Annotated in this window: 386 protein-coding genes, 9 pseudogenes and 2 riboswitches (2 of these 397 cut by a window edge); of the genes and pseudogenes, 215 read left to right on the forward strand and 180 right to left on the reverse strand. The window is 68.5% G+C overall.

Going from position 1 to position 453,596, the window contains the following annotated elements:
- Both PcP3B5_RS15695 and PcP3B5_RS15700 read left to right on the forward strand, forming a co-directional pair.
- A protein-coding gene (locus PcP3B5_RS15695) for a FecR family protein (protein ID WP_061561806.1) crosses the window boundary here: on the forward strand, nt 1-716 show its 3' portion. It extends 289 nt beyond the left edge of the window; only the last 716 of its 1,005 coding nucleotides appear in the window; its start codon lies beyond the left edge, outside the window; the stop codon is at nt 714-716.
- A gap of 342 nt (nt 717-1,058) precedes the next feature.
- A complete protein-coding gene (locus PcP3B5_RS15700) occupies nt 1,059-3,518 on the forward strand; it encodes a TonB-dependent siderophore receptor (protein WP_061561807.1) in 2,460 nt (819 codons plus the stop codon).
- A gap of 401 nt (nt 3,519-3,919) precedes the next feature.
- Here PcP3B5_RS15700 and PcP3B5_RS15705 read toward each other — a convergent pair whose 3' ends face one another.
- The 5 genes from PcP3B5_RS15705 to yfiR form a co-directional block, all read right to left on the reverse strand.
- Nucleotides 3,920-4,420, reverse strand: coding sequence for a VOC family protein (locus tag PcP3B5_RS15705; protein ID WP_061561808.1), 501 nt, complete (start codon nt 4,418-4,420; stop codon nt 3,920-3,922).
- Nucleotides 4,421-4,537: 117 nt separating this feature from the next.
- The gene (gene zapE / locus PcP3B5_RS15710) at nt 4,538-5,644 is read right to left on the reverse strand and encodes a cell division protein ZapE (protein ID WP_061561809.1); all 1,107 of its coding nucleotides are present in this window, start codon (nt 5,642-5,644) and stop codon (nt 4,538-4,540) included.
- Nucleotides 5,645-5,653: 9 nt separating this feature from the next.
- Nucleotides 5,654-6,157 (reverse strand): outer membrane lipoprotein YfiB, encoded by a 504-nt coding sequence (gene yfiB, locus PcP3B5_RS15715; RefSeq protein ID WP_009621860.1) that lies wholly within the window; start codon nt 6,155-6,157, stop codon nt 5,654-5,656.
- Nucleotides 6,132-7,439 (reverse strand): diguanylate cyclase DgcN/YfiN, encoded by a 1,308-nt coding sequence (gene dgcN, locus PcP3B5_RS15720; protein ID WP_009621858.1) that lies wholly within the window; start codon nt 7,437-7,439, stop codon nt 6,132-6,134. The genes yfiB and dgcN overlap by 26 nt, the downstream gene beginning before the upstream one ends.
- Nucleotides 7,436-7,999, reverse strand: coding sequence for a regulatory sequestration protein YfiR (yfiR, locus tag PcP3B5_RS15725; RefSeq protein WP_061561810.1), 564 nt, complete (start codon nt 7,997-7,999; stop codon nt 7,436-7,438). Before yfiR ends, dgcN begins: the two co-directional genes overlap by 4 nt.
- A 275-nt stretch (nt 8,000-8,274) precedes the next feature.
- Here yfiR and PcP3B5_RS15730 point away from each other — a divergent pair, with 275 nt between their 5' ends.
- Complete coding sequence (locus PcP3B5_RS15730; RefSeq protein ID WP_009621854.1) at nt 8,275-8,916, forward strand: HD domain-containing protein; 642 nt, start codon at nt 8,275-8,277, stop codon at nt 8,914-8,916.
- A gap of 17 nt (nt 8,917-8,933) precedes the next feature.
- Here the strand turns inward: PcP3B5_RS15730 and PcP3B5_RS15735 are convergent, their stop codons facing one another.
- Nucleotides 8,934-9,833, reverse strand: a complete 900-nt coding sequence (locus PcP3B5_RS15735) for a LysR family transcriptional regulator (RefSeq protein ID WP_009621852.1) — start codon at nt 9,831-9,833, stop codon at nt 8,934-8,936.
- 121 nt (nt 9,834-9,954) lie between these two features.
- Here PcP3B5_RS15735 and PcP3B5_RS15740 point away from each other — a divergent pair, with 121 nt between their 5' ends.
- Nucleotides 9,955-10,713, forward strand: coding sequence for an SDR family NAD(P)-dependent oxidoreductase (locus PcP3B5_RS15740; protein WP_061561811.1), 759 nt, complete (start codon nt 9,955-9,957; stop codon nt 10,711-10,713).
- An 814-nt stretch (nt 10,714-11,527) separates the two neighbouring features.
- Here the strand turns inward: PcP3B5_RS15740 and PcP3B5_RS15745 are convergent.
- The 6 genes from PcP3B5_RS15745 to PcP3B5_RS15770 form a co-directional block, all read right to left on the reverse strand.
- Nucleotides 11,528-11,848, reverse strand: coding sequence for a DUF2025 family protein (locus PcP3B5_RS15745; RefSeq protein ID WP_009621849.1), 321 nt, complete (start codon nt 11,846-11,848; stop codon nt 11,528-11,530).
- Nucleotides 11,849-11,911: 63 nt separating this feature from the next.
- Complete coding sequence (gene ubiM, locus PcP3B5_RS15750; RefSeq protein ID WP_061561812.1) at nt 11,912-13,084, reverse strand: 5-demethoxyubiquinol-8 5-hydroxylase UbiM; 1,173 nt, start codon at nt 13,082-13,084, stop codon at nt 11,912-11,914.
- A gap of 128 nt (nt 13,085-13,212) precedes the next feature.
- Nucleotides 13,213-14,349: a saccharopine dehydrogenase family protein gene (locus PcP3B5_RS15755; protein WP_061561813.1), complete on the reverse strand. Its 1,137-nt coding sequence runs from the start codon at nt 14,347-14,349 to the stop codon at nt 13,213-13,215.
- A gap of 86 nt (nt 14,350-14,435) precedes the next feature.
- Nucleotides 14,436-14,837 carry a GFA family protein gene (locus PcP3B5_RS15760; protein ID WP_061561814.1) on the reverse strand — a complete coding sequence of 134 codons (402 nt, stop codon included), beginning with the start codon at nt 14,835-14,837 and terminating at the stop codon, nt 14,436-14,438.
- A gap of 81 nt (nt 14,838-14,918) precedes the next feature.
- Nucleotides 14,919-15,182, reverse strand: coding sequence for a DUF6021 family protein (locus PcP3B5_RS15765; RefSeq protein WP_237143039.1), 264 nt, complete (start codon nt 15,180-15,182; stop codon nt 14,919-14,921).
- Nucleotides 15,183-15,261: 79 nt separating this feature from the next.
- Nucleotides 15,262-16,146, reverse strand: coding sequence for a LysR family transcriptional regulator (locus PcP3B5_RS15770; protein WP_061561815.1), 885 nt, complete (start codon nt 16,144-16,146; stop codon nt 15,262-15,264).
- 105 nt (nt 16,147-16,251) lie between these two features.
- On the opposite strand from PcP3B5_RS15770, the gene PcP3B5_RS15775 reads away from it, so the two are divergent.
- A complete protein-coding gene (locus PcP3B5_RS15775) occupies nt 16,252-16,974 on the forward strand; it encodes a CTP synthase C-terminal region-related (seleno)protein (protein WP_061561816.1) in 723 nt (240 codons plus the stop codon).
- Complete coding sequence (locus tag PcP3B5_RS15780; RefSeq protein WP_061561817.1) at nt 16,971-17,303, forward strand: antibiotic biosynthesis monooxygenase family protein; 333 nt, start codon at nt 16,971-16,973, stop codon at nt 17,301-17,303. Before PcP3B5_RS15775 ends, PcP3B5_RS15780 begins: the two co-directional genes overlap by 4 nt.
- 258 nt (nt 17,304-17,561) lie before the next feature.
- Here PcP3B5_RS15780 and PcP3B5_RS15785 read toward each other — a convergent pair whose 3' ends face one another.
- Nucleotides 17,562-17,876, reverse strand: a complete 315-nt coding sequence (locus PcP3B5_RS15785; protein ID WP_058489844.1) for an AzlD domain-containing protein — start codon at nt 17,874-17,876, stop codon at nt 17,562-17,564.
- Nucleotides 17,873-18,571, reverse strand: a complete 699-nt coding sequence (locus PcP3B5_RS15790) for an AzlC family ABC transporter permease (RefSeq protein WP_043272892.1) — start codon at nt 18,569-18,571, stop codon at nt 17,873-17,875. Before PcP3B5_RS15790 ends, PcP3B5_RS15785 begins: the two co-directional genes overlap by 4 nt.
- A gap of 202 nt (nt 18,572-18,773) precedes the next feature.
- Between PcP3B5_RS15790 and PcP3B5_RS15795 the strand changes: the two genes are divergently transcribed.
- Entirely contained in the window at nt 18,774-19,319 is a 546-nt protein-coding gene (locus PcP3B5_RS15795; RefSeq protein ID WP_237143040.1) for a C40 family peptidase, read from the forward strand.
- Nucleotides 19,320-19,595: 276 nt separating this feature from the next.
- Here the strand turns inward: PcP3B5_RS15795 and PcP3B5_RS15800 are convergent, their stop codons facing one another.
- The 5 genes from PcP3B5_RS15800 to tpx all read right to left on the reverse strand — a co-directional run bounded on the left by PcP3B5_RS15800 (nt 19,596) and on the right by tpx (nt 29,443).
- Nucleotides 19,596-21,083, reverse strand: coding sequence for an efflux transporter outer membrane subunit (locus PcP3B5_RS15800; protein ID WP_043316708.1), 1,488 nt, complete (start codon nt 21,081-21,083; stop codon nt 19,596-19,598).
- Complete coding sequence (locus tag PcP3B5_RS15805) at nt 21,080-24,190, reverse strand: multidrug efflux RND transporter permease subunit (protein WP_061561818.1); 3,111 nt, start codon at nt 24,188-24,190, stop codon at nt 21,080-21,082. The genes PcP3B5_RS15800 and PcP3B5_RS15805 overlap by 4 nt, the downstream gene beginning before the upstream one ends.
- A complete protein-coding gene (locus tag PcP3B5_RS15810) occupies nt 24,190-27,315 on the reverse strand; it encodes an MdtB/MuxB family multidrug efflux RND transporter permease subunit (RefSeq protein WP_061561819.1) in 3,126 nt (1,041 codons plus the stop codon). The genes PcP3B5_RS15805 and PcP3B5_RS15810 overlap by 1 nt, the downstream gene beginning before the upstream one ends.
- Nucleotides 27,312-28,622 carry an MdtA/MuxA family multidrug efflux RND transporter periplasmic adaptor subunit gene (locus tag PcP3B5_RS15815; protein WP_024128895.1) on the reverse strand — a complete coding sequence of 437 codons (1,311 nt, stop codon included), beginning with the start codon at nt 28,620-28,622 and terminating at the stop codon, nt 27,312-27,314. The genes PcP3B5_RS15810 and PcP3B5_RS15815 overlap by 4 nt, the downstream gene beginning before the upstream one ends.
- Before the next feature lie 320 nt (nt 28,623-28,942).
- A complete protein-coding gene (gene tpx / locus PcP3B5_RS15820) occupies nt 28,943-29,443 on the reverse strand; it encodes a thiol peroxidase (RefSeq protein ID WP_058070891.1) in 501 nt (166 codons plus the stop codon).
- A gap of 613 nt (nt 29,444-30,056) precedes the next feature.
- On the opposite strand from tpx, the gene PcP3B5_RS15825 reads away from it, so the two are divergent.
- On the forward strand, nt 30,057-30,530 hold the full coding sequence (locus PcP3B5_RS15825; RefSeq protein ID WP_061561820.1) for a thermonuclease family protein: 474 nt from the start codon (nt 30,057-30,059) through the stop codon (nt 30,528-30,530).
- A 51-nt stretch (nt 30,531-30,581) separates the two neighbouring features.
- Here PcP3B5_RS15825 and PcP3B5_RS15830 read toward each other — a convergent pair whose 3' ends face one another.
- Entirely contained in the window at nt 30,582-31,190 is a 609-nt protein-coding gene (locus PcP3B5_RS15830; protein WP_061561821.1) for an FMN-dependent NADH-azoreductase, read from the reverse strand.
- A gap of 114 nt (nt 31,191-31,304) precedes the next feature.
- Between PcP3B5_RS15830 and PcP3B5_RS15835 the strand changes: the two genes are divergently transcribed.
- Nucleotides 31,305-32,210: a LysR substrate-binding domain-containing protein gene (locus PcP3B5_RS15835; RefSeq protein WP_061561822.1), complete on the forward strand. Its 906-nt coding sequence runs from the start codon at nt 31,305-31,307 to the stop codon at nt 32,208-32,210.
- Nucleotides 32,211-32,216: 6 nt separating this feature from the next.
- On the opposite strand, the gene PcP3B5_RS15840 is transcribed toward PcP3B5_RS15835, so the two are convergent.
- Nucleotides 32,217-32,903, reverse strand: a complete 687-nt coding sequence (locus PcP3B5_RS15840) for a DUF1294 domain-containing protein (RefSeq protein ID WP_061563281.1) — start codon at nt 32,901-32,903, stop codon at nt 32,217-32,219.
- Nucleotides 32,904-32,919: 16 nt separating this feature from the next.
- Nucleotides 32,920-33,750 (reverse strand): undecaprenyl-diphosphate phosphatase, encoded by an 831-nt coding sequence (locus tag PcP3B5_RS15845; RefSeq protein WP_009621814.1) that lies wholly within the window; start codon nt 33,748-33,750, stop codon nt 32,920-32,922.
- A gap of 604 nt (nt 33,751-34,354) precedes the next feature.
- Between PcP3B5_RS15845 and PcP3B5_RS15850 the strand changes: the two genes are divergently transcribed.
- The 6 genes from PcP3B5_RS15850 to PcP3B5_RS15875 all read left to right on the forward strand — a co-directional run bounded on the left by PcP3B5_RS15850 (nt 34,355) and on the right by PcP3B5_RS15875 (nt 39,299).
- Entirely contained in the window at nt 34,355-34,801 is a 447-nt protein-coding gene (locus tag PcP3B5_RS15850; RefSeq protein WP_058489851.1) for a hypothetical protein, read from the forward strand.
- A gap of 1 nt (nt 34,802) precedes the next feature.
- Nucleotides 34,803-35,378 carry a hypothetical protein gene (locus PcP3B5_RS15855; protein WP_009621810.1) on the forward strand — a complete coding sequence of 192 codons (576 nt, stop codon included), beginning with the start codon at nt 34,803-34,805 and terminating at the stop codon, nt 35,376-35,378.
- A gap of 52 nt (nt 35,379-35,430) precedes the next feature.
- Nucleotides 35,431-36,450 (forward strand): hypothetical protein, encoded by a 1,020-nt coding sequence (locus tag PcP3B5_RS15860; RefSeq protein ID WP_009621808.1) that lies wholly within the window; start codon nt 35,431-35,433, stop codon nt 36,448-36,450.
- 75 nt (nt 36,451-36,525) lie between these two features.
- A complete protein-coding gene (locus PcP3B5_RS15865) occupies nt 36,526-37,206 on the forward strand; it encodes a C39 family peptidase (protein WP_009621806.1) in 681 nt (226 codons plus the stop codon).
- Nucleotides 37,207-37,249: 43 nt separating this feature from the next.
- The gene (locus tag PcP3B5_RS15870) at nt 37,250-37,984 is read left to right on the forward strand and encodes a hypothetical protein (protein WP_009621804.1); all 735 of its coding nucleotides are present in this window, start codon (nt 37,250-37,252) and stop codon (nt 37,982-37,984) included.
- A 55-nt stretch (nt 37,985-38,039) separates the two neighbouring features.
- Nucleotides 38,040-39,299: a coiled-coil domain-containing protein gene (locus tag PcP3B5_RS15875; RefSeq protein ID WP_061561823.1), complete on the forward strand. Its 1,260-nt coding sequence runs from the start codon at nt 38,040-38,042 to the stop codon at nt 39,297-39,299.
- Nucleotides 39,300-39,353: 54 nt separating this feature from the next.
- Here the strand turns inward: PcP3B5_RS15875 and PcP3B5_RS15880 are convergent, their stop codons facing one another.
- The 3 genes from PcP3B5_RS15880 to PcP3B5_RS15890 all read right to left on the reverse strand — a co-directional run bounded on the left by PcP3B5_RS15880 (nt 39,354) and on the right by PcP3B5_RS15890 (nt 41,921).
- Nucleotides 39,354-40,691: a sigma-54 dependent transcriptional regulator gene (locus PcP3B5_RS15880; RefSeq protein WP_009621799.1), complete on the reverse strand. Its 1,338-nt coding sequence runs from the start codon at nt 40,689-40,691 to the stop codon at nt 39,354-39,356.
- 258 nt (nt 40,692-40,949) lie between these two features.
- Nucleotides 40,950-41,384 carry a carboxymuconolactone decarboxylase family protein gene (locus tag PcP3B5_RS15885; RefSeq protein WP_009621797.1) on the reverse strand — a complete coding sequence of 145 codons (435 nt, stop codon included), beginning with the start codon at nt 41,382-41,384 and terminating at the stop codon, nt 40,950-40,952.
- Nucleotides 41,385-41,492: 108 nt separating this feature from the next.
- Nucleotides 41,493-41,921, reverse strand: a complete 429-nt coding sequence (locus PcP3B5_RS15890) for an Lrp/AsnC family transcriptional regulator (protein ID WP_058070895.1) — start codon at nt 41,919-41,921, stop codon at nt 41,493-41,495.
- Nucleotides 41,922-42,186: 265 nt separating this feature from the next.
- Here PcP3B5_RS15890 and PcP3B5_RS15895 point away from each other — a divergent pair, with 265 nt between their 5' ends.
- Nucleotides 42,187-43,869, forward strand: a complete 1,683-nt coding sequence (locus PcP3B5_RS15895) for a flavin monoamine oxidase family protein (RefSeq protein ID WP_058070896.1) — start codon at nt 42,187-42,189, stop codon at nt 43,867-43,869.
- Nucleotides 43,870-43,885: 16 nt separating this feature from the next.
- A complete protein-coding gene (locus tag PcP3B5_RS15900; protein WP_058070897.1) occupies nt 43,886-44,674 on the forward strand; it encodes a carbon-nitrogen hydrolase family protein in 789 nt (262 codons plus the stop codon).
- A gap of 374 nt (nt 44,675-45,048) precedes the next feature.
- Here the strand turns inward: PcP3B5_RS15900 and fusA are convergent, their stop codons facing one another.
- Complete coding sequence (gene fusA / locus PcP3B5_RS15905) at nt 45,049-47,157, reverse strand: elongation factor G (RefSeq protein ID WP_043316676.1); 2,109 nt, start codon at nt 47,155-47,157, stop codon at nt 45,049-45,051.
- 251 nt (nt 47,158-47,408) lie between these two features.
- Here fusA and PcP3B5_RS15910 point away from each other — a divergent pair, with 251 nt between their 5' ends.
- The 3 genes from PcP3B5_RS15910 to PcP3B5_RS15920 all read left to right on the forward strand — a co-directional run bounded on the left by PcP3B5_RS15910 (nt 47,409) and on the right by PcP3B5_RS15920 (nt 51,419).
- Nucleotides 47,409-47,912 carry a sigma-70 family RNA polymerase sigma factor gene (locus PcP3B5_RS15910; protein ID WP_058070898.1) on the forward strand — a complete coding sequence of 168 codons (504 nt, stop codon included), beginning with the start codon at nt 47,409-47,411 and terminating at the stop codon, nt 47,910-47,912.
- The gene (locus tag PcP3B5_RS15915) at nt 47,912-48,886 is read left to right on the forward strand and encodes a FecR domain-containing protein (protein WP_058070899.1); all 975 of its coding nucleotides are present in this window, start codon (nt 47,912-47,914) and stop codon (nt 48,884-48,886) included. The genes PcP3B5_RS15910 and PcP3B5_RS15915 overlap by 1 nt, the downstream gene beginning before the upstream one ends.
- A 124-nt stretch (nt 48,887-49,010) precedes the next feature.
- Nucleotides 49,011-51,419, forward strand: a complete 2,409-nt coding sequence (locus PcP3B5_RS15920) for a TonB-dependent receptor (RefSeq protein ID WP_061561824.1) — start codon at nt 49,011-49,013, stop codon at nt 51,417-51,419.
- Nucleotides 51,420-51,455: 36 nt separating this feature from the next.
- Here PcP3B5_RS15920 and PcP3B5_RS15925 read toward each other — a convergent pair whose 3' ends face one another.
- Both PcP3B5_RS15925 and PcP3B5_RS15930 read right to left on the reverse strand, forming a co-directional pair.
- The gene (locus tag PcP3B5_RS15925; RefSeq protein WP_061561825.1) at nt 51,456-52,946 is read right to left on the reverse strand and encodes an AbgT family transporter; all 1,491 of its coding nucleotides are present in this window, start codon (nt 52,944-52,946) and stop codon (nt 51,456-51,458) included.
- Between the two features lie 130 nt (nt 52,947-53,076).
- Nucleotides 53,077-54,237 (reverse strand): M20 metallopeptidase family protein, encoded by a 1,161-nt coding sequence (locus PcP3B5_RS15930; RefSeq protein ID WP_061561826.1) that lies wholly within the window; start codon nt 54,235-54,237, stop codon nt 53,077-53,079.
- 135 nt (nt 54,238-54,372) lie between these two features.
- On the opposite strand from PcP3B5_RS15930, the gene PcP3B5_RS15935 reads away from it, so the two are divergent.
- Nucleotides 54,373-55,260 carry a LysR family transcriptional regulator gene (locus PcP3B5_RS15935; RefSeq protein WP_061561827.1) on the forward strand — a complete coding sequence of 296 codons (888 nt, stop codon included), beginning with the start codon at nt 54,373-54,375 and terminating at the stop codon, nt 55,258-55,260.
- 445 nt (nt 55,261-55,705) lie between these two features.
- Nucleotides 55,706-56,365, forward strand: coding sequence for a DsbA family oxidoreductase (locus PcP3B5_RS15940; protein ID WP_061561828.1), 660 nt, complete (start codon nt 55,706-55,708; stop codon nt 56,363-56,365).
- Nucleotides 56,366-56,590: 225 nt separating this feature from the next.
- Here the strand turns inward: PcP3B5_RS15940 and pcaD are convergent, their stop codons facing one another.
- The 6 genes from pcaD to PcP3B5_RS15970 form a co-directional block, all read right to left on the reverse strand.
- Nucleotides 56,591-57,379, reverse strand: a complete 789-nt coding sequence (pcaD, locus tag PcP3B5_RS15945; RefSeq protein ID WP_061561829.1) for a 3-oxoadipate enol-lactonase — start codon at nt 57,377-57,379, stop codon at nt 56,591-56,593.
- Between the two features lie 111 nt (nt 57,380-57,490).
- Nucleotides 57,491-58,696: a 3-oxoadipyl-CoA thiolase gene (gene pcaF, locus PcP3B5_RS15950; RefSeq protein ID WP_061561830.1), complete on the reverse strand. Its 1,206-nt coding sequence runs from the start codon at nt 58,694-58,696 to the stop codon at nt 57,491-57,493.
- A complete protein-coding gene (locus tag PcP3B5_RS15955) occupies nt 58,693-59,475 on the reverse strand; it encodes a CoA-transferase subunit beta (protein WP_061561831.1) in 783 nt (260 codons plus the stop codon). The genes pcaF (PcP3B5_RS15950) and PcP3B5_RS15955 overlap by 4 nt, the downstream gene beginning before the upstream one ends.
- Nucleotides 59,475-60,323, reverse strand: a complete 849-nt coding sequence (locus PcP3B5_RS15960) for a CoA transferase subunit A (protein ID WP_061561832.1) — start codon at nt 60,321-60,323, stop codon at nt 59,475-59,477. The genes PcP3B5_RS15955 and PcP3B5_RS15960 overlap by 1 nt, the downstream gene beginning before the upstream one ends.
- 362 nt (nt 60,324-60,685) lie before the next feature.
- Entirely contained in the window at nt 60,686-61,099 is a 414-nt protein-coding gene (locus PcP3B5_RS15965) for a VOC family protein (RefSeq protein WP_009622243.1), read from the reverse strand.
- Nucleotides 61,100-61,117: 18 nt separating this feature from the next.
- On the reverse strand, nt 61,118-61,543 hold the full coding sequence (locus tag PcP3B5_RS15970) for a YciI family protein (RefSeq protein ID WP_009622245.1): 426 nt from the start codon (nt 61,541-61,543) through the stop codon (nt 61,118-61,120).
- A gap of 263 nt (nt 61,544-61,806) precedes the next feature.
- On the opposite strand from PcP3B5_RS15970, the gene PcP3B5_RS15975 reads away from it, so the two are divergent.
- On the forward strand, nt 61,807-62,274 hold the full coding sequence (locus PcP3B5_RS15975) for a YbaK/EbsC family protein (protein ID WP_009622248.1): 468 nt from the start codon (nt 61,807-61,809) through the stop codon (nt 62,272-62,274).
- A 401-nt stretch (nt 62,275-62,675) separates the two neighbouring features.
- Here PcP3B5_RS15975 and PcP3B5_RS15980 read toward each other — a convergent pair whose 3' ends face one another.
- From PcP3B5_RS15980 to PcP3B5_RS15990, 3 genes are read right to left on the reverse strand one after another with little or no spacing between them, the layout of a single operon-like run.
- Nucleotides 62,676-64,046, reverse strand: coding sequence for an HlyD family type I secretion periplasmic adaptor subunit (locus PcP3B5_RS15980; protein ID WP_061561833.1), 1,371 nt, complete (start codon nt 64,044-64,046; stop codon nt 62,676-62,678).
- Nucleotides 64,036-66,192 (reverse strand): type I secretion system permease/ATPase, encoded by a 2,157-nt coding sequence (locus PcP3B5_RS15985; RefSeq protein WP_061561834.1) that lies wholly within the window; start codon nt 66,190-66,192, stop codon nt 64,036-64,038. Before PcP3B5_RS15985 ends, PcP3B5_RS15980 begins: the two co-directional genes overlap by 11 nt.
- Before the next feature lie 35 nt (nt 66,193-66,227).
- Nucleotides 66,228-67,577 carry a TolC family outer membrane protein gene (locus PcP3B5_RS15990; RefSeq protein ID WP_061561835.1) on the reverse strand — a complete coding sequence of 450 codons (1,350 nt, stop codon included), beginning with the start codon at nt 67,575-67,577 and terminating at the stop codon, nt 66,228-66,230.
- A 349-nt stretch (nt 67,578-67,926) separates the two neighbouring features.
- Here PcP3B5_RS15990 and PcP3B5_RS31485 point away from each other — a divergent pair, with 349 nt between their 5' ends.
- Together PcP3B5_RS31485 and PcP3B5_RS16000 are read left to right on the forward strand one after the other, a co-directional pair.
- Nucleotides 67,927-83,376 (forward strand): retention module-containing protein, encoded by a 15,450-nt coding sequence (locus PcP3B5_RS31485; RefSeq protein WP_061561836.1) that lies wholly within the window; start codon nt 67,927-67,929, stop codon nt 83,374-83,376.
- Nucleotides 83,377-83,440: 64 nt separating this feature from the next.
- Complete coding sequence (locus tag PcP3B5_RS16000) at nt 83,441-83,773, forward strand: hypothetical protein (RefSeq protein WP_043315496.1); 333 nt, start codon at nt 83,441-83,443, stop codon at nt 83,771-83,773.
- Nucleotides 83,774-84,114: 341 nt separating this feature from the next.
- Here the strand turns inward: PcP3B5_RS16000 and lapD are convergent, their stop codons facing one another.
- Together lapD and lapG are read right to left on the reverse strand one after the other, a co-directional pair.
- Nucleotides 84,115-86,067: a cyclic di-GMP receptor LapD gene (gene lapD, locus PcP3B5_RS16005; protein WP_061561837.1), complete on the reverse strand. Its 1,953-nt coding sequence runs from the start codon at nt 86,065-86,067 to the stop codon at nt 84,115-84,117.
- A 10-nt stretch (nt 86,068-86,077) separates the two neighbouring features.
- Complete coding sequence (lapG, locus tag PcP3B5_RS16010; protein ID WP_009622279.1) at nt 86,078-86,779, reverse strand: cysteine protease LapG; 702 nt, start codon at nt 86,777-86,779, stop codon at nt 86,078-86,080.
- A gap of 422 nt (nt 86,780-87,201) precedes the next feature.
- Here lapG and PcP3B5_RS16015 point away from each other — a divergent pair, with 422 nt between their 5' ends.
- The 9 genes from PcP3B5_RS16015 (at nt 87,202) to PcP3B5_RS16055 (ending at nt 109,074) form a co-directional block, all read left to right on the forward strand.
- Nucleotides 87,202-97,734 (forward strand): VCBS domain-containing protein, encoded by a 10,533-nt coding sequence (locus PcP3B5_RS16015; RefSeq protein WP_061561838.1) that lies wholly within the window; start codon nt 87,202-87,204, stop codon nt 97,732-97,734.
- A 44-nt stretch (nt 97,735-97,778) separates the two neighbouring features.
- Nucleotides 97,779-99,368: a TolC family protein gene (locus PcP3B5_RS16020; protein WP_043271616.1), complete on the forward strand. Its 1,590-nt coding sequence runs from the start codon at nt 97,779-97,781 to the stop codon at nt 99,366-99,368.
- Nucleotides 99,352-100,137 (forward strand): efflux RND transporter periplasmic adaptor subunit, encoded by a 786-nt coding sequence (locus tag PcP3B5_RS16025; protein WP_061561839.1) that lies wholly within the window; start codon nt 99,352-99,354, stop codon nt 100,135-100,137. The genes PcP3B5_RS16020 and PcP3B5_RS16025 overlap by 17 nt, the downstream gene beginning before the upstream one ends.
- A gap of 6 nt (nt 100,138-100,143) precedes the next feature.
- The gene (locus PcP3B5_RS16030; protein WP_061561840.1) at nt 100,144-101,484 is read left to right on the forward strand and encodes an efflux RND transporter periplasmic adaptor subunit; all 1,341 of its coding nucleotides are present in this window, start codon (nt 100,144-100,146) and stop codon (nt 101,482-101,484) included.
- Nucleotides 101,484-103,583, forward strand: coding sequence for a site-2 protease family protein (locus tag PcP3B5_RS16035; protein ID WP_237143041.1), 2,100 nt, complete (start codon nt 101,484-101,486; stop codon nt 103,581-103,583). Before PcP3B5_RS16030 ends, PcP3B5_RS16035 begins: the two co-directional genes overlap by 1 nt.
- A 519-nt stretch (nt 103,584-104,102) precedes the next feature.
- Nucleotides 104,103-104,636 (forward strand): cytochrome b, encoded by a 534-nt coding sequence (locus PcP3B5_RS16040; protein ID WP_043317159.1) that lies wholly within the window; start codon nt 104,103-104,105, stop codon nt 104,634-104,636.
- Nucleotides 104,637-104,828: 192 nt separating this feature from the next.
- Entirely contained in the window at nt 104,829-105,596 is a 768-nt protein-coding gene (locus tag PcP3B5_RS16045) for an SDR family oxidoreductase (RefSeq protein WP_061561842.1), read from the forward strand.
- A gap of 278 nt (nt 105,597-105,874) precedes the next feature.
- Nucleotides 105,875-107,692, forward strand: a complete 1,818-nt coding sequence (locus PcP3B5_RS16050) for a DUF1302 domain-containing protein (protein WP_009622292.1) — start codon at nt 105,875-105,877, stop codon at nt 107,690-107,692.
- 17 nt (nt 107,693-107,709) lie between these two features.
- Nucleotides 107,710-109,074: a DUF1329 domain-containing protein gene (locus PcP3B5_RS16055; RefSeq protein WP_058070913.1), complete on the forward strand. Its 1,365-nt coding sequence runs from the start codon at nt 107,710-107,712 to the stop codon at nt 109,072-109,074.
- A gap of 884 nt (nt 109,075-109,958) precedes the next feature.
- On the opposite strand, the gene PcP3B5_RS16060 is transcribed toward PcP3B5_RS16055, so the two are convergent.
- From PcP3B5_RS16060 to PcP3B5_RS16090, 7 genes are all read right to left on the reverse strand, one after another.
- A complete protein-coding gene (locus tag PcP3B5_RS16060; protein ID WP_058070914.1) occupies nt 109,959-111,386 on the reverse strand; it encodes a DUF1254 domain-containing protein in 1,428 nt (475 codons plus the stop codon).
- A gap of 49 nt (nt 111,387-111,435) precedes the next feature.
- Entirely contained in the window at nt 111,436-112,383 is a 948-nt protein-coding gene (locus PcP3B5_RS16065) for a SphA family protein (protein WP_058070915.1), read from the reverse strand.
- A gap of 12 nt (nt 112,384-112,395) precedes the next feature.
- Entirely contained in the window at nt 112,396-113,922 is a 1,527-nt protein-coding gene (locus tag PcP3B5_RS16070) for a DUF1254 domain-containing protein (protein WP_135499929.1), read from the reverse strand.
- 64 nt (nt 113,923-113,986) lie between these two features.
- Nucleotides 113,987-114,811 (reverse strand): SDR family NAD(P)-dependent oxidoreductase, encoded by an 825-nt coding sequence (locus PcP3B5_RS16075; RefSeq protein WP_058070916.1) that lies wholly within the window; start codon nt 114,809-114,811, stop codon nt 113,987-113,989.
- Nucleotides 114,808-115,848, reverse strand: coding sequence for an NAD-dependent epimerase/dehydratase family protein (locus PcP3B5_RS16080; RefSeq protein WP_009622302.1), 1,041 nt, complete (start codon nt 115,846-115,848; stop codon nt 114,808-114,810). The genes PcP3B5_RS16075 and PcP3B5_RS16080 overlap by 4 nt, the downstream gene beginning before the upstream one ends.
- Nucleotide 115,849: 1 nt before the next feature.
- Nucleotides 115,850-116,383, reverse strand: a complete 534-nt coding sequence (locus PcP3B5_RS16085) for a 2,4'-dihydroxyacetophenone dioxygenase family protein (RefSeq protein WP_009622303.1) — start codon at nt 116,381-116,383, stop codon at nt 115,850-115,852.
- Nucleotides 116,384-116,467: 84 nt separating this feature from the next.
- On the reverse strand, nt 116,468-118,072 hold the full coding sequence (locus PcP3B5_RS16090; protein WP_082656907.1) for an arylsulfatase: 1,605 nt from the start codon (nt 118,070-118,072) through the stop codon (nt 116,468-116,470).
- Nucleotides 118,073-118,183: 111 nt separating this feature from the next.
- Between PcP3B5_RS16090 and PcP3B5_RS16095 the strand changes: the two genes are divergently transcribed.
- Nucleotides 118,184-119,143, forward strand: a complete 960-nt coding sequence (locus PcP3B5_RS16095) for an AraC family transcriptional regulator ligand-binding domain-containing protein (RefSeq protein ID WP_061561843.1) — start codon at nt 118,184-118,186, stop codon at nt 119,141-119,143.
- A 4-nt stretch (nt 119,144-119,147) separates the two neighbouring features.
- Here the strand turns inward: PcP3B5_RS16095 and PcP3B5_RS16100 are convergent, their stop codons facing one another.
- A complete protein-coding gene (locus PcP3B5_RS16100; protein ID WP_061561844.1) occupies nt 119,148-119,858 on the reverse strand; it encodes a Crp/Fnr family transcriptional regulator in 711 nt (236 codons plus the stop codon).
- A 179-nt stretch (nt 119,859-120,037) separates the two neighbouring features.
- Between PcP3B5_RS16100 and PcP3B5_RS16105 the strand changes: the two genes are divergently transcribed.
- The 5 genes from PcP3B5_RS16105 to PcP3B5_RS16125 all read left to right on the forward strand — a co-directional run bounded on the left by PcP3B5_RS16105 (nt 120,038) and on the right by PcP3B5_RS16125 (nt 129,863).
- Entirely contained in the window at nt 120,038-123,547 is a 3,510-nt protein-coding gene (locus PcP3B5_RS16105; RefSeq protein ID WP_061561845.1) for an indolepyruvate ferredoxin oxidoreductase family protein, read from the forward strand.
- A 13-nt stretch (nt 123,548-123,560) separates the two neighbouring features.
- Nucleotides 123,561-124,955 carry an FAD-binding oxidoreductase gene (locus PcP3B5_RS16110; RefSeq protein WP_203228499.1) on the forward strand — a complete coding sequence of 465 codons (1,395 nt, stop codon included), beginning with the start codon at nt 123,561-123,563 and terminating at the stop codon, nt 124,953-124,955.
- Nucleotides 124,952-126,175 (forward strand): alpha-hydroxy acid oxidase, encoded by a 1,224-nt coding sequence (locus tag PcP3B5_RS16115; RefSeq protein ID WP_058070921.1) that lies wholly within the window; start codon nt 124,952-124,954, stop codon nt 126,173-126,175. Before PcP3B5_RS16110 ends, PcP3B5_RS16115 begins: the two co-directional genes overlap by 4 nt.
- A complete protein-coding gene (locus PcP3B5_RS16120) occupies nt 126,172-127,620 on the forward strand; it encodes an aldehyde dehydrogenase family protein (protein WP_058070922.1) in 1,449 nt (482 codons plus the stop codon). The genes PcP3B5_RS16115 and PcP3B5_RS16120 overlap by 4 nt, the downstream gene beginning before the upstream one ends.
- Before the next feature lie 122 nt (nt 127,621-127,742).
- The gene (locus PcP3B5_RS16125) at nt 127,743-129,863 is read left to right on the forward strand and encodes a PQQ-dependent dehydrogenase, methanol/ethanol family (RefSeq protein WP_082816344.1); all 2,121 of its coding nucleotides are present in this window, start codon (nt 127,743-127,745) and stop codon (nt 129,861-129,863) included.
- 10 nt (nt 129,864-129,873) lie between these two features.
- Here the strand turns inward: PcP3B5_RS16125 and PcP3B5_RS16130 are convergent, their stop codons facing one another.
- Nucleotides 129,874-130,593 carry a Crp/Fnr family transcriptional regulator gene (locus PcP3B5_RS16130; protein ID WP_009622312.1) on the reverse strand — a complete coding sequence of 240 codons (720 nt, stop codon included), beginning with the start codon at nt 130,591-130,593 and terminating at the stop codon, nt 129,874-129,876.
- A gap of 221 nt (nt 130,594-130,814) precedes the next feature.
- Here PcP3B5_RS16130 and PcP3B5_RS16135 point away from each other — a divergent pair, with 221 nt between their 5' ends.
- The 13 genes and pseudogenes from PcP3B5_RS16135 to PcP3B5_RS32015 all read left to right on the forward strand — a co-directional run bounded on the left by PcP3B5_RS16135 (nt 130,815) and on the right by PcP3B5_RS32015 (nt 148,005).
- Nucleotides 130,815-131,582 (forward strand): class II aldolase/adducin family protein, encoded by a 768-nt coding sequence (locus PcP3B5_RS16135; protein ID WP_009622313.1) that lies wholly within the window; start codon nt 130,815-130,817, stop codon nt 131,580-131,582.
- A 10-nt stretch (nt 131,583-131,592) separates the two neighbouring features.
- Nucleotides 131,593-132,573 carry a 2-hydroxyacid dehydrogenase gene (locus PcP3B5_RS16140; protein WP_061561848.1) on the forward strand — a complete coding sequence of 327 codons (981 nt, stop codon included), beginning with the start codon at nt 131,593-131,595 and terminating at the stop codon, nt 132,571-132,573.
- On the forward strand, nt 132,570-132,872 hold the full coding sequence (locus tag PcP3B5_RS16145) for a Dabb family protein (protein ID WP_009622317.1): 303 nt from the start codon (nt 132,570-132,572) through the stop codon (nt 132,870-132,872). The genes PcP3B5_RS16140 and PcP3B5_RS16145 overlap by 4 nt, the downstream gene beginning before the upstream one ends.
- A 1,184-nt stretch (nt 132,873-134,056) precedes the next feature.
- Nucleotides 134,057-135,757: a long-chain-fatty-acid--CoA ligase gene (locus PcP3B5_RS16150; protein ID WP_082816345.1), complete on the forward strand. Its 1,701-nt coding sequence runs from the start codon at nt 134,057-134,059 to the stop codon at nt 135,755-135,757.
- A 34-nt stretch (nt 135,758-135,791) separates the two neighbouring features.
- Nucleotides 135,792-136,595, forward strand: coding sequence for a lipase family alpha/beta hydrolase (locus PcP3B5_RS16155; protein WP_058073126.1), 804 nt, complete (start codon nt 135,792-135,794; stop codon nt 136,593-136,595).
- Nucleotides 136,596-136,725: 130 nt separating this feature from the next.
- Nucleotides 136,726-138,336, forward strand: coding sequence for a WS/DGAT/MGAT family O-acyltransferase (locus PcP3B5_RS16160; RefSeq protein ID WP_237143042.1), 1,611 nt, complete (start codon nt 136,726-136,728; stop codon nt 138,334-138,336).
- 89 nt (nt 138,337-138,425) lie between these two features.
- Nucleotides 138,426-139,781, forward strand: coding sequence for an MFS transporter (locus PcP3B5_RS16165; protein WP_061561850.1), 1,356 nt, complete (start codon nt 138,426-138,428; stop codon nt 139,779-139,781).
- 115 nt (nt 139,782-139,896) lie between these two features.
- Complete coding sequence (locus PcP3B5_RS16170; RefSeq protein WP_061561851.1) at nt 139,897-141,333, forward strand: amidase; 1,437 nt, start codon at nt 139,897-139,899, stop codon at nt 141,331-141,333.
- 55 nt (nt 141,334-141,388) lie between these two features.
- The gene (locus PcP3B5_RS32380) at nt 141,389-143,965 is read left to right on the forward strand and encodes a LuxR C-terminal-related transcriptional regulator (RefSeq protein WP_061561852.1); all 2,577 of its coding nucleotides are present in this window, start codon (nt 141,389-141,391) and stop codon (nt 143,963-143,965) included.
- A 594-nt stretch (nt 143,966-144,559) separates the two neighbouring features.
- Nucleotides 144,560-145,507, forward strand: a complete 948-nt coding sequence (locus tag PcP3B5_RS16180; protein WP_070065502.1) for an alpha/beta hydrolase family protein — start codon at nt 144,560-144,562, stop codon at nt 145,505-145,507.
- Nucleotides 145,508-145,658: 151 nt separating this feature from the next.
- Nucleotides 145,659-146,420 (forward strand): annotated as a pseudogene (locus PcP3B5_RS32605) (MCP four helix bundle domain-containing protein); the annotation flags it as partial.
- Between the two features lie 312 nt (nt 146,421-146,732).
- Nucleotides 146,733-147,326, forward strand: a pseudogene (locus PcP3B5_RS32610) (methyl-accepting chemotaxis protein); the annotation flags it as partial.
- A gap of 508 nt (nt 147,327-147,834) precedes the next feature.
- Nucleotides 147,835-148,005: a hypothetical protein gene (locus PcP3B5_RS32015; RefSeq protein WP_009622326.1), complete on the forward strand. Its 171-nt coding sequence runs from the start codon at nt 147,835-147,837 to the stop codon at nt 148,003-148,005.
- Here PcP3B5_RS32015 and PcP3B5_RS16190 read toward each other — a convergent pair.
- Both PcP3B5_RS16190 and PcP3B5_RS16195 read right to left on the reverse strand, forming a co-directional pair.
- On the reverse strand, nt 147,981-149,213 hold the full coding sequence (locus PcP3B5_RS16190; protein WP_061563283.1) for a CynX/NimT family MFS transporter: 1,233 nt from the start codon (nt 149,211-149,213) through the stop codon (nt 147,981-147,983). The two genes, PcP3B5_RS32015 and PcP3B5_RS16190, sit on opposite strands and share 25 nt — an antisense overlap.
- Nucleotides 149,192-149,647 carry a nucleoside deaminase gene (locus tag PcP3B5_RS16195; RefSeq protein WP_061561853.1) on the reverse strand — a complete coding sequence of 152 codons (456 nt, stop codon included), beginning with the start codon at nt 149,645-149,647 and terminating at the stop codon, nt 149,192-149,194. The genes PcP3B5_RS16190 and PcP3B5_RS16195 overlap by 22 nt, the downstream gene beginning before the upstream one ends.
- Before the next feature lie 113 nt (nt 149,648-149,760).
- Between PcP3B5_RS16195 and PcP3B5_RS16200 the strand changes: the two genes are divergently transcribed.
- Nucleotides 149,761-150,627 (forward strand): LysR family transcriptional regulator, encoded by an 867-nt coding sequence (locus PcP3B5_RS16200; protein ID WP_061561854.1) that lies wholly within the window; start codon nt 149,761-149,763, stop codon nt 150,625-150,627.
- Here the strand turns inward: PcP3B5_RS16200 and PcP3B5_RS32205 are convergent.
- A pseudogene (locus tag PcP3B5_RS32205) lies at nt 150,587-150,830 on the reverse strand (MHYT domain-containing protein); the annotation flags it as partial. The gene PcP3B5_RS16200 and the pseudogene PcP3B5_RS32205 overlap by 41 nt on opposite strands.
- 88 nt (nt 150,831-150,918) lie before the next feature.
- On the opposite strand from PcP3B5_RS32205, the gene PcP3B5_RS16210 reads away from it, so the two are divergent.
- Both PcP3B5_RS16210 and PcP3B5_RS16215 read left to right on the forward strand, forming a co-directional pair.
- The gene (locus PcP3B5_RS16210; protein WP_061561856.1) at nt 150,919-152,016 is read left to right on the forward strand and encodes an FUSC family protein; all 1,098 of its coding nucleotides are present in this window, start codon (nt 150,919-150,921) and stop codon (nt 152,014-152,016) included.
- A gap of 253 nt (nt 152,017-152,269) precedes the next feature.
- Nucleotides 152,270-152,533, forward strand: a complete 264-nt coding sequence (locus PcP3B5_RS16215; protein WP_009622333.1) for a hypothetical protein — start codon at nt 152,270-152,272, stop codon at nt 152,531-152,533.
- Between the two features lie 83 nt (nt 152,534-152,616).
- Here PcP3B5_RS16215 and PcP3B5_RS16220 read toward each other — a convergent pair whose 3' ends face one another.
- Nucleotides 152,617-152,931, reverse strand: coding sequence for an I78 family peptidase inhibitor (locus PcP3B5_RS16220; protein ID WP_009622335.1), 315 nt, complete (start codon nt 152,929-152,931; stop codon nt 152,617-152,619).
- Nucleotides 152,932-153,143: 212 nt separating this feature from the next.
- Here PcP3B5_RS16220 and PcP3B5_RS16225 point away from each other — a divergent pair, with 212 nt between their 5' ends.
- The 4 genes from PcP3B5_RS16225 to PcP3B5_RS16240 all read left to right on the forward strand — a co-directional run bounded on the left by PcP3B5_RS16225 (nt 153,144) and on the right by PcP3B5_RS16240 (nt 156,868).
- Entirely contained in the window at nt 153,144-153,509 is a 366-nt protein-coding gene (locus PcP3B5_RS16225; RefSeq protein WP_009622337.1) for a hypothetical protein, read from the forward strand.
- 861 nt (nt 153,510-154,370) lie between these two features.
- Complete coding sequence (potE, locus tag PcP3B5_RS16230; protein WP_043271668.1) at nt 154,371-155,708, forward strand: putrescine-ornithine antiporter; 1,338 nt, start codon at nt 154,371-154,373, stop codon at nt 155,706-155,708.
- Nucleotides 155,705-156,592 carry an amino acid ABC transporter substrate-binding protein gene (locus tag PcP3B5_RS16235; protein WP_061561857.1) on the forward strand — a complete coding sequence of 296 codons (888 nt, stop codon included), beginning with the start codon at nt 155,705-155,707 and terminating at the stop codon, nt 156,590-156,592. Before potE ends, PcP3B5_RS16235 begins: the two co-directional genes overlap by 4 nt.
- Before the next feature lie 36 nt (nt 156,593-156,628).
- Nucleotides 156,629-156,868, forward strand: a complete 240-nt coding sequence (locus tag PcP3B5_RS16240) for a TetR family transcriptional regulator C-terminal domain-containing protein (RefSeq protein WP_257724422.1) — start codon at nt 156,629-156,631, stop codon at nt 156,866-156,868.
- Nucleotides 156,869-157,205: 337 nt separating this feature from the next.
- Here the strand turns inward: PcP3B5_RS16240 and PcP3B5_RS16245 are convergent, their stop codons facing one another.
- Nucleotides 157,206-158,891 (reverse strand): 2-isopropylmalate synthase, encoded by a 1,686-nt coding sequence (locus tag PcP3B5_RS16245; protein WP_061561859.1) that lies wholly within the window; start codon nt 158,889-158,891, stop codon nt 157,206-157,208.
- Nucleotides 158,892-159,026: 135 nt separating this feature from the next.
- Between PcP3B5_RS16245 and PcP3B5_RS16250 the strand changes: the two genes are divergently transcribed.
- The 3 genes from PcP3B5_RS16250 (at nt 159,027) to PcP3B5_RS16260 (ending at nt 162,539) form a co-directional block, all read left to right on the forward strand.
- Complete coding sequence (locus PcP3B5_RS16250) at nt 159,027-159,791, forward strand: AraC family transcriptional regulator (RefSeq protein ID WP_061561860.1); 765 nt, start codon at nt 159,027-159,029, stop codon at nt 159,789-159,791.
- Between the two features lie 240 nt (nt 159,792-160,031).
- A complete protein-coding gene (locus tag PcP3B5_RS16255) occupies nt 160,032-160,412 on the forward strand; it encodes a RidA family protein (protein WP_061561861.1) in 381 nt (126 codons plus the stop codon).
- A 126-nt stretch (nt 160,413-160,538) separates the two neighbouring features.
- Entirely contained in the window at nt 160,539-162,539 is a 2,001-nt protein-coding gene (locus PcP3B5_RS16260) for a peptidase U32 family protein (protein ID WP_061561862.1), read from the forward strand.
- A gap of 49 nt (nt 162,540-162,588) precedes the next feature.
- Here PcP3B5_RS16260 and PcP3B5_RS16265 read toward each other — a convergent pair whose 3' ends face one another.
- Entirely contained in the window at nt 162,589-163,794 is a 1,206-nt protein-coding gene (locus tag PcP3B5_RS16265) for a cytochrome c biogenesis protein DipZ (protein ID WP_061561863.1), read from the reverse strand.
- Nucleotides 163,795-163,855: 61 nt separating this feature from the next.
- The gene (locus PcP3B5_RS16270) at nt 163,856-164,110 is read right to left on the reverse strand and encodes a DUF2790 domain-containing protein (protein ID WP_009622349.1); all 255 of its coding nucleotides are present in this window, start codon (nt 164,108-164,110) and stop codon (nt 163,856-163,858) included.
- 222 nt (nt 164,111-164,332) lie between these two features.
- Between PcP3B5_RS16270 and PcP3B5_RS16275 the strand changes: the two genes are divergently transcribed.
- From PcP3B5_RS16275 to PcP3B5_RS16285, 3 genes are all read left to right on the forward strand, one after another.
- Nucleotides 164,333-165,073 (forward strand): response regulator, encoded by a 741-nt coding sequence (locus PcP3B5_RS16275; protein WP_009622351.1) that lies wholly within the window; start codon nt 164,333-164,335, stop codon nt 165,071-165,073.
- A gap of 5 nt (nt 165,074-165,078) precedes the next feature.
- Complete coding sequence (locus PcP3B5_RS16280) at nt 165,079-166,371, forward strand: sensor histidine kinase (RefSeq protein WP_061563284.1); 1,293 nt, start codon at nt 165,079-165,081, stop codon at nt 166,369-166,371.
- A gap of 109 nt (nt 166,372-166,480) precedes the next feature.
- Nucleotides 166,481-166,969 carry an HvfX family Cu-binding RiPP maturation protein gene (locus tag PcP3B5_RS16285; protein ID WP_061561864.1) on the forward strand — a complete coding sequence of 163 codons (489 nt, stop codon included), beginning with the start codon at nt 166,481-166,483 and terminating at the stop codon, nt 166,967-166,969.
- Nucleotides 166,970-167,391: 422 nt separating this feature from the next.
- On the opposite strand, the gene PcP3B5_RS16290 is transcribed toward PcP3B5_RS16285, so the two are convergent.
- The 8 genes from PcP3B5_RS16290 to PcP3B5_RS16325 all read right to left on the reverse strand — a co-directional run bounded on the left by PcP3B5_RS16290 (nt 167,392) and on the right by PcP3B5_RS16325 (nt 175,075).
- Nucleotides 167,392-167,817 (reverse strand): organic hydroperoxide resistance protein, encoded by a 426-nt coding sequence (locus PcP3B5_RS16290; protein ID WP_061561865.1) that lies wholly within the window; start codon nt 167,815-167,817, stop codon nt 167,392-167,394.
- Nucleotides 167,814-168,605: an HvfC family RiPP maturation protein gene (locus tag PcP3B5_RS16295; RefSeq protein ID WP_061561866.1), complete on the reverse strand. Its 792-nt coding sequence runs from the start codon at nt 168,603-168,605 to the stop codon at nt 167,814-167,816. Before PcP3B5_RS16295 ends, PcP3B5_RS16290 begins: the two co-directional genes overlap by 4 nt.
- Nucleotides 168,598-169,443: an HvfB family MNIO-type RiPP peptide maturase gene (locus PcP3B5_RS16300; protein ID WP_061561867.1), complete on the reverse strand. Its 846-nt coding sequence runs from the start codon at nt 169,441-169,443 to the stop codon at nt 168,598-168,600. Before PcP3B5_RS16300 ends, PcP3B5_RS16295 begins: the two co-directional genes overlap by 8 nt.
- Before the next feature lie 61 nt (nt 169,444-169,504).
- On the reverse strand, nt 169,505-169,963 hold the full coding sequence (locus PcP3B5_RS16305) for an HvfA family oxazolone/thioamide-modified RiPP metallophore (RefSeq protein WP_009622364.1): 459 nt from the start codon (nt 169,961-169,963) through the stop codon (nt 169,505-169,507).
- A gap of 618 nt (nt 169,964-170,581) precedes the next feature.
- Nucleotides 170,582-173,026 (reverse strand): TonB-dependent siderophore receptor, encoded by a 2,445-nt coding sequence (locus PcP3B5_RS16310; protein ID WP_061561868.1) that lies wholly within the window; start codon nt 173,024-173,026, stop codon nt 170,582-170,584.
- Nucleotides 173,027-173,149: 123 nt separating this feature from the next.
- Entirely contained in the window at nt 173,150-174,124 is a 975-nt protein-coding gene (locus tag PcP3B5_RS16315) for a FecR domain-containing protein (RefSeq protein ID WP_061561869.1), read from the reverse strand.
- The gene (locus PcP3B5_RS16320) at nt 174,121-174,636 is read right to left on the reverse strand and encodes a sigma-70 family RNA polymerase sigma factor (RefSeq protein ID WP_043314529.1); all 516 of its coding nucleotides are present in this window, start codon (nt 174,634-174,636) and stop codon (nt 174,121-174,123) included. Before PcP3B5_RS16320 ends, PcP3B5_RS16315 begins: the two co-directional genes overlap by 4 nt.
- 121 nt (nt 174,637-174,757) lie before the next feature.
- A complete protein-coding gene (locus PcP3B5_RS16325) occupies nt 174,758-175,075 on the reverse strand; it encodes a DUF2388 domain-containing protein (RefSeq protein ID WP_070065532.1) in 318 nt (105 codons plus the stop codon).
- A gap of 125 nt (nt 175,076-175,200) precedes the next feature.
- Here PcP3B5_RS16325 and PcP3B5_RS16330 point away from each other — a divergent pair, with 125 nt between their 5' ends.
- The 3 genes from PcP3B5_RS16330 to PcP3B5_RS16340 all read left to right on the forward strand — a co-directional run bounded on the left by PcP3B5_RS16330 (nt 175,201) and on the right by PcP3B5_RS16340 (nt 177,107).
- A complete protein-coding gene (locus PcP3B5_RS16330) occupies nt 175,201-175,464 on the forward strand; it encodes a hypothetical protein (protein WP_061561870.1) in 264 nt (87 codons plus the stop codon).
- A complete protein-coding gene (locus PcP3B5_RS16335; RefSeq protein WP_061561871.1) occupies nt 175,461-176,225 on the forward strand; it encodes a Fic/DOC family protein in 765 nt (254 codons plus the stop codon). The genes PcP3B5_RS16330 and PcP3B5_RS16335 overlap by 4 nt, the downstream gene beginning before the upstream one ends.
- Nucleotides 176,226-176,420: 195 nt before the next feature.
- On the forward strand, nt 176,421-177,107 hold the full coding sequence (locus PcP3B5_RS16340; protein ID WP_061561872.1) for a type 1 glutamine amidotransferase domain-containing protein: 687 nt from the start codon (nt 176,421-176,423) through the stop codon (nt 177,105-177,107).
- Here the strand turns inward: PcP3B5_RS16340 and PcP3B5_RS16345 are convergent.
- The gene (locus PcP3B5_RS16345) at nt 177,104-178,012 is read right to left on the reverse strand and encodes a universal stress protein (RefSeq protein WP_061561873.1); all 909 of its coding nucleotides are present in this window, start codon (nt 178,010-178,012) and stop codon (nt 177,104-177,106) included. The two genes, PcP3B5_RS16340 and PcP3B5_RS16345, sit on opposite strands and share 4 nt — an antisense overlap.
- A 190-nt stretch (nt 178,013-178,202) precedes the next feature.
- On the opposite strand from PcP3B5_RS16345, the gene PcP3B5_RS16350 reads away from it, so the two are divergent.
- A complete protein-coding gene (locus PcP3B5_RS16350; RefSeq protein ID WP_009622377.1) occupies nt 178,203-178,769 on the forward strand; it encodes a phosphoribosyltransferase family protein in 567 nt (188 codons plus the stop codon).
- A gap of 2 nt (nt 178,770-178,771) precedes the next feature.
- On the opposite strand, the gene PcP3B5_RS16355 is transcribed toward PcP3B5_RS16350, so the two are convergent.
- From PcP3B5_RS16355 to PcP3B5_RS16370, 4 genes are all read right to left on the reverse strand, one after another.
- A complete protein-coding gene (locus tag PcP3B5_RS16355) occupies nt 178,772-179,443 on the reverse strand; it encodes a phosphoribosyltransferase (protein WP_061561874.1) in 672 nt (223 codons plus the stop codon).
- Between the two features lie 14 nt (nt 179,444-179,457).
- Nucleotides 179,458-179,922 carry a CBS domain-containing protein gene (locus PcP3B5_RS16360; protein WP_061561875.1) on the reverse strand — a complete coding sequence of 155 codons (465 nt, stop codon included), beginning with the start codon at nt 179,920-179,922 and terminating at the stop codon, nt 179,458-179,460.
- 143 nt (nt 179,923-180,065) lie between these two features.
- Nucleotides 180,066-180,818, reverse strand: coding sequence for a fumarate/nitrate reduction transcriptional regulator Fnr (gene fnr, locus PcP3B5_RS16365; protein WP_061561876.1), 753 nt, complete (start codon nt 180,816-180,818; stop codon nt 180,066-180,068).
- 111 nt (nt 180,819-180,929) lie between these two features.
- Complete coding sequence (locus PcP3B5_RS16370; protein WP_043271710.1) at nt 180,930-181,472, reverse strand: Hsp20/alpha crystallin family protein; 543 nt, start codon at nt 181,470-181,472, stop codon at nt 180,930-180,932.
- A gap of 205 nt (nt 181,473-181,677) precedes the next feature.
- Here PcP3B5_RS16370 and PcP3B5_RS16375 point away from each other — a divergent pair, with 205 nt between their 5' ends.
- Together PcP3B5_RS16375 and PcP3B5_RS16380 are read left to right on the forward strand one after the other, a co-directional pair.
- Nucleotides 181,678-182,379, forward strand: coding sequence for a ferredoxin reductase domain-containing protein (locus tag PcP3B5_RS16375; RefSeq protein WP_145923910.1), 702 nt, complete (start codon nt 181,678-181,680; stop codon nt 182,377-182,379).
- A 106-nt stretch (nt 182,380-182,485) separates the two neighbouring features.
- Nucleotides 182,486-183,382: a universal stress protein gene (locus PcP3B5_RS16380; protein WP_043314536.1), complete on the forward strand. Its 897-nt coding sequence runs from the start codon at nt 182,486-182,488 to the stop codon at nt 183,380-183,382.
- Nucleotides 183,383-183,461: 79 nt separating this feature from the next.
- Here PcP3B5_RS16380 and PcP3B5_RS16385 read toward each other — a convergent pair whose 3' ends face one another.
- The 3 genes from PcP3B5_RS16385 to PcP3B5_RS16395 all read right to left on the reverse strand — a co-directional run bounded on the left by PcP3B5_RS16385 (nt 183,462) and on the right by PcP3B5_RS16395 (nt 184,684).
- Entirely contained in the window at nt 183,462-183,659 is a 198-nt protein-coding gene (locus PcP3B5_RS16385; protein ID WP_009622391.1) for a hypothetical protein, read from the reverse strand.
- Nucleotides 183,660-183,674: 15 nt separating this feature from the next.
- The gene (locus PcP3B5_RS16390; RefSeq protein ID WP_061561877.1) at nt 183,675-184,238 is read right to left on the reverse strand and encodes a GNAT family N-acetyltransferase; all 564 of its coding nucleotides are present in this window, start codon (nt 184,236-184,238) and stop codon (nt 183,675-183,677) included.
- 176 nt (nt 184,239-184,414) lie between these two features.
- Nucleotides 184,415-184,684, reverse strand: coding sequence for a hypothetical protein (locus tag PcP3B5_RS16395; RefSeq protein ID WP_051879039.1), 270 nt, complete (start codon nt 184,682-184,684; stop codon nt 184,415-184,417).
- A 533-nt stretch (nt 184,685-185,217) separates the two neighbouring features.
- Between PcP3B5_RS16395 and PcP3B5_RS16400 the strand changes: the two genes are divergently transcribed.
- The 3 genes from PcP3B5_RS16400 to PcP3B5_RS16410 are packed head-to-tail and all read left to right on the forward strand — an operon-like array spanning nt 185,218 to nt 189,016.
- Nucleotides 185,218-186,576, forward strand: coding sequence for a glutamine synthetase family protein (locus PcP3B5_RS16400; RefSeq protein WP_061561878.1), 1,359 nt, complete (start codon nt 185,218-185,220; stop codon nt 186,574-186,576).
- Nucleotides 186,577-186,620: 44 nt separating this feature from the next.
- A complete protein-coding gene (locus PcP3B5_RS16405; protein WP_061561879.1) occupies nt 186,621-187,706 on the forward strand; it encodes a polyamine ABC transporter substrate-binding protein in 1,086 nt (361 codons plus the stop codon).
- Between the two features lie 14 nt (nt 187,707-187,720).
- Nucleotides 187,721-189,016, forward strand: coding sequence for an NAD(P)/FAD-dependent oxidoreductase (locus PcP3B5_RS16410; protein WP_061561880.1), 1,296 nt, complete (start codon nt 187,721-187,723; stop codon nt 189,014-189,016).
- Between the two features lie 325 nt (nt 189,017-189,341).
- Here PcP3B5_RS16410 and PcP3B5_RS16415 read toward each other — a convergent pair whose 3' ends face one another.
- From PcP3B5_RS16415 to PcP3B5_RS16430, 4 genes are all read right to left on the reverse strand, one after another.
- Nucleotides 189,342-190,223: a helix-turn-helix domain-containing protein gene (locus PcP3B5_RS16415; RefSeq protein ID WP_009622402.1), complete on the reverse strand. Its 882-nt coding sequence runs from the start codon at nt 190,221-190,223 to the stop codon at nt 189,342-189,344.
- 106 nt (nt 190,224-190,329) lie between these two features.
- Complete coding sequence (locus tag PcP3B5_RS16420) at nt 190,330-191,523, reverse strand: MFS transporter (RefSeq protein WP_009622404.1); 1,194 nt, start codon at nt 191,521-191,523, stop codon at nt 190,330-190,332.
- 103 nt (nt 191,524-191,626) lie between these two features.
- Complete coding sequence (locus tag PcP3B5_RS16425) at nt 191,627-192,055, reverse strand: nuclear transport factor 2 family protein (protein ID WP_058071680.1); 429 nt, start codon at nt 192,053-192,055, stop codon at nt 191,627-191,629.
- Between the two features lie 142 nt (nt 192,056-192,197).
- Nucleotides 192,198-192,758, reverse strand: coding sequence for a GNAT family N-acetyltransferase (locus tag PcP3B5_RS16430; RefSeq protein ID WP_082656974.1), 561 nt, complete (start codon nt 192,756-192,758; stop codon nt 192,198-192,200).
- Nucleotides 192,759-192,854: 96 nt separating this feature from the next.
- Between PcP3B5_RS16430 and PcP3B5_RS16435 the strand changes: the two genes are divergently transcribed.
- Nucleotides 192,855-193,304 (forward strand): GNAT family N-acetyltransferase, encoded by a 450-nt coding sequence (locus PcP3B5_RS16435; RefSeq protein WP_058071645.1) that lies wholly within the window; start codon nt 192,855-192,857, stop codon nt 193,302-193,304.
- 581 nt (nt 193,305-193,885) lie between these two features.
- On the opposite strand, the gene PcP3B5_RS16440 is transcribed toward PcP3B5_RS16435, so the two are convergent.
- The 5 genes from PcP3B5_RS16440 to PcP3B5_RS16455 all read right to left on the reverse strand — a co-directional run bounded on the left by PcP3B5_RS16440 (nt 193,886) and on the right by PcP3B5_RS16455 (nt 197,231).
- The gene (locus PcP3B5_RS16440) at nt 193,886-194,410 is read right to left on the reverse strand and encodes a thioredoxin family protein (RefSeq protein ID WP_061561881.1); all 525 of its coding nucleotides are present in this window, start codon (nt 194,408-194,410) and stop codon (nt 193,886-193,888) included.
- Nucleotides 194,411-194,474: 64 nt separating this feature from the next.
- Nucleotides 194,475-194,873 carry a cupin domain-containing protein gene (locus tag PcP3B5_RS16445; protein WP_061561882.1) on the reverse strand — a complete coding sequence of 133 codons (399 nt, stop codon included), beginning with the start codon at nt 194,871-194,873 and terminating at the stop codon, nt 194,475-194,477.
- A gap of 121 nt (nt 194,874-194,994) precedes the next feature.
- On the reverse strand, nt 194,995-196,509 hold the full coding sequence (gene ilvA, locus PcP3B5_RS16450; protein ID WP_058491001.1) for a threonine ammonia-lyase, biosynthetic: 1,515 nt from the start codon (nt 196,507-196,509) through the stop codon (nt 194,995-194,997).
- Nucleotides 196,510-196,520: 11 nt separating this feature from the next.
- Nucleotides 196,521-196,682: a hypothetical protein gene (locus tag PcP3B5_RS31840; protein WP_160336934.1), complete on the reverse strand. Its 162-nt coding sequence runs from the start codon at nt 196,680-196,682 to the stop codon at nt 196,521-196,523.
- A 186-nt stretch (nt 196,683-196,868) separates the two neighbouring features.
- Nucleotides 196,869-197,231: a VOC family protein gene (locus PcP3B5_RS16455; RefSeq protein ID WP_061561883.1), complete on the reverse strand. Its 363-nt coding sequence runs from the start codon at nt 197,229-197,231 to the stop codon at nt 196,869-196,871.
- Between the two features lie 190 nt (nt 197,232-197,421).
- Here PcP3B5_RS16455 and PcP3B5_RS32020 point away from each other — a divergent pair, with 190 nt between their 5' ends.
- Nucleotides 197,422-197,586 carry a hypothetical protein gene (locus tag PcP3B5_RS32020; RefSeq protein WP_162839903.1) on the forward strand — a complete coding sequence of 55 codons (165 nt, stop codon included), beginning with the start codon at nt 197,422-197,424 and terminating at the stop codon, nt 197,584-197,586.
- A gap of 11 nt (nt 197,587-197,597) precedes the next feature.
- On the opposite strand, the gene PcP3B5_RS16460 is transcribed toward PcP3B5_RS32020, so the two are convergent.
- Complete coding sequence (locus PcP3B5_RS16460; RefSeq protein WP_061561884.1) at nt 197,598-198,482, reverse strand: Dyp-type peroxidase; 885 nt, start codon at nt 198,480-198,482, stop codon at nt 197,598-197,600.
- 459 nt (nt 198,483-198,941) lie between these two features.
- Between PcP3B5_RS16460 and PcP3B5_RS16465 the strand changes: the two genes are divergently transcribed.
- The 3 genes from PcP3B5_RS16465 (at nt 198,942) to PcP3B5_RS16475 (ending at nt 202,943) form a co-directional block, all read left to right on the forward strand.
- Nucleotides 198,942-200,408 (forward strand): high affinity choline transporter 1, encoded by a 1,467-nt coding sequence (locus tag PcP3B5_RS16465; RefSeq protein ID WP_043314364.1) that lies wholly within the window; start codon nt 198,942-198,944, stop codon nt 200,406-200,408.
- A gap of 323 nt (nt 200,409-200,731) precedes the next feature.
- Nucleotides 200,732-201,535, forward strand: a complete 804-nt coding sequence (dkgB, locus tag PcP3B5_RS16470) for a 2,5-didehydrogluconate reductase DkgB (RefSeq protein WP_061561885.1) — start codon at nt 200,732-200,734, stop codon at nt 201,533-201,535.
- 508 nt (nt 201,536-202,043) lie between these two features.
- Nucleotides 202,044-202,943, forward strand: a complete 900-nt coding sequence (locus PcP3B5_RS16475) for a LysR family transcriptional regulator (protein WP_061561886.1) — start codon at nt 202,044-202,046, stop codon at nt 202,941-202,943.
- Here PcP3B5_RS16475 and rhtA read toward each other — a convergent pair whose 3' ends face one another.
- Nucleotides 202,944-203,831: a threonine/homoserine exporter RhtA gene (gene rhtA, locus PcP3B5_RS16480; RefSeq protein ID WP_061561887.1), complete on the reverse strand. Its 888-nt coding sequence runs from the start codon at nt 203,829-203,831 to the stop codon at nt 202,944-202,946.
- A gap of 50 nt (nt 203,832-203,881) precedes the next feature.
- On the opposite strand from rhtA, the gene PcP3B5_RS16485 reads away from it, so the two are divergent.
- On the forward strand, nt 203,882-204,484 hold the full coding sequence (locus PcP3B5_RS16485) for a helix-turn-helix domain-containing protein (protein ID WP_061561888.1): 603 nt from the start codon (nt 203,882-203,884) through the stop codon (nt 204,482-204,484).
- Nucleotides 204,485-204,811: 327 nt separating this feature from the next.
- On the opposite strand, the gene phnX is transcribed toward PcP3B5_RS16485, so the two are convergent.
- Complete coding sequence (gene phnX / locus PcP3B5_RS16490; protein ID WP_009622432.1) at nt 204,812-205,639, reverse strand: phosphonoacetaldehyde hydrolase; 828 nt, start codon at nt 205,637-205,639, stop codon at nt 204,812-204,814.
- Between the two features lie 51 nt (nt 205,640-205,690).
- Nucleotides 205,691-206,806: a 2-aminoethylphosphonate--pyruvate transaminase gene (locus PcP3B5_RS16495; RefSeq protein WP_009622433.1), complete on the reverse strand. Its 1,116-nt coding sequence runs from the start codon at nt 206,804-206,806 to the stop codon at nt 205,691-205,693.
- A 146-nt stretch (nt 206,807-206,952) separates the two neighbouring features.
- On the opposite strand from PcP3B5_RS16495, the gene PcP3B5_RS16500 reads away from it, so the two are divergent.
- On the forward strand, nt 206,953-207,822 hold the full coding sequence (locus PcP3B5_RS16500; RefSeq protein ID WP_043314358.1) for a LysR substrate-binding domain-containing protein: 870 nt from the start codon (nt 206,953-206,955) through the stop codon (nt 207,820-207,822).
- A gap of 199 nt (nt 207,823-208,021) precedes the next feature.
- Here PcP3B5_RS16500 and PcP3B5_RS16505 read toward each other — a convergent pair whose 3' ends face one another.
- Nucleotides 208,022-208,912: a LysR substrate-binding domain-containing protein gene (locus tag PcP3B5_RS16505; RefSeq protein ID WP_061561889.1), complete on the reverse strand. Its 891-nt coding sequence runs from the start codon at nt 208,910-208,912 to the stop codon at nt 208,022-208,024.
- A 269-nt stretch (nt 208,913-209,181) separates the two neighbouring features.
- Between PcP3B5_RS16505 and PcP3B5_RS16510 the strand changes: the two genes are divergently transcribed.
- From PcP3B5_RS16510 to PcP3B5_RS16525, 4 genes are all read left to right on the forward strand, one after another.
- Nucleotides 209,182-210,540 (forward strand): MFS transporter, encoded by a 1,359-nt coding sequence (locus tag PcP3B5_RS16510; protein ID WP_043314357.1) that lies wholly within the window; start codon nt 209,182-209,184, stop codon nt 210,538-210,540.
- Nucleotides 210,541-210,627: 87 nt separating this feature from the next.
- Complete coding sequence (locus PcP3B5_RS16515) at nt 210,628-212,016, forward strand: FAD-dependent oxidoreductase (protein ID WP_061561890.1); 1,389 nt, start codon at nt 210,628-210,630, stop codon at nt 212,014-212,016.
- A gap of 152 nt (nt 212,017-212,168) precedes the next feature.
- Complete coding sequence (locus PcP3B5_RS16520) at nt 212,169-212,690, forward strand: RNA polymerase sigma factor (RefSeq protein ID WP_009622438.1); 522 nt, start codon at nt 212,169-212,171, stop codon at nt 212,688-212,690.
- Nucleotides 212,691-212,751: 61 nt separating this feature from the next.
- Nucleotides 212,752-213,687, forward strand: a complete 936-nt coding sequence (locus tag PcP3B5_RS16525) for a FecR family protein (RefSeq protein ID WP_082816349.1) — start codon at nt 212,752-212,754, stop codon at nt 213,685-213,687.
- On the opposite strand, the gene PcP3B5_RS16530 is transcribed toward PcP3B5_RS16525, so the two are convergent.
- The 7 genes from PcP3B5_RS16530 to paaY form a co-directional block, all read right to left on the reverse strand.
- Nucleotides 213,684-214,061 carry a cytochrome c3 family protein gene (locus PcP3B5_RS16530; RefSeq protein ID WP_061561891.1) on the reverse strand — a complete coding sequence of 126 codons (378 nt, stop codon included), beginning with the start codon at nt 214,059-214,061 and terminating at the stop codon, nt 213,684-213,686. The genes PcP3B5_RS16525 and PcP3B5_RS16530 overlap by 4 nt on opposite strands.
- Complete coding sequence (locus PcP3B5_RS16535; RefSeq protein ID WP_061561892.1) at nt 214,058-214,771, reverse strand: hypothetical protein; 714 nt, start codon at nt 214,769-214,771, stop codon at nt 214,058-214,060. The genes PcP3B5_RS16530 and PcP3B5_RS16535 overlap by 4 nt, the downstream gene beginning before the upstream one ends.
- 75 nt (nt 214,772-214,846) lie before the next feature.
- Complete coding sequence (locus PcP3B5_RS16540; protein ID WP_061561893.1) at nt 214,847-216,337, reverse strand: aldehyde dehydrogenase family protein; 1,491 nt, start codon at nt 216,335-216,337, stop codon at nt 214,847-214,849.
- A 67-nt stretch (nt 216,338-216,404) separates the two neighbouring features.
- Nucleotides 216,405-216,806, reverse strand: coding sequence for a c-type cytochrome (locus tag PcP3B5_RS16545; RefSeq protein ID WP_082816350.1), 402 nt, complete (start codon nt 216,804-216,806; stop codon nt 216,405-216,407).
- An 805-nt stretch (nt 216,807-217,611) separates the two neighbouring features.
- On the reverse strand, nt 217,612-218,529 hold the full coding sequence (gene feaR, locus PcP3B5_RS16550) for a transcriptional regulator FeaR (protein ID WP_061561894.1): 918 nt from the start codon (nt 218,527-218,529) through the stop codon (nt 217,612-217,614).
- A 139-nt stretch (nt 218,530-218,668) separates the two neighbouring features.
- Complete coding sequence (gene paaX, locus PcP3B5_RS16555) at nt 218,669-219,592, reverse strand: phenylacetic acid degradation operon negative regulatory protein PaaX (protein ID WP_061561895.1); 924 nt, start codon at nt 219,590-219,592, stop codon at nt 218,669-218,671.
- 80 nt (nt 219,593-219,672) lie between these two features.
- Entirely contained in the window at nt 219,673-220,269 is a 597-nt protein-coding gene (paaY, locus tag PcP3B5_RS16560; protein WP_061561896.1) for a phenylacetic acid degradation protein PaaY, read from the reverse strand.
- Between the two features lie 510 nt (nt 220,270-220,779).
- Between paaY and paaF the strand changes: the two genes are divergently transcribed.
- From paaF to paaZ, 15 genes are all read left to right on the forward strand, one after another.
- On the forward strand, nt 220,780-221,553 hold the full coding sequence (paaF, locus tag PcP3B5_RS16565; protein ID WP_009622458.1) for a 2,3-dehydroadipyl-CoA hydratase PaaF: 774 nt from the start codon (nt 220,780-220,782) through the stop codon (nt 221,551-221,553).
- 44 nt (nt 221,554-221,597) lie between these two features.
- Nucleotides 221,598-222,389 (forward strand): 2-(1,2-epoxy-1,2-dihydrophenyl)acetyl-CoA isomerase PaaG, encoded by a 792-nt coding sequence (paaG, locus tag PcP3B5_RS16570; RefSeq protein ID WP_009622460.1) that lies wholly within the window; start codon nt 221,598-221,600, stop codon nt 222,387-222,389.
- Nucleotide 222,390: 1 nt separating this feature from the next.
- On the forward strand, nt 222,391-223,908 hold the full coding sequence (gene paaH / locus PcP3B5_RS16575; RefSeq protein WP_061561897.1) for a 3-hydroxyacyl-CoA dehydrogenase PaaH: 1,518 nt from the start codon (nt 222,391-222,393) through the stop codon (nt 223,906-223,908).
- The gene (gene paaI / locus PcP3B5_RS16580; RefSeq protein ID WP_061561898.1) at nt 223,901-224,347 is read left to right on the forward strand and encodes a hydroxyphenylacetyl-CoA thioesterase PaaI; all 447 of its coding nucleotides are present in this window, start codon (nt 223,901-223,903) and stop codon (nt 224,345-224,347) included. The genes paaH and paaI overlap by 8 nt, the downstream gene beginning before the upstream one ends.
- Nucleotides 224,344-225,570 (forward strand): 3-oxoadipyl-CoA thiolase, encoded by a 1,227-nt coding sequence (pcaF, locus tag PcP3B5_RS16585; protein ID WP_061561899.1) that lies wholly within the window; start codon nt 224,344-224,346, stop codon nt 225,568-225,570. The genes paaI and pcaF (PcP3B5_RS16585) overlap by 4 nt, the downstream gene beginning before the upstream one ends.
- Before the next feature lie 128 nt (nt 225,571-225,698).
- The gene (gene paaK, locus PcP3B5_RS16590) at nt 225,699-227,018 is read left to right on the forward strand and encodes a phenylacetate--CoA ligase PaaK (RefSeq protein ID WP_061561900.1); all 1,320 of its coding nucleotides are present in this window, start codon (nt 225,699-225,701) and stop codon (nt 227,016-227,018) included.
- 422 nt (nt 227,019-227,440) lie between these two features.
- Entirely contained in the window at nt 227,441-227,746 is a 306-nt protein-coding gene (locus tag PcP3B5_RS16595; protein WP_043271749.1) for a DUF485 domain-containing protein, read from the forward strand.
- A complete protein-coding gene (locus PcP3B5_RS16600; protein ID WP_061561901.1) occupies nt 227,743-229,377 on the forward strand; it encodes a cation acetate symporter in 1,635 nt (544 codons plus the stop codon). Before PcP3B5_RS16595 ends, PcP3B5_RS16600 begins: the two co-directional genes overlap by 4 nt.
- Before the next feature lie 323 nt (nt 229,378-229,700).
- On the forward strand, nt 229,701-230,054 hold the full coding sequence (locus PcP3B5_RS16605; protein WP_061561902.1) for a DUF1428 domain-containing protein: 354 nt from the start codon (nt 229,701-229,703) through the stop codon (nt 230,052-230,054).
- A gap of 362 nt (nt 230,055-230,416) precedes the next feature.
- Nucleotides 230,417-231,412, forward strand: a complete 996-nt coding sequence (paaA, locus tag PcP3B5_RS16610) for a 1,2-phenylacetyl-CoA epoxidase subunit PaaA (RefSeq protein ID WP_061561903.1) — start codon at nt 230,417-230,419, stop codon at nt 231,410-231,412.
- 17 nt (nt 231,413-231,429) lie between these two features.
- Nucleotides 231,430-231,711, forward strand: coding sequence for a 1,2-phenylacetyl-CoA epoxidase subunit PaaB (paaB, locus tag PcP3B5_RS16615; RefSeq protein ID WP_061561904.1), 282 nt, complete (start codon nt 231,430-231,432; stop codon nt 231,709-231,711).
- Between the two features lie 10 nt (nt 231,712-231,721).
- Entirely contained in the window at nt 231,722-232,483 is a 762-nt protein-coding gene (gene paaC, locus PcP3B5_RS16620; protein ID WP_061561905.1) for a 1,2-phenylacetyl-CoA epoxidase subunit PaaC, read from the forward strand.
- Complete coding sequence (gene paaD / locus PcP3B5_RS16625) at nt 232,470-233,003, forward strand: 1,2-phenylacetyl-CoA epoxidase subunit PaaD (protein ID WP_061561906.1); 534 nt, start codon at nt 232,470-232,472, stop codon at nt 233,001-233,003. Before paaC ends, paaD begins: the two co-directional genes overlap by 14 nt.
- A gap of 25 nt (nt 233,004-233,028) precedes the next feature.
- Nucleotides 233,029-234,105 carry a 1,2-phenylacetyl-CoA epoxidase subunit PaaE gene (gene paaE, locus PcP3B5_RS16630; RefSeq protein WP_061561907.1) on the forward strand — a complete coding sequence of 359 codons (1,077 nt, stop codon included), beginning with the start codon at nt 233,029-233,031 and terminating at the stop codon, nt 234,103-234,105.
- Between the two features lie 270 nt (nt 234,106-234,375).
- Entirely contained in the window at nt 234,376-236,427 is a 2,052-nt protein-coding gene (gene paaZ / locus PcP3B5_RS16635; protein WP_061561908.1) for a phenylacetic acid degradation bifunctional protein PaaZ, read from the forward strand.
- Nucleotides 236,428-237,066: 639 nt separating this feature from the next.
- On the opposite strand, the gene PcP3B5_RS16640 is transcribed toward paaZ, so the two are convergent.
- The 3 genes from PcP3B5_RS16640 to PcP3B5_RS16650 all read right to left on the reverse strand — a co-directional run bounded on the left by PcP3B5_RS16640 (nt 237,067) and on the right by PcP3B5_RS16650 (nt 239,628).
- Nucleotides 237,067-237,354, reverse strand: coding sequence for a hypothetical protein (locus PcP3B5_RS16640; protein ID WP_009622496.1), 288 nt, complete (start codon nt 237,352-237,354; stop codon nt 237,067-237,069).
- A 69-nt stretch (nt 237,355-237,423) separates the two neighbouring features.
- Nucleotides 237,424-237,876 (reverse strand): GNAT family N-acetyltransferase, encoded by a 453-nt coding sequence (locus tag PcP3B5_RS16645; protein ID WP_009622497.1) that lies wholly within the window; start codon nt 237,874-237,876, stop codon nt 237,424-237,426.
- A 60-nt stretch (nt 237,877-237,936) separates the two neighbouring features.
- Complete coding sequence (locus tag PcP3B5_RS16650) at nt 237,937-239,628, reverse strand: sensor domain-containing diguanylate cyclase (protein ID WP_061561909.1); 1,692 nt, start codon at nt 239,626-239,628, stop codon at nt 237,937-237,939.
- 264 nt (nt 239,629-239,892) lie between these two features.
- Between PcP3B5_RS16650 and PcP3B5_RS16655 the strand changes: the two genes are divergently transcribed.
- The 4 genes from PcP3B5_RS16655 to PcP3B5_RS16670 all read left to right on the forward strand — a co-directional run bounded on the left by PcP3B5_RS16655 (nt 239,893) and on the right by PcP3B5_RS16670 (nt 248,699).
- Complete coding sequence (locus PcP3B5_RS16655; protein WP_061561910.1) at nt 239,893-241,584, forward strand: putative bifunctional diguanylate cyclase/phosphodiesterase; 1,692 nt, start codon at nt 239,893-239,895, stop codon at nt 241,582-241,584.
- Nucleotides 241,585-241,624: 40 nt separating this feature from the next.
- Nucleotides 241,625-246,106 (forward strand): PAS domain S-box protein, encoded by a 4,482-nt coding sequence (locus tag PcP3B5_RS16660; protein ID WP_061561911.1) that lies wholly within the window; start codon nt 241,625-241,627, stop codon nt 246,104-246,106.
- 116 nt (nt 246,107-246,222) lie between these two features.
- Nucleotides 246,223-247,392 carry a GGDEF domain-containing protein gene (locus PcP3B5_RS16665; RefSeq protein WP_061561912.1) on the forward strand — a complete coding sequence of 390 codons (1,170 nt, stop codon included), beginning with the start codon at nt 246,223-246,225 and terminating at the stop codon, nt 247,390-247,392.
- Nucleotides 247,393-247,799: 407 nt separating this feature from the next.
- A complete protein-coding gene (locus PcP3B5_RS16670; RefSeq protein WP_061561913.1) occupies nt 247,800-248,699 on the forward strand; it encodes a bestrophin family protein in 900 nt (299 codons plus the stop codon).
- A gap of 42 nt (nt 248,700-248,741) precedes the next feature.
- Here the strand turns inward: PcP3B5_RS16670 and moaB are convergent, their stop codons facing one another.
- Complete coding sequence (gene moaB / locus PcP3B5_RS16675; RefSeq protein ID WP_061561914.1) at nt 248,742-249,281, reverse strand: molybdenum cofactor biosynthesis protein B; 540 nt, start codon at nt 249,279-249,281, stop codon at nt 248,742-248,744.
- A gap of 302 nt (nt 249,282-249,583) precedes the next feature.
- Between moaB and PcP3B5_RS16680 the strand changes: the two genes are divergently transcribed.
- Nucleotides 249,584-250,483: a LysR family transcriptional regulator gene (locus PcP3B5_RS16680; protein WP_061561915.1), complete on the forward strand. Its 900-nt coding sequence runs from the start codon at nt 249,584-249,586 to the stop codon at nt 250,481-250,483.
- Nucleotides 250,484-250,511: 28 nt separating this feature from the next.
- A complete protein-coding gene (locus PcP3B5_RS30825) occupies nt 250,512-250,673 on the forward strand; it encodes a DUF2474 family protein (RefSeq protein WP_081884670.1) in 162 nt (53 codons plus the stop codon).
- A 7-nt stretch (nt 250,674-250,680) separates the two neighbouring features.
- Here PcP3B5_RS30825 and PcP3B5_RS16685 read toward each other — a convergent pair whose 3' ends face one another.
- From PcP3B5_RS16685 to PcP3B5_RS16700, 4 genes are all read right to left on the reverse strand, one after another.
- The gene (locus tag PcP3B5_RS16685; protein WP_043271763.1) at nt 250,681-251,079 is read right to left on the reverse strand and encodes a DUF1801 domain-containing protein; all 399 of its coding nucleotides are present in this window, start codon (nt 251,077-251,079) and stop codon (nt 250,681-250,683) included.
- Nucleotides 251,080-251,163: 84 nt separating this feature from the next.
- A complete protein-coding gene (locus tag PcP3B5_RS16690) occupies nt 251,164-251,898 on the reverse strand; it encodes a PAS domain-containing protein (RefSeq protein WP_043271764.1) in 735 nt (244 codons plus the stop codon).
- Between the two features lie 12 nt (nt 251,899-251,910).
- Entirely contained in the window at nt 251,911-252,537 is a 627-nt protein-coding gene (locus PcP3B5_RS16695; protein WP_009622532.1) for a response regulator, read from the reverse strand.
- On the reverse strand, nt 252,506-253,636 hold the full coding sequence (locus PcP3B5_RS16700; RefSeq protein ID WP_061561916.1) for a sensor histidine kinase: 1,131 nt from the start codon (nt 253,634-253,636) through the stop codon (nt 252,506-252,508). Before PcP3B5_RS16700 ends, PcP3B5_RS16695 begins: the two co-directional genes overlap by 32 nt.
- Nucleotides 253,637-253,880: 244 nt before the next feature.
- Here PcP3B5_RS16700 and PcP3B5_RS16705 point away from each other — a divergent pair, with 244 nt between their 5' ends.
- The 8 genes and pseudogenes from PcP3B5_RS16705 to PcP3B5_RS32615 all read left to right on the forward strand — a co-directional run.
- Nucleotides 253,881-254,411 carry a dimethylamine monooxygenase subunit DmmA family protein gene (locus tag PcP3B5_RS16705; protein ID WP_043271765.1) on the forward strand — a complete coding sequence of 177 codons (531 nt, stop codon included), beginning with the start codon at nt 253,881-253,883 and terminating at the stop codon, nt 254,409-254,411.
- Nucleotides 254,408-255,334 (forward strand): PDR/VanB family oxidoreductase, encoded by a 927-nt coding sequence (locus PcP3B5_RS16710; RefSeq protein WP_061561917.1) that lies wholly within the window; start codon nt 254,408-254,410, stop codon nt 255,332-255,334. The genes PcP3B5_RS16705 and PcP3B5_RS16710 overlap by 4 nt, the downstream gene beginning before the upstream one ends.
- A 10-nt stretch (nt 255,335-255,344) precedes the next feature.
- Nucleotides 255,345-256,361, forward strand: coding sequence for a heme-dependent oxidative N-demethylase family protein (locus PcP3B5_RS16715; protein ID WP_061561918.1), 1,017 nt, complete (start codon nt 255,345-255,347; stop codon nt 256,359-256,361).
- 32 nt (nt 256,362-256,393) lie between these two features.
- Nucleotides 256,394-257,524, forward strand: a complete 1,131-nt coding sequence (locus PcP3B5_RS16720) for an aminomethyl transferase family protein (protein WP_009622538.1) — start codon at nt 256,394-256,396, stop codon at nt 257,522-257,524.
- A 53-nt stretch (nt 257,525-257,577) separates the two neighbouring features.
- A complete protein-coding gene (purU, locus tag PcP3B5_RS16725) occupies nt 257,578-258,435 on the forward strand; it encodes a formyltetrahydrofolate deformylase (RefSeq protein ID WP_009622539.1) in 858 nt (285 codons plus the stop codon).
- A 25-nt stretch (nt 258,436-258,460) separates the two neighbouring features.
- Nucleotides 258,461-259,831 (forward strand): flavin-containing monooxygenase, encoded by a 1,371-nt coding sequence (locus PcP3B5_RS16730; protein ID WP_061561919.1) that lies wholly within the window; start codon nt 258,461-258,463, stop codon nt 259,829-259,831.
- A gap of 49 nt (nt 259,832-259,880) precedes the next feature.
- On the forward strand, nt 259,881-262,226 hold the full coding sequence (locus PcP3B5_RS16735) for a trimethylamine N-oxide demethylase (RefSeq protein WP_061561920.1): 2,346 nt from the start codon (nt 259,881-259,883) through the stop codon (nt 262,224-262,226).
- A 456-nt stretch (nt 262,227-262,682) separates the two neighbouring features.
- Nucleotides 262,683-263,264, forward strand: a pseudogene (locus tag PcP3B5_RS32615) (methyl-accepting chemotaxis protein); the annotation flags it as partial.
- A 362-nt stretch (nt 263,265-263,626) separates the two neighbouring features.
- Here the strand turns inward: PcP3B5_RS32615 and PcP3B5_RS16745 are convergent.
- From PcP3B5_RS16745 to glnT, 7 genes are all read right to left on the reverse strand, one after another.
- The gene (locus PcP3B5_RS16745) at nt 263,627-263,968 is read right to left on the reverse strand and encodes a DMT family transporter (protein ID WP_043271769.1); all 342 of its coding nucleotides are present in this window, start codon (nt 263,966-263,968) and stop codon (nt 263,627-263,629) included.
- 68 nt (nt 263,969-264,036) lie between these two features.
- Nucleotides 264,037-264,375, reverse strand: coding sequence for a P-II family nitrogen regulator (locus PcP3B5_RS16750; protein ID WP_009622545.1), 339 nt, complete (start codon nt 264,373-264,375; stop codon nt 264,037-264,039).
- An 11-nt stretch (nt 264,376-264,386) separates the two neighbouring features.
- On the reverse strand, nt 264,387-265,706 hold the full coding sequence (locus tag PcP3B5_RS16755; RefSeq protein WP_043271770.1) for an ammonium transporter: 1,320 nt from the start codon (nt 265,704-265,706) through the stop codon (nt 264,387-264,389).
- Between the two features lie 561 nt (nt 265,707-266,267).
- Nucleotides 266,268-267,593 carry an FMN-binding glutamate synthase family protein gene (locus PcP3B5_RS16760; RefSeq protein WP_009622547.1) on the reverse strand — a complete coding sequence of 442 codons (1,326 nt, stop codon included), beginning with the start codon at nt 267,591-267,593 and terminating at the stop codon, nt 266,268-266,270.
- A gap of 22 nt (nt 267,594-267,615) precedes the next feature.
- Nucleotides 267,616-268,290 carry a GltB/FmdC/FwdC-like GXGXG domain-containing protein gene (locus tag PcP3B5_RS16765; protein ID WP_061561922.1) on the reverse strand — a complete coding sequence of 225 codons (675 nt, stop codon included), beginning with the start codon at nt 268,288-268,290 and terminating at the stop codon, nt 267,616-267,618.
- 32 nt (nt 268,291-268,322) lie between these two features.
- The gene (locus tag PcP3B5_RS16770; protein ID WP_009622549.1) at nt 268,323-269,228 is read right to left on the reverse strand and encodes a class II glutamine amidotransferase; all 906 of its coding nucleotides are present in this window, start codon (nt 269,226-269,228) and stop codon (nt 268,323-268,325) included.
- 91 nt (nt 269,229-269,319) lie between these two features.
- Nucleotides 269,320-270,654 (reverse strand): type III glutamate--ammonia ligase, encoded by a 1,335-nt coding sequence (glnT, locus tag PcP3B5_RS16775; protein ID WP_009622550.1) that lies wholly within the window; start codon nt 270,652-270,654, stop codon nt 269,320-269,322.
- A gap of 287 nt (nt 270,655-270,941) precedes the next feature.
- Here glnT and PcP3B5_RS16780 point away from each other — a divergent pair, with 287 nt between their 5' ends.
- The 20 genes from PcP3B5_RS16780 (at nt 270,942) to yghU (ending at nt 292,881) form a co-directional block, all read left to right on the forward strand.
- On the forward strand, nt 270,942-271,535 hold the full coding sequence (locus tag PcP3B5_RS16780; protein ID WP_009622552.1) for a helix-turn-helix domain-containing protein: 594 nt from the start codon (nt 270,942-270,944) through the stop codon (nt 271,533-271,535).
- Between the two features lie 1,814 nt (nt 271,536-273,349).
- Nucleotides 273,350-274,216: a formyltetrahydrofolate deformylase gene (gene purU, locus PcP3B5_RS16785; protein ID WP_061561923.1), complete on the forward strand. Its 867-nt coding sequence runs from the start codon at nt 273,350-273,352 to the stop codon at nt 274,214-274,216.
- Nucleotides 274,213-275,100: a bifunctional methylenetetrahydrofolate dehydrogenase/methenyltetrahydrofolate cyclohydrolase FolD gene (gene folD, locus PcP3B5_RS16790; RefSeq protein WP_043271773.1), complete on the forward strand. Its 888-nt coding sequence runs from the start codon at nt 274,213-274,215 to the stop codon at nt 275,098-275,100. The genes purU (PcP3B5_RS16785) and folD overlap by 4 nt, the downstream gene beginning before the upstream one ends.
- A gap of 5 nt (nt 275,101-275,105) precedes the next feature.
- Nucleotides 275,106-276,347 (forward strand): FAD-dependent oxidoreductase, encoded by a 1,242-nt coding sequence (locus PcP3B5_RS16795; protein WP_043271774.1) that lies wholly within the window; start codon nt 275,106-275,108, stop codon nt 276,345-276,347.
- Nucleotides 276,348-276,357: 10 nt separating this feature from the next.
- Nucleotides 276,358-276,654 (forward strand): sarcosine oxidase subunit delta, encoded by a 297-nt coding sequence (locus tag PcP3B5_RS16800; RefSeq protein ID WP_009622566.1) that lies wholly within the window; start codon nt 276,358-276,360, stop codon nt 276,652-276,654.
- Nucleotides 276,651-279,554 carry a 2Fe-2S iron-sulfur cluster-binding protein gene (locus tag PcP3B5_RS16805; RefSeq protein ID WP_058072573.1) on the forward strand — a complete coding sequence of 968 codons (2,904 nt, stop codon included), beginning with the start codon at nt 276,651-276,653 and terminating at the stop codon, nt 279,552-279,554. Before PcP3B5_RS16800 ends, PcP3B5_RS16805 begins: the two co-directional genes overlap by 4 nt.
- A 3-nt stretch (nt 279,555-279,557) precedes the next feature.
- Nucleotides 279,558-280,241 carry a sarcosine oxidase subunit gamma gene (locus PcP3B5_RS16810; protein ID WP_009622570.1) on the forward strand — a complete coding sequence of 228 codons (684 nt, stop codon included), beginning with the start codon at nt 279,558-279,560 and terminating at the stop codon, nt 280,239-280,241.
- Between the two features lie 43 nt (nt 280,242-280,284).
- Complete coding sequence (locus PcP3B5_RS16815) at nt 280,285-281,040, forward strand: IclR family transcriptional regulator (RefSeq protein ID WP_061561924.1); 756 nt, start codon at nt 280,285-280,287, stop codon at nt 281,038-281,040.
- A 390-nt stretch (nt 281,041-281,430) separates the two neighbouring features.
- Entirely contained in the window at nt 281,431-282,270 is an 840-nt protein-coding gene (locus PcP3B5_RS16820; RefSeq protein WP_043271776.1) for a substrate-binding periplasmic protein, read from the forward strand.
- Between the two features lie 54 nt (nt 282,271-282,324).
- The gene (locus tag PcP3B5_RS16825) at nt 282,325-283,146 is read left to right on the forward strand and encodes an amino acid ABC transporter ATP-binding protein (protein WP_009622576.1); all 822 of its coding nucleotides are present in this window, start codon (nt 282,325-282,327) and stop codon (nt 283,144-283,146) included.
- A gap of 10 nt (nt 283,147-283,156) precedes the next feature.
- Nucleotides 283,157-283,828 carry an amino acid ABC transporter permease gene (locus PcP3B5_RS16830; RefSeq protein WP_009622578.1) on the forward strand — a complete coding sequence of 224 codons (672 nt, stop codon included), beginning with the start codon at nt 283,157-283,159 and terminating at the stop codon, nt 283,826-283,828.
- Nucleotides 283,829-283,838: 10 nt separating this feature from the next.
- Nucleotides 283,839-284,504 carry an amino acid ABC transporter permease gene (locus PcP3B5_RS16835; protein ID WP_043313383.1) on the forward strand — a complete coding sequence of 222 codons (666 nt, stop codon included), beginning with the start codon at nt 283,839-283,841 and terminating at the stop codon, nt 284,502-284,504.
- 27 nt (nt 284,505-284,531) lie between these two features.
- On the forward strand, nt 284,532-285,410 hold the full coding sequence (gene dapA / locus PcP3B5_RS16840; RefSeq protein ID WP_061561925.1) for a 4-hydroxy-tetrahydrodipicolinate synthase: 879 nt from the start codon (nt 284,532-284,534) through the stop codon (nt 285,408-285,410).
- Between the two features lie 54 nt (nt 285,411-285,464).
- Complete coding sequence (locus PcP3B5_RS16845; RefSeq protein ID WP_061561926.1) at nt 285,465-286,508, forward strand: 4-hydroxyproline epimerase; 1,044 nt, start codon at nt 285,465-285,467, stop codon at nt 286,506-286,508.
- The gene (locus PcP3B5_RS16850; protein WP_061561927.1) at nt 286,505-287,785 is read left to right on the forward strand and encodes an NAD(P)/FAD-dependent oxidoreductase; all 1,281 of its coding nucleotides are present in this window, start codon (nt 286,505-286,507) and stop codon (nt 287,783-287,785) included. Before PcP3B5_RS16845 ends, PcP3B5_RS16850 begins: the two co-directional genes overlap by 4 nt.
- Nucleotides 287,782-289,260, forward strand: a complete 1,479-nt coding sequence (locus PcP3B5_RS16855) for an aldehyde dehydrogenase family protein (protein WP_061561928.1) — start codon at nt 287,782-287,784, stop codon at nt 289,258-289,260. Before PcP3B5_RS16850 ends, PcP3B5_RS16855 begins: the two co-directional genes overlap by 4 nt.
- Nucleotides 289,261-289,270: 10 nt before the next feature.
- On the forward strand, nt 289,271-290,299 hold the full coding sequence (locus PcP3B5_RS16860; RefSeq protein ID WP_043313376.1) for a proline racemase family protein: 1,029 nt from the start codon (nt 289,271-289,273) through the stop codon (nt 290,297-290,299).
- 62 nt (nt 290,300-290,361) lie between these two features.
- Entirely contained in the window at nt 290,362-291,069 is a 708-nt protein-coding gene (locus PcP3B5_RS16865; protein ID WP_009622591.1) for a GntR family transcriptional regulator, read from the forward strand.
- A 42-nt stretch (nt 291,070-291,111) separates the two neighbouring features.
- Entirely contained in the window at nt 291,112-291,876 is a 765-nt protein-coding gene (locus tag PcP3B5_RS16870) for an SDR family NAD(P)-dependent oxidoreductase (RefSeq protein ID WP_061561929.1), read from the forward strand.
- A gap of 162 nt (nt 291,877-292,038) precedes the next feature.
- Nucleotides 292,039-292,881, forward strand: a complete 843-nt coding sequence (yghU, locus tag PcP3B5_RS16875) for a glutathione-dependent disulfide-bond oxidoreductase (protein WP_061561930.1) — start codon at nt 292,039-292,041, stop codon at nt 292,879-292,881.
- A 13-nt stretch (nt 292,882-292,894) separates the two neighbouring features.
- On the opposite strand, the gene PcP3B5_RS16880 is transcribed toward yghU, so the two are convergent.
- Both PcP3B5_RS16880 and PcP3B5_RS16885 read right to left on the reverse strand, forming a co-directional pair.
- Nucleotides 292,895-293,515: a DUF502 domain-containing protein gene (locus tag PcP3B5_RS16880; protein ID WP_061561931.1), complete on the reverse strand. Its 621-nt coding sequence runs from the start codon at nt 293,513-293,515 to the stop codon at nt 292,895-292,897.
- Nucleotides 293,516-294,651: 1,136 nt separating this feature from the next.
- Nucleotides 294,652-295,317, reverse strand: a complete 666-nt coding sequence (locus PcP3B5_RS16885) for a TIGR04211 family SH3 domain-containing protein (RefSeq protein ID WP_009622597.1) — start codon at nt 295,315-295,317, stop codon at nt 294,652-294,654.
- Between the two features lie 345 nt (nt 295,318-295,662).
- Between PcP3B5_RS16885 and PcP3B5_RS16890 the strand changes: the two genes are divergently transcribed.
- Nucleotides 295,663-295,842, forward strand: a complete 180-nt coding sequence (locus PcP3B5_RS16890) for a hypothetical protein (RefSeq protein WP_043271786.1) — start codon at nt 295,663-295,665, stop codon at nt 295,840-295,842.
- 211 nt (nt 295,843-296,053) lie between these two features.
- Here PcP3B5_RS16890 and PcP3B5_RS16895 read toward each other — a convergent pair whose 3' ends face one another.
- The 9 genes from PcP3B5_RS16895 to PcP3B5_RS16935 all read right to left on the reverse strand — a co-directional run bounded on the left by PcP3B5_RS16895 (nt 296,054) and on the right by PcP3B5_RS16935 (nt 306,628).
- The gene (locus PcP3B5_RS16895) at nt 296,054-297,367 is read right to left on the reverse strand and encodes a cytochrome c (protein WP_061561932.1); all 1,314 of its coding nucleotides are present in this window, start codon (nt 297,365-297,367) and stop codon (nt 296,054-296,056) included.
- An 11-nt stretch (nt 297,368-297,378) separates the two neighbouring features.
- Nucleotides 297,379-299,166, reverse strand: coding sequence for a GMC family oxidoreductase (locus tag PcP3B5_RS16900; RefSeq protein ID WP_061561933.1), 1,788 nt, complete (start codon nt 299,164-299,166; stop codon nt 297,379-297,381).
- A gap of 4 nt (nt 299,167-299,170) precedes the next feature.
- The gene (locus tag PcP3B5_RS16905) at nt 299,171-299,929 is read right to left on the reverse strand and encodes a gluconate 2-dehydrogenase subunit 3 family protein (RefSeq protein ID WP_061561934.1); all 759 of its coding nucleotides are present in this window, start codon (nt 299,927-299,929) and stop codon (nt 299,171-299,173) included.
- 308 nt (nt 299,930-300,237) lie between these two features.
- Nucleotides 300,238-301,404 carry a lactonase family protein gene (locus PcP3B5_RS16910; protein ID WP_061561935.1) on the reverse strand — a complete coding sequence of 389 codons (1,167 nt, stop codon included), beginning with the start codon at nt 301,402-301,404 and terminating at the stop codon, nt 300,238-300,240.
- 63 nt (nt 301,405-301,467) lie between these two features.
- Nucleotides 301,468-302,454, reverse strand: a complete 987-nt coding sequence (locus PcP3B5_RS16915) for a 2-hydroxyacid dehydrogenase (RefSeq protein ID WP_043313358.1) — start codon at nt 302,452-302,454, stop codon at nt 301,468-301,470.
- 12 nt (nt 302,455-302,466) lie between these two features.
- Nucleotides 302,467-303,744 (reverse strand): MFS transporter, encoded by a 1,278-nt coding sequence (locus tag PcP3B5_RS16920; RefSeq protein ID WP_061561936.1) that lies wholly within the window; start codon nt 303,742-303,744, stop codon nt 302,467-302,469.
- A gap of 65 nt (nt 303,745-303,809) precedes the next feature.
- Nucleotides 303,810-304,763 (reverse strand): sugar kinase, encoded by a 954-nt coding sequence (locus PcP3B5_RS16925; protein WP_061561937.1) that lies wholly within the window; start codon nt 304,761-304,763, stop codon nt 303,810-303,812.
- Entirely contained in the window at nt 304,756-305,532 is a 777-nt protein-coding gene (locus PcP3B5_RS16930) for a hypothetical protein (RefSeq protein WP_061561938.1), read from the reverse strand. The genes PcP3B5_RS16925 and PcP3B5_RS16930 overlap by 8 nt, the downstream gene beginning before the upstream one ends.
- An 82-nt stretch (nt 305,533-305,614) precedes the next feature.
- A complete protein-coding gene (locus PcP3B5_RS16935) occupies nt 305,615-306,628 on the reverse strand; it encodes a LacI family DNA-binding transcriptional regulator (protein WP_061563287.1) in 1,014 nt (337 codons plus the stop codon).
- Nucleotides 306,629-306,752: 124 nt separating this feature from the next.
- Nucleotides 306,753-306,814: riboswitch (Fluoride riboswitch) on the forward strand.
- Between the two features lie 124 nt (nt 306,815-306,938).
- Between PcP3B5_RS16935 and crcB the strand changes: the two genes are divergently transcribed.
- Both crcB and PcP3B5_RS16945 read left to right on the forward strand, forming a co-directional pair.
- A complete protein-coding gene (gene crcB, locus PcP3B5_RS16940) occupies nt 306,939-307,322 on the forward strand; it encodes a fluoride efflux transporter CrcB (protein WP_009622628.1) in 384 nt (127 codons plus the stop codon).
- Between the two features lie 13 nt (nt 307,323-307,335).
- The gene (locus tag PcP3B5_RS16945) at nt 307,336-307,680 is read left to right on the forward strand and encodes a DUF190 domain-containing protein (RefSeq protein WP_009622630.1); all 345 of its coding nucleotides are present in this window, start codon (nt 307,336-307,338) and stop codon (nt 307,678-307,680) included.
- Between the two features lie 718 nt (nt 307,681-308,398).
- On the opposite strand, the gene PcP3B5_RS16950 is transcribed toward PcP3B5_RS16945, so the two are convergent.
- The 5 genes from PcP3B5_RS16950 to PcP3B5_RS16970 all read right to left on the reverse strand — a co-directional run bounded on the left by PcP3B5_RS16950 (nt 308,399) and on the right by PcP3B5_RS16970 (nt 311,845).
- On the reverse strand, nt 308,399-309,025 hold the full coding sequence (locus PcP3B5_RS16950) for a histidine phosphatase family protein (protein WP_043313347.1): 627 nt from the start codon (nt 309,023-309,025) through the stop codon (nt 308,399-308,401).
- Nucleotides 309,026-309,045: 20 nt separating this feature from the next.
- A complete protein-coding gene (locus PcP3B5_RS16955; RefSeq protein ID WP_061561939.1) occupies nt 309,046-309,516 on the reverse strand; it encodes an HAD family hydrolase in 471 nt (156 codons plus the stop codon).
- A gap of 21 nt (nt 309,517-309,537) precedes the next feature.
- Nucleotides 309,538-309,957 carry a universal stress protein gene (locus PcP3B5_RS16960; protein WP_009622637.1) on the reverse strand — a complete coding sequence of 140 codons (420 nt, stop codon included), beginning with the start codon at nt 309,955-309,957 and terminating at the stop codon, nt 309,538-309,540.
- A complete protein-coding gene (locus PcP3B5_RS16965) occupies nt 309,954-311,198 on the reverse strand; it encodes a cation:proton antiporter (protein ID WP_061561940.1) in 1,245 nt (414 codons plus the stop codon). Before PcP3B5_RS16965 ends, PcP3B5_RS16960 begins: the two co-directional genes overlap by 4 nt.
- Before the next feature lie 136 nt (nt 311,199-311,334).
- Nucleotides 311,335-311,396: riboswitch (Fluoride riboswitch) on the reverse strand.
- A 32-nt stretch (nt 311,397-311,428) separates the two neighbouring features.
- On the reverse strand, nt 311,429-311,845 hold the full coding sequence (locus PcP3B5_RS16970; protein WP_009622640.1) for a hypothetical protein: 417 nt from the start codon (nt 311,843-311,845) through the stop codon (nt 311,429-311,431).
- Nucleotides 311,846-312,207: 362 nt separating this feature from the next.
- Here PcP3B5_RS16970 and PcP3B5_RS16975 point away from each other — a divergent pair, with 362 nt between their 5' ends.
- Nucleotides 312,208-312,465, forward strand: coding sequence for a hypothetical protein (locus PcP3B5_RS16975; protein ID WP_052267646.1), 258 nt, complete (start codon nt 312,208-312,210; stop codon nt 312,463-312,465).
- A gap of 51 nt (nt 312,466-312,516) precedes the next feature.
- Here the strand turns inward: PcP3B5_RS16975 and PcP3B5_RS32385 are convergent, their stop codons facing one another.
- Together PcP3B5_RS32385 and PcP3B5_RS32390 are read right to left on the reverse strand one after the other, a co-directional pair.
- Nucleotides 312,517-313,269, reverse strand: coding sequence for a CatB-related O-acetyltransferase (locus PcP3B5_RS32385; protein WP_061561941.1), 753 nt, complete (start codon nt 313,267-313,269; stop codon nt 312,517-312,519).
- Nucleotides 313,270-313,347: 78 nt separating this feature from the next.
- On the reverse strand, nt 313,348-314,118 hold the full coding sequence (locus tag PcP3B5_RS32390) for a CatB-related O-acetyltransferase (protein ID WP_061561942.1): 771 nt from the start codon (nt 314,116-314,118) through the stop codon (nt 313,348-313,350).
- A 219-nt stretch (nt 314,119-314,337) separates the two neighbouring features.
- Between PcP3B5_RS32390 and PcP3B5_RS16990 the strand changes: the two genes are divergently transcribed.
- A complete protein-coding gene (locus PcP3B5_RS16990; protein ID WP_043313342.1) occupies nt 314,338-314,601 on the forward strand; it encodes a hypothetical protein in 264 nt (87 codons plus the stop codon).
- Here the strand turns inward: PcP3B5_RS16990 and PcP3B5_RS16995 are convergent.
- Nucleotides 314,598-315,701, reverse strand: coding sequence for a WD40/YVTN/BNR-like repeat-containing protein (locus PcP3B5_RS16995; protein WP_061561943.1), 1,104 nt, complete (start codon nt 315,699-315,701; stop codon nt 314,598-314,600). The genes PcP3B5_RS16990 and PcP3B5_RS16995 overlap by 4 nt on opposite strands.
- 17 nt (nt 315,702-315,718) lie before the next feature.
- Entirely contained in the window at nt 315,719-315,988 is a 270-nt protein-coding gene (locus tag PcP3B5_RS17000) for a MoaD/ThiS family protein (protein ID WP_058072220.1), read from the reverse strand.
- A gap of 176 nt (nt 315,989-316,164) precedes the next feature.
- Between PcP3B5_RS17000 and PcP3B5_RS17005 the strand changes: the two genes are divergently transcribed.
- The 3 genes from PcP3B5_RS17005 (at nt 316,165) to PcP3B5_RS17015 (ending at nt 319,360) form a co-directional block, all read left to right on the forward strand.
- Nucleotides 316,165-316,350: a hypothetical protein gene (locus tag PcP3B5_RS17005; RefSeq protein ID WP_061561944.1), complete on the forward strand. Its 186-nt coding sequence runs from the start codon at nt 316,165-316,167 to the stop codon at nt 316,348-316,350.
- A gap of 151 nt (nt 316,351-316,501) precedes the next feature.
- Entirely contained in the window at nt 316,502-317,866 is a 1,365-nt protein-coding gene (locus PcP3B5_RS17010) for a glutamine synthetase family protein (protein WP_061561945.1), read from the forward strand.
- A gap of 180 nt (nt 317,867-318,046) precedes the next feature.
- Entirely contained in the window at nt 318,047-319,360 is a 1,314-nt protein-coding gene (locus PcP3B5_RS17015; protein ID WP_043313338.1) for an NAD(P)/FAD-dependent oxidoreductase, read from the forward strand.
- A 499-nt stretch (nt 319,361-319,859) separates the two neighbouring features.
- Here PcP3B5_RS17015 and PcP3B5_RS17020 read toward each other — a convergent pair whose 3' ends face one another.
- Both PcP3B5_RS17020 and PcP3B5_RS17025 read right to left on the reverse strand, forming a co-directional pair.
- Entirely contained in the window at nt 319,860-320,765 is a 906-nt protein-coding gene (locus tag PcP3B5_RS17020) for a CobW family GTP-binding protein (protein WP_043313336.1), read from the reverse strand.
- Nucleotides 320,762-322,507 carry an amidohydrolase gene (locus tag PcP3B5_RS17025; RefSeq protein ID WP_043313333.1) on the reverse strand — a complete coding sequence of 582 codons (1,746 nt, stop codon included), beginning with the start codon at nt 322,505-322,507 and terminating at the stop codon, nt 320,762-320,764. Before PcP3B5_RS17025 ends, PcP3B5_RS17020 begins: the two co-directional genes overlap by 4 nt.
- 103 nt (nt 322,508-322,610) lie before the next feature.
- Here PcP3B5_RS17025 and PcP3B5_RS17030 point away from each other — a divergent pair, with 103 nt between their 5' ends.
- The 8 genes and pseudogenes from PcP3B5_RS17030 to PcP3B5_RS17065 all read left to right on the forward strand — a co-directional run.
- Nucleotides 322,611-323,654: a helix-turn-helix transcriptional regulator gene (locus tag PcP3B5_RS17030; protein ID WP_009622665.1), complete on the forward strand. Its 1,044-nt coding sequence runs from the start codon at nt 322,611-322,613 to the stop codon at nt 323,652-323,654.
- A gap of 4 nt (nt 323,655-323,658) precedes the next feature.
- Nucleotides 323,659-324,588, forward strand: coding sequence for a LysR substrate-binding domain-containing protein (locus tag PcP3B5_RS17035; protein WP_009622667.1), 930 nt, complete (start codon nt 323,659-323,661; stop codon nt 324,586-324,588).
- A gap of 117 nt (nt 324,589-324,705) precedes the next feature.
- A complete protein-coding gene (locus tag PcP3B5_RS17040) occupies nt 324,706-325,791 on the forward strand; it encodes an ABC transporter ATP-binding protein (RefSeq protein WP_061561946.1) in 1,086 nt (361 codons plus the stop codon).
- Between the two features lie 59 nt (nt 325,792-325,850).
- Nucleotides 325,851-326,966: an ABC transporter substrate-binding protein gene (locus tag PcP3B5_RS17045; protein ID WP_061561947.1), complete on the forward strand. Its 1,116-nt coding sequence runs from the start codon at nt 325,851-325,853 to the stop codon at nt 326,964-326,966.
- A 9-nt stretch (nt 326,967-326,975) separates the two neighbouring features.
- Nucleotides 326,976-327,809 (forward strand): ABC transporter permease, encoded by an 834-nt coding sequence (locus tag PcP3B5_RS17050; protein ID WP_043313331.1) that lies wholly within the window; start codon nt 326,976-326,978, stop codon nt 327,807-327,809.
- Nucleotides 327,810-327,819: 10 nt separating this feature from the next.
- Complete coding sequence (locus PcP3B5_RS17055; protein WP_058072229.1) at nt 327,820-328,635, forward strand: ABC transporter permease; 816 nt, start codon at nt 327,820-327,822, stop codon at nt 328,633-328,635.
- A 585-nt stretch (nt 328,636-329,220) separates the two neighbouring features.
- Nucleotides 329,221-330,546 (forward strand): alginate export family protein, encoded by a 1,326-nt coding sequence (locus tag PcP3B5_RS17060; RefSeq protein ID WP_009622676.1) that lies wholly within the window; start codon nt 329,221-329,223, stop codon nt 330,544-330,546.
- Nucleotides 330,547-330,837: 291 nt separating this feature from the next.
- Nucleotides 330,838-331,437 (forward strand): annotated as a pseudogene (locus tag PcP3B5_RS17065) (methyl-accepting chemotaxis protein); the annotation flags it as partial.
- Here PcP3B5_RS17065 and qhpG read toward each other — a convergent pair.
- The 4 genes from qhpG to PcP3B5_RS17085 form a co-directional block, all read right to left on the reverse strand.
- Nucleotides 331,438-332,745 (reverse strand): flavin-dependent monooxygenase QhpG, encoded by a 1,308-nt coding sequence (gene qhpG, locus PcP3B5_RS17070; protein WP_061561948.1) that lies wholly within the window; start codon nt 332,743-332,745, stop codon nt 331,438-331,440. It abuts the pseudogene before it with no gap.
- A 220-nt stretch (nt 332,746-332,965) separates the two neighbouring features.
- Entirely contained in the window at nt 332,966-333,634 is a 669-nt protein-coding gene (qhpE, locus tag PcP3B5_RS17075) for a subtilisin-like serine protease QhpE (RefSeq protein WP_061561949.1), read from the reverse strand.
- Nucleotides 333,627-335,360, reverse strand: coding sequence for an ABC transporter ATP-binding protein (locus PcP3B5_RS17080; protein WP_061561950.1), 1,734 nt, complete (start codon nt 335,358-335,360; stop codon nt 333,627-333,629). The genes qhpE and PcP3B5_RS17080 overlap by 8 nt, the downstream gene beginning before the upstream one ends.
- Complete coding sequence (locus PcP3B5_RS17085; protein ID WP_145923912.1) at nt 335,360-337,261, reverse strand: sigma-54-dependent Fis family transcriptional regulator; 1,902 nt, start codon at nt 337,259-337,261, stop codon at nt 335,360-335,362. The genes PcP3B5_RS17080 and PcP3B5_RS17085 overlap by 1 nt, the downstream gene beginning before the upstream one ends.
- 216 nt (nt 337,262-337,477) lie before the next feature.
- Here PcP3B5_RS17085 and PcP3B5_RS17090 point away from each other — a divergent pair, with 216 nt between their 5' ends.
- From PcP3B5_RS17090 to PcP3B5_RS17140, 11 genes are all read left to right on the forward strand, one after another.
- Entirely contained in the window at nt 337,478-337,870 is a 393-nt protein-coding gene (locus tag PcP3B5_RS17090) for a MerR family transcriptional regulator (RefSeq protein WP_009622686.1), read from the forward strand.
- A gap of 43 nt (nt 337,871-337,913) precedes the next feature.
- Nucleotides 337,914-339,077 carry an isovaleryl-CoA dehydrogenase gene (locus PcP3B5_RS17095; RefSeq protein ID WP_058072986.1) on the forward strand — a complete coding sequence of 388 codons (1,164 nt, stop codon included), beginning with the start codon at nt 337,914-337,916 and terminating at the stop codon, nt 339,075-339,077.
- A gap of 85 nt (nt 339,078-339,162) precedes the next feature.
- On the forward strand, nt 339,163-340,770 hold the full coding sequence (locus PcP3B5_RS17100; protein WP_058072985.1) for a carboxyl transferase domain-containing protein: 1,608 nt from the start codon (nt 339,163-339,165) through the stop codon (nt 340,768-340,770).
- 88 nt (nt 340,771-340,858) lie between these two features.
- The gene (locus PcP3B5_RS17105) at nt 340,859-341,656 is read left to right on the forward strand and encodes a gamma-carboxygeranoyl-CoA hydratase (RefSeq protein WP_061561951.1); all 798 of its coding nucleotides are present in this window, start codon (nt 340,859-340,861) and stop codon (nt 341,654-341,656) included.
- 88 nt (nt 341,657-341,744) lie between these two features.
- On the forward strand, nt 341,745-343,700 hold the full coding sequence (locus PcP3B5_RS17110) for an acetyl/propionyl/methylcrotonyl-CoA carboxylase subunit alpha (protein WP_061561952.1): 1,956 nt from the start codon (nt 341,745-341,747) through the stop codon (nt 343,698-343,700).
- A 190-nt stretch (nt 343,701-343,890) separates the two neighbouring features.
- Nucleotides 343,891-344,793 (forward strand): hydroxymethylglutaryl-CoA lyase, encoded by a 903-nt coding sequence (locus PcP3B5_RS17115; protein ID WP_058072982.1) that lies wholly within the window; start codon nt 343,891-343,893, stop codon nt 344,791-344,793.
- 478 nt (nt 344,794-345,271) lie between these two features.
- Nucleotides 345,272-346,504 carry a multidrug efflux RND transporter periplasmic adaptor subunit MexE gene (gene mexE, locus PcP3B5_RS17120; protein ID WP_058072981.1) on the forward strand — a complete coding sequence of 411 codons (1,233 nt, stop codon included), beginning with the start codon at nt 345,272-345,274 and terminating at the stop codon, nt 346,502-346,504.
- A gap of 117 nt (nt 346,505-346,621) precedes the next feature.
- A complete protein-coding gene (locus tag PcP3B5_RS17125) occupies nt 346,622-349,807 on the forward strand; it encodes an efflux RND transporter permease subunit (protein WP_061561953.1) in 3,186 nt (1,061 codons plus the stop codon).
- Complete coding sequence (locus PcP3B5_RS17130) at nt 349,804-351,195, forward strand: efflux transporter outer membrane subunit (protein WP_061561954.1); 1,392 nt, start codon at nt 349,804-349,806, stop codon at nt 351,193-351,195. The genes PcP3B5_RS17125 and PcP3B5_RS17130 overlap by 4 nt, the downstream gene beginning before the upstream one ends.
- A 271-nt stretch (nt 351,196-351,466) precedes the next feature.
- The gene (locus PcP3B5_RS17135) at nt 351,467-352,570 is read left to right on the forward strand and encodes an IS110 family RNA-guided transposase (RefSeq protein WP_061561955.1); all 1,104 of its coding nucleotides are present in this window, start codon (nt 351,467-351,469) and stop codon (nt 352,568-352,570) included.
- 379 nt (nt 352,571-352,949) lie between these two features.
- Nucleotides 352,950-353,693 carry a class I SAM-dependent methyltransferase gene (locus PcP3B5_RS17140; protein ID WP_061561956.1) on the forward strand — a complete coding sequence of 248 codons (744 nt, stop codon included), beginning with the start codon at nt 352,950-352,952 and terminating at the stop codon, nt 353,691-353,693.
- 80 nt (nt 353,694-353,773) lie between these two features.
- Here the strand turns inward: PcP3B5_RS17140 and PcP3B5_RS30830 are convergent.
- Nucleotides 353,774-353,902 (reverse strand): annotated as a pseudogene (locus PcP3B5_RS30830) (helix-turn-helix domain-containing protein); the annotation flags it as partial.
- 7 nt (nt 353,903-353,909) lie between these two features.
- Here PcP3B5_RS30830 and PcP3B5_RS17145 point away from each other — a divergent pair.
- Nucleotides 353,910-354,179 (forward strand): annotated as a pseudogene (locus PcP3B5_RS17145) (acetoin dehydrogenase dihydrolipoyllysine-residue acetyltransferase subunit); the annotation flags it as partial.
- Nucleotides 354,180-354,470: 291 nt separating this feature from the next.
- On the opposite strand, the gene PcP3B5_RS17150 reads toward PcP3B5_RS17145, so the two are convergent.
- The 15 genes from PcP3B5_RS17150 to flgB all read right to left on the reverse strand — a co-directional run bounded on the left by PcP3B5_RS17150 (nt 354,471) and on the right by flgB (nt 366,795).
- The gene (locus tag PcP3B5_RS17150; protein ID WP_043313309.1) at nt 354,471-354,815 is read right to left on the reverse strand and encodes an SH3 domain-containing protein; all 345 of its coding nucleotides are present in this window, start codon (nt 354,813-354,815) and stop codon (nt 354,471-354,473) included.
- A gap of 51 nt (nt 354,816-354,866) precedes the next feature.
- Nucleotides 354,867-355,577 carry a 2OG-Fe(II) oxygenase gene (locus tag PcP3B5_RS17155; RefSeq protein WP_061561957.1) on the reverse strand — a complete coding sequence of 237 codons (711 nt, stop codon included), beginning with the start codon at nt 355,575-355,577 and terminating at the stop codon, nt 354,867-354,869.
- Between the two features lie 408 nt (nt 355,578-355,985).
- Nucleotides 355,986-356,315: a hypothetical protein gene (locus PcP3B5_RS17160; protein WP_061561958.1), complete on the reverse strand. Its 330-nt coding sequence runs from the start codon at nt 356,313-356,315 to the stop codon at nt 355,986-355,988.
- A gap of 114 nt (nt 356,316-356,429) precedes the next feature.
- Nucleotides 356,430-357,464, reverse strand: a complete 1,035-nt coding sequence (locus PcP3B5_RS17165) for a hypothetical protein (protein WP_061561959.1) — start codon at nt 357,462-357,464, stop codon at nt 356,430-356,432.
- Nucleotides 357,465-357,477: 13 nt separating this feature from the next.
- Nucleotides 357,478-358,392 carry a flagellar hook-associated protein FlgL gene (flgL, locus tag PcP3B5_RS17170; RefSeq protein ID WP_061561960.1) on the reverse strand — a complete coding sequence of 305 codons (915 nt, stop codon included), beginning with the start codon at nt 358,390-358,392 and terminating at the stop codon, nt 357,478-357,480.
- Nucleotides 358,393-358,424: 32 nt separating this feature from the next.
- Entirely contained in the window at nt 358,425-359,792 is a 1,368-nt protein-coding gene (gene flgK / locus PcP3B5_RS17175; RefSeq protein WP_061561961.1) for a flagellar hook-associated protein FlgK, read from the reverse strand.
- Complete coding sequence (locus tag PcP3B5_RS17180) at nt 359,789-360,754, reverse strand: lytic transglycosylase domain-containing protein (RefSeq protein ID WP_043313297.1); 966 nt, start codon at nt 360,752-360,754, stop codon at nt 359,789-359,791. Before PcP3B5_RS17180 ends, flgK begins: the two co-directional genes overlap by 4 nt.
- 9 nt (nt 360,755-360,763) lie before the next feature.
- Nucleotides 360,764-361,867, reverse strand: a complete 1,104-nt coding sequence (locus tag PcP3B5_RS17185; protein WP_061561962.1) for a flagellar basal body P-ring protein FlgI — start codon at nt 361,865-361,867, stop codon at nt 360,764-360,766.
- A 13-nt stretch (nt 361,868-361,880) separates the two neighbouring features.
- A complete protein-coding gene (gene flgH / locus PcP3B5_RS17190; RefSeq protein WP_043313434.1) occupies nt 361,881-362,543 on the reverse strand; it encodes a flagellar basal body L-ring protein FlgH in 663 nt (220 codons plus the stop codon).
- 5 nt (nt 362,544-362,548) lie between these two features.
- Nucleotides 362,549-363,334, reverse strand: coding sequence for a flagellar basal-body rod protein FlgG (flgG, locus tag PcP3B5_RS17195; protein ID WP_009622739.1), 786 nt, complete (start codon nt 363,332-363,334; stop codon nt 362,549-362,551).
- Nucleotides 363,335-363,387: 53 nt separating this feature from the next.
- Nucleotides 363,388-364,113 carry a flagellar basal body rod protein FlgF gene (locus tag PcP3B5_RS17200; protein ID WP_061561963.1) on the reverse strand — a complete coding sequence of 242 codons (726 nt, stop codon included), beginning with the start codon at nt 364,111-364,113 and terminating at the stop codon, nt 363,388-363,390.
- 9 nt (nt 364,114-364,122) lie between these two features.
- Complete coding sequence (gene flgE / locus PcP3B5_RS17205; protein ID WP_061561964.1) at nt 364,123-365,310, reverse strand: flagellar hook protein FlgE; 1,188 nt, start codon at nt 365,308-365,310, stop codon at nt 364,123-364,125.
- A gap of 20 nt (nt 365,311-365,330) precedes the next feature.
- Nucleotides 365,331-365,996, reverse strand: a complete 666-nt coding sequence (locus PcP3B5_RS17210) for a flagellar hook capping FlgD N-terminal domain-containing protein (protein ID WP_061561965.1) — start codon at nt 365,994-365,996, stop codon at nt 365,331-365,333.
- A complete protein-coding gene (flgC, locus tag PcP3B5_RS17215) occupies nt 365,993-366,424 on the reverse strand; it encodes a flagellar basal body rod protein FlgC (RefSeq protein ID WP_043271835.1) in 432 nt (143 codons plus the stop codon). The genes PcP3B5_RS17210 and flgC overlap by 4 nt, the downstream gene beginning before the upstream one ends.
- Before the next feature lie 2 nt (nt 366,425-366,426).
- Nucleotides 366,427-366,795, reverse strand: coding sequence for a flagellar basal body rod protein FlgB (flgB, locus tag PcP3B5_RS17220; RefSeq protein WP_009622749.1), 369 nt, complete (start codon nt 366,793-366,795; stop codon nt 366,427-366,429).
- A gap of 81 nt (nt 366,796-366,876) precedes the next feature.
- Here flgB and flgA point away from each other — a divergent pair, with 81 nt between their 5' ends.
- From flgA to PcP3B5_RS17245, 5 genes are all read left to right on the forward strand, one after another.
- Nucleotides 366,877-367,683: a flagellar basal body P-ring formation chaperone FlgA gene (flgA, locus tag PcP3B5_RS17225; RefSeq protein WP_237143044.1), complete on the forward strand. Its 807-nt coding sequence runs from the start codon at nt 366,877-366,879 to the stop codon at nt 367,681-367,683.
- Nucleotides 367,684-368,102: 419 nt separating this feature from the next.
- Nucleotides 368,103-369,206, forward strand: coding sequence for an IS110 family RNA-guided transposase (locus tag PcP3B5_RS17230; RefSeq protein WP_061561966.1), 1,104 nt, complete (start codon nt 368,103-368,105; stop codon nt 369,204-369,206).
- Between the two features lie 596 nt (nt 369,207-369,802).
- Nucleotides 369,803-370,699, forward strand: a complete 897-nt coding sequence (lafA, locus tag PcP3B5_RS17235; protein WP_043313291.1) for a lateral flagellin LafA — start codon at nt 369,803-369,805, stop codon at nt 370,697-370,699.
- A gap of 218 nt (nt 370,700-370,917) precedes the next feature.
- Entirely contained in the window at nt 370,918-371,763 is an 846-nt protein-coding gene (locus tag PcP3B5_RS17240) for a winged helix-turn-helix domain-containing protein (protein WP_061561967.1), read from the forward strand.
- Nucleotides 371,760-372,221: a hypothetical protein gene (locus PcP3B5_RS17245; protein ID WP_051879055.1), complete on the forward strand. Its 462-nt coding sequence runs from the start codon at nt 371,760-371,762 to the stop codon at nt 372,219-372,221. The genes PcP3B5_RS17240 and PcP3B5_RS17245 overlap by 4 nt, the downstream gene beginning before the upstream one ends.
- Nucleotides 372,222-372,370: 149 nt before the next feature.
- Here the strand turns inward: PcP3B5_RS17245 and PcP3B5_RS17250 are convergent, their stop codons facing one another.
- From PcP3B5_RS17250 to fliD, 8 genes are read right to left on the reverse strand one after another with little or no spacing between them, the layout of a single operon-like run.
- Nucleotides 372,371-373,315, reverse strand: a complete 945-nt coding sequence (locus tag PcP3B5_RS17250) for an OmpA family protein (protein WP_058072804.1) — start codon at nt 373,313-373,315, stop codon at nt 372,371-372,373.
- A complete protein-coding gene (motA, locus tag PcP3B5_RS17255) occupies nt 373,312-374,184 on the reverse strand; it encodes a flagellar motor stator protein MotA (protein ID WP_009622761.1) in 873 nt (290 codons plus the stop codon). Before motA ends, PcP3B5_RS17250 begins: the two co-directional genes overlap by 4 nt.
- A 3-nt stretch (nt 374,185-374,187) precedes the next feature.
- On the reverse strand, nt 374,188-374,919 hold the full coding sequence (locus PcP3B5_RS17260) for a FliA/WhiG family RNA polymerase sigma factor (protein WP_061561968.1): 732 nt from the start codon (nt 374,917-374,919) through the stop codon (nt 374,188-374,190).
- 10 nt (nt 374,920-374,929) lie between these two features.
- Nucleotides 374,930-375,415 (reverse strand): flagellar basal body-associated FliL family protein, encoded by a 486-nt coding sequence (locus tag PcP3B5_RS17265; protein ID WP_061561969.1) that lies wholly within the window; start codon nt 375,413-375,415, stop codon nt 374,930-374,932.
- A gap of 40 nt (nt 375,416-375,455) precedes the next feature.
- Nucleotides 375,456-376,562, reverse strand: coding sequence for a flagellar hook-length control protein FliK (locus PcP3B5_RS17270; protein WP_061561970.1), 1,107 nt, complete (start codon nt 376,560-376,562; stop codon nt 375,456-375,458).
- A gap of 2 nt (nt 376,563-376,564) precedes the next feature.
- On the reverse strand, nt 376,565-376,888 hold the full coding sequence (locus tag PcP3B5_RS17275) for a hypothetical protein (RefSeq protein WP_061561971.1): 324 nt from the start codon (nt 376,886-376,888) through the stop codon (nt 376,565-376,567).
- Nucleotides 376,872-377,267, reverse strand: coding sequence for a flagellar export chaperone FliS (gene fliS, locus PcP3B5_RS17280; protein ID WP_009622771.1), 396 nt, complete (start codon nt 377,265-377,267; stop codon nt 376,872-376,874). Before fliS ends, PcP3B5_RS17275 begins: the two co-directional genes overlap by 17 nt.
- Complete coding sequence (fliD, locus tag PcP3B5_RS17285) at nt 377,264-378,571, reverse strand: flagellar filament capping protein FliD (RefSeq protein ID WP_061561972.1); 1,308 nt, start codon at nt 378,569-378,571, stop codon at nt 377,264-377,266. Before fliD ends, fliS begins: the two co-directional genes overlap by 4 nt.
- A gap of 350 nt (nt 378,572-378,921) precedes the next feature.
- Between fliD and PcP3B5_RS17290 the strand changes: the two are divergent.
- The 6 genes and pseudogenes from PcP3B5_RS17290 to PcP3B5_RS17300 form a co-directional block, all read left to right on the forward strand.
- A pseudogene (locus tag PcP3B5_RS17290) lies at nt 378,922-380,937 on the forward strand (type VI secretion system Vgr family protein); the annotation flags it as partial.
- Nucleotides 380,938-381,015: 78 nt separating this feature from the next.
- Complete coding sequence (locus PcP3B5_RS32445) at nt 381,016-381,384, forward strand: peptidoglycan-binding domain-containing protein (protein WP_338052377.1); 369 nt, start codon at nt 381,016-381,018, stop codon at nt 381,382-381,384.
- 12 nt (nt 381,385-381,396) lie between these two features.
- The gene (locus tag PcP3B5_RS31490; RefSeq protein WP_145923913.1) at nt 381,397-383,154 is read left to right on the forward strand and encodes a peptidoglycan-binding domain-containing protein; all 1,758 of its coding nucleotides are present in this window, start codon (nt 381,397-381,399) and stop codon (nt 383,152-383,154) included.
- A gap of 2 nt (nt 383,155-383,156) precedes the next feature.
- Nucleotides 383,157-383,495 (forward strand): hypothetical protein, encoded by a 339-nt coding sequence (locus PcP3B5_RS31495; RefSeq protein WP_145923914.1) that lies wholly within the window; start codon nt 383,157-383,159, stop codon nt 383,493-383,495.
- Between the two features lie 257 nt (nt 383,496-383,752).
- Nucleotides 383,753-384,325: pseudogene (locus tag PcP3B5_RS17295) on the forward strand (bacteriophage T4 gp5 trimerisation domain-containing protein); the annotation flags it as partial.
- A 69-nt stretch (nt 384,326-384,394) separates the two neighbouring features.
- Nucleotides 384,395-385,132 (forward strand): hypothetical protein, encoded by a 738-nt coding sequence (locus PcP3B5_RS17300; RefSeq protein WP_058072951.1) that lies wholly within the window; start codon nt 384,395-384,397, stop codon nt 385,130-385,132.
- A 602-nt stretch (nt 385,133-385,734) separates the two neighbouring features.
- Here the strand turns inward: PcP3B5_RS17300 and flgN are convergent.
- From flgN to PcP3B5_RS17345, 9 genes are all read right to left on the reverse strand, one after another.
- Nucleotides 385,735-386,175 (reverse strand): flagellar protein FlgN, encoded by a 441-nt coding sequence (flgN, locus tag PcP3B5_RS17305; RefSeq protein WP_058072950.1) that lies wholly within the window; start codon nt 386,173-386,175, stop codon nt 385,735-385,737.
- Nucleotides 386,172-386,453 (reverse strand): flagellar biosynthesis anti-sigma factor FlgM, encoded by a 282-nt coding sequence (gene flgM, locus PcP3B5_RS17310; protein WP_058072949.1) that lies wholly within the window; start codon nt 386,451-386,453, stop codon nt 386,172-386,174. The genes flgN and flgM overlap by 4 nt, the downstream gene beginning before the upstream one ends.
- A 71-nt stretch (nt 386,454-386,524) precedes the next feature.
- On the reverse strand, nt 386,525-386,950 hold the full coding sequence (locus PcP3B5_RS17315; RefSeq protein ID WP_009622775.1) for a flagellar FliJ family protein: 426 nt from the start codon (nt 386,948-386,950) through the stop codon (nt 386,525-386,527).
- Nucleotides 386,947-388,281 carry a flagellar protein export ATPase FliI gene (gene fliI, locus PcP3B5_RS17320; protein ID WP_043271849.1) on the reverse strand — a complete coding sequence of 445 codons (1,335 nt, stop codon included), beginning with the start codon at nt 388,279-388,281 and terminating at the stop codon, nt 386,947-386,949. The genes PcP3B5_RS17315 and fliI overlap by 4 nt, the downstream gene beginning before the upstream one ends.
- 2 nt (nt 388,282-388,283) lie before the next feature.
- Nucleotides 388,284-388,979 (reverse strand): flagellar assembly protein FliH, encoded by a 696-nt coding sequence (fliH, locus tag PcP3B5_RS17325; protein WP_009622779.1) that lies wholly within the window; start codon nt 388,977-388,979, stop codon nt 388,284-388,286.
- A gap of 7 nt (nt 388,980-388,986) precedes the next feature.
- Nucleotides 388,987-390,030 (reverse strand): FliG C-terminal domain-containing protein, encoded by a 1,044-nt coding sequence (locus PcP3B5_RS17330; protein ID WP_009622780.1) that lies wholly within the window; start codon nt 390,028-390,030, stop codon nt 388,987-388,989.
- The gene (gene fliF, locus PcP3B5_RS17335) at nt 390,002-391,684 is read right to left on the reverse strand and encodes a flagellar basal-body MS-ring/collar protein FliF (RefSeq protein ID WP_009622783.1); all 1,683 of its coding nucleotides are present in this window, start codon (nt 391,682-391,684) and stop codon (nt 390,002-390,004) included. The genes PcP3B5_RS17330 and fliF overlap by 29 nt, the downstream gene beginning before the upstream one ends.
- Before the next feature lie 20 nt (nt 391,685-391,704).
- Entirely contained in the window at nt 391,705-392,031 is a 327-nt protein-coding gene (fliE, locus tag PcP3B5_RS17340) for a flagellar hook-basal body complex protein FliE (RefSeq protein ID WP_043313269.1), read from the reverse strand.
- Nucleotides 392,032-392,044: 13 nt separating this feature from the next.
- Complete coding sequence (locus tag PcP3B5_RS17345; RefSeq protein WP_082657059.1) at nt 392,045-393,436, reverse strand: sigma-54 dependent transcriptional regulator; 1,392 nt, start codon at nt 393,434-393,436, stop codon at nt 392,045-392,047.
- A gap of 502 nt (nt 393,437-393,938) precedes the next feature.
- Between PcP3B5_RS17345 and PcP3B5_RS17350 the strand changes: the two genes are divergently transcribed.
- Genes PcP3B5_RS17350 through PcP3B5_RS17380 form a run of 7 tightly spaced genes read left to right on the forward strand, consistent with a single transcriptional unit; the run spans nt 393,939 to nt 400,197 of the window.
- A complete protein-coding gene (locus tag PcP3B5_RS17350) occupies nt 393,939-394,778 on the forward strand; it encodes a FliM/FliN family flagellar motor switch protein (protein WP_043313266.1) in 840 nt (279 codons plus the stop codon).
- Entirely contained in the window at nt 394,775-395,134 is a 360-nt protein-coding gene (locus PcP3B5_RS17355) for a flagellar motor switch protein FliN (RefSeq protein ID WP_043271854.1), read from the forward strand. Before PcP3B5_RS17350 ends, PcP3B5_RS17355 begins: the two co-directional genes overlap by 4 nt.
- Nucleotides 395,131-395,886, forward strand: a complete 756-nt coding sequence (fliP, locus tag PcP3B5_RS17360) for a flagellar type III secretion system pore protein FliP (RefSeq protein ID WP_058072947.1) — start codon at nt 395,131-395,133, stop codon at nt 395,884-395,886. Before PcP3B5_RS17355 ends, fliP begins: the two co-directional genes overlap by 4 nt.
- 7 nt (nt 395,887-395,893) lie before the next feature.
- Nucleotides 395,894-396,166 carry a flagellar biosynthetic protein FliQ gene (locus PcP3B5_RS17365; RefSeq protein WP_058072946.1) on the forward strand — a complete coding sequence of 91 codons (273 nt, stop codon included), beginning with the start codon at nt 395,894-395,896 and terminating at the stop codon, nt 396,164-396,166.
- A 2-nt stretch (nt 396,167-396,168) separates the two neighbouring features.
- The gene (gene fliR / locus PcP3B5_RS17370) at nt 396,169-396,969 is read left to right on the forward strand and encodes a flagellar biosynthetic protein FliR (protein WP_058072945.1); all 801 of its coding nucleotides are present in this window, start codon (nt 396,169-396,171) and stop codon (nt 396,967-396,969) included.
- On the forward strand, nt 396,962-398,104 hold the full coding sequence (gene flhB, locus PcP3B5_RS17375; RefSeq protein ID WP_058072944.1) for a flagellar type III secretion system protein FlhB: 1,143 nt from the start codon (nt 396,962-396,964) through the stop codon (nt 398,102-398,104). The genes fliR and flhB overlap by 8 nt, the downstream gene beginning before the upstream one ends.
- Nucleotides 398,101-400,197: a flagellar biosynthesis protein FlhA gene (locus PcP3B5_RS17380; protein WP_058072943.1), complete on the forward strand. Its 2,097-nt coding sequence runs from the start codon at nt 398,101-398,103 to the stop codon at nt 400,195-400,197. The genes flhB and PcP3B5_RS17380 overlap by 4 nt, the downstream gene beginning before the upstream one ends.
- Here the strand turns inward: PcP3B5_RS17380 and PcP3B5_RS17385 are convergent, their stop codons facing one another.
- Nucleotides 400,198-400,542, reverse strand: a complete 345-nt coding sequence (locus tag PcP3B5_RS17385) for a PilZ domain-containing protein (protein ID WP_009622801.1) — start codon at nt 400,540-400,542, stop codon at nt 400,198-400,200. It lies immediately after the preceding gene.
- Between the two features lie 493 nt (nt 400,543-401,035).
- Between PcP3B5_RS17385 and PcP3B5_RS17390 the strand changes: the two genes are divergently transcribed.
- The 3 genes from PcP3B5_RS17390 to PcP3B5_RS17400 all read left to right on the forward strand — a co-directional run bounded on the left by PcP3B5_RS17390 (nt 401,036) and on the right by PcP3B5_RS17400 (nt 405,737).
- Nucleotides 401,036-402,685 carry a VRR-NUC domain-containing protein gene (locus PcP3B5_RS17390; RefSeq protein ID WP_061561974.1) on the forward strand — a complete coding sequence of 550 codons (1,650 nt, stop codon included), beginning with the start codon at nt 401,036-401,038 and terminating at the stop codon, nt 402,683-402,685.
- A complete protein-coding gene (locus PcP3B5_RS17395) occupies nt 402,682-405,078 on the forward strand; it encodes an ATP-dependent DNA helicase (protein WP_058071085.1) in 2,397 nt (798 codons plus the stop codon). The genes PcP3B5_RS17390 and PcP3B5_RS17395 overlap by 4 nt, the downstream gene beginning before the upstream one ends.
- 89 nt (nt 405,079-405,167) lie before the next feature.
- Nucleotides 405,168-405,737, forward strand: a complete 570-nt coding sequence (locus tag PcP3B5_RS17400) for a DUF4865 family protein (protein ID WP_058071086.1) — start codon at nt 405,168-405,170, stop codon at nt 405,735-405,737.
- A gap of 441 nt (nt 405,738-406,178) precedes the next feature.
- On the opposite strand, the gene PcP3B5_RS17405 is transcribed toward PcP3B5_RS17400, so the two are convergent.
- Together PcP3B5_RS17405 and tusA are read right to left on the reverse strand one after the other, a co-directional pair.
- Entirely contained in the window at nt 406,179-407,042 is an 864-nt protein-coding gene (locus PcP3B5_RS17405; RefSeq protein ID WP_225617152.1) for a LysR substrate-binding domain-containing protein, read from the reverse strand.
- Nucleotides 407,043-407,316: 274 nt separating this feature from the next.
- Nucleotides 407,317-407,556, reverse strand: a complete 240-nt coding sequence (tusA, locus tag PcP3B5_RS17410; RefSeq protein ID WP_009622807.1) for a sulfurtransferase TusA — start codon at nt 407,554-407,556, stop codon at nt 407,317-407,319.
- Between the two features lie 157 nt (nt 407,557-407,713).
- Between tusA and PcP3B5_RS17415 the strand changes: the two genes are divergently transcribed.
- On the forward strand, nt 407,714-409,273 hold the full coding sequence (locus tag PcP3B5_RS17415; protein WP_061561975.1) for an alpha/beta fold hydrolase: 1,560 nt from the start codon (nt 407,714-407,716) through the stop codon (nt 409,271-409,273).
- 1 nt (nt 409,274) lies between these two features.
- Here the strand turns inward: PcP3B5_RS17415 and PcP3B5_RS17420 are convergent, their stop codons facing one another.
- Nucleotides 409,275-410,153 (reverse strand): MaoC family dehydratase, encoded by an 879-nt coding sequence (locus tag PcP3B5_RS17420; RefSeq protein ID WP_043313255.1) that lies wholly within the window; start codon nt 410,151-410,153, stop codon nt 409,275-409,277.
- An 86-nt stretch (nt 410,154-410,239) separates the two neighbouring features.
- Nucleotides 410,240-411,292, reverse strand: coding sequence for a 23S rRNA (cytidine(2498)-2'-O)-methyltransferase RlmM (rlmM, locus tag PcP3B5_RS17425; RefSeq protein WP_058071087.1), 1,053 nt, complete (start codon nt 411,290-411,292; stop codon nt 410,240-410,242).
- A gap of 337 nt (nt 411,293-411,629) precedes the next feature.
- On the opposite strand from rlmM, the gene acnA reads away from it, so the two are divergent.
- Complete coding sequence (gene acnA / locus PcP3B5_RS17430) at nt 411,630-414,362, forward strand: aconitate hydratase AcnA (protein WP_058071088.1); 2,733 nt, start codon at nt 411,630-411,632, stop codon at nt 414,360-414,362.
- A 364-nt stretch (nt 414,363-414,726) separates the two neighbouring features.
- The gene (locus PcP3B5_RS17435; protein WP_058071089.1) at nt 414,727-416,292 is read left to right on the forward strand and encodes a methyl-accepting chemotaxis protein; all 1,566 of its coding nucleotides are present in this window, start codon (nt 414,727-414,729) and stop codon (nt 416,290-416,292) included.
- Nucleotides 416,293-416,715: 423 nt separating this feature from the next.
- On the opposite strand, the gene PcP3B5_RS17440 is transcribed toward PcP3B5_RS17435, so the two are convergent.
- Nucleotides 416,716-417,420: an alpha/beta family hydrolase gene (locus PcP3B5_RS17440; RefSeq protein WP_338052296.1), complete on the reverse strand. Its 705-nt coding sequence runs from the start codon at nt 417,418-417,420 to the stop codon at nt 416,716-416,718.
- A gap of 115 nt (nt 417,421-417,535) precedes the next feature.
- Between PcP3B5_RS17440 and ccoN (PcP3B5_RS17445) the strand changes: the two genes are divergently transcribed.
- The 16 genes from ccoN (PcP3B5_RS17445) (at nt 417,536) to PcP3B5_RS17520 (ending at nt 433,315) form a co-directional block, all read left to right on the forward strand.
- Nucleotides 417,536-418,978: a cytochrome-c oxidase, cbb3-type subunit I gene (gene ccoN / locus PcP3B5_RS17445; protein ID WP_009622814.1), complete on the forward strand. Its 1,443-nt coding sequence runs from the start codon at nt 417,536-417,538 to the stop codon at nt 418,976-418,978.
- The gene (ccoO, locus tag PcP3B5_RS17450; protein WP_009622815.1) at nt 418,978-419,586 is read left to right on the forward strand and encodes a cytochrome-c oxidase, cbb3-type subunit II; all 609 of its coding nucleotides are present in this window, start codon (nt 418,978-418,980) and stop codon (nt 419,584-419,586) included. Before ccoN (PcP3B5_RS17445) ends, ccoO (PcP3B5_RS17450) begins: the two co-directional genes overlap by 1 nt.
- 5 nt (nt 419,587-419,591) lie before the next feature.
- A complete protein-coding gene (locus PcP3B5_RS17455; RefSeq protein WP_024128706.1) occupies nt 419,592-419,783 on the forward strand; it encodes a CcoQ/FixQ family Cbb3-type cytochrome c oxidase assembly chaperone in 192 nt (63 codons plus the stop codon).
- Complete coding sequence (gene ccoP / locus PcP3B5_RS17460) at nt 419,780-420,709, forward strand: cytochrome-c oxidase, cbb3-type subunit III (protein WP_009622818.1); 930 nt, start codon at nt 419,780-419,782, stop codon at nt 420,707-420,709. The genes PcP3B5_RS17455 and ccoP (PcP3B5_RS17460) overlap by 4 nt, the downstream gene beginning before the upstream one ends.
- Before the next feature lie 332 nt (nt 420,710-421,041).
- Entirely contained in the window at nt 421,042-422,484 is a 1,443-nt protein-coding gene (ccoN, locus tag PcP3B5_RS17465) for a cytochrome-c oxidase, cbb3-type subunit I (RefSeq protein WP_009622820.1), read from the forward strand.
- Nucleotides 422,484-423,092, forward strand: a complete 609-nt coding sequence (ccoO, locus tag PcP3B5_RS17470) for a cytochrome-c oxidase, cbb3-type subunit II (protein ID WP_009622821.1) — start codon at nt 422,484-422,486, stop codon at nt 423,090-423,092. The genes ccoN (PcP3B5_RS17465) and ccoO (PcP3B5_RS17470) overlap by 1 nt, the downstream gene beginning before the upstream one ends.
- 6 nt (nt 423,093-423,098) lie before the next feature.
- A complete protein-coding gene (locus tag PcP3B5_RS17475; RefSeq protein WP_009622822.1) occupies nt 423,099-423,290 on the forward strand; it encodes a CcoQ/FixQ family Cbb3-type cytochrome c oxidase assembly chaperone in 192 nt (63 codons plus the stop codon).
- The gene (gene ccoP, locus PcP3B5_RS17480; RefSeq protein ID WP_009622823.1) at nt 423,287-424,258 is read left to right on the forward strand and encodes a cytochrome-c oxidase, cbb3-type subunit III; all 972 of its coding nucleotides are present in this window, start codon (nt 423,287-423,289) and stop codon (nt 424,256-424,258) included. Before PcP3B5_RS17475 ends, ccoP (PcP3B5_RS17480) begins: the two co-directional genes overlap by 4 nt.
- Nucleotides 424,259-424,474: 216 nt before the next feature.
- Nucleotides 424,475-425,890, forward strand: a complete 1,416-nt coding sequence (gene ccoG / locus PcP3B5_RS17485) for a cytochrome c oxidase accessory protein CcoG (protein ID WP_009622824.1) — start codon at nt 424,475-424,477, stop codon at nt 425,888-425,890.
- Between the two features lie 143 nt (nt 425,891-426,033).
- Nucleotides 426,034-426,570 (forward strand): FixH family protein, encoded by a 537-nt coding sequence (locus PcP3B5_RS17490; RefSeq protein WP_043271870.1) that lies wholly within the window; start codon nt 426,034-426,036, stop codon nt 426,568-426,570.
- Nucleotides 426,567-429,023, forward strand: a complete 2,457-nt coding sequence (locus PcP3B5_RS17495; RefSeq protein ID WP_061561976.1) for a heavy metal translocating P-type ATPase — start codon at nt 426,567-426,569, stop codon at nt 429,021-429,023. Before PcP3B5_RS17490 ends, PcP3B5_RS17495 begins: the two co-directional genes overlap by 4 nt.
- A gap of 30 nt (nt 429,024-429,053) precedes the next feature.
- Nucleotides 429,054-429,281, forward strand: a complete 228-nt coding sequence (gene ccoS, locus PcP3B5_RS17500; RefSeq protein WP_009622827.1) for a cbb3-type cytochrome oxidase assembly protein CcoS — start codon at nt 429,054-429,056, stop codon at nt 429,279-429,281.
- The gene (locus PcP3B5_RS17505; RefSeq protein WP_009622828.1) at nt 429,274-429,966 is read left to right on the forward strand and encodes a sulfite exporter TauE/SafE family protein; all 693 of its coding nucleotides are present in this window, start codon (nt 429,274-429,276) and stop codon (nt 429,964-429,966) included. The genes ccoS and PcP3B5_RS17505 overlap by 8 nt, the downstream gene beginning before the upstream one ends.
- Before the next feature lie 425 nt (nt 429,967-430,391).
- Nucleotides 430,392-431,774, forward strand: coding sequence for an oxygen-independent coproporphyrinogen III oxidase (gene hemN, locus PcP3B5_RS17510; RefSeq protein ID WP_009622829.1), 1,383 nt, complete (start codon nt 430,392-430,394; stop codon nt 431,772-431,774).
- A 158-nt stretch (nt 431,775-431,932) separates the two neighbouring features.
- Nucleotides 431,933-432,667 (forward strand): transcriptional regulator Anr, encoded by a 735-nt coding sequence (anr, locus tag PcP3B5_RS17515; RefSeq protein ID WP_009622830.1) that lies wholly within the window; start codon nt 431,933-431,935, stop codon nt 432,665-432,667.
- Between the two features lie 99 nt (nt 432,668-432,766).
- A complete protein-coding gene (locus tag PcP3B5_RS17520) occupies nt 432,767-433,315 on the forward strand; it encodes an adenine phosphoribosyltransferase (protein ID WP_058071094.1) in 549 nt (182 codons plus the stop codon).
- A gap of 195 nt (nt 433,316-433,510) precedes the next feature.
- Here PcP3B5_RS17520 and PcP3B5_RS17525 read toward each other — a convergent pair whose 3' ends face one another.
- Nucleotides 433,511-433,972, reverse strand: a complete 462-nt coding sequence (locus PcP3B5_RS17525) for an Lrp/AsnC family transcriptional regulator (protein ID WP_009622833.1) — start codon at nt 433,970-433,972, stop codon at nt 433,511-433,513.
- 272 nt (nt 433,973-434,244) lie between these two features.
- Here PcP3B5_RS17525 and PcP3B5_RS17530 point away from each other — a divergent pair, with 272 nt between their 5' ends.
- The 4 genes from PcP3B5_RS17530 to lpdA are packed head-to-tail and all read left to right on the forward strand — an operon-like array spanning nt 434,245 to nt 439,210.
- Nucleotides 434,245-435,477 carry a 3-methyl-2-oxobutanoate dehydrogenase (2-methylpropanoyl-transferring) subunit alpha gene (locus PcP3B5_RS17530; RefSeq protein WP_058071095.1) on the forward strand — a complete coding sequence of 411 codons (1,233 nt, stop codon included), beginning with the start codon at nt 434,245-434,247 and terminating at the stop codon, nt 435,475-435,477.
- Nucleotides 435,474-436,526, forward strand: a complete 1,053-nt coding sequence (locus PcP3B5_RS17535) for an alpha-ketoacid dehydrogenase subunit beta (RefSeq protein ID WP_009622837.1) — start codon at nt 435,474-435,476, stop codon at nt 436,524-436,526. The genes PcP3B5_RS17530 and PcP3B5_RS17535 overlap by 4 nt, the downstream gene beginning before the upstream one ends.
- A complete protein-coding gene (locus tag PcP3B5_RS17540; protein ID WP_061561977.1) occupies nt 436,527-437,798 on the forward strand; it encodes a dihydrolipoamide acetyltransferase family protein in 1,272 nt (423 codons plus the stop codon).
- A 5-nt stretch (nt 437,799-437,803) separates the two neighbouring features.
- Nucleotides 437,804-439,210, forward strand: a complete 1,407-nt coding sequence (gene lpdA, locus PcP3B5_RS17545) for a dihydrolipoyl dehydrogenase (protein WP_061561978.1) — start codon at nt 437,804-437,806, stop codon at nt 439,208-439,210.
- Between the two features lie 102 nt (nt 439,211-439,312).
- On the opposite strand, the gene PcP3B5_RS17550 is transcribed toward lpdA, so the two are convergent.
- The 3 genes from PcP3B5_RS17550 to PcP3B5_RS17560 form a co-directional block, all read right to left on the reverse strand.
- Nucleotides 439,313-439,615 (reverse strand): LasR-specific antiactivator QslA, encoded by a 303-nt coding sequence (locus tag PcP3B5_RS17550; protein WP_058071125.1) that lies wholly within the window; start codon nt 439,613-439,615, stop codon nt 439,313-439,315.
- A 539-nt stretch (nt 439,616-440,154) separates the two neighbouring features.
- Nucleotides 440,155-440,457 carry a helix-turn-helix domain-containing protein gene (locus PcP3B5_RS17555; RefSeq protein WP_061561979.1) on the reverse strand — a complete coding sequence of 101 codons (303 nt, stop codon included), beginning with the start codon at nt 440,455-440,457 and terminating at the stop codon, nt 440,155-440,157.
- A 24-nt stretch (nt 440,458-440,481) separates the two neighbouring features.
- Nucleotides 440,482-440,784 (reverse strand): LasR-specific antiactivator QslA, encoded by a 303-nt coding sequence (locus PcP3B5_RS17560; RefSeq protein ID WP_061561980.1) that lies wholly within the window; start codon nt 440,782-440,784, stop codon nt 440,482-440,484.
- Nucleotides 440,785-441,551: 767 nt separating this feature from the next.
- Between PcP3B5_RS17560 and PcP3B5_RS17565 the strand changes: the two genes are divergently transcribed.
- The 4 genes from PcP3B5_RS17565 (at nt 441,552) to PcP3B5_RS17580 (ending at nt 445,617) form a co-directional block, all read left to right on the forward strand.
- The gene (locus tag PcP3B5_RS17565; protein ID WP_061561981.1) at nt 441,552-443,321 is read left to right on the forward strand and encodes an FAD-dependent oxidoreductase; all 1,770 of its coding nucleotides are present in this window, start codon (nt 441,552-441,554) and stop codon (nt 443,319-443,321) included.
- Nucleotides 443,288-444,127: an aldo/keto reductase gene (locus PcP3B5_RS17570; RefSeq protein WP_043313235.1), complete on the forward strand. Its 840-nt coding sequence runs from the start codon at nt 443,288-443,290 to the stop codon at nt 444,125-444,127. The genes PcP3B5_RS17565 and PcP3B5_RS17570 overlap by 34 nt, the downstream gene beginning before the upstream one ends.
- 193 nt (nt 444,128-444,320) lie before the next feature.
- Entirely contained in the window at nt 444,321-444,761 is a 441-nt protein-coding gene (aroQ, locus tag PcP3B5_RS17575; protein ID WP_009622845.1) for a type II 3-dehydroquinate dehydratase, read from the forward strand.
- Between the two features lie 4 nt (nt 444,762-444,765).
- Nucleotides 444,766-445,617: a shikimate dehydrogenase gene (locus tag PcP3B5_RS17580; RefSeq protein ID WP_061561982.1), complete on the forward strand. Its 852-nt coding sequence runs from the start codon at nt 444,766-444,768 to the stop codon at nt 445,615-445,617.
- 461 nt (nt 445,618-446,078) lie between these two features.
- Here the strand turns inward: PcP3B5_RS17580 and PcP3B5_RS17585 are convergent, their stop codons facing one another.
- Together PcP3B5_RS17585 and PcP3B5_RS17590 are read right to left on the reverse strand one after the other, a co-directional pair.
- Nucleotides 446,079-446,822, reverse strand: a complete 744-nt coding sequence (locus PcP3B5_RS17585) for a sulfite exporter TauE/SafE family protein (RefSeq protein WP_043313231.1) — start codon at nt 446,820-446,822, stop codon at nt 446,079-446,081.
- 83 nt (nt 446,823-446,905) lie between these two features.
- A complete protein-coding gene (locus tag PcP3B5_RS17590; protein ID WP_043313229.1) occupies nt 446,906-447,676 on the reverse strand; it encodes an IclR family transcriptional regulator domain-containing protein in 771 nt (256 codons plus the stop codon).
- 151 nt (nt 447,677-447,827) lie between these two features.
- On the opposite strand from PcP3B5_RS17590, the gene PcP3B5_RS17595 reads away from it, so the two are divergent.
- From PcP3B5_RS17595 to PcP3B5_RS17610, 4 genes are all read left to right on the forward strand, one after another.
- Nucleotides 447,828-448,643, forward strand: a complete 816-nt coding sequence (locus PcP3B5_RS17595; protein WP_009622850.1) for a shikimate dehydrogenase family protein — start codon at nt 447,828-447,830, stop codon at nt 448,641-448,643.
- A complete protein-coding gene (locus PcP3B5_RS17600) occupies nt 448,640-450,370 on the forward strand; it encodes an FAD-dependent oxidoreductase (RefSeq protein ID WP_061561983.1) in 1,731 nt (576 codons plus the stop codon). The genes PcP3B5_RS17595 and PcP3B5_RS17600 overlap by 4 nt, the downstream gene beginning before the upstream one ends.
- Before the next feature lie 2 nt (nt 450,371-450,372).
- Nucleotides 450,373-450,693, forward strand: a complete 321-nt coding sequence (locus PcP3B5_RS17605) for an NIPSNAP family protein (RefSeq protein ID WP_009622855.1) — start codon at nt 450,373-450,375, stop codon at nt 450,691-450,693.
- Between the two features lie 64 nt (nt 450,694-450,757).
- Nucleotides 450,758-452,485, forward strand: a complete 1,728-nt coding sequence (locus tag PcP3B5_RS17610) for an FAD-dependent oxidoreductase (RefSeq protein WP_145923986.1) — start codon at nt 450,758-450,760, stop codon at nt 452,483-452,485.
- On the opposite strand, the gene PcP3B5_RS17615 is transcribed toward PcP3B5_RS17610, so the two are convergent.
- Complete coding sequence (locus PcP3B5_RS17615; RefSeq protein ID WP_043271885.1) at nt 452,427-453,092, reverse strand: TetR/AcrR family transcriptional regulator; 666 nt, start codon at nt 453,090-453,092, stop codon at nt 452,427-452,429. The two genes, PcP3B5_RS17610 and PcP3B5_RS17615, sit on opposite strands and share 59 nt — an antisense overlap.
- 93 nt (nt 453,093-453,185) lie before the next feature.
- Nucleotides 453,186-453,596 carry the end of a 3-dehydroshikimate dehydratase QuiC gene (gene quiC, locus PcP3B5_RS17620; RefSeq protein ID WP_061561985.1) on the reverse strand. Its footprint extends 1,500 nt past the window's final position, so only the last 411 of its 1,911 coding nucleotides appear in the window; its start codon lies off the right edge, out of view; it ends in the stop codon at nt 453,186-453,188.

Below are 453,596 nucleotides of genomic sequence, written 5' to 3' on the forward strand. Positions count from 1 at the left end.
CCTGCCTGGCGCTGGGCACGGTCTGGTCGACGGGCTGGTCCGCCGGCTGGCTGCCGTCGCGCATCGGCTACTACAGCGCCACGGACGCGCCGCGCGAGCTGCGCCTGGCGGATGATTCGCAGGTGCGCCTGAACGCCCATTCAAGCCTGTTCTTCGCCCTCTACCGCGACCGCCGCGACGCCCGCCTGGGCAGCGGCGGCGAGGCCTACTTCAGCGTCAGCCACAACGCCCTGCAGCCGTTCACGGTGCGCACCGACAACGGCAGCGTGCGCGTCACCGGCACCCGCTTCAACGTCTGGACCGACGTCAACCAGATGCTCGTCACCCTGCTGGAAGGCTCGGTGATAGTCACCCCGCCGCCCGGCGTGGACAGCAACGCCGCCCAGCTGACCCCGGGCATGCAGGCCCGCTACAGCAGCGCCACCGGGCAGTTCGAACTGGCCCAGGTGGCCCCGGGCGACGCCATCGCCTGGCTCGACGGCCGCCTGGTGCTGCAGGACCAGCCGCTGCAGGCGGCCATCCCACAGATCAACCGCTACCTGGCGCACCCGGTGCTCCTGGACGACCCGGTGGTGGCGGCCATGCGCATCGGCGGCATCTACGACACCAGCGACCTGCAGGCGCTGGTCGACTCCCTGCCCAAGGTGCTGCCGCTGGAAATGCGCCGCCATGACGACGGCAGCATCACCCTGGCCAGCAGGTACGTGCCACTCTGACAGATCCCCCCGTAGGAGCGGACCTTGTCCGCGATGGCCGGCCATCCCGGCGCGAATCGCGGATGAGATCCGCTCCTACGCCGCCCCCCCGCGCCATTCCCATTGTAGGAGCGCGCCCTGCGCGCGAATCGCGGGCAGGGCCCGCGCCTACAAGGCGCGCGTCGTAGGATGGGTTGAGCGATCACCCCCAACCGCATAGGTTTCGCAAGCTCAACCCATCCTACGAAAAGCCATCGCCCCTGAGTGCCCCTCCTCCAATCCATGCCCGCGAAAAAAGTCTTCCGGTTTTTTCCGGTAGCTGCGTCATAGAAGGCTAATCATTCGCATTAATAACAAAACTGCATGGATAGGAGTGTCCCAGTGAACCGCAAGCCCCTGCACAGCAAGCGCAGTCCCCTGGCCCGCCTGGTCGGCGCCGCCGCGCTCGGCCTGACCCTGAGCGCCGCCAGCGTCTTCGCCGCGCCGGTGCGCATCGATATCCCGGCACAGCCGCTGGCCTCGGCGCTGACCAACCTCGGCAGCCAGGCGCACCTGCAGATCATCTTCAACCAGGCCCAGGTGCAGAACCTGCGCAGCCCCGGCGTGCACGGCGAGATGGAGCCGGCGCGGGCGCTGGAGCAACTGCTGCGCGGCACCGGCATCCGCTACCAGGTCGACGGCAGCCGCGTGACCCTGCTGGGCGCCGACGCCGCCGGCAACGACACCCTGGCGATGCCGGCCCAGGTGGTCACCGCCGCCCCCGAGGGCACCGACAGCTACGTACCGCGCACCAGCACCAGCGCCAGCAAGACCGATACCCCGCTGCTGGAAATCCCGCAGTCGGTCTCGGTGATCACCCGCAGGCAGATGGACGCCCAGGGCGTGCAGAACGTCAGCCAGGCGCTGCGCTACGTGCCCGGCGTGCGCGTGGAGACCTACGGCCAGGACCCCAAGGGCTATGACTGGCTGTTCATCCGCGGCTTCAACGGCCAGACCACCAGCGACTACCTCGACGGCCTGCGCCAGCTGAACAACAGCTACACCTTCTTCCGCACCGAGCCCTATGCGCTGGAGCGCATCGACGTGGTCCGCGGCCCCTCTTCCACGCTGTTCGGCCTGGGCGACGCCGGCGGCATCATCAACCGCGTCAGCAAGCTGCCCACCGCCGCCGGCGTGCACGAGGTGGAGCTGGGCTTCGGCAACCACGACCGCATCCAGGGCCGCTTCGACATCGGCGACCGCCTGGTGGACGACGGCAGCCTGCTGTACCGCGTGGTCGGCGTGGTGCGCAAGTCCAACACCGAGTTCGAGTACGACGACGGCCACGAGGTCAAGGACGATCGCTACTACGTCGCGCCCTCCTTCACCTGGGCGCCGGACGAAGACACCAGCTTCACCTTTCTCAGCAGCTTCATGAAGGACGACAGCGGCGGCACCATCGCGGTCAACACCCCGCAATACGGCCACACCGACAACACCCTGCTGGGCGACCACAGCTTCAACCACTCGTACCAGGACCAGTTCACCCTGGGCTACCAGTTCCGCCACCGCTTCAACGACAGCGTCGAGTTCCGCCAGAACCTGCGCTACGGCCAGGTCGACTTCATCCTCAACAACATGCTGCCGCTGGGCACCGTGCAGAGCGCCGTGCCGGCCCTGGCCGCGCTGGTCCCGTCCCTGGCCAACGACGTCCTGCGCTCGCCGCGGCGCTGGGACGAGCACATGAACGCCTTCACCGTCGACAACCAGTTGCAGTTCGACTTCGACACCGCGGGCATCCAGCACACCCTGCTGACCGGCATCGACTATTCGCGCACCGAATCCGACGTCAAGCGCTACTTCGAGAGCCTGAGCCTGGCCAACCTGTCGTACTTCCTGCCGCTGCTGCTGGACCCGAGCAACCCGAAATACGGCCTGAACATCAACCGCCCGAGCACCATCCAGGTCAACTACGACCAGGACATCGACGCCGTCGGCTACTACGCCCAGGACCAGATCAGGTTCGACGACAACTGGCTGCTGACCCTCGGCGGGCGCTACGACAACGTGCGCAGCAGCACCGACGACCACGTCGCCGGCAGCCACACCCTGGCCAAGGACGACGCCTTCACCGGCCGCGTCGGCCTGACCTACCTGACCGACTTCGGCCTGGCGCCCTACGTGGCCTACTCCGAGTCCTTCGTGCCCAACAGCGGCATCGACGGCAACGGCAACACCTTCGACCCGAGCACCGCGCACCAGTGGGAGACCGGGGTGAAGTACCAGCCCACCGACAAGCTCCTGCTGACTCTCGCCGGCTTCGAGATCGAGAAGACCAACGTGCTCACCAACGAGGTGCTCAACGGCGTCAGCACCGGCTTCCAGAAGGCCACCGGCAAGGTGCGCTCGCGCGGCATCGAGGCCGAGGTGAAGGCCCAGCTCGACGAGCACTGGGACCTGCTGGGCTCCTACACCTACACCAAGACCAAGATCCTCAAGAGCAACAACGGCGACGAGGGCAACCACTTCGCCAACGTGCCCGAGCACATGGCCTCGGCCTGGCTCAACTACACCTTCCACGAAGGCGTGGCCGATGGCCTAAGCGTCGGCGGCGGGGTGCGCTACACCGGCTCGGTGTACGGCGACAACGGCAACACCTTCCACGTCGACAACTACACCCTGTACGACGCCGGCGTGAGCTACCCGGTGAACAAGAACGTCACCCTCTCCTTCGCCGCGCAGAACCTGCTCGACGAGAAGTACGTGACCACCTGCGACGACATCGCCGAGTGCTACCCGGGCGAAGGCCGCACGGTGCTGACCAGCGTCAAGTACGTCTGGTAGGCCCACGCCATTCCCCTGTAGGAGGCATGGCATACCCCCGTAGGAGCGGACCTTGTCCGCGATAGCCGGACGCCCCGGCGCGTTTCGCGGATAAGATCCGCTCCTACGCCGCCCCACCCACGCCATTCCAATGTAGGAGCGCGCCCTGCGCGCGAAATCGCGGGCAGGGCCCGCTCCTACAGGTTGCCGGGAGGCACGGTATTTCTTCCCCGTAGGAGCGGACCTTGTCCGCGATGGCCGGACGCCCCAGCGCGTTTCGCGGATGAGATCACCTACGCCCCCCACCCACGCCATTCCCCTGTAGGATGGGTTGAGCGAAGCGATACCCATCACCATGGTCCGATGGGTATCGCAAGCTCAACCCATCCTACGAAAAGCACCTCGGCGCACAGGTACGTAGCTCACGCCCCGTCATAGGCCCTGCGCAACGCCGCGATATCCAGCTTCTTCATCCCCAGCAGCGCCTGCATCAGGCGTTGCGACGCCGCCGTCGCCGGGCCGGCTATCAAGTCCGTGAGCATGGCCGGCACTATCTGCCACGACAGGCCGAACCTGTCCTTCAGCCAGCCACACTGCTGCGCCTCCACCGGGCCACCGGCGGACAGGCGTTCCCAGTAGTGGTCGATTTCCGCCTGGTTGTCGCAGTTCACCTGCAGCGACAGCGCCTCGCTGAACTTGAACAGCGGCCCGCCGTTGAGCGCGGTGAAGGCGACGCCGTCCAGCTCGAAGGCCACGGTCATCACCGAGCCCGGCGAGCGGCCGTGGATTTCCTGGCCGGCCTCGCCGTAATGGCTGACGGCGCCGATGCGCGAGTTGGGGAAGATGGCCGTGTAGAAGGCCGCGGCCTGCTCCGCCTGGTCGTCGAACCACAGGCAGGGGGTGATGCGCTGGATGCGGGACATGGGCTGTCTCCTCGTCTGGGCGCGCGGCCACCGTGGCCGCGCCCTGTTCCTGGTCGTCCGGCGGGACGCGGAATCGACAAGTCTGGAACAGCTCCGACGAACCTGCCCACGCGCCGCTCAGCGGCCGAAGCGGCTGGTCTGCATCTCGCGCAGGCGGCTCAGGGTGCGGCGGAACGGGAATTCCAGGCCGCCCTGGGTGTACAGCGCCTCCAGCGCCACCTCGGCCTCCAGGTACAGCGGCACGCCACGGTCGTAGCATTCGTCGACCAGGGCGATGAAGCGGCGCACGCCGTCGTCCCGGGCCGACAGCGCCGGCAACTGGCGGTCGCCGGCGGCCACGCGCCGGGCGCCGTCCTCGGTGCCGCGGGCGATGCGCGCCTCGCGCCGCTCGCCGCCCAGCTCGGGGATGTCGCCAAGCAGGATGGCGTGGAAGCGATCGCACAGGCCGATGAAATCCTGGGCCGACCAGGGCCGCTCGCAGAGGTCGGCATAGCGGCACCAGAGCACCCCGCGGCCGTGGCGCACCACGGCCAGCTCGCGGTGGCCCAGCGCCAGCGGCGCCTCGCTGCCGCTGCCGGCCAGCGCCGCAAACACGTAGCCCAGGGCGCTGGGCACTCCGGCGCGGCACAGCCAGTAGCGCTGCACCGGCGCGCCCGGGTGCAGGCGGTGGTCCTGGCCGCCGTCGGTGGCCAGCACCTGCATGTGGTGCTCCAGGGCGGCGATGGCCGGGAGGAAGCGCTCGCGGTTGAAGCCGTCGGCGTACAGCCCCTGGGGCGGCTGGTTGGAGGTGGCGACCACCACCACGCCCTGCTCGAACATGGCCTGCAGCAGGCCGCCCAGCAGCATGGCGTCGCCGATATCGCTGACGAAGAGTTCGTCGAAGCACAGCACCCGCACCTCGCCGGCCAGTTCGGCGGCAAGCGCCTGCAAGGGCGAGGCGGTGCCGGACAGCTGGAACAGGCGCCGATGCACCCACTGCATGAAATGATGGAAATGCTGGCGCCGCGCGGGCACCCGCAGGCTGGCGTGGAAGCGGTCCAGCAGCCAGGTCTTGCCGCGCCCCACCGGGCCCCACAGGTACACGCCCAACGGCCGCTCGCCACGGTGCAGTGCCGCCTGGCATTCCTCCAGGCGCTGTGCCGCGTGCCATTGCGCGGCATCCTCGACGAACCCCCGCTCGCTCACAGCGAGGCGGTAGGCAGCCAATGGCGAAGACCGCTCCACGGCGACTCCTTACTCGGCCGGGACGATGATGGAGACCCGGCGGTTCTCCATGCGCCCGGCGGCGCTACTGTTGTCCGCCACCGGGCGCTGCATGCCGCGGCCGATGACTTCGAGGTTGTCCCGGGGCATGCCGATGCCGGCCAGCACCTGGGCCACAGACTGTGCCCGGCGCACCGAGAGCTGCTGATTGTAACCCGCATCGCCGTAGGAATCGGTATGGCCTTCCAGGCGCAGCTTGTCGATGCCCACCGCCAGCAACGCGTGGCCGATGCGCTCGACCTCGCCGCGGCTGGACGGGTCGATGCTGTCGACGTTGTTGCCGAACAGCACCTTGCTCGACAACCCCAGTTCCCAGCCCTCGTCGCCCAGCTGGAAGCCCTGCTGCTGGAGGGCTGCGACCTGCTCGGCGCTCAGCCCCTTCTGCGGCGCCGGCGGCGTCTGGCAGCCGGCCAGCAGCAGCGTCAGCAGCAGGCCGATGAACAGGCGGCTAGGTTTCAGGGGCTTGGCTATCACGGGCTATCTCCTTGTAGTCCTCGGTGTTGGAATCCGTGTCCTCGCCGGCCAGGCTGCGCATGCCCCGGCCGCGGCGCTTGGCCTGGTACATGGCGCCGTCGGCGCGGTGCAGCAGCTCGGCCAGGGTGCGCCCGTGGCGCGGGTAGAGCGCCACGCCGACGCTCAGCGAGGTGCTGATGCTGCTGCCGTCCGGCAGGGCGATGGGCGCAGCCATGCTGGCCAGGATGTCGTCGGCGACGCGCAGCGCCGCGCGGCTGTCCGGCAGCGGCGCCAGCAGCACGGCGAATTCGTCGCCACCCAGGCGCGCCACCAGGTCGCTGTCGCGCAGCTGGCCGCGGATGCGCTCGGCGATGGCCACCAGCACCCGGTCGCCGGCCGCGTGGCCGAGTTCGTCGTTGATCGCCTTGAAGCGGTCGGAGTCGATGTACAGCACCGCCGCCTGCTCGCCGCGCTGGGCCAGTTCGCGCAGGGTGCGGCTCAGGCGGCCCTCGAAGAAAGCGCGGTTGGGCAGGTGGGTGAGGCTGTCGTGGTTGGCCTGGTGCGCCAGGGAGGCGTTCTCGCGCTCCAGGTGCTGCTGCCAGGCTTCCAACTCGTCGAGCAGCGCGTTGAAGTCGCCGCCCAGCTCGTCCAGCTCGGCGATGCGCGCCGAGGGCACGCGCCGCGAGAACTGGCGGTCGCGGCGCACCGCGTGGGCCACCCGGGCCAGGCGGTCGAGCGGCGTGACGATGCGGCTGACCATGCGCCGCGACAGGTAGAAGGCGCCCAGGGCGGTCAGCGCCAGGCAGCCGAGCATGCCGCCCAGGCCGGTGATCAGGAAGGTCAGCAGGCGCCCGCCGGTGCCGGTCAGGCGGATTTCGCCGATCTGCCGGCCGTCGTGGACGATGGGCTGCACTTCCTCGTGGTTGAGCCACCAGCGCCCGACGAAATGCCGCAGCGCGCTCACTCCGTGGCCGCGCTCCCAGGTCGCCAGCAGGCGGCCCTGGGCGTCGTACACGGCGCAGCGGCGCACTTCCTCGGTGCTGGCCACCAGGCGCAGGGCTTCCTCGGCGGCGGCGCTGTCGTTGAACACCACCGCGGCCTCGACGGTGTAGGCCATCGAACGGCCGATCAGGTGCAGGTTGTGCTCGGCATAGGCGCGCAGGGTGAGCAGGCCGACCACCGCCACCGCCAGCCCGGCCATGCACACCGAGGCCAGGGCCACCCCCAGGTGCGCGCGGTACAGCAGGCGGCCCAGCGACTTGCGCCGGGTGCTGCGGCGCTCGGTCAGGCGCGGCAGGTTCATGGCTGGCCCCTCCGCCGGCCGAGGTTGAGCACGTTGGGGTGCACCCGCACGCCGCTGTGCGCCACCGAATCCAGGTTCACCGCGAAGGACGGCGGCGTGGCGCTGAAGTCCAGGCAGAACACGCTGCCGACGCTGCAGTCGGGGTCGTGCTCGCTGAGCGACAGCACCGGGTGCCCGGCGACCCCGGCGAACGCGCGCCGGCGCTGCGCCTCATCCAGCAGGCCGAGGTAGAGCACGTTGCAGCGCTCGCCCAGGGCGGGGTCGTCCACCTGCGCGCGGCGCACTTCGACGCGGCGGCCGTTGGCCTGCAGCAGGTTGCCCCGGCGCAGCAGGTCCTCGGCGTATTCGCTTTCGCCCAGCACGCACAGCTCCAGGGTCTGCGGCTCCCGCGGCCAGCGCACGTAGCTGAGGATGCCCAGCAGCATGCCGCGCAGGGCTGCGCCATCGCCGTCCGCGGCGCCGGAAGCCGCCAGGCACAGGGGCGCCGCCAGCACCCACAGGGTGAGTACCAGGGCACGCTGCAGCAGTGCGGGACGAAGGGAGGGAAAAACGAAGGACACGATGACGGCTCGGCGAGTACCAATACGGCGACAGCACGCGCGGCATCTTAATGGATTGCGGCAGGAATGTGACGTAGAACTGACTTTTAGCTTGACCTGGAACAAGTTTCGTCAGTTTTATGACGTAATTTTCAGCGGAGTCTTACCAGCAGTTGGCAGCGCATCGGCTTCACTTGGCAGGATTTGGCTCTCTGAGTCGATTGCTGCCAATGCGGCGCGAGCTTCCAATGAGGGCACGGCAGCACAGCGCCGCAACCACTCACCAGGAGGCCGCCATGACCCTCGACATCCAAGGGGTGAAAGTCCCCGACAGCCAGCTCGCCCGCGAGATCACCGAACTGGTGCGCGACACCGCCACCCCGCTGCTGTTCCACCACTCCTCGCGGGTGTACTACTGGGGCGCGCTGGCCGGCGCGCGCCGGGGCCTGCAGTACGACGCCGAGCTGCTCTACGCCGGCGCCATGTTCCACGACATGGGCCTGCTGCCGCGCTACTGCAGCAAGTGCGAGCGCTTCGAGGTGGACGGCGCCGACTGCGCCGCCGAGTTCCTGCGCAGCCACGGCATCGCCGAGCGCGACGTGGAGACCGTCTGGACCGCCATCGCCCTGCACACCACCCCGGGCATCCCGCAGCACATGCGCGCGGAGATCGCCCTGGTCACCGCCGGGGTGGAGATGGACGTGCTGGGCATCGACTACGCCGAGTTCCCCGAAGCCGTGCGCGACGCCGTGGTGGCCGCCCACCCGCGCGGCGGCGACTTCAAGAACGACATCATCGAAGCCTTCTACCAGGGCATCAAGGACAAGCCGCAGACCACCTTCGGCAACGTCAAGGCCGACGTCCTGGCCCTGAAGGACGCGCAGTTCGAACGCGCCGACTTCTGCCGGATCATTCTCGACTCGGACTGGCCGAGCTGAGGTTGTCCGCGGCCGGCTCAGAGGCCGGCCACCTCCTCCACCAGGCCCTGCAGCCACTGCATGAACAGCCGCACCCGCGGCGGCTGGCGGCGGTGCGCGTAGAGCAGCGTCACCTCCAGCGGCGCCGGGCGCAGGTCCGGCAGCACCTCCAGCAGGCGACCGTCGGCCAGGTAGTCGCGCAGGCCGTGGCGCGGCGCCTGGATGATGCCCAGCCCGCCGAGGCAGGCGCCCTCGTAGGCCTCGGCGTTGTTCACCGTCACGCTGCCGGCCATCGGCAGGAAATGCGTCCTGCCCTCGCGGCGGTATTCGAAGCCCGCCGGGCGCGTGCCCAGCACCGGAACGTAGTGGACCAGGCGGTGCCCGGCCAGGTCGTCCAGGCTGCGTGGGGTTCCGAAGGCCTGCAGGTAGGCGGGGCTGGCGCAATTCACCTGCTCGAAGCCGCCCAGCGGGCGCGCCACCAGCGAGGCGTCCGCGGCGCCGCCCACGCGCAGCACGCAATCGAAGCCTTCGCGCACCAGGTCGACGCGGCGGTCGGTGCTGCTCACTTCCAGTTCCAGCTGCGGATGGCGGGCGGTGAATTCGCCCAGGCGCGGCATCACCACCTTGCGCGCCACTATGGTCGGCATGTCCACCCGCAGGCGCCCGGCGAGCACCTCGCCGTCGCGGCGGAACAGCCCCTGCAGCTCGTCCATCTGCGCCAGCAGCTCCTTGCTACGCTCGTAGAACACCAGGCCGTCCTGGGTCGCCCGGACCTTGCGCGTGGTGCGCTGCAACAGGCGGGTGCCGAGCAGTTCCTCCAGCGCCTGGACCTGCTCGGAAACGCTGGAGCGCGGCAGCCCCAGCTGCTCGCCGGCCTGGGTGAAGCTGGAGAGTTCGGTGACGCGCACGAAGGTGCGCAACAGTTCGGGCTTGATCATGGGCGGCGGGGCCTGCGGATTGTTCGGCTATGACGATCAGTATTTCCGATTCCGCCAGGTTTATCAGCAACCAGCAGGACAATAACCTTGTCCCCGAAGCCAACCCCACAGGAGCCACGCCATGTCCCGCAAGATCGCCCTCATCACCGGCGCCAGCCGCGGTCTGGGCCGCAACGCCGCACTGCACCTGGCCGAAGCCGGCGTCGACATCATCGGTACCTACCGCAGCCAGGCCGACGAAGCCCGCATCGTCGCCGACGAGATCGAACAGCACGGCGCCCGGGTGCGGATGCTGCCCCTGGACGTCGCCGACAGCGCCGGCTTCTCCGACTTCGCCCAGCACGTGGAGAGCGTGCTGAAGGAGCACTTCGGCCGCCCGCAGTTCGACTACCTGGTGAACAACGCCGGCATCGGCATCCACGCGGCCTTCGCCGAGACCACCGAGGCGCAGTTCGACCAGTTGCTGAACATCCACTTCAAGGGCCCCTTCTTCCTCACCCAGAAGCTGCTGCCGCTGCTCGCCGATGGCGGGCGCATCCTCAACGTCTCCACCGGCCTCACCCGCTTCACCCTGCCCGGCCATGCCGCCTACGCGGCCATGAAGGGTGCCATGGAGGTGCTGACCCGCTACCAGGCCAAGGAACTGGGCGGGCGCGGCATCTCGGTGAATATCCTCGCCCCTGGCGCCATCGAGACCGACTTCAGCGGTGGCCTGGTGCGCGACAATGCCGAGGTCAACCGGCAGATCGCCGGCAACACCGCACTGGGCCGCACCGGTCTGCCGGACGACATCGGCGGCGCCGTGGTCGCGCTGCTGGCCGACAACAGCCGCTGGATCAACGGCCAGCGGGTGGAGGCCTCCGGCGGCATGTTCCTCTGAGCCTGCCGGCCATCCTGGCGCCCTTGGCAATGACGTTATCCGCCGAATCGCGGACGGAGCCCGCGCCTACCCCACCGGCGAACACGCCGCCGCGTAGGATGGCGTTGAGCGAAGCGATACCCATCACCCCGACCGCATGGGTTTCGCCAAGGCTCAACCCATCCTACGAAAAGCACCTCGGCGCAAGACAGTTGCTCCTACCCCACCGGCAAATATGACGTCGCGTAGGATGGCGTTGAGCGAAGCGATACCCACCACCACGACCGCATGGGTTTCGCCAAGGCTCAACCCATCCTACGAAAAGCACCTCGGTGCAGGACAGTTGCTCCTACCCCACCGGCAAACACGACGCCGCGTAGGATGGCGTTGAGCGAAGCGATACCCATCGCCACGACCGCATGGGTTTCGCCAAGGCTCAACCCATCCTACGAAAAGCGCCCCGGCGCAAGACAGTTGCTCCTACCCCACCGGCGAACACGACGCCGCGTAGGATGGCGTTGAGCGAAGCGATACCCGTCGCCACGACCGCATGGGTTTCGCCAAGACTCGACCCATCCTACGAAGAGCACCCCGGCGCAAGACAGTTGCTCCTACCCCACCGGCGAACACGACGCCGCGTAGGATGGCGTTGAGCGAAGCGATACCCATCGCCACGACCGCATGGGTTTCGCCAAGGCTCAACCCATCCTACGAAGAGCGCCCCGGCGCAGCCGGCAGGGAAGCTCGGTCGTAGGAGCGGACTCCGTCCGCGATTGGACTCACCGGCCACACCTGGCGCCCCAATGCATTGGCCGACGCTTCCAGGCGGCGCCGGCTACTTCAGCTGGCGCTGGGCGCAGATTTCCGGCAGGTCGGTGCGCCGCAGGTAGGTCTGCAGCGCCTCGCCGAATTCCAGGCGCTCGGCGATGTTCTGCGCCTGGAGGATCTGCAGGCATTCGCGGCTGAGGGTCATCAGCTCGCCGGTCTTCTGCGCCCAGACGAACTCGCAGGCCGGGACGATGCTGTCCTCGTCCACGTCGAGGCCGAAGGAGTCCTCGCTGAAGCGCACCAGGTACTTGCCGGTCTTGCGGTTGAAGCCGACGAAGCCCTTCAGGCGATCGGCGGCGGCGCAGATGTCGGCGGATGTCAGGGCCATGGTCTTTCCTCCCGTTCTTTCTCGGATCGCGGCCCGCGCCCTCCCCCGGGCCAGGCCGGTGTGTCAGGCGTTCTGCGTCAGGTGCCGGGCGATGGCCTGGCGCAGCGGCGGCAGGCCCTGGGCCAGGCGCAGGCCGGCGTTGCGCAGCAGGCGCGCCGGCGGGCGCGGGTCGTTGTACAGCCCGGCGATCAGGCTGGTGGCCTGGTACAGCGGCCAGGTCGCCAGGCGGTGCGCCAGGGCGTAGCGGCGCAGCGGACCGGCGGCGCCCGGGTCGCCGCCCTTGCGTTTGGCCGCCAGCACTTCGGCGGCCAGGCGCCGGGCGCTCTGCAGGCCGAAGTTGAAGCCGTGGGCGGTGACCGGGTGCATGCCCACCGCGGCGTCGCCCAGCAGCGCGCAGCGCGGGCCGGCGAAGCGGTCGGCGTAGACGCCCACCAGCGGGTAGCAATGGCGCTGCCCGAGCAGGGCCATGCTGCCCAGGCGGTGTTCGAAGCGGCGCTCGATGTCGCGGGCGAAGGCTGCTTCGTCCAGCGCCATTACCTGGGCCATCTCGTGCTGCGGCAGGGTCAGCACCACCGACGAGACGTCGCCGTTGAGCGGCAGCAGGGCCAGGGTCTGGCCGTAGCCGAACCATTCCCAGGCCACCTGCTGGTGGGGCTTGGCGTGGGCCATGCGGCAGACCAGCATGGTCTTGCCGAAGTCTTCCATGCGCGCGCCTATGCCGAGCATGCGGCGGGTTTCCGAGAAGCGGCTGTCGGCGGCCACCAGCAGGTCGGCGGTCAGTTGCTCGCCGTCGTCGAGGGTGAGCCGGGCGCGGTCGCCGGCGACCCTGGCCGATTGCAGTGCGCGGCCGTCGAGCAGGGTCACGTCGGCGCAGTCCTGCACCTCCTCGAAGGCGGCGCGGCGGATCGCCCGGTTCGGCACCAGGTGGCCGAGCTGGCCGGCGCCGGCCAGGCCGGCATCGATGCGCAGGGCGAATAGAGAGGGGCCGTTGAGCACCTGGGCATCGCGCAGCGGCGCGATGTCCTGGGCGGCCAGCCGCGGCCAGATACCGAGCCGTTGCAGTTGGTTGCGCGAGGCGTGCGTCAGGGCGATCTCACGGCCGTCTTCCGCCGGCTCGGCCAGGGCGGCGCGGGCCTGGCGCTCGATCAGCAGGATCGACAGGCCATGGCCGGACAGGGCGCGGGCCAGGCAGAGCCCGGCGGGGCCGGCGCCGACGATGGCGATATCCACGTGCATGGGTGACTCCTCTCGCGGGATGGGCGGTCACGGAGTCTAGGGCGGGCGCCCGGCGCGTTTCTTGTCGTGGATCAGTAGCCGGCGGCGGACGGGCCTGCGGCGCCGGCGCGCATACCGCTTGCGGGGTATCAGCCGCGGGCGCTCTCCGGCCCCAGCTCGCGCAGGGCATGGCGCACGCTCAGGCCTTCCAGCTCGGCGAGGTAGTCGTCCAGGCCCAGCAGGCCGACGCAGGGCGTGGCGCCGCGCTTGTCCAGGCGCCCGGCCGCCAGCTTGCGGGCCAGGGCCACTGCCGCCATGCAGGGGATGTTCGGCCCGTGGTCGTCGGCCGCCTGCAGCTCCCAGCACAGGCGCAGGGGCCGGCCGTCGGCGCCCTCGCCTTCCAGGCGCACGAACATGCCGCTGCGCCCGTCGCCCAGCGGCTCCAGGCCCTGGGCCAGGCGTTGCAGCCAGGGGCTCAGGCGGCTGGCGTCGCGCAGCACGCCCAGGCGCACCAGCCAGGACAGCGCCCAGGTGCCGAAATGCGTGCTGCGCAGGCCCAGGCCGGCGCCGAAGCGCACTTCGCGCACCGTCGGGTAGCGCTGCGGGAAGAGTTCCAGGTCGGGCACGTCGCAGTTGGCCAGCCAGCGCCGCCCCAGGGGCGCCGGGAAGCGGTGGGCGACCAGGTCCTGCCAGCCGTACACCGCCTGCCAGCGGCCGTCGCGCAACTGGCGCAGCGGCTTGCCGCAGTAGCCGAGCACGGCCGCCAGGGTGGCCTGGCCGGGAATCTTCGCCGACGAGCTGATGCCGTGGTGGATGGCGTCCAGGCGGGCGAAGCGCGGCAGCAGTTCATCGACCACCGCGGCGCTGAGCGCCGGCACCGAGCTGGCGCCGGCGCACACCAGCACCCCGGCGCTGCGCGCCGCGCGGTCCAGCTCGCCGATGGCGCAGACGAATTCGCGGGCGTCGGCCAGGTCGACGTAGTGCGCCCCCGCCGCTACCGCGGCGCGCGCCGCCCGGTAGTCCTGGGCCTGGAACGGGCCGGCGGTGGAAATCAGCAGGTCCACCCCCAGCTCGCGCAAGCGCCCGGCGAGGGTCGGCTGGTTCATGTCCAGGCACACCGCCTCGCCGCCCACCTCCGCGGCCAGCAGGCCGGCGCGCTTGCGGTCGCGCCCGGCGACCAGCACGCGCATGCCGTCGATGCCGGCCAGGCGGCGGACGATCAGGCTGCCGAAATTGCCATAGCCGCCGAGCACCATGACGCGAAAATGGCCGGGTGATGCCGACATCGTTTCTCCTTGACGATCAGCCACTCAAACGGCCCACAGGGTAACGCGCGGTGAACGCAACGAACATGACAACCTCGCCGCCGCGCTCAACCGGGCTTGCCGGCGGGATGGCGCGGCAGGTCGTCGTCCAGCGGCCACCAGTTGGCCGCCGAGGCCACGTAGTAATGAGCCTCCGGGCGGCTCGGCAACTCCCCGTCGAGGGCGCCGGCACGCAGCCGCAGGATGCCGGGCAAGGCGTCGCGTTCGCTGTAGATCGGCGAGCCGCAGCGCGCGCAGAACCAGCGGCGCTTGCCCGGCGAGGACTCGAAGGCGCGCAGCTGTTCCTGGCCCGCCAGCAGGCGCAAGGCCTCGCGGCGCACCGGGATGTTGGTGGCGAAAGGCCCGCCCTGGGCCTTGCGGCACTGCCCGCAGTGGCAGACCTGGATGGGCGCCAGCTCGCCTTCGAGCACGAAGGCGATGGCGCCGCACAGACAGCTTCCCCGGTACATGCCTTGCTCCCCTATCCATGAAAGACGCCAGTCTAGGGGATGTGCACGGGCGATGCAGCCCTGCCGTTGGCTGGTCCGGCCTCAGTCGCCATAAGGCGGGTACTGCTCGCCCGGCGCGCGTTTGTGGCGCTGCGGGCTGGGGCCTTCGCGGGGTGGGTGGGGCGGCTGCGGCGGGTCGATCTGCGGGTCGGCCAGGTCCGGCGAGTCGGGGTCGAAGCCCAGGGTCCTGGCGATTTCCGCGTCCTGCTCGGCGTCCCGCGGGTAGCCCGGCAGGCCGCGGGCGGCGTTTTCGCCGTCGCGTTGCGGCCAGGGGTTGCCCAGCCATTTGTGCAGAGTCGGGTTCATGGCGACCTCCGGTCGATGCGGCGATGGCCATTGGAGGACGATGGCGGGCGCAGGTTCGTTCTTTTCGTCGGACAGCCGTTCAATGTCCGGCTGGCGGCGGCAGGCGGATGTGCCGCGCCAGTTCCTCGAACAGCGTGACCACGGTGCGCAGGGCCCGGCAGTCCGGCCGCGTCAGCAGCCACAGCGCGGTGGCGCAACCCGGCAGGTCGTGCTGCAGCACGCGCAGGCCGTCGCCTTCGCGCAGCAGGTAGTCCGGCAGCGCCGCCAGGCCCAGGCCGGCGCGGCACAGTTCGAGCACCGAGAGGATGCTGCCGCAACGGTAGGCCGGGGTGAGCGCCGGGTACAGCTGGCGGCGCCAGGCGACGCTGGGGTGGTCGGGCATGAATTCGTCCGGGGCTATCCAGCTCAGTTCGCTCCAGTCGCGCCCGGCCTGGGCGGCCAGGTAGCTTTCGTGGGCGCACAGGGCGTAGCGCACCTCGCCCAGGCAGCGGCCCACCAGGTAGTCCGGCGGCGCGGTGGTCAGGCGCAGGGCGACGTCGGCGTCGCGCCGGCTGAGGTTGGCGAAGGCGTTGGAGGTGGAGAGTTCCAGGTGCAGGCCGGGGTAGCCGCCCATGAAACGGCCCAGCGCCGGCAGCAGCAGGCCGTGCAGCACGGCGTCGGTGCAGGTCAGGCGCACCGTGCCGCTGAGCACTTCGCGGCCCTGCTCCAGGCCCACCCGCGCCGCCTCCAGGGCCTGCTCGGCCAGTTCCGCCTGGCGCGCCAGCTGTTGCGCGGTGGCGCTGGGCAGGTAGCCGGCGCGGCCCTTCTCGAACAGCGCCATGCCCAGGGCCTTCTCCAGCCGGCGCACCGCGCGGAACACCGTGGACACGTCCACCGCCAGCAGTTCCGCCGCCCGCGCCAGGCTGCCGCCGCGCACTAGAGCCAGTACCAGGGACAGGTCGGCGTATTCCAGTCGATATTGCATTGACGCACTCTTGAATTGCGCAACCGCCCATTTCGATTGCATCGGCGCAACTATAAATTGCCCGGAGAAGCCCGCCAACGGGCGCCAGCGCAGGGGGAACGAGCGATGCGGAAGGTGCGGAAACTACTGCGGATCGGCCTGATCGGCGACCGCGACAGCCGGGTCACCGCGCACTGGGCCATTCCCCTGGCGCTGCAGCAGTCGCTGCTGCCCCATGCCGGCGCCCTGCGCCTGGAGTGGCTGGATACCGAACGGCTGGCCAACGGCCTGGCGCTGGATGCCTATTCCGGCTTCTGGTGCACCCCCGGCAGCCCCTACCGCAGCACCGAGGGCGCGCTGCGCGCCATCACCTACGCGCGCACCCGCGGCGTGCCCTACCTGGGCACCTGCGCCGGTTTCCAGCACGCGCTGCTGGAGCGCGCCCGCAACGTCCTGGGCTGGGACGACGCCGCCCACGGCGAGGTCGAACCCCGCGCGGCGCGGCCGGTGATCCACGCCCTGCCCTGCTCGCTGATCGAGGTGCGCGAGGACATCCGCCTGCAGCCCGGCTCGCGCCTGGCCAGCGTCTACGGCAAGCCGAGCATCCGCGAAGGTTATCGCTGCAGCTATGGCGTCAACCCGGATTACCAGGAGGCGCTGTTCGACAGCGGCCTGCACGCCACCGCCCACGGCGAGGACGGCAGCATCCGCGCCCTGGAGGCCAGCGACCATCCGTTCTTCGTCGCCACCCTGTTCCAACCCGAGCGCAAGGCCCTGGCCGGGGTCAGCGTGCCCCTGGCCGAAGCCTTCCTGCGCGCCGCCAACCAGTACGCCAGGAGCGCAGCATGATTGCCACGACGCCCGAGCCACCCTACTACGCGGTGATCTTCACCTCGCTGCGCACGCCGCTGGAAGCCGGTTACGGCGAGGCGGCCGAGCGCATGCTCGAACTGGCGGCGGAACAGCCGGGGTTCCTTGGGGTGGAGTCGGCGCGTGGAGAGGACGGGCTGGGTATCACGGTGTCGTACTGGCAGGACGAAGACAGCATTCGCCGGTGGCGGGAGAATGCCGAGCACAAGCTGGCGCGTGAAGGTGGGCGGCGGGATTGGTACGAACGCTTTCGCGTGCGGGTGGCGAGGGTCGAGCGAGCCTATGGGTTCGAACGCCACTGCCCGTAGGGCGCATAACGCCTACGGCGTTATCCGCCGTTTAGCCTTGATCCCCGGCGACTCCAGGGGAGACATGGGCGTTGGCCATGGCGTCGGTGTATCGGCGGATAACCGCGAACGGTTATTCGCCTTACGGATCCAGGGACGCACGGTCGTAGGATGGGGTGACCTGCGAAACCCATGCTGCCACGGCGATGGGTATCGCTTCGCTCAACACCATCCTACGAAAGACGCCGCCATGTAGGAGCGGACTCCGTCCGCGATTCGCTACAACCACCAGCGCAACAGGAAGAACACCCCCATGCTCAGCAGCACGCTGAGCAGCGTGTTGCGCGTCCACAGCACCAGCCCCACCGCCACCAGCGAGCCCAGCAGGTAGGGGTTGTCCGGGCGCAGGTTCAGCTGGTGCTCGGGCAGGAACACGATGGGCCCGCAGATGGCCGTGAGCATCCCCGGCACGGCGAAGCCGAGGAACTGCCGGACGTTGCTGCCCAGGCGGATGGGCAGGCGCGGTTCAAGGAACACGTAGCGGTTGAAGAAGACGATCAGCCCCATGCCGATGATCACGGCCCACACCATCATGCCGACCTCCCGCCGAACTTGTTGCAGACAAAGCCTGCGGTCATGCCCGCCAGGCCCGCGAGTACCAGGGCCGAGCCCAGTTGCCAGTAGCTGAACAGCACCGAGCAGAACAGCGACACCGCCACGCAGACCACCGTCGGCACGCTGCGCACCACCGGCGCGATCAGCGCCACGAAGGTGGCGGCCACGGAGAAGTCCAGGCCCAGGTGCTCCAGGCCCGGGATGCTGCTGCCCAGCAGCACGCCGGCCAGGGTGAAGAGGTTCCAGGCCACGTAGAAGGTCAGGCCCACGCCCAGAGCGTACCAGCGGTTGAAGGTCTCGCGGTCGTGCTGGCTGGTCAGGGCGAAGAACTCGTCGGTGAGCAGGAAGCCCAGGCCCAGGCGCCAGCGCCCGGGCAGTCCGGCGATCACCGGGCGCATGCTCATGCCGTAGAGCAGGTGCTGCGAGGTCAGCAGCAGCGTGGTGATCATGATCGAGAAGAACCCGGCGCCGCCCTTGAGCATGCCGATGGCCACCAGTTGCGCGGCGCCGGCGAAGACGATGGCCGACAGGCCCTGGCCGTGCAGCGGCGAGAGGCCGGCCTCGATGGCCAGCGAGCCGGCCAGCAGGCCCCAGGGCAGCACCGCGATGGACAGCGGCAGGATGGCGATGGCGCCCTTGAGGAAGGCGCGGGAGGGAAGCAGTTGTTCTGACATGGATGACGCTTTCGAGGCAGTAAGGCGCCCAGCTTGGCAGAAACCTTCGTCGCCCGCCTTGAACGTTCTTGCGCACTTGCCAGTGGCGCATTGGAAAGTGTTAGGCACTTTCCGCCTGGAGTAGATGAATTTTCCGACTGACCGTTCGTAGGCCGATACCTAGGATGGCTACAGCTCCCACTACCTCCTTGCGGTCCCTGTCGTGCGTATCTTCCTGCTGTCGTTGTTCTGCCTGTTTCCCCTGGCCACATCGGCCGACCTGCTGGACGCGCCGACCTGGCGCAGCTACCAGGCGCAGGAAGGCGCCCTGACGCAGTTCTTCAGCCCCGGCGCGCAGCCCGGCCTGAAGCCCGGCGCCCCGGACGGCGACATGCACCGCCTGCTGCAGAGCGCGCAGGAACTGGTGGGCACGCCGTACCGCTGGGGAGGTACCTCGGCGAAAACCGGCTTCGATTGCAGCGGCCTGCTGGTCTACCTGTTCCGCAAGGAGATCGGCCTGGAACTGCCGCGCACCACCCGTTCGATGATCCGCCAGAAGCACCGCCAGGTGCCGCGCCACGCGCTCAAGCCGGGGGATGCGGTGTTCTTCAGCCACAATGGCGGCGCGCGGGTCAGCCATGTCGGGCTGTACCTGGGCGACGACCGCTTCATTCACGCGCCGCGCAGCGGCAAGTCGGTGCGCATCGATTCGTTGAGCAACAATTATTGGGATCGTAATTTCACCACGGCGAGGCGGTTCAGGCACTGAAGTTCGCGGTTATCCGCCGATACACCGAGGCCACAGCCAACGCCCAGGCCAACCCCGGAGCCACCGGGAATCAAGGTCAAACGGCGGATAACGCCGTAGGCGTTATGCGCCCTACGCCAGACCCGACCTTGACGTAGGGCGTATAACCGTTCGCGGTTATCCGCCGAGACACCGGGGTCATGGCCAACGCCCAGATCAATCCCGGAGCCGCCGGGAACCGAGGCCAAACGGCGGATAACGCCATAGGCGTTATGCGCCCTACGGAGAGGGGCGGGGTCAATCGGCCTTGGCCGCCTTCTCGCCTTCGGTGGCGATCTGGCCGGCGTCCCAGCCGCCGCCCATGGCGGCTATCAGTTGCACGCTGGCCACCAGGCGGTTGCCATAGAGGCTCAGGACGTTGCGCTCGTTGGACAGCGCGGTGGTCTGGGTGGTGACCACGCTGTTGTAGTCCACGGTGCCGGCCTTGTACTGGTTGCTGGTCAGGCGCAGGGCTTCGCGGGCGGCGTCCAGGGCTTCGTTCTGCGCCCCGCTCTCCTCTTCCAGCACCTTGAGCTGGACCATGTAGTCCTCCACCTCGCGCATGCCATCGAGCACGGTCTGGCGGTAGCTGGCCACGGTCTGGTCGTAGCTGGCCTCGGCCTGTTCCACCTGGGAGGAAATCAGGCCGCCGTCGAACAGCGTCATGGCGAACTGCGGGCCGATGGACCAGTAGCGGTTGGGCGTCTCGATCCAGTCGTGGAAGCTGCCGCTGCGGTAGCCGCCGGCGGCGCTGAGGGTCAGGTCCGGGTACCAGGCGGCCTTGGCCACGCCGATCTTGGCGTTGGCCGAGATCACCTGGCGCTCGGCGGCGGCGATGTCCGGGCGCCGCTCCAGCAGCTGCGAGGGTACCAGCGCCGGGATCGCCGGCAGCTTCGGCACCTGGCCGGTGGCGGCCAGGCCGAAGTTGGCCGGGGCCTGGCCCACCAGCACGGCGATGGCGTGCTCCAGCTGCGCGCGCTGGTACTTGAGGTCGATGGCCTGGGCTTCGGTACTCTTGAGCTGGGTGCGCGCCTGGGCCACGTCGGCCTTGGTGACGATGCCGGCGTTGTACTGGTTGGTGGTCAGCTTGAGCGCGCGTTCGTAGGCCTCGACCGTGTCGTTGAGCAGCTTGATCTGCTGGTCCATGACGCGCAGCTGCAGGTAGTTCTGTGCCAGTTGCGACTGCAGCGACAGGCGCGAGGCGGCCAGGTCCGCGGCGCTGGCGTCGCGGCTGGCGGTGTCGGCTTCCAGCTGGCGGCGCAGCTTGCCCCACAGGTCCAGTTCCCAGCTCACGCCCAGGCTCGCGCTGTAGCTGTTGCTGATACCGCCGCTGCCGCCACTGCTGACCGTGGAGCCATCGGGCAGGCGCACGCTGCCGCTGCCACTGCCGCCCTGGCCGGAGCGGGTCTTGCCGACGTCGGCGCTGATGGTCGGGAAGAAGGAGGCGCGCGAGCCCTTCACCAGGGCGGCGGCCTGGCGGTAGGAGGCCTCGGACTGCGCCAGGGTCTGGTTGGCCTTGAGCAAGCGCTGCTGCAGGTCGTCCAGCACCGGGTCGGCGTACAGCGTCCACCACTGGCCGTGGCCCGCCAGGTCGGCCGGCTGCGCCAGGCGCCAGCCCTCGCCCTCCTTGAAGGCGGCCGGCACGCTCAGCTCGGGGCGCTGGTAGTCGGGGCCGACCGCGCAGCCGGCGAGCGCTGCGCACAGCGCCAGGGCGAGCAGGCTGCGGGATGGGTTCGGGCGGTTCATAGCGGAGTCTCCAGGGCGCCGTCGGTGCGCACGCCGCGCTTCTGGTTGACCCAGTGGCGCAGGCGGTCGAGGTAGAGGTAGACCACGGGGGTGGTGTAGAGGGTGAGCAACTGGCTGCCGATCAGGCCGCCGACGATGGTCATGCCCAGCGGGCGGCGCAGCGCGGCGTCGCCGCCGATGCCGAAGATCAGCGGCAGCGCGCCGAGGATGGCAGCCAGGGTGGTCATCATGATCGGCCGGAAGCGCTTCATGCAGGCTTCGAGGATGGCCTCGCGCGGCGACAGGCCGAGAGTGCGCTCGGCGTCCAGGGCGAAGTCGATCATCATGATGGCGTTCTTCTTGACGATGCCGATCAGCAGGATCACCCCGATCAGCGCGATCAGCGACAGCTCGGTGCGGAACAGCATCAGCGTCAGCAGCGCGCCCACCCCAGCCGAGGGCAGCGTGGAAAGGATGGTCAGCGGGTGCACATAGCTTTCGTAGAGGATGCCCAGGACGATGTAGACCGCCACCAGCGCCAGCAGGATCAGCCAGGGCATGTCGTTCTGGGTGTCCTGCACGGCGCCGGCGTTGCCTTCGAAGCTGGCCTGGATCTCCAGCGGCAGGTGCAGCGGCTCCAGGGCCGCCATCACCGCGTCGCGGGCCGGGCCGATGAGCGCGCCGGGAGCCAGGTTGAAGGAGAAGGTGGTAGCGGCGAACTGCCCCTGGTGGTTGACCGCCAGCGGCGCGCGGCTGGGCTCCACGTGGGTGAAGGCCGACAGCGGCACCTGCTGGCCGTCGGCGCCGATCACGTAGACCTGGCGCAGCTCTTCGGGGGTCTGCTGGAACGGCTGGTCCACCTCCATCACCACATGGTACTGGTTCAGCGGGTTGAAGATGGTCGACACCTGGCGCTGGCCGTAGGCGTTGTTCAGCACCGCGTCCACCGCCGCCACGTCGATGCCGAGGCTGGCCGCGCGATCGCGGTCGATCACCAGGCGGCTCTGCACGCCCTTGTCCTGGGCGTCGCTGTTGACGTCCACCAGTTGCGGGACCTTGTTCAGCACCGCCTCGACCTTCGGCGCCCAGTCGCGCAGCAGGGTGAGGTCGTCGCTGCGCAGGGTGAACTCGTACTGCGCGTTGCTCTGCCGGCCGCCGATGCGCACGTCCTGGCCGGCGGTGAGGTAGAGGTTGGCGCCGGGGATTTCCGCCAGCTTCTTGCGCAGCCGCGCGACTATGGCCTCGGCGGAGTCGCGCTCGGTGATGGGCTTGAGGGTGACGAAGAAGGAGCCGGTGTTGCTCGACTGCCACCTGCCGCCGCCGACGAAGCCGACCACGTTCTCCACCCCCGGGTCCCGGGAGAGAATGTTGCGGAACTCCGCCATCTTCTTGTCCAGGGCCTGGAAGGAAATGCTCTGGTCGGCCACCGCGAAACCGCGCAGGCGCCCGGAGTCCTGTTGCGGCAGGAAGCCCTTGGGCACGATGGCGAACAGGTAGAGGTTCAGCGCGATGCAGCCGAACATGATCACCACCATCAGCCGCGAGTGCTCCAGCGCCCAGGCGAGGCTGGCGCGGTAGCGCAGCATGAAGGCGACGAAGTAGCGGTTGCTCTGCCGCGCCACCGAGGCCTTTTGCGGCCGCTCGGCGCGACGCAGCAGGCGCGCGCAGAGCATGGGCGTGAGCGTCAGGGAAACCACCAGCGAAACCAGGATGGCCGCCGCCAGGGTCACCGAGAACTCGCGGAACAGCCGCCCGGTGATGCCGCCCATGAGCAGCAGCGGGATGAACACCGCCACCAGCGAGAGGGTCATCGACAGCACCGTGAAGCTCACCTCGCGGGCGCCGCGGATGGCCGCCCGGATCGGGTGGTCGCCCTCCTCGATGCGCCGGGCGATGTTCTCCACCACGACGATGGCGTCGTCCACCACGAAGCCGGTGGCGATGATCAGCGCCATCAGCGACAGGTTGTTCAGCGAGAAGCCGCACAGGTACATGACGGCGAAGGTGCCCACCAGCGACACCGGCACCGCCAGGCTGGGGATCAGCGTGGCGCGGCCGTTGCGCAGGAACAGGTAGACCACCAGGATCACCAGCAGCACCGAGATCACCAGGGTCAGCTCGGCCTCCTCCAGGGAGGAGCGGATCGACGGGCTGCGGTCGTCCATGACGCTGAGCTTGACCTGCGGGCCGAGCACGTCCTGGATGATCGGCAGCTGCGCGTGGATGGCGTCGGTGGCCTCGATGATGTTGGCGCCGGGCTGGCGGGTGACGATCAGCAGCACCGCCGGCAGGTTGTCGGAGAAGCCGGCGTTGCGCACGTCCTCCACCGAGTCGCTGACCTTGGCCACGTCGCGCAGGCGCACCGCGGCGTTGGTCTCGGCGTTGTAGTGGATGATCAGCGGCGCGTACTCGCTGGCCTTGCGCAGCTGGTCGTTGGCGTCCACCTGCCAGTGCCGCCCGCCGAACTCCAGGGCGCCCTTGGGCCCGGTGGCGTTGGTGTTGTCGATGGCGGTGCGCACCGTGTCCAGGGAAATGCCGTAGTGGCTGAGCTGGTCCGGGTTGACGTCCACCCGCACCGCCGGCAGCGAGGAGCCGCCGATGCTCACCTGGCCCACGCCCTTCACCTGGGACAGCTTGGGCGAGACGATGGTCGAGGCCAGGTCGTACATCTGCCCGCGGGTGTAGGTGTCCGAGGTCAGGGTGAGGATCATGATCGGCTGGTCCGACGGGTTCGCCTTGCGGTACGTCGGGTTGTTCGGCATGCCGGTGGGCAGCAGGCTCATGGCCGCGTTGATCGCCGACTGCACCTCGCGGGCGGCGCCGTCGATGTCCTTGGACAGGTCGAACTGGACGATGACGGTGGTGTTGCCCAGGGAACTGGTGGAGGTCATGTCGGTGACCCCGGCGATGCGCCCCAGCGAGCGCTCCAGCGGCGTGGCCACGGTGCTGGCCATGGTCTCCGGGCTGGCGCCGGGCAACGCCGCCTGCACCACGATGGTCGGGAAATCGACGTTGGGCAGCGGCGCCACCGGCAGCAGGCCGAAGGACAGCGCCCCGGCCAGCAGCAGCGCCAGGGTCAGCAGCAAGGTCGCCACCGGCCGCAGGATGAACGGGCGGGAGATGTTCATCAGCCCTGCTCCAGGCCTTCGTCGGGGCTGTTCACGTCCAGCCCGTGGCGCTTGCGCCAGTTGGCCCAGCGCAGCGCCAGGCGGTCGAAGTAGAGGTAGATCACCGGGGTGGTGAACAGCGTCAGCAGCTGGCTCAGCAGCAGGCCGCCGACCATGGTCACGCCCAGCGGCTGGCGCAGCTCGGCGCCGGCGCCGCCGGCGAGCATCAGCGGCAGCGCGCCCAGCAGCGCGGCCATGGTGGTCATCAGGATCGGCCGGAAGCGCAGCAGGCAGGCCTGGTAGATGGCCTCATGGGGCGGCTTGCCCTCGTTGCGTTCGGCGTCCAGGGCGAAGTCGATCATCATGATCGCGTTCTTCTTGACGATGCCGATCAGCAGGATGATGCCGATGATCGCCACGATGCCGATGTCCTGCCCGGCCAGCATCAGCGCCAGCAGCGCGCCCACGCCGGCCGAGGGCAGCGTGGAGAGGATGGTCACCGGGTGGATGAAGCTCTCGTAGAGGATGCCCAGCACGATGTACATGGTGACGATGGAGGCCAGCACCAGCAGCAGGGTGTTGGACAGCGACGCTTCGAAGGCCTCGGCGGCGCCACGGAAGCTGCCTTCCAGGCTGGCCGGCATCTGCATCTGCGCCTCGACGTCGCGGATGGCCTGCACCGCCTCGCCCAGGGCCACGCCCTTGGCCAGGTTGAAGGACAGCGTCGCCGAGGGGAACTGGGCGATGTGGTTGACCGCCAGCAGGGTGTGGCGCTCCTCCACCTTCGCCAGGCTCGACAGGCGCACCTGGGTGCCGTCGCTGGCCGGCACGTAGAGGTTCTCCAGCGACTGCGGGCCGAGCTGGAAGTCCGGCGCCACCTCCAGCACCACGCGGTACTGGGTGGCCTGGGTGAAGATGGTGGAGATCAGCCGCTGGCCGAAGGCGCTGTAGAGCACGCTGTCGATGCTCGACAGGCTCACGCCCAGGCGCGAGGCGGTGTCGCGGTCGATGTCGATGTAGGCCTGCAGGCCCTTGTCCTGCCAGTCGCTGGCCACGTCGGCCAATTGCGGCAGCTGCTGCAGGCGTTCCACCAGCTTCGGCACCCATTCGGCGAGCACCTCGGGGTCGGCGTCCTGCAGGGTGAACTGGTACTGGGTGCGGGCGATGCGGTCTTCGATGGTGAGGTCTTGCACCGGCTGCAGGTACAGCTTGATGCCGGCGACCTTGTCCAGTTCCGGCTGCAGGCGGCGGATCACCTCGCTGGCGGTGAGGTCGCGCTCGCTGTGGGGCTTGAGGTTGATCAGCATGCGCCCGGTGTTGAGGGTGGCGTTGCTGCCGTCGACGCCGATGAAGGACGACAGGCTCTCCACGTCCGGGTCGGCCAGGACCACCTTGGCCAGTTCCTGCTGGCGGCTGGCCATGGCCTGGAAGGAGATCGACTGCGGCGCCTCGGCGATGCCCTGGATCACCCCGGTGTCCTGTACCGGGAAGAAGCCCTTGGGCATGAACAGGTAGAGCGCGGCGGTCAGCAGCAGGGTGCCGATGGCCACCAGCAGGGTCAGCCCCTGGTGGCGCAGCACCACGCGCAGGGCGGCGGCGTAGCGCTCGATCATGCGTTCGATGAAGCGCCCGGCGGCGCGGGCGAAGCGGCCTTCCTGCTCCGGCTCGATGTGCTTGAGCAGCTTGGCGGCGAGCATCGGCGTGAGGGTCAGGGAGACGAAGCCGGAAATCAGGATGGCCACCGCCAGGGTCACGGCGAACTCGCGGAACAGCCGCCCGGCCACGTCGCCCATGAACAGCAGCGGGATGAGTACGGCGATCAGCGAGAAGGTCAGCGAGATGATGGTGAAGCCGATCTGCCTGGAGCCCTTGAGCGCCGCTTCCAGGGGGCTGTCGCCCTGCTCCAGGTAGCGGGCGATGTTCTCCACCATGACGATGGCGTCGTCCACCACGAAGCCGGTGGCGATGGTCAGCGCCATCAGCGTCAGGTTGTTGATGGAGAAGCCGGCCAGGTACATGACGCCGAAGGTGCCGATCAGCGACAGCGGCACGGCGAAGCTGGGGATCAGGGTGGCCGAGAGGTTGCGCAGGAACAGGAAGGTGACCATCACCACCAGGCACACGGCGAGGAACAGCTCGAACTGCACGTCGGCCACCGAGGCGCGGATGGTGGTGGTGCGGTCGGTGAGCACCGTGACTTCCAGGTTGCCCGGTAGGGTCGCCTGCAGCTGCGGCAGCATCTTCTTGACGCTGTCCACCACCTCGATGACGTTGGCCCCCGGCTGGCGCTGGATGTTCAGCACCACCGCCGGGGTGTCGTTGGCCCAGGCGGCCAGGCGCACGTTCTCGGCATCGTCCTCGACGCTGGCGACGTCGCGCACGCGCAGCGGCGAGCCGTTCTTGTAGGCGATGATCAGGTCGCGGTAGGCGTCGGCGGACTTGAGCTGGTCGTTGGCGTCGAGGGTCGAGGAGCGCGTCGGGCCGTCGAAGCTGCCCTTGGGCCCGTTGAGGTTGTTGCTGGTGATGGTGCTCTGCAGGTCTTCCAGGCTCAGCCCGGCGGCGGCCAGGGCCGCGGGGTTGGCGCGGATGCGCACGGCCGGGCGCTGGCCGCCGCTGATGCTGACCAGGCCGACGCCGGAGATCTGCGAGATTTTCTGCGCGAGGCGCGTATCGACCAGGTCCTGGATCTTCGGCAGCGGCATGTCCGGGGACATCACCGCCAGGGTCAGGATGGGCGCGTCGGCCGGGTTGACCTTGCTGTACACCGGCTGGTTGGGCAGGTCCTTGGGCAGCAGGCTCTGCGCGGTGTTGATCGCCGCCTGCACTTCCTGCTCGGCTACGTCCAGGTCGACCTGCAGGCTGAACTGCAGGGTGATCACCGAGGCGCCGCCGGAGCTGGTGGAGGACATCTCGTTGAGCCCGGGGATCTGCCCCAGCTGGTTCTCCAGCGGCGCGGTGACCGACGAAGTCATGATGTCCGGGCTGGCGCCGGGGTACAGGGTGACCACCTGGATGGTCGGGTAGTCCACCTCCGGCAGCGCCGAGATCGGCAGGAAGCGGTAGGCGATGATGCCAGACAGCAGGATCGCCACCATCAACAGCGTGGTGGCGACCGGCCGCAGGATGAACAGGCGCGACGGGTTCATTCGCTCTTACCGCTGTCCTGGGCTGGGGAGCCCGAGCCGAAGGGTTTCGGCGAGGCCGCCTCGCCCTCCTCGGTGGCGGCGGCGCGGGCCTGTTCGTCGCTGGCGACTATGTGCAGGAGGGTGCCGTCGCGCAGGCGGTCGGTGCCCTCCACCACCACGCGCTGGCCTTCCTTCAGGCCCTCGGTGATGACCACCCGCTCGTTCTCGCTGGTGCCCAGGCTGACTAGCTGGCGCTTGGCCTTGTTCCCGGCGTCGGCGATGTACACGTAGGTGCCGTCGTTGCCGCGCTGCACGGCGTTGGCCGGGATGGTCAGCACGCCATGCAGGGTCTCGGCGAGCAGCCGCACGTTGACGAACTGGTTGGGGAACAGCTTCTGGTCGGCGTTCTCGAAGACGGCCTTGAGCTTGACCGTGCCGGTGGTGGTGTCGATCTGGTTGTCGAGGGTCTTGAGCACGCCGCTGGCGAGGGTCAGGTTCTGGTTGCGGTCCAGCGCCTCCACCGGCACCGGCTGGCTGCCGGACAGCTGGCGGGCGACGGTGCCCAGCTGCTGCTGCGGCAGGCTGAACACCACGGAGATCGGCTTGACCTGGGTGATCACCACCAGCGGCGTGGTGTCGCCGGAGGTGACCAGGTTGCCGACGTCCACCTGGCGCAGGCCGACGCGGCCGGAGATGGGCGCGCGCACCTGGGTGAACTCGAGGTTGAGCTTGGCGTCGTCGACCTGGCCCTGGTTGGTGCGCAGGGTGCCTTCGTACTGGCGCACCAGCGCTTCCTGGGTGTCGAGGGTCTGCTTGGCGATGGAGTCCTCGGCGTACAGGCCCTTGTAGCGCGCCAGGTCGATCTGCGCGTTCTTCAGCTGCGCCTGGTTCTGCTGCAGGGTGCCCACCGCCTGGTCCAGCGCCGCCTGGAAGGGCCGCGGGTCGATCACCGCGAGGACGTCGCCGGCCTTGACCTGCTGGCCTTCCTGGAACGGCACCTTGACCAGTTGGCCGCTGACCCGCGCGCGCACGTTCACCGTGTTGTAGGCGGTGACGGTGCCCAGCGCGTGGTAGTGCACCGGCAGATCGCCCTTGGCCACCGGCGCCACGCTGACGGTGATGGCGGTGCCGCCACCCTGCCCGCCCGGCCCGCGCCCGGCCATGGCCGCCCCGCGAGCGCCGCGCCCGCCGCCGGCCTGGGGCTCCGGCGCCGAGCTGGTCTTGTGCAGCCACATGCTCAACCCCACCACGGCGGCGAAGACGGCGGCGGTGATCAGCCAGGGGCGCAGCTTGCGGAGTTTCGAGGGCGTTCCATTGCTTGGAGTCATAGCGGTCATCAGGCGGCCAAAGGTTTGGATGATAACGAGGCGCAAGGCAAAGCGCCGCATCCACGACGCGGCGCCCACACTTCTATACCTTCAGGGTCGAACGATAAGCACAGCAAGGCGCCGGGCAAAGCCTCTTTACCCGCTATTTACCTTTGTTTTACCGAGAGTTACGGCGCCCGGGCGAGGTTGCGCCGCAACTGTTGCCACAGCAGCAGGGCCAGGGCTGCTGCTCCCTGCGCAGCGCCAAAAACGAAGATGCCGCCCGGCCATTGGGCGGGGCGGCATCCGGGGCCTGCGGCAGCCGGGGCTGCGGCGGGCGATCAGCTCAGCGCGGCGACGGCGGCGGCGTAGTCGGGCTCGTCGGCGATCTCACCGACCAGTTGGCTGTGCAGCACCTGGTCGTTCTCGTCCAGCACCACTACGGCACGGGCGGCCAGGCCGGCCAGCGGGCCGCTGGCGATGGCCACGCCGTAGTTGGCCAGGAAGTCGGCGCCACGCATGGTCGACAGGTTGACCACGTTGTCCAGGCCTTCGGCGCCGCAGAAGCGCTTCTGGGCGAACGGCAGGTCGGCGGAGATGCACAGCACCACGGTGTTGGCCAGTTTGCTGGCCTCGACGTTGAACTTGCGCACGGAGGTGGCGCAGGTCGGGGTGTCGACGCTGGGGAAGATGTTCAGCACCTTGCGCTTGCCGGCGAAGTTCTCCAGGGTCACGTCGGCCAGGTCGCCGCCGACCAGCTTGAAGGCCGGGGCCTTTTCGCCTTTCTGCGGCAGTTTGCCGTCGACGTTGATCGGGGAGCCCTTGAGGGTGACTTGAGCCATTGCGGTATTCCTTCTATCGAGGGGATGGCCCCGCCGGAGAGGCCGGCGGGGCCGGGGATTTCGGGGCCGGGCGTCATCCTAGCATGAACTTGTCCGAGTGAATCTGTCGGGAATGACGGGGTAAGGTGAGGCGTATCAGGATGACTCAGGATTCTCCCCCCACTCCGAACAGCCCCCTCTCCCTCCGGGAGAGGGCTGGGGTGAGGGCAACGGACTCCGCCCGCACACCTCTGCCAAACCTCTACTCCGCTCCCCCTCCCTAACCCTCCCCCGCAAGCGTGAGAGGGAACCGTTCGGCATGAAGCGCAATCACCAGGCTCCCTGAACCACAATGCGCAAACCGCAGGCGAACGGCTCCAGGAAAGCACGGTCGTAGGAGCAACTGTCTTGCGGGCCGCACCGGGGCGCTCTTCGTAGGATGGGTTGAGCTTGCGAAACCCATGCGGTTGCGGTGATGGGTATCGCTTCGCTCAACACCATCCTACGAAAAGCCATGCTCACTCATGCGGCAGGAGCGGACTCCGTCCGCGATCGCCCCACCAGCCGCACCGGACCATCCGACGACACAGCCCCCTTGCGACGCTATCCTGCAACCACACCCTCAGGAGGCTCCATGCGACTGCTTCATCCCGCCCTGCTCCTCGCCCTCTCCCTCCCCGCTCTCGCCCAGACCGACGGCCCCTGCCAGGTCACCGCCGTCGCCAGCGGCGATCGCCTGACCTGCCGCCTGGCCGAGCGCAGCGTCGATGTGCGTCTGCGCGGCATCGAGGCGCCCAGGGCCGGCGAACCCTATGCCCAGGCTTCCCTGGACAACCTGCGGCGCCTGGCCGAGGGCCGCAGCGCCACCCTGGTGCTGCCGCGCGAGGAAGCCGCCGGTGCGCTCAGCGCCGCCGTATGGGTGGAGCCCGCGGACTGTCCGGGCTGCGGCCATACCCTGGACGTCGGCCGGGCGCAGCTTGCCGTGGGCATGGCGCGCTGGCGGGTGGACGATCCCCAGGGCGAGGAAGAGCGCGCCCAGTACAACTTCGAGGAACAGGAAGCGAAGGCGCGCAAGGTCGGCCTGTGGCGGCCGGCGCGCACGCCCTGAAAGCACGAAGCCCCGGCACTGCCGGGGCTTCGTCGTTCCACTCGCAGCGGATCAGGCGCTGGCGAAGGTCGAGGCGATCTCGGCGCGGGCGCCCTTGATGGCGTTGGCGCGCGGTTCCTCGCCGTAGGCCAGGCCCTCGGCACGGATCACTTCGATGTCGGTGATGCCGAGGAAGCCCAGCACCAGCTTCAGGTAGTCCTCGTGGGCGGCGCCGCTCGGCTGGCCGGCGTGCAGGCCGCCGGCGGTGGAGACGATGATCACCTTCTTGCCGCCAGCCAGGCCCTGCGGGCCGTTCTCGGTGTAGCGGAAGGTCTTGCCGGCCACGGCGATGCGGTCGATCCAGGCCTTCAGCTGGCTGGGCACGGTGAAGTTGTACATGGGCGCGCCGATGACGATGGCGTCGGCGGCGAGGAATTCCTCGATGCTGTTCTCGCCCAGGGCGACTTCGTGCTTCTGCGCGGCGTCGCGCAGTTCCGCCGGGGTGCCGGCGGCGACCAGGCTGGCGGCGGACAGGTGGCTGATGGCGTCGGCGGCCAGGTCACGGTAGGTCACCTGTACGCCCGGCTCGGCGGCGGCCCAGGCCTGGACCACTTCCTGGCTGAGCTGGCGGGAGGCGGAGGCGTCGCCGAGGATGCTGGAATCGATGTGCAGAAGTTTCATGGGGTGGCTCCTGTGAATGGGGGTAGGAAGCGATGGGATGGATGCTACGCATGTAGCCAATGAGCGATAAGTCGGCAAAAATGCGATGAATCGTCCCATCAGCAAGACAATCCCATGCAGGACCTCAACGATCTCTTCTATTTCGCCAAGGTGGTGGAAGCCGGTGGCTTCGCCGCCGCGGGCCGCGAACTGGGGCTGCCGAAGTCGCGGTTGTCGCGGCGCGTCGCCGAGCTGGAGGCGCGCCTGAACGCGCGCCTGCTGCAGCGCACCACGCGCAAGCTGGCGCTCACCGCCATCGGCGAGCGCTACTACCGGCACTGCCAGGCGATGCTGGTGGAGGCGGAGATGGCCGACGAGGTGGTCGCCCAGCTCAGCGCCGAGCCCCGCGGGCGGGTGCGCCTGTCCTGCCCGGTGGCGATGGCCGAGACGTCGCTCAACGCCATGCTGCCGGGCTTTCTCGCCAGCTATCCGCAGGTCAACCTGGAGCTGCTGCTGACCAACAGGCGCGTCGACCTGGTCAACGAAGGCGTGGACGTGGCGCTGCGCGTGCGCGCCCCCGGCGATGAGGACCCGTCGCTGGTCACCCGCCGCCTGCGCCCGGCCGCGGCAGTGCTGGTGGCCGCGCCGGAGCTGCTGCGCGGCCGCCGGTTGCAGGGCCCGGACGACCTGGCCGGGCTGCCGGTGCTGGGCGCCATCGGCAACGACCGCAAGGTGCACCTGCAGTTGCACGGCCCCGGCGGCGCAGTCCGCGAACTGGCCCTGGAAGCGCGCCTGGCGGCGGAAGACTTCAACCTGCGCAAGAACGTGGCGCTGGCCGGCCTGGGCATCACCACCCTGCCCCTCTATTACTGCCTGGAAGAACTGGCCAGCGGCCAACTGGTGCGGGTGCTGCCCGACTGGCAGGAACCGGCGGCCTTTATCCAGGCGGTGTACCCGCACCGGCGCGGGCTGCTGCCGGCGGTGCGGGCGCTGATCGATTACCTGGCCGAGGGCTTCGGCCGCAGCGACGAACCGCTGTAGGGCGGCTCAGAGCGCCGGCAGCACCCGCGCCAGCAGCACGCCACCGAGCAGGCGGTCCAGCCAGAACACCTGGTGCAGCAGCACTATCGCCCAGAACACCAACTGGTAGCTGGGCTTGCGCGTCTTGTGGCGCAGCAGGCGCTGGGCCAGGAAGGCTCCCGGCCAGCCGCCCAGCAGTTCCAGCAGGTGCAGGGTCTGTTCCGGCGTGCGCCAGGCGCCCTGCTCGGCGCTGCGCTTGTCGCGCCAGTAGGCGAAGAAGGCGACCAGGCTGAACAGCGGGTAGGCCAGCAGCCACCAGGGCGCGGCGCCGGCGAGCAGCAGGCGGCCGGCGCCAACCGCAGGCAATAGCAGCAAGGCAGCGAGCCAGCCCAGCGTCCTGCCCCAGCCGTTCGGCCGGGACGGCTCGGTGATCTGCCGGCCGCTGCGAACCTTGGCGCGGGTGGCAGGCGCCGCCGGCTTGCGGCGGATCTCGGGCAGGTCCACGGCCAGCCCGGCCAGGCGCGCATGTTCGGCGCGCGGGCGGCCCTGGCGATCGGAACCCGCGACGAAGCGCACCGCATCGCCGGCCTGGGGCCGGCGGTCGCCGCGGAATGCCGAGATGTGCAGGAAGAATTCCTCGCCGCCGGCGCGCGGGCGGATGAAGCCGAAGCCCTTGTCGTCGTCCCAGCGGCTGATGACGCCGTCCTTTTCCATGTTCATCCGCGCGGCCTCAGGGAGCGGCGCTGCTCCAGTCGATCAGGCTGAACTGCCAGGTCGCCAGGATCAGCAGGCCGAAGCCGATGCGGTACCAGGCGAACATCGCGTAGCTATGATTGGCGATGAACTTCAGCAGCCCGCGCACAGCGATCATGGCGAAGATGAAGGAGGTGACGAAGCCCACGGCGAACACCGGCAGGTCGCTGGGCTGGAACAGGTCGCGGTACTTGTAGCCGGAATAGACGGCGGCGCCGACCATGGTCGGCATGGCCAGGAAGAAGGAGAACTCCGTGGCCGCCTTGCGCGACAGGCCGAACAGCAGGCCGCCGATGATGGTGGCGCCGGAGCGCGAGGTGCCGGGGACCAGCGCCAGGCACTGGGCGCAACCGACCTTCAGGGCGTCCTTCCAGGTCATGTCGTCGACGCTCTCGGCGCGGATGCGGTGCTCGCGCTTCTCGGCCCAGAGCATGACTACCCCGCCGACCACCAGCGCAGCCGCCACCGTGATGGGGTTGAACAGGTAGTGGTGGATCAGGTCGGCGAAGGCCACGCCCAGCACCACTGCGGGGAAGAAGGCGACCAGCAGGTTGACGGTGAAACGCTGTGCGCGAGGCTGGCTGGGCAGGCCGCAGATGACCTCGAGGATTTTGCCGCGGAACTCCCAGACCACCGCCAGGATGGCGGCCAGCTGGATGATGATGTTGAAAGCCTGTGCCCGCTCACCGACGAACCCCAGCAGGTCGGCGACTATGATCTGGTGCCCGGTGCTGGACACCGGCAGGAACTCGGTCAGCCCCTCGACCACTCCCAGGACGAACGCCTGAAAGGCATTCCAAAACTCCATACTGCTTCCCCCGAAGGCGCATTTTTCGTGTTTCTTCTGTTTTGTGTGCAGCCATCCGGCCCCGCTGGTGGGCCCGACGAAAGGCTGGGCATGCTACTGCATTGCAGTGCCGCGGGTCAGCGTGTAACGAAAATTTCTCGCATCTGCGCAACCTACCCTCCGGCCCTGGCCGCGAACAGGCGGTGGAATGAGACAGGCAGCGCTCGCGATCATTCCCTTAACACTCGCATTCCCTTCGCTAAGCCCTTGAAATGAAAAGTGCACATTCGTACCAAAAGCCCCTCTGAGTGGCCATCATGTATCAGCCCTGAAACAGCCCGAGAGTGCTCAGCCTCAGGAATGACGCAAACAACGATGGCATCACGAAAAACTGTTTCAACGCTGATACGCCTGCACGCAAAGCCCCATTCCAGAGGACTTGCCCCACTTTTGGTGGGGATGGCCACCCATCCTTCTGTCTCAACGGCGAAACAGGTTTCTCTCAGAGGTTTCTGTCAGTAATTCGTAAGCCCATGAATTTCAAGCGATAAGCAAAAGCGGCACGGCTTCTGCTCCATCCCGGTACTGCTGTTTAGGGCACAGCGCACCAGAAGGGATCGCCATCATGGGGAACATCGACTCAAGGATCGTCGGACTGCTCGCCTCCCTCGCCTGCATGACCGCTGCTGCGTTGCCGCCGACGGTTCAAGCGGGTGACGGCACCATCGTCATCCAGCGCACCGTACAGCCACGGGTCGCCACCCGCCCGACCATGGTGCCCGATCCGAATCCGATCACCGTCAATCCGAACATCTCCGCCCAGATCAACCGCCAGGTCGGCAACGCCGAACTGGATGACGCCGAGTTCGCCCGCGTCACCAGCGGTTCGAGCCTGTCCCAGCGGATTCTCCCGGGCGGCAACCTGGTGGGCATGGACAACGGCGCCAACCAGACGCTGCAGTCCGGCAGCCTGGGTGGCGGCGGCGGCAGTGGCGCCGGCATCTCCAACTCGGTCAATCGCACCGTGCAGCAAGGCCTGTCGCCGCTGCGCATGCTGACGGGAGATCGCTGACATGAAAGCACGCCTGCCCCTTCTCGCCCTGCTCTGCTGCTCCAGCGCCTTCGCCGCCGACCCGCAACTGGTGAACAACGCCAGCATCGACAACGCCGGGCGCGGCTACAACGGCGTGGCCAGCGTCAACCAGGCCGCCGGCGACGAACAGCAACAGGCCAACGGCCGCGCCATCGCCATCGGCACCAGCGGCGGCGCCAGCACCCGGTTCCAGCAGACCGTCATCACCACCGCCGACCCGAGCCAGGCCGCCAAGGCCTCGATCACCGGCAACTCGTTCTCCAACGGCAGCGGCGCCCTGGGCGTGAACCAGGCCGCCGGTACCGCCAACCAACAGGTCAACGCCATGAGCATCAGCGTCACCGCGGTGCCTCAGAGCGTCGACGACAACGTGCTGTCGCAGCAGAACATCACGTTGTCCCAGAACTCCGGCCCAGCCGGTTCCACCATGGGCAGTCGGCAGGTCGTCACCAGCGACCAGGCATTCGCCGGCAGCCGGGGGGTGGTCCAGGTGAGCCAGAGTGCCGGTATCGGCAATCGCATTGCCAATACCTTGAGCATCCGGGTCGCAGATTGACCCACGCCAACAACCAGAAACACTAAGCACACTAAATGCAAGGAGATACACCATGAAACCTACAATGGCCCTCAAGCCTCTGGTTTTCGCTGTTACGGCAGTCATGGCTGTAAGTGTTTACGCAGGCAATGACCATGATCGTGACCGTCGCCACGGCCATGACCACGACAACCATCACGGCCAACAGCAGTACGATCCGTACAAGGACCCGCGGATTCAGGCCGGCGCCAGCGCTACCGTTACCGATAGCCAGAACAGCTACGACAACAACGTCATCAACCAGGGGACCAAGAACACCGCAGGTGTCAGCAACTCCCTGGGTGGCGCTTCGGGCAACGTCGGGGCCAACGTCGCCGCTGGCGACATGAACCAGCAGGCCAATGCCGCCGCGCTGGCCACCGCGGATGAACACTTCATCTTCGGCTCCGCCTACGCGTCCACTTCGGTGACCCAGACCAACACCAACAACACTGCCTGGAACTTCTCCACCGCCAACAACGCCGCTCTGAACAACTCGGCCAACGGCGCCTCGGGCAACGTCGGCATCAACATCGCCGCCGGCAACTACAACCAACAGAAAAACGACATGGCCGCCGCCGTTTCCGGTGGGCGCCTGGCCGGTGCCAACAGCGGCGCCAGCCAGACCTCCAGCGGCAACAACGTAGCCAACCTGGGCATCGCCACCTTCGACACCAAGACCCTCAAGTCCAGCTTCTACGCTCATGGCACCTATCAGGGCCATGGCTCGGGCGTAGTGCTGGATGACCCGGAAAAAGGTGGTCATCACGACTACAAAGACAACGACCGCAACAAAGTGGACAAGGATCCGCTGTACTTCAGCGAGTCGGGCTCCATCGATCTGCGTGGCCAGGCTACCTATCAGGTCCTGGTTCCCAGCGGCTGGAAGGACCCGGTCGTGAACAACGCGTCCATCAACAGCTCGCTCAACGGCGTGTCGGGTAACGTAGGCGTGAACGTTGCTGCCGGCGTCGGCAACCAACAGAGCAACTCGCTGTCCATCGCCGCCGGTTGCCAGGCTTGCGTAAGCACTGGCGCAGTCACTGGCTTCTAAGCGACATCGTGCTGTACCTGGAGGCTCCGGCAACGGAGCCTCCCCTTTCTCAGCGCTGGCATAGGCGTCACGATCATGCGCACGCTCGCTTTCCTGCTCCTCGCACTCTGCTCCGGCCTGCTCCAGGCCGCGCAGCTGCCCTTCGCCATACTGCCCGGGGGCACGCTGGCCTATAAGCATGTGGAGAGCATCCGCGAACGTCGCTTCAGCAACCTGGTGGAGCAGAAGACCGACTTCAGCTGCGGCGCCGCCGCACTGGCCACCATCCTGCGCACCGGCTACAACCTCGACGTCGACGAGGAGTTCGTCATCCGCGGCATGCTGGTCAAGGCCGACCCCCAACTGGTGCGTACCCAGGGCTTCTCCATGCTGGACATGAAGACCTACCTGGAAAGCATCGGCATGCGGGCCCGCGGCTACCGCATCCCGGTCTCCTCCCTGGAGAAGCTGACCATTCCGGTGATCGTGCTGCTGGACGTGCGCGGCTACAAGCATTTCGTCGTGCTGCAGCGCACGCACAACGGCCACGTCTACGTGGGCGACCCCGTGCTCGGCCACAAGCGCTACACGGAAGAAGATTTTCTCAAGGGCTGGAACGGCATCATCTTCGCCATCATCGGCCCCGGCTACGACAGGGCCAACGCCCTGATGAGCCCGCCGGAACCCCTGACCGCGAAGAACCGCCTCGATACCTTCCGCCCCGTCAAGGACGCGGAGCTCATGGATTTCGGATTCATCCAGAGCGACTTCCTGTGAGCCAAACGATAACGAGAGGTGGGATCCTCTCGGGGAGCGAACGATGAGAACCATTCCGCTGCTCGCCACCGCCTGCCTGGTGGCCAGCCTGCCGATCCAGGCCTCCGAGATTTTCCGGCCGATCGAGCTGCACGACCAGGAGCTGGCCCAATTGCGCGGCCGCTACGTCATGCCCGGGCGCATCATCAGCTTCGGCATCGTCATGAGCAGTACCTGGAAAAACGCCGTCGGCGACAACATCGGCGCCAAGGTGAGCATGCAGATCCAGGAATCCACCATCAAACCGCAGTTCTACGTCACCACCACCAAGGAAACCGGCAACGGCGGCACACCCTCGGCCGCGACCGGCAGCATCGTCGGTGGCGCGGGGCTCAACCAGACCCAGGGCGTCACCCAGAGCGCACGCTCGGCGGGTGACTACAACACCGCCTACAACAATGTCGGCATCAACGTGAGCGAAGCCGACCAGGCGCCCGCCGCAAGCAACCAGGGCACGCCCCTGAACGGCCCGGTCAGCGCCAGCAACGGCGCCGGCACCGTCACCGTGTCCCCCGGCAACGGGAACATCCAGTTGGCGATCAACGCCAACGGCCAAGGCTCGAGCCTCCAGCAACTGGGGGCCGGCGGCCTGGTGCAGGCCACCAACCTGCTGGGTAGCAGCAACCTGGTCAACAACCTCACCCAGCTGAACGTGGTCCTGCGTAACAACGCACCTTCCGTCGGAGCGCTGGATTGCAATCTCGACCAGCTCAAGGGCCTGCGATCCATGGGAATGTGATCTACGCTCAGTGGCGGAAGTAGTGCCCAAACGATAAAGATAGGGATAGCGCGCCATGCACCGATCGCTCACGCTTCGCACTGCAATCTGTGTATCCGCTTTGCTCCCCTCGACCTTCGTCCATGCTGCGACGGAGGCCGAGGTGGAGGCTCTGAAACAGGAACTCATCGAGCTCAAGCAACGCTACGAGTCGCAACAGAAAGCGCTCATGGTGCTCGAGCAGCGGGTTCGCCAGGTAGAGGAACAGCCGGCGGCGACCCCGGCGCAGCCCAAGCGCCTGGTCACTGCCACCAACAAGCCGACGCCGCCGGGCACCGGAAGCTCCTACGGCGAATCGCTCAAGGACGACAGCAACAACCCGCCCAAGAGCGTGGAGAACCTCTACGACGAGGCCAGCGGCTTCTTCGGCAACGGCGCCTTCAGCTTCGAGACGGGCCTGACCTACACCCACTACGACACCAAGCAGCTGATCCTCAACGGCTTCCTGGCGCTGGACACCATCTTCCTGGGCAACATCGGCGTGGACAACATCAAGGCCGACAACTGGACCCTGGACCTGACCGGCCGCTACAACTGGAACAACCGTTGGCAGTTCGACATCAACGTGCCCGTGGTCTACCGCGAGAGCACCTACTCCTCGGCCGGCGCCGGCAACTCCACCGCGCAGTCCACCGACGAGAAGGTCGACCGCGACCCGACCCTGGGCGACGTCAACCTCGGCATCGCCTACAAGTTCATGGACGAGACCGAATCGCGTCCGGACGCGGTGTTCAGCCTGCGGGTGAAAGCCCCCACCGGCAAGGACCCCTACGGCATCAAGCTGGTCCGCGCGCCGGACAACGACAGCCTCAACGTGCCCGACGACCTGCCCACCGGCAACGGCGTCTGGTCCGTCACACCGGGCATCTCGCTGGTCAAGACCGTCGACCCGGCGGTGCTCTTCGCCAGCCTGAGCTACACCCACAACTTCGAGCGCGACTTCAGCGACATCAGCCCGCAGCAGGGCACCAAGCTCGGCGGCAAGGTGGACCTGGGCGACTGGTTCCAGGTCGGCGCCGGCGTGGCCTTCGCGCTGAACGAAAGGACCAGCATGTCGTTCTCCTTCTCCGACCTGATCTCGCAGAAGAGCAAGCTCAAGCCCGACGGCGGCGACTGGCAGTCGATCACCGACAGCGACGCCAACGCGGCCTACTTCAACTGGGGCCTGACCTACGCCTGGAGCAACAACCTGACCATAGTGCCGAACCTGTCCATCGGCATCAGCCCCGATGCCCCGGACTTCAGCTTCAGCGTCAAATTCCCCTACTACTTCTGAACCCCGCATACGACAACGGCCCCTTTCGGGGCCGTTGTCGTTGCTGCGCTTCGCTCAGCGCAGCTGGTGTTTGTGCAGCAGGCGGTAGAAGGTCGGCCGCGAGATGCCCAGCATGCGCGCCGCCAGGCTCAGGTTGTCGCCGTGGCGGGCCAGGGCGTCGCACATGGCCTGGCGCTCGGCGCCCAGCTTGTACTCCTCCAGGGTCACCAGCGGCACCTTGCCGGAGCCGCCGCGCTGGCGCTCCAGGCCCAGGTCGCGGGCCTCGATCTGCCTGCCTTCGGCCAGCACCAGGCCACGGCGCACGCGGTTGGCCAGCTCGCGCACGTTGCCCGGCCAGGCGTGTTCGGCCATCGCCGCCAGGGCGTCGTCGCTGAAGCGCCGCGGGCGGCGGCCGGTCTCGACGCTATAGAGGTGGGCGAAGTGGTTGGCCAGCAGCGCCAGGTCGCCATTGCGCTCGCGCAGCGGCAGGGTCGACACCTGCAGCACGTTCAGACGGTAGTACAAGTCCTCGCGGAAGCTGCCGGTGCGGATGGCGTTCTCCAGGTCCAGGTGGGTGGCCGCCAGCACCCGCACGTCCACGGCGATGGGCTGGCTGCCGCCGACGCGCTCGATCTGCTTCTCCTGCAGCACCCGCAGCAGGTTGGCCTGCAACTCCAGGGGCAGGTCGCCGATCTCGTCGAGGAACAGGGTGCCGCCGTTGGCCTGCTCGAAGCGGCCGATCTTGCGCTGGTGCGCGCCGGTGAAGGCGCCCTTCTCGTGGCCGAACAGCTCGGACTGGATCAGGTGCTCGGGAATGGCCCCGCAGTTGATCGCGATGAACGGCCGGTTGGCCCGCCGCGACTGGCGGTGCAGGGTACGCGCCACCAGCTCCTTGCCGGTGCCGCTCTCGCCGCGGATCAGCACCGGCGACTCGGTGGGCGCGAACTTCGCCAGCAGGCGGCGCAGCTCCTGCATCGAGCGGCTCTCGCCGAGCAGCTCGTGCTGGTGCTCCAGGCTGTGGTAGGTACCGCCGCGCCCGCGCAGGCGCGCCATGCCGAAGGCGCGGCCGAGGGTGACCTGCACCCGCGCCACGTCGAACGGCAGGGTATGGAAATCGAAGAACCATTCGCAGACGAAATCGCCCACCTCCTGGATGGGCAACGCGTCCGGGCTGAGCACCGCGATCCACTCGGTGCCGCTGCGGGTGATGAGGTCCTTCACCGACTCCGGGCGCTCCAGGTGTTGCGGATGCAGACGCAGCAGGCCGACGTCGCAGTTGCGTTCGCTCGCCACGTCGAGCCCGCAACTGTCCACCTCCCACCCTGCTGCCCGGAGCCCGGGCAATAATCGCTGGCAGTCATCGCAGGGATCGACCACCAGCAGGCGACGCCGTTTCGACGCTACTTCGAGCATGCTCCCTTCCTTGGCGCCATTTTTTTGAAAAACTTTATAAAACAGAAACTTGGCGCTCCAAGTTGTAAAGCTAGCAATATCTTGACGCGTCCATTGACCGTTTTCCTATAAGGCCGATGCCGAAACGATCTCAGCAGCCCGTTCCGGCCTATTGACTTATGCCGAAAGCCTCTGGGAAAGCCCTCCTTCATGCCCTTTCCACTCACCTCGCGTCGGAAAATCGTCTTTTCCGGGTGACGAGGGCCCGCAGCCGGCTGTTCAGGGCACCATGGCCATGCCGACGCCGAAGCGGTTCCAGGCGTTGATGGTGGCGATGGCCAGGGTCAGGTCGACGATCTCGGTGTCGTTGAAGTGTTCGCGCAGGGCGTCGAACTGCGCCTGCGGGGCGTGCTTCTCGGCCAGCAGGGTGAGGCTTTCCACCCAGGCCAGCACGGCGCGCTCGCGAGCGCTGAAGAAGTTGGTCTCGCGCCAGACGCTGAGTGTCTGCAGGCGCGCCTCGCTCTCGCCGGCCTTGCGCGCGTCGTCGGCGTGCATGTTCACGCAGTAGGCGCAGCCGTTGATCTGCGAGGCGCGCAGGCGGATCAGCTCCAGCAGGCCATGGTCCAGGCCGGACTTCGCCAGCGCCTGCTCCAGCCCGAGCATGGCCTTGTAGGCGCTGGGGGACTGCCCGGCCCATTCGATACGTGCACTCATGTCTCTCTCCAGTGGGGCCCGCCGGTTGCGGGAATGGAGCTACCTTAGCCGTCGTTGCCGGGCCGCCGAATAGCCAATGCCGGGCAATAGCGGGAGTCCATTGCCGCCCTAGCGGTCGATGCGGGTGGAGAGAATGATCGACGACATGGTGCGCTCCACCCCGTCCAGCGCGCCGATGCGGTCGAGCAAGGCATCCAGGTCGCGGATCGACAGGGCCTCGACAATGGCGATCATGTCGAACTGGCCGCTCACCGAGTGCAGCGTCTTCACCTCGGGAATCTTCTCCAGCGCCTGCACCACCGGGTGCGACAGCTTGGGCAGCGCCGTCACCAGCACGTGGGCGCGCACCAGCGACTGCGCGTAGCTGTCGGCCACCTTGATCGAATAGCCGCTGATGATGCCCTGCTGCTCCAGGCGCTCGATCCGGCTTTGCACCGTGGAGCGCGACACCCCGAGCTTGCGCGCCAGCTCGGAAACCGACTCGCGGGCATTGGCGCGCAGGAGGCTGAGCAGGGCCGCATCGGCGTTTCTCGTCATTTTGTCGAATCCATTGGTTGAATTGCCTGGAATAGCTCCGTCATTTTGCAGATTGGCGGATTCATTTCAACGACCGGCTTTGCCACCATGTGCACCAGCGCCGGCCCGCCAGGGCCGGCCGACAAGCCTGGCCAGGCTTGCCCTCTCCGCGTTCGCGCCATCCATCGGAAGGCCGGCTGCGGAGCGCGTGCGGCGGTGCAAGAGACACCTGCCTGGGCAATGCTGGAACAAGGGCCAGGCACGCCAGAATCCTTGGGAGAGATAAATGCACAACAACCGCCACCCCCATACCCCCGGCAAGCAACCGGTGACCATCTTCGGCCCGGACTTCCCCTTCGCCTTCGACGACTGGCTGGAACACCCGGCGGGCCTGGGCAGCATCCCGGCGCACAACCACGGCCAGGAAGTGGCCATCGTCGGTGCGGGCATCGCCGGGCTGGTGGCGGCCTACGAACTGATGAAGCTGGGCCTGAAACCGGTGGTCTACGAGGCCTCCAAGCTGGGCGGCCGGCTGCGTTCGGAGCCCTTTGAGGGCGCCGAGGGCGTCATCGCAGAACTCGGCGGCATGCGCTTCCCGGTTTCCAGCACGGCCTTCTACCACTACGTGGACAAGCTGGGTCTTGAGACCAAACCCTTCCCCAACCCGCTGACGCCGGCCTCCGGCAGCACCGTGGTGGACCTGGAAGGCACCAGCCACTACGCGGAGAAGATCGACGACCTGCCGCAGATCTTCCGCGAGGTCGCCCAGGCCTGGGCCGACGCCCTGGAGGACGGCGCGCGCTTCTCCGAGATTCAGGACGCCATCCGCGAACGCGACACCGTCAAGCTCAAGGCGCTGTGGGACGAACTGGTGCCGCTGTGGGACGACCGCACCTTCTATGACTTCGTCGCCACCTCCAAGGCCTTCTCGCGGCTGTCCTTCCATCACCGCGAAATCTTCGGCCAGGTCGGCTTCGGCACCGGCGGCTGGGACTCGGACTTCCCCAACTCCATGCTGGAGATCTTCCGCGTGGTGATGACCAACTGCGACGACCACCAGCACCTGGTGGTCGGTGGCGTCGAGCAGGTGCCGCGCGGCATCTGGAACCACGTGCCGGAGCGCTGCGCGCATTGGCCGGCCGGCACCTCCCTGGCCAAACTGCACAATGGCGCGCCGCGCCCGGGGGTGAAGAAGATCGCCCGCGCCGCCAGCGGCAACCTGGCGGTCACCGACTACTGGGGCGACACCCGCGAATACGCCGCGGTGCTGACCACCTGCCAGAGCTGGCTGCTGACCACCCAGATCGAATGCGAGGAAGCGCTGTTCTCGCAGAAAATGTGGATGGCCCTGGACCGCACCCGCTACATGCAGTCGTCGAAGACTTTCGTCATGGTCGACCGGCCGTTCTGGAAGGACAAGGACCCGCAGACCGGCCGCGACGTCATGAGCATGACCCTCACCGACCGCCTGACCCGCGGCACCTACCTGTTCGACAATGGCGACGACAAGCCCGGGGTGATCTGCCTGTCCTACTCCTGGATGAGCGACGCCATGAAGATGCTGCCGCACCCAGTGGAGAAGCGCGTGCAGCTTGCGCTGGATGCCTTGAAGAAGGTCTACCCGAAGGTGGACATCGCCAGCCACGTGATCGGCAACCCCATCACCGTGTCCTGGGAGGCCGACCCGCACTTCCTCGGCGCCTTCAAGGGCGCCCTGCCCGGCCACTACCGCTACAACCACCGCATGTACTCGCACTTCATGCAGGACGACCTGCCCGCCGAGCAGCGCGGCATCTTCATCGCCGGCGACGATGTATCCTGGACCCCGGCCTGGGTCGAAGGCGCGGTACAGACCTCGCTGAACGCTGTGTGGGGCATCCTGCACCACTTCGGCGGCGCCACCCACCCGGACAACCCCGGCCCCGGCGACCGCTATGCCGAACTGGGCCCCGTGGCCCTGCCCGACTGACCAAGGAGGAAGCGCCATGCGCCTCGCCCTCTACCAGTGCCCCCCGGGGCCCAACGACCTCGCCGGCAACCTGCGCCGGCTACGGGAGGCCGCGCAACGCGCGGCCGCCCAGAGCGCGGACCTGCTGGTCTGCCCGGAAATGTTCGCCAGCGGCTACAACATCGGCGCCGAACGCGTCGCCGCCCTGGCCGAAGCCGCCGACGGCGCCATCGCCGAGACGGTGGCGGGGATCGCCCGGGAGTTCGACGTCGGCATCCTCTACGGCTACCCGGAAAGCAACCCGGCCGGCGCGCCGTTCAACAGCGTGCAACTGATCAACCGCCGCGGCGAGCGCCGCGCCAACTACCGCAAGACGCACCTGTACGGCGACCTTGACCGCGACCAGTTCAGCCCCTCGGACGAGCCGCCGGCGATCGTCGAGCTGGACGGCTGGAAGCTCGGCCTGCTGATCTGCTTCGACGTCGAGTTCCCCGAGGCCGTGCGCACCCTGGCCCTGGCCGGCGCCGACCTGGTGCTGGTGCCGACGGCCAACATGCATCCCTACGAGTTCGTCTGCCAGGTGCTGGTGCCCACCCGCGCCTACGAGAACCAGGTGTTCCTCGCCTACGCCAACTTCCAGGGCAGCGAAGGCGAGCTGGAATACTGCGGCCTGAGCTGCGTGGTGGCCCCGGACGGCCAGGTGATGGCCCGGGCGAAACAGGCCGGGGAACTGCTGATCGCCGACCTTGAGCCGGAACGCATCGCCATGGTCCGCGAGGGCTACAGCTACCTGCGGCTGCGCAGGCCGATGCTGTATCGGTCCTGATGGAGCGGCTGCAAGGTACACCCCTCCCCCCTGTCTTGCGCCGAGGTGCTCTTCGTAGGATGGGTTGAGCTTGAAACCCATGCGGTTGCGGCGATGGGTATCGCTTCGCTCAACACCATCCTACGAAAAGCCGTGCTTCCTGGAACGTAGGACCTTGTCCGCGATAGCCGGACGTTCCGGCGCGGATCGCGGATAAGATCCGCTACGCCGCCCCACCCACACCACACCCTGTAGGAGCGCGCTCTGCGCGCGAATCGCAGGCCCGTAGGATGGGTTGAGCGAAGCGATACCCATCACCACGGCAGCATGGGTATCGCAAGCTCAACCCATCCTACGCAAAGCGCCTCGGCGCGGCCTGCGCGTGAAGCGCAGGCTCACCCGTTGTTCTTCTTCACGATGGCATCGGCGATGTTCGCCGGCGCCTCGGCGTACTTGGTGAACTCCATCGAGTAGCTGGCGCGCCCCTGGGACATGGAGCGCACGTCGGTGGCGTAGCCGAACATCTCGCCCAGCGGCACCTCGGCGCGGATCACCTTGCCCGCCGGGGTGTCTTCCATGCCCTGGATCAGGCCGCGGCGGCGGTTCAGGTCGCCCATCACGTCGCCCATGTAGTCCTCGGGGGTCACCACCTCGACCTTCATCACCGGCTCCAGCAGCACCGCGCCGCCCTTCTGCGAGAGCTGCTTGGTGGCCATGGAGGCGGCGATCTTGAAGGCCATCTCGCTGGAGTCGACGTCGTGGTACGAGCCGTCGTACACCGTGGCCTTCAGGCCGATCAGCGGGTAGCCGGCGAGCACGCCGTTCTGCATCTGCTCCTCAATGCCCTTCTGGATCGCCGGGATGAACTCCCGCGGGATCACCCCGCCGACCACCTCATTGTGGAACTCCAGGCCGTCCTTGCCCTCGTCGCCCGGCTCGAAGCGGATCCAGCAATGGCCGAACTGGCCGCGCCCGCCGGACTGGCGGACGAACTTGCCCTCGATCTCGCACTTCTTGCGGATCGCCTCGCGGTAGGCCACCTGCGGCTTGCCGATGTTGGCCTCGACGTTGAACTCGCGGCGCATGCGGTCGACGATGATGTCTAGGTGCAGCTCGCCCATGCCGGAAATGATGGTCTGCCCGGTCTCCTCGTCGGTCTTCACGCGGAACGACGGGTCTTCCTGTGCCAGCTTGGACAGGGCGATGCCCATCTTCTCCTGGTCGGCCTTGGTCTTCGGCTCCACCGCCACCGAGATCACCGGGTCGGGGAAGTCCATGCGTTCGAGGATGATCGGCTTGTCGATGGCGCACAGGGTGTCGCCGGTGGTGACGTCCTTCATGCCGATCAGCGCGGCGATGTCGCCGGCGCGCACTTCCTTGATCTCTTCGCGCTGGTTGGCGTGCATCTGCACCATCCGCCCGACGCGCTCCTTCTTGCCCTTCACCGAGTTGAGCACCGCGTCGCCGCTGCTCAGCACGCCGGAGTAGACGCGGGTGAAGGTCAGGGTGCCGACGAAGGGGTCGGTGGCGATCTTGAAGGCCAGCGAGGAGAACGGCTCGTTGTCGTCGGCGTGGCGCTCGTCGTGCTTCTCCTCGTCGTCCGGGTGGGTGCCCTTGATCGCCGGGATTTCCGAGGGCGCCGGCAGGTAGTCGATCACCGCGTCCAGCACCAGCGGCACGCCCTTGTTCTTGAACGAGGAACCCAGCACCGCCGGGACGATCTCGTTGGCCAGGGTGCGCTGGCGCAGGCCGGCCTTGATTTCCTCCAGGCTCAGCTCCTGGCCCTCGAGGTACTTGTTCATCAGCTCGTCGTTGGCCTCGGCGGCGGCCTCGATCATGTGCGCGCGCCACTCCTCGGCCAGCGCCTGCAGCTCGGCGGGGATCGGTTCCTCGCGGTAGCTGGTGCCCTGGTCGTCGTCGTTCCAGTAGATGGCCTTCATCTTCACCAGGTCGATCTGCCCGTTGAAGTTCTCCTCCGCGCCGATGGCCAGCTGGATCGGCACCGGGTTGTGGCCCAGGCGCCGCTTGATCTGCTCGACCACGCGCAGGAAGTCGGCGCCCTGGCGGTCCATCTTGTTCACGTAGGCCAGGCGCGGCACGTGGTACTTGTTGGCCTGGCGCCACACCGTCTCGGACTGCGGCTCGACGCCGTCGGCGCCGCTGAACACCACCACGGCACCGTCGAGCACGCGCAGCGAGCGCTCCACCTCGATGGTGAAGTCGACGTGGCCGGGGGTGTCGATGATGTTGAAGCGGTACTTGTGCGGGTACTGCTTGGTCGAGCCCTGCCAGAAGGCGGTGGTGGCCGCCGAGGTGATGGTGATGCCGCGCTCCTGCTCCTGCACCATCCAGTCCATGGTCGCCGCCCCGTCGTGCACCTCGCCCATCTTGTGGTTGACCCCGGTGTAGAACAGGATGCGCTCGGTGGTTGTGGTCTTGCCGGCGTCCACGTGCGCGACTATGCCGATGTTGCGATAAAGCTCGATGGGCGTGGTGCGAGCCATGATGTGCTCCGTTTCTGCTGGATGACTTGAGGTTTCGACCGCGAACGGCAAAGCCGTCCGCCGAAGAAGGCAAACCCTCGAATTATGCATTCGGGACAGGCTCAAGGTAGCGCGTCTGCGCGGCAATTCCAGTGCCGATGACGGCGCCCGGCACATGCGCCGACCGGCTGCGGCATCACGGCATTGCGCCGCGCGGCGGAACCGACATAAAATGAGAGTCATTCGCAAATGATCATCTGGCGCACGACACCGTGGCATTCGCCGAACCCTCCGCCGACCAGCACCTGCACACCCTCTACGAACGCCACCACGGCTGGCTGCAGCAATGGCTGCGCGGCCGCCTGGGCAACGCCTGGGATGCCGCCGACCTGGCCCAGGACACCTTCCTGCGCCTGCTGCGCCGGCCGCTGAGCGACGTCGGCGATCGCCCGCGCGCCCTGCTCACCCACATCGCCAAGGGCCTGCTGGTGGACCGCTGGCGCCGTCAGGAACTGGAACGCGCCTACCTCGAAGCCCTCGCCGCGCTGCCCGAGGAACTGGCCCCCGGCCCGGAGGCCCGCGAACTGATCCTGGAAACCCTGGAGCGCATCGATGCGGCGCTGGGCGAACTGCCCGCCCTCACCCGCGAAGCCTTCCTGCTCGCGCAGCTGGACGGCCTCACCTACCCGGCCATCGCCGAGCGCCTGGGCCTGTCCCTGGCGACCGTCAAGCGCTACATGCGCGCGGCCTTCATCGCCTGCCTGAGCCTGGCCTGATGCACGAGCAGACGCTGGACCCGCGCATCCTCGGCGAAGCCGCCGACTGGCTGGTGCGCCTGGGCGAACGCCCGGCCAGCGCCGCCGACCTGCGGGCCATCGAGCAATCCATCGAGCAATGGCGCGGGCGTAGCGCGCAGCACGCCGAAGCCTGGCGCCGCGCCGAAAGCCTGCTCGGCGGCCTGCAGCAACTGCCGCCGGGCATGGGCCGGCAGAGCCTGCAACACCTGGGCGAACGCGGCCTGAGCCGGCGGCAGATGCTCAACCGCCTGGGCCTGCTGCTGGCGGTGGCGCCCGCGGCCTGGCTGGGCGCGCGCCAGCTGCCCTGGGCCGAATGGAGCGCCGACCAGCGCACCGCCACTGGCGAGCGCAAGCGCGTGCAACTGCCCGACGGCAGCCTGCTGACGCTCAACACCGGCAGCGCCGTGGACATCCGCTTCAGCCCGCGGGAACGCCGCCTGCGCCTGCTCGACGGCGAAATCCTCGTCGCCACCCACGCCGACCCGGCGCCCGCGCCGCGGCCGTTCCTGGTGGAAAGCCGCCAGGGCCTGCTGCGCACCGCCGGCGCGCGCTTCGCCGTGCGCGACCTGGGCGAGACGTGCCGGGTGGCCGTGCTGGAAGGCAGCGTCGCCGTGGAACCCTTCGCCACCGCCGCGCGGCGCCAGGTCGAGGCCGGCCAGCAACTGCTGTTCAGCGCCGGCGCCCTGCAGGCCGTGCAGACGGCGGACGCCAATGCCAGCAGCTGGGAAAACGGCATGCTGCTGGCCCAGGACATGCGCCTGGACGCCCTGCTGGCCGAACTGGGCCGCTACCGCAACGGCGTACTGCGCTGCGCGCCCCAGCTGGCCGGGCTGCGCGTCAGCGGTGCCATCCCCCTGGGCAACGACGACGCCGGCCTGCGCCTGCTGGCCGACATGCTGCCGCTGAAGGTCAGCAGCCTGACGCGCTACTGGGTGACCCTGGAGCCCGCCTGAACCCCGCCGCTACGCCGCCCCAACGACCCCCGAAAAATTTTTCATCCACCATGACACCTTTTTCCTGCTCGTCCGGTGAAGGAGGAAACACCTCATTCACTCCTCGCGCCGACAGGATCACCGCATGACCACCCGCCTCCGCCTGAAGTCCCACACCCTCGCCCTGGCCATCGGCCTCGCCCTACAGGGCGCCACCCTGCCCGCCCTGGCCGCGGAAACCGCCAGCGTGCAGCGCCAGTACGACATCGCCCCCGGCCCGCTGGGCGAGGTGCTGGCCCGCTTCGCCGCCCAGGCCGGCGTGCCCCTGGCCTTCGAGGCCGCCACGCTGAACGCCCGCCACAGCGACGGCCTGAAAGGCAGCTACGACGCCGAGGACGGCCTGATGCGCCTGCTGGAAGGCAGCGGCTACCGCCTGGTGCGCAAGCCCAGCGGCTACGGCGTCGAGCCCATCGCCCGGGACGGCGAGGCCCTGGAGATGGGCGTCACCACCGTCAGCGCCGTGGCCCAGGCCCCCGGCGAACTGCCGCCGGCCTATGCCGGCGGCCAGGTGGCCCGCGGCGCCCGGCTGGGCATGTTGGGCAACCAGGACATGCAGGACGTGCCCTTCGCCTTCTCCAGCTATACCGCGCAGGCCATCAAGGACCAGCAGGCGCAGACCGTCGGCGACGTGCTGCTCAACGACGCCGCGGTGCGCCAGGGCAACGGCTACGGCAACTTCTCGCAGATCTTCGTCATCCGCGGCCTGCCGCTGAGCACCGACGACGTCTCGCTCAACGGCCTGTACGGCGTGACGCCGCGGCAGATCATCGGCACCGAGTCGCTGGAGCGCGTCGAGCTGTTCAAGGGCTCCAACGCCTTCATCAACGGCGTGACGCCCAGCGGCAGCGGCATCGGCGGCGCGGTGAACCTGCAGACCAAGCACGCCGAGGACGTCCCCACGCGCAGCTTCGCCCTGGACTACGGCAGCGACAGCCAGGTCGGCGAACACCTCGACCTGGGCCAGCGCTTCGGCGAAGACAACCGCTTCGGCGCGCGGCTCAACCTGGCCCAGCGCGAAGGCGACAGCGCCATCGACGACAACGCCCAGCGCTACAAGCTGGCCAGCGTCAACCTCGACTACCGCGGCGAACGCCTGCGCCTGAGCAGCGACTTCGGCTACCAGAAGCAGCGCATCAACCAGGGCCGCCCGGTGGTCTACGTCGGCAGCGGCGTCACCAGCATCCCCCACGCGCCCGACGCCGACAGCAACTACGGCCAGGCCTGGAGCTACTCGCAGCTGGAAGACACTTACGGCATGTTCCGCGGCGAGTACGACCTGAACGACAACTGGACGGTCTACCTCTCCGGCGGTGCCAAGCACACCCGCGAGAACGGCAGCTACTCCTCGCTGACCCTGAGCGACAACGCCGGAACCGCCGGCGGCGGCACCATGGACGCCACCCACGACGAGGACAACAAGAGCGCCATGGCCGGTCTCAACGGCCGCTTCCACACCGGAGCGGTGAGCCACCAGCTGAACCTCGGCCTGGCCGGCATCTGGGCCGAGCAGCGCAGCGCCTACCGCATGGCCCTGAGCAAGTACCCGGCCAACCTGTACCGCCCCGTGCAGGTTGCCAAGCCGGCCACCACCTACTCCGGCGGCGATTACAACGACCCCGGCATCGTCGGCAAGACGCGCAACCGCAGCGCCGCCGCCTCCGACACCCTGGGCTTTCTCGACGACCGCGTGCTGCTGACCCTCGGCGTGCGCCGCCAGAGCATCGGCACCGACGGCTGGAGCTACGCCGGCGTGCGCAACGCCGACTACCGCGAGTCCATCACCACGCCGGTGTACGGCATCGTGGTCAAGCCCACCGACTACCTGTCGCTGTACGCCAACCGCATCGAAGGCCTGGCCGCCGGCCCCACCGCGCCCTCCACCGCGGTCAACGTCGGCGAGGTGTTCGCCCCGCAGCGCTCCAAGCAGATCGAAGTGGGCGCCAAGCTGGACTTCGGCAGCTACGGCGGCAACCTGGCGTTCTACCGCATCGAACAGCCCACCAGCGTCACCGACCCGGACACCAAGGTCTTCAGCGTCGATGGCGAACAACGCAACCGCGGCGTCGAGCTGAACCTGTTCGGCGAACCGCTGCAAGGCCTGCGCCTGCTGGCCGGCGCCACCTGGATCGACACCGAGCTGCGCAACACCGCCGGCGGCGCCAACGACGGCAACCGCGCCATCGGCGTGCCGCGCTTCCAGTACAACCTCGGCGCCGACTGGGACGTGCCCGGCCTCGACGGCCTGGCGCTCAATGGCCGCCTGCTGCGCACCGGCGGCCAGTACCTGGACCAGGCCAACAACCTCAGCATCCCGGCCTGGACCCGCGTCGACCTGGGCGCCCGCTACCGCTTCAAGGTCGAGCAGCGCGAGGTGACCCTGCGCGCCAACCTGGAAAACGTCGCCAACGAGGACTACTGGGCCTCCACCATCGGCGGCTACCTGACCCAGGGCGAGCCGCGCACCCTGCGGGTGTCCGCCACCGTCGACTTCTGAAGCCGCGGGCCGGGCGCGCGCTCGCCCGGCCCTCGTTCAGTCGAGATACAGGCCCACACCGGGGGCTATCGGCAGCCCCAGCTCCATCCAGAGGATGAGGAACAGCGTCCAGCACAGCAGGAAGCCCAGGGCCACCGGAATGGTCATCGACGCCAGGGTGCCGATCCCGGCATCCTTCTGGTAGCGCTGCAGGAAGGCCAGGCACAGGCTGAAGTAGGGGCTCATGGGCGTGACTATGTTGGTCGAGGAATCGGCGATGCGGTACGCCGCCTGCACGAAGGCCGGCTCGAAGCCCACCAGCATCAGCATCGGCACGAAGATCGGGGCCATCAGCGACCACTGCGCCGAACCCGAGGTGATGAACAGGTTCATCAGCGTCACCAGGCCCAGGAACGCCAGCACCAGCGGGATGCCGCCGAAGCCGCTGCTGTCGAGCAGGTGCGAGCCGCCGACGGCGATCCATTCGCCCAGGTGCGTCCACTTGAACCAGGCGAGGAACTGCGAGATGGCGAAGAACAGCACCAGGGTCGGCGCCAGCTCCTTGATCGCCTCGGCCATGAAGCCGATGGCATCGCGGGCGTCGCCGATCTTCCCCACGCTGCGGCCGTAGACCCAGCCCAGGACCAGGAAGAAGATGGCGAAAACGGCCACCGCGCTGGTGAGGAACGGCGAAGGCACCAGCCCGCCCTCGGGGTTGCGCAGCGGCGAGCCGGCCGGCAGCACCGCGGCGAGGACCAGGGCGGCCAGCACCAACGCCGCCCAGCCGGCGCGCTTCAGCCCCTTGAGCTCCCGCGCGCTGATCGGCTGGATGTCGACCACCACGCTGCCGCGGTACGGGCCGGCCAGGGGCTCGACGACGCGCTCGATGATGAAGGCGCCGATCACCGACAGCAGCACGGCGGAACAGGCGACGAAATAGTAGTTGTCGATGGGCGAGACGTAGGCCGCGGGGTCGATGGTCTGCGCCGCGCTGGTGGTGATCCCGGAGAGGATCACGTCGGTCGGGGTGATCAGCAGGCTGGCATCGTAGCCCGCCCCCACCGCAACGAAGCCGGTCACCGCGCCGACCAGGGGGTTGCGCCCGGTGGCCTGGAAGATCATCGCCGACAGCGGGATGAGGATGACGAAGGCGGCGTCGGCGGCCACGTGGCTGCACATGCCGACGAGGAAGATGACGAAGGTGGTCAGGTAGCGCGGGGCCTTCATCACGCTCACCTGCATCAGCGCCCCGACCAGCCCGGTCTTGTCGGCCACGCCGATGGCCAGCAGGATGACCAGCACCGCGCCCAGCGGCGGGAAGCTGACGAAGTTCCTGACCACCGAGGTCAGTGCGAAGACCAGGCCCTCGCCGGAAACCAGGCTCCTGACCGTGACCAGGTCGCCGGTCTTGGGATGGACGCCGGACACCCCGGACGCCGCCAGCGCCCAGGACAGGAGCGCGACGCCCAGGCACAGCCAGGCGAACAGGACGACCGGGTGCGGGAGCTTGTTGCCCGCCCGCTCGATGGCGTTGAAGAAACGCTGCATGGTGAATTTTCCTTTGCCAGCCGCCGGCCGCTCGGGGGCGCGGCGAAGCTGGCCTGCACGGGTTGCCGGATGGCCCGCCTCGGCGCCGCCGCAGGATGGCGGCGCGGCGCGGGCCCGTGAGTGCCTTCGCTCAGGGATTGGCCCCGAGGCGCCGCTCGGCGATGGCGACGAACATGCCCGCCGCGACGGGCAGGATTTCGTCGCGATAGTCGTAGTGCGGATGGTGAAGGTAGGCGCCGTCCTCGCCGTTGCCGACGAAGAAATAGCAACCCGGCACTTTCTCCAGGTAGAAAGCGAAATCTTCCGCCCCCATGGTGGGAAGCTGGTGCATGTAGCCCGCCTTGTCCGCGCCGAGGGCGTCGATGGCGGTTTCCACCACGAAGGCGGTTTCGGCGGCATCGTTGACCAGCGCCGGGATGCGCATCGTCCGCGCCAGCTCGGCGCTGGCGCCATGGGCCTGGCAGACCTGGGCGACGACGCGGCGCAGCGTCTCGTCGATCACCGCGGCGGCTGCCGGCGAGCCGTCGCGGGTGTTGATCATCAGCGTCGCCTGGCCGGGGATGACGTTCTGGCTGTTGCCGCCATGGAACTGCGTGACCGTCACCACCCCGGACTCCAGCGGCGACAGGCGGCGGCCGACCACGCCCTGCAGCGCCTGGACCACCGCCGCGCCGACGAAGATCGGGTCGATGGCCAGGTCCGGGCGCGAGGCGTGGCCGCCCTTGCCGCTGATGATGACCTCGTAAAGCGAGCTGCCGCCCATGCTCGGCCCGGCCTTGGCGAACACCCGGCCCAGCGGATAGCCCGGGCGGTTGTGGTAGCCGAAGATGGCCTCGACGCCCTCCAGCGCGCCCTCCTCGATCATTCGTTCGGCGCCCAGGCCACCTTCCTCCGCGGGCTGGAACAGCAGCTTGATGCGCCCGCGAAGATGGTCGTGGTGCCGGGCGAGCCGGCCGGCGGCCAGCAGCAGCGAGGCGGTGTGTCCGTCGTGGCCGCAGGCGTGCATCTTGCCCGGCGTCCGCGAGGCATAGGGCAACCCGGTGTCTTCCTGGATCGGCAAGGCATCCATGTCGGCGCGCAGGCCGATGGTGGGGCCGGGGCGGCCGGTATCGAGCAGCGCGACGACGCCGGTCCCGGCCACGCCGGTGCGCACCTCGTAGCCATGGCGGCGCAGGAAGGCGGCGACGAGGTCGGCGGTGGCGTGCTCTTCGTACTTGAGTTCGGGGTGGCTGTGCAGTTGCTGGCGGATGGCGGTGGCCTCGGCAATCGCCTCGCCGGTGAATACGGACATCGATGATCTCCCAGAGGGGTTTCGTTGTTGTTGTTCTGCCCGGTCTGTCGGCGAGGATTGTTAGCAGTCCGCGCGCGATGCCACAATTTCATTAATTCGCAGCCACCCTTGCCTTTTATGCAAAGCACAACCGCCATGCAGCATCTAGCCCTGCGTTACTTCCTGGAAGTGGCTCGCAGCGGCTCCATCACCGAGGCCTCGGCCCGATTGCACGTCTCCGGCTCGGCGATCAGCCGGCAAATCGCCCGCCTGGAACAGGAACTGGGTGTCGAGCTGTTCGAACGGCGGCCGCGCGGCATGCTGCTCAGCCCGGCCGGCGAACTGCTGGCCCAGCGCGCCAGGCGCATCGCCCTGGACACCGAAAGGGCCCTGGCGGACGTGCGCGAACTGCAGGGCCCGCACCGCGGCCTGGTGCGCCTGGCGGCCTACGAGGGCTTCGCCATCGACTGGCTGCCACGGATACTCGCGGACTACCGCCGCACCTACCCGGGCGTGCGCTTCCACGTCTGGGTGGGCAACTCGGCGGATATCTGCGCGCGCGTCGGCGACGGCAGCGCCGACATCGGCATCACCTACAGCTATTCCGCGCCGGCCGGGGTGAAGGTGGAACGCATCGTGCGCCGGCCGATGCACGTGCTGGTGCCGCGCGACCATCCGCTGGCCACGCGGGAACAGGTCACCCTGGCCGACCTGGCGTCCGAGCCCATGGCCCTGCCGGACCAGCAGCGCACGCAGCGCCAACTGGTCGACACCGCGCTGGCCACCCAGGGGCTGTCCATGGAGCCGGTATTCACCACCAACTCCATGGCAAGCCTGAAGGCCTTCGCCCTGGCGGCCGGGACGCTGATGTTCATCAGTTCCCTGGGCAGCCGGGGCGGCAACCTGCCCGAAGGCGTGGTCGCGGTGCCGGTGGCGGACGACACCATGCAGGCCAGCGTGCTGCAGATCGTCACCCTGCAGGGGCGCCATCTGCCTGCCGCCATCGTCGAATTCCTGGGTTTCCTCGATCGGGCGATCGAGTGAGGGCGGGTTGCCGGGGCGTGGGCAGGACAGCTAGCAAACCTCGAAAATAATTCCATTATTTTCAGTAGGTTGCATTTCATTTCTAATGTCGAATATACGATTTCCGGCAGGAATAACCTGCACATTTGCATGATAAATCATTGAATATCAATAGCTTATGATTGACATAGAGAAATAGTCTCACGCTCAGTCACTTCCTCCGCATCCCGCCATCGCGCCGGAGTCCAGGTAAGGCAAGGCCTGTAGCCTGTACCTGGGCAGTTGGAAGCACGCCTGAGTTAAAGTCATTTCTAGAATATAAATATTCCTTATATATCAAATAGATAAAAATAAAACATAAAGTCATCAGAGAGGAGTAGCTACACCACTCCCCGCCGGCACTGGATCACCCAGGGCAAAAAGGTCCATGCTTGAACACCGAAACCCCAAGGCGGAGATCGCCCGTATGCGCGAAGCCATCACCCTCGATTTCGTCTCAGACGTAGTCTGCCCCTGGTGCGCCATCGGCCTTTGCGGATTGCTCGAAGCCATCCAGCGCGTCGAAGGCGAGATCGACGTCGAACTGCAGATCAAGCCCTTCGAACTCAATGCCGACATGCCCGCCGAAGGCGAGGACCTGGTCGAGCACCTGCAGCGCAAGTACGGCAGCAGCGCCGAAGACATCGCCAGCAACCACAAGCGCATCCGCGACTTCGGCGAGGAAGTCGGCTTCCACTTCGACCTGCACAAGCGCCAGCGCATCTACAACACCTTCGACGCCCACCGCCTGCTGCACTGGGCCGCCGAACAGCGCCGCGACCTGGCGCTGAAGCAGGCGCTGCTGCACGCCTACTTCGGCGAAGGGCGCAACATCAGCGACAGCGAGGAACTGCTGGACCTGGCCACCAGCATCGGCCTGGACCCAGTGCGCACCCGCGAGATCCTCGACAGCGACGCCTATGCCAGCGAAGTGATCGAGGAAGAGGAATTCTTCACCAGCCACGGCATCCGCGCCGTGCCGGCGGTGATCATCAACGGCCGCCAGCTGATCTCCGGCGCGCAATCGGCCGACTACTACGAAAAGGCCCTGCGCCAGGTGGCCGAGAAATCCGAGCCGATGCCGTAAGCCGGCTACGCCAAGACGCTCCTACGAGAATCCATGCTCGCCTGCTACGTAAAGCGGGCCCTGCCCGCGATTCGCGCGCAGGGCGCGCTCCTACATGGACACACCGCGGCTGGCACCCCGTAGGATGGGTTGAGCGAAGCGATACCCATCACCAGGGTCCGATGGGTATCGCAAGCTCAACCCATTCTACGAAAGCACCTCGGTGCAGTCGGCAAGACAGGCGCATCAAGCGCGGAGGAAGGCCAGCACCTTGTCGCTGAAGGCCTCGCCGGCCTGGACGTTGGACAGGTGCGCGGCGTGGAATTCCACCAGCTCGGCGCCCTGGATGCGTTCCTGCATGAAGCGGCCGTGCTCGGTGGTGGTCACCGGGTCGCCGCTGCCGCAGACGACCAGGGTCGGCGCGCGGATGGCGCCCAGCTGCTCGCGGAAGTCGGCGTCGCGCACCGCGGCGCAGTTGGCCGCGTAGCCTTCCGGCGAGGTCTGCGCCAGCATGGCCACGATGGGCTCGACCTTGCCCGGCTGGGCCTCGGCGAAGTCGGCGGTGAACCAGCGCGAGATGGAGGCGTCGCGCAGGTCGCGCATGGCCTGGGCGCCACCGGAAAGCACGGTGTCGATGCGCGGATTCCAGACTTCCGGGGTGCCGATCTTCGCGGCGGTGTTGCACAGCACCAGGCGCTCGATGCGCTCGGGGGCGTTGATCGCCAGCCACTGGCCGATCAGGCCGCCCATGGACAGGCCGCAGAAGCTGGCCCTGGCGATGTTCAGCGCGTCCAGCAGGGCCAGCACGTCGCGGCCGAGCTGCTCGATGCTGTAGGGGCCTGCGCTGACCAGCGAGACGCCGTGGCCGCGGGTGTCGTAGCGCAGCACCTGGAAGTGTTGGGTGAAGGCCGGGATTTGCGCGTCCCACATGTGCAGGTCGGTGCCCAGGGAGTTGGACAGCACCAGCACCGGCGCGCCGGCCGGGCCTTCGAGGAGGTAATTCAGTTCGCCGTCGGCGAGCTTGACGGTAGGCATCGGGGACTCCGTTGAATCAGGAACGACGCCCGCTCGGGGCGGGCGTCGGGGATTTTGCCAGGAAGATGGGTATCGCTGCGCTCCACCCATCCTACCGGGAGTGACGACCGTTCAGACGCGCTCGACAGCCAGCGCAACGCCCTGCCCCACGCCCACGCACATGGTGCACAGGCCGCGCTTGCCGCCGCTCTTCTCCAGCTGGTGCACGGCGGTCAGGACCAGGCGGGCGCCGCTGGCGCCCAGCGGGTGGCCGAGGGCGATGGCGCCGCCGTTGGGGTTGACCCGCGCGTCGTCGTCGGCGATGCCCAGCTCGCGGGTGACCGCCAGGCCCTGGGCGGCGAAGGCTTCGTTCAGTTCGATGACGTCGAAGTCGCCCACCGCCAGGTTCAGGCGCTCCAGCAGCTTGCGCACCGCCGGCACCGGGCCGATGCCCATCACCCGCGGGGCGACGCCGGCGCTGGCCATGCCCAGCACCTTGGCGCGGGGTTTCAGGCCATGTTTCTTCACCGCCTCGGCGGAAGCCAGGATCAGCGCCACCGAGCCGTCGTTGACGCCCGAGGCGTTGCCGGCGGTGACGGTCTTGTCCGGGCCGTTGACCGGCTTGAGCCTGGCCAGGGCTTCGGCGGTGGTGTCCGGGCGCGGGTGCTCGTCGGTGTCGACGACGGTCTCGCCCTTGCGGCCCTTGATCACCACCGGGACGATTTCCTCGGCGAAGTAGCCGGCGGCCTGGGCGCGCCCGGCCAGTTGCTGGCTGCGTAGGGCGAAGGCGTCCTGGTCGGCGCGGCTGACCTGGTAGTCGTCGGCGACGTTGTCAGCGGTCTGCGGCATAGCATCGACGCCGTACTGGGCCTTCATCAGCGGGTTGATGAAGCGCCAGCCGATGGTGGTGTCCTCGATCTTCTGGCCACGGCCGAAGGCGCTGTCCGCCTTGCCCATCACATAGGGCGCGCGGGACATGGATTCCACGCCGCCGGCGATGGCCAGCTCGATCTCGCCGCTGGCGATGGCGCGGAAGGCTGTGCCCACCGCGTCCATGCCCGAGGCGCAGAGGCGGTTGAGGGTCACGCCGGGGATGCTTTCCGGCAGGCCGGCCAGCAGCAGCGCCATGCGCGCGACGTTGCGGTTGTCCTCGCCGGCCTGGTTGGCGCAGCCGAGGTAGACCTCGTCCAGCTGCGCCCAGTCGACCTGCGGGTTGCGCTCGACCAGGGCCTTGATCGGGGTGGCCGCCAGGTCGTCGGCGCGCACCGCCGAGAGCGCGCCGCCGAAGCGGCCGATGGGCGTGCGCACGGCGTCGCAGATGTAGACCTCGCGGCTCATTCCTCACCCCCTTGCTGGCCGTGGGCGGCCGCGGTGCGGGCTTCCAGGGCGCGCAGGGCTTGCAGCTCGACCTCGGTGGGCGCCACGGTCTCGGCGACCTGCTCGGCGAAGCGGATGGCCCAGCCGGTGTTCTCGATCACCTGCTCGCGGCTCACGCCCGGGTGCAGCGAGGTGACGATGAATTCGTTGCTGCCAGCCTCCGGCTCCATGATGCACAGGTCGGTGATGATTGCCACCGGGCCCTTGCCGGGCAGGCCGAGCTGCTGGCGATGGTCGCCGCCCTCGCCATGGCCAACCGAGGTGATGAAGGCCAGCTTGTCGACGAAGGTGCGGTGCGACTGCTTGAGGATGATCAGCACTTCCTTGGCGGAACCGGCGATCTCCGGGGCGCCGCCGGCGCCGGGCAGGCGCACCTTCGGCCTGTCGTAGTCGCCGATGACGGTGGTGTTGATGTTGCCGAAGCGGTCCACCTGGGCGGCGCCGAGGAAGCCGACGTCGATGCGCCCGCCCTGCAGCCAGTAGCGGAAGATTTCGCCGGTGGGCACCACGGTGTCGGCGGTTTCGGCCAGTTCGCCATCGCCGATGGACAGCGGCAGCACGCTGGGCTTGGCGCCGATGGGGCCGGATTCGTAGATCAGGACCACGTCCGGCGAGGAAGTCAGGCGCGCCAGGTTGGCGGCCTTGGACGGCAGGCCGATGCCGACGAAGCAGACCGCGCCGTTCTTCAGGCGGCGGGCGGCGGCCACGGTCATCATTTCATTGGTGCTGTAGGCGCTCATCATTTGCCCTCCGCGATTTTCTTCTGGAACTCGGCGAAATCCTTGGTGCCGCGGATGTAGGTGTCGATCCAGGCGGTGAAGGTCTCGCGGTCGCGGGCGATCGGGTCCCAGGCCTGGTAGAAACGGTTGTCGCGCTCGTAGTAGCCGTGGGCGTAGGACGGGTGCGCGCCGCCGGGCACGTGGCAGACGGCGGACAGCGCCCAGGTCGGCAGCACGCAGGCGTTCATCGGCGCGTTGAGGTCGTCGACGATCTCTTCCACGGTGACGATGCAGCGCTTGGCGGCCAGGGCGGCTTCCTTCTGCACGCCGAGGATGCCCCACAGCAGCACGTTGCCCTTGCGGTCGGCCTTCTGCGCGTGGATCACGGTGACGTCCGGGCGCACCGAGGGCACGGCGGCCAGCTGCTCGCCGGTGAACGGGCAGTTGATGAACCTGATGTTCGGGTTGACCTTCGGCAGGTCGGAGCCGGCGTAGGCGCGCAGCACGGCGAACGGCAGGCCGGAGGCGCCGGCGACGTAGGAGTTGGCCAGGTCGGCGTGGCTGTGCTCGTCGATTTCCAGCGGCTGCGGCCAGCCCTTCTCCACCGCGTCGCGCAGGCGGTGCAGCGAGCCCACGCCGGGGTTGCCGCCCCAGGAGAAGGTCAGCTTGCGGGCGCAGCCGGCGCCGATCAGCAGGTCGTAGACCAGGTCGGGAGTCATGCGCACCAGGTGCAGGTCTTTCTTGCCCTGGCGGATGAGTTCGTGGGAAGCGGCGGTGGGGATCAAGTGGGTGAAGCCTTCGAGGGCGACGGTATCGCCGTCGTTCACGAAACGCTCGACCGCTTCGCGCAGGGTCAGGAGTTCAGCCATTGTCGGTCTCGTCTTGGGGTCCAGGGCATCCGTGGATGCCGATGGGCAAGACAGTAGCGCCGGGGCCGGGGGCCAAACAATGCGATTATCGACTATCGGTGCGGTTATCGAACAATTCCAACCTACAGGCCCCTACCGCCCAAACCACGAAAATGACCAGGGACGCGCAGGAGAAACTGTCTTGCAGGCCGCGCCGAGGCGCTCTTCGTAGGATGGTGTTGAGCTTGCGAAACCCATGCGGTTGCGCTGATGGGTATCGCTTCGCTCAACACCATCCTACGAAAAGCCATGATCGTTCGTGCGCTAGCGGGCCATGCCCGCGATCGCGCATGGCGCGCTCCTACGGTGGAGGCATATGCCTATCAGCGGTCCTGCTCGCAGTTGATCATCCAGGGCACCCCGAAGCGGTCGGTGAACATGGCGAAGGCGGCGGCCCAGAAGGTCTGCTGCAGTTCCATGGTGACCTGGCCGCCTTCGCTCAGGGCCTCGTAGATGCGCCGGGCTTCGGCCTTGCTGTCCACCTGCAGGGAGACGGACACGCCCTTGGTGCCCTCGTAGGGCATCGGCGGGCAGTTGTCCGAGCCCATCAGCACCTGGTCGCCCACCTCCAGGCGCACGTGCATCACGCGGTCGGCGGCGTCGGCTGGAGTCTGCCCCATATCCGGGGCGTCCTTGAAGCGCATGAGCATCGGCAGCTTGCCGCCAAGCACCTCGGCGTAGCGGGTGAAGGCTTGCTCGCAGTTGCCGTCGAAGATCAGGTAGGCCTGGATTTTCATCTGGAGTCTCCTGCCGGCTCAGTCCTTGCCGGCGATGCGGGCGCGTAGGCGTTCTTCCTGCTCGCGCAGTTCCTCGGTGAATTCGGCGCCGAAGTCCTCGGCCTCGAAGACCTGGCGGATCTCGATCTCCGACGGGCCGTCGAAGGGGCTGGGGCAGCGCTTGATCCAGTCGATGCATTCCTGCAGCGAATCGCACTGCAGCAGCCAGAAGCCGGCGATCAGCTCGCGGGTCTCGGCGAAGGGGCCGTCGACGACCGTGCGCGAGGCGCCGTCGAAACGCACCCGGGCGCCCTTCGAACTGGGCTGCAGGCCTTCGCCGGCGAGCATCACCCCGGCGGCGACCAGCTCCTCGTTGAACTTGCCCATGGCCGTCAGCAGTTCTTCCGAGGGCATGACGCCGGCCTCCGAATCCGCGGTGGCCTTGACTATCGCCATGAAGCGCATGGTGGTTCTCCTCTTCTCGTGAAGTCGAGTGGGCCCACTGCCCCGCTCTGCCTGGTAGTCGATGCGCGCGGGGCGCAATCGACAACAGCGCAGACCGTTCGTCGGCAGCGCCTGGGCGGTGGTGGCGGCAAACAGGAAGAACGATAGACAGGCCCGGCGACCGGGCAAGCCGGCGCGACGAACGCACGCGCCAGGCTGGACGCCCGCCGCCCGAGGCCCTAGATTGGCCGGTTCCCGAGAAATCCCGAGCAAGGAGCCCCAGCATGAGCCTGGAATCGGTCCGCGCCTTCTTCGCCGAGAAGGCCCCCGACATCGCCATCATCGAACTGGACACCAGCACCGCCACCGTCGCCCTGGCCGCCGAGGCCCACGGCGTGGAGCCGGGGCGCATCGCCAAGACGCTGTCGCTGCGGGTGGGCGAGCGCACCGTGCTGGTGGTCGCCCGCGGCGACGCCCGCCTGGACAACCGCAAGCTCAAGGAAGCCCTGGGCGGCAAGGCGAAGATGCTCGGCGCCGAGGAAGTGGTGGAACTCACTGGCCACCCGGTGGGCGGCGTCTGCCCCTTCGGCCTGGCCAGCCCGCTGCCGGTGTACTGCGACGTGTCGCTGCGCGCCTTCGACGAAGTGCTGCCGGCGGCCGGCGCCCTGCACAGCGCCGTGCGCATCGCCCCGGAGCGCCTGGCGAGCCTGGTCGAGGCTGATTGGGTGGATGTCTGTCAGGAGCCGGTCTGAGGTCATGTGGGGGTTGAGGGGCGGGAGCATTCGAAGAGCACGAAGAGCGCCCTCTCCCTGAAGGGAGAAAGGACCGTTGGGCAGACGCTGATGTTCTGGAGTCAGCCGGCTGGCACCGTGGCTGCCGGCTGAAACCAGGCCTCCTCTCGGCACGGACCAGCCCCTATCCCTGAAGGGAGAGAGGACCGTTGGGCAGACGCTGATGTTCTGGAATCAGCCGGCTAGCACCGTGGCTGCCGGCTGAAACCAGGCCTCCTCTCGGCACGGACCAGCCCCCTCTCCCTTCAGGGAGAGGGTTGGGGAGAGGGTACGGAGTCCACCGAAAGCACTGCAGCCGCCGGGAAACACAGTTCGCGAGCAAGCTCGCTCCTACGAAAATGCCAGCGTCCAGCGGTTACGCCTCAACGCTCCCGCAACGCTTCGGCCCGCGCCCGCAGGATGGGCTTGAGCAGGTAGCTGAGGATGCTCTTCTTGCCGGTCATGATGTCCACGCTGGCGACCATCCCGGGGATGATCAGCAGCGGTTTCTCGTCGCTGCCCAGGTGGCTTTTGCGGGTGCGCAGTTTGATCAGGTAGAAGCTGTTGCCGTCCTCGTCGGTGACGGTGTCGGCACCTATCTGCTCCAGTTCCGCCGGCAGGCCGCCGTAGATGGTGTAGTCGTAGGCGGTGAACTTGACCATGGCCTTCTGCCCGGGGTGCAGGAAGGCGATGTCCTGCGGGCGGATGCGCGCTTCCACCAGCAGGGTGTCGTCCAGCGGGACAATTTCCACCAGGTCGCTGCCCGGCTGGATCACCCCGCCGATGGTGTTCACCAGCAGCTGCTTGACGATGCCGCGCACCGGCGAGGTGACCAGGGTGCGATTGACCCGGTCCTCCAGGGCCTTGCCGGTGGCCTCGGCCTTGCTCAGGTCGGTGCGCGCCTCGTTGAGTTCCTTGAGCGCGTCGCTGCGGAAGCGCGCGCGGGTCTCGGCGACCTTGCGCTCGACTTCCTTGATCGCCGCCTCGGCGCGGGGGATGGCCAGGCTGGTGGCGTCCAGTTGGCCGCGGTTCTCCACCTCGGCGCGCTTGAGGCGCAGCAGCTCCACCTGGGACATGGCGCCCTGCCCCACCAGCGGCGCGGACATGGCGATCTCCTGGCGCAGCAGCTCCAGGCTGTTGCGGTACTGCGCCTGCTTGGAGGCGAACTCGCGCAGCTCCTGCTGCTTCTGCACCAGTTGCTGCTCCAGGCCGGCGACCTCGTCCTTGAGCTGCTGCTGGCGGCTCTGGAACAGCGCCTCCTCGCTGCCGGCCTGGCCCGGGACCTTGGCGCGGACGTCGTCGGGGATGCGCAGCTCGCGGTCCTCCACCTCGGCGGAAAGGCGCTCCACGCGCAGGAACATGGCCAGGCGGTCGGCCTCGGTCTCGCCGACGTTGGACTGGAAGCGCGTCGGGTCCAGGCGCATCAGCGATTCGCCGGCCTGTACCACCTGGCCTTCGTGAACGAAGATCTGCAAGACGATGCCGCCCTCCAGGTTCTGGATCTTCTGCACCTTGGACGAGGGAATCGCCTTGCCTTCTCCGCGGGTCACCTCGTCGATCTCGGCGAAGTGCGCCCAGAGGCCGAGGAACAGGGCGAAGCCGACCAGCGCCCAGATGGTCAGGCGCACCACCCGCGGGGCGTCCTCCACCAGGGCCTTGCTGACTTCCGGCAGCGGCTGCCCGGAAAGGTCTTCGCTGCCACGGAAATAGCCGCGGATGGACTGGCCGAAGAGGCCGAACGGATTAAGCGACACTGATCTGCCCCTTCTTCAATGCGTCCAGCACCACGTCCTTCGGCCCGTCGGCGATGATCCGCCCGCGGTCGACGATCACCAGGCGCTCCACCAGGCTGAGCATGGAGGCGCGGTGGGTGACCAGCAGCAGCGTCTTGTCGGCGATGAGCGGCTGCAGGCGCTGCTTCAGGAGTTCTTCGCCGGCGTTGTCCATGGAGCTGGTCGGCTCGTCCAGCAGCAGGATCGGCGGGTCCAGCAGCAGCGCGCGGGCCAGGGCGACGTTCTGCCGCTGGCCGCCGGAGAGGTTCAGGCCGCGCTCGCCCACCTGCAGTTCGTAGCCCTGCGGGTGCAGCCGGGCGAACTCGTGCACACCGGCCAGCTCGGCGGCGCGCAGCGCCGTCTCGTCGTCGACGTAGCGCGCGCCGGCCACCAGGTTGTCGCGCAGGCTGCCGCTGAACAGGTTGATGTCCTGGGGCAGGTAGCCGATGTTGTAGCGCAGGTCGCTGACGTCCAGTTGGCGGGTGTCGACGCCATCCACCAAGAGGCTGCCGCTGTCGGCACGGTGCAGGCCGACGATCAGCTTGGCCAGGGAGCTCTTGCCCGAGCCGCTGCGGCCGATGATGCCGACCTTCTCGCCAGGGCGGATCACCAGGTTGATGTCGTGCAGCGCCTCGACCTGCTGGTTGGGGTAGGCGAAGTTCAGCTGGCGCAGCTCGATGCCGCCGCGCAGCTGCTGGCGGCTCAGCGGGCGCTCGCTGCTGTTGCGCTCCTGCTCCAGGGCCATCATCTGGTCGGTGCTGTGCATGGTCAGGCGCGCCTGCTGGTAGCGCTGGATCAGCCCGGAAAGCTGGGTCAGCGGGCCCAGGGCGCGGCCGTTGAGCATGTAGCAGGCGATCAGGCCACCCATGCTGAGGTCGCCGGCGATGATCAGGTAGACGCCACCGATGATCATCACCACCCCGGCCAGGGCCTGGATCAGCAGCGTCAGGTTCATCGCCAGGCTGGACAGCAGCTTGACGCGCAGCTCCAGGCGGCCGAGGGTGCCGATGGTCTGCTCCCACAGGTACTGGCGCTCGCTCTCGGCGTTGTTGACCTTGACCGCGTCGAGCCCGGCGAGGGTCTCGATCAGGCTCGACTGGCGCTCGGCGGCCAGGGCCATGGTGCGGTTCATGGTTTCCACCAGCGGCTTCTGCAGCAGCCAGCCGATGCCGGCGGCCAGCGGGAAAGCCAGCAGCGGGACGAACACCAGCGGCCCGCCGATGATGCCAATCACCAGCAGGATCAGCAGGGTGAACGGCAGGTCGATCAGGCTGGTCAGCGTCAGCGAGGCGAGGAAGTCGCGCAGCGTCTGGAACTCGTGGATGTTCTGGGCGAAGCTGCCGACCCGCGCCGGGCGCTGCTTCAAGTCCATGCCGACGATGCGCTCGAAGAGCGTCGCGCTGATGATCAGGTCGGTCTTCTTGCCGGCCAGGTCCAGGCACAGGCCACGCAAGGTCTTGAGCAGCAGGTCGAACAGGTAGGCGCCGCTGATGCCGACGGCCAGCACCCACAGGGTGGCGGCGGCCTGGTTGGGCACCACGCGGTCGTAGACGTTCATCACGAACAGCGGCGCAGCCAGGGCGATGAGGTTGATCAGCAGGCTGGCCGCCACCGCGTCGACGTACAACCAGCGCGAGCGCAGCAGAGTGTCGCGGAACCAGCGCCGCGCGCGCGGGATCATCTCGCCGTGCTGCAGGTCGTGCTGGTGCTGCGGCTGGGCGAAGAAGGCCTGGCCGGCGTAGTCCTCGGCCAGCAGCTCGCGGGCTACCCGCACCTCGCCGCCGTCGCTCTCGCTGAGCAGCAGGCGCGCCTCGCCGCCGGCCTCCCAGCCCAGCAGCACGGCGCAGCGGCCGTCGCGCAGCAGCAGCATGGCCGGCAGCGCGATGGCCGGGATGCGCTCCAGCGGCCGCCGCAGCAGGCGCCCCTGGAGGCCGGCGCGGGCCGCCGCGCGCGGCAACAGCTCGGCGGACAGGCGCTGCCCGGGCAGCGGCAGGCCGCTGGTGAGCATGGCCCGGCTGGCCGGCTTGCGGTGCAGCGCGCAGAGGCTCAGCAGGCTGTCCAGCAAGGGGTCGTCCAGCAGGACGCGCGGATCACGACTCAAGGGGACTCGGCTGGTTTCCTGATCCACGCGGGGCTACTCCGGGGGTTGGGCGCGCGGCCGGCTCAGTTGAGGCCGGGCAGCTGCACCTGGGGTTTGATGTCTTCGCTGGCCACGCTGGCCAGGGGCGCGACCACGCCCTGGCTCTTGAGCAGTTCGCCCAGGGTGGCCTTCACCCGGTACTGGGTGAACAGCTCGGTGTAGCGCAGGTCGACCAGGCGGCGCGAGGCGTTGAACAGTTCGTTCTCGCTGTCCAGCAGGTCCAGCAGGGTGCGTTCGCCGATGCTGAACTGCTTCTGGTAGGCCTCGCGCACGCGGCTGCTGTAGTCCACGTACTGGCGGGCGATGGGCAGCTGATCGCGGGCGTTGGCCAGGGCATTCCAGGCCAGGCCGAGTTCTTCGTTGAGCTGGCGCAGGGCGTTGTTGCGCACGTCCAGGGCCTGGTTGGCCAGGTACGACTTGGACTGCAGCTCGGCCTTGTTGCTGCCGCCGGCGAACAGGTTGTAGCGCATGCGCAGCATGGCCTGCCAATCGTTGTTGTGGCCCGGGTCGCCGGAGAGGTTGTTGTCGGCATTGCGCGACAGCTCGGCGTCGAAGCGCGGGTAGAACGGCGCCTTGGCCGCTTCGTACTGCTTCTCGGCGGCGGCCACGTCGGACTCGGCCGAACGCAGGATCGGGCTGTTCTCCAGCAGCTGCCGGCGCGCGTCCTGCAGGTCCTGCGGCAGCAGGCCCGGCAGGCCGGCCGGCTCGCTCAGCTCCAGCGGCTCGGCGCCGACCACGCTCAGGTAGTTGGTGCGCGCATCGGCCAGGTTGGTCTGCTCGGTGAGCAGGTTGTTGCGCGCCTGGGCCAGGCGCGCCTCGGCCTGGTCCTGGTCGGCCAGGCGGCCGACGCCGCGGGCGCTGCGCAGGCTGATCTGGTCGTAGATGCGCTGGTGGCTCTTCAGGTTCTCCTCGGCCAGGCGGACCATCTCCTGGCGGCGCAGCACGTCGGTGTAGACCTGCGCCACTTCCAGCCCGGTGCGCTCGGCGGTGCCCAGCAGCGCATAGGCGCGGGAATTCACCGTGGCCTTCTGGCGGCCCACCTCGCTGGAGGTGGCGAAGCCGTCGAACACCATCTGCCGCAGGCTCAGCGCCGACTCGCCGCGGTTCATGGTCCGCCAGTGGTCGCCCTCGCCGCGGGTGGTGGGGTTGTCGGCGCCCTCGCGGCCATAGCCGGCGGTGAGGTCGACCGAAGGCAGGTAGCCGCCCTGGGCGGCGCGCAGCTGCTGGTCGGCGGCCAGGCGGCTGTTCACCCCGGCCTGGATCTCCGGGTGCACGTCCATGGCGCGCTGCATGGCTTCGCTCAGGGTGGTGGCATGGGCCGGGGCCGCGCAATAGAGCGCAAGGGGCAACAGAGGCACGAAACGCAAACGCATGGTTTGAACATCCTTATCGCAGGGATATGGACAGCGATTCGTGTACCCAGGGGTGGCATCGGAGGACCGGCGAATGCGCTGCACGTGAGGAGGTCACTGGCGCCCGGAACCCCGTTGGAAATTTTTTCGCGGGGCTCTTTGACATCACAGTGACATCGTTTTGCCAATTGTTTAGGATGCCTCGGAAATGGTCAATAGATTGGCATAAACCTAATCGCGAAAACTCATTAAGCCAATTAGTTGACGCCAGTTTTACAGCTCCAATCGACAAGGGAATGCCACCTGGCGCGCCGCAATCACGGCCGCGACCCGGCCGGCACGCCAGCATCCGCCTCAGGGGAGAAGTGCAATGAGCAGCGTCGTCGCAGTGGTGAAAAGCGTCATCGGGCAAGTGCTGGCGGTATCCGCCGAGGGGCAGCGGCGGGTGCTGGTCGAGGGCGACCGCCTGTTCCTGGGCGACCTGGTGCAGACCGGCGACGCCGGCGCGGTGGCCCTGCAATTGCCCGACGGCCGCGTGCTCGACCTGGGCCGCGACAGCCAGCTGAGCGCCAGCGAACTGGCACCCCATGCGCCGGCCCAGCCCGCCGTCACGGCCAGCACCGAGGAGCTGCAGAAAGCCATCGCCGCCGGCGCCGACCCGACCCAGACCCTCGCCCCCACCGCGGCCGGCCCGAGCGCCGGCGCCGGTGGCAGCGGCCCGGCCGGCGGCGGCCACAGCTTCGTGCTGCTGGAGGAAACCGGCGGCCACGTCGACCCGAGCATCGGCTACACCACCAGCGGCCCGGGCGCTGCCGGCCAGGGCGACGGCGAACGCCAGCAGGAGCAGGCGCCGAACCTCGCGCCCAGCTTCATCGACGACCAGGGCAACGCCCTCGCCGGCCTGCAGCTGAGCACCGCCGAGGACACCCTGCTGCAAGGCGCCTTCCAGGCCCGCGACCCGAACGGCGACAGCCTCACCTACTCCCTCGCCCGGGGCCCGGCCAACGGCAGCCTGATCGTCAATGCCGACGGCACCTGGCAGTACCTGCCCAACCCCGACTACAACGGCGCCGACAGCTTCGTGGTGACGGTCACCGACAACCGCGGCGCGTCCAGCAGCCTGACCGTCGACATCGGCGTGAGCGCAGTCAACGACGCCCCGGTGGCCAGCGGCAGCTACGGCGCCACCCTGGTCGACACCGCGGCCAACGACAGCTTCGCCGACATCAAGGGCCAGCTGCAGGCCAGCGACGTCGACGGCGACCAGTTGACCTGGAGCGGCAGCGCCAAGGGCGCCTTCGGCCAGCTCACGGTCAACCCCGACGGCAGCTACGTCTACGTGGTCGACGCCGCCGCGGTGAACGCCCTGCCGGCCGGCCAGCACCCGCAGGACAGCTTCACCGTCACCGTCCGCGACCCGTCCGGGGCCAGCGATACCCGGGTGATCGAGATCGACATCCAGGGCGCCAACGACACGCCGCAGGCCAGCAACGCCCAGGCCCAGGCCACCGAGGACGGGCAACTCACCGGCCAGATCGCCGCCAGCGACCCCGACACCGGCAGCAGCCTGACCTTCACTGTGGACGGCAAAGCTCCCGCCGGTTTCACCCTGCAGCCCGACGGCAGTTGGAGCTTCGATGGCAAGGATCCGGCCTACCAGCACCTGGGCGAGGGCCAGACCCAGGTGATCGTCGTCCCGGTGGTGGTGACCGACGACCAGGGTGCCAGCAGCACCAGCACCCTGACCATTACCGTCACCGGCACCAATGACGCGCCGGTCGCCCAGGCGGGCAGCGCGACTACCGCCGAGAACGATGTGCTGAATGGCCAGGTTCCGGCTGCTAGCGATGTCGACGGCAGCATTGCCGGTTACCAACTGGCCAATGGTGTCGGTACTGGCAACGGCACGCTGACCTTCAACAGCGACGGTAGCTATCGCTTCGATCCGGGCCAGGATTTCGACAGCCTGCCGGCTGGTGTCAGCCGTGACGTCACCTTCACCTACCAGGCCAAGGATGACAGCGGTGCGCTGAGCGATCCGCAGACCATCACCATTACCGTCACCGGTACCAACGACGCACCGGTAGCCCAGGCGGACAGCGCAACTACTGGCGAGAACGGCGTCCTGAATGGCCAGGTTCCGGCTGCTAGCGATGTCGACGGCACCATCGCCGGCTACCAGTTGGCCAGTGGTGTCGGCAATGGCAACGGCACGCTGACCTTCAACAGCGATGGCAGCTATCGCTTCGATCCGGGCCAGGATTTCGACAGCCTGCCGGCTGGCGTCAGCCGCGACATCACCTTCACCTACCAGGCCCAGGATAACAGCGGCGCACTGAGTGCCCCGCAAACCATCACCATTACGGTCACGGGCACCAACGACGCGCCGGTGGCCCAAGCCGCCACAGCCGCAGTCAACGAGGACAGCCAGATCAACGGCCAGTTGCAGGCCACCGATGCGGACCAGGGCGCCCAACTGCAATTCGGTTCGGATAGCCCCCTCCCCGCCGGCTTCACCCTGGGCCAGGATGGCAAGTGGAGCTTCGACGCCAGCGATGCCGCCTATCAGCACCTGGCTGCGGGACAAACCCAGGTCATCAGCGTTCCGGTGGTCGTCACCGATGATCAGGGGGCTACCAGTGGCAGCACCCTGACCATCACCGTCACTGGCACCAATGACGTACCAGTGGCCCAGGCTGCGAGCGCCGCGGCCGACGAAGACCAGGTGAGCACCGGGCAACTGACGGCCAGCGACGCCGACGACGGCGCGGTCCTGACCTTCAGCATCGACGGCAATGCACCGGCCGGCTTCACCCTGAAAACCGATGGCAATTGGTCGTTCGACGGCAAGAACCCGGCGTACCAGCATCTGGCCGATGGAGAGGCCCAAGTCATCAGCATTCCGGTGATCGTTACCGACGAGCATGGCGCCACCAACACCAGCACTCTGACGCTGACCATTACCGGCACCAACGACGCACCGGTGGCCCAGGCCGCCAGTGCCGCGGTCAACGAAGACAGCCAGATCGATGGCCAACTGCAGGCCACTGATGCCGACCAGGGGGCCCAGTTGCAATTCGGCTCGGACAGCCCCCTACCCGCCGGCTTCACCCTGGGCCAGGACGGCAAGTGGAGCTTCGACGCCAGCGATGCCGCCTATCAGCACCTGGCTGCGGGACAAACCCAGGCCATCAGCATTCCGGTGGTCGTCACCGATGACCAGGGCGCTACCAGTGGCAGCACCCTGACCATTACCGTCACCGGAACCAACGATGTCCCCGTCGCCCAAGCTGCCAGCGCAGCAGTCGACGAAGACCAGGTGAGTACAGGCCAACTGGTAGCCACTGACGCCGATGGTGGCACCGTCCTGACCTTCAGCATCAACGGCAATGCGCCCGCCGGCTTCACCCTGCAATCCAATGGCAGCTGGACCTTCGATGGCAAGGACCCGGCCTATCAACATCTGGCGGATGGTGAGACGCAAGTAATCAACATCCCGGTCATCGTCACCGATGACCATGGAGCTACCAGCTCCAGCACCCTGACCATTACCGTCACCGGGACCAATGATGTGCCGATAGCGCAGGCATCCAGCGCAGCGGCCGACGAAGATCAGGTCAGCACCGGCCAACTGACGGCCAGCGACGCCGACGACGGCGCGGTCCTGACCTTCAGCATCGACGGCAATGCGCCCGCCGGCTTCACCCTGCAATCCAATGGCAGCTGGACCTTCGACGGCAAGGACCCGGCCTACCAACATCTGGCGGATGGCGAGACGCAAGTAATCAACATCCCGGTCATCGTCACTGATGACCATGGAGCTATCAGCTCCAGCACCCTGACCATTACCGTCACCGGGACCAATGACGCACCGGTCGCCCAGGCTGGCAGCGCCACGACCGAAGAAAACACCATCCTCAATGGCCAAGTCCCGGCCGCCAGCGACGTCGACGGCACCATTGCCGGTTACCAGTTGGCCAGTGGTGTCGGCACCGGCAACGGCACGCTGACCTTCAATCCCAATGGCGGCTATAGCTTCGATCCGGGCCACGACTTCGACAGCCTGCCGGCTGGTGTCAGCCGTGACGTCACCTTTACCTACCAGGCCAAGGATGACAGCGGCGCACTGAGCGATCCGCAGACCATCACTATTACCGTGACCGGCACCAACGATGCGCCGGTGGCCCAGGCCGCCAATGCCGCCGTCAACGAAGACAGCCAGATCAATGGCCAGTTGCAGGCCACCGACGCAGACCAAGGCGCCCAACTGCAGTTCAGCTCGGACAGCCCCTTGCCCGCAGGCTTCACGCTGGATCAGGACGGCAAATGGACCTTCGACGCCAGCAACGCTGCCTACCAGCACCTGGCCGAGGGCGAAACCCAGATCATCAGCATTCCGGTGGTCGTCACCGATGACCAGGGCGCTACCAGCGGCAGCACCCTGACCATTACCATCACCGGTACCAACGACGCGCCGGTGGCCCAGGCCGCCAGTGCCGCGGTCAACGAAGACAGTCAGATCGATGGCCAACTGCAGGCCACTGATGCGGACCAAGGCGCCCAGCTGCAGTTCGGCTCCGACAGCCCTCTCCCCGCCGGCTTCACCCTGGATCAGGACGGCAAATGGACCTTCGATGCCAGCAATGCCGCCTACCAACACCTGGCGGCCGGTCAGACGCAGATCATCAGCATCCCGGTAGTCGTCACCGATGACCAGGGGGCTACCAGTGGCAGCACTCTGACTATTACCGTCACCGGCACCAATGACGCGCCGGTAGCTCAGGCTGGCAGCGCTGCGACTGAAGAGAACACCATCCTCAATGGCCAAGTCCCGGCGGCCAGCGATGTCGACGGCATCATTGCCGGTTACCAGTTGGCCAGTGGTGTCGGCACCGGCAACGGCACGCTGACCTTCAACTCCAATGGCGGCTACACCTTCGATCCGGGCCACGACTTCGACAGCCTGCCGGCCGGTGTCAGCCGCGACGTCACCTTCACCTACCAGGCCAAGGATGACAACGGTGCGCTGAGCGTCCCGCAGACCATCACCATCACGGTCACCGGCACCAACGACGCACCGATTGCCCAGGCCGGCAGCGCGACTACCGAAGAAAACACCATCCTCAATGGCCAAGTCCCGGCCGCCAGCGATGTCGACGGCACCATTGCCGGCTACCAGCTGACTACCGATGTCGGCACCGGCAACGGCACGCTGACCTTCAATTCCAATGGTGGCTATAGCTTCGATCCGGGCCACGACTTCGACAGCCTGCCGGCTGGTGTCAGCCGCGACGTCACCTTCACCTACCAGGCCAAGGATGACAGCGGCGCGCTGAGCGCCCCGCAGACCATCACCATCACGGTCACCGGCACCAACGACGCACCGATTGCTCAGGCTGGCAACGCGACTACCGAAGAGAACACCGTTCTCAATGGACAAGTCCCGGCCGCCAGCGATGTCGACGGCACCATTGCCGGTTACCAGCTGGCCACCGATGTCGGCACCGGCAACGGCACGCTGACCTTCAACTCCAATGGCGGCTATACCTTCGATCCGGGCCACGACTTCGATAGCCTGCCGGCCGGTGTCAGCCGCGACGTCACCTTCACCTACCAGGCCAAGGATGACAGTGGCGCACTGAGCGATCCGCAGACCATCACCATTACCGTCACCGGTACCAACGATGCGCCGGTCGCCCAAGCCGCCAGTGCCGCCGTCAACGAAGAGAACCAGATCAGCGGCCAGTTGCAGGCCACTGATGCCGACCAGGGGGCCCAACTGCAGTTTGGCTCGGACAGCCCCCTACCCGCCGGCTTCACCCTGGGCCAGGATGGCAAGTGGAGCTTCGATGCCAGCGATGCCGCCTACCAGCACCTGGCGGCCGGTCAGACGCAGATCATCAGCGTTCCGGTGATCGTCACCGATGACCAAGGGGCTACCAGTGGGAGCACCCTGACTATCACCGTCACTGGCACCAATGACGTACCAGTGGCCCAGGCTGCGAGCGCTGCAGTCGATGAAGACCAGGTAAGCACCGGCCAGTTGGTGGCCACAGACGCCGACGACGGCGCGGTCCTGGCCTTCAGCATCGACGGCAATGCACCGGCCGGTTTCACCCTGAAGACCGATGGCAGTTGGACCTTCGACGGCAAGGACTTGGCCTACCAGCATCTAGCGGATGGCGAGACGCAGGTCATCAGCATTCCGGTGATCGTCACTGACGACCAGGGCGCCACCAACACCAGCACTCTGACTATTACCCTCACCGGCACCAACGACGCGCCGATCGCCCAGGCTGGCAGTGCTACGACCGAAGAGAACACCACCCTCAATGGCCAGGTCCCAGCCGCCAGCGACGTCGACGGCACCATTGCCGGCTACCAGTTGGCCACCGATGTCGGCACCGGCAACGGCACGCTGACCTTCAACTCCAATGGCGGCTATACCTTCGATCCGGGCCACGACTTCGACAGCCTGCCGGCCGGTGTCAGCCGCGACGTCACCTTCACCTACCAGGCCAAGGATGACAACGGTGCGCTGAGCGCCCCGCAGACCATCACCATCACGGTCACCGGCACCAACGACGCGCCGGTCGCCCAGGCTGGCAGCGCTGCGACTGAAGAGAACACCATCCTCAATGGCCAAGTCCCAGCGGCCAGCGATGTCGACGGCATCATTGTCGGTTACCAGTTGGTCAGTGGTGTCGGCACCGGCAACGGCACGCTGACCTTCAACTCCAATGGCGGCTATAGCTTCGATCCGGGCCACGACTTCGACAGCCTGCCGGCCGGTGTCAGCCGCGACGTCACCTTCACCTACCAGGCCAAGGATGACAACGGTGCGCTGAGCGCCCCGCAGACCATCACCATCACGGTCACCGGCACCAACGACGCGCCGGTCGCCCAGGCTGGCAGCGCGACTACCGGAGAAAACACCGTACTCAACGGCCAGGTCCCGGCCGCGAGCGATGTCGACGGCACCATTGCCGGTTACCAACTGACTACCGATGTCGGCACCGGCAACGGCACGCTGACCTTCAACTCCAATGGCGGCTATACCTTCAATCCGGGCCACGACTTCGACAGCCTGCCAGCCGGTATCAGTCGCGATGTCAGCTTCACCTACCAAGCCCAGGATGACAGTGGCGCACTGAGCGCTCCGCAGACCATCACCATTACCGTCACCGGCACCAATGACGCGCCGGTAGCTCAGGCGACCACTGCGGCGGTCAACGAGGACAGCCAGATCGATGGCCAGTTGCAGGCCACCGATGCCGACCAGGGCACCCAACTGCAATTCGGCTCGGACAGCCCGCTTCCCGCCGGCTTCACCCTGGATCAGGACGGCAAGTGGAGCTTCGACGCCAGCAATGCCGCCTACCAGCACCTCGCCAAAGGCGAAACCCAGGTCATCAGCATCCCGGTGGTCGTCACCGATGGCCAGGGGGCTACCAGTGGCAGCACCCTGACCATCACGGTAACCGGCACCAATGACATCCCCGTCGCTCAGGCTGCCAGCGCGGCGGCCGACGAAGACCAGGTGAGTACCGGGCAACTGGTGGCCACTGACGCCGATGACGGCGCCGTCCTGACCTTCAGCATCGATGGCAATGCCCCGGCCGGGTTCACCCTGAAAACCGATGGCAGCTGGACCTTCGACGGCAAGGACCCGGCCTACCAACATCTGGCGGATGGCGAGACGCAAGTAATCAACATCCCGGTCATCGTCACCGATGACCATGGAGCTACCAGCTCCAGCACCCTGACCATTACCGTCACCGGGACCAACGACGCACCGGTCGCCCAGGCTGGCAGCGCCACGACCGAAGAGAACACCGTTCTCAATGGCCAAGTCCCGGCCGCCAGCGACGTCGACGGCACCATTGCCGGTTACCAGTTGGCCAGTGGTGTCGGCACCGGCAACGGCACGCTGACCTTCAATCCCAATGGCAGCTATAGCTTCGATCCGGGTCACGACTTCGACAGCCTACCGGCCGGTGTCAGCCGCGACGTCACCTTCACCTACCAGGCCAAGGATGACAGCGGTGCGCTGAGCGATCCGCAAACCATCACCATCACAGTTACCGGCACCAACGACGCCGCCGCCATCACCGGCGCCCAGGTGAGCATCAACGAGACCAACGCCCCGATCAGCACCGGCGGCCAACTCACCATCACCGACGTCGACAGCCCAGCCACCTTCGTCGAGCAGACCAACGTCGCCGGCCAGTACGGCCACTTCAGCCTGGCTGCCGACGGCACCTGGAGCTACACTGCCGATTCGGCCTACAACGAGCTGAGCGTCGGCCAGTCGCTGACCGACACCTTCACCGTTACCAGCGCCGATGGCACCACCTCCAGCGTCAGCGTGACCATCGACGGCACCAACGACGCCGCCGTCATCACCGGCGCCCAGGTGAGCATCAACGAGACCAACGCCCCGATCAGCACCGGCGGCCAACTGACCGTCACCGACGTCGACAGCCCGGCCACCTTCGTCGAGCAGACCAACGTCGCCGGCCAGTACGGCCACTTCAGCCTGGCTGCCGACGGTACCTGGAGCTACACCGCCGACTCGGCCTACAACGAGCTCAAGCTGAACGAAACCCTGACCGACACCTTCAATGTCCAGAGCGCGGACGGCACCCAGTCCAGCGTCACCGTCAACATCGTCGGCAGCAACGATGCACCGGTGGCCCAGGCCGCCAGCGCCAGCGCCGTGGAGGGCGGCAGCCTGCAGCCGGGCGTCGTCGCCGGCGCCACCGATGGTTCGGCGCTGACGCTGACCATCACCACCACCCAGCCGGGCGAAGCCATCAGCTTCAACTGGACCTTCACCACCCAGGACTACGCGCCCTACAACGACTTCGCCTTCGTGCAGGTCAACGGCCAGGTCGTCACCCTGCTGAGCAGCGTCGCCGCGGTGGGCGACTACGGCACCTCGGGCCCGCAGACCTTCAGCCACACCTTCGACCAGCCGGGCACCTACACCCTGGTGATCGGCGTGGCGGACAGCGGCGACAGCTCCGTCGACTCCACCCTGGTGCTGAGCAACCTGCCGCCGCAAGCCAGCGTCGTCGGCTCGGTCGGCCAGGCGGTACAAGACGGCACGGGTTGGACCCTCACCAGCAACGGCGCGAACAACCAGGCCCTGGTCGACCAGCTCAAGCCGGTCAGCGAGATCACCGGCCAGCTGCAGGCCAGCGACGTCGACCATGGCGCCCAGCTGAGCTACTCCGTCAACGGCGCCGCGCCGGCCGGCTTCACCCTGCGCAGCGACGGCAGTTGGGTCTTCGATGCCAAGGACCCGGCCTACGACAGCCTGGCCGCGAACCAGGTGAAGGTGCTGCAGATCGGCTTCACGGTGACAGATGAACACGGCGCCACCGGCAGCAGCACCCTGACCCTGACCATCACCGGCACCAACGATGCGCCGGTGGCCAACGCCGACCAGGCGCTGACGCCGATCAACGTGGCGCTGCCGAGCATCGACGTGCTCGGCAACGACAGCGACGTCGACGGCGATGCGCTCAGCGTCACCAAGGCCGTGCTCGCCGACCCCAGCCAGGGCAGCGTCAGCATCAACCCCGACGGCACCCTGAACTTCGTGCCCGCCGAGAACGTCAGCGGCAGCGTGGTGATCCACTACGAGATCAGCGACAGCCATGGCGCCAGCGCCAGCAGCAGCCTGACCGTGCAGGTGGGCGACAACACCCCGCCGCAGGGCGCCGATGGCAGCGCCAGCCTGGACGAGGACAGCAGCCACAGCTTCAGCGCCGCCGACTTCGCCTTCAACGACACCGATGCCGGCCAGCACCTGCAGGCCGTGCGCATCGACAGCCTGCCGGGCGCCGGCAGCCTGACCTTCGACGGCGTCGCCGTCGTCCCGGGCCAGGTGATCGCCGCCGCCGACCTCGGCAAGCTGACATTCACCCCCGACGCCAACGACAATGGCGCTCCCTACGCCAGCTTCGGCTTCAGCGTGCAGGACAGCGCCGGCGCCTTCGACAGCGCTTCGCACACCTTCACCCTGGACGTCACCCCGGTGGACGATCCCTCGGTGCTGCTCCCGAACGTCGCGAGCATGGACGAGGACGACGGCAGCGCGACCGGCAACGTGCTGGACAACGACAGCGACGTGGACAACACGCTGAGCGTAAGCAGCTACAGCGTCGCCGGCTTCAGCGGCAACATCGCCGCCGGCACCGGCACCACCATCGTCGGCGTCGGCAGCATAGTGATCGATGCGAACGGCCACTACAGCTTCACCCCGGACGCCAACTACCACGGCGCCGTGCCGCAGATCACCTACACCACCAACACCGGCGCCAGCTCGACCCTGGACATCACCGTGAACTCGGCGAACGACCTGCCGGTGGCCGAGAACGCCAACAAGACCACCCTGGAAGACACGCCGGTTTCCGGCCAGGTCGTCGCCAGCGATGTCGATGGCGATGCCCTTACCTACACCCTGAAGCCAAGTAGCGGACCGGCAAACGGCACCCTGGTACTCGACTCCAGCAACGGCAAGTACACCTACACCCCGGACCACGACTATAACGGCAACGACAGCTTCACCGTGGTGGTCAGCGATGGCCAGGGCGGCACCGTCGAGTCCGTCGTCAGCATCACGGTCACGGCGGTGAACGATGAGCCGGTGACCGCCGACAACAGCAACACCACTGCCGAGGACACCGCCGTCTCCGGTCAGGTCGTCGCCAGCGACGTCGATGGCGATGCCCTCACCTACACCCTGAAGCCGGGTAGCGGACCGGTGAACGGCACCCTGGTACTCGACTCCAGCAACGGCAAATACACCTACACCCCGGACCACGACTACAACGGCAACGACAGCTTCACCGTGGTGGTCGGCGATGGCCAGGGCGGCACCGTCGAGTCCGTCGTCAGCATAACCGTCACGGCAGTGAACGATGCCCCCATCGCACACGATGACAGCGCCACGATCGATGAAGACCACAGCGTCACCATCGACGTGCTGGCCAACGACACCGACATCGACAGCAGCAGCCTGAGCGTCACCGGCGCCAGTGCCAGCCATGGCAGCGTGACCATCAACCAGGACGGCACCCTGACCTACACCCCGGACGCCAACTACGGCGGCAGCGACACCATCGTCTATACGATCAGCGACGGCGATGGCGGCACCAGCAGCGCCAGCGTGACCGTCGGCATCACCCCGGTGGCCGACGCGCCGCTGCTCAGCCTCGACGCCTCCAGCGGTCATCCGGCGTCCACCGGCCTCACCGTGCAGACCTGGACCGGCCTGGCCCTGGGCAGCAACGGCAACGGCATAAACCCGGACACCCTGCAGAGCGTCATCGACGCCGCCGGCGCGCCGGCCAGCACGTCCTCCACCAACAGCGTGAGCAACGGCAGCGTCAGTGCAGGCACCGCCACCAAGGTCAGCGGTCTGATCTTCCTCGAGGCCGGCCACACCTATACCTTCGCCGGCGTCGGCGACGACAGCATCCGCCTGGTGGTCGGCGGCACCAAGGTCGCCGAAGCCACCTGGAGCGGCTCCAGCGGCAAGTTCAGCGGCACCTTCACCCCCAGCGAGAGCGGCTACTACACCCTGGCGCTCTACCAGCACAACCAGAGCGGTCCGGGCAACTACAGCCTGACGCTTTCCGACAACGGCAGCCCGGCGCAGACCCTCGGCACTGGCAGCGCCCTGCTCTACCACGACGGCAGCGAACTCACCGCCGCCGGCGAGCGCCTGGCGGACCTGGCCGGCAGCAACGGCCAGGGCTACTACCAGGTCTACGGGCTGAACGAAGGCCGCGAGGACAGCAGCATTCCGCTGTCGAAGGTCAACGCCGCGCTGGTCGATACCGACGGCTCGGAAACCCTCAAGGTCAGCATCGGTTCGATCCCGCTCGGCGCGGTCCTCAGCGACGGCACCCACAGCTTCACCGCCGGGGCCGGCAAGACCAGCGTCGACGTCACCGGCTGGGACCTGGGCAAACTCACCATCACCCCGCCGCAGGACTTCAACGGCAGCTTCCAGTTGCAGGTCAGTGCCACCGCCAGCGAAACGGCCAACGGCGACCAGGCCACCAGCAGCCAGACGCTGACGGTGCAGGTCCATCCGGTCAACGACGCCCCGGTATTCACCAGCGCCGCCAGCCAGAGCACCTTGGAAGACAGCGTGCTGCACGGCCAGCTCGGCGCCAGCGACATCGACGGCGACAACCTGACCTACGCCCTGAAGAACGGCGGCAACCCAGCCCATGGCAGCGTGGTGGTCAACGGCGACGGCAGCTACAGCTACACCCCGGCGGCCGACTACAACGGCCCGGACAGCTTCGTCGTCACAGTCAGCGACGGTCATGGCGGCGAGGCCGAGCAACTGGTGACGGTCACCGTCACCCCGGTCAACGACGCCCCGGTATTCACCAGCCCAGCCAGCCAGAGCATCGCGGAAGACGACGTGCTCCACGGCCAGCTCGGCGCCAGCGACGTCGACGGCGACGACCTGTCCTACGCCCTGAAGAACGGCAGCGCTCCGGCCCATGGCAGCGTGGTGGTCAACGGCGATGGCAGCTACAGCTACACCCCGCTGGCCAACTATAACGGCACCGACAGCTTCACCGTCACAGTCAGCGACGGCCAGGGTGGCCTGGCCGAGCAACTGGTGACGGTCACCGTCACCCCGGTCAACGATGCCCCCGTGGCCGCCAGCGACAGCAAGACCACTGGCGAGAACAGCGTGCTCAGCGAGCAGGTGCCGGCTGCCAGCGACATCGACAGCCCGGTCAACCCCAATGGCTACGCCCTGGTCAGCGGCCCGGGCACCGGCAACGGTAACCTGACCTTCAACGCCAACGGCAGCTACGTATTTAACCCAGGCAGCGACTTCGACAGCCTGGCCCCGGGCGAAAGCCGCCAGGTCAGCTTCACCTACACCGCCAAGGACAGCGCCGGCGCCACCAGCGCCCCGGCCACCGTGACCATCACCGTGACCGGCGCCAACGACGCGCCCACCGGCAGCGACGGCACCATCACGCTGAATGAAGACAGCAGCCGCAGCTTCAGCGCCCTCGACTTCGGCTTCAACGACGTCGACCACAACGACGCCCTCGGCGCGGTGCGCATCGACAGCCTGCCGGGCGCCGGCAGCCTGACCTTCAACGGCGTCGCCGTCACCCAGGGCCAGGTGATCGCCGCGGCCGACCTGGGCAAGCTGGCCTTCACCCCGGCGGCCAACGCCAATGGCAACAACTACGCCAGCTTCACCTTCTCGGTGAAGGACAGCAACGGCGCCTTCGACAGCACGCCGAACAAGCTCACCGTCAACGTCACCCCGGTCAACGACGACCCCGTGGCAGCCAACGACCACTACCTGGTCGGCGGCCTGCAGGGCAACTACTGGGGCTACCGCGAGGGTACCGACGGCAACAACCTGACCAGCCTGAGCATGGTCAGCGCGTTCATCGCCAAGACCGCGCCCGGTGCCACCTTCACCGCCACTGCGCTCAACTACGGCAACGGCGTGAGCACCGACCTGGGCGGCGACAAGCAGCTGCAGAAGTTCCTCGGCAGCGACGCCGCCTCGCTCAGCACCGACCCGGCCAACACCAGCGACGCCATCGTCCAGCTCACCGGGCTGGTCAACCTCGCCGCCGGCAACTACACGTTCAGGGTGACGGCGGACGACGGCTTCAGCATCCGCATCGACGGCGTGGAGGTGTTCAAGTACGACGCCAACCAGAGCCCGACGGCCCGCGTCTCGGACAGCTTCAACATCGCCCAGGGCGGCAACCACCAGATCGAGATCCTCTACTGGGACCAGGGCGGCAACGCCCAGCTGAAGGTCGAGCTGGCCCCCGCCGGCGGCAGCTACAGCGTGCTCGGCGGCAGCAGCCTCAGCCACCCCCTGGCCGAACTGGTGACCAACGAAGACACCGCCCTGACCATCGCCGCCAATACCCTGCTGGGCAACGACAGCGACATCGACGGCGACAGCCTGTCCATCCTCAGCGTGCAGGGCGCGGTCAACGGCACGGTGAAACTGGAGAACGGCAACGTCGTCTTCACCCCGGCCAAGGACGTCAACGGCACCGGCAGCTTCACCTACACCGTCAGCGACGGCCACGGCGGCACCTCCACCGCCACCGTGACCGTCGGCATCAATGCGGTGAACGATGCGCCGGTGGCCAAGCCCGACATCGCCTCGACCCAGGAAGACAAGCCCGTCACCCTCAACGTGTTGGCCAACGACAGCGACGTCGACGGCGACAGCCTGAGCGTCACCAGCGCCTCCGCCAGCAACGGCAGCGTGACGGTCAATGCCGACGGCACTCTGACCTACACGCCCAAGGCCAACTTCAGCGGCAGCGACAGCATCACCTACACCATCAGCGATGGCCACGGCGGCACCGCCAGCTCCACGGTGGCGCTCAGCGTCACGCCGGTGGCCGACGTGCCGCTGCTCAACAGCGGCAGCATCTTCGCGCTCAACCCCGGCGCCACCAGCATCACCACCAACCAAGCCATCACCCAGGCCAACCTGGAAACCGAGACCGGCCTGAGTTCCGGGGCGCTGGACGGCATCAATCCACCGGCCGGTACCACGACCAGCGACCAGGGCAACGTCGACGTCATCGACGGCTCGCTGACCAGTTCGGACTACACGCTCAAGGCCGGCACCCAGGTCAACTTCGCCTGGACCTTCACCAACGGCGAAAACTCCACCAGCGAGATCAACAACGGCTTCAACGACATAGTCGCGCTGGTGGTCACCGGCCCCGACGGCGTCCGCCAGCTGATCCAGGTAACCTCCTCCGAGCAGCGTGGCGCCAGCGTCAACGGTAGTGGCGTACAGAGCTACACCGCCAGCAGCAGCGGCAACTATCACTTCGACTGGCTGGTGCTCAACGGCGGCGACGCCAACAAGGACTCCAGCCTGAACCTCGACGCCCCCACCTTCACCCTGGGCGGCAAGACCTACGGTGCGCCGATAAACGTCGGCATCAACGCGGCCCTGAGCGATACCGACGGCTCGGAAAGCCTCTCGGTGAAGATCACCGGCATGCCCAACGACGCCACCTTCACCAGCGGCACCCACAACGCCGACGGCAGCTGGAGCTTCACCCAGGCGCAGCTGCACGACCTGCAACTGCTGCCGGCCAGCGGCTACAACGGCACCCTGACCCTTGGCGTCACCGCCATCGCCACCGAGTCCGACGGCAGCACGGCCAGCGCTACGCAAACGCTGAGCATCACGGTGGCCTCGACCAACAGCAGCGGCAACGACCTGCTGCACGGCTACGGCACCAACAGCAGCAATAGCACCACCGACACCCTCAATGGCGGCGACGGCCACGACATCCTCTACGGTGGCGCGGGCAACAGCATCCTCAATGGCGGTACCGGCAACGACAGCCTGTATGGCGGCCTGGGCAACGACACCCTCGACGGAGGCAAAGACAACGACCTGCTGGTCGGCGGCAAGGGCGACGACACCCTGACCGGCGGCGACGGCGCCGACACCTTCATCTGGCGCGCAGGCGACACCGGCAAGGACACCATCACCGACTTCAAGCCCACCGACGGCGACCGCATCGACCTGGTGGACCTGCTGCCGGATGCCGCGCACAACGACATCCTCAGCTACCTGAAGGTGGACACCGCGACCTCGACCCTGCAGATCAGCACCACCGGCCAGGTGAACAGCTCGCCCGACGTGACCATCAAGCTCACCGGCGTCGACCTCAAGACCTACGGCGCGACCTCGGCGGACATCGTCAAGTCGCTGGTGGCCGGCGCCGACCCGCTGGTGAAGACCGAGCACCACTGAGCCCGCCTGGCGGCGCCCCTCCGGGCGCCGCCAGGTATCCCGAACACCTGATGGAGACGAGGCGATGCCTTACATCCAGCGTGACGCCGAAGGCCGGCTGATACGCGTCGAAAGCGCCACCTTCGCCGGCATGAGCGGCAGCCTGGCCGACGACGACGAGGAAGTGCACGCCTGGCGCGAGGCCGAATACAGCCTGCGCCAGCTGCAACGCAGCGACCTGGAGATGATCCGGGTGCTGGAGGACCTGATCTCGGTGCTGATGGCCAAGGGCGTGATCCGTATTACCGACCTGCCCGAGGCGGCGCGCTCCAAGCTGCTCAGCCGTACCCAGGCGCGTGAGGCGCTGGGAGGCCTGCATCGGTTGATCGACGAGGAGGAGGATGGGGGGTTGATCTGACATCGCGAACAGCGCTTGCGCCGGCCCGAAGGGGAATGACCCAGTGACCTTCATGTCGCCTGGTCTCCTGAGCGGGTTTCGCTCGGTCTTCTGAAGAAACGTTCCGATGCGTGCGGATATTTCTGCGTAGGTTCCAGGAAGCACGGCTTTTCGTAGGATGGCGTTGAGCGAAGCGATACCCATCAGCGCAACCGGGTTTCGCAAGCTCAACCCATCCTACGAAGAGCACCTCGGCACAAGACAGTTGCTCCTACGGCTCCAGGAAGCGCGGGCGTAGGAGCGCGCCCTGCGCGCGAATCGCGGACAGAGTCCGCTCCTACGGGGGGACGGAACAGCCGTCGCTAACCCCGCCCCCACGGCCGCGGCGCGCCGAACAGTTGCCCCTGCGCCCCCTCGATGCCCATCCCGCGCAGCACGCGGAATTCCGCTTCGGTCTCGACGCGTTCGGCGATCAGCGGCAGGTCGATGCTGTGCGCCGCGTGCTGCATGGCCTCGATGAACAGGCGCTTGTCGTTCTCCACGTCGATGGCGCGGATGTGGCTGCCGTCGATCTTCAGGTAGGCCAGGCCCAGGCGCGCCAGGTTGCCGATCATGCTGAAGCGCCCGCCGAAGTGCTGCAGCGCCAGGCCGTAGCCCAGCTCGCGCAGGCGGCGGGTGAGTGCCTCCAGCGCCGCCTGGTCGGGCAACTGGTCTTCTTCCAGCTCCAGCACCAGGCGGCCGCCGTACTGCGGGTGCTGGCGCAGGCGCTCGAAGGCGCGGGCCAGAGCGCGTTCGTCGCGCAGCAGCGCGCCCGAGAGGTTCAGCGCCAGCAGCTGGTCGTGGCCGGCCAGGTGTGCCAGGGTCAGGTCGAGCATCAGCAGGTCCAGCTGCGCCGACCAGCCGAAGCGCTCCAGCCAGGGCAGGAAGCGGCCCGCCGCGAGGCTGCCGCCCTGCCCGTCCGGCAGGCGCGAGAGCACCTTGTGGTGCAGCACCAGCTCGGTGTCCTCGCAGGCCACCACCGGCTGGAAGTACAGCTCGAAGCGCTTCTCGCGCAGCGCCCGCTCCAGCAGTTGGTGCCAGCTGTGGCGCGCGTCGGCCACCGGCGCCGCTTCGCTGTCCAGCCGTGCCCAGGCACTGTGCTGCTGGCACTCGGCCTGGGCCAGGGCCTGGTCGGCGCGCAGCATCAGGCTGGCCGGCGCCTCGCCGGGGTGAAACGGCACCAGGCCGAAGGCCGCCACCCGCGGCTGGTCGCTGGCGCCGGTGCTGGCCAGGCTGGCGAGCATGCCCTCCAGGCGCGTGGCCAGTTGCTCGGCTTCTTCCTCCAGCAGCCCGGGGGCCAGCAGGGCGAACTCGCCGCCCCGGGTGCGCGCCAGAGTGCGCCCGGCGCCCAGGCCCTGGCTGGCGCGCTGCAGTTGCTCGGCTACCGCCTTGAGCAAGGCGTCGGTGTGCTGGGCGCCCAGGCGCAGGTTGAGGCCGGCGAGGTCGAGCACCCGCAGCAACAGCAGGTAGCCGCTGCTGACCTGGTCCTCGGCGCTCAGCCGCGCCTGCAGCTGCAGGTCGAAGAAGCGCCGGTTGCCCAGGCCGGTCAGGCTGTCCTGGTAGGCCTCGTCGCGCAGCCGCTCGCTGCGTTCGGCCTGTTCCTGGAACAGCGCCTTGAGCTTCTCCACCATCTGGTTCATTGCCTGCACCACGCGGCGCAGTTCCGGGGTGCGCGGCAGCTCCGGCAGGCTGAGGAATTCGCGGCGGGCGATAGCGTGGGATTGCGCCACCATGTAGTCCAGCGGGCGCAGCTGGCGGCGCAGCAGCCAGGCGCCGAGCAGCGCGCTGACCACCCCGCACAGCAGCAGCCAGCCGAGGCTGCCCAGGGCGCTCTGCCAGAGCCTGGCGATGGCGAACATCGGGTGGCTCACCACCTCCACCCGCGCCGCCTGGGTCCAGCCGCGGCTGACCACGGCGTCGCCGCCGGCGGACGGCAGGCCGATCAGCGAGACGAACCACTGCGGCGCGCCCGAGGCCACCGCGTCCGGCACGCCCTGGCGCTCCACCAGCACCTTGCCGGTGGCCAGGTCGACTACGCGGATGCGCTCGAAATAGCCGCTGTCGAAGATCGAGCTGACCATCAGCTCGACCATCGCCGGGTCGTCGATGTGCGGGGTGAGCGACAGGCCCAGCGCCGTCGCGGCGTCCTGGGCGTGGGAGCGCAACTGGTTGACGTACTGCTCGCGGGAGCTTTCCAGGCCGACCATGAAGCTGCCGCCGAAGGCCACCACCAGGAACAGGCAGATGGCGATCAGGAGTTGTTTGAACAGGGACATCTCGACTCCGCTACTCGCGCGAGGGGAACCCCTCGGCCTCCATTTTCCGCAACAGGTCCTGCCAGCGCGACAGCCGCTTGCTGTCGCCCACCTGCTTGCCTCCGCCGCCGTCGGCCAGCCACAGCCCCTCGCCGTTGAAGGCGTACACCGGCTGCAGGTCGTCGCGCTGCGAGGCCGGCAGGATGCTGCCGATCAGGTTGTCCAGCACCAGCGGCACCGCTTCGGGCCGCGGGTAGTAGGTCAGCACCATGTGCGCCTGGTTCAGGCGCAGCGCCTTGACGTAGGTGATGCGCAGTTTCTGCGCCGGCACCCCGAGGTGGCGCAGGCTGACGTACTTGGCGATGGCGAAGTCCTCGCAATCGCCGGCCCCCTTGAGCAGGGCCTCCACCGGCGTGGCCCAGTAGTCCACCTGGTGCCACAGGCCGAGGTCGTCGGTGAAACGCAGCTGGCGATTGAAGAAATCGTTGACCGCCCGCAGCTGCTCCTGCTCGTCGGCGCCCGCCTCGTCGGCCAGCACCCGCTGCCAGGCCTCGATGCGCGCGCGCCCTGCCCCCAGCGGGCCATACAGCGCCTCGGCGCGGCGGGCGATCAGGGTGAAATCCCAGTCCGCCTCCAGCCACCCGGGGAACCATGCAAAGGTAGCGGTCACGACCACGGTGGCCAGCCACGGCAACCTCCGCCGCGGGCCACCCATTCGCCCGTTCGACAACATCGTCACTTCCTGCCAGCGGACCATCCGGCGCCCCACGGGGGCCGGCGCCGCATGGTGCGGGCTGGCGCGGGAAAAGGCAATGGCAATATGAAATCATCGAAACAGTGCTGCAGGCTCCCCCGCCTGCCCGCAGCCGCGTGTCACAAAAGGAATACATCCGGGCCACGGCGGTTTCCCGAGGCGCAGTTGTGCAGTGGAAGAAGCGATCCAGAGCGCTTGGCGAATCATGACCATCAGGTCATGAAATACTTACCTGCGGCTTCATTCATCAAGTGCATATACCTCAGAAACTTCCTTAAGAAATTGATGTAACAAAACTGAGCAAATCCACGATTCCTGACTAGGCTAATGGCCAGGGAAAAGCTCGCGTTAGAAGTCCGGGCGTTGTTTTTCGATCGCTGATTTCTGATGTGGGAATTCGTATGGACATGTCGAAACCAAGCCGTCCGATCGCTGCGTTCCGGCCCCGTAGCCAGGCCCTGGCCCTGGAACCCAGGATTCTCTTCGACGGCGCCGCCGCTTCCGCGGCCGACCAGCAGCACCACGCCAGCGACCACGCCGACCAGACCGACGCCAGCCACACCCCCAGCACCCCGGACGCCGCCGCGGCCAAGGCCCCGGGCCAGCCGCGCACCCTGGTGGTGCTGGACAGCCGCGTGGAGAACCGCGAGCAACTGACCGCCAACCTCGCGGCCAACGTCACCACCCTGGTGGTGGATGCCGGCCAGGACGCCCTGGCGGCGATCAGCGCGGCGCTGGCGCAGCTGGGCAAGGTCGACTCGATCCAGATCTTCTCCCACGGCGCCTCCGGCCAGTTCACCCTGGGCAACCAGACCTTCACCGCGGCCAACCTCGACCAGTTCGGCAGCACCCTGAACAGCTGGCGCGGCGAACTCGATGCCGGCGCCGACATCCAGCTCTACGGTTGCGCCGTGGGCGCCGGCAGCGCCGGCCAGGCCCTGGTCGACCGCCTGGCGCAATGGACCGGCGCCGACGTCGGCGCCTCCAGCAACGCCACGGGCGCCAGCGCCGCCGGCGGCGACTGGAACCTGGAGGTGCGCCACGGCGACCTGGACAAGAGCATCGCCCTGTCCGCCAGCACCCTCGACCATTTCCAGAGCCTGCTGGCCGACGCCGACCCCACCACCAGCATCGGCAGCGGGGCCGCGGTGCGCCTGGGCGACGACGTCACCTTCACCGTCAGCTTCAGCAACCCCTCGGCCCAGGTCGGCTTCGCCCCCTACATCGACCTGTTCCTGCCGGCCACCGGGCGCGACGGCGACGACGGCCTGAGCTTCGTCAGCGCCACCTACCTGGGCCAGACGGTGAAGTCCTTCGTCGTCACCTTCGACGCCAACGGCAATGCCACCCACCCGCTGGCCAAGGACGCCAACGGCAACGCCCTGGTGATCAACGCCGCCAGCGTCGGCATGAAGCCGGGCGATCAGATGGTGGTACTGCAGCTGCCCTACGCCAGCGTCACCAACGGCCAGCCGAGCATCGACGTGCAGGTCACCGCGCACCTGAGCGACCTGGCCGACACCAGCCTCTCCGACGGCGCCCCCAACCTGACCATCAACGCCCGCGGCGGCTTCGAGTACGGCAACGATTCGCTGAACAACCCCACCCTCGACCCCAGCCGGGTGGAAGGCTCGCTGCATGCCTTCGTGGTCACCCCGACTCTGCTCAGCGTGACGCAGACGCTGGACATGCCCGAGGGCGAGACCGTCACCGGCCCGAACTACACCCGTACCGAGAGCGTCACCGTGACCCCGGCCGACGGCCAGACGCTGACCGACGTCACCATCACCCAGACGGTGCCCGCCCAGGTCCACGTCAGCGCCATCACCCCCGGCGCCGGCGGTACCCTGACCTCGGTGACACTGCACGACGGCACCGTGCTGACCAACCCGGCGCTGATCGCCGTGGCCCTGGCCAACCCGAGCGTCTTCATCAGCAGCTACAGCATCCACTACGACACCCTGAGCGGCCCCAGCACCACCCAGGTCAGCTTCTACGTACCGGAAATCGACGCCAACGGCAGCCCGGTGATCGACCCGAGCACCGGCAACCCGGTGACCATCACCTTCGGCACCGCCACCGCGAGCGGCAACTGGAACCCGCTCGACCCGCGCGACCGGCCCACCGACCCGGATGGCTACCCCTTCACCATCACCGGCGATGGCCAGGGCATCACCTTCGTCGCCAAGTCCATCACCCTGCTCAAGCAGGTGAACCTGCAGAGCGACGTCGGCACCCCCGGACTGACCCCCGGCGACACCCTGCGCTACACCATGGACATCGCCATCTCCGACTTCTTCGGCTTCGGCGAGAACATCCTCCAGCAGGGCCGCTTCACCATCACCGACCAGCTCGGTGACGGCCAGACCTTCGATACGGCCAACCCACCGACCCTGGTCATCCGCCAGGGCGCCAACAGCCAGACCATCGCCCTGGTCTACACCGCCACGCAGAACGCCGACGGCAGCACCACCCTGGTCTTCGACATCGCCCAGTCGATTCTCAACGCGGTGGGCGGTGCCGGCCTGGGCGCCCTGTTCGGCGACCTGGCCCGGGACGACGTGCAGGACGGCGCCGTTCACGCCTTCATCACCTACGACGCCACGGTGGACACCACCTACACCACCGACCACCCGCCCCACGACCAGCTCAACGAGGGCGACAGCATCGGCAACAGCGCCACGGTCAACGCCACCGTGATACGCGACGCCGTCAACCTCGGCAGCGAACAGACCGATGGTTCCAGCACCACCAGCACCATCCAGAGTTCCAGCGTCGACATCGAACTGACCACGGTGAATGGCGGCACGCCGCCGGCCGACGGCGAGCTGCGCCCCGGCGACGTGGTCACCTTCACCATCAGCTACGACCTGCTGGTGGCCGACTACGAGAACTTCAAGCTCGTCGCCTACCTGCCGCTGCCGCTGCTGGACGCCACCGGCATCGCCTGGAGCGTCGGCAGCGGCGTGGGCCAGTGGTCCTTCGGGCCGGACAACACCATTCTCGACGTGCCGGACAGCGTCACCACCGGCCCGGGCAACTCGATCGTCTTCGATTTCGGCGACTTCATCTCCGGCGGCCTCGACGGCGGCACGGTGCAGGTGCACTTCACCATGGTCGTCGGCGACCAGCCCTTCGCCGACCAGCGCTCGCTGGACGTGCTGGCGCAATCCAGCCAGACCACCACCATCGACAAGGACGTGCTGGTCTCCTCCGATGTCGCGGTGATCGCCTCGATCGCCGAGCCGGTGCTGGACATCAAGCACGGCGTGGTTTCCAGCAGCAACGGCAGTGTCACCGGCACCAGCGGCAACTGGACGGCGCCGGGTACCGGCGGCAAGCCCTTCAGCGGCAACGTCACCGACCTTGCGGCGATCAACGGCGACGTCAGCGGCATCGACGGCGGCGACACCCTGCGCCTGGCCACCGCCATCGAGAACAGCGGTGGCGGCGCCGCCTACGACGTCAGCACCAGCATCACCCTGCCGCCGGGGCTGGCCTTCGTCGGCGGCAGCCTGGGCGCGGCCAACCTGCAGGTCTACCGTGGCGACGGCACCCTGCTGGCGCTCGGCACCGACTACAGCATCAGCGGCAACACCATCACCTTCCTCGACGCCAACGGCCAGGCGACCCTGCTGGCCGGGCGCAGCGGCACGACCAACGACCTCTCCGGCGCCAACCTGGTGGTGATCACCTACGACGTCACCGTCGACAACGCCATCCTCGCCTCGCGCACCCTGCAGAGCAGCGCCGCGCTGACCAACTACGCCAGCGTCGAGGGCGGCCAGGACTTCACCCCCACCGACCTGACGGAAATCGCCAACCAGCAGGTGGCCGCGCCGACCCTCGTCAAGAACTACAAGGACGGCAGCCTCAGCGACGACGACTCCAGCGCCGGCCACACCAGCGGCAGCAACCTGGTGATCGGCGAGGGCATGACCTACGACATCGTCGTCACCCTGCCAGAAGGCGGCACCGCCAACCTGCGCATCGACGACCTGATCCCCCCGGGCCTGCGCCTGGACCCGCGCTTCAACGGCAACCTCGGCTACCAGATCATCACCACCGCGGCCGGCAGCGGCGCCCTGGGCCAGGACTTCAACGGCACGCTGAGCGTCTCCAGCTTCAGCGCCGACGGCAGCGACGGCGGCGACATGCGCCTGGTGTTCAGCACTGCCGGCGCCACGGCCGACAACAACACCGGCAACAATGCCTTCGTCATCCGCCTGGTGCTGGTGGCCAGCAACGTGCCGGGCAACCAGGCCGGGGTCAGCCTGAACAACGGCGCGCAACTGGTCTACAGCGACCCGGACGGCGACGCCCCCAACGGCGCCACCGCCCTCGACCGCACCGTGGCCAGCGCCCAGCAGCCCGGCGTGGCCATCGTCGAGCCGACGCTCACGATGACCCAGCAGATCACCTCCAGCGGCGGCCTTGGCGGCTACGATCAGGGCGACACCATCAGCTTCGACATCACCATCGCCAACAACTCCGGCACCGATGCCTTCGACCTCAGCCTGCTCGACCTGTTGCCAACGGAAATCGACGGCCTGACCATCACCAACGTGACCTACAACGGTGGCGCGACCAACAATGGCGGGCCCGGCTTCGTCATCCTCAACGGCCAGTTGGTCAGCGCCGGCGGCGCCAACATCGACATCGCCAACGGCGGCAGCATCGTCATCAGCCTGAGCGGCGTGGTCAACGCCAGCGCCGCCGGCGAGGCGGCCATTCCGAACAACGCCGAAGTGCGCTGGACCAGCCTCGACGGCAGCAGTAGCGCCACCGACACCGCCAACGGCGAGCGCAGCGGCGACGACGGCCTGCTCGAGGGCGGCACCCTGAACGACTACCGGGTCATCTCGCCGCTGCTGATCCCGGTGGCCAACGGCATCCAGATTTCCCGCGTCGGCGGCATGCAGGACACCCCGCCGCCCAGCGATGCCGGCGGCACCAACACCGCGGCCCTCGACGAACAGGTGGCGGTGGGCGAAGTGATCCGCTACCGCGTGGCGGTGCTGGTGCCCACCGGCGACAACCCCAACTACCAGGTCCGCATCGAACTGGCCGCCGGCCTGGAATTCATCCCCGCCGACCTCAACAACATCCTCATCGCCCTGGTCTCGAGCAACCTCAACGGTCTGTCCAGCGACATCACCCTGACCAGCAACGGCCAGCTATGGATGAACGGCAACGAGGCCAGCGACGTGGCCCAGCCGATCAGCGCCAGCCTCGGCGGCACCGTGCCCGTCGGCCGGTTCGACGCCAGCGGCGGCCGCCTGGACATCGTCACCAACGCCGACGGCAGCCAGACGGTGACCTTCAACCTGGGCAACCTGACCAACACCGAGGCCAACGACAGCGACCTCGAAGGGGTGGTCCTCGAGTTCAACGTGCGCGTCACCAATGTCAGCGGCAACCAGGCCGGCAAGCAGCTCGGCGTGAGCGCCCACGAACACGTCGGCCTGGACGGCGGGGTCGACCGCGGCAAGAGCGACACCCTCTTCGAAACCGTGGTGGAGCCCAGCCTGGCCGGGCTGGACAAGCACGTCATCGACATCCAGCCCGGCGCCGGAAACACCACAGATACCACCGTCTCGGTCAGCTTCACCCAGAACGGCAGCGTGCCGGCCTACAACATCCACCTGCAGGACCAGTTCCCCAACGGCAGCGACTACCAGGTGCAGGGCATCCTGCTCAACGGCGTGGCGCTGGACCTGGCCAACCTGCCGGAAGGCGTCGCCTTCAGCGACGGCAGCGCCATTTCGGTGGACTTCGCCCGGCTCGCCCCCAACGACCAGGTGCAGGTGATCTACAGCGTCACCCTGCCCAACGGCGTGATCGCCGACGACGCCAGCAGCGCCGCGGTGCTCACTTGGACCAGCCTGCCGACGGACTTCGAAAACACCGGCTGGGGCGGCTCCCTGCCCGGCAGCGGCGGCAGCACCGATGGCGAACGCAACGGCCAGGATGGCGCCAGCGGGCTGAACAACTACGTCCTCAGCGAGGGCGCGGGCATGGGCGTGGTCCAGGGCACCCTATGGAACGACAGCCGGTCCGCCACCAGTATCGCTACCCCGGACGGCCCGGGCCTGGACGGCGTGGCCGTACAGCTGACCTGGGCCGGCGCCGACGGCCAGTTCGGCACCGCCGACGACCGCGTGTTCAATACCGTCACCGCCAACGGCGGCATCTACCAGTTCGCCATCCTGCCCGCCGGCAACTACCTGATCGCCGTGCCGCAGGACTATCAATTGGCGGCCAACAACCGCTTCCACATCCGCATCGACACCGACACCGGCACCAGCGCCGCCGGGCTGGGCACGGTGAGCCTCGCCCTGGGCGAAGGCGCCACCGGCACCGCCGATTCGGGCTACGTGCACCTCAACGAGGCGCCGATCAACACCGTCGCCGACCAGCACGGCACGGAAGACACGGTGCTGCACATCGTCGGCCTGGTCACCAGCGACGTGGACGTCAACGCCGGCAACGCCGACGGCATCATGACCATCACCCTGAGCGTGCAGCACGGCGTGCTCTGGCAGTCGGCCACGCCGCCCGCCGCCGATGCCACGCCGCCCACCGGCGCCGGGCGCACCCTGGTGCTGAGCGGCACCCTGCAACAGCTCAACATCCTGCTCGGCCAGCTCTATTACAAGGGCGACCAGGACTTCAACACCTTCCGCGACAGCGAAACCCTGACCATGGTCACCAACGACCAGGGCAACTTCGGCGACAAGGACGGCGACGGCATCCCCGGCGAGAACCTGGACGATGCCCTGAGCGACACCGACACGGTGAACATCGTCATCGACCCGGTGAACGACGCGCCTCAAGCCAACAACGACATCGCCATCGCCGTGGAGGCCGGCGGCTCCAACAACGCCAGCCCCGGCACCAACCCCACCGGCAACGTGCTGGCCAACGACACCGACGTCGACATCCAGACCAACAACGACTTCCTCAGCGTCACCCACATCGCCAGCAACGCCAACCCCGCCGGGCTGGAGCTGCCGTCCAGCGGCGTCATCAGCATCCAGGGGCGCTACGGCACCCTGCTGATCAACGCCAACGGCGGCTACCAGTACATCGTCGACAACAGCAACCCGACGGTGCAGGCGCTACGCACCGCCAACGACCGCCTCAGCGACTTCTTCGACTACGACCTGGTCGACAGCGGCGGCCTGACCAGCAGCGCCGTGCTGCAGATCAACATCCACGGCGCCAACGACACGCCGGTGGCCGAGCCCAACACCGGTATCGCCATCGAGGCCGGCGGCACCCTGAACGGTACCGCCGGCCAGGACGCCACCGGCAACGTGCTGAGCAACGACACCGACGTCGACTCGGTGGCCCTGGGCGAGACCAAGACGGTCAGCCTGGCCCGCTACGACGGCCCGGGTGGCGGGCGCGTGATTCCGGTCGCCAGCGGCCAGCCGGCGGTGATACAGACCGCTTTCGGCAGCCTGACGCTCAACGCCGACGGCAGCTACCGCTATGTGATCGACAACGACAGCCCGGCAGTGCAGGCGCTGTCCCCCGGCCAGACACTCACCGAAGTCTTCACCTACCAGGTCACCGACGCCGGCGGCCTGAGCGCCATCACCACCCTGACCATCACCATCCAGGGCGCCAACGACGCCCCGCTGGCGGTCGACGACCAGGGCAGCGCCAGCGCCGGCGCCAGCGACGGCAGCCCGGCGCCGGTGAACGCCAGCGGCAACGTGATCACCGGCGCTGCCGGCGTCGGCACCGATACCGACGTCGACAACCTCGACCAGCCCAACGCCGACGTGCTCAAGGTCGACGGCGTGCGCAGCGGCCTGGAAAGCGCCGGCGGCAGCTTCACCGCGGTGCCGGCCAGCGGCTCGGTGAGCCTGACCACCGAAGTGGCACGCCTGGCCAACGGCAGCCTGATCAACGGCAACTTCGGCCAGCTCAGCCTGAGCGCCGACGGCAGCTACAGCTTCTTCGTCAACAGCGCCAACCCGGACATCCGCGCCCTGGGTGCCGGCGAAAGCCTGGAGGTGATCGTCACCTACCAGATCCATGACAGCGGCGGGCTGACCGACCAGGCGCAACTGGTGATCACCGTCACCGGGGTCAACGACCCGCCACAGATCAACCCGGTGACTGTCGATGCCATCGAGGCCGGCGGCCTGAACAACGCCACCGCGGGCCTGGACCCCAGCGGCAACATCGCCGCGTCCTACAGCGACCCGGACGGCGATACCCTGAGCATCACCGCCATCGTCAGCCCCACCGGCGCCAACGGCACCGTCGGCCAGAGCCTGGCGGGCAACTACGGCAGCCTGGTGCTCGACGCCCAGGGCAACTACAGCTACGTGATCGACAACAACAATGCCGCCGTTCAGGCCCTGCGCACCGACGCCGAGCGCCTGACCGAGGTATTCCAGTACAGCGTCAGCGACGGTAACGGCAAGACCGTCACCGCCACCTTCAGCGTGGTGATCCACGGCCGCAACGACACCCCCATCGCCAGCGAAGACGCCCCCATCGCCGTCGAGGCCGGCGGCACCGACAACGGCACCCCGGGCACCGACCCCAGCGGCAACGCCCTGCTCAACGACACCGACGTCGATGGCGGCGACGGCAAGACCGTCGATGGCCTGCGGACCGGCGCCCTGGCCGCCGGCGGGAGCTTCGTCCAGGTCGGCGCCGGCAACACCTCGGTGGCCGGCAGCTACGGCAGCCTGAGCATCGACGCCAACGGCAACTACGTCTACACGGTCAACAACGGCCTGGCCGCGGTGCAGGCACTGAAGGCCGGCGAGAGCCTCAGCGAAGTCTTCACCTACCAGATGCACGACACCGCCGGGGCCACCTCCCAGGCGCAGATCCGCATCACCATCCAGGGCGCCTGGGACGCGCCGGTGGCCCACGACGACCTGGACTTCGCCGTGGCCACCGACGACGACGGCAATGGCGGCAGCAATCCGATCGGCAACGTGCTGCCCAACGACACCGACGTCGACGCCGGCGACCACAAGACGCTGACGGGCATCGGCCTGGGCGCCGAAGGCGACAACCCGGCGCTGACCGGCGTGCCCGGCGGCACCACCCAGGCCAACGGCCAGGTGCTGGTCGGCCAGTACGGCACCCTGACCATCGGCGCCGACGGCAGCTACCAGTACGTGGTCGACTCCAGCAACGACGTCATCATCGCCCTCGGCCCGCTGGGCTTCGTCATCGAGCAGTTCACCTACCAGGTGACCGACGACGGCGGGCTGAGCGACACCGCCACCCTGAACATCGTCATCCGCGGCCAGGACCAGCCGCCGATCACCGCGCCCGACCAGGGCACCGCGGTGGAGGCCGGCGGCCTGAACAACGCCACGCCGGGCAGCGACCCCGGCGGCAACGTGCTGGACAACGACCACGACCCGGACACCATCGACCTGTTCCCGGAACAGATGACCATCCTCGCGTTCTGGAGCGGCGACCGCCCCCTGCCCGGCGACGCCGCCGCGGCCGGGCAGACCCTGCGCGGCCAGTACGGCGACCTGCGGATCAACGCCGACGGCAGCTGGAGCTACATCCTGGACAACAGCCTGGCAGCGGTGCAGGCCCTGCGCGTCAGCGGCCAGACCCTGATGGAACGCTTCACCTACCAGGTCACCGACATCTGGGACGCCACCAGCAACGGCGTGCTGACCATCACCATCGACGGCCGCAACGACACCCCCATCGCCCAGGACGACGCCGCCATCGCCGTGGAGGCCGGCGGGGTGAACAACGGCACCCCGGGGGTGGACCCCACCGGCAACGTGCTGGACAACGACAGCGACGTCGACGGCGTGCAATACGGCGAGACCAGGCAAGTGATCTTCTTCAGCGGCGAGAACGGCCAGCAGGCCCAGGCCGGGCAACGTCTTGCCGGGCGCTACGGTGTGCTGCTGCTCAACGCCGACGGCAGCTACCGCTACGAGGTGAACAACGCGGACCCGGTGGTGCAGGCCCTGCGCACCGCCGGCGAGACCCTGCGCGAAGTCTTCACCTACCGCATGCGCGACACCGCCGGCGCCACCTCCGATGCGCGCCTGACCGTGACCATCCAGGGCGCCGACGACAACCCGGTGGCGCGCAACGACAGCAACACCGCCAGCGACCAGGTGGTCGCGCCCCAGGCCAGCGGCAACGTGCTGCCCAACGACAGCGACGTCGACGGCGGCGACCGCCTGAGCGTGGTCGGCGTGCGCGTCGGCGCGGAAAGCGCCAGCGGCGCGGCCGGCAGCGTCGGCCAGGTGCTGGCCGGGCGCTACGGCTTCCTCACCCTCAATGCCGACGGCAGCTACACCTACAGCATCGACCAGACCAACCCCGAGGTGCTCGCCGCCGCCGGCCTGGGCCGGGTGCTGCAGGACGTCTTCACCTACACCGTCGCCGACCTCGCCGGCGCCACCGACCAGGCCGAGCTGACCATCACCCTGGAGATCGCCTCGCCCTACATCCAGCCGCCGGCCGGCCCCTACTTCGGCCAGCGCCCCGGCGACGGCCAGCGCAATGCCCCCGGTCTGGGCCTGGAGCCGGCGATCTTCGTGCTGCCGGAAGTCGAGAGCATCGAGCAGCGCCTCATGCAATCCATGTGGCACGTCGACGGCAACCGCGCCGACCTGTTCCTCACCCCCGAGGTCGAGGCGGACTCGATCGGCGCGGGCCTGGGCCTGGTGCCCGGCCAGTACGTGGCCCAGGCGGTGGCCGAGAGCCGCGAAGCCAGCGAACGGGAAAGGGCCTGGATCGACGGCCGCCACGGCCGCGCCAACCTCAGCGCCGACGGCCTGCTCAGCGAGCCCTCGCTCTGGGCGCCGCGCGCCAGCGACCTGGTGCCGGCCGCCGAGAAGCCCGCGCAGACCGCCCGCGGCTTCCGCCAACAGCTGCGCGAAGCCGCGCAACGCAGGGGGAGCGCGAATTGAATCGGGATCGACAGAAAAAAACACGCATTGAACAAGGAATGCTTATGCCGGGACAACGCCTCAAGGCCTTGAGTGCCATCATCGCCGTCAGCACCGTGCTTGGCGCCTGCTCCTCGCTGATGGAGTCCAAACCCTACGACGAACAGCAGATGCGCCAGCGCGTCATCGACGACCAGGCGCGCATGTACCGCGAGCAGGAGCCGGTGAACGCGCCCATCACCTTCTACGAGGCCGCGGCGCGAGCCCTGAAATACAACCTCGACTACCGCCTGAAGCTGCTGGAAAGCGCCCTGGCCGCCGACCTGCGCGACGTCACCGCCCACGAGATGCTGCCGCGCCTGGTGGCCTCGGCCGGCTACGCCGGGCGCAACAACGACTCCGGCGGCACCTCCATCGGCATCCAGGACCGCCAGGTGTCCCTGCGCCCGTCCACCTCCGAGGAGCGCTACCGCGACATCGACAGCCTGGGCCTGTCCTGGAGCCTGCTGGACTTCGGCGTGGCCTACTACCGCACCCAGCAGAAGGCCGACCAGATCCACATGGCCGAGGAACGCCGCGAGCGCGTGGCGCAGAACGTCATGCAGGACGTGCGCAACGCCTACTGGCGGGCCCTGGGCGCCCAGCGCCTGCTGCCGGAGGTGGACAACCTGCTGATGCGCACCCACCGCGCCCTCACCGCCGCCCGCGAGGCCGAGAACCAGGGCCTGCTGCCGCGCCAGGACATCCTCGCCTACCAGCGCGCCCTGCTCGACTCGGTGTACATGCTCACCGTGCGCCGCCAGGACCTGGAGTTCGCCCGCGCCGAACTGGCCGCGCTGATGTCGCTGCCGCCGAACTCGAAGATGCTCCTGGCCGACACCAGCGAGCCGCCGCTGCCGCTGGTCACCAGCAACGTCGAGAGACTGGAGCAGCTGTCGCTGCAGCACCGCCCGGAAATCATGGAGGAGTGGTACCGCAAGCGCGTCGACGAGAACGACCTGAAGATCGCCAAGGCCCAGCTGTGGCCCAACGTCAGCGTCAACTACGGCTACCAGTACGACTCCAACAAGTACCTGTACAACAACCACTGGAACGAGACCGGCGTGCAGGTCTCCATCAACCTGCTGCGCCTGCTGCAGTACCCGGCGCTGAACACCGCCCAGCAGACCCAGGCCAAGACCGACGACATGCGCCGCACCGCGCTGTCCATGGCCATCCTTACCCAGGTCCGCGTCGGCCTGCTGCGCTACCAGCTGGCGCGCCAGGAAGTGGAATTCGCCGACGACAGCCTGCGCGTCGACAAGAGCCTGCTGGACTACGCGCAGAAGGCCCGCAGCGCCGCCCTGGGCACCGAGCTGGAACTGATCCGCGCCGAGGGCCGCTACCTGCTCTCGCGCTACCAGCGCGAGGCCGCCTACTCCGACGCCCAGGCCGCCTGGGGCCGGCTGTACAACTCGGTGGGCTTCGCCGTGCTGCCGGACAAGGTGGAGAACCACGACGTGAAGACCCTGGCCCGGGAAATCCAGCGCACCCTGGAACAGGAGAGCGGCAGCAACCTGCTCACCGCCAGCAGCGCGGGCGCCCCCAGCAGCAATCTTTCCGGCAACAACCTCTCCAGCAGCAACGAAGGAAGCGCCAATGCCGCACAGCCGTAAGTCCTGCCTGTCGTGCCTGCCGTTCCTGTTCATCGCCCTGCTGCCGTCGGCCTTCGCCGCCGACGGCGACCCCACCCTCCCGCCGCCAGCCGCCGGCGACGAACCCAACGCCATCCGCGTGCTGCTGGTATCGGACCTGGAGACAACCCTGTCCAGCCAGATGAACGGCACCCTCGGCGAGCTCAAGGCCAGCCTCGGCCAGAAGGTCGCCAAGGACGCCCCGCTGGCGCAGTTGCAATGCGTCGAGGTGCAGGCCCGCGCCAAGGTCGCCGCCGCCGAGCTGGGCATGGCCCGGCAGAACCTGGCGGCCAAGCGCAACCTGCAGAAGCTCGACGCCGCCGGCGAGCTGGAAGTGGCCATGGCCACCACCGAGGTGAGCAAGGCCGAGGGCGCCCTCACCCTGGCCCGCGCCCAGGCCGGCTACTGCCAGGTGCAGGCGCCCTTCGCCGGGCGCGTGGCCAAGGTCTACGTCAAGCCGTACCAGACCGTGCAGGCCGGCGCGCCGCTGTTCGACCTGGTCAGCGACGGCGCCCTCAAGGTGCGCCTGAACGTGCCCTCCACCCTGCTGCCGCAGCTCAAGCCCGGCATGCCGGTGGAAGTGGAGATCCACGAGACCGGCAAGCGCTACCCGGCCAAGGTCAGCGCCATCAACGCGCGGGTCGACGCCGTAGCCCAGACCGTCGAGCTGGAGGCCCGCCTGGATGCGGCCTATCCTGAACTGATCGCGGGCATGAGCGGTACCGCGCGCTTCCCCGACGCGCAAGAGTAGGCAGCCATGAGCGAGATGTTTCCGCCACCCCAGCTGCTGCTGAGCCTGGCCAACCTGCGCGACCGCGCCCTGGCCGCGGAGTCGCTGAACGCCCTGGCCTTCTCCATGGCCAACGACCTCTACGCGCTGCTGCGCTTCCACCAAGCGCTGGTGCTGGCCCAGCACGGCCAGCAGCTGGAGCTGCTGTGCATCTCCGGCCTTGCGCGCCCCACCGAGGACTCGCCCTATCTGGTCTGGCTGCGCCGCGCCGGGCGCTGGCTGAGCGGCCAGGTAACGGACGCAGCGCCGCGCTGGCTGCCCCGCGAATCCCTGGAGGTGCCCGAGGACATCGCCGAAGGCTGGGCCGAGTGGTGGCCCAGCGGGCTCTGGGTCATCCCCCTGCATGACCGCCACGGCCAGCGCCTGGGGCTGCTGGTGTTCCTCCTCGACGAAGCCCCGGCGCCCTCGGTGGAGAACCTGCTGCAGGGCGTGTTCCAGACCTGGGCGCACTGCTGGGCGGCCTTCGGCAAGCCGCGCTCGCTGCGCTTCTGGCGCCCCAGCCGGCGCCAGCTGCTGCTCGGCGTTGCGGTGCTGGCGGTGATGCTGCTGGTGCCGGTGCGGCAGACCGCGCTGGCCCCGGCCGAAGTGGTGTCGCGCAATGCCCAGGTGATCAGCTCGCCGATCGACGGGGTGATCGCCCGCATGCTGGTGCGGCCGAACCAGAGCGTCGAGGTCGGCACCCCGCTGTTCGCCCTCGACGAAACCACCCTGCGCAGCCGCGCCGAAGTGCTGGCCAAGGAAGTCGCGGTGGCCGACGCCGAGCTGCTGGCCGCCAGCCAGCGCGCCTTCGACAACCCGCAGAGCAAGGGCGAGCTGGCGGTGCTCAACGGCACCGCGCGGCAACGCCGCGCCGAACTGGCCGCGGTGCAGGCGCAACTGGCGCGCACCACGGTGCTCTCGCCGCGCGCCGGGGTGGCGGTGTACAGCGACCCCAACGACTGGCTGGGCAAGCCGGTGGTCACCGGCGAGCGCATCCTCCAGGTCGCCGACCCCAGCCAGCCGGGCATGCGCATCCAGCTGCCGGTGGCCGACGCCATCGCCCTGGACAGCGGCGCGCCGGTCACCCTGTTCCTCACCGCCTACCCGCTCTCGCCGCTGCACGGGGAAATCCTCGAAACCAGCTACGAAGCGCGCCCGGGCGACGACGGCGTGGCCTCCTACCGCCTGCTGGCCAGCGTCGAGGGCGCCCCGGCCCACGCCCGCCTGGGCCTGCACGGCACCGCCAAGCTCTACGGCGAGCGCGTGCCGCTGGGCTACTACCTGCTGCGCCGGCCCCTGGCCGCCGCCCGCGCCTGGACCGGCTGGTGATGGACGCCGCCGCCGAAGACCTGCCCACGCCGCCGCTGCGCGACGACCTCGACATCGCCGAGGCCGGCAGCAATGCCGACGGCGAGCCGGCCTGGGTGATCCACGACAACGTCACCAACCGCTTCTTCCGCATCGGCTGGCTGGAATTCGAATGCCTGCTGCGCTGGGAGCAGACGCCGCGGCGCATCGCCGAAGACATCGCCGAGCAGACCGCGCTCAAGCCCGACGTCGAGCAGGTGCTGGGCTTTCGCGCCTTCCTCGAACGCCACCAGCTGGTGCGCCCCGGCGCCCAGGCCCTGGAACGCCTGCGCGAGGCCAGCGAGGGCAACCAGTTCCTGACCTGGAAATGGTGGCTGCACCACTACCTGTTCTTCCGCATCCCGCTGCTGCACCCGCAACGCCACCTGCGGCGCCTGGCCGGCGCCCTGGGCTGGCTGTTCCACCCCTTCATGGGCGTGCTGGTGGTGGGCCTGGGGCTGCTCGGCATCGTCCTGGTGGCGCACCAGTGGGACACCTTCCGCCACGACGTGGTGGAATCCTTCTCCACCGAGGGCCTGCTCAGCTTCGCCCTGGCCCTGGTGGTGGCCAAGACCCTCCACGAAATGGGCCACGCCCTGGTGGCCACGCGCCTGGGGCTGAAGGTGGCGCACATGGGCATCGCCTTCGTGGTGATGTGGCCGATGCTCTACACCGACACCGGCGAGAGCTGGAAGCTGCGCTGCTCGAAACAACGCCTGGCCATCGCCAGCGCCGGCATCCTCACCGAGCTGGGCCTGGCCGGGCTGGCCACCCTGGGCTGGGCGCTGAGCGACCCGGGCCCGCTGCGCAACGCCCTGCTGTACCTGGCCACCACCAGTTGGGCGCTGTCCCTGGCGCTGAACGCCAGCCCCTTCATGCGCTTCGACGGCTACTTCATCCTCTCCGACCTGCTCGACTTCCCCAACCTGCACGAGCGCGCCACGGCCCTGGCCAAGGTCACCCTGCGGCGCAACCTGCTGGGGCTCGACGAAGCCTGGCCGGAAGCCTTCCCGGCGCGCCAGCGGCGCCTGCTGGTGGCCTTCGCCATGATCACCTGGGTGTACCGCCTGGTGCTGTTCCTGGGCATCGCGGTGACCGTCTACCTGTTCTTCTTCAAACTGCTCGGGATCTTTCTCTTCGCCGTGGAAATCTCCTGGTTCATCGTGCAGCCGATCTGGCGCGAACTGAAACACTGGTGGCAGCACCGCGGCGAAGTGCGCCGCGGCCGCCGCCATCTCTTCCTCCTCCTGCTGGCGGCCGCCCTGCTGCTGGTCGCGGTGCCCTGGCGCAGCCAGATCCACGCCGTGGGCCTGGCCCGCGCCGAGCGCCAAGTGCGCCTCTACGCGCCCTTCCCGGCGCTGCTGCAGCAAGTGCGCAAGGCCGGCCCGGTGCGAGCCGGGCAAACCCTGGTGGTGCTCGACCAGCCGGACATCACCATCCGCCTGGCCGGCAACGAAGCCAGCATGCAAGGCTACCGCGCCCGCCTGGCCGGCCTGCTGGCCGACCCCGGCGGCCTGGCCGAGGAAGCCGCCACCCGCCAACGCTACGGCGTGCAATTCCAGGAAGCCCGCGCCGCCCGCTCGGAAATCGCCCGGCTGAACCTGCAGGCGCCCTTCGCCGGCCAGTGGCTGGACCTGAACCCGGACTGGCGCGGCGGCCAATGGATAGGCACCCGCGAGCCCCTGGGCGTACTGATCGACCCACGCAGCTGGCAGGTGGACGCCTACGTCGGCCCCGACGAAATCCAGCGCCTGGGCGAAGGCAGCGCGGTGCGCTTCTACCCCGAGGGCGTGCCCCGGGCGATCACCGGCAAGGTCCTGCAGATAGGCACCACGCGCATCGGCCAACTGGGCCAACCGGCCCTCGCCTCCCGCCACGGCGGCCCCCTGGCGGTGCAACCCCACGGCGACCAACTGGTGCCCAGCAGCCCGCTGTTCCACGTGCTGGTGCAACTGGACGAAGCCCCACCGAACCTCCACGAAACCCGCGGCCACCTGCAGATCGAAGGCCAGCGCCGCAGCCTGCTGGCCGATGGGTTGATGCACCTGGCGGCGGTGTTCATGCGCGAGAGTGGGTTCTAGCGCTCCCGCGATTTCGCGCGCAGGGCGCACTTCTGCATGGGAGCTGCGCCGAGGCGCTCTTCGTAGGATGGGTTGAGCCTTGGCGAAACCCATGCGGTCGTGATGATGGGTATCGCTTCGCTCAACACCATCCTACGAAAAGCCGTGCTTCCTGGAAGGTAAGCGGGCCCTGCCCACGATTTCGCGCGCAGGGCGCGCTCCTGCATTGGAATGGCGTGGGTTGGGCGGCGTAGGCGCAACTGTCCTGCCCCGCGCCGAGATGCGGCGGATAACCGCGAACGGCTATGCGCCCTACGAACTTGCCGGTTGACGCTGAACTATCCGACCGCTCCGAACGGCTCCCTCTCCCGCTTGCGGGAGAGGGCTGGGGAGAGGGCGCTCTCACCCCCCCACAACAAATTGCAACGCCTTCCTCCCCATAACAGCCACCCCCTTCGGTTACCCTCCCCGGCTCCCACGAAAAAACGACCCGCCCCAAGCCCCCTCGGCAAGGCCGGCGTCCGCCAAAGAGGAACCCCCGTGACCCAAGCCCGCTACACCCCCGCCCAGATCACCCTGCACTGGCTCAGCGCCCTCCTGGTGCTGGCCATCATCGCCCTGCCCTACGGCAAGGACCTGTTCGCCGGCCTGCTCGGCGGCGTCGGCGGGGTGTTTACCCTGCACAAGTCCCTGGGCCTGACCGTCCTGGCCCTGACCGTCACCCGCCTGCTGGTCCGCGCCCGCCATGGCGCGCCGCAGCTGCTGCCGGCCGACGAGCGCCTCAAGCTGCTGGCCGCCAAGGCCGGCCATGCCCTGCTCTATGCGCTGCTGATCCTCATGCCGCTCACCGGCCTGCTGTTCGGCAAGCGCCCGGTGAACCTGTTCTGGCTCGTGGAAATCCCGCCGCTGCCGCTGTCCGATGCCGCGCGCGAGGCGGCCAAGGCCTTCCACGTCACCGCCCAGTACCTGCTCTTCGCCCTCATCCTCGGCCACGCCGCCGCGGCCATCTGGCACCACCACGTGCGCCGCGACGGCGTGCTGCGCGCCATGCTGCCGGCCCGCGAACAGGCCTGAGGCGCCACCCTGGGCCGGCTCGCCACGCGCCGGCCCATCATCCCCATTCATCATCCTGATCGCACTTCCGGGCGATACCGCCGTTCCGCCCCGCTGCCTATCCTCGCCTGGCCGGCCCCGCCCCTAGACGCGCCTCCTGATCCGACCGGGGGCGGTGGCCGGCCCCTTTCGCAACCGTTCCCGGAGCAGCCCATGTCCACACCCGCCCCCTTCGACCTCAGCGGCAAGGTCGCCTTCGTTTCCGGCGCCAGCCGCGGCATCGGCGAAGCCATCGCCCACCTGCTGGCCCGCCAGGGCGCCCAGGTCATCGTATCCAGCCGCCGGCTGGAGGGCTGCCAGGCGGTGGCCGAGGCCATCCAGGCCGCCGGCGGCAAGGCCAGCGCCGTGGCCTGCCACATCGGCGAGCCGGAGCAGATCCAGGCCACCTTCGCCTGGATCCGCGAACGCTTCGGGCGCCTCGACATCCTGGTCAACAACGCCGCCACCAACCCGCAGTACGGCAACGTGCTGGACACCGACGTCGCCGCCTTCCAGAAGACCGTGGACGTCAACATCCGCGGCTACTTCTACATGTCGGTGGAAGCCGGCAAGCTGATGCAGGCGCAAGGCGGCGGCAGCATCGTCAACGTCGCCTCGGTGAACGGCATCACCCCCGGCGAGCTGCAGGGCATCTACTCGGTGACCAAGGCCGCGGTGATCAGCATGACCAAGGTCTTCGCCAAGGAATGCGCGCCCTTCGGCATCCGCTGCAACGCGCTGCTGCCGGGGCCCACCGACACCAAGTTCGCCGCCGCCCTGGTGCAGAACCAGGCGGTGCTCGACGGCATCCTGCAGCGGGTGCCGCTCAAGCGCGTGGCCAACCCCGAGGAAATGGCCGGCGCCGTGCTCTACCTGGCCAGCGACGCCTCCAGCTACACCACCGGCATCAGCCTGGTGGTGGACGGCGGCTACCTCATCTGATCCGCGCGCCCGCGGGCGCCCTTCCGACCTCCTGACGCACCGGGCCCTGGCCCGGTGCGCGCGTTGCCCCGCGGAATTCCTTCAGACAAACCCCACATCTCACCGAGCCAGTGAATGAAGGACCATTCAGCGTATTGCTGGACCCCGCTGGAACCCGCGCCACAGCGCGACTCATACCTTCTTCCGATGCGCCACTCGTACTTTCGCGCGCTTATCCGCCCCCGGCGCTCCACATAGCTTGTGCCTGCAGTCTTCCACCCCCTGCACTGGAGCGTTTCATGAGAACAATAACAAGACCTGGATTCTTCCAACCGCAGCTGCTCGCGCTGGCCGTCGCCCTGGGCGTGGCCGCCCCTGCCAAGGCGGTCAACTTCAACATCGGCGAGATCGAGGGGCAGTTCGATTCCTCCCTGTCCCTGGGCGCCAGCTGGAGCACCCAGAGCCCCCACCAGGACTTCATCGGCTACAACAACGGCGGCAACATCGCCACCCACACCACCGACGACGGCCGCGTGAACTTCGAGAAGGGCGAGACCTTCTCCAAGCTGTTCAAGGGCATCCACGACCTGGAGCTAAAATACGGCGACACCGGCCTGTTCGTGCGCGGCAAGTACTGGTACGACTTCGAGCTCAAGGACGAGAGCCGGCCGTTCAAGGACATCAGCGACGACGGCCGCGACAAGGGCGCCCGCTCCTCCGGCGCGCAGCTGCTCGATGCCTTCGTCTACCACAACTACGACATCAAGAACCTGCCGGGCAGCGTGCGCCTGGGCAAGCAGGTGGTGAGCTGGGGCGAGAGCACCTTCATCCCCAACAGCATCAACAGCATCAACCCCATCGACGTTTCCGCCATCCGCCGCCCCGGCGCCGAGATCAAGGAAGCGCTGCTGCCGGTGAACATGTTCTACCTGTCGCAGAGCGTGACCGACAGCCTGTCCGTCGAGGGCTTCTACCAGCTCAAGTGGGAGAAGACGGTACTGGACAACTGCGGCACCTTCTTCGGCACCGACGTGGTTCCCCACGGCTGCAACCTGAACAACGCCAACAACGCCGCGCCCGGCTTCGGCTCGCTGATGGCGCAGTTCGAGCCCATCGCCGCGGCCGCAGGCCAGGGCTTCATCGCCAACGACGAAGGGGTGATCCTGCCGCGCAGCGGCGACCGCGAGCCGGGCGACAGCGGCCAGTGGGGCCTGGCCCTGCGCTGGATGACCGACGACGTCGAGTACGGCGCCTACGCCATGAACTACCACAGCCGCAACCCCTACTACAGCAGCCAGACCGCCAACGGCGCCACCCTGGCCTCGCTGGGGCGCATCCTGGCCGCCACCGGCGCCGCCTGCGGTGGCCGCCCGGGTTGCTCCTCGGTGGTCCAGGGCATGGCCCTGAGCACCGTGCTGGGCAACAGCAACTACTTCATCGAGTACCCCGAGGACATCCGCCTCTACGGCCTGAGCTTCGCCACCAGCCTGCCCACCGGCACCGCCTGGAACGGCGAGATCAGCTACCGGCCGAACATGCCGCTGCAGATCAACACCCCGGACGTCTCCCTGGCGGTGCTCAACCCGATCGCGGCGACCAGCTCGCCGACCATGCCCAACGTGCCCGGCGGCATCAACCGCGGCTACGAACGCAAGCCGATGACCCAGGTGCAGACCACCTTCACCCACTTCTTCGAACAGGTGATGGGCGCCGACCGCCTGACCCTGGTGGGCGAACTGGGCCTGACCCAGCTGAGCGACCTGGAACCCACCAGTTCCATGCGCTACGGCCGCTCCCCCGAGTACGGCCAGTGGGCGCCGGGCAACACCCACGGCTTCTACACCAACACCTCCTGGGGCTACCGCGCCCGCGGCATCCTCGACTACGGCAACGCCATCGCCGGCATCAACCTGAAGCCGAACATCGCCTGGTCCCACGACGTGGAAGGCTACGGCCCGACCTTCAACGAAGGCGCCAAGGCCATCAGCCTCGGCCTGGATGCCGACTACCGCAACACCTACACCGCCAGCCTGTCGTACACCAACTTCTTCGGCGGCGACTACAACACCCTGATCGACCGCGATTTCCTCGCGTTCAGTGTCGGCGTGAACTTCTGATCCGCGAGGACTCAACGATGAACAAAGCACTACGAGTGATCGGCGCATTCACCCTGTCCCTGCTGGCCGGCAGCGTGCTGGCCGCGGTGTCCCCGGACGAAGCCGCCAAGCTGGGCGCAAGCCTCACCCCGCTGGGCGCGGAAAAGGCCGGCAACGCCGACGGCAGCATCCCGGCCTGGACCGGCGGCCTGGCGCAGAACGCCGCCGCGGTGGATGCCAAGGGCTTCCCCGGCAACCCCTTCGCCGGCGAGAAGCCGCTGTTCACCATCACCGCGCAGAACGTCGAGCAGTACAAGGCCAAGCTGTCCGAAGGCCAGCTGGCGATGTTCAAGCGCTACCCCGACTACAAGATGAACGTCTACCCGAGCCACCGCAGCACCGTGGTCCCGGACTTCATCTACCAGGCGGCCAAGACCAGCGCGCTGAAGACCAGCCTGGTGCAGGGCGGCAACGGCCTGCAGGGCTTCGCCGACAGCCGCTGGGTGGCCTTCCCGATTCCCAAGGACGGCCTGGAAGTGGTGTGGAACCACATCACCCGCTTCCGCGGCGTGAACATCCTGCGCGCCTCGGTCACCGCCGCGCCGCAGACCAACGGCAGCTTCACCGCCATCCGCTACGAGGAAGACCTGGCGGTGCCCAAGGGCATGGCCGACCTGGATCCCAAGGACGCGGAAAACCTCCTGTACTACTACAAGTCGCGGGTCACCGAGCCGGCACGCCTGGCCGGCAACGTGCTGCTGGTGCACGACTCCCTGGACCAGGTGAAGGAACCGCGCATGGCCTGGCAGTACAACGCCGGCCAGCGCCGCGTGCGCCGCGCCCCGCAGGTGGCCTACGACAGCCCGACCACCGAGGTGGACGGCCTGCGCACCTCCGACGGCCTGGACATGTACAACGGCGCGCCCAACCGCTACGACTGGAAGCTGGTGGGCAAGAAGGAAATCTACATCCCCTACAACAACTACGAGCTGGCCTCGCCCAAGCACAAGTACGACGAGATCCTCAAGGCCGGCCACATCAACCAGGACCTGGCGCGCTACGAGCTGCACCGCGTCTGGGTGGTGGAAGCCAACCTGAAGCAGGGCGAGCGGCACATCTACGCCAAGCGCCGCTTCTACGTCGACGAGGACTCCTGGAGCATCGCCCTGTCCGACCAGTACGACGGCCGCGGCCAGCTGTGGCGCGTAGGCGAGGCCATGCTGACCCAGGACTACAAGCAGCAGGTGCCCTGGTACGCCCTGGAATCCCTGTATGACCTGATCTCCGGCCGTTACGCGGTCAGCGGCATGATGAACCAGGAGAAGAGCTGGATCCGCTTCGGCGAGCCCTCCTCCGCCGCCAAATTCACCCCGGCTGCCCTGCGCAGCGACGGCGTGCGCTGAGCAGCAGCACCTGTGGTTTTGGGCGACCTTCGGGTCGCCATTTTTTTTGTAGCCCGGGCCGAACCGTGGCGCCTCCAGTGCTCTTCGTAGGAGCAACTGTCTTGCCGGCCGCGCCGAGACGCTTTTCGTAGGATGGGTTGAGCCTTGGCGAAACCCATGCGGTTGCGGTGATGGGTATCGCTTCGCTCAACACCATCCTACGAAAGCCATGCTCGCTCATGCGGTAGGAGCGGACCTTGTCCGCGATAGCCGGACGATCCGGCGCGGTTCGCGGATGAGATCCGCTCCTACGCAACCCCACCCACGCCATTCCGTTGTAGGAGCGCGCCCTGCGCGCGAATCGCGGGCAGGGCCCGCTCCTACAGGTCGCCGTGAAGCACGGTATTCCTCCCCCGTAGGAGCGGACCTTGTCCGCGATTAGCCGGAACCTCCGGCGTGGTTCGCGGATGAGATCCGCCCCTACGCAACCCCACCCACGCCATTCCGTTGTAGGAGCGCGCCCTGCGCGCGAATCGCGGGCAGGGCCCGCTCCTACCGCCGTGAAGCACGGTATTCCTCCCTGTAAGCTCGCTCCTACGAAAAGACTCGCGGAAGAGCGCCCTCTCCCCAGCCCTCTCCCGCAAGCGGGAGAGGGGGCCGTTCGGAGCGGTCGGGTGGTTCAGCGTCAGCCGGCGAGTTCGTAGGGCGCATAACCGTTCGCGGTTATCCGCCGCATCTCGGCGCGGGGCGCAGGACAGTCGCACCTACGCCGCCCCACCCACGCCATTCCCCTGTAGGAGCGCGCCCTGCGCGCGAATCGCGGGCAGGGCCCGCTTCTACAGGTCGCCGTGAAGCCCGGCATTCCTCTTTGTAGGAGCGGACTCCGTCCGCGATCCGCCGCGCCGCTAGCGGGCGCGGGTCACTTGCGGCAGCGCGTAGCCGCCATCGAGAATGCTGGCGTCCGGCTGGTACAGGCGCAGCAGCAGGTAGAAGTCGCCCTTGGGCGCCGGTAGCCAGTTGGCCTTGCCTGCGCCGGCCGGCTGGGCGTGCTGGATGGGGATGCTGATCGAGCCGTCCGCCGCGACCTGCAGGCCCGGGGTGTCCGAGCCGACCTTGTAGCGGCCGATGGGGTTGTCCACCAGCATCTTGTCGCCGGCGTTGTAGATCGTCAGCGACCAGAACGCCCCCACCGGCGGCGCCTTGGCGAAGGTCAGGCGGTACGGGTTCTCGCCGTTGAGCGGCTTGCCCTGCTCGTCGGTGAAGCGGATCGGGTAGACCGCCTCCTCCGCCAGGTTGCCGCCCAGGTAGGCGCCGGCCATGACCGAGCGGCCCGGGTAGTCGTAGCCGAACGCCTTGACCAGGGCCACGTTCCAGCCATTGCGCAGCACGGTGGAAGTCATGGTGGCCTTGCCCGCCACCAGTTGGCCATCGGCCAGGGCGCGCTTGAGCCCGCGCAGCTGCTCGGCGGTCAGCTTGCTGCGGTCGAAGCCGTGCTCGGGGGTGAGGCCGATGCGCGCCAGTTGCCCCACCAGCGCCTGGTCCACGGTCTTCATGCGGTTGTGCTGCATGGCGTAGCCCAGGTGGGTGAAGAAGCCCAGCTCGTCGCCATCGATCGACGGCAGCGCCGGCAGGCTTTGCTTCGCCGGCACGTAGCCGGCCTTGCCCAACTGGCTCAGCGGGCGCAGGTCGAACTGCTTCTGCAGCGCCAGCACCGGCGCCAGGTCCTCGCCCTGGCGGATGTGCACGCGGCCCCACAACCAGACCTTGTCGGTGCTCGCCGGCAGCGCCTTGACGCCTGCCGGCAGGCTGCCCTCCCAGCCCGGCGGCACCAGGGCGAAGCGCCCGGCCCGGGTGCCGGTGGCGCGACGGCCGATGTAGTGCTCCAGGTCGTGGTACATGTCGAAGACGTTGATCACGTAGTAGCGGTCGGCGGTGTCCGGCACGCTCAGCACGTAGGGCTCGTCCAGCTTGACCACCGCGCTCATGTACAGGGTGTCGTTGTTGGCGGTGGGCATGTCCTTGTCCGCCGGGGTGGACAGCGCCGTGGCCCAGCCGATCTGGTTCAGCGGCCCGCGGTAGCTGGTCGGCGGCTTGTTCGCCGGCACGTCGATGTACTCGCGCAGGATCCGCTCCAGGCGCACCAGCGGGTAGCCCCAGGTGTAGGCCATCACCCCCAGGTTGTAGGCGTCGATCTCCTGGGCCTGGGCGACCTTCTGCGGCGTCATCACCAGGCTGACCTGCGGGTCGGCATAGCTCGGCGCGGCCAGGCAGTGACCGGCGGCCAGGGCGACGGCCACGCTCAGCGCGGACAGCATCGTGCGTGTGGCTTTCATCATGAATTCCTTGCTCTGGGTTGGAACTGGTGCGGCCCCCGCCCGTGCGTCAGAACGAAGCCAGGGGCACGGAAAGCGTCAGGTAGGCGGCGTGGCCTTCCAGGCGGTTGTAGGTGCCCTGCTCCTTGTAGGCCTTCAGGCGCAGCGACCAGGGCCGCGCGCCGGGAAAGTTCCAGGCCAGGGTCGCGCCCAGGGCCCGGGCGCGGCCCCGGAAAGGCCCGAGACTGGCGCCGCGGCCGCTGTCGCCAGTCAGCTGGCGGTAGTGGTAGCCGACCAGGCCGGCGGAGAAGCGCGGGCCGAAGTGCTGCTCGGCGGCCCACTCCAGGTGCGCCTCGTTGCCGCTGCGGTAGTCGGTGCTGGGATTGGCGGCGTTGATGGTGACGCCGGCGGCGACGGACAGGTCCAGGCCGATGGCCGGGTCGAACCAGGTCAGCGCGGCGAAGGGGTCGGCGCCCCAGTGGTGGAAGGCGAGGTTGGCCAGGGCCTGGTCGTCGTAGTCGCCGGCCGGCACGTTCAGCGACACCCCGCCCTGCCAGTGGAAGTTGCCGCGGTGCCAGCCGAGGAAGGCCGCCAGCACCGGGTCGCCGTAGGTGTAGTTGGAGGCGTGCACGTCGCTGGCGAAGCGCCCGCCCTGGGGCCCGGTCAGCTCGGCATCGACGTCGAGGCCGGGCCCGCCCAGGGGCTGGCTCCAGGACAGCCCCAGGTTGCCGCCGAGCAGTTGCGCGGGCGTGGACCAGAGCAGCGTCGGCATCGCCAGCCAGGTTTCGACCTGGATGCCGGCCACCACCTTGCCGTTGAGGGGGAAGTCCCGGCTCGCCCCGGCGCTGCCGTCGTAGCGGTAGAGGTCGTTCTGCAGGTACAGCCCCGGCGGCGGCAGCACCCCGGCCATGGGGCCGCGGGAACCGAGCAGGTAGAAGCCGGCGCCGTTCTCCACCGCCCAGCCCTGGCCGGCGCCGAACAGCAGGCAGCCGGCCAGCAGGGTGGATTTACAGCGCATGCCAGGCATCCGTCATGGCAGCAGGTGGCTGCCCATCGCCAGGCCGATGGGCGTGGCGCTGGGCGCGGCCGCGGCGGCCGGTTCGTCGAGTCGCTCGAAGTCGGGCATCTTGAACTGCTTGTCGAACAGCGCGTCGGTGCCGCCGTAGAAGCGCAGGGCCGGCAACGGCCGCTTGCCGCCGGTGGGAATCCAGTTGGACTCCAGGCCCTTGGGCGCCTGCGGGCCGACGTAGAGGGTGACGCTGCCGTCGGCGTTCTTCTTCATCTTGTCCAGGCCGTAGGAGTCCAGCGTGGTGCGGTTCTGCCGGGTGTAGATGAAGGCCATGGTGGCGCGGTCGTAGACGGTCAGCGACCAGAACTGCTTCACCGGCATGTCGGCCGGCACCACCAGCCTGTAGCTGGCGCCCGCCTCCAGCGGGCGGCCCTGGCTGTCGGCCATGGCCATCAGGTAGTAGGCCGCCGGCCGCTCGGGCACCTGCCGCGGCACCAGGGTGCACCAGAAGAACGCCAGGGCGCGGCCGTCCACGTCGAGGCGCCCGGGGTAGTCGAAGCCGAAGCCGCGGTTGGCGTCCGGCAGCAGCAGCGGCACGTACTGGCGGTCGGCCCAGTAGTAATAGTCCCGGGGCAGCTGGTCGAAGCGCTGCTGCAGGTAGTACCAGACGTCCACCACGGCCTGGCGCATGGCCCGGCGGGTCTTCTCGTCCGGCTGGTAGGGCTTGCCCTGCTCGATGCCCAGCGAGGCCAGCAGGCCGAGCATGTGCTTGTCCTCGGGCTGCACCGGCTCGTAGGTGACGGTGTCGTGGAGCAGCTGGAAGTAGCGCTCGTCCTGCGGCAGCAGGGACGAATAGCGCTGTTTCACGGGGTCGGCGAAACGCTGCTGCGGCGGCTTGGCCGCCTGCGACAGGTAGTACATCTTCAAGCGCTTGGCATAGGCGTAGGCGTCCGCCGCGCTCTTGCCCGGCGCGCGCACCGAGCGGAAGGCGAAGACGATCCGCCGCGTCGGCGACACCACCTGGCGGTAGCCGGCCGGCACCGTGCCCTTGAAGTCCGGGCCGGTGAGCAGCAGCTTGTCGCCGCGGCCGGCGTCGATGCCGGAGGGGCCGATGTCGGCGATGGTCCGCTGCCAGGCGTCCACCACCTGGCCGTAGAGGCTGCCGTCCGGGCCGGCCGGCGGCACCTCCAGCACCACCGGCTCGCGCTTGAGGTCGGAATAGGCGAAGACGTAGGGCGTGGAGCTGTTGGCGGTCCAGGTCTCGAACTTGGGCGTGGCCGTGCCGGACATGGCGACTATGTCGTTGTCCTTGATGCCGAGCCCGCCGAGGGTGGCCTCCCGCCCGCCCTGGGTCTGCACCCTGGGCAGCGACCAGAGCACCGCCTCGAAGGCGCGCTGGTACTTCACCTGGTAGTCGAAGTCGCTCACCGAGGGCTTTTCCCCCGCGGCGGGTTGCCCGCCCACCGGTTCCGTGGTGACGGACTCGGCCGCCTGGCCCTGCAGGGCCAGGGCCAGCAACAGCGGCATCATCAGAGTTCTACGCGACATGGGTGGCTCCCCTGGAAATGACGGACGGGTCGCCGGCCACGGCCCCAGCCGCGGCCGGCGCGGCTCAGCGGCGCTCGGCCTGCAGCGCCTTGGCGAGGGTCTGGTCGGTGAGCCAGCGCAGCAGCGCGCTGGTCTTGCGCGCCATGCCGCGCAGCAGCCGGGCGCGCAGGCCCGGGGTGATCATGAATTCGCGCTTGCGCAGCCCGGCGAGGATGCCGGCCACGGCCTCCTCCACCGTCAGCACACCGGCGGTGGCGTTGAGCGCCTCGGTGACCTTGCTGCCGTGCTGGCGCTCGTAGCTCAGCAGGGGCGTGGCGATCTCGCCGGGGCACACCACGGAGACGTCGATGCCGCGCGGCTTCTGCTCCAGGCGCAGGACCTCGGCCAGGCCCACCACGCCGAACTTGGAGGCGCAGTAGGCGGCCTGGGTGTAGCCGCCGATGACTCCCGACAGCGAGGCCACCAGCACCAGGTGGCTGCCCCGCTGCATGTAGCGCAGCACGCCGGCGGCGAAGTTGCGGCTGCCGATCAGGTTGATACGCACCACCAGCTCGAAGGTGTCCGCCGGCAGCTCGGTGAACAGCGCGGTGCGCAGGATGCCGGCGGAATTGAAGGCGAAGTCCGGCGCGCCCAACTTGGTTGCGGCGGCATCCACCGCCGCGTCCACCTCGGCGGCGCGGGTGATGTCGACGATGAAGGCCTCGACCTTCTGTTGCGGCTGCCGGCACAGGCCGCGCAGCTCGGCGAGCACGTTCTCGTCCACCCGCAGGTCGAACAGCGCCACGCTGGTGCCCTCGCCCACCAGGGCCTTGGCGATCTGCAGGCCGATGCCGCTGCCGGCGCCGGAAATGAAGGCGACGCGCGGCGTGCCGTGGGTCCACTGACTCATGCCTGGCTCTCCAGTCCTGCTGTTGCACCGGCGGCGCCTGCCGACGCCTGGCGCTGTGTGCGGAAATGCTCGGTCAGCTCCGCCATGGCCGCCTCGAAGCTCACCGGCGGCCGGTAGCCGAGCAGGCGCCGGGCCTTGTCGATGGCGAACTCGTTGGGCCCGCCCATCAGGCGGAAGGTCTGCCGCGTCAGGTGCGGACGCTGCGTCTGCTTGCGCAGATGCCCCCACCACTCCAGGGCGCTGGCCATGAAGCGCGCCAGCCAGTTCGGCAGGCTTTTCGGCGGCGGCGTCTGCGCGGCCTTGGCCAGGGCCTCCAGGTAGGTCTTCCAGGTCACGCCGAAGCCGTCGGCGGCGATGAACACATCGCCGTGCACGTACTCCGAGCGCGCGGCGGCGATCAGCAGCGCCACCAGGTTGTTCACGTGCACCAGCCCGGCGTCCCAGTCGCCGGAGCCCAGCAGGCAGGGCGCGCCTTCGCGCAGCACCTGCACCAGCGAGTTCACCCAGGGCATGCTGCCGACGCCGAAGACGTTGGCCGGCCGCACGATGGTGCCCTTGAGCCCGCGCGCCACGCCCTCGCGGGTGACGCGCTCCTGTTCCTGCTTGCAGAACTCATAGGCCGACGACGGCACGCCGACCGGGCTGCCCTCGCTCAGCCGGCCCTTGGCCAGGGCGCTGGCGAAGGCGCAGACGCTGGTGGTCACCACGAAGTGCGCGTCCCAGCCCAGGGCCAGTTCGATGGCGTGCTCGGTGCCCTTGACGGTCACTTCCACGTGGGACTGGGTGCTGCCCCAGTCGCTGACCACCGCGGCCAGGTGGAAGATGGCGTCCACCGGGCCGATCTGCTCGCGCAGTTCGAGCAGCCGGCGCACGTCGCCGACCACGATGCGGACCCTGTCGCCCCACTCCGCCGGCACGGGTTCGCCGGGCATCATCAGGGCGACCACGGCCACCTGCTCGGCCAGCAGCTGGCGCACCAGGTGGCGGCCGATGAAGCCGCCGGCGCCGGTGACGAATGCGCTCTGCAACCGGCTCATCTCACTCACCGAGCACGATCAGCTTGTCGCAGCTCTTGCCTTCGGCCGCGCACAGCGCGCGGTAGACGGCCAGGGCGGTCTTGGCGTCGAGGATGCGGATGACGTCGCCCTTCTCGTCGATGTCGACGTTGCTGCCGAAGATGGCGAACCAGACGTCGGCGATCTCGCTGGCGTCTTCGGCCACGCACAGGGTGTGCAGCGAATGCGCCGGCTCGTAGAGGTAGGAACCGGCCTTGTTCACCTTGTCCGGGTATTCGCGGTAGAACCACTCGCCCTGCAGGGTGACGGCGAACACCGGGCCGGTGTGGTAGTGGGTGTCGACGCCGAAGCCCGGCTTCATGCGGGTGCGGTTGATCCACAGGTTCTGGTTCAGGTCCACGTGCAGCAGCTGGATGGTGGAACCGTCGGGCAGGGCGACCCAGGGCAGGTCGTCTTCCAGCAGCAGGATCGCTTCGCGGGCGTGGTCACGGGACACCACCGGAGCGTTCTGCATGGCAGCGAAGACTTGCATGGCGGCGGGACTGAGCTGACTCATCGGGGTAGAACTCCAATCTTGTTGTTATGGGCGCGCGCTGGCGCACGGGTATGCCGGGCGACCGCTCGCGGCCGCCCGGCAAGATCATTTCTCGGCGGACTTGGTGATCTGTTCCTTGAGCTGGTCGAAGCTCAGCGACACGCCCTTCTGCGCCGGCGGGAAGTCCTTGAAGGTCTTCAGGTGCGCGACTATGGCGTCGGTCATCCGGTTGAACACGTAGGTCTTCTTCTGCAGCAGGTTGGCGCGCGGGCCGGGCGCCTGGTCGTAGCTCTCGAAGGGGTCCTGGCGGATGTTGAACAACCAGGGCATCTCCAGGGTCTTGGTGCTGCCGTAGTAGCCGTCGCGGGTGTAGAAGTGCGCCTTCCACTGGTCCAGGCGCACGGCCTGCAGGCGGCTCTCGGCGTAGTAGAAGATCTCGTGGCGCGCCGACTGGTCGGTCTTGCCTTCCCAGTAGGCCAGGTTGTCGAGGCCGTCGATGTAGTTCTTCTTCACCACGCCGGTGCCCAGGTCGTCGCCCTTGGCCAGGCGCTCGCGCACGTCGGGCATGCCGGCGGCCGACGCCAGGGTGGTGAACAGGTCCTCGTGGGACTGGATGCCATTGAGCTCCTCGCCCGCCGGGATGTGCCCCGGCCAGCGCACCATCATCGGCACGCGCACGCCGCCTTCCCAAGTGGTCATCTTGGTGCTGCGGTAGGGGCTGGTGCCGCCGAACGGGTAGGTCTCGTGCTCCGGGCCGTTGTCGGTGGAGTAGATGACGATGGTGTTGTCGGCGATGCCCAGGTCGTCGAGCTTCTTCAGCACCGTGCCGACGTCCTCGTCGTGCTGCAGCATGCCGGCGCAGTGTTCGTCCTCGCCGCTGGTGAACTGCTTGCAGCGCTCCAGGTACTGGTTCGGCGTGTGGGTGAAGACGTGCATGCGCGTGGTGTTGATCCAGGCGAAGAACGGCTTCTTCTGCGCCACGGCCTTGTCCATGAACTTGAACGAGGCCTGGATCAGCTCCTGGTCCACGGTTTCCATGCGCTTGCGCGTCAGCGCGCCGGTATCCTCGCAGCGCTGCCTGCCCCACTTGCCGAAGCGCGGGTCCTCGCCGGGCGTCTCGCTGTCGGTGGCATAGCAGTGCAGCACGCCGCGCGGGCCGTAACGCTTCTTGAAGTTGGGGTCGGTCGGGTAGTCGATGTCCTCCGGCTCCTCCTCGGTGTTGAGGTGGTAGAGGTTGCCGAAGAACTCGTCGAAGCCGTGCACCGTCGGCAGGTACTCGTTGCGGTCGCCCAGGTGGTTCTTGCCGAACTGGCCACTGGTGTAGCCCTGGGTCTTGAGCACCTCGGCCAGGGTCACGGTCTGCGGCTTGAGGCCCAGCAGCCCGCCCGGCTGGCTGACGGTGGTCATGCCCGAGCGGATCGGCAGCTGGCCGGTGATGAAGGCGGCGCGCCCGGCGGTGCAGCTGGGCTGGGCGTAGTGGTCGCTGAAGATGGCGCCGGCCTTGGCGATGCTGTCGATGTTCGGCGTGCGATAGCCCATGGCGCCACGGCTGTAGGCGCTGAGGTTCCACATGCCGATGTCGTCACCGAAGATCACCACGATGTTGGGTTTTTCCGCCGCCTGGGCGGCGCCGCCCAATATCGACAGACCAAGGAGCAGCAGCGGCGCGGCTAATGTCGCGGCGAAGCGAGGCAGACAGGTAAGGATCATGTTTCTCGTTCTCGGTTTATCATCAACGGCAGGCGTGTCTGGTCATCGATCGGCAGGGCGAGACAGCACGCTCGAACGGTCACATGAAACGGCAAGAGGACGCTGGCGAACATGCCCGAAGAGGACAAAAACCGAACCAAAGTGGCCACGCCGGTCCAGCCGCGGCACCGCGGCGCCATGGGCCGGGTGCTGGCGCGCTTCCTCAGCGAGCACAGCGAAGCCGAGGAATTCGACCGGACGCAGCTGGAGCAGCTATGGCAACGCGCGGCGCACATCGATCCGGCCGTCGGCCTGCACCTGTTCAGCCATTTCCTGCCCAGGGAGCGTTTCGTGCTGGTGCCCCTGACGCTGTGCTGCGCCAACGTCGGCGAGGCCCTGCGCTACTGGCAGCGCTTCGCCCACCTGGGCTCGGACCTCGATCGCCTGCGCATCGTCGAAGCCGCAGGCGAGGTGGCGCTGGAGGTGCAGATAGAGGCCTCGGAGCGCCTGCGCCGGCACTACAGCGAACATGCCCTGGCCATGACCATGACGCAGATGCGCGAAGGCTGCGTCGAACCCGTGCTGCCGCTACGCGCCGAGTTCGCCTACCCGCGGCCGCCCTACCATGCGCAGTACCGGGAGTGGTTCGGGCCGAACCTGCAGTTCGGTTGCGAACGCACCCGCCTGGTCTTCGACAGTCGCGTGCTGGAGGTGCCGATGCGCGGCCACCACCCGGTGCTGGTGGAGCTGATCGTCAGCGGCCTGGAACAGCGCCTGGCGCGCCTGCAGCAGTTCAGCGGGGCCGCCGCGCGGGTGGCGCGGCACATCCGCGGCGAGCTGGAAAGCGGCGCCGCGCCCAGCCTGGAGAGCGCCGCCGCGGCGCTGCACATGACCCCGCGCACCCTGCGCCGGCGCCTGCTGGAGCAGGACCTGGGCTACCGCCAGGTGCTGGCCGCGGTGCGCACGGAGCTTGAGCAGTACCTGGAGCTGCAGGGCCTGGACCGCGAACGCATCGCCGCCCGCCTCGGCTACGCCGACACCGCCGCCTACCTGCGCGCGCGCAAGCGCTGGCAGGAGTGCCAGGAAGGCTGAAGCCTCATGCCCGGGCCAGCGCCTCCAGCCGGCCCCGGTCGAGCACCACGATGCAGCCGTACTTCTGCTCGATAATGCCGTCCTGGCCCCACTTCTTCAGCAACTGGCTGACCCGCTGGCGGGTGCTGCCCAGCAGCAGCGCCAGGGTCTCCTGGGACAGGCGCAGCTCGATGGCCAGCCCGCCATCGGCGTTGGCCGAGCCGAAGGCCGCGGCCAGCGCCAGCAGGCGGCTGGCCAGGCGCTGTTCCAGCGACTGGGTGGAAAAGGCCTCGAAGCCGACCAGCAACGCGCGCAGCATCGAACTTTGCAGGTGCAGCAAAAAGCGCGCGAAGGCGGGATGCCGGCCGATCAGGCTTTCGACGTCCGCCGGGGTGAGCTGCAGCACCAGGGACGGCATGGCCGCCTGGGCATCATGGATGCGCGGCTGGCCATCGAGCAGCGACACCAGGCCGACCCAGCAGCCCGGCTCGTAGAAGTTCAGCACCGCCTCCAGCCCATCCCGGGAAGTGCCGCTCAGGCGCAGCGAGCCCTCCAGCACTATGTACAGCCCATCGGCCCTGTCGCCACGGCGGAACAGCCGCTGCCCGGCCGCCAGCCGGCGTTGCCGGCCGTGGGCCAGGACCTCGTCGCGCACCTCCGCCGGCAGCAGGGCGAACGAGGGGTTGCCCAGCAGCGTCCGCAGGTGGCTTGCCGATACCTCGGAAGGGGTAGTCATGAGTACTCCTACAGCGTCCTCGCATTGCAAATACCTAACAGTCTCCCGCGGTATCGCGCCGCACTATTTTCCAACGATCGCCGTGGCGCCATGAGCCGCCCGGCGGGCATGCCCTGCCCGCCCCCGCCGCTTGTACTCCGCGAGAGACGCCAGAACAAGAATAAGCAGGAGACACCGTGATGAACGCCCCTCTGCCCCACCCGAGCGTCAGCCTCGACGACAAGTTCGAAACCCGCGAGGGCTGGATCTACCTCACCGGCACCCAGGCCCTGTCGCGCCTCCCGTTGCAGCAGCGCTGGCGCGACCAGGCCGCGGGCCTGGATACCGGCGGCTTCATCTCCGGCTACCGCGGCTCGCCGCTGGGCCGCTACGACATGGAGCTGTGGGCCCAGCAGGCGCGCCTGGAGGCCAACAATATCCACTTCATGCCGGGGGTCAACGAGGACCTGGCGATCACCGCGGTGTGGGGCTCGCAGTACGTCGGCCTGCTGCCCGGTTCGAGCGTGGACGGCGTATTCGGTATCTGGTACGGCAAGGGCCCGGGCACCGACCGCAGCGCCGACGCCATGCGCCACCTGGGCAGCGCCGGCACCCACAAGCACGGTGGCGTGCTGGCCATCGCCGGCGACGACCACGGCGTCAAGTCCTCCTCGGTCATCAATTTCTCCGACCCGATCTTCATCGCCGCCGGCCTGCCGATCCTCTACCCGTCGAACACCCAGGAACTGCTCGACCTGGGCCTGCACGGCTTCGCCATGAGCCGCTTCTGCGGCTGCGCCGTGGGCTTCAAGGTGCACAACGACGTGGTCGAGGGCGGCGGCTCGGTGCGCGTCGGCCCCGACTCGCCGCGCATCGTCCTGCCCGAGCTGCAGGTTGCCCCGCACCTGGGGCCCCAGGGCCTGAACATCCGCACCTTCGACATCCCGCTGATGGGCGAGGAGCGCCTGGTCAACCACCGGCTGCCGGCGGCCGTGGCCTATGCCCGCGCCAACCGCCTCAACCACCTGTTGCAGGAGGTGCCCGGCGCCCGGCTCGGCGTGCTGTCGGCCGGCAAGTCGTACCAGGACGTGCTGCAGGCCCTGGCCGGGATGGGCCTGGACGAGGCGCGCCAGCGCGAGCTGGGCCTGCGCATCGGCAAGGCCGGGCTGATCTGGCCGCTGGACCCGCAGTTCGTCCGCGAATTCGCCGACGGGCTGGACGCCATCCTGGTGGTCGAGGAAAAGCGCGGCATCCTCGAAGACCAGGTCAAGGGCATCCTCTATGACCTGGCGCTGCCCAACCACCCGCGCGTGGCCGGTAAATACGAAGCGGCCCAGGCCTTCGCCCCCGAGCATGGCGAGGCTGTGCTGCAAGGCTGGGGCGAGCTGTCGCCGACGCAGGTCATGCACGCCATCCACGGGCAACTGCGCAAGCTGCACCCCGAGTTGCCCGACATGGCGCTGCCGCCGGCCACCAACAAACTGCCCGGCCTGCCCGACCCGGCCGCGCCCAACCGCAACCCCGGCTTCTGCTCGGGCTGCCCGCACAACCGCTCGACCCAGGTGCCCGACGGCTCGCGGGCCATGGTCGGCATCGGCTGCCACGCCATGGCCGTGCTGCACGACCCGGTCAAGACGCCGCCGATGTTCGCCCAGATGGGCGGCGAAGGCATGCACTGGCTGGGCCAGCACCGCTTCACCCGGGAAAAGCACGTATTCGTCAATATCGGCGACGGCACCTACTTCCATTCCGGCTTCCTGGCCATCCGCCAGGCCATCGCGGCCAAGGCCAACATGACCTACAAGGTGCTGTTCAACGGCTTCGTCTCCATGACCGGCGGCCAGCCCATCGACGGCGAGCTGACGGTGCCGCAGGTGGTCACCGAGCTGATGGCCGAGGGCGTCCGGCACATCTTCGTGCTGACCGACGACCTGGCCAAGCACCCCGCCGGCAGCCTGCCGGCCGGCGTGCCGCTGCTGCACCGCACCGAACTCGACGCGGTGATGCTGCGCTGCCGCGAGATCGAAGGGGTGTCGGTGATCGTCTACGACCAGCCCTGCGCCACCGAGCGCCGGCGCCTGCGCAAGCGCGGCAAGTGGGCCGACCCGGCCAAGCGCAGCTTCATCAACGCGGCCGTCTGCGAGGGCTGTGGCGACTGCTCCAGGGCCTCCAACTGCCTGTCCATCGAACCGCTGGAAACCCCCTTCGGGCGCAAGCGCAAGATCAACCAGAGTTCGTGCAACAAGGACTACTCCTGCGTCGAGGGCTTCTGCCCGAGCTTCGTCACCGTGCACGGCGGCAGGCTGCGCAAGACGCGCACCGCGGGCGTGGCCGCGGCGGACTTTCCGGCCATCGCGGAACCGGCGCTGCCGGCGCTCGCCGGCGAGTTCTCGCTGCTGATCACCGGCGTCGGCGGCACCGGCGTGGTCACCATCGGCCAGGTGCTCGGCATGGCCGCGCACATCGAGGGGCTGGCGGTCTCGGTGCTGGACGTCACCGGCCTTGCGCAGAAGTACGGCGCGGTGATGTCCCACGTGCGCATCGCCGCCGATGCGCAGCGGCTGCATGCCACGCGCATCGCCACGGCCGAAGCCGACACCATAGTGGGCTGCGACCTGGTGGTGACCGCCGGCGACGAGGCCTTGCTGCGCGTGCGCCCCGGCCGCACGCGGGTGATAGTGGCGAGCGACCTGGTGCCCACCAGCGACTTCGCGCGCAACCCCGACTGGAAGATGGATGCCGGCGCGCTGGTCGAGCGCATCCGCCAGCGCTGCGGCGACGGCCAGTTGCTGGCCATGGAGGGCCTGCGCATCGCCGCGCAGCTGATGGGCGACAGCATTGCCGCCAACATGTTCATGCTCGGCGCGGCCTGGCAGCTGGGCAGCGTGCCGCTGTCCCACGCGGCCATCATGCGCGCGCTGGAACTCAACGCCGTGCAGGTCGATTTCAACAAGGCGAGCTTCCTCTGGGGCCGCCGCGCGGCGGTCGACCTGCAGGCGGTGGAACGGGCCGCCTGCGCCGGCAAGCCGGTCGCCCCCGCGCCGCGCATCGACATGTCCCTCGAGGCCATCGTCCAGCGCTCCATGGCCTACCTGGCCGAGTACCAGAACAAGGCCTATGCCCGGCGCTACAAGGCCCTGGTGGACCGCGCCATGGCGGCCGAGCGCGGGCAGGGCCTGGGCGAGCGCTTCAGCACAGCGGTGGCGCGCTACTACTTCAAGCTGCTGGCGATCAAGGACGAGTTCGAAGTAGCCCGCCTCTATGCTTCCGCCACCTTCATGCAAGAACTCGATGCCGTGTTCGAGGGCGACTACAAGGTCCACTTCAACGTCGGCGCCTGGCCCTTCGGCGGCCTGGACCAGCACGGCAAGCCGTACAAGAAGGAAGTCGGGTCCTGGCTGCTGAAGGCCTTCGGCCTGCTCAAGCACTGCAAGAGCCTGCGCGGCACCCTCCTCGACCCCTTCCGCAACAGCGCCGAACGCCGGCTCGCGCTGCGCCTGCTGGCCGAGTACGAGCGGGAGATCGACGGGCTGATCGCCACCCTCGATGCCGGCAACCTCGACACCGCCGTCGCCCTGGCTTCGCTGCCGGAGAAGATCCGCGGCTATGGCCACGTGCGCCAGCGCCACGTCGAGCAGGTGGAAAAGGAACGCGCGCAGCTCAGGGCCTCGCTGCACGACACCGCCCGAGCGCCCGCCGCTCCCCGCTAGGAGACGATTGCATATGGACCCCATAGTCGAGGCGCTGCGCGCCATCGTCGGCGACAACGGCGTGCTCTGCGCGGCCGATCTCGCCAGCCGTTCGGCCGGCGCCTTGCGCGCCGACCACCTGCGGGCGCGGGCGCTGGTGCGCCCGGCCAGCACCGGGGAAGTCGCCGCCGTGCTGCGCTGGTGCCACCAGCGCCAGCTGCCGGTGGTGCCGCAAGGCGGCCTGACCGGCCTGGTGCGCGGCGCCGACGCCGGGCCCGGCGAGATCATCCTGTCGCTGGAGCGCATGCGCGCCATCGAGGCCATCGACCCGCAACAACGCACCGCCACCGTACAGGCCGGCGTCACCCTGCAGGCCCTGCAGGAAGCCGTGGAGGCCCAGGGCCTGCTCTACCCGCTGGACCTGGGCGCGCGCGGCAGCGCCACCCTGGGCGGCACCGCCGCCACCAACGCCGGCGGCACCCGCGTGCTGCGCTACGGCATGACCCGCGACATGGTGCTGGGGCTGGAGGCCGTGCTGGCCGACGGCACCGTGGTGTCGTCCCTGCGCCCGCTGATCAAGAACAACACCGGCTACGACCTCAAGCAGCTGTTCATCGGCAGCGAAGGCACCCTGGGGGTGATCACCCGCCTGGTGCTGCGCCTGCGCGAGAAGCCGCTGGCCAGCCACACCGCGCTGCTGGCGGCGCCGGGCTTCGATGCCGTGGCCAGGCTGCTGCGCCACATGGACCGCGCGCTGGGCGGCTCGCTGTCGTCCTTCGAGGTGATGTGGCAGTCCTTCTACCGCCTGGTGACCACGCCGCCGGCCAGGAGCCTGCCGCCGCTGGGCCAGGAGCACCCCTTCTACGTGCTGGTCGAGGCCCAGGGCAGCCAGCGCGAAGCCGACGGCCAGCGCTTCGAGGCCGCGCTCGAAGCGGCCCTGGAGCAAGGGCTGCTGAGCGACGCGGTGCTCGCCCGCTCCGACGCCGATGCGCAGGCCTTCTGGACGCTGCGCGACGACGTGGAACAGGTGATGCGGCACGGCATGCCGCTGGGCTTCGACATCTCCCTGCCGATCGCCGAGATGGACGGCTACGTGCGCCAGGTGCAGCAGCTGCTGCTCGCGGAAGCCAAGGCGCACTGGCTCTACGTGTTCGGCCACCTGGGCGACGGCAACCTGCACCTGGTCGTCACCCTGCCCCACGCCGACCTCGAACGGTTCAAGCCGCGCATCGAGGCGCTGGTCTACGCGGAACTGCGGGCGCGCGGCGGCTCGGTATCGGCCGAGCACGGCATCGGGCTGGAGAAGAAGCCCTGGCTGTCGATCACCCGCAGCCCGCAGGAACGCGCGCTGATGGGCGCGATCAAGCGCGCGCTGGACCCCGCCGGCATCCTCAACCCGGGCAAGCTGCTCGACGGCGGCGCGCCATGACCTGCATCACCTGCATCGAGGACCTGCGTGCCCTGGCCCAGCGCCGCGTGCCGCGGATGTTCTACGACTACGCCGACTCGGGCTCCTGGACCGAGAGCACCTACCGCGCCAACCAGGCCGACCTGCAGCAGTTGCTGCTGCGCCAGCGCGTGGCCATCGACATCGACCGGCGCAGCACCGCCACCACGCTGCTCGGCCAGCGCCTGTCCATGCCGCTGGCGCTCGCCCCGGTGGGCGCGCTGGGCATGCAGCACGCCGACGGCGAAATCCTCGCGGCACGGGCGGCGCGGGCCTTCGGCGTGCCCTTCACGCTGTCCACCATGAGCATCTGCTCCATCGAGGACGTGGCCGAACACGCCGGCCCCGGCTTCTGGTTCCAGCTCTACGTGATGCGCGACCGCGCCTTCGCCCGGCGCCTGGTCGAGCGCGCCAGGGCCGCCGGCTGCACGGCGCTGGTGCTGACCCTCGACCTGTCGCTGGTGGGCCAGCGCCACAAGGACCTGAAGAACGGCCTGACCGATCCCTCGCGCATGAACCTGCGCCAGCTGCTCGACGTGGCCAGGCACCCGCGCTGGGCGCTGGGCATGGCCGGCACGCCGCGGCGCGCGTTCGGCAACGTGGTCGGCCACGCGCCCGGCATCGACAGCATGGCCGACATGGCGCGCTGGCGCGGCGGCGAGCTGGACCCGTCGCTGAACTGGGCCGACGTCGCCGAAATCCGCCGCTGGTGGGATGGCCCGCTGCTGCTCAAGGGCATCCAGGACGTCGACGACGCGCGCAACGCCGTGGCCCACGGCGCCGACGCCATCGTGGTCAGCAACCACGGCGGGCGCCAGCTCGACGGCACCCAGTCGAGCATCCGCGCGCTGCCGCCGATAGTCGAGGCGGTCGGCGCGCAGACCGAAGTCTGGATGGACGGCGGCATCCGCAGCGGCCAGGACGTGCTCCGCGCCCGCGCCCTTGGCGCGCGCGGCTGCCTGCTGGGGCGCGCCTTCGTCTACGGCCTGGGCGCCCTCGGCGAGGCCGGCGTGAGCCGCACGCTGGAGATCATCCACAACGAACTGAGCCTGAGCATGGCCTTCTGCGGCCACACCGACATCGAGGCCGTCGGCCCGAGCATCCTGCTGCCCCCGTGCCCCTGGCCGGGGGCCAGCGCCCTCCCGCACGGCCCGCTCCATCCGGGACGGGACGCGCGGCTACCCACCGGAGACCTGTCATGACCACGCAAACCCCCATCCAGCGCCTGGAGCGCCTGTTCGCGCTGCAGAAAGCGGCCTTCGCCCAGGACATGTTCCCCAGCGCCGAGACGCGCATCGAGCGCATGTCGCGCATCGTGCCGATGATGTACAACTACCGCGCCAGGATCCACGAAGCGCTGGTGGCGGACTTCGGCAGCCATTCGGGCGCGGCGGCGGACCTCACCGAAATCCTGTCGATGGTCGAGCGCGTGCGCTTCGACTGCGCCAACGTCCAGCAGTGGATGAAGCCCATCGCCAAGCCGGTCGACCCCGCCACCCAGGGCGAGTCGCTGGCCTACGTGCAGTACAGCCCCAAGGGCGTGGTGTGCAACATGGCGGCGTGGAACTTCCCCTTCGACGTCGGCATCGGCCCGCTCATCGACATGCTCGGCGCCGGCAACCGGGTGATCCTCAAGCCCTCGGACCTCACGCCCAACAGCGGCGCCCTGCTGCAGGAAATGTTCGCGGCCTACTTCGCCGAGGACGAGGTCGCGGTGGTCAACGGCGACCTGGAACTGGCCCGGCACTGCGCCACGCTGCCCTGGGACCACCTGCTGTTCACCGGCGGCACCGCGGTGGGCCGCGAGATCATGAAGCGCTGCGCCGAGAACCTGGTGCCGGTCACCCTCGAACTGGGCGGGCGCAACCCCACCATCGTCGGCCGCGACAAGCTCGGCGACGCGCAGACGCTGGCGGCCATCGCCGGCATCAAGGCCATCAAGCGCGGCCAGTTGTGCATCACCGTCGACCACCTGCTGGTGCCCGAGGAGGGCCTGCAGGACTTCGTGAAGGCCTTGAGCGAAGTGATGCAGCACAGCTTCGGCCACGACAACGGCGCCAGCAGCGCCAGCGGCATCATCAACCAGCGCCACGTCGAGCGCCTGCAACGCCTGCTGGAGGACGCCCAGGACAAGAGCGACCAGGTGATCCGCATCGGCCGCGAGATGGATGCCGGCGCCCGCGACATGCCCTTCCACATCGTGGTCAACCCGCGCGACGACGCCCAGGTGGTGCGCGAGGAAATCTTCGGCCCGATCCTGCCGGTGCAGACCTACAAGAGCACCGACGACCTCATCGCGCGCATCAACCAGGGCGACACGCCGCTGGGCATCTACCTCTTCAGCGACGACCCGGCGCTGCGCCAGGCGATCGCCACGCGCACCCGCTCGGGCGGCGTGTGCTTCAACATCGCCGTGATGCAGGGCGCGCTGGCGTCCATGGGCTTCGGCGGGGTGGGCGCCAGCGGCATGGGCCGGCACCACGGCGAGGAAGGCTTCCGCGAGTTCTCCAACCCGCGCGGCTTCTACGAGCGCCGCGCCGGCGGCAGCTTCGAGCTGATCACGCCGCCCTACGGCGCCGCCACGCGCCAGTTGATCGACACGGTGGCCTATCCGCAGGTGGCAGCTGCGCTAGGGCTGGAGCCGTGACCTGCACAGCGCGTCACGCCTGACGGCCGGCCCCGGCGGCGGCCTGCCGCCGGGGCACCGTCCTGCGCACTGAGCCTCGCCCGAAACGCGCCGCCGCTGGCGGCACCATGGGGGAACCCAGCATGAAAGCACCTTGGAATACCGGGGCGGCGCTGCTGCTCGCGGCTCCGCTGGCCTGGGCGGGCGGCCCGGCGGCGGTCGACGCCCAGCGCCTGACTGCCGCAGACAGCGAGCCCGGCAACTGGATGAGCACCGGCCGCACCTACGGCGAGCAGCGCTATTCGCCGCTGGAGCAGGTCAACGAGCAGAACGTGGGGCAGCTGGGCCTAGCCTGGGACTACGGGTTCGGGCTGGACCGCGTGGTCGAGGCCACGCCCCTGGTGGTGGACGGCGTGATGTACACCACCAGCGCCTACAGCATCGTCCACGCCCTGGACGCGCGCACCGGCAAGCTGCTATGGCAGTACGACCCGGGGGTCTACCGCGGCATCCAGGGCTCGGGCTGCTGCGACGCGGCCAACCGCGGTGTGGCGGTGTGGAACGGCAAGGTCTACGTGGGTGTCTACGACGGCCGGCTGGAGGCGCTGGACGCGCGCAGCGGGCAACGCGTCTGGTCGGTGGACACCGTGCTCGACCACGCGCGCAACTACACCATCACCGGCGCCCCGCGCATCATCAAGGGCAAGGTGGTGATCGGCAACGGCGGCAGCGAGTTCGGCGTGCGCGGCTACGTCACCGCCTACGACGCCGAGACCGGCGCGCAGGCCTGGCGCTTCTTCACCGTGCCGGGCGACCCGGCGCAGGGCGACGAAACCGACACCATCGGCATGATCCGCAAGACCTGGTTCGGCGACCAGTACTGGAAGCAGGGCGGCGGCGGCACCGTGTGGGACTCGATGGCCTACGACGCCGAGCTCGACCTGCTCTACCTCGGCGTCGGCAACGGCTCCTTCTGGAACTACGGCCAGCGCTCGCAGGGCAAGGGCGACAACCTGTTCCTCTCCTCCATAGTCGCGGTCCGCCCCGACACCGGGCAGTACGTCTGGCACTACCAGACCACGCCGGGCGACGCCTGGGACTACACCGCCACCCAGCACATCATGGTCGCCACCCTGGCCATCGACGGCAAGCCGCGCAAGGTGGTGATGCAGGCGCCGAAGAACGGCTTCTTCTACGTGCTGGACGCGGCCACGGGCAAGCTGCTCTCGGCCGCCCAGTACGCGCCCAAGGTCAACTGGGCCAAGGGCGTGGACCTGCACAGCGGCCGGCCGATCGTCGACCTGGAGGCGGCCGACTACTGGAGCAAGGGCGAGACCAAGCTGGTGTTCCCCGGCTCCCAGGGCGCTCACAACTGGCACCCGATGAGCTACAGCCCGAAGACCGGCCTGGTCTACATCCCCACGCAATCGACGGCCGACATCCTCCACCCGAAGGCGAAGATCGACATACCCGCCAAGGGCCAGTGGAACTCCGGGGTAGAGCTGCCGCCGATGCCCAGGGACAAGAAGAGCATCGACGAATTCGCACGGATCTACACCGGCAAGCTGCAGGCCTGGGACCCGCTGCGGCAGAAGGAAGCCTGGTCGGTGCCCTACGCGCAGATCGCCAACGGCGGCACCCTGGCCACCGCCGGCAACCTGGTGTTCCAGGGCACCCACGATGGCCGCCTGCTGGCCTACGCGGCCGACAGCGGCAAGCTGCTCTGGCAGCGCGAAGTCAGCAGCGGCGTGGTGGCCGCGCCCATCACCTACAGCGTGGACGGCGAGCAGTACGTGACCTTCAGCAGCGGCTGGGGCGGCGCCTACCCGATCACCCTCGGCGCCCTGTCCGAACGCACGCGCACCGTGCCCGACGCCCGGGTGTTCACCTTCAGGCTCGGCGGCAACGCGCCCATGCCCGAGGTCAGGCGGCGCGCCCTCGTACTGCCCGAACCGCCGCCGCTGAGCGCCGACGCGGCCACGGTGGCGGCCGGCGACCAGCTGTTCCGCGAGCACTGCGGGGTGTGCCACGGCCTGGGCGCCTTCAGTGCCAACGTGATTCCCGACCTGCGCTACATGACGGCGCAGACGCACAAGGACTTCCAGAGCATCGTCGCCGGCGCGCGGGCCGGCCGCGGCATGCCGCCGTTCGCCGGGCGGCTGGCGCCGGAGCAGGTGGAGCAGATCCGCGCCTACCTGATCGAGCGCGCCCACGACCGGCGCGCCGAACTGCAGGCCGCGGGCCAGCCGCTATCGGGCACCTAGGGTCGCTGGGCTAGCGGTCCGGCCGCTCCTGGGCCAGCGTCTGCAGGGCGTCCGGGCGCAGCAGCAGGAGCTGGCCGTAGCGCTGGCGGATCAGGCCCTGCTGCTCCCACTGCTTGAGCACCTGGTTGACGCGCTGGCGGGTGGCGCCGATGAGCTGCGCCATGGACTCCTGGGACAGCCGCAGGTCCAGGGCCACCCCCTGCGCCTCCTTCGTCCCGAAGGACTCGCTCAGCCCCAGCAGGCGCCCGGCCAGGCGCTGCTCCAGCGACTGCGTGGAAAAGGCGGAGAAGGCCACCAGCATGGCGCGCAGGCGCGACACCTCCAGGTCCAGCAGCATGCGCACCAGCGCCGGGTGCCGCTCGCACAGCTCGCCCAGGGCCAGCGGGCTGATGTGCAGCACCTGGGAGGGCTCGTGGGCATGGGCGTCGTGCAGGCGGTTGCTGTGGTCGAGCATCGACACCTCGCCCAGCCAGCTGCCCGGCTCGTAGAAGTTCAGCACCGCCTCCTGGCCGTCGCGGGTGGTGTTGCTCAGGCGGATGATGCCCTGCAGCACGATGTACAGGCCATCCGGCGGCTCGCCGCAGCGGAACAGCTGCTGGCCGGTGTTCAGGGCGCGCACGCCGGCGCGGGCCAGCATGTCGTCGCGAACCTGTTCCGGCAGGCCGCCGAACCAGGGGCTGGCCAGCAGCACGGCAAGATGGGACTCCGACAACATCGAGGGGAAGGTCACGCCTGAAGGCTCCATGGAATCCGGGACGTTGCTCCCATTATTCGGCCGACGGGCGAGCCAGCACAAGGCGCATCGACGGCCTCCCCCAATCGGCCGCAAGGGGCGACCGGGCGCCAGCAGGACGGACGTCAAATTCAGGACAGTCGCCGCACCTCGCCACGCCTTAGCCTCGGGCGCTCCACCACAACACCTACAAGAACACCTACAAGAAGGAATGCCCCATGGCCCACGAACTCGCCCTCCCCCATGTCCGCGACCAGGTGAGCGACGAAGAATGGCAACTGCGCGTCAACCTCGCCGCGTGCTACCGGCTGGTCGCCCTGTTCGGCTGGACCGACCTGGTCTTCACCCACATCAGCGCCCGCGTCCCCGGCCCCGAGCATCACTTCCTGATCAACCCCTACGGCCTGCTGTTCGACGAGATCACCGCCTCCAACCTGGTGAAGATCGACCAGGACGGCAACAAGGTGATCGACAGCCCCTACGACGCCAACCGCGCCGGCTTCGTCATCCATAGCGCCATCCATGCCGCGCGCCACGACATCCAGTGCGTGCTGCACACCCACACCCGCGCCGGCGTCGCGGTCAGCGCCCAGGAATGCGGCGTGCTGCCGATCAGCCAGCAGTCCACCTTCGTGCTCTCCTCGCTGGCCTACCACGACTACGAGGGCGTGGCCCTGCGCGACGACGAGAAGCCGCGCCTGCAGGCGGACCTGGGCAACAAGCTGTTCTTCATGCTGCGCAACCACGGCCTGCTCACCGTCGGCCGCAGCGTCGCCGATGCCTTCCTCAACATGTACACCTTCGAGACCACCTGCCAGATCCAGCTGGCGGCCCAGGCCGGCGGCCAGCTGGTGCAGGTCGATCCGCAGATCATCGACGGCGTGGCCGAGGTGGTCGACAAGCAGACCGGCGGCCAGGGCGGCGACTTCGTCTGGCCGGCGCTGCTGCGCAGGCTCAACCGCATCGACACCAGCTATCGCGACTGAGGAGCCAGCGATGAACACCACTCCCTGCATCGCCCTGTCGCGCCAGGTACCCGATGCGCTGTTGGGAAGCCTGCGCGAAAGGGCCGAGCTCCGCATGCCCGAACGCGGCCTCCCGGATGACCTGGGCGAGCTGCTGAGCGGGGCCGACTACGCCCTGGTGCTGCCCGCCGACCGCATCGACGCCGCCCTGCTGGAGCGCTGCCCGCGCCTGAAGGTGCTGAGCACCGTCAGCGCCGGCTTCGACCACATCGACGTGGCCGCCTGCACGGCCCGCGGCATCCGCGTCTGCAACACCCCCAAGGCGGTCGCCGCGGCCACCGCCGACCTCGCCTTCGGCCTGCTGCTGGCCGCGGCCCGGCGCATCGTCGAGGCCGACGCCTTCGTCCGCGGCGGCGGCTGGCGCGCCGACTCCTCGCCGCTGTTCGGCCAGGACGTGCACCACAAGCAACTGGGCATCCTCGGCCTGGGCAGCATCGGCATGGAAGTGACCAAGCGCGCCCGCGGCTTCGACATGGACGTCACCTATTGCAACCGGCGGCGCCTGCCGGTGGAGGAAGAAGTCCGGCTCGGCGTGCGCTACCTGGACTTCGACAGCCTGCTGGAGCAGAGCGACGCGCTCATCCTGCAGCTGCCCTACAGCGTCGCCACCCACCACATCATCGGCGCGCCGCAGCTGGCGCGGATGAAGCCCGAGGCCATCTTGATCAACACCGCCCGCGGCGGCCTGGTGGATGAAACCGCCCTGGCCACGGCCCTGCGCGAAGGCCGGCTGGCGGCGGCCGGGCTGGACGTCACCGAAGGCGAGCCGGCGGTGAACCCGGCGCTGCTCGGCCTGCCCAACCTGGTGCTGTCGCCGCACAACGGCGCCTCCACCCGCGAGACGCACAAGCGCATGACCCTCGAGGCCTTCGACAACCTGCTCGACGCCCTGCAGGGCGCGCCGCTGCGCAACTGCATCAACCCGCAACCAACAGAGGAATGCTGCCCATGAGCGTGCATTGCGTAGTCGTGTCCTGGCTGAAAGAGCCGGGCAACCTGGAACACATCGCCCAACTGACCGCCGCCTGCGAAAGCCTGCGGCAGATCCCCGGCGTCAGCGAAGTCCGCTTCGGCCCCCGGGCCAACCTGGGCGGCGTCGGCTCGGACGACAGCTTCGACTTCGCCATGATCATCAGTTTCGAGTCGTTCAAGGCGGCCCAGGACTATGGGCCCCATCCCAACCATGTGCAGGCGGCGCAACTCACCGTGCAACTGGCGGAGCGGTTCCAGAGCTTCTATTTCGAGACCTGAGTTAATCGCGGACGGAGTCCGTTCCTACGGCGCCTGGCACAGGGGTCGACCGTAGCGGACTCCGTCCGCGATTCGCGCGCAGGGCGCGCTCCTGCAGTCCAGGGAGGCATGGTGTGTTTCCTGGGAGCGAGCTTGCTCGCGAACAGTTTCCCGGTGGCGTGGATGTCGGGTGCAAGAGCGCCCTCTCCCCAACCCTCTCCCGCAAGCGGGAGAGGGGGCTGTCCTGAGCGATGCGTCGGTCAGGCGCAATCCTCCCACCCTCGTCATTCCCGCGAACAGCGCTTGCGCTGCCTTGGCTTGGGTGTTTCTGCGCCGCACCGAGTCTGCCCAACCGTCTTGTTTCGCCCCCTCGGGCGAGTCCCTTTTGTCAAACGCCACAAAAGGAACCAAAAAGGCTTGCCCCGACATACGGGCCCGATGGAGCCGGGCTACCCTCTCGAATTCCCCCGCCACGGAGGCCCGCCCCGAGGGTACGTCCCTGTAGCCCATCGGGGCTCTCGCGACATCCATGTCGCATGACCTCCTGAGCGCGGGTTTCGCTCGGCCTTCTGAAGGGGCGTTTCGGAGTGCGCGGATGTTTCTCTGGAAGCCCCAAGAGCGAACGCGCTTTTGCTTTTGCTCTTCGTAGGAGCGAGCTTGCTCGCGAACCTAGCAGTCACTGGGTTATTCCCCTTCGGGCCAGCGCAAGCGCTGTTCGCGATGGAGCCGCGTCCCGCGTTCGCGGGAATGACAGGGGTCGTGAGGAGTTTCAGGATGACTCTTGATTCCCCGTCCACTCCGAACGGCCCCCTCTCCCGCTTGCGGGAGAGGGTTGGGGAGAGGGCGCTCTTCAACCCAGCACCTACGCCCCCGGCAAACCCCATTCGCGAGCAAGCTCGCTCCTACAGGAAACACCCCCCGCCAACCTGCAGGAGCACAACGCGAACGGCGGACACAACAGCCTCAAACCACAACTGCTTATCCCCCCACGCCAACCACCCCATAACCCCCATGAATCCCCCGCCCTCCACGCCACTGATCACGCCAGAACCCCCGCCCCAGAGCCTCTCCAGCCCCCGCTCATCAGCCTTTGGCACGAACGCCAGCCCCCACCATCGGCACTTTCTCCAAGCCGCAAATTCCGGACAGTTCATACAAGCGCCGCAGCCTCACCATGCTTGCAAACAATAAGGAGACACCAGCAAGTGCAAACCCCCTGGACTCGCTCATACCCTGCCGGCGTGCGCTGGAACACCGACCTCTCCGGCCTCAGCGTGCTGGACATGCTCGATGACTCGGTGCGCCGCTGGGCCGACCGCCCGGCCATCGACTTCATGGGCCGCAACATCGACTACCGCGAACTCGCCTCGCTGATCGACCGCGCCGCCAAGGGCCTGCAGGACCTGGGCGTCGGCCCCGGCGTCCACGTCGGCCTCTACCTGCCCAACGTGCCGCAGTACGTCATCACCTTCTTCGCCATCCTGCGCGCCGGCGGCACCGTGGTGAACTACTCGCCGCTGGATGCCGGCGAGGTGCTCGCGCACAAGATCGAGGACAGCCGCACCGACATCCTCGTCACCCTCGACCTCAACAGCCTCTACCCGCTGATGGCCCGCCTGCTCGACAGCACCCGCCTGCACACCCTGGTGGTCGGCTCGCTGGGCGAGTTCGGCGCGCAGCCGCGGGAGATCCGCGCCCGCCTGCAGCAGGAGGGCCAGCTCGCCCAGGTGCACTACAGCGAGCAATGCCTGCCCTTCGAACAGCTGCTGGACAACGAAGGCGACTGGCAGCCCCACGCCCTGCCGCCGCTGGACGAGGCCCTGGCCGTGCTGCAGTACACCGGCGGCACCACCGGCCTGCCCAAGGGCGCCATGCTGACCCACGCCAACCTCGGCGCCGCCGCGGCCCAGGTGATGATGATCAACGTCGACAACGACCAGCGCCTGCACGAAGGCCGCGAGAGCATCCTGGTGGTGCTGCCGCTGTTCCACGTCTACGCCATGGTCGGCTGCCTGCTGTTCCCGGTGGCCGCGGGCGCCGAAATGCGCCTGCACACGCGCTTCGACGCCGGCGCCGTATTGCGCGACATCCACGACAACCGGGTGAGCTGCTTCCCCGGCGTGCCGACCATGTTCACCGCCCTGCTCAGCCACCCGCAGGTCAGCGAGTACGACCTGCGCTGCCTGAAGATCTGCGCCTCCGGCGGCGCCCCGCTGCCGGTGGAGCTGATGCAGCAGTTCAAGGCCCTGACCGGTTGCCAGATCACCGAGGGCTGGGGCATGACCGAGACCTGCACCGGCGGCACCTTCACCCCCGCCGAGCGGCCCCAGGCCGGCTCCTGCGGCGTGCCGCACATCGGCGTGGACATCTGCTTCCTCGACCTGGAGGACCCCGGGCGCAAGGTGCCGCCGGGGCAGAACGGCGAACTGGCCATCCGCGGGCCGAACATCATGCGCGGCTACTGGAACAACCCCCAGGCCAGCGCCGAGTCCTTCACCCACGACGGCTACTTCCGCACCGGCGACGTCGGCTACATGGACGCGGACGGCTACATCTACATCGTCGACCGCACCAAGGACATGCTCCTGTGCGGCGGCTTCAACGTCTACCCGCGGGTGATCGAGGAGGCCATCTACGCCCACCCGGCGGTGGAGGAAGTCATGGTCCTGGGCATCCCCGACGCCTACCGCGGCCAGTCGCCCAAGGCCTACGTCAAGCTGCGCCCCGGCCACGCGGCCTTCGACCTCGACGCGCTCAAGGACTTCCTCAAGGACCGCCTGGGCAAGCACGAGATGGTGCAGGCCCTGGAAATCCGCGCCGACCTGCCCAAGACCGCCGTGGGCAAACTGTCCAAGAAGCTGCTCAAGGACGAAATCGCCGCCGCTCAAGCGAGCGCCGGTAACTGAACCCGTAGTACCCCCGTACAAGGAAACCGCCATCATGCCCGCCGCTTTCTACGAGTCCCTCACCGCCCCCTTCCGCCGGCACCCGGTGGAGCGCCGCCCCTCGCCCATGCTCTGGGCGCTGGAGTCGCGCGCCCTGCTGGAATGGGCCTCGATCCCGGCGGCCATGCCCTGGCTGCTGCTCAACGTGCCGCGCGGCGATGGCCACAGCGTGCTGGTGCTGCCCGGGCTGATGGCCAACGACTGCACCACCCTGCCCCTGCGGCGCTTCCTCGACAACCGCGGCTACGACACCCACGGTTGGGGCCAGGGCCTCAACCGCGGCCCCAGCCGTGGCGTGGTCGAGCGCCTGCTGGCGCAGTTGCAGGAGCTGCACGAGACGTCCGGGCGCAAGGTCAGCCTGATCGGCTGGAGCCTGGGCGGCATCTTCGCCCGCGAACTGGCCCGCGCCATGCCCGCCAGCGTGCGCCAGGTGATCACCCTCGGCAGCCCGCTGTACGGCCCGCCGCAGACCAGCACCAACGCCTGGGAGCTGTACCGCCTGGTGCGCAGCTTCAATCGCGAGAGCGAGGAGCGTGGCGAAGAGGCGCCGCCGGTGCCCACCACCTCCATCTACAGCCGCGCCGACGGCATCGTCGGCTGGGGCGGCAGCGTCGAGCGCCGGGGGCGCCTGACCGACAACATCGAAGTCAACTGCGCCAGCCATATCGGCCTGGGCGTACACCCACTGGTCTGGTACGCCATCGGCGACCGCCTGGCGCAAGCGCAGGACCAGTGGCGGAAGTTCCGGCCGCGTGGCCTGAAGCGCGCGCTCTATCCCTTCCACGCCCCCCGGCGCTGAGGGGAACACCGGCCCGGCGGCAATGGGCCTTGCGAGTACTTTCCCTGCAACGACAAGAACGAAGGTTGGTGATGCAATGAAACATTTGAGCGGGATGGACGCCTTGTTCCTACACATGGAATCGGCCGAGATGCCCACACACGTCGGTTCGCTGCATGTGCTGCAACTCCCCGAGGGCTATGACGGCGACTTCTTCGAGGAGGTCAAGCAGTACCTGACCGGGCGCCTGCACCTGGCCACGGTCTTCACCCGCAAGCTGGCGTTCATGCCCTTCGACCTGTCCGACCCGGTGTGGGTGGAAGACGAACAGCTGGACCTGGAGCACCACATCCGCCACATCACCCTGTCCAAGCCGGGCAGCAACCGCCAGCTGCAGCAGGCCGTGGCGCGCAGCCACGCCAGCCTGCTCGACCGCAGCCGGCCGCTGTGGGAAGTCACCATCATCGACGGCCTGCGCAGCGGCGAAGTGGCGCTGTACGCCAAGGTGCACCACGCCAACGTCGACGGCCAGGCCGGCATCGAGCTGGTCCGCTCGCTGTTCGACGACGTGCCCAGCGGCCGCGTCATCCCGCCGGCGCAGCCCAGGCTGCGGCGCAACCAGTACCAGCTCGGCGTCGCCGAACTGGCCGGGGCGGCCATCGGCAATGCCGGCCGCCAGTACGTCAAGCTGGCGAAGATGCTGCCGGACATGCTGCGCGCCGGGCGCAGCATGCTGCCGGTGATCGGTGACGGCAACCTGCGCAACTGGCGCAGCCTCGACCCGCGCAAGCTGCTGGCCCCGCGCACCCCGCTGAACGTGGCCATCACCAACCAGCGCAGCTTCGCCGGGCGCACCGTGCCCCTGGCCGAGATCAAGGACATGGCGCGCCAACTGGACGTGAGCTTCAACGACGTGGTCATGGCCACCGTCTCCGGCGCCCTGCGCCGCTACCTCAAGGCCAGCGGCGAGCTGCCGGAGAAGCCCCTGACCGCCGCCGCGCCGGTGAGCCTGCGCGCCCCCGGCGACGACACCGCCAACAACCAGGTGAGCATGCTGGTGGTCGACCTGGCCACCGACGAGGCCGACCCGCTGCAGCGCCTGCAGCGCATCAACGCCTCCTCGACGCAGCGCAAGGCGGCGATGAACAAGTTCCGCTCGGCCATCCCCATGGACTTCCCGATCTTCGCCGCGCCCTGGCTGCTCTCCGGCATGGCCGCCATGTATGGCCGCTCGCGCCTGGCCAACTGGATGCCGCCGCCGGCCAACCTGGTGATCTCCAACGTCACCGGCATCCCCGCCCAGCTGTACTTCGCCGGCGCCAAGGTGCTGTGCTACTACCCGGTGTCCATCCCCTCCCACGGCATGGCGCTGAACGTCACCGTGACCAGCTACCACGACCGCCTGGACTACGGCCTGATCGCCTGCCGCCGCGCCCTGCCGGACCTCAACGACCTGGGCGACCACCTGCTGGCCGAACACCGCCGCCTGCTCGAACTGGCGCGCAAAAAGGCCGCCGCGGCAGCGCAGGACAAGGGCGGCGACAAGCCGGCCAGCCAGAAGCACAGCGCCGCCGCCAAGGCCGTCGCCAGCAAGCAGGGCGAAGCCGCAGACAAACCGGCAGCCAAGGCCGGGAACCCCGCCAAGGCGCTGCCCAAGGCCCGGCCGGCGGCCCCGCCGCGGCGCAAGGCGAACGGCGCCGCGGCGCAACAGCCCAGCCCCGCGCCGCAGCCGGCAGCGGCCGAAGCCACACAGGTCCAGTGATCCCGGCGCCGGCCCGCCGCGCGGCGGCCCCACGAGGGCCCCGTGGCGGCGGCCGGTAACCCGCGGTAGACCCCACCCCGGAGCCTCGCATGTCCACAGTCATCAGCGCCCCCGCCGCGGCACAGGCCGCCCTGGCGCCCCAGGGCGACGCCGAAGCCGTCTACGGCAAGATCACCCGCCGCCTCATTCCCTTCCTGTTCATCTGCTACCTGCTGAACTTCATCGACCGCGCCAACATCGGCTTCGCCCAGTTGCAGATGAAGACCTCGCTGGGCTTCAGCGACGCCGTCTACGGCCTCGGCGCGGCCATGTTCTTCGTCGGCTACGTGCTCTTCGAAGTGCCCAGCAACATGCTTCTGCAGCGCATCGGCGCGCGCCTGACCATCATGCGCATCATGCTGCTCTGGGGCCTGGCCTCCAGCGCCACCCTGCTGGTCACCACGCCCACCCAGTTCTACGTGGTGCGCTTCCTGCTCGGGGTGTTCGAGGCCGGCTTCTTCCCCGGCATCGTCCTCTACCTCACCTTCTGGTACCCGCCGCAGCGCCGCGCCCGGGTGCTGGCGTTCTTCTGCATGGCCCAGGTGGCCGCGGCCTTCATCACCAGCCCGGTGTCGGGCTGGATCCTGAAGAACCTGCACGGCGCCCATGGCTGGGAAGGCTGGCAGTGGATGTTCTTCATCGAGGGCATGCCCACGGTGCTGCTCGGCCTGCTGGTGCTGTGGCTGCTGCCCAACGGCCCGCAGGACGCCAAGTGGCTGACCCCGGACGAGCGCGAACTGGTGCGCCAGGGCGTGCAGGGCACCACCGGCGCCGACGTCGACGGCGGCGGCCACGGCAAGGGCGCGCTGGCCGCGGCGCTGCGCGACCCACGGGTCTACCTGCTGGCCTTCGGCGCCTTCGTCTCCGGCTGCGCCGGCTACTTCCTGGCCTTCTGGACGCCGACCATCATCCGCGAGCTGGGCGTGGCCGACCTGCAGCTGGTCGGCCTCTACGCGGTCATCCCGAACGTCTTCGCCCTGTTCGCCATGTTCTGGTACGGCCGCCGCTCCGACCGCCGCGACGAACAGCGCCTGCACTGGGCCTGGGCCTTCGTCGTCGCCGCCGCCGGCTTCCTCCTGCAGGCCTGGGCCATCGGCAACGGCAGCCTGGCCTGGACGCTGGTCGCCATCAGCACCGGCGGCTCGGCCCTGGTGGCGGCCACCCCGGTGTTCTGGGCCATGGTCACCCGCTACCTGGCGCGCGAACGCGCCGCCGTCGGCATCGCCCTGGTCAACACCCTGGCCAGCGTCGCCGGCATCAGCCCGGCCGTGGTCGGCGCCATCAAGACCCGCACCGGCAGCCTGGACGATGCCATCTACCTGCTCTGCGCGCTGTTCGTGATCGCCGCCCTGGCCATGGCCCTGGGCATGCGCAAGGCCCTGGCGGCGCCGCAGCAGCCGGCCTGAACCGGCCCCGAGGAACAGACATGTCATCGCCGATCCACGCACCCGCCTGCTTCGCCCTACGCTACAGGCATGCCCGTGACCCATTCCGCGGCGCCGCCCGTACAGGAGCCCCCGCATGAACGATTCGCTGCACCTGCTCGACGCCACCGCCCAGGCCCAACTGGTCTACCGCGGCGAAGTCACCCCGCTGGAACTGGTGGACGCCGCCATCGCCCGCATCGAAGCGCACGACCCGGCGCTCAACTCGGTGATCTGGCGCCAGTTCGAACTGGCCCGCGAGCGCGCCCGCGGCCCGCTGCCCGGCGGCCCCTTCCGCGGCGTGCCCTTCCTGCTCAAGGACCTGGCCGGCGGCGCCGAGAGCGGCCAGCCGCTGTCCTACGGCAGCCGCCTGGGCCTGGGCAACCGTGCCGATCACGACACCGAGCTGGTGCGCCGCTACCGCGGCGCCGGGCTGATCACCGTCGGGCGCAGCAACACCCCGGAATTCGGCATCACCCCCACCACCGAGCCGGCGGCCTTCGGCCCCTGCCTCAACCCCTGGAACCTCGGCCTCTCCGCCGGCGGCTCCAGCGGCGGGGCCGCCGCCGCGGTGGCCGCGCGCCTGGTGCCCATGGCCCACGCCAGCGACATCGGCGGCTCCATCCGCATTCCCGCCTCGGCCTGCGGGGTGTTCGGCCTGAAGCCCAGCCGCGGGCGCAACCCGGCCGGCCCCAAGGTCGGCGAAGGCACCGGCGGCCTGCCCGCCGAGCACTGCTGCTCGATCTCGGTGCGCGACAGCGCCGCCCTGCTCGACGCCACCTCGGCGCCGGACTATGGCGCGCCCTACGTGGCCCCGTCCAAGGCCCGCCCCTACCTGCAGGAAGTCGATGCGCCGCACCGCCGCCTGCGCATCGGCCTGCTGCGCACCCCGCTCACCGGCATCGACGTGCACCCCGACTGCCTCGCCGCGCTGGAGTCGGCCGCCCTGCTCTGCCGTGGCCTGGGCCACGAGGTCACCGACGAGGCGCCGACGGTGGGCGACATGCCCGCCGTCGGCCAGGCCTTCGCCCGGCTCTTCGTGGTGTCCGCGGCGCTGCACCTGCGCAGCCTGGAGCGACAGGTGGGCCGCCAGGCCGGCGAGCACGACATCGAGCCGCTGACCCGTGCGGTGGTCGGCCTGGCCGGCCAGGTCAGCGCCACCGACTACGTGCTGGCCCAGCGCACCCTGCAACGCATGGCGCGGGAGATCGCCGCCTTCCACGAGCGCTACGACCTGATCCTCAGCCCGACCATGGCCTGCCCGCCGAGCGCCATCGGCGAGCTGGCCTTCCGCGAGGGCGAGTCCATCGAGGCCTTCTTCGCCCGCTCGGGCCCCTTCGCCGCCTTCACCTCCGTGTACAACGCCACCGGCCAGCCGGCCATGAGCGTGCCGCTGCACTGGACCGCCGGCGGCACGCCCATCGGCGTGCAGTTCGCCGCGCGCCTGGGCGACGAGGGCACCCTGTTCCGTCTCGCCGCCGAGCTCGAACGCGCCCGTCCCTGGGCCTCGCGCCTGCCGCCGCTGCGCGGCTGAGCCGGCAGCACATCCGCATCAGCGCCCCGGCAGCCCGGGGCCAGGAGTTCCGCAGATGAATTCGCACCCCAACCTCCACGCCATCGCCAGCCGTCCCGCCCCACGCCCCCTCAGTGGCGCGCTGCCGCTGCTGCCGGCCCGCCACGTGGCGCGGCCGCGCCTGCTGCAACGCCTGCTCGGCGGACGCCAGCGGGTGAGCCTGCTGCACGCCCCCGCCGGCTTCGGCAAGAGCGTGCTGCTCAACGAATGCGCGCGCCAGGCCGGCCCGCGCGGCCGCGTCGCCTGGCTGGACCTGCGCGGCCGGCCGCTGCAGGAGGGCGACTTCCTCAGCCGCCTGGCCATAGTGCTGGACCTGGACCCCAGCGCGCGGAACTGGCAGGAAGACCTGCAGCGCCTGCTGGAGGGCAGCGCGCAACCGCTGTGGATCGTGCTCGACGACTACCCGCGGCAGGGCGATGCGCAGCTGGACGCCTGCGTGGCCCGCCTGCTGGAGACCAGCGCCAGCGACATCCGCTGGTGGATCGGCTCGCGCCGCCGCCCGGACTGGAACCTGCCGCGCCTGCTGCTGCAGGGCGAGCTGCTGGAGCTGGATGCCAGCGACCTGGCCCTGGACCATGACGAACTGGAGCACCTGCTGCGCAAGCAGCAGGCCGAGGCGAGCGACGGCGACAGCGTCGACCTGCTGAGCCACAGCGCCGGCTGGCCGGCGCTGCTCGGCCTGCTCGCCCTGCAGGGCCGCATGCGCTGGCCCGAGGCCGGCGGCGGCCTGCTGCACGACTACCTGCGCCGCGAGGTGCTCGCCCCGCTGCCGGCGCAGCTGCGCGGCGCCTTGCGCGTGCTCAGCCACCTGCCCCGCTTCAAGGCCGGCCTGTGCCGGCACCTGGGCTCGGTCGGCGAGGCGGCCTTCGCCCAACTGGGCCAGTTGCAGCTGCTCCGGCGCCTGGACGAGAACTCGGGCTGGTTCGCCGTCTGGCCGCCGCTCGCCGAGCTGCTGCGCCAGGAACAGGACGACGCGCCGCCCACCGTCGCCCTGCTGGAAGCCAGCCAGTGGTTCGCCGAGCACGGCGACCTGCGCCAGGCCACCCAGCTGGCCCTGGCCGCCGGCTCCATCGAACGCGCCGTGGCCTTGCTGCAGGACGCCAACAGCGACCAGATGATGGTCGAGCACAGCGCCGTGCAACTGCTGCGCTGGCGCGACGAACTGCCCGCCGGCCTGCTGCAGTCCAGCCCCAAGCTGATCCTCCTGGAGACCTGGGCGCTGATCATCTGCGCCCGCCTGGACGAGGCCATGGACTGCCTGCAGGCGCTGGCGCGCTTCCTGCCGCGGCCGGACGCCCACCGCCAGCGGCTCAGCCTGGCGCACTACCAGTCCATCCTCGGCGTGCTGCAACGCCAGTTCGCCCTGCCCGATGCGCGGCGCAACTGCAGCGACGCCCTGGAACACCTGGAGGAACACTACTGGGGCCAGCACATCCTCTGCCACCAGGCCCTGGCCCAGCAGGCCATGGTCGAGGGCGACCTGATCGTCGCGCGGCAGCACTGCCAGGCCGGCCTGCGCCTGTCGCGGCGGCACGCCAGCCTGTGCTTCGAGGCCCTGCTCAGCGTCGAACACATCCACCTGCTGGCCCTTTCCGGCGAGCACCACCACGCCCTGGACTACGCCGAGCAGATGCTCGCCGAACTGCGCAAGGGCACCCACGGCGGCCCCATGAGCGCCCGCCTGCACGTGCTGCGCGGCGAACTGCTGACCCTGCGCGGCGAGGACGTCGCCGCCGAAGCCGCGCTCCAGCAGGGCCTGCGCGAGGCCGAGGAATGCCAGGACGCCTACCTGCTCTACGCCTACCACGCGCTGATCAGCCTGACCTGCGAGCGCGGCGAGGTGGAGCGCGCCCACCAGCTGCTGCTGGCCGCCGAGCGGCGCATGCAGCGCCTGTGCATCCCCGAGATCCGCTACCGCGAAGTGCTGCGCCTGGCCCGCGCCCGGCTGTGGCTGGCCAGCGGCGAACCGGCCAAGGCCCGCGACGAGCTGTTCGGCGTGCTCGCCGAGCTGCGCCTCAACCCGCTGCTGGCGCCCACCGGCTTCTACGACCTGCAGTACCGCGTGCGCCTGCTGCTGGCCCAGGCCCATGGCGAGCTGGGCGAAACCACCCGCGCCAGCCAGGAACTGCTGGCCCTGCAACGCGACTGCCAGCGCCTGGGCCTGCGCAGCCTGGCCTGCGAAAGCCAGCTGCGCCTGGCCGAGGCCCTGCACGGCCTGGACCCGGCCGCCGCCGAGGAACACCTGCGCGAAGCCCTGCAGGACTGCCGCCGGCTGTCCCTGCTGCGCCCCCTGGCAAGGCTGCAACGCAAGGACGCCAGTTGGTCGCGGCAACTGCTGGCGCAACTGCCCACGGCCCCCCAGGCCCAGCCCACAGCGACCACCGCCCCGGCGCCGACGGAAATGCTCAGCCAGCGCGAACTGGAAGTGCTGGAACTGATCGCCCAGGGCTGCTCCAACCAGGAAATCGCCGAGCAGCTGGAAATCTCGCTGCACACGGTGAAAACCCACGCCCGGCGCATCAACATCAAGCTGGAAGTGGAAAGACGCACCCAGGCGGTGGCAAGGGCCAAGGCGAGTGGGTTGTTGGCTTGATGGGGGGCTTGGTGGGTGTTTTTTCCTGGGGGATCGGCGCACTGGGGTTAGTCCGCTCCCTCTCCCCAACCCTCTCCCTGAAGGGAGAGGGAGCTAGACCGTGCCGAGAGAAGGAATGGTTTCAGCCAGTAATCTCTGTGCCAGCCGGCTAACGCCGAAACACCAACGCACACCGAACGGTCCCCTCTCCCTTCAGGGAGAGGGTTAGGGAGAGGGCGCTCTTAAACCCAACACCGCAGCCACCGACAAACTCCATCGCGGACAAAGTCCGCAGTTTCTGGGTTCCCGCATTCGCGGGAACCCAATAAACAGTTACCCCTACGGCACAGCCAGGCACGGCCTCTCGTAGGAGCGAGCCACCCTCTGCACCGCTTTTTCCCACCCCACCTGAACCTACCCCCCAACCCCGCCCCGGCACACACTATCAACCGGATCAGCGAGGCCAATCGCCCCGCTGCCGATCTGCAGCCTCCGCCGCCCCAACCCCGGTCGCACCCGGGATGGGTGCGGCGGCTTTTTTTCCCGCAACTGTACTGGTAGCGCCCCATCGCCCGGCGCTAGAGTGCCTGCTGCGCAACGGGAAAAGAGAACGCCATGGGCCAGCCACTGACCTTCGACGCCACCGACGGCTACCCGCTCCGGGGCCGCCTCTGGCGCCATGCCGAAGCGGCGGCGCAGCCGCGCCCGCTGGTGATCGTCAACCCGGCCACCTCGGTGCGCAGCGACTACTACGCACGCTTCGCCGACTACCTGCACGGCCAGGGCTTCGACGTGCTCTGCTACGACTACCGCGGCATCGGCGGCTCGCGCCCGGCCTCGCTGCGCGGCTTTTCCGCAAGCTGGCTGGACTGGGGCCGCCTGGACTTCGAAGGCGCCCTGCAATGGGCCGACGCCAACGCCCCGCAGCAACCCATCCAGGTGGTGGCGCACAGCGTCGGCGGCTTCCTCGTCGGCCTGGCCCCTTCCAACCACCTCATCCAGCGCGTGTTCAGCATGGGCGCGCAGTTCGCCCACTGGCGCGACTACCACCCGCAGCGGCGCCTGCGCATGCTGCTCAAGTGGCACCTGGCGATGCCGGTGCTCAGCGGCCTGTTCGGCTACTTCCCGGCCAAGCGCCTGGGCTGGATGGAAGACACGCCCCACGGCGTGGTGCGCGACTGGACGCACCGCGCCCCGCGCTTCGAGGACGCCTACCGGCGCGGCCCGCGGGCCATGTCGGCGGAAGAACGCAGGCGCCTGGCCGAAGGCTTCGCCGGGCTGCGCGGCGACACCCTGGCCCTGAGCGTGACCGACGACGAATTCGGCACCGGCCCGGCCATCCAGCGCCTGCTCGACTACTACCGCAACAGCCGCTGCCTGCACCTGCGCCTGCCGCCCCGGGCCATGGGCTTCGCCAGCATCGGCCACTTCGCCTTCTTCCACAGCCGCTTCCGGGACAGCCTCTGGCCCATCGCCCTGCGCTGGCTGCGCGACGGCGAACTGGACGACAGCCTCGCCGCCTACCTGGTGCACCCGGCCCGGCGCCATCCGACGCCCGCCTGACAGCGAAATTCCCCAGGCAAATCAAGGCACTGCCCGACCGAAGGCTGTGATATCCCTTGGCCATTACACAAGACTGTCACATGGCTTTCATATGCTCTGCGCGTCCGAAACCCGCTCGCCAGAGCATCACAGCAGTCCGTGGTAGCCCGTGATGAAGACACTCCAAGCCCTCCTCGGCCGATTCGCCCGCTGGGAGCCCCTGCGGCGCCTGCGCATCGGCCAGCGTACCCTGCTCTGCTTCCTCTTCAGCGCGGCGCTGCTGGGAGGCGTCGGCGCCTATTGCCTGTACCAGATGGCGGCCATCCGCGCCCAGGGCGAGGCCATCGACAGCGACCAGCTGCCGAGCATCGCCCTGGCCGACAGCATCGCCCTCAACCTCGCCCAGCTGCGTGTGCGCTCCATGCAGCAGGTGGCCAACCCCGAGCCCATGGTGCGCAGCGGCAACAAGGTGATCATCGAGCAACTGGCCCTGGACATCGAACAGGAATTCCGCGCCTACCAGACGCTGATCAGCGACGACACCGAGCGCGGCGCCATCGAGGCGCTGCACCAGGCCTTCGGCCAGTTCATCCAGACCATCCGCGAGGAACAGCAACTGCTGGAGCAGCAGAAGCTGGACGAGGCGCGCACCCTGCTCATCGCCAACATCGACCAGCAGGGCGAAGCCATCGACACCCAGGTGCAGCTGCTGCGCGAACTCAACCGCCAGGCCGCGGACAGCGCCACCAGCGCGGCCGCCAGCGCCTACGCCCAGGCCCTGCGCATCGTCTGGGCGGCCCTGGGCGGCGCCCTGCTGGTCACCCTGCTGCTGGCCTGGCGCCTGACGCGCAGCCTGGTGCGGCCGCTGGCCGAGGCGCTGCAGGTGGCCGAGCGCATCGCCGGCGGCGACCTCAGCCAGGGCGTGCACAGCCGCGGCCGCGACGAGGCGGCGCAGCTGCTGGAGCGCCTGGGGCGCATGCGCGACAACCTGCAGGGCACCATCCGCCAGATCGGCGAGGCCGCCGAACAGCTGGCCACCTCCAGCGAGCAGATGAGCATGGTGATGGACGAAGGCAGCCGCGGCCTGCACCAGCAGCACGGCGAGATCGACAACGTCAGCCGCGCCATGAGCCAGATGAGCGCGGCGGTGGGCGACGTCGCCGAGCACGCGCAAAGCACCGCCGCGGTGGCCCGGCGCTCCAACGACGAGGCCCTGGACGGCCAGCGGCAGCTGGCCACCACCCTGGGCTCGCTGCGCGAGCTGGGCGAAGGCGTGCGCCACGCGGCGCAGCAGGCCCAGGGCCTGGCCGAGCAGACGCTGAACATCAGCAAGGTGCTGGACGTGATCCGCAGCGTCGCCGAGCAGACCAACCTGCTGGCACTCAACGCCGCCATCGAGGCAGCCCGCGCCGGCGAGGCCGGGCGCGGCTTCTCGGTGGTGGCCGACGAGGTGCGCGCGCTGGCCAAGCGCACCGGCGACTCCACCCGCGAGATCGAACAGCTGATCGGCGCCATCCAGCAAGGCACCGGGCGCACCGTCGAGGCGCTGCAGCAAAGCGCCGAGCAGGCCGAGCACACCCAGGGCCAGGCCAGCGCCGCCGACCGCGCCCTGGCGCAGATCATCGAGGCCGCGCGCAGCATCGACGAACGCAACCGGCGCATCGCCGAATCGGTGGAACACCAGGCCGCCATGGCCCGCGACATCGAGACCAACCTGGGCAACATCCGCGACCTGTCCAACCAGAGCGCCGCCGGTTCGCAGCAGACCAGCAGCGCCAGCCACGAACTGTCGCGCCTGGCCGTGGACCTCAGCGGCCTGGTGCAGCGCTTCCGCCTGTAAAAACGACCTGTTCTTCGTAGGAGCGAGCTTGCTCGCGAACGGGGTTTACCGGTGGCTACGGTGTTGGGTGCAAGGGCGCCCTCTCCCCAGCCCTCTCCCTGAAGGGAGAGGGGGCTTGTCCGTGCCGAGAGAAGGAATGGTTTCAGCCGGTAATCACTGTGCTAGCCGGCTAACGTCGCACTATCAGCATCTGCCCAACGGTCCCCTCTCCCTTCAGGGAGAGGGTTAGGGAGAGGGAGCGGAGTCAGCCGAACACGCCGAAGTCACCGGTACCGTCCGTTCGCGAGCAAGCTCGCTCCTACGAAAAGCGCATCGGCGCGGTCGGCAAGACTCTTGCGCCTGGGGTATGCCCATCTGTAGGAGCGCGCCCTGCGCGCGAATCGCGGGCAAGGCCCGCGGCTACACGAGAAGACCAGGTGCCATGACGCCGGATTTGCCCCGGATCAACCCCTTTCGAGCCGCAGCTGGCCTAGACTTGTTCCAACGACACAATGGATAAGGCCCACCCATGGATTCCTTCGGCGTCACCCTCGCAGTCATCATCTTCGGCATGTTCATGCTCGGCATCGGCTTCACCATCCGCGAGCGGGGCGCGGGCGTGCTGCTGATGTGGGTCGGCGTGCTGAGCATGCTGTCGATCATCACCTACCGCATCTACCTCGCCACCTCGGCGGTCTGAGCGCCGCGCCAGCCGTGCATCGCCCGGGCATAGCCGGCCGGGGCGAAGCGCAGGGTCACCCCCAGCATCAGCAGCACCGACAATGCCAGCAGCGTCCAGGAAGCCTGGAAGCTGCCGGTGGCGTCGCGCAGCCAGCCGGTGACGTAGGGGATGATGCCGGTGATGATGAAGCCGATGCCCTGCACGAAGGCCGCCAGGCTGCCCGCCGGGCCGGGTTCGGCCAGGTGGTCGAGGGTCAGCGTCAGGCTCAGTGCGAAGCAGGCGCCCAGGCCGTAGCCGATCAGCGCCACCCAGGCCGCCGGCAGCCCCAGGGGCGACAGCAGCAGGCCGGCAAAGCCGCCGAGCTGGATCAGCAGGCACAGGCACAGCCAGGGCCGGCGGTCCGCCGAGCCACGGCTCAGGGCCGGCATGCTCAGTGCGCCGAGTACCTGGAAGAGGGTCATCAGGCCGATCAGTTGGCCGCTGCCCTGGGCGCTCCAGCCCAGTTGCCGGTAGAACATCGGTAGCCAGGCCACCATGCTGGTGTAGCCGCCGTTGATCAGCCCGAAGTACAGCGACAGCAGCCAGGCCCGGCGGCTGCCGAAGAAGTGTTCGCCACGCCGCGCCACGCTGGGCACCGCCGCCTCGCGCGGGCGCACCAGGGCCCACAGCGCCAAGCCCAGCACGGCCAGCGCCACCCAGGCGCCCAGGCCCAGCTGCCAGTGCCCGGAGCCACCGGCCAGCACCGGCGCCAGCACCGCGGCGGTACCGCCGCCGGCCATCAGCGAGGCCGAGTACAGGCCCATGGCCGCCGGCACCCGCTGCGGGAACCAGCGCTTGACCACCCCCGGCACCAGGGCCTGGATGATCGCCACGCCGGTGCCGGCCAGCACCGCGCTGGCGATCAGCGCCAGGCCGCTGTCCAGCAGCAGGCGCCAGGCGCAGGCCACGGCGATGGCCAGCAGCCCGGCGAGCATGCCGCGGCTCTCGCCCAGGCGCGGGCCCACCCAGGGCAGCGCCAGGGCGAACAGGCCCATGCACAGCACCGGCAGCACGGTCAGCAGCGACGCGCCCTGGAAGCCCAGCCCGGTGGCCTGGCGGATTTCCGCGAGCAAGGGGCCGATGGAGGTGAGGATCGGCCGCAGGTTGATGCCCAGCGCGACTATGACCAGCAGGCCAATCCAGCCGACCCGCGCCTTGTCGCCGCTCACCCCTGGTGCTCCCGCCAGAACCCGTAGAGCCCCTCCTCGTCTTCCGGGCGCAGCGGCTGCAGCGGCAGCGACTGCCACTCCAGCGGCTGCGCCATCTGCGCGTACACCGCCGCGGTGGACAGCCCGTAGGGCTCGCCGTCGGCGTTGGAATAGGCATAGTAGGCGGCGCTGACGCCGCTCAGGTGCATGGCCGCCAGGCACATCGGGCACGGGTGGCCGCTGGCGTAGATCACGCAGCCGTCCAGGCGCGGGCTGCCCAGGGCGCGGCCGGCCTCGCGCATGGCCAGCAGTTCGGCGTGGGCGGTGGGGTCGTGGTCCAGGTGGATGCCGTTGGCGGCGCGGGCGAGCACCTCGCCGTCGCGCACCAGCACGGCGCCGAACGGACGGCCGCCGACCTCGACGTTGGCCCGCGCCAGGGCCAGGGCTTCGCGCATGAATGCCAGGTGTTGCATGGGGAGTCCTCCTCAGCGGGGCCCGTGCGGCGCCCCTTCGTCGAAAGGGATTATCCCGGCCTGGCTTTGCATGGTGAAATTAAATGGAAAAATGACTTCCAGTGGATTTCCAAATGCTAGACCCGACCCTGCTGCGCAGCTTCGTCATGGTGGTGGATGCCGGCAACTTCACCCGCGCCGGCGAGTGGCTGCACCTTACCCAATCCACCGTCAGCCAGCAGATTCTGCGCCTGGAGGAACAGCTCGGCTGCCGCCTGCTGGAACGCGGGCGCCGCCAGGTGCTGCCCACCGAGGCCGGCGAGCGCCTGCTGGGCTATGCCCGGCGCATCCTCCAGCTCGGCGAGGAGGCCCGCGCCGCCCTCGGCGAGGAACACAGCGAGGGCGTGCTGCGCCTGGGTATGCCCGAGGACTTCGCCGGCGAGCGCATGATGCCGCTGCTGGCGGCCTTCGCCACGCAGCGCCCGCGCCTGCGCCTGGAGGTTTCCAGCGGGCTCAGCCACGAGCTGCTGCGCCAGTACCGCAACGGCGAGCTGGACCTGGCCCTGGTCAAGCAATGGGGCGCCGACAGCGACTGCCTGGCGCGCTGGCCCGAACCGCTGTGCTGGCTGGACAGCGCCGCCAACCCGGCGGCCGCCCGCGAGCCGCTGCCGCTGGTGGCCTTCCCCCTCGGCGCGCTGTACCGCCAGGAGATGATCCACGCCCTGGAGGCCCAGGGCCGGCGCTGGCGCATCGCCTACGGCAGCGCCGCCCTGGCCAGCCTGTCGGCGGCGGTGGCGGCGGGCCTGGGCGTCAGCCTGCTGCCACAGCGCTGCCGGTTGCCGGGGCACCGCGTGCTCGGCGCCGCCGAGGGCTTCGCGGAAATCACCGGCCTGGAACTGGCGCTCTACGCCCGCGCCGACCTGCCCAGCGCCGGCCGCAGCCTGTGCGAGCAACTGCGCGAGCTGTGCGCGCCTCCAGGCAGGCGTCGAGCACGGAGGTGAGCAGCGCGATGGCGAGGATGGCCAGGGGCACGGGGATCACCAGCAGCGCCAGCCAGCCGCTGTCCAGCCCGGCCGGCGACCACCAGGGGCAGGCCGAACAACAGCGGGTCGTAGTCGATGCCCGGCTGCATGAGCATGGCGTACATGCCCAGGTAGCGCATGCCGGCGATGCCACAGCCCCAAGCGCCGGTACCTTCAACCAGATGCATTTCCATGCCGGGGCGCCGCCGGGTTTGCCGCTCGTCGGCCACAACACCTAAGCTGAGCAGGTCCACTCCGCGAGGAACCCCCTTGGCGAACATCCTGCAATCCCTGGCCCTGCCCTGGCGCCGCCTGGCCAACCCCTACACGCGCTACCGCTACGCCGCCTGGATTCACTGCGTGCGCGTCGGCCTGGCGTTGCTGGCCTCCATCCTGCTGACCACCGGCATCGACATCCCCCACGGCCTCTGGGCCTCGGTCACGGTGCTGGTGGTGATGGGCGGGCTGGTGCACCAGGGCACCATCCGCGGCAAGTCCCGCGACCGTATCCTGGGCACCCTGCTGGGCGCCGCCGTGGGCCTGGCGATCATCCTGGTGCACAACCTCAGCGGCTCCAACGTGCTGGTCTACCTGCTGATGTCGCTGGCCGGCGCCGTGGCCGCCTTCTACGCCATCCGCCGCCCCGGCTACGTGGCGCTGCTGGCGGGCATCACCATGTGCACCGTGGCCGGGCATGGCGACAACAGCATGACCGAGGGCCTCTGGCGCATGCTCAACGTGCTGATCGGCGTGGCCCTGGCGCTGGTCTTCGCGCAGATCTACCCGCTGCGCGCGGTCTACGTCTGGCGCTACCTGCTGTCGGACAACCTGCGCGCCTGCGCCCGCCTGTTCGGCCAACTGAGCAGCAGCGCCGACCTGCGCGCCGAGCACTTCGCCAGCCAGTTGGAGGAACTGGACCAGCGCCTGGTGGCCTCCCGTGCGCACCTGGCGCCGGTGGCGCGGGAAACCGGCATGCCGCTGCGCGAGCTGGAACTGATCCAGCGCGCCCACCGGGCCATCATGGGCACCCTGGAATCGCTGCTCGCCTCGCGCCAGTTCGCCGCCCAGGCCGGCGACATCGCCCCGCCGCCCGCCGACCTGGAGCCCATGCGCCAGGCCATCGGCCGCCTGCTGCTGCAATCGGCCCACGCCCTGAAGTTCAGCCGCACCTCGCGCCTGGTCCAGGAATGCCAGGGCAGCGGCCACCTGCCGCCGCGCCCGCAGAGCCTGGCCGGCTCCTTCGAGGTACAGGGCTTCTACTGGCTGACCCTGCGCCTGTACGAGCAGGTAGAACAGCTCTCCGCACAACTGGCCGGCAGCGCCGCGCACTGGAACATCCAGAGCCGCGACCGGGTGCCGGCGCGGTGAGTCTTCGGGCGCCCACTGCGGTGTCGGGAAACTACAGCTCCAATTGCGCCGGCGCTATGCCGAGCGCACTGGCGATGCGCTGTAGCGCGAAAAAAATGACACGTCCGGCAAAAGGCAAGGTCGAAACAGGCGTCAGGTATTCCTGACCGCCCCGATCGGCATCGGGTGAAGCGCCATCCACGGACCCGCAGGCTCGCCCTGCCAAGGCCCTGCGCCCTCAGGTTCATGGTGAACCCATCCAGGAGACAGCCCCATGAAGAAGATCGCCCTCGTCCTCGCCGCCACCCTTGCCCTGCCGCTGGCGGCCATGGCCGACAGCAAGCTCTGCGACGCCAACCTGACGCAGTTGAAGGACTTCATCGCCACGGCCAGCAAGAACGCCACGGGCGTGAAGGTCAACGTGGTGCAGGAGCATATCGACCAGGCCGAGAAGGCCCGCGCCGCCGGCGACTACGAGTCCTGCGTGAACCACACCACCCAGGCGCTGCGCATCATCCGCAAACCGGCCAATCGCTGACCGGGCTCTACCAGTGCGGGAGCCCACACCGGGCTCCCGTCACCCCGCGCCCGGGCATTGCACGCCGGGCGCCGTTTTTCGCCTCAACCGCAGTTGAGCCCGCGCACTATTTCGCTGTCGTCGACATTGATGTTCAGGCGCTGCGAGTTGTATTCCAGGGTCACCGCGTCATGGGGGTGCAGCGCGCGTGCGCTCTGCGCGCCGGAGTCGCGCCGGGCCTGCTCCACCAGCGCCTGGGACAGCGGCTTGCCGACCAGCGACTGCACCGCCCCGGCATTGCAGCGACCGGTTTCGGGCGCGGCGGCGGCCGGGGATTCGGCGGGCTTGTCGGCACTGCTGCAACCGGCCAGCAGGATGGCGCCGAACAGCATGGCCGGCAGGGCTCGATTCAAGGGCATAAAGCCTCCTTGGCTTGAGGGAAAACCGCAACCATAACAAGCCGCGCCGCAGCCGGCCCGGTTTTTGTGTTGCCGGCTGCATCGAATCAGCCCCAGAACGACCGTACGGCGCCCTTTACACAGGATTTACACAGCGCCGGTTACACTTTGCGGGAACAGAATGTCTTAGAAGTATCCGGCCCCCAGGCCGGGAATTTCAGGAGGTAAGACAGATGATTCGCCGGATCCCGCAACTCGCCCTGGTGTTGTGCGCGTCCTTCGCCCTGGCCGGGCAGGCATCGGCCAACAGCAATACCGATGCGGCGGCCATCGGCGCGGTGGTCGGCGCCGTCGTGGGTGGCGCTGTCGTCGCCGGCGCCTCCGCGCCGCCTGCCCCGGTCTACGTGCAACCTGCCCCGCCGCCGGCGGCCTACTATCCGCCGGCCCCGGTGTACTACGCTCCGCCGCCGCCTCCGGTGGCCGTGGTGGTGGCGCCGCCGGTGCGCTATTACCGGCCGGTGTACTACGGGCCGGCATACTATGGGCCGCGTTATTACGGGCCGCCCCATGGTTACTATCGTGGGTATCGGCATTGGTGATGGATGGGTAGTGCCTGGGTCTGGAAGAGCGCCGTTTCCTGTTGAAGGGAACGGCGTTTTTTCTGGGGCATGTTTTGTTTGCATCCTGAACCTTGGCCCCGCGTTCCTGACCTTCCCTCGTCATTCCCGCGAACGCGGAAGCCAGTGGCTTGGGGGCTTGGTGTAGCGCGCCGCTCCGAGTCTGCCCGACCGTCTTGTTTCGCCCCCTCGGGCGAGTCCCTTTTGTCAGTCGCCACAAAAGGAACCAAAAAGGCTTGCCCCGACATACGGGCCCGACACAGTCGGGCTACCCTCACGAACTCCCCCGCCACGGAGGCCCGCCCCGAGGGTACGTCCCTGTAGCCCATCGGGGCTCTCGCGACATCCATGTCGCATGACCTCCTGAGCGCCGGTTTCGCTCGGCCTGCTGAAGGGGCGCTCCGGTGCGCTCGGCTATTTCTCTGGAAATCCAAATCGCGGACAAGGTCCGCTCCTACGGTTACAGGAAGCACAGCTTTTCGTAGGATGGCGTTGAGCGAAGCGATACCCATCGCCGTGACCGCATGAGCACCTCGGCAAAAGACAGTTGCTCCTACGGTTCCAGGAAGCACGGGCGTAGGAGCGGACCTTGTCCGCGATTGGATTCACCGGCCACGCCGGACGCCCCGGCGGCACGAACGGCCCCCTCTCCCTCCGGGAGAGGGCTGGGGTGAGGGTAACGGACTGCACCGCCACTCCGCTGCCAACCTGTACTCCGCTCCCCCGCAAATGCCACCCCAATCCCATTCCTGAAAAACACCCCGCCACTCGATGGCCGCCCCGCCAGGCCGTGCCTATTCTTTGAGCATTCCGCCGCTTCGCTTACAGCCCCAGGAGGCCTGCATGGCCACGACCAGGAAGATGGGCCTCACCGGGCTGACCACCCTGGTGATGGTCAACATGATGGGCTCGGGGATCATCATGCTGCCCTCCAGCATGGCCCAGCTGGGCGCGGTCTCGCTGCTGTCGTGGGTGTTCACCGCCGTGGGCTCCATGGCCATCGCCTACTGCTTCGCCCAGTGCGGCATCTACTGCCCGCGCTCCGGCGGCATGTCCGCCTACAGCGAGGAGGCCCATGGCAAGTCGGCGTTCTTCCTCTGCTCGTACCTGTATTTCCTGTCCCTGGTGATCAGCAACGTCGCCATCAGCCTTTCCGCGGTGGGCTACCTGACGCCCTTCTTCCCCTGGCTGGGCAGCGGCTCGGTGCCCCTGCTCCTCGGGACCCTGGGGCTGATCTGGCTGACCACCCTGGCCAACTTCGGCGGCCCGCGGATCACCGGGCGGCTGGGCTCGGTCACCGTCTGGGGGGTGATCATCCCGGTGGCCGGGCTGGGCTTCTTCGGCTGGTTCTGGTTCCGCCCCGAGGTCTTCGCCGCCGCCTGGAACCCCAACGACCTGCCGGTCGGCCAGGCGATCACCGACAGCATCCCGCTGACGCTCTGGGCCTTCCTCGGCATGGAGTCGGCGGCGCAGAACTCCGACGCGGTGGACAACCCCAAGCGCAACGTGCCGCTGGCCTGCCTGCTGGGCACCCTGGGCGCGGCGGTGGTGTACGTGCTGTCCACCACCGTGATCCAGGGCCTGGTGCCCAACCCCGAGCTGGCCAACTCCAGCGCGCCCTTCGCCCTGGCCTATGCGCGCCTGTTCAACGACGGGGTGGGCAACCTGGTCATGGCCCTGGCGGTGATGGCCTGCGTCGGCTCGCTGCTGGGCTGGCAGTTCACCCTGGCCGAGACGGCCAAGGTCACCGCCGCTCAGGGCCTGTTCCCGCAGCTGTTCACCCGCGTCACCAACGCCGGCGCGCCCCTGGCCGGGCTGGTCACCTGCGCGGTGCTGCAGAGCCTGATCGCCCTGTCGACCATCTCGCCCAACGCCACCGCGCAGTTCAACAAGCTGGTGAACCTGGCGGCGGTCACCAACATCATCCCCTACATCACCTCGCTGACCGGGCTGGTGGTGATCCTCTACAAGGCCGGCGTCGGCCTGGAGCTGGTGCGCCGCAACACCGCCGTGATGCTGGTCGCCGCCTGCTACTGCTTCTACGCGCTCTATGCCTCGGGGCTGGAAGCGGTGTTCGGCGCGGCCCTGGTGATGGTGGTCGGCTACCTGCTGTTCGGCTTCATCGCCAAGCGCTTCGTCAAGGCCTACGAGCGCCTCGCCGCGCCGCCAGAGTCGCCATGAACCGCCTGCTCGCTCCCCTGCTCGCGCTGCTGTTGCTGGTGCCCGCCGCCCAGGCCGACACCCTGGCGCGCATCCAGGCCAGCCATACCCTGACGCTGGGCTTTCTGGCCGACAACGCGCCTTTCTCCGAGGGCGACGAGCGCACGGCCAGCGGCTACGCCATCGACCTCTGCCAGGCGCTGGTCGCCCGCCTGCACAGCGAGCCGGGCCTGGGCGACCTGCAGGTCCGCTACCGCCCGCTGCCCCTGGAGCAGGCCCTGGAAGCCGTACACGGCGGCCAGGTCGACCTGTTCTGCAGCCCGCTGGTGGAAACCCTGCAGCGCCGCGAGCTGGTCAGCTTCTCGCTGCCGGTGTTCACCGCCGGCCTCGGGGTGATCCTGCGCCGCGACGCCGACCCCACCCTGCTGGCCGCGCTCAGCGGCGCCCCGCGCGAACGCACCCCGACCTGGCGGGCAACCATCAACCAGGGGCTGAACCGGCGCAGCTTCGCCGTGCTGCGCGGCAGCACCAACCTGCAATGGGCGCAGCAGCAGGCCCGCGCCCTGGGCCTGCAGTCGCGCCTGGAGGAAGTCGGCAGCTACCAGGAAGGCGTCGAGCGCGTGCTGCGCCGCCAGGTGGACGCCTTCTTCGGCGAGCGCCTGTCGCTGCTCAACTACCAGGCCCGTTCGGCCGAAGGCAACCGCCTGCAGGTCTCCGAGCACCTGTTCGAAGTGGCCCGCGTCGCCCTGGCCCTGCCCCGCGACGACGACGCCTTCCGCCTGCTGGTGGACCGCTCCATCAGCGAAACCCTGCGCGGCCCCGGCGGCGAGGCGCTGTACAGCCGCTACTTCGGCCGGCCCTCGGAACAGCAACGCATGCTGCTGCGCCTGTACACCCTGCCCTGAGGCGGCGGAAGGTCCAGGGGACAAGGCCTCGCCTGCCTGCGCAGCTGGATGGAGCGCGGCCTGATCGCCACGGCCGACCCGCAGCACCTGCTGCTGTTCCTCTGGTCGGCCACCCAGGCGCACACCCACTTCGGCTGGCAGGCCTCGCTGATCACCGGCAAGGCCCGGCCGGCGGAGGCGGACTACCGGGCAGTGGCTGAAAGCGTGAGCCGGCTGTTGCTGGGTGCCCTTGCGGTGGATGGTGCGCGGGGGCGGTTGCGGCCTTTTCCGCTTTAGTGGGCGGCGGGCTTTCGTAGGCCGCTCCGGGGCGCTCTTCGTAGGAGCGAGCTTGCTCGCGAATGGGGTTTGCCGGTGGCTACGGTGTTGGGTGCAAGAGCGCCCTCTCCCCAGCCCTCTCCCTGAAGGGAGAGGGGGCTTTGTCCGTGCCGAGAGAAGGAATGGTTTCAGCTGGAAACCACCGGGACTGCCGGCTGACTCCAGAATACCGAGCCCTGCCCAACGGTCCCCTCTCCCTTCAGGGAGAGGGTTAGGGAGAGGGAGCGGAGTCAGCCGAACACGCCGAAGTCACCGGTACCGTCCGTTCGCGAGCAAGAACTAGGCGTCCCCCTCGCTCCTACAAAAAGCCACCAGGCACTACACGTCCCCCAGCAAAGCGCGACACCGCACAAAGCACAGCCTGAATCGACGCGCTGACGATGTTGGCATGGCAACCGGCGCCGAAGCGCGTGCCCGCCTCGCCCGGCCAGGCCACTTCCACCAGCGCCAGGGCCTGGGCGTCGGCGCCGCCGCCGAGGCTGCGTTCCTCGTAGGCGTCGATGCGGATCGGCAGGCCCAGGGCCGCCACGGCGGCGTCGATCGGGCCGTTGCCCACGCCCTGCAACTGGCGGCGGCGGCCGTCGGCCAGTTCCACCTCCAGCACTATGCCCTGCCCGCCCTCGGCCTCGAACAGCCGGTGGCCGACGTAGGCCAGGGAGCCGCCGGGCCGCGCCGGGGCCAGGTAGGTCCGGGCGAACAGTTGCCACAGCGCCTCGCTGCTCAGCTCGGTCTCGCTGCTGTCGGCCTGGCGCTGCACGATGGCGCTGAACTCCACCTGCATCCGCCTCGGCATCACCACGCCGTGGTCGCGCTGCAGCAGGTAGGCGATGCCGCCCTTGCCCGACTGGCTGTTGACCCGCACGATGCTGTCGTAAGTACGCCCCAGGTCCCGGGGGTCGATCGGCAGGTAGGGTACTTCCCAGAAGCCGTCCGCGGCCTGGGCGGCGAAGCCCTTGGCGATGGCGTCCTGGTGCGAGCCGGAAAAGGCGGTGAACACCAGGTCGCCGACGTAGGGATGCCGCGGGTGGATCGGCAGCCCCGTGCAGGCCTCGGCCACCCGCGCCACGCCGGCGATGTCACTGAAGTCCAGGCCCGGGTGGATGCCCTGGGTGTAGAGGTTCAGCGCCAGGGTCACCAGGTCGAGGTTGCCGCTGCGCTCGCCGTTGCCGAACAGGCAGCCCTCCACCCGCTGCACGCCGGCCAGCAGCGCCTGCTCGGCGCAGGCCACGCCGGTGCCGCGGTCGTTGTGCGGGTGCACCGACAGCACCACGTGCTCGCGGCGCTCCAGGCGCTGGTGCATCCACTCGATCTGGTCGGCGAAGACGTTGGGCGTGGCCACCTCCACCGTGGTCGGCAGGTTGACGATGATCGGCCTTCCGGGACCGGCGTCCCAGGTGCGGATGGCGGCATTGCACATGCGCAGCGACACCTCCAGCTCGGCCATGCAGAAGGTCTCCGGCGAGTACTGCAGCACCCATTCGGTCTGCGGGTGCGCCGCCACCTTTTCCTTCAGCAGTTGCACGTGGCGCACCACCAGTTGCTCCACCTCGTCCACCGACAGGCCGAACACCACGCGCCGCCACACCGGGGCGATGGCGTTGTACAGGTGCACGATCACCCGCCGCGCGCCCGCCACGGCGCGCACGGTCTCGTCGATCAGGTCCTCGCGCAGCTGGGTCATCACCATGGGCGTGACGTCGTCGGGAATGCCGCCTTCGTCGATCAGTTGGCGGATGATCTCGAAGTCGGTGCGCGAGGCGGCCGGGAAGCCCACCTCGATCTCCTTGAAGCCCAGCCGCACCAGCTCGGCGAACAGGCGCAGCTTGCGCTCGCGGTTCATGGGCTCGAACAGCGCCTGGTTGCCGTCGCGCAGGTCGGTGGACAGCCACACCGGGGCCTGGACGATGGTCTGCGACGGCCAGCGGCGGTTGGGCAGGTCGATGGCAGGGAACGGGCGGTACTTGGTTTGTGGGTTCGCTTGCATGGTCTGACCTCGAACGGGTGTTCGGGCCCAGCATAGGCGGGGCGCAGCCGTCCAACTCGCGCCAAAGGGTCCATCGTTGTCGCGAAAGGGTCATCCTGCGCTAAGCTCGCCCTTCCCCCGCAACGGACGCGCCCCATGGTCGACCACGCCAGCCTGCCCTACGAATCCCTGGAGATGCCGGTCACCGGCGTCGCCATCGACTACCCCAGCGGCCACGTGGTGCCGCCCCACAGCCACCCGCGCGCACAGCTGATCTACGCCATCGAGGGCGTGCTGGTGGTGGAGACCCCGGCCGGGCGCTGGGTGACGCCGCCGACCCGCGGCGTCTGGCTGCAGGCGGGCGTCGAACACTCGCTGCGCATGCGTGGCGTGACGCGGGTGCGCAGCCTGTTCGTCAACCCCGACGCCATCGACGGCCTGCCGCTGGGCGACTGCGTGATCGACGTGTCGCCGCTGCTGCGCGAACTCATCCAGGCCGCCACCCAGGTGCCCGGGCGCTACGAAGGCGACAGCCGCGACGGCCGCCTGATGCGCTTCCTGCTCGACGAACTGCGCAGCCTGCCGGTGCTGCCCTTCCACCTACCCTGGCCGGACGACGAGCGAATCGCCCGGGTCTGCCGCGCCCTGGCGGAAAACCCGGCGCAAGGCAGCAGCGCCGAGCACTGGGCCGAGCAATTGGCGATGAGCCCGAAGACCTTCCACCGCCGCTTCCAGCGCAGCACCGGCATCACCTTCGGCCGCTGGCGCCAGCAGGCGCGCCTGCTGCTCTCCCTGGAAGCCCTGGCCCAGGGCCTGCCGGTGCTGGAAGTGGCGCTGCAGCACGGCTACGACAGCCAGAGCGCCTTCGCCGCGGCCTTCCGCCGGCAGTTCGGCGTGGCGCCCTCGGCCTTCTACCGCTGACCTGGACGTAGGGCGCATAACCGTTCGCGGTTATCCGCCGATACGCCGAGGCCACAGCTAACGCCCAGGTCAACCCCGGAGCCGCCGGGAATCGAGGCCAAACGGCGGATAACGCCGTAGGCGTTATCCGCCCTACGCCCCGGCCCCGGCGTTGTCCGATGTGCGGTCCCGCGCGGATGACGCCACCGGCCCCGGCGGGTAAGCTGCCGCCCCTCGTCCCACCCGCAGAAAGAGGCCCCCATGGCTAACAACGACCTCAGCTTCCTCCCCGACGCCGACCCGCACTCGATCTCTTCCGACGTCGCCGGCTTCGGCGGCCTGCTGGTCTCTACCCAGATCCCCACCCGCGAGGACGGCAGCCTGGAGCTGGGCGGCATCGTCGAGCAGAGCGAGTGCACCCTGCGCGCGCTGAAAAGCGCCCTGGAACGCGCCGGCAGCTCCATGGAGCGCGTGCTGCACCTGACCATCTACCTCACCGACATGGCCGACCGCGCCGCCTTCAACGAGGTCTACCAGCGCTTCTTCGCCAAACCCTGGCCGGTGCGCGCCGCCGTCGGCGTGGCCGCCCTGGCCGTGGAAGGCATGCGCGTGGAAGTCACCGCGCTGGCCGCCAGGGCCTGATGCCGCCGCGACGCCGCCCGGCACCCCGCCGGACGGCGCCGCCATCGGGCAGCGCACGGGTGCCGCGCCGGCGTTTCGCCGCTACAATGCGCGCCTTGCCGTGTCACGCCTGATGAAGAAGAAACCATGTCCCTGCCCAAGAACCATCTGGAACTGCTCAGCCCTGCCCGCGATGTGAGCATCGCCCGCGAGGCCATCCTGCATGGAGCCGATGCCGTGTACATCGGCGGCCCGAGCTTCGGCGCCCGGCACAACGCCTGCAACGAGGTGAGCGACATCGCCCGGCTGGTGGAATTCGCCCACCGCTACCACGCGCGCATCTTCGTCACCATCAACACCATCCTCCACGACGACGAGCTGGAGCCGGCCCGCGCGCTGATCCACCAGCTCTACGACGCCGGCGTCGACGCGCTGATCGTGCAGGACCTGGGCGTGCTCGATCTGGACATCCCGCCGATCGAGCTGCACGCCAGCACCCAGACCGACATCCGCACCCTGGGCCGGGCGAAGTTCCTCGACCAGGCCGGCTTCTCCCAACTGGTGCTGGCCCGCGAGCTGAACCTGAAAGAAATCCGCGCCATCGCCGACGAAACCGACGCGGCCATCGAGTTCTTCATCCACGGCGCGCTCTGCGTGGCCTTCTCCGGCCAGTGCAACATCTCCCACGCGCAGACCGGGCGCAGCGCCAACCGCGGCGACTGCTCCCAGGCCTGCCGCCTGCCCTACACACTGAAGGACGACCAGGGCCGCGTGGTGGCCTTCGAGAAGCACCTGCTGTCGATGAAGGACAACAACCAGAGCGCCAACCTCAGCGCCCTGGTCGACGCCGGCGTGCGCTCGTTCAAGATCGAAGGGCGCTACAAGGACATGGGCTACGTGAAGAACATCACCGCCTACTACCGCCAGCGCCTGGACGGCATCCTCGCCGAACGCCCGGACCTGGCCCGCGCCTCCAGCGGCCGCACCGAGCACTTCTTCCTGCCCGACCCGGACAAGACCTTCCACCGCGGCAGCACCGACTACTTCGTCAACGAGCGCAAGGTGGACATCGGCGCCTTCGACTCGCCGACCTTCACCGGCCTGCCGGTGGGTGTGGTGGAAAAGGTCGGCAAGCGCGACCTGATCGTCGCCACCGAGCAGCCGCTGTCCAACGGCGACGGCCTCAACGTGCTGGTCAAGCGCGAGGTGGTGGGCTTCCGCGCCAACATCGCCGAGCCGAAGGGTGAATTCGAGGAAGACGGCGAGAAGCGCTACCGCTACCGCGTCGAGCCCAACGAAATGCCCGAGGGCCTGTACCGCCTGCGCCCCAACCACCCGCTGTCGCGCAACCTCGACCACAACTGGCAGCAGGCCCTGCTCAAGACCTCCGCCGAGCGCCGCGTGGGCCTGGACTGGCAGGCCCGCCTGCGCGAAGAACGCCTGGAACTGACCGCCACCAGCGAGGAAGGCGTGAGCGTCAGCGTCGCCCTGGACGGCCCCTTCGGCGCGGCCAACAAGCCGGAGCAGGCCCTGGAGCAACTGCACGACCTGCTCGGCCAGCTGGGCACCACCCAGTACCACGCCGAGCGTATCGAGCTGGACGCGCCGCAGGCGTTCTTCATCCCCAACTCGCAGCTCAAGGCCCTGCGCCGCGAGGCCATCGAGGCGCTCACCGCCGCCCGCGTCGCCGCCCACCCGCGCGGCAGCCGCAAGGCCGAGACGAACCCGCCGCCGGTGTACCCCGAGGCGCACCTGTCGTTCCTGGCCAACGTGTACAACCACAAGGCCCGCGAGTTCTACCACCGCCACGGCGTGCAGCTGATCGACGCGGCCTACGAGGCCCACGAGGAAGCCGGCGAGGTGCCGGTGATGATCACCAAGCACTGCCTGCGCTTCTCCTTCAACCTGTGCCCGAAGCAGGCCAAGGGCGTCACCGGCGTGCGCACCAAGGTCGCGCCCATGCAACTGGTGCACGGCGACGAGGTGCTGACCCTGAAGTTCGACTGCAAGCCCTGCGAGATGCACGTGATCGGCAAGATGAAGGGCCACATCCTCGACCTGCCGCAGCCCGGCAGCGCCGTGGAGCAGATCGTCGGCCAGATCAGCCCGGAAGACCTGCTCAAGACCATCCGCCGCGCGCCGCACTGAGGCGCCGACACGACAGCGCGGGGCGGCCCCATGACCGCCCCGCCGCTGTTCAGCCCGCCGGCTGCCCGCGCTCCTTGAGGAGTTGGCGGATGATCGCCTCCTGCCCCTGGTAGTCGCCTTCGCCCACGTGCTGGTAGCGCACGTGGCCCTTGGCATCGATGAAGTAGTGCGCCGGCCAGTACTGGTTGGCGAAGGCGTTCCAGATGCGGTACTGGTTGTCCAGCGCCACCGGGTAGTGGATGTCGTTGCGCGCCACGGCCTTCGCCACGTTCGCCGGGATGCGTTCGTAGGGATACTCCGGGGTGTGCACGCCGATCACCACCAGGCCCTGGTCGGCATACCGCTTCGCCCACTGGTTGACGTACGGCAGCGTGTGCTGGCAGTTGATGCAGTCGTAGGTCCAGAAGTCCACCAGCACCACCTTGCCGCGCAGGTCCGCGCTGGCCAGCGGCGCGCTGTTGAGCCACTGCACGGCGCCGTCCAGGCTGGGCATGGCGCCCAGGTCGGCCAGGTCGGCGGCGCTGGCACTGGGCATCAGTTTGTCGAGCAGCTTGGGCACACCATCCAGAACTTTGTGCTCCAGCACGGCCAGGGTGCGCGAGGCGCCGGAACCCACCAGCTGCGCGCTGGCGCCGCTGCCGATGACCACCACCGCCAGCAAGGCCAAGGCCCCTGCCCCGCGACGCAGCCACTCCAGCGCACCCAGCGACGGACGCAGGCGCTGGTACAGGCCGCGACCGAGGAACAGCGCGGCGCCCAAGGCGACGGCGCTGCCCAGCCCATAGGCGAACAGCAGCAGGCTGGTGGACGCATTGGGCCCCTGGAGCATGGCGCCGGAGAGGATCAGCCCGAGAATGGGCCCGGCGCAAGGCGCCCACAGCAGGCCGGCGGCGAAGCCCAGCAGCCAGGCGGACAGCGCCGGCGGCAGGCCGCGGGCCTGGCCGTGCAGGCGGTCGCCCAGCCAGGCCCAGGGCCGCGAAATCCAGGTGCCGAAGCGTGGCGACAGCAAGGCCAGGGCGGAAAGCCCGAGCAGCCCCAGGGCCAGGTAGCGGCCGACCTCGCTGGCTTCCACCACCCAGGCGCTGGACACCGCCGCCAGGCTGGCCAGCACGGCGAAGCCGCTGGCCAGGCCCGCCAGGGTCAGCAGCGGCGACCAGGCCGGGCCGCCGGCGCGCTGCAGCAACAACGGCAATACGGGAAGGATGCAGGGGCTGAGCAGGGTCAGCACCCCGCCGAGAAAGGCGACGATCAGCATGGGAATCTCCTTTTGAAGGGGGCTGGAGCGGCAGGGCCATCCCTGGCCGGGGCGGCGTGCATCAACCGCCTTCGTTGCAGTCGCTGGAGAACTTCTGGTAGGCCAGGCTGTGGGGCTGGCCGTTGGAGTCCAGGTAGTCCATGCGCGCCTGCACCACCTGGCAGCTGCCGGGGTCTTCGTGCAGGGCCAGGACCTTCTTCACGTCCAGCTGCTGGCCGTAGTGGTATTGCTCCACCGGCGCGGGGGCGCTGGCGGCGAAGCTGGCCAGGGGCGCGGCGAAGGCGAACAGGGCGGCGGCAAGAGTCAGGGTTTTCATGGCGGTGTCCTCAGTGTGGGTTCGTGGCGCGGAGGCCTTGTGCCTTCCGCTTGGTGCCCATTTCACCCGCCGCGGGTATCCCGCCTGTGTCCGCCACGGCCCGCGAATGCCGCCCCAGGTATCGGCGCGGCGAATAGATACACTGGTATACAAACCCTGGCGGGAATGCACCGCCTTGCTCTATACACTTGCCCCAACGAACGCACCGATTGGGGAACCACCATGGAACATGTCGATCACGTCCTGATCGTCGACGACGACCGCGAGATCCGCGAGCTGGTCGGCAACTACCTGAAGAAGAGCGGCCTGCGCGTCAGCCTGGCCGCGGACGGCCGGCAGATGCGCGCCTTCCTCGAAGCCAACGCGGTGGACCTGATAGTGCTGGACATCATGATGCCCGGCGACGACGGCCTGAAGCTGTGCCGCGAGCTGCGCGTGGGCAAGCACAAGGCCACCCCGGTGCTGATGCTCACCGCGCGCAACGACGAGACCGACCGCATCATCGGCCTGGAAATGGGCGCCGACGACTACCTGACCAAGCCCTTCTCCGCCCGCGAGCTGCTGGCGCGGATCAACGCAGTGCTGCGGCGCACGCGCATGCTGCCGCCGAACCTGTCGATCACCGAGAGCAGCCGGCTGATCGGCTTCGGCCCCTGGCGCCTGGACACCAGCGCGCGCCACCTGCTGGATGCCGAAGGCACCCTGGTCGCCCTGAGCGGCGCCGAGTACCGCCTGCTGCGGGTGTTCCTCGACCACCCGCAGCGGGTGCTCAGCCGCGAGCAGTTGCTGAACCTGACCCAGGGCCGCGAGGCGGACGTCTTCGACCGCTCCATCGACCTGCTGGTCAGCCGCCTGCGCCAGCGCCTGCGCGACGACGCCCGCGAGCCGGACTGCATCAAGACGGTGCGCAACGAAGGCTACGTCTTTTCGCTGCCGGTGCAGCTCATCGAACCCGCCGAGTGACCGCCATGCCCCGCACCCTGGCAGCGCGCCTGGCGCTGATCTTCCTCACCGGACTGGTGCTGGCCTACGGCCTGTCCTTCAGCTCGCAGTTCTACGAACGCTACGTCAGCGCGCGGAGCATGATGCTCGGCAACCTGGAAAGCGACGTGAGCACCGCCGTGGCCCTGCTCGACCGCCTGCCGGCGAACGAGCGCGAGCAATGGCTGCCCATGGTCGACCGCCCCAACTACCGCTACCGCCTGGACGAAGGCGAACCCGGCCAGGCCATGGACATGGCCCGGGCGCCCATGGCCGCGAGCAGCATCGAGAGCGCCATCGGCTCGCGCTACGCCCTACGCTTCGAAACCCTCCCCGGCCCGGCCGCGCACTTCCAGGCGCACCTGCGCCTGGCCGACGGCAGCCCGCTGAGCATAGACGTCACCCCGCGCGGGGTGGCGGCGGTGGCGCGCTGGCTGCCGGTGGTGCTGGTGCTGCAGCTGGCCGTGCTGCTGGTCTGCACCTGGCTGGCGGTGCGCACCGCGATCCGCCCGCTGACGCGCCTGGCCCAGGCCGTCGACCACCTTGACCCGGACACCCCGGCCGCGCCGCTGGACGAGAACGGCCCCAACGAAGTGGCCTACGCCGCCCGCGCCTTCAACGCCCTGCAAGGCCGCATCGGCGACTACCTGAAGGAGCGCATGCAGCTGCTGGCAGCCATCTCCCACGACCTGCAGACGCCCATCACGCGCATGAAACTGCGCGTCGAGCAGATGGAGCCGTCGCCGGAAAGCGAACGCCTGTGGAGCGACCTGGAAGAAATGCAGCACCTGGTCCGCGAAGGCGTGGCCTACGCCCGCAGCATGGACGGCGCCAGCGAGGCGCAACGCCGCGTCGACCTCGACGCCTTCCTCGACAGCCTGGTGCTCGACTACCAGGACGCCGGCCAGCAGGTCAGCCTGCAAGGCCGCGCCGGCGTGCCCCTGGAAACCCGCCCCCACGCCCTGCGCCGGGTGCTGGGCAACCTGCTGGACAACGCCGTGAAGTTCTCCGGCGCCGCGCAACTGGAGGTGGGCCGCGAAGACGGCAAGCTGTGTATCCGCGTACTCGACCGCGGCCCGGGCATCGCCGAGGAAGAACTGGAGGAAGTCCTCAAACCCTTCTACCGCGTGGAAAGCTCGCGCAACCGCAGCACCGGCGGCACCGGCCTGGGCCTGGCCATCGCCCACCAGCTGAGCCAGGCCCTGGGCGGCCGCCTGACCCTGGCCAACCGCGACGGCGGCGGCCTGTGCGCGCAACTGGAACTGCCGCTCCCGGCCTGAGCGAGCGTACAAGCCGATACAAGGCGGCCCCCGGCGGGACACACCCGGGACAAGCCGCCTTGCCAGCATGGCTCCACCCGCCGACCACCCGGCCCAAGGAGACATCGCCATGCAAAACACCCTCGCCACCACCCTGCGCCCCCTCGACCGCCTCGGCGCCTGGGGCGCCGACATCCCCCTGCGGCTGTTCCTGGCCTGGGAATTCCTCGAATCCGGCCTGGAGAAGTGGAACGGCGAAAACTGGTTCGCACAAATCCACGACGCCTTCCCCTTTCCCTTCGACCGCCTGCCGGCGAGCCTGGACTGGCAAATCTCCCTGTGGGCCGAACTGATAGCCCCGGCGCTCCTGCTGCTGGGCCTGGGCACCCGCTTCGCCTCGGCGGTGCTGATGGTGCTGACGCTGGTGGCCATCGCCGCCGTGCACTGGCCTACGCACTGGTCCAGCCTGGGCGAACTGGCCATGGGCTACTCGATCAGCGATAACGGCTACGGCAACTACAAGCTGCCGCTGATCTACCTGGTGGCGCTGCTGCCGCTGCTGCTCAAGGGGGCCGGGCGGTTGAGCCTGGATGCGTGGTTGGGGCGGCGGTTTGCGTAGGCTGCCGCACAGCACTGACGAACCCGCCGCATGGCGGGTTCTTTTTTTCCTGGTGTCGTTGGTGCTGGGTTTAAGAACGCCCTCTCCCCAACCCTCTCCCTGAAGGTAGAGGGGGCTGTCCCGTGCGCTTTGGAAGCTCGGCGCTGTCCTTTTACCGCTGCCCTGCGGGCTTCCAGAAGGCGTAGGAGTGAGCTTGCTCGCGAACCGCGACGTATCAGGATGACTCCGAATCCTCCGGCCACTCAGGACGGCCCCCTCTCCCCCTGGGAGAGGGCTGGGGTGAGGGAACGGAGGCGATCCGAAAAGCCCTCGCCAACGGTAAACACCCTTCACCAGCAATCTCCAAGCCCTCGCCTCCCCAAAACGAAAAAGCCCGCGCACCTGACCAGGCACGCGGGCTTTCCAATCATCACCTCACCCCATCACGGAACCTCGAAAGTCACCTCGATATTCCCCCGGGTAGCCCGGGAATACGGGCAGATCTGGTGCGCCGTCTCCACCAGCTTCGCCTTGTCCCCGGCGGCCAGCCCCGGCAGTTCCACCGTCAGCCTGGCCGCCAGGGCGAAGCCGCTGCCGTTGTCGGTGGTGCCCAGGGTCACGTCGGCGGCCACCGCCACGTCGGCCGGCAGGCGGATGTCCAGTTTCTGCCCGGCGCGGCGCAGGGCGCCGATGAAGCAGGCGGACCAGCCCACGCCGAACAGCTGCTCGGGGTTGCTGCCGGGGCGGCCGGAGCCGGGTGGGCTCAGGCGCACGTCCAGCTCGCCGTCGCTGGAGCTGCCGCGGCCGTCGCGGCCGCCGGTGGTGCGGGTGTGGGCGGTGTAGAGGATGCTGTCCAGGATGTCGGTCATCGCGGTGTCTCCTTGGGGGCTGGGGAAGGCTGTCGGCGGTGGGTGGCGCACAGGTTGCGCGTGCTGAGCACCACGCCTTGTGCGTGAAGGCTGCGCAGCAGGGCCAGGCCCTGCCGCAGGATGGGTTCGGGGTCGGCGCCGATGGCCTCGGCCAGCGCCAGCAGGTGCTCGCGGCCGCTCAGTTGGCGGTCGCGCAGCGACTCCAGCAGCGCATGGGCCAGCGGCGCCAGGCGGGCGAAATGCACCTGCCGGTCGTCGCCGCGGCGGGCCAGTAGCAGGGTCGGCTGCTCCGGCGGCTGCTCGGGCAGGTGGCCGGGGCCCAGTTCGCTCACCGGCCAGGCGTAGGCCAGCGGCCAGGCCAGGGACGACAGCAGCGGCACGCCGTGCAGCAGGTCGCCCTGCGGATCGTGGGCCGGCTCCTGGCTGTCGCTAAGCAACAGTGCGGTCTCCACCCACTCGTAGTGCGCCAGCTCGGCGGCCCAGGCTGGCGCGTCTATCCCGCCCTGTTCGAGGAAGGCGACGAACTCGCCGGCCAACTCGGTGAACAGCGGCGTCTGGCAGCGGTAGTCGGCATAGAAGGCTTCCGTCAGCGCCTGCCAGTGGGCCTCGGCCAGGCTGGCGCGCAGCACCGGGAAGCTGCCGGCCAGCAGCGACTGCACGTTGCCCAGGAACAGCTGGCGGTACACCGCCAGGCGCCGCGCCTCGATGCCCGGCGGTGGCGCGTTGCGCTGCGGGTCGCGGATGTACCGGGCCAGTTGCAGTTGCTGCTCGCGCAGGGTGTCAGCCATGGCGTACCTCCCGCGGTGCGGCGGCGCCTTGCAGGGTGCGGATGTGCTCCACTTCCGCCAGCAGCTCGGCCAGCGGCGGGAGGTTGAAGTCACGCTCCAGCAGCGTCGGCACCAGGCCGCAGTGGGCATAGGCCTGCGCCAGCAGGTTCCACACCGGCTGTTGCACGCTGGCGCCGTGGGTGTCGATCTTCAGGTCCGGCGCCTCGTCGTAGTGCCCCGCCACATGGATGCAGGCCACCCGCTCGGCGGGCACCTGGGCAAGGAAGGCGGCGGCGTCGTAGCCGTGGTTGCAGGCGTTGACCACCAGGTTGTTGACGTCCAGCAGCAGGTCGCAGTCGGCTTCCGCCAGCACGGCCCGCAGGAACTCGATCTCGCTCAGCGCCTGGTAGGGCGCGGCGTAGTAGGAAATGTTCTCCACCGCGATGCGCCGCCCCAGCACGTCCTGGACCTGGCGGATGCGCTCGGCGACGTGGCGCACCGCCTCGTCGGTGAAGGGCAGCGGCAGCAGGTCGTAGAGCTGGCCGTCGTCGGCGCAGTAGCTCAGGTGCTCGCTGAACAGGCCGACGCGGTGGCGGTCGAGAAACTGCCGGGTGCGCCGCAGCAGCTCCAGGTCCAGCGGTCCGGGGCCGCCGAGGGACAGCGACAGGCCGTGGCAGGCCAGCGGGAAGCGTTCGGCGAGCTGCGCCAGGCCGTCGCCGTAGGCACCGCCGACGCCGATCCAGTTGTCCGGCGCGCATTCGAGGAAGTCCACGGCGGTGGCGGGCACCGCCAGCAGCTCGGGCAGCAGCGAGCGACGCAGGCCGAGGCCAGCCCCGCGCAATAGGGAATGGGCATTCATGGCAAGGCTCCGCGGAGGGGGAACGCCCTCCCGGCAGGGAGGGCTGGGTGGCGCGTCCGGCTTAGTGGCGGTCGCCCTGGAACCTGGCGAACAGCCCGGCCGGCATTGGCTTGCCGTTGGATTCGAAGACGTTCTTCAGGTGCTGGTAGGCCTCGGCTTCGGAGATGAAGCCATCGTGGTCGGCGTCGATCCTGTCGAAGTCGCCGGCGCGGTCCCTGGCCACGGCCAGGAACTCATCGCGCGAGACCTTGCCGTCGTGGTCGCTGTCGGTGCGCGTGAAGGAAGCGTCGCCGCACTTGCCCTCCCCGCACTTGCCTTCGGCCTGGGTGACCTTGGCCTTGCTGGCGCCGCACTTGCCTTCGCCACACTTGCCCTCCCCGGCCTTGTCGGCGGCGGCGAGCTGGTAGCCCTGGGGCAGCGCCTCGACGGCGAAGGCCGAGGTGGCCAGGTTGGCGCCGCCCACCAGGGCGATGGCGAGCAGGCCGATGCGGGTCTTGGTCTGGATCGGGTTACGGGACATGGGTGGTTCTCCGATGCTGGGCGCGTGGTGCGCGGCTCAAGGGGCTTGGTCGAACCGGGATGCGCGAGGGGCTGGTTTTCCGAGCCCGCCGGGTGTCGCGTCCGGGTGTGGCCATTTGGCCCGCGCCATGTATCGGTGGCGTATCGGAGGGGGGTTGGGTTTGTATGCGTGCCTTGCGGAGGGGTGGGTTGGATACATTGGGATACAGCGGAGGGCGTGGTGTGTGGCTGGCGATGTGGGAGTCAAGAGCCCCTCACCCCAGCCCTCTCCCGGAGGGAGAGGGGGCCGTTCGGCGTGGGTGGGGAGGTTTGGCGTCGACCTGTAGCGGGCCCTGCCCGCGATTCGCGCGCAGGGCGCGCTCCTACAGGGGAATGGCATGGCTATTTCAGGCATAACCGTTCGTGGTTATCCGCCCTACGACTCCGTGCCGAGGTGCTTTTCGTAGGATGGGTTGAGCTTGCGAAACCCATGCGGTGCTGGTGATGGGTATCGCTTCGCTCAACGCCATCCTACGACGGCGCCGGGCCCCTCACCCCAGCCCTCTCCCGGAGGGAGCGGGGGCCAGGCCGCGCCACCGTCAGGCCCAGTTCAAGCCCCCTCCCCCACAAAACCCCAACCTCAGAAGTTGTAACTCACCGAAGCCGTCACATTGCGCGACGGCCCATAGAAACCGGACCCACCGCTATACAAGCTCATCAGGTACTTGCGATTGGTCAGGTTGTTCAGGTTCAACGACGCACTCCAGTGCTTGTCGATGTCATAGCTCCCCATCAAATCCACCAGCGCATAGGCGTTCTGCCGCACACGGCTGTCGTCGTCGAGCTGGATCGCGCTCTGCCAGCTCACCCGGGTGCCGACCTTGGCCTGGGGCAGGCCGGGCAGCTGGTAGGTCAGGCTGCTGCGCAGGCTGTGCCGGGGTACGTACTGGCGCGCCTTGTGGCCGTCCGGGTCCTCGATGTGCACGTAGGTGTAGCCGCCCTGCAACTGCAGGCCGGGGGCCAGTTGGCCGCTGGCTTCCAGCTCCGCACCGCGGCTCTTGAAGTCCTCGCCGTTGTAGATGGTCTCGCCGCCGGGCAGGCTCTGGTCGGTGGCCTCGGCGACGTTGCGCTGGTCGGTCTTGAACAGCGCGGCCGACACGCTCAACTGGTCGTCTAGCAGGCTGCCCTTGATGCCGGCCTCGTAGCTCTTGCCCTCCAGCGGGTCGAGCACCTTGCCCTGGGCGTCCATCACGTACTGCGGGTTGAAGATCTTGGTGTAGCTGGCGTACAGCGAATACTGCTCGTCGAGGTCGTAGACCACGCCGGTGTAGGGCGTCACCTCGCCGTGGATGCGCACGTCGCGGGCGCTGCCGTAGTCGGTGCCGTCGCTGTCGACGCTGAGCATGCGCGCGCCGAGAATCCAGTGCAGCTGGTCGGTGAGGTTCAGCCGCGTGCCGGCGTAGACGCTCTTCTGCCGGTCGGTGAAGCGCGCCATCTCGATGGTGTCGTTGGTGTAGGTCAGGCTCGGCCTGGGCACCGCGCCGCTGAGGGTCTGGCCCAGGTCGGCGTCCATGAACTCGTCTTCGTTGTTGTAGTAGCCGCGGTCGCTGTGCCGCGAGCGGCCGTAGTCCACGCCCAGGGTCAGCTCGTGCTGGCGCCCGCCGAGGCTGAACGGGCCGCTCAGCTGGGCCTCGCCCAGCAGCTGCTTCTCGCCGGAATGGCTGTGGCTGGGGTCGGCCAGCCAGGGCGTGTCGGCGTCGTTGGCCATCAGGTAGTACATGTCCGCCTGCTGGCTCTGGTCCACGCCGGTGACGTTTAGCTTGCCCTCCCAGCCGCCGCCGAAGTCGTGGGCCAGCTCGACGAAGGCGCGCTGGGTGTGCACGTCCCAGTAGGTCCAGTCCTGGCCGATGTTGGCGCCGCGGCGGCTGTAGTGGATCAGGTTGCCGGCCTGGTCGGTCAGCGGCAGCGCGCCCCAGCTGCTGCCGTTGGAGTTGCTCTTGTTGTCGGAGAAGCCGACCGTCAGGGTGTCCGCCTCGGAGAGGTCGAAGGCCAGCATGCCGCTGAGCACGTTCTTCTCGTGGGAATAACGGTCCAGGTAGGAATTGCCGGTCTCGTTGGCGTAGATGAAGCGGCCGCGCACCTTGCCCGAGTCGGTCAGCGGGCCGGAGGCGTCGAGGTCGACGCGGCGGGTGCCCCAGGAGCCCACCGACAGCTTCACCTGCGCCTGCGGCGTGTAGGTCGGGCGCTTGCGGATGAAGTTGACGGTGGCCGAGGGGTTGCCGGTGCCGCTCATCAGGCCATTGGCGCCGTGCAGGATGTCCACCTGCTCGTACTCGGCCAGGTCCAGGTCGCCGCTGAGCAGGCCGGCGCTGAACGGCGAGCCGATGCCGTCGTACTCGAAGTTGTTGATGTCGAAGCCGCGCGAGGTGAAGTTGGTGCGGTCGGTCTCGTACTGCTCCACCGTCACCGAGGGCGCGCTGCGCAGCGCGTCCTTCACGCTGTTCATGTTGAAGTCGTCCAGCTGCTGGCGCGACAGCGTGGTGACGCCCTGGGGCGTTTCCCGCGGCGTCAGGCCCAGGCGCGTGGTGCTACTGTCGCTCAGTTGCTGGTAGCCGGTGGGGGTGCCGGCGCCGTTGGCGTTCGCCTGGATCACGGTCGCGGACATGGCCAGGGTGTCGCCGCCCTTGCCGACCACGGTTTCGGCCGGCATCTGCAGGGCTGTGCCGGCGTCCTGCAGGGCGTAGATGCCCGCGCCGCGCTGCACCAGTTGCAGGCCGCTGCCGCGCAGCAGTTGCTGGAAGCCCTGCTCGAGCGTGTAGCGGCCCTTCAGGCCCGGGCTGTTGCGCCCGGCGAGCCTGGCCGGGTCGAACACCAGCTGCACGCCGGCACTGGCGGCGAAGCGGGCCAGCACGTCGCTCAGGGCGCCGGCGCCGATGGCATAGTCGCGCGCGGCCTCGGCGGCCATGGCCACGGACGGGGCCAGGGCCAGCCCGACGCAGCCCAGGGCCACGCCATGGATCGTCGCCGCCAGGGCCAGGTGGGTGAATCGACGAGTGCCGGAATGCCGTCGGTGCTTCGAAGCCATGTGCTTTGCCATCCTTCAAGCCGCGCCTCGCGCGGGCTGCCCACCCCTCCCCATGAGGCGTGTTCACCCTCTATCCCGGACGAGATGGAAAAAGTGCTCAGGGGGGGGCGCGAAATTTTTTCGCTAGCGGGCCGAAACCGTCACCCAGTAGCGGCTCAGGCGCGACACCTGTACCGGCAGCGTCAGCTCCAGGGCGTTCAGCGCCTGGTCCGTGTCCGCCACCGACAGCGCGCCGGAAACGCGCAGCCCGGCCACCTCGGGGTCGCAGCGCAACAGGCCGTGGCGGTAGCGCGCCAGTTCCGCCAGCACCTCCGCCAGCGGCTGGTCGCGGGCCACCAGCATGCCCTGCTCCCAAAGCGCGGCGCTGTCGTCCACCGGGGCGCTGCGCAACACACCGCGCGCGTCGAACCAGGCCTGTTGGCCGGCGGAAAGGCGCACCGCAGCACCGGCGCGCGGGCGAATCTCCACCTGGTGCTCGAACACCGCCACCTGGCACTGCTCGCCCAGCTGGCGCACGCTGAAGCGCGTGCCCAGCGCCTCGACCACGCCCTGCTGCGCAGCGACCAGGAACGGCCGCCGCGGCGCCAGCGGGTCGGCATGGGTGGTCACCAGCACCTCGCCGGTGCGCAGGCGCAGGCGGCGCGCCGTAGAGTCGAAGTGGACATCCAGCGCCGACACGGTGTTGAGCACCACCCGGCTGCCATCGGCCAGCGTCAGCGCCTTGCGCTCGCCGGTGGCGGTGCTGGCGTCGGCCATCCAGCTGTCCCAGGGGGCGCTGCGCGCCACCAGCCAGCCCGCCGGCGCGGCCATCAGCAGCGCGCTCAGCAGGCGTAGCGCGCGGCGGCGGCTCAGGCCCTTGAGCCCTTCCAGGCCATGCAGCGCCTGGCGGCCCAGCTCCGTGGGCACCGCGTCGAAGGTGCCGAACACCCGCTCGGCGCGCGCCCAGGCCTCGCGATGCGCGTCGCTCTGCCCGCGCCAGCGCTCGAAGGCCTGCCACTGCGCCTCGCCGGGGGCGTCGAAGCGCAGCGTCATGACCCACTCGGCGGCCTCCTCCAGCAGCCTGGCCGCCGGCGCGGCGCGGGCCTCCCCGCGGCTCATGGCTCGCAGGCCGTCATGCAGGCCACCAGCGCCTTGTGGATGTGCCGGCGCACGGTGATCAGCGCCATGCCGGTGCGCTCGGCGATCTGCTGCAGGGTGAGCTCGTGGAATTGCGCCAGCAGGAACACCTCGCGCGTCTGGCGCGGCAGGCCGTCCAGCATCGCGTCGATGCGCAGCAGCGACTCGACGATCAGCCAGTGGGTTTCCGGCGCCGGCACCTGCGCCTCGGGCAGGTGCGCGATGGCCTCGCGGTAGGCCCGCTCCACGTCCTGGCGGCGCCACAGGTCGATGACCAGGCCCTTGGCCACCTGCACCAGGTAGCGCCGCGAATCGGCCAGCGGCGGCGTGCGCCCGGAGCTGAGGATGCGCAGGTAGGTGTCATGGGCGATGTCCGCCGCGTCCGGGGCATTGCCCAGGCGCTGGCGCAGCCAGCCGAACAGCCAGCCGTGGTGGTCGCCATACAGGCGCTCCAGCGCGACGACCGGCGAAGCGTGGGACGAAGCGGAAAACATGCGCGGGCATCCTTGGCGGGAACGCCAAAAGAGTGAAAATGAGAAAGCGTCTCATTTTATTTCAATGCCGTGCATTTCCACAATGCGGACCTCGCCGGCCCCGCGCCCCGGCGAGCAGGGCTCAGCCCAGGCTGGCGATGGCCCGGGCCAGTTGCATGTCGCTCAGGCCGGACTGCGGATGCGCCTGCCGGTAGAAGCGCAGCGCCTGCTCCAGCTGCGCGCCATGGATGCGCCCGTCGGAGGCGATGTACGCCAGGGCATCGTCGCGGGCGGCCCGGTAGGTCCGCAGCGGCTGGCTGGTGGACTCGCTGAGCGCCGCGCTGCCCAGGCTGGTGGCGACGGTGAAGTGGTCGGACGAGTTGCCTTTCCCGTCCATGGCCCCCGCCTGGCCGGCGGCGGCCAGGAGCGTGGCGATCAGCAATGGGCTTGCGTGTTTCAAGGCATGGGCATCCTGCGGCAATGAACCCGCTCTTTTACCCTGCCCTGGCGCTGGTGGCCATAGCGGACATGGGCACGGGATGAGCAGGCTTTGATGCTATGCTGCGCGGATAGATGGAGGCCCTTATGAGTAAAACCGCCGCTGCCAGCGTCGCCAGTCAAGTCCGCAAGCTCGCCAAGGCTCACAAGGTCACCGCAGAGCGCGACGAAATGAGCCGCATGGCGGAGACCATCACCCGCCTTGCCGGTGATGTGGTCGAACTCGATAGCGTTGAGCGGCTGCTCGTCAACCTGAAGAAGAAAGGCGTTCTGAGCAAGACGGAAACGCTTGCCCTCCAAGGGCGATACCTCCAGGAAAAGAGGGGCTCGAAAAAGAGACTCAGTGCATGAGTTTCGACCCTTTCGGCGATTTCGAAACCGCCGGCTACCTGCGGAATCTTCAAGGCCTCAAGGATCCAGTCGAAGTCAAGGAGTCCGAGCACTTCATCTTCGAACTGAGTATCGAAGAGGCCTTTTCATATCTGGCCCAGAAGAAGCCGATCGACTACGGGGCCGTCCTCGAGGTTCACAAGATACTCTTTGGCGGTTTCTATCCGTGGGCCGGCCAGGATCGAAACAAGCTCGTTCCGCACCTGGCGGTCTTCAAAGGCGCGCACGATGACCCGCGCAGCACCGTCTTCGAACGCCCGGCCTTCATCAGGATGTCCGTCGACTATGCGCTCAAGCTCTCGGCAGACAAGAAGAGGTTCAGGCAAAAGCCGGGCGAAGTCATGGGCCAGTTGGCATTCGCACACCCCTTCCTCGACGGCAACGGGCGCACCATCCTGCTCGTATTCATGGAACTCTGCTACCGGGCCGGGTTCGCGATCGACTGGTCCGGTACGGGCAAGGACGACTACTTGCGGGCGCTTGGCGAGGAGATTCGGGAGCCCTTCAAAGGGCACCTCGACAACTACCTGAAGCCTTTCGTGGTCGACATAGCCAGCCGTGACGAGTGGCCGGGGATCGTCGGCGGCATTCGCGGCCTCGATGGACTCGACAAGGAAGACATCAGGTACCAGAGCCTGGACGACCCGGAAATCCAGCAGCTCTACAAAAGCTACCAGGCCCGCTATCGAGATGCCCCGGAACCGCCGGAGCCTGAGGACTGATCGCACACCGGATACAGGCCTTGCCGGTCACCAGGCACCGGAAGCCGCCGGCAACCGAAACACGCCCCCGATAGAACACCTCCCCCTTCATCTCCCATCCCCAGAACCCTTGACCTTAAAGTTATATTCAAGCTTAGAGTTCCCCCACGCCGCCGATACAGGCCGGCAAGGTCAACCTCCGGGAAGGAAGGGCAAATGAGCAAGCGCATTCTCCACGTCGTCAGCAACGTCGCGCACTACGCCGACCCGGCCGACCCCACCGGTCTGTGGCTGTCGGAGCTGACCCACGCCTACGACCTGTTCGCCGCCAAGGGCTACGTGCAGCGGATCGTCAGCCCCAAGGGCGGCGTCACGCCGCTGGAGCCGCGCTCGCTCAAATGGCCGAACCGGGATGCCTCGGCCAAGGCCTGGCTGGCCGACGACGCCCACCGGGCGCTGCTCGCCAACACCGCCAAGCCCGGGGACATCGACCCGGCGGACTTCGATGCCATCTACTTCACCGGCGGGCACGCGGTGATGTGGGACTTCCCGGACGACGCCGGCCTGCAGCGCCTCACCCGCACCATCTACGAACGCGGGGGCATAGTCGCGTCGGTCTGCCACGGCTACTGCGGCCTGCTGAACACAACGCTGTCGGACGGCAGCCTGCTGGTGGCGGGGCGCAGGCTCACCGGTTTCTCCTGGCGCGAGGAAATCCTCGCCGGCGTCGCGAAGAAGATGCCCTACAACGCCGAAGAGCAAATGAAGCGGCGCGGCGCGCACTACGAGAAGGCCCTGCTGCCGTTCGTGCCCAAGGTGGTGGTGGATGGCCGCCTGGTGACCGGCCAGAACCCGCAGTCGGCGAAAGCCACGGCGCTGCGGGTGGCCGAACTGCTGCGCTAGGCGCCCTGCTCGCCCGGCTGCAGCGCCAGCACGCTGCCCTGCACATGCTCGATCAGGTGCTCGGTGGTGCTGCCGATCAGCCTGTCCACGGCCCTGCGGTGGATGCGGCCCATCACGGTCACGTCGATGGCGTTCTGCTGGACGAAGTTGGCGATGCCGCGCACCGCCGTGCCCATCAGGAAGTGGCGGCGCTCCTCGGGCACGCCGTACTTGTCCGCCAGGGCGACGAAGGGCTTGTGCAGCGCGCCGCGCATCTCCTCGACCAGGTCGACCCAGGCCACGCCACCCTCGCCGCCATTGGCCATGTAGGCCGGCATGCAGTCGTAGACGAACAGCAGGTGCAGCTCCGCGTCGCATTGCAGGGCCAGGCCGTTGGCGGCCGCGATGATCCTGTCGTTGATGTCGCTGAGCTGGGTCTGCGGGTCGGACGGGTCCACCGCGGCGACTATCTTGCGCGGCATCGGCTGGCGGATGTCGTTGACCAGCAGCAGGGGCGCCGGGCACTCCCGCAGCAGGTGCCAGTCCAGCGGGGTGACGAAGGAACGCTTGAGCGCCGATTCGTGCCGCACGTCCTTGATCACCATGTCAGGCTGCAACTCGCGGATGTCCTGGAGCATCTCCTCGCGCAGGTTGTCCGCCGCCACTACCGAGGCGGTGACCTCCAGCCCCCGCCCGCGCAGGGCCGCGCATTCGCCTTCCCAGATTTTACGCTGCGCCTGCACCAGGCTTTCGCGGGCCTGCTCCATGACCTTGCGGTCCAGCAGGAAGGTCGCGAAGGGCCCCACGTAGACGAGCACGTGCAAGGCCGCATTGCAGGCCGATGCCAGGGCCAGCGCGCGCTGCAGGCCGGGGGAATCGTGCTGCTCGGGGTGGGTCAGGAACAGGAGCTTGCGTGGCTGGCTCATAGCGCACCTCGTGGGTATCCGGCCACGCCGCCAGCGCGCCGGAAGGCAGGGGCCCGCATCGGGCTCGATGGGGGAACTACGGACGAGTTTCAGCCCCCTGGCCTGCGCCGGATTTGCGTTGGATCAAATTCGCCCCTCGCCCGACGCGCGATGGTGAAAGCCATGCCCGGCAACGGCCTGGAGGCCCACCATGGCGACCCCGAACGCTCCGCAACGCCTGACCCTGTACGACGCCCGGGAGCTGGATGCCGTGCTCCAGGCCATGGCGCAAAAGGCCGCCCCGCTGCTGCCCCCGGGCGAAAGCGCGCTGGTCGGCATAGTCCGGCGTGGCGAACCCCTGGCGCACCGGCTGCAGGAACACCTGGTGCAATGCGGCCACCCGCCCCTGCCCGTCCACGCCCTGAAGGTGAAGCGCTACGCCGACGACCTGAGCCTGCTGCACCCCGAGACGGAGCTGACGGAGAACCCGCAACTGGCCGGCATGGACCTCAGCCGCACCACGCTGCTGGTGGTGGACGACGTGCTCTACGAAGGCCACTCGCTGCTGCGCGCCTGCGCCTACCTGGCCCAGCTCGGAGCGCGGCACGTGCTGGCCGGCGTGCTGGTGGACCGCTGCGTGAGCCGCCAACCGGTGCACGCCGACGTGGTGGGGCTGCGCCTGCAGGTGGCGCCGGACGACATCGTCGAATGCAACGTGCCGCCCTACGAGCCGGAGCTGCGCATCGACGTGCTACGCCACGGCCGGCGCTGCACCTGAGGCTAGGCTTCGCCCGCCTCCCGCCGCCAGGCCCGTTGCAGCAGTTCCACCACCTCGGCGTCGCTGGTCTGGGAGAAGTCCAGGTACCAGCGGCCGATGGCGCTGAACGGCTCCGGGGTGAACGGGCAGACCACCTCGTCGACCTCGTTACGCAGCTCTTCCAGCACCTCCGCCGGCGCCACCGGCACGGCGACGACGATGGCCGCCGGCGCCAGTTGGCGTACCGCGCGCACGGCGGCCAGCATGGTGGCGCCGGTGGCCAGGCCGTCGTCGACCAGTATCACCTGGCGGCCAGCCAGCTGCGGCATGGGCCGCTGCCCGCGGTAGGCGCGCTCGCGCCGGTGCAGCTCGGCGCTTTCCCTGCGCTCCACCGTCTCCAGGGCGTGCGCGTCGACGCCCTGCATCCGCAGCACGTCGTCATTCAGCACCCGCACACCGCCGCTGGCGATGGCGCCCATGGCCAGCTCCGGGTACGAAGGCACGCCGAGCTTGCGCACGATCATCAGGTCCAGCTCCACGCCCAGTTCGCTGGCCACCTCATAGCCGACCGGCACCCCGCCGCGCGGCAGGGCCAGCACTATCGCCCCGGGGCGGCCCCGGTACGCCGGCAGCAACCGCGCCAGGGCCTTGCCGGCAGCGGCGCGGTCGACGAAGGGAAGCGTCACGTCATGCATGGCAGCCACCTCGCCTAGTAGTCGGCTTCACGCTCGCCTTCTTCGCGCAGGTTCTGGAAGCCCACCAGGCGCGAGAGGTCGCGCAGGTTGTCGGCCAGCACGCCGAGCAGGTCGTCCGCCGAGACGATGCCCACCAGCAGCCCCTGCTCGTCGACCACCGGCATCCGCCGCACGCCGGCCTGGCGCATGCGGGTGATGACGTCGAACACATCGTCGCTTTCCTTCGCGGTGATCAGGTTGCGCAGCTGGATGTCGCCGGCCTGGATGCTGCCCGGCTCCGGCTCGTTGTTGGCGACCACCTCCAGCACGATGTCGCGGTCGGTGATGATGCCCACGGGCCGGTAGCGCTCGCGCTCCACCTGCTCGGCGAGCACCAGGTCGCCGACGTGGTATTCGCTCATTAACCGGGCGGCGGTCAGGATGGATACGGTAGGCGCCGCGATGACGACGTCGCGGTTGCAGTATTCGCCGATGGCCATGGCTCGTCTCCTGTGCGGGCAAGCGGACATTCGCTCGCCTTGCACGATGGGCGCGCCGATATGGCCCGACTTTGATCTCGATCAGATTGGCGGCGCGCCCGGCGCCCGCGCCGCGGCCAGCGGATGAACGGCCCGGGAGCCGCCTACGGGCGCCCCGCCGCGCGCTCCGGCTGCGCCTCCAGGCCACTCATCCGGCACAGGCCCTGGCGGTCGAGCAGGCGCACCTCGCGCCCGTGGCAGTCGATCAGGCCGGTCTGCACGAAGCGGGTGAACAGCCGGCTGACCGTCTCCATGGTGAGGTCCAGGTAGTTGCCGATGTCGCCGCGGCTCATCGGCAGGGTGAAGCGGTCCTGCGACAGGCCGCGCTGCTGGTAGCGGGCCGACAGGCCGAGGAGGAAGCCGGCCAGGCGCTGTTCGGCGCGCTCGCGGCTGCAACGGATGTGCGCGTACTCGCCCTGGATGCCCTGGCTGAGGATGTGCAGCAGTTGGTGGCGCAGGCCGGGGATGCGCCCGGACAGGTCCTCCAGCTGTTCCAGGCCGATGCTGCACACCATGGAAACCTCCAGCGCCACCGCATAGCCCGGGAAGCGCGGCGAGCCGATGGCGTCCAGCCCCAGCATCTCGCCCGGCAGCACGAAGCCGGTCACCTGTTCGCCGCCGTTGGCATCGAGCAGGTAGCTCTTCAGCGCCCCGGAGCGCACGGCGAACACGTGCTGCATCGGCTCGTCGGCGCGGAACAGGTACTCACCCTTTTGCAAGGGGCGGCTGCGCCGGACGATACGGTCCAGCTCTTCGACCTCGCCGTCGCTGAGGCTCGCCGGCAGGCACAGGCGGCTCAACGAGCACGCCTGGCAGTTGACCTGCGGGCGCGGCGGGGAGCGGTAAGCGTCGGACATGGCGGCGCCTCCGGCAATAAGGGGATTTTCCCACTATAGCCGTTGCGCTTGGCCGCGCTACGCCACTCGACGAAGGGGCGCGCCTGCCGCCAGCAGGCGCGCCCGAGTGCATCAATCGCCGTTCTTCACCGGGATGACCTTCTCCGGGTGCACCGCCTCGGCGCGCTTGGGCAGGTGCACTTGCAGCACGCCCTTGGAGAACTGCGCGTGGACCTTCTCCGCGTCCACTTCCTTGGGCAGCCGGAACACCCGCTCGAAGCTGCCGTAGTGGCGTTCCGACAGGTGGTACTCCTTGCGCTTCTCGTCCTTCTCTTCCTTCTTCTCGCCCTTGATGACCAGGTTGCCGTTGGCCAGCTTCACCTCGATGTCCTTCTCATCCATGCCGGGCAGCTCGGCGCTGATGCGGTACTCCTCGGCCTGCTCGCTGACGTCCACCGCGGGCAGGCCGCGGCTGAACGGCTCGCGCCGCCAGAACGGCTCCACGTCGAAGGCGCTATGGCCGAAGGGCAGGCGCAGCGGCGTGCGGCCGAAGTCGTCGAACAGGCTGTCGATCTGCCGTCGCAGCGTATCGAAGGGGCTGGCGCCGGGGGTTGGCGCCTTGGCCGGTTGGCTGGGGGACGGCGTGACGGGGACTTGCTTTGCGGGGTCGGACATGGGGAATTCCTCCGCTGGATGAACCGCCTCGGAAATGGGGCGAATCGATTCTGCGACGGCCATGGCGGCTGTCCTTGATCCCGGTCAAAACGCCGGCATCGGCCCCCGCGGCGCAGAACTTGATGGCGGTCAAGGCGGCCCGGCCCGCGGCGCCTAGCCTGACCCGAAACGACGCGTCTGGTCGACCTCGCCAAGGGGGCGCGCAATGGAACGGGTACGGCTACTGGAAGTGCTTTGCCTGCCGGGCACCGGGCAATGCCTGCGCCTGCTGCTGGAGGACGACGCGGGCAGCGCCGTCATACCCGGCCAGTATTGCCTGCTGGGCGTGCATGGCGGGGCCCTGCAGCCGTGCAGCTACATCAGCCTGCCGGAGCACCACGGGCCGTTCATCGTCAGCGCCAGCCACCCCGGCCGGTTCGCGGCCACGGACGGCTGGCTGGACTACCGCGGCCCCCTGGGCGTCGGCTGGCCCCTGCCGCTGCGCGCCGGCCGGCTGCTGGTGGTGGCCAGCGGCAACGGCCTGCTGTCGGTGGCGGCGGCGATAGACGAACTGGCCTGCTGGATGCCCGCGCTGCGCCTGGACCTGATCGCCGACGCCGCCAGCCTGGCGGGCCTGCCCGAGGAATGCCGGCGCTGGCTGCACTCGCTGGGCCTGCTCGACGAAAGGGTCCACGGCGCCTGCCTGCTGGAACGCCTGCACCGGCAGCTGCTGGAGCGGCTGCCCGACGTGGTGTTCTGCGCCACCCCGGATTTTCTCGGCCGCAGCGCGGCCCAGGCGTGCCTGCGCAGCGGGGTGCCGGCGGCGAGCATCTGGCTGCGCAACGAGCGCCTGCTGTCGCCGCCCCCGGCCGAAGGACCGGTGGTCCGCTTCGACCGCCTGCCGCCCCCTCTCCACTATCGTTCTTGATGCATCGTTCTTGATGCGCATCAAAGTGCCCGCACGCGCCCCGGCCCAGGCTCACAGCCACCCAGCCCGCGCCGCCCGTGGCGCGGGCGCCGCTGCGGAGACCGCCATGAACGCCTACTCGCGCCTGCTCCTGATCTGCGACACCCACCAGCACTATTCCGCCGCCATGGCCCGCGCCCAGGCCCTGGCCGGCTCCGCCGGCGCCAGCCTGCACATGCTGATGATCGACAGCCTGGCGCCAGCCCTGAACACCCTCGACTACGACCTGCAGCAACGCGCCCGCAACACCATCCAGGAGCGGCACCAGGCCTGGCTCGACGACCAGGTGGAGCTGCTGCGCGGGCGCGGCATCGAGGCCAGCGCCGAGGCGGTGTGGAGCGACGACCCGCTGCAGGAAGTCCTGCGCCGGGTGCGCGAACGCGGCTTCGACCTGCTGGTCAAGGACGTCCACTACGAAACGGCCGTGAGCCGGGCGCTGATGACGCCGCTGGACTGGCAACTGCTGCGCCAGTGCGCGGTACCGCTGCACCTGGTCAGCCACGCGGAGCATCCCCTGCCGCGCAAGGTGGTGGCGGCGCTGGACCTGTCCCAGGACGACACCCGCGTCGACGAACTGAACGAACGCATCGTCGAATCGGCCCAGCAGCTCGCGCTGCAATGCGACGCCGAGCTGCACCTGCTGCAGGCCTACGACCTGAGCAGCAGCTTCCTCGCCTATGCCGTGGGGCCGGTGGCCTGGACCAGCGAAATACAGGAACAGATGAGCGGCCGCGCCACCGAGCGCATGCAGCGCCTGGGCGAGCGCTTCGGCATCGAGCAGAAGTGCCTGCACCTTATCAAGGGCGCGGCCAACCGCGTCATCGCCGAATTCGTCGACGACTACCGCATGGATGTGGTGGTCATGGGCACCCTCTACCACGCCGGGCTGGCGAAGATCGTCGGCAGCACCACTGAGCAGGCGCTGTACCGGGTTCACTCCAGCATCCTGGCGATACGCCCCTGAACGGCCGGTGAGCGGCCGCCCCTTGTGGGCGGCCAGGAGGCCCACGGCGCGCCGGCCGTGACCGCGGCCCGTGGAAGGCTCAGCCCGCGCGGCGCTGGGCCTGGCGCTTGTCGGCGTCGCGGCGCTGCGCCTCGGCCAGCACGTGGGGCGCGGCGATGCGCTGCTGCAGGCGCTCGAGGTAGGCGTTGGCCTGCTCCGCGTTGCGGAAAGGCACGCGGAACTGGTCGAGCTGGACGTAGCAACGCCCGTCGCCGGTGCACAGCAGTTGGATGTGCATGGCAGCCTCCCCGCTTCAGGTCGCCGGTTGCAGCTGCAGGGTATGGATGGTCTGCGTGGGGTCTTCGGGGTCCTGGTGGCTGCTGAAGCCGAGGAAGCGCACCAGCTCGTGCATCGGCGCGTTGGCTGCCGAATCGATCGAATACATCTGCGTCATGCCGTTGCGCCGGGCGGTTTCGATCAGGTGGCGCATGAGGGCCACCCCCAGGCCGCGGTGCCGCCAGTCATCGGCCACCGTCACCGCGCACTCGCAATGGCCGGCGTCGGCGCCGCGGGCGTAGCGGCTGACACCCACTTCCACCAGCTCGCCGCCCTGGTGCACCAGGGCGATGTAGGCGGCGCTGTCGTGGAAGTCCACCGTCATCAACTGGTCGAGCAGCGCCGGGCTGACCTCGCGCATGCTGCACAGGAAGCGGAAATGCCGCGCCTCTGGCGACAGCCGGGCGATGAAGTCCGCCTCGCGCTGGCGGTCTTCCGCGCGCAACGGCCGGATCAGAACATGGCTGCCGTCGGGCAGGGCCTCGACCCAATGCTCGTCGGGAGCTTCGGTGGTGGGCTGTGAAGGCTGGGTGGTGGGCATGGAAACCTCCTGGCGTGGCGCCGGCGTGGGAAGGAACCGCCGGGTCACTTGTACGCCGCGGGGCGAACGGAAGTTTGACCACGATCAAATCACGGGGAGGACGACGCTGCCGGCGGTCGAACGGTACGCCGCCAGCGCCGCCCCGTCATGGCCCCGGCGCGCCCGGGGCCGGGGCATTACCCCCGCTTGACCTGCGCCAGCTCGTACAGCTGCCGCGCTTCCGCCGCCAGCGGCGCAAGCGCGGCAGCCATGCGGGCCTGGAGGTGGGTCAGGGGCATTTCGTCGGCGCTGTCCTCCAGCATGTGCAGCAGGTCTTCCAGCGCGCTCAGGCGGCGGACGGCGGCTTCGTGGAGGTGGTCGGCGGGGGCGTTGGGGTTGACGTACAGCACGTCGTCGTGGGGCTCGGTGGCCGGGCTGAGGGGGATGAGGGGAACGAGGTCAGCCATGACGGACCTCCTGGCGGGTGCTGCGGGAGTGTTGCTTGGACTGAACGACAAGGCGATGCATGTTCCATCTTGCTCCTCTATGGGATATGGGAGCCGCCTCCTGGAAGGGAGAGGCGGACCGTGCCAGGGTAGGAATACCGGACAACAGAGAAACCGGCAGGCCGAAGCCTCCTCGCACGGCCCGCCATGGAAACGCAGGGAGTCAGACACAAGAAGCTGCCTTTCCCTGCGGCTATGGCGCCGCCGTGCTCTGTTGTCGTTCAGGGGTTCCTACGCCCCACCACGGGCGAACCGTGGCAGACGGAATCTACGGATGCGCCTTGTAAGGGCTCAAGGCAGTTGCCGCGACGGAAACTTCCCCTGATTCCGCCCGAAGAATCGCCACAAGTCCCCCGCCCTGCGCCCCCCGCGGCCTCAAGCGTGCGGAAAGTGGATAGAACGCCCCCGCCCGGCGGACGAAACTAGCCCCGCGGCCAGGCAGCGCCACGCTGCCGGTGCCCCCACCCAGAACCCATGAACCATCCGAGGCTTGTATGAGCACCCCCGCCGAGCAACTGGAGCAACGGCTGAAGCAACAGAAAATCACCGAAGTCGAATGCGTGGTCAGCGACCTGACCGGCATCGCCCGCGGCAAGATTTCCCCCACCAACAAGTTCCTCGGCGAAGGGGGCATGCGGCTCCCGGAAAGTGTGCTGCTGCAGACCGTCACCGGCGATTTCGTCGACGACGACGTCTATTACGACCTGCTGGACGAGGCCGACATCGACATGCTCTGCAAGCCCGACCCGGACGCCATCTTCGTGGTGCCCTGGGCGCTGGAGCCGACCGCGATGGTCATCCACGACACCTTCGACAAATACGGCAACCCCATCGAGCTGTCGCCGCGCAACGTGCTCAAGCGCGTGCTGAAGCTGTACGCCGACAAGGGCTGGAGCCCGGTGGTGGCGCCGGAGATGGAGTTCTACCTGACCAAGCGCAGCAGCGACCCGGACTTCCCCCTGGAAGCCCCGGTGGGCCGCTCGGGCCGCGCCGAGAGCGGCCGGCAGAGCTTCTCCATCGACGCCGCCAACGAGTTCGACCCGCTGTTCGAAGACGTCTACGACTGGTGCGAGCTGCAAGGCCTGGACCTGGACACGCTGATCCACGAGGACGGCCCGGCGCAGATGGAGATCAACTTCCGCCACGGCGACGCGCTGCACCTGGCCGACCAGATCACCGTGTTCAAGCGCACCATGCGCGAGGCCGCACTCAAGCACGACGTGAGCGCCACCTTCATGGCCAAGCCGATCACCGACGAGCCGGGCAGCGCCATGCACATCCACCAGAGCGTGCTGGACATCGCCACCGGCAAAAACGTCTTCGCCAACGAGGACGGCTCCATGAGCGAGCTGTTCCTGCACTTCATCGGCGGCCTGCAGAAGTACATCCCGAAAGTGCTGCCGATGTTCGCGCCGAACGTGAACTCCTTCCGCCGCTTCCTGCCGGACACTTCCGCGCCGGTGAACGTCGAGTGGGGCGAAGAGAACCGCACCGTGGGCCTGCGCGTGCCGGCCGCCCCGCCCGCGGCCATGCGCGTGGAGAACCGCCTGCCCGGCGCCGACGCCAACCCCTACCTGGCGCTGGCCGCCAGCCTGCTGTGCGGCTACCTGGGCATGGTCGAGCGGCTGAACCCCAGCGCCCCGGTGCAGGGCCGCGCCTACGAGCGCCGCAACCTGCGCCTGCCGATCACCATCGAGGACGCCCTGGCGCAGATGGAAGACTGCGAGGTGCTCGGCGAATACCTGGGCCGCAAGTTCGTGCAGGGCTACGTCGCGGTGAAGCGCACCGAGCACGAGAACTACAAGCGGGTGATCAGTTCCTGGGAGCGCGAGTTCCTGCTGCTGAGCGTCTGATCCGCCCTTTTCGCCTCAACCACAACAACAATTCAGGAGTCGTCATGAGACTGCTGCGCTACCTTGCGCCCTTCGCCCTGGCCACGCTGGCCGCGGGCGCCCACGCCGAACCGACCGTCAGCGTGTACAACTGGACCGACTACATCGCCCCGGACACCCTCGGCGGCTTCCAGAAGGCCACCGGCATCAAGCCGGTCTACGACGTCTTCGATTCCAACGAAACCCTGGAAGGCAAGCTGCTGGCCGGCCGCTCCGGCTACGACGTGGTGGTGCCCTCCAACCACTTCCTCACCCGCCAGGTGCAGGCCGGGGTGTTCCTGGAGCTGGACCGCAGCAAGCTGCCGAACTGGAAGCACCTGGACCCGCAGCTGCTCAAGCTGCTGGAGCAGAACGACCCGGGCAACAGGCACTCGGTGCCCTACCTGTGGGGCACCAACGGCATCGGCTACAACGTGGCGAAGGTCAAGCAGGTGCTGGGCGTCGACCGCATCGATTCCTGGGCGGTGCTGTTCGAGCCGGAGAACATCAAGAAGCTCAGCGCCTGCGGCGTGGCCTTCATGGACTCGCCCGACGAGATGATCCCCTCGGTGCTCAACTACCTGGGCCTGGATCCCAACAGCACCAACCCGGCGGACTACCCGAAGGCCGAGGCCAAGCTGGCGGCGGTGCGCCCCTACGTCACCTACTTCCACTCCTCGAAGTACATCTCGGACCTGGCCAACGGCAACATCTGCGTGGCCTTCGGCTACTCCGGCGACGTGTTCCAGGCCGCCGCGCGGGCCCGGGAAGCGAAGAACGGCATCGAGATCGCCTACGCCATTCCCAAGGAAGGCGCAAACCTGTGGTTCGACCTGATGGCCATTCCCTCGGATGCGACGCACCCCGAGCAGGCCCTGGCCTTCATCAACTATGTTCTCGATCCGCAGGTGATCGCCGGCATCAGCGAGTACGTCGGCTACCCCAGCGCCAACGCCGACGCCAAGGCGCTGCTGCCCGCCCAGATGCAGAACGACCCCGAGGTCTACCCGAGCCAGCAGGTGCTGGACAAGCTGTACATCTCCAAGGCGCCGCCGCCCAAGATCATGCGCCTGATGACCCGCAGCTGGAGCAAGATCAAGTTCAACCAATGAAGCGAGAGCGAGCCATGAGCCACACCGACGAGCAGGTCGCGTCCTACTACGCCGCCAGCGCCCGGGACAAACAGCCCTACCCCGCGCTGGAGGGCGAGGTTCGCGCGGACGTCTGTGTCGTCGGCGGCGGGCTCACCGGCGTCAACACCGCGCTGGAGCTGGCCCAGCGCGGCCTCAGCGTGGTGCTGCTGGAGGCCCGCTGCATCGGCTGGGGCGCCAGCGGGCGCAACGGCGGCCAGCTGATCCGCGGCATCGGCCACGACGTCAGCGGCTTCGCCAAGTACGTCGGCGAGGAAGGCGTGCGCTACCTGGAGCGGGCCGGCAGCGAGTCGGTGGAGCTGGTGGCGCAGCGCATCCGCGGCCTGGCCATCGAATGCGACCTGCGCTGGGGCTTCTGCGAGCTGGCCAACACCCCGGCGCAATATGCCGGCCTGGTGGAGGAGCACGCCCAGCTGAGCGCCCAGGGCTACCCGCACGAGACGCATCTGGTGGCGCCGGAGCGCATCCGCGAAGTGGTGGCCAGCGACCAGTACGCCGGCGGCCTGGTGGACATGGGTTCCGGGCACCTGCACCCGCTCGACCTGGTGCGCGCCGAGGCCCGAGCGGCGGCGGCCCTGGGCGCCAGGGTATTCGAGCGCAGCCCCGCCCTGCGCATCGAGCATGGCCGCCAGGTGGTGGTGCACTGCGCGCGGGGCCGGGTGCTGGCCGCCAACCTGGTGCTCGGCTGCAACGCGCACCTGGAGGAACTGGAACCGCGCCTGACCGGCAAGGTGCTGCCCGCCGGCAGCTACGTGGTGGCCAGCGAGCCGCTGCCCGAGGCGCTGGCGGCGCAGCTGATTCCGCAGAACATGGCGCTGTGCGACCAGAAGGTGGGGCTGGACTACTACCGCCTGACGGCCGACCGACGCCTGCTGTTCGGCGGCGCCTGCCACTATTCCGGGCGCGACCCGAAGGACATCGGCGCCTACATGCGGCCGAAGGTGCTCAAGGTGTTCCCGCAACTGGCGGACGTAAGGCTGGACTACCAGTGGGGCGGCATGATCGGCATCACCGCCAACCGCTTCCCCCAGGTGGGGCGGCTCAAGGCGTACCCGAACGTGTTCTTCGCCCAGGGCTACTCCGGCCACGGGCTGAACGTCACGCACTGGTCGGCGAAGCTGCTGGCGGAAGCCATCCACAGCGGCCACAGCCAGGGCCTGGACCTGTTCAGCGCGGTGCCGCACCTGACCTTCCCCGGCGGCAAGCTGCTGCGCTCGCCGCTGCTGGCCCTGGGCATGGCCTGGTACCGGATACGCGAGAAGCTGGGCTGAGGCCGCGCCGAAATGCTCTTCGGCAAACACAACACCCGTAGGATGGGTTGAGCGAAGCGATACCCATCATTTCTTTGCGTGGCGCGAAGAGCTTTTCGTAGGAGCGAGCTTGCTCGCGAACGGTGTTTCCCGGTGGCGTAGGTGCTGGGCACAAGAGCGCCCTCTCCCCAACCCTCTCCCGCAAGCGGGAGAGGGGGCTGTCCTGAGTGCGCTGGTAGTCCGGCGCCATCCTCGCACCCCGTATTTCCGGCGAACACCGTAGGGCGCATAACCGTTCGCGGTTATCCGCCGCTGGCCGAAACGCCAATGCCCGGAGTTAACGGCACTAAGGCCGAGCCCCCTGCCTGACAGTAGCCTTGGGATACTCACCAAACAGCGCATGGTAGGACTGGGAGAAGCGCCCCAGGTGCCAGAACGACCACTTCATCGCCACCTCGGCGACGGTCATGCCCGACTCGGCGGCGCCCAGCAGGTCGCGGCGGGCGGCGTTCAGGCGGCGGTTGCGCAGCCAGACGATGGGCGGCATGCCGGCGTAACGCAGGAAGGACTGCTGCAGGGTGCGCGGCGAGACGCCCGCCTTCGCGGCCAGCTCGGCCATGGCGAAGTTCTCTTCGGGGCAGTCGTTCACCACGTCCTTGACCCGCTGCACCACGCGCTTGGCCTGGACGATGGAACGCGAACGCTGCTCGTCGCCGGCTGGCGCCTCGCAGAGCAGGGAGAAGCAATTGGCGACTATGGCCTGCGCCACGCCGGGGGCCTCCACCGGATGGCGCCCGGCGCCTGCGCCGGCGAGCAGGTCGCTCAGCGAAGCCGCCAGCGAGCGGCAGCCGTCGGAGCGCAGGGGCGTCAGCACCAGGTCGGCGAAGTCGTCCAGCGCCTGGCCCCACTGCCCCGCCTGCTTGATCACCACCGCCACCTCGCGGTAGTTCTCCGGCGTGACCCAGGCGTTGCGCGTCTCGCCATCGAGCAGGTAGAGGGTGTTCTCCGACATGTCGAAGCTGAACACCAGCGCGCCGGGCGGCGCGTGGAACTCCTGCTCCACGCGCAGGTTCATCTGCTCCTCGTAGAGCTCGATGCCCTCGACCTCGGCATGCAGGATGCGCCCGGCGAAGCGCCCGGCGGACATCTGCGTGTACTGCTGCTCCCAACCCGGAATGGCTATCCGCTGCTGATCGACTTCCTGCGCTTCGACAACCCTGATCACCATACCCGGGGCCTGTGTTCTTCTTAGGCCGCGAAGGCTATCAATGGCGGCGAAGGTGGTGCAAGCGGCAACCCGTGCCGGCGGGCCCGGAAGGCGGCGGTTCCGGCACTCAGGCCTGCCGTGCGGCCGGCAGCGCCGCGCCCAGGCGGTAGAACACCCCGCCGGCGACGACGAAGGCGCCCAGCATCACGAACATCCAGTGCGCCGGCAGGCTCGCCAGCACCCAGCCGCAGAGCACCGGCCCCAGGGCGCCGCCGAGGTTCGATAGGTTCTGCGCACCGTAGTACATGCCGCGCAGCTGCGGCGGGGCGATGCGGTCGATGAACATGTATTCGGCGGGGAACACGATGATCTCGCCCAGGGTGAACACCGTCATCGCCAACACCCAGTGCAGCACGCTAGTGGACAGCGCGAAGCCGATCACCCCGGCCAGGAACAGCGCCAGCCCGGCCAGCAGCCAGGTCTCCAGGCGGTTCTCGTCGATGCGCCGGCCCAGCGGGTACTGCAGGGCGATCACCACCAGGGCGTTGACCGCCACCACGGTGCTGATGACCTGGTAGGCCACCTCGGCGCTGCGGGTGGTGACCAGGTATTGCGAGAGGTAGGCGGTGAACTGGCCGAACACCACCGCGCTGAGCACCCCACCCAAGGTGAAGCAGACCAGGCGCCGGTCATCCAGCAGCACGCGGCCCAGGGCCAGGAAGGACACCGGCGCCTGCCCCGTCGGCGCCGGACGCTGGCTGCGCTCGCCGTAGCCCAGGTACAGCAGCAGGAAGCCGGCGCCGAGCAGCGCGGAAACCACGAACGGCAGCTTCGGCGCCCAGTGCGCCAGCCCGGCGCCGAGGAAGGGGCCGACGGCGTAGCCGATGTTGATGAAGGTGTAGCGGATGGAGAAGGCGCGGCCCTGCTCCTGCGCCGGCAGCAGGCGGCCGAAGCTCGCCTTCACCACCACGTCCACCGCCGAATAGGCGAAGTTGAAGGCCACCAGGAAGCCGAAGAACAGCCAGAGGTTGGCGGTGAGGCACATGCCGACGAAGCCGGCGATGAAGCACGCGGTGTAGCCCAGGATCAGTCCGCGGCTGGACAGGCGGTCGGTCAGGTAGCCGCCGTACAGGCTCAGCACGGAGCCGGCGATCAGCGCGCCGCCGACGATGGCGCCGATGCGGGCGATCGGCAGGGCGAAGGCCGAGGACAGGTAGACGACCAGGAACGGCAGGCTGATGGCTCGCCCCAGGGTCAGGACGAAGGTGGCGCAGAACAGCAGGTTCACCGACCGCGGGTAACGCTTGAGTGCAGCGAGCATCCGTGTTCACTCGGCTGGAAGGACAACCGCCTCAGCCTAGCACAGGGCGCCGCCGCACCCGGGGTTCGGCCCGGCGCGTATTCCGGGCCGATGGGGTTTCCGGTCAGGCCTTGGCCGTCGCCAGGTAGGCGCCCACGCGCCGGCCCATTTCCTCGCCCAAGGCCTGCAGGCCGCTCATGGGGCGCACCATGACTTCGAACTCGACGATGCGACCCTGTTCGTCGAAGCGGATCATGTCGATGCCCTTGAGCTCGCGGCCGTTGACCTTGGCGCTGAACTCCAGCACCACGCTCAGGCCGTCGGCGCTGGCCAGCTCGCGGTGGTAGGTGAAGTCGGCGAAGACCTGCAGCACGGTGTTGAGGATGGTCGCCGCCACCTTCGCGCCCGGGTAGGGCGTGTGCGCCATGGGCGAGCGGAACACCACGTCCTCGGCCAGCAGCTCGGGCAGCGCGCCGAAGTCGCGCTTCGCGATCATGCGGTGCCAGTGCTGGAGGGAGGCGGCAGCCCGGGGTTGCAGTTGCAATTCGCTCATCATCGGTTCCTCTGTCTCGTCGTTCTTGTAATGCAGGGCCATCCGGCAGCGCCGGACGCCGTGGTCAGAGGAACCATAAGACCGGCCCCGGCGCGGCTCAATGATCGCAAATGACAGACCTATGACCCGCGCGCGCAGCGGCTCAGTGGATGGCCGGCGTCACCAGGTAGCTCAGCAGTTGCTCGTCGTCGCCCGGCTCGACGGGCAGCGCCGGCCGCGGCAGCACCTCCAGCACCGCCTGCCAGAAGGCCCGTGCCGCCTCGTCCTGGCGGTAGAAGCGCACCAGCCAGGCGCCCTCCCCGCGCGTCAGCACCTGGGTCGCCACGGCGCGGCCGATGCCCTGGCGGCGGTACTTCTTCAGGATGAACAGGTCGGCCAGCTCCAGGGCGTCGATGCCCGGCAGCTCGCTGCGTTCGATGAGCACGAAGCCGGCGATGAAGCCGTCCACCAGCACCAGCTCGGCGCTCCACTGCGGCGCCTGCCAGTAGCGCGCCAGGTGTTCCTCGTGGATGTAGAAGCGGCCGTCGGCCTCGACGTCTTCCTGCTCCCAGTCCGAGGACTCGTAGGCATAGAACTGGTAGAGGTTGCGGATCAGCTCGCTGTGCTCGGGGCCGGTCCGCATCAGCTCGACGGTGGTGGTGCTCATGGGCGGTGCTCGCGGGTGGCGGTCATGGGGTGCTCGGTGTCTGGCGCGGGCGCGCATTCTTCACCAAAGCGCGTACCGGTGCCAGCGCGGGGCACCGGACACGGGCCCCGCTTAACCTCTAGACTAGGCGCTTTCCCACGCCCAGGAGGCGCCATGTCGCAGGCCCGCTACCAGTTCACCCCCGGCGCCGATCCCCAGGCCCGGGCCGTCGTGGAGGAAGGCCTGCGTGCCTACAACGTCGAGCGGATGGGTACGGCGTATGGCTACGAGGGTTTCGAGCTGTATGCCCGTGATGCCGAGGGGCAGGTGGTGGGCGGGTTGTTCGGCCATTCGGGGATGGGTTGGTTGTACGTGGACTATCTGTGGCTGGATGCGAGGCAGCGCGGTGCGGGGTTGGGGGCGCAGTTGCTGGCGCTGGCCGAGGAGGAAGCGCGGCGTCGAGGGTGTGTGGGGGTGTTCCTTTATACCTACAGCTTCCAGGCGCCGGGGTTCTATCAGAAGCAGGGGTTCGAGCTGATGGGCGTGCTGGAGGATTGCCCGCCGGGGCATCAGCGGTTTTATCTGAAGAAGCGGTTGGTGGGGCCGGATGGTTGTGGTGTGTGATCTGGGGAGCGCCCTCTCCCTAACCCTCGGCTGCGCGCCCCGCCCTGAAGGGAGAGGGGACCGTTGGGCAGACGCTGATGTTCTGGAGTCAGCCGGCTAGCACTGAGATTGCCGGCTGAAACCAGGCCTTCTCTCGGCATGGACTAGCCCCCACCAGATCAAGCAGAACCACCGCAGTTACCGGCCAGGTTCGGTATGTGGCCTGAAGAGCGCCCTCTCCCTAACCCTCTCCCTGAAGGGAGAGGGGACCGTTGGGCAGGACTGGGTGTTCTGGAGTTAGCCGGCAACGCCGAAGGTTTCCGGCTGAAACCAGGCCCTCTCTCGGCACGGACTGGCCCCCACCAGATCAAGCAGAACCACCGCAGTTACCGGCCAGGTTCGGTATGTGGCCTGAAGAGCGCCCTCTCCCTAACCCTCTCCCTGAAGGGAGAGGGGACCGTTGGGCAGACGCTGGTGTTCTGGAGTCAGCCGGCTAGCACTGAGATTGCCGGCTGAAACCAGGCCCTCTCTCGGCACGGACTAGCCCCCTCTCCCTTCAGGGAGAGGGCTGGGGAGAGGGAGCGGCGTCAACCCAACACACCTCACCCACCAGCAAACACCCTCCCCTCCGCCCCCTCAAACACCGCCACCAGATCGAGCACCGTACTCTCCAGATAATCCCCCGCCCGATACGCCGGCTTCACCCCGTCCCACCCCGCCACCACCACCTGCGGCCGTTCGATGAAGCGCCCGACCACCTCGAACCCGGCATCCAGCACCGTCACCAGCGGAATGGCCACGCGCTCCAACCCCAGGCGCTGCTGCAGTTCATCCTCGGCACGCCCCTTGGAGATCACCGCCAGGTCGATGCGCGGCTGCTGGCGGCACAGCCAGTCCAGGGCGGTGATGTTGAGCTGGCAGTCCGGGCACCACATCTCGCCGGCCACCAGCAGGTGGTAGCGGCCTTGCACCGCGGCCAGGCGTTCACGGGTGGCGGTGCTGATCAGGCCCGGCCCCTCGAGCCTTTGCTGCACCGCGCGCACCGCGGCGATTTCCGCCGGCAGGCCGCGGGCGACGAAGGCGTCGAAGCCTTCGCCGATGGCGAAGAGTTCCTGGTAGCTGGCCATTGCGGGCTCCCTCGTTTGTCGGTCGATCGGGGCATCCCAGCAGAAATGGCCGGCGGCGGCAATCTCACTGCTTCAGCGGCGTCAGCACCGGGGCCTTTTCGTCCAGCAGCATCCACACCAGCAGCCTGGCCGGCTGCGTCGCGCTGGCGTTGCGCGAGACCAGGTGCGGCGTGTTGGCCGCCTCGTACCAGGACTGGCCGGCCTTGTAGGTCACCGGCGGCTGGCCCTGCAGTTGCGACACCACCGCGCCTTCCAGCACGTAGGCGAACACCGCGCCGGCGTGGACGTGGGGCGCCGAGGCCTCGCCAGGCTTGTAGCTGACCTCGATCAGCAGGCCCTTCTTGCCGGGGGCGTCGGGCAGCGCGTGTTCCTGCAGGGTGGCGATCTTCTCGTGCTCGGCCCCGTGGGCCAGTGCGGGCAGCGCCAGCGCCAGGCCGGCGAACAGCAGATTGCGAAGGGACATCGGACGGCTCCTCGGGCCAGGGGGCCCAGCGGGTTGAAGGGCGGTTGCCCCCAAGCTACGCCGGCCCCGGGGCGGGCCCAATAGCCAATCGCGGCGAAGTTCGCCAGTCCACTGCCCTGCCCTAGCCGATGAACAGCCGGTACGCCGGGTTCTCGCTCTCGTCCCAGTAGCGGTAGCCGATGGCGTCGAGCACCGCGCCCAGTTCGCCGCGCTCGTGCTCGGGCACCTGCAGGCCGGCCAGCACGCGGCCGTCGGCGGCGCCGTGGTTGCGGTAGTGGAACAGGCTGATGTTCCAGCGCCCGCCGAGACGTTCGAGGAAGTTGAACAGCGCCCCCGGCCGCTCGGGGAATTCGAAGCGGAACAGCCGCTCCTGCTCCACCTGCGGCGCGCGGCCGCCGACCATGTGGCGGATGTGCAGCTTGGCGGCCTCGTTGTCGGTCAGGTCCAGCACCGGGAAGCCCCGCTCGCGCAGTTGCTCCACCAGCGCCGGGCGCGGATCGTTCTGCGGGTGGGTCTGGATGCCGACGAAGATCTGCGCTTCCTCGCTGCGGTCGTAGCGGTAGTTGAACTCGGTGATCTGGCGCTTGCCCACCGCCTCGCAGAAGGCCTTGAAGCTGCCCGGGCGCTCGGGGATGGTCACCGCCAGGATGGCCTCGCGCTTCTCGCCCAGTTCGGCGCGCTCGGCGACGTGGCGCAGGCGGTCGAAGTTGATGTTGGCGCCCGAATCGATGGCCACCAGTGTCTGCCCCGCCGCGTCGTCGCGCTCGACGTACTTCTTGATGCCGGCCACCGCCAGGGCCCCGGCGGGCTCGGTGATGGAGCGGGTGTCGTCGTAGATGTCCTTGATCGCCGCGCAGATTTCGTCGCTGCTGACGGTGATCACCTCGTCCACGTGATGACGGCACACTTCGAAGTTGTGCGCGCCTATCTGCGCCACCGCCACGCCGTCGGCGAACAGCCCGACCTGGCTCAGCACCACGCGCTCGCCGGCGGCCAGGGCGGCCTGCAGGCAGTTGGAGTCGTCCGGCTCGACGCCGATGACCTTCACTTCCGGGCGCAGGTATTTCACGTAGGCGGCGATGCCGGCGACCAGGCTGCCGCCGCCCACCGGCACGAAGATGGCGTCCAGGCGCCCGGGGTGCTGGCGGAGGATTTCCATGGCCACGGTGCCTTGCCCTGCGATCACGTCCGGGTCGTCGTAGGGCGGCACGAAGGTGTAGCCGTGGGCCTCGGCCAGTTGCAGGGCGTGGGCCAGGGCCTCGGGGAAGGCGTCGCCGTGCAGCAGCACCTTGCCGCCGCGGGACAGCACGCCCTGCACCTTCAGCTCCGGCGTGGTGCGCGGCATGACGATGGTCGCGCTCACACCCAGTTCCTTCGCCGCCAGCGCCAGGCCCTGGGCGTGGTTGCCGGCGGAGGCGGCGATCACCCCGCGCGAGCGCTCCGCGGTGCTCAGTTGCGCCAGCTTGTTGTAGGCGCCGCGGATCTTGAAGGAGAACACCGGCTGCAGGTCCTCGCGCTTGAGCAGCACCTGGCAGCCCAGGCGCTCGGAGAGCTGGCGGGCCGCTTGCAGCGGGGTTTCGATGGCCACGTCGTAGACCGGCGCGGCGAGGATCTTGCGCACGTATTCCTTGAGCAGCGCGTCCTGGCTCATACGCGCGCCTCCCGGGTTCGGCCGCCGGCAGGCAGCTTGTCGAGCAGGTCGGTGCCGTAGGCGTCGTCGGTGTAGAAATCCATGAGGGGCTCGAACTGCCGGGCGTTGATCAGCCGATCCGCCTGTTCGATGGCCTGGGTGACGCGGTGGGGGCTCATTGGGCCTGTCTCCTGCTGGGCTTTTTCACGGTGCCCAGGAGACAGTCAGAAAAAACCCGCCTCCAGGGCGGGTTCGGTGGACGTCGGCTAACCCGCCAATTGCGTAATGGCGGTAATAATGATTCGGCCGAAGTTCAGGGTTGTGCGGGTCATGCCGGCCAACTTAGGCGAAGCCGGGGGCGGCCGTCAAGCGTCGGCGTCGAGGTGGACCAGGACGTTGACGATGTGCCCGGCCGGGTCGCGCAGGAAGAAGCGGCGAACGCCCCAGGGCTCGTCCCGCGGCTCGAAGAGGATTGCCGCGCCGGCCTCGCGGGCCCGCTGCAACACGGCCTCCAGGTCGTCCACCTCCACCGACAGCGCCGGCACCGGGGCGCCCCCGCCGCCCTCGCTGGCCAGGGAGAACTGCGCATGGGCGCGGCCCTCGCCGCCCAGGGTGAGAATCCAGCCGTGGTCCATCAGCAGGTCCAGCTCGAATACCTGCCGGTAGAAGGCCGCCAACGCCGCCGGATCGTCCACGGCCAGGTTGGCGACCAGGCGTCTGACAGCCATGGCCTACTCCATTTTTCAATTCGCCGGGGAACAGTAGCGATCTTCGACGGTCTTTCCAGGATAGGCCAGGAAATCGCCGGCAACAGCCCCATCGCCATGCAGGCAAACCGGCAGAAATCCCAGGCCTGGCCATACTGTCGATACCGCTCGATGCAGGGATCGCCCAACCGCGAACAGGGAGAAGTCCTTCGTGCAGAACTTCCTTCACCACTACCAAGCCGCCTACCGCAAGCTGCGCAACCTGCATTGCAGCGGCCTCACCGCCATGCACCGGGCCTTCCGCTATGCGGCCTTCGGCAGCACCGGGCGCTTCGTCAACGGCTATACGCAGATGCGCATCCACCTCAGCCGCTGAGAGCGCCCGCCTCAGCCGAGCAGCGCGCTCACATCGAGCAGGCCGTCGCGGCGCGGCGGGCACCAGTAGTAGCCGCCGGTCAGCGGGCGGCTGAAACGGTACAGGGCGTCGACGATGCCGTCGTCCAGGCCGCTCATGCGCCGCAGCTGCGCCTCGAAGGCGTCCAGGCTGCGGCCGAAGGCCAGGAACATCAGCCCGGCCTCGGCGCCTGCGGTCCAGGGCATCGAGCGGCGCACCACGAAGGCCTCGGGCTCGAAGCTCTCCTGGGCGGTGCGCTTGACGTGTGCGGACTCGGGCGCCTCGTCCAGTTCCTCGTTGTCGCTCTTGCGCCGGCCGATGATGTCGTCCTGCTCGGCCTGGGGCAGCGCGGCGAACGCCTGCAACTGGTGGCGCCACTGCTGGATGGCGGCGAAACTGCCGCCGTCCAGGCCGGCGCCGGCACCGGCGACGACCGCCGCATCCACGGCGTCTTCATCCTGCGGGTTCTCGGTGCCGTCTTCGTAGCCGGTCAGGTCCAGGCCGGCGCCGTGGCGGAAGGCCTCGACCTGCTCCACCAGCTGCAACGCCGGCGCCAGCTCGCGCTCCAGCGCATGGGTGCGCAGCAGCAAATCGCCACGGTCCTCGCCGCGCAGCCACACCCACAGGGCGTGCTGGGTGGACGGGTTGTCGACGCCGGCGCCGGATAGCGCCGGGAACTCGCGCAGCCCCTCGACCTGGCGGCCCAGCACGCGCACCAGCGATGCGCCGAAGCCGACCACCGCGCTCTCGCCGTCGGCCAGCTGCAGCAGGCGGTCGAGGGCGGCCGGCAGGTGTTCCGCGGCCTGCAGGTCGAAGAACAGGTGGCGGGCCTGGGCGGGAACCGGGGTGGCGAGAATGCCGGGCTGGTAGAGGCTCATGGGGCGTCCTTGGGCGAAAAGGCGCGATTCTACTGGCTGGCGGCGGCTCTGCGTCAATGCGCGGCGCCCGCTGCGGCGCTTCTGCCCATGCCGGGCAGGCCGGACGCAGCGGTCACGAAACGCCTTGCAGGTCAGCCCGGAGCCGCACATTCGTTGTTCTTATCGAACACCTACTGTCAAATATTTCTGACTACCGGCGCAGCTCAACCGCACTAAATCAAACAGTTGAACGAATCAAGCCTGCTCGCCTGTCATTTTTTTCATTCAATCGCTCTGTAATTGTTTGACATATTTTACGTCTTTGGCAGACTGCTCGCCCGTTGCGTTCCGGCCGGCAGTCCCTCCTGCCGACCGGGCCCGGCACCCGCCGGGGCCGCCAAGTCCAAAAACAAAAACCGCCAGTCTGCGCCTCCCCTACCCGCCAAGCGCACCTGGCCAGCCAATGGAAAGAACGAACAAATGCTGATCTGGTTTGTCGGGATCTACCTGCTGATTACGGTCATCGTCGGCTTCTACGCCGCGACCCGCGTGCACAACTCCTCGGACTACGCAGCGGCCGGCCGCAGCATGTCCTTCCCCCTGGTCGTGACCATGGTGTTCGCCACCTGGTTCGGCTCCGAGGCCGTTCTGGGCATTCCCGCCACCTTCCTCCAGGAAGGCTTCGCCGGGATCATCGAAGACCCCTTCGGTTCCTTCGGCTGCCTGATGCTGGTGGGCCTGGTCTTCGCCCGCCCGCTGTACCGCCTGAACCTGATGACCATCGGTGACTTCTTCCGCAAGCGCTTCGGCCAGCACGTGGAAATCTTCACCAGCCTGGTGATCATCGTCTCCTACATGGGTTGGGTGGCCGCCCAGCTGACCGCGCTCGGCGTGTGCTTCAGCGTGCTTTCCGACGGCGCCATAACCACCACCCAGGGCATGCTCATCGGCACCGTGATCGTGCTGCTGCACACCCTGTTCGGCGGCATGTGGTCGGTGGCCCTGACCGACTTCCTGCAGATGATCATCATCGTCTGCGGCCTGTGCTACCTGGTCTGGCTGATCGGCGACATGGCCGGCGGCCCGCAGGTGGTGATCAGCCACGCCGCGGCCGAAGGCAAGTTCCACTTCCTGCAGGGCACCTCGGCCAAGGACATAGTCGCCTTCCTCGGCGCGGCGGTGACCATGATGTTCGGCTCCATCCCGCAGCAGGACGTGTACGCCCGGGTGATGTCGGCCAAGACCGAGAAGATCGCCTCGCGCGCCACCATGACCGGCGCCGCCTGCTACCTGGTGTTCTGCATGCTGCCGATCTTCCTGACCTACGCCGCGTCGATGATCGACCCGCAGATGGTCAAGCACTGGCTGAACGAGGACGCCCAGCAGATCCTCCCGCACCTGATCATGGAGCGCACCCCGATGTTCGCCCAGATCATGTTCTTCGGCGCCCTGCTCTCGGCGATCATGTCCTCGGCCTCCGGCGCCCTGCTGGCCCCGTCGGTGACCCTCACCGAGAACATCCTCAAGCCCATGCTGCCGCACCTGAACGACCACCAGGCGCTGAAGCTGATGCGCGCCAGCGTGCTGGCCATGACCATCGCCACCTGCCTGTTCGCCTTCTACTCCAACGCCAGCATCTACGAGATGGTCGGCAACGCGTACAAGGTGACTCTGGTCGCCGCCGTGGTGCCGCTGTTCTTCGGCCTGTTCTGGAAGCGCGCCACCACCCAGGGCGCCCTGACCGCCATCGCCTGCGGGCTGATCGGCTGGATCTCGCTGGAGATGGGCCACCAGGAAGGCGACTTCTGGCCGCCGCAGCTGGTGGGCCTGATCTGTAGCGCCTTCGGCATGATCATCGGCTCCCTGGCCCCGCAGTTCAGCAAGAACCACGGCGACCACACCGAGACGCTGACCGAGCAGGCCGCAGCAGCTGCCGCTGGCAACTGAGCCTCGCGCTGAATGGAAAAGCCCCGCCTTGGCGGGGCTTTTCTTTTGCGCGCTCTTCGCAGGAGCAACTGTCTTGCGCCGAGATGCTCTTCGTAGGATGGGTTGAGCCTGCGATACCCATGCTGCCGTGGTGATGGGTATCGCTTCGCTCAACGCCATCCTACGACGGTACGCCTTCTGCTATGTGAGCGGAGCAATTGCCTGTGGAACCAACCATTCGTGACTTCACGGCAAATATCCTTTGCCGCTACCCGCGTTTTTCTCAGCAGTGCATCCCCGGATACTAAGCTCCAGTGCAACCCATTCCCCCACAGGAGCTTCCCATGAGCATTCCCGCCCTCGGCCTCGGCACCTTCCGCCTCAAGGACCAGGTGGTTATCGACTCGGTATCCACCGCCCTGGAGCTGGGCTACCGCGCCATCGACACCGCGCAGATCTACGGCAACGAGGCCGAGGTCGGCCAGGCCGTGGCGGCCAGCGGCGTGCCGCGCGGCGAGCTGTACCTGACCACCAAGATCTGGACCGAGAACCTCTCCCGCGACCGGCTGATCCCCAGCCTGGAAGAAAGCCTGGACAAGCTGAAGACCGACTACGTCGACCTCTGCCTGATCCATTGGCCCTCGCCGGGCGGCGCGGTGCCGGTCGCCGAATACATGGCGGCCCTGGCCGAGGCCAAGGCGCGTGGCCTGGCCCGCGAGATCGGCGTGTCCAACTTCACCCTGGCGCTGATGCAGCAGGCCATCGACGCGGTCGGCGCCGGCGAGATCGCCACCAACCAGGTGGAGCTGCACCCCTACCTGCAGAACCGCAAGGTCGCCGGGTTCGCCGAACGCCACGGCATCCGCATCACCTCCTACATGACGCTGGGCTACGGCAAGGTGCTGGGCGACGCGGTGATCGGCGGGATCGCCCAGCGCCACGGCGCAACCCCGGCGCAGGTGGTGCTGGCCTGGGCCATGCAGCTGGGCTACGCGGTGATCCCCTCCTCCACCAAGCGCGCCAACCTGGCGAGCAACCTCGCCGCCCGCGAACTGCGCCTGAGCGACGCGGACATGGCCGCCATCGCCGCCCTGGAGCGCAACGAGCGCATCACCAGCCCGGCCAGCCTGGCCCCGGCCTGGGACTGAAGCCAGCGGCTTGCGCTGCGGCCACGGCGCGGGTAAATGTCGTGGCCGCCACTTTCGCGGCGCCGAGGCGCTGGAAGCCACCGCCGCGGAACTGCGCCAGCACGCGCCGGGCATCGAGGCGCGCTGCGTGCCTTTGTCTGCTGTGCCCATGCCCGGGCAGAATCTGTTGCTGGATGGCGGGGCTTATCCGGGGACGTTTTGAGGGGCGGCTTTACTTGGAGCGAGCTTGCTCGCGAACAGAGTTCACCGGGAATGCAGGTGCTGGATTTGAGAGCGCCCTCTCCCTAACCCTCTCCCTGAAGGGAGAGGGGACCGTTCGGAGTGCGCTGATGTTTCCGCGTTAGCCGGTTTGTACCGAGTTGCCGGCTGAAACCATCCCTTCTCTCGGCACGGACAAGCCCCCTCTCCCATCAGGGAGAGGGCTGGGGAGAGGGAACGGAGTCAACCCCATGCCCCCCCACCGGCAAACACCATTCGCGAGCTAGAAGCAGCCACCGACAGGCCCCCGATGAAAGTCCAATCCGACGAACTCCGCACCTTCACCACCGTCATCGACAGCGGCTCCATCACCGCCGCCGCCGAGCAGCTGGGCCTCACCGCCTCGGCCGTCAGCCGCACCCTGGCGCGCCTGGAGGACAAGCTCGGCACCACCCTGCTCAACCGCACCACGCGGCGCATGAAGCTCACCGAGGAAGGCCAGTTCTTCCTCGACAGCGCGCGGCACATCCTGGCGCAGATGGACGAGCTGGAAGAACGCCTGGCGCTGCGCCAACAACGGCCGGCCGGGCGCCTGCGGATCAACGCCGCCTCGCCCTTCATGCTGCATGCCGTGGTGCCGCACATCGACGCCTTCCGCGCGCAGTACCCGGACATCGAGCTGCAACTGAACACCAACGACCTGAACATCGACCTGCTGGAACAGAGCACCGACGTCGCCATCCGCATCGGCACCCTCAGCGATTCGACGCTGCATGCCCGGCCCCTGGGCAGCAGCCGGCTGAACCTGCTGGCCAGCCCGGCCTACCTGGAAAAGCACGGCGCGCCGCAGAGCGTGGAGGACCTGGCGCAGCACAGCCTGCTCGGCTTCACCCAGCCGGAAAGCCTGAACGTCTGGCCACTGCCCCATGCCGGCGGGGAAAGCCTGGTGATCACCCCCGACCTTTCCGCCTCCAGCGGTGAGACGCTGCGCCAGCTGGCCCTGGCCGGCCAGGGCATCGTCTGCCTGGCGGGTTTCATGACCTGCCACGACATCGCCGCCGGGCGCCTGGTCAAGGTGCTGCCGGAACTGGTGCGCGAGACGCGCCAGCCGATCAACGCGGTGTACTACCGCAACTCGCAGCTGGCCCTGCGCATCCAGTGCTTCCTGGACTTCATCCAGGAGCGGCTGGCGACCACCCTCGGCGGCTGATCAGTCCGCCGCCACCACGCTCGCGGCGGGCTGCTTCGGCTGGCTGGTCAGGGTGGTGCCCACCGAGGCGAGCATGATCGCGGCGATGGCCAGCCACTGCAGCACGGTCAGCTGCTCGCCGAGGAACACCAGGCCGGACAGCGCGGCGAAAGCCGGCTCGATGCTCATCAGGGTGCCGAAGGTGCGCGCCGGCAGGCGTGTCAGGGCGATCATCTCCAGGGTGTAGGGCAAGGCGCTGGAGAGCACCGCCACGCCCAGCAGCGCCGGGATCAGTTGCAGGTCGAACAGCGCGGCGCCGGAATGCACCAGGCCCACGGGGAAGATGCATATTGCCGCGATGGTCACGCCCATGGCCGCCGTCTGGGTGCCGTGGTCGTTGCCGGCGCGCTGGCCGAACAGGATGTACATCGCCCAGCATACGCCCGCGCCCAGGGCCAGCGCGGCGCCCAGCGGGTCGACGCCATGCCCGAGTTCGCCGATGGGCAGCAGCAGCCAGAGGCCGCACACGGCGATGGCGATCCACAGGAAGTCGATGGGCTTGCGCGAGAAATACAGCGCCACCGCCAGCGGCCCGGTGAACTCCAGAGCCACGCCGACGCCCAGCGGAATCGTGCGCAGGGCCATGTAGAACATCAGGTTCATGCCGCCCAGGGTGATGCCGTAGGCCAGCAGCGGCCCCCAGGAGCCGCGCGCGATTGGCTTGCGCCAGGGGCGCAGCACGGCGAGCAGGATGATCGCCGCGAACAGCAGGCGCATGGCCGTCACGCCCTGGGCCCCGAGCACCGGGAACAGGCTCTTGGCCAGGGCCGCCCCGCCCTGGATCGAGGCCATGGAGACGAGCAGCACGGCGACCGGGAAGAACAGCGTGGCGAAACGGGAACGCGGCATGGAGGCAGACCGAAAAGGTTGAAATGCAGCCAGGGACCTGGCGTATGCTTATGCGCAACATAATGCGCAAAATCGGTCGAATGAGCAATATATTGCCCAACACCAACGAACGCCCCAGCGTGCTCGTCCACGTCGCCGACAACGTCAAGACTCTGCGCCGCGCCGCTGGCCTGAGCCAGGACGCCCTGGCCAAGGCCAGCGGCGTCAGCCGGCGCATGCTGGTCGGCATCGAAGGCGGCGACACCAACGTCAGCCTGGCCACCCTGGACCGCATCGCCGCGGCCCTCTCGGTGACCTTCGCCGACCTGGTGCGTGCCCCGCAGACCGGCGACCTCTCCCGCGTCGACGTGGTGGCCTGGGCCGGCCGCCAGGCAGAGAGCCGCGGCACCCTGCTGGCCAGCACTCCGGCCCGCGGCCAGGCCGAGCTGTGGCACTGGGCCCTGGCGCCGGGGGACAGCTACGAAGCAGAGCCCGATGCCGAGGGGTGGTATGACATGGTTTACGTCATCGAGGGGCACCTGACGCTGGAGATCGGCGACCAGCGTTGGGAGGTGGCCAGCGGGGGGTTCCATGTGTTCAAGAGCAACCAGCGGTTTTCCTATCGGAACCTGGGGGATGGGTTGCTGCGTTTTGTGCGCAATGTGGTGAATTGAGGGGGCTTTTCGTAGGAGCGAGCTTGCTCGCGAACAGAGCTCGCTGGGGATTGTGGTGCTGGGTTTGAGAGCGCCCTCTCCCTAACCCTCTCCCTGAAGGGAGAGGGGACCGTTGGGCAGAAACGGGTATTACGGTGTCAGCCGGCAGCTCCAGGGCTTCCGGCTAAAACAATTGTCGACACTGGCATGGACTAGCCCCCTCTCCCTTCAGGGAGAGGGCTGGGGAGAGGGTTACGGAGCCAACCCAATACGCCACAACCGCCGGTGAGCACCACCCAGCAACGGAAAAGACCCGCCGAAGCGGGCCTTTCTCTCATGCCGCAAGCCTCAGAAACTCTGCGGCATCTCCCCCCGCGCCAGGCGGGCGTTGATGTCGGCCACCACCGCCGGCAGCTCCGCAATGGTGTCGATCAGGTAATGCGGGCGCGAACCCTCGAACATCTGCCCGATGCGCCGGCGCTCCTGTTCCAGCTTGTCCTGCGGCAGCGCCTTGTACTGCTCGTAGGTCAGGCCCAGGGCGTTGCCCGAGCAGGTCAGCGCCACGGTCCACATGCCGGCGCGGCGGCCTTCGAGGATGCCCGGCCAGGTGTCGTCGACCTTCACGCAGGCGGCCACGTCGTCGATGCCCAGGGCGATCACGTTGGCCAGGGCCTGGGCCGGGTGCGGGCGGCCGTTGGGCACTTCGTCGGTGGCCACCACGTGGTCGGCGACGTAGCCATTGCTGGCGGCCAGCTTGACCACCTTTTCCATCACCACCGCCGGGTAGCCGGAGCAGGAGCCGATCTTCAGGCCCTGTTCGCGCAGTTGGGCGATGGCGTCGAGGGCGCCGGGGATCAGCGCGGAGTGCTCGGCGATCTTCTCGATCTGCAGCGGCATGAAGCGCTCGTAGATGGCGGTGACGTCATCGTCCGTCGGCGTGCGGCCGAACTTGGCCTGGTAGCGCTCGGCGATGGCCGGGATGTCGCACAGGGTGCGGATGTGGTCCCACTTGCCCATGCCCATGGGGCCGCGGGCTTCTTCCAGGCTGACCTGCACGCCGAACTCGGCGAAGGCCTCGACGAAGATCTGCGTCGGCGCGAAGGAGCCGAAGTCGACCACGGTGCCGGCCCAGTCCAGTACCACGGCTTGCAGTTGCTTGGGTTGTTCGTAGTTCATCGTTTGCATCCTGTTGTCGGGCGCAGGCCGGGCCTGCGCCGGGAAAGGGGTTCAGATCTCGAAGACTTCCATCTCGCGCAGCGTCTGGGCGATGGCCGCCACCGCCTCGCGCATGCCCTGGGCGTCGACCTGGCCGATGCAGCCGACGCGGAAGGTTTCCACCTGGGTCAGCTTGCCCGGGTAGAGGATGTAGCCCTTCTCGCGCACCCGGTTGTAGAACTCGGTGAAGCTGTAGCGGGCATCGCGCGGGGCGTGGAAGGTGACGATGATCGGCGCCTGGATCGCCGCCGGCAGGAAGCTGCGGAATCCGAGTTTGGCCATCTCGCCCAGCAGAGTCTGGCAGTTGTCTGCGTAACGATTGTGACGGGCCGCCAGGCCGCCCTCCTCCTCGTACTGGCTCAGCGCCTCGTGCAGCGCGGCGACCACGTGGGTGGGCGGGGTGAAGCGCCATTGGCCGGTCTTGGCCATGTAGGCCTGCTGGTCCTGCAGGTCCATGGCCAGGGAATGGCAGTTGCCGGCGCTGGCCGCCAGCGACTCGTTGCGGGCGAAGACGAAGCCCATGCCGGGCACGCCTTCCAGGCACTTGCCGGAAGCGGCGATCAGCGCGTCGAAGGGCACCTTGCGAGCGTCGATGTCCAGAGCACCGAAGGAGCTCATGGCGTCGATGATCAGGCGCTTGCCGTGGGCCTCGACGACCTTGGCGATGGCTTCCAGCGGGTTGAGGATGCCGGTGCTGGTCTCGCAGTGGATCAGCGCCACGTGGGTCACGGCCGGGTCGGCGGCGAGCAGGCGGTCGACGTCCTCGGCGGTGGTCGGCACGTCCTCTTCGGTCTCGAAGGTGCTGAACTGCCGGCCGATCACCTGGCAGATCTTCGCCAGGCGCTTGCCGTAGGCGCCGTTGATCAGCACCAGCACCTTGCCGTCGCGCGGCACCAGGGTGCCCACCGCGGCCTCGACGGAGAAGGTGCCGCTGCCCTGCAGCGGCACGCAGGTGTGGCTGCCTTCGCCATGGATGATGGCCAGCAGGCGGGAACAGACATCGGCGGTCAGGGCGTTGAAATCGTTGTCCCAGGAGCCCCAGTCGACCAGCATGGCGCGGCGGGTCCGCGGGGAGGTGGTCAGGGGGCCGGGGGTCAACAGGATGGGCGCGCGCTCGGCAGTGCTCATGCTCGGTTCCTCTATCAGGGGAAAACCTGTGCGGGGTGAGGTTCTTGTCGCGGCCCGTCGAGCGGGCCTGGACATACGTTGCCAAGCGACGAGTTATCGCTCAAATTGTTTGTCATGATCCCAGGCATAAGTCGGACCTATACCCTATGAACCTGTTCCAGCTCCGCGCCTTCGACGCCGTGGCCCGCGAAGGCAGCTTCACCCGCGCCGCCGAGCGCCTGTTCATCAGCCAGCCGGCGGTGACCGGGCACGTCAAGGCGTTGGAAGAGCACTATCAGGTCAACCTGTTCCGCCGCACCGCCCGCGCCGTGGAGTTGACCGAGGAAGGCCGCCGCCTGGCGGCCATCAGCCGCACGCTGTTCGCCCTGGAGGAAGAGGCCGAGACGCTGCTGGACGCCAACCGCAAGCTGCTCAGCGGGCGCATCGAGGTGGCGGCCGACGGCCCGCACCTGGTCATGCCCCTGCTCGCCCGCCTGCGCGCGCGCTACCCCGGCATCACCGTCAACCTGCGCCTGGGCAATGCCCAGGAGACGCTGAACGCGCTGCTCAGCGAGCACGTGGACGTGGCCGTGGTGACCGAGGTGGACGAGCGGCCGGGGCTGTACCTGCGCGAGCTGGTGCAGTCGCACCTGTGCGCCCTGCTGCCGGCGGAACACGCCTGGTGCGGGCGCGGCGAAGGCATTCCACTGGCGGAGCTGGACCAGCAGATCATGGTGCTGCGCGAGCCGGACTCCATCACCCGCCGCACCTTCGACCGCGCCTGCGGCGCCCTGCCGATACAGCCACGGGTGCTGATGGAGCTGAGCAGCCGCGAGGCGGTCACCGAGGCGGTGGCGGCGGAGCTGGGCATCGGCATCGTCTCCTCGCTGGAAGTCAGCCGCGACCCGCGGGTGCGCGCCGTGCCGCTGCTCGGCGAGGCGCTGGTGAACCGGCATTCCCTCGGCTGCCTGGAGCGGCGCCGCGGCTTGCGGGTGGTGAGTGCGTTCCTGGAGCTGGCGGAGGATGGCGGGGCGTAGGCCTACCGGCGTATAACCGCGAACGGTTATACGCCCTACGGAGGGAATGACAGCGTAGCCAGGAGTATCAGGATGACTCCGGACTCACCGCTCACTCAGGACAGCCCCCTCTCCCGCTTGCGGGAGAGGGCTGGGGTGAGGGGCTCTTGAACCCAGCGCCCGGACCGCCGGCAAACCCCGTTCGCGAGCAAGCTCGCTCCTACGAAGAGCCAGCCCCCTCCCACAAATCCTCGCGCACCACATCGAGGAAGGTCGACACTATCCGCCGCGAACTCTGCTCGCGCAGGCACACCAGGGTCTCGCTCATCCGCCTTTCACAATCGACTATCGGCAAAGCATGCACCCGGCTATCGGCGCCGAACTCGGCGGCCGACACCACGCCCAGGCCGATGCCCGCCACCACCGCCTCGCGGGCGGCCTCGCGGCCTTCCACCTCGATGGCCGGGCGGATGCGCAGGCCGGCGCGGTGCATTTCCTCTTCCAGCGTCTGGCGCGTCACCGAGCCCTGCTCGCGCAGCACCAGCGGCGCGTCGTCCAGGTCCGCCAGGCGGATCGACTCGCGCCCGGCCCAGGGGTGGCCGCTGGCGACGAAGGCGACTATGGGGTCGCTGCGCAGGGTCACCGACAGCAACCGCTCGTCCTCCACCGTGCGCCCCAGCAGCGCCAGGTCGGCCCGGTAGTTGAACAGCGACTGCAGCGATTCGTCGGTGTTGCCGCTCTCGATACGCACGTGGATGCCCGGGTAGCGCTGGCAGAAACGCGCCACCTGCGGCAGCAGGTGCACCGCGGCGTCCACCGCCAGGGTCAGGTTGCCGGTCTGCAGGGCGCTGGAGGCCGCCAGCAGTTCGTGGGCCTCGGCCTCGATGACGAACAGCCGCTGGGTCACCGCCAGCAGGCGCTCGCCCAGGTCGGTCAGGCGCACCGAGCGCTTGTTGCGGTGGAACAGCAGCACGCCGTAGCGCTCCTCCAGCTTGCGCACCTGGTCGGAAACCGCCGGCTGGGTGAGGAACAGGCGCTCGGCGGCGCGGGTGAAGCTGCCGGTCAGCGCCACGGCGTGGAAGGCCTTCAGTTGCGCGTGGGAAACCTGCATGGGCCTGGCTCCGTAGGGTTCGGGAAGGTCGCCACTGTAGTCGGCCGGCGCCGTGACTTACAAGTCAGGCTTATTTTTAAAATTTGATAAATCGATTTTATTTATTTATCCGAACTTGTTTCCATGCGTTTCACCAAGGGCTCCGGCCCACGGCAACCTCACCGCATCCGCCCTGACCCGTCACCTCCGGAAAGGTACGGCCCGCTCATATAACAACAACAAGTTTTTCCCTGACTGCCGGCACTCCAACAACAACGAGGTCAGATCAGATGAGCAACCCCACCGGCACCGCAGCCCACGCGGGCAAAGGTTCCATGCAGCGCTGGCGCGTGCAGATCTTCGCGATCACCTGGCTCGCTTACGCCGCCTTCTACTTCACCCGCAAGGCCTTCTCCGTGGCCAAGCTCGGCATCGCCGAGGACACGACCTTCGAACTGGACAAGGCCATGATGGCCGACATGGACGCCATCTACCTGGCCGCCTACGCCGTGGGCCAGTTCACCTGGGGCGTCTTCGCCGACCGCTTCGGCCCGCGCATCGTGGTGTTCGGCGGCCTGGCGATCTCCACCCTCGCCGCCCTGGTCATGGGCACCTTCGCCACCGTGCCGATCTTCGCCAGTTGCATGGTCATCCAGGGCCTGGCGCAGTCCACCGGCTGGTCCGGGCTGTGCAAGAACATGGGCAGCTTCTTCGCCGCCCACGAGCGCGGCCGCATCCTCGGCCTGTGGAGCACCTGCTACGCCTTCGGCGGCCTGGTTGCCTCGCCCTTCGCCGGCTGGTGGGCCTACAGCGTGTTCGGCACCTGGCACGCGGCCTTCTATTCCTCCGCCGCGGTGGTCGGCGGCGTCGCCCTGCTGTTCCTGCTACTACAGCGCAACCGCCCGCAGGACGTCGGCCTGCCGCCGGTCGAGGCGGACGAGCCGCAGGCCGTGCACTATGCCGGCTTCCATGAGCAGGGCAAGAACCCCGGCTTCTGGGAAACCCTCGGCGCCGTGCTGCGCAATCGCACCGTGATGACCCTCGGCCTGGCCTACTTCCTGCTCAAGCCGGCGCGCTACGCCATCCTGCTGTGGGGCCCGGTGATCGTCTACGAACGCATGCCGGCCCTGGGCAAGGTGGGCGCCGCGGTGCTGCCGACCTCCTTCGAGATCGCCGGGCTGCTCGGCCCGATCCTCATCGGCCTGGCCTCGGACAAGCTGTTCGGCGCCCGGCGCATGCCCGCCTGCGTCATCAGCCTGATCGGCCTGACCGCCTGCCTGGCGCTGTTCGTCCCGGCCATGCAGACCGGCAGCGCGATGCTGGTGTTCGCCCTGCTGTTCATGATGGGCCTGACTCTCTACGGCCCGGACTCGATGATCAGCGGCGCCGCCGCCATCGACTTCGGCACCGGCAAGGCCGCGGGCACCGCCGCCGGCTTCGTCAACGGCTGCGGCTCGGTGGGCGCCATCCTCGGCGGCCTGCTGCCCGGCTACTTCGACACTTACAGCGTGTTCATCGGCTTCACCGTCACCGCGCTGATCGCCGCCGCCATCCTGGTGCCGCACTGGAACAGCCTGCCCGAAGGCGCGCGCAAGAGCGCCCCGGCCACGCCGAACCGCCCCCTGAAGGTACGCCCGGCGCGCTCCTGATTCCCGGGGCACAGGGACGTGCCCACCCCGCCCGATAAACCGCATACCGAACGCCCCTACCCTGCGCCCCGATCACGGAGACTCCCCATGCGCCCCTTCTGGCTCGCCCAGGCCCTGCAGCACGACAGCGACAGGGCCGCCCCGCTGCAACAGGACACCCGCGCCGACGTGTGCATCGTCGGCGGCGGCTACACCGGCCTGTGGACCGCCATCCAGCTCAAGGAACAGAACCCGGAGCTGGACGTGGTGATCGTCGAAGCCGACATCTGCGGCGCCGGCGCCAGCGGGCGCAACGGCGGCTGCGCGCTGTCCTGGTCGGCGAAGTTCTTCACCCTGGAGCGGCTGTTCGGCCTGGCCGAGGCGATCCGCCTGGTGAAGGCCTCCGAGCGCAGCATCCAGGCCATCGGCGAGTTCTGCGAAAAATACGGGGTGGATGCCGACTACCGCCTGGACGGCACCCTGTACACGGCGACCAACGCCGCCCAGGTCGGCGCCACCGACGGGGTGATCGCCGCGCTGGAGAAGCACGGCATCAACTCCTTCACCCGGCGCCCGCAGGAAGACGTGCGGCGCATGGCCGGCTCGGACAAGCACCTGGAAGGCTGGTTCTCCCCCGCCGCCGCCAGCGTGCAGCCGGGCAAGCTGGTGCGCGGCCTGCGCCGGGTGGCGCTGCAGCTGGGCGTGCGCCTGTACGAGGGCACGCCGATGACCGGCCTGGAGGAAGGCCACCCGGCCCGCGTGCACACGCCCAATGGCCAGGTGGCGGCGGACCGCGTGGTGCTGGCGATCAACGCCTGGATGGCGCGGGCCTTCCCGCAGTTCGAGCGCACGGTGGCCATCGTCTCCAGCGACATGATCATCACCGAGCCGCGCCCGGACCTGCTGCGGCAGATCGGCCTGACCTCGGGGGTGACCGTGCTCGACTCGCGCATCTTCGTGCACTACTACCACAACACCCCGGACGGCCGGCTCATGCTCGGCAAGGGCGGCAACACCTTCGCCTACGGCGGGCGCATGCTGCCGGTGTTCGACCAGCCCTCGCCCTACCTCGACCTGCTGCGGCGCAGCCTCGGCGAGTTCTTCCCGACCTTCGCCGAGGTGCCCATCGCCGCGAGCTGGAACGGCCCCTCCGACCGCTCGGTGACCGGCCTGCCGTTCTTCGGCCGGCTCGGCGCCGGCGGCAACATCTTCTACGGCTTCGGCTATTCCGGCAGCGGCGTCGGCCCCTGCCACATGGGCGGGCAGCTCCTCGCCTCGCTGGTGCAGGGCCTGGACGACGAGTGGACGCGCTCGCCGCTGGCCCAGGGGCCGCTCGGCCACTTCCCGCCGGAGCCAGTGCGCTACCTGGGCTCGCTGATGGTGCGCAACGCCATCCGCCGCAAGGAGCAGGCCGAGGACCACGGCCGCCGCCCGCGGCGCCTGGACGTGCGCCTGGCGAAGTTCGCTGCGGCCGCCGGCAAGGCCGACAAGGCCTGAGCCCCTCCCCCTTTTCCCTCACAAGCCGGCTGAGGGACGAGCGAGGCGCGCTTGCGGGCCTCGCTCTTTTTTTCTCGGCGCCCCGGCTTGTGCCGAGCATGCCTGTCGAACGATAATTATTCTCATCAGAAAATGACTTGCATGGACGTCGCGTGAGCCTTTCCCACCTCGACACCGTGTTCCTCGCCCAACGCACCCCGCTGCTGCGCACCCTGGCGAGAATGGTGAAGAACCCCAGCATCGCCGAAGAACTGGTCCAGGAAACCTACCTGCGCGTGGCCCGCACCCTGCGCGAGCGCCCGGTGGAACACCTGGAGCCGTTCCTCTTCCAGACCGGCCGCAACCTGGCCCTGGACCACCTGCGCCACCTGCGCATGCAATCGCGCACCCTGCTCGACGACGTGCCCCAGGAGGTGCTCCAGGCGGTGCCCTCCAGCCAGCCATCCGCCGAGGACGGCCTGCACGCCGAGCAGCTGCTGGAGCGCCTGGGCTCGGCCCTGGAACGCCTCACCCCGCGCCAGCAGCGGATCTTCATCCTCAGCCGATTGCACGGCTGCGGCTACGCGGAAATCGCCGAGCAACTGGGGGTGTCGCCCAGCACGGTGCAGAAGGAACTGAAGCTCATCATGGCCATCTGCATCGGCGTGCTCGGGCGCCTGGAGCCGCCGGCATGACGGGCTACCCATCGGCCCGCGGCTGGCCCACAATGTGCGCCCCCGATTCGAGGAACGCCGCGTGACCGCCCCGGACCCGCACCTGGCCGAAGCGCTGGACTGGCTGATCCAGCTGGAAGACGCCGACGCCGCCACCCGCGCGCGCTTCGACGCCTGGCTAGCCGCGCACCCGGCCAACGCCAGCGCCTTCCGGCACGCCAGCAGCCTGTGGGACTCGCCGCTGCTCGGGCTGGCCGCCACCGGCCTGGAAGCCCAGGCGCAGCACCAGGCGCGGCAACGCAAGCGCCGGCGCTGGCGTTCCTTCGCCGCCGCTGCCGGGCTGTTGCTGGCCCTCGGCGTGGCCCTGCAGGGCGACCTGCTGACGCACATCCGCGCCGACCACTACACCGCCGTGGGCCAGCGCCAGAGCCTGCAGCTGGCCGACGGCTCGCGCATCCTGCTGAACACCGACACCGCCCTGTCCAGCCACCTCGACGAGCAGCGCCGCAGCGCCCGGCTGTACCGCGGCGAAGCCTACTTCGACGTGGCCCACGACCGCAGCCGCCCCTTCGAGGTGGAGGCCGGCCCGGTGCAGGTGAGCGTGCGCGGCACCGCCTTCGCCGTGCGCTACCTGGGCAACGAGGCGGAAGTCAGCGTGCAGCACGGCGAGGTCGACCTGCGCAGCGCCGGCGACGACACCCGCGTCAGCCTCGGCGCCGGCGACAGCATCCGCGTCGGCCCCGGCGGCTTCGGCGAGCGCCGCCACAACGGCGAGAGCCAGCGCCTGCTGGCCTGGGTGCAGGGCCGCCTGGTGTTCGAGAACTGCCCGCTGAGCCAGGTGCTGGCCGAACTGCGGCGCTACTACCCGGGCTGGATCGTCAACGCCGACGAGCGCCTGGAAGACGTCAGCATCACCGCCAACTACCGCCTGGACGACCCGCTGGGGGCCATGCGCTCCCTCGCCCAGATCACCTCCTCGCACCTGCGCGAATACCCGCGCCTGCTGATCCTCAACTAAGGCGCGCCCGCCACCGCGGGCGGCGTGTGGCAGCCCTTGCAGGAACGCACCGGGCCGGCCTGCCGGAAGGATTGCAGGCGCTTGAGGTGGCAGCTTTCGCAGAACTGGTGGAAGTCGTGCTCGATGGTCACGGCCAGCTGCGGCGACTCCTTGTGGCAGAGCACGCAGGTGCGGCTGCCGCTGGGCGAGGCCGAGGTGGAGCGGTCGACGAAGTCGTGGTGGCAGGTGACGCAGTTGATGCTGCCGTGGTTGGTGTGGTCGAAGTTCATCGGCAGCAGCGGGTGCTGGCGCACCAGTTGGTCGTGGCCATGCCGCGCGCCGAGGACGAAGGCCGCCAGCAGCGGGATGGCCAACAGCAGGTACCAGCGCTTCATAGCAGCGGCAGGTCGACGCTGCCGAGCAGCGCATAGAGCCCGGCCAGGGCCAGGCCGGCGCAGAGCACGCCCAGGCTCAGGCGGCTGGCCAGGTAGGCGCTGTGCCGCCGGCGCCCGCCCTCGGCATAGTGCGGCGTGGGCCGCGGCAGCCGCGGCCAGGCCAGCGCGGCGACGCTGAGCACGCCCCAGAGCACGGCCTTCCAGGTGGCGCCGCTGTAGTAGCCGGCGCCGATCATGTGCACGCCGGCCAGCACGACGATGGCCGCGCTCCACCCATAATGCCAGCGGCGGAAGTCCGCATGCCTGGGCCAGATGCGCCGGCGCACGGCGGTCAGGCTCAGCGGCAGGATCAGCAGCAGGAGCAGGGTCGCGCCATCGGCGGCGAGCATGTGCCAGGGCGCGCCGGGCAGCAGTTCGTCGAGCACCAGCGGCTCGTCCACCAGCAGCACCGCCACGTGGACGACCAGCAATACGGCGGCGACGAACGACAGGTCGCGGTGCAGCACCATGAAGAACTTGCCATCGTGCCGCGGCCGGGCCATGGGCTTGCCGGTGTAGGCGAACAGCAGCAGGAACAGAGCCCCGGCGACGAAGCCGGCGACGTTGGCGAAGTCCCAGGCCGGGTGCACGCCGGGCATGGCGTCGAGCAGGAAGATGGCGGCGAACGGCAGCAGGCAGGCCAGCGCCACGCGCAGGGTCAGGGCGAACATGCGATCAGCCTCCTCTGCCGCCATCCGGGAAAGCGGCGTAGCGTGCCGCCGCGCGGCACGCTACGCAAGGCGCCCTCAGTGGGCGATGCACACCGACTTGATCTCGGTGTAGGCCTCGACCACCGCGCGGCCGAACTCGCGGCCCATGCCGGACTGCTTGACGCCGCCGAAGGGCATGCTCGGGTCCAGCAGCACGTGGGCGTTGACCCACACGGTGCCGGATTCGATGCGCGGCACCAGGTTCATCGCGCGGGTCAGGTCGTTGGTCCACAGGCTGGCGCCCAGGCCGTACTCGCTGTCGTTGGCCATCTCGATGGCCTGGTCCTCTTCCTTGAAGGAAAGCACCGCCAGCACCGGGCCGAAGACTTCATTGTGGGCCACGGCCATGTCCTGGGTGACGTCGGCCAGCACGGTCGGGCGCACGAAGAAACCGTCGCAGTCCATCGGCTCACCGCCGCAGACCACCCGGGCGCCTTCGCGGCGGGCGGTCTCGATGTGCTTGAGCACCGAGGCCTGCTGCTTGCGCGACACCAGCGGGGTGATCTGCGCAGTGTCGTCCATGCCCTGGCCGATGCTCATGCCGGCGACCACCGCGCCGAGCTTCTCGACGAACTCGGCGTAGCGCGACTCGTGCACATAGAAGCGCGAGGCCGCGGCGCAGACCTGGCCGCTGTTGAGCAGGCCGCCCAGCAGCGCGCCCTGCACGGCCTTGTCGATGTCGGCGTCGGCCAGGATGATCATCGGGTTCTTGCCGCCCAGTTCCAGGGCGAAGCGCGTCATGTTCTGCATGGCGGCGATGCCGACGCTGCGGCCCACCGCGGTGGAGCCGGTGAAGGACACCTTGCTGATCAGCTTGTGCGAAGCCAGGCCGCCGCCGATGCGCGCACCGTCGCCGGTGACCAGGTTGAACACCCCGGCCGGCACGCCCGCCTCGAAGGCCAGCTCGGCCAGGCGCAGGGCGGTCAGCGGGGTTTCCGAAGCGGGCTTGATGACCACGGTGTTGCCGGTGGCCAGGGCCGGCATCAGCTTCCACACGGCGATCATCAGCGGGAAGTTCCAGGGCACGATGCCGGCGACCACGCCCACTGGCTCGCGGCGGGTGAAGGCGGTGAACTTGGTGCCCGGCGGCAGCGGGATGGACACGTCCAGGGACTGGCCCTCGATCTTGGTCGCCCAGCCGGCCATGTAGCGCATGAACTCGACGGTGGCGCCGACGTCGAGCATGCGCGTCAGGTTGATCGACTTGCCCTGGCTGAGGGTTTCCAGCTGGGCCAGTTCCTCGGCGTGCTGCTCCACCAGGTCGGCGAAGCGCAGCAGGATGCGCTCGCGGTCGGCCGGGCGCAGGTCGGACCAGACGCGCGACTTGAAGGCGGCGTGGGCGGATTTCACGGCGCGGTCGAGCATGTCGGTATCGATGTCGGCGATCTGCGCGATGGTTTCGCCGGTGGCCGGGTTGAGCACGTCGCTGGTGGGGCCGTCGTAGGCCACCCAGGCGCCGTCGATGAAGCAGCCGTGGCGGCGCTGGAGGAACTCGGCGACCTGCGGCAGGGTTGCGGTGATGCTCATGGTGACTCCTGTTCTTGCGGCCCGCGGGCCAGGCAGGGAACCGCTCGCCGGGAGCGGCCGGGAAAGGTCAGTGCTGCTGGCTCAGCCACAGGCTCAGGGCCTTGCGCTCGTCGGCGTCGGCCAGGCCCTGGTAGGGCATGTAGGTGCCCGGCACGGCGGCCTGGGGCTGGGTGACGAAGGCTTCGAGGCTCTCGCGGCTCCAGGCCGCGCCCTTGTCCTTCATCGCCTGGGAATAGCTGAAACCGGCCAGGGAGCCGGCGTTGCGGCCGATCACCCCATGCAGGTTCGGCCCCATGATGTTGGCACCGCCGGCATTGGCGGTATGGCAAACGGAGCAGTCGCGCTCGAAAACGGCCTGGCCCTTGGCGGCCAGGTCATCGGCCAGGGCCAGCCCGGACTGGGCGCCGGCCACGGCCAGCAACAGGCCGCAGAGGCCGGTCTTGATTCGGGTTTTCACGGTGAAAAGCATGCAGGGGCACTCTCGATCGATTCTTATCGGCCGGGCACAAGGCAGGTGCCGGTCGAGGACGATTGTCGCCAGGGGCGCGAGTGCGGGTGTTTTTCTGTGTGCCAGTCGTGTTGGTGGGGGTGCCAGAAGAGCCGCTGGAGGCTGGAAGCTGGAAGCAAGAGCGGTGGGGTCAACCGTCTCGCCGGCTGCGCCGAGGGGCTTTCGTGGCTTTTCGTTTGCGAAACCCATGCGGTGGGGGCGATGGGTATCGCTTCGCTCAACCCATCCTACGGGGCTGGGAGGCTATGGTGCCGGCCCCAAGAGCACCCTCTCCCTAACCCTCTCCCTGAAGGGAGAGGGGACCGTTGGGCAGGGTTGGATGTTCTGGAGTTAGCCGGCTAGCACAGGGATTGCCGTCTGGAACCAGGCCCCCTCTCGGCACGGACAAGCCCCCTCTCCCTTCAGGGAGAGGGCTGGGGAGAGGGAGCGGAGTCGACCTGATATGCCAGTGCCACAGGGAGCCCCCGTTCGCGAGCAAGCTCGCTCCTACGAAAAGCAGGTGCGCGCAGCCGGCCTGGCTAGCACCGCGGACTCCAGCTGAAACCATTTCTCCTCTCGGCACGGACAGCCCCCTCTCCCGCTTGCGGGAGAGGGTTGGGGAGAGGGGCTCTTCACGCTCTTGCTTGCAGCTTGCAGCCGGGGTGGCGTTCTGGCCGACGGCGGATAACCGCGAACGGTTATTCGCCCTACGAAGCTGCCTCTCTCCCTTCAGAGAGGTGCTCTTGGCGCTCTTGCTTCCAGCTTCCAGCCTCCAGCGGCTCTTATATCAATGCACATACCGCTTCCGATACTCCCCCGGCGAAACCCCGAAGCGCGACTTGAACGCCGTGGAGAAGTAGCTGGAATCCGAGAACCCCCAGGCATACCCCAGCGCCGACAGCTTCTGCTCGCCCGCCGCGTTGCGCAGGGATTCGGCGCAGAAGTCCAGGCGGCGGTTCTTGATGTACTGCGCCACCACCAGGCCCTTCTTGGCGAACATGCGGTACAGGCCGCGCACCGATACCCCCACTTCGCGGGCGATCAGTTCCGGGCAGAGTTCCTCGGCGCCGATGTGCTCGTCGATGAAGGCCAGCGCCTTGCGGAACAGCCTTTCATGGCTGTCGCCCTCGGCTTCCGCGCCGGCCAGCGCCGGGCGCAGCAGGCTGACCAGGGCGTCGAGGGTGGCCTCGCTTTCCTGCATGCCCAGGCCGTTCTGGCGGGTGGTTTCGAGGATCAGGGTGTTGGCCAGCACCGCCACCGGCGAGCTGGCCGGGATGCGCCGCGCGCAGTCGATGCCGGAGAAGCGCAGGCCGCGCTCCAGCACCTGGCGCGGGAGGATCAGCGACAGCTGCCGCGAGTCTTCCTCGTAGGTCATGTCGCAGGGGCGGTTGGCGTCCACCAGGGTGATGTCGCCGCGCGCCAGCTGCACGCGGCTGCCGTCCTGCTCCAGGCGCGAGCGCCCGTCGAGCTGGAACACCGCGTAGAAGTGGCCGTTGCCGCTGGCGCTGACCTCCTTGCTGGTGCGGTACAGGTGCACCTGGGACATGTCGACCACGCTGAGCTTGATGGCACCGCCCTGGTACTCCCGCAGCTTCCCGTGGAAGGACGGCCCCAGGGTGCGCGCGTCGAAACGCCCGCACGCCTGGTTGACCTGGCACAACCACGCTTCGAAAGCCTCATCCCTGGAAATCGATGAAGGGTTCATGACCTAAAGCCTCATGCACGCATTGTTTTTATCAGCGGACGCTCAGGCAGGCGCCCGTCATGGTCCGGCCGTCCGGCCGGTGGTCCCGCAGCGCCGCCTCGGTCCGGCGCTTGTGAAGCATGTTTCGAGCCAGCCTGGCTCAGTTCAATCCTCCGAAGCGCCGGTAGAAGCTCTCGCCGGCATCCGGCAAGGGGCCGTCGGCGGTCTCCAGGGCGCTGTTCAGCCACACCTCGGCCCTGGCGTACACCAGGCGGTAGAGGTTGCGGCACAGCTGCCGCGCCGCGCGCCCTTCCCAGTCGCCGGGGAGCAGTTCGTCCGGCAGTTGCGGGTCGCGCAGTAGCAATTTGCGATATTCGTGGATCAGCAGGGTGCGCGCCAGGAAACAGTCCTGGGCATCCGGCTCGCCCGGCTCGCGCAGCGCCTGCCACAACGGGCGGAACAGGCGGATGAATTCGCTGTAGTGCTGGCCCAGTTCGTCGATCTTCCAGCTCTCGCGCACCTGCAGGCGCATGGCCTTGGAGGCGAGCACCTCCTGGGCGTGGGTCTCGAAGACGATGCTGTCGTCCAGCGCGTCCAGGTCCAGCAGGGTCGCGGTGAGGTCGGCGCGGTCGCAGCGCGGGCAGGCCAGCACGCTCGGGGCGATGGCGCCGAAGCCCTGCCATTCCAGCTCCTCGCGCACCTGCTTGCGCTTGTCCGCCGCCAGTTGCGACAGCAGCACCAGCGTCCAGGCGCCGTCCCAGGCCGGCAGGCCGGGGCTGTACACGCGCTTGAAGGCCTTCTCGAAACGCCGCCGGCCGGTGCCGGTGAGGCTGTAGTAGCTGCGCCGGCCGACCTTCTCGGCGGTCAGCCAGCCTTCCTTGGTCAGGCGGAAGATCGAAGTGCGGATCAGCCGCTCGTTGATCCCCATGGGCTCCAGCAGGCCGATCAGGCTGCCCAGCCAGACGGTGCCGCCATGGGGTTCGATGGCGTCGCCATAAAGGGTGATGATCAGCGAACTGGCGCGGATCGGCGTCTGTTCCTGGAAGCGGGCGATCAGTTGGTTCAGCGGGGCGAGACTGCTCATGGCTCGGTCGGGCGCGGATAAAGCGCCGACTATACCTGCCCGCCGGGCCGCCTGGCCATTGGAGCGAACCCCAATGAAGCTCATGCGCCCTGCCCCTTCGGGCGGAACCCGGAATCGCCCAGGCGCGGGCGGCCGGCCTCCACCGCGGCCAGCGGCTGGCATTCCACCAAGCTGGCCAGGCAGCGCTTGCTCAATTGCTGGTATTCGGCGGTGCCGCGCTGCTTCCAGGCGATTTCCTGCTCGCTCAGCTCGCGCTTGACCGTGGCCGGCGAGCCCATCACCAGGCTCTGCGGCGGGCATTCGAAACCGGCCTTGACGAAGGCGGTGGCGGCGACGATGCAGCGCTCGCCGATGTGCGCCTTGTCCATCACCACCGCGTTCATCCCCACCAGGGCGTCGGCGCCGATGCGGCAGCCGTGCAGCACCGCGCCATGGCCGATGTGGCCGTTGCGCTCGACCACCGTGTCGCTGTCCGGGAAGCCATGCATGACGCAGGTGTCCTGCAGGTTGGCGCCCTCCTCCAGGATGATCCGCCCGAAGTCGCCGCGCAGCGCCGTCAGCGGCCCCACGTAGCAGCCGGGGCCGACGATGACGTCGCCGATCAGCACCGCCGTGGGGTGGACATAGGCGGTCGGGTCGACCACCGGGGTCAGACCTTCAAGGCTGTAGCAGGGCATCTCAGGCCTCCTCTTCGGGCAGTTCGAGGTGGCGCTGCACCCTGAACGGGCATCCAGCTTCGGCGAAGGGTTCCAGCGCGCAGGCGACGGACGGCATCGGGGTGGCTCCTTGTGCACGGCGGCGCCAGGGGCGCCGGCAAGGCGGGACGGGAAAGCGACCCGTCGTGATTCGTTGTTTGGAAAATCTTGTATCACAACAAATCCGATCGTCAATGCGCCCGATGCTGTATCGCTTTCCCGAGCGACCACCGGCACGCCTGCCAAGCCGCAAACCCTATAGCTCTCAGCCCTTGCCCAACGGGCTTCGCAGCCCCTTGCGGAAGCCCGAACCTGGCAGCTCGCTCGACATACGAGACACATAAATCAATTTTGTTATTGTTGTTTTGTATCACTTAAGGCATATACTGGATGCCAGCCAGGGCCCGTCCGCACCCAAAGAGGCGCGACGGGCCCGCATAACAATTCCAATGAGCCGGCCTCAGGCCGTGCGTGCAGCCTGAGGAGCTTTACATGCCTCGTACCCTCGCCGTGCAGGCGCCCGAGGACGGCGTCCGCCTGATCACCCTGCAGCGCCCCGAGGCGCTCAACGCCCTGAACACCGAACTGCTGGGCGAACTGGCCGCGGAACTGGACGCCGCCGAGCGCGACGCCGAGACCCGCGTGGTGGTCATCACCGGCAGCCGCAAGGCCTTCGCCGCCGGCGCCGACATCAAGGAGATGGCCGAGCGCGACCTGGTCGGCATCCTCGACGACCCGCGCGTAGCCCACTGGCAGCGCATCACCGCCTTCGCCAAGCCGCTGATCGCCGCGGTCAACGGCTTCGCCCTGGGCGGCGGCTGCGAACTGGCGATGCACGCCGACATCCTCATCGCCGGCGAGGACGCCCGCTTCGGCCAGCCGGAAATCAACCTCGGCATCATCCCCGGCGCCGGCGGCACCCAGCGCCTGCTGCGCGCGGTGGGCAAGTCCCTGGCCATGCAGATGGTCCTCACCGGCGAGGCCATCGACGCCCGCCACGCCCTGCGCGCCGGCCTGGTCAGCGAAGTCACCCAACCCGAATTCACCGTCGAGCGTGCCTTGCAGGTCGCCCGCGTCATCGCGCGCAAGGCGCCGCTGGCCGTGCGCATGGCCAAGGAAGCGCTGCTCAAGGCCCAGGACACGGACCTGGCCAGCGGCCTGCGCTTCGAGCGCCACGCCTTCACCCTGCTGGCCGGCACCGCCGACCGCGAGGAAGGCATCCGCGCCTTCCAGGAAAAACGCCCGGCGCGCTTCCTCGGCCGCTGAAGCCTCTTCCTTTCTATATACCGATTGATGGAGCGAGCCCGCCCATGACCTTCGAGCACATCCTGTTTTCCATCGAGGACGGCGTCGCCCTCCTCAGCCTGAACCGCCCGGAGCAGCTGAACAGCTTCAACGCCAGGATGCACGGCGAGGTGCGCGAAGCGCTCAAGCAGGTGCGCCAGAGCGAAGAGGCCCGCGTGCTGTTGCTGACCGGCGAAGGCCGCGGCTTCTGCGCCGGGCAGGACCTGTCCGACCGCAATGTCGCCCCGGGCGCCGAGATGCCCGACCTGGGCGAGTCCATCGAGAAGTTCTACAACCCGCTGATCCGCACCCTGCGCGACCTGCCGCTGCCGGTCATCTGCGCGGTCAACGGCGTGGCCGCCGGCGCCGGGGCGAACATCCCGCTGGCCTGCGACCTGGTCCTGGCGGCGCGTTCGGCCAGCTTCATCCAGGCCTTCTGCAAGATTGGCCTGATCCCCGATTCCGGCGGCACCTGGACGCTGCCGCGGCTGGTCGGCCTGGCCCGCGCCAAGGCCCTGGCCCTGCTGGGCAACCGCCTGTCCGCCGAGCAGGCCGAGCAATGGGGCCTGATCTACCAGGTGGTGGACGATGCCAACCTGCGCGAGGAAGCCCTCAAGCTGGCCCGCCACCTGGCCACCCAGCCGACCTACGGCCTGGCGCTGATCAAGCGCAGCCTCAACGCCAGCCTGAACAACAGCTTCGACGAGCAGCTGGAGCTGGAGCGCGACCTGCAGCGCCTGGCCGGGCGCAGCGAGGACTACCGCGAAGGCGTCGGCGCCTTCATGGAAAAACGCACCCCCAGCTTCAAGGGCCGCTGACATGCACGCACTGGATATCAATGCCCAGGTCGCGGTGATCGGCGCCGGCGCCATGGGCGCCGGCATCGCCCAGGTGGCGGCCCAGGCCGGCCACCCGGTGAAGCTCTACGACAACCGCCCGGGCGCCGCCGCCCAGGCCATCGACGGCATCGACCGCCAGCTCGGCCGCCTGGTCGAGAAAGGCAAGCTCGACGCCGAGCAGCGCAGCGCCATAGTCGCTCGCCTGCAACCGGTGGAAGCCATCGAGGCCCTGGCCGATGCGCGCCTGGTAATCGAGGCCATCGTCGAGAACCTGGAGGTCAAGCGCGGCCTGCTGAACCAGCTGGAAGCGCTGTGCGCGGCCGACTGCATCCTCGCCAGCAACACCTCCTCGCTGTCCATCACCAGCCTCGCCGCCGGCCTCAAGCACCCCGAGCGGGTGATCGGCATGCACTTCTTCAACCCGGCGCCGCTGATGGCCCTGGTGGAAATCGTCTCGGGCCTTGCGACCTGCCCGGAACTGGCCAAGGCCCTGCACGCCACCGCGAAGCACTGGGGCAAGCAGCCGGTGCATACCCGCTCCACCCCCGGCTTCATCGTCAACCGCGTGGCCCGCCCGTTCTACGCCGAAAGCCTGCGCCTGCTGCAGGAAGGCGCCGCCGACTGCGCCAGCCTCGACGCCCTGCTGCGCGATGCCGGCGGCTTCCGCATGGGCGCCTTCGAGCTGACCGACCTGATCGGCCACGACGTCAACTACGCGGTGACCTGCTCGGTATTCGCCGCCTACTACGGCGACTTCCGCTTCCAGCCCTCGCTGATCCAGAAGGAGCTGGTGGACGCCGGCCGCCTGGGCCGCAAGAGCGGCCGTGGCTTCTACGACTATGCCGAAGGCGCCGAGCGCCCGCAGGCGGCCGAGCTGGACAGCATCGCCGAAGTGGCCTGCTGCGTGGTCGAAGGCGACCTGGGCGTGGCCCAGCCGCTGGTGCAGCGCCTGAAGGATGCCGGCGTGCAAGTGATCGAGCGCGCCGGCAGCGGCCTGCTGCGCGTCGGCGACGCGGTGCTGGCGCTCTCCGACGGCCGCCTGGCCAGCCTGCGCGCCAAGGACGACGGCCTGCGCAACCTGGTGCTGTTCGACCTGGCGCTGGACTACGCCAAGGCCTCGCGCATCGCCATCGGCTGGTCCGCCGACACCAGCGCCGAAGCCCGCGACCAGGCCGTGGCCCTGCTGCGCCGCGCCGGCCTGAAGGTCACCGCCCTGGCCGACCTGCCCGGCCTGGCCGTGCTGCGCACCGTGGCCATGCTCGCCAACGAAGCGGCAGACGCCGTGCTGCAAGGCGTGGGCTCGGCCGCCGACATCGACCTGGCCATGCGCGCCGGCGTCAACTACCCGCGCGGCCCGCTGGCCTGGGCCGAAGCCATCGGCGTCGGCTACGTGCTGCGCACTCTGGACAACCTGCAACGCAGCTACGGCGAGGAACGCTACCGCCCGTCCCTGCTGCTGCGCCGCAAGCACGCCGAAGGGAGCCGCCTGTATGACTGAACGCACCCCCGAACGACTGGCCCGCGCCTGCGCCGACGCCATGTTCAGCCGCGACCAGGCCACCCAGCGCCTGGGCATCGCCCTGCTCGACGCCGGCCCCGGCAGCGCGCAACTGCGCATGCCGGTGCGCGAGGACATGATCCAGGGCCACGGCACCTGCCACGGCGGCTTCCTCTTCGCCCTGGCCGACTCGGCCTTCGCCTTCGCCTGCAACAGCTATGACGAAGCCACCGTGGCCATCGGCTGCAGCATCGACTACGTGGCCCCGGCGCGCCTGGGCGACGAACTGACCGCCACGGCCAGCGAGCAGAGCCGCAGCGGCCGCACCGGCAACTACGACGTGCGCATCGAAAACCAGCACGGACAGCTGATCGCCCTGTTCCACGGCAAATCCTACAAAGTGCGCGGCACCGTGCTGACGCAGGAGACCCCCGAATGACCAACGCCACCCTCAGCGACGCCCTGATCATCGACGCCGTGCGCACGCCCATCGGCCGCTACGCCGGCGCCCTCAGCAGCGTGCGCGCCGACGACCTCGCCGCCATCCCGCTCAAGGCCCTGGTGCAGCGCCACCCGCAGCTGGACTGGAGCGCCATCGACGACGTCATCCTCGGCTGCGCCAACCAGGCCGGCGAGGACAACCGCAACGTCGCGCACATGGCCTCGCTGCTGGCCGGTCTGCCCCAGGAAGTGCCGGGCACCACCATCAACCGCCTGTGCGGCTCGGGCCTGGACGCCATCGGCAACGCCGCCCGCGCCCTGCGCTGCGGCGAGGCCGGGCTGATGCTCGCCGGCGGCGTGGAATCCATGTCCCGCGCGCCCTTCGTCATGGGCAAGTCCGAGCAGGCCTTCGGCCGCACGGCAGAGATCTTCGACACCACCATCGGCTGGCGCTTCGTCAACAAGCTGATGAAGGCGCAGTTCGGCATCGACTCCATGCCGGAAACCGCGGAGAACGTCGCCGAACAGTTCGACATCTCCCGCGCCGACCAGGACGCCTTCGCCCTGCGCAGCCAGCACAAGGCCGCCGCCGCCCAGGCCCGCGGCCGCCTGGCGAAGGAAATCGTCCCGGTGGAAATTCCCCAGCGCAAAGGCCCGGCCAAGGTGGTCGAGCATGACGAGCACCCGCGCGGCGACACCACCCTGGAACAGTTGGCCAGGCTCGGCACGCCGTTCCGCGAAGGCGGCAGCGTCACCGCCGGCAACGCCTCGGGGGTCAACGACGGCGCCTGCGCGCTGCTGCTGGCCAGCCCGCAGGCGGCCCAGCGCCACGGCCTGAAGGCCCGCGGCCGGGTGGTCGGCATGGCGGTGGCCGGCGTCGAGCCGCGGATCATGGGCATCGGCCCGGTGCCGGCGACGCGCAAGGTGCTGGAGCTGACCGGCCTGAGCCTCAACGACATGGACGTGATCGAACTCAACGAAGCCTTCGCCGCCCAGGGCCTGGCCGTGCTGCGCGAACTGGGCCTGGCCGACGACGACGCGCGGGTCAACCCCAACGGCGGCGCCATCGCCCTGGGCCACCCGCTGGGCATGAGCGGCGCGCGCCTGGTCACCACCGCGCTGCACGAACTGGAAGAGCGCGGCGGCCGCTACGCCCTGTGCACCATGTGCATCGGCGTCGGCCAGGGCATCGCCATGGTCATCGAGCGCCTGCCGCAGTAACTCTGGCAGGGACGCCAAAGACCCTGGCCAGAAGCGCAAAGACCGGATTCCGCGGGGGGCGTATCCTCCCCCCATGACACTCGCAGCCCGCACGCGGGCTGGCGTACAAGAACAAATCGAGTGAACCCATGAATATGTACCATGATGCCGAACGCGCCCTGCTCGACCCGCTGGAGACCGCCAGCGTCGATGAACTGCGCCAGCACCAGTTGGACCGTCTGCGCTGGAGCCTGAAGCACGCCTACGACAACGTCCCACTGTACCGCCAGCGCTTCGCCGAAGCCGGCGTGCACCCCGACGACCTGAAATCCCTCGACGACCTGGCGAAGTTCCCCTTCACCGGCAAGAACGACCTGCGCGACAACTACCCCTACGGCATGTTCGCCGTGCCGCAGAGCGAGATCGTGCGCCTGCACGCCTCCAGCGGCACCACCGGCAAGCCCACCGTGGTCGGCTACACGCAGAACGACATCGACACCTGGGCCAACGTGGTGGCGCGCTCGATCCGCGCCGCCGGCGGGCGCAAGGGCGACAAGGTCCACGTGTCCTACGGCTATGGCCTGTTCACCGGCGGCCTGGGCGCCCACTACGGCGCCGAGCGCCTGGGTTGCACGGTGATCCCGATGTCCGGCGGCCAGACCGAGAAGCAGGTCCAGCTGATCCGCGACTTCCAGCCGGACATCATCATGGTCACCCCGTCCTACATGCTCAACCTGGCCGACGAGATCGAGCGCCAGGGCATCGACCCGCACAGCCTCAAGCTGCGCCTGGGCATCTTCGGCGCCGAGCCGTGGACCGCCGAACTGCGCCGAGCCGTGGAAGAGCGCCTGGGCATCACCGCCCTGGACATCTACGGGCTGTCCGAGATCATGGGCCCGGGTGTGGCCATGGAATGCGCCGAGACCAAGGACGGCCCGACCGTCTGGGAAGACCACTTCTACCCGGAGATCATCGACCCGGCCACCGGCGCGGTGCTGCCCGACGGCGAATACGGCGAGCTGGTGTTCACCTCGCTGTCCAAGGAAGCGCTGCCGATGATCCGCTACCGCACCCGCGACCTCACCCGCCTGCTGCCGGGCACCGCGCGGCCGATGCGGCGCATCGACAAGATCACCGGGCGCAGCGACGACATGCTGATCATCCGCGGGGTGAACGTGTTCCCCACGCAGATCGAAGAGCAGGTGCTTAAAGTGAAACAGTTGGCCGAAGTCTACGAAATCCACCTGTATCGCAACGGCAACATGGACAGCATGGACGTGCACGTCGAGCTCAAACACGAACTGCAGCACCTGGACGCCGAGCAGCAGAAACAGGTGGCCAACGAGCTGAGCAAGCAGGTGAAGACGCACATCGGCATCAGCGCGCGCATCCTGATCCAGCCGTTCCACAGCCTCAAGCGCTCCGAAGGCAAGGCCTGCCACGTGTTCGACAAACGCAACCAGGGCTGATCGCCCCGCGCCACGAAAACCCCGCCGAGGCGGGGTTTTTCGTTTGCACGCGGTGCCCTGCCGGCGATTGCGCCGTGATGCTTTTCGTAGGATGGGTTGAGCGAAGCGATACCCATCACCATGGCCCGATGGGTATCGCAAGCTCAACCCATCCTACGGGGCTGCGGCGGGGAGTTTCTCGTTGGCACGCGACCCCACACCCTGTAGGAGCGAGCTTGCTCGCGAACGCTCTTGCGCTGGGCGGTTCGCTCCTACGAAAAGCCCTCTCCCGGCAACATCCCGACACGAACTTCGCCCGCACCACCCTCCCCGCCCCACGCCCGCTGAGCGACAATCAATTCCGATACGTAATTACAAACAAACAATATATTTACGTATCACACAAACCGCCTCGACAACCTCACAACAACAGAGAGCGCGCCATGACCCTGCCCCTGGAACGCCTCCGGGAACACCCGGACTTCCTCCTGCTCGTCCGCCGCAAGCAACGCCTCACCTGGTCCCTTACCGCCACCCTGCTGCTGGCCTACTACGGCTTCGTCCTGCTGGTGGCCTTCGCCCCCGGCCTGCTGGGCCGCCCGCTCGCCGGCGGGGTGACCAGCGTCGGCATGCTCGCCGGCGTCGGCCTGATCCTGCTCTCGGTGCTGCTCACCGGCCTCTACGTGCACCAGACCAACAAGGTGCTGGACCCGCTGAACGACCGGCTCAAGCAGGAGGCCCAGGCATGAAGGCCCTGTTCCTGCTCGCCGGCCTGGCGCTGTCCGAGCCGGCCCTGGCCGCCGGCGCCGAACGCCCGCTGAACTGGCACGCCATCGGCCTGTTCCTGGCCTTCGTCCTGTCCACCCTGGCCATCACCCGCTGGGCCGCCCTGCGCACCCGCTCGGCGGCGGACTTCTACACCGCCGGCGGCGGCCTCACCGGCATGCAGAACGGCCTGGCGATCGCCGGCGACATGATCTCCGCGGCGTCCTTCCTGGGTATCTCGGCGATGATGTTCGCCAGCGGCTACGACGGCCTGCTCTACGCCCTGGGCGTGCTCGCCGGCTGGCCGATCATCCTGTTCCTGATCGCCGAGCGCCTGCGCAACCTGGGCAAGTACACCTTCGCCGACGTGGTCGCCTACCGCCTGGAGCAGGCGCCGATCCGCATCACCGCGGCCTTCGGCACGCTGATCGTGGCGCTGCTGTACCTGGTGGCGCAGATGGTCGGCGCCGGCAAGCTGATCGAACTGCTGTTCGGCCTGAGCTACCTGCAGGCGGTGCTGGTGGTGGGCGCGCTGATGGTCTGCTACGTGACCTTCGGCGGCATGCTGGCCACCACCTGGGTGCAGATCATCAAGGCCGTGCTGCTGCTCTCGGGCACCAGCTTCATGGCCTTCATGGTGCTGCGCCACTTCGGCTTCAGCAGCGAGGCGATGTTCGCCGCGGCCAGCGAAGTGCACGCCAAGGGCATGGCGATCATGGCGCCGGGCGGCCTGCTGGCGAACCCGGTGGACGCCATCTCCCTGGCCCTGGGCATGATGTTCGGCACCGCCGGCCTGCCGCACATCCTGATGCGCTTCTTCACCGTCAGCGACGCCCGCGAGGCGCGCAAGAGCGTGTTCTACGCCACCGGCTTCATCGGCTACTTCTACCTGCTGCTGATCGCCGTAGGCTTCGGCGCCATCGTCATGGTCGGCAACAACCCGGCCTTCCGCACCGCCGAGGGCGCGCTGATCGGCGGCGGCAACATGGTCGCCGTGCACCTGGCCCAGGCGGTGGGCGGCAACCTGTTCCTCGGCTTCATCTGCGCGGTGACCTTCGCCACCATCCTCGCGGTGGTAGCGGGCCTGGCGCTGTCGGCGGCCTCGGCGGTGTCCCACGACCTCTACGCCTGCGTGCTGCGCAAGGGCCAGGCCAGCGAGGCCGAGGAAATGCGCGTGTCGCGCCTGGCCACCCTGGGCATCGGCGTGCTGGCGGTGATCCTCGGCGTGCTCTTCGAGTCGCAGAACATCGCCTTCCTCTCCGGCCTGGTGCTGGCCATCGCCGCCTCGGTGAACTTCCCGGTGCTGTTCCTCTCGATGTTCTGGCGCGGCCTGACCACCCGCGGCGCGGTGGCCGGCAGCCTGGCCGGCCTGCTCACCGCCATCGCCCTGCTGGTGCTCGGCCCGCCGGTGTGGGTGGCGGTGTTGGGCAACGCCGAAGCGGTGTTCCCCTACAGCAACCCGGCGCTGTTCTCCATGAGCGCGGCCTTCCTGGCGGCCTGGGGGTTCTCGGTGAGCGACCGCTCGGCGCGGGCGGAAGCGGAGCGTGGGCGGTACCTGGGGCAGTTCATCCGGTCGATGACGGGGATTGGGGCGGCGGTGGCCAGTCGGCATTGAGAGGTAAGGCTTGGCTTCATCGTCAAGCGGACCTCCGCTCCCTCTCCCCAGCCCTCTCCCTGAAGGGAGAGGGAGCCGTCCGGCGTGGACGGGAAGTCAAGCGTCAGCCGGGAACCGCAGGAGTACTCGGATGCTTCAGCAGGCAGAGGACAGTCCCCTCTCCCTTCAGGGAGAGGGTTAGGGAGAGGGCGCTCTCAAACCCAGCCCCCGACCGCCCATCACCTTCCGCCACACCCCTGTCGATACTCCCCCACCCTGAACGACTAGCAATCGACCCCCACGGGAGACCCACCTCCCCCTCAAACAGCAAAGGGAGCCCCACCATGAACTACATCGACGGCTTCATCGTCCCCGTCCCCACTGCCAACCGCGAGGCCTACACCGAGCTGGCCCGCAAGGCGGCGGTGGTCTTCAAGGAGTACGGCGCGCTCAGCGTGGTCGAGTGCTGGGGCGACGACGTCCCCGAAGGCAAGCTGACCTCCTTCCCCATGGCCGTGAAACGCAAGGACGACGAGGCCGTGGTGTTCTCCTGGATCACCTGGCCGTCCCGCGAGGTACGCGACGCCGGAATGAAGAAGGTCATGGAAGACCCACGCCTGAAGGACAACTTCCAGTCCATGCCCTTCGACGGCCAGCGCATGATCTTCGGCGGCTTCCAGATGATCGTCGACGCTTGAACCGATACCGGCGCCCGCCCCGGCGGGCGCCATCGAAAACACACATTCCAACCTGAGCCGAATTTTACGTATCGCTTTAACCCCTCCATTCATCACTCCGGTATCGCGCCGGAGCCGCGACCACCCGCCAGATCCAGGCCCTCCTCTATCATCACGTTCACCGCCAGATAGCCGCAAATTCCAGCAACCAGTCACTACAAGCCTTCCACTGGCGCCCAACGTTCCACCCCCGTCTACCCCCAAAGCGATACAAAAAACACATACGACACACTATTTAGTGTTAGACATTGCTTTCTGTATCATTTAAAAATAGCGCCATGGCCAAGGCCTCCCCACAACAGAACAAAGGCTGGAGACACAGCATGTATGCACAACTGGTCGAGACTGGCGTAAAGCGCGTCAAGTCGCTCGAGGACATGTCCCCCGAGGAGCGTGCCTTCCAGGAGAAGATCGACGCCGAGATCAAGATCGAGGCGAAGAACTGGATGCCCGACGCCTACCGCCAGACCCTGATCCGGCAGATTTCCCAGCACGCCCACTCGGAAATCGTCGGCATGCTGCCGGAGGGCAACTGGGTCACCCGCGCGCCGACGCTCAAGCGCAAGCTGCAGCTGATGGCGAAGATCCAGGACGAAGCCGGCCACGGCCTGTACCTGTACAGCGCCATGGAAACCCTCGGCGCCGACCGCGACGAGGAAGTCGCCAAGCTGCACGCCGGTCGCGCCAAGTACTCCAGCATCTTCAACTACCCGACGCTAAACTGGGCCGACATGGGCGCGGTGGGCTGGCTGGTGGACGGCGCCGCCATCGTCAACCAGGTGGTGCTGCAGCGCACCTCCTACGGCCCCTATTCGCGCGCGATGATCCGCATCTGCAAGGAAGAGAGCTTCCACCAGCGCCAGGGCTACGAAATCCTCCTGACCATGATGCGCCACGGCACCCAGGCGCAGAAGGACATGGTCCAGGACGCCATCGACCGCCTCTGGTGGCCGGCACTGATGATGTTCGGCCCCAGCGACGAGCACTCGCCCAACAGCGCCCAGTCCATGGCCTGGAAGATCAAGCGGCAGAGCAACGACGAGCTGCGCCAGCGCTTCGTCGACCAGACCGTGCCGCAGCTGGAACTGCTCGGCTGCACCGCCCCCGACCCGCACCTGAAGTGGAACGAGGAACGCGGCCACTACGACTTCGGCGAAATCCAGTGGGAAGAATTCTACGAAGTGCTCAAGGGCAACGGCCCGTGCAACGCCGAGCGCGTCGCCACCCGCCGCAACGCCATCGAGAGCGGCGCCTGGGTCCGCGAAGCCGCGGTCGCCCATGCCCGTAAAAAACAACAACGCAAACGCGACGCCGCCTGAGCCGCGAGGAGAACACCATGAGCGAATGGACCCTTTTTGAAGTCTTCGTGCGCAGCAAGCACGGCCTCAACCACAAGCACGTCGGCAGCGTGCATGCCGCCGACGCCGCGATGGCCATCGAGAACGCCCGCGAGCTGTACACCCGCCGCAACGAAGGCGTGAGCCTGTGGGTGGTGCCCTCGGCGCTGATCACCGCCTCCTCGCCCGACGAGAAGGACCCGCTGTTCGACCCGGCGCAGGACAAGGTCTACCGCCACGCCAGCTTCTACAAGCTGCCGCCCGAAGTCGGCCACATGTGAGATCGCGTGCATGAACCCGCATAACGACAAGATCGAATACCTGCTGCGCCTCGCCGACAGCGCCCTGGTCCAGGGCCAGCGCCTGTGCGAATGGTGCGGCCGCGCCCCGGCCCTGGAAGAAGAGCTGGCGCTGATGAACGTCGGCCTCGACCTGGTCGGCCAGGCGCGCAACTGGTACGAGTACGCAGCCGAGCTGCTGGACGACGGCCGCGACGCCGACCACCTGGCCTTCCGCCGCGACGAGCGCGCCTTCCGCAACCTGCTGCTGGTCGAGCAGCCCAACGGCGACTTCGCCGTGACCATGGCCAAGCAGTTCCTCTACGACGCCTGGCACTTCCACGTGCTGCGCGCCCTCAGCGATTCCAGCGACGCGCGCATCGCCGCCATCGCCGCCAAGGGCCTGAAGGAAGTCACCTACCACCTGCGCCGCTCCGGCGAGTGGATCGAGCGCCTGGGCGACGGCACCGAGGAAAGCCACGCGCGCATGCTGGCGGCGATTCCGCAGGTATGGCGCTTCACCGTCGAGATGACCAACGCGGATGAGGTGGAACAGCGCCTGTTCGCCGAGGGCGTGGCGCCCAACCCGGAAGAGCTGGCCGCCGCCTGGCGCGCCAAGGTCGCCGACATCTTCGCCAGCGCCACCCTGCCGCTGCCCGAGCCCGCGGTGCACTTCTACCTCAGCGGCCGCCGCGGCCTGCACACCGAGCACCTGGGCATCCTCCTGGCCGAGATGCAGTTCCTCCAGCGGGCCTACCCCGATGCGACCTGGTGAGCTGATCGCCAGCGACCGCGGCGCGCGCGCAGGCTCCGCCGACGACCTCAGCCGCGCCTGGCACGTGCTGGGCCAGGTGATGGACCCGGAAGTGCCGGTGGTCAGCGTGGTCGACCTCGGCATCGTCCGCGGCCTGGACTGGTACGGCGGGCACCTGCACGTGGTGGTCACCCCCACCTACTCCGGCTGCCCGGCCACCGAGGTCATCGAGCAGGACATCCAGCAGGCCCTGGAACACGCCGGCTTCGCAGCGCCGCAGCTGGAACGCCGCCTGGACCCGGCCTGGACCACCGACTGGATCAGCGACGCCGGCCGCCAGGCGCTGCGCGAATACGGCATCGCCCCGCCGGCCGGCAGCACCAGCAAGCGCAGCCTGCTCGGCGAGACACCGGAAGTGCGCTGCCCGCAGTGCGGCAGCCTGCACACCGAGCAGCTCAGCCAGTTCGGCTCCACGGCCTGCAAGGCGCTGTACCGCTGCCTCGATTGCCGCGAACCCTTCGACTATTTCAAGTGCATCTGAGCGGCCTCGCCGCCGGAGAAGAACAATGAGCAAATTCCACAGCCTGAAGATCCGCGAAGTGCGCCCGGAGACCCGCGACGCCGTGTCCATCGCCTTCGACGTCCCCCAGGACCTGCAGGACAGCTTCCGCTTCGAGCAGGGCCAGCACCTGGTGGTGCGCGCCCAGCTGGACGGCGAGGAAGTGCGCCGCTCCTACTCCATCTGCAGCGGCGTCAACGACGGCGAGCTGCGCGTGGCGATCAAGCGCGTGCCCGGCGGGCGCTTCTCGGCCTACGCCAACGAGGCGCTGAAGGCCGGCGCCAGCCTGGAAGTGATGCCGCCGGCCGGCCACTTCAACGTGCAGCTGGATGCGGCGCGCCACGGCAACTATCTGGCGGTGGCCGCCGGCAGCGGCATCACGCCGATCCTGTCGATCGTCAAGACCACCCTGGAAAGCGAGCCGCACAGCCGCGTCACCGTGCTCTACGGCAACCGCTCCAGCAACGCCGCGATGTTCCGCGAACAGCTGGAAGACCTGAAGAACCGCTACCTGCAGCGCCTCAACCTGATCTTCGTGTTCAGCCGCGAACAGCAGGACGTGGACCTCTACAACGGCCGCATCGACGCCGACAAGTGCGGCCAGCTGTTCAGCCGCTGGCTGGACGTGAAGCACCTCGACGCCGCCTTCATCTGCGGCCCGCAGGCGATGACCGAGACCGTGCGCGACCAGCTCAAGGCCAACGGCATGCCGGCCGAGCGCATCCACTTCGAACTGTTCGCCGCCGCCGGCAGCGAGAGCAAGCGCGAAGCCCGCCAGGCCGCCGCCGCGAGCGACAGCGGCAAGAGCCAGGTCACGGTGATCAGCGACGGCCGCGAACTCTCCTTCGAACTGGCGCGCAACAGCGTCAGCGTGCTCGACGCCGGCAACGCCCAGGGTGCCGAGCTGCCCTACTCCTGCAAGGCCGGCGTGTGCTCCACCTGCAAGTGCAAGGTGATCGAAGGCGAAGTGGAGATGGACAGCAACTTCGCCCTGGAAGACTACGAAGTGGCGGCCGGCTACGTGCTCAGCTGCCAGGCCTTCCCGCTGAGCGACAAGGTGGTCCTCGATTTCGACCAGCTCTGACTGCTCTTCGTAGGCCACGATGATGGGTATCGCTTCGCTCAACCCATCCTACGCGGTCTCCATGTAGGAGCGCGCCCTGCGCGCGAATCGCGGGCAGGGCCCGCTCCTACAAAGAGCCAGGTTTCACCGCCCCGGGCCCAAAAGGCCCCTGGCGTCCCTGATCCGGCGGCCTTTTCCCGCCACCGTTCCAACGCGCCGCCGCAGCCCACCCGGCTACGGCGGTCACCGGCCGCGGCCGGAACCCTTGCGTACCTTTTGGAGGATAGAGTGATGGCCCAAGAGCCCACCCTGCAGAGTTTCATCGGCGGCCGCTGGATCGGCCAGCATGGCGCCCAGGCGCTGCGTAGCGCACTGAACGGCCAGCTCGTGGCGCGTACCCACGAAGAGGCCCCGGACTTCGCCGAAGCCGTGGCCCACGCCCGCCAGAGCGGCCTGGCCGCACTCATGGCCATGGACTTCCAGCAGCGCGCCCAGCGCCTGAAGGCCCTGGCCCTGTACCTGACCGAGCGCAAGGAACAGCTCTACGAGATTTCCCGCCACACCGGCGCCACCCGCGCCGACAGCTGGATCGACATCGAGGGCGGCGCCGGCACCCTGTTCGCCTACGCCGGCGTCGGCGGCCGCGAGCTGCCCTCCGGCAACGTGGTCCACGAAGGCCCCGCCATGCCCCTGGGCAAGACCGGCAAGTTCGCCGGCAGCCACATCCTGGTGCCGCGCGGCGGCATCGCCGTACACATCAACGCCTTCAACTTCCCCATCTGGGGCATGCTGGAAAAGTTCGCGCCCAGCTTCCTGGCGGGCATGCCCTGCATCGTCAAGCCGGCCACCGCCACCAGCTACGTGACCGAAGCGGCCGTGCGCCTGATGCACGAATCCGGCCTGCTGCCGGCCGGCAGCCTGCAGCTGATCATCGGCGGCACCGGCGACCTGCTCGACCGCCTGCAGGGCCAGGACATCGTCACCTTCACCGGCTCCGCCGACACCGCCGCCAAGCTGCGGGTGAACCCCAACCTGATCCGCAACTCGGTGCCCTTCAACGCCGAGGCCGACTCGCTGAACTGCGCCATCCTGGCCCCGGACGTCACCCCGGACGACGAGGAATTCGACCTCTTCGTCAAGGAAGTGGCCCGCGAGATGACCGTCAAGGCCGGGCAGAAATGCACCGCCATCCGCCGCGCCATCGTCCCGGCCAGGCACATCGACGCCGTGGCCGAGCGCCTGCGCGAGCGCCTGGCCAAAGTCGTGGTCGGCGACCCGTCGGTGGAAGGCGTGAAGATGGGCGCCCTCGCCTCCCACGCCCAGCAGGCCGACGTGGCCGAGCGCGTGGAAGCGCTGCTGAAATCCAGCGAGCTGGTCTTCGGCGCGAAGGACGGCTTCGCCCCGCGCGGCGAAGGCGTGAGCGAAGGCGCGTTCTTCGCCCCCACCCTGCTGCGCAGCCGCGACCCGCATGCCGAAGGCGGCGCCCACGACATCGAGGCCTTCGGCCCGGTCAGCACCCTGATGGCCTACGACGACCTCGACGAAGCCATCGCCCTGGCCGCGCGCGGCAAGGGCAGCCTGGTGGCCAGCCTGATCACCCGTGATCCACAGGTCGCGGCCAAGGTGGTTCCGGTGATGGGCGCCCTGCACGGCCGCCTGCACATCCTCGACCGCGAGTCGGCGGCCGAATCCACCGGCCACGGCTCGCCGCTGCCGGTGCTCAAGCACGGCGGCCCGGGCCGCGCCGGCGGCGGCGAGGAGCTGGGCGGCGTGCGCGCGGTCAAGCACTACCTGCAGCGCACCGCGGTACAGGGCTCGCCGACCATGCTGATGGCGGTCACCGGCGAATACGTGCGCGGCGCCAAGGTCTACGAGACCGACGTGCACCCGTTCCGCCGCTACTTCGACGAGCTGAAGATCGGCGAATCCCTGCTGACCCACCGGCGCACCGTCACCGAGGCCGACCTAGTCAACTTCGGCTGCCTGTCGGGCGACCACTTCTACATGCACTTCGACGAGCTGGCGGCCAAGGACTCGCAGTTCGGCAAGCGCATCGCCCACGGCTACTTCGTGCTCTCGGCGGCCGCCGGCCTGTTCGTCTCCCCCGGCGTCGGCCCGGTGCTGGCCAACTACGGCCTGGACACCCTGCGCTTCATCAACCCGGTGGGCATCGGCGACACCATCCAGGCCCGCCTGACCTGCAAGCGCAAGATCGACCAGGGCAAGAAGAGCCCCAAGGGCGAGCCGCAAGGCGTGGTCGCCTGGGACGTGGAAGTCACCAACCAGCTCGGCGAGCTGGTGGCCAGCTACGACATCCTGACGTTGGTGCTCAAGCGCGGTTGATCTCTCCTACTTCGGTGTCACCCTCGACCGGCCCCAGGGCCGGTCTTTTTTTTGCGTTCGTGCAGAGCCCCCTCACCCCAGCCCTCTCCCGGGGGGAGAGGGAGCCGTTCGGAGTGGGTGGGGAGTTCGGGGTCATCCCGATCGGATGTTTCATCGTAGGGCGGATAGAGTCCGCTCGGTTCCAGGAAGCACGGCTTTTCGTAGGATGGCGTTGAGCGAAGCGATACCCATCACCCCGGCAGCATGGGTTTCGCAAGCTCAACCCATCCTACGAAAAGCACTCCCACCCCACCGGCAAACACGACGCCGCGTAGGATGGCGTTGAGCGAAGCGATACCCATCACCACGGCAGCATGGGTATCGCAAGCTCAACCCATCCTACGAAGAGCACATCGGCGCAAGACAGTTGCTCCTACCCCACCGGCGAAACACGACGCCGCGTAGGATGGCGTTGAGCGAAGCGATACCCATCACCACGGCAGCATGGGTATCGCAAGCTCAACCCATCCTACGAAGGGCACATCGGTGCAAGACAGTTGCTTCTACGACCGTGCTTCATGGAACCGTAGGAGCGGACTCTGTCCGCGATTCGGCGGATAAAGGTTCGCGAGCAAGCTCGCTCCTACAGGGATGGCGCGATCAGACCAGCAGTTCCGGCTCGACCATGTCGCATTCGAAGCTGATCCGCCCACCGGCCTCATCGGCGCTGCCGCCGGTGATCGGCCCGTAGTAGTTGAGGCCGTTATCCAGGCTCACGCAGACGTGAGTCGGCTCCTCCGGCGCATCCAGCTGCCCCTGGAACACCAGCTCCATCACCCCCGGCTCCAGGGTACGCAGCTCGACGGCGATGGCCGGGTTGTCCACGGCCTCGGTTTCGCGCCCCCGGTGCTCGGCGCTGACGGTGACGGTGGCGGTGAAGTGCGGCATGAAGTGCTCCAGGGCTGGGGAAATGAATGCGGGCGCCAATCTGCCCGGCGCGGCGGCGCCTGGCAAGGGTCAGCCGACGTGAAAGCGAAAGCGCAGGTGCGGCCAGGCCTCGGGATCGTCCACCGGCAGCGGCACGGTGCCGCACGGCACCACCCGCAGCCAGAACGCCAGGGCGTTGCGATTGCCGGTCAGCACGTTGAGCTGCCAGTCGCCGGGCTGCCCTTCGAACAGCGTCCAGGCCGCGGCGCGGCCCACGCCCTGGCGGCGGAACGCCTGGCCGACATAGAACTCGGCCAGCTCGTGCAGCCCCGGCCGCTCCAGGGCGCGCACCAGGGCGAAGCCGGCCACCTGGCCGTCGACGCGGATCAGGTAGGGCCGGCGCCCGGGCTCCAGCCAGTACAGCGCCAGGTACGGGTACAGGTCCGACTCGACGCCGAGCTCGCGCAGGTAGCCCGGCAGCATGGCCGCCAGCAGCGGCTCCTCGTCCGGGCCGGCGACCTGCACTTCGACTTGCGGGTTCACGGTGGCCTCCCTTGGGCGGTGCTCCCTGCACCATAGCCCAAGGCAGGCCATCCGGCCCGTTCAGAGGTACTCGATGCGGTTGCGCCCGGCCTGCTTGGCGCGGTACAGCGCCAGGTCGCTGCGCGACAGCACCGCCTCGGCCGTGGCGTCACCGGCGAGCATGTCGGCCACGCCGATGCTCAGCGTCAGCGGGATACGCTCGCCGGCATGCAGCAGCGGCGTCTGCGCCAGGTGCTCCTGCAGGCGCTGGGCGAAGGCCACGGCATTGTCGCGGCTGGCATCGCTGAGCAGTACGGCGAACTCCTCGCCGCCCATGCGCCCGACGCAGTCGCTGCGCCGCACCAGGCCGGCGAGCACGTCGGCGAAATGGCGCAGCGCCAGGTCGCCCACCGCGTGGCCCCAGCGGTCGTTGATCGCCTTGAAGTGGTCCAGGTCGCACATCAGCACCGCGGCGCTGCGCTCGCCGCCGCGCTGCACGCGGCCCAGCTCGGCCTGCAGCTGGTGCATGAAGCAGCGCCGGTTGGGCAGCTGGGTGAGGAAGTCGGTGGTGGCCAGCACCTGCAGCTCGGCCTCGATGCGCTTGCGCTCGGTGATGTCGGTGATGAAGCCGTGCCAGAGCACGCTGCCGTCGGCCTGGCGGCGCGGGTGGGCGTTGCCCTGGCGCCAGCGCAGGCCCTGGTCCGGCAACTGCACGCGGTACTCCAGCTGCCAGGGCACCAGGGTCCGCGCCGAGGCCTCCAGCGCGGCCAGGTAGCGCGGCATGTCCTCGTCGTGGATGATCGCGCGGATGCGCTCGGTGGGGCCGTCGGCCAGTTCCTCCGGGGCCATGCCGTAGATTTCCCGGCTGCCGGCGCTGACGTAGGGGAAGCGCGCCGAGCCGTCGGGCAGGCGGCGGTACTGGAAGACCATGCCGGGAATCTCGTTGGTCAGGTCGGTGAGCAGTTCGAGGTTCTGCCGCAGCTTCTCGGCCAGCACGCGCTGGGCGGTGATGTCGGTGGTGGTGCCGAGCATGCGCAGCGCCCGCCCCTGCTCGTCGCGCTCGACCACCTTGCCGCGGCTGCACACCCACATGTAGCTGCCGTCCTTGCGGCGGATGCGGTGCTCCACCTCGTAGGCCGCGGTCTGCCCGGCGAAGTGCGCCTCCATGGTCGCCCTGACGTAGGCCAGGTCGTCGGGGTGCACGCGGGCGTAGCTTTCCTCGATGCGCTCGCCGATCTCGTCCTCGGCGTAGCCCAGCAGGGCCTTCCAGCCGGAGGAGTAATGGATGACGCCGCTGGGCACGTGGCGGTCCCAGATGCCGGTGCCGCTGCCCTCCACCGCCAGCGCCAGGCGCCGCTCGGTGATGCGGGTGCGCTCGGCGCCGCACTCCAGTTCCAGCAGCGCGGCGGCCAGGCCGGCGTATTCGGCCAGGGCCTCGGCCTGGGGAGCGTCCAGCTCGCGCGGGCGCTCGCCCAGCAGCCAGAGCTGCCCCAGCGGCAGGCCGTCGGCCGAGCGCAGCGGGCACAGGTGCCGGAACGCCCAGCGCGCGGCCAGCGCCGCCGCGCCGTCGTCGGGGAGCCCGCCCGGGCGTTCCAACCAGGCCCTGTCCTCGGCGCCCAGGCCAAGGCAGGCGCACAGCCGCCAGGCGCCGCCGTCATCGCGCATCAGCACCGCCGCATCCAGGGCCAGGTGGCCCAACGCCAGGCGCAACAGCCCGGCATGGTGGCGCTCGCCCATACTCTCCATCGCGTATCCCGTACTCACGGACTGCATCTGCACACTGCTCGCTCAGGCACCCAGGGAACCGCCGGGAAAGTCGGCCGTCGTTTCGAGTCTATCCATAATGGCGTTCTGGCGTCATGACAGCCCATCAGCTGACAGACACAGCTCATCGGCCACTGTCCGCGCGGCATTCCCGAGAAAAACATGCCAATTCGCCATCATGCAGAGGTAGGCTTTCGTAATCTAGGCTAGCCTCATGCCAGAATTTTCCTACACCAGAATTCTCCTACAAAAGTGTTCCGCTGGAGCAATGGAATGCCGGAAGATCCGCGTAACTTCGACTCGGTCATCCTGATCGTCGACGACCAGGTCAGCGACATACAGCTGCTGGGCGAGGCGGCCAGGGGGCTGGGCGTGACGCACTTCGCCTCGGACGGCCGCCAGGCCCTCGAACTGGCCCGGCGCATCCGCCCGGACGTGGTCCTGCTGGACATCGAGATGCCCGGCATGGACGGCTTCGAGGTGTGCCAGGCGCTGATGGCCGACGCCAAGCTCAACGACGCCGCGGTGATCTTCGTCACCGCCTACGACCAGGTGTCCCACGAGCTGCGCGCCCTGCAGATGGGCGGCGTGGACTTCATCACCAAGCCGATGAACCTGCCGGTGGCCCGCGCGCGCATCCGCACCCACGCACGTCTGCGGCACATGGCGAAGATCCTCGCCAACCAGGACCCACTGACCAACCTGCCCAACCGCGCCCTGCTCGCCGACCGCATGGCCCAGGCCATCGAGGGCGCGCGGCGCAACCAGCAGCGCGTCGGCCTGTTGCTGCTGGACCTGGACAACTTCAAGGCGGTCAACGACGCCGAGGGCCACTCCCTGGGCGACGCCATCCTGCAGGAGACCGCCCTGCGCCTCAGCCGCCAGTGCCGGGCCATGGACACCGTGTGCCGGCCGGGCGGCGACGAGTTCGCCGTGCTGCTGCCGGAGGTGCACAGCCTGGAGTCCATCGGCGACTTCGCCGCGAGGGTGCAGGCGGCCCTGGGCGAGCCCTACGTCATCCGCGGCACCAGCTACCACCTCACCGCCAGCATCGGCATCAGCCTCTACCCCGACGACAGCGACGGCGCCGAGGACCTCTACCGCCACGCCGACGCCGCCATGTACCAGGCCAAGGCCGCCGGGCGCAACGGCTACAGCTTCTTCTCGGCGGACATCGAGGCGCGCATGCGCGAGCGCCACCTGCTCGAACGGCACATGCGCCTGGCCCTGGAGCTGGGTGTGTTCGAGGTGTTCTACCAGGCCAAGGTGCACGCCGCCACGCGCGCCATCGTCGGCGTCGAGGCGCTGATCCGCTGGCGCGACGGCGAGGGCCGCCTGGTGCCGCCGGCGGAGTTCATCCCGCTGGCCGAGGAAACCGGGCTGATCGTGCCCATCGGCCAGCAGATCCTCCTGCGCGCCTGCCAGGACGCCCGCGCCTGGAACGATGCCGGGCACGCGCTGACGGTCAGCGTGAACATCTCGGCGGTGCAGTTCCGCAGCGAGAGCTTCGTCGACCAGGTGGCCGAAATCCTCGCCCAGACCGGCATGCAGCCGGGCAACCTGGAACTGGAGATCACCGAGGGCGTGCTGGCCAGCGACCGCTACGCCTCGCGCCAGACCCTGGCGGCGCTGCGCGAGCTGGGGGTGCGCATCGCCATCGACGACTTCGGCACCGGCTACTCCAGCCTGGCCTACCTCAAGCGCTTCCCGGTGGACGTGTTGAAGATCGACCAGAGCTTCGTCCGCGACATGCTCCAGGACCGCAGCGACGCGGCGATCATCGAGGCCATCATCAAGCTCGCCCAGGCCCTGGGCCTGGAGCTGGTGGCCGAAGGGGTGGAATGCCCGAACCAGGAGCGCGCGCTGGCGGCGCTGGGCTGCCCGGTGATGCAGGGTTACCTCTACTGCCGCCCGGTGCCGCGCGACGACATGAGCCGCCTGCTGGCCGACGGCCTGCAAGCATGAACCTCCGTGCCACGGGCACCACCGCAACGGGAAGGATCGGGTGAAGACGACACCGGGCAACCTCAGGTTCAACCGCTGGTCCTGGGCCGTCCTGGCCCTGGGCGTGCTCTGCTCGGCCCTCGGCGCCGCCCTGGTGCAGCGCGGCAACCAGCAGCAGGCGCGCGCCGCCGTGGCCCAGGAGGCCAACCGCCTGGCCGACACCGTGCTGGCGCGCATCGAGCTGTACCAGTACGGCCTGCGCGGCGCCCGTGGCGCGGTGCTGACCGCGGGCGAGGCGCACATCAGCCGCGAGGTCTTCCACCGCTACGCCCAGACCCGCGACGTCGCCCGGGAGTTTCCCGGCGCCCGCGGCTTCGGCTTCGTCCGCCGGGTGCCGGCCGGGGCGCTCGACGACTTCCTGCGCAACGCCCGCGCCGAAGGCCGGCCGGACTTCGCCGTGCACGAGGTGAAGCCCAACCCCGGCGAGCGCTACGTCATCCAGTACATCGAGCCGGAACAGCCCAACCTGGCCGCCATCGGCCTGGACGTGGCCTCCGAGCCGCGCCGCCAGCAGGCCGCCCAGGCGGCGCTGCGCACCGGGCTGCCGCGGCTCTCCGCGCCCATCACCCTGGTGCAGGCTTCCGGCGCATCCCAGCAGTCCTTCCTGATGCTGCTGCCCATCTACCGCGGCGGCGTCACCCCGGCCAGCATCGAACAGCGCGAGGCCCAGGCCATCGGCCTGGGCTACGCGCCGCTGCTGATGCGCGAGGTGCTCGACGACCTGCGCCTGGACGACGCCGCCGTGCACTTCCAGCTCGCCGACGTGACCGATGGGGAGCCCGGCGACATCTTCTACAGCAGCGCCGACGACGCCAAGGCGCCGCGGCTGTACCCGCAGAGCCTGCAGCGCGACGTGTTCGGCCGCCGCTGGCAGATCGACTTCAGCGCCCACCCGGCGTTCGTCCAGCGCCTGCACCCGCTCTCCCCGCCCCTGGTGTTCGGCGCCGGCTGCCTGGGCAGCCTGCTGCTGGCCGCCCTGCTCGGGGCCACCGCGGTCAGCCGCCAGCGCCGCGCCCAGGTGCTGGAGCAGCAGGCGCGGCTGGCGGCGATAGTCGAATCCTCCGCAGACGCCATCGCCGGCAAGAACCTGCAGGGCGAGATCACCAGCTGGAACGCCGGCGCGCAGAAGCTGCTCGGCTATACCGCCGAGGAAGTCCTCGGGCGCCAGGCCAACGGCCTGCTGGTGCCCGCCGAGCGGGTGGCCGAAGAGGAACCGCTGCTGCGCCGCGTGGCCCAGGGCGAGCGCCTGCCGCCCTTCGACACCCAGCGCCGACACAAGGACGGCCGGCTGATCGACGTGTCGCTGAGCGCCTCGCCCATCCGCGGCCCCCACGGCGAAGTGGTGGGCACCTCGACCACGGTACGCGACATCTCCGCGCAGAAGGCCGCCGAGGCGCGTATCCACGAACTCAACAGCGGCCTGGAGCGCCAGGTGGCCGAGCGCACCGCCGAACTCGCCGCGGCCAACCGCCTGCTGAGCGGCGTGCTGCACTCGGCCTCGGAGGTGTCGATCATCGCCACCGACGCCAACGGCATCATCCGCATCTTCAACCGCGGCGCCGAGCGCCTGCTGGGTTACCGCGCCGAGGAACTGGTCGGCCGCGCCACCCCGCAGGACCTGCACGCGGAGGAGGAACTGAGCACGCGCGCCGCCCAGCTGGGCGAGGAATACGGCCGCCCGGTGCCGGGCTTCCGCGCCCTGGTGCAGAAGGCCGAGGACGAAGGCGCCGAGACCCGCGAATGGACCTACCTGCGCAAGGACGGCAGCCGCGTGCCGATGAGCCTGGTGGTCACCGCCATGCGCGACGAGGGCGGCCAGGTCAGCGGCTACCTCGGCATCGCCGTCGACATCACCGAGCGCAAGGCCGCCGAGGACCGCCTGCGCCTGGCCCACGACCAGCTGGCCCTGGCCGCCGAAGCGGCCGGCCTGGGCATCTGGTGGTGGCGCCCGGCAGACGACACCCTGCACTGGAACGAGCGCATGTTCGAGCTCTACCAGCAGCCGCCGGCGCTCAACGGCAATGGCCTGTGCCTGGAGCACTGGCGCGAGCGCCTGCACCCGGACGACATTGATGCCACCCTCGCCAGCCTGAACGCCGCGGTGCAGGGCCAGGGCCACTACGAGCCGACCTTCCGCATCGTCCGCCCCGACGGCCAGGTGCGCTACATCCAGGCCGCCGCCCGCGTCGAGCGCGACGCCGACGGCACGCCGCTGCGCGTCACCGGCATCAACCTGGACATCACCCGCGAGCGCGAGATGCAGGCCTCGCTGCGCCAGGCCAAGGAGCAGGCCGACGCCGCCAACGCGGCCAAGTCCAGCTTCCTGGCCAACATGAGCCACGAGATCCGCACGCCGATGAACGCCGTGCTGGGCATGCTCTTCCTGGCCCGCCAGACCGAGCTGAACCCGCGCCAGCGCGACTACGTCGACAAGGCCCATTCCGCCGCCACCGCCCTGCTCGGCCTGCTCAACGACATCCTCGACTACTCCAAGATCGAGGCCGGCAAGCTGCTGCTGGAGGAGCACCCCTTCGAGCTGGAGACGCTGATGCGCGACCTCGCCGTGGTGCTCTCCGGCAACCTCGGCAGCAAGGACGTCGAGATGCTCTTCGACATCGACCCCAACCTGCCCGGCAGCCTGCTGGGCGATGCCCTGCGCCTGCAGCAGATCCTCATCAACCTGGCCGGCAACGCCATCAAGTTCACCGACCACGGCCAGGTGGTGGTCAGCGTCAGGCAGCTGGGCCGCGAGGGCGAGCGCCTGCGCCTGCGCATCGGCGTGCGCGACAGCGGCATCGGCATCGGCCCGGCGCAGCTGCAGAGCATCTTCGACAGCTTCACCCAGGCCGAGGCCTCCACCACCCGGCGCTTCGGCGGCACCGGCCTGGGCCTGTTCATCTGCAAGCGCCTGGTGGAACTGATGGGCGGCCGCCTGCAGGTGGAAAGCCAGCTGGGCTTCGGCAGCCGCTTCTGGTTCGACCTGGACCTGGCGGTGGTCGGCGAACGGCCGCTGAAGGCCGGCTGCGCCGTCATCGACCGGCCGCTGCGGCTGCTGGTGGTGGACGACAACCCCAGCGCCGCCGAACTGCTGCTGCGCACCTGCGAATCCCTGGGCTGGCAGGTCGACCAGGTCAGCGGCGGCATGCAGGCGGTGGCGCGCTACCGCGAGGCCACGGGCCAGGGCCTGAGCTACGACGTGGTGCTGATGGACTGGCGCATGCCCGACCTCGACGGCCTGCGCGCCGCGCGGCTGATCCAGCGCGAGGCCGGGGCGCACACGCCGCCGACAATCATCATGATCACCGCCTACGGCCGCGAGGTGCTGGCCGACGTGCGCGACGGCGACACCCCGCCCTTCATCGACTTCCTGACCAAGCCGGTCACCCCGCGGCAACTGGCCGACAGCGTGCAGCAGGCCCTGGGCGGCCAGGCCGCCGAGCCGGCCACGGCGCCCGCCGCCGACAGCAGGCGCCTGGCCGGGCGGCGCCTGCTGGTGGTGGAGGACAACGCGCTGAACCGCCAGGTGGCCGCCGAACTGCTGGCCAGCGAGGGCGCCGAGGTGCTGCTGGCCGAGGGCGGCCTGGAAGGCGTCGAGCAGGTGTGCCACGGCGGCGTGCCCCTGGACGCCGTACTGATGGACGTGCAGATGCCCGACATCGACGGCCTGGAGGCCACCCGGCGGATCCGCGCCGACGGCCGCTTCGCCGCCCTGCCGATCCTCGCCATGACCGCCAACGCCGCCCAGGCCGACCGCGAGGCCTGCCTGCTGGCGGGGATGAACGACCACATCGCCAAACCGATCGACAAGGAACACATGGTCAACCGCCTGCTGGCCCACCTGGAGGCGCCGCAGCGCGCGCGGGAAGCGCCGCCGCAGCTGCCGGAGGAAGACGCCATCGTCGAGGGCCGCGACAGCGTGCTGGGCCGCTTCGGCGGCGACGAGAAGCTGATCCACCGCGTGCTGCGCAGCTTCGAGCCGGAGATGGACAAGCTGCTGGGGCGCCTGGACATGCTGCGCGGCAGCGGCGACGTGAGCGCCAGCGCCGGCCTGCTGCACACCCTCAAGGGCAGCGCCGGCACCATGGGCGCCAGCGCCCTCGCCGCGCGCTGCGCGGCCCTGGAGAGCGACCTGCTGCGCACCCCGGCCGAGGCGCAGGCCGCTGCCCTCGCCGCGCTGCCGGTGGACGAGCTGCGGCAATTGCTGGCGGTGACACTGGCCGAGCTGCAGGCGCTGTTCGCCGAACCGCCCGGCCTGGCCCCGGGCACCGCCGCGCAACTCAGCCGCCCGCAGGTGCGCGAGCGGGTGGGGGAAATCCTCGGCCTGCTGGAGTCGGGCAACCTCGACGCCCTCGAACGCCTGGAGGCGCTGGCCCGCCACCAGCACGCCTGGCCGCGGCAGTTCCTGCGCTTCAACGACCTGGTCCAGGCCCTGGACTTCAAGGGCGCGCTGCAACTGGGCCGGGAGATGCTCGATGAGCTGTGAGCCGCGCGGCGGGCATGGCCGGCGTCCGTTCAAGCCGGCGGACATGTTGCCGACACACTCCTGCAGTAGCGTGCCTGGCGTGGGCCTGCGCGCGGCATCCCGATGAGGCGGGCGTCATGAGCTTACCCGAGCAACCCCTGGCCAGCAGCGAGCGGCACATCCCCGAGCACCTGCAGCCGGCCCTGCGCGCCTATGTGCTGCAGCACTACCGCGGCTTCCTGCTGGCGATCAACTTCATCGCCATGGCGGCCTACGACGCCTACGTCCTCGCCGACGCCGCGCTGATCCCGGACATGGCCCTGCAGTCGCTGCTGCTGCGCGGCGGGCTCAGCCTGGTCGGCCTGCTGAACATCTACCTGGTGTTCCGCCACAGCCGCAGCGTGCTGCTGATGGATCTGCTGATGCCGCTGCACGACATCGTCTCGGCCATCGCCTGGTTCGAACTGCTCAAGCGCAGCGCCTCGCCGGAGGTGCCCATCTTTCTCTACGCCTCGGTGGTGTTCATCGTCCTGGGCAACCTCGGCGTGCGCTATTCCTTCGCCGGCATCCTGGCCTGCTCCATCGCCATCTCGGCGGTGATCCTCGGCAACGTGGCGCTGATCCACGCCGGCGAGCCCAAGGCGCTGCTGGTGTTCACCCTGGTCTACCTGCCGGTGCTGGCCTTCAGCCTGTTCATCAGCTGGACCAACATCAACGGCGTGCGCCGGGCCTTCCTCGCCGACCTGGAGGGCCAGCGCCAACGCGCCGAACTGGCCGAGCTGAACCAGCGCCTGCAGGCCCTGGCCGCCACCGACGCGCTGACCGGCGTGGGCAACCGCCGCGCCTTCGACCTGCACCTGGAGCAGAGCTGGCGGCAGATGCGCAGCCACGGCCGGCCCTTCGCCCTGCTGCTGGCCGATATCGACTACTTCAAGCCGTTCAACGACCACTACGGCCACCCCGCCGGCGACCGCTGCCTGTGCGAGGTGGCGAACTGCATGGCCGACACCCTGCGCAGCGGCCAGGCCCGGGTGTTCCGCTACGGCGGCGAGGAATTCGTCATCCTCCTGCAGGTGGCCAGCCCGCTGGAGCTGCGCCAGGTCGCCGAGCGCCTGCGCGAGCGCGTAGCGGAACTGGACATCGAGCACCTGAAGCGCCCCGACCGCCTCTGCCACCTGACCATCAGCCTGGGCGGCGGGCTGTCCGACGGCGCCGCCGAAGCGGGCGAGCTGCTCGACCGCTGCGACCGCCTGCTCTACCAGGCCAAGCAACAGGGCCGCGACCGCGTGTGCCTGGCCGGCGACTAGCCGCCGCTGCCAGTTCCAGGGCCGGGAAAGGCCCGCCGGGATAGTTCGCTAAACGTTATTCCGTCCGAACTTTCCAGGGCCCGCTGCAATTGAAAGAACGCCGTCATCCACGGAACTTCCGACCACGCCACCCCTGTCGGCCATCGTCCTGAAAAGCCCGTGGCAAAGCGCCCGGAGCCTGGTCGCAAGAGGCCGATAGAGCACACTTATCGGCTGGTAACCAAAAGCGATTTGACGCTCCCGGGGCGTCTCTCTAGCCTCGGCGCAAGGCTGTGAAGACAGTTCCTCCGAATACGCCGCAAGCCCTCGACCGGCCATGCCCGGGCGCGAAGGCGAACGCCACCGCCGCGCGGCCGGCGACGCTGCATGAACCCGGCGGCCGACCGCCCCCTGTCCACGGAAGTACCATGATCGTTCACCCCCAGCCCAACGTGTTCAGCGTGCTGTTCACGCTCAAGGGCTCCATCGCCAAACGCATCGCCTGGCGCAGCCTGCTGGTCACCCTGCTGGCCTCGCTGATCGTGCTGGTCGAAAGCCGCCATCCGGCACTCTTCGCGCGGGTCAGCGCCACGCCCTTCACCCTGCTGGGGCTGTCGCTGTCGATCTTCATGAGCTTCCGCAACAACGCCTGCTACGACCGCTGGTGGGAGGGCCGCAAGGCCTGGGGCCAGGTGGTCGTCGAGATGCGCTCGTTCATCCGAGAAAGCGTCGCCATCACCGACGCCGCCCTGCGCGAACGCCTGCTGCGGGCGCTCTGCGGCTATGCCCACGCGCTCAACGCGCGGTTGCGCAACGAGGACGAACTGCAGGCGGCGCGGCCCTGGCTGGCGGCCGATGCGCCGGTGGCGCTGCACAACGTCAGCGACGGCATCCTCCAGCAGATCGGCGCGGCCTGCTCGGCGCAGGCCCGGCGCAACGCCCTGGGCGAGTGGCGCTACGTCACCCTGGAGCAGCGCCTGGTCGGGCTCAACGAGGCGCAGGCGGTGTGCGAGCGGATCAAGAGCACGCCGCTGCCCTTCCCCTACACCCTGCTGCTGCACCGCACCATCTACATCTTCTGCATCCTGCTGCCCTTCGCCATGGCCGAGCCGCTGGGCTGGATGGCGCCGCTGTTCACCACCATCGTCAGCTACACCTTCTTCGGCCTGGGCGCCATCGGCAACGAGCTGGAAGACCCCTTCGGCCGCGACGAGAACGACCTGCCCCTGGACGCCGTGGTCCGCGTCATCGAGCGCGACATCCTCGGCGCCCTCGGCGAGCGTGCGCTGCCGCGGCCGCTGGAGCCTGTGGACTGCATCTTCAGCTGAAGACGGCGGCGCCCGGCGCAGAGTGCGCCGGGCGACGAGGGCTCACTGCCGCGATTCGCAGCGCTGGCCGGGCTTGAGGTGGGCGACGAAGTTGCAGGGGCGGTGGCGGGCGTCGAGCTGTTCGGCGAGGATGCCTTCCCAGGCGGTGCGGCAGGCGTTGGTGGAGCCCGGCAGGCAGCACACCAGGGTGCCGTTGGCCAGGCCGGCCAGGGCGCGGGTCTGCACGGTGGAGGTGCCGATGTCGAGGATCGACAGGGCGCGGAACAGCTCACCGAAGCCCTCGACCTGCTTGTCCAGCAGGCAGGTGACCGCCTCGGGGGTGCTGTCACGGGCGGTAAAGCCGGTGCCGCCGGTCACCAGCACCACCTGGACGTCGTCGTCGGCGATCCAGGCGGCGACCTGGGCGCGGATCCTGTAGAGGTCGTCCTTGAGCAACACGCGGGCCGCCAGGCGGTGGCCGATCTCCATGCTGCGGCTGGCCAGCAGTTCGCCGGACGTGTCGTTGTCGAAGGTCCGGGTATCGCTGACGGTCAGCACGGCAATATTCAGCGGAACGAATTCCGCATTGGGTTTGACGCTCACGCCCTTGTCTCCGCGAAATTGAACTCGCAGCCACGCTAGAGACAAACCCCTACCCCGTCCAATCGATATGGCAGACCGGGTGATCGACGCCCTCTATCGGCGCCGGCGACCTTTCGCGGCGCGATAAGGCCGGCCTATCGGGCGGTCGGCAGCAACGATTGGACGCCGCCCGCCGCGCCCGGTAACGTGCCGCTCATCCGCATTCCCACGACAAGACCGACGGCGCAGCGCCGCACGTTCGGCTACATACCGATAAATGACGCCGGCCAGGCCTTGGCCCCACTACCCGACAGGCAGCTCCCATGGACATCAAGCAGCTCAAGTTCCTCATCGCCCTGGACCAGACCCGCCACTTCGGGCAGGCTGCCGCGCTCTGCCACATCACCCAGCCCACGCTGTCCATGCGCCTGCGCAATCTCGAGGACGAGCTGGACCTGGTGCTGGTGACCCGCGGCCAGCGCTTCGAGGGCTTCACCGAGGCCGGCGAGCGCATCCTGGCCTGGGCCCGCACCCTGCTGGCCGCCTACGACGGCCTGCAGGCCGAGGCCGCCAGCTGCCGCGGGCAACTGGTGGGCAGCCTGCGCCTGGGCCTGGTGCCGCTGTCCAGCTTCAACCCGATGCAGGTGCTCAAGCCGCTGTCCCAGCGCTACCCGGAGCTGCAGTTCCAGCTGTCGTCGCTGAGCTCGGAGCAGATCATCGACGGCCTCAGCCGCAACCAGCTGGACCTGGGCATCTGCTACCTCGACCAGGTCAACACCACCTACTTCGAGGTGCTGGAACTGGCCACCACCACCATGGGCCTGCTGCACGACGTGCGGCACTTCCAGTTCGACGACGGCGAGCTCAAGTGGGACAAGCTCAACGACCTGCCCCTGGGGCTGCTGAGCAAGGGCATGCACTACCGCCAGTCCGTCGACCTGAGCTTCCGCAGCCGCGGCCTGGACCCGCTGCCAGTGCTGGAAAGCGACTCCACCTTCCAGCTGATCCAGGCCATCGGCGAAGGCATGTGCTGCGCCATCATGCCGCTGAACTGCGGCCTGGAAACCCTCAGCGAGCACCTGCGCATCACCCCCATCGCCGGCGCCAGCATCCACAGCCCCATCGGCCTGCTGCAGCGTCGCACCGAGCCGCGCTCGGCCCTGGCGGAGAAATGCTTCGCCGAGGCGCGCACCATCCTCGCCGGCGAAAGCCCGGCCGAATGAGCCACTGAAACCCAGCCACGGAGCCCACATGAGCCCTACCCCGAACCCCGCGCCGCAGCAGCCGGGCCAGCCCCTGCGCAAGCAACTGCTGTGGCTGCTCGCCCTCTGGCTGGGCGGCGTCGGCAGCGTGCTGCTGGCCGCCGAGGCGATCCGCCTGGCCATGGCCGCCGCCGGCCTCAAGACCCACTGACGCGCCGCTAGCCGCGGCGCTTCGCCAGGTTCGCCGCCACGGCCGCGCGGATCAGCGCGCGAAACGCCGCCTCGTCCAGTACCTCGCCCTCATGGATATCGATGGCCCGCCGGGTCGTACCTTCGAGGCTGGCATTGAACAACCCCGCCGGGTCCTCCAGCGCCGCGCCCCTGGCGAAAGTCAGCTTCACCACCTGCTTGTAGGTCTCGCCGGTGCAGAGAATGCCGCCCCTCGACCACACCGGCACGCCCCGCCACTTCCACTCCTCGACCACCTCCGGTTCGGCCTCGCGCACCAGCGCCCGCACCCGCGCCAGCACCTCGCCGCGCCAGTCGCCCAGCTCGGCGATCCGCGCGCTGATCAGGGCGCCGGCGTCGTCCGCCGCCACAGGCTTGTCTTCACTCATCGCACTCTCCCTCTCGCGCGCCGGCGGCCGCCGGCATGACCGCTTGAGTATCGACCAGGGACGGGCCCGCGACAGGCGAAATCGTCACGTCGGCGGCGGTGCTCCCACCTCGAAGATGGCCCCCTCGATGCCGAGTACCTCGCCGGTGTCGGCATAGATGCCCACTCCCTTCTCCCAGACGTTCTTGATCCGCCCGTCGGCGCAGCGGATGCGGTAGGTCAGCTCGTAGGGCTCGCGGCGCAGCAGGGCCTGCTGCACGCCGGCCCAGACGTATTCGGCGTATTCCTCGAGGATCAGCGTGCTGTAGCTGTGTTCGTAAGTGTCGGTGAGGTACTGCGCCGGGTAGCCGGTGAGCTGCAGGCAGCCGGCGCTGACGAACTCCATGGTCCACTGGCGGTTGTTGCGCCCGCGGTAGATCAGCCCGGGCAGGCCGTCGAGCAGGCTGGCGGCGCCGCGCCGGCTGGCCTCCAGACGGGCGTCCTGGCGGCGCTGGCTGGTGGCGTCGCTGAGCGACAGGTAGAGCGTCTCGGCGTCGCCGTCCAGCTGCACGTCGAACCAGCGCAGGCGCCCGTGGGCATCGATGAAGCGCAGGCACTGCCGCGCGCCGTCGCCCTGGCGGGCCTGGCGCAGCACCGCGCGCCAGCCGGGCAGGTCCTCCTGGTGCAGGCAGGCGGCCAGTTCCTCGCCCAGGCCGCTGTCGCCCATCAACAGGCGCCAGGCGCGGTTGGCCCGGCGGATGCGGCCGCGGCCGTCCAGGCGCAGCAGCGCCACCGGGTAGCGGTCGCCGTCGTCGCGGCCATCGGCGAAGGGAGTTGCCATGTGCCGTCCTCCTCAGTGCGGGCCGCCGCCGCGGTGGACCCAGGCGGCCAGTTCCAGGCGCGAGCCCAGGTGGAACTTGCGCAGCAGGTTCTTCACGTAGATTTTCACGGTGCCGTCGCTGATGCCCAGCTCGCGGGCGATGCGCTTGTTGCTCAGGCCCTGGGCGATCAGCGCCAGGGTCTGGCCCTCGCGGGCGGTGAGTTCGTCCGGCGGCGCGGCGGGACCGGGCTCGGCGAGCAGCGCCACCAGGCTGCCGTCCAGCTGCACCGAGCCGCGGCCGCAGCCGCGCACGTAGTCCAGCAGCGCCTCCGGCTCGGTGTCCTTGAGCAGGTAGCCCTCGGCGCCCAGGCGCAGGGCGGCGGCCAGCTCGGCGCGGTCGGCCGAGGCGGTGAGCACTATCACCTGGCTGTCCAGCTCCAGCTGGCGCAGCTCGTCGAGCACCTGCAGGCCGCCCAGGCCGGGCATGTGCAGGTCCAGCAGGATCAGCTCCGGGCTCAGCTGGCAGGCCAGGCTGATGCCCTCGCGGCCGCTGGAGGCCTGGCCGACCACGGTGAACTCGCCGCTTTCGCTGAGCAGCTCGGCCAGGCCGCGGCGGAACAGCGGGTGGTCATCGATCAGCAGCAAGGTGGCGCTGTGCATCGACTTTCTCCTCCGGGTTGAGGGCCACGCCGGGCAGCCGCAACGCGACCCGCGTGCCCCGTGGCGGGATGGTCTTCACGCTCAGGCCGGCGCCGATGGCCAGGGCCCGCTCGCGCATGATCGACAGGCCGAAGTGGCCGGTCTCGCCGCAGGCCTGCAGGCCGACGCCGTCGTCCTCGACCGTCACCCGCAGCTCGCCCCGGGCCAGGCGCAGGTCGATGCGCGCGGTGCGCGCGTGGGAGTGGCGGACGATGTTGGCCAGCGCTTCGCGGACGATCTGCAGCACCTGCAGGGCCTGCTCGTCGTCGAGCAGGCCGTCGGGCAGGCGGTTGTCCAGTTCGAAGACGATGGTGCTGCGCCGGCCGAACTCCTCCACCGAATCCAGCAGCGACTGGCGCAGGCTGCGCCCGCCCAGGCTCAGCCGGGCATTGCCGATCAGCTCGCGGACCTGGCGCTGCACCGCTTGCAGGCCGTGGCGCAGTTCCTCCAGCAACGGCGCGGCCTGCTGCGGGCGCTGCAGCTGGCCCTGCAGGCGGTTCGCCTGGAAGGCCAGGAAGCCCAGCTGCTGGGCCACCGAGTCGTGCAGCTCGCGGGCCAGCAGGGTGTCCTGGCCGTGGCGCTCCAGGCGCAGCCGCGCGCGCTGGCGGGCGATGCCGTGGGCGCTGGCGGCCAGCAACGGCAGCCAGGCCAGCAGCGCCCGGTGCTGGCGGCCAGTGGCGTCCTGCAGCGCCAGCGCGGCATGGCCGCCCGATTCCAGCGGCCACAGCTGGCGCGGCTCGCCACGCGCCCGGCAGGGCCGGCAGGGGCCGGCGCGCAAGGCCGGCAGGTCGCGCAATGGGCAGTCGGGCTCGGCGCAGAAGGCCGCCGGGCGGCGCAGCGGCTCCGCCAGACCGGGCTCGTCCAGCAGCAGGCAGGGCGCGGCGGCGGGATGGGCCGCCGCCAGGTCGGCGAGCAGGCGCGCCAGCGGCGCCCAGCTGCCCGGCTCCTCCAGCAGCCCGCGCAGCAGCTCGGCCTCGGCGCGCCGTGGCGCGGACGCGACGGCGCCTGCGAGCCATCGTTGCCGCCAGCAATCCAGCCACCCCGCACGCCGTGCGCCCATGCCCAGCCCTCGTTCGCAATTGCGCTAGCGGCAGCAACTTTCATGCCCTCGGCGGGGCCTCCCCGCGGCCCTTACCCCTTTGGAGATATCACCTCCTGCGGATTGAGCGGTTATTCGCAACAGGAAAATATTTTCCCCAACGCGAAACACGAAAGTTCGCCGCCGCCAGCGCCCGGATGCGCACCAACACAAGGCCCCGCGCCTCAGGATCGGGCACGGCGGCGACCCACCCAGCGAGGAAGCCATGACCGATACCGCTCTCTGCGCCAGCGCCCCGCCGCTGCCCAGCCTGCCCCGCTACGACGCCCCGCCGCGCCTGGCCGGCGGCCAGGCGCTGCTGGTGATGCAACAGGCCGACGCCGACCAGGCCCGCGCCCTGGCCGCTCGCCTCGGGCTGGCCGCCGGCGAACTGGAACTGCTGGCTACCGACGCACAGAACGCCCAGCGCGCCCTGCGGGAGCGCCTGGCCAGCGCCAGCGTCGGCCTGCAGCTGCTGCTGTGGGGCGACGAGGCCTTCCTCTGGCCGCTGCATGCCCTGGCCCGCCAGGCCGGCCTGCGCCCCGACGAGATCCACCTGCTGCGCCAGGGCGGGGCCGCCCGCACGCTGTACTGCGTGCACTGCGGCACCTTGCAGAGCGCCGGCGCCGCCGACCATCACGACTGCCGCCAGTGCGGCGTGCGCCTGGAAGTGCGGCGGCATTTCTCCCAGCGCCTGGGCGCCTACCTGGGCGTGTGCGCCGACGCCGACCAACCCTATGCGGAGGCCCGCCCATGAGCGCCTTCTTCGACGTGCGGGTGAGCGCCGTGCGCGCCCTCACCCCGGTGATCCGCGAATTCACCTTCGAGGCCGTGGACGGCGCGCTGCCCGGCTTCTCCGCCGGCAGCCACGTGCAGCTGTGCCTGCCCAACGGCCTGCGCAACGCCTACTCGCTGCTGGGCGACCCGGCCGACGCCAGCCACTACCGCATCGCCGTGCGCCGCCAGGAAAAGTCCCGCGGCGGCTCGCGCTACCTGCACGAGCAACTGCAGGTCGGCGACCGGCTGCGCGTCGGCGCCCCGGCCAACCTGTTCGCCCTGCACGGCGAGGCGCGCCGGCACATCCTGGTGGCCGGCGGCATCGGCATCACGCCCTTCCTCGCCCACTGCCGCGAGCTGCTGCGCCGCGGCGCGGATTTCGAACTGCACTACGCCTACCGCAGCGGGATCAGCGACGCCTACCTGGGCGAGTTGCGCGAGCTGCTCGGCGAGCGCCTGCACGAATACGACGGCGCCCAGCGCGCGCTGAACCTCAACCAGCTGCTGCGCCACCGCCCGCTGGGCAGCCACGTCTACGCCTGCGGCCCGCAGCGCCTGCTGCTGGCCCTGCGCGAGCAGGCCGCGGCGCTGGGCTGGAGCGATTCGCGGGTGCACTGGGAAGCCTTCGCCGCGCCGGAGCCGGGCCAGCCGTTCCGCGTGGAGCTGGCGCGCAGCGGCCGCCAGCTGGAAGTGGGCGCCGAGCAGAGCCTGCTCGAAGCCCTGGAAGGCGCCGGCGTGGAAGTGCCCAGCCTGTGCCGCGGCGGGGTCTGCGGGCAGTGCCAGACGCGCTACCTCAAGGGCGAGGTGGAGCACCGCGACCACGTCCTCGACGCCGGCGAACGCGCCGGCAGCCTGATGCCCTGCGTATCCCGCGGCTGCGGCCCGATCCTGCTCGACCTCTAGGAGAACCACGATGCCCACGACCCTCAAGCCGGTGGAGCGCTACCGCGAGGCCTTCAGCTTCGCCAACAGCGCGGAGGCCATCCGCCGCTTCCCGTTCCCCTTCCCGGAAGACCGCTATCAGTACTCGGTGAACATCGAGCCGGCCGTGCCGCGCGAGCCGGGTTCGGTGTTCGAGCACCTGTTCGACATCGACGAGCATTACCGCTCCGAGGTGGCCGAGCGCGCCCTGGTGCTGCAGCGCGACCCGACGCGCTGCCTGGTGATGCCGCACATGCAGCCGGCCGCCTGGGACGCCCTGGCGCTGCTGATGGAGCGTCTGGCCGCCGACTACCCGCAGTACTTCCAGCTGCGCTGCGAGGGCGCGCAGTGGGAGTGGCGCAACCTGGTGCTGGGCATCCACCAGCGCTTCACCTACGGCGATGCGAGCACCCTGCCCTGCGAGCCGCTGGAATACATCACCCGCCAGGTGCAGGGCGACTTCGCCCTGCTCGACCAGCGCGACGGCGACCTGTTCATGGACGCCGGCATGGTCACCGGCCCGGCCGACTGGTCGCTGGCCTTCGACGCCGGCATGAGCTTCAAGCAGTGGCACTCGCCGGTGCCCATGGCGCACCAGATGGGCGTGTTCGACCGCGCCCTGAAGTACCTGCTGAACCTGCAGGTGGGCCAGCCGATACGCCGGCTGAACTGGACCATGACCATCAACCCGCGCCTGGACACCTCGCCGGAGACCTACCACGAGTGGGGCGCCGACCGCGGCAGCGTCACCGCGCAGAACGCCGGCGAGCTGGTGCACCTGCGCGTGGAGCTGCAGGTGATGGCGCGCCTGCCGCGCAGCCACGCGCTGATGTTCAGCATCCGCACCTACCTGATCAGCATGAACGAGCTGGCCACCCAGCCGCACTGGGCCCGGCGCCTGTACCGCGTGCTGCGCGACCTGCCCGAGCCGATCGCCGACTACAAGGGCCTGAGCCGCTACCGCGGCGCCCTGCTCGACTGGCTGCGGCCGTTCGATCCACAAGCCTGAAGAACCGCCACCCACTACAAGAGGATTACCCCATGGCCAATTCCTGGCGCATCAGCGCCCTGCGTGAACGCCACCTGGCGCTTGGCTCCAAACTCGAGGACTGGAACGGCATGGGCACCGCCTGGACCTACGCCAGCGACCTCGCCGACCACCACGAGGCGATCCGCACCCGCGCAGGGCTGATGGACGTGTCCGGGCTGAAGAAGGTGCACTACGTCGGCCCCCACGCCGAGAGCCTGCTGGACTGGGCCACCACCCGCGACATCTCCAAGCTCTACCCGGGCAAGTCGGTGTACGCCTGCATGCTCGACGAGGACGGCAGGTTCGCCGACGACTGCATCGTCTACCGCACCGGCCCCAACGCCTTCATGGTGGTGCACGGGGCCGGCGTCGGCCACGAGATGCTCATCCGCTCGGCCCAGGGCCGGCAGGTGGCGGTGCTGTTCGACGACGACCTGCACGACCTGTCGCTGCAGGGCCCGCTGGCGGTGGACTTCCTCGCCAGGCACGTGCCGGGCATCCGCGAGCTGCCCTACTTCCACCACCTGCAGGGCAAGCTGTTCGGGCATCCGGTGATGATCTCGCGCACCGGCTACACCGGCGAGCGCGGCTACGAGATCTTCTGCAAGGCCGCCGACGCCCCGGCCATCTGGGACGGCATCCTCGAACAGGGCAAGGACCTGGGCATCATCCCCTGCGCCTTCACCGCCCTGGACTGGCTGCGGGTGGAGAGCTACCTGCTGTTCTACCCCTACGACAACTCGCAGATGTACCCCTTCGCCGACGAGAAGGCCGGCGACAGCCTCTGGGAGCTGGGCCTGGACTTCACCGTGTCGCCCGGCAAGCAGGACTTCCGCGGCGCCGGCGAGCACTACCGGCTCAAGGGCCAGGAGCGCTTCCGCATCTTCGGCGTGCTGCTCGACGGCGAGCAGGCCGCCCAGGCCGGCGACACCCTGTGGCATGCCGGGCAGGAAGTGGGGCTGATCACCTGCGCCATGTACTCGCGGCTGACCGGCCGTTCCATGGCCATCGCCCGGCTGAGCACCGACTGCGCCGAACAGGGCGTGCCGCTGCAGGTGCGCGGCAGCCTGCAGGCCGGCGCCATCGCCCACACCCTGCCCTTCGACGACCCCGAGAAGAAGAAGCGCACCGCCAAGGGCTGAGCCCTGCCCGCCCGGTGCGCCGGGCGGCCTTCCACCCCGCTGCGAGACCGAACATGGACACCCACTACATCCTCACCATCGACTGCCCGGCGCGCTCCGGGATAGTCGCCGCCGTCAGCACCTACCTGGCCGGGCGGCAGTGCTACATCAGCGAGCTGTCGCAGTTCGACGACGAGATCACCGGGCGCTTCTTCATGCGCGCCGTGTTCCGCTTCGACGCCGACGCCAAGGGCGACATCCAGGCCCTGCGCGACGGCTTCGAGGACGTCGCCGTGCCCTTCGACATGCACTGGCAGCTGTTCGACGGCCAGCGGCCGATGCGCGTGCTGCTGATGGTCAGCAAGTTCGACCATTGCCTGGCGGACCTGCTCTATCGCCATGCCAAGGGCGAGCTGAAGATGCAGATCACCGCCATCGTCTCCAACCACCTCGACCTGCGCCCCATGGCCGAGCGCGAAGGCATCCGTTTCATCTACCTGCCGGTCACCAAGGACACCAAAGCCCAGCAGGAAGCCGAGTTGTTGAAGATAGTCGCCGAGACCGGCACCGAGCTGGTGGTGCTCGCCCGCTACATGCAGATCCTCTCCGACGACCTCTGCAAACAGCTCTCCGGCAAGGCCATCAACATCCACCACTCCTTCCTCCCCGGCTTCAAGGGCGCCAAGCCCTACCACCAGGCCTACGAGCGCGGCGTGAAGCTGATCGGCGCCACCGCGCACTACGTCACCAGCGACCTCGACGAGGGCCCGATCATCGAGCAGGAAGTGCAGCGCGTGGACCACGCCTACAGCCCCGAGGCGCTGGTGGCCATCGGCCGCGACACCGAAACCGTGGCCCTGTCGCGGGCGCTCAAGTACCACCTGCAGCACCGCGTGTTCATCAACCGCGACAAGACCGTGATCTTCTCCTGACAACGACGAACGTGGAGCACCGGACATGAAGCAAAGAGTCGCCATCATCGGCGCCGGCCCCAGCGGCCTGGCCCAGCTGCGGGCCTTCCAGTCGGCGCGCGACAAGGGCGCCGAGATCCCCGAACTGGTCTGCTTCGAGAAGCAGGCCGACTGGGGCGGCATGTGGAACTACACCTGGCGCACCGGCCTGGACGAGCACGGCGAGCCGGTGCACGGCAGCATGTACCGCTACCTCTGGTCCAACGGGCCGAAGGAATGCCTGGAGTTCGCCGACTACAGCTTCGACGAGCACTTCGGCCGGCCCATGGGCTCCTACCCGCCGCGCGAGGTGCTCTGGGACTACATCAAGGGCCGCGTGGTCAAGGCCGGCGTGCGCCCCTACATCCGCTTCAACACCACGGTGCGCAACGTCACCTGGGACGAGGCCGGCGGCACCTTCGAGGTCACCGCCCACAGCTACGACGACGACCGCACCTACAGCGAGGCCTTCGACTACGTGGTGGTCGCCAGCGGCCACTTCTCCACGCCCAACGTGCCCTACTTCGACGGCTTCGAGAGCTTCGCCGGGCGCGTGCTGCACGCCCACGACTTCCGCGACGCCCTGGAATTCCAGGGCAAGGACGTGCTCATCGTCGGCGGCAGCTACTCGGCCGAGGACATCGGCTCGCAGTGCTTCAAATACGGCGCGCGCAGCATCACCAGTTGCTACCGCAGCGCGCCCATGGGCTACAAGTGGCCGGAGAACTGGGAGGAGAAACCGCTGCTCACCCAGGTCAAGGGCAGCACCGCCTTCTTCGCCGACGGCAGCAGCAAGCGCGTCGACGCCATCATCCTGTGCACCGGCTACAAGCACCACTTCCCCTTCCTGCCGGAGGAGCTGCGGCTGAAGACCGACAACCGCCTGTGGCCGCTGAACCTCTACAAGGGCGTGTTCTGGGAGCAGAACCCGCGGCTGGTCTACCTCGGCATGCAGGACCAGTGGTACAGCTTCAACATGTTCGACGCCCAGGCCTGGTACGCCCGCGACGTGATCCTCGGGCGCATCGCCCTGCCGAGCCCGGCGCTGATGCGCGCCGAGGACCTGGCCTGGCGCCAGGAGGAGGAAACCCTGGAGAACGCCCGGCAGATGTTCGAGTTCCAGGGCGAGTACATCCGCCAGCTGATCGAGGCCACCGACTACCCCAGCTTCGACATCGCCGAGGTGAACAACACCTTCCTGCAATGGAAGCAGGACAAGTACGAAAACATCATGGGCTACCGCGACAAGTGCCACCGCTCGCTGATCACCGGCACCCTCGCCACGCCGCACCACACGCCCTGGCTGCAGGCCCTGGACGATTCGCTGGAGGCCTACCTGGCCGACCAGCCGGTGGACCAGTTCAGGAAAGCCCTCTGAGCCTTCTCCCGGGGCGGCCCCGCCGCCCCGCCTTGCGTGGAGCACGAGAATGAACCTGCCCGTGACGAGCCGGCCCTTCGAGCCGGCCCTGTTCGCCCGCGCCCCGGCGCTGGAGCGCCACCGCGTCGCCCCCGGCGGCCTGACCGTGCTGGCCCTGGAAGCCGGCGACCGGCTGCAGGTCGTCGACCTGGAAGGCGACCAGGGCGCCGAGCTGCTGGCCTTCGCCACCGATGGCCGTCCGGCCCTGGCCGACCTCGGCCTGGTACCCAGCCCCGGCACCGACTTCATCCACCACCTGTTGCACGACGGCAGCCGCGAGGCTGCCCACGTCAGCGCCGGCCTGGCCCGGCGCGGCATCGACTGCCGCCACCTGCCGAGTGCCGCGCGGCTGTGGGAAGGCGGCACGCCGGCCGGCTTCAGCCGCACCCTCGACGCCAGTGCGGCGCTGCTGGTGATAGTGGCCGCGCCCGGCGGCCCCACGCCGGTAGACAGCCAGGCGCGGGCCAGCGAACTGCGCCTGCTGGTGCACCGCGCCAACCCGCGCCAGCTGCTCGCCCCGCCGCTGCCGGCGCCGCTGGGCGAGGTGCTGGACGAATTCACCATCCGCCCCGGCAGCGCCAACGCCTACACGGTCGCCGCCGGGCAGTACATCCAGGTGCTCGACGTCGCCGGCCGCCAGTGCTCGGACTTCGTCGCCTTCGACCGCCGCGGCCTGGACGCCGGCCGCGAGATCGACCTGGACCCCACCGTCACCCGCACCCTCAACGGCAACGCCTACCCCGGCCCGGGCCTGTACAGCCGCTTCTACGACCGCGACCTGCAGCCGATGCTGGAGGTAGTGCGCGACACCGTGGGCCGCCACGACACCTTCGCCCTGGCCTGCACCGCGCGCTACTACGAAGCCCAGGGCTACTTCGGCCACGCCAACTGCAGCGACAACCTCAGCCGCGCCCTCGCCAGCCATGGCGTGCGCGGCCGCGCCGGCTGGCCGGCGATCAACTTCTTCTTCAACACCGGGGTCGACGCGCACCAGCAGCTGACCCTCGACGAACCCTGGTCGCGCCCCGGCGACTACGTGCTGCTGCGCGCCCTCACCGACCTGGTCTGCGCCAGCAGTTCCTGCCCCGACGACATCGACCCGGCCAACGGCTGGCAGCCCACCGACATCCACGTCCGCGTGTACAGCGAAAAGGAGCGTTTCAGTATCGCCATGGCCAACCGCAAGACGCCCGACGCCGACCCGCAACTGACCCGCGAAAGCGGCTTCCACCCCGGCACCGCCGCCCTCACCCGGCAGTTCGTCGACTACCGCGGCTTCTGGACGCCGACGCATTTCGACGGCTACGGCGCCATCGAGGAATACCACGGCTGCCGCGGGAAAGTGGCGGTGATGGACCTCTCCGCCCTGCGCAAGTTCGAGGTGCTGGGCCCGGACGCCGAGGCCCTGCTGGACTACTGCCTGACCCGCGACGTGCGCAAGCTGGCGGTCGGCCAGGTGGTGTACTCGGCGATGTGCTACGAACACGGCGGCATGCTCGACGACGGCACCCTGCTGCGCCTGGGACCGGACGCCTTCCGCTGGATCGGCGGCGAGGACTACGCCGGCGACTGGCTGCGCGAACAGGCGCAGAAGCTGGGCATGAAGGTGTGGATCAAGAGCGCCTCCGAGCAGATCCACAACATCGCCGTGCAGGGCCCGCTGGCCCGCGAACTGCTCAAGGGCATGGTCTGGACGCCGGGCACCCAGCCAAAGCTGGAGGACCTGGGCTGGTTCCGCTTCCTCACCGGCCGCCTCGACGACTACAACGGCGCGCCGCTGATGGTCTCGCGCACCGGCTACACCGGCGAGCTGGGCTACGAGCTGTGGTGCCACCCGAGCGACGCCATGGCCGTGTGGCAACGCCTGTGGCAGCTGGGCAAACCCCTGGGCCTGGTGCCCCTGGGCCTGCACGCGCTGGACATGCTGCGCATCGAGGCCGGGCTGGTGTTCGCCGGCTACGAGTTCGACGACCAGACCGACCCCTTCGAGGCCGGCATCGGCTTCTGCGTGCCGCTGAAGACCAAGCAGGCCGACTTCATCGGCAAGGATGCCCTGCTAAAGCGCAGCGCCAACCCGCAACGCCGCCTGGTGGGGCTGGAACTGGAAGGCAACGAGCCGGCCGCGCACGGCGACTGCGTGCACGTCGGCCGCGCCCAGGTCGGCGTCGTCACCAGCGCCACCCGCTCGCCGCTGCTGGGCAGGAACATCGCCCTGTGCCGGCTGGACGTGGGCTACTGCGAGCCGGGCACGGCGGTGGAGGTCGGCAAGCTCGACGGCCAGCAGAAGCGCATCCGCGCGCAAGTGGCCGCCGGCACCGTGGCCTACGACCCGCAGAAGAGCCGCGTGCGCGCCTGAGGCGCTTTCTGGAGTGGCTTTTGCAGTGTGTAGGCAACGCGTCGCTCGCAGACCAAGGAGGAACGGCCGATGTGGTTCAGCAAGGCATCCCGCAACCTGGCCGAGGAGCTCGGCCAGTGGCTCGACCAGCTTTCCAGCGAACCTGACACGGCGCCGCCGCGGCACTGCGAGCCGCGCCTGCGCGCCAGCCTGGAACGCCTGCAGCGTGGCTGGCAGGAGCTGCTGAGCTTCCGCCAGCACGCCGAACGGCAGCCGCCAGCGCCCTGCAGCGCCGAGGAATACCAGGACCTGACACGGCGCCTGGCCCAGGCCAAGCAGCAGAACCAGCAGTTGCGCGACGAGCTGGAACAGCAGCAGCGCCAGCTCGGCGAGCTGGAGGCCGAACGCCGGCAATGGCAGGAGGAACGCCAGGTCTGGGAACTGACCCAGCGCACCCTCACCGAAGGCTGCTGGGCGATGAACGTGGTCAACGGCGACCCGGACCACCCGCACAACCTGATCCGCTGGTCCGAGCAGTTCCGCGAGCTGATCGGCTACCGGCGCGAGGAATTCCCCGACGGCTGGGACAGCTACTTCGGCGTGGTCAACCCGGACGACCTGAAGACGGTCATGCAGACCTTCAACGCCGCCATGGCCGACAGCAACGGCGACGGCTCCTACGCGGTGGAATACCGCATGCGCCACAAGAGCCGCGGCGAAATCTGGTTCCGCGAACGCGGCCGCTGCCTGCGCGACAACCGCGGCCGCCTGCTGTACGTGACCGGCGCGGTGCGCGAGATCAGCGACGAAAAAGCCGCCGCCGCCCTGCACGAACGCGAGCAGGCGAACATCCAGACCACCTACGGGCAGATCGCCCAGGTGGCCGGCGTGATCCGCGGCATAGCCGAGCAGACCAACCTGCTGGCCCTGAACGCCGCCATAGAAGCCGCCCGCGCCGGCGAACAGGGCCGCGGCTTCGCCGTGGTCGCCGACGAGGTACGCAACCTGGCACGGCGCACCCAGGAGTCGGTGCAGCAGATCCAGGCGATGCTGCAGCAGCACTGAACCAGCAGGCGCAAGCTTTTCGTAGGAGCGAGCTTGCTCGCGAACGGTACTCGCCGGTAGCAGCTGTGCTTGAGATGAACGCCGTCCCCTCTCCCCAGCCCTCTCCCTGAAGGGAGAGGGGGCTAGTCCGTGCCGAGAATGGATTTGGCGTCAGCCGGCAACTTCGTGCTAGCCGGCTGACTCCAAAATACCCGAGCACTCCGAACGGTCCCCTCTCCCTTCAGGGAGAGGGGAGAGGGCGCTCTCAACCCCAGCACCTCTATCCCCCTGTAGGAGCGCGCCCTGCCCGCGATTTCGCGCGCAGGGCGCGCTCCTACATGGCAATGGCACGAACGGGACAACGCCCACGATCCCCCCTACACCACCTCCCCTCCCCCCACCAGCTTCAACCCGACGATCCCCCCCACGATCATCACCAGGCACAGCGCCTTCAACGCCCCCAACGGCTCCCCGAGAAACAGGCTGCCATAGGCCACCGTACCCAGCGTGCCAATTCCCACCCACACCGCATACGCCAACCCCAGCGGCAGCTCCCGCACCGCCAGGCTCAGCAGGTAGATGCTCAGCGCCAGGAACACCCCGCAGTAGAGGCTCGGCCCCAGCCGGGTGAAGCCCTCGGTGCGGGGGATGATCGAGGCGTACAGCACTTCGCAGAGCCCCGCCAGGACCAGGTAGCCCCAGCCGTTCAACCAGGCCATCGGTCATTTCTCCTTTGCCAAAAAACAACGCCGACGCAAAGGCGTCGGCGCTGGGTGCTGCAAGGGGCTCAGACGGCGTCTTCGCCCAGCTCGCCGGTGCGGATGCGCACGATGCTCTCCAGGTCCTGGACGAACACCTTGCCGTCGCCGATCTTGCCGGTGCGCGCCGCCTTGAGGATGGCGTCGACGGCGGCCTGGCACAGGGCGTCGCCGACCACCACCTCCAGCTTCACCTTGGGCAGCAGTTCCACGACGTACTCGGCGCCCCGGTACACCTCCGAATGGCCCTTCTGCCGGCCGTAGCCCTTGACCTCGGTGGCGGTCACGCCGTGCACGCCGGCCTCGGTCAGCGCCAGGCGCACGTCGTCCAGGCGGAAGGGTTTGATGATCGCGGTGATGAGTTTCATGACGGCCATCCTCAGTTGGAGTACTTGTAGCCGACTTCGCCGTGGGCGGAGAGGTCAAGCCCGTCCACCTCGGCTTCCTCGTCCACGCGCAGCCCGCCGCACAGCGCCGCGGCCACCTTGAAGGCGACCAGGCTGGTGACGCCGGAGAAGCAGATGCTGAAGAGAATGGCGCCGCCATTGACCAGCAACTGGTCGAACAGCCCGCGGCCTTCGGGGAAGCCCTGGCCGCCGATGGCGGTGAGGGCGAACACCGGGGTCAGCAGGCCGCCGAGGATGCCGGCCACGCCGTGCACGCCGAACACGTCGAAGGCATCGTCCAGGCCGATCATCGGCTTGAGCTTGTCCACCGACCAGACGCACACCGGACCTGCGATCAGGCCGAGCAGGATGGCGCCCATGGGGCCGACGTAGCCGCACGCCGGGGTGATCGCCACCAGCCCGGCGATGGCACCGGACACCGCGCCGAACAGGCTCGGCCTACCCTTGTGCTGCCATTCGACGAGCATCCAGGCCAGGGCGCCGGCGCAGCTGGCGAGCATGGTGTTGACCATCACCAGCATGGCGAAGCCGCTGGCGGCCAGCGCGCAGCCGCCGCAGAAGCCCAGCCAGCCCACCCACAGCAGCGAGCCGCCGGTGAGGGTCATGGTCATGTTGTGCGGCGCCAGGGTGGCGGTGCCGAAGCCGCGGCGCCGGCCCAGCAGCCAGGCGCCCACCAGCGCGGCGATGCCGACGTTGAGGTGCACCACGTTGCCGCCGGCGAAGTCCTGCACGCCCAGGTCGAACACCCAGCCGCCGCCCCAGGCCATGTGCGCCATGGGGATGTAGTTGATGGTCAGCCACACCGCCATGAACACCATGACCGCGGCGAACTTCATGCGCTCGGCGAAGGCGCCGACGATGATCGCCGGGGTGATGGCGGCGAACAGCAGCATGAACAGGAAGTACAGGTACTCGGGGATGGTGCCGACCACCGAGTCCTTGGTGATGCCGACCATGAACAGCTTGTCCAGGCCGCCGACCACCGACTGCAGCGCGCCGCCGTCGGTGAAGGTCAGGCTGTAGCCGTACACGGCGAACAGCACCGACATCAGCGAGGCGGTGCAGAACACCTGCATGAGGATCGACAGCACGTTCTTGGTCCGCGCCATGCCGCCATAGAACAGCGCCAGGCCCGGCAGGGTCATCAGCAGCACCACCAGCGAGCAGAGCGCGACGAAGGCGGTGTCGCCGCTGTTGATCGCCGGCGGCGCCTCGTTCGCCAGGGCGGCGACGCTGCCGAACAGCAGGGAAAGGCCCAACATACTGCGGCTCACGTGTGAAAACCGGATCATTGCCTGTTGCCTCCAACCGACGGGGACGGGGCCGGCCCGCGGTCGGGGCACGGGCCGGCGTTTCGAGCGCCCTGGGCAGGTGGCCGGGCCGTAGCCAGTGCCTTCCTGTAGGGCAACTTTATTTCCCTGGAGGCATAGCAATTGGCCTGCCAAGGCTCGCCGGAAGCCGGTAATTTCTGCTAGGTGATTGAATGGAAAGGCTTTGTTCCGGAGGGGCGGTGAGCGGGCCAGGGTTGTGGCCGGCGGGCTGCGCATTTTCTTGGTGCGAATTTGAATTTCCTGCCAAGCAATATGGCAGGCCCGCGAAGAGCTTCTTCGTAGGAGCGAGCTTGCTCGCGAATGAACCCCGCTGCGGAATCTGTTCGCGAGCAAGCTCGCTCCTACGAGAAGCCGTGCCGCCGGGGTGTCCGGCGTGGCCGGTAAATCCAATCGCGGACGGAGTCCGCTCCTACGCCCGTGCTTCCCTGTAACCGTAGGAGCGGACTCCGTCCGCGATGCCCTGCCGGCGAAAACAAAAAGGCCGGCGATCGCTCGCCGGCCTTCGGGACTACCCGCCGTGGCTCAGTACTGCACCTGCCCCGGCACCCAGTTGGTGCCCGCCAGGGGCACGCGGGCCATGGCCGCGGCTTCCACGGTCAGGGCCACCAGGTCTTCCGGGTCGAGGTTGTGCAGGTGCGACTTGCCGCAGGCGCGGGCCATGGTCTGCGCCTCCAGCACCAGCACCCGCAGGTAGTTGGCCAGGCGGCGGCCGGCTTCCACCGGGTCCAGGCGCTTGGACAGCTCCGGGTCCTGGGTGGTGATGCCGGCCGGGTCGCGGCCGTTCTGCCAGTCGTCGTAGTAGCCGGCGGCCGAGCCGATCTTCTTCAGTTCCTCATCCAGGCGCGGGTGGTTGTCGCCCAGGGCCACCAGCGCGGCGGTGCCGATGGCCACCGCGTCGGCGCCCAGGGCCATGGCCTTGGCCACGTCGGCGCCGTTGCGGATGCCGCCGGAGACGATCAGCTGCACCTGGCGGTGCATGCCCATTTCCTGCAGCGCCTGCACCGCCTGCGGGATAGCCGGCAGGATGGGGATGCCGACGTGCTCGATGAACACTTCCTGGGTGGCCGCGGTGCCGCCCTGCATGCCGTCGAGGACGATCACGTCGGCGCCGGCCTTCACCGCCAGCTTGACGTCGTAGTACGGGCGGCTGGCGCCGATCTTCACGTAGATGGGTTTTTCCCAATCGGTGATCTCGCGCAGCTCGGCGATCTTGATCGCCAGGTCGTCCGGGCCGGTCCAGTCCGGGTGGCGGCAGGCGCTGCGCTGGTCAACGCCGATCGGCAGGGTGCGCATGCCGGCGACGCGCTCGGTGACCTTCATGCCCAGCAGCATGCCGCCGCCGCCGGGCTTGGCGCCCTGCCCCAGGACGATCTCGATGGCGTCGGCCTTGCGCAGGTCGTCGGGGTTCATGCCGTAGCGCGAGGGCAGATACTGGTACACCAGGTGCCGGGACTGGCCGCGCTCTTCCGGGGTCATGCCGCCGTCGCCGGTGGTGGTGCTGGTGCCGGCGATGCTGGCGCCGCGGCCCAGGGCTTCCTTGGCGTTGGCCGAGAGCGCGCCGAAGCTCATGCCGGCGATGGTCACCGGGATCTTCAGGTGGATCGGCTTCTTGGCGAAGCGGGTGCCCAGCACCACGTCGGTGCCGCACTTCTCGCGGTAGCCTTCCAGCGGATAGCGCGAAACGCTGGCGCCCAGCAGCAGCAGGTCGTCGAAGTGCGGCAGCTTGCGCTTGGTGCCGCCGCCGCGGATGTCGTAGATGCCGGTCTCGGCGGCGCGCTGGATTTCCTGGATGGTCAGGCGGTCGAAGGTGGCGGACTCGCGCAGCACCGGGGTGTGTTTCTCGCTCATGGGGGGTCTCCTCGCGGCGCGATCAGTAGGCCGAAGCGTTGTCGACTTTGAAGTTGTACAGCTGGCGGGCCGAGCCGTAGCGCTTGAAGGCGGCCGGGTCCTCGTCGAAGCCGGCGCGGTTGAGCAGCTCCTTCAGCTCCACCAGGTGCTCGGCGCGCATTTCCTTCTCGATGCAGTCCGAGCCCAGGGACTTGACCTCGCCCTTGACGTAGATGCGCACCTCGTAGAGCGAGTCGCCCAGGGCGTCGCCGGCGTCGCCGCAGACCACCAGGCGCCCGGCCTGGCCCATGAAGCAGCTCATGTGGCCGATGCTGCCGCCGACCACGATGTCCACGCCCTTCATCGAGATGCCGCAGCGCGCCCCGGCGTCGCCTTCGATCACCAGCAGCCCGCCGTGGGCGGTGGCGCCGGCGGCCTGGGAGGCGCTGCCCTTCACCCGCACGCTGCCGGACATCATGTTCTCCGCCACGCCCACACCCACGTTGCCGTGCACGGTGACGCTGGCCTTCTGGTTCATGCCCGCGCAGTAGTAGCCGGCGTGGCCCTGGATATCCACGGACACCGCCTGGCCGATGCCCACGGCCAGGTTGTGCTTGCCGTCGGGGTGGGTCACCAGCCATTCGCGGTCCTGCACCTCGCCGTGCAGGGCCTGGTTGAGTTCGCGCACCGAGGCGCTGGAAAGGTCGATGGTCTTCATGCAAGGGTCTCCAATGTTCTGCTCGGTGCGGGTCAGGCGCTTTCGCGCTCCCAGACGTAGAGGGTGGCCGGCTCCGGTTCCCAGACGCGCGCCTTGTCGATGCCCGGCAGGCTGGCCAGGGCCTGGTACTCCGAGGCCATGGCCACGTAGTCGTCGGTTTCGGCCAGCACCGCCGGCTTGCAGGCGATGGGGTCGCGGATCACGGCGAAGCCGTTGCGGGTGCCGATGGCGAAGGTGAAGAAGCCGTCCAGGTCGTTCAGCGCGCCGTCCAGGGCCTGGGCCAGGCTGTCGCCCTGGCGCAGGCGCCAGGTCAGGTAGCCGGCGGCCACCTCGCTGTCGTTGTCGGTCTCGAAGGCGATGCCCTGGCGCTTGAGTTCCTGGCGCAGGCGGAAGTGGTTGGACAGCGAGCCGTTGTGCACCAGGCACAGGTCGGCGCCGGTGGAGAACGGGTGGCTGCCCTCCATGGTCACCGCGCTCTCGGTGGCCATGCGGGTGTGGCCGATGATGTGGCTGCCCTTCATGCCGGCCAGGCCGAAGCGCTGCGAGATTTCCTGCGGCAGGCCCATGCCCTTGAGGATTTCGATGCTCTGCCCGGCGCTCATGATGCGCACCGCCGGGGCCAGCTCGGCCAGGGCCTGGCGCACCGCGGCTTCGTCGCAGTGGATTTTCAGCACCGCGGCGCTGGCGTTCTGGAACCAGTCCAGCGAGCAGCCCAGGCGCGCTTCCAGCGCGCCCATCAGCTCGGCCCAGGGGTAGCCGGCGTCGCTGGCCTGCAAGGTCAGCTTGACCCAGCCGTCGGCCACTTCGTCGCCGTAGATGGCGAAGCCGGCGCTGTCCGGGCCGCGGTCGGTCATGGCTTGCAGCATGGGTTCGAAGAGCTTGCCGAGCTGGCTCTCCAGTTCGGGCTTCTTCAGGTAGAGGCCTACGATTCCGCACATGGTTCGTCTCCTTCGAGGCAGCAGGCGGCCGCCGCTTGGTCGTCACGGTCGCCCAGAGGGGTAAATGGGGTGCGCCCGGCGGGCGCGGCGGTCAGAAGAATTCGGTGTAGCGCTGGATCTCCCAGTCGGAGACGTGGCGGCTGTATTCCACCCACTCCATGCGCTTGAGCTTGATGAACTCGTCGACGATCTCGGCGCCGAGCACCTCGCGGAACAGCGGGTCGGCCTCCAGCGCGTCGGTGGCTTCCTTCAGCGACTGCGGCAGGGTCTTGATGCCGCGCGCGGCGATCTCCTCCAGGCTGAGGTTGTAGAGGTTCTCGTTGCACATCTCGCCCGGCTCCAGCTGGCGGTCGATGCCGTCCAGGCCTGCAGCGATGATGGCGGCGGTGACCAGGTAGGGGTTGCAGCCGGCGTCGGGCAGGCGGAACTCCAGGCGCCCGTAGGGGATGCGCACCATCGCCGAGCGGTTGTTGGCGCCGTAGGCGATGAACGCCGGGGCCCAGGTGGCGCCGGACAGCGAGCGGCCCACCACCAGGCGCTTGTAGGAGTTGACCGTGGGCGCGGCGAAGGCGCACAGCGCAGGTCCATGGGCCAGCAGGCCGGCGGCGAAGTGGTAGGCCAGCTTCGACAGGCCCACGCCGCTGGGGTCGGACGGGTCGTGGAAGAGGTTCTTGTTGCTGGCGCTGGCGATCGACAGGTGGAAGTGCATGCCGTTGCCGGCGCGCTTGGGATCGGGCTTGGGCATGAACGAGCAGATCATGCCCAGGTCGTTGGCGATCTCGCCGGCGGCCATGCGGAAGAAGGTGAAGCGGTCGGCCGATTCCATGGCGTCGCTGTAGGTGTAGTTGATCTCGAACTGGCCGTTGGCGTCCTCGTGGTCGATCTGGTAGATGTCGAAGCCCACCGGCTGCAGGGCCTCGGTCAGGCGTTCGAGGAACTCGCGGGAGCGCGACAGGCCCTTGTAGTCGTAGCAGGGCTTGTCCAGGTTGTCCGAGGCGTCCACCAGTTGCAGCTTGCCCTGGGCGTCGCGGCGGAACAGGCTGAATTCCGGCTCCAGCCCGGTGTTCAGCACCCAGCCCTTATCGGCCAGGCGCTGCACCTGCTGCTGCAGCACGAAGCGGCTGTCGTAGGGGTGCGGCTTGCCGTCGACGTGGCCGATGCACACGACGCGGCCGTAGCCCGGCTGCCAGGGCACCGGGATCAGCGTGGAGAGGTCGCCGCGGGCCATGAAGTCCGGGCCGTGGGGCTCCATGCCCATGCCGCAGATGGCGAACCCGGCGAACCCGGCGCCCTCCTCGGCCACCGCCTTGAGGCCGGACACCGGCACCGACTTGGTCTTCGCCGCGCCGTGGATGTCGACGAACTGGGCCAGCACGTACTTGATGCCGTGCTGGTCGATGGTGCGCTGGGTTTCGCTTGGCAACATGGGGGAGCTCTCCGGTTGAATGGGCAAGGCGTTGTCGGTGCCTGGGGCGGTTTGCGCCGGGGCTTCCGCCCCTCGAATTCCGCTCAGGAAACTTACTTTCCCATTAGGAATGCAATGCCAGTGCCAAGTCCGGAGCGCCGTGATGGGAGGCAGCCACGGCGGCTTTTCTTCTGTATATATGGGAAACTTGCTTTCACTGTGGGAAAGTTGCCAAGCCGCAGCCGCCCCTCCGCACTTTCTCAGTGCGAAATAATTATTCTTGAACCTAAACCGTGCAGGAACCCTGAATGTCGACCGAGACCCAACCGCGCCTCCGCCTGGAGCAGTACCTGGGCATGCAGATCAAGCGCCAGCGCCAGGCGCAGGAGCTCAAGCTGGCGGACGTGGCGCGCATCGCGGGGATCAGCCAGGGCATGCTGAGCAAGATCGAGAACGCCCAGGTCTCCACCAGCCTCGACACCCTGAGCCGCCTGTGCGACGTGCTCGGCATGCCGATGTCGAAACTCTTCAGCCAGTACGACCAGCCCGACGGCAACGCCCTGCTGGTGAAGGCCGGCGACGGCCTGGAAGTGGTGCGCCGCGGCACCGAGAAGGGTCACACCTACCAGTTGCTCAACCACACCCGCGGGCCGAAGAAGAACTTCGAGGCCTACATGGTCAGCATGGACGACGCCAGCGAGGAGTTCCCGACCTTCTCCCACCCCGGCACCGAGTTCCTCCACCTGCTGGAGGGCGAGTTGGTGTACCGCCACGGCAACCAGCTCTATCCCATGCAGGCCGGCGACAGCCTGACCTTCGACGGCGAAACGCCCCACGGCCCGGAGAAGCTGGTGCAGGTGCCGATCCGGCTGTTGTCGATCATGAACTACGGCAACGATTGAGCGGCCGGGAGACCAGGCACGCCATTCCCCTGTAGGAGCGAGCTTGCTCGCGAACCGCATGGCACCACGTTTGTTCGCGAGCAAGCTCGCTCCTACGAAAAGCCGTGCCCACCTGCAACGTAGGAGCGGACCTTGTCCGCGATAGCAGGAATCACCGGCGCGATTCGCGGATGAGATCCGCTCCTACGCTGCCCCACCGCTCCATTCCCATGTAGGAGCGCGCCCTGCGCGCGAAATCGCGGGCAGGGCCCGCTCCTACGGTCCAAGGTGAGGCGTGATTCCCACGTAGGGCGCATAACCGTTCGCGGTTACCCACCGATGTCAATGCCTGCACCGTCCCCTGTAGGAGCGAGCTTGCTCGCGAACCGCATGGCACCACGTTTGTTCGCGAGCAAGCTCGCTCCTACGAAAAGCCGTGCCCACCTGCAACGTAGGAGCGGACCTTGTCCGCGATAGCAGGAATCACCGGCGCGATTCGCGGATGAGATCCGCTCCTACGCTGCCCCACCGCTCCATTCCCATGTAGGAGCGCGCACTGCGCGCGATTCGCGGGCAGGGCCCGCTCCTACAGTCCGAGGTGAGGCGTGATTCCACGTAGGGCGCATAACCGTTCGCGGTTATCCGCCGATGTCAATGCCTGCACCGTCCCCCTGTAGGAGCGAGCTTGCTCGCGAACCGCATGGCACCGCGCTTGTTCGCGAGCAAGCTCGCTCCTACGAAAAGCCGTGCCCACCTGCAACGGAGCGGACCTTGTCCGCGATAGCCGGAACCACTGGCGCGATTCGCGGATGAGATCCGCTCCTACGCTGCCCCACCGCTCCATTCCCATGTAGGAGCGCGCCCTGCGCGCGATTCGCGGGCAGGGCCCGCTCCTACAGTCCGAGGTGAGGCGTGATTCCCATGTGGGGCGCATAACCGTTCGCGGTTACCCACCGATGTCAATGCCTGCACCGTCCCCTGTAGGAGCGAGCTTGCTCGCGAACCGCATGGCACCACGTTTGTTCGCGAGCAAGCTCGCTCCTACGAAAAGCCGTGCCCACCTGCAACGGAGCGGACCTTGTCCGCGATAGCCGGAATCACCGGCGCGATTCGCGGATGAGATCCGCTCCTACGCTGCCCCACCGCTCCATTCCCATGTAGGAGCGCGCCCTGCGCGCGAAATCGCGGGCAGGGCCCGCTCCTACGGTCCAAGGTGAGGCGTGATTCCCACGTAGGGCGCATAACCGTTCGCGGTTACCCACCGATGTCAATGCCTGCACCGTCCCCCTGTAGGAGCGAGCTTGCTCGCGAACCGCATGGCACCACGTTTGTTCGCGAGCAAGCTCGCTCCTACGAAAAGCCGGAATCACCGGCGCGATTCGCGGATGAGATCCGCCTACGCTGCCCCACCGTTCCATTCCCATGTAGGAGCGCGTCCTGCGCGCGATTCGCGGGCAGGGCCCGCTCCTACGGTCCAAGGTGAGGCGTGATTCCCGCGTAGGGCGCATAACCATTCGCGGTTATCCGCCGATGTCAATTCCTGCACCCTCCCCCTGTAGGAGCGAGCTTGCTCGCGAACCGCATGGCACCGCGTTTGTTCGCGAGCAAGCTCGCTCCTACGAAAAGCCTTTCCCGACCGCTCGGCCGAAAACTTTCCTGCCAGGATAAAAATTTTCCCCAGGGTATGGACCCACGGATTCGCTTCGCCTATAAAAGCGCGAAAGGAAATTTATATTCCCAACAGTAAAAATCAATTCACCGGCAAAAGCCGTCCCCGCCGGTGAAACTTCCGCCCTTGCGCGCCGAGCTGCCTCCACACATCACGAGGACCCGACATGCACCACGCCCCCAGCCACTTCATCATCCGCATCAGTTGCCCGGCGGTGTCCGGGATAGTCGCGGCGGTGACCACCTACCTGGCCGAGCAGGGTTGCTACATCAGCGAGATGGCGCAGTTCGACGACGAAGGCAGCGGCCGCTTCTTCATGCGCGCCGTGTTCCGCTTCAACGAGGGCCTGGAGGGCGACATCGGCAATATCGAGTCCGGTTTCGCCGACGTGGCCAGCCGCTTCGACATGGACTGGAGCCTGCACAGCAGCGCCAAGCCGATGCGCGTGCTGCTGATGGTCAGCAAGTTCGACCATTGCCTGGCCGACCTGCTCTACCGCCACGCCAAGGGCGAGTTGGAGATGAGCATCACCGCCATCGTCTCCAACCATCTCGACCTGCGGCCGATGGCCGAGCGCGAAGGCATCCGCTTCATCTACTTGCCGGTCACGAAAGACACCAAGGCCCAGCAGGAAGCCGAGCTATTGAAGATAGTCGCGGAGACCGGCACCGAGCTGGTGGTGCTCGCCCGCTACATGCAGATCCTCTCCGACGACCTCTGCAAGCAGCTCTCCGGCAAGGCCATCAACATCCACCACTCGTTCCTGCCCGGCTTCAAGGGCGCCAAGCCCTACCACCAGGCCTACGAGCGCGGCGTGAAGCTGATCGGCGCCACCGCGCACTACGTCACCAGCGACCTCGACGAGGGCCCGATCATCGAGCAGGAAGTGCAGCGCGTGGACCACGCCTACGCTCCCGACGACCTGGTGGCCATCGGCCGCGACACCGAGACCATCGCGCTGTCCCGCGCGGTGAAGTACCACCTGGAACATCGCGTCTTCCTCAACCACGACCGCACGGTGATCTTCAAATGAATGCCATTCCCAGCGTCAAGCTCATCGACGGCAAGGCCACCTCGGCGCGGGTGCTCGCCGAGGTCCGCGAGGAAGTCCTGGCCCTGCGCGAGCATGGCATCCAGCCGGGCCTCGCCGTGGTGCTGGTGGGCAGCGACCCGGCCAGCCAGGTCTACGTGCGCAACAAGGTGCTGCGCGCCGAGGAAGTCGGCATCCGCTCGCTGGAGCACAAGCTGCCGGCGGACACCGGCGAGGCCGCCCTGCTCCAGCTGATCGCCGAATTGAACGAAGACCCGGCGGTGAACGGCATCCTCGTGCAACTGCCGCTGCCCAAGCACATAGACGAAAACCGCGTGCTCCAGGCCATCGACCCGCTGAAGGACGTCGACGGCTTCCACAGCGAGAACGTCGGCGGCCTCAGCCAGGGCCGCGACGTGCTCACACCCTGCACCCCGGCCGGCTGCATGCGCCTGCTGCAGGACACCTGCGGCGACCTCGCCGGCAAGCACGCGGTGGTCATCGGCCGCTCCAATATCGTCGGCAAACCGATGGCCGCGCTGCTGCTCAAGGCCCACTGCACGGTGACCGTGGTGCACTCGCGCAGCGCCAACCTGCGCGAGCTGTGCCGCCAGGCCGACATCGTGGTCGCCGCCGTGGGCAAGCCGCGCCTGGTCGACGCCAGCTGGCTGAAGCCCGGCGCGGTGGTGATAGACGTGGGCATCAACCGCATCGACGAGGACGGCCGCAGCAAGCTGGTCGGCGACGTCGACTTCGCCAGCGCCCTGTCCCAGGCCGCGGCCATCACCCCGGTGCCCGGCGGCGTTGGGCCGATGACCATCGCCTACCTGATGAAGAACACCCTGGCCGCCGCGCGCCTGCAACGCGCCGGCACCACCGCGGAGTAAGCAGCATGCCTTTCGCCCTCCTGAAATACGGCCTGAGCGCCGACTACCCGGTGGAAGTCGACTTGCCGCCGCCCTGCGAGCTGAAGCCGCGCTACGACGTGGTGATCATCGGCGGCGGCGGCCACGGCCTGGCTACCGCCTACTACCTGGCCAAGTACCACGGCGTGACCAACGTCGCGGTGCTGGAGAAGGCCTACCTGGGCGGCGGCAACACCGCGCGCAACACCGCGGTGATCCGCTCCAACTACCTCACCAGCGAGGGCGTGAAGTTCTACGCCGAGTCGGTGCGGATGTTCCAGGGCCTGTCCAACGAGTTCGACTTCAACATCATGTACTCCGAGCGCGGCCAGCTGACCCTGGCCCACACCGACGCCACGGTGCGCGCCTTCCGCCAGCGCGCCGAGGTGAACAAGCACTTTGGCGGGCGCACCGAGATGCTCGACCGCCAGCAGATCCGCGAGCTGGTGCCCACGCTCAACCTCGACCCCGGGCACCTGCCGGTGATCGCCGGGCTGTGGCACATCGACGGCGCCACCGCGCGCCACGACGCCGTGGCCTGGGGCTACGCCAAGCAGGCGGCCAAGCGCGGCGTGGAAATCCACCAGCTCACCGAAGTGCAGGACCTGGTGGTGCGCGACGGCCGCATCGAGGCCGTGAAGACCAACCGCGGCACCGTGCAGTGCGGCTGCGTGGTCCAGGCCATCGCCGGGGCCAGCTCACTGCTGATGGCCAAGGCCGGCATCCGCGCGCCCATCCACACCTACCCGCTACAGGCCATGGTCACCCAGCCGTTCAAGCCGTTCCTCGACCCGCTGGTGAGCTCCTCGGCGCTGCACTGCTACGTGCAGCAGACCAGCCGCGGCGAGATCGTCTTCGGCGGCGGCTCCGACCCCTACCCGCTGTACAACACCCGCTCGACCCTGGACCTGAAGGAAAGCCTGCTGGCCCACGCCATCGAGATGTTCCCGTTCATGGCCAACGCCAAGCTGATGCGCCAGTGGGCCGGGATCACCGACATGACCCCCGACTACAGCCCGATCATGGGCCTGTCGCCGGTCGAGAACTACTACCTCGACGCCGGCTGGGGCACCTGGGGCTTCAAGGCCACGCCCATCTGCGGCAAGACCATGGCCGAGCTTGTGGCCAGCGGCGGCAAGGTGCCGGAGCTGATCGCGCCCTTCGCCCTGGAGCGCTTCAGCCGCTTCCAGCAGGTCAACGAAATGGGCGCCACCGCGGCCAGCCACTGAGGATGCGCAGATGAAGATCATGACCTGCCCGCTCAACGGGCCCCGCAACATCAGCGAGTTCACCTACGGCGGCGAATTCAAGCGCATGCCCGACCCGGCCGGCTGCTCCGACGCGGAGTGGGCCGACTACGTGTTCAACAGCGACAACGCCGCCGGCGTGGTGCTCGAATGGTGGCTGCACAACGCCTCCAGCTACTGGTTCCTGGCCGAACGCCACACCGTCAGCGACCAGGTGATCCGCACCTTCGACCCGAAGGAAATCTTCGACCGCCGCATCGACTTCGCCCCGCAGGAGACCGCCCAATGAGCGCCCTCACCCGCCTGCCCGCCCCCATGGGCCTGCTGATCGACCGCACGCGGCCGCTGCGCTTCTCCTTCGACGGCCGCGACTACCAGGGCTACGAGGGCGACAGCATCGCCAGCGCCCTGCTCGGCAACGGCCGCTGGCTGCTCTCGCGCTCGTTCAAGTACCACCGCCCGCGCGGCCCGCTGACCCTCGCCGGGCAGGACGCCAACGCCCTGGTGCAGTTGCCCGACGAGCCCAACGTGCTGGCCGACATGCACCCCGCCCGCGAAGGCCTGGCGGTGGAAGGCCAGAACTTCTCCGGCAGCCTCGACAACGACCGCGACGCCTACCTGGGCAAGTTCTCGCGCTTCATGCCGGTGGGCTTCTACTACCGCTCGTTCTACAAGCCCAAGGGCATGTGGAAGGTGTGGGAACCGCTGATCCGCAAGAAAGCCGGCCTCGGCGTGCTCGACCTTGGCTTCAAGCCGCAGTACTACGACAAGGCCTACCTGTTCGTCGACCTGGCGGTGATCGGCGCCGGCCCCGCCGGCCTGCGCGCCGCGCTGGACGCCGCCAACGCCGGGGCCAGGGTGTTGCTGGTGGAACAGCAGCCGGTGCTCGGCGGCTCGCTGAACTACGCCCGCTTCGACATCGCCGGCCGCCGCGCCGCCGCGCTGCGCGCCGAGCTGGTGGGCGCCGTCGAGGGCCACCCGAACATCCAGGTGCTGACCCAGGCCACCTGCAACGCTTGGTTCACCGACAACTACCTGCCGGTCATCCAGCACAAGCGCATGTACAAGGTGCGCGCCACCCGCTGCCTGGTGGCCGCCGGCTCCTTCGACCAGCCGGTGGTGTTCCGCAACAACGACCTGCCCGGCGTACTGCTGACCAGCGCCGCGCAGCGGCTGATGAAGCTCTACGCGGTGAAGCCGGGCAAGCGCGCCGTGGTCCTCACCGGCAACGACGACGGCTACCTGGCCGCCCTCGACCTGCAGGAACAGGGCGTGGAGGTGGCCGCGGTGGTGGACATGCGCGCAGCCCCGGCCGACGCCGAGCTGGCCGCCGAACTGCAGCGCCGGCACATCCCGCTGCACGTTGGCAGCACCGTCTACGAAGCCCTGCACGAGGCCGGCATGCGCCACGTCAGCGGCGTCGACATCCGCCGCATCGCCGGCCAGGGCGAGGTCGCCGCGCAAGGCACGCAGCTGGCCTGCGACCTGCTGTGCATGTCCGCCGGCTACATGCCGGTCTACCAGTTGCTGTGCCAGGCCGGCGGCAAGCTGGCCTACGAGGAGGAGCGCGCCGAGTTCGCCATCAGCGGCCTGCCCGCCGGGCTGGACATCGCTGGCTCGGTGAACGGCCGCCACGCCCTGGGCAACGTGCTCGCCGACGGCGCCCATGGCGCCGCCGCGGCCCTCGCCGCGCTGGGCCTGGACGCGCCGGCGCCGGCCGCCTTCGCCGGCGAGGCGCAGGTGAACTTCCCCTGGCCGATCTTCCCCCACCCCAAGGGCAAGGACTTCGTCGACTTCGACGAGGACCTGCAGGTGCGCGACATCGTCAACGCCACCCGCAGCGGCTACCGCGACGTGCAGCTGGTCAAGCGCTTCTCCACGGTCGGCATGGGCCCGTCCCAGGGCCGCCACTCGGCGCTGCCCACCGCGCGCCTGGTGGCCCGGGCCACCGGCCGCGGCATCGGCGAAACCGGCGTGACCACCGCGCGCCCGCCGTTCGAGGCGGAGAAGCTCGCCCACGTCGCCGGCCGCGCCTTCGACCCCTACCGGCAGACGCCCATGCACCGCCGCCATGTCGAGGCCGGGGCGAAGATGATGCCCGCCGGCATCTGGCAGCGCCCGGCGTTCTACGGCAAGGCCGAGGATCGCGAGCGCTGCATGCAGGAAGAGGCCCGCCACGTGCGCGAGCAGGTCGGCCTGATCGATGTCTCCACCCTAGGCGGCCTCGACGTGCGCGGCCCCGACGCCGCCGAGCTGCTGGAACGCCTGTACACCTTCGGCTTCGCCAGGCTGGCGGTCGGCCGCACCCGCTACGCGCTGATGACCAACGAGCACGGCGTGGTGATCGACGACGGCGTGTGCGCGCGCCTGGGCGAGCGGCACTTCTACGTCACCGCCACCACCAGCGGCGTCGACCGCATCTACCAGCAGATGCTCAAGTGGAATGCGCAGTGGCGCCTCAACGTGGACATCGCCAACGTCACCGCCGCGCTGGCCGCGGTAAACCTGGCCGGGCCGCTGTCGCGCCAGGTGCTGGCCAAGCTCTGCGACGACGTCGACCTGTCCGCCGCGGCCTTCCCCTACCTGGGCGTGCGCAGCGGCAAGGTCGCCGGCATCCCGGCGCGCATCCTGCGGGTGGGCTTCGTCGGCGAGCTGGGCTACGAGGTCCACGTGCCAGCGCGCTTCGCCGAGCGCCTGTGGGACGCGCTGATGGAAGCCGGCGCCGAGCACGGCATCCGCCCCTTCGGCGTGGAGACCCAGCGCCTGCTGCGCCTGGAGAAGGGCCACGTGATCATCGGCCAGGACACCGACGGCATGACCCACCCGGCGGAGATCGACATGCAGTGGGCGATCGGCCGCAAGAAGCCGTTCTTCGTCGGCAAGCGCTCCATCGAAATCCTCGAGGCGCAGCCGCTCAAGCGCAAGCTGGTGGGCTTCGTCCTGCCCAAAGGCAGCGCCCAGCCGCTGGAGGGCCACCTGGTGCTCGACGGCGCCGACATCAGCGGCAACGTCACCTCCTGCGAGTACTCGCAGAGCCTCGGCCAGATCGTCGGCCTGGCCTACGCCGGCGCCCACCAGGCCACCCCGGGGATGCAGATCCCGATCCGCGTGGAGGGCGGCGCGGTGGTGCGCGCCACCGTCGTCCAGCTGCCCTTCTACGACCCGCAGAACCTGCGCCAGGAGCTCTGAGCCATGTCCAGCCTGAAAGCCGAAGACTTCATCGAACGCAGCCCGCTGTACCCGCTGCACCGCGGCGCGCGCCTGGCCGCCCTGGGCCGCGCCGCCATAGTCGCGCGCTACGGCGAGCAGGAAGAGCACGCGCAGTTGCGCAGCTGCGCGCTGATCGACCTGAGCAACCTGCCCCGCGCCGGTTTGCGCGGGGCCGACGCCTCCGCCTACCTGCAAGCCCGCGGCTACGCCCTGCCCGAGGCGCCCAACCGCGCCCTGCGCCAGGCCGACGGCGGCCTGGTGGCGCGCCTGTCGCAGACCGAGTACCTGCTGCTGGGCAGCCTCCACGACGGCGGCGCGCGCGTCGCCGCCGAAGAGGCCGCCTGGCAGCTGGACGACAGCGCCAACTACCTGCTGCCGCGCCAGGACAGCCACGCCTGGCTGCAACTGAGCGGCGAGCACTACGCGCAGGTGATGGCCAAGCTCTGCGGCGTCGACCTGCGCCCGACGGCCTTCGGCCCCGGCGCGGTGGCGCAGACCTCGGCGGCGCGGCTCAACGTCATCGTCATCAACGCCAGCGACGACGACCTGCCCAACCTGCAGATCCTCTGCGACCGCGCCTCGGTGCAGTACTTCTGGGAAGCGCTGCTCGACGCCATGGCCGAGTTCGACGGCCGCCCGGTGGGCATCGACGCCCTGCTCGACTGACCGGCCGGCGGCGCCCCGCGACGGGCGCCGCCGTGGAGGCCCCATGAGTGAAAGCGACTACCGCGTGCCGGCCCTGGAACGCGGCCTGAACCTGCTCGGGCTGTTCAACGCCCACCAGCGCAGCCTGGGCATGAACGAGATGGCCGAGCGCCTGGGGGTGAGCCCCTCGGCGCTCTACCGCATCGTCCAGACGCTGCAGGACATGGGCTACCTGAACCGCCTGGAGCGCAACCAGTACGAACTGGGCGCGCGGGTGATCTCCGACGGCTTCGCCTACCTGAGCAGCCGCGACATCGTGGAAATTGCCCTGCCGCACCTCAACGCCCTGCGCGACAGCACCTCGCTGTCGTGCCACCTGAGCATCCGCGAGCAGACCGACAGCCTGTACATCTACCGCGCCTTCGCCCCGCAGCGGCTGACGGTGAACATCCCGGTGGGCACCCGCCTGCCCTGCCACGTCACCGCCCTGGGCCGGGTGCTGCTCACCGCCCTGGACGAGGACGGCCTGGCCCAGCTCTACCAGCAGGTACGCCTGGACGACTACCCGCCGCCGGCGCCGCGCACCCTGCTGGAACTGCAACACACCATCGCCGAGGACCGCGAACGCGGCTGGGTGCTGCACCGCTCGGACTACTCCACCGCCATCGCCACCGCCATCCGCGACCGCAGCGGCCAGGTGGTGGCCGCCATCAACCTGTCTGGCCCGGAGGCGGTGCTGGCCACGCCCAGCGCGGAAGACCGCTACCTGGGCCTGCTGCGGGAAACCGCGGCGGCCATTTCCGCCGAGCTGGCGCTCTAGGCCAGCCGGGGCGGCGGCCCAGCCGCCCCGTGCCGCTCACCTCGCCCCGATAGATTGGTTGAGTACGCTTTTTCTCACCTTCAGGTTTCAAAAACCTCACGCAAGCCCTCCCCCTTCAATCCCTTTCCCCAGCGCCCCAGCCCGCCTCCGGCGCGCGTCGGCGGCCGCTTGGCGGCCTGACGCGACCGGCCATTGCGCTCTGTGACCGGCCGACGCAGCCGACCGGTCGGTCATTCGCTGAAGAAAAAGCCCGCGGCCTCTGTTGACAGGTTTTGCCCATCGCCCATACGCTGAATACATCGCTGCACACATCAAAGCGCACAACACACCACACAGCGATGAAAGTTGTTTGCCTTCTGCCTACAAAAACAAATTTACGGAGAGGTCAAAATGGCTCGTATGTTCCCCCGCTCCATCCGCAAGGCCCTCGCCTGCGCGGCCGCCGTCGGCGCGCTGCTCACCCAGACCCCGTCCCAGGCCGCCGATACGTCCATGTGGCAGGGCGTGCAAAAGGCCGGCGTATTGCGCTGCGGCGCGGCGGTCGCCGCGCCCTATGTGATGCGTGACGCCAGCAGCGGCCAGTACAGCGGCTACTTCGTCGACCTGTGCCGCGACTTCGGCGAGAAGGTGCTGAAGGTCAAGGTGGAGTTCGTCGACACCAACTGGGACAACCTCGTCGCCGGCCTGCAGAGCGGCAAGTGGGACCTGGCCATGGCCCTCAACCAGACGCCCGAGCGCGCCCTGGCGGTAGCCTTCTCGGCGCCGGCCACCGACTACCAGGTGTCGCTGGTGGTGAACAAGGAGAACCCCAAGTTCAGCGGCGCCGGCAACGCCATCGCCGACTACGACAAGCCCGGCGTGACCTTCGCGGTGATGTCCGGCACCGCCCAGGACAAGGCGATTTCCTCTGTGCTCAAGCAGGGCACCGTCATGCGCCTGCCGGGCATGGACGAAACGCGCCTGGCGCTGATGTCGCGGCGCGCCGACGTGCTGGTCGACGCCAGCGACACCAACCACCTGTTCGCCATGGCCAACGACTGGGCCAGGGAAGTCCTGCCCAAGCCGGCCCTGGCCAAGCAGGGCGTGGCCTTCGGCATGCGCCGCGACATCTCCGCGGCGGACCTGCAGGTGCTGAACATCTACGTGACCCAGCGCCGCGAGACCGGCGAGATCGACCGCCTGGTCGACAAGGCCTCCGCCGAAGTCAACGCCAAGACCGCCGCCAAGTAACTCCCGCCGACACCGGGGGCCGCGCAACGGCGGCCCCCGCGGAGAACACCGCTCATGAATACCCCGCGTTTGGTGGCTGCCCAGCCACAGGCTCCGTTCGCCCCGGATTCCACCGCCGGCGGCGACTTCATCCAGCTCCGAGGCGTGTGCAAGGCCTACGGCGAACAGCTGGTGGTGATGGACAACATGGACCTGGACATGCGCGCCGACGACCGCCTGGTCATCATCGGCCCGTCCGGCAGCGGCAAGAGTTCGCTGCTGCGGGTGCTGATGGGCCTGGAGGGCATCCAGGGCGGCAGCATCGCCTTCCAGGGCCAGCCCTACATCAGCGGCGGCCAGCGCCGCGGCAAGCCGCTGAACGAGGCGCTGCGCACGCAGATCGGCATGGTCTTCCAGCACTACACGCTGTTCCCGCACCTGTCGGTGCTGGGCAACCTGATCCTCGCCCCGTGCAAGGTCCATGGCCTGTCCCGGGCCGCGGCGACGGAGAAGGCCCGCGCCTACCTCGCCCGCCTGGGCCTGGAGAGCAAGCTGCACGCCTACCCCAGCCAGCTCTCCGGCGGCCAGAAGCAGCGCGTGGCCATCGCCCGCGCGCTGATGCTCGAACCCAAGCTGATGCTGTTCGACGAAGTCACCTCGGCGCTGGACCCGGAGATGGTCATCGAGGTGCAGAACGTGATGCTGCAACTGGCCGAGCAGAAGATGGCGATGATCATCGTCACCCACGACATGCACTTCGCCCGCCACATCGCCACCCGCGTGGTGTTCTGCGCCAACGGCAAGGTGGTCGAGCAGGGCCCGCCAGAGCAGATCTTCAGCCAACCCAGGGAAGCCCGCACCCGCGAGTTCCTGGAAAAGGTCGTGCACCTGGATTGAGGGCGGCGCCATGAATTACCAATTCGACTTCCATTTCTTGAGCGGCAGCCTGCCGGCGCTGCTCGGCGGCCTGAAGGTCACCCTGGAGCTGGCCCTGGTGTCGAACCTGATCGGCCTGGTCTGCGGCTTCGGCCTGTGCCTGATGACCCTCAGCCGCTGGTTCTTCGTCCGCTGGCCGGCGCAGCTGTTCATCGAGTTCTTCCGCTGCACCCCGGCGCTGCTGCAGATCGTCTGGTTCTTCTACTGCGTGCCGATGCTCTTCAACGTGTTCATCGACCCCATCGCCATGGGCTTCCTGGCCCTGGGCCTGAACCTCACCGCGTTCAACGCCGAGGCCTACCGCGCCGGCGTGCAGGCGGTGCCGCGCGAGCACCTGGACGCCTGCGTCGCCCTGGGCCTGAAGCCCTGGCAGCGCACGCTCTACGTGGTGCTGCCACAGGCCCTGCGCAGCGCGGTGCCGGTGCTGATGACCAACGGCATCGGCAGCCTGCAGCAGAGCGCCCTGGTGGCGATAGTCGCGGTGTCCGACCTGATGTACGTCGGCAAGAGCCTGGCCACCGAGGCCTACCGCCCCCTGGAAACCTACACCCTGATCGCCCTCGTCTACTTCGCCCTGTCGCTGCCCATCGGCCAGCTGGTGCAGTACCTCGAACGGCGCCAGGACCTGGCGACGCAGCGCTGAGGAAACCGCCATGAGCCTCGATTTTTCCGTCGTCTTCTCCTACTGGCAGGTGCTGCTCAAGGGCCTGGCCCTGACCCTCGCCTTCACCCTCGGCTGCGCCGTCATCGGCAGCCTGGCCGGCTTCGTCCTGGCCCTGCTGCGCAACGTGCGCAGCCGCCTGCTGAAGCTGCCGGTGACGCTGTTCGTCGAGTTCTTCCGCGGCACGCCGCTGCTGATCCAGCTGTTCTGGGTGTTCTTCTGCTTCCCGGTGGTGTTCGGCCTGGACATCCCGCCCTACGTCTCGGTGGTGATCTCGCTGACGCTGTACATGGCCGCCATCACCAGCGAGACCTTCCGCGGCGCGCTCAAGTCCATCGCCGGCGAGCAGCACGACGCCTGCACCGCGCTGGGCCTGACGCCGCGGGTGAAGGTGCTCTACGTGGTGTTCCCGCAGGCGCTGCTGCGCGCGGTGCCGCCGCTGCTGTCGAACGTCGTCAGCCTGTTCAAGGAGAGCGCGCTGATCTCCTCCGTCGGCGTCGCCGACCTGATGTTCGTCGGCCAGAACATCTCCAACAGCACCGCGCGGCCGGTCGAGTTCCTCTCCGCCGTCGCGGTCATCTACTTCCTCGTGGCTTTTCCGCTGACCCGCCTGGTCGGCGTGATCGAAGCCCGGATGCTCAGGCGCTACGCCTACTAACCCCCACCACCGATGCGGAGATCCACCATGCAACTCACTGGCATCCTGCCCGCCCTCGTCACGCCCTTCGACAAGTCCGGCGCGGTCGACCACGACACCCTGGCCTCGATCCTCGAATACCAGCTCAAGGCCGGTGTCAGCGGCTTCGTCCCGCTGGGCTCGACCGGCGAGTACTACGCGCTCACCAACGAGGAGCGCCGCCAGGTCCTGGCCACGGTCAAGGAAGTGGTCGGCGAGCGCGGCACCCTGATCGCCGGCGCCAACGGCTCCTGCACCCGCGAGGTGCTGGAGCAGGTCAAGCAGACCGTCGAGGCCGGCTACACCAACCTGCTGATCGCCCCGCCCTACTATGCGCTGCCGTCCCAGGAAGAACTGCTGGCGCACTACCGGACCATCCTGGAGACCTTCCCGGAGATCAACCTGGTGCTCTACAACTACCCGGTGCGCACCAACGTCGAGGTCGGCATGGGCGTGGTCCAGGCGCTGGCCGAGCACCCGCGGGTCATCGCCATCAAGGAAAGCAGCGGCAACCTGCTGCGTGCCATCGAGATCGGCACCAGCTACAAGGACAAGGTGCAGCTGTCCTGCGGCTCCGACGACCAGGCCCTGGACTTCTTCCTCTGGGGCGCCAGCAGCTGGATCTGCGGCCCGGCCAACTGCTTCCCCGACCAGGTGACCGACTTCTACCGCAAGTTCGCCTCCGGCGACCTGGCCGGCGCCCAGGACGTGATGCGCAGCCTGTTCCCGGTGATGGCCAGCCTGGAAAGCGGCAAGTTCGTGCAGAAGGTGAAGTACGGCTGCGAGCTGGCCGGCTTCAGCGCCGGCAACGCGCGCGCCCCGCTACTGCCGCTGACCGACGAAGAAAAGGCCGAATTCCGCAAGGTATTCGAGGCTTCCCAGCGCTGAGCGCATGGACGCCGCTGCCCGCCCGGCAGCGGCGTCCCCTGGAGGACGCACCCCATGAGCCGACAGAGTTTCACCTGCATCGAAGGCCATACCGAAGGCATGCCCGTGCGCATGGTCATCGACGGCGCCCCCGAGCTGCACGGCGCCAGCATGAGCGAAAGGCGCCAGCACTTCCTGGCCGAGCACGACTGGATCCGCCGCGCGCTGATGCTCGAACCGCGCGGCCACGCGCACATGTCGGGCACCCTGCTCTACCCGCCCGTGAGCGAGGACGCCGACCTCGCGCTGCTGTTCATCGAGACCTCCGGCTGCCTGCCCATGTGCGGCCACGCCACCCTCGGCTCGATCACCTTCGCCCTTGAAGCCGGCCTGGTCCGGCCGAAGACGCCGGGCACGGTGATCGTCGACGTCCCCGCCGGGCGCGTCAGCGCGCAATACCGCATGCAGGACGGCAAGGTCGGCGGCGTGCGCTTCACCAACGTGCCGAGCTTCCTCCTGCACCGCGACCTGAGCATCCGGCTGCCGGCCCTCGGCGAGCTACGCCTGGACATCGCCTACGGCGGCAACTTCTACCCGATCATCGAGCCGCAGCCGAACTACCCCGGCTGCGAGCACTTCACCCCGCAGCAATTGCTGGCCTGGGGGCGCGAGGTGCAGGCGCTGGTGAACCGCGAGTTCGCCGTGGCGCACCCCGAGGACGCCAGCATCCGCGGCGTGAAGCACTGCATGTGGGCCGGCCGCCCCTTGGCAGCCGACGCCGATGGGCGCAGCGTAGTGATTGCCGGCGACAGCCTGATCGACCGCTCGCCCTGCGGCACCGGCACCTCGGCCCGGGTGGCCCAGCGCCATGCCCGCGGCCTGCTGGCGCGCGACGCCGTGTTCCGCCATGAAAGCCTGATCGGCAGCCGCTTCGACGGCCGCGTCGAGGAAGTCCTGGCCCTGGCCGACGGCACGCCGGCGGTACGCCCGAGCATCGAGGGCCGGGCCTGCATCACCGGTCGCGCCGAACATTACGTCGACAGGGCCCAACCCTACTGGCAGGGTTTCAGCCTGGAAGACTTCACCGACCACCGCTGCCCGGAAGAGACCCTGAAATGAACGACCCGCAAGCCGCTTCGCAAAACGCCATCGTCGTCGGTGGCGGCATCGTCGGTGTCTGCTGCGCCCTGTACCTGCAGCGCGAAGGCTACCGCGTGACCCTGGTGGACCCGGCCGCGCCGGGCGACAGCACGGCGAAATGGAGCTGCGGGCAGATGGCGGTGAGCGAGGTCATCCCGCTGTCCAAGCCGGGCATCCTGATGAAGGTGCCCGGCTGGCTGCTCGACCAGCGGGGCCCGCTGGCCCTGCGCCCCAGCGCGCTGCCGGGCATCCTGCCGTGGTTCCTGCGCTTCGTCGCCTGCGCGCGGCATTCGAAGATCGCCGAGATCGCCCGCGACATGGCGCGCCTCACCCACCACGTCTATGAGGACTACGCGCCGCTGCTCGACGCCTGCGCGGACAAGAGCCTGCTCGGCCAGCGGCCGATCATCGAGGTGTTCGACTCGCCCGCCGCCCTGGTCCACGAGCGCCCGCACCTGGAGCTGCGCAAGTCGCTGGGCTTCCAGTCCGAGGAACTCGACGGCGCCGCCATCGGCGACCTCGAGCCGGCCCTGGCCGGCAAGTTCCAGCACGGCCTGCTGTTCCCCGACTGGCGCGCGGTGAACGACACCGAAGGCTTCATCGCCGCGCTGACCGAGAGCTTCGTCGCCCAGGGCGGCATCCGCGTGCGCGAGCGGGTGAAGCACATCGACGAAAGCGCCGACCGCGCCGCCGGCGTCACCCTGGCCGACGGCAGCCGCTACCCCGCCCAACTGGTGGTGGTGGCCGCCGGCACCGGCTCGCGGCAGTTCTTCGAGCAGCTCGGGGTGAGCATCCCGCTGGCCGGCATCGCCGGCTACCAGGCGGTGCTGCCCACCCCGGGCGTGGACATCCACCATTCGGTGATCTACGCCGACGGCGGCTTCTGCTTCGCCCCCATGACCCGCGGCCTGCAGATCGGCGGCACCATCGAGTTCGCCGGCCCCAATGCCGAACCCAACTTCCGGCGCGCCGAGATCATCCTGGAAAAGGCCCGCCGCGTGCTGCCGCAGCTCGACACCGCCAAGGTCGAGTTCGGCGTCGGCTACCGCCCCTTCCTGCCCGACACCAAGCCGGTGATCGACCGCTCGCCGCGCCTGGGCAACGTACTCATGGCCTTCGGCCACGGCCAGCTCGGCCTCACCCTGGGCGCCACCACCGGCCGCCTGGTCGCCGACCTCGCCGCCGGCCGCCGCCCGGCCCAGGACCTCAGCCCCTTCAGCGCTCGCCGCTTCGCCTTCATCGGAGGAACCGCATGAACTACCAGCAGCTCTACATCGACGGCCAATGGCTCGCCCCCGCCAAGGGCGGCAGCTTCGACACCTTCGACCCCAGCGACGAAACCCTCCTCGCCCGGGTGGCCGCCGCCACCGCCGAGGACGTGGACGCCGCGGTGCGCGCCGCCCGCCGCGCCTTCGACGAAGGCCCCTGGCCGCGCATGAGCGGAGCCGAGCGCGCCGCCGTGCTGCGCCGTATCGCCGAAGGCATCCGCGGCCGCCAGCAGGAACTGGCCGAACTGGAAGTGCGCGACAACGGCAAGCCGCTGCCCGAGGCGCTGTGGGACATCGGCGACACCGCCGGCTGCTTCGACTTCTACGCCGATCTGGCGGAAAAGCTCGACGCCAGCCAGGAGCAGGAAATCGCCCTGGCCGACGAGCGCTTCAGCTCGGTGGCGCGCAAGGAGCCGGTGGGCGTGGCCGGCGCCATCATCCCCTGGAACTTCCCCATGCTGATGGCCGCCTGGAAGGTCGCCCCGGCCCTGGCCGCCGGCTGCGCCATGGTGCTCAAGCCCTCGGAATTGACGCCGCTGACCGCCCTGCACCTGGCCCAGATCGCCCATGAAGCCGGCCTGCCGGCGGGCGTGCTCAACGTGGTGACCGGCCTGGGCGCCGACGCCGGCGCGCCGCTGGCCGAGCACCCGGGCGTGGACAAGCTGGCCTTCACCGGCAGCGTGCCCACCGGCAGCCGGATCATGCAGGCCGCCGCCCGCGACATCAAAAACATCAGCCTGGAGCTGGGCGGCAAGTCGCCCTTCGTGATCTTCGCCGACAGCGACATCGAGGCCGCCGTGGAGTGGATCCTCTTCGGCATCTTCTGGAACCAGGGCGAAGTCTGCTCGGCCACCTCCCGCGTGCTGGTGCAGCGGGCGCTGTACGAGCCGCTGCTGGCGCGCCTGGCCGAAGAGGCGCGGAAGATCACCATCGGCAACGGCCTGCGCGAAGGCGTGCTGCTCGGCCCGCTGGTCAACAAGGCGCAGTACGACAAGGTGCTGCAGGCCATCGCCCGCGGCCAGGAAGAAGGCGCGCGGCTGGTCTGCGGCGGCGAACGCCCGGCCGGGCTGGACAAGGGTTATTACGTGCAGCCGACGGTGTTCGCCGACGTGCCCGAAGACGCCTGGATCTGGAACGAGGAAATCTTCGGCCCGGTGGTCTGCGTGCGCCCGTTCGACAGCGAGGACGAAGCCGTGCGCTCGGCCAACGCCTCGCGCTTCGGCCTGGGCGCCGCGGTGATGTCCCGCGACCTGCCGCGCTGCGAGCGCGTCGCCCGGCGGTTCCGTGCCGGCATCGTGTGGATCAACTGCTCGCAACCGACCTTCAGCGAGGCGCCCTGGGGCGGCTACAAGCACAGCGGCATCGGCCGCGAGCTGGGCGAATGGGGCCTGAACAACTACCTGGAGACCAAGCAGATCACCCGCTACGACAGCGAGCAGCCCTGGGGCTGGTACATCAAGTGAGGTGCGACTGATGCGCTGGAAGAAGACGCTGCAACTGGCCGACGTGCACTGCGAAGGCGAGATCGGCAAGGTCATCACCGGCGGGGTGCTGGGCATCCCCGGCGAAACCATGCTGGACAAGATGAACTACATCAACGAGGTCGACGACAGCCTGCGCCGCCTGGTGGTCATGGAACCGCGCGGCTGCCTGCAGATGTCGGTGAACCTGCTGTTGCCGCCGACCAACCCTGCGGCCGACGCCGGCTTCATCGTGCTGCAGGCGGACAAGGCCCACCCGATGTCCGGCAGCAACTGCATCTGCGTGGTCACCGCGCTGCTGGAGCTGGGCATGCTGCCGATGCAGGAGCCGGAAACCACCGTGGTGCTGGACACCCCCGCCGGGCTGGTGACGGCCCGCGCGCGCTGCGCCGACGGGCGCTGCCTGGGGGTGTCGCTGGACATGGTGCCGGCCTTCGTCGAACAACTGGACGTGCCGATCGACGGCGGCGAGTTCGGCCCGCTGAAGGCCGACATCGCCTTCGGCGGCGTGTACTACGCGCTGATCGACGTCGAGCAGGTCGGCCTGGCCATCGCCCCGGAGAACGCCCGCGAACTGGCCGATGCCGGCGTGAAGCTGCGCGGCCTGATCAACCAGCAGGTGCGCGTGCGGCACCCGCTGTACCCGCAGATCGACGAGGTGGCCTACGTGATGTTCCGCAACCGCCTGGACGCGCGCACCTACCAGACCTGCACCACCCTGCCGCCGGGGCGCGTCGACCGCTCGCCCTGCGGCACCGGCAGCTCGGCCAACCTCGCCACGCTGAGCGCGCGCGGCCTGGTGCGGCCCGGCGAGCGCCTGGTGTCGCGCTCCACCATCGGCGGCGAGTTCCAGGTGGAGCTGCTCGGCGCCACGGAAGTGGCCGGCAAACCGGCGGTGCTGCCGCGGGTGGAAGGCCGCGCCTGGCTGTACGGCATCCAGCAGATCGGCGTCGACCCGGACGACCCGCTGGCCGCGGGCTTCATGCTCAGCGACACCTGGGGCCCGGCGTTTCCGCGCTGAACGCGGCCACGCTAAGATGACGGGCTGGTCTGTATGACACAGCCCGCGCACACCGAGACCTGATGATGGCCAAAGAAGAAGAAGTGGAAAGCCCCGGGCGCCGCCATGGCGGGCGCTATATCTACGAGGAGCTGCGCAAGCAGATCCTCACCCTCAAGCTCAAGCCCGGCGTGCAGCTGGACGAGGTCTCCCTGGCGGCGCAGTTCGGCCTGTCGCGCTCGCCGGTGCGCGATGCCCTGGCCCGGCTGACCAGCGAAGGCCTGGTCACCATCCTGCCCAACCGCACCACCCTGGTCACCCCCTTCGAGATCGAGGAGTTCCCCAACTACGTGGCCGCGTTGGACCTCATCCAGCGGGCGGTCACCCGCCTGGCCGCGCTCCAGCGCAGCGACGAGGACCTGCAGGCGATCCGCAAGGCCGACGCGGCCTACATGGCGGCCGTGGAGTCCGGCGACTTCCAGGCGATGTCCGAGCTGAACAAGGCCTTCCACATGGCCATCGCCGAGGCCGGGCGCAACCCCTACTTCGTCAGCTACTACGAACGCCTGCTGGGCGAAGGCCAGCGCCTGCTGCACCTGCACTTCGACTACATCGTCAGCTCGGCCGGCACCGCCCGCCTGGGCCGCGACCACGAGGAAATCATCGAAGCCATCGCCGCCCGCGACGCGGAAGCCGCCGAAAAGGCCGCCCACGAGCACACCATGCTGTTCCAGCGCCGCTTCCTGGAATACATGCAGCAGAACCTGACGGCGAAAATGAGCCTGGCCTGAACTTCAACCCCCCCTGAACTTCAACCGACACAGGAGCAAGGGATGTCTTCCGCGAAACCGCTGTGCGGGCAAAACATTCTGGTCACCGGCGGCTCCGGCCAGATCGGCGCGGCCATCGTCCGCCGCCTGGCGCAGGAAGGCGCCCGGCCGATCATCCACTTCGGCCGCGACCGGGCCGGCGCCGAGGCGCTGCTCGCCCAGGTCGGCGGCGAAGGCTGGCTGGTCCAGGCCGACCTGTCGGACGCGCAGGGGCCCTTCCAGCTGTGGCGCGAGGCCCAGGCCCTGGCCGGACGGGTGCACGGCCTGGTCAACAACGCCGGCATCCGCACGGAAATCTCCATCGATGCCGACGAGGCGGCCTGGACGGCGGCCTGGCAACGGGAGTTCCAGATCAACCTCTTCTCCGCCGCCACGCTGTGCAAGGAAGCCCTGCGCCATTTCCGCGCCCTCGGCGGCGGGCGCATCGTCAACCTCGCCAGCCGCGCCGGGCAACGTGGCTATGCCGCCGACGCCATGCCCTACGGCGCGACCAAGGCGGCGCTGCTCAACCTCACCAAATCCATCGCCCGCAGCTTCGGCCAGGACGGCGTGGCGGCGGTGGCCATCGCCCCCGGCTGGGTGCGCACCGACATGGCCGAAGACTTCATCGCCAGGCACGGCAAGGCCGCGGCGGTCGCCGAAATCCCCATCGGCGAAATGGCCGAGCCGGACGAAGTGGCCGAACTGGTGGCCTTCGCCCTGCGGCCCTCGCTGCCGTCCCTGAGCGGCGCGACGCTGGACCTGAACGGCGGCAGTTATATCCGCTAGCGGCCGGCCCCAGTCGCCGCGCAGGTTGCCGGAGGCCGCCCCTCCCGTTACAACGAGAGGCTGGACATCAGGCGGCTGACAGGGTTTTCTGAAGGGCTTTAGCGGCCACGACAGAACCAAGCGCGTGGCGACCGACGAACTCCGTCCAAGGCGAGGATCGACATGCCGAACGAAACCTACACTCCACCGCGCGTCTGGACCTGGGACAAGGACAACGGCGGCACCTTCGCCAGCATCAACCGTCCCGTCGCCGGGGCCACCCACGACAAGCCCCTGCCACGCGGCAAGCATCCGCTGCAGCTGTATTCGCTGGCCACGCCCAATGGCGTCAAGGTGACCATCCTGCTCGAAGAGCTGCTGGAACTGGGCCTGGACGGCGCGCAATACGATGCCTGGCCCATCAGCATCAGCCAGGGCGAACAGTTCGGCAGCGGCTTCGTCGAGATCAACCCGAACTCCAAGATCCCCGCCCTGCTGGATACCGGCCTGGAGCCCGCGCTGCGCGTCTTCGAGTCCGGCTCGATCCTGCTCTACCTGGCCGAGAAGTTCGGGCGTTTCATCCCCGGCAACATCGCCGGGCGCACCGAAACCCTGAACTGGCTGTTCTGGCAGGTCGGCAGCGCCCCCTTCCTGGGTGGCGGCTTCGGCCACTTCTACGCCTACGCGCCGGAAAAGTTCGAGTACCCCATCAACCGCTATGCCATGGAGGTCAAGCGCCAGCTGGACGTGCTCGACCGGCAGCTGGCGAGCAACCGCTACGTCGCCGGCAGCGAATACAGCATCGCCGACATGGCGATCTGGCCCTGGTACGGCGCGCTGATGAACAACCAGGTCTATGCCGCCGCCGAGTTCCTCGACGTCGAGACCTACACCCACGTGCGCCGCTGGACGGACGAAATCGGCAAGCGCCCCGCCGTGCAGCGTGGGGTCAAGGTCAACCGGACCTGGGGCGAGGCCCACGAGCAAGTGCCCGAACGCCACGGGCCCGACGACTTCCGGCGCTGAGACGGGCAGCCGGTCAGGCGGAACCGCCGCCGGGCGGCGGCTCCCGGCCACGGGCCGCCTCCATGGCCTGCACCAGGCCGCGGGCGCCGGAGCCCCATTTGGTGATGACCTTCACCGCCTCGGTGAAGGGCACGTCGACCGGGTGCACGCGATGCGCCTCCAGTACGTACACGGCGCCGGCGAAGGGTGTCGGCACCGAGGGCACGAACACGGTGTAGCGGCCGTCCTCGAAGGCCTCGATGATGAAGCCGGGCACCAGGGCCTCTTCGATTTCCACCAGGGCCGGCTTCCAGATGCCGTCGTTCTTCTCGCCGGCCACCTGCAGGGTCAGGCTGCGCAGCAGTTCGTAGCCCGGAATGCGCTCGAACACCGAGCGCTCCAGCCGGCCACGGGCCAGCTTTCCCAGGCGGGTGCGCACGGCGAGGCCGATGACGAAGCAGATCACCAGCACGAGCAGCGCGGACAGTATCTGCTGGGCCGGCAGGCTCTCCGGCAGCAGCTGGGTGAAGGGCCGGACCAGTTGGCCGGCCGAGGCGATGCCCTTGAGCAGGAGCAGCAGGGCCAGGTAGATCGGCAGGATGACCAGCAGGCCTGCCAGCACGCACCTGCCGATGAAAGCGACGGCGTTTTTCACGGAAGCACCTCCTCGGGTTGCAGGCCGCGGCCCGTGGAAAACACCTGCGCAGGGTCGGCCACGCGTGCCGGCGGGAGGCCGGCAGGGCTTGGAGATAGCCTAGACGACGGTGGGTCGTTTCACTTTACAGGGCCTGGTCCGAACTCTCTCTCCAACCCTATCCTTCGTGCCGACCTCAATCTCGTCATTCCCGCGAACGCGGGACGCGGCTCCATCGCGAACAGCGCTTGCGCTGGCCCGAAGGGGAATAACCCAGTGGCTTGGGGGCTTGGTGTAGCGCGCCGCTCCGAGTGCGTTGATGTTTCTTGTTTCGCCCCCTCGGGCGAGTCCCTTTTGTCAATCGCCACAAAAGGAACCAAAAAGGCTTGCCCCGACATACGGGCCCGACAGAGTCGGGCTACCCTCACGAACTCCCCCGCCACGGAGGCCCGCCCCGAGGGTACGTCCCTGTAGCCCATCGGGGCTCTCGCGACATCCATGTCGCATGACCTCCTGAGCGCCGGTTTCGCTCGGCCTTCTGAAGGGGCGTTTCGGTGCGCTTGGATGTTTCTCTGGAAGTCCAAAATCCAGAGCAAACGCGCTTTTGCCTTTGCTTTTCGTAGGAGCGAGCTTGCTCGCGAACCCCGCAGTCACTGGGTTGCCGCGTTCGCGGGAATGACGGGGGATGGTTAGGCGTTTCAGGATGACTCAGGATTTTTCTCCCGCCCCGAACGGCCCCCTCTCCCTTCAGGGCGGGGCGCGCAGCCGAGGGCTGGGGAGAGGGTTACGGACTCCCCCCACACACCTCTGCCAACCCTGACTCCGCTCCCCCTCCCTAACCCTCCCCCGCAAGCGGGAGAGGGAACCGTTCGGCATGAAGCGCAATCACGAAGCGCCCTGCCCCCACATCCGTCTAGCCAAACCAATCGCGGACGGAGTCCGCTCCTACGGGTCCAGAATCGCTTCGGCGTTTCGGCCAACGGCGTATAACCGCGAACGGTTATACGCCCTACGCGCTCAGGATGATTCCGAACTTGCCGCCCACGCCGAACGGCCCCCTCTCCCTCCGGGAGAGGGCTGGGGTGAGGGTGCGGAGCCTGGACTGAGCGCCTTCGCTGAACCAAGCCCCCCCCCCTAATCCCACCGCAACCAGCGCCTCAGATCCACTGATCGTTGCGCTTGCGCCGTACCCGCAGCAGGGTCGGCAGGATCAGCCCGACCAGCAGGCCGGCGCCGGCGATGCTGCCGCCGTAGGCCATGTAGCGCATCAGCACCTGCTTGTTCTCGTCGCCCAGTTGCGCCTGCGCCGCGCGCAGTTCGGAGCGGGCCTTGGTGAGTTCGTCGTCGAGGCCGGCGCGGGCCGCCTGCAGTTCGTCGATGAGTTTCTTGCGCGAGTCCAGGGTTTCCTGCATGCCCTGCACGCGGGTCTTCCAGCTGTCGTTGATGCCCGCCAGTTCAGCGCTCAGCTCGCTCACCTTCTGCTCCAGCTGCGGCAGGCGCTCGGCCTGGCCGGGCTTGTCCTGCAGGTCACGGCTGGGGATCCACACGCTGCTGCCGCTTTCGCCGCGCACCTGGCTGTAGTCGCCCTGGGTGTTCAGCAGCTCGACCTTCTGCCCCGAGGTCAGGGTGCCGACGATGCGGTAGCCGTCGGTGGGGCCGCTGCGCACGTAGGTCGTCAGGCTGTCGCTCACCCAGCGCGCATTGCCGGCGCCCTCCTCGGCCTGCGCCGCGGCGCCGGCCGCCAGCAGGCCACCCAACAGGCAGGCGCCCAGGACGCGGGTGGGAAGGGATACGGAGGCGGGGAAATGACGGGATAGGGACATGGGCAATCTTCACATGGCGATAAACGAACCCCGGCGAGCGGGCGCGGTAAAAAGCCGGCCAGGCAGATGCTCCGGGGCGGCTACGATCTTGCTATCGGCGCGGCGCAATCACCCGGCTGGCGCGGGCCCGGGCCCGCCGCCCGGGGGGCCGACAGCAGACAGACAGCGCAACGGCGCAATGAGTTCACCGGGCGCCGTGATGGGGGGATGGGTGGTCGGTGGCGCACTGATGACTGACGGCGCGCCTGTAGTTCGTCGCACCACCCGCCTCCGCTCGTCGCCCGCCCGGGCGCCCGCGGGCATTCGCGTGTTTGCTTTAAGCACCACCTTCGCGGAGGGCCCGCCATGTGCCGGCAGATCCTGTTCTCGCTCGCCACGCTGATCGTCCTGACGCTGGGAGCGGCCGCCTGCAGCAGCCGGGACTGCGCCTCCGGGCAGCAGACGGACTGCAAGGAACGCGACAGCCGCCAGCAGATTCCCAGGCAACAGATCGATCCGCGGATTCAGTCGTTGCCCAGGTATTGAGGTTTGGATTGGCGGCGGTGCCGGGGTGCTTTTCGTAGGATGGGTTGAGCGAAGCGATACCCATCCTACGGGGTGTGGTGTTTGCCGGAGGCGTAGGAGCTCATCCGCGAATCGCGCCGGTGGTTTCGGCTATCGCGGACAAGGTCTCCTACGGTTCCAGGAAGCACGGTCGTAGGACCTTGTCCGCGATTGGACCCGCCGGCGGCGCCCCCTACGGCGCCTCCTTCCCCGTGGTATCGCCGATCAACGTCGCCGCCTTCAGCTCCGGCCTGGGCTGGCTGCGCAAGGCCTTTACCTGCCCGGCATCCACCGGCTCGGCCTGGTTGCCCCAGCTGCTGCGGATGAAGTTGACCACCTCGGCCACCTGCTGGTCCGACAGGCGCCAGGCGAAGCCGGGCATGCTGAAGGTGGACGGCGCCGTCGCCGTGGCCGGCAGGGTGCTGCCGTCGAGCACGATGTGGATCAGCGAGGTGGCGTCCGCGCTCTGCAGCACCGGGTTGCCGGCCAGCGCCGGGAACACCCGGGCGTAGCCCTTGCCGTCGGTGCGGTGGCAGGCGGCGCAGTTGTCGACGTAGAGCGCGGCGCCGGTCTTGCCGTCGTCGCCCTTCCACAGCGCCCCGGCGACCTGGCGGTCTTCCCGGAACGGCTTGTCGTCCGGGTTCACCGGCGGCAGGGACTTCAGGTAGCGGGCGATGGCGGTCAGGTCGGCGTCGGTCATGTACTGCATGCTGTGCTCGACCACGTCGCTCATGCCGCCGAATACCGCGCTGCGTTCGCTGCGCCCGGTCTTGAGGAAGGCGACGATCTGCGCCTCGCTCCAGCTGCCCAGGCCGTCCTTGTGGTCGCCGCGCAGGTTCTTGGCGATCCAGCCTTCCAGCGGCGCGCTGCCGGACAGGTACTCGGGCCCGTCGGCGGCGTCCAGGGCCTTCTCCTGCATGGTCAGCGCCCGCGGCGTATGGCAGGCGCCGCAGTGCCCCAGGCCTTCCACCAGGTAGGCGCCGCGGGCCAGGATCGGGTCCTGCCCGGCGGCGGCGAAGGGCTTCACCTCGGGGGCGAACAGCCCGCGCCAGATCGCCAGCGGCCAGCGCATGCTCAGCGGCCAGGGGATGTCGCTGTCCTTGTTCTCCTGCACCACCGGCGCCACGCCGTGCATGAAGTAGGCGTAGAGCGCGCGCATGTCCTCGTCGCTGACGCGAGCGTAGGACGGGTACGGCATGGCCGGGTACAGGGTGCTGCCGCCCTTGCCGATGCCCTGGCGCACGGCGCGCTCGAAGTCCTCGTAGCTGTAGTTGCCGATGCCGGTCTTGTCCGGGGTGATGTTGGTCGAGTAGATGGTGCCGATGGGCGTAGCCATCGGCAGGCCGCCGGCGAAGGGCTCGCCGCCCTTGGCGGTGTGGCAGGCCACGCAGTCGCCGGCGCGGGCCAGGTATTCGCCCTGCTTCACCTGCGCCGGGTCGGTCGCATCGGCGGCGTATAGCGCGGTGCTGGCGGCCATGGCCAGGGCGGCGCTGAGGAATGTCTTCATGTTCCGGCCTCCTATGCCTGCACCAGCGGGCCCGGGTGCTTCAGGTATACCTCGCGGATGGCCCGCGCCGACCAGTAGGTCAGCGCCGCCACCAGCCCGGTGGGGTTGTAGCCCAGGCCCTGGGGGAAGGCCGAGGCGCCGGGGACGAACACGTTGTGCACGTCCCACACCTGCAGGTAGCGGTTCAGGGCGCTGGTCTTGGGGTCGGTGCCCATGATCGCCCCGCCGTTGAGGTGGGTAGTCTGGTAGACGGTGGCGTCGAAGTGCTGGCCGAACTCCTTCATCGGCGCGGTGACCACCTTGGCGCCCATGGCATTGGCGATCTTGCGCATCTGCGCGACCATGAAGCGGTTCATCTTCACGTCGTTGTCCTTCCAGTCGAAGGTCATGCGCAGCAGCGGCTGGCCATAGGCGTCCTTGTAGACCGGGTCGAGGTCCAGGTAGTTGTCGCGGTAGGACTGGTGCGCGCCGTGGGTGTCCATCGCCAGCATGTGCCGGTAGCTGTCGGCCAGTGCGGCCTTCCAGGCGCTGCCCCACTTGGGCGTGCCCGGCGGCACCTTGGCCCCGGCGATGGGCTTGGTACCGGCCTGGTTGACCCAGAACGGCGAGCCGCCGACGAAGCCGTGGGGGCCGTGGTCGAAGTTGTCGGCGTTGAAGTCGTCCACCGCCACGCCGTTGCCGCCGGCGCCGATGAAGGGGTTGGTGTGGTGGCTGGCCTTGTCGAAGAAGGCGCTCACCGTGGAGATGTTCTGGAAGGCGAAGTTGCGCCCCACCACGCCCTCGTTCCTCAGCGGGTCGTAGGGCTTGCCGATGCCCGAGAGCAGCATCAGGCGCACGTTGTTGAACTGGAAGGCGCCGAGGATCACCAGGTCCGCCGGTTGCTCCACTTCGCGGCCCTGGGCGTCGACGTAGGTGACGCCGGTGGCCAGGTCCTTCTCGGCGTTGAGGTTCACCCGCAGCACGTGGGCGTTGTTGCGCAGCTCGAAGTTGGGCACCTGGCGCAGCGCCGGCAGGATGTTCACGTTGGGCGAGGCCTTGGAGTACATGTAGCAGGCGTAGCCGCTGCAGAAGCCGCAGAAGTTGCACGGCCCCATCTGCGCGCCGTAGGGGTTGGTGTAGGGCCCGGAGGTGTTGGCCGAGGGCAGGTTGTAGGGGTGGTAGCCGACCTCGCGGGCGGCCTTCTCGAACAGCTGCGCGGACACGGTGTTCTTCTGCGCCGGCAGCGGGAAGTCACTGGAACGGTCGGCGGCGAAGGGGTTGCCGCCCTTGTCGCGGCCCACCACCTGGCCCTTGATCGACCAGGCCGTGCCGGAGGTGCCGAAGACCTTCTCGGCGAAGTCGAAGTACGGCTCCAGCTCGTCGTAGCTGACGCCGAAGTCCTGGATGGTCATGCCCTCGGGGATGAAGGCCTTGCCGTAGCGTTCCTCGTAGTGGCTGCGCAGGCGCAGTTCCACCGGGTCGACGCGGAAATGCACGCCCGACCAGTGCAGCCCCGCCCCGCCGGTGCCGGTGCCAGGCAGGAAGGCGCCGAACTGGCGGTAGGGCACGGCCAGGTCGCTCAGGCCGTGGCGCAGGGTCACGGTCTCGCGGGAGATGTCCATGAACAGCTTCTTGCGCGAGTTGTAGGTCAGCTCGTCCATGGTCTGCGGGTAGACGCCGTCGGGGTAGGTGTCGCGGGCCGGGCCGCGTTCCAGGGCCACCACCTGCAGCCCCGCCTCGGTCAGTTCCTTGGCCATGATGGCGCCGGTCCAGCCGAACCCGACGATGACCGCATCGACTTTCTTCAATACCTGGGCCATTGCCTCAACCTCGCTCGCCACTGATGGAAACCGGCGGGAAGGGATAGCGCTCGTCGCGCTCCACCCAGTCCATGAAGTCGGCGCGGGCGCCGGGGAAGCCGATCAGCTTCCAGCCGGCCAGGCCCTGGTTGCCACCGTGCAGCGGGTCGCTGAAGAAGCCCTCGCGGGTGTTCAGCCAGAGCATGGCGAAGAAGGTCGCCGCCGGCACCGCCTGGAATTCGGCCTTGCCGCCGTCCAGGGCTTCCAGCGCCTGCTGTTGCTGCGCCGCGTCCAGCTCGGCGAAGGGCTTGTTCCACTTGGCCTTGCACCAGGCGTCGGTCTCCTGGATGCCCAGGCGGTAGATTTCCTGCGGGCTGAGCTTGAGCTGGTGGCCCAGTTCCGGCGCGGTATCCGGGTGGAAGGGCCCCTGCATGTACCAGAGCCCGCCGCTGCCGTAGCGGGTGTTCAGCTGGCGGTCGATGAATTCCGGCACGCCGGCGTCCGCGGCCCCCGGGCCCAGCGCGTCGGTGGGGATGAGCACGGCCACGGCGGCCTGGACGAAGGCCCATTCCTGGGCGGTGAAGAAGGTCGGCTGGTAGGCGCGCGCGCCGCCCTGCCGCGGCTCGGCGGCGGGCTGCGGGTCGGCCGCGGGCGTGCTCGGGCCGCCGAGCACCACGCTGCCCACGCCGGTGCCGGCCAGGGTGGCCACTGGGATCAGCGCCAGGGACTTGCGCAGGAAGTCACGCCGCGCCGGTTGCGCGGCGGCTGGGTCGTCGTTGGACATGGCTGGGTCTCTCCTTTTTCCAACAGGTCAATCAGGTCGTGTAGGTCTTCTCGCCCCTTTTGCGGCCGGTGGTGCCGGGCGCGTGGGGCTGTTGTTCGTGTCGGTAAGCATAGGTGGCTATCGAAAGCTCGCCGGTTACAGGGAAGCACGGGCGCTTTTCGTAGGATGGGTTGAGCTTGCGAAACCCATGCGGTCGGGGTGATGGGTATCGCTTCGCTCCACCCATCCTACGGGGCTGGAAATCCGAATCGCGGACGGAGTCCGGAGGCATGGGACTCTCCCGCTTGCGGGAGAGGGCTGGAGAGACCTCAGCGCAGGAATTTCAGATCGGAAGGCGAGTCGATGGCGAACTTCTGCACCGTCTCCCCCAGCTTGCCGCTGGCCGGATCGCGGCGCATGACCACGACCTGGTTGCTCTTCTGGTTCGCCACCAGCAGGAAGCGCCCACTGGGATCCAGGCTGAACTCGCGCGGCTCGACACCCTCCACCGAGCGCCGCTGCAACTCCTTCAACTGGCCACTGGCCGGATCCACCGCATACACCAGCAGCTCGCTGGCCTTGCCACGGTTGCTGGCGTAGAGGAACCGCCCGTCTGGCGACAGGTGCACGGCAGCGGCAGCCTTGTGCGCGGAGTCCTGGCCGGCGGCCATGTCCACCAGTTGCGTGCGTTGCAACTGGCCGTCGCGCACCTCGAACACGGCGATCTGCCCGGCCATCTCCAGGGTCAGGTAGGCATAACGGCCATCGCGGCTGAACAGCAGGTGGCGCGGGCCGCTGCCCGGCGGCAGGTCCACCGCCGCCGGCTGCGCCGGGCTCAGCGGGTGCTCGCGGTTGGCCGCCTCGTAGCGGTAGACGAATACCTTGTCCGCGCCCAGGTCCTGCACGTAGACGTAGCGCCCGTCCACCCCGGAAACCACCGAGTGCACGTGGCTGCTGGCCTGGCGCTCGGGGTTGACGCGGGAGGCGCCGTGGCGCTCCTGCTGCACCACGCCGGTCAGTTGGCCCTGCTCGTCGATGCCGAGCACCGCCAGGTTGCCGCCGGGGTCCGGGTGCACCGCGTAGTTGGCCACGAACAGGTGCCCTCCCCCGGCCGCCAGGCTGGAGTAGGTGGGCTCGTCGCCACGGCTTTGCACCTGGTTCAGCAGGCTCAGCTGGTGGCTGGCCGGGTCGATGGCGAAAGCGCTGACCTTGCCGAGCGGGTCGCTCGCGCCGGGGCCGTTCTCGTTGACGGCGTAGAGGCGCGTCTGGTCGGCATTGAGCGTCAGCCAGGAGGGGTTTTCACTGGGCACCACCTGCAGCGCCTTGGCCTGGATGTGGCCGCTGGCGCTGTCGAAACGGTAACGGTAGATGCCCTGGCTGCCGGCGCCGGTGTAGGTGCCGACCAGCAGGTCGTATTGCTGGGCGGCGCCGGCCGGCCCGGCGAACAGGCCGGTGCCGGCGCACAGCAGCAGGGTCAGGGCGGCGGGTTTGATCATGATGGGCAGGTCCTTGCAGGCTGAGGGGCGGTCACGGGTCGGACCGGGTGCAAAGCTGGCAGTTCAACCGGATCGACGCGCCCAGGCGCCGGGGTTGACCAGGTTCGCCGGGCGTTCGCCGGCCAGTGCCGCCAGCAGGTTGTCCACCGCGCAGCGGGCCATGGCCTCGCGGGTTTCCTCGGTGGCCGAGCCGATGTGCGGCGTCGCCACCAGGTTGTCCAGCCGCAGCAGCGGCGAATCCGCCGGCAGCGGCTCGCGCACGAACACGTCGAGGCCGGCGCCGCGGATGCGCCGCTCGCGCAGGGCCCGCAGCAGCGCCTCCTCGTCCAGCACGCGGCCGCGGGAGATGTTCACCAGGATGGCAGAGGGTTTCATCAGCGCCAGTTCGCGTTCGCCGATCAGCCCTTGCGTCTCGGCACTCAGCGGCACGCACAGGCAGACGAAGTCGGCCTCGCCCAGCAGCGCATCCAGCGACAGGTGGCGCGCGCCGTAGCGGGCCTCCACCTCCGGCCGCGGCCGCCGCGCGCTGTACAGCACCCGCATGCCGAATCCGGCCTGGGCGCGGCGCGCCAGGGCCTCGCCGATGCGGCCCATGCCGACGATGCCGAGGCTCTTGCCATGCACGTCGCAGCCGAACTGCGCCGGGCCGATGCCGGCCTGCCAGTGCCCGGCGCGGATCCAGCGGTCCAGCTCGGCCACCCGCCGGGCGCTGGCCAGCAGCAGGGCGAAGCCGGTGTCGGCGGTGGTCTCGGTGAGCACGTCGGGGGTGTTGGTGAGCAGCACCCCGCGGCGCTCCAACTCGGCGATGTCGTAGTTGTCCACGCCCACCGAGACGCTGGAGACCACCTCCAGCTGCGGCGCCAGGTCCAGCAGCCCGGCGTCCAGGCGCAGGCTGGCGCCCAGCAGGCCCTGGGCGCCGGGCAGCGCCGCGCGCAGGCGGGCCAGGCCGTCGGCGGCCGGGTCCTCGATCAGGGTCACCTCGGCGTGGGCCTGCAGGCGCTGCATCAGCGCGTCGGACAGGCGCTTGTAGAGGACGATGCGTTTCTTCATGGTCGGATCTTCCTAGTGGCCCAGCGCCGGACGAAGGCGCTCGGCTTTCTGCGAGGGGTTGAGGATGGCGGTCAGGGCGACGGCCGCCAGCAGCGCGCCGCACATGAACAGGTAGGAGGCGCCGGGCCCGCCGGTGGCGCCGTTGAGGTAGCCCACCAGCCAGGAGCCGGAGAACGAGCCCAGCGCGCCCATGCTGTTGATCAGCGCCATGGCGCCGCCGGCGACGTTGCTCGGCAGCACTTCCGGGACGATGGCGAAGAACGGCCCGTAGGGCGCGTACATGCAGGCGCCGGCGATCACCAGCAGCGCGTAGGAGGCCCAGAAGTGCTGGCTGCCCAGCGCGTAGGAGCCGTAGAAGGCCAGGGCCGCGACCAGCAGCGGCGGCCAGACGAAGCGCTTGCGCTTCTGCAGGCGGTCCGAGGCCCAGGACACCCCGAGCATCGCCAGCACCGCCACCAGGTACGGCAGCGCCGACAGCCAGCCGGCGCTGACGATGTCCAGGCCCGAGGCCTGCTTGAGGATCGACGGCAGCCAGAGCACGAAGCCGTACACGCCGATGCTCCAGCAGAAGTACTGCAGGCAGAGGACGATCACCTTGGGCGAGCGGAACGCCTCGCGGTAGTTCTTCACCGGCTTGATGCCCTGCTGCTCGGCGGCCAGGGCGCGCTGCAGCGCGGCCTTCTCGGCCTCGTCCAGCCACTTGGCCTGGGCCGGGCGGTCATCCACCAGGCGCCACCAGATGAAGGCCCAGAGCACCGCCGGCAGGCCCTCGATGATGAACATCCAGCGCCAGTCGAACTGGCTCACCAGGTAGCCGGAGAGCACCGACATCCAGAGGATGGTCACCGGGTTGCCGAGGATCAGGAAGGTGTTGGCCCGCGAGCGCTCGGCGCGGGTGAACCAGTGGCAGAGGTAGACCAGCATGGCCGGCATCACCGCCGCCTCCACCACGCCCAGCAGGAAGCGGATGCCCACCAGCAGATAGACATCGCGGACCATGCCGGTGAGCGTGGCCAGGCCGCCCCAGAGGATCAGGCTGGCGAAGATCAGCTTCTTCACGCTGCGCTTCTCGGCGTAGATGGCGCCGGGCACCTGGAAGAAGAAGTAGCCCAGGAAGAACAGCGCGCCCAGCAGCGAGGACAGCGCCGGGGTGATGTTCAGGTCCTCGGCCATGCCGGAGGCGGCGGCGAAGCCGTAGTTGGCGCGGTCCAGGTAGGCCAGGCTGTAGGTGACGAAGACGATGGGCATGATGTGCCACCAGCGGCGTGGGGCGAGTCGGTCGATCTGCATGGCATTTCTCCTGAGCTTGTTGTTCTTGTCGCAACAGGTGCCGGCCGGGCCGGCGGTTTCGGGGTTCAGGCGCGCAGGCGGGCGTCGTGGGCTTCGAGTTCGTGGCGCAGGGGCAGGCCTTCCATGTCGCCGCGCGACTGCACCGCGCGGCTGCCGCACCAGTTGCCGCGGGCCACCGCGTGGCGCAGGTCGCAGCCTTCCAGCAGGGCGCTGATCACGCCCACGGCGAAGGCGTCGCCGGCGCCCACGGTGTCCACCACCCGCGCCACCGGCTGCGCCGGCACCACGCCTTCGCGGCCGTCGGCATCGCGGAAGTAGGCGCCCTCGGCGCCGAGCTTGATGGCCACGCATTCCACGCCCTGCTCAAGGTAGAAGCCGGCGATGGCCTCGGGCGACTGGCGGCCGGTCAGCAGGCGGCCCTCCTCCAGCCCCGGCAGCACCCAGTGGGCCTTGGACGCCAGGGCGTTGATCTCGCGCACCATGGTGGCGCGGTCCGGCCACAGCGAGGGGCGCAGGTTGGGGTCGAAGGACACGCTGCGGCCGGCGGCGCGCATGGCGTCCAGCAGTTGGTGGGACAGCTCGCGGCAGCTCGCCGAGAGCGCCGGTACTATGCCCGTGGCGTGCAGGTGGCGGGCGCGCAGCAGGCCCGGGCGCAGCAGCGCCGGCGACATGCGGCTGGCCGCGGAGTTGCGGCGGAAGTATTCCACCCGCGGGTCGCTGCCGTCGTCGCAGCGGGCCTTGAGCTGGAAGCCGGTGGGATGCTGCGTGTCCACTTCCACGCCGTCGCAGTCCAGGCCCTCGCGGCGCAGGCTGGCGAGCACGAAGCGGCCCAGGCTGTCGTCGCCCACCCGGCTCAGCCAGTTCACCCGCAGGCCCAGGCGCGCAAGGCCAATGGCCACGTTGCTGTCGGCGCCGGCGATGCGCTTGCCGAAGCCTTCCACCTCGGCCAGGTCGCCGCACTGCTCGGCGACGAACATGGCCATGGTCTCGCCGAAGCAGAGCACGTCGTGTTCAGCCATGGCGCACCTCCGCGGCGCGGCCCAACTGCGCCAGTTGCGCGACCTGCTCGCGGGTCAGGCTGGCCAGGTCGTCGCCGGCCAGCGGGTATTCGATGGCGCGCGGCACGCCGGGGGCGAAGCGCGCCAGCAGCGCCTCCCACTCGTCGAGGTCGGCGGGCTGCGGTGGTATGGCCACCAGGCGCCCGTCCTCGCGGCGGCGCACCGCCTTGCAATGCACGTAGCGCACCCAGGGCCCGAGCAGGCGCGCGGCCTGCTGCGGCGACTCGCCCTGCCAATGCCAGTTGCCGATGTCGAAGGTCATGGCCAGCGGCAGGCCCAGCTCGGCGGCGCGGCGGAAGCAGCGCAGCAGCGGCTCGACGCGGCCGCCCTGGGCGGTCTGGTCGTTCTCCACCAGCAGCGCCGGCCCCTGCGCCAGCAAGGGGCGCAGGGCCTCCAGGTCGCATTCGTCGCGGTAGTGGCCGAGGGAAACCTTCAGCGCCACGGCGCCGGCCTCCCCTGCCAGGCGCAGGCGTTCGGCCACCGCCGGCTCCAGGCTGGCGTCGGCGCGCCACAGCTCCAGCGGCGCCGAGTACAGGCTTTCCAGGCCCTGGGCGGCGCTGGCCGCGGCCAGGGTGGCGGCATCGGGCAGCGCGTCGAAGAGTTCTTCGCGCCATTCGACGCGGCTCGCGCCGGCCTCGGCCAGCAGCGCCAGGTAGGCGGCCTGGCCCCGCTGGCGCACGGCATCGGCGCCGAAACTGGACAGGCTGATGGATACGGGGTTCGCGTGCATTGTTCTTGTCCTTCTCGTTCAGCCGGATGAAACCGGTTTCATTTCTGACCGAAAACCATCGCGGCGCCGCGCCGCCCCGGTTTCAGCCGCGTGCTGGGGTGGAGCCTCTGACGATGAGTTCGGCGCGCAGGTCCAGACGCCGCGCCGGCAGCGTGGCGCCCTGCAGGCGTTCCAGCAGGCACTGGAAGGCCGCCTGGCCGATGCGTTCGGTGGGTTGGGCCAGGGCGGTGATGCCGCCGCCGACCAGGGGGTACCAGTCCAGTTCGTCGAGGGCCAGCAGGCCGACGTCGTCGAACAGGCGCACGCCCATCTCGTGCAGAGTGCGGGTGGCGCACAGGGTGGCCACGCCGTTGCAGGTGAACAGCGCCTGCGGGCCGTGCCCGGCGCCGGCGAGGAAGGCGGCCAGCTGCCCGCGCAGGTCGCCGCCGGTTTCCAGCACCTGGCCGCGCAGGCCGGGCCGGCGGGCGATGGAGGCCTGGAAGGCGGCCACCCGCTCCTGCCGCGAGCTGGTGCCGTCCAGCGGCTCGCTGACCGCCAGGATGTCGCGGTAGCCGCGGGCCTGCAGGTGGTCCAGGGCCTGCTCCACGGCATCGGCGTTGTCCAGCCCCACCAGGTCGGAGCGCAGCTCTTCCAGCTGGCGGTCCACCAGCACCATGGGCAGCTCGCGGGCCAGGCTGGCCAGCTCGCCGGCATGGTGGCCGAGGGTGTTCACGATCAGGCCTTCGACGTTGTACGACTGCAGCGCTTCCAGGTGCAGGCGCTCCTGCTCGTCGTCGCGGTCGGTGTTGCACACCACCAGGCTGTAGCCGTGCTGGCGGCAGGCGGTCTCCACGCCGTGCATCACGGCGATGGAGTAAGGGTTGCGGATGTCCGCCAGGAGCATGCCGACCAGCCGCGTGCGGCCGCGCTTGAGGCCGCTGGCCATGCGGTTGGGGCGGTAGCCGAGCTGCTCGATCACCGCCTCGATGCGCTGGGCGGTGGCGTCGGCGAGCAGTTGCCGGTCGCCGCCGATGTAGCGCGAGACCGTGGCCTTGGAAACGCCGGCAGCACGGGCCACCTCGCTGATGGTGATCCGCCCGCGGGCAGGCGGCAGCATGTCGTTCACCCTTTCGATCCTTTTGTATGCGCTTCTGCGGGAAGGGTTATGAAACCGGTTTCAATAAATCAGGGATGAAGTCTGTCGTCAAGCGCCGGCGGACGCAACGGGATTCTGCTAGGGTTGAAACCCAGGAGATGGCATTCCTCCTTTAACCGCCCCCGTGCTGATGATGCCTACGTGAACCCTGGACAGGGTGCGTAGGTGTGCGTCCTGTCCTTTTGCAAAAGGACAGGACCGTGACCGCAACACCCCACCCATTCCCCTCCCCCGCATCGCCCGTACCCTCTTTCCATGGGGGCTCGCCGGCATGTTGAAATCCATCCTGGTGATCGTCCTCGGCGGCTCCATCGGCTGCCTGCTGCGCTGGTTCCTCGGCCTGCAGCTCAACGCCCTGTTCCCCACCATTCCGCCGGGCACCTGGGCCGCCAACATGATCGGCGGCTACGTCGTCGGCCTGGCCGTGGCCTTCTTCGCCGCCAACCCGAGCCTCAGCCCGGAATGGCGCCTGCTGCTGATCACCGGCTTCTGCGGCGGCCTGACCACCTTCTCGACCTTTTCCGCGGAAACCTTCTCGCTGCTGCAGACCGGCCGCGTGGCCTGGGCGCTGGGGGAAATCGCGGTGCACGTCGTAGGTTCGCTGCTGGCGACCGCCGCGGGCGTTCTAACCTACACATTGCTGGGCGCACGCTGACGGAGGCGCAATCATGAAAGGCTACCTGGTGACATTCTTCACCCAACAGAGCCGCCGCCACGGCGGCAAGCTGATCACCGACTGGATGGTCGACCTGGCCCGGGGCATGAAGCTCAAGGGCGCCACCCTGGTCGTCGGCGCGGAAGGTTTCGGCCACGCCGGGCGGGTGCACTCCTACCACTTCTTCGAACTGGCCGACCAGCCGGTGGAAATCTGCCTGGCCGTCACCGAGGACGAGTGCGAGCGCCTGTTCGAACGCCTGGAGGCCGAGGACCTCGCCCTGTTCTACGTGAAGACCCCCGTGGAAATGGGCACCGTGGGCAAGCGCAAGGCCGACCGCGACGCTCCTGCCAGCTGACGCTTACGCAGATCCGCTGGACATCCAGGTCGTTACCCGCGAGGAAACCCACGAATCGGTGGCGTGCACGCCCACTGGCAAGGCACCGACTTCCAGGCATTGAGGTGCTCACTGCTTTCGTAGGCGCGAAGCGGCGCCCTGTTCTTGCTCGCGAGCCGTGTTTACCGTTGGCGATGGCGCATTGGGTTGATTCCGGCCCCTCACCCCAGCCCTCTCCCGGAGGGAGAGGGGGCCGTTCGGAGCGGGCGGAGACTTCGGAGTCATCCTGATACTGCGCCGTTGGCTGTGCCACCGGGACGTCCGGCGTGGCCGGCGAATCCAATCGCGGACGGAGTCCGCTCCTACGCCCGAGGTTCCCTGGAGCCGCCGAGGTGCTCTTCGTAGGAGCGAGCTTGCTCGCGAACGGGCGTAGGTGTCTGGTTTAAGAGCGCCCTCTCCCCAGCCCTCTCCCTGAAGGGAGAGGGGGCCAGACCGTGCCGAGATAAGGAGTGGTTTCAGCCGGAAACCACCTTGCTTGCCGGCTGACTCGGGAAAACCAGACCGCACCGAACGGTCCCCTCTCCCTTCAGGGAGAGGGTTAGGGAGAGGGAAAGGCGTCCAGCCAAAACACCGCAACCACAGGTGAGCACCGTTCGCGAGCACGAAAAGCCGTGCGTCCTGGAACCGTAGGAGCGGACTCCGTCCGCGATTATCCGCCGTTGAAAACGGCCTCACCCCTTCAGCCTTCAGCCTTCAGCCCAACCAGATGATAGGTCTCATTGATCCGATACAACGTAAACACCTCATCCTCAACGCCAATCTCATTGACGCAACAAGGCTCCTGCTTCAACCGCCAATACCGCGCCAACGGCAACCCCAGCGCCTGCAGCAACAGAACCCGATTGATACTGTCATGCCCCACCAACACCAGCGTCTGCCCAGCGTGACGTCGCAGCACCTCACGCAGCACCCGGGTACCCCGGGCCAGCACGTCGGCCAGGCTCTCGCCATCGGGGATGGCCGCCAGGTCCGGCGCCTCCAGCCAGGTGCGGTGTTCTTCCGGCCAGCGGGCGCGGACTTCATCGTGGGTCAGGCCCTGCCACTGGCCATAGTCGGTGTCCGCCAGGCCTTCCAGCGCCTGGGCCGGGGCACCGGTGGCCTGGGCGATGGCGGCGCCGGTATCGATGCAGCGCGACAGCGGGCTGGTGTAGATGGCCACCGGCTGCCAGCTTTCGGCTATGCGCCGCGCCACCGCCTCGGCCTGGCGCCGGCCCAGGGCCGACAGCGGCAGTTCGGCGCGGCCGCGGAAGCGTTCCGGGGCGATCCAGTCCACGTGGCCATGGCGGGTCAGAATGATCCTGGTCATCGTCCTGCTCCTTCGAAGGTTCAGCAGCGCAGGCTGGCGATAATGCGCTGCGGGTGGGTCAGCATATCCAGGGCCGAGAGGATGTCCAGCGCCACCAGGTCCGCCGAGCCGATGGCCACCGAGGACGCGCCCTCCGGGCCGATCACCGCGATGCCCAGGGCCGACTGCTGCAGCATGTAGCGGTCGTTGCTGCCATTGCCGATGGCCACCACGCCGTGCAGGCCCAGGGTGCGCAGGTAGTCCTCCTTGGAAATGGCCTGGTCCTTCTCCGACAGCACCAGCAGGTTGACGTCCAGCGCCGCCAGTTCCGCCTCGGCGCTGCCGAAGGCGTCGCCGGTGACCACGTGCAGCGCCAGCTTGCGGCCCAGTGCCTCCAGGCGCTCGGCCACCCCGTCGATCATCCGGCCATCCACCGCCAGGGTGCCGTTGTAGTCACAGATCATGTGTTTCAACTGCAAGCTCCCCAGCCCGGGAATGTCGATCTGCAGCATGTCGCTTCCTCCCCTGCCCGCTCAGCCGCGGATGACCGTGACCGCGCAGGGTGCGTGGTCGATCACCTGGCGCGCCACCGAGCCCAGCAGCCAGCGCTCGAAGCCCGAGTGGCCGCGGTGGCCGATGACGATGTGGTCGATGTGGTGCTCCTCGGCGTAGCGCACGATCTGCTCGGCCGGGCGGCCCACCGAGACGTGGGTGGTCGGCCGTTCCTCGACCGGCAGGCGGCTGTAGCCCAGCAGCTTGAAGGCGTGGTGGAAATGCGCGCGGGAGCGCTCGATCACCGCCTCGGTCTCCACCTCGTCGCCGAACTCCGGCGGCTGCGCCACCGAGAGGATGTGCAGGCCGGCGCCGAAGCGTTCGGCCAGCTCGTTGGCGAAGTTCAGGGCCAGCTCCGCCGCGGTGGAGGCGTCGTAGGCCACCAGGATGCGCTTGATCATGCTTCACCTCCTCTGCGCCGCGTCTGCGGGCGCAAGTCGTCGTGGCGCGCGGGCTCTGCCGGCGGGGCGGCGCCCTCCTCCTGCGGGTCGCCCTTGGGCAGCAGGTGCCGGGGCAGGAAGAAGGCGTTGGCGATCAGCGTCGGCACCACAGCGCTGCCGATTACCGCGGCCACCAGCGCCGAATACTGGCCCTGGTCGATCAGCCCGTGGGCCAGGCCGAACAGCGCCGAGATGGTGCCGAAGGTCAGCCCGGTGGACATCAGCAGCGTGGTGTAGGCCCCCTCCCGGCGCGGCGAGCCGTAGACCAGGCAGGTGGGGTACACGCCCACCAGCTTGCTGAGCATCTTCACCAGCAACAGCAGCACGAAGGCCGCGGGCGCGACGGCCAGGGTCGGCAGCGACACCAGCGAGCCGGCGCGGATGAAGTAGAACGGCGTCAGCAGGCCGAAGGTCAGGGTGCGCAGGCGGCGGATCAGCGCGTGGTCCTTGCCCACGGTGCCGGCCAGCACCATGCCGATCAGGTAGGCCGGCAGCACCGCCTCGCTGCCGGCCCAGGTCGCCGCCGCGCCCAGGCCGAACAGGCAGAGCATGAGGAACTTGGCCTCCAGCTCCGAAGGGCGGCCGCCGAAGCGGCGGAAGAAGCGCGGGGTGAGCCACGGCAGCAACAGCGCGGCCAGGACCAGGGCCCCGGCGAAACCGGCGGTCTTCAGGGTGAAGGGGGCGAAGATCAGCCCCAGGGCGATCACCGTGGCCAGGTCGTTGACGAAGCAGGCGGCCAGCACGATCTTGCCGTACTCGCTGGTGTTCAGCCCCAACTCCAGCATCACCGCGTAGACCACCGCCACCGAGGTGGTGGACATGGCGATGCCGGCCAGCCAGCTGGCCTGCGCGTCCCAGCCCAGGCCCCAGCGCGCCAGCGCCGCGCAGCCGAGGAAGGGCACCACGAAGCCGACCAGGCCGATGACCGTGGCCTGCTTCCAATGCGTGCGGAACACCTTCGGGTCCAGCTCGGCGCCGGCCAGGAAGGTCAGCAGGATGGCCCCGGCGCCGGAGAGGAACTTGATCCAGCTGGCGTCGCCCTGCAGCACCGCCATGCCCAGCAGCGCGCCGATGATCAGCTGGGCGATGGTCCCCACGACGATTTCCGACAATGCCGTGGCGATGCGCAGGAAGATCGACACCAGCGTCGCCAGCAGCGCCAGCCCCAGCCACAGGGCGGCCTGGGCCCAGATCTCAGTCATGGCGGCGGCTCCGCTGAAGCCGGGGGACGGCGCGGAGCGCAAGAGGAAAAGCGGCGGAACGGGATGGGTTGGGCATGTTCGCTGTCCACGGGCAAACCATGGACAGCAGAACAATGCCTACGCCGCCCATGAAGGGTTATGCGTAGGCATCATCAGCCGGGGGGCGGTTAGAGGAGGAATGCCATCTCCTGCCTAACGACATTAGCAAAGCCTTGGGAAAATGCACGCCCCTAGTGGCTGCCGCCCAGCAGGTCGAAGGAGTCGAGCAGGCGCCAGGCGATTTCCGGGGTGCGTTCCAGGCCCCGGCGGATGGCCGCGGGGATGGCCTGGCGAGTCTTGCGGCACAGGCCGGGCTGCGCGGCGATGCGGATGTCGAGACCGCGCATGCTGCGCACCTCGTTGAAGCCGGGGGCGATGCTCAGGCGCAGGCCGAGCTGTTCGTACATGCGCTGCTGCATGTGCTGCAGGTCGGCCAGGTCCTTGAGCTGTTCCAGGCGCTGTACCAGGCGCTGCTCTTCCTGGCGGGTGAGCAGGAGGATGCGGATGTCACCATGGGGCTCGGCCAGCAGCGCCTCGCGCCCGCAATCGCAGGCGCCCGGCGGGCAGGGTTGGCGGAGGGGGAGCTGGCCGTTCATGGCGTCGAGCATAGCGATTCGGCCGGTTCCGCGCCGCTACCCTTCGTGAAAATTCCCACGCTGAAATCGCCTTGAGGTCCTACGAGGGCGCTGGATAGATTCCGCCCTGCCGCAACCTTGTTGTGGTCGGGGGTAGGATCCCGCAGTAAAGGGTGGTGCGTCGTAGCCGTGAGAGCAGTCGGTCCATCGTTGTATGCACTCACGTTCCATGGCGGGCCGTCCGGGGAGGCCTTCGGGCCTGCCGTCTCCTTTGCTGCGGTATCCTACCCCCGTACGGTCCGCCTCCCTTTTCCGGGAGGCGGCTCTTGATCCCGCTCAGGAGCAATGGAACATGCACTATCCGTACTTCGCCCTCCACACCCTGGAGGCGCACCATGACTGACCTGCAACCCGTCACCACCCTCTCGCAACCCCACGACGACGTGCTGTTCGTCGACGCCAGCGCCCCCGCCGAGCATCTGTACGAGGCCGCCGAGCGTCGCCTGATAGCCCTGGAAGACCTGCTCTGCCTGCTGGCGGACTGCCCCGACGAAATGCCGCTGGTACAAGGCCAGGCCCGACTGGTCTCGGCCCTGCTGCCGATGGCGGCGGAAGCGCGGCAACTCTACCGACTGGCCCAGAGCCGGAGCTGAGCGCCTCTGGGCGCTTGCGTGCGGGGCGGCGCAGCAGTGCCGCCCCGCGCTTCACGAGCTGGCCGGCCCCTCGGACAGCAGGCGGCAGCCCTGGCGGCGGATTTCGATGTTCGGATAGATCGGCGGCCGCGCCTCGCCGCTGGCCCGCAAGGCCTCCACACGCTCCAACGCCTCCTCGATGCGCTGCAACGGCAACGCGGCGATCTGCGCCGGCGCCAGGTCCCACCAGCGGCTGGCATGCAGGCGCTCGCAGATGTCCGGCGGGAAGCGGTAGCGCACCACCTTGGCCGGCGAGCCGGCGACTATGGCGTAGGGCGGCACGTCGCGCGTCACCACCGACATGGCGGCCACCACGGCGCCGTCGTGGATCTTCACCCCGCTCATCACCACTGCGCCCTCGCCGATGAAGGCGTCGTTGCCGATCCAGGTGTCGGCGTCGGTGTCCTCGTAGCGCTGGCGCGGCGTGTCGTAGCGGTCGAACACGCCCGGCTCGTACTGCACCGAGCTGGTGCTCAGCCAGTCCATCGGGTGCGCCCGGGCGGCCAGGCCGATGCGGCAGAGCTGGCCGGTGGAGCTGAAGCGGCCGATGTGCGAAATGCGGTGGAAGCTGGTGGCACGGATGGTGGAAAAGGCGCCGATGTGCATCTCGTCCCGGTAGATCTTGAACTCCGCCTCGCCGATGCTGCCCGGCGCCTCGACCAACAGGCGCTTGCCGCGCCCCAGGCGGCTGACGCCGCTGCGGAATTCGATGTCGTAGCCTTCCAGCCAGTGCTTCCAGTGACTGTTGCGCCAACGCTTCAACATGGGGTCCGTGATCCTTTGTATGTTTTCCGATACGGACCTCTGACAGGCGGGATGGCTGCAAGGTTCGCTCGAAATGGATCACGCGGCGGCCGTGGTGGCGGCGCCCTGCCCTCCGGCCAGCACGCGGCAGCCCTGGCGGCGTATTTCCACCCGGGGGAATAGCGCGTCCTGCGCCTCGCCGCTGGCGCGCAAGGCCTCGATGCGCTCCAGGGCGTCCTCGATGCGGTTCATCGGCAGGGCCGCGACCTGTTGCGGCGCCAGGTCCCACCAGCGGCTGGCCTGCAGGCGTTCGCAGATGTCCGGCGCGAAACGGTAGCGCACTATCTTCGCCGGCGAGCCGGCGACGATGGCATAGGGCGGCACGTCGCGGGTCACCACCGACATAGCGGCCACCACGGCGCCATCGTGGACCTTCACCCCGCTCAGCACTGCCGCGCCCTCGCCGATGAAGACGTCGTTGCCGATCCAGGTATCGCTGTCGCCCACGCTTTCGTAGCGCAGCCGCGGCGCGTCGAAACGGTCGAAGAAGCCCGGCTCGTACTGCACGGAGTTGGTGCTCAGCCAGTCCAGCGGGTGGGCCCGCGCGCCGAGGCCGACGCGCGAGTCCTGGCCAGTGGTGACATAGCGGCCGATGTGCGACACGCGGTGGAACAGCGTCTTGCGCAATACGGCAAAGGCGCCGATGTGCAGTTCCTGGTCACGCAGCTTGAAATCGGCCTCGCCGATGCGCGCGGGGGCCTCGACGATCAGGCGCTTACTGCGCCCCAGCTGGCTGACGCCGCTGCGGAACTCGGTATCGTGCCGTTCCAGCCAACGTTTCCAGTAGCTGTCGCGCCAGGTCTTGAACATGAAGGTCGGGCCTTGCCGTTTGTAAGGGGGCCGGCATTTTACTGTACCTGTGCGTACATGGCAGGCCTGCGCCGAAGTTTTCAGCGCGGCGCAACCGGTCAACTGCGAGCGATGCTCTCACGCGAAGAAAGCGCCCCCAGCGCCTACCGCTCGGCCGGCCGCCGCCGCCGACGCCGCCAGCGGCGTAGGCTGGTGCGAGAACAAGAGGAGGATACGAGCATGCGGCACCACAGCCACCCGGATTTCCACCTGCACGAGGCGCGCCGCGCCATGCTGCTGCGCTGGGCGCAGATGGCGCAATGGTTCGGCCTGGTGATGATCCTGCTGACCATCGGCCTGGCGGCCCTGGGCGACAGCCTGGAAGACCCCACCGCCACCAGCATCATCACCCTGTGCGGCGCCTTGGGCCTGGCGGCGCTGATCCCGGCGCGGATGATCCTGGCGCACTACCAGAAGCAGGACGAGCGCGACGGGCAGCCCTAGCCGAAGCGCACGCAGTAGATCGGCGGCAGGTGCGCGGACAGGCATTCCCAGCGCTCGCCGCCGTCCTCCGACAACCACAGGCCGCCGGTGGTCGAGCCCATGGCCAGGCGCTCGCCGTCGTCGTCCACGGCCAGGCCGTGGCGGTACACCAGGTCGTAGCACGGACCCTGGGGCAGGCCGTGGTCCAGGGCCTGGAAGCTCTGGCCGCCATCCTCCGTGCGGTTGACCAAGAATCGCCCGGCCACCGGGATGCGGCAGATGTCCTTCGTCGCCGGGACGAACCAGGCGGTGTCCGGCCGCGTGGGGTGCACGGCCACGGCGAAGCCGAAGCTGGACGGTTGCGCCGGCACGTCGCGCCAGTGGGCGCCGCCATCGCTGGAAACGAAGATGCCGTTGTGGTGCTGCACCCACAGCCGGTCCGGCCGCGCCGGGCAGTGCACCAGGCGGTGCGGGTCCTGGATGGCGCCCTCCTCGCGCAGGTCCGGCGGCATGTAGTCGGCGTACATGCCGGCGGTGGTGTTGCGCCAGCTGGCGCCTTCGTCGTGGCTCTGCCAAACGCCGCCGCAGGACACCCCGACGGTGAGGTGGCGGCTGTCGCGCGGGTCGACGCTGATGGAATGGATGCCCGGCCAGTCGTAGCCGCCGCCGAACCAGCGGGCGCGTTCGGGGCGGTCCCACAGCGGGCGATTGAGCGTCCAGCTGTCGCCATGGTCGTCGCTGCGGAACAGGCCGCCGGGGATGGTCCCGGCCCAGAGGGTGCCGGCCTGGTCGGTGCCGCCGGTCTCCAGGCACCAGATCAGCTGCAGGCTCCAGGGCGCCTGCGGGGCCTCGCCTTCGGCCGGTGGCGGTAGCGGGTCCGGCTGCGGCGGGTAGACCGGCACCGCGCATTCCTGCCAGTCGCCGCCGCAGGGCTTGCGCCACAGCTTGCAGCCGAAGTGGCCGAGGTCCAGGGCGGCGTAGAGGGTGTCGTCGCGGGGGTCGGCCAGCAGCATGTTCACCGGCTCGCCGAGGAAGTCCTGGCCCGCCTCGTGCCAGGTGCCGCGATCCTGCAGGAAGCTGAACAGGCCCTTGCGCGTGGCCACCAGCAGTCGGTCTTCCATCTGCCCTCCTCCGGGTTTCAGCCGCCGGACAGCGCCTGCACCACGTATACCTCGCTGTCGTCCGCCACCACGTCGCCCAGGCCCCGGCGGTCGCGCAGGCGCAGGCCGTCGATGAACACGGTGACATGCCGGCGCAGGCCACCCTGGTCGTCCAGCAGGTAGCCGCGCAGGCGCGGATGCCGGGCGAACACGCCCTCCAGCAGGCCGCCGAGGGTGGCGCCGGGCAGGTCCTGCTCGGGCACTTCGACGTGGCGCTGGATGGACGGGGCGAAGACGATATGGGCCATGGGCTGCGCGGCGTGACGGGTTTCGCTCAGTTTAGGCGGCAGGGCCGGCGCTGGCGGCGCGGATCGACCGGGCGGCAATCAGTTTCGATTTCGCTCAAGTGAGTTCAACTAGATTCACATTTAAAGCACCCATCTCCTGTGCGAGTCTCCGGGCATCGTCCCCCACGCAGCCACCCATGCACCTTCTGCAACAGCACTTCGCCGCCGCCAGCGCCTCCGCCTCCCAGGCAGAGCCCCTGCGCCTGCCGCGCGAACGCTGCCGCTGGCTGCGCCTGCAACCCCTCTCGCTGCCGCTGGAGCTGGCCTTCTGGGCGCTCTGGCACTGCCGACACGCGCGTCCACCGGATAGCACCGCACGCTGACGGGCGCCCCGCGCCCGCCCCTTTGCTGGAACTACGCTGAACGCAGGCGTCCGACACTGCGCGAGTTGGCGTAGCCATTGCATCGCCTGCCCTGCCGCAGCCCGGCCGCGCAGGCCATCAGCGCGCCCATTGGCGCTATGCGAGAACATCGATGAAATTCGCCCCTGTGCAAGAGGCCCAGGCCTTCCTGGCTGCCAACCCCGACATCGAGATGGTCGAGCTGTTCATCCTCGACGCCAACGGCGTGCCCCGCGGCAAGCTGCTGCACCGCGAGGAACTGCTGGCGGTCTACGAGTCCGGCCGGCCCTTGCCGAGCACCATTCTCGGCCTGACCCTGCACGGCGACGACGTGGAGGATTCCGGGCTGGTGTGGGAGGTCGGCGACATCGACTGCCGCGCCTACCCGCTGGCCGGCAGCCTGGTGCGCCTGCCCTGGCGGCAGATTCCCACGGCCACGGTGCAAGTCAGCATGCACCCGGTCGAAGGCAAGCCGGCGGACATCGCCGACCCGCGCCACGTACTGGTCAAGGTGATCGACGAACTGAAGGCCTCCGGCTACCACCCGGTGATGGCCTGCGAGCTGGAGTTCTACCTGCTGGACGCCAAGCGCGACGCCAACGGCCGCCCGCAGCCAGCGCTGGACGCCGACGGCGGCCGCCCGCGCTCCACCCAGGTCTACGGCCTGCGCGAACTGGAGCAGATCGAACCCTTCCTCGCCGACCTCTATGCCGCCTGCAAGGCCCAGGGCATCCCGGCGCGCACCGCCATCTCCGAATACGCCCCGGGTCAGGTGGAGATCACCCTGGAACACGGCGACGCCCTCACCGCCATGGACCAGGCCGTGCGCTACAAGCGCCTGGTGAAAGGCGTGGCGCACAAGCACGGGATGCAGGCCTGCTTCATGGCCAAGCCGTTCGACGACCTGGCCGGCACCGGCATGCACATGCACGTGTCGCTGGCCGATGCCGCCGGGGCGAACCTGTTCGCCAGCGCAGACCCGGCCGGCACGCCGCTGCTGCGCCAGGCGGTGGGCGGCATGCTCGCCAGCCTGCTCGACTCGCTGCTGCTGTTCTGCCCCAACGCCAACTCCTACCGGCGCTTCCAGGCCAACAGCTATGCGCCGCTGGCGCCGACCTGGGGCGTCGACAACCGCACCGTCAGCCTGCGCGTGCCGGGCGGGCCGGCGCACACCCGGCACATCGAGCACCGCATCTGTGGGGCCGATGCCAATCCCTATCTGGCGGCGGCGGCGATTCTTGCCGGCATTCACCGTGGCATCCGCGAAGCCATCGACCCGGGCGCGCCCGTCGAGGGCAACGGCTATGCCCAGGCCAAGGAACTGCTGCCCACCGACTGGCTGACCTCGCTGTGCGCGCTGGAGCGGTCGAGCTGGGCGCGGGATGCGCTGGGGCGGGAGTTCCTGGGCGTGTACCTGAAGGTGAAGCAGGCGGAGTACCGGCAGTTCATGGGTGAGGTCGGGGAGCAGGATTGGCGGTGGTATCTGCATCAGGCTTGAGGCCTAAGAGCCCCTCTCCCCAGCCCTCTCCCGCAAGCGGGAGAGGGGGCAGTCCGGCGTAACGCTGAACAACGGCGCAACCGGCTGAAACCGAATCAAAAGCCCGCTCCGATCCAGTCCCCTCGCCCTTCAGGGAGAGGGCTAGGGAGAGGGAAACCAGACAACAGGAAAAACACAAGAATGAACGCCGCACTGAAACCCGCCAAAGCCGCCCCCGAGCGCGCCCCTTCCTATTATTCCGCCAGCCTCAACACGGAAACCGACTACCCCACCCTGCAAGGCGAAGTGAACGTCGACATCGCCATCATCGGCGGCGGCTTCACCGGTGTGACCACCGCCGTGGAGCTGGCCGAGCGCGGCTACAAGGTGGCCATCGTCGAGACCAACAAGGTCGGCTGGGGCGCCAGCGGGCGCAACGGCGGCCAGGTCACCGGCAGCCTGTCCGGCGACTCGGCCATGCGCAAGCAGATGCAGCAGTGGCTGGGCAACGACGTCGACGACTTCATCTGGCACCTGCGCTGGCGCGGCCACGAGATCATCAAGAGCCGCGTGGCGAAATACGGCATCGCCTGCGACCTCAAGTTCGGCCACCTGCACGCGGCCATGAAGCCGTCGCACATGGCCGAGCTGGAAGCCTCCTACGAAGAAGCCGTGCGCCGCGGCATGGGCGCCGAGGTCAACCTGCTCGACGCCGCCGGCGTGCGCCAGCACCTGGAAAGCGACCTGTACTGCGGCGCCATCAAGAATATGCGCAACATGCACCTGCACCCGCTCAACCTGTGCATCGGCGAGGCCAAGGCCCTGGAGAGCCTGGGCGGGCTGATCTTCGAGCACTCCGAGGTGCTGGACATCGTCCACGGCCCGCGGCCGGCGGTGGTCACCACCGGCGGGCGGATCAACGCCGCCCAGGTGCTGCTGGCCGGCGACGTCTACCACAAGCTGGAGCGCAAGCAGCTCAAGGGCATGATCTTCCCGGCCATGGGCGGCATCGTCACCACCAAGCCGCTGGGCGCGCTGGCCAAGCGCATCAACCCGCAGGACCTGGCCGTCTACGACTGCCGCTTCGTCCTCGACTACTACCGCCTGACCGCCGACGGGCGCCTGCTGTTCGGCGGCGGCGCCAACTACTCTGGCCGCGACTCGCGGGACATCGCCGGCGAACTGCGCCCCTGCATCGAACGCACCTTCCCGGCGCTCAAGGGCGTGGAGATCGAGTTCCAGTGGAGCTGCGCCATGGGCATCGTGATGAACCGCATCCCACAGCTGGGCAAGCTCTCGGACAACGTCTGGTACTGCCAGGGCTACTCCGGCCACGGCGTGGCCACCACCCACATCATGGGCGAGATCATGGCCACGGCCATGAGCGGCGACCTGGAGCAATTCGACACCTTCGCCCAGTGCAAGCACGTGAAAGTGCCCCTGGGCGACGTGTTCGGCAACCCGATGCTGGCGGCGGGGATGTGGTACTACCAGCTGCTGGAGAAATTCCGCTGAGCTTCGTGGCTCCTGTAGGACCTTGTCCGCGATAGCCGGAACCTCCGGCGCGATTCGCGGATAAGATCCGCGCTGCCCCACCCACAGTCGTCCCCATGTAGGAGCGCGCCCTGCGCGCGATATCGCGGGCAGGGCCCGCTCCTACAGGTTGCCGGGAGGCACGGTATTCCTCCCCCCGTAGCGGACCTTGTCCGCGATGGCCGGAACCTCCGGCGCGATTCGCGGATGAGATCCGCTCTTACGCTGCCCCACCCACGCCATTCCCATGTAGGAGCGCGCCCTGCGCGCGAATCGCGGGCAGGGCCCGCTCCTACAGGTTGCCGGGAGGCACGGTATTCCTCCCCCCGTAGGAGCGGACCTTGTCCGCGATGGCCGGAACCTCCGGCGCGATTCGCGGATGGGATCCGCTCCTACGCTGCCCCACCCACGCCATTCCATGTAGGAGCGCGCCCTGCGCGTGATATCGCGGGCAGGGCCCGCTCCTACGAAGAGCCTCGCGTCAGGCGGCCAGGCACTGTTCCAGGCTGGCCTCCAGACGCTCGCGCAGTCCGGCAGCGGCGCTGGCGATGAAGACCAGGCAGTTGTCGCCCTCCTGCGCCTGCGCCGCCAGGAACTGGCTGCGCCCGCCGACGTATTGCAGCCACAGCGGCTGTTCGCGGCCGCTGACCTGTACGCGGCCCTTGAGGCGGAACAGGCCTTCCGGCAGCTGGTCGAGCCAGGCGCGCAGGCGCTGGGGGTCGAGCTGGCCGGCGTGGCGCCAGGTCCAGCTGTCGAACAGCCGGCTGTGATCGACACCCAGCGGCGCCAGGCGTTGCGCGCGCTCCGGGCGTTCGCCGTAGAGCAGCTCGTCGGGTATTTCCGCCTGCACCGTCTGCAGCATCCGCCGCGGCTCGCCGAAGCGCTGGCGCAGGGCCTGCAGTTGTTCCGGCGTCGCTATGTCGGCCTTGTTCAGCAGCAGCAGGTCGGCCGCGGCCGCCTGGCGCCTTTCCAGTTGCGCGTATTCGCCTTCCAGCGGCTGGCTGCGGGCCGCGTCCACCAGGGTGATGAGCGCGTCCAGGTGCATGTGCCTGAGCAGCTGCGGGTAGCCCAGGGCCTGGATGATCGGTTGCGGGTCGGCCACGCCGCTGCATTCGATGACGATGCGCTCCACCGCCGGCTGCATCGCGGCCAGGCGGCCGAGCTGGGCCAGCAGGTCGTCCTGCATGGTGCAGCACAGGCAGCCGTTCTGCAGGGCGTACACCGCGTCGCTCTGCTCGGCGATCATCTCGGCGTCCACGTTCAGTTCGCCGAAGTCGTTGACGATCAGCGCCAGGCGCTGCCCGGCGCACTGCTGCACCAGGCGGCGCAGCAGGGTGGTCTTGCCGGCGCCGAGGAAGCCGGCGACCACGGTCACCGGGATGCTCATCGGTCGTCCCTCATGATCTGCGGCACTTCGCCCTGCCACACCGCCTGCAGCGGGCCGCTGAACACGCCCTGGCGGTCGTAGACCGGGCGGCCCTCGACGAAGGTCTGCTCGACCTGGGTGCGGTGGATGTAGCCGCGCGGCGGCTGGGCGAAGAGGTCGCGGTCCAGCACGATGAAGTCCGCCGACTTGCCGGCCTCGATGCTGCCGGTCAGGTGCTCCAGGCCCATGGCGTGGGCGCCGTTCAGCGTCACCACCTGCAGCGCCTGCTCCAGGCCGATGGGCTCGCCGAAGCAGGCCGGGTCGTCGTTCCAGGGGTTCTGCCGGGTGATCATGGTTTCCAGGGCCAGCCAGGGGTCGATGGAGGCCACCGGCCAGTCGGTGCCCATCACCGCGATGCCGCCGGCGGCGAGCACGCCCTTGTAGTCGTAGATGCGCTTCAGGCGCTCGGCGCCGTAGCCGGAGCGCGCGCCGCTGGCGAAGGGCGTGGGGTACCAGGCCGCCGGGGAGAATTCGGCTATCACTTCCAGCTCGCGGAAGCGCCTGAGGTTGCCCGGGTGCAGGATGGTGCTGTGCGCGCACTGGTGGCGGATGCCGCTGAAGCCGTTGCGCCGGCGCGCCTCGGCCACCGCGTCGAGGAACACGTCGGAGGCGCCGTCGCCGGTGCAGTGGGCGATCACGCGGATGCCGCGGCGGTCCATGTCCACCACCATGTCGGTGATGTGCTCGGGGGTCAGGTTGAGCTTGCCGCGCCAGCTGTCCTCGCCCGGCCAGGGGCTGATGAGGAACGACGAGCGCGGCTCCACGGTGCCGTCGAAGTGGAACTTCACGGCGTTGGCCGACAGCCGCGCGCTGTGGTAGTAGTGGCGCTCGCCGCTGAGCAGTTCCCAGCGCCGGCGCACCGGGAAGATGTCGTCCTGCCAGCTGATGGCCGCTTCCACGCGCAGGGTCAGCTGGCCGGCGTCGTCCAGTTCCTTGAGTGCCTGCAGGCGGCGTTCACAGACGTGCACGTACTTGCTGGCGGTGACGCCGCGGGCGCTCTGGAAGTGCACGCCATCGCGGTAGGCGCGGCGCAGCACCTCGATGGGTGTGGGCGGCATGGCGGCGTGGATCAGCGCGTAGGCGCCGTCGATCAGCAGGCCGTTGGGCTCGCCGGTCAGTTCGTCGCGCTCCAGGTAGCCGTTGCGCGGGTCGGGCGTGGCGGCATCGATGCCGGCCAGTTCGAGGGCGCGGGAGTTGACCATCATGGTCCCCCACATGCGGTCGAGCAGCGCCACCGGGCGGTCCGGCATGACGCTGTCGAGCCACTCGCGGCCCGGCTTCAGCCCGGCCTCGCGGAAGGTGTAGCGCACCCAGTACTGGCCATAGACCCAGCCATCGCCCGGGTGGCTGTCGGCGTAGGCGCGGATGGCCGCGGCCAGTTGCTCGGGGCTCGGGTCCTCGATGCCCACGTCGAGGTCGTCGGCGTAGCGCGGGGCCAGGGCCAGGTCCGGGTGGGTGTGCATGTCGTGCAGGCCGGGCATACAGAAGGCGCCGCCGAGGTCGTGCTGGCGGGTCTGCGGGCCGACCAGGTGCGCCAGGTCCTCGGCGCGGCCGACGGCGAGGAAGCGGCCGTCGCGGATGGCCACGGCCTCGGCCCAGGGCTGCGCCGGGTCGAGGGTGTAGAAGCGGCCGCTGCGCAGCAGCAGGTCGGCGTGGCGGTTGGCAGGCGAATGGGACGAACGGAATGTATCGGGCGCCGTCATGTCGGTGCTCCCCTTGTTGTTTTGCGCCGAGTATAGGGAGCTGCCAGAAGCCTTTGACTAGCATAAGATGACAACTCGCTAGCCTCAGATAACAAGCACGAGCATGCCCGACCAGCAGTCCGACATCGACTACGCCGCGCGCCAGCTGTACCAGCGCTTCCTCGAGGAATGGCAGGCCCGGCCCCGGCTGCCGCCGCTCGCGCCGCTGCTCGCCGGGCTCGGCGTGCCGGCCGCCGAGGCCGCCGCCAACATGACCTTCGCCCGCTACTACCGCCTGCTGCGCCAGGCCGCCGGGCTGCTCGGCGCCAGCGATTTCTTCCTGCGCCTGGGCCAGCGCTACAACCTGTTCGACCTGGGGGTGATCGGCTACGCGCTGATCAGCGCGGCCAACCTGCGGCGCTCCTGGGACATCTCCCTGGGCCAGCCCTCCAGCCTGCTGCCGCACCCCATCCACGTCACCCGCGAGGAACACGGCGAGCACCTGGTGCTGGCCCTGCAGGCGCCGCCCTACAGCCCCATGGAAACCCAGGCGCTGCTGGAGGAATGGTTCAGCAGCACCTGGCGCTGGCTGTGCCAGCGCCTGCCGGAGCTGGCCGAGTGCGCCGGCATGCAGGTGCGCCTGCCGTTCGCCGCGCCGCCCCACGCCGCGCTCTACGCCGAGCTGTTCCCCGGCCGCAGCGAATTCGCCGCCAGCCGCGCCGAGCTGCGCATCCCGCGGGAATTCCACGAGCGCCCCTTCTCCACTTCCAACCCCTCGGTGCTGCGCCTGTGCCAGGCCCAGGGCGCGGCCACCCTGGCCAGCTTCGAGAGCGGCGAGGCCCTGCCCGACGACCTGCGCTTCTACCTGCTGCAGAACGCCCGGGTGCCACTGCCGGACCTGGAGCAGGCCGCCGCGCACTTCCGCCTGCCGCCGCACACCCTGCAGCGGCGCCTGCGCGCCCATGGGCTGACCTTCAAGGGCGTGGTCTACGAGGTGCGCATGGCCCTGGCCGAGCGCTACCTGCTGGCCAGCCGCATGAGCCTGCAGGAGATCGCCTTCCTGCTCGGCTACGAACACGTCACCAGTTTCCACCGCGCCTTCCTGCGCCACGCCGGGACCACCCCGGAAGGCTTCCGCCAGCGGCGCGCCCGCACTAATCAGGAGTGAGCCCATGCGCTTCCCTTCGATGACCGCCCTGCGCGTGCTCGACGCCGTCGCCCGCCTGGGCAGCCTGTCCGCCGCCGCCAGCGAGCTGAGCCTTACCCGCAGCGCCGTGAGCCACCAGTTGCGCAGCCTGGAGGAATGCCTGGGCACCGCGCTGATCGAGAAATCCGGGCGCGGCATCGTGCTGACCTACCGCGGCGAGTACTTCGCCCGCGAGACGCAGCGCGCCCTGGGCATCCTCAACGAGGCGCGGCGCTTCACCGACGCCCAGGAGATCGCCGGGCGCCTGTGCGTGAGCTGCACCCCGGGCTTCGCCACCTACTGGCTGTGCCACCAGATCGGCAAGTTCCAGCGCGCCCACCCGCAGGTCGAACTGAACCTGGTGTCGCCGCGGATTCCCGACGACGTCAGCAACCGCGACGTCGACCTGTTCATCGCCTACGGCGTGGGCGACTGGCCGGACCTGCGCGTGGAACTGATCGCCACCCTCGACACCTTCCCGGTGTGCAGCCCCTCGCTGCTCAACGCCGCCGGCGGGCTGGACTCGCCTGAGGACCTGGCCAACCTGCCGCTGCTGCACATGGTCGACCACTCCGACTGGCTGCTGTGGGCGGCCGCCGCCGGGGTGCGCGACCTCAACGTGCGCAACGGCATCGTCTTCTCCGACGCGCACCTGGTGCAGTCGGCGGCCATCGCCGGGCAAGGCGTGGCCATGGGCGACGCCCTGGTCAGCGGCGACGCCATGGCCAAGGGGCAGTTGGTGCGGCTGTTCAACGTCTCCATCGAGCCGCCCAACCGCTACTACTTCGTCACCGACGCGGCCAAGAGCGAACGCCCCGACGTGCAGGCCTTCAAGGCCTGGATGAAGGCCGAGCTGCGGCTGTCCGAGCAGTTCCGCAAGGGCAGCCGCGGCGGCGTGATTGGTGAAGGAATTTGAACAATGACGGCGAAAAAACGCGATTGAAGCGCAGGAGGATTTGACAATACTGCGCAAAAGGACGGCTGACCGCTGGGTCGCCGCGCCACAGAACAAGAATAAGACGAGGTGAATGCAGTGGAGCGACAGCCCCAACTTCGTGCCATCGACATCGGCAAGCGCTACGGCGATTTCCGCGCCCTGAGCGATGTGTCCATCGATATCCAGCAGGGCGAGTTCCTCACCCTCCTCGGCCCCTCCGGCTCCGGCAAGACCACCTTCCTGATGATCCTCGCCGGCTTCCAGGACCCGTCCAGCGGGCGCCTCGAAGCCCTCGGCCAGGACATCACCCGGCGCCCGGCGGAGAAGCGCAACTTCGGCATGGTGTTCCAGGGCTACGCGCTGTTCCCGCACATGAGCATCGACGACAACGTCGCCTTCCCGCTGAAAATCCGTGGCGTCAAAGCCGAGGAACGCAACCGCCGGGTGCGCCACATGCTCGAAGTGGTGGGCCTGGGCGAGCACCGCGGCAAGCGCCCCGGCGAGCTCTCCGGCGGCCAGCAGCAGCGCGTGGCCATCGCCCGCGCGCTGGTGTTCGAGCCGGACCTGCTGCTGCTCGACGAACCCCTCTCGGCGCTGGACAAGAACCTGCGCGAACAGCTGCAGGCCGAACTGCAGCGCATCCACCGCCAGGTCGGCACCACCTTCGTGTTCGTCACCCACGACCAGAACGAGGCCCTGGCGCTGTCCACCCGCATCGCCATCTTCAACCGCGGCCAGGTGGCGCAGATCGATACCCCGCAGGCCATCTACAACCAGCCCGCCAACCGCTTCGTCGCCGAGTTCCTAGGCAAGATGAACCTGTTCCCGCTGAGCCAGGTGGGCCGCGCCGGCGCCCTCGCCTGCGGGCGTTTCGGCGACGCCCAGCTGCACGCCGAACCCTCCGCCGCCCTGGACGCCGCCGCGCCGCTGCTGGCCGTGCGCCCCGAGCACATGCAGCTGCACAGCGCGCCGCCGCTGGTGCAAGGCCACAACGTGGTGCAGGCGGTGCTGACCACCAAGACCTACCAGGGCGCCAGCACCGAGCTGGGCCTGGCCACCGCCGCCGAGGGCGCGCTGCCCATGAGCCTGGCGGTGCACGCCGAGCACCAGGCCGCGCGCCTGGACCAGGGCGCCCGCGTGTGGCTGAGCTGGCCGATCGAGAAGAGCCTGCTGCTCGCCTGATTCCCGGGGCGCCCGCGCGCCCTCCCCCTTTTCGCCATCCCCGCCTGAGAGCTGCATTCATGTTCAACCCGCATCAGCAAGACTGCATCGAAGTCCTCATGGAAAAGGCCCACCGCGGGCAGATCGACCGCCGCACCTTCCTCAAGGGCATGGGCCTGCTGGCCGCCCTGCCCCTGGCGCTGCGCAGCGGCGTCAGCTTCGCCGCCGGCGACAAGCCGCTGGTGGTGGTGAACTGGGGCGGCGACGCCATCAAGGCGTTCGGCAAGGCCTGGACCGAGGGCTTTTCCAAGAGCACCGGCATCCCGGTGAAGATCGACGGCAGCGGCCCCACCGAGGGCGCCATCCGCACCCAGATGAGCAGCGGCCGGGTGAGCTGGGACGTGGTCGACGCGGAAAGCTCCATCCTGCAGAACCTGGGCAAGGAAAACCTGGTGGAGCCGATCGACTACAGCATTGTCTCGAAAGACAAGGTGCTGCCCGGCTTCGCCTACGAATACGGCATCGCCGACTACATGCTCAGCTACGTGATCGCCTACGACAGCGAGCGCTTCGGCGACAAGGCGCCGAAGACCTGGAAGGACTTCTGGGACGTGCAGGCCTTCCCCGGCAAGCGCACCCTGTACAAGTGGATGAACGGCATGCTGGAGGCCGCGCTGCTGGCCGACGGCGTGCCGGCGAACCAGCTCTACCCACTGGACGTGCCGCGCGCGCTGAAGAAGATCGACGAGCTCAAGCCGCACATCCTGGCCTTCTGGGGCTCGGGCGCCGAGACCCAGCAGTTGCTGATAGAGGGCGAGGTGAGCATGGGCGCCATCTGGAACACCCGCGCCCAGGTCATCACCGAGGACAGCGAGGGCCGCATCAAGTGGACCTTCGACAACGCCCTGCTGGGCTGCAGCAACTGGGGCGTGCTCAAGGGCAACCCGGCGGGCAAGGACGCGGCCATGCGCTTCATCGCCTACGCCCAGGACCCGCAATCCCAGGTGGAGCTGTTCAAGCTGTTCGGCAACGGCCCGGCCAACCCGGCCGCCGCCTCGCTGATCCCGGCCGACCGCAGGCACCTGAACTGCACCGACCCGGACAACCTGCCCAAGCAGATCATGCTCAGCCACGAGTGGTACACCGACCACTACGCGGTGGCCCTGGAGCAGTACCTGACCCACGTTTCCAAGTGAGGTGAGCCCATGGCGGAGAACCCCTCGAGGCTGAAGCTGGCCCTGCTGCTGGCGCCGCTGCCGCTGGTGCTGCTGCTGTTCTACGTGCTGCCCTTCGCCGGAGTGGTGGGCTGGAGCTTCAGCCTGCCCACCCCGGGCATCGAGCAGTACCAGCGCATCGCCAGCGACCCGGCGATCCACGACGTGCTCTGGCGCACCTTCCGCCTGTGCACCACGGTGAGCGTGGTGTCGCTGCTGATCGCCTACCTGATGGCCTACTGCTGGGTGTACAGCCCGCCGTTCTGGCAGCGCATGGTGGAAATCTGCGTGTTCATCCCCTTCTGGCTGTCGGTGCTGGTGCGCGCCTTCGGCTGGCTGATCGCCCTGCGCAGCAACGGCCTGCTCAACGGCTGGCTGCAGGCGCTGGGCATCATCAGCGAGCCCCTGCAGCTGACGCGCAACGAGCTGGGGGTGGTGATCGGCATGGTCCACTTCATGGTGCCCTTCGCGCTGTTCCCGCTGGTGTCGACCATGCGCCGCCTCGACCCGCGCGTGCTGCTGGCCGCCCGCGGCCTGGGCGCCGGGCAGCTGCGCACCTTCTGGAGCATCTTCGTGCCGCAGACCATCCCCGGCATCCTCGGCGCCTTCATCATCGTCTTCGTGTTCTGCCTGGGCTTCTTCATCACCCCGGCGATCCTCGGCGGCGGGCAAACGGTGATGGTGGCCGAGTACGTCTACCTGCAGATGTTCCAGACCAGCAACTGGGGCCTGGGCGCGGCGCTCTCGGTGGTGCTGCTGGCGCTGGTGGCCGGGCTGATCTGGGCGCTGCTGCGCATGACCCGCGTCGACAAGCTGGTGGGATAGGAGTCGCCGAATGAACGCACACGAAAGCCGCGCGCCGAGCCGCCTGCTCGCCGCCATGGCGATGATCTTCATGCTGTTCCCGCTGCTGGCGGTGATCCCGGTGTCCTTCACCGGCAAGCGCTTCCTGTCGATGCCCGACGGCAACTGGTCGCTGCGCCACTACAAGGCCCTGCTGGACAGCCCCGAGTGGCTCTCGGCGGTGGGCCAGAGCCTGGTGGTGGCCAGCGCCGCCTGCGTGGTCGCCACCGCCCTGGCGGTGAGCTTCGCCCTGGGCATCTGGTACCTGCGCTCGCGCTGGGCGGCGCTGCTGATCGGCCTGGTGCTGCTGCCCATGGCCATCCCGCCGATGATCTCGGCGATGGTCCTGTACTTCATGGAAACCACGGTGAGCAAGTTCGCCCCCGGCCTGGGCTACGACACCCTGTTCGGCCTGACCATCGCCCACATCGTGATGGTGGTGCCCTACGGCGTGGTGACCATGCTGGTGGCCCTGAGCCAACTGGACCGGCGCATCGAACTGGCCGCGCGCAACCTCGGCGCCAGCCTGGCGCAGACCACCTTCCTGGTGGTGCTGCCGAACCTCAAGCTGGGCGTGGCCAGCACCGCGCTGCTGTGCTTCGCACTGAGCTGGGAAGAGATCGCGGTGACGCTGTTCGTCACCAGCACCGAGGTCAACACCCTGCCGCGGCAGATCTGGTCCGGCCTGCGCGACAACATCGACCCGGCGGTGGCGGCCATCTCGGTGCTGCTGATCGCCCTCACCCTCCTCGCCCTGCTCGGCCGCATGCTCGCCGGGCGCGCCGCCGCCAAGCCGGCCGGGCACTGAGCAGCCAAGCCGGCGGCGTTGTCCGGGGGATTGTCGGCGCCCCGGACAGCGCCGCCGGCCTGGTTCACCTACAGGCACCACGGTGCCGCCCGTATGGTAGGAGCAACTGTCTTGCCGGCTGCGCCAAGGCGCTTTTTGTAGGATGGGTTGAGCCTTGGCGAAACCCATGCGGTCGTGGTGATGGGTATCGCTTCGCTCAACGCCATCCTACGGGTCTTGTGTTTGCCGGAGGGCGTAGGAGCGGACCTTGTCCGCGATAGCCGGGAACTCCGGCGCGGTTCGCGGATGAGATCCGCTCCTACGCTGCGCCATTCACGCCATTCCCATGTAGGAGCGCGCCCTGCGCGCGAATCGCAGGCAGGGCCTGCTCCTACAGGTTTCCGTGAGGCACTCGCCCTGCATCCCGCCACCTGCGCCGAGATGCTTCTCGTAGGATGTTTCCCTTGCAGCCGAAGCGGGCTCCGTCCGCGATCTGGCAAGCACATCCAAGCACTTGGCAGACAGGCACAAGGCCAGCAGCGCCCATGGCCTTAGCATCCCAGGCAGTTTCGTCCCCTGCCAACAATAACGATACGGATGCACGCCATGACCCGATCCACCGTCCTGCGCCCGACGCTGCTCGCCCTGCTGATCGCGGGCAGCGGCCAGGCCAGCGCCTATTCGCTGTATTCCACCGACGACACCCACCTCAACGCCGACCTCACCGCGGTCTATGCGCTGCTGCACAGCCAGGAGAACTACGCGCAAAGCGGCACCAAGGACAAAGGCTCGTCCTATTGGCAGGAAGGCTTCATCAAGTACGGCCTCAGCGGCGACCAGCGCCTGGGCGGCGCCGGCAGCGTGTATGGCGCCTTCGCCCTGCTCAGCTCGGCGACCTGGGGCGATGGCGACGCCGCCGGCTTCACCGACGGCTCCGAGCGCACCACCAAGATCGAGGACGCCTACCTGGGCTGGCGCTCGGGCACGCTGTTCCCGGTGCTGGGCGAGGACGGCATCGACTTCTCCTTCGGCCGCCAGAACATCGTGGTCGGCGACGGCTTCCTGATCAACGGCGACGCCCTCAACTTCGGCAATGGCCTGGCCGACGGCATGTTCGACCGCGGCGGCGCCTACTACCTGGCCGGCCGCCGCAGCTTCGACGAGACCGCGGTGCTGCGCATCGGCGGCAAGCAGGGTTGGCGCGGCGACATCATGCGCCTGAAGTCCGACAACCCGGCCCAGGCCAAGCCCGAGCTGTACGTCGGCACCCTGGAGCACGTCAGTGACGCCGGCACCCTGGGCCTGACCTACATCGACGTCACCGACATCGACGAGCAGTACGCCTCCCCCGCCCAGCTCGACCGCAAGGACATGAAGACCTACAGCCTGCGCGGCCAGGGCAACGCCGGCGTGGAGAACCTGTTCCTCTCCGGCGAGTACGCCTGGCAGGACAAGCGCCACGCCGACGACGAGAACGCCTGGTACCTGGAGGCCGGCTGGACCTTCGCCGACGCCGCCTGGAAGCCCTACGTCAGCTACCGCTTCAGCCGCTTCTCCGAAGGCTTCGATCCGCTGTTCTACGGCTTCAGCCGCGGCTTCGGCACCTGGTTCCAGGGTGAGGTGGCGGGCAACTACTCCGGCCCCTTCAACAGCAACACCCGCGTCCACAACGTCGGTGCCAAAATCCAGCCGACGGAGACCTTCGACGTCGGCCTGCAATGGTTCCGCTTCGACACCATCGACAAGGACCTGGGCAACCTCGGCGGCCACGAGATCGACCTGTACGCCGACTGGACCGTCAGCCCGCACCTGACCATCACCCCGCTGGTCGGCGTGTACAAGCCGAAGAAGAGCGCCGAGCAAGGCGGCACCCAGATCGGCGGCAACGACGACAACCTCTACACCCAGCTGATCTTCACCAGCACCTTCTAAGCCACAAGCCACGAACCCGCCTCCGCGCCACCGCCGGCCCCCATCCCGGCGGTGGCGCGCCGGCGGGTTTCGCGGTTTCCAGGGAGGCCTCCCATGCGCAGCATCCACTCCACCCTCCAGGGCCGCATCACCTGGCTCGCCGGCCTGTGCCTGCTGGGCATCGCCGCCACCCTGATCGGCCTGTCGCTGTACCAGGCACGCCAGGACAGCCAGGTGATCGCCGACGACAGCGGCAAGCTGTTCGCCGGGGCCGAGCGCGCCAGCCAGCAGGGCTACGCCACCATCGAGGCCACCAGCGCCGGCATCGATGCCCTGGCCGGCGACATGAACCAGGCCATGGGCGAGCTGCAGAACCTGGCCAGCAGCAACGAGCAGATCGGCGCGATCTTGGAAGTGATCCAGAGCATCGCCGCGCAGACCAACCTGCTGGCGCTCAACGCCGCCATCGAGGCGGCGCGGGCCGGCGAGTCCGGGCGCGGCTTCGCCGTGGTCGCCGACGAGGTGCGCGGCCTGGCCAGGCGCACCCAGGATTCGGTGGAGGAGATTCGCGGGGTGATCGAGAACCTGCAGGCGCGCAGCCTGTCGGTGGCCGACGCCATGCACAGCAGCTACCGCCAGGCGCAGGACAATGTGCAGCAGGCGCGCCAGGCGATAGACGCGCTGCAACGCATCACCGGCGCGGTGAACCTGATCAGCGACATGAACCTGCAGATCGCCAGCGCCGCCGAGGAGCAGAGCAGCGTGGCCGAGGAGATCGGCCGCAACATAGGCGCCATCCGCGACGTGACCCAGGCCCTGTCGGACCAGGCCGAGCGCTCGGCGCACCTGAGCCAGCAGCTGAACCACAGCGCCGAGCAGCAGCACCGCCTGGTGCAGCAGTTCAAGGCCTGATCAGCGCGGGCGGTAGCCCTGGCTCAGCAGCCAGCCCTGGAAGATGCGCCGCTGCTGTTCCGGCAGCGCGGCCAGCACCTGCGCCTGCGGTTCGCTGCGCAGGCGCCGCAGCCAGGGCGCCAGCTCCAGGCCCTGCAGGTGCCAGATGCCCAGGGGCTGGTCGGGGCTGACCACCACCTCGGCCTCGTCCACCAGGCCGTCGCGCAACACCGGGGCGCGCTCGATGCGCAGGGCCTCGAAGTCCGCCCGGGCGTGGCTGGGCACCGCGTCCGGCCAGGCGCGGCGGGCCTGCCAGAAGGGCTGGTCGGGCCATTGTTTTTCTTCGGCGTAGAAGTCGCGGCCGACGCGGGCGAAGCGCAGGAACAGCTGCTCCACCCGGCGCTGGTGGAAGCGCTTGGCCAACTCGGCGCGCTGCGGGGCGCGCAACAGCGTGTTGATGACAGCAGGGGCCTGCAACGCCGAGGACAGCGACTGGAAGATGCCGTTGCCGGACAGCGGGTCCACCGCCATGGCCGCGTCGCCCACGCGAATCCAGTTCTCGCCGCAGGCCTCCAGGCAGAGGATCGGCGTGCTGCTGCGGGCGTGCAGTTCCAGGTCCTGTTCGGGGTGGCCGCCGAAGAATGCCTGGCTGAGCGCGGAGCGCTGGCGGCGTTCGCGGCAGTAGTCGAGTAGCTGTTCCTTGGGCGGCAGCGCGCTGCTGGCCACGTCCAGGGTCAGTTGCCAGTAGCAGCGCCCGTCGGCCAGCCGCGCCATCCACGCCCAGCCGCCGGCCAGGCTCTGCACCGCGCTGGCCACCGGCCCCGGCGCGCCCTGCCAGCGACTGAGCAGGCTGAGGGTTTCCGGGCCGCGACGGGCCTTGCCGGCTCTCTGGTTCAGCGGCGCCTGGCGGCCGCGGGCTTCGACCAGGAAGGGGGTGTGCAGGTACTGGCCACTTTCCAGGCGCACGTGGTGGCCCGTGGCGTCGGATTCCACACCGAGCACGCGGTCTTCCAGCACTTGGATGCCGGCGTCATGCAGGTCCTGGCGCAGGCCCTGGTCGAACAGTGGGCGGTCGAGGATGAATTCGATGTTCTGCGCGCTTTCGCTGCCGTTCCAGTTCACCCGGCGTTGCGAAGGCGGCGCGGAGCAGGCAAGGGCGTGGTCGAGGCCGGCATGGCGCAGGCCGTCGAGGACGCGCTGGGAGACGCCTTCGACGGCGGCGAAGCGGCGCCATTCGCTGATGACGGTGACGGGGTGGCCGAGGCGGTGGAGGCCGATGGCGGTGGCCGCTCCGGCGGGGCCGGCGCCGAGGATCAGGATTGGGGGCATGGGGGTGTTCGCTGGGGGGGTTGGTGTTGGCTGTGGGGCCGTGCCCTCTCCCCAGCCCTCTCCCTGAAGGGAGAGGGAGCCGTTCGGTGCGAGCTTGAATTCCGAGTCATCCTGCTGCTCCGACGTGGCCGGCGGAATGTCGAACCTCGCCGCCGCTCCGTACAGTCCCCTCTCCCTTCAGGGAGAGGGTTAGGGAGAGGGAAAGGAACCCAACCCCCACTCATAAGCTCACCTTCCGCTCGATCCCCTTGTACACAGCCCCCTCACGCATCAACGCCAACAATTCTTCATTCGACAACGCCGGCCGCTCCCCCAGCAAAGCCGCCACGTGCCCACAAAAAGCCGCACACCCCAAACTCGCCCCCGCCTGTCCCCCAACCCGCACAGCCGCCCCGAAATCCGCCTGCGCACTCCCCAGCCAAGACCACTCTCCCTCGCCACACCGCGCATCCCCGGTCACCCGCACCACCCCCGTATAGGCCGCCGGAAACACCGGCTTGCCCCGCGCCGGGCTCGACGCGCAGACCAGAACGCCCGCCTCCACCAGTTCGGCGACGGCCTCGCGGAGGATCGGCCGATCCTGGCGCACACCCAGACTCAGGTTGACCACGCGCGCACCCTGCCCGCCCAGCCATTGCAACGCGGCCGCGATCTGCAACGGGCTGGTCACACCGCGACCGTCGAACACCTGGGCCACGCTGAAGCGTGCTTGCGGCGCACGGGAAAGCACTGCCTGGATCACCGCCGAGCCATGACCCAAAACATCAGCCGCCAGTGGCAATCGGTCCACTCCCTCATCGGCCAGACAGAAACGCTGCCCGGCCACCACGCAACCCGCCTGCTCCACGGCATGGCCGCTGTCGACCACTCCTACCCGCACCTCAACCACCCTGCCCTCCCACGGCCACCAGTGGCACCTCGCGCACGCTCAGTTGGCCGTCCTGCAGCTCCAGGCGCAGGTCGGCCTCGGCCAATGTCGAGGGGCGGTGGCTGACGAGGATGCGCGTGCGCCCGGCGAACAGCCGGTCGATGGCGGCTATCACCTCGCGCTCGGTGCTTTCGTCCACCTGCGAGGTGGCTTCGTCGAGGATCAGCACCAGCGGGTCCTGCAGCAGCGCGCGGGCGATGGCGATGCGCTGCTTTTGCCCGCCGGACAATTGCTGGCCGCGCTCGCCCAGGGGGCTGTCGAGGCCTTCGGGCAGGCTGGCTATCAGGCCGTCCAGCTGGGCCAGGGTCGCCACCCTTTCGATCTCCTCGCGGCTGACGTGGGGCGCGCTGTACGACAGGTTGTCGGCCAGGCTGCCGCGGAACAGCACCAGCTCCTGGCTGACCACGGCGATGCGCCGGCGCAGTTCGAACAGGTCCAGCTCGCGCAAGTCCACGCCGTCCAGCAGGATGCGCCCCTGGTCGGGGTCGTAGAAGCGTTGCAGCAGGTCGGTCAGGGTCGACTTGCCGACGCCCGAGGGCCCGCTCAGCGCCACCTTGCGCCCGGCCGGGATGCAGGCGTCCACCTGGTCCAGCAAGGGCTGGCTACGGCCGGCGTGGTTGAAGCTCACACCCTCCAAACGCAGTTCGCCGACGTTCGGCATCGGCCTGGGCTGCGCCGGCGACACCACGCCCGGCGCTTCGCCGCGCAGTTCCATCACCCGGCCCAGGCTGACGGTCATGCGTTGCAGCGCCACGTACAGGCCGAGCAGGCTCTGCACCGGGCCGATGGCCATGCCCAGGTAGGTGGAGAAGGCGATCAGCGAGCCCAGTTGCCAGGTGCCCTGCACTACCCAGTAGCCGCCGACCAGGAAGGCGCAGGCGCGCGACAGCGACATCAGCGTCCCCGGCAGCGCCTGGGTGAAGAACTCGGTCAGTTGCAGGCGCAACAACTGGCCCAGATAGCCTTGCCCCAGCCCCTCCAGGCGTTGCGCCTCGCGGTCCTGCTGGCCGGCGGACTGGATGAATTTCATCGCCGGCAGGGTCTCGACGAAGAACGACGACAGGTCGGCCGAACGTTCGCGCAGCTGGCGCGCCTCGCGCTCGACCTTCTTGCGCATCCAGCGCAGCCAGAGCACGTCCAGCGGGATCAGCACGGCGACCAGCAGCGACAGTTGCCAACTCAGCGTCAGCAGCAACGCCAGCGAGCCGACCAGGCCGATCACCGCGGACACCGCGGAGAACAGCGAGTCCACCGCGAAGCGCTGGATTTCGGCGACATCGCCGTCCAGCCGCGACATCAGGTCGCCGATGCGGCGGCGGGCGAAGAAGGTCGGCGAGAGGCTTTGCAGGTGGCGGTACAGCGCGTCGCGCAGGGCGAACAGGATGCGCCCGGACAGCCGCGTGTGCAGGTAGCGGTTGAGCCCCGACAGCACGGTGCCGACCAGCCCGACCACGATCATCACCCCGGCCAGCAGCGCCAGCAGGGGGAAGTCGCGGGCCAGCAGGCCGTCGTCGATCAGCAGCTTGGTCAGCCAGGGTTGCGCCAGGGCCAGCAGCGAGGCGCACAAGGCCAGGCCGAGCAGGCCGAGGATGGCCAGGCGCTGCGGGCGGACGAAGCCGTACAGCCAGTGCAGCGCCTCCTTGAGGGCCTTGGGGTCGTCGCTGTCGATCAGGCGGGTGAAGAACATCAGCCGCCCTTCAGTTGCTTGAGCTTGCGGTACAGGGTGGCGCGGCTGATGCCCAGGGCGTCGGCGGCCGCCGAGACGTTGCCCTGGTGGCGGTCCAGGGCCTGGCGGATCAGCTCCATCTCGGTCTCGCGGATGCGCCCGCAGGGCTGCCGCTCGCCAGCGGCGAGTTCTTCCAGAGTGCTGTCCGGCAGGTGTTCCAGGCCCAGGGTGTTTTCGCCCGGCTCGCGCATGGCCAGGGCGGTGCGCAGCACCATTTCCAGCTGGCGGATGTTGCCCGGCCAGTGGTAGTCGGCCAGCAGCGCGAAGAGTTCGTCGTCCAGCCGCGCCTCGGGCGCGCCCAGCTTGGCCAGCAGGCCCTGGGCCAGCTGGCCGAGGTCGTCGCGCTCGCGCAGGGCCGGCAGGCGCACGCTGATGCCGTTGACGCGGTAGTAGAGGTCTTCGCGGAAGTGCTTCTCTTCCACCTGGCGCTTGAGGTCGCGGTGGGTGGCGCAGATCAGCGCCACGTCTATGTCCTGCTCCTCGCCCGCGCCCAGCGGCGCCACCTTGCGCTCCTGCAGCACGCGCAGCAGGCGGGCCTGCAGGGCCAGGGGCATGTCGCCGATCTCGTCGAGGAACAGGGTGCCGCCGTGGGCCTGTTGCAGGCGGCCGACCATGCCGCCGCGGCGCGAGCCGGTGAAGGCGCCCTCGCGGTAGCCGAACAGTTCGGATTCGATCAGCCCTTCGGGGATGGCCGCGCAGTTCACCGCGATGAACGGCTTGCCGGAGCGCGCACTGCTCTGGTGCAGGGCGCGCGCCACCACTTCCTTGCCGCTGCCGGTCTCGCCCAGCAGCAGCACCGGCAGTTCGTTCAGCAGGCCCTGGCGGGCCATGCGCAAAGCGCGGGCGTAGCGCGGGTTGCCACCGGCCAGGGCTTCCAGATCCGGCGCGGCCGGGGCCGGGCGCTGCGGCTGGCGCGCCGGCACCGACACCGCGCTGGCGCGCAGCGGCGCCTGCAGCACCTTGTAGAAGAACTCGCCCTTGGCCGTCTGCAGGCTGCCCAGGGCGCCGGATTGCAGGCGCGCGAGCAGTTGCTCGCCCCTGGCGCCCAGCAGGTCTTCGCAGCGGCGCCCGACCAGCGTCTCGCGCGGCGCGCCGAGCAACTGGCAGGCCGGCGTGCTGAGGGCCAGGATGCGGCCCTCCAGGCTCAGCGCCAGCAGGCCCTGCCAGGGCGAATCCAGATACTGGCGGCGGCTGTGGAAGGACAGCACCACCTGCCCCGGGAAGCTGGCGGCGAACAACCGTTCCTCGATCTGCACCGCGGCGCGGTTGAGCAGGCTGAGGCTTTCCACCGGGCCGGCCAGGGGGCCTTCGCGGGTCAGGTCGAGCACGCCGAGCAGGTTGCCCTGGGGGCAACTGATGGGCACGGAGGTGCAGGAGAAGCGGCTGAGCCGCTCCAGGTAGTGCTCGCCGCAGTCGATCTGGGTGGCGCGGCCTTCCACCAGGGCGGTGCCCAGGGCGTTGGTGCCGCGCGCGGCCTCGCTCCAGCAGGCGCCCGGGGCGATGTCTTCCAGGCCGATGCGGCGCATGCGCTCGTGGGCGCCGGCCACCGAGACGATGGTGGCGTCGGCGTTGGCCAGGATCACCAGGGCGTCGTGGCCCTGGCGCTGGCGCAGGAAGTCCAGTTCGGGGGTGGCGGCGTCGAGCAGCAGGCGGTTGTTCTCCAGCAGCAGCTCGATGCCGGCGCGGTTGTCCAGCTCCTGGTCGTTGCCGCTGCCGCAGTCCAGGCCGTGGCCCAGGCTGCGCCGCCAGGAGGCGTCGATTTCCTCGCGCAGCACGCCGGCGGGTAGCTCGCCCTCGCGCTGCAGGCGTTCGCGGGCCCGGTGGGCCTCGCGCAGCAGGTCGCTGCCTATTGTTCTTGTCATGTCGATCTCGGCTCCGCTTGCCCGCGCGGTGCGTTGCCGCGCGGGACGTCAGGCTGGTCAGGGACTGTCTACACCCGTCCTCCCCTTCAGTAAAGAGGACTCCCGGTTGCCCGGCAACGCACGCAATTAGCGGGCCAGCCGGTCGGCGGCGAAGTGATTGACAGTCCCTCGACGCAGGTTTACGTTAACGTAAAGGTAAACGAACGAGCAAGCCCGATGCCGACCACCTACAGCATTTCCGACCTGGCCCGCGAACTGGACGTGACCACCCGCGCCATCCGCTTCTACGAGGAGCAGGGCATGCTCAGCCCCGAGCGCCGCGGCCAGGAACGCATCTACAGCCCCAAGGACCTGGTGGCGCTGAAGCTGATCCTGCGCGGCAAGCGCATCGGCTTCTCGCTGGCCGAGTGCAAGGAGCTGATCGACCTCTACGACCCCAGCAGCGGCAACCGCAAGCAGCTCGAGACCTTCATGGGCAAGATCGCCGCACGCCGCGCGCAGCTGGAGCAGCAGCTGCTCGACATCGAGCAGATGAAGCTGGAACTGGACACGGCCGAGGAGCGCTGCCTGGCGGCCCTGGCCGAGACCGAGAAGAAACAGCGCGCCTGAGCGCGCCCTACCCTTATCCAAGTACAAGAAAGCAGGTGCAACCATGAGCTACCCGTCCCTCAACTTCGGCCTCGGCGAAACCATCGACATGCTCCGCGAGCAGGTGCAGGGCTTCGTCGCCAGCGAACTGGCCCCGCGCGCCGCGCAGATCGACGCCGACAACCTGTTCCCCATGGACATGTGGAAGAAGTTCGGCGACATGGGCCTGCTCGGCATCACCGTCAGCGAGGAATACGGCGGCGCCAACATGGGCTACCTGGCCCACGTCATCGCCATCGAGGAGATCAGCCGCGGCTCGGCCTCGGTCGGCCTGTCCTACGGCGCGCACTCCAACCTGTGCGTCAACCAGATCAAGCGCAACGGCAATGCCGAACAGAAAGCCAAGTACCTGCCCAAGCTGATCAGCGGCGAGCACGTCGGCGCGCTGGCCATGAGCGAGCCCAATGCCGGTTCCGACGTGGTCTCCATGAAGCTGCGCGCCGAGAAGCGCGGCGACCGCTTCGTGCTCAACGGCAGCAAGACCTGGATCACCAACGGCCCGGACGCCAACACCTACGTGATCTACGCCAAGACCGAGCCGGAAAAGGGCGCGCACGGCATCACCGCGTTCATCGTCGAGCGCGACTGGAAGGGCTTCAGCCGCGGCAACAAGTTCGACAAGCTGGGCATGCGCGGCTCGAACACCTGCGAGCTGTTCTTCGATGACGTGGAAGTGCCGGAAGAGAACGTGCTGGGCGCGGTCAACGGCGGCGTCAAGGTGCTGATGAGCGGCCTGGACTACGAGCGCGTGGTTCTTGCTGGTGGCCCGATCGGCATCATGCAGGCGTGCATGGACGTGATCGTCCCCTACATCCACGACCGCAAGCAGTTCGGCCAGAGCATCGGCGAGTTCCAGCTGATCCAGGGCAAGGTCGCCGACATGTACACCCAGCTCAACGCCAGCCGCGCCTACCTGTACGCGGTGGCCCAGGCCTGCGACCGCGGCGAGACCACCCGCAAGGACGCCGCCGGGGTGATCCTCTACACCGCCGAGCGCGCGACGCAAATGGCCCTGGACGCCATCCAGATCCTCGGCGGCAACGGCTACATCAACGAGTTCCCCACCGGCCGCCTGCTGCGCGACGCCAAGCTCTACGAGATCGGCGCCGGCACCAGCGAGATCCGTCGGATGTTGATTGGGCGCGAGCTCTTTAACGAAACCAAATAAGCCTGAAGCTAGAAGCTTGAGGCTGGAAGCAAGAGCTCTTCGCTTCCGGCTTTCAGCTTCCGGCTTCCAGCTCGCGGAGCCTCCAATGACCATCCTTAGCACCCAGATCAACCCGCGCTCCCCCGAATACGCCGCCAACGCCGCGAGCATGCTGGAGAGCGTCCAGGACCTGCGCGCCCTGCTCGGCCGCGTGCATGAAGGCGGCGGCGCCGCTGCCCAGGCCAAGCACAGCGCGCGCGGCAAGCTGCTGGTGCGCGAGCGCATCAACCGCCTGCTCGACGCCGGCTCGCCGTTCCTCGAAGTCTCCGCCCTGGCCGCCCACGAGGTGTACGGCGAGGACGTGGCCGCCGCCGGCGTAGTCGCCGGCATCGGCCGCGTGGAAGGAGTGGAATGCATGATCGTCGGCAACGACGCCACGGTGAAGGGCGGCAGCTACTACCCGCTGACCGTGAAGAAGCACCTGCGCGCCCAGGCCATCGCCCAGCAGAACCGCCTGCCGTGCATCTATCTGGTAGACTCCGGCGGCGCCAACCTGCCGCGCCAGGACGAGGTGTTCCCCGACCGCGAGCACTTCGGGCGGATCTTCTTCAACCAGGCCAACATGAGCGCCCAGGGCATCCCGCAGATCGCCGTGGTGATGGGCTCGTGCACCGCCGGCGGCGCCTACGTGCCGGCGATGAGCGACGAGACCATCATGGTCCGCGAGCAGGCCACCATCTTCCTCGCCGGCCCGCCGCTGGTGAAGGCCGCCACCGGCGAGGTGGTCAGCGCCGAGGACCTCGGCGGCGCCGACGTGCACTGCAAGACCAGCGGCGTGGCCGACCACTACGCCGAGGACGACGAGCACGCCCTGGCCATCGCCCGCCGCTGCATCGCCAACCTCAACTGGACCAAGCAGGGCAAGCTCAACACCCTGCCCCCGCGCGCGCCGCTGTACCCGGCCGAGGAGCTGTACGGAGTGATTCCGGTGGACAGCAAGCAGCCCTTCGACGTGCGCGAGATCATTGCCCGCCTGGTGGACGGCAGCGAGTTCGACGAGTTCAAGGCGCTGTTCGGCACCACCCTGGTGTGCGGCTTCGCCCACCTGCACGGCTACCCCATCGCCATCCTGGCGAACAACGGCATCCTCTTCGCCGAGGCCGCGCAGAAAGGCGCGCACTTCATCGAACTGGCCTGCCAGCGCGGCATCCCGCTGCTGTTCCTGCAGAACATCACCGGCTTCATGGTCGGCCAGAAGTACGAGGCCGGCGGCATCGCCAAGCACGGCGCCAAGCTGGTCACCGCGGTGGCCTGCGCCCAGGTGCCGAAGTTCACCGTGATCATCGGCGGCAGCTTCGGCGCCGGCAACTACGGCATGTGCGGCCGCGCCTACGACCCGCGCTTCCTGTGGATGTGGCCCAACGCGCGGATCGGCGTGATGGGCGGCGAGCAGGCCGCGGGCGTCTTGGCCCAGGTCAAGCGCGAGCAGGCCGAGCGCGCCGGCAATACGCTGAGCGCCGAGGAAGAAGCGAAGATCAAGGCGCCGATCCTCGCCCAGTACGAGCGCCAGGGGCACCCCTACTACTCCAGCGCGCGGCTGTGGGACGACGGCGTGATCGACCCAGCTCAGACCCGCGAAGTGCTTGCCCTGGCCCTGTCCGCCTCGCTCAACGCGCCTATCGAGCCGACCCGCTTCGGCGTATTCAGGATGTAAGAAAGCTGGAAGCTTGAAGCCGGAAGCTGGAAGTCGCGCGGCTTTCGCTTCCAGCTTCCAGCTTTCGGCTTCCAGCCAGGAAACGACCATGCCTACTTACGAAAACATCCAGCTAGAGAAAGACGACCGCGGCGTCGCCACCCTGTGGCTGAACCGCCCGGACAAGAACAACGCCTTCAACGCCGCCACCATCGCCGAGCTGATCCGGGCGCTGGACCAGGTGGCCGACGACGCCGAAGTGCGCCTGCTGGTGCTGCGCGGCCGCGGCAGGCACTTCTGCGGCGGCGCCGACCTGGCCTGGATGCAGGAGGCGGTGAAGCTTGACTACCAGGGCAACCTCGCCGACGCCCAGCAACTGGCCGAGCTGCTGAACAACCTGCACCTGCTGAAGAAACCGACCCTGGCCGTAGTCCAGGGCGCGGCCTTCGGCGGCGGCGTGGGCCTGGTGGCCTGCTGCGACATGGCCCTGGGCAGCGAGCAGGCGCAGTTCTGCCTGTCGGAAGTGCGCATCGGGCTGATCCCGGCGACCATCGGGCCCTTCGTGACCAAGGCCATCGGCCAGCGCGCGGCCACCCGCTACGCCCTCACCGCCGAGCGCTTCGACGGCGCCCGCGCCCGCGAGCTGGGCCTGCTGGACGAGTGCTACGCCGCCGAGGAACTGGAGGAGAAGGTCGAGGCCTGGGTCGCCAACCTGCTGTGCAATTCCCCTTGCGCCCTAATGGCTTGCAAGGCGCTGTTCCAGGAGATCGGCAGCGGTGAATTGAGCCCCAACCTGCGCCGCTACACCGAGGCCGCCATCGCCCGCATCCGCATCAGCCCCGAGGGCCAGGAAGGGCTGCACGCCTTCCTCGAGAAACGCAAACCGAAATGGCAGAAGAGCAGCTAGAAGCTTGAAGCTAGAAGCTAGAAGCGGGAGTGCTCTTCAGCTTCCAGCTTATAGCTTCCGGCTTCCAGCTCTCCAAGGGAGCAAAACAATGATTACAACGCTACTAGTGGCCAACCGCGGCGAGATCGCCTGCCGGGTGATGCGCACCGCCAAGGCCCTGGGCCTGACCACCGTCGCCGTGCACAGCGCCACCGACCGCCACGCCCGCCACGTCGAGGAGGCGGACATCGCCATCGACCTGGGCGGCGCCAAGCCCGCCGAATCCTACCTGCGCGCCGACGCCGTGCTGGCCGCGGCCAAGGCCGCCGGCGCCCAGGCCATCCACCCCGGCTACGGCTTCCTCTCGGAGAACGCCGGCTTCGCCCGCGCCTGCGAAGAGGCCGGGCTGGTGTTCCTCGGCCCGCCGGCCAGCGCCATCGACGCCATGGGCAGCAAGTCCGCGGCCAAGGCGCTGATGGAAGACGCCGGCGTGCCCCTGGTGCCCGGCTACCACGGCGAGGCCCAGGACTACGCCACCTTCCAGCGCGAAGCCGCGCGCATCGGCTACCCGGTGCTGCTCAAGGCCGCCGCCGGCGGTGGCGGCAAGGGCATGAAGGTGGTGGAGCGCGAAAGCGAACTGGCCGAGGCCCTGGAATCCGCCCAGCGCGAGGCGCAGTCCGGCTTCGGCGACTCGCGCATGCTGGTGGAGAAATACCTGACCAAGCCGCGCCACGTGGAAATCCAGGTGTTCGCCGACCAGCACGGCAACTGCCTGTACCTCAACGAGCGCGACTGCTCGATCCAGCGCCGCCACCAGAAGGTGGTCGAGGAAGCCCCCGCCCCCGGCCTCTCGGTGGAACTGCGCCGCGGCATGGGCGAAGCCGCCGTGCGCGCCGCCCAGGCCATCGGCTACGTCGGCGCCGGCACCGTGGAATTCCTCTACGACGAGGGCAGCGGCCAGTTCTTCTTCATGGAAATGAACACCCGCCTGCAGGTGGAACACCCGGTCACCGAGGCCATCACCGGCCTCGACCTGGTGGCCTGGCAGATCCGCGTGGCCCGTGGCGAGCCGCTGCCGATCACTCAGGAACAGGTGCCGCTGAACGGCCACGCCATCGAAGTACGCCTCTACGCTGAGGACCCGGAAGGCGGCTTCCTGCCCGCCAGCGGCCACCTGGCGCTGTACCGCGAAGCGCCGGCCGGCCCCGGCCGCCGGGTGGACAGCGGCATCCGCGAGGGCGACGACATCTCGCCGTTCTACGACCCCATGCTGGCCAAGCTGATCGCCTGGGGCGAGAACCGCGAGGAAGCCCGCCAGCGCCTGCTGTCGATGCTGAGCGAAACCGCCGTGGGCGGCTTCAAGACCAACCTGGCGTTCCTGCGCCGCGTGCTGGCCCATCCGGCCTTCGCCGCCGCCGAGCTGGACACCGGCTTCATCGCCCGCCACCAGGAGCAACTGCTGCCGGCGCCCGGCGAACTGCCGCCGCAATTCTGGCAACTGGCCGGCGAGGCCTGGGCGCAGAGCGAAGCCGAGCGCGTGCGCAACGACGACGCCCACTCCCCGTGGAGCGCCCGCGATGGCTGGCGCAGCGGCCTGCCGGGGGAAACCGACCTGCACCTGCTGGCCAAGGGCGAATCCCAGGTGGTGCGCCTGCGCCATGCCGATGGCGTGCGCGGCGCGACGCTCAAGGGCGAATGGCTGGAAGTGGACCTCGACGGCCTGCGCCGCCGCCACCTGGCCCTGCGCCAGGGCGACAGCCTGTACCTGGAATGGCAGGGCGAACTGGTGCCGGTGCGCTGCTACGACGCCATCGCCGAAGCCGAGGCCGCCCACGCCCACCACGGCGGCCTGGGCGCGCCGATGAACGGCAGCATCGTGCGCATCCTGGTCCAGCCCGGCCAAACGGTGGAAGCCGGCGCCGCCCTGGTGGTGCTGGAAGCCATGAAGATGGAACACAGCATTCGCGCGCCGCACGCCGGCGTGGTGAAATCGCTGTATTGCAACGAAGGCGAACTGGTGGCCGAGGGTACGGCGTTGGTCGAACTGGAAGAGGCTTCGGCGTAACAGCCGAAGAGCCCCTCTCCCCAGCCCTCTCCCTGAAGGGAGAGGGAGCATTCGTGCCATGCGGACCGTCCGTGTGAGCCGGAAGCCACCGCTGCGCAGGACAGTCCCCTCTCCCTTCAGGGAGAGGGTTAGGGAGAGGGCAACGGCCGAGCCCGGCACCCTCCCCCACAGAACACAACGAGGACCCAGCATGCCCCTGCCCCAACACGTCCGCCTGGTCGAAGTCGGCCCGCGCGACGGCCTGCAGAACGAGAAACAGCCCATCAGCGTCGCCGACAAGGTGCGCCTGGTGGACGACCTGAGCGCCGCCGGCCTGGCCTACGTCGAGGTCGGCAGCTTCGTTTCGCCCAAGTGGGTGCCGCAGATGGCCGGCTCGGCCGAAGTCTTCGCCGGCATCCAGCAGAAACCCGGCGTCACCTACGCCGCCCTGGCGCCCAACCTCAAGGGCTTCGAGGCCGCGCTGGAGGCCGGGGTGAAGGAAGTGGCGGTGTTCGCCGCCGCCTCCGAGGCCTTCTCGCAGAAGAACATCAACTGCTCCATCAAGGAGAGCCTGGAGCGCTTCGTGCCGGTGATGGACGCCGCCCGCGAGCACGGCATCCGCGTGCGCGGCTACGTGTCCTGCGTGCTCGGTTGCCCCTACCAGGGCGAGGTGGACGTGCAGCAGGTCGCCGCCGTGGCCGCCGAGCTGGACGCCATGGGCTGCTACGAAGTCTCCCTGGGCGACACCATCGGCGTCGGCACCGCCGGCGCCACCCGCGCCATGTTCGAAACGGTCGGCGCCCGCGTGCCGCGCGAACGCCTGGCCGGGCACTTCCACGACACCTACGGCCAGGCCTTGGCGAACATCTACGCAAGCCTCTTGGAAGGCATCGCGGTGTTCGACAGCTCGGTCGCCGGCCTCGGCGGCTGCCCCTACGCCAAGGGCGCCACCGGCAACGTGGCCACCGAGGATGTGCTCTACCTGCTCGACGGCCTGGGCATCCACACCGGCATCGACCTCGACGCCCTGATCGCCGCCGGCCAGCGCATCTGCCAGGTGCTCGGCAAGGAAAACGGCTCGCGCGTGGCCCGCGCCCGCCTGGCCAAGGCCTGATCCCACGCCGCTATCGCTCGGTCATGGCGATGGGTATCGCTTCGCTCAACCCATCCTACGATGGCGTCTCTCCTGTAGCCTGGGGCGCATAACGCCCCAGGCATATTAGGGATGACTCCGGCTTCGCCGCCCGCGCCGGACGGCCCCCTCTCCCTCTGGGAGAGGGCTGGGGTGAGGGTTGCGGACTTCGCCGACACTCCGCTGCCAACCCTGCACTCCGCTCCCCCTCCCTAACCCTCCCCCGCAAGCGGGAGAGGGGACCGTTCGGCGTGAAGCGGAACCTGGAAGCTCCCTGAATCCATGTACGCAAACGGTCCACCGCACAGCGAGTAGCAGAAAATCCCCCATCGATTGATACGGATAATGCAACAGGGTTTATCACTGGCCGTGATAATAAGAATGCTCCCGTTCGATTAGCGACTTAGACGCCTGGAACGCAGACTCCGCCCATTACAGAAAAAATGCCGGAGTCTTCCCCATGGAGCGTTCACTCAAACCCTTGCGTATCCCCCTGGCACTGGCCGCCGTCCTGGTGCTCAGCGCCTGCGGCAAGACCCAGGAAGCCGCGCAGAACATGCCCGCGCCCAAGGTCAGCGTCGCCGAGGTCATCGAACAGCCGGTCAACGAGTGGGACGAGTTCACCGGCCGCCTGGAGGCGCCGGAGTCCGTCGAGCTGCGCCCGCGCGTCTCCGGCTACATCGACAAGGTGACCTTCCGCGAAGGCGCCCTGGTGAAGAAAGGCGACCTGCTGTTCCAGATCGACCCGCGCCCGTTCCAGGCCGAGGTCCATCGCCTTGAGGCCCAACTGGCACAGGCCCGCGCCAACCAGACGCGCACCGCCAACGAAGCCGCCCGCGGCGACCGCCTGCGCGCCACCAACGCCATCTCCGCCGAGCTGGCCGACGCCCGCAGCGCCGCCGCCACCGAGGCCCGCGCCCAGGTCGCGGCGACCCAGGCCGAGCTGGACAACGCCCGGCTGAACCTGTCCTTCACCCAGATCACCGCGCCCATCGACGGCCGCGTCTCGCGCGCCGAAGTGACCGCCGGCAACCTGGTCAATTCCGGGCAGAGCCTGCTCACCACCCTGGTTTCCACGGACAAGGTCTACGCCTACTTCGACGCCGACGAGCGCGTCTACCTGAAGTACGTGGCCATGGCCCGCGCCGGCGGCCCGGACGCCCGCGGCAGCACCCCGGTGTACCTCGGCCTGACCGGCGAGGACGGCTTCCCGCACCTGGGCCGCCTGGACTTCCTCGACAACCAGGTCAACCCCAAGACCGGCACCATCCGCGGCCGCGCGGTGTTCGACAACAAGGACGGCCTCTACACCCCCGGCCTCTATGCGCGCATCAAGCTGGTCGGCTCCGGCACCTACGACGCCGCGCTGATCAAGGACGAAGCGGTCGGCACCGACCTGGGCAAAAAGTTCGTGCTGGTGGTCGGCGCCGACAAGAAGGTGGCCTACCGCGCCATCGAACTGGGGCCGAAGCTGGAAGGCCTGCGCATCGTCCGCAGCGGCCTGGCCAAGGGCGACCGCATCGTGGTCAACGGCCTGCAGCGCGTGCGCCCCGGCGCCGAGGTGGATGCCCAGGGCGTGCCCATGGCCAGCCCGGACACCCTCGCCGCCCTCGCCCGCTCGCGCCAGGCGGTGGAAGACAGCGAGCCGCCGAAGGTCGCCGAACAGTCGCCGGGCAAGCCCAGCCGCATCTGACGACGACCCGCCCCTGAGCGGGGCACATCGACAACGCAGTACCCGGCCCTGGCCCCACCCAGGGCCGCGGGTGACCTTTTGCCCAGGGTTTAGCGCCCCGCGCGCCAGGAACGAACCATGAACTTCTCGCAATTCTTCGTGCAGCGGCCGATCTTCGCCGCCGTGCTCTCGCTGATCATCCTGATCGGCGGGGCCATCTCGCTGTTCCAGTTGCCGATCAGCGAATACCCCGAAGTGGTGCCGCCCACCGTGGTGGTGCGCGCCACCTTCCCCGGCGCCAACCCCAAGGTGATCGGCGAGACCGTCGCCGCGCCCCTGGAGCAGGCCATCACCGGCGTCGAGAACATGCTCTACATGTCCTCGCAGTCCACCGCCGACGGCAAGATGACGCTGACCATCACCTTCGCCCTGGGCACCGACCTGGACAACGCCCAGGTGCAGGTGCAGAACCGCGTGACGCGCACCGAGCCGAAGCTGCCCGAGGAGGTCACCCACATCGGCATCACCGTCGACAAGGCCTCGCCCGACCTGACCATGGTCGTGCACCTGACCTCGCCGGACAACCGCTACGACATGCTCTACCTGTCCAACTACGCCATCCTCAACATCAAGGACGAGCTGGCGCGCCTGGACGGCGTGGGCGACGTGCAGTTGTTCGGCATGGGCGACTACTCGCTGCGCGTGTGGCTCGACCCGAACAAGGTGGCCTCGCGCAACCTCACCGCCACCGACGTGGTCAACGCCATCCGCGAGCAGAACCGCCAGGTCGCCGCCGGCGCCCTCGGCGCGCCGCCCGCGCCCAGCGCCACCAGCTTCCAGCTGTCGATCAACACCCAAGGCCGCCTGGTCAGCGAGGAAGAGTTCGAGAACATCATCATCCGCAGCGGCCCGGACGGCGAGATCACCCGCCTGAAGGACATCGCGCGCATCGAACTGGGCTCCAGCCAGTACGCCCTGCGCTCGCTGCTGGACAACCAGCCGGCGGTGGCCATCCCGATCTTCCAGCGCCCCGGCTCCAACGCCATCGCCATCTCCAACGAGGTGCGCGAGAAGATGGCCGAGCTGAAGAAGCAGTTCCCCCAGGGCGTGGACTACTCCATCGTCTATGACCCGACCATCTTCGTCCGCGGCTCCATCGAGGCGGTGGTGCACACCCTGTTCGAAGCCCTGGTGCTGGTGGTGCTGGTGGTGGTGCTGTTCCTGCAGACCTGGCGCGCCTCGATCATCCCGCTGGCCGCCGTGCCGGTGTCGCTGATCGGCACCTTCGCGGTCATGCACTTCTTCGGCTTCTCGCTCAACGCGCTGTCGCTGTTCGGCCTGGTGCTGGCCATCGGCATCGTGGTGGACGACGCCATCGTGGTGGTCGAGAACGTCGAGCGGAACATCGGCCTCGGGCTGACACCCATCGAGGCGACCAAGCGCGCCATGAAGGAAGTGACCGGGCCGATCATCGCCACCGCCCTGGTGCTGTGCGCCGTGTTCGTGCCGACTGCGTTCATCTCCGGCCTCACCGGGCAGTTCTACCGGCAGTTCGCGCTGACCATCGCGATTTCCACGGTGATCTCCGCGTTCAACTCGCTGACCCTGTCGCCGGCCCTGGCCGCCGTGCTGCTCAAGGGCCACCACGAGCCCAAGGACCGCTTCTCGCTGATCCTCGACAAGCTGCTGGGCAGCTGGCTGTTCCGCCCGTTCAACCGCTTCTTCGACCGCGCCAGCCATGGCTACGTCGGCACCGTCACCCGCGTGCTGCGCGGCAGCTCCATCGCCCTATTCATCTACGCCGGGTTGATCGCCCTCACCTACCTGGGCTTCTCCAGCACCCCGACCGGCTTCGTGCCGCAGCAGGACAAGCAGTACCTGGTGGCCTTCGCCCAACTGCCCGACGCGGCGACCCTCGACCGCACCGAGGCGGTGATCAAGCGCATGTCGGAAATCGCCGGCAAGCACCCGGGCATCGAGCACACCGTGTCCTTCCCGGGCCTGTCGATCAACGGCTTCACCAACAGCCCCAACAGCGGCATCGTCTTCACCCCGCTGAAGGACTTCGACCAGCGCAAGGGTCCGGGCATGTCCGCCGGCGAGATCGCCGCCGAGCTGAACAAGCAGTTCGCCGACATCCAGGACGCCTACATCGCCATCTTCCCGCCGCCGCCGGTACAGGGGCTGGGGACCATCGGCGGCTTCCGCGTGCAGGTCGAGGACCGCGGCAGCCTGGGCTACGAGGAGCTCTACACGCAGACCCAGAACATCCTCGCCAAGGCCCGCGCGCTGCCCGAGCTGAACCCCATGTCGGTGTTCACCAGCTACCAGGTGAACGTGCCGCAGGTGGACGCCGCCATCGACCGCGAGAAGGCCAAGACCCACGGCGTGGCCATCAGCGACATCTTCGACACCCTGCAGGTGTACCTGGGTTCGCTGTACGCCAACGACTTCAACCGCTTCGGCCGCACCTACCAGGTCAACGTCCAGGCCGACCAGAACTTCCGCCTGGACCCGGAGCAGATCGGCCAGCTGAAGGTGCGCAACAACCTGGGTGAAATGGTCCCCCTGGCCACCTTCATCAAGATCAGCGACACCTCCGGCCCCGACCGGGTGATGCACTACAACGGCTTCATCACCGCCGAGATCAACGGCGCCGCGGCGCCCGGCTACAGCTCCGGCCAGGCCGAGGCGGCGATGGAGAAACTGCTCAAGCAGGAACTGCCCAACGGCATGACCTACGAGTGGACCGACCTGACCTACCAGCAGATCCTCGCCGGCAACACCGCGGCCTTCGTCTTCCCGCTCTGCGTGCTGCTGGCCTTCCTGGTGCTGGCCGCGCTGTACGAGAGCTGGGGCCTGCCGCTGGCGGTGATCCTGATCGTGCCGATGACCCTGCTGTCGGCCATCGGCGGGGTGATAGTCGCCGGCGGCGACAACAACATCTTCACCCAGATCGGCCTGATCGTGCTGGTGGGCCTGGCGTGCAAGAACGCCATCCTCATCGTCGAGTTCGCCAAGGACAAGCAGGAAGAAGGCATGGACCGCGTCGCCGCCGTGCTGGAAGCCTGCCGCCTGCGCCTGCGGCCGATCCTGATGACCTCCATCGCCTTCATCATGGGCGTGGTGCCGCTGGTGCTGTCCACCGGCGCCGGCGCCGAGATGCGCCACGCGATGGGCGTCGCGGTGTTCTCCGGGATGCTCGGGGTGACCTTCTTCGGCCTGCTGCTGACACCGGTGTTCTACGTCCTCATCCGCCGCTTCATGGAAGCCCGCGAAGCGAAGAAACAAGCCCGCCTGACCCACGAGGCCAGCCACGCATGAACCTGAAACACTTCGCCCCGGCGCTGCTGGCCCTGAGCCTCAGCGCCTGCATGGTCGGCCCCGACTATAAGCAGCCGGACACCGCGCCGGCCAAGCTCGAAACCGGCGCGGCAGCCTTCGACCGCAGCCGCTTCGAAGACGCCTGGTGGAAACAGTTCGACGACCCGGTGCTGAGCCAGCTGGTCGACCAGGCCCTGCAGGAAAACCGCGAGCTGCGCGTGGCCTACGACCGCGTGCTGGCCTCGCGGGCGATCCGCGACGACGTCTCCAACGACCGCTTCCCCACCGTGACCAGCCGCGTCTCCTCGGAGGTCGGCAAGGGCCAGGTGCCCGGGCAGACCGAGGACCGCGTCAACCAGGAGCGCTACGACCTGGGCCTGGACATGATCTGGGAAGTCGACCTGTTCGGCCGCGTGCGCCGCGAGCTGGAATCGGCCGACGCGCAGAGCCAGGCCGCCCAGGCCGACCTGCAGCAGCTGCAGGTCAGCCTGGTCGCCGAACTGGCCGACGCCTACGGGCAGCTGCGCGGCGCGCAGTTGAGGGAAGGCATCGCCCGCGACAACCTGAAGAACCAGCGCGAGTCCCGCGACCTGACCATCCAGCTGCGCGACAACGGCGTGGGCAACGAACTGGACGTACAGCGCGCCGAAGCGCGCCTGGCCGCCACCGAAGCCACCCTGCCGCAACTGCAGGCCGAGGAAGTGCGCCAGCGCAACCGCATCGCCACCCTCCTCGGCCAGCGCCCGGACCAGCTCAGCGTGGACCTCTCGCCCAAGCAGCTGCCGGCCATCGCCAAGGCCCTGCCGATCGGCGACCCGGGCGACCTGCTGCGCCGCCGCGCCGACGTCGCCGCCGCCGAACGCCGCCTGGCCGCGGCCACGGCGGACGTCGGCGTAGCCACCGCCGACCTGTTCCCGCGGGTGAGCCTCGGCGGCTTCCTCGGCTACACCGCCGGGCGCGGCTCGCAGATAGGCTCAGGCGCCGCCCGCGCCTGGGGCGTGGCGCCGACCATCAGCTGGGCCGCCTTCGACCTGGGCAGCGTGCGCGCCCGCCTGCGCGCCTCCAAGGCCGACGCCGACGCCGCGCTCGCCAGCTACGAGCAGCAGGTGCTGCTGGCCCTGGAAGAGTCCTCCAACGCCTTCAGCGACTACGGCAAGCGCCAGCAGCGCATGCTGGTGCTGGTGCGCCAGTCCGAGGCCAGCCGCAAGGCCGCCGAACTGGCCGGCGTGCAATACCGCGAAGGCACCCTGGACTTCCTAAACCTGCTGGACGCCGAGCGCGAACAACTGGCCGCCGAAGACGCCCAGGCCCTGGCCGAAGTCGACGTCTACCGCGGCATAGTCGCCATCTACAAGGCCCTGGGCGGCGGCTGGCAACCCCGGGCCTGACAGGTTCCTCCCTGGCCACTCTCCGGCCACTTGGCCCCGCGACGCACGCTGCTGATCGCGGGGCTTTTTTATGCCCGCTGCGCCGAAGCGCTTTTCGTAGGATGGGTTGAGCTTGCGAAACCCATCGGACCATGGCGATGGGTATCGCTTCGCTCAACCCATCCTACGAGAGCATGTCACCTGCACCTGTAATTGGATGGACTCACCCTCACCGAGGCGTCGAGGCGCCACGGTGGCGGTCTAAGAAGCCACCGACAGTGAGGGTGAGTCCATGAAAAAGCATACGACGATGAATAAGCCGGTGTCTGCAACCGATGTATCGGTGTGCACGACAGTCGCCGTGGATCTGGCGAAAAAGGTCTTCCAGGTGGCGGGGGAAGACGCCCTGGGTCAACTGGCGTACGAACAGCGAATCAAGTCGCGTGAAGCGTTTCAGGTGTTTCTGCAGAAGCTGCCGGAGGGCGTGACGGTGCTGATGGAGACCGGCCCTGGAGCACAAGCCTGGGCCCGGCTGCTGCAGGCGCAGGGCAACCTGGTGCGTATCCTGCCGGCTCAGCGGGTGGCCGAGCACCGGAGCGGAGCGAAGAATGATCGCAATGATGCCCACGCCATTCTGCGGGCGGGCCGGGATAGCAGTATCGCGTCGGTGCCGGTGAAGAGCGTCGCGGCACTGGCGATGCAGGCCTGGCACCGGGTTCGGCGGGGCTATGTGCGGCGGCGCACCGCCATGGGTAATCAGATCCGCGGGCTGCTGCTGGAGCAGGGTATCGCCCTGGCGCAGGGGGATGTGGGCTTGAAGCAAGGTGTCACCCGGGTGCTGGAAGACGCCAGCCAGCCGTTGCCGGCGCTGCTGCGCGAGCTGATCGACGAGATGCTGAACGAATGGAAACGGCTGGGCGAGCGTATCGCCGCGCTGACCGGGCGTCTGGAAGCCTGTGCCGCCGCCGACCCGACAGCGAAACGGCTGATGACGGTACGCGGTATCGGTCCGATCACGGCTACGGCCTTGCTGGCCAAACAGGTCGAGCCGGAACGTTTCGCCAATGCGCGTCAGTTCGCTGCCTACTTCGGCATCGTGCCCGACCAGCACAGCAGCGGGCAGAAGGTAAGGCTGGGCAAGATGACCAAACGTGGCGACGCCTATGTGCGCAGCCTGATGGTCGTAGGCTCGCATGCGGTGTTGAAGCAACTGCGGCCCGATTCCGAACACCCGGACGATCGGCGCCTGCAGCGCTGGCTACAACGTCTGGGGCGCAAGGGCGCGGCAGTGCGACTGGCCAACCGCAACCTGCGTATCGCCTGGGTGCTGCTGTGCAGCGAACAAACCTACCAGCGCAAGCCGAATGCTTGCCGGGAGATGGAAATGAGCCACTGATCAACGAGTTCCCGCCAACGGGGCGCCAAGTCGCTCCAACCCTTGCTGAAGAACATTGACCCCTGGTCAGACCGTCGCGGATCGATGCCTACGCTCCTACCGGCCTTCGAGGCCTCTTTGTAATCGGCATTCCGCGGGCTTACCCAATGTTGGCCAGAAGCCCGACGTGGCTTCCTCGAACAGGCCTAATACATAGATGCAGTCGGGTTTTCATGTTCAAAAGCGGGTTGACGGTGGGGGTGAGTCCATACATAGGAGCGAGCTTGCTCGCGAACGGCGCTCCCGGTTGTGCCGGGACATCGGGCTGACTCCGCCCCTTGAGCCCCTCCCACACCCACCGGCAAGATAGTCCCCCGCCCGCCGCCCCCGGAGCTCCCCCATGACCGACACCCGCCAGTTGTTCAGCCAGCAGGCCGACGCCTACCGCGCCGGTCGCCCGACCTACGATCCGGCGTTCTTCGCCTGGCTGGCGCAGGTGGCGCCCTCCACCGCCCTGGCCTGGGATTGCGGCTGCGGCTCGGGCCAGGCCAGCCTCGACCTGGCCCGGCACTTCCAGCAGGTGGTGGCCACCGACATCAACGCCAAGCAGCTGGAACAGGCCCCCCGCGAGGCCAACATCGACTACCGCTGCGAACCGGCGGAAAGCACCTCGCTGCAGCCGGCCAGCGTCGACCTCACCCTGGTGGCCCAGGCCCTGCACTGGTTCGACGTCGAGCGCTTCTACGCCGAGGTGCGCCGCGTGTCGCGCCCCGGCGCGCTGCTGGCGGTGGTCTCCTACAACCTGCTGAACATCGACGAGCGCCTGGACGCGCTGATCCGCCACCTCTACCACGACCTGGTCGGCCCCTACTGGGCGCCGGAGCGCAAGCATGTGGAGACCGGCTACGAAACCATCCCCTTCCCCTTCGAGCGCGTGGAGACGCCGCTCTTCGCCCTGGAGGCGCAGTGGAGTTTTCAGCGCCTGGTCGACTACCTGTACAGCTGGTCGGCGGTGGCCAGCTACCGCCAAACCACCGGCCAGGACCCGGTCGAGGCGCTGCGCGGGGAGTTGCAGGCGGCCTGGGGCGAGGTGGAAACGCGCCAGGTGAGCTGGCCGCTGACCATCAGGCTGGGCAGGGTATAAGGCGCAGGCTTCCCGTAGGGGGAGCCTGCCGGGCCATGGTTTCCGCCGTGCGAAGAGCAGGCGGGTTCGAGTTTCGCCCGCGGCATCTCGATGCCGTGCTGCTTCACCCGGCGGTACAGCGTCGCCCGCGAGATGCCCAGGGCCTGGGCCGCGGGGCCCGGCTGCCAGCGGTGGCGCACCAGGGCGTCGAGCAGGGCCTGGCGCTCGGGGCTGGCCAATGCCCTCAAGCCGCAGTTGGTACAGCTGTTCTCCGACGCCGCGCTGGTGAACCGGCAGATGCTGGAGGACATGCTCAAGTACAAGCGCCTGGAAGGCGTGGACACGGCGCTGGTGATCCGGGGCGAGGCCGACGCCATCATCCCGGCCAGCCACGCCCAGGGCCTGAGCGCCGAAGTCCACGTGCTGCCGGAGCAGGCACACATGCTGCAGATGGAGGCGGCGGAAGCGGTGAATGCGCTGCTGATGGATTTCCTCGGGCATCACTGAGCCGGGAACCCCTGACCTTGGGCCGCGATGGCGGCCCGGCCCTGGCGCCAGGCTGGGGCTTTTTTTGGGGGGTGCCCAGGTGGGGTTTTGGGTGTTTGCTGCAGGCCCGCAACCCTCACCCCAGCCCTCTCCCAGAGGGAGAGGGGGCCGTATGGCCTGAAGCGATATTCCAAATCTCCCTGGTCGTTTTATCCGCGCCTGAAACCTCAATGAGGCACGGCTCCAGCATCGGCACGGACAGTCCCCTCTCCCTTCAGGGAGAGGGTTAGGGAGAGGGGCTCTTGAGCAGCGTCAACCCAACGCCCGCAGACACGCCAAAGGCACCCACCCCGAATCCCCTTCCCGGCAACACCAGACCCATCCCCCAAGAATCCTGCCACCAACCACTCTCTCCCCAACCCCCACCTCCATCTCCCGCGCCGTATAGTCCTCCAGCGCCCGCCCAACGCCCTCGCCCACCCGTTCGAAGACCTGAGCCGGCACCCAGCCTTCCCGCCCAGCTGCCGCGCAGAAGTACCAATCGTCCCAACCCTCAGGCCCCTCGTAGCGCTCCCCCACCTTCAGCAACGCGCCCCTGGCAAAAGTGATCGGCTCCGGATACTCGCTACGGTGGGCCACCACGACCTCGTAATGCATTGCACGCTCCTTCGTCTGCTGTACGGCAGGCGATGGTACGCAGGGCAGCCCTCAAAGCGCATCGTGAAAGATGACACCCAATGTAAACCGCTCCCCCCACAACAACCGGCTGACCCCATGGCGCATGCTCACCCGATAGTCCCCACGCGCGCCCCGCACCGGCCGCTGCGAGACAGCGAACACCACGGCATCACCCTGGCACAACGGCGCCACCTCCACCCGCGACTGCATGCGCGGGCGCTGTTCGGTGAGGACGAACTCGCCGCCGCCGAACTCCTCGCCCGGCTGCGACAGCAGGATGGCGACCTGCAGCGGGAAGGCCAGTTCGCCGTACAGGTCCTGGTGCAGGCAGTTGTAGTCGCCCTCGCCATAGCGCAACAGCAACGGCGTGGGGCGCAGTTGGCCGGCGGCGTGGCAACGTTCGAGGAATTCGGCGTGCTGCGGCGGGTATGCCGGCGCCAGGCCCAGGCGCCGTTGCCAGGCGTTGGCGATGTTCGCCAGGGGCGGATAGAAGGCCTCGCGCAGCGTCTGCAGCGGCGCCGGCAAGGGATAGGCGAAGTAGCGGTACTCGCCCAGGCCGAAACCGTGGCGGGCCATGACCACCCGGCTGCGGAAGGGTTCGTCGCGGGCGTAGAGGGCGCGCAGCCACTGGCATTGACGCGGGTCGAGCAGCCCGGGGACCAGGGCGTGGCCGCCGGCGTCCAGGCGCGTGGCCAGCGCTGGCCAGTCCAGGGCGGCGATGCGCTCGGCGAGTGGGGTCATGGGCGGGCTCCGCGGGGCGATGCCGCCAGTCTAGGCGAGCGGCCAGCCGCCCTGCGCCCCGATGCCGACTTTCAAACCCGGGGGTTCGCGAACAAGCTCGCTCCTACAGTCGCAGGAGGAATGCCCTCGTAGGATGGGTTGAGCGCAGCGATACCCATCACCATGGCCCGATGGGTTTCGGCTCAACCCATCCTACGAAGAGCGCCTCGGCGCGCGGGGCAAGACAGTCGCTCCTGCAGGGGCATGGCGCAGGTGGGAGCGACGTAGGATCTCATCCGCGATCCGCGCCGGAACGTCCGGCCATCGCGGACAAGGTCCGCTCCTACCCTACGGACGGGCACGGACTCTCGCAGGATGGTGTTGAGCGCAGCGATACCCATCCTGCGAAAAGCGCCTCGGTGCGGCCGCTCAGTCGTCGTCGCCGGGGTGGTCCGCCAGGCCTTCCAGTTCGGCGCGCGCCACCGCGCGTTCGTCGAGTTTGCGCCGGGCCGCCTCGGGCAGGTCGGTGTAGCGGATCACCCCGCGCTCGACCAGCACGTTGACCACGTCTTCCAGCACGCGGATCACTTCCAGGTCGGACTGGCGCAGCAGGTCCAGCCGGCTGCGCACCTCGGTGCGCGCATCCAGCCACTGCCGGAGCTCCTCGCTCTGGTAGGCCAGGGTGTCGTTCATGCCTTCGAAGGGCTGGCTTTCCACTCTCAACAGATTTCCTTGCCCATCGCGTTGTACGTAAACCATGCGGATCGACCTAACCGTCATTGTCAAGGGTACGAACGGAGCCTTCCTGTCCGTCGTCTGCGAACTGGGACCGTCGATCGGCCCCAGGGTTCGGCGCAGCTTAACAAGCCCGGCTCAAGAAAGCAGGCTGACCACCGCGAAACGGCTCAGGTTGGCCTGGGCCACCACGGTCTGGGTCACCGCCGCGTAACTGGAGCCGCTGTCGCGCACCAGGTTGAATATCGACGCCGCGTAGTCCTGCGCCCATTGCTGCTCGTCGCGGTCGGCCTGGCGGGCGAGGAACTCGCGGATCTCGCCCTGGCGCTGGCGTAGCTGGTCGCGCAGGGTGCCGATGCGGTCCAGCGCGTCTATCACCTGGTCGAGCATGTGGCGCAGTTCGCGCTGGTCGCTGCCGACCAGGCTCTGCGGCAGGTCCAGCAGGCGCTGCTCGCGGGTGCGGGCAGGGCTGGCGCGGTCCTTGGCGAAGCGCTTGCCCTCCCCCTGCACGTTGAGCTGGCCGCCCTGCTTGCGCCAGTCGGCCTCGGCCATGGAGAAAGTCAGCCTGCCGTCGGCGTCGAGTTCCGCGCGGATGCCGCTGGACGCCAGGCCGATGTTGAAGCTGCGCAGCAACTGCTGGTCGCTCATGGCGTCGTCCAGCACCACCACGCCGGGTTCGCCCTGGGCGCGGCCGGTGTGGAACAGCAGGGTCTCGCGGCCGCCTGCGCGGGCTTCGTCGAGGGTGGCCAGGCCGTCGATGGCGAAGCGGGTGCGCGCCGCTTCGTGCAGGTGCAGGTCGAGGTTGGCGTCCAGCCCGCCGGCGCTGCGCTCGCGGCGTTGCGCCAGCAGCTCGGCGGCCTGTTGCAGCGGCTGCTCCAGCTGCTTGCGGTTGCCGCCCTGGCCGCTGCCCAGTTCGCGGCCCAGGCTGAGCTTGAGCTGGTTGAGGCGGTCGGCCAGCTCGCCCAGGTAGCCTTCGGCGCTCTGCATGGCGCTGAGCTGCTGGTTGAGCTGGATGCTGAAGCCGGCGGCCTTGCCCGGGCTGCGTTCGCCAGTGCTGGCCGCGCTGCGCGCCGGCTTGCGCTGGCGCAGGGTGCGCTCGCCCACTGCCGCCGGCGCCTGGCGCGGCTGGCCGTCGATGGCGGCGACCGCCGGGAACGGGTTCTCGACCTTCATCGCGCCAGGGTCCTCAGAGCAGGCTGAACAGCGACAGGCCGTTGACCGTCAGGTAGGTCTTCTGCGTCGCCTGCAGGGCCAGCTTGTAGTTGCCCAGGTCGATGCTGGCCTTGGCGTAGTCCAGCGCCGAGAGGTCGCCCTCGACCTTCTGGTTGACCAGGGAGCTGTCCTGGTTGCTGTTGTCCAGCAGGGTCAGGGTGTTCTGCCGCCCGCCCAGGTCGGTGATGGCCGACAGCAACTTGCCATGGCTGTCGTCCAGCAGGTCGAGGGTGGCCGCGATGCTCTGGTGGATGGCCGGGTCGCTGCTGTCCAGGGCCGGGTCCTGCAGCTTGGCCACCAGGGCGTGGAGGCCGTTGAGCAGGTCCATGCCGTTGCCGAACAGCGGGCGGATGGCGACGTTCTCGTCGACCATCACGCCGTTGGCCACCACCGCCTGGCGCGTCTTGTCGTTGCCGGTGGCGCTGTAGGTGCCGCTGGCCTCGTCGTAGGTCACCGCCGGCTGGTCGGTGAGGGTGCCGGAGAACAGGTAGCGGCCCTCCTCGTCCTTGACGTTGAGGTAGCTGACCAGGGTCTTCTCCAGGTTCGACAGCTCGCCGGCCATGGCGCCGAGCTGCTCGTTGGCGTTGGAGCCGTTGGCCGCCCACAGCAGCAGGTCGCGGATGTCCAGCAGGGTGTCGGAGGTGGACTGCAGGTTGGTTTCCTGGATCGACAGGTTGCCCGAGACCCCGGCGATGTTGCTGCCGTACTGGGCCAGGCTGGCCTCCGAGCGCTGGATGCGCAGGATGCGCACCGCGGCGATGGGGTCGTCCGAGGGGTGCTGGATGCGGTTGCTGCTGGACATCTGCTGCATCAGCTGCGACATCTTCTCGGTGTTGCGGCTCATCGAGTCCAGGAGGATGGCGGTGCTCTGCGAATTGGTGATGCGCATGGGGCGTCTCGTCGGGTGGCGGGCTACGGCGTTCAGAACGCCGCGAGCATGCTGTCGAACAGGTCCTTGGCGGTGCTGATGACCTTCATGTTGGCCTGGTAGGCCTGCTGGTAGGTCATCAGGTTGACCGCCTCCTCGTCCAGGTTCACCGCGCTGACGCTGTCGCGCTGGTTCTGCGCCTGCTGCGTCACGGTCTTGGCGGTGTCCAGGTCGGCCTGGTTCTGCCGGCTGTCGCTGGCTACCCGGCCGATCAGCCCGGCGTAGGCGTCGTTGAGCGTCACCTGGTTGCCGTCGAGGGTGATGACCTGGCTCTTCAGGTCGATCAGCTTCAGCAGGTTGCCGTTGTTGCCCTTCTCCCCGGCGCTGTCGGACAGCGCTAGTTCGGTGGGTTGCAGGCCGGTGAGGCTGAGCAGCTTGGCGGTGCTGCCGGGGTTGGCCTGCAGCAGCGCCTGGCCGGGGTTGCCGTTGAGGTCGTAGCCGCCGGCCAGGGTGGAGTTGACCAGGTCGGCGACCTGGGTGGCCATCTGCGCCAGGCTGTCGAGGTTCGGCCGCAGGGTCTGGTATTCGGTGTCGTACAGCGCGCCCATGGCGCCGCCCAGGTCCTGCTGGTGGATGGCGAACTGGGTGCCGGCGAAGGCCAGGCTGACGTCCTGCTCGCCGCTGCTGGTCAGGCTGACCTTCAGCTGCGCGGCGGAGGCGCCGGCCACCAGCGGCTGGCCGTTGGCCAGGGACACCGAGACCGAGCCGTCGGCGGCGGCGCTGGTGCGGATGCTGCTGTACTGGCTGAGCTGGGTGATCAGCGCGTCGCGCTGGTCCTGCAGGGCCGAGGGGTCGGCGGCGGCGGACTGCGCGGCGACGATCTTCTTGTTCAGCAGGGCGATGTTGCCGGTCAGGCCGTTGATCTCGCCGACCATGGTGCCGCGCTGTTCCTGCAGGGACTTGAGCTGGGTGTCGAGGTTGCCGGAGAGGGTGTTGAAGCGCTGCGCCAGGTTGCCGGTCTCGGCGATGATCTGCTGGCGCAGGGCGGTGGAGTCCGGGGTGGCGCTGGCCTCGCTCAGGGCGGCGAAGAAGTTGTCGAGGCCGACGCTGATGCTGGCGCCGTCGCTGGACATCAGGTCCTCCAGCGCGCCCAGGTACTGCTGGGCGTTGCTGTAGTAGTTCTGCGCGGTGGTGGCGCGCCACAGCTGCTGGTTGAGGAAGTCGTCGGACATGCGCCGGATGCCGGTCACCTTCACCCCGCCGCCGGGGCTGAGCGAGCCCTGCCCGCCGAGGGAGCTGGTGAGCACCGACAGGCGGCTGAACCCGGGGGTGTTGACGTTGGAGGTGTTCTGCCCGGTGATCGACAGGCCGATCTCCGAGGCGCGCACGCCGCTGTAGGCGATCTGCGTCAAATTGCTCACGACTGCTTCCCTTTGGGCTGAAGGCGGATCGGTTGGGCGAAGGCGGCGGAGAGTGCCTGGTGTTGCGTGCCCTGCTGTTGATAGGCGACCGGTTCGGCCGCCGGCTTAAGCGGCGCCGGCGCCGCAGCCTGGCCGCGGCGATCGAGGTCGTCGAGGATGCCGCGGGTGTAACGGCGGGTTTCCTCGAAGGGGATGCGTTCGATCCAGGCCTCGCCGCTGATCTCGCCGCGGCGCGGATCGCCGTTGCTCTTCAGCCACTCGTCCACCCGGCCGGGGCCGGCGTTGTAGGCGGCCAGGGCCAGGGCGCGGTGGCCGTCGTAGCGCTGCAGCATCTCGTCGAGGTAGGCGCTGCCGAGCTGGCGGTTGTAGGCGCCGTCCTGGGTCAGGCGCTGCGGGTCGAACTCCAGGCCCAGCTTGGCGGCCATTTCCCGCGCGGTGTCGGGCATCAGCTGCATCAGGCCGCGGGCGCCCTTGGGCGAGATGGCAGCGACGTCGCCGGCGGATTCGTGGTCGATCAGGCTGTCCACCAGTTCGCCGAAGGCCGCGCTGCCGCGTTGCCAGAGCCGCCCGGCGGCCTGCACGCCACGCTGCCAGTCGGCCGCCACGGCCTGCTGCAGGCTGCGCGGCAGGCCCAGCTGGTCGCCGCCGGCCAGCGCCTCGCCGCGGCTGTCGGCGTCCTGGCCGGAAAGCTGGCGCACCAGCAGCGCGGCGATGCCGGTCTGCTTGCGCTCGGCCAGGTTGTCGGCGAGCACGCCGTCGTAGAAGTCGCGCATGGTGTCCAGGTCGCGGCTGCGGCCGATGCCGCCGGCCGAGAGCACGTCGCCGGCCTTGCGCATCTGCTTGAGGATCTGCTGCAGGAACAGCGCCTCGAACTGCTCGGCGGCCGCCTCCAGGCGCGCCTGGGGATTGCCGTCCTGGCCGCGCGCGGCGTTCAGCGCGGTGGGGAGTGAAACGATGCTCATGCGCGCGCCCTAGATGATGATGAGTTCGGCGTTCAGCGCGCCGGCCTTCTCCAGCGCCTGGAGGATGCTCATGACGTCGTCCGGGGTGGCGCCGAGGCTGTTCACGGTGTCGATGATGCCCTGCAGGCTGGCGCCCTCGGGCCAGCGGAACATCGGCTTCTTGTCCAGGGCGACGTTGACGTCGGACTGCGGCGTGACCGTGGTGCGGCCGCCGGAGAACGGCGCCGGCTGGCTGACCTGGGGGTTCTCGCTGATGGTCACGGTGAGGCTGCCGTGGGACACCGCGGCGGCCTTCACCCGCACGCCCTGGCCGATGACCACGGTGCCGGTGCGGCTGTTGAACACCACCTTGGGCCGTTCGCGGCCTTCCTGCACCTCCACGCCTTCGAGCAGGGCCATGAAGCTGGTGCGCTGGTTGGCCGAGACCGGCGCGCGCACGCTGACCTTGGTGCCGTCCAGGGCCTGGGCGCTGCCGGCGCCGAGCAGGTTGTCCAGCGCGGTGACGATGTGCGCGGCGGTCTGGAAGCTGGGCTGGCGCAGGTTGAGCATGATGTCCGGGCGGCTGGCGAAGTCGCTGGGGATCATCCGCTCGACGGTCGCGCCATTGGGGATGCGCCCGCCGTTGGCGGTGTTGATGGTGACGCTGGAGCCGCTCTGGCCGCTGGCGTTGAGGCCGCCCACGGCCACCGCGCCCTGGGCCAGGGCGTAGGTTTCGCCGTCGATGCCGCGCAGCGGCGTGAGCAGCAGCTGGCCGCCGCGCAGGCTCTTGGCGTCGCCCAGCGAGGACACGGTGACGTCCACCGTCTGCCCGGGGCTGTACGAGGGCGGCACTTCGGCGGTGATGCTCACCGCGGCGACGTTCTTCAGCTTGGGGTCGATGTTGGCCGGCAGGTTGACGCCGAACTGCTTGATCATGTTCACCACCGACTGGCTGGTGAACTTCACCTGGGTCTTGTCGCCGGTGCCGTCGAGGCCGACCACCAGGCCGTAGCCGATCAGCTGGTTGCCGCGGATGCCCTCCACGTCCACCAGTTCCAGCAGCGGCACGGCGCGACTCGCCAGGGGCCAGCAGAACAGCGTCAGCGGCAGCAGGTACTTCAGGATGGCTCGCATGGCCGGCAGCGCCTCACAGCGGGAACAGGGGGTGGGTGAAGAAGCGCGTCAGCCAGCCGGCCGAGTTGCTGTCGTTGAGCACGCCGCGCCCGGCGTAGGAGATGTTGGCGTTGGCGACGTTCTGCGAGGACACCTGGTTGTTGCGGTTGATGTCCTCCACCCGCACCAGGCCGGTGAGGCGGATGAACTCCGAGCCCTGGTTCAGGCGCAGATTCTTCTCGCCGCGGACCACCAGGGTGCCGTTGGGCAGCACCTGGTGCACGGTCACCGCGATGGCGCCGCGCAGGGAGTTCTGCTGCTCGCTCTTGGCGTCGCCCTTGAAGTCCCGCGAGCTGTCCGCCGAGCTTTCCAGGCGGTCGTAGCTGTGGCCGAGGATGGTGGGGATGCCGATGCCCAGGCTGGAACTCTTGTCGAAGCTGGTGCCGGCGCTCTTGCTCGACTGCGTCTGCTCCTCCAGCACCACGGTGAGTACGTCGCCCACGCGCAGGGCGCGCTGGTCCTGCACCAGGCCGCCGTAGTAGCCGGGGCGGTACAGCCCGCCGCCGGTGGTGGGCGGCAGGCTGTAGTCGAGGGTCGGCGGCTGGTAGGCGCTGGAGTCCTCTTCCGGGAGCATCTCGTTGAAGCTCGCGCAGCCGCCCAATAGCAGCAGGGCGAGCAGCGTCGGCAGGCGGCTCATGGCGGTCATACGGTCTGGTTGAGGAACTGCTGCATGCCGGAGGCGGCGTCCAGCACCTTGGCGTTGGCCTCGTAGGCGCGCTGGATGGCGATCATGTTGACCATGGCCTCCACCACCTGCACGTTGGAGCCTTCCAGCACGCCCTGCTTGAGGGTGCCCAGGCCATCCTCGCCGGGCACGCCTTCCACCGGCTGGCCGCTGGCCACGGTCTCGCGGTAGAGGTTGCCGCCCAGGGCTTCCAGGCCCGCCGGGTTGGTGAAGTTGACCAGGGTGATCTGGCCCAGCTGGGTCGGCTGCGTCTCGCCGGCCATGATCGCGGTGACGGTGCCGTCGCTGCCCACGGTGAAGCTGCTGCTGCCGGCCGGCACCTCGATGTTGGGGATCAGCGGCAGGCCCTGGGCGTTGACCACCACGCCGTCGGAGTTGAGCTGCAGCTGGCCGTTCTCGGTGTACAGGGTGTCGCCGTTGGGCGCTTCCACCTGGAAGAAGCCGCGGCCGACCACGGCCAGGTCCATCGGCTGGCCGGTGGTCTGCATGCTGCCTTCGGTGAACACCTTCTGCGTGCCGGCCACGCGCACGCCGCTGCCCAGCTGGATGCCCGAGGGCACGGTGTTGACCTGGTCGGCCTGGGCGCCGGGCTGGCGGTCGATGGAATAGAACAGGTCCTCGAAGACCACCCGGTCGCTCTTGAAGCCGGTGGTGTTGACGTTGGCCAGGTTGTTGGCCACCGCCGACAGCGCGGTGTCCTGCGCGGCCAGGCCGGTCTTGCTCACCCACAGTGCCGAACTCATGCGGTATCTCCTTCGCGGGCCGCGCGCGGCGCGGCCGGGTTGTACGGGGCGCGTCAGTCGCGCAGCAGGCGGTCGCCGGCGGACGCCATGTCCTCGGCGGCCTTCATCATCTTCACCTGGGTCTCGAACATGCGGTTCAGGCTCATGGTCGCGGTGAGCTGGTCGATCGACGACACGTTGCTCGCCTCCAGGTAGCCGCTGACCAGGCGCACGTTGTCGGCAGCCTCGGCCGGCTGGCCGTCCTTGCGCACCAGCAGGCCGGCGGCGTTCTTCTGCAGCTCGGCGGCCGGGGCATCGACCAGCTTGATGCGGTCCACCTCGGTCATCAGGTAGTCGCCGCGGGGCATCACCGAGACGGTGCCGTCCTCGCCGATGTTCACGCTGTCGTACTCGGGCAGGACGATCGGGCCGCCCTCCCCCAGCACCTGGCGGCCGTTGATGGTCAGCCGCCCTTCGCTGTCGACGAGCATGCTGCCGTGGCGGGTGTAGGCCTCGCCCTCGCCGTCCTGCAGGGCGATCAGGCCCTGGCCGCGGATGGCGAAGTCGAGGTCGCGGCCGGTCACCGTGAGGGTGCCGGGCGCCATGTCGACGCCGTTGCTCTCCAGGCGCGCCAGGTGCCGGCTGTCGTAGCCGTAGCCACTCACGTCCACGGCGCTGACGCGCTCCATGTCGGCGCGGAACCCCGGGGTGTTGGCATTGGCCAGGTTGTTGGCGCGCACCTGCAGCGACTGCAGAGTGCGGCTGGCGGCGCTCATCGCGGTATAGGCCAGGCGGTCCATGGGTCAGCCTCAGACGGCGCCGAACAGCGCTTGGGTGAGTTCCTTGTCGGTGGTCAGCACCTTGGTGTTGGCCTGGTAGTTGCGCTGGCCTTCCATCAGGCTCACCAGCTGCGCGGTGAGGTCGACGTTGGAGCCTTCCAGCGCGCCGGCCACCAGGTCGCCGAACTGGCCGCCGCCGGGGGCGCCCACCAGCGGGCCGCCGGAGGCCGAGGTCTCGGTCCAGGCGGTGCCGCTGACCGCGCGCAGGCCCTCGGGGTTGACGAAGCTGGCCAGCACCACCTGGCCCTGCAGCAGGCGCTGGCCGTTGCTGTAGTTGACGTAGACCATGCCGTCCTCGTCGACGGTCAGGCCGGTCTTGTCGCCGGAGGCATAGCCGGAGGCCTTGTTGGTGGTGACGGCGAAGTCGGAGCCGTACTGGGTGGTGCCGGTGTAGTCGACGTTGATCGCCAGGGCGTTCACGCCGCCGGCCAGGCCGCCGACGTTGAGGGTGAAGGGCGCGCTGGGCGAGGTCAGCATGCCGGCGCTGTCGAAGCTCAGCGCCTGGGTGCCCACGGCGTTGCCGTCGGCGTAGTAGTGGCTGGTCCAGGCGTTGTCGGCGGTCTTCACGAAGTACTGCGTCAGGGTGTGTTCCTTGCCCTGGGAGTCGTAGACCTTGGTGGTGTAGGTGGAGTTGTAGGTGGAGGCGTCGGCCGGGTCGAAGGCCAGGGCCGGCACTTCGCCGTCGGCGTCGAGGTTGGCGACGAAGTCCAGGCTGTCGGTGGCCTTGGCCGGCAGGCTGGCGGTCTTCACCTGCAGGTCGCCGAGCACGCCGGCCTGCAGGTTGCCGGCGGCGTCCACCGAGTAGCCCTGCAGGCGCTGGCCGGAGGCGTTGACCATGTAGTTGGCGTTGTCGGTGTTGAACACCCCGGCGCGGGTGTACTGGGTCTCGCCGGTGGCGCTCTTGACCATGAAGAAGCCGGCGCCGGAGATGGCCAGGTCGAGGTTGCGGCTGGTGTTGGTGAGGCTGCCGCCGAGGCTGATGCTCTGGGTGCTGCCCAGCACTTCCACGCCCATCGCCTGGCTGTCGGCGTAGACGCTGCCGAACTCGGTGCGCGAAGACTTGAAGCCGACGGTGCCGACGTTGGCGATGTTGTTGCTGACGGTGTCCAGCTGCTCGCTGACGGCGTTCAGCCCGGTCAGGGAAATATTGAAGCTCATCGGGGTTCTCCTGGGCGGGATCAGGCAGCCGCGCTGCCGAATTCGACGATGTTGTAGAAGGGCACGGAACCGGCGCCCTCGACTTCCAGTACCGGGCCGCTTTCGCTGACGCGTACGTGGCTGACCTTGCCGCCGACCTCGACCTTGGGCTTCTCGCCGCTGCTGGTCTCGACCTCGACGCCGTACTTGCCCGGCGCCAGGCCGAGCTTCTGCGGGTCGACGCTGAAGGCCACGCTGCCGGCCTCCTGCGGGCCGAGGGCGAGCTTGGTCACCTCGCCGGTGGCGGCGCTGGTCAGCTTCAGGGTGGTGCTGGTGGAGGCGTGCTCCAGCTGCACCTGGCCATCGACCACGGCGTCGTCCAGCTGCAGGCTGTCCACCGAGACCATCACCTTCTGCCCCACCAGGCCGGCGGCGGTGAGGTTCTGCAGGTTGTCGGCGAGCACCAGGCTGTTCTTCTGGATGGTGTTGAGGTTCTCCAGGCTCTGCACCTGGGACAGCTGCGAGTACTGGTTGACGAACTGGGTGCTGTCCACCGGGTCGGTCGGGTCCTGGTACTGGATCTGCGCGACCATCAGGGTGATGAAGTTGTTCTGCAGCTGCGACACGTCGGTCAGGTTGACGCCGACGCTGTCGCCGCCAGCGCTGCTGCCGCTGGCGGAGTTGGTGCCGTTGACGCTGCTGGTCATGACTGTTCTCCCAGCTTCAGCAGGCCCTGCTGCATGCTGCGTACGCGGTTGAGGACGTCGACGCTGGTCTCGAAGCTGCGGGTGGCCGACATCATGTCGGTCATTTCCTCGATCTCGTTGACGTCCGGGTAGTAGACGTAGCCGTCGCGGTTGGCCAGCGGGTTGTTCGGCTCGTAGCGGCGCTGCGGCGCGGTGCCGGAGGTCACCACGTCCAGCACCTGCACGCGGGCGCCGCCCATGCCGGCGTCGCGCACCAGTTCGTCGTTGCCGTAGACGGCGGCGAACATCGGCTTGCGCGCCTTGTACGCGGCATCGGCGCTGGAGGCGGCGGAATCGGCGTTGGCCAGGTTGCTGGCCACGGTGTTCAGGCGCACGGTCTGCGCGGTCATCGCGGAACCGGCGATGCGGTAGATGGAGTCCAGTGCCATGCTCAACGTCCTTCGATGGCCTGCTTGAGGCCGCGGAACTTCATGCCGAGGAAGGTCAGGCTGGTCTGGAAGCCCATGGCGTTGCGGGCGAACTCCGACTGCTCCACGCCCTGCTCGACGGTGTTGCCGTCTTCCGACGGCTGATTGGGGATGCGGTACTTCAGCTGCGCGTCGTCGTCGGCGAAGGCCAGGCCGGCGTCCTCGGCCTGCGGGTCGAGGCGGCGCATCTCGCCGGCAAAGTCGATATCGCGGGCGAGGAAGCCCGGGGTGTCCTGGTTCGCCAGGTTGGCGGCGAGGATCTCGCTGCGCTGGGTGCGCACCTGCAGCGCACGCACGTGCACGGCGAGGGATTCTTCTACCCGTATGCTCATCGGTGGCTGTCTCCGGCCTGACTCTTGCTGGCGTCCCCTTCAGCAGGAACCGTGCCTAACTTGAGAACAGCGAGCGAAGCCTTGATTTCACTGACCTCCAGCCCACACCGCCAGCCCCCGGCCGCCCCCCGGCTTCCGCTTTCGCGTCGTCTGGCGGGCCGGGGCGGAAAAAGCCTTTCCGCCCTCTTCCTGATCCTCGCCGCCGGCCTGGCCGGCCCCGCCTGCGAGGCCGCCGGCGAAGCCCGCGCGCAAGTCGAACAGGCGGTGAGCGCGCAACTGGACGCGCAGCTGCGCGAAGAAGCCCGGCGCAACGGCTGGCAGGGCCTGCGCAGCCAGTTCAGCCACGAACTGCTCGGCAGCCTGCCGCCGGCGCCCTGCAGAACGCCGCTGCAACTGCAAAGGCGCAGCGACGAACCCTCGGCCCTGGCCCGCCAGCGCTACGAAGTGCGCTGCGCGGACGGCGCCGGCTGGGCGGTGACGGTCAGCAGCCAGGCCGACGCCTTCCTGCCGGTGCTGGTGACCGCCGCCATCATCGACCGCGGCCAGGTCCTGGGCGCCGGCGACCTGAAGCTGCAAGCGCAGAACATCGCCCGCGCCCACCACGGCTTCTTCACCCGCCCCGAGCAGCTCATCGGCCAGGGCGCCCGCCGCCGCCTGCGCGCCGGCCAGCTGCTCACCCCGCAGGTGCTCAGCAGCGCGCAACTGGTCAAGCGCGGCCAGCAGGTCCGCATCAACGCCAGCCGCGACGGCATCCAGGCCAGCACCCCGGGCCAGGCCCTGGCCAACGGGCAGCAGGGCGAAGTGATCAAGGTACGCAACCTGAGCAGCGAGAAGGTGATCCAGGCGCGGGTGGTCGAGGCGGGAGTGGTCAGCAGCACGTTCGAATGAACGAGCGCCGGCCCTGCCGGCGATTCGCGCGCAGGGCGCGCTCCTACAGGGGAATGACACGGGTGGGGCAGCGTAGGAGCGGATCTCATCCGCGAATCGCGCCGATGGTTTCGGCTATCGCGGACAAGGTCCGCTACGGGGGAGGAATACCGTGCCCCCGGCAATCTGTAGGAGCGGGCCCTGCCCGCGATTTCGCGCGCAGGGCGCGCTCCTACAGGGGAATGACACGGGTGGGGCAGCGTAAGCGGATCTTATCCGCGAATCGCGCCGATGGTTTCGGCTATCGCGGACAAGGTCCGCTACGGGGGAGGAATACCGTGCCCCCCCCGGCAATCTGTAATTGGATGGACTCACCCTCACCAAGGCGTCGAGGCGCCACGGTGGCGGTCTAAGAAGCCACCGACAGTGAGGGTGAGTCCATGAAAAAGCATACGACGATGAATAAGCCGGTGTCTGCAACCGATGTATCGGTGTGCACGACAGTCGCCGTGGATCTGGCGAAAAAGGTCTTCCAGGTGGCGGGGGAAGACGCCCTGGGTCAACTGGCGTACGAACAGCGAATCAAGTCGCGTGAAGCGTTTCAGGTGTTTCTGCAGAAGCTGCCGGAGGGCGTGACGGTGCTGATGGAGACCGGCCCTGGAGCACAAGCCTGGGCCCGGCTGCTGCAGGCGCAGGGCAACCCGGTGCGTATCCTGCCGGCCCAGCGGGTGGCCGAGCACCGGAGCGGAGCGAAGAATGATCGCAATGATGCCCACGCCATTCTGCGGGCGGGCCGGGATAGCAGTATCGCGTCGGTGCCGGTGAAGAGCGTCGCGGCGCTGGCGATGCAGGCCTGGCACCGTGTCCGGCGGGGCTATGTGCAGCGGCGCACCGCCATGGGCAATCAGATCCGCGGGCTGCTGCTGGAGCAGGGCATCGCCCTGGCGCAGGGGGATGTGGGCTTGAAGCAAGGTGTCACCCGGGTGCTGGAAGACGCCAGCCAGCCGTTGCCGGCGCTGCTGCGCGAGCTGATCGACGAGATGCTGAACGAATGGCAACGGCTGGGCGAGCGTATCGCCGCGCTGACCGGGCGTCTGGAAGCCTGTGCCGCCGCCGACCCGACAGCGAAACGGCTGATGACGGTACGTGGTATCGGTCCGATCACGGCTACGGCTTTGCTGGCCAAACAGGTCGAGCCGGAACGTTTCGCCAATGCGCGTCAGTTCGCTGCCTACTTCGGCATCGTGCCCGACCAGCACAGCAGCGGGCAGAAGGTAAGGCTGGGCAAGATGACCAAACGTGGCGACGCCTATGTGCGCAGCCTGATGGTGGTGGGCTCGCATGCGGTGTTGAAGCAACTGCGGCCCGATTCCGAACACCCGGATGATCGGCGCCTGCAGCGCTGGCTACAACGTCTGGGGCGCAAGGGCGCAGCAGTGCGACTGGCCAACCGCAACCTGCGTATCGCCTGGGTGCTGCTGTGCAGCGAACAAACCTACCAGCGCAAGCCGAATGCTTGCCGGGAGATGGAAATGAGCCACTGATCAACGAGTTCCCGCCAACGGGGCGCCAAGTCGCTCCAACCCTTGCTGAAGAACATTGACCCCTGGTCAGACCGTCGCGGATCGATGCCTACGCTCCTACCGGCCTTCGAGGCCTCTTTGTAATCGGCATTCCGCGGGCTTACCCAATGTTGGCCAGAAGCCCGACGTGGCTTCCTCGAACAGGCCTAATACATAGATGCAGTCGGGTTTTCATGTTCAAAAGCGGGTTGACGGTGGGGGTGAGTCCATACATAGGAGCGGGCCCTGTCCGCGATTTCGCGCGCAGGGCGCGCTCCTACAGGGGAATGACACGGGTGAGGCGGCGTAGCGGATCTCATCCGCGAATCGCGCCGATACCCCTGGCTATCGCGGACAAGGTCCGCTCCGTTCGTGCGTCCCTGGTGCGACTGGAGCAGTTGCCTTGTCGATCGCGCCGAGGTGCTCTTCGTAGCGGGCCCTGCCCGCGATGCCCTCTTCCCGCCTCCCGCAAGAATTTCTCGAATCGGCCCTTAAGCCCTTTTCCATCCCGGTCGCCCTACCCCTTCAGCAGGCGATCAAAGCCGGCTTTACACAAGCCCAATCCGAGGATTCATTCCATGGCTCTGTCGATCCATACCAACTATTCCGCCCTGACCACCCAGACCAACCTGAACAAGACCAACGCCAAGCTGGCCACCAACCAGCAGCGCCTGGGCACCGGTTACCGCGTGAACAGCGCCGCCGACGACGCCGCCGGCCTGCAGATCGCCACCCGCCTGGACGCCCAGTCCCGCGGCATGGCCGTGGCCACCCGCAACGTCAACGACTCCGTGTCCCTGCTGCAGACCGCCGAAGGCGCCTTCAGCGAAATGACCGACATCGTCCAGCGCATGAAGGACCTGGCCACCCAGTCCTCCAACGGCACCAACAGCGAGAAGGACCAGGACTCCATGCAGTCCGAGTACGACGAGCTGGGCAAAGAGCTGGCCAACATCATGAAGAACACCAGCTACGCCGGCGACAAGCTGTTCAGCGACGGCACCAAGGTCGACGGCAGCGACGGCAAGTTCTCCGCCGCCATCAACTTCCAGATCGGTGCCAGCAGCGCCGAGACGCTGGAAGTGAACGCCTCCAGCAACCTGACCGACGTCGCCACCAAGCTCAGCGACATCTCCTCGGTCTACGCCGCCAGCGGCGCAGCCACCGCCGCCAGCGGCAGCGAACTGAGCGCGGCCAACGCCAACGGCATGATCGACAAGCTGAGCACCGCCCTGGACAGCATCGGCACCCTGCGCGCCCAGTTCGGCGCCAACATCAACCGCCTGAACCACACCGCCAACAACCTGGCCAACATGAAGGACAACACCGACGTGGCCAAGGGCACCATCATGGACGCCGACTTCGCCTCCGAATCGGCCGCCATGACCAAGAACAGCATGCTGATGCAGTCCGGCATCTCCATGCTCAAGCAGGCTGGCCAGATGCCGGGCATGGTCATGTCCCTGCTGGGCTGATCCGTCCCGCGCAGCTGACCGAAAGCAAACGCCCCGACCCGTTCGGGGCGTTTGCCGTTGAGGCCGGGCAATCCGGCGACGCGAGTGGAATTAGTAATCTGTCAAGCAAGAAAGGTATAGAAATGGGACTTGTCTCTACATTTTATTGACGCCAGAATGTCGTCCCTCTTCATCAGAACCGATACGAATTCGTACAGGGACAGGCTGCCAGACGCTTCATGGACATGATTCAGATCACGCCCGTCGCCGACGCCCGCCCCCTTCCCGCCCGCCTCATCCGTACCGGCCTGGCCGACGGTTGCCTCGCCCACTTCCAGCCCGAGCTGTACCAGTTGGTGCTGCAGCGCGAGGGCTTCGAGGAAAAGGTCGAGCTGGGCTTCTCCGGCAGCCGCCTGCTCGAACGCCTGCTGCGCGAACCCGGCGAGGTGGTGGCGCGCGACGAATTGCTGGCCCACGCCTGGAGCGACCGGGTGGTCGGCCAGGGCAGCCTCAACCAGCAGATCTACACGCTGCGCCAGATACTCGGCGACGAGAAGCGCCGCGAGATCATCCAGACCCTGCCGCGCCGCGGCTACATGCTCAACCCGCGCTTCGCCGTGCGCGCACCGGTCGAAGCCGAGGACGCGCCCCTCCCCGATCAGGAACCGGCCCCGGCCGCCATGCCCGCCACCCCGCCGCTGCGTCCGGCCCGCCGCTGGCGCAGGCCCGAGCTGCTGGCCGTGGCGGCGCCGCTGCTGCTGGTTGGGCTGGCCCTGGCCGCCACGCTGCACTATGCCCTGCAGCGAACCCAGGACCTGCGCGCGGACCTGGACATCGGCAACAAGCATTTCACCTATTTCGATGCGCGCCCCCAGGGCCTGGCCCAGCTGCGCGAACGCACCGGCGCCCTGAGCGCGCGCCTAGCCGCGCTGAGCGAGCAGCCCGCGCGCTTCACCCTGTCGCGCCATGCCGGCTTCTACGAAGTGGCCTGCAGCAGCGCCCAAGCCTCCACCCGCCTGCTGCTGATCCACCAGGACCAGCTCGCCCGCCTGGGCGACGAGCAACTGCGGAGCTGCCTGCCATGAAGCGCCTGCACCTGCTCGCCGGCAGCGCAATGCTGAGCCTGGGCCTGTTCAGCGGGATGACCGCCACCTGGCTCAACTACCGCTCCGCCAGCGAGTTCGACGGCCGCTACCGCAGCAGCGGCCAGCTGATCCTCGCCGACGGCCGCGTCCTGCGCCTGGAGCACAGCCTGCTGCTGCGCGACGGTCGCTTCTATGCGGTGACGCGCCAAGGCGATACCGTGCAGAAGACCTCCGGCCACGTCGAGTCGGGCTTCCTCGACCACCTACGCCTGCGCGTGGAAAAGAGCGAGCTGGCCGAACTGCAGCAGGCCGCGCAGCTGGACAACGAGCTGCTGTTCAACCTGCTCTACGGCAGCGACAACGACAGCGTGCTCAACCTGCAGCCCCACGGCGACTGTCTGTTAGCCGAGGAAACCCGCCAGCTCTATTGTGCCGAGCGCTTCGCCGGCGAACCTTGAGAACCTATCCACGATCTGCTGCGCGTCGGCATAACTGCGTTAAAAACAGGCGAGTGATGCTCATTTAGCGGACTAAACTGCGCTCCCTCGCCTGTTTTCGCCTTGTTCTGCTCTAGCTCGCGAGATCGTGAACAGGCTCTAAAGAACCATCAAGGCTTGGCCGCAGAGGCCCCCTGCCCACCACTGAACTTCGCCCCCTCGGAACCGACCTGCACACGCGCCTGTTCGTCGCTGAACAACTGGCGGTACAGCTGCTCGGCGCTGTCGGTCAGCAACAACAGTTCGATGCGACGGTTGGCGCCGTTCTGCGGGTCCTCCGGCAGCAGCGGCATGCCGTCGGCCTGGGCGGTCACCTGGAGCACGTTGTTCGCCGGCAGGCCGGCGTCCACCAGCACGTTGCGCGCCTGCAGGGCGCGGTCGCCGGAGAGGTTCCAGTTGTTGTAGCCGTTGGCCCCGCGGTAGGGCACGGCGTCGGTGTGGCCGCTGAGGATCAGGCGGTTGTCGACCTTCGCCAGCACGCCGCCCAGGGCCGCCAGCAGCGTGCGGAAATGTGGATCGAGGATGGCGCTGCCGCGGGGGAACATGAAGCGCTTGGGGTCGTCCTTGATCAGCACGCGCAGGCCCTGGGGCACCACCTTGACCTCGATGTTGGCCAGCGCGTCGGTCTGCGCGGACACCGCGCGGATCAGCGCCGCCAGTTCCTGCAGGTCGACGCTGGAATCGTAGTGGCGCGGCTCGCTGGCCTCGCCCGGCTGGCTGCCGTCGACACTGGCGCGGGTGCCCTCGGGCGTGCGCGGCGGGTTCTGCGGCTGCACCGGCATGGGCAGGCCGTCCAGTTCCACCGGCGTGCGGCTGGAGCCGTCGAACACCCCGGCGCCGCCGTCCACCAGCGGGTTGCTCTGCAGGTCGCCCACCGCCGGGTTCTGCATCACGCTGCGCGGCTGCACGATCCACAGCACCATGAACAGCGCCATCATCGCCAGGGTGAAGTCGGCGAAGGCCACCTTCCAGGCGGAGCTGTGCTCCTCGGCGTGGCCCTTCTTGCCGCGCCGCTTGATGATGACTTCGTGGGGCTGCTCGCCACGCTTCCTCATGCCGCTTCCCTTTCATCCTCGTACTGGTTGACCCAGGTCTCGAGCTGGCGGAAGGCCGGCTTGACGTCCTGCTCGATCAGCTTGCGCCCGGCGTCCACCGCCAGCAGCGTGGGCTTGCCGGCGACGTGGGCGACCAGGGTGGTGCGCACGCACTCCAGCGCCGAGAGTTCGGTCTTCACCCGCTGGGCCATGGCGTTGGACAGCGGGTCGAGCAGGCAGTAGCAGAAGAAGATGCCGAGGAAGGTGCCCACCAGCGCCGCGGCCACGTGGGCGCCCACCTCGCCGATGGTGCCGCCGATGCTGCCCATGGTGATGATGATGCCCATGATCGCCGCCAGGATGCCGAAGCCGGGCATGGCCTCGCCGACCTTGTGCAGCGACTTCGACGGCTGCAGCAGGGCGTGCTCCATGGCGTCCAGCTCCTGTTCGAGGAAGCCTTCCAGCTCGTGGGCGCTGATCTTGCCCATGGCCATCAGGCGGAAGTTGTCGGCGATGAAGGCCATCAGGTTCCTTTCCTGGAGGATCAGCGGGTAGCGGGCGAACAGCTCGCTCTGCTCCGGCTCCTCGATGTGCTCGTCGAGCACCTTCAGGCCGCCCACCTCGACCATCTCCAGCAGCTGGTAGAGCAGCATCAGCAACTGGCGCTGGAACTCCTCGCCGCGGCGCTTGTAGACGAACACGCCCTTGACCTGGGAAAGCATCTCCAGCAGCACTTCGCGCGGGTTGGCCACCACCAGGCTGCCCAGGCCGGCGCCGAGGATGATGACCACCTCGGCCGGCTGCCAGAGCACGCCCATGTCGCCGTTGGCCATGGCGTAGCCGCCCAGGACGCAGGCGACGATGATCAGCGCGCCTATGACTTTCTGCATGATTTAGCTTCTCTCGCTCAGGTAGCGGCAGGCCTTGTTCAGCGCCTGCTTGCTCAGTTGACAGACCCGGGCGTCGCTCACGTCGAGCACCAGGGCGATTTCCTTCAGGCTCAGCTCGTGCTGGTAGTACAGCGTCAGCACCAGGCGCTCGCGCTCGCTGAGCTGTGCCAGGGCCTGGGCTAGCATGCGCTCGCGCAGCACCCGCGCCTCCAGCGCCGACTCGCCGTCCACCAGGTTCTCCAGGCCCTCGCCGAGCAGCGCGTCGAGGCTCTCGATGGCCTCGCAGGCCTCGGCCTGCAGGTAGTCCTGGTAGGCGCGCTCGTCGAGCCCGGTGTGGGCGAGGATTTCCTTGTCCGTGGGCACCCGCCCCAGGCGCCGGGCCAGCTCGCGGATGCCGTCGCGCACCTTGTGCGCCTGCAGCCGCACCTGGCGCGGGCGCCAGTCCTGGCGGCGCAGCTCGTCAAGGATGGCGCCGCGGATGCGCAGCACGGCGAAGCCGGCGAACTGCTCGTCGGGCGTGCCGTAGCGGCGCAGACTTTCCAGCAGGCCCATCAGGCCGATCTGCTCCATGTCCTCGCGGTCCAGCACCTGGTTGGCCTGCAGCGACAGCTGGCTGACCACCCGCCGCACCAGCGGCAGGTAGCGCATCAGCCATTGCTGCTCGGCGCCCGGGGCGAAGGCCGGGTGGCCCGCCTCGGCGGGGTTGCAGTAGTCGAGGGCGCAGTGGGCGTTCATGGGCGGGCCCCTATTGCACGATCAGCTTGCTGACCAGCACGTGCTGGAAGGGCGCGGCCACCTTGCGCGTGGCGAAGTCGGCCAGCAGCACCTGCTCCAGCTCGCCCTGCAGCCCCGGGATGCTCTTGCCGCGCAGTTGCTCGTAGGTCAGCGCGGAGAGGTGCGCCACCGCCGAGTTGCGCACCACGGGGTCGATCTGCTGCAGCTTCTTCTGCTCGGTGCCCAGCTCGGCCTGCAGCACCAGGTCGAGCACGAAGTAGTGCTCGCGGCCATCGCTGCCCGGCAGGCTGACGATGATCTTGTTGACCGGGAAGAACTCGTATTCGCCCGGCGCTTCCTCTTCCTGCGCCGCGTCCTGCCCGGCGCCGGCCGCCTCGCCGGCCTTGGCCTGGGCGGCCAGCAGCGGGCGCGCCAGGTACCAGGTGCCGGCCACGCCGCCGGCGGCGATCAGCAGATTCAGAACAGTGAACAACAACATGATGCGGCGCATCGTCATGACGGTTTCCCGATCCTCGGTTTGCATTGATTGCCCGGCGCTAGACGGTGACCAGCACGTCGCCCGGGCGGCGTGCCTCGTCCGGCGCCGCTTCGGGTTCCAGAATTGCCGCGCGGCTCGGCGCGTCATCCAGCCAGGGCGCCGGGCGTCCCTGCTGGGCCTGTTGCTGTTGCGCCTGCTGCTGGCCGGCGCGGCCGTCGGAGACCTGCACCTCCACCGGCTGCTGGCTGGCCCCGGCGATGTCCTGGCGCAGGCGTTCGGCGCCCTGCTGCAGCAGGCGCGCGACGTCGCCCTGGGCGGCGTGGATCTGCACCGTCAGGCCGGCGTTGTCCCGGCTCAGGTAGATTTCCAGGCGCCCCAGCTCCGGCGGGTCCAGGCGGATGGCAGCGCTCTGCTGGTTGTGCCGCAATTGCAGTTCGACGTTGTCGCGCAGGGCATTGAGCAACTGCTCGCCCCAGCGCTCGGCCGGCGCCTGCAGGTTCAACTGGCGCTCGGGCACGTGGCTGGCCGGCAGCGGCTGGGCATCGCTCGCCACGGCCGGGGCGTTCGCCTGCACCGGCGCAGCACTCGGCTGCGCCTGACCGGCGAGTTTGTCGAGCTGGATGCGCAGCAGTTCGTCGCCGGCGCTTTCGGTCTTCGCCGGCGGCGCTTCCTCGGCCTTGGCTCGCAGCGCCAGGCTCGGCAGCGGCTGGCCCTGGGCCGGCGTCGGCGCGGCCTCGACCACGCCCTGGGGCAATTGCGGCAGCGGCAGGTTGGCGGGCAAGCCACGGGATAGCGGGGCGCTCGCGGCATCGCCGGCCTGTCCGGCATCGCGGGCCTGCAGCGTTACCTCGCGCTGGCCGAGCATGCTGGCCAGCCATTGCTCGGCGCCCGGCAAGGCGCCCAGGCTCGGGTCGGGCTGCGGTTGTGCGTCCTGCGATACGGCCGGGTCGGCGGGGGTCGATGGCGTTTCCGCCGGCGCCTCGGCCGCTTCCGCGCCCTTGGCCAATTGCGCGGCGAAGGCCGGCAGCACCTCGCCCGCCGCCTCCGAGCCCCTGGCGGCAACACCTTCGGCCATCTGCCCGGTGCCCATGGCGGCCACGGCCGGCAGGGGCGCGTCCTTGCCCGGCGCGGCGTCCGCGGCCAGGCGGCTGTTCAGCTGCAACACTGTCATCTCCCGGCCAGCAGGCGGTCTATCTGCATGTAGGCGGAGCGCCCTTCGGCGTACTCCAGGTGGCTCGCCAGCAACTGGCGCAGGCGCTCCACCTCCTGCGCGCAGGCGCGCCGCGCCTGCTCGTGCAACTGCTGCAAACGACGCTTGGCCTCCATGCCGGCGGCGTCCAGCGCGGGGCCGGCGGCCAGGCGTTCGAGCAGCGCGCGGATGGCGCCGTCGACCTCGCCCAGGTTCGCCCACTCACTGCGCGCCAGCACCTCGCCCAGGCGCGCGTGGAGGCTGCGCAGCTCGCGCACACGCGGATCAGCCACGGGCGGCATGGACACCGGCCCAGCCTTCGCGCAGGGTGCCGAGCAGGCCGGCCACCTCGTCCAGGCCCTCCAGGGACAGGTTCACGCTGACGTCCGAGAGGCGGTAGATGCAGTAGTCGTAGAGCCGCGCCAGGTCCTGCACCACCTGCCCGCCGGCCTCGTAGTCGAGGGCGCTGGACAGGCCGTTGAGGATGTTCATGCACTTGTCCAGGGAGCGGCCCTTGTGCTGGAAGCGCTTGGCCTCGATATGCCCGCGGGCGCGGGCCAGTTCGTCGAGCAGGCCGTCGAACAGCACCAGCACCAGTTCGTAGGGCGACGCCGCGGCGGCGCGCGCCTCCAGGTCCGTGGTGCGGTAGCTGTCGTAGCCTTCGTTCATCGAATAGGTCATGTGAACATGCTGGAGGTCTGGTCCATGGAATTCATGACTTGCATGAGGTTGGTGTACTGCTTGAGGTAGCGCGCGTACGAGTTGTTGTAGCGCGTCTGCAGGTCGTCGAACTGGTCGTCGATGTCGGCCAGCTTGTCGTTCAGGCTGTTCACCCGCGAGGTCAGCAGGCCGCTGGTGGAGCTGGTGTAGGTCTTGAGCGCGCTGCTCAGGCTGTCGATCAGGTTGCCCTTGTCGCTGAACAGCTGCTCGAAGCCGTCGGCGTTCTGCGCCAGAGCCTTCTCCAGCTTGCTGCTGTCGAGGGTCAGCTTGCCGCTGCTGTCGGCGCTGACGCCGTAGCCGATCAGGTTGACGCCGCCGAAGCTGGTGCGGATCAGGCCATTGACCGCCGACTTGATCGCCTGCACCGCCGAGTCCCCGGCCAGCGCGCCGCGGGTTGTGCTGCCGCTGCCGCTGGCGGTCAGCGTGCCGATGCTGCTCATCAGGGTGTTGTAGGCGTCCAGGAAGCCCTGCAGCTTCTTGCTGGTGGCGTCCTTGTCGCGGCCGATGTCGAGGCTCAGCGGCGCCTCGGCCGGGTCGCTGACCTTGGTGAAGGTCAGGCTCACGCCGTCGATGGCCTTGTCGAAGGTGTTGCTGGCGTTGCGCAGCTCGATGCCGCCCTGCCCGCCCAGGTAGACGATGGCGTCCTGGGCGCTGGAAAGCTGCTTGCGGGCATCGATGGAGCCCTGCATCGCGGCATTGCTGCTGGACAGAGTGATGGCCTGGTCCTCGCCGCTCTCGTCGCTGGTCAGCACCAGGTTCACCGCGCCGTCGCTGCGCACCAGGGTGGCCTTGACGCCGGTGTTGTCGGAAGCGCCGTTGATGGCCGAAGCCAGGGCGCTGAGGCTGGTGATGCCGCTCATGTCGATCCTGAAGCTGTCGCTGCCCTGGCCGATGGTCAGGTCGCCGCTGCCCAGGTCGCCGTCGCTCAGGCCCTGCAGGGCCACCTGGTCCTTGGCCGCCAGCTGCTTGACGAAGAACTGGTAGCTGCCGGAAACCGCGGTGGAACCGACGCTGGCGGTGGCATAGCCCTCGGCGCTGAAGGTGGCGCTGTTGACCAGCATGTTGCTGGTGCTGCTGGAACTGCTCTTGAGCCCGCTCACCGCCGAGGAGAAGGTGCTCAGCGCCGACTTCAGCTGGGTGACCGCGGACAGCTCGCTGTTGTAGCTGGTCTTGTTGCGGTTCAGCCGCGTCTGCGACGCCTGGATGTCGTACTGGGCCAGCTGGGTCGCCATCTGCTGGACGTAATCGGAATCTATGGTTGCCATGGTCGGGTACCCCTTTGCGAGCCTGGGAGCAATATCGGTGCCAACGCCTGGAAGGCCCGTATTCCGGGCGTTGCGGGCAAAGGCGAGGTGAAAGGACGCTTCCGCACGGAGGAACCGGAAGCCGGGCCGGAAATGTCGTTTCCGCCTGGCGCTGCGGGAGGTGCTCTCCCTCCAAGGCGACCGGATACAGGCATGGGTTAAGCCCACCGATACGCGGGCCGGGCTGACCGGCAACGGCTTGGCATCTGCAGATGCCTTCACCTGCGTCCGCCAACACTCTCGGAAACGGCCGACATCCAGCTCCCGGCTTCGTCCTCTTAATGACGGGCTCCGCACCAGGGAGCCCGAGCATGTTCAACCCGGCCAACCAGACCCACTTCAGCCTGACCCTCGACGGCCTGGAGCACGACTTCCAGGTCCTGCGCTTCCACGGTCGCGAAGTCATCAGCCAACCCTACCGCTTCGAGCTGGAACTGGTCAGCGAACGCCCCGGCCTCGACCTGGAAGCCCTGCTGCACAAGCCCGCGTTCCTCGCCTTCAGCCCCGCCGGGCCGGGCGTCCACGGGCTGATCCAGCAGGCTGGGCAAGGCGACGCCGGCCAGCGCCTGACCCGCTACCGCGTGGTCCTGGCGCCGCAGCTGGCCTGCCTCGCGCTGCGCAGCAACCAGCGCATCTTCCAGCAGCTGACGGTGCCGCAGATCATCGCCCGGGTGCTGGAGGAGCACGGCATCCTCGCCGACGCCTACCGCTTCCAGCTCGGCCCCACCGTCTACCCGCCGCGCGACTACTGCACCCAGTACGACGAGAGCGACCTGCACTTCGTCCAGCGCCTGTGCGAAGAGGAAGGCCTCCACTACCACTTCGAGCACAGCCCCGACGGGCACCTGCTGGTGTTCGGCGACGACCAGACCGCCTTCCCGCGCCTGGGCCAGCCCACGCCCTACATCGCCGACACCGGCCTGGTGGCCGACGAGCCGGTGATCAAGGGCTTCGTCCTGCGCCTGGAAGGCCGCACCAGCCGCGTGACCCGTCGCGACTACGACTTCCAGAAGCCGCGCCTGCGCATGGAAGCGGCCTACCGGCCGCAGCAGAAACAGGACCAGCCGGACCTGGAAGATTACGACTACCCCGGCCGTTTCACCGACCGCGAGCGCGGCAAGCTGCTGAGCCAACGCAGCCTGGAAAGGCACCGCGCCGACTACCGCCAGGCCGAGGGCCGCAGCGACCAGCCGAACCTGTGCAGCGGCCACTTCCTGGAAATGTCCGAGCACCCGCGCGGCGAATGGAACGACCTCTGGCTGCTCACCGAAGTACGGCACGAAGGCAGGCAGCCGCAGGTGCTGGAAGAGTCCATCACCAGCGACACCGCCGACAGCCAGGACGACTTCCATCAGGGCTACCGCAACCGCTTCCTCGCCACCCCCTGGGACGTGCACTACCGCCCGCCGCTGGCCCACCCCAAGCCGCGGGTGCTGGGTACCCAGACCGCCGTGGTGACCGGCCCGGCGGGCGAGGAAATCCACTGCGACAAATACGGGCGGGTCAAGGTGCAGTTCCACTGGGACCGCGAGGGCCAGGCCGACGACAAGACCAGTTGCTGGCTGCGCGTGGCCAGCGGCTGGGCCGGCAACGCCCTGGGCGCCGTGGCCATCCCGCGCGTCGGCATGGAAGTGCTGGTGGACTTCCTCGAAGGCGACCCGGACCAGCCGCTGGTCAGCGGCTGCCTGTACCACGCCGAGCACCTGCCGCCCTACGAACTGCCGGCCCACAAGACCCGCACCCTGTTCAAGAGCAACAGCTCGCCGGGCGGCAGCGGCTACAACGAACTGCGCATCGAGGACCGCAAGGGCCAGGAGCAGATCTTCATCCATGCCCAGCGCGACTGGGACGAAAACATCGAGCACGACCAGAAGATCCGCGTCGGCCACGAGCGCCACGACACCGTGGAAGCCAACGCCTACAGCGAGTTCAAGGCCGAGGAGCACCAGACCATCCACCTCGACCGCAAGGTGGAAGCCAAGCTCGACGACCACCTGGCGGTGGCCAACAACCAACACATCCGCCTGGGCAACGCCCAACTGACCCGCGCCGGCCGGGAAATCCACCTCAAGGCCGGGCAGAAACTGGTGATCGAGGCCGGCCAGGAACTGACCCTCAAGGCCGGCGGCAGCTTCATCAAGCTCGACGCCAGCGGTGTCACCGTGTTCGGCCCGCTGGCGAAGATCAACGCCGGCGGCTCGCCGGGCAGCGGTTCGGGCATCGCCCTCAAGTCGCCGGTGCCACCAGGAGCAGCGGATAATGACAAAGCGGGGGAGGTGCTCAAGCAGGTAGCCAGTAACTTGGCCGCCTCTCAGCCTACACAGGAACTAGGCAACCGATTGCGAGTACAGCTCAAGCGGCCATTTGAGAAGGAAGGCATAGCTGGTCAGCCGTATATATTGAATATGGACGGAATTGAACTTAGAGGAACCACTGCTGCGGGCGGATATATTGATCACCCGATTTCGGATGGAGCAAAAAAAGCCACTCTGACGTTCTATCCATTCGGGCAAGAGCATCAGGCATGGGCATGGGCATGGGCATGGGCATGGGCATGGGAGCTCAATATTAATAAACAAGCTCCTGCCAATGAAGTCCTCGGCCGGCAGTCTCGATTAAAAAACTTGGGCTTCTACAGTGGTGAATTAGACGGAATTGATGGTCCAAAGACTCAGTATGCAACGCGATGTTTTCAACGAGCTTGTCAACTAACTGATAAGGATCACATAACCGCCTCTGAGCAAGATCTTTTAGTTAAGCAGCACAATGTATAGGAAGGCAGAAGTATGAAATACGGAAATTTCGATCTTTGTCGAGGCGACCACGACGGGAATGCACAGCAGAGTACGCCTCCACGTTGGGGTGGGGTAGATAACCCCTCTATACAGCAAGGGACTGCAGAAACAGGGGCTTCCGGAGCTTCCAGCAGTACCGTATCACTCACGATTCCAGAGCATGTAAGACACCTACAAGAAGACTTGCGAACACTTGGCTTCGCTATTATTGGTACCCCTGATGGCGGCTTTGGTAAATCGAGCGAGTGGGCAGTCAGAGAGTTTCAGATATATGCCAGAATGACTCATGCGGCACGAGTTAAAGAAAACAGAATTGGTCAGTTGTTACTGACATCCACTGGGAGCCCGAAGCTAGTTAATAACAGCGAAGTTTATTATGACAGTTCCGCTCACATTGTTGCCCAGGCAGGGCAGGCGCCTAACGCACTTGGGTCAACAGATGAGCCGAAATCATATTATGTTGACTCTCTAGAGCAAATAGCCAATGGTCATTTGTATACAGGCCCCGTAAGTGGAGTGGTTAATTCAGGCACTAGGGCAGCCATTGAGTTCTGGCTAGAGAATCATTACCGATGTCCAGTTGTGATTGAGGCTTGGTCGGTAAACCAGGCAGGAGCGCGGACTACCTTGCCCGATGGTGGTTCGAACCTATGGAAGCATGACAGTTTTACAAGTAGTGCTCCGCGCATCTTTGCTCGGGATTTCACTCAATATTACACCTACCCCGCTACTAGAACCGCATCTAAATATCACGCTATTGGTTACTATGATACTCAGGGTGGTCCCAATTCGACTAAAAGACATAGCTGGTCTCCAGAAGCGGAAATGACAGTCGAAAACATGCTAGGCATCCCAGCAAATCCAGAGCAACTGAATACAGCACCAATATCTACATATCGCGTAATAAGAGTCGTTGCCGAGGCTGAGTGCTATGGGAGGTTTGATGTAATCAACGCTTGGGATAACTCCTTGATTTCGACTGGGCCATGTCATTGGACAATGGGGGCATCTAATGGAAATGAGTACGACAAGGCAGAATTTCCGGCATTCATCGCATATTTTGCAGGGCGTAGCGAAGCTAGTTTTAGTAAGGTGTTCGGGAGCTTTGGTCTTTATCCTGAATACGAGTGGGGTAACGAGAATCTTTATTCGCCCAGTACGAGAACATATACCACATGGATCAAGCTGACTAACGAAACTCATTTACCATTACAATCAACTCACGCCGAAACTGAATTCAACCCTCTCTTGAAGGAAAAGGCAGAGGCCGCCTATTTAAAGAACTGGCATTGGATCTACAGAATTAGTATGGCAGGCAGAACGATTCCTGAGTATCGGCAGGCGATGTGGGGAATGGCCAAACAGAGAATTCGGGACATTCGAAGAAAAAGTGTTAGCTTTCAAGTTAATACAAGTACGACAAATAGTACTTTGGGGGAGGTTTTTACATCTGAAAAGGCTGTCGCTATTCTATTACGTTGGCATGTTTATAGACCATCCCACGTAGTGCATCCCACCTATGAGCGGATTACTGCAGCAATTCAGGGTGCGATAAACGATAACCCCTTGGTGAACTGGCAATTACAAGTGGCAAACTGGGATGATACTCATGAGTCTGCGTTGACAGAACGCCTGCTTACTGCAGCCTCAGCTGTGAACAATACTGTATCTACTAGTATTCTGTTTGGTACTGGCCAGCCGCAAGGCTCGGTGCGTACCGGCAGAGGTACTTTCTTGATGGATGTCTGAGTATGAAACTACCGATAATCATGTTGCTTTTCGCTAGCTTCAATGTGGTCGCTGGTGAAGTCGAAGTCTGCAAAGGAGAAAAAAATACAAGAAATTTCCTATCTGAGTGGCGGGAGGGTGACAGAGTTACGAATATTTTAACTACTATTCAAGACACTGACATTTCACGGGAGCGAGGACGTATTGCCTATCAAGCAGACCTTAATGGTGATGGCAATAAGGACTACATATTTGAGTCATTTGATAGTCAGGGGTCTGCCAAGGATAGAACTTTCGGAATTTTCGTCCAATGCAAGGGCTTTCTTCAATTTGTGGGGGGGGGGATTATTTTGCGGGTGTGAAAGAGATTGGTTCGTTAAATAACAGCTATAGAGATGTCGTGTTCCTCTCCTATCAGCGAGATAAGTCGGGTGAAATCATATATGCGGACGGCCAGGCACTTATCAGGTCGCACGTTTGGAGCTTCAATCCAGGCTCTGGTAAGTATGAGGGTGGCATAGACTAGGTGCTGTCGCAGGTAATGAGGGTGAAAGTCGAGACGATTTTTTAACGCTCATTCCTCTCGCTATCTTGAGTTATTGCCACAGAAACTACATTCGGCATGGAGGTGCTGGTGGACTTCCTCGAAGGCGACCCGGACCAGCCGCTGGTCAGTGGTTGCCTGTACCACGCCGAGCACCTGCCGCCCTACGAATTGCCGGCCCACAAGACCCGCACCCTGTTCAAGAGCAACAGCTCGCCGGGCGGCAGCGGCTACAACGAACTGCGCATCGAGGACCGCAAGGGCCAGGAACAGATCTTCATCCATGCCCAGCGCGACTGGGACGAAAACATCGAGCACGACCAGAAGATCCGCGTTGGCCACGAACGCCTCGACACCGTGGAAGCCAACGCCTACAGCGAGTTCAAGGCCGAGGAGCACCAGACCATCCACCTCGACCGCAAGGTGGAGGCCAAGCTCGACGCCAGCGGCGTCACCGTGTTCGGCCCGCTGGCGAAGATCAACGCCGGCGGCTCGCCGGGCAGCGGTTCGGGCATCGCCCTCAAGTCCCCTCTGCAACCGGGCGCCGCGGATGCGGACAAGGCCGGCGGGCCGATGGACGAGGCGCTGGCCAATCAACCGCTGGAGCGGACGATCGACAGGCCCCGAATGGTCAATTTCTCCTTATGAACACCAGGAAGGTGGCGGCTGCTACCTCCGCTCCCCCCATTGAATCCCCACGATACAAGGAGTCACGAATTGACCGCCATGGAAAAGAACGAAGCCCGGGAACAGGCACAGAAACCGAAGCCGTCCGCCAGGATGCTGTCCTTGCTGGGCCCCCTCGTCACCGCGGCGAGCCTGCCGATCCTGTACCTCAACGGCAAGGCCTATCACGATGCCTACCTGGGCTATTTCAAGCTCGAGCCCTCGATGTTTCCCCAGGACACCGCCTCGACGCTGATAAGCGCAGTCATCGGCTGGTTCCATGCAATGCTCGCCGGCCTGAAAGGGGTCCTCGGGCTGCTGGAGCAGCACTACGGCCTGGTCCTGAGCATGGCTCTTGTGATCGTGCTCATCATGGCGCCGATGAGCGTGATGCTGGCCCGGCTGGGCAAGAGGCTGGACAGCCGCCGCAGCGCGTCAAGGCAGAACCGGCTGCTCTCGGAGTACGTCAAGGAGGCCGGTCTCTACCTGTTCTGGCTATTCACCGTCAGCTACAGCGTATTCGCGCTGATGTTCATGATCGCCCTGCTGCTGTCGCTTTCCATCTCCCCTTTCTACGCCATTGGCAAGAAGGTCGCGGCGGAGGACCTGAAGGCCGGCTTCGTCAATGCCCCGAGGGTCGAGCTGAGCGACCCGAAAGGCCGAAGCGGAGACTTCAGGATCATCGAGTGCTCGTCGATGTTCTGTGCGCTCTATGCCTCCGGGCGCGCCGTGGCCGTACCGGTTTCGGCGATCGACTGGGCCGAGTCCGACCTGTCCGACCGTCAGTGATACGGCTGTCGGGGTGCTGGCCAGCCACCTTGCCGTAGGCAAGCGCTGGGGGAAAACCAGGCGCGATACCTCCCTGGCGGCCAGGTAAAAAGCCGTTTTCAACGACGGATGATCGAGAGTCCGCGTTGCAGGCGAGCATGGCTCGCTCCTACGAAGAGCCCCCGGTGCAGCCTGCAAGACAGTTGCTCCTACGGCTCCTGGGAAGCACGGGTGTAGGAGCGGACTCCGTCCGCGATTGGATTCACCGGCCGCGCCGGATGCCCCGGTGGCATGGACGACGGCGGATAACCGCGAACGGTTATGCGCCCTACGTCTTCGTAGGTGCGAGCTTGCTCGCGAAGGGTGTTGCCCGGTGGCTTCAGTGTTGGGCCCAAGAGCGCCCTCTCCCCAACCCTCTCCCTGAAGGGAGAGGGGGCCGTTCGGAGCAGATTGGAAGCCCGGCTTACTCCTGATGCCTCGAGTCACTTCAGTTGCAATCACAGGATTACACCAAACCCACAGCGCGCAGCGGACAGCCCCCTCTCCCGCTTGCGGGAGAGGGGGCTCTTAGGCCCTTCGCCAGGCAAAAAAACGGCGCCCGAAGGCGCCGCGAAAGGAAAACCTCAATACTCCGGCGAGTACACCCCATGCCCGCCCTGCCCCGCCAGCAGCTGGCCGATGATCTCGTTGTGCATTGCCAGCAGGCGGCCGTTGCGTTCGTTGAGCAGGCGGCATTCCTCCACCTGTTCGGCCAGCGCCTGCCAGTCGCGCTGCAGGGGCTGGCGGCCGGCGCCGGGGAAGTGTTCGAGCAGGCGCTGCATGCCGGCGCGGCCGATGTCCAGGCCGAAGGCCTGGAGCACCTTGGCGCGGCGTTCGGCGCGTTGGCGCACGGCTTCCACCAGTTCGCCGATGCGGGTGTTGCTGCGGGCGATGGCCTCGCTGTCGCGGGCCAGCAGTTGGTCGTGCAGGTCCAGCAGTGCGCTGCGCAGGTACAGGTAGTCCGCGCGGTCGAGGCGGATGTCGGCCTCGATCAGTTGCAGCAGGCGGGCGCGTCTTTCGCTCATGCACCGCCGCCGTGGAAGTCGAGCATGCTGCGCGACAGCGCCTCGGGGTCGAGGGAGACTTCGCCGCGGGCCAGGGCGTCGCGGATCGCGGCGACCTTGTCCAGGTCCACTTCCGGCAGCGCGCCCAGGGCTTCCTGGACCTGCTCCAGCGGCAGCGCGCCGCTGCCGGCCGGCGCCTGGGCGGCGGGGCGCGCGGCTTCCTCGCGCGGGCTGCGCTGGGGGGCGGCGCTCTGCACGGGGGCGCCGATGACGGGCTTTAGTTGCCGGGTGATTTCCATGTTCGCGTCCAGAAGAAAGGGGGTCTACCGACCGACAGGCGACCGGTTCGGCGAAGAACTTAAATGCTGCCTCATGCGCCCTGGCTCCGCCACCAGCTCTGCGCCGCCAGGCCGTCCTGGATCTTCTGCTCCTGGCGCGCCAGTTGCGTCTGCCATTGCTCCAGGCGCGATTCGATGACCTGTTCCAGCACCTTCTCGCCGCGCATGGCCTGCAGCAGCTCGCCCTGGATGCGCTCCAGCGTCTGCTCGGCCACTTCCAGCTCGCGCTTCTGCAGGGCCAGCATCCTGAACAGCGTGGCCTTGTACTGCTGCTGGTTGCCGCGCTGCAGCTCGGTGCTGGTGGGCACCACGAAGCCGCACAGGCGCGTCAGGCCGGTGATGTTGTTGCGGTAGCGCTGGCACAGGCCGCGCTGGTAGTTCACCCGGCCGAGCATTTCGCGCACGCGGTTGCTCCGCACGCTGGCCAGGCGGCGCAGGGTGTCGATCTGTTCCTTCATAGCCGCAGGGCCTGTTGCAGGTGTTCGAGGCTGGCGGCCAGGTCGGCGCCTTCGTTGACTTCCTGGCGCAGGAAGCGCTCCAGCGCCGGGGCCAGTTGCACGGCGCGGTCGGTGCGGGCGTCCAGGCCGGCGGTGTAGCCGCCCAGGGGGATGAGTTCGCGGATTTTCTCGTAGCTGCCATGCAGTTCCTTGAACTGCCGCGCTGCGCGCAGGTGCGCCGGCTCGCCGACCTGGGCCATGCAGCGGCTGACCGAGGCGCCGATGTCGATCGCCGGGTAGTGGCCGACGTCGGCCAGCCGGCGCGACAGCACGATGTGGCCGTCGAGGATGGCGCGGGCGCTGTCGGCGATCGGGTCCTGCTGGTCGTCGCCTTCGGCCAGCACCGTGTACAGCGCGCTCAGGCTGCCGCTGCCGGCCACGCCGTTGCCGGCGCTTTCCACCAGTTCCGGGAGCATGCCGAACACCGACGGCGGGTAGCCCTTGGTCGCCGGTGGCTCGCCCAGGGCCAGGGCGATCTCGCGCTGGGCCATGGCGTAGCGCGTCAGCGAATCCACCAGCAGCAGCACGTCGCGGCCCTGGTCGCGGAAGTAGGCGGCGATGCTGTGGCACAGCTCGGTGGCCTTCAGGCGCATCAGCGGCGACTCGTTGGCCGGCGCCACCACCACCACGGCCTTGCGCCGGCCTTCCTCGCCGAGGGAGTGCTGGATGAATTCCTGCACCTCGCGGCCACGCTCACCGATCAAGCCGACCACCACCACTTCGGCCTTGGTCTGCCGGGTGATCATGCCCAGCAGCACGCTCTTGCCCACACCGCTGCCGGCGAACAGGCCGACGCGCTGGCCCTTGCCGAGGGTCAGCAGGGCATTGATGGCGCGCACGCCGACGTCCAGCGCCTCGGTCACCGGGCGGCGCTTGAGCGGGTTGACCGTGGGCAGTTGCGCCGAGAGCGCGTCGCGCCCGCCCAGGCGGCCGCGTTCGTCCAGCGGTTCGCCGAGGCCGTTGACCACCCGCCCCAGCCAGGATTCGTCGATGCGCAGCGCGGCCTGCTCCTCGGCCGGGAACACCCGTGAGCCGGCGGCCAGGCCCACCGGCTTCTTGAACGGCATCAGGTAGGTGGTGTCGCGGTTGAAGCCGACCACCTGGGCGTCCAGCAGGCTGCCGTCGGCCTGTTCCACCAGGCAGCGCTGGCCGGTGGCACGGCGGCAGCCGAGGCTTTCCAGCAGCAGCCCGGAGACGCGCACCAGGCGCCCGCTGACCTTGGCCAGCTGCACCGAGTCCAGCGAGCGCAGGGCCTGATCGACGTCGAGGCTGAAGCTTTCGCCCAGGGCCATCGTCAGTCGTCGCCCAGCAGGTGTTCGCCGAGCACCTGCATGCAGCTGTCCAGGCGTTGCTGGCAGCCGATGTCGGTTTCTTCCTCGGCGGTGAGCAGGCGGCATTCGCCCAGGGCCAGGCGCTCGTCGGGCACCAGGCGCCAGGCGGCGGCGCGTTCCGGCGCCAGTTCGCGGATGCGCGCGCACTCTTCGGGGTTGAGCAGCAGCTGCACGCTGTCCGGCTGTTCCGGCATGGCCGCCAGGGCCTCGTCGGCCAGGCTCAGCAGTTGCGTGGGGTGCAGCGTCAGCTCGCAGCGGATGACCTGCCGCGCCACCTTCTGCACCAGTTCCAGCAGTTGCTCGCGGCGCTGCGCCTCGAAGGCCTCGGCGAAGCGGCGGAATTCCTCGCACAGCCGGTCCAGCGGCTGGGCGGCGGTCTCGAAGACGCGGCGGCCCTCCTCGCGGCCTTCCTCACGCCCCTGGCGCAGGCCTTCCTGGCGGCCCAGGCGCAAGCCCTCTTCATGGCCAGCCTCGCGGCCCTGCTCCAGGCCTTCGCGGTAGCCCTTGTCGCTGCCCTGCTGGTAGCCGTCGGCCACCGCCTTCTGCAGTTCGGCCGGGTCGCCGCCCTGCCATTGTTCCTGCAACGCCCCGCTGCAGCGCGGCGGGAAGCGGTACGGCCGCCAGTCGCGGGCGCCGCCGCGGATCACCTTGACCGTCATGGGCGCCTCACTCCACCGTCTGTTCGCGGAACAGCTGCAGCTGGATCTCGCCTTCGGCGGCCAGCTCGCGGACCATCGCCATGATGTCGCGGCGCACCTGCTCGACGCGGCTCAGCGGCACCGGGCCCTGGCGGCGCTTGATGGCGTCCATCTGCTGCGCCTGGCGCTTGGGCATGGCGCCCTGGATGGCCTTGACCAGCGCCGGCTCCGCGCCCTTGAGCGCCACCACCCACTCTTCCAGGGGAATGGCTTCGAGCAGCGCCTGCAGGGTGTCCTGGCTCTGCCGGGAGAGGATGAAGAAGTCGTACATCTCTTCCTCGATGCGCTCCACCAGGCCGGAGTCGTGGCTGCGCAGCAGCTCGAACATCTGGTTCCGGTCGCCCTTGAAGCGGTTCATGATGTCCGCCGCCTGCTTGATGCCGCGCACCTGCGAGCCCTGGGTGGAGAGCACCGCCAGGCTGCGGTCGATCAGTTGTTCCAGCTCGGCGATGACCTCGCCGCTGACCTCGCTGAGGTTGGCGATGCGGTACAGCAGCTCGTCCTGGCGCTCGGCCGGCAGGCATTCGAGCACCTGGCTGGCCATGGACGGCGGCAGGAAGGCGAGGAACACCGCCTGCATCTGCGCGTGCTCGTTGGCGATGAGGGCGGCGAACTGCTTGGGGTCCAGCCATTCCAGGCGGGCCATGCGGGCGCGGATTTCCTCGCCGTAGATGCTGTCCAGCAGGCTGCGGGTGATGTCGCTGCCCAGGGCCTTGCCGAGCATGCCGGCGAGGTAGCCGCGGGAGGCGCCCTTGATGCTGCTCTGCTCCTTGTAGTCCTCGAAGAAGCGGCCGATCACGTCCGACACCATGGGCAGCTTGACGTTGTTCAGCCGCGCCATGGCCTGGCTGATGCTGATGATTTCCTCGCGGGAGAAGTGCCGCAGCACCCCGGCCGAGGTCTCGTCGCCCATGCTCAGCATGAGGATCGCCGCCTGCTCCATGGAGCTCATGGCGCGCCGGCGCACCGGCACGCGCGCTTCGTCAGCCGACGGGGTTGAGGTCTCGCTCATTGCGCCCTATCCATTGCTTGATCACTTCGGAGACCCGCTCGGGATCGTTCTTGGCGAGCATCTGCAGGTGCTCGATCTGGTGTTCCAGGCCCGAGCCCGGCGCCGGCAGGCGGATTTCCGAGAGCGGGTTGAGTTCGCTGAACACGCCCAGGGCGCGCGGCGCATCGCCCACCCGCGCCAGCAGGCGTTCGCCGTGCTCGTTGCCCAGCAATGTGCCCAGGCCCTCCTCGCCCGCGGCCGGCGCCGGCTTGCGCTGGGTCAGGCTGCGCACCGCGGGGCGCACCACCAGCAGCAGCAACAGCAGGCTGACCAGGCCGAACATGCCCAGGCGCACCCAGCCCTGCAGCTGGGCGTCGTCCCACCAGCGCACAGGTTCGTCCAGCGGCGCGGCGGCGACGAAGGGCAGCACCGAGACCGACAGGCTGTCGCCGCGCGCAGCGTTGAAGCCCACGGCGTTCTTCACCGCCAGTTCCAGCTGCTTGCGGGTTTCCTCGCTCCAGCCGCCCTCGGGGGCCGCGGCGGCGTTGATCATCACCGCCACGCTCTGCTGGCGCAGGTTGAAGGGCGCGTGCTTGACGTGGGTGATGTTCTGGTCGTAGTCGAGCTGGCGGTTGGATTCCTTGCGCTGCGAGGTGGCCGCCTTGTCCTGGGTGTTGCTGGCCTGGGCGGCGCCGGCCTGGGCGTTGCCCTGGCCCTGCTGTGGCTCCGGCGGCTTGACCGGCGCGCGGTTGCTCAGCGAGCCGGGCACGCCCAGGGCCAGTTCGTCCAGGGTGCTGTCGTCGCGCAGGGTCTCGCGGCGCAGGCGCGGCGTGTCGCCGTAGCTCTGCAGCGTCTCTTCCTTCTGGCTGAAGTCGATGTCGGCGGCCACGCTGACGCGATAGTTGCCCGGCCCGACGATGGGCGCCAGCACCTGCTCGACGTTGGCCACCGCCTTCTGCTGGAAGTCATCCACCAGTTGGCCGTTCTGCTGCGCCCCGCCCCAGGCGGCGAGCCCGCGGGAGAGCAGCACGCCGTGCTGGTCGACCACGCTGACGTTCTCCGGCTGCAGCTGCGGCACGCTGTTGGCCACCAGGTTGACCACCGCCGCCACCTGCTCCGGCTTGGGCCGGAAGCCCGGGGCCAGCTGCAGCATCACCGAGGCCTTGGCCGGCTCGCGCTGGCTGACCACGAAGGAGCTCTGCTGGTCAATGGCCAGGTGCACGCGGGCCTGCTGCACCCCTTCCATGGCCATCACGGTGCGCGCCAGCTCGCCTTCCAGGCTGCGCTTCAGGCGCACGTCCTGGACGAACTGGCTGGTGCCCAGCGGCTCGTCCTTGTCGAACAGTTCGTAGCCGGCCGGCACCGCGACCTTCACGCCCTTGGCCGCCAGCAACATGCGCGCCCGCGCCAGCTGGTCGTCGCGCACCAGCACCTGGCCGCTCTGCGGGTGCAGGCGGTAGGCGATGCTGTCGGCGTCCAGCACCTGCATCACCTCGGCCGCCGGGTAGGCTTCGCCGGCGCCGTACAGCGGGTGGAAGGCGCCCTGGTCGCGCCACAGGTACCAGGTGCTGCCCAGGGCCAGCAGCGCGGCGCCGCCGGCCAGGCCCAGCAGGCTCAGGCGCGGGTCCAGGCGCAGCTTGCCCAGGGGCAGGCGGTCTTTGATCTTCTGCAGCACGGTTCAGCCCTTGTGCGCCGTCACAGCGGCATGTTCATGACTTGGTCGAAGGCGGTGGCGAGCTTGTTGCGCACCTGCAGCAAGGCGCTGAAGGACACGCTGGCCTGCTGGCTCTGGACCATGGCGCCGGCGAGGTCGTCGCTGCGCCCGGCATCCACCGCGGCCATGGCCTCGCTGGCCTGGTGCTGCTGGGCGTCGACGGCGCGCAGGGCGTCCTCGAAGGCGTTGCCGAAGCCCGGCTCGGCGCCGGGGGCCTCGCTGGCCGGGCGGATGGGCGCCGCCGACAGCGCGCGCAATTGCTGCATCTGCCCGAGCATCTCGCTGCGGGCCTGCTCGATGGGGTTCATGGCGACTCTCGTTTCAGAAGGACAGGTTCACGCCCTGCTCGCGCATGGCGTTGAGGCGGTAGCGCAGGGCCCGCGGCGTCATGCCGAGGCTTTCCGCGGCCTTGGTCTTGTGCCCGCCGAAGCGGCGGATGGTGTCGATCACGTGCTGGTACTCGGCCCACTTGCCGCTGGCGCGCAGGGCCGCCTTGCCGCCCTCGCCCGGCAGCGGCGCCGCCGCGGCCACGCTGGCCAGCTGCTCGGTGGGCGGTGCGAGCCCCAGGTCGCGCGGCTGGATGAACAGCCCGGCGCGCAGCACCAGGGCGCGCTGGATGACGTTCTCCAGCTCGCGCACGTTGCCCGGCCAGTCGTGGGCCAGCAGGGCCTGCCGCGCCGCTTCGGTGAGCAGTTCGGCGTGGCGCTCCTGGGGTGCGTACTGCTGGATGAAGCGCTGCGCCAGGGGCAGGATGTCGTCCTTGCGCTCGCGCAGCGGGCTGATGTGCAGCGGCAGCACGTCGAGGCGGAACATCAGGTCGGCGCGGAAGCGCCCGGCGCTGACTTCTTCCTGCAGGTCGCGGTTGGTGGCGGCGATGACGCGCACGTTCAGGCGGATTTCGCGCTGCCCGCCCAGGCGCTCCACGCGCTGCTCCTGCAGCACGCGCAGCAGCTTGGCCTGCAGGCCCAGGGGCAGTTCGCCGATCTCGTCCAGCAGCAGGGTGCCGCCGTTGGCCTGCTCGAACTTGCCCGGCTGGGCGCTGACCGCGCCGGTGAAGGCGCCGCGCTCGTGGCCGAAGAGGATGGATTCGAGCATCTGCTCGGGAATCGCCGCGCAGTTCACCGCCACGAAGGGCGCCTGCGGCTCGGCAGAGAAGCGGTGGATGTAGCGTGCCATCAGCTCCTTGCCGGTGCCGGTCTCGCCAGTGATCAGGATCGGCGCGCGGGTCTGCGCCACGCGCTGGGCCAGGGCCAGCAGGCGGCGCCCGGCGCGCGACTGCGAGACGAAGCCCTCGCCGGCCACCGCCGCCTGTTCCTGGCGGTGCAGCAGCGCGGCCAGCTGGCTTTCGCTGAAGGGCGCCAGCAGGTAGTCGATGCAGCCCATTTCCAGCAGCTGGGCGGCCATTTCCTGGTCGGCGTATTCCACCACCGGCACCAGGCTCAGCTGCGGCACGCGCTGCAGCAGTTCGCCGATCTGCGGGAAGCTGCGCTGCGGGCGGCGCTCGGCGAAGACGAAGACCGGGCCGCAGGCCGCCAGGTCGACGGCGTCCAGCCCGGCCGCGTTCTTCACCCGCAGCACGCGCCGGCCCAGGCGCGCCAGGCCGTCATTGAGCAGGTCCAGGCCGATCTCGCCGGCGCCGCCGACGATCACCACCTGTTGCGCCGCCAGGCTGGCTTCTTCACTGCAACTGGCCAATTGACTGAACTGTTTCAATGCAACTTTCCTGCGTCTGGGCCGCCCTCGGGACGGCGCTCGGTTATTCCATCGAAGCCACGGCGGCGATGAACTTTCATTTACCGGCGGGCAGTGGCCGAATGAACTTCCGGCCTCTATAGGAAGGAATTACCGAACGCCTTCCCTTTAATTACGAAGGGGCCTTAAGGAATGACTTTTTCCTGTCGCCCTTCAACTGTGCGAGGGAACTTTTTCAACAGAACCTCGTCACAGGCGCAACGTTAACCAGCGCACACCGCGACCGACGAGTCAGTTGTCGTCAAATCCGCTCAGGCGCCCGCGAATGACGATCAAAAACGTCATTTGATATCTATTGATTTAACCGCCAGGGCCCGCCTGCCTAGACTTCCGCCCCAATCGCAGGCTCTGCCGCGCGTCGAACCGATGCCCGCGGCGAGCACCCAGGGTTCACCCCGCGCCGCCTCAGGCCGCGCCCCGGCGAACCCCTGCGCAGCCCCACTTCTGGAAGTCGACCCAACCCATGACTGGCCAATCCAAAGTCCACCACGGCGTGCCCTCGGAAAGACTCGTGCGCCTGCAGCCGCACAAGTTGGGCCGGCATTACCACAAGGTTCCGCAATATATTCGCGAGATCGCCCACAAGCATCCGCGCATCATCAGCGATTATTTCCTGCGTAGTTACCGCATCAACCTGGAACTGCAGAAAGTCGAGGTCCAGGAAAGTGCGCCGCGGCCGGCCGAATGCATCTTCCGCTGCCCTTCCGGCAAGGTCGGTTTCGCCATCGACCGCCCGCTGCTGACCGAAGCCCTGGAGTGCTACTACGGCGGCACCTCGCTGCCCAGCCACGACACCCCGCCGATCAGCACCTCCGAGCAGCGCATGCGCAAGCGCCTGGGGGTGGACGTGACCCAGCTGTTCGCCCGCTCGCTGCTGCTGGGCGACACCTTCGGCGAGCTGACGCCCCACGACAACGACTACGAGCTGGCGAGCTGGGAGTACGTGGCCGAGTTCCACTTCCTCAGCCACATCACCGGCAGCCAGGCCTCGCTGTTCATCTACCTGGACGCCGAGCTGGCCGACGCGCTCACCACCCGCCTGGCCGGCCCGCCGCCGGCGCGCCTGGGCGGCAGCCCGGCGCAGCATCTATTGCACCTGCCGGTGCGCCTGGACTGCGTCATCGCGGCGCTGCAGATGCCGCTGGCCCAGGCCCTGCAGCTGCGCCCCGGGGACATCCTGCCGGTGCGCCTGCTGGAGCGCTGCGAGGTGCAGGTGAACCAGCAGAAACTCTTCCGCGGCACCCTCTTCGAAGAAGACGGCGGCCTCTTCCTGACCTCCCTCGAGAGCGTGAAAAGCCCATGAGCCAAGTCACCGACAGCGAACTGGACAACCTCCTCAACGACGCCGGCCTGGCCCTGGACGAGGCGCCGGCCGCCGGTCCCGAGGCGCTGGCCGCGCCGCGCCAGGACCTGAGCTTCTTCGGCAAGATCCCGGTGAACCTCACCCTGGAGGTGGCCTCCACCGAGATTTCCCTGAAGGAGCTGATGGAAGTCGACGCCTCCAGCGTCATCGTCCTCGACAAGCTGGCCGGCGAGCCGCTGGACCTGAAAGTCAACGGCGCGCTGTTCGCCAAGGCCGAGGTGGTGGTGATGAACGGCAACTACGGCCTGCGCGTGCTGGAACTGTGCGGCGCCGGCCTGGACGACCTGGCCCGATGAGACGCGCGCGGCACTGGCTGGCCCTGGGCCTGGCGCTGGCCGGCATGCTGCCCGGCGTGGTGCTGGCCGCCGGCGGCGAGATTTCCCTGCTGAGCCTGAACGACACCGGGCACGGCCAGGAGCTGAGCGTGAAGCTGCAGATCCTGGTGGTGATGACGCTGCTCGGGCTGCTGCCGGCCATGCTGCTGATGATGACCAGCTTCACCCGCTTCATCATCGTGCTGGCCATCCTGCGCCAGGCCATGGGCCTGCAGCAGAGCCCGCCGAACAACGTGCTGGTGGGCATCGCCCTGTGCATGACGCTGCTGGTCATGCGCCCGGTGTGGAAGGAGGTTTACACCGAGGCCTACGAGCCCTTCCAGGCCGACGCCATCACCCTGGAGCAAGGCCTGGGCAAGGCCAAGGCCAGCCTCAGCCGCTTCATGCTCGCGCAGACCGGCAAGACCTCGCTGGACACCCTGCTGGCCCTGGCCGGCGAGAAGATGCCGGCGGACAAGGCCGACCTGGACTTCTCCCTGCTGCTGCCGGCCTACGTGCTCAGCGAGCTGAAGACCGCCTTCCAGCTCGGCTTCATGATCTTCGTGCCCTTCCTGGTCATCGACCTGGTGGTGGCCAGCGTGCTCATGGCCATGGGCATGATGATGCTCTCGCCGATGATGATCTCGCTGCCGTTCAAGCTCATGGTGTTCGTCCTGGTCGACGGCTGGGCGCTGCTGATGGGCACCCTCACCTCCAGCATCCAGCCGTTCTGAGGCCGCCATGCTCACTCCGGAATACGCCGTCGAGGTCATCGCCAACGCCGTGCACATCACCGCCATCGTGGTCTGCGTGCTGGTCCTGCCGAGCCTGCTCGGCGGCCTGCTTGTGAGCATCTTCCAGGCCGCCACGCAGATCAACGAGCAGATGCTCAGCTTCCTCCCGCGGCTGCTGATCACCCTGGGCATGCTGGTGTTCGCCGGGCACTGGATCCTGCGCACCCTCAGCGACCTGTTCATCGAAACCTTCAAGCAGGCCGGGCACCTGGTCGGCTAGCCATGCACGCCAACGAGTCGCTGCTGCAGGCCAGCCAGTACCTGCAGGAACTGCAGCGCTACTGGTGGCCGTTCTGCCGGATCATGGCCATGCTCGCCATGGCGCCGTTGCTCAACCACCGCTCGCTGCCGCGCCAGGTGCGCATCCTCCTGGCCATCGGCCTGACCCTCGCGCTGGCCGGCGCCCTGCCCCGCCCGCCGGCCATCGAGGCGCTGTCGGCCGAAGGGCTGCTGGCGGCGCTGGAACAGATCGCCGTGGGCGCCGTGCTGGGCCTTGCGCTGCAGCTGGTGTTCGTGATCTTCAGCCTGGTCGGCGAGGTGGTCTCCACGCAGATGGGCATGGCCATGGCGCGCTACAACGACCCGGTGAACGGCGTGTCCTCGTCCTCGGTGGTCGGCCAGCTGTACTTCCTGCTGCTGGCCCTGCTGTTCCTCGCCAGCGACGGCCACCTGCTGGTGGTCAGCGTGCTCTACCAGAGCTTCCACTACTGGCCGGTGGGCGGCGGCCTGGCCTACGCCGGCTTCGCCACCCTGGCCTACGCCCTGGCCTGGGTGTTCTCCGCGGCCACCCTGATCAGCCTGCCGCTGGCCTTCTGCATGTTCCTCGTGCAGTTCTGCTTCGGCCTGCTCAACCGCATCTCGCCGGCCATGAACCTGTTCTCCCTGGGCTTCCCCATGGCCATCCTCACCGGCCTTGCGTGCATCCGCCTGACCCTGCCGGACCTGCCCGACACCTACCTGCAGCTCACCCGCGCGCTGCTGGACAACCTCGGCCAGCTGCTGCGAGGCACCGGCCATGGCTGAACAGGGCGGCTCCCAGGAAAAGACCGAAGAGGCCAGCGAGCACAAGCTGCGCCAGAGCCGGCAGAAGGGCCAGGTGCCGCGCTCCAAGGACCTGGCCGGCACCGTGGCGCTGCTCTGCACCCTGCTGGTGCTCAAGGCCTGCGTCGGGCGCTTCTTCGACGGCCTGGCCGACAGCTTCCGCTTCGCCTACCTGGACCTGCACCGCAGCGAGGTGGGCCTGGACGACCTGGCGCTGATCCTCGGCCAGCACATCTGGCTGATGGTCCAGCTGCTGCTGCCGCTGCTGCTCACCCCGCTGCTGGTGGTGACCTTCGGCATGGTTCCCGGCGGCTGGATCTTCGCCTCGGCCAACCTGGCGTTCAAGGCCGGCAAGCTCAACCCCATCACGGGTCTTGCGCGGATGTTCTCGCTGCAGAACCTCACCGAGCTGCTCAAGTCGCTGCTGAAGATGGCGGTGCTGCTGGGCGTGGCCTGGTACCTGCTGCTGGACGCCCTGCCGCAGCTCATCGCCCTGCAGCGCAGCGACATCCGCAGCGCCATCGGCGGCGCCCTGGGCCTGCTGTTCGACACCCTGATCGGCCTGCTGGCGGTGTTCGTGTTCTTCGCCCTGCTGGACATCCCGCTGCAGCGCTTCCTGTTCCGCAAGCGCATGCGCATGACCAAGCAGGAGCGCCGCGACGAGCACAAGAGCCAGGAAGGCCGCCCGGAAGTGAAGGCGCGCATCCGCCAGGTGCAGCGCCAGCTGCTGCAACGCCAGATCAACCGCGTGCTGCCCAGGGCCGACGTGGTGCTGACCAACCCGACGCACTTCGCCGTGGCCCTCAAGTACGACCCCAGGAAGGCCCAGGCGCCCTACGTGCTGGCCCGCGGCATGGACGACATGGCCCTGTACATCCGCCAGATGGCCGCCAGGCACGATCTTGAAGTGCTGGAAGTGCCACCGCTGACCCGCGCCATCTACTTCAGCACCCAGGTCAACCAGCAGATTCCGGCCGGGCTGTACACCGCCGTGGCCCACGTCCTCACCTACATCCTGCAGCTGCGCGCCTACCGCCAGGGGCGAAGACAGCGCAAGCCGGAACTGGCCAAGAACCTCCCCATCCCCGACAGCCTGGCAAGCAGAGGCCAACCATGAACTTCCTCGAGCAGCTCCTGCCGACATTGCGCAGCGGGCGGATCGGCATCCCGCTGGTCATCCTCTCCATCCTCGCGATGATCATCCTGCCGCTGCCGCCGCTGCTGCTGGACGTGCTCTTCACCTTCAACATCGGCATCGCCCTGCTGGTGCTGATGGTCAGCGTGTCCTCGCGCAGCCCGCTGGACTTCTCGCTGCTGCCCACGGTGGTGCTGGTCACCACCCTGCTGCGGCTGTCGCTGAACGTGGCCTCCTCGCGGGTGGTGCTGCTCGACGGGCACACCGGCTCGGCGGCCGCCGGCAAGGTGATCGAGGCCTTCGGCCACGTGGTCATCGGCGGCAACTTCATCGTCGGCCTGATCGTCTTCGTGATCCTCACCATCATCAACTTCATGGTCATCACCAAGGGCGGCGAGCGCATCTCCGAGGTCACCGCGCGCTTCACCCTGGACGCCCTGCCGGGCAAGCAGATGTCCATCGACGCCGACCTCAACGCCGGCCTGATCGACCAGGCCGAGGCCAAGAAGCGCCGCGCCGAAGTGTCCAAGGAAGCCGACTTCTACGGGGCCATGGACGGCGCCAGCAAGTTCGTCCGCGGCGACGCCATCGCCGGCATCCTGATCCTGCTGATCAACCTGTTCGGCGGCGTGGCCATCGGCGTGTTCGTCTACGCCATGGCCGGCGCCGACGCCTTCCGCCAGTACGCCCTGCTGACCATCGGCGACGGCCTGGCGGCGCAGATCCCGGCGCTGCTGCTGTCCACCGCGGCGGCGATCATCATCACGCGGGTCAACGAGTCGGCGGAGATCACCGCGCTGGTGCGCCGGCAGATGCTCGCCTCGCCCTCGCTGCTGTACACGGTGGCGGGCATCGTCACGGTGCTGGCGATAGTCCCCGGCATGCCGCACCTGGCGTTCCTCAGCTTCGCCGCGCTGATCGCCTTCGTCGCCTGGCGCGTGTCCCTGGCCGAGCCGCCGGGCGAGGCGCAGAGCCTGGAGCAGGTCGAGGCCATCGGCAAGGCCATGGACCAGGAACGCGCCCAGCAGCTGGGCTGGGAAGACATCCCGCTGGTGGAGCGGCTGTCCATCTCCCTGGGCTACAAGCTGGTCGGGCTGGTCAACGAGGCCGGCGGCGCGCCCCTGGTGCAGCGCGTGCGCGGCGTGCGCCAGACGCTGTCGGAGAGCCTGGGCTTCCTGCTGCCGGAAATCCACATCCGCGACAGCCTGCGGCTGAAGGCCTCGCAGTACGCCATCCATATCAGCGGCGAGCGCATCGACGGCGCCGAGCTGCACGCCGACCGCCTGATGGCCATTCCCTCGGCGGAAACCTACGGCGAGGTCGACGGCATCCTCGGCCACGACCCGGCCTACCTGATGCCGGTGGTGTGGATCCGCCCGGAAGACAAGCCGCGCGCGCTCAACCTGGGCTACCAGGTGATCGACTGCGCCAGCGTCATCGCCACCCACCTGAACAAGGTGATCCGCGAGCACCTGCCGGACATCTTCAAGCACGACGACGTCGAGCACCTGATGCAGCGCCTGGCGGCCCAGGCGCCGAAGCTCGCCGAGCACCTGCGCGCGCAGCTGAGCTTCAGCCTGCAGCACCGGGTGTACCGCCAGCTGCTGCAGGAACAGGTGCCGCTGCGTGACCTGGTGAGCATCGCCACCACCCTGGTGGAAGCCGCCGAGACCACCAAGGACCCGCTGCTGCTGGCCTCCGACGTGCGCTACGCGCTGCGCCGCAGCATCGTCTCGGGCATCGCCGGGGAGCGCGGCGAGCTGTCGGTGTTCATCCTCGACAACAACCTGGAGAACACCCTGCTCAGCGCCCTGGCCATCGCCCAGCAGGCCGGCCCGGTGAGCCTGGACAACATCCCGGTGGAGCCCAACCTGCTCAACCAGCTGCAGAACACCATGCCAGTGGTGAAGGAGAAGCTGCGCAAGGAAGGCCACCCGCCGATCCTCACCGTGATGCCGCAGCTGCGCCCGCTGCTGGCGCGTTATGCAAGGGTCTTCAGCCCGGGGCTGCACGTGCTGTCGCAGAACGAGATACCCGAGCGGGTCGCGGTGAACGTCCTCGGCACCCTCGGCTGATCAGTTGGGCGTGGCGCTGCGGCGCCCGGCGCGCAGCTCGGTCATCAGCTCGTTGAAGGAAACCGAAGGCTGCTCCAGCGCAAGGCCGGCCTCGTACTGGCCGGTCTGGGCGTTCTCCCCCGACCACACGCAACGCACCTTCACCTGCGCCTCGCGCATGCGCTCCTCGCGGTCGCGCATGCGCAGGCGCAGCTCCAACTGGCTGTCCGGCGCCAGCAGCACGTCGCAGCGGATCTTCAGGCCGCTTTCGGACAGGTCGGCGACATAGCCGAGCAGCTCGCCGCCGGCGTCGAGCACGCGGATGCGGAACATGGAGCGGAATACGATACGGTTGTGCTGGCGCATACCCGACCTCGTCGTACGGGGGATTTGAAATGCAGGGCGACCGGGGGGCGGGAAACCTTAAGGCCTACGTTGAAACTGGGAGCGAGCTTGCTCGCGAACAGCGGTGCCAAGCCTGGCTCCGGAGCAGGGCCGAAGTCCGTAACCCTCTCCCCAGCCCTCGGCTGCGCGCCCCGCCCTGAAGGGAGAGGGGGCTAGTCCGTGCCGAGAGAAGGAATGGTTTCAGCCGGAAACCTTCGGTGTTGCCGGCTGACTCCAGAACACCCAGCCCTGCCCAACGGTCCCCTCTCCCTTCAGGGAGAGGGTTAGGGAGAGGGAGCGGAGTCAACCCCAGGCGATGTAGCGACAGGGAGACGCCATTCGCGAGCAAGCTCGCTCCTACGAAAAGCCCGAAAGCCCAACCCCCCACCAACAAATCCCCCCGCCCATCCCCCACCGATTGCCAATCCCCATCCCGCCTGATATCTGTATAAAGATACAGCCCCTGCCCTCGCCCATGCCCTTCCAGACCGACCCGCGCTTCTACTACCTGGCCAACTTCCACCGCGCCCTCGGCTGGCTGGAAGAACGCTACGACGACCTCTTCGACACCGCCGAGCGCGCCTTCCTCCGCGACTTCCAGGCCATGCCGCTGGAGGCCCGCGCCCTGTTGGTGCGGCTGATCATGCGCAAGGGCCCGCACTTTCGCGCCAGCAAGCTGGACTACGCCGAGATCGGCTGCCCGCGCCGGGCCGCCGCGCCGCTGCTGGAGGCCGGCTGGCTGGATGGCGCCGCCGCGTTGGGCCTGGAGGAACTCTTCGGCCTGCTGCGCAAGGACGAAATCCTCGACTGCTTCGGCGCCCAGCTGTCCAGCCGCCAGTTGCGCAAGCCGGAGCTGCTGGCCGAACTGGCCGAGGCCGAACCCGCACCGCGCACCTTCGCTGCCTGGTGCCCGCAACTGGACGAGGCGGTCTACAGCCTGGCCATCGCGCCCCAGGTGGAGCGCCTGCGCCTGATGTTCTTCGGCAACCTGTACCAGGACTGGACCGAATTCGTCCTCACCGACCTGGGCATCCTGCGCTACGAAACCGTCCCGCTGACCCGCGAATCCCGCGGCTTCGCCAGCCGCGAGGAGATCGACGCGCACCTGTTCCTGCAACGCTGCCGCGAAGCCTTCGACCTGGGCGCCGCCGCCCAGGAACTGCTGCCGCTGATCGCCAGCGTCGACTGCGGCACCGCCCAGCTGCAGCGCCGCCGCGGGCGCGTGCTGTTCCACATCGGCCAGCAACTGGAGCGCGAGGCCGACTGGGAAGGCGCCCTGCAGGTCTATGCCGCCAGCGAACACGCCAGCGCCCGCCAGCGCCAGGTGCGCGTGCTGGAGCGCCTGGAACGCCACGCCGAAGCCTATGACCTGGCCCTGCAGGTCGCGGCCCAGCCCCAGGACGCCGCCGAGGCGCAGCTGATCGAGCGCGCCCTGGTGCGCCTGCGCCGCCAGCTCGGCCACGCCCAGCCGGCTAAGGCCAAGGCCGCGCCGCCGCCACGCATCGACCTGGAACTGCAGCCGCAGCCCGGCCTGAGCGTCGAGCAGTGCGTGCAGCTGCACCTGGCCCGCCCCGAAGCGCCGGTGCACTACGTGGAGAACACCCTGGTCCTCGGCCTGTTCGGCCTGCTCTGCTGGGAAGTGATCTTCACCCCGCTGCCCGGCGCCTTCTTCCACCCCTTCCACGCCGGCCCCGCGGACCTCTACGACAGCCGGTTCCGCGCCCGCCGCGCCGAGCTGTTCGAAGCACGCCTGGCACTGCTCGACAGCGGCGCCTACGCCGACGAGATGCCCCGCATCCACCGCCAGAAGCAGGGCCTGCAATCGCCCTTCGTGTTCTGGGAGCTGCTGGACGAAAGCCTGCTGGAACAGGCCCTGGCCTGCCTGCCGGCGGCGCACCTGAAGGCCTGGTTCGGCCGCCTGCTGGAAGACCTGCAGGCCAACCGCGCCGGCATGCCCGACCTGATCCAATTCTACCCCGCCGAGCGCGGCTACCGGATGATCGAGGTGAAGGGCCCCGGCGACCGCCTGCAGGACAACCAGAAGCGCTGGCTGGCCTTCTGCGCCGAGCACGGCATGCCGGTGGAGGTCTGCTACGTGACCTGGGCCGGGGAGCCGGCCGCATGAACTACCAGGTCGCGGTGCGCGCCCTCTGCGAATTCACCGCCAAGGTCGGCGACCTCGACCTGCGCTTCACCCCCTCGCCCACCGCCCAGGAAGGCATGGCCGGCCACGCCACCGTGGTCGGCCGCCGCGGCCCCGGCTACCTCGCCGAGCTGCCGCTGGCCGGCGCCTACCGCAACCTGCTGGTGCGCGGCCGCGCCGACGGCTACGACCCGGCGCGCAACTGCCTGGAAGAGATCAAGACGCACCGCGGCGACATCTCGCGCATCCCCGACAACCACCGCCAGCTGCACTGGGCCCAGGCCAAGGTCTACGGCTGGCTGCTCTGCGCCCTGCAGGACCTGGAGCAGATCGACCTGGCGGTCGTCTACTTCAACGTCATGACGCAGAAGGAAACGGTGTTCCAGGAAAGCTTCAGCGCCGACGAACTGCACGCCTTCTTCGAGGAGCACTGCCAGCGCTTCGTGGTCTGGGCCGAACGCGAGATGGCCCACCGCGCGGCCCGCGATGGCGCCCTGGAAAGCCTGCGCTTCCCCTGGCCGCAGTTCCGCCACGGCCAGCGCCAGCTCGCCGAGGCGGTGTACCGCGCCGCCCGCGACGGCCGCCACCTGATGGCCCAGGCCACCACCGGCATCGGCAAGACCCTCGGCACCCTGTTCCCGCAGCTCAAGGCCATGCCCGGCCAGGGCCTGGACCGGTTGTTCTTCCTCAGCGCCAAGACCCCCGGCCGGCGCCTGGCCCTGGAAGCCCTGGCCAGCCTGCGCCAGGACGAGCCCGAGCTGCCGCTGCGGGTGCTGGAGCACGTGGCCCGCGACAAGGCCTGCGAACACCCGGACAAGGCCTGCCACGGCGACTCCTGCCCGCTGGCCAAGGGCTTCTACGACCGCCTGCCGGCCGCGCGCCTGGCTGCCCTTGACGGCGCCTGGCTGGACCAGGCGCGGGTCCGCGAGGTGGCCCGCGAGCACGCCATCTGCCCCTACTACCTGAGCCAGGAACTGAGCCGCTGGGCCGACGTGGTGGTGTGCGACTACAACTACTACTTCGACATGAGTGCCCTGCTCTACGCCCTCACCGCGCTCAACGAATGGAAGGTGGCGCTGCTGGTGGACGAGGCCCACAACCTGGTGGAGCGCGGGCGCAAGATGTACACCGGCGAGCTGGACCAGGCCGACTTCCAGGACCTGCGCCGCGTCGCCCCGGCCAAGCTCAAGGGCGCGCTGGAACGCGTCGGCCGCCACTGGAACCAGCTGCACCGCGACCAGGAGCTGGAATACCAGGTCTACCCGCTGGCCCCGGAGCTGTTCATCCTCGCGCTGCAGAAGGCGGTGACCGCCATCACCGACCACCTCAGCGAGCAGCCCGACGGCAACAGCCTGGAGCTGCTGAGCTTCTACCTCGACGCCATGGCCTTCTGCCGCCTGGCCGAGGCCTTCGGCGAGCATTCGCTGTTCGACATCACCCGCCGCCAGAGCGAAAGCGGCCGGGTCTACTCCACGCTGTGCCTGCGCAACGTCATCCCCGCGCCCTTCCTCGCCCCGCGCTTCGAGGAAGCGCACAGCTGCACGCTGTTCTCCGCCACCCTGACGCCGGCGCACTACTACCGCGACCTGCTGGGCCTGCCCGAGAACACCGCCTGGATCGACGTGGAGTCGCCGTTCCGCGCCGAGCAGCTGGAGGTGCAGGTGGTGCGCAACCTGTCCACCCGCTACCAGCACCGCGCCCAGTCGGTGCGGCCGATCTGCGAGCTGATGGCGCGCCAGTACCACGAGCGGCCGGGCAACTACCTGGCCTTCTTCAGCAGCTACGCCTACCTGGAGCAGGTGCGCGAACGCTTCGTCCGCGACGAGCCGGGCGTGCCGGTCTGGGTGCAGGCGCGCAACATGGACGAGACCGCGCGCGAGGGCTTCCTCGAACAATTCCGCAACGGCGGCCGCGGCATCGGCTTCGCGGTGCTCGGCGGCGCCTTCGGCGAGGGCATCGACCTGCCCGGCGACCGCCTGATCGGCGCCTTCGTCGCCACCCTGGGGCTGCCCCAGGTGAACACGGTGAACGAGGAAATCCGCCAGCGCATGCATAACCAGTTCGGCGACGGCTACGACTACACCTACCTCTACCCCGGCCTGCAGAAGGTGGTGCAGGCGGCCGGCCGGGTGATCCGCACCCAGCAGGACGAAGGCGTGGTCTGGCTGATCGACGACCGCTTCGGCCGCAGCGAAGTGCGCCAGCTGCTGCCGCGCTGGTGGACGGTGCGCAGTTGCCGCCTGGCCCTGCCGCCGCCGGAGCCGGAAGCGGAAAACAGCGCTCCACGCAAGGCGCCCTTACCACCGGCCCGCCAGCGCCCGGCACGGCCGAAGCCGGAACAGGCCCAGGGCGAGCTGGGTTTCAATGATTTCTAGATCAAATCACTGAAACAATCGTCCATATCTGTTTTACATAATTTAGACCGAGCAGACTCCTTCCAGCCCACGCTGAAAAGGAGCCCGCCATGTTCGCCATGCAATACAGCCACCGCCTGCCGGCGGAGCACGATCTCGACGCCATCCGCCAACGCGCCGCCGCCAAGGGCCCGCAGTGGGACGCCTGGCCGGGCCTGGCGTGCAAGGCCTTCGTCCTCCAGGAAAAGGGCCGCCACGGCGCCGAAGGCAACCTCTACGCCTCAATCTACCTCTGGCACGAACCGGCCGCCGCCGCGGCCTTCCTGGCCGGAGAAGCCTTCCAGGGGGTGATCGACGCCTTCGGCCGCCCGCCGGTGGAAACCTGGCTGCCCCTGGACGCCCGCCGCGGCCCGGCCTTCGATCGCCCGGCCCGCGCGCTGTACCGCGAAGAACTACCCTTGCCAGGTAGAGGCGCCGCCGCCCTGCGCGACGGCGCCCTGGCCGCCGGCGAGGCGTTGCTGGACCGGGAGGATGTGCTGGCGGTCTGGGTAGTGGCCGACCTGCAACGCTGGAGGCTGCTGCGTTTCAGCGTGAGCGCCGGGGCGCTGGAGCTGCGTGCGGACAGCGTCGGCTACGAAGTCCTGTACCTGGCACGGCCAGGACTGGAGCGACTGCCATGAACGACAGGCAGAAACGGGAACTGGCGGCACAGCTGGCAGGGCTGGCCTTCGGCGCCTTCATGGTGCTGGGCATGGCCTGGGGCGTGGCGCGGGTGGCGCGGGTGCTGGTGGGGTGAGGGTGGGCTTTTCGTAGGAGCGAGCTTGCTCGCGAATGGAGTTTCCCGGTAACTGCGATGTTTCGGATTGACTCCGCTCCCTCTCCCTAACCCTCTCCCTGAAGGGAGAGGGGACCGTTGGGCAGAAACGGGTATTACGGAGTCAGCCGGAAACTCTGGCGTATCCGGCGAACATCAGGCTTGCAGCCGGCACGGACAAGCCCCCTCTCCCTTCAGGGAGAGGGCTGGGGAGAGGGTGCTCTTGGTCTGGCGCTGAAGTCCCAGGAAGCCTCGTTCGCGAGCAACCTCGCTCCTACGAAAAGCCCCCAGGTCGGATAGCCATCCCCTACCCCACCGTACTCCGCACCGCCGCCACCAACGTCCGCAACATCCCCCGCGCCTGCGCATCCCGCGGATGGGAAAACAGCAACACATCCCGCCCCGGCAACGCCGGCAGCCCCAGCCGCGCCCCCACGTCCTCGCAGCCCGCCGGCGCCACCCGGCGGCCCAGGGCCGCCACGGCTATCCCGGCGCTGACCGCCGCGCCAATGGTCATCAACCCACCGCCGACGAACACCTCGCGCCAGGCCACCCCGGCCTGGTCCAGGGCGTCCACCGCCATGCGCCGCACGCTGCAAGGCTCGGCCTGGGTGGCCAGGGGCAGCGGTTGGCCGGGCAATGGCTGGAAGTCGGCAGCGCCCATCCAGGCGAAGGGTTCCTGCAGCACCACCTCGCCGTCCTGCCGCGGTGGGCCCTGTTGCAGCACCAGGGCCACGTCCAGTTCGCCACGGTCGAAGCGTTCCAGGGTTTCCCGCGAGCTGTCCACCCGCAGTTCCAGCAGCAGGCCCGGCTCGGCGCGGGTGAGCTGGCGCAGCAAGCCCGGCAGTTCGGCGCCGACGATATGGTGGCTGATGCCCACCACCAGCCGCCTGGGTTGGCCGCCGGCGAACGCGCCCAGCGCCTGGCGGTGCGCCGCCACCAGGCCGCGGGCCGCCTCCAGGAACACCCCGCCGTCGGCGGACAGGCGCACCAACCGCGGCGTGCGCTCCAGCAGGCGGCGGCCGAGGTGGTCTTCCAGGCGCTTGATCTTCAGGCTCACCGCCGACTGGGTGCTGGCCAGGGCCTCGGCGGCGCGGGTGAAGCTCTTCAGCTCGGCGACCAGCACGAAGGCCTGCACGGCCTCGATGTCCAGGGCTTTCATGGCGGGCATGTCCATTTCCAATGATGGAGAACGGGCAGCATTCGTTTTCGCCATGGAAAGGTCAAGCGCGAGGTGTTTCGTGGTGGCCGGCGTAGGGCGCATAACGCCTACGGCGTTATCCGCCGACTGGCCTATCTCATCGTCAACGCCATGGCCGGGCCTGGCGCTCCCCGCAAGCATGTCCAGGCTCGGCCCCGAGCGGGGTTCGGCCAAGGCCAAACGGCGGATAACCGCGAACGGTTATTCGCCCTACGCCCAGGAAACATCGTCGGCGATGAGAGGCTCAATCGAGCTTCTTGCGGATCCAGTACAGGTAGGTGCCCGCCTCTTCCTGCTGTTCCACCAGTTCGTGGCCGAGGAAGATGCAGAACTTGGGGATGTCGCGGCGGGTGGAGGGGTCGGTGGCGATGACCTTGAGCAGGCCGCCGGCCGGCAGGTCGCGCACCTTGTTGTGCAGCATCATGACCGGTTCGGGGCAGTTCAGGCCGGTGGCGTCGAGAATGGCGTCGACAGGTTGGGACATGGAAAGGCTCCGCAAAACGAATGGCGCATTGTCGCCCAAAGCGGGGGCAGGGTCACGCCTGGCGGGCGAACGGCGGCGGGCCAATCTTTCGTCGGGCCCGTGGCCTGGCCCGCTGGGCTAAGCTCGGCGCCTTCCCCGACAGCGGATGTCCCAGTCCATGCGCCTGCCCGCCCTGCTCTGCCTCGCCTTGCTGCTCGCCGGCTGCGCCGCCCGCGACAACCTCCCCGACTATTCCGCCAGCGCCGGCCAGGATCTGCCCGCCACCTGGTACGACGCGCTGATCACCGCCCGCGACGGCACGCGGCTGTCCGCCACCGTGTTCCAGCCGGCGCTGAAGGCCGGCGAGACGGCGCCGCTGATCGTCCACACCCACGGCTGGGGCGGCTGGCGGGTGACCGGGCCGGAGGGTTTCTACGGCAAGAACATGATGTCCGGCCGCGCCGCGCTCAAGGCCTGGAAGGCCGGCTACTGGGTGCTCAGCTACGACCAGCGCGGCTGGGGCGGCAGCGACGGGCGCATCGAGATGATGGACCCGCGCTTCGAGGTGAGCGATGCCAGCGCGGTGATCGACTGGGCCGCCGCGCACCTGCCGCGCCTGCGCATGGACGGCCCGGGCGACCCGCGCGTGGGCATGCTCGGCGAGAGCTACGGCGGCGCCGTGCAGCTGCTGGCGGCCAGCGAGGACCCGCGCATCGACGCCATAGTGCCCATCGCCACCTGGTACGACCTGAGCGACGCCCTGGCCCCGGGCGGCCAGTTGAAGATGGGCTGGGGCGGCGTGCTGCTGGGCCTGGGCATCGCCACCGGCTACGACCTGGGCAAGTTCGCCCAGGCCGACTACCTGCACAGCGCCAGCGGGCGCATGGCCGAACCGGTGCGCGCCGAACTGGCCGCCCACAGCCTGGCGCGCTACTGCGCCGAGGGCCGCCGGCCCCACGCCGACGCCCTGCTGATCCAGGGCCTGCGCGATACCCTGTTCCCCCTCGACCAGGGCCTGCAGATCCGCCAGTGCCTGCGCCAGGGCAGCGCCGACGTGCGCCTGCTGGGCATGCAGGGCGGGCATATCCTGCCGCCGCCGCTGCAGGCCTGGAGCGGCCTGCCGCCGTTCAACAACGAGCCGGTGATCCACTGCGGCGGGCGCGCCATCGACCTCTACCAGGGCATCCTCGCCTGGTACGAGGAGAAGCTGCGCCAACGCCCCGGCGCCGCCGACAGCGTGCCGTCGCTGTGCGTCAGCCTCGACCTGGACCAGGGCCTGGCGCTGGACGAGCTGCCCGCACCCGGCCCCGTCGTGGCCCTGCCGCCAACGCCGGTGCGCCCGGTCAGCAGCGGCCTCTTGCAGCCGCGCACCTTCATCCCGCTGCAGCAGGTCGCCGAACCCAGCGCCCTGCTCGGCAGCGCGGAGATTCGCCTGGCCCGGCCGCTCGGCCCGGGCGACCAGGCGCTGCTGTTCGCCTCGCTGGCGATCCGTGGCGCCGACGGCCGCACGCGGGTGCTGGACGAACAGGTCAAGCCGTTGCTCAACCAGGGCGCCACGCGGCTCAACGCGGTCAGCGCCAGCCTGGCGGCGGGGGACGAGATCGGCCTGCTGGTCAGCGGTTTCAGCGGCCAATACCTGTTCAACGGTTCCTGGAAGCTCGCCGCGGTGGACCTGCAGGGCGAAGTGCAGTTGCCCGCCCTGCTGCCGCTGCAGCCGCGCCTGGCGGCCGGCCGCTGAATCAGCGCAGCGGCCCGGCGGGCGCCTCGTCCAGCTGGGCCAGCAGCATCGGCTCGTCGCCGCCGTCCACCGGCAGCAGCGCCCACTGTTCCTTGTGGCCCAGGCGGCGGTGGCTCTGGCGCACCTGGCTGCCCAGCGGCAGCGGCGCCTTGAAGTGCACGTCCAGGCGCACCTGCTCGGCCAGGCGCCGGCCGGTGAGGCTGCGCGCCAGGCTCCACATGCCGTGGGCGAAGGGTTTGCCGAAGCCGTAGCGCGAGGCCATCAGGCGCGACAGGTGCAGCGGGTTGAAGTCGCCGCTCAGGCCGGCGTAGCGCCAGCCGGCGATCTTCGGCACGCGCCACTGCACGCCGGGGTGCGCGGGCACGTCGAGGGTGTGCCACTGGGCGCGCTCGGGCAGCGCGTCGGGCTCGGCGTGGTCGTCGAGGAAGTCGCCGCGGCGCAGGTAGGTGGTGATCGACTGCCAGTAGAGCATGTCGTGGTGCCAGACCTCGGTCGCCACGTCCACCTCCAGCCCCAGCGGGCTGCGCCGGCTGGTGAGGATGCGGCAGTCCAGCTGCAGCTGGGCGTCCTCGTCGAGCATGCGGTAGCGCTGGATGTGGCTGCGCAGGTGGATCAGCCCGAGGATCGACAGCGGCATGCGCGAGCGGCTGAGCAGGCGCAGGTGCAGCGGCAGGCTGATCACCTGCGGGTAGAGCAGCGGCACGCCCAGCGCCGGGTCCAGGCCGAAGTGCTGGCGGTAGGCGCGCAGGTGGCGGGCGTCGAAGCGCAGGCTGCGGCTGTCCATGGCCAGGTTCGGCAGGCGCTCGCCGCGGCCCAGGCCACGGCGCGGCAACAACATGCGGCTGTAACTGCCCAGCAGCGAGGGCAACTTTCGCTTCACGAGCGGCTCCGGGAGGGGGTGCGCCGCACAGCATGGTCGCTGCGCGGCGCAACGGCAAGTCGCCGAAGGTCGCGGGTCGCAGGCGCCTACAGGCGTCGCAGGTGCACCGTGACTTCCTCGCGGTCGTGGTACAGCTGCTTGCAGCCGATGGCCACGCGCAGGCCGCGCTCGCGGAAACTCTCGCGCAGGCGTTCGAGGATCTTGCGCACCTCGGCGTAGCGCTGCTTCATCGGCAACTTCAGGTTGACCACCGCCTCTCGGCACAGGCCCTCGCCGATCCAGGTGTCGATCAGCCAGCCGGTGCGCGCCGGCTTCTCGACGATGTCGCAGACCATCCAGTCGACCATCTGCCGCGGGCGGAACACATAGCCGTCGGCGCGCTGGTGGTCCACCAGGCCGGAGTAGATCAGGTTCTCGGCCATGGGCCCGTTGTCCACGGCGATCACCCGCATCTCGCGGTTGACCAGTTGCCAGGTCCAGCCGCCGGGCGCCGCGCCCAGGTCGACGGCGAGCATGCCCGGCGCCAGGCGCTTGTCCCATTCGCCGCGCGGGATGAAGTGGTGCCAGGCCTCTTCCAGCTTGAGGGTGGAGCGGCTGGGCGCCTCGCGGGGGAACCGCAGGCGCGGGATGCCCATCGGCCACATGGCGCTGTTGCGCGGCTCGGCGAGGCCGACGAAGACCTCGCGGCCGGAGCGGAAGGTCAGCAGCAGGCGCGGCAGGCTCGGGTCCTCGCGCAGCTTGCCGGCCTTGACCAGGGCGGCGCGCAGGGGCTTTTCGAACTTGCGGCAGAAGGTCGACAGTTCCTTGCCGTCGTTGCTGTCGAAGACTTCCAGCCACAGGCTGCCGCACAGCGGGTACGGGCCCAGCTCCTCCAGCAGCGCGCCGATGCGGTCCTGCTCGGGCAACTGCACGAAGCCGGTGCCGCGGGCCCATTGGCGCGGGAAGATCAGCTCGGCGAAGCGCAGCTGGCGCATCAGCCGGTCGGCGCCGTCGGCCTCCTGGCAGACGAACTCGGCATAGGCGGTGGCCGGCTTGGCGCGGGCGTAACCGGCCACGTCGAGGCCGGCGGCCAGGTCGGAAATCTCCGCGCAGACCTCGTTCTCGAAGCCCGGGCGGCAATGCAGTAGCAGGGTGTTCATCGGGGTGTCTCCTTGGCCGCGCACTATAGTCGCTGCGCGGCCGGCTTTCACCCGGATTCGCCGCACGCCAGGGGAACCCCCGGCTGCGGCAAAAGGTCCAGAACCCATGGCAGGACCGCGCGCAGCGGTCTAGTTTGAGAGTTCCGAAGTCGCGATCCAGGGCTTGCCGTGCCCCGGAGAGCGCATGCCGGAAGTCGCCAGGATGCCGCCCGATATGCAGAAGATGACTGCCAATCTGCATTCCTTTTGCGCCAAGCCAGGAAGTCCGCCCGGACTTTCCGCCAGTATCGCAGCGGTGCCGTCGATCACCGGCAGAATCCAGCCTGAGGAGAACGTCATGCCCGCAGTGGACAGCCTGAACAGCCTTCGCACCCTCGAGGTGGGCGGCAAGACCTACCACTATTACAGCCTTCCGGAAGCCGCCAAGCAGCTCGGCGACCTGGACAAGCTGCCGAAGTCGCTCAAGGTGCTCTTGGAAAACCTCCTGCGCTGGGAGGACAACCATACGGTCAACGCCGACGACCTGCGGGCCCTGGCCGGCTGGCTGAAGGAGCGCCGTTCCGACCGCGAGATCCAGTACCGCCCGGCGCGGGTGCTGATGCAGGACTTCACCGGGGTGCCGGCGGTGGTCGACCTGGCCGCCATGCGCGACGCCATGGCCAAGGCCGGGGGCGATCCGCAGAAGATCAACCCGCTGTCGCCGGTGGACCTGGTCATCGACCACTCGGTGATGGTCGACCGCTACGCAAGCCACGCCGCCTTCGCCGAGAACGTCGAGATCGAGATGCAGCGCAACGGCGAACGCTACGCCTTCCTGCGCTGGGGCCAGAACGCCTTCGACAACTTCCGCGTGGTGCCGCCGGGCACCGGCATCTGCCACCAGGTCAACCTGGAATACCTGGGCCGCACCGTGTGGACCAGGGACGAGGACGGGCGCACCTACGCCTTCCCCGACACCCTGGTCGGCACCGACTCGCACACCACCATGATCAACGGCCTGGGCGTGCTCGGCTGGGGCGTCGGCGGCATCGAGGCCGAGGCGGCGATGCTCGGCCAGCCGGTGTCGATGCTGATTCCCGAGGTGGTCGGCTTCAAGCTCACCGGCAAGCTCAAGGAGGGCATCACCGCCACCGACCTGGTGCTCACCGTCACCCAGATGCTGCGGCAGAAGGGCGTGGTGGGGAAATTCGTCGAGTTCTACGGCGACGGCCTGGCCGACCTGCCCCTGGCCGACCGCGCCACCATCGCCAACATGGCTCCGGAATACGGCGCCACCTGCGGCTTCTTCCCGGTGGACGAGATCACCCTGGGCTACCTGCGCCTGTCCGGCCGCCCGGAAGAGACGGTCAAGCTGGTGGAGGCCTACTGCAAGGCCCAGGGCCTGTGGCGCGAAAAGGGCCACGAGCCGGTATTCACCGATGCCCTGCAACTGGACATGGGCGACGTCGAGGCCAGCCTGGCCGGGCCCAAGCGCCCGCAGGACCGCGTGCCGCTGGGCCAGGTGGGCAAGGCCTTCGCCGACTTCCTCGCGCTGCAGCCCAAGGCCGCGCGCAGCCCGGAGGTCTCGCGCCTGCTCAATGAAGGCGGTGGCGGCGCCGCGGTGGGCAGCACCGAGAGCCAGGGCGTCGAGTACCAGCACGAAGGCAAGAGCTACCACCTTCAGGACGGCGCGGTGGTCATCGCCGCCATCACCTCCTGCACCAACACCTCCAACCCCAGCGTGATGATGGCCGCCGGGCTGCTGGCGAAGAAGGCGCTGGAGAAGGGCCTGCAGCGCAAGCCCTGGGTGAAGAGTTCGCTGGCGCCCGGCTCCAAGGTGGTCACCGACTACTTCAAGGCCGCCGGCCTGACCCAGTACCTGGACGAGCTGGGCTTCGACCTGGTGGGCTACGGCTGCACCACCTGCATCGGCAACTCCGGGCCACTGCTGGAGCCCATCGAGAAGGCCATCCAGCAGGCCGACCTGACGGTGGCCTCGGTGCTCTCCGGCAACCGCAACTTCGAAGGCCGCGTGCACCCGCTGGTGAAGACCAACTGGCTGGCCTCGCCGCCCCTGGTGGTGGCCTACGCCCTGGCCGGCAGCGTGCGCCTGGACCTGACGAAGGACGCCCTGGGCACCGGCAAGGACGGCCAGCCGGTGTACCTGAAGGACATCTGGCCGAGCCAGCGGGAAATCGCCGAGGCGATCCAGAAGGTCGACACCGCCATGTTCCACAAGGAATACGCCGAGGTGTTCCAGGGCGACGAGAAGTGGCGCGCCATCGAAGTGCCGCAGGCGCAGACCTACACCTGGCAGGCCGACTCCACCTACATCCAGCACCCGCCGTTCTTCGAGCACATCGCCGACGCCCCGCCGAAGGTGGCCGACATCGAGAAGGCCCGGGTGCTGGCGGTGCTGGGCGACTCGGTGACCACCGACCACATCTCCCCCGCCGGCAACATCAAGAAGGACAGCCCCGCCGGGCGCTACCTCAGCGAGCACGGCGTGGCCTATGCCGACTTCAACTCCTACGGCTCGCGGCGCGGCAACCACGAGGTGATGATGCGCGGCACCTTCGCCAACATCCGCATCAAGAACGAGATGCTCGGCGGCGAGGAAGGCGGCAACACCCTGCACGTGCCCAGCGGCGAGAAGCTGGCGATCTACGACGCGGCCATGCGCTACCAGGCCGAGGGCACGCCGCTGCTGATCATCGCCGGCAAGGAGTACGGCACCGGTTCGTCCCGCGACTGGGCAGCCAAGGGCACCAACCTGCTGGGGGTGAAGGCGGTGATCGCCGAGAGCTTCGAGCGCATCCACCGCTCCAACCTGGTGGGCATGGGCGTGCTGCCGCTGCAGTTCACCGGCGGCCAGGACCGCAAGGCGCTGAACCTCACCGGCAAGGAAGTGCTGAACATCCGCGGCCTGGACGGCGAGCTGAAGCCGCACATGACGCTGAAGGTGGAAGTCACCCGCGAGGACGGCAAGCAGGACAGCTTCGAGGTGCTGTGCCGCATCGACACCCTCAACGAGGTGGAGTACTTCAAGGCCGGGGGGATCCTGCACTACGTGCTGCGCAGCTTGATCTGAGGGCTGCGCGAGGACGCTTTCGTAGGATGGGTTGAGCTTGCGAAACCCATGCGGTTGCAGTGATGGGTATCGCTTCGCTCAACCCATCCTACGGAGCGCGGTGTTTGTAGGAGCGCGCCCTGCGCGCGATTCGCGGGCAGGGCCCGCTCCTACGAGAAGCCATGCCCCACCTTTCACCCGGCCCAGGTCCTGTATAAAAACTTATTAGCTCATAGGAAAATCTCTTACGACCATGTGACAAGTAGCATTTTGATATCGTCCACTGCCAATATTCCCACGCCAAATATCGAACAAGGCTTCAACTTCCGTTGATCCCAGCCGATAACAAAACCGTCACATGCCTTCTTCGTGGACCTTGCCCTGAATGCGCAACAACCAGCCCGTCACCCAGCGTGAACGCACCTACCCGGCGGAACAACGCCTGATCTCCACCACCAACAGCCGTGGCGTGATCACCTATGCCAACGATGCCTTCATCGACATCAGCGGCTTCGCGCGGGACGAGCTGGTGGGCTCGCCGCACAACCTGGTGCGCCATCCCGACGTGCCGCCCGCGGTGTTCGCCCACATGTGGGCCACGCTGAAGAACGGCAAGCCGTGGATGGGCATCGTCAAGAACCGCTGCAAGAACGGCGACCACTACTGGGTCAGCGCCTACGTCACGCCCATCTTCGAGCGCGACGAGATCGTCGGCTACGAGTCGGTGCGCGTGCGCCCCACCGCCGAGCAGGTGGAACGCGCCCAGGCCCTGTACCAGCGGATCAACACCGGCAAGCCGGCGATCCCGCGCCGCGACCTGTGGCTGCCGGTGCTGCTGGACTGGCTGCCGTTCATCCTGATCAGCCAGGTGGCCTTCCTCATCGGCGCCTGGCTCGACTCGCACTGGGGCTTCGCCCTCGCCGCCCTGCTCGCCGTCCCCCTCGGCCTGGCCGGCCTGGGCTGGCAACAGCGCGGCCTCAAGCGCCTGCTGCGCCTGGCCGAGCAGACCACCTCGGACCCGCTGATCGCCCAGATGTACACCGACAGCCGCGGCGCCCAGGCGCGCCTGGAAATGGCCATCCTCAGCCAGGAAGCGCGCCTGAAGACCTGCCTGACGCGCCTGCAGGATACCGCCGAGCAGCTCACCGAGCAGGCCCGCCAGGCCGATACCCTGGCCCACCACAGCTCCTCCGGCCTGGAGCGCCAGCGCGTGGAGACCGAGCAGGTGGCCACCGCGGTCAACCAGATGGCCGCCACCACCCAGGAAGTGGCGAACAACGTGCAGCGCACCGCCGACGCCACGCGCCAGGCCAACGAGCTGACGCGCCGCGGCCGCAGCGTGGCCAGCGAGACCCGCGAGGCCATCCAGCGCCTGTCCGCCTCGGTGGGCGAGACGGGCCTGGCGGTGAGCCAGCTGGCCCAGGACAGCAACGAGATCGGCGGCGTGGTCGACGTGATCAAGGGCATCGCCGACCAGACCAACCTGCTGGCGCTCAACGCCGCCATCGAAGCGGCCCGCGCCGGCGAGATGGGCCGCGGCTTCGCCGTGGTGGCCGACGAGGTGCGCTCGCTGGCCCAGCGCACCGCCGAATCCACCGAGCAGATCCACGGCCTGATCGCCAAGCTGCAGCAAACCGCCGAGGGCGCGGTGAGCGCCATGGAAGTCGGCCGCCGCCAGGCCGACGAAGGCGTGGAACGGGTGCTGCTGGCCGACCAGGCGCTGTCGGGCATCAGCGACTCGGTGGCCAACATCGCCGACATGGCCAACCAGATCGCCGCAGCGGCCGAGGAACAGAGCGCGGTGGCCGAGGAGATCAACCGCAACATCGCCACCATCGCCCAACTGGCCGACCAGACCTCCGACGAGGCCCAGCGCACCGCGCAGCTGAGCGAGGAGCTGACGGGGACGGCGCAGAGCCAGTATTCGCTGGTGGAGCGGTTCAATCGTTGAGTGTTGGCGTAGGGCGTACAACCGTTCGCGGTTGTACGCCGATACACCCCTCTTCTATCCGGCTTCGTGGCCGGGAGCGGAGCGCCCTCAAGCAGGTGCTTCGGGTTCAAGTCCGCAGTGTTTGGATGCCAAGGTCAGGCGGCGGATAACCGCGAACGGTTATTCGCCCTACGCTCCCGGCGGTTTCGGTGTCTGTATTGACTCCGCTCCCTCTCCCTAACCCTCTCCCTGAAGGGAGAGGGGACTGGTCGGCGCGTTTGACGAGGTTGGAGTCAGCCGGGGGCTCCGGCTGAATCCATATCCCACCATCGGCACGGACGGCCCCCTCTCCCTTCAGGGAGAGGGCTGGGGAGAGGGTTACGGACTCCCACGCCACTCCGAAGCCGAACCTGGCGACGCTCTGGTTCGCAAGCAAGCTCGCCCCTACGAAAGCCCCTCCAGAAACCCCGCCACCACCTCCGCCGCGCTCTCCAGATGCTGCTCATGAGTCAGCCCTGACGCCTTCAACGGCTTCAGGTCATGGTCCGCCGCCGCCAGCCACTCGACACGGATCGCCGGCGACAGCACGTATTCCGCCACATGCGCCCGGTCGCCCAGGGCATCGCGTTCGCCCTGGACGATCAGCGTCGGCGTGCGCAGTTCGGCCAGGTGCGCCACCCGCGGCTTCTCCGGCTTGCCCGCGGCGTAGAAGGGGTAACCCAGGCACACCAGGGCGTCGGCGCCCTGTTCGTCGGCCAGCAGGCTGGCCATGCGCCCGCCCATGGACTTGCCGCCGATGGCCAGCGGGCCCTGCACCTGCCTGCGCACCTGTTCGAACACCTGGCGCCAGCACTCCAGCAGTTGCTTCTGTGGGTTCGGCGGGCGCCGGCGGCCGTCCTCGCGGCGGGCGGCCATGTAGGGGAACTCGAAGCGCGCCACCGCCACGCCGCGAGCGGCCAGGCGCCGGGCCATTTCGTCCATGAACGGGCTGTCCATGGGCGCGCCGGCGCCGTGGGCCAGGACGAGGGTCGCCGACAATGCGCCGACCGGCCGGTTCCACAGCAGCGACAAAGCGCCACACTCCCCCGCCGGGCCGGCCGCCGAGGGCGATTGATCAAAATCAATATTCGGTTTCCGGGGTTTATCCATTCTTCGCTCCGCTAGTTGCGTAATTAGTACCTGTCCCTGGGGGAGGGGCGGCGTTCGCCGTAAGGAACCCGCCGGGATGGGCTAGCCCATAACCGTGGATGGAAGCCCATATACCATGAGCACAACCAATCAGACCGCTTATAACTACAAGGTGGTCCGCCAGTTCGCCGTGATGACGGTGATCTGGGGAATCGTCGGCATGCTGGTCGGCGTCGTCATCGCCGCCCAGCTGGTGTGGCCGGAACTCAACCTCGGCTTGCCGTGGACGAGCTTCGGGCGCCTGCGCCCACTGCACACCAATGCCGTGATCTTCGCCTTCGGTGGCTGCGCCCTGTTCGCCACCAGCTACTACGCGGTGCAGCGTACCTGCCAGGTACGCCTGTTCTCCGACACCCTGGCCTCCTTCACCTTCTGGGGCTGGCAGCTGGTGATCCTGCTGGCCGCCATCAGCCTGCCGCTGGGCTACACCTCCTCCAAGGAGTACGCCGAGCTGGAATGGCCGATCGACATCCTCATCACCATCGTGTGGGTCGCCTACGCCGTGGTGTTCTTCGGCACCCTGGTGAAGCGCAAGACCAAGCACATCTACGTGGGCAACTGGTTCTTCGGCGGCTTCATCCTGACCGTGGCGCTGCTGCACGTGGTCAACAACCTGGAGCTGCCGGTCGGCTTCATGAAGTCGTACTCCATCTACTCCGGCGCCACCGACGCCATGGTGCAGTGGTGGTACGGCCACAACGCCGTGGGCTTCTTCCTCACCGCCGGCTTCCTGGGGATGATGTACTACTTCGTACCCAAGCAGGCCGAGCGTCCGGTGTACTCCTATCGCCTGTCGATCGTGCACTTCTGGGCACTGATCGCGGTGTACATCTGGGCCGGCCCGCACCACCTGCACTACACCGCCCTGCCCGACTGGGCGCAGTCCCTGGGCATGGTGATGTCGCTGATCCTCCTGGCACCCTCCTGGGGCGGCATGATCAACGGCATGATGACCCTCTCCGGGGCCTGGCATAAGCTGCGCAGCGACCCCATCCTGCGCTTCCTGGTGGTCTCCCTGGCCTTCTACGGCATGTCCACCTTCGAAGGCCCGATGATGGCCATCAAGACCGTCAACGCCCTCTCCCACTACACCGACTGGACCATCGGCCACGTGCACGCCGGCGCCCTCGGCTGGGTCGCCATGGTCTCCATCGGCTCGCTGTACCACATGATCCCGAAAGTGTTCGGCCGCGAGCAGATGCACAGCGTGGGCCTGATCAACGCGCACTTCTGGCTGGCCACCATCGGCACCGTGCTCTACATCGCCTCGATGTGGGTCAACGGCATCACCCAGGGCCTGATGTGGCGTGCGGTCAACGCCGACGGCACCCTCACCTACTCCTTCGTCGAAGCGCTCGCCGCCGGCCACCCCGGCTTCGTCGTGCGCATGATCGGCGGCGCCGTGTTCCTCAGCGGCATGCTGATCATGGCCTACAACACCTGGCGCACCATCGCCTCCTCCAAAGCCGAGGAAGCTGAAGCGGCCGCCCGGATTCCCGCCGTCGTAGGAGCCCACTGATGAAACACGAAGTACTCGAGAAGAACGTCGGCCTGCTGGCCCTGTGCATGGCCGTGGCCGTGAGCATCGGCGGCCTGACGCAGATCGTCCCGCTGTTCTTCCAGGACGTGACCAACACCCCGGTGGAAGGCATGAAGCCCTACACCGCCCTGCAGCTGGAAGGCCGCGACATCTACATCCGCGAGGGCTGCGTCGGCTGCCACTCGCAGATGATCCGCCCGTTCCGCGCCGAGACCGAGCGCTACGGCCACTACTCCGTGGCCGGCGAGAGCGTCTGGGACCACCCCTTCCTGTGGGGCTCCAAGCGTACCGGCCCGGACCTGGCCCGCGTCGGCGGCCGCTACTCCGACGACTGGCACCGCGCGCACCTGTACAACCCGCGCAACGTGGTGCCGGAGTCGAAGATGCCGGCCTACCCCTGGCTGGTCGAGAACAAGCTCGACGGCAAGGACATCGAAGGCAAGCTCAAGGCCATGCGCACCCTCGGCGTGCCCTACACCGACGAGGACATCGCCGGCGCCCGCGAGAGCGTTCAGGGCAAGACCGAGATGGACGCCGTGGTGGCCTACCTGCAAGGCCTGGGCACAGCGATCAAGAACAAGCGGTGATGGCCATGGACATCGGAACCATCCGCGGCCTCGGCACCGTCGTGGTGATGCTCGCCTTCATCGGCGTCACCCTCTGGGCCTACAGCGGCAAGCGCAAGCAGCGCTTCGACGCCGACGCCCTGCTGCCCTTCGCCGACGATCCGCAGGCTCTGCGCCACGCCGAGCATGAACAAGCTTCTGGGAGCAACAAAGCATGACTACCTTCTGGAGTCTGTACATCACCGTACTGACCGTCGGATCGCTGATCGCCCTGCTATGGCTGGTCTTCGCCACCCGCAGCGGCGAGACCAAGGGCGCCACCGACCAGACCATGGGGCACTCCTTCGACGGTATCGAGGAATACGACAACCCGCTGCCGCGCTGGTGGTTCCTGCTGTTCGTGGGCACCATCGTCTTCGCCGTCGGCTACCTGGCCCTGTACCCGGGCCTGGGCAACTGGAAAGGCGTACTGCCGGGCTACACCGACGGCTGGACCCAGGTTAAGCAGTTGGAACGCGAGCAGGCCCTGGCCGACGAGAAATACGCGCCGATCTTCGCCAAGTACTCGGCCATGTCCGTCGAAGACGTGGCCAAGGACCCACAGGCCATGAAGACCGGCGAACGTCTGTTCGCCACCTACTGCTCGATCTGCCACGGCTCCGACGCCAAGGGCGCCATGGGCTTCCCCAACCTGACCGACCAGGACTGGCGCTGGGGCGGCGACGCGCAAACCATCCAGACCACCATCCTCGGCGGGCGCCACGCGGTGATGCCGGCCTGGGGCGAGGTGCTGGGCGACCAGGGCGTGCATGACGTGGCCGCGTTCGTCACCACCAAGCTGGACGGCCGCAAGCTGCCCGAAGGCGTGACCGATGCCCAGGTGGCCAATGGCGAGAAACTCTTCGCCACCACCTGCGTCGCCTGCCACGGCCCGGAAGGCAAGGGCACCGCCGCCCTGGGCGCGCCGGACCTGACCCACCCGGGTGCGTTCATCTACGGCTCGGGCTTCGCCCAGCTGCAGCAGACCATCCGCCATGGCCGCCAGGGCCAGATGCCGGCCCAGGAAGCCTACCTGGGCAAGGACAAGGTCCACGTCCTGGCCGCGTACATCTACAACATTTCCCGCCCGGAAAACGCCAACTGATCCACCCTCCGCTCGCGCCCGCCCGGGCGCGAGCAACTTCCGCGCAGTTACGCGACCAAGTGTCGCACCTCGCGCGCGCCATTCCTTCACACTGCTCTAGATCAAGACTAAGCTCATTCCATCCGTGAGTCGGCAGTAATTGGGGGAATCCCTACGCTTATCAGGGTTTCCACGCCGATAGAAAGCCAGAAAAACATTGGCAGAAATGCCTTCAAAGCAGCATGCGCAGCGGCTCCGGGGCTTATTCCGGCGCGTTGCATTGCCTAGTGGCTTTCTACATACTTGCCGCCGTTTTTTGTCCCTAAATAGCAAAAAAACCGTGGAACCTTAGAATGAGCACAGCAATCAGTCCGACTGCTTATAACTATAAGGTAATCCGCCAGTTCGCCATCATGACGGTGGTCTGGGGAATACTAGGAATGGGGATGGGTGTTTTCATCGCCTCACAGTTGGTATGGCCCGAGCTGAACCTCGGCTTGCCGTGGACCAGTTTCGGGCGACTTCGCCCGTTGCACACCAACCTGGTGATCTTCGCCTTCGGCGGCTGTGCTCTGTTCGCAACGTCCTACTACGTGGTGCAACGCACCTGTCAGACCCGTCTGATCTCCGATAGCCTGGCCGCCTTCACCTTCTGGGGCTGGCAGGCGGTGATCGTACTGGCCGCCATCACCCTGCCGCTGGGCTACACCTCCTCCAAGGAGTACGCCGAGCTGGAATGGCCGGTCGACATCCTGATCGCCATCGTCTGGGTCACCTACGCCGTGGTGTTCTTCGGCACCATCGTCAAGCGCCAGACCAAGCACATCTATGTGGGCAACTGGTTCTACGGCGGCTTCATCCTGGTGACCGCGATGCTGCACATCGTCAACAACCTGGAGATCCCGGTCGGCTGGTTCAAGTCCTACTCCATCTACTCCGGCGCCACCGACGCCATGGTCCAGTGGTGGTACGGCCACAACGCCGTGGGCTTCTTCCTGACCACCGGCTTCCTCGGCATGATGTACTACTTCGTGCCCAAGCAGGCCGAGCGCCCGGTCTACTCCTACCGCCTGTCCATCGTCCACTTCTGGGCGCTGATCACCCTGTACATCTGGGCCGGCCCGCACCACCTGCACTACACCGCCCTGCCCGACTGGGCGCAGTCCCTGGGCATGGTGATGTCGCTGATCCTCCTGGCCCCGAGCTGGGGCGGCATGATCAACGGCATGATGACCCTCTCCGGCGCCTGGCATAAGCTGCGCACCGACCCCATCCTGCGCTTCCTGGTGGTGTCCCTGGCCTTCTACGGCATGTCCACCTTCGAAGGCCCGATGATGGCCATCAAGACGGTGAACTCGCTGTCCCACTACACCGACTGGACCATCGGCCACGTGCATGCCGGGGCGCTGGGCTGGGTGGCGATGATCTCCATCGGCTCGCTGTACCACATGATCCCGAAAGTCTTCGGCCGCGAGCAGATGCACAGCACCGGCCTGATCAACGCGCACTTCTGGCTCGCCACCATCGGCACCGTGCTCTACATCGCCTCGATGTGGGTCAACGGCATCACCCAGGGCCTGATGTGGCGCGCGGTGAACACCGACGGCACCCTCACCTACTCCTTCGTCGAAGCGCTGCAGGCCAGCCACCCGGGCTTCATGGTCCGCGCGCTGGGCGGCTTCTTCTTCGCCTTCGGCATGCTGCTGATGGCCTACAACACCTTCCGTACCGTGCGTGGCTACAACGCTGCTGAAGTCGATGCCGCTGCCCGCATTCCCGCTGTAGGAGCTCATTGATGAAGCACGAAGCAGTCGAGAAGAACATCGGCCTGCTGGCCTTCTTCATGGTCATCGCCGTGAGCATCGGCGGCCTGACGCAGATCGTCCCGCTGTTCTTCCAGGACGTGACCAACAAGCCGGTGGAAGGCATGAAGCCGCGCACCGCGCTGGAGCTCGAAGGCCGTGACATCTACATCCGCGAAGGCTGCGTCGGCTGCCACTCGCAGATGATCCGTCCGTTCCGCGCCGAGACCGAGCGCTACGGCCACTACTCCGTCGCCGGCGAAAGCGTCTGGGACCACCCCTTCCTGTGGGGCTCCAAGCGTACCGGTCCGGACCTGGCCCGCGTCGGCGGCCGCTACTCCGACGACTGGCACCGCGCGCACCTATACAACCCGCGCAACGTGGTGCCGGAGTCGAAGATGCCGGCCTACCCCTGGCTGGTCGAGAACAAGCTCGACGGCAAGGACATCGAAGGCAAGCTCAAGGCCATGCGCACCCTCGGCGTGCCCTACACCGACGAAGACATCGCCGGTGCTCGCGATGCCGTGAAAGGCAAGACCGAGATGGACGCCCTGGTGGCCTACCTGCAGAGCCTGGGCACCATCATCAAGAGCAAACGGTGACAGCAGATGGATATCGGGACGATTCGCGGCCTCGGCACCGTCGTAGTGATGGTCGCCTTCATCGGCGTACTGCTCTGGGCCTACAGCGGCAAGCGCAAGCAGCGCTTCGACGACGACGCCCTGCTGCCCTTCGCGGACGACCCGGCAGCCATGAAGCACGTCGAGAAAGAACAAGCTTCTAGGAGCAACAAAGAATGACAACCTTCTGGAGTCTGTACGTCACCGTACTTACCCTGGGCACCATCTTCGCCCTGGCCTGGCTGCTGTTCGCCACCCGCCGCGGCCAGCGCAGCGAAGCCACCGACGAGACCGTCGGGCACGCCTTCGACGGCATCGAGGAGTACGACAACCCGCTGCCGAAGTGGTGGTTCATGCTGTTCGTCGCCACCTTCGTCTTCGCCCTGGGCTACCTGGTCCTGTACCCGGGCCTGGGCAACTGGAAGGGCCTGCTGCCGGGCTACCAGGAAGTCAGCGACGGCAAGCCCTTCGCCAATGGCCAGCCGGGCTGGACCGGCGTGCACCAGTGGGAGAAGGAAATGGCCAAGGCCGACGAGAAGTACGGCCCGATCTTCGCCAAATTCGCCGCCATGCCCATCGAAGATGTGGCCAAGGACCCGCTGGCGCTGAAGATGGGCGGCCGCCTGTTCGCCTCCAACTGCTCGGTGTGCCACGGCTCCGACGCCAAGGGCGCCTACGGCTTCCCCAACCTGACCGACCAGGACTGGCGCTGGGGCGGTGCCACCGCGGACATCGAGACCACCATCAAGGGTGGCCGTCACGCCGCCATGCCGGCCTGGGGCGAAGTCCTGGGCGACCAGGGCGTGCATGACGTGGCCGCGTTCGTCACCAGCAAGCTGGACGGCCGCAAGCTGCCCGAAGGCGTGACCGACGAGCAGGTGGCCAATGGCGGCAAGATCTTCGCCACCACCTGCGTCGCCTGCCACGGTCCGGAAGGCAAGGGCACCGCCGCCATGGGCGCGCCCAACCTGACGCACCCGGCCGCCTTCATCTACGGCTCGAGCTTCTCCCAGCTGCAGCAGACCATCCGCTACGGCCGCCAGGGCCAGATGCCGGCCCAGCTGGAACGCCTGGGCGCCGACCAGGTGCACCTGCTGGCCGCCTACGTGTACAGCCTGTCCCAGGGTGATGCGCAGAAGAGCGAATAAGCGCTTCCGCCCTCCCCTCGCAACACCCAGCGGCGCCGGTTCCTACCGGCGCCGCTCTATTTCGGGGAACGAAAAATCTTCCGAATATTCTGACGCGACCAACGGTCGCACCGTTGCACACCGGGCCAAGTCGTATCATGTTTAGGCGTGCAGCCATATCCTGACCCTTTCGGCACGTATCGACAGGGCGCCCTCCCACTGCCGTGGTACGCACTGATGAGCAAACAGATTCCCGTGCAAGACGTCACACCGCCCGCGAAGAAGGGTGGGGAGAACGTCGACTTATATGCCTCCCGCGAGAAGATCTACACCCGGGCCTTCACCGGGTTCTTCCGCAACCTGCGCCGTGTCGGCGGCGCTTTCCTGTTCCTTCTCTACTTCGGCACCGTGTGGCTGACCTGGAACGGTCGGCAGGCGGTGTGGTGGGACCTGCCCGAGCGCAAGTTCTACATCTTCGGCGCCACCTTCTGGCCGCAGGACTTCATCCTTCTCTCCGGGTTGCTGATCATCAGCGCCTTCGGGCTGTTCTTCATCACGGTGTTCGCCGGCCGCGTCTGGTGCGGCTACACCTGCCCGCAGAGCGTGTGGACCTGGATCTACATGTGGTGCGAGAAGGTCACCGAAGGCGACCGCAACCAGCGCATGAAGCTGGACAAGGCGCCGATGAGCGGCAACAAGCTGCTGCGCAAGGCCGCCAAGCACACGCTGTGGCTGCTGATCGGCCTGGTCACCGGCCTGACCTTCGTCGGCTACTTCGCCCCCATCCGCGAACTGCTGATGGATCTGGTCACCGGCGAAGCCGACGGCTGGGCCTACTTCTGGGTCGGTTTCTTCACCCTGGCCACCTACGGCAACGCCGGCTGGCTGCGCGAGCAGGTGTGCATCTACATGTGTCCCTACGCGCGCTTCCAGAGCGTGATGTTCGACAAGGACACCCTGATCGTCTCCTACGACCCGCGCCGCGGCGAGAAGCGCGGCCCGCGCAAGAAGACCCTGGACTACAAGGCCCAGGGCCTGGGCGACTGCATCGACTGCACCATGTGCGTACAGGTCTGCCCCACCGGCATCGACATCCGCGACGGCCTGCAGATCGAGTGCATCGGCTGCGCCGCGTGCATCGATGCCTGCGACAGCATCATGGACAAGATGGGCTACCCGCGCGGGCTGATCAGCTACACCACCGAGCACAACCTGTCCGGGCAGAAGACGCACCTGGTGCGCCCGCGCCTGATCGGCTACGCCATCGCCCTGTGCGTGATGATGAGCCTGCTGGCCACCGCCATCGTGATCCGCCCGCTGGTGGGCTTCGACGTCAGCAAGGACCGCGTGCTCTACCGCGAGAACGCCGAAGGCCGGATCGAGAACGTCTACAGCCTGAAGATCATGAACAAGGACCAGCGCGACCACACCTACGTGCTCGGCGCCAAGGGCCTGGAAGGCCTGACCCTGGAAGGCCGCAAGGAAGTGCAGGTGGCCGCCGGCGACATCCTCGCCATGCCGGTGGAACTGGCGGTGGACCCGGACAAGCTGCCGTCCAGCACCAACAAGATCACCTTCACCATCCAGTCGGTGGACGAGCCGTCCATCAGCAAGGAAGCCGACAGCCGCTTCATCGGCCCGGTGGTACGCTGAACCCCGGCTGAACCGCAACGCATCCCGCCCCCGCGGCGGGATGCCAGCGGCACGCGGAGCACGTAGAATCCGCCCCACCCAGGCGCGCCGCCCACCCCTCGGGCAGGCCGCTTCCGCCCCGCGGACCACGAGAGAGAAAACCCATGCAGTCGGCGCCCGCCCAACAACCCTGGTACAAGCACCTCTGGCCCTGGATCATCATCGGCATGCTCGCCACCTCGGTGTTCCTCAGCCTGACGATGGTGCGCATCGCCGTGGAGAACCAGGACACCCTGGTCAACGACAACTACTACGAGGCCGGCAAGGGCATCAACCGCTCGCTGGACCGCGAACATCTGGCCCAGCAACTGCACATGCAGGCCCAGGTGCGCCTGGACAAGCTCACCGGCGAGGTCGAGGTACGCCTGAAGGGCGACAGCCAGCCGGCGCAGCTGACCCTCAACCTGATCTCCCCCACCCTGGAATCCCAGGACCGCCACGTCGCCCTGCTGCCGGCCAACGAACCGGGCCGCTACACCGGCCGCCTGGACAGCGCCGTCGAAGGCCGCCGCTTCGTCGAACTGCTCGGCGAGCAGGACGGCCACGCCTGGCGCCTGTTCGAAGAAGAGAAGCTCATCGCCGATGGCGAGATCCTTCTCGGCGACGAACCCCTCAAGGGGGATGAAGTCCAGCGCCCATGAGCGCCCCCCTGCCCTGCTACCACTGCGCGCTGCCGGTTCCGCCCGGCAGCCGCTTCACCGCCCGGGTCCTCGGCGAGACCCGCGAATTCTGCTGCCCCGGCTGCCAGGCCGTGGCCGAGGCCATAGTCGCCGGCGGCCTGGAAGGCTATTACCGGCACCGCACCGAATCGGCCGCCAACCCCGAGGCGCTGCCCGCGCAACTGGGTGACGAACTGGCCCTGCTCGACCGCCCCGACGTGCAGCAGCCCTTCGTCCAGCACCAGGGCGAACTGGCCGAGACCACCCTGATCCTCGAAGGCATCAGTTGCGCCGCCTGCGGCTGGCTGATCGAAAAACACCTGCGGCAGATGCCGGCGGTGGCCGAGGCCGGGCTCAACCTGTCCAACCACCGCCTGCACGTGCGCTGGGCCGACGGCCAGCTGCCGCTCAGCGGCCTGCTCGCCGAGCTGCGCAAAATCGGCTACGCCGCCCACCCCTACCGGCCGGACAAGGCCGCCGAGCAGCTCGCCGAAGAGAACCGCCGCTCCCTGCGCCAGCTGGGCGTGGCCGGCATGCTGTGGTTCCAGGCGATGATGGCGACCATGGCCACCTGGCCGGAATTCAACATCGACCTCAGCGCCGAGATGCACGAAATCCTGCGCTGGGTAGCGATGTTCCTCACCACGCCGATCGTCTTCTACTCCTGCCAGCCGTTCTTCCGCGGCGCCCTGCGCGATTTGCGCACGCGCCACCTGACCATGGACGTCTCGGTGTCCCTGGCCATCGGCGGCGCCTACCTGGCCGGCATCTGGACCGCCATCACCGGCAAGGGCGACCTGTACTTCGACGCGGTGGGCATGTTCGCCCTGTTCCTGCTCGCCGGCCGCTATCTCGAACGCCGCGCCCGCGAGCGCACGGCGGCGGCCACCGCGCAACTGGTCAACCTGCTGCCGGCCTCCTGCCTGCGCCTGGACGACGCCGGCAACAGCCAGCGCATCCTGCTCAGCGAACTGCGCATCGGCGACCGCGTGCTGGTGCCGCCGGGCGCGGTGCTGCCGGCCGACGGCCTGATCCTCGCCGGGCAGTCCAGCGTCGACGAATCCCTGCTTACCGGCGAATACCTGCCGCAGCCGCGCCAGGCCGGCGACAGCGTCACCGGCGGCACCCTCAACGTCGAAGGTCCGCTGACCCTGCAGGTGCAGGCCCTGGGCGACGACAGCCGGCTGTCGGCCATCGTCCGCCTGCTGGAACGCGCCCAGGCCGACAAGCCGCGCCTGGCGCAGCTCGCCGACAGCGCCGCGCAATGGTTCCTGCTGGTACTGCTGGCGCTGGCCGCGGTGGTCGGCCTGTTCTGGTGGCAGCACGACGCCTCGCGGGCCTTCTGGGTGGTCCTGTCGATGCTGGTCGCCACCTGCCCCTGCGCCCTCTCCCTGGCCACGCCCACCGCCCTCACCGCGGCCACCGGCAGCCTGCACAAGCTCGGCCTGCTGCTCACCCGCGGCCACGTGCTGGAAGGCCTGAAACGCATCGACACGGTGATCTTCGACAAGACCGGCACCCTCACCGAAGGCCGCCTGACCCTGCGCGCCGTACAACCGCTGGGCGAACTCGACGGCGAACGCTGCCTGGCCCTGGCCGCGGCCCTGGAGAACCGTTCCGAACACCCCATCGCCCGCGCCTTCGGCCGCGCCCCGCAACCCGCCGAGGCCGTGGAAAGCCACCCCGGCCTGGGCCTGGAAGGCGTGGTCGACGGCCAGCGCCTGCGCATCGGCCAGGCCGCCTTCGTCTGCGCCCTGAGCGGCCAGCCCGCGCCAACCATGCCCAATGAGCACGGCCAGTGGCTGCTGCTGGGCGACGCGCGCGGCCCGCTGGCCTGGCTGGTGCTCGACGACCGCCTGCGCGACGACGCCCCGGCCCTGCTGCAGGCCTGCCGCGAGCGCGGCTGGCGCACCCTGCTGCTGTCCGGCGACAGCTCGCCGATGGTGCAGAGCGTGGCCGCCGAACTGGGCATCGACGAAGTCCACGGCGGCCTGCGCCCGGACGACAAGCTGGCGATCCTCAGGCAACTGCACGGCGAAGGCCGCCACGTGCTGATGCTCGGCGACGGCGTCAACGACGTGCCGGTGCTGGCCGCCGCCGACATCAGCGTGGCCATGGGCAGCGCCACCGACCTGGCCAAGACCAGCGCCGACGCCGTGCTGCTGTCCAACCGCCTGGACAGCCTGGTGCAGGCCTTCGTCCTGGCCCGCCGCACCCGCCGGGTGATCGTCGAGAACCTGGTCTGGGCGGGGTTGTACAATGGCCTGATGCTGCCCTTCGCCGCCCTCGGCTGGATCACCCCCGCCTGGGCGGCCATCGGCATGTCGGTCAGCTCGCTGACCGTGGTGCTCAACGCCCTGCGCCTGACCCGCGTGCGCGCCCTGCCGGCGGCCCCCGAAGCCGCGCCGCTGGCCCTCCCGCTCGCCGCCCACTGAAGGCGCGCAGGCCTTTTCAACGGAGTCGATATGCCCGCTCTCTACGTAATGATCCCGGTGGCGCTGATCATCGTCGCCATCGCCGTCTGGATCTTTTTCTGGGCGGTGAACAGCGGCCAGTACGACGACATGGACGGCCCGGCCCACAGCATCCTGTTCGACGACGAGGACCCCAAGCACCAGGCCGGCATCGACGAGGCCGAAGGCGCCAAGGATGCGCAGACCGAAGCCCGGGACAAGGACTCGCGCGATGCTTGAGCTGGCGCCCATGCTGGCGTCCGCGCTGATCCTCGGCCTGCTCGGCGGCGGCCACTGCCTGGGCATGTGCGGCGGCCTGATGGGCGCGCTGACCCTGGCCATTCCAGCGGAACAGCGCGGGCGCCGCCTGCAGCTGCTGCTGGCCTACAACCTCGGGCGCATCCTCAGCTACGCCGCCGCCGGCCTGCTGCTGGGCCTGGCCGGCTGGGCCATCGCCAGCACCCCCTTCGCCTCGGCGCTGCGCGTGGTCGCCGGCCTGCTGCTTATCGCCATGGGCTTGTATCTGGCTGGCTGGTGGAGCGGCCTGACGCGCATCGAAGCCCTCGGCCGCGGCCTGTGGAAATACATCCAGCCCTTCGCCAGCCGCCTGCTGCCGGTGGCCAGCGTGCCGCGCGCGCTGCTGCTCGGCGCGCTCTGGGGCTGGCTGCCCTGCGGCCTGGTCTACAGCACCCTGCTGTGGACCAGCAGCCAGGGCTCGGCGTTGGAAAGCGCGCTGCTGATGCTCGCCTTCGGCCTGGGCACCTGGCCGGTGCTGCTGGCCACGGGGCTTGCCGCCGAACGCATCACGGCGCTGCTGCGCAAGCGCAGCGTGCGCATGGCCGGCGGCCTGCTGGTGATCCTCTTCGGCCTGTGGACACTGCCCGGCCCGCACCAGGCGTGGCTGATGGGCCACGCGATGCACTGAAGCCCCCGCGCTTGGCTTTTCGTAGGAGCGAGGGGGGCGCCTAGCTCTTGCTCGCGAACAGGATTCACCCTGGTGCCTGGCCCGAAGAGCGCCCTCTCCCTAACCCTCTCCCTGAAGGGAGAGGGGACTGTTCGGAGCAGGCGGGTAGCAAGGAGTCATCCGGCTAGTGCCGAAGTGGCAGGTTGAAACCATTCCCCTTCTCGGCACGAACGGCCCCCTCTCCCTTCAGGGCGGGGCGCGCAGCCGAGGGCTGGGGAGAGGGTCACGGACTCCACCCCAACTCCAAAGCCAACCCCAACACCACTGCTCACAAGCAAGCCCCTCCAACGAGGTACCCCCTGCGACCGCTTGATGCAGGTCAAGAGGCTTTTCCCACAGTCTCCCTAGACTGCGCCGAAAAGCTCGCCTGATTCGGGGACTGCGGCATGCTCGACGATATCCGCTGGGACACAGATCTGATCCGTCGCTACGATCTGTCCGGCCCGCGCTATACCTCCTATCCCACCGCCGTGCAGTTCCACGAAGGCGTGGGCCCCTTCGACATGCTGCATGCCCTGCGCAACAGCCAGAAGGCCGACCGGCCGCTGTCGCTCTACGTGCACATCCCGTTCTGCGCCAACATCTGCTACTACTGCGCCTGCAACAAGGTCATCACCAAGGACCGCGGGCGCAGCGCGCCCTACCTCGCCCGGCTGATCCACGAAATCGAGATCGTCAGCCGCCACCTGGGCAAGGACCAGTGCGTGGAACAGCTGCACTTCGGCGGCGGCACCCCCACCTTCCTCAGCCCCGGCCAGTTGCGCGAACTCATGGGCCAGCTGCGCGAGCACCTGAACCTGGTGGAAGACGACTCCGGCGACTACGGCATCGAGATCGACCCGCGCGAGGCCGACTGGTCGACCATGGGCCTGCTCCGCGAACTGGGCTTCAACCGCGTCAGCGTCGGCGTGCAGGACTTCGACCTGGAAGTGCAGCAGGCGGTGAACCGCATGCAGAGCTTCGACGAGACCCGCGCCATCATGGACGCAGCGCGCACCCTGCAATACCGCTCGATCAACATCGACCTGATCTACGGCCTGCCCAAGCAGAACCCCGACAGCTTCGCCCGCACCGTCGAGCAGGTCATCGGCCTGCAGCCCAACCGCCTCTCGGTGTTCAACTACGCGCACCTGCCCGAACGCTTCATGCCGCAGCGGCGCATCAACGCCCAGGACCTGCCCTCCCCCGCGCAGAAGCTGGAAATGCTCCAGCGCACCATCGAGCAGCTCAGCGCCGCCGGCTACCGCTACATCGGCATGGACCACTTCGCCCTGCCCGACGACGAACTGGCCAGCGCCCAGGAGGACGGCACCCTGCAACGCAACTTCCAGGGCTACACCACCCACGGCCATTGCGACCTGGTGGGCCTGGGCGTTTCGGCGATCAGCCAGATCGGCGATCTCTACTGCCAGAACAGCACCGACATCAACGACTACCAGAACAGCCTGGACAACGGCCAGTTGGCCACCCGCCGCGGCCTCTACTGCAACGCCGACGACCGCGTGCGCCGCGCGGTGATCCAGCAACTGATCTGCCACTTCCAGCTGGACTTCGAAAGCATCGAGGAACGCTTCAACATCGAGTTCCACGGCTACTTCGCCGACATCTGGGACGAGCTGGAGCGCTTCGCCAAGGACGGCCTGATCGAGCTGAGCCCGCGCGGCATCGACGTCACCGCCGCCGGCCGGCTGCTGGTGCGCAGCCTGTGCATGCTCTTCGACCACTACCTGCCGCACCAGAACCTGCAACGGTTCTCGCGGGTGATCTGAAGGAATTTGCTTAGAGAATAAGTACGAATCTGACCTTTTTTACATAAGGTTTCGGAATAAACGCCGGAATGTTCCGAAATCCACCCGGCAAGCTGGCAGCCGAACCCTTGGGTGCGTTACCCTTGCGTTTCTTGTGCCTTTCCACCCAAGGATCAACCATGGCCGAAACCATCAAGGTGCGCGCCTTGCCGCAAGCGCATTGCAAGGATTGCAGCCTGGCGCCGCTGTGCCTGCCCCTGTCGCTGAACAACGACGACATGGACGCCCTCGACGAAATCGTCAAGCGCGGCCGGCCACTGAAGAAGGGCGAGTTCCTGTTTCGCCAGGGCGACGCCTTCGGTTCCGTGTTCGCGGTGCGTTCCGGCGCGCTGAAAACCTTCAGCATCACCGACGGCGGTGAAGAGCAGATCACCGGCTTCCACCTGCCCAGCGAACTGGTCGGCCTGTCCGGCATGGACACCGAGGCCTACCCGGTGTCGGCCCAGGCCCTGGAGACCACCTCGGTCTGCGAGATTCCCTTCGAGCGCCTGGACGAGTTGTCCGAGCAGCTGCCGCAGCTGCGCCGCCAGCTGATGCGGGTGATGAGCCGCGAAATCCGCGACGACCAGCAGATGATGATGCTGCTATCGAAGAAGACCGCCGACGAGCGCATCGCCACCTTCCTGGTCAACCTCTCGGCGCGCTTCCGAGCCCGCGGCTTCTCCGCCCAGCAGTTCCGCCTGGCGATGTCGCGCAACGAGATCGGCAACTACCTGGGCCTGGCGGTGGAAACCGTGTCGCGGGTGTTCACCCGCTTCCAGCAGAACGGCCTGATCGCCGCCGAAGGCAAGGAAGTGCGCATCCTCGACTCCATCGAGCTGTGCGCCCTGGCCGGCGGCCAGATGGAAAGCTGAAGGCGCGACCTTCCGGTCATCGCGCAAAACGGGCTCGCCTTGTGGCGGGCCCGTTATACTTGGGGGCTTCGAAAAGCCGTCACCAGGTACCCTGCCAGCATGATCCTCAACCAGCTCGACCTGAAATCCATGATCCGCGCGGTCCCCGACTTCCCCAAGGCGGGCGTGGTGTTCCGTGACATCACCCCGCTGTTCCAGTCGCCGCGCGCGCTGCGCTTCGTCGCCGACAGCTTCATCCAGCGCTACGTCGAAGCGGATTTCAGCCACATCGGCGCCATGGACGCGCGCGGCTTCCTGATCGGCTCGATCATCGCCTACGAACTGAACAAGCCCCTGGTGCTGTTCCGCAAGCAGGGCAAGCTGCCCGCCGACGTGCTGGCCCAGGCCTACCAGACCGAGTACGGCGAAGCCCTGCTGGAAGTGCACGCCGACAGCCTGTGCGAAGGCGACAGCGTGCTGATCTTCGACGACCTGATCGCCACCGGCGGCACCCTGCTGGCCGCCACGCAACTGGTCCGGCGCATGGGCGCCAGGGTCCTGGAAGCCGCCGCCATCATCGACCTGCCGGAACTCGGCGGCTCGGCCAAGCTGGCCGACGCCGGCATCCCCACCTACAGCCTCACCGCCTTCGCCCTCGACGAGCAGTGAGGAGCATGTAGGAGCGCGCCCTGCGCGCGAATCGCGGGCAGGGCCCGCTCCTACAGGTTGCCGGGAAGCACGGCGCTTTCCCGTAGGATGGGTTGAGCGAAGCGATACCCATCAGCGCCACCGCATGGGTTTCGCAAGCTCAACCCATCCTACGAAAGCGCCTCGGCGCAGCCGGCAAGCCAGTTGCCTGCCCCCTCAAAGCGGCGGCGCCGAGCGCTTGAGCACCGACTTCAAGGCGAACGCCGACTTGATCCCGGCCACCCCGGGAATCTGCGTCAGGGTGGTGGTGAGGAAGGCCTGGTAGGCCGCCAGGTCCTTGACCACCACGCGCAGCATGTAGTCCGCGTCGCCGGTCATCTGGAAGCAGCTCATCACCTGCGGCGCCTGGACGATGCTTTCCTCGAACCGCGCCAGGTAGTCGCCGGTCTGTTTTTCCAGGGTGACCGAAACGAACACGCTCATGGCCCCGGACAGGCGCTCCTCGTCGAGCTGGGCGAAGTAGCCCTGGATGTACCGTTCCTCCTCCAGGCGCCGCACCCGGCGCAGCGTCGGCGTCAGCGACAGGCCGATCTTCTGCGCCAGGTCGCGCCAGCTCAGGCGGCCGTCGTCGGCCAGGGCGCGGAGGATCTTGAGGTCGGTGCGGTCGATGTCGGCCATGGCGCTCACTTCTACGGAAGAGGGTTTTTGTAGTTCAAAGACACTAAATCTTCTGCTCAAAGCTAGTCAAATTGGAGCAAAAAACCAGCCGGTCACACCTATACTGAAATCACAAGAACAACGAACGAGGACCTCACCATGAGTGATGTCAGCACCCGCCGCGCTACCGCGCGCGGCACCCGCACCGTCGCCCAACCAGGCCAGCCGCACCCGCCCGGTCCGGCGTCTTCCGTCTGCTGATCCCCACCCCCGATCACAACTGGAGACCCACCATGACCGACTACGCTCCCCTCCGCCTGCACGTCCCCGAACCCACCGGGCGCCCGGGCTGCAAGACCGACTTCTCCTACCTGCACCTGTCCCCCGCCGGGGAAGTGCGCAAGCCCGACGTCGACGTCGAGCCGGCACAGACCGCCGACCTCGCTTACAGCCTCGTGCGCGTGCTCGACGACCAGGGCAACGCCCTCGGCCCCTGGGACCCGCAGCTCAGCCACGAACAGCTGCTGCGCGGCCTGCGCCTGATGCTCAAGACGCGCATCTTCGACGCCCGCATGCTCACCGCGCAGCGGCAGAAGAAAATGTCCTTCTACATGCAGTGCCTGGGCGAGGAAGCCATCGCCACCGCCCACACCATGGCCCTGCAGGGCGGCGACATGTGCTTCCCCACCTATCGCCAGCAGGGCATCCTGATCACCCGCGACTACCCGCTGAAAGACATGATCTGCCAGCTGCTCTCCAACGAGCAGGACCCGCTCAAGGGCCGCCAGCTGCCGATCATGTACTCCAGCCGCGAGAAAGGCTTCTTCTCCATCTCCGGCAACCTCGCCACCCAGTTCATCCAGGCGGTGGGCTGGGGCATGGCCTCGGCGATCAAGGGCGATACCAGGATCGCCTCGGCCTGGATCGGCGACGGCGCCACCGCCGAGTCGGACTTCCACACCGCGCTGACCTTCGCCCACGTCTACCGCGCCCCGGTGATCCTCAACGTGGTCAACAACCAGTGGGCGATCTCCACCTTTCAGGCCATCGCCGGCGGTGAAGGCACCACCTTCGCCAACCGCGGCGTGGGCTGCGGCATCGCCTCGCTGCGGGTGGACGGCAACGACTTCCTCGCCGTGTACGCCGCCTCGCAGTGGGCCGCCGAACGCGCCCGCCGCGGCCATGGCCCGAGCCTGATCGAGTGGGTCACCTACCGCGCCGGCCCGCACTCCACCTCGGACGATCCGTCCAAGTACCGCCCGGCCGACGACTGGACCAACTTCCCCCTCGGCGACCCCATCGCCCGCCTGAAGCAGCATGTGCTGGCCCTGGGCATCTGGAGCGAGGAACAGCACGAGGCGCTGCACAAGGAACTGGAAGCCGAAGTGATGGCCGCGCAGAAAGAGGCCGAACGCCACGGCTCGCTGGTGGACGGTCACGTCTTCAGCGCCGCCAGCCTGTTCGACGACGTCTACAAGGACCTGCCGGAACACCTGCGCCGGCAGCGCCAGGAGCTCGGGGTATGAACGCCATGAATCCGCAACACGAGAACGCCCAGGCGCTCACCAGCATGAGCATGATCCAGGCGCTGCGCTCGGCGATGGACGTGATGCTCGAACGCGACGACGACGTGGTGGTGTTCGGCCAGGACGTGGGCTACTTCGGCGGCGTGTTCCGCTGCACCGAAGGCCTGCAGAAGAAGTACGGCACCTCGCGGGTGTTCGACGCGCCCATCTCCGAAAGCGGCATCGTCGGCGCCGCGGTGGGCATGTGCGCCTACGGCCTGCGCCCGGTGGTGGAAATCCAGTTCGCCGACTACGTCTACCCGGCCACCGACCAGCTGGTATCCGAGGCGGCGCGCATCCGCTACCGCTCGGTGGGCGACTTCGTCGTGCCCATGGTGGTGCGCATGCCCTGCGGCGGCGGCATCTACGGCGGGCAGACGCACAGCCAGAGCCCGGAAGCGATGTTCACCCAGGTCTGCGGCCTGCGCACGGTGATGCCGTCCAACCCCTACGACGCCAAGGGACTGCTGATCGCCTGCATCGAGAACGACGACCCGGTGATCTTCCTCGAACCCAAGCGCCTGTACAACGGCCCCTTCGACGGCCACCACGATCGCCCGGTGACGCCCTGGTCCAAGCACCCGCAGAGCCAGGTGCCCGAAGGCTACTACCGGGTGCCGCTGGACAAGGCGGCCATCGCCCGCCCGGGCAGCGAGCTGACCGTGCTCACCTACGGCACCACCGTCTACGTGGCGCAGACCGCCGCCGAGGAGACCGGCATCGACGCCGAGATCATCGACCTGCGCAGCCTCTGGCCGCTGGACCTGGACACCATAGTCGAATCGGTGAAGAAGACCGGCCGCTGCGTCATCGTCCACGAGGCCACCCGCACCTGCGGCTACGGCGCCGAACTGATGTCGCTGGTGCAGGAAAACTGCTTCCACCACCTGGAAGCCCCCATCGCCCGCGTGACCGGCTGGGACACCCCCTACCCGCACGCCCAGGAATGGGACTACTTCCCCGGCCCGGCCCGCGTCGGCGCCGCCTTCAAGCGTGCCATGGAGGTCTGAATGGGCATTCACGTGATCAAGATGCCGGACATCGGGGAAGGCATCGCCGAAGTGGAACTGGTGGAATGGCACATCAAGGTCGGCGACGAGGTCCATGAGGACCAGGTGCTGGCCGAGGTAATGACCGACAAGGCCACCGTGGAAATCCCCTCGCCGGTTTCCGGCCGCATCCTCGCCCTGGGCGGCGAGCCCGGCCAGGTCATGGCCGTGGGCGGCGAACTGGTGCGCCTGGAAGTGGAAGGCGCCGGCAACCACCGCGAAGCCGCGGCCAAGCCCCATGAAAGCGCGCCCGCCGCAGAACCCGAAGCGAAAGCCCAGCCGCTCAGGGAAGCCCCGCGCGCCGAAGCCAAACCAGCCCCCGCGCCGCGCCCGGCAGCCGCCGCGCCGGCCCCGCGCCGCGCCCCCGGCGAGAAGCCGCTGGCCTCCCCGGCGGTGCGCCAGCGCGCCCGCGACCTGGGCGTGGAACTGCAGTTCGTGCAAGGCTCCGGCCCCGCCGGGCGCATCCTCCACGACGACCTCGACCAGTACCTGGCCCATGGCGGCGCGGTGGTCGCCTCCGGCTACGCCGCGCGCCACGACGAGCAGCAGATCCAGGTCATCGGCCTGCGCCGCAAGATCGCCCAGAAGATGGCCGAGGCCAAGCGGCGCATCCCGCACTTCAGCTATGTCGAGGAAATCGACGTCACCGACCTCGAAGCCCTGCGCCAGCACCTCAACGCCAGGTACGGCGCCAGCCGCGGCAAGCTCACCCTGCTGCCCTTCATCGCCCGCGCGATGGTGGTGGCCCTGCGCGAGTTCCCGCAGCTCAACGCCCGCTATGACGACGAGGCCGAAGTCATCACCCGCTACGGCGCGGTGCACCTGGGCGTGGCCACCCAGAGCGACAGCGGCCTGATGGTGCCGGTGCTGCGCAACGCCGAATCCCGCGACCTGTGGGGCAACGCCGCGGAAGTGGCGCGCCTGGCCGAGGCCGCGCGCCACGGCAAGGCCAGCCGCGAGGAACTCTCCGGCTCGACCATCACCCTCAGCAGCCTGGGCGCGCTGGGCGGCATCGTCAGCACGCCGGTGATCAACCATCCGGAAGTGGCCATCGTCGGCGTCAACCGCATGGTCGAGCGGCCCATGGTGGTCAACGGCCAGATCGTGGTGCGCAAGATGATGAACCTGTCCTCGTCCTTCGATCACCGGGTGGTCGACGGCATGGACGCGGCGGCCTTCATCCAGGCCGTGCGCGCCCTGCTCGAACACCCCGCCACCCTGTTCCTGGAGTGACCGCCGTGAAGCAGAACCAGACACTGGAAACCACCCTGCTGATCATCGGCGGCGGCCCCGGCGGCTACGTCGCCGCCATCCGCGCCGGGCAGTTGGGCATCCGCACCCTGCTGGTGGAAGGCGCGGCCCTGGGCGGCACCTGCCTGAACATCGGCTGCATCCCCTCCAAGGCGCTGATCCACGCCGCCGAGGAATACCTCAAGGCCCGCGAGTTCGCCGGCAAGTCCGCACTGGGCATCAGCGTGCAGGCGCCGAGCATCGACATCCAGCGCACCGTGGAATGGAAGGACGGCATCGTCGACCGCCTGACCACCGGCGTCGCCGCGCTGCTGAAAAAGCACGGCGTGGGCGTGGTGCACGGCTGGGCGCAGGTCGTCGACGGCAAGACCGTCGAAGTCGCCCTGGCCGACGGCGGCACCCAGCGCATCCACACCGAGCACCTGCTGCTGGCGGCCGGTTCGCGCTCGGTGGAACTGCCCTTCCTGCCAGTGGGCGGCAAGGTCATCTCCTCCACCGAAGCCCTCGCGCCCAAGGCCCTGCCCAAGCGCCTGGCGGTGATCGGCGGCGGCTACATCGGCCTGGAACTGGGCACCGCCTACCGCAAGCTGGGCGTGGAAGTGACGGTGGTGGAAGCCCAGCCGCGCATCCTGCCGAGCTACGACGAAGAACTGACCAAGCCGGTGGCGGCGGCCCTGCGCAAACTCGGCGTGGAACTCTACCTGGGCCACAGCGTGGTCGGCCTGGAGCCCGACGGCAAGGGCCTGCGCCTGCGCGACGGCCAGGGCCAGCAGCGGGTGATCGAGACCGACCAGGTGCTGGTCGCCGTCGGCCGCCGGCCCAACACCGAAGGCTGGAACCTGGAGAGCCTGCACCTGGACATGGACGGCCGCGCGGTGAAGATCGACGAGCAGTGCCGCACCTCGATGCGCAACGTCTGGGCCATCGGCGACATCGCCGGCGAACCCATGCTGGCGCACCGCGCCATGGCCCAGGGCGAGATGGTCGCCGAACTCATCGCCGGCAAACGCCGCGCCTTCACCCCCGCGGCCATCCCGGCGGTGTGCTTCACCGACCCGGAAGTGGTGGTGGTCGGCCTCACCCCGGACCAGGCCCGCGCCAGCGGGCATGAAGTGCTGACAGCGAACTTCCCCTTCGCCGCCAACGGCCGCGCCATGACCCTGGAGGCCCACGACGGCTTCGTCCGCGTGGTGGCCCGCGCCGACAACCACCTCATCCTCGGCTGGCAGGCGGTGGGCAAGGCGGTATCGGAACTCTCCACGGCCTTCGTCCAGTCCATCGAAATGGGCGCACGCCTGGAAGACATCGCCGGCACCATCCACGCCCACCCGACCCTCGGCGAAGCGGTACAGGAAACCGCCCTGCGCGCCCTGGGGCACGCGCTGCATATCTGAGCCCCCTGCGATACCCGCCGATGGGTATCGCTGCGCTCAACCCATCCTACGTCGCACACACAGGATGGGTCGAGCCTGCGAAACCCATCGACGCCCACGCCGCTAGCTGCCCGCCTCCTGCGCCAACAAACGCTGCTGCAAGCGCGCCAGGAAAGCCACCTCGTACGCTGTGCGTTGCCCCTCCGGAACCTGCCCCTCGCGACCGACCAGCAGAACCGCCCAGAGGCTGGCCGGCTCCTTTTCCATCAGCCAGCGCTCGGCACGTCGCTGCCCGGCATCGATGGCGGCCTGGCAGTCCTGCAGCCAGAACAGCTCCAGCGCCGGCTGGCCGTCGGCGGCGGGGATGTGGGTGGTGAAGAGTTTTCCAGTCGGGTGGTGCGCGCGGGTAAAAGCGGGTGAATGCATTTTCTTGTGCTCCTGCATCGGATGGGAGCCACCTTCCAGCCTTCTCACGGGCAAGGGAGGCGGACCGTGCGAGGGTGAGAATCCGGTAATGCAGGCTACCGGCCGGGCATGAACCCGCCTCGCACGGCCGCCATAGAAATGCGTACCGCAGGCACAAAAAAAAGCGCCTGCTGTACAGCCATGGCGCCGCCGCGCCTGCATACGTTCCACCGGGTTCTCACGCCCGATCACGACAATCGCCGTGACGGACGAACCCTAGCGAGCCCCACTCAGGCGCAACAAGGCGAAGTATCGCAGGCTCGCGCGTGAGCTTTCCCAATTTTCAGGGAAGGCCGGAAATATCTGTAGGAGAGAGCTTGCTCGCGAATGGAGTTTTGCCGGTGAGTCAGGTGCGGGGCTGAGCGCCGGCCCTCTCCCTAACCCTCTCCCTGAAGGGAGAGGGGACCGTTGGGCAGAGTTGGGTGTTCTGGAGTTAGCCGGTACCCCTTCCGGGCGAAGCACGGCAACACGGCTCGACCGGGGACGCCCGAATGCCTTTATCAGAGAATCGCCTGCAAGCCCTTGTCGGCAATGACGTTGAGCAGTTTGAGCGCAGGCCCCGTCGGATGGGTTTCGCCTTGCTCCCGCTTGCGCACGGTCGAAGCGATGGTGTACAGGTGGAGGGCGAACACCGGCTGGCTGAATTTCAGCTCTTCGCGAAGGCGTTTGATGTCGGCAGCACTGAACTCCCGTACCGGCGGCGGGCAGATCGTGTCGAACTCGCGCATCGTCACCTTGCTGATCGCACCCGCTTCATGGAGCACAGCCAGGTCGTCACGCAGGGAGTCAATGAGCTTGCTCACAATGCACCTCCAATAGCACGCCAGCTAGGTACTCGCATCCTGCGCCAGCAAACGCTGCTGCAAGCGCGCCAGGAAAGCCACCTCGTACGCCATGCGTTGCCCCTCCGGAACCTGACCTTCGCGGCCGACCAGCAGGACCGCCCAGAGGCTGGCCGGCTCCTTTTCCATCAGCCAGCGCTCGGCACGTCGCTGCCCGGCATCGATGGCGGCCTGGCAATCCTGCAACCAGAACAGCTCCAGCGCCGGCTGGCCATCAGCGGCGGGGATGTGGGTGGTGAAGAGTTTTCCAGTCGGGTGGTGCGCGCGGGTAAAAGCTGGGCGGTGCATATCCATCACTCCTGCATAGTAGGTTCGGAAGCCACCACCCAAACTTTCCACAGTTGGGGTGGCAGGCCGTGCAAGGGTGGAAATACCGGCTATGCAGGACCCGGCCGGGCCGAAGCCCGCCTTGCACGGCCCGCCATAGAACGACGTTCAGCGGGCACAAAAAAGCGCCAGCTGAACAGCTATGGCGCTACCGCGCCTGCATAGTTGGTCCGGGTTTCCACACCCGATCACGACAACCGCCGTGACGGACGAACCCTAGCGAGCCCCACTCAGGCGCAACAAGGCGAAGTATCGCAGGCTCGCGCGTGAGCTTTCCTAATTTTCAGGGAAGACAGGAAATATCTGTAGGAGAGAGCTTGCTCGCGAACAGGGGTGCCGAGCCTTGCTCCGGAGTGGGCTCGAAGTCCGTAACCCTCTCCCCAGCCCTCTCCCTGAAGGGAGAGGGGGCTTGTCCGTGCCGAGAGAAGGCATGGCATTAGCCTGAGACTTTTGGCGTTGCCGGCTAACGCCTGTACATCCGCATCTGCCCAACGGTCCCCTCTCCCTTCAGGGAGAGGGTTAGGGAGAGGGGCGAGGCCCAGCCCACCACCATGCCTTGCATGGATATGCCCAGCCCCAATGATGGGTATCGCTTCGCTCAACCCACCCTACGTCGGCTCCCCGGCCGATTATCGACCAGTAGTTGCGCCCGGCAGCTTGCCTTCTCTCCGCCCCAAACAAGATTATGGAACCAAGTTCCAAAAACAATCCCGCGGAGTCCCCTGCCCATGTCCCCTGCCCCGAACCTGCCGCCCACCGACTGCGACCTGCTGGTGGTCGGCTCCGGCGCCGCCGGCCTGGCCGCTGCCGTCACTGCCGCCTGGCACGGCCAGAAGGTCATCCTGGTGGAGAAGGAAGCGGTGTTCGGCGGCGCCACCGCCTGGTCCGGCGGCTGGGCCTGGGTGCCGCGCAACCCGCTGGCGCGGCGTGCCGGCATCGAGGAGGACATCGAGCAGCCGCGCACCTACCTGCGCAACGAGCTGGGCGACTACTACGACGCCGCGCGGGTGGATGCCTTTCTCGAAGCCGCGCCGCACATGGTGGCCTTCTTCGAGCAGCACACCCGCCTGCAGTTCGCCGACGGCAACGGCATCCCCGACATGCATGGCGACACCCCCGGCGCCGCCAGCGGCGGGCACCAGGTGATAGCCGCGCCCTACGATGCCCGCGAGGTCGGCGACCTGCTGCCGCGCCTGCGCAGGACAATGCGCGAGACCTCCTTCCTCGGCATGCCGATCATGGCCGGCGCCGACCTGGCCGCCTTCCTCAGCATGACCCGCTCGCCGCGCGCGTTCGTCCACGTGGCCAAGCGCGTGCTCACCCACTTCTACCACCTGGCCCGCTACGGCCGCGCCATGCACCTGGTCAACGGCGTGGCGCTGGTGGCGCGCCTGGCCAAGTCGGCGCAAGACCTGGGCGTGCGCCTGATGGAATCCTGCCCGGCGCAGCGCCTGCTGCTGGAGGATGGCGCCGTGCGCGGTGCCGTGGTGAAGACACCGCGCGGCGAACTGGAAATCCGCGCCAAGGCCGTGGTCCTCGCAGCCGGCGGCTTCCCCAACGACCCCGAGCGCCGCCGCCAGCTGTTCCCCCGCGACGCCAGCGGCCACGACAACCTCGCCCTGCCGCCGACCTCCTGCTCCGGCGACGGCCTGCGCCTGGGCGAAGCCGCCGGCGGCAGCGTCGAGACGAACCTGCGCTCGCCGGTGGCCTGGGCCCCGGTGTCGAAGGTCACGCACCGCGACGGCAGCGTCGGCCACTTCCCGCACATCATCGAGCGCGGCAAGCCCGGCATCATCGGCGTGCTGGCCAACGGCAAGCGCTTCGTCAACGAGGCCCACGGCTACTACGACTACGTCAGCGCGATGCTCGCCGCCCTGCCCGAGGACCAGGAGCCCTGCTCCTGGCTGGTCTGCGACCAGCGCTTCCTGCGCCGCTACGGCCTGGGCTACGTGCGCCCGGCGCCGCTGCCCATCGGCGCGCACCTGCGCAGCGGCTACCTCAAGCGCGGCGCCAGCATCGAGCAACTGGCGCAGGTGTGCGGCATCGACCCGCAGGGCCTGGCGCAGACCGTCGCCGACTTCAACCGCCACGCCCGCAACGGCGAGGACCCGGCCTTCGGCCGCGGCAGCACCGCCTTCAACCGCAAGCAGGGCGATGCGGCCAACCCCGGCCCCAACCCCTGCGTCGCGCCCATCGAGCATGGCCCGTTCTATGCGGTCAAAGTGCAGCCGGGCTGCTTCGGCACCTTCGCCGGGCTGAAGACCGACGGCCAGGCCCGCGTGCTCGGCGCCGACGGCCAGCCGATCCCCGGCCTGTACGCCGCCGGCACCGACATGGCCAGCGTGTTCGGCGGCCACTACCCCTCCGGCGGCATCAACCTCGGCCCGGCGCTGACCTTCGGCTACGTCGCCGGCCGCCACGCCGCCGGCGCACACGACTACGAACCCCAAGCAGGAGCCACCCCATGCAAGCACGCATCCGCAACCGCCACGGCCTGAACATGCCCAAGCTCGGCCTGGGCACCTGGCCGCTGACCGGCGCCGAGTGCACCGGCGCCGTGCGCCAGGCCCTGGAACTGGGCTACCGGCACATCGACACCGCCGCCGGCTACCACAACGAAGACGCCGTGGGCCAGGCGCTGGCCGACAGCCCGGTGGCCCGCGAGGACGTCCACGTCACCAGCAAGGTCTGGTGGGACCGCCTGGCCCCGGCCGACCTCGCCCAGTCCCTGGACGACAGCCTGCGCGCGCTGCGCAGCGACTACCTGGACCTGTTCATGATCCACTGGCCGGGCAAGAACGGCAGCCTCGTCGGCGACGACCTCAAGCGCAGCGTCGAGGCCCTGGTGGCCGCCCGCGACAGCGGCAAGGCGCGCGCCATCGGCGTGGCCAACTTCCCCCTGGCGCTGCTGCGCGAGACCGTGGAAACCCTGGGCGCGCCGCTGGCGGCCATCCAGGTCGAATACCACCTGATGCTGAACCAGCTACCGCTGCTGGACTACGCCCGCGCCCACGACATGGCCCTCACCGCCTACACCCCGCTGGGCCGCGGGCGCATGCTGGAGGAACCGGCGATCCAGGCCATCGCCCGGCGCCACGGCGTGCTGCCTAGCCAGGTGGCCCTGGCCTGGCTGCTGGAGCAGGACGGCGTGGCCGCCATCCCCAAGGCCGCCAGCCTGGCCAACCAGCGCTCCAACCTCGCCGCCCTCGACCTGCGCCTGGACGACGAGGACCGCGCGCAGATCGCCGCCCTGCCGAAGAACGTCCGCCTGGTCAGCCCGGAATTCGCCCCGAAGTGGGACTGACCGTCCGCTGATCGCACACTTCCTCGCCCCCCTCCTTCCGCCCGGCCCGGCCAGAAACCGCGCCGGGCCTTGCCGCGCCTGGCTTGCAGCGCTTTTGCCCAAAGCCCGGTGAGCCAATTGACGAAAGTAACCATTTGGTACATTTTCTGATGACCGCACTCCAGCGGCGACAAGACCTACAAGAGACACCCGCATGCCCCTCCCGATCCTGATCCTCAACGGCCCCAACCTGAACCTGCTGGGCACCCGCGAACCGGCCACCTACGGCCACGAGACGCTGGCCGACGTCGAAGCGCTGTGCCAGGCGCGCGCCGACGAACTGGGCCTGCAGGTGGCGTTCAAGCAGACCAACCACGAGGGCCAGCTGATCGACTGGATCCACGAAGCGCGCGGCCGTTGCGCCGGCATCGTGATCAACCCGGCGGCCTGGACGCACACCTCGGTGGCCATCCGCGACGCCCTGGCGGCGGTGGAGCTGCCAGTGATCGAGGTGCACCTGTCCAACGTGCACAAGCGTGAGGAGTTCCGTCACCACTCCTTCGTCTCGGGCATCGCCGTGGGCGTGCTGGCCGGCTTCGGCAGCAACGGCTACCGCCTGGCCCTCGACCACTTCGCCCACCTGCTGCGGGGCTGATGCCATGAGCCAGAAGACCGCCATCCTCGCCGGCCTGATCGGCGCCGGCATCCAGGCCTCGCGCACCCCCGCCCTGCACGAGCACGAAGGCGACGCCCAGGGCCTGCGCTACCTGTACCGGCTGATCGACCTGGACCAGCTGAAGCTGAACCTCGACGCCCTGCCCGAACTGCTCGACGGCGCTCAGCGCCTGGGCTTCACCGGGCTGAACATCACCTTCCCGTGCAAGCAGGCGATCATCCCGCTGCTGGACGAGCTGTCCGAGGAAGCGCGCGGCATCGGCGCGGTGAACACCGTGGTGCTGAAGGACGGCAGGCGCGTCGGCCACAACACCGATTGCCTGGGCTTCGCCGAAGGCTTCCGCCGCGGCCTGGCCGACGTGAAGCGCAACCGCGTGGTGCAGTTGGGCGCCGGCGGCGCGGGCGCGGCGGTGGCCCACGCGCTGCTCAGCGAAGGCGTGGAGCAACTGAGCGTCTACGAAGTGGACGCGGCCCGCGCCGAGGCCCTGGTGAACAACCTCAACCAGCATTTCGGCCATGGCCGGGCGCTGCTCTGCACCGACCTGCCGGCCGCCATGGCGGTGGCCGACGGCCTGGTCAACACCACCCCGGTGGGCATGGCCAAGCTGCCCGGCACGCCGCTGCCGGTGGGCCTGCTGCGCGCCGAGCTGTGGGTGGCGGAGATCATCTACTTCCCGCTGGAAACCGAACTGCTGCGCCACGCCCGCAGCCTCGGCTGCCGCACGCTGGACGGCGGCACCATGGCGGTGTTCCAGGCGGTGAAGGCCTTCGAGCTGTTCAGCGGCCGAGCGGCTGATGCGCAGCGGATGCAAGCCCACTTCCGCAGCCTGGATTGAGCGTAGGGCGTATAACCGTTCGCGGTTATACGCCGCTACACCTGGCCCCCCTGCCCGGCTGCGAGGTTCTGCTGGACGTCTCATCGGCCACCAAAGCGGAGCCCCGTTCTACAACCAGCGGGCGTTCGACCAGGGTCAGGCGGCGGATAACGTGGAACGTTATTCGCCCTACGCTCCTTGGGTCCATGGTGTTTGCGTTGAAGAGCGCCCTCTCCCTAACCCTCTCCCTGAAGGGAGAGGGGACCGTTCGGAGTGCGCGGGTGTTTCTGTGTTAGCCGGCTTGTACCGAGTGACCGGCTGACACCAAATCCATTCTCGGCACGGACAAGCCCCCTCTCCCTTCAGGGAGAGGGCTGGGGAGAGGGTTGCGGACTCCACCCCAGCTCCGGAGTCAAACCTGACGCCATTGTTCGCGAGCAAGAACTAGGCGTCCCCCTCGCTCCTACGAAAAGCCCTGCCCCCTATCCCCACCAATTCTCCCAAACCAACTGCACCCCGGTCGCCAGCAACCCCAGCCGCGCAATGCGGTAGAACCACACATGGTTGACCTTGTCCTGCAACCAGATCCCCAGCCACACACCCAGCACCACGATGGGCGCCAGCAGCAGGCTGGTCCCCAGGTTGCTCCAGGTGAACTGGCCGAGCAGCGCGTAGGGCACCAGCTTGATGGCGTTGGTCAGCAGGAAGAAGCAGTTCACCGTGGCGATGTAGCGCACCTTCTCCAGTTGCTGCGGCAGCAGGTACATCATCACCGGCGGGCCGCCGGCGTGGGCGACGAAGCTGGTGAAGCCGGCGATGCCCGAGAGCACCACGCCCTTGCCCGCCGCCGCCGGCTTTGGCTGGGCCGCGGCGCGGGCCACCAGGGTGTTGAGCAGCACGAAGGCGATGGCGATGCCGCCGATCAGCAGGGCGATGAAGCGCTCGCTGAGCAGGCCGAAGCTCAGCGCGCCCGCCGCCACGCCCAGCAGCGCACCGGGCAGCATGATCTTCAGGTTGCGCACATCCCACTTGCCGTAGAAGCGCCGCAGGCCGGTGAAATCGGCCATGCAGAGGATCGGCAGCATCAGCGCCGCGGCCTGGGTCGGCGGCATGGCCAGGGCCATCAGCGGCACGGCGATGCCGCCCAGGGCGCCGCCGAAGCCACCCTTGGAAACGCCGGTGAGCAGCACGGCAGGGATCGCCACCAGGAGGAATTCGAGGGTCATCACGCAACTCGTCGGCACACGGAGCCGCCGATTATGCCGCGTCGACGCGTCTGCGCCAGGCCCCGCGGGCGATCAGCGCCCGCTCAGTCCACCACCGGGCGCAGCAGCGCCTGGGCCTCGTACAGCGCCGGCAGGTAGCGCAGGCGCATCTCGTCCAGGCCCAGGCGCGAGGCGTGGGTGGTGATGGCCAGGCTCGCGCGCATGCGCCCGCTGCGGTCCAGCAGCGGCACGCCGATCACGCGCATGCCGATCTCGTATTCCTGGTCCACCACGCAGTAGCCCTGCCGGGCGACCTTGGCGATCTCGGCGTGCAAGGCGTCCATGTCCGTCAGCGTGTAGGGCGTCAGCGCCCGTGGCGGACTGCGTTCGAAATAGGCCGCCAGCTCCGCCTCGCCCAGCGCCGCCAGCCACAGGCGGCCGCTGGCGGTGCAGTACATGGGCACCCGCGAGCCGGGGCGGATCGACAGCGAGGCGATGTGGCTGTAGCGGCTGCGCACCACGTGGACGATCTCGTCGCCGTCGCGGGTGCCCACCGAGACGTGCTCCTGGGTCTGCCGCGCCACCTGCTCGACGATGGGCCGCAGCATGCGCGGCAGCTGCGCCGAATCCACGTAGGCCTGGCCGATGCGCAGCGCCTTGGGCGTCAGCCAGTAGTGGCGGCTGTCGGTCTCGGCGAAGCCTTCGTGCACCAGGGTCAGCAGGAAGCGCCGCGCGGCGCTGGGGGTGAGGCCGGACAGCCGCGCCGCCTCGGGCACGCTCAGGCGCGGGCGCTCGGCGCTGAACAGCTGCATCAGCGCCAGGCCCTTCTGCAGGCCGGCGATCAGGTCGCGGGGATGGATGCTGGGGGTTTCCAAGGCACGGGCTCCGGGTAATTCGGCCGAATATTGCGATTATCGCAGCATCAATGCGAATAACGCACTAAAGCGCCGTCAACCGCATTGAGCGCAACAGCCCGCCGCCGCACCCTGGCCGCCAGAACAACGCCAAGAACCCCTGGAGGTCAGCATGATTCGCGGTTCCACCGAACTGGTCGCCATCGTCGGCACACCCATCGCGCAGGTGAAGTCGCCGGAGAACTTCAACACCTGGTTCGCCCACAACGGCCACGACCTGGCGATGATCGCCATCGACCTGGGCGCCGACGCCCTCGATGCCTTCGTCGCCACCCTGCGCGGCTGGCACAACCTGCGCGGCTGCGTGGTCACCGTGCCCTACAAGCAGGCCCTGGCGCCGCGCCTGGACGGCCTGAGCGCCCGCGCCGAGGCGCTGGGCTCGGTCAACGTGATCCGCCGCGAGGCCGACGGCCGCCTGCTGGGCGACAACGTCGATGGCGCCGGATTCCTCAACGCCGCCCGGCGCCATGGCCTGCAACCGGCCGGCAAGCGCGCGCTGGTGGTCGGCTCCGGCGGCGTCGGCAGCGCCATCGCCTATGCGCTGTGCGAAGCCGGCATCGGCGAGCTGCGCCTGCGCGACCTCGACCAGGTGCGCGCCGCCGCCCTGGTCGAGCGCCTGGGCGCCCTCTTCCCCCAGGTGCGCATCGGCGTGGGCTGCGACGACCTGGCCGGCCTCGACCTGCTGGTCAACGCCTCGCCGGTGGGCATGGGCGGCACCGGCGAGCTGCCGCTACCGGGCATGCTGCTCGACGGCCTGCAGGCGCACACCCTGGTGGCCGACGTGGTCACCAAGCCGGAGATCACTCCGCTGCTGGAGCGCGCCCGCGAGGCGGGCTGCCGCATCCAGACCGGCGCCGAGATGGCCTTCGCGCAGCTGGGCAACCTGGGCGCCTTCATGGGCGTCACGCCGCTGGAGATCCAGCCATGACCAGCCTCAACGCCCCGGCCTGGAGCCGCGAGTGCGACGTCCTAGTGCTGGGCAGCGGCGCCGCCGGTTTCGCCGCCGCGGCCACTGCCGCCTGCCAGGGCCTGCGCGTGCTGATGCTGGAGAAGGCCGATAGCTTCGGCGGCACCTCGGCCATCTCCGGCGGCGCAGTGTGGATCTACGGCACCGACCAGGCCCGCGCCGCCGGCGCAAAGGATTCCGAAGAGGCCATGCGCACCTACCTGCGGCGAACCATCGGCCCGGGCTACAAGCCCGAGTTGGTGGACAGCTTCATCCACAACGGCCACCAGGCCCTGCGCTGGCTGGAGGCCAACACCGAGCTGCGCTACGCCCTGCGCCCGCACTCGCCGGACTACTACCCCGACGAACAAGGCGGCACCGAATTCGGCCGCGCCCTGGAGATGGTCGAGTACGACGGCCGCCACCTCGGCGAGCGCTTCCGCGACCTGCGCATGCCGCCGCCGGGCATGCTGCTGTTCGGCGGCATGATGGTGAACCGCGTGGACATCCAGCATTTCCTCAGCTTCCGCCGCTCGCCGAAGTCGTTGTGGCACTGCCTGAAGCTGCTGGCGCGCTATGGCGTCGACCGCCTCAGCCACCACCGCGGCACGCGCCTGACCACCGGCAACGCCCTGATCGCGCGCCTGGCCACCACGGCCTTCGCCAAGGGCGTGGAGCTGTGGCTGAACAGCGAGGCGCAGCAGTTGCTGGTCGAGAACGGCGCGGTGGTCGGCGCCCAGGTGCTGCACGAAGGCCGCATCGAGCGCATCCGCGTGCACGGCGGCGTGGTCTGCGCCATGGGCGGCTTCGCCGCCGGCAAGCTGGCCGAGCGCTTCCGCCCGGCGAGCGACGGCGAGCACCTGAGCATGTCGCCGGAACACAACGACGGCGCTGCCCTGCGCCTGGGCGAGGCCATAGGCGCGGCAGCCGGCGAGGGCCTGGCGGCGAACTTCTTCTGGGCGCCGGTCTCCGAGCTGCGCCACGCCGACGGTAGCCGCGAGCGCTTCCCGCACCTGGTCACCGACCGCGCCAAGCCCGGGGTGATCGCGGTGAACCGCGCCGGCCGGCGTTTCGTCAACGAGTCCAACTCCTACCACCACTTCGTGCAGAGCATGTTCGCCAGCGGCAACACCGAGTGCTGGCTGATCTGCGACGCCAGCGCCATGAACCGCTACGGCCTGGGCCTGGCGCGGCCCAAGCCGGTCGACAACAGCGCGCTGGTGCAAGCCGGCTACCTGTACCAGGCCGACTCGCCGGAGGCCCTGGCCCGCGCCATCGGCATTGACGCCGAGGGCCTGCGGCAGACGCTGGCGCGCTTCAACGCCAACGCGCGCAACGGCGTCGACGCGGATTTCGCCAAGGGCGGCAACAGCTACAACCGCTACATGGGCGACCCGGACCACCGCCCCAACCCCTGCCTGGCGCCGCTGGAGAAGGCGCCCTACTACGCCGTCCGCCTGCACACCGGCGACCTCGGCTCGGCCCGCGGCCTGGTCACCGACGGCCAGGCCCGCGTGCTCGGCCGCGACGGCCAGCCGATCCCCGGCCTCTACGCCGCCGGCAACGACATGAACTCGCTGATGGACGGCACCTACCCCGGCCCCGGCATCACCCTCGGCCCCGGCCTGACCTTCGCCTGGCTGGCGGCCAACCACATAGCCGCGCGCCTCGCCGCGCCGGCCTCGCAACAAGCAACCCTGGAGCACTGACGATGTACTACGAACTGCGCACCTACAGCATCGACCCGCTGAAACTCGCCGACTGGCTGGCCCTGTACCGCAGCCACGCCTACGAGGTGCAGACCGAGCACCTGGGCAGGCTGGTGGGCTTCTTCACCACCGAGTTCGGCGAATGCAGCCAGGTGGTGCACCTGTGGGCCTACGAGAGCCTGGACGAGCGCATGCAGCGCCGCGCCAGCATGGCCGCCGACCCGCGCTGGGCCGAGTTCGGCAAGCTGAACCGGGAACTGGGCGCGGTGCTAAAGCTGGAATCGCGGCTGATGAAGCCCACCGGCTTCTCCCCGCTGCAGTGATGGCCCCGGCGCGCGGAGCCCTTCCGCGCGCCCCGATAACGACAAGAGAAAGCCCATGCCCACCTTGCAAACCCTCGACTGCGACGTCCTGGTGATCGGCTCCGGCGCCGCCGGCCTGGCCGCCGCCGTGACCGCCGCGCACCACGGCCTGCGCGTGGTCGTCGCGGAAAAGGCCGCGCAGCTCGGCGGCACCAGCGCCTGGTCCGGCGGCTGGCTGTGGATCCCGCGCAACCCGCTGGCCCTCGCCGAAGGCCGCGTCGAGCCGGACGACGCGCCGGAGCGCTACCTCAAGGCCCAGGTCCATGCCGAGCAACTGGACGAGCGCCAGGCCGCCTTCCTCCGCCACGGCCCGGAGATGGTCGAGTTCTTCCAGCGCCACAGCGCCGTGCAGTTCTTCAGCGGCACGCGCATGCCGGACATGCGCGATGGCGAGGGCTCCGCCGCCGGCGGCCGCTCGCTGTGCGCCCAGCCCTACGACGGCCGCGAACTCGGCCCCTGGCTGCGCCACCTGCGCGAGCCGCTGGACATCGTCAGCCTGGCCGGCATGGGCATCGCCGGCGGCGCCGACCTGGCCAACTTCCTCGACGCCACGCGCTCGCCGAAAGCCGCGCTCTACGCGCTCAAGCGCATCGCCCGGCACTGGTACGGGCGCCTGCGCTACGGGCGCGGCACGCAACTGGTCAACGGCAACGCCCTGGTGGCGCGCCTGCTGCGCAGCGCGCTGGACCTGAAGGTGCAGTTGCTGACGCAAACGCCGATCCACGAACTGCTCCGCGAAGGCGGCAAGGTGACCGGTGCGCGTAGCGACACCCTGGAATTCCGCGCCCGTCGCGGCGTGGTCCTGGCTTGCGGCGGCTTCCCCCATGACCGCGAGCGTATCGCCCAACTCATGCCCCACGCCCCGGACGGCTGGCAGCACCGCTCCGCCGCGCCGTCGCAGAACAGCGGCGACGGCCTGCGCCTGGGCGAAGCCGTGGGCGCGCAGGTCCGCGACGACCTGGCCCACGCCGGCGCCTGGGTGCCGGTGTCCCTGGTGCCGCGCCGCGACGGCAGCGTCGGCCACTTCCCGCACCTGATCGAACGGGCCAAGCCCGGCTTCCTCTGCGTGCGCCGCGACGGCCGGCGCTTCGCCAACGAGGCCGACTGCTACCACGACTTCATGAGCGCCCTGTTCGCCGCCACGCCACCGGGCGAGCCCCACGAGGCCTGGCTGATCGCCGACGCCCGGGCGCGGCGGCGCTACGGCATCGGCTGGGTGAAGCCCTCGCCCTTCCCGGACTTGCCCTACGAACGCCGCGGCTATCTGGCCAAGGCCCGCAGCCTGGCGCAACTGGCGGCGCGCTGCGGCATCGACGCCGAGCAACTGCAGGCGACGGTGGAGCGCTTCAACGAATATGCGGCGCAGGGCGAGGACCCGGACTTCCAGCGCGGCCGCTCGGCCTACAACAAGGCCCAGGGCGAGGCGCGGCAGCGCCCCAACCCATCGCTGCGGCCCCTGGAAAAAGGTCCGTTCTACGCAGTGAAGCTGCTGCCCGGCAGCCTCGGCACCTTCGCCGGCCTGCGCACCGACGCCCGCGCGCGGGTGCTGGACGGCAGCGGCGCGGCCATCGAGGGGCTGTACGCGGTGGGCAACGACATGGCCAGCGTGATGGCCGGCCACTACCCCAGCGGCGGCATCACCCTGGGGCCGGGCATGACCTTCGGCTACCTCGCCGGCCTGGAGCTGGCCGGGCTCAGCGCTGGATGTAGCGCAGCACCGCCTCGCAGATCATCTGCTTGTGGCGTTGCTTGACCTGCTCGTCGGCCAGGTCGATCTGGAAGATTTCGCCGAAGGTGTTGCGGTTGGACACGCGGTAGAAGCAGAACGAGCTGATGAACAGGTGCAGGTCCAGCGGGTCGATGCCCTCGCGGAACAGGCCCTGCTCGGCGCCGCGGCGGAGGATTTCGGCCAGCGACAGCAGCATGTTGTTGCTCATCGAGCGGATCGCCGTGGACTTCTTCACGTACTCGCCGTGGTGGATGTTCTCGATGGAAACGATGCGCACGAAGTCGACGTTGCGGTCGTGGTGGTCGAAGGCGAACTCGACGGTGCGGCGGATCGCCTCCAGCGGCTCCAGTTCCGCCAGGTGCAGCTTGTCCTCGGTGTGGCGGATGTCGCCGTAGAGCTTCTCCAGCACTTCGACGTAGAGCTGCTCCTTGCTGCCGAAGTAGTAGTAGATCATGCGCTTGGAGGTGTGCGTGCGCTCGGCGATGGCGTCCACCCGGGCGCCGGACAGGCCCTGCTGGACGAACTCGGCGATGGCCGCCTGGAGGATGCCCTCGCGGGTTTTCTCGGGGTTGTTCTTGCGGCCCTTGCCACGCACTTCGGCGGGGTCCAGGGGTTCGACGACATTCGGCATGGTTGGCTCGCAGCCTCACGGAGAGCGCCGATTATGGGCCTCGCCACCCCGCCAAGGGAAGCGGCGCGGGGCTTGCCGCGCCGCCCCCGGGCACTACAGCTTGGGCTTGCGCGCGGCGCCGCTGCGCGCCTGGGCCATGGCCGCCAGGCGCACGGCGACGTTGGCCGCGCCGTAGCCGGCATAGCCGTTCCTGCGCTGGAGGATTTCGAAGAAGAAGCGCCCCTCGAACGGCTCGGTGTAGACGTGGAACAGCTCGCCGCCCTGGGCGTCGCGGTCGTAGAGCACGTTGAAGTAGGCCAGTTCGCTGAGAAACTCGTCGTCGAAGTCGAAGCGCGCCGCCAGGTCGTCGTAGTAGTTCAGCGGGATGTCCAGCAGCGGCACCCCGGCCTGCTTGGCGCGGGTGACCTCGGCGAAGATGTCCTCGCAGGCGAAGGCGATGTGGTGCACGCCCGAGCCGCGGTAGCTGGACAGCGCGTGGGAAATGGCGGTATTGCGGTTCTCCGA

The organism is Pseudomonas citronellolis (genome assembly GCF_001586155.1).
Taxonomy (GTDB): domain Bacteria; phylum Pseudomonadota; class Gammaproteobacteria; order Pseudomonadales; family Pseudomonadaceae; genus Pseudomonas; species Pseudomonas citronellolis.

Excerpts from the sequence above, each read along its gene's own strand:
- PcP3B5_RS15700 (WP_061561807.1), top strand. The coding sequence starts at position 1,059 with ATGGATAGGAGTGTCCCAGTGAACCGCAAGCCCCTGCACAGCAAGCGC.
- PcP3B5_RS15705 (WP_061561808.1), bottom strand. The coding sequence starts at position 4,420 with ATGTCCCGCATCCAGCGCATCACCCCCTGCCTGTGGTTCGACGACCAG.
- dgcN (WP_009621858.1), bottom strand. The coding sequence starts at position 7,439 with ATGAACCTGCCGCGCCTGACCGAGCGCCGCAGCACCCGGCGCAAGTCG.
- PcP3B5_RS15730 (WP_009621854.1), top strand. The coding sequence starts at position 8,275 with ATGACCCTCGACATCCAAGGGGTGAAAGTCCCCGACAGCCAGCTCGCC.
- PcP3B5_RS15735 (WP_009621852.1), bottom strand. The coding sequence starts at position 9,833 with ATGATCAAGCCCGAACTGTTGCGCACCTTCGTGCGCGTCACCGAACTC.
- PcP3B5_RS15740 (WP_061561811.1), top strand. The coding sequence starts at position 9,955 with ATGTCCCGCAAGATCGCCCTCATCACCGGCGCCAGCCGCGGTCTGGGC.
- PcP3B5_RS15745 (WP_009621849.1), bottom strand. The coding sequence starts at position 11,848 with ATGGCCCTGACATCCGCCGACATCTGCGCCGCCGCCGATCGCCTGAAG.
- ubiM (WP_061561812.1), bottom strand. The coding sequence starts at position 13,084 with ATGCACGTGGATATCGCCATCGTCGGCGCCGGCCCCGCCGGGCTCTGC.
- PcP3B5_RS15755 (WP_061561813.1), bottom strand. The coding sequence starts at position 14,349 with ATGTCGGCATCACCCGGCCATTTTCGCGTCATGGTGCTCGGCGGCTAT.
- PcP3B5_RS15760 (WP_061561814.1), bottom strand. The coding sequence starts at position 14,837 with ATGTACCGGGGAAGCTGTCTGTGCGGCGCCATCGCCTTCGTGCTCGAA.
- PcP3B5_RS15765 (WP_237143039.1), bottom strand. The coding sequence starts at position 15,182 with ATGAACCCGACTCTGCACAAATGGCTGGGCAACCCCTGGCCGCAACGC.
- PcP3B5_RS15770 (WP_061561815.1), bottom strand. The coding sequence starts at position 16,146 with ATGCAATATCGACTGGAATACGCCGACCTGTCCCTGGTACTGGCTCTA.
- PcP3B5_RS15775 (WP_061561816.1), top strand. The coding sequence starts at position 16,252 with ATGCGGAAGGTGCGGAAACTACTGCGGATCGGCCTGATCGGCGACCGC.
- PcP3B5_RS15780 (WP_061561817.1), top strand. The coding sequence starts at position 16,971 with ATGATTGCCACGACGCCCGAGCCACCCTACTACGCGGTGATCTTCACC.
- PcP3B5_RS15785 (WP_058489844.1), bottom strand. The coding sequence starts at position 17,876 with ATGATGGTGTGGGCCGTGATCATCGGCATGGGGCTGATCGTCTTCTTC.
- PcP3B5_RS15790 (WP_043272892.1), bottom strand. The coding sequence starts at position 18,571 with ATGTCAGAACAACTGCTTCCCTCCCGCGCCTTCCTCAAGGGCGCCATC.
- PcP3B5_RS15800 (WP_043316708.1), bottom strand. The coding sequence starts at position 21,083 with ATGAACCGCCCGAACCCATCCCGCAGCCTGCTCGCCCTGGCGCTGTGC.
- PcP3B5_RS15805 (WP_061561818.1), bottom strand. The coding sequence starts at position 24,190 with ATGAACATCTCCCGCCCGTTCATCCTGCGGCCGGTGGCGACCTTGCTG.
- PcP3B5_RS15810 (WP_061561819.1), bottom strand. The coding sequence starts at position 27,315 with ATGAACCCGTCGCGCCTGTTCATCCTGCGGCCGGTCGCCACCACGCTG.
- PcP3B5_RS15815 (WP_024128895.1), bottom strand. The coding sequence starts at position 28,622 with ATGACTCCAAGCAATGGAACGCCCTCGAAACTCCGCAAGCTGCGCCCC.
- tpx (WP_058070891.1), bottom strand. The coding sequence starts at position 29,443 with ATGGCTCAAGTCACCCTCAAGGGCTCCCCGATCAACGTCGACGGCAAA.
- PcP3B5_RS15825 (WP_061561820.1), top strand. The coding sequence starts at position 30,057 with ATGCGACTGCTTCATCCCGCCCTGCTCCTCGCCCTCTCCCTCCCCGCT.
- PcP3B5_RS15830 (WP_061561821.1), bottom strand. The coding sequence starts at position 31,190 with ATGAAACTTCTGCACATCGATTCCAGCATCCTCGGCGACGCCTCCGCC.
- PcP3B5_RS15835 (WP_061561822.1), top strand. The coding sequence starts at position 31,305 with ATGCAGGACCTCAACGATCTCTTCTATTTCGCCAAGGTGGTGGAAGCC.
- PcP3B5_RS15840 (WP_061563281.1), bottom strand. The coding sequence starts at position 32,903 with ATGGAAAAGGACGGCGTCATCAGCCGCTGGGACGACGACAAGGGCTTC.
- PcP3B5_RS15845 (WP_009621814.1), bottom strand. The coding sequence starts at position 33,750 with ATGGAGTTTTGGAATGCCTTTCAGGCGTTCGTCCTGGGAGTGGTCGAG.
- PcP3B5_RS15850 (WP_058489851.1), top strand. The coding sequence starts at position 34,355 with ATGGGGAACATCGACTCAAGGATCGTCGGACTGCTCGCCTCCCTCGCC.
- PcP3B5_RS15855 (WP_009621810.1), top strand. The coding sequence starts at position 34,803 with ATGAAAGCACGCCTGCCCCTTCTCGCCCTGCTCTGCTGCTCCAGCGCC.
- PcP3B5_RS15860 (WP_009621808.1), top strand. The coding sequence starts at position 35,431 with ATGAAACCTACAATGGCCCTCAAGCCTCTGGTTTTCGCTGTTACGGCA.
- PcP3B5_RS15865 (WP_009621806.1), top strand. The coding sequence starts at position 36,526 with ATGCGCACGCTCGCTTTCCTGCTCCTCGCACTCTGCTCCGGCCTGCTC.
- PcP3B5_RS15870 (WP_009621804.1), top strand. The coding sequence starts at position 37,250 with ATGAGAACCATTCCGCTGCTCGCCACCGCCTGCCTGGTGGCCAGCCTG.
- PcP3B5_RS15875 (WP_061561823.1), top strand. The coding sequence starts at position 38,040 with ATGCACCGATCGCTCACGCTTCGCACTGCAATCTGTGTATCCGCTTTG.
- PcP3B5_RS15880 (WP_009621799.1), bottom strand. The coding sequence starts at position 40,691 with ATGCTCGAAGTAGCGTCGAAACGGCGTCGCCTGCTGGTGGTCGATCCC.
- PcP3B5_RS15885 (WP_009621797.1), bottom strand. The coding sequence starts at position 41,384 with ATGAGTGCACGTATCGAATGGGCCGGGCAGTCCCCCAGCGCCTACAAG.
- PcP3B5_RS15890 (WP_058070895.1), bottom strand. The coding sequence starts at position 41,921 with ATGACGAGAAACGCCGATGCGGCCCTGCTCAGCCTCCTGCGCGCCAAT.
- PcP3B5_RS15895 (WP_058070896.1), top strand. The coding sequence starts at position 42,187 with ATGCACAACAACCGCCACCCCCATACCCCCGGCAAGCAACCGGTGACC.
- PcP3B5_RS15900 (WP_058070897.1), top strand. The coding sequence starts at position 43,886 with ATGCGCCTCGCCCTCTACCAGTGCCCCCCGGGGCCCAACGACCTCGCC.
- fusA (WP_043316676.1), bottom strand. The coding sequence starts at position 47,157 with ATGGCTCGCACCACGCCCATCGAGCTTTATCGCAACATCGGCATAGTC.
- PcP3B5_RS15915 (WP_058070899.1), top strand. The coding sequence starts at position 47,912 with ATGCACGAGCAGACGCTGGACCCGCGCATCCTCGGCGAAGCCGCCGAC.
- PcP3B5_RS15920 (WP_061561824.1), top strand. The coding sequence starts at position 49,011 with ATGACCACCCGCCTCCGCCTGAAGTCCCACACCCTCGCCCTGGCCATC.
- PcP3B5_RS15925 (WP_061561825.1), bottom strand. The coding sequence starts at position 52,946 with ATGCAGCGTTTCTTCAACGCCATCGAGCGGGCGGGCAACAAGCTCCCG.
- PcP3B5_RS15930 (WP_061561826.1), bottom strand. The coding sequence starts at position 54,237 with ATGTCCGTATTCACCGGCGAGGCGATTGCCGAGGCCACCGCCATCCGC.
- PcP3B5_RS15935 (WP_061561827.1), top strand. The coding sequence starts at position 54,373 with ATGCAGCATCTAGCCCTGCGTTACTTCCTGGAAGTGGCTCGCAGCGGC.
- PcP3B5_RS15940 (WP_061561828.1), top strand. The coding sequence starts at position 55,706 with ATGCGCGAAGCCATCACCCTCGATTTCGTCTCAGACGTAGTCTGCCCC.
- pcaD (WP_061561829.1), bottom strand. The coding sequence starts at position 57,379 with ATGCCTACCGTCAAGCTCGCCGACGGCGAACTGAATTACCTCCTCGAA.
- pcaF (WP_061561830.1), bottom strand. The coding sequence starts at position 58,696 with ATGAGCCGCGAGGTCTACATCTGCGACGCCGTGCGCACGCCCATCGGC.
- PcP3B5_RS15955 (WP_061561831.1), bottom strand. The coding sequence starts at position 59,475 with ATGAGCGCCTACAGCACCAATGAAATGATGACCGTGGCCGCCGCCCGC.
- PcP3B5_RS15960 (WP_061561832.1), bottom strand. The coding sequence starts at position 60,323 with ATGGCTGAACTCCTGACCCTGCGCGAAGCGGTCGAGCGTTTCGTGAAC.
- PcP3B5_RS15965 (WP_009622243.1), bottom strand. The coding sequence starts at position 61,099 with ATGAAAATCCAGGCCTACCTGATCTTCGACGGCAACTGCGAGCAAGCC.
- PcP3B5_RS15970 (WP_009622245.1), bottom strand. The coding sequence starts at position 61,543 with ATGCGCTTCATGGCGATAGTCAAGGCCACCGCGGATTCGGAGGCCGGC.
- PcP3B5_RS15975 (WP_009622248.1), top strand. The coding sequence starts at position 61,807 with ATGAGCCTGGAATCGGTCCGCGCCTTCTTCGCCGAGAAGGCCCCCGAC.
- PcP3B5_RS15990 (WP_061561835.1), bottom strand. The coding sequence starts at position 67,577 with ATGCGTTTGCGTTTCGTGCCTCTGTTGCCCCTTGCGCTCTATTGCGCG.
- PcP3B5_RS31485 (WP_061561836.1), top strand. The coding sequence starts at position 67,927 with ATGAGCAGCGTCGTCGCAGTGGTGAAAAGCGTCATCGGGCAAGTGCTG.
- PcP3B5_RS16000 (WP_043315496.1), top strand. The coding sequence starts at position 83,441 with ATGCCTTACATCCAGCGTGACGCCGAAGGCCGGCTGATACGCGTCGAA.
- lapD (WP_061561837.1), bottom strand. The coding sequence starts at position 86,067 with ATGTCCCTGTTCAAACAACTCCTGATCGCCATCTGCCTGTTCCTGGTG.
- lapG (WP_009622279.1), bottom strand. The coding sequence starts at position 86,779 with ATGTTGTCGAACGGGCGAATGGGTGGCCCGCGGCGGAGGTTGCCGTGG.
- PcP3B5_RS16015 (WP_061561838.1), top strand. The coding sequence starts at position 87,202 with ATGGACATGTCGAAACCAAGCCGTCCGATCGCTGCGTTCCGGCCCCGT.
- PcP3B5_RS16020 (WP_043271616.1), top strand. The coding sequence starts at position 97,779 with ATGCCGGGACAACGCCTCAAGGCCTTGAGTGCCATCATCGCCGTCAGC.
- PcP3B5_RS16025 (WP_061561839.1), top strand. The coding sequence starts at position 99,352 with ATGCCGCACAGCCGTAAGTCCTGCCTGTCGTGCCTGCCGTTCCTGTTC.
- PcP3B5_RS16030 (WP_061561840.1), top strand. The coding sequence starts at position 100,144 with ATGAGCGAGATGTTTCCGCCACCCCAGCTGCTGCTGAGCCTGGCCAAC.
- PcP3B5_RS16035 (WP_237143041.1), top strand. The coding sequence starts at position 101,484 with ATGGACGCCGCCGCCGAAGACCTGCCCACGCCGCCGCTGCGCGACGAC.
- PcP3B5_RS16045 (WP_061561842.1), top strand. The coding sequence starts at position 104,829 with ATGTCCACACCCGCCCCCTTCGACCTCAGCGGCAAGGTCGCCTTCGTT.
- PcP3B5_RS16050 (WP_009622292.1), top strand. The coding sequence starts at position 105,875 with ATGAGAACAATAACAAGACCTGGATTCTTCCAACCGCAGCTGCTCGCG.
- PcP3B5_RS16055 (WP_058070913.1), top strand. The coding sequence starts at position 107,710 with ATGAACAAAGCACTACGAGTGATCGGCGCATTCACCCTGTCCCTGCTG.
- PcP3B5_RS16060 (WP_058070914.1), bottom strand. The coding sequence starts at position 111,386 with ATGAAAGCCACACGCACGATGCTGTCCGCGCTGAGCGTGGCCGTCGCC.
- PcP3B5_RS16065 (WP_058070915.1), bottom strand. The coding sequence starts at position 112,383 with ATGCGCTGTAAATCCACCCTGCTGGCCGGCTGCCTGCTGTTCGGCGCC.
- PcP3B5_RS16070 (WP_135499929.1), bottom strand. The coding sequence starts at position 113,922 with ATGTCGCGTAGAACTCTGATGATGCCGCTGTTGCTGGCCCTGGCCCTG.
- PcP3B5_RS16075 (WP_058070916.1), bottom strand. The coding sequence starts at position 114,811 with ATGAGTCAGTGGACCCACGGCACGCCGCGCGTCGCCTTCATTTCCGGC.
- PcP3B5_RS16080 (WP_009622302.1), bottom strand. The coding sequence starts at position 115,848 with ATGAGCCGGTTGCAGAGCGCATTCGTCACCGGCGCCGGCGGCTTCATC.
- PcP3B5_RS16085 (WP_009622303.1), bottom strand. The coding sequence starts at position 116,383 with ATGAGTCAGCTCAGTCCCGCCGCCATGCAAGTCTTCGCTGCCATGCAG.
- PcP3B5_RS16090 (WP_082656907.1), bottom strand. The coding sequence starts at position 118,072 with ATGATCCTTACCTGTCTGCCTCGCTTCGCCGCGACATTAGCCGCGCCG.
- PcP3B5_RS16095 (WP_061561843.1), top strand. The coding sequence starts at position 118,184 with ATGCCCGAAGAGGACAAAAACCGAACCAAAGTGGCCACGCCGGTCCAG.
- PcP3B5_RS16100 (WP_061561844.1), bottom strand. The coding sequence starts at position 119,858 with ATGACTACCCCTTCCGAGGTATCGGCAAGCCACCTGCGGACGCTGCTG.
- PcP3B5_RS16105 (WP_061561845.1), top strand. The coding sequence starts at position 120,038 with ATGAACGCCCCTCTGCCCCACCCGAGCGTCAGCCTCGACGACAAGTTC.
- PcP3B5_RS16110 (WP_203228499.1), top strand. The coding sequence starts at position 123,561 with ATGGACCCCATAGTCGAGGCGCTGCGCGCCATCGTCGGCGACAACGGC.
- PcP3B5_RS16115 (WP_058070921.1), top strand. The coding sequence starts at position 124,952 with ATGACCTGCATCACCTGCATCGAGGACCTGCGTGCCCTGGCCCAGCGC.
- PcP3B5_RS16120 (WP_058070922.1), top strand. The coding sequence starts at position 126,172 with ATGACCACGCAAACCCCCATCCAGCGCCTGGAGCGCCTGTTCGCGCTG.
- PcP3B5_RS16125 (WP_082816344.1), top strand. The coding sequence starts at position 127,743 with ATGAAAGCACCTTGGAATACCGGGGCGGCGCTGCTGCTCGCGGCTCCG.
- PcP3B5_RS16135 (WP_009622313.1), top strand. The coding sequence starts at position 130,815 with ATGGCCCACGAACTCGCCCTCCCCCATGTCCGCGACCAGGTGAGCGAC.
- PcP3B5_RS16140 (WP_061561848.1), top strand. The coding sequence starts at position 131,593 with ATGAACACCACTCCCTGCATCGCCCTGTCGCGCCAGGTACCCGATGCG.
- PcP3B5_RS16145 (WP_009622317.1), top strand. The coding sequence starts at position 132,570 with ATGAGCGTGCATTGCGTAGTCGTGTCCTGGCTGAAAGAGCCGGGCAAC.
- PcP3B5_RS16155 (WP_058073126.1), top strand. The coding sequence starts at position 135,792 with ATGCCCGCCGCTTTCTACGAGTCCCTCACCGCCCCCTTCCGCCGGCAC.
- PcP3B5_RS16160 (WP_237143042.1), top strand. The coding sequence starts at position 136,726 with ATGCCCACACACGTCGGTTCGCTGCATGTGCTGCAACTCCCCGAGGGC.
- PcP3B5_RS16165 (WP_061561850.1), top strand. The coding sequence starts at position 138,426 with ATGTCCACAGTCATCAGCGCCCCCGCCGCGGCACAGGCCGCCCTGGCG.
- PcP3B5_RS16170 (WP_061561851.1), top strand. The coding sequence starts at position 139,897 with ATGAACGATTCGCTGCACCTGCTCGACGCCACCGCCCAGGCCCAACTG.
- PcP3B5_RS32380 (WP_061561852.1), top strand. The coding sequence starts at position 141,389 with ATGAATTCGCACCCCAACCTCCACGCCATCGCCAGCCGTCCCGCCCCA.
- PcP3B5_RS16180 (WP_070065502.1), top strand. The coding sequence starts at position 144,560 with ATGGGCCAGCCACTGACCTTCGACGCCACCGACGGCTACCCGCTCCGG.
- PcP3B5_RS32015 (WP_009622326.1), top strand. The coding sequence starts at position 147,835 with ATGGATTCCTTCGGCGTCACCCTCGCAGTCATCATCTTCGGCATGTTC.
- PcP3B5_RS16195 (WP_061561853.1), bottom strand. The coding sequence starts at position 149,647 with ATGCAACACCTGGCATTCATGCGCGAAGCCCTGGCCCTGGCGCGGGCC.
- PcP3B5_RS16200 (WP_061561854.1), top strand. The coding sequence starts at position 149,761 with ATGCTAGACCCGACCCTGCTGCGCAGCTTCGTCATGGTGGTGGATGCC.
- PcP3B5_RS16215 (WP_009622333.1), top strand. The coding sequence starts at position 152,270 with ATGAAGAAGATCGCCCTCGTCCTCGCCGCCACCCTTGCCCTGCCGCTG.
- PcP3B5_RS16220 (WP_009622335.1), bottom strand. The coding sequence starts at position 152,931 with ATGCCCTTGAATCGAGCCCTGCCGGCCATGCTGTTCGGCGCCATCCTG.
- PcP3B5_RS16225 (WP_009622337.1), top strand. The coding sequence starts at position 153,144 with ATGATTCGCCGGATCCCGCAACTCGCCCTGGTGTTGTGCGCGTCCTTC.
- potE (WP_043271668.1), top strand. The coding sequence starts at position 154,371 with ATGGCCACGACCAGGAAGATGGGCCTCACCGGGCTGACCACCCTGGTG.
- PcP3B5_RS16235 (WP_061561857.1), top strand. The coding sequence starts at position 155,705 with ATGAACCGCCTGCTCGCTCCCCTGCTCGCGCTGCTGTTGCTGGTGCCC.
- PcP3B5_RS16245 (WP_061561859.1), bottom strand. The coding sequence starts at position 158,891 with ATGCAAGCGAACCCACAAACCAAGTACCGCCCGTTCCCTGCCATCGAC.
- PcP3B5_RS16250 (WP_061561860.1), top strand. The coding sequence starts at position 159,027 with ATGGTCGACCACGCCAGCCTGCCCTACGAATCCCTGGAGATGCCGGTC.
- PcP3B5_RS16255 (WP_061561861.1), top strand. The coding sequence starts at position 160,032 with ATGGCTAACAACGACCTCAGCTTCCTCCCCGACGCCGACCCGCACTCG.
- PcP3B5_RS16260 (WP_061561862.1), top strand. The coding sequence starts at position 160,539 with ATGTCCCTGCCCAAGAACCATCTGGAACTGCTCAGCCCTGCCCGCGAT.
- PcP3B5_RS16265 (WP_061561863.1), bottom strand. The coding sequence starts at position 163,794 with ATGCTGATCGTCGCCTTTCTCGGCGGGGTGCTGACCCTGCTCAGCCCC.
- PcP3B5_RS16270 (WP_009622349.1), bottom strand. The coding sequence starts at position 164,110 with ATGAAAACCCTGACTCTTGCCGCCGCCCTGTTCGCCTTCGCCGCGCCC.
- PcP3B5_RS16275 (WP_009622351.1), top strand. The coding sequence starts at position 164,333 with ATGGAACATGTCGATCACGTCCTGATCGTCGACGACGACCGCGAGATC.
- PcP3B5_RS16280 (WP_061563284.1), top strand. The coding sequence starts at position 165,079 with ATGCCCCGCACCCTGGCAGCGCGCCTGGCGCTGATCTTCCTCACCGGA.
- PcP3B5_RS16285 (WP_061561864.1), top strand. The coding sequence starts at position 166,481 with ATGCAAAACACCCTCGCCACCACCCTGCGCCCCCTCGACCGCCTCGGC.
- PcP3B5_RS16290 (WP_061561865.1), bottom strand. The coding sequence starts at position 167,817 with ATGACCGACATCCTGGACAGCATCCTCTACACCGCCCACACCCGCACC.
- PcP3B5_RS16295 (WP_061561866.1), bottom strand. The coding sequence starts at position 168,605 with ATGGCTGACACCCTGCGCGAGCAGCAACTGCAACTGGCCCGGTACATC.
- PcP3B5_RS16300 (WP_061561867.1), bottom strand. The coding sequence starts at position 169,443 with ATGAATGCCCATTCCCTATTGCGCGGGGCTGGCCTCGGCCTGCGTCGC.
- PcP3B5_RS16305 (WP_009622364.1), bottom strand. The coding sequence starts at position 169,963 with ATGTCCCGTAACCCGATCCAGACCAAGACCCGCATCGGCCTGCTCGCC.
- PcP3B5_RS16310 (WP_061561868.1), bottom strand. The coding sequence starts at position 173,026 with ATGGCTTCGAAGCACCGACGGCATTCCGGCACTCGTCGATTCACCCAC.
- PcP3B5_RS16315 (WP_061561869.1), bottom strand. The coding sequence starts at position 174,124 with ATGAGCCGCGGGGAGGCCCGCGCCGCGCCGGCGGCCAGGCTGCTGGAG.
- PcP3B5_RS16320 (WP_043314529.1), bottom strand. The coding sequence starts at position 174,636 with ATGTTTTCCGCTTCGTCCCACGCTTCGCCGGTCGTCGCGCTGGAGCGC.
- PcP3B5_RS16330 (WP_061561870.1), top strand. The coding sequence starts at position 175,201 with ATGAGTAAAACCGCCGCTGCCAGCGTCGCCAGTCAAGTCCGCAAGCTC.
- PcP3B5_RS16335 (WP_061561871.1), top strand. The coding sequence starts at position 175,461 with ATGAGTTTCGACCCTTTCGGCGATTTCGAAACCGCCGGCTACCTGCGG.
- PcP3B5_RS16340 (WP_061561872.1), top strand. The coding sequence starts at position 176,421 with ATGAGCAAGCGCATTCTCCACGTCGTCAGCAACGTCGCGCACTACGCC.
- PcP3B5_RS16345 (WP_061561873.1), bottom strand. The coding sequence starts at position 178,012 with ATGAGCCAGCCACGCAAGCTCCTGTTCCTGACCCACCCCGAGCAGCAC.
- PcP3B5_RS16350 (WP_009622377.1), top strand. The coding sequence starts at position 178,203 with ATGGCGACCCCGAACGCTCCGCAACGCCTGACCCTGTACGACGCCCGG.
- PcP3B5_RS16355 (WP_061561874.1), bottom strand. The coding sequence starts at position 179,443 with ATGCATGACGTGACGCTTCCCTTCGTCGACCGCGCCGCTGCCGGCAAG.
- PcP3B5_RS16360 (WP_061561875.1), bottom strand. The coding sequence starts at position 179,922 with ATGGCCATCGGCGAATACTGCAACCGCGACGTCGTCATCGCGGCGCCT.
- fnr (WP_061561876.1), bottom strand. The coding sequence starts at position 180,818 with ATGTCCGACGCTTACCGCTCCCCGCCGCGCCCGCAGGTCAACTGCCAG.
- PcP3B5_RS16370 (WP_043271710.1), bottom strand. The coding sequence starts at position 181,472 with ATGTCCGACCCCGCAAAGCAAGTCCCCGTCACGCCGTCCCCCAGCCAA.
- PcP3B5_RS16375 (WP_145923910.1), top strand. The coding sequence starts at position 181,678 with ATGGAACGGGTACGGCTACTGGAAGTGCTTTGCCTGCCGGGCACCGGG.
- PcP3B5_RS16380 (WP_043314536.1), top strand. The coding sequence starts at position 182,486 with ATGAACGCCTACTCGCGCCTGCTCCTGATCTGCGACACCCACCAGCAC.
- PcP3B5_RS16385 (WP_009622391.1), bottom strand. The coding sequence starts at position 183,659 with ATGCACATCCAACTGCTGTGCACCGGCGACGGGCGTTGCTACGTCCAG.
- PcP3B5_RS16390 (WP_061561877.1), bottom strand. The coding sequence starts at position 184,238 with ATGCCCACCACCCAGCCTTCACAGCCCACCACCGAAGCTCCCGACGAG.
- PcP3B5_RS16395 (WP_051879039.1), bottom strand. The coding sequence starts at position 184,684 with ATGGCTGACCTCGTTCCCCTCATCCCCCTCAGCCCGGCCACCGAGCCC.
- PcP3B5_RS16400 (WP_061561878.1), top strand. The coding sequence starts at position 185,218 with ATGAGCACCCCCGCCGAGCAACTGGAGCAACGGCTGAAGCAACAGAAA.
- PcP3B5_RS16405 (WP_061561879.1), top strand. The coding sequence starts at position 186,621 with ATGAGACTGCTGCGCTACCTTGCGCCCTTCGCCCTGGCCACGCTGGCC.
- PcP3B5_RS16410 (WP_061561880.1), top strand. The coding sequence starts at position 187,721 with ATGAGCCACACCGACGAGCAGGTCGCGTCCTACTACGCCGCCAGCGCC.
- PcP3B5_RS16415 (WP_009622402.1), bottom strand. The coding sequence starts at position 190,223 with ATGGTGATCAGGGTTGTCGAAGCGCAGGAAGTCGATCAGCAGCGGATA.
- PcP3B5_RS16420 (WP_009622404.1), bottom strand. The coding sequence starts at position 191,523 with ATGCTCGCTGCACTCAAGCGTTACCCGCGGTCGGTGAACCTGCTGTTC.
- PcP3B5_RS16425 (WP_058071680.1), bottom strand. The coding sequence starts at position 192,055 with ATGAGCGAATTGCAACTGCAACCCCGGGCTGCCGCCTCCCTCCAGCAC.
- PcP3B5_RS16430 (WP_082656974.1), bottom strand. The coding sequence starts at position 192,758 with ATGCGCGCCCGCGCCAGACACCGAGCACCCCATGACCGCCACCCGCGA.
- PcP3B5_RS16435 (WP_058071645.1), top strand. The coding sequence starts at position 192,855 with ATGTCGCAGGCCCGCTACCAGTTCACCCCCGGCGCCGATCCCCAGGCC.
- PcP3B5_RS16440 (WP_061561881.1), bottom strand. The coding sequence starts at position 194,410 with ATGGCCAGCTACCAGGAACTCTTCGCCATCGGCGAAGGCTTCGACGCC.
- PcP3B5_RS16445 (WP_061561882.1), bottom strand. The coding sequence starts at position 194,873 with ATGTCCCTTCGCAATCTGCTGTTCGCCGGCCTGGCGCTGGCGCTGCCC.
- PcP3B5_RS31840 (WP_160336934.1), bottom strand. The coding sequence starts at position 196,682 with ATGAGCCCCCACCGCGTCACCCAGGCCATCGAACAGGCGGATCGGCTG.
- PcP3B5_RS16455 (WP_061561883.1), bottom strand. The coding sequence starts at position 197,231 with ATGGCTGTCAGACGCCTGGTCGCCAACCTGGCCGTGGACGATCCGGCG.
- PcP3B5_RS16460 (WP_061561884.1), bottom strand. The coding sequence starts at position 198,482 with ATGAGCCTCTACCAGCCCGGCATTCTCGCCACCCCGGTTCCCGCCCAG.
- PcP3B5_RS16465 (WP_043314364.1), top strand. The coding sequence starts at position 198,942 with ATGCTGATCTGGTTTGTCGGGATCTACCTGCTGATTACGGTCATCGTC.
- dkgB (WP_061561885.1), top strand. The coding sequence starts at position 200,732 with ATGAGCATTCCCGCCCTCGGCCTCGGCACCTTCCGCCTCAAGGACCAG.
- PcP3B5_RS16475 (WP_061561886.1), top strand. The coding sequence starts at position 202,044 with ATGAAAGTCCAATCCGACGAACTCCGCACCTTCACCACCGTCATCGAC.
- rhtA (WP_061561887.1), bottom strand. The coding sequence starts at position 203,831 with ATGCCGCGTTCCCGTTTCGCCACGCTGTTCTTCCCGGTCGCCGTGCTG.
- PcP3B5_RS16485 (WP_061561888.1), top strand. The coding sequence starts at position 203,882 with ATGCGCAACATAATGCGCAAAATCGGTCGAATGAGCAATATATTGCCC.
- phnX (WP_009622432.1), bottom strand. The coding sequence starts at position 205,639 with ATGAACTACGAACAACCCAAGCAACTGCAAGCCGTGGTACTGGACTGG.
- PcP3B5_RS16495 (WP_009622433.1), bottom strand. The coding sequence starts at position 206,806 with ATGAGCACTGCCGAGCGCGCGCCCATCCTGTTGACCCCCGGCCCCCTG.
- PcP3B5_RS16500 (WP_043314358.1), top strand. The coding sequence starts at position 206,953 with ATGAACCTGTTCCAGCTCCGCGCCTTCGACGCCGTGGCCCGCGAAGGC.
- PcP3B5_RS16505 (WP_061561889.1), bottom strand. The coding sequence starts at position 208,912 with ATGCAGGTTTCCCACGCGCAACTGAAGGCCTTCCACGCCGTGGCGCTG.
- PcP3B5_RS16510 (WP_043314357.1), top strand. The coding sequence starts at position 209,182 with ATGAGCAACCCCACCGGCACCGCAGCCCACGCGGGCAAAGGTTCCATG.
- PcP3B5_RS16515 (WP_061561890.1), top strand. The coding sequence starts at position 210,628 with ATGCGCCCCTTCTGGCTCGCCCAGGCCCTGCAGCACGACAGCGACAGG.
- PcP3B5_RS16530 (WP_061561891.1), bottom strand. The coding sequence starts at position 214,061 with ATGAAGCGCTGGTACCTGCTGTTGGCCATCCCGCTGCTGGCGGCCTTC.
- PcP3B5_RS16535 (WP_061561892.1), bottom strand. The coding sequence starts at position 214,771 with ATGTTCGCCCTGACCCTGCGCGTGGCGCTGGCCTGCCTGCTGCCGTTC.
- PcP3B5_RS16540 (WP_061561893.1), bottom strand. The coding sequence starts at position 216,337 with ATGAGCATCACCGCAACCCTGCCGCAGGTCGCCGAGTTCCTCCAGCGC.
- PcP3B5_RS16545 (WP_082816350.1), bottom strand. The coding sequence starts at position 216,806 with ATGCTTTTCACCGTGAAAACCCGAATCAAGACCGGCCTCTGCGGCCTG.
- feaR (WP_061561894.1), bottom strand. The coding sequence starts at position 218,529 with ATGAACCCTTCATCGATTTCCAGGGATGAGGCTTTCGAAGCGTGGTTG.
- paaX (WP_061561895.1), bottom strand. The coding sequence starts at position 219,592 with ATGAGCAGTCTCGCCCCGCTGAACCAACTGATCGCCCGCTTCCAGGAA.
- paaY (WP_061561896.1), bottom strand. The coding sequence starts at position 220,269 with ATGCCCTGCTACAGCCTTGAAGGTCTGACCCCGGTGGTCGACCCGACC.
- paaF (WP_009622458.1), top strand. The coding sequence starts at position 220,780 with ATGCCTCGTACCCTCGCCGTGCAGGCGCCCGAGGACGGCGTCCGCCTG.
- paaG (WP_009622460.1), top strand. The coding sequence starts at position 221,598 with ATGACCTTCGAGCACATCCTGTTTTCCATCGAGGACGGCGTCGCCCTC.
- paaH (WP_061561897.1), top strand. The coding sequence starts at position 222,391 with ATGCACGCACTGGATATCAATGCCCAGGTCGCGGTGATCGGCGCCGGC.
- paaI (WP_061561898.1), top strand. The coding sequence starts at position 223,901 with ATGACTGAACGCACCCCCGAACGACTGGCCCGCGCCTGCGCCGACGCC.
- pcaF (WP_061561899.1), top strand. The coding sequence starts at position 224,344 with ATGACCAACGCCACCCTCAGCGACGCCCTGATCATCGACGCCGTGCGC.
- paaK (WP_061561900.1), top strand. The coding sequence starts at position 225,699 with ATGAATATGTACCATGATGCCGAACGCGCCCTGCTCGACCCGCTGGAG.
- PcP3B5_RS16595 (WP_043271749.1), top strand. The coding sequence starts at position 227,441 with ATGACCCTGCCCCTGGAACGCCTCCGGGAACACCCGGACTTCCTCCTG.
- PcP3B5_RS16600 (WP_061561901.1), top strand. The coding sequence starts at position 227,743 with ATGAAGGCCCTGTTCCTGCTCGCCGGCCTGGCGCTGTCCGAGCCGGCC.
- PcP3B5_RS16605 (WP_061561902.1), top strand. The coding sequence starts at position 229,701 with ATGAACTACATCGACGGCTTCATCGTCCCCGTCCCCACTGCCAACCGC.
- paaA (WP_061561903.1), top strand. The coding sequence starts at position 230,417 with ATGTATGCACAACTGGTCGAGACTGGCGTAAAGCGCGTCAAGTCGCTC.
- paaB (WP_061561904.1), top strand. The coding sequence starts at position 231,430 with ATGAGCGAATGGACCCTTTTTGAAGTCTTCGTGCGCAGCAAGCACGGC.
- paaC (WP_061561905.1), top strand. The coding sequence starts at position 231,722 with ATGAACCCGCATAACGACAAGATCGAATACCTGCTGCGCCTCGCCGAC.
- paaD (WP_061561906.1), top strand. The coding sequence starts at position 232,470 with ATGCGACCTGGTGAGCTGATCGCCAGCGACCGCGGCGCGCGCGCAGGC.
- paaE (WP_061561907.1), top strand. The coding sequence starts at position 233,029 with ATGAGCAAATTCCACAGCCTGAAGATCCGCGAAGTGCGCCCGGAGACC.
- paaZ (WP_061561908.1), top strand. The coding sequence starts at position 234,376 with ATGGCCCAAGAGCCCACCCTGCAGAGTTTCATCGGCGGCCGCTGGATC.
- PcP3B5_RS16640 (WP_009622496.1), bottom strand. The coding sequence starts at position 237,354 with ATGCCGCACTTCACCGCCACCGTCACCGTCAGCGCCGAGCACCGGGGG.
- PcP3B5_RS16650 (WP_061561909.1), bottom strand. The coding sequence starts at position 239,628 with ATGCAGTCCGTGAGTACGGGATACGCGATGGAGAGTATGGGCGAGCGC.
- PcP3B5_RS16655 (WP_061561910.1), top strand. The coding sequence starts at position 239,893 with ATGCCGGAAGATCCGCGTAACTTCGACTCGGTCATCCTGATCGTCGAC.
- PcP3B5_RS16665 (WP_061561912.1), top strand. The coding sequence starts at position 246,223 with ATGAGCTTACCCGAGCAACCCCTGGCCAGCAGCGAGCGGCACATCCCC.
- PcP3B5_RS16670 (WP_061561913.1), top strand. The coding sequence starts at position 247,800 with ATGATCGTTCACCCCCAGCCCAACGTGTTCAGCGTGCTGTTCACGCTC.
- PcP3B5_RS16680 (WP_061561915.1), top strand. The coding sequence starts at position 249,584 with ATGGACATCAAGCAGCTCAAGTTCCTCATCGCCCTGGACCAGACCCGC.
- PcP3B5_RS30825 (WP_081884670.1), top strand. The coding sequence starts at position 250,512 with ATGAGCCCTACCCCGAACCCCGCGCCGCAGCAGCCGGGCCAGCCCCTG.
- PcP3B5_RS16685 (WP_043271763.1), bottom strand. The coding sequence starts at position 251,079 with ATGAGTGAAGACAAGCCTGTGGCGGCGGACGACGCCGGCGCCCTGATC.
- PcP3B5_RS16690 (WP_043271764.1), bottom strand. The coding sequence starts at position 251,898 with ATGGCAACTCCCTTCGCCGATGGCCGCGACGACGGCGACCGCTACCCG.
- PcP3B5_RS16695 (WP_009622532.1), bottom strand. The coding sequence starts at position 252,537 with ATGCACAGCGCCACCTTGCTGCTGATCGATGACCACCCGCTGTTCCGC.
- PcP3B5_RS16700 (WP_061561916.1), bottom strand. The coding sequence starts at position 253,636 with ATGGGCGCACGGCGTGCGGGGTGGCTGGATTGCTGGCGGCAACGATGG.
- PcP3B5_RS16705 (WP_043271765.1), top strand. The coding sequence starts at position 253,881 with ATGACCGATACCGCTCTCTGCGCCAGCGCCCCGCCGCTGCCCAGCCTG.
- PcP3B5_RS16710 (WP_061561917.1), top strand. The coding sequence starts at position 254,408 with ATGAGCGCCTTCTTCGACGTGCGGGTGAGCGCCGTGCGCGCCCTCACC.
- PcP3B5_RS16715 (WP_061561918.1), top strand. The coding sequence starts at position 255,345 with ATGCCCACGACCCTCAAGCCGGTGGAGCGCTACCGCGAGGCCTTCAGC.
- PcP3B5_RS16720 (WP_009622538.1), top strand. The coding sequence starts at position 256,394 with ATGGCCAATTCCTGGCGCATCAGCGCCCTGCGTGAACGCCACCTGGCG.
- purU (WP_009622539.1), top strand. The coding sequence starts at position 257,578 with ATGGACACCCACTACATCCTCACCATCGACTGCCCGGCGCGCTCCGGG.
- PcP3B5_RS16730 (WP_061561919.1), top strand. The coding sequence starts at position 258,461 with ATGAAGCAAAGAGTCGCCATCATCGGCGCCGGCCCCAGCGGCCTGGCC.
- PcP3B5_RS16735 (WP_061561920.1), top strand. The coding sequence starts at position 259,881 with ATGAACCTGCCCGTGACGAGCCGGCCCTTCGAGCCGGCCCTGTTCGCC.
- PcP3B5_RS16745 (WP_043271769.1), bottom strand. The coding sequence starts at position 263,968 with ATGGCCTGGTTGAACGGCTGGGGCTACCTGGTCCTGGCGGGGCTCTGC.
- PcP3B5_RS16750 (WP_009622545.1), bottom strand. The coding sequence starts at position 264,375 with ATGAAACTCATCACCGCGATCATCAAACCCTTCCGCCTGGACGACGTG.
- PcP3B5_RS16755 (WP_043271770.1), bottom strand. The coding sequence starts at position 265,706 with ATGATCCGGTTTTCACACGTGAGCCGCAGTATGTTGGGCCTTTCCCTG.
- PcP3B5_RS16760 (WP_009622547.1), bottom strand. The coding sequence starts at position 267,593 with ATGAGCGAGAAACACACCCCGGTGCTGCGCGAGTCCGCCACCTTCGAC.
- PcP3B5_RS16765 (WP_061561922.1), bottom strand. The coding sequence starts at position 268,290 with ATGAAGACCATCGACCTTTCCAGCGCCTCGGTGCGCGAACTCAACCAG.
- PcP3B5_RS16770 (WP_009622549.1), bottom strand. The coding sequence starts at position 269,228 with ATGTGCGGAATCGTAGGCCTCTACCTGAAGAAGCCCGAACTGGAGAGC.
- glnT (WP_009622550.1), bottom strand. The coding sequence starts at position 270,654 with ATGTTGCCAAGCGAAACCCAGCGCACCATCGACCAGCACGGCATCAAG.
- PcP3B5_RS16780 (WP_009622552.1), top strand. The coding sequence starts at position 270,942 with ATGTCGACCGAGACCCAACCGCGCCTCCGCCTGGAGCAGTACCTGGGC.
- purU (WP_061561923.1), top strand. The coding sequence starts at position 273,350 with ATGCACCACGCCCCCAGCCACTTCATCATCCGCATCAGTTGCCCGGCG.
- folD (WP_043271773.1), top strand. The coding sequence starts at position 274,213 with ATGAATGCCATTCCCAGCGTCAAGCTCATCGACGGCAAGGCCACCTCG.
- PcP3B5_RS16795 (WP_043271774.1), top strand. The coding sequence starts at position 275,106 with ATGCCTTTCGCCCTCCTGAAATACGGCCTGAGCGCCGACTACCCGGTG.
- PcP3B5_RS16800 (WP_009622566.1), top strand. The coding sequence starts at position 276,358 with ATGAAGATCATGACCTGCCCGCTCAACGGGCCCCGCAACATCAGCGAG.
- PcP3B5_RS16805 (WP_058072573.1), top strand. The coding sequence starts at position 276,651 with ATGAGCGCCCTCACCCGCCTGCCCGCCCCCATGGGCCTGCTGATCGAC.
- PcP3B5_RS16810 (WP_009622570.1), top strand. The coding sequence starts at position 279,558 with ATGTCCAGCCTGAAAGCCGAAGACTTCATCGAACGCAGCCCGCTGTAC.
- PcP3B5_RS16815 (WP_061561924.1), top strand. The coding sequence starts at position 280,285 with ATGAGTGAAAGCGACTACCGCGTGCCGGCCCTGGAACGCGGCCTGAAC.
- PcP3B5_RS16820 (WP_043271776.1), top strand. The coding sequence starts at position 281,431 with ATGGCTCGTATGTTCCCCCGCTCCATCCGCAAGGCCCTCGCCTGCGCG.
- PcP3B5_RS16825 (WP_009622576.1), top strand. The coding sequence starts at position 282,325 with ATGAATACCCCGCGTTTGGTGGCTGCCCAGCCACAGGCTCCGTTCGCC.
- PcP3B5_RS16830 (WP_009622578.1), top strand. The coding sequence starts at position 283,157 with ATGAATTACCAATTCGACTTCCATTTCTTGAGCGGCAGCCTGCCGGCG.
- PcP3B5_RS16835 (WP_043313383.1), top strand. The coding sequence starts at position 283,839 with ATGAGCCTCGATTTTTCCGTCGTCTTCTCCTACTGGCAGGTGCTGCTC.
- dapA (WP_061561925.1), top strand. The coding sequence starts at position 284,532 with ATGCAACTCACTGGCATCCTGCCCGCCCTCGTCACGCCCTTCGACAAG.
- PcP3B5_RS16845 (WP_061561926.1), top strand. The coding sequence starts at position 285,465 with ATGAGCCGACAGAGTTTCACCTGCATCGAAGGCCATACCGAAGGCATG.
- PcP3B5_RS16850 (WP_061561927.1), top strand. The coding sequence starts at position 286,505 with ATGAACGACCCGCAAGCCGCTTCGCAAAACGCCATCGTCGTCGGTGGC.
- PcP3B5_RS16855 (WP_061561928.1), top strand. The coding sequence starts at position 287,782 with ATGAACTACCAGCAGCTCTACATCGACGGCCAATGGCTCGCCCCCGCC.
- PcP3B5_RS16860 (WP_043313376.1), top strand. The coding sequence starts at position 289,271 with ATGCGCTGGAAGAAGACGCTGCAACTGGCCGACGTGCACTGCGAAGGC.
- PcP3B5_RS16865 (WP_009622591.1), top strand. The coding sequence starts at position 290,362 with ATGATGGCCAAAGAAGAAGAAGTGGAAAGCCCCGGGCGCCGCCATGGC.
- PcP3B5_RS16870 (WP_061561929.1), top strand. The coding sequence starts at position 291,112 with ATGTCTTCCGCGAAACCGCTGTGCGGGCAAAACATTCTGGTCACCGGC.
- yghU (WP_061561930.1), top strand. The coding sequence starts at position 292,039 with ATGCCGAACGAAACCTACACTCCACCGCGCGTCTGGACCTGGGACAAG.
- PcP3B5_RS16885 (WP_009622597.1), bottom strand. The coding sequence starts at position 295,317 with ATGTCCCTATCCCGTCATTTCCCCGCCTCCGTATCCCTTCCCACCCGC.
- PcP3B5_RS16890 (WP_043271786.1), top strand. The coding sequence starts at position 295,663 with ATGTGCCGGCAGATCCTGTTCTCGCTCGCCACGCTGATCGTCCTGACG.
- PcP3B5_RS16895 (WP_061561932.1), bottom strand. The coding sequence starts at position 297,367 with ATGAAGACATTCCTCAGCGCCGCCCTGGCCATGGCCGCCAGCACCGCG.
- PcP3B5_RS16900 (WP_061561933.1), bottom strand. The coding sequence starts at position 299,166 with ATGGCCCAGGTATTGAAGAAAGTCGATGCGGTCATCGTCGGGTTCGGC.
- PcP3B5_RS16905 (WP_061561934.1), bottom strand. The coding sequence starts at position 299,929 with ATGTCCAACGACGACCCAGCCGCCGCGCAACCGGCGCGGCGTGACTTC.
- PcP3B5_RS16910 (WP_061561935.1), bottom strand. The coding sequence starts at position 301,404 with ATGATCAAACCCGCCGCCCTGACCCTGCTGCTGTGCGCCGGCACCGGC.
- PcP3B5_RS16915 (WP_043313358.1), bottom strand. The coding sequence starts at position 302,454 with ATGAAGAAACGCATCGTCCTCTACAAGCGCCTGTCCGACGCGCTGATG.
- PcP3B5_RS16920 (WP_061561936.1), bottom strand. The coding sequence starts at position 303,744 with ATGCAGATCGACCGACTCGCCCCACGCCGCTGGTGGCACATCATGCCC.
- PcP3B5_RS16925 (WP_061561937.1), bottom strand. The coding sequence starts at position 304,763 with ATGGCTGAACACGACGTGCTCTGCTTCGGCGAGACCATGGCCATGTTC.
- PcP3B5_RS16930 (WP_061561938.1), bottom strand. The coding sequence starts at position 305,532 with ATGCACGCGAACCCCGTATCCATCAGCCTGTCCAGTTTCGGCGCCGAT.
- PcP3B5_RS16935 (WP_061563287.1), bottom strand. The coding sequence starts at position 306,628 with ATGCTGCCGCCTGCCCGCGGGCGGATCACCATCAGCGAGGTGGCCCGT.
- crcB (WP_009622628.1), top strand. The coding sequence starts at position 306,939 with ATGTTGAAATCCATCCTGGTGATCGTCCTCGGCGGCTCCATCGGCTGC.
- PcP3B5_RS16945 (WP_009622630.1), top strand. The coding sequence starts at position 307,336 with ATGAAAGGCTACCTGGTGACATTCTTCACCCAACAGAGCCGCCGCCAC.
- PcP3B5_RS16950 (WP_043313347.1), bottom strand. The coding sequence starts at position 309,025 with ATGACCAGGATCATTCTGACCCGCCATGGCCACGTGGACTGGATCGCC.
- PcP3B5_RS16955 (WP_061561939.1), bottom strand. The coding sequence starts at position 309,516 with ATGCTGCAGATCGACATTCCCGGGCTGGGGAGCTTGCAGTTGAAACAC.
- PcP3B5_RS16960 (WP_009622637.1), bottom strand. The coding sequence starts at position 309,957 with ATGATCAAGCGCATCCTGGTGGCCTACGACGCCTCCACCGCGGCGGAG.
- PcP3B5_RS16965 (WP_061561940.1), bottom strand. The coding sequence starts at position 311,198 with ATGACTGAGATCTGGGCCCAGGCCGCCCTGTGGCTGGGGCTGGCGCTG.
- PcP3B5_RS16970 (WP_009622640.1), bottom strand. The coding sequence starts at position 311,845 with ATGCTCGACGCCATGAACGGCCAGCTCCCCCTCCGCCAACCCTGCCCG.
- PcP3B5_RS16975 (WP_052267646.1), top strand. The coding sequence starts at position 312,208 with ATGACTGACCTGCAACCCGTCACCACCCTCTCGCAACCCCACGACGAC.
- PcP3B5_RS32385 (WP_061561941.1), bottom strand. The coding sequence starts at position 313,269 with ATGTTGAAGCGTTGGCGCAACAGTCACTGGAAGCACTGGCTGGAAGGC.
- PcP3B5_RS32390 (WP_061561942.1), bottom strand. The coding sequence starts at position 314,118 with ATGTTCAAGACCTGGCGCGACAGCTACTGGAAACGTTGGCTGGAACGG.
- PcP3B5_RS16990 (WP_043313342.1), top strand. The coding sequence starts at position 314,338 with ATGCGGCACCACAGCCACCCGGATTTCCACCTGCACGAGGCGCGCCGC.
- PcP3B5_RS16995 (WP_061561943.1), bottom strand. The coding sequence starts at position 315,701 with ATGGAAGACCGACTGCTGGTGGCCACGCGCAAGGGCCTGTTCAGCTTC.
- PcP3B5_RS17000 (WP_058072220.1), bottom strand. The coding sequence starts at position 315,988 with ATGGCCCATATCGTCTTCGCCCCGTCCATCCAGCGCCACGTCGAAGTG.
- PcP3B5_RS17005 (WP_061561944.1), top strand. The coding sequence starts at position 316,165 with ATGCACCTTCTGCAACAGCACTTCGCCGCCGCCAGCGCCTCCGCCTCC.
- PcP3B5_RS17010 (WP_061561945.1), top strand. The coding sequence starts at position 316,502 with ATGAAATTCGCCCCTGTGCAAGAGGCCCAGGCCTTCCTGGCTGCCAAC.
- PcP3B5_RS17015 (WP_043313338.1), top strand. The coding sequence starts at position 318,047 with ATGAACGCCGCACTGAAACCCGCCAAAGCCGCCCCCGAGCGCGCCCCT.
- PcP3B5_RS17020 (WP_043313336.1), bottom strand. The coding sequence starts at position 320,765 with ATGAGCATCCCGGTGACCGTGGTCGCCGGCTTCCTCGGCGCCGGCAAG.
- PcP3B5_RS17025 (WP_043313333.1), bottom strand. The coding sequence starts at position 322,507 with ATGACGGCGCCCGATACATTCCGTTCGTCCCATTCGCCTGCCAACCGC.
- PcP3B5_RS17030 (WP_009622665.1), top strand. The coding sequence starts at position 322,611 with ATGCCCGACCAGCAGTCCGACATCGACTACGCCGCGCGCCAGCTGTAC.
- PcP3B5_RS17035 (WP_009622667.1), top strand. The coding sequence starts at position 323,659 with ATGCGCTTCCCTTCGATGACCGCCCTGCGCGTGCTCGACGCCGTCGCC.
- PcP3B5_RS17045 (WP_061561947.1), top strand. The coding sequence starts at position 325,851 with ATGTTCAACCCGCATCAGCAAGACTGCATCGAAGTCCTCATGGAAAAG.
- PcP3B5_RS17050 (WP_043313331.1), top strand. The coding sequence starts at position 326,976 with ATGGCGGAGAACCCCTCGAGGCTGAAGCTGGCCCTGCTGCTGGCGCCG.
- PcP3B5_RS17055 (WP_058072229.1), top strand. The coding sequence starts at position 327,820 with ATGAACGCACACGAAAGCCGCGCGCCGAGCCGCCTGCTCGCCGCCATG.
- PcP3B5_RS17060 (WP_009622676.1), top strand. The coding sequence starts at position 329,221 with ATGACCCGATCCACCGTCCTGCGCCCGACGCTGCTCGCCCTGCTGATC.
- qhpG (WP_061561948.1), bottom strand. The coding sequence starts at position 332,745 with ATGCCCCCAATCCTGATCCTCGGCGCCGGCCCCGCCGGAGCGGCCACC.
- PcP3B5_RS17080 (WP_061561950.1), bottom strand. The coding sequence starts at position 335,360 with ATGTTCTTCACCCGCCTGATCGACAGCGACGACCCCAAGGCCCTCAAG.
- PcP3B5_RS17085 (WP_145923912.1), bottom strand. The coding sequence starts at position 337,261 with ATGACAAGAACAATAGGCAGCGACCTGCTGCGCGAGGCCCACCGGGCC.
- PcP3B5_RS17090 (WP_009622686.1), top strand. The coding sequence starts at position 337,478 with ATGCCGACCACCTACAGCATTTCCGACCTGGCCCGCGAACTGGACGTG.
- PcP3B5_RS17095 (WP_058072986.1), top strand. The coding sequence starts at position 337,914 with ATGAGCTACCCGTCCCTCAACTTCGGCCTCGGCGAAACCATCGACATG.
- PcP3B5_RS17100 (WP_058072985.1), top strand. The coding sequence starts at position 339,163 with ATGACCATCCTTAGCACCCAGATCAACCCGCGCTCCCCCGAATACGCC.
- PcP3B5_RS17105 (WP_061561951.1), top strand. The coding sequence starts at position 340,859 with ATGCCTACTTACGAAAACATCCAGCTAGAGAAAGACGACCGCGGCGTC.
- PcP3B5_RS17110 (WP_061561952.1), top strand. The coding sequence starts at position 341,745 with ATGATTACAACGCTACTAGTGGCCAACCGCGGCGAGATCGCCTGCCGG.
- PcP3B5_RS17115 (WP_058072982.1), top strand. The coding sequence starts at position 343,891 with ATGCCCCTGCCCCAACACGTCCGCCTGGTCGAAGTCGGCCCGCGCGAC.
- mexE (WP_058072981.1), top strand. The coding sequence starts at position 345,272 with ATGGAGCGTTCACTCAAACCCTTGCGTATCCCCCTGGCACTGGCCGCC.
- PcP3B5_RS17125 (WP_061561953.1), top strand. The coding sequence starts at position 346,622 with ATGAACTTCTCGCAATTCTTCGTGCAGCGGCCGATCTTCGCCGCCGTG.
- PcP3B5_RS17130 (WP_061561954.1), top strand. The coding sequence starts at position 349,804 with ATGAACCTGAAACACTTCGCCCCGGCGCTGCTGGCCCTGAGCCTCAGC.
- PcP3B5_RS17135 (WP_061561955.1), top strand. The coding sequence starts at position 351,467 with ATGAAAAAGCATACGACGATGAATAAGCCGGTGTCTGCAACCGATGTA.
- PcP3B5_RS17140 (WP_061561956.1), top strand. The coding sequence starts at position 352,950 with ATGACCGACACCCGCCAGTTGTTCAGCCAGCAGGCCGACGCCTACCGC.
- PcP3B5_RS17150 (WP_043313309.1), bottom strand. The coding sequence starts at position 354,815 with ATGCATTACGAGGTCGTGGTGGCCCACCGTAGCGAGTATCCGGAGCCG.
- PcP3B5_RS17155 (WP_061561957.1), bottom strand. The coding sequence starts at position 355,577 with ATGACCCCACTCGCCGAGCGCATCGCCGCCCTGGACTGGCCAGCGCTG.
- PcP3B5_RS17160 (WP_061561958.1), bottom strand. The coding sequence starts at position 356,315 with ATGGTTTACGTACAACGCGATGGGCAAGGAAATCTGTTGAGAGTGGAA.
- PcP3B5_RS17165 (WP_061561959.1), bottom strand. The coding sequence starts at position 357,464 with ATGAAGGTCGAGAACCCGTTCCCGGCGGTCGCCGCCATCGACGGCCAG.
- flgL (WP_061561960.1), bottom strand. The coding sequence starts at position 358,392 with ATGCGCATCACCAATTCGCAGAGCACCGCCATCCTCCTGGACTCGATG.
- PcP3B5_RS17180 (WP_043313297.1), bottom strand. The coding sequence starts at position 360,754 with ATGAGCATCGTTTCACTCCCCACCGCGCTGAACGCCGCGCGCGGCCAG.
- PcP3B5_RS17185 (WP_061561962.1), bottom strand. The coding sequence starts at position 361,867 with ATGCGAGCCATCCTGAAGTACCTGCTGCCGCTGACGCTGTTCTGCTGG.
- flgH (WP_043313434.1), bottom strand. The coding sequence starts at position 362,543 with ATGAGCCGCCTGCCGACGCTGCTCGCCCTGCTGCTATTGGGCGGCTGC.
- flgG (WP_009622739.1), bottom strand. The coding sequence starts at position 363,334 with ATGAGTTCGGCACTGTGGGTGAGCAAGACCGGCCTGGCCGCGCAGGAC.
- PcP3B5_RS17200 (WP_061561963.1), bottom strand. The coding sequence starts at position 364,113 with ATGGACCGCCTGGCCTATACCGCGATGAGCGCCGCCAGCCGCACTCTG.
- flgE (WP_061561964.1), bottom strand. The coding sequence starts at position 365,310 with ATGAGCTTCAATATTTCCCTGACCGGGCTGAACGCCGTCAGCGAGCAG.
- PcP3B5_RS17210 (WP_061561965.1), bottom strand. The coding sequence starts at position 365,996 with ATGACCAGCAGCGTCAACGGCACCAACTCCGCCAGCGGCAGCAGCGCT.
- flgC (WP_043271835.1), bottom strand. The coding sequence starts at position 366,424 with ATGGCACTGGACTCCATCTACCGCATCGCCGGTTCCGCGATGACCGCG.
- flgB (WP_009622749.1), bottom strand. The coding sequence starts at position 366,795 with ATGAGCATACGGGTAGAAGAATCCCTCGCCGTGCACGTGCGTGCGCTG.
- PcP3B5_RS17230 (WP_061561966.1), top strand. The coding sequence starts at position 368,103 with ATGAAAAAGCATACGACGATGAATAAGCCGGTGTCTGCAACCGATGTA.
- lafA (WP_043313291.1), top strand. The coding sequence starts at position 369,803 with ATGGCTCTGTCGATCCATACCAACTATTCCGCCCTGACCACCCAGACC.
- PcP3B5_RS17240 (WP_061561967.1), top strand. The coding sequence starts at position 370,918 with ATGGACATGATTCAGATCACGCCCGTCGCCGACGCCCGCCCCCTTCCC.
- PcP3B5_RS17245 (WP_051879055.1), top strand. The coding sequence starts at position 371,760 with ATGAAGCGCCTGCACCTGCTCGCCGGCAGCGCAATGCTGAGCCTGGGC.
- PcP3B5_RS17250 (WP_058072804.1), bottom strand. The coding sequence starts at position 373,315 with ATGAGGAAGCGTGGCGAGCAGCCCCACGAAGTCATCATCAAGCGGCGC.
- motA (WP_009622761.1), bottom strand. The coding sequence starts at position 374,184 with ATGCAGAAAGTCATAGGCGCGCTGATCATCGTCGCCTGCGTCCTGGGC.
- PcP3B5_RS17260 (WP_061561968.1), bottom strand. The coding sequence starts at position 374,919 with ATGAACGCCCACTGCGCCCTCGACTACTGCAACCCCGCCGAGGCGGGC.
- PcP3B5_RS17265 (WP_061561969.1), bottom strand. The coding sequence starts at position 375,415 with ATGACGATGCGCCGCATCATGTTGTTGTTCACTGTTCTGAATCTGCTG.
- PcP3B5_RS17275 (WP_061561971.1), bottom strand. The coding sequence starts at position 376,888 with ATGCCGCCCGTGGCTGATCCGCGTGTGCGCGAGCTGCGCAGCCTCCAC.
- fliS (WP_009622771.1), bottom strand. The coding sequence starts at position 377,267 with ATGACCTATTCGATGAACGAAGGCTACGACAGCTACCGCACCACGGAC.
- fliD (WP_061561972.1), bottom strand. The coding sequence starts at position 378,571 with ATGGCAACCATAGATTCCGATTACGTCCAGCAGATGGCGACCCAGCTG.
- PcP3B5_RS32445 (WP_338052377.1), top strand. The coding sequence starts at position 381,016 with ATGGACGGAATTGAACTTAGAGGAACCACTGCTGCGGGCGGATATATT.
- PcP3B5_RS31490 (WP_145923913.1), top strand. The coding sequence starts at position 381,397 with ATGAAATACGGAAATTTCGATCTTTGTCGAGGCGACCACGACGGGAAT.
- PcP3B5_RS31495 (WP_145923914.1), top strand. The coding sequence starts at position 383,157 with ATGAAACTACCGATAATCATGTTGCTTTTCGCTAGCTTCAATGTGGTC.
- flgN (WP_058072950.1), bottom strand. The coding sequence starts at position 386,175 with ATGAGCGAAAGACGCGCCCGCCTGCTGCAACTGATCGAGGCCGACATC.
- flgM (WP_058072949.1), bottom strand. The coding sequence starts at position 386,453 with ATGGAAATCACCCGGCAACTAAAGCCCGTCATCGGCGCCCCCGTGCAG.
- PcP3B5_RS17315 (WP_009622775.1), bottom strand. The coding sequence starts at position 386,950 with ATGAAGGAACAGATCGACACCCTGCGCCGCCTGGCCAGCGTGCGGAGC.
- fliI (WP_043271849.1), bottom strand. The coding sequence starts at position 388,281 with ATGGCCCTGGGCGAAAGCTTCAGCCTCGACGTCGATCAGGCCCTGCGC.
- fliH (WP_009622779.1), bottom strand. The coding sequence starts at position 388,979 with ATGACGGTCAAGGTGATCCGCGGCGGCGCCCGCGACTGGCGGCCGTAC.
- PcP3B5_RS17330 (WP_009622780.1), bottom strand. The coding sequence starts at position 390,030 with ATGAGCGAGACCTCAACCCCGTCGGCTGACGAAGCGCGCGTGCCGGTG.
- fliE (WP_043313269.1), bottom strand. The coding sequence starts at position 392,031 with ATGAACCCCATCGAGCAGGCCCGCAGCGAGATGCTCGGGCAGATGCAG.
- PcP3B5_RS17350 (WP_043313266.1), top strand. The coding sequence starts at position 393,939 with ATGACTGGCCAATCCAAAGTCCACCACGGCGTGCCCTCGGAAAGACTC.
- PcP3B5_RS17355 (WP_043271854.1), top strand. The coding sequence starts at position 394,775 with ATGAGCCAAGTCACCGACAGCGAACTGGACAACCTCCTCAACGACGCC.
- fliP (WP_058072947.1), top strand. The coding sequence starts at position 395,131 with ATGAGACGCGCGCGGCACTGGCTGGCCCTGGGCCTGGCGCTGGCCGGC.
- PcP3B5_RS17365 (WP_058072946.1), top strand. The coding sequence starts at position 395,894 with ATGCTCACTCCGGAATACGCCGTCGAGGTCATCGCCAACGCCGTGCAC.
- fliR (WP_058072945.1), top strand. The coding sequence starts at position 396,169 with ATGCACGCCAACGAGTCGCTGCTGCAGGCCAGCCAGTACCTGCAGGAA.
- flhB (WP_058072944.1), top strand. The coding sequence starts at position 396,962 with ATGGCTGAACAGGGCGGCTCCCAGGAAAAGACCGAAGAGGCCAGCGAG.
- PcP3B5_RS17380 (WP_058072943.1), top strand. The coding sequence starts at position 398,101 with ATGAACTTCCTCGAGCAGCTCCTGCCGACATTGCGCAGCGGGCGGATC.
- PcP3B5_RS17385 (WP_009622801.1), bottom strand. The coding sequence starts at position 400,542 with ATGCGCCAGCACAACCGTATCGTATTCCGCTCCATGTTCCGCATCCGC.
- PcP3B5_RS17390 (WP_061561974.1), top strand. The coding sequence starts at position 401,036 with ATGCCCTTCCAGACCGACCCGCGCTTCTACTACCTGGCCAACTTCCAC.
- PcP3B5_RS17395 (WP_058071085.1), top strand. The coding sequence starts at position 402,682 with ATGAACTACCAGGTCGCGGTGCGCGCCCTCTGCGAATTCACCGCCAAG.
- PcP3B5_RS17400 (WP_058071086.1), top strand. The coding sequence starts at position 405,168 with ATGTTCGCCATGCAATACAGCCACCGCCTGCCGGCGGAGCACGATCTC.
- PcP3B5_RS17405 (WP_225617152.1), bottom strand. The coding sequence starts at position 407,042 with ATGCCCGCCATGAAAGCCCTGGACATCGAGGCCGTGCAGGCCTTCGTG.
- tusA (WP_009622807.1), bottom strand. The coding sequence starts at position 407,556 with ATGTCCCAACCTGTCGACGCCATTCTCGACGCCACCGGCCTGAACTGC.
- PcP3B5_RS17415 (WP_061561975.1), top strand. The coding sequence starts at position 407,714 with ATGCGCCTGCCCGCCCTGCTCTGCCTCGCCTTGCTGCTCGCCGGCTGC.
- rlmM (WP_058071087.1), bottom strand. The coding sequence starts at position 411,292 with ATGAACACCCTGCTACTGCATTGCCGCCCGGGCTTCGAGAACGAGGTC.
- acnA (WP_058071088.1), top strand. The coding sequence starts at position 411,630 with ATGCCCGCAGTGGACAGCCTGAACAGCCTTCGCACCCTCGAGGTGGGC.
- PcP3B5_RS17435 (WP_058071089.1), top strand. The coding sequence starts at position 414,727 with ATGCGCAACAACCAGCCCGTCACCCAGCGTGAACGCACCTACCCGGCG.
- PcP3B5_RS17440 (WP_338052296.1), bottom strand. The coding sequence starts at position 417,420 with ATGGATAAACCCCGGAAACCGAATATTGATTTTGATCAATCGCCCTCG.
- ccoN (WP_009622814.1), top strand. The coding sequence starts at position 417,536 with ATGAGCACAACCAATCAGACCGCTTATAACTACAAGGTGGTCCGCCAG.
- ccoO (WP_009622815.1), top strand. The coding sequence starts at position 418,978 with ATGAAACACGAAGTACTCGAGAAGAACGTCGGCCTGCTGGCCCTGTGC.
- PcP3B5_RS17455 (WP_024128706.1), top strand. The coding sequence starts at position 419,592 with ATGGACATCGGAACCATCCGCGGCCTCGGCACCGTCGTGGTGATGCTC.
- ccoP (WP_009622818.1), top strand. The coding sequence starts at position 419,780 with ATGACTACCTTCTGGAGTCTGTACATCACCGTACTGACCGTCGGATCG.
- ccoN (WP_009622820.1), top strand. The coding sequence starts at position 421,042 with ATGAGCACAGCAATCAGTCCGACTGCTTATAACTATAAGGTAATCCGC.
- ccoO (WP_009622821.1), top strand. The coding sequence starts at position 422,484 with ATGAAGCACGAAGCAGTCGAGAAGAACATCGGCCTGCTGGCCTTCTTC.
- PcP3B5_RS17475 (WP_009622822.1), top strand. The coding sequence starts at position 423,099 with ATGGATATCGGGACGATTCGCGGCCTCGGCACCGTCGTAGTGATGGTC.
- ccoP (WP_009622823.1), top strand. The coding sequence starts at position 423,287 with ATGACAACCTTCTGGAGTCTGTACGTCACCGTACTTACCCTGGGCACC.
- ccoG (WP_009622824.1), top strand. The coding sequence starts at position 424,475 with ATGAGCAAACAGATTCCCGTGCAAGACGTCACACCGCCCGCGAAGAAG.
- PcP3B5_RS17490 (WP_043271870.1), top strand. The coding sequence starts at position 426,034 with ATGCAGTCGGCGCCCGCCCAACAACCCTGGTACAAGCACCTCTGGCCC.
- PcP3B5_RS17495 (WP_061561976.1), top strand. The coding sequence starts at position 426,567 with ATGAGCGCCCCCCTGCCCTGCTACCACTGCGCGCTGCCGGTTCCGCCC.
- ccoS (WP_009622827.1), top strand. The coding sequence starts at position 429,054 with ATGCCCGCTCTCTACGTAATGATCCCGGTGGCGCTGATCATCGTCGCC.
- PcP3B5_RS17505 (WP_009622828.1), top strand. The coding sequence starts at position 429,274 with ATGCTTGAGCTGGCGCCCATGCTGGCGTCCGCGCTGATCCTCGGCCTG.
- hemN (WP_009622829.1), top strand. The coding sequence starts at position 430,392 with ATGCTCGACGATATCCGCTGGGACACAGATCTGATCCGTCGCTACGAT.
- anr (WP_009622830.1), top strand. The coding sequence starts at position 431,933 with ATGGCCGAAACCATCAAGGTGCGCGCCTTGCCGCAAGCGCATTGCAAG.
- PcP3B5_RS17520 (WP_058071094.1), top strand. The coding sequence starts at position 432,767 with ATGATCCTCAACCAGCTCGACCTGAAATCCATGATCCGCGCGGTCCCC.
- PcP3B5_RS17525 (WP_009622833.1), bottom strand. The coding sequence starts at position 433,972 with ATGGCCGACATCGACCGCACCGACCTCAAGATCCTCCGCGCCCTGGCC.
- PcP3B5_RS17530 (WP_058071095.1), top strand. The coding sequence starts at position 434,245 with ATGACCGACTACGCTCCCCTCCGCCTGCACGTCCCCGAACCCACCGGG.
- PcP3B5_RS17535 (WP_009622837.1), top strand. The coding sequence starts at position 435,474 with ATGAACGCCATGAATCCGCAACACGAGAACGCCCAGGCGCTCACCAGC.
- PcP3B5_RS17540 (WP_061561977.1), top strand. The coding sequence starts at position 436,527 with ATGGGCATTCACGTGATCAAGATGCCGGACATCGGGGAAGGCATCGCC.
- PcP3B5_RS17550 (WP_058071125.1), bottom strand. The coding sequence starts at position 439,615 with ATGCATTCACCCGCTTTTACCCGCGCGCACCACCCGACTGGAAAACTC.
- PcP3B5_RS17560 (WP_061561980.1), bottom strand. The coding sequence starts at position 440,784 with ATGCACCGCCCAGCTTTTACCCGCGCGCACCACCCGACTGGAAAACTC.
- PcP3B5_RS17565 (WP_061561981.1), top strand. The coding sequence starts at position 441,552 with ATGTCCCCTGCCCCGAACCTGCCGCCCACCGACTGCGACCTGCTGGTG.
- PcP3B5_RS17570 (WP_043313235.1), top strand. The coding sequence starts at position 443,288 with ATGCAAGCACGCATCCGCAACCGCCACGGCCTGAACATGCCCAAGCTC.
- aroQ (WP_009622845.1), top strand. The coding sequence starts at position 444,321 with ATGCCCCTCCCGATCCTGATCCTCAACGGCCCCAACCTGAACCTGCTG.
- PcP3B5_RS17580 (WP_061561982.1), top strand. The coding sequence starts at position 444,766 with ATGAGCCAGAAGACCGCCATCCTCGCCGGCCTGATCGGCGCCGGCATC.
- PcP3B5_RS17585 (WP_043313231.1), bottom strand. The coding sequence starts at position 446,822 with ATGACCCTCGAATTCCTCCTGGTGGCGATCCCTGCCGTGCTGCTCACC.
- PcP3B5_RS17595 (WP_009622850.1), top strand. The coding sequence starts at position 447,828 with ATGATTCGCGGTTCCACCGAACTGGTCGCCATCGTCGGCACACCCATC.
- PcP3B5_RS17600 (WP_061561983.1), top strand. The coding sequence starts at position 448,640 with ATGACCAGCCTCAACGCCCCGGCCTGGAGCCGCGAGTGCGACGTCCTA.
- PcP3B5_RS17605 (WP_009622855.1), top strand. The coding sequence starts at position 450,373 with ATGTACTACGAACTGCGCACCTACAGCATCGACCCGCTGAAACTCGCC.
- PcP3B5_RS17615 (WP_043271885.1), bottom strand. The coding sequence starts at position 453,092 with ATGCCGAATGTCGTCGAACCCCTGGACCCCGCCGAAGTGCGTGGCAAG.